The following is a 461,373-nucleotide window of genomic DNA, read 5'->3' as shown; positions in this document are numbered from 1 at the left end:
GGAAAAGGCATTCGAGCTGCCATTAAAGGAAAATGATAAACTGTTGAAAGCATCCGGAGTGAAATTCATAGACGATCATATCTGGCTGAGATCTGGTGAATTTAGGGCTACACATGGCTGGCTGATTTATTTGTCGGTGAGAACAGCAAGTCTGCAAGCCCTGCTCAATGACATACTTCCAATACTGAAGGACGGTAATACACCTTTCAGAATCATCAGGAACGAGCATGAGGCCTACAGGCTGCATGCAGGCTTGTATGGGCCGCATCTGATCGGAAAGGGAATCCAGTTTCATGCCCGGACAGAAGGCGAGGGCCGGCATTTGATAGATAGGTTGTTACCTCTCACAGGGACATATGCGGGATGTATTATTCAGGATTGTATACGGATCTCAAATATCATTTATGCACAGGAGGTCAGTAACAGGATACCGCAACCAACAAAAGCCCCCTTCCCATTTACAGTGGAGAAAAAATACCGGAAGCCTGCGTCCAGGAAATTCGTCGGTCTTTTTTACCTACCGGTGGAAGAGCTGAACTATAGCCCCAAAAGCACTATCTACAAAGGTTTTAATTTTAAACGCCCCTTTAAATGGTGCTTGATCAAACAGGGCAACAGCCATACAGGTGATGATCATTTTGGCAGGGATATCCGGGATAAGTTACGCTGGCAGAAGAAGGTGATTAAAGCCCTGGAAGCACATGTAAGGACCCCAAAATTCATAGATCTTGCCGAATATGAGGCATTCTCCTTTCTCGTCCTGGAATATGTAGACGGGGTGCATGCAGGGCAATGGTTGGAACAGATCAGGCAGGGAAAAACCTGGAAGGACCTTGGGACTGATACAAAGAAGATCATACTGGAAGTCTACCTATCTATATTATCACTTGTAAAGCACATGCATGATGCCGGTTATGTACATCGTGATATCAATGAAAGGAATTTTATCATTGACGGCGGGCGCAGAACCTACATCATTGATTTTGAAATGGCCTGTTGCCTGCACGACGGACTTCCTGATCCTCCTTTCACATTAGGTACAATTGGGTATATGTCGCCGGAGCAAATGAGCTATATGAAACCCCATTTCGGTGACGATGTGTATTCACTCGGCGCCCTGCTTGCCTATTTCCTGACAGGAGAGTTACCTGAGCGGATCTTTTTCGGCGAAATGTATACAGTGAGGGGAAAACTGCAGGAGTATGCAGTGGAGTCCCGCCTGGCAGATCTGATCATAAAAATGACCGATACTAACTATTTAGAAAGAGCCACGATGAACATGGCTATAAACCAGGTGGAAGACCTGATCACCTTTTACTTATAAAAATTAATCCTATGAACTGGAAAAAAGCCATTCCCTTTGTTACGTCCCTGATGTTGGTACTGTTATTTACCTATACGGCATTGGACAAGCTCTCCGACATGAGCATCTTTGAGTACGGCCTTAAAGCACAGGTATTTCACAGTGCAATGATCCCCGCATTGAAATGGGGGATACCGCTGACGGAACTGCTTATAGTAATACTCTTGCTGGTGCCCCCCCTGAACAGGATGGGCATCGTGGCCGGCACATTTCTGATACTGTGCTTTACTGTTTATATTTTATTAGTCCTGTCAACAGTGTTCAGTAAGGTGCCCTGTGCCTGTGCCGGCGTTTTCAGAACAATTACCTGGCAGCAACAACTGGTACTAAACCTGATCGTACTTATCCCCGGAATGTTGAGCACGGCTTTCATCTGGCGCAGTATGCGCACGCGAACAATGTAACAGCTTTATGATATTTATTCATTCTAAAAATCAAATCTATGAAAATCAAACTGTCTAATGTAGTACTGGTGATCACTTCGCTGCTGGGTATAGCTGCTGTCACCGCTAAAGAAAGAAGAGAGGAATTCTATTATGAAAAGGATGGAACCGGTGAATGGTTCATCCGTGCACATGGTGGCGCTCCTTATGATCCTACCTGCTGCGTTTCAGGAGGGAATTCAGCCTGTTTTTATATTATCACGAACGAGTTTATGTGGGCGCGTGTGGACGAAGTAGATCCGGCATCTGTTACACCTGTCGGCACGAATCAGACGGATTCCTGCCGTTAACTTGTGAAACCTTATTGTATGAAGGATACCTTTCATACAATAAGGTTTTTACAATACGCAATCTATGGTTATTTTATACAAGCAATAAATACGGCAACAGCTATACCGTAAAAAAATCACCCCGCTACTTTTGATACTCCCAATATCGAGCATCCTATGACTGTTGGGGGCCATTTCAGTATCAACGAAAGCAATGGGCTTCAGATCTATACACTAACTTAGGATCAGATTAATGTATAGCTTGCCGTTATCGTTCAAGACAATTTATGATACTAAATATTTTAATAGTCCGATAAGTCCCCCCTGCTCACAGGCTTCAACTCCAGGTCTGAAAGATGATTGTTGTGCCCATATTAATTTTAAGCAGTCCTGTACCCTTACAGGATTTTTCCCCTTTTTGAGTTGCGTAAATCCTAAACTCAATCAATAAAATTATTTTAGCAGAGAAGATTCAGTGAAAAACTCCCAGGTGCAGAGACCCAAAATAACCGATCTGATTAGCTAAGATGGAAGTGCCTGTTACTTACAGAGATAAAAGTACATGCCAGACAGTGATGAATTGCCTGTATTACTGAATTCACTTAATCTTATTAAGAATAAAACACTTAACACCATACGTGAAATATATACTGAGATTGTCTATAAAAGCAGTGGAGGATTTCAAGCCGGATGCCTTAGAAGTAAAATAGATAATCTCTATTTTTGAAGATTGATCAATATGATGGCAAATGATATATATGGTGTAAACAGGAAGATTTAGATAAACTGATTTCGATTTTATCAACGTAAAAACTAAACTATAACGGTTTCAGGAGAAGTTCTCCAGAAGCTTCAGTAATCAATTTTTAAAATTTAAATCAATGGAATTTAAAGTAGTCCCCTTTACAGCACAAATCACCAGGAATGATACCTCAACAACAGTAGCACACCAGATGCAAACCATTATTGATGACAATGTGAATCAGGGTTGGGAATATATCCGGATGGATTCAGTAGAAACAGCTATCGCCGCAGACCAGGGATGTTTTGGGATAGGTGCTCAACCAGCCTTCGTTACAACTTACAACGTCCTCGTATTTAAAAAATAGTCTATGAGATGGCTGTTTATTTCTCTTATTCATATTTATTGGATTATTCCTAAAAAATGGAGAAGGCGTTGCATTTTTAAACATTCCTGCTCAAAGTATGTTTATCAAACGACGAAAGAGCAGGGTTTTCTTACAGGCATCAGAGCGCTAAAACAACGTATGAAACAGTGTACACCTTATTATGGCGTGTATATTGGGGATGATCAGGAAGAATGGATCATTTTACGTGATAATGAAGTAATAGCGAGAAGACTTACCAATGTTTAATTCATCAATGTCTCTAAAAAATCCAAACCGCTTGTGAAAGGTAAATGAGGATAAAATCCCATTTACCATCACACAGCCTTTAAAGTAAGAGGCCCAGGCATCAGGAAGCATTAATAATTTTCAAATTAACTAACGATTGTTTTCATCTTTACCTGTCAGGTAAGACGCAAGCCTAATAATCCCACTTTATTAAATTTTCAAAATTCCTTTTAAATGTGGAAAGACTACGTCCTGTGAGCTTAGCAAATCATAGTAAAGGGATGTTATATACAATGCTGCATCCGTTCCGTTCGACCCTTCGAATATCGCAGGATACCCCAATATACCCCTCCAAGCCATCTACGGTACTATCTTTCAAAGACCAGGTTAAATCCTTTGAGATTTGTCAGACCAGGGATAAAAACAATCAGGCACTATATTATTTCGATAATCTCCAAACCTCATTCGACTAACCTTCGCCATTATCCAACACCACCCGAATCACCTTTAGACATTCTATAACGCTCTTCGTGTCAGCTATAGACAATTTACAATCTACTCCGGCCTGGGACATAACAATGATGGGCCCTGGTTGAAAACTACTTCCATCACTGTCATTTCTCTTTTGCAATATCCTCATACCTGACCAACACCTGTTCCTTTAGCTCCTCAAGCATCTGACTCTTTATAGGATTAAACTGCTGTTTTTTCATTGTACCAATGGATAATTCACCATTCATGTCCCTGATGTAGTAGTTAAAAATCTCTTGAAATCCGCTCTCTTCATCTATTTTAAGAACTGTCACTGAAATAATATCAATAGGCTCACCTGGCGATATTTCATACGATTGTGGCATTGAAGTAAAATTGACTTTAATAGTATATGGTTTCCCTTTACTATCGGGAAGAATATATGAGAAGCCATTTGAAATTGCTATCATAAATTACACTTTACTACAAATTAGAGGAGAACATTCCATAATATAAATCACGCTCTTTTCCGCCTCAATCGTTCATCTGGAAAACAATTCTTACGATTATGACATTCTTCCATGATAATTCCCCTCTCAAATTGCCACCTACCAGCTATTACAGATTATTACACCTTACACAACCGCATCCGGAATTTCCAGCAGCATAATAGCCTCCCCCAGCCCCAAGCCCAATTCCGCTCTGGTCAATACCAATATATCCATGTAACCCATCCCTGCCTTGAGAAAAACAGGAGGTATGTTTTTAAGATTATCATTGTTACCATCGTGGATCTCATGAAACTTATCAATTATCTCTTTGGAGAACTTGCCGTTAATTTCCATACTTTATCTGTAAATAAAACCATTTGAGTATTAGCCCAATTATCTTCAGTTTGTTGTATATTATACGAGTGGAAAGGTAAAAAAGGAATTTAAAAAATACAAACTAGTTGGTATTTTTTAAATTCTCGCTTCTTTTTAGATTTACACTACTACTAACCCCCATTTATTCCGATTATACGAAACACCCATTATTATAACAACCAGGAACTATTCTACCTGGGTCAATCGTCATCTTACGCTATCACAAGAACACTTAACTAACTATTCATTATTCAACTCTTCAGCAATTAAACACAAAACTCACATGATGAAATACTATATTATTGCCGCTATTGCCCTACTCCTTGGCATATTTTCCTACTTAAAGCTATTTGCTAACTCCAATTCTATAGATCGAACTGAAGACTATATTATAGTTGAACGGGCCGGAGCGGCTGATCTGGAAGAAGCAGTACGTTTTCAGATGACTAATGGATTTCAACCATTAGGTGGTGTTAGTGTTAACGAACAACGTTATACGCAAGCCATGGTCAAGTAGCGCTTTTATTTCATTAGTACATCTCAGACATATTTATAGCTCTTTTAGAAAAGATATAAAGGCAATTAGAATTACACTAATAATGTATTTCCGATTGCCTTTGCTGACTGATCCTTTAATAATAAAATTGATTGCAGGAGATTAAAATAAAGGTTGAGCCTACCGTGGGAAGATGTTATTCTGTCCGATTAAACCTGATGTCGTTCCATAAGTTGCCTTTGTAGTGTGTTGGGGATAGTAACATAATAGGTGGACATCAATAACTCCCACTACCTAAAGTCGAACTTAACGGACTTCCGCACTTGCTTATACAATTTTGTTCCTGTATTTTACCTAAAAATAACCCGATGAAGCTTTCCAGTGTGCCTGTACTTATATTATACCTGTTGTTCACCCTATCTCCCCAGCGTGTCACCGCACAAACGTTATACAAACCTTTACTGCTCAAAAACGTACAGCACCTGCCATTGCCGGATACCTCTCACGTCGTGTTTGTCCTGCTCGCGTTCAATGATGCTGCAGAAAATATCGCCGTCGCCAACCTTGATGTTGAGATGCCTGTGAAATTGAATGTGATCGCAGCTGCTCCACTCGGCAAGGGTAAGCTCATTGCCTTTGGCAGTGGCGCCTATTTACATAAAGATCTGCTTCATGACGCCAACGTACAGCAACTGGTGCAAAACATGTTCATATGGGCGGGTAATGGTCGTAAACGCCCCAAAATGGGCCTTTATACAAGTGCAGACAGCTCCTTCCTGCAACTGGCATCTCAGCGTCATATAAGTACCTACCCCATAAGCAACGCAGGTATAGAAAAAAATACTGATATTATCTACCTGGAAACAGATGTAACTGATAAAGATACACTCAAAACCCTGGAAACCTTTGTACGTAATGGAGGCACGCTCATACAGGTGTCTCCTTATGAGCAAATATATTATAAAATGCTTGCTGCTCCCGGTACCATACAGAATGCCGGTATCAATACGCTGTTGGCAAAAGCCGGTCTCTATGATATAAACATGGCCTTTTATAGTACTTATCAAAATAAGGAACTGATCTTAGATAGTGTACCTGACTATCTCCATCTGTCCAGTATGCTCCCTTTGCTGAAACGCCCGTCTACCGGCATCGTTGATGATATTACCGATAAGTATATCGTGCAGCCTACTGTGGACCTGTTGTTCGAAAATAACGATATTAACGCCGCTGTTCTGCAGACCCTTAAAGCGCAATATAAGGTGCCGGATACCCTGACAATTCCCACACCGCAAAATCCGCTAATATTGTCAAATACGGAAGAAAAGGTACGTTATCATCTTACCCGCCGTTTTTTCGGGAAGACGCGTTCTCTTATCGACGATAAACATGCAGTATCTCCAGGCGCCCGTTACTTTCCCGGCCTTGTACCGGATACCGCTACCCGCATTACCACCAGTATCACGGTACCGGTGCAGGTAGGGACACAAGGTTTGCTGGAACCTACCGCCATCTACTTCAGACCACATCCTACAGGACTGTATGTACCGCCTGGCACGGAAGTGAAGGTTATACTGCAAAGTAAAGACAAAACACAGCATCTGAAAGCACAGATAGGGGTACACAATGATGACCTGGCGGACCTCACCCAACTGACCCGTAGTGCCGAAAATATGGTACGCACCTTCTCACTGGACAATGACACTACACTTATCTACTCCCCTTTTGGAGGACTACTGCAGCTCAATGTTAGTGATACCACTACACTCAAAGAGATCACCATTACCGTAACAGGTGTTGTCAAGGCGCCCTACTTTAAACTGGGTCAGACCAGTGAAGCCTCCTGGATAAATAGCATTCGTAACAACCCGGCTCCCTGGGCTGAACTGGCCACAGATAAAATCATCCTTACTGTACCTGCTTACCGCATCCGCCAATTGGATAATCCGGTGAAACTTATGCAGTTCTGGAACGAAGTAATGGATGCAGATGCCGATCTGGCCAGGATATCCCGTATCCGTTCCCATCCCGAAAGAGTAGTCGTAGACCAGGATGTCGCATATGGTTACATGTACACAGCGCCAGAGCGCATCATCGTGCCGGATGATCAAAGTTGTGCATTGATGCTGGATGAATCCCAGGTTCGCGCTAACGGCTCCTGGGGACTGTTCCACGAATTAGGACACCGTCATCAGTTCTGGGGCATTGACTTTGGCGAATTACAGGAAGTTACGGTAAACCTGTTCACCATGCATGTTTATAATAAAGTACTGCACAAAGGCATCTACAATCACGAAGAAATTGCCAGTAAAGAAATTGTATTGAAAAAGATCAACAACTACCTGCAAAACAACCCATCCTTTGAAAAGTGGGGTCAGGATCCCTTTCTGGCGCTTTGCATGTACATAGAGCTCATACAGCAGTTTGGCTGGCAAAGTATAGAGGATACTTTTACAAAATACAGGGCTATGCCGAAGGAACAATACCCTCAATCGCAGGAAGACAAGCGAAACCTTTGGTTCCTGACTATTTGCGATGTAACCAAAACCAATCTTACACAATTCTTCGATATCTGGAAAGTACCTGTGTCAGATCATGTGAAGGAAAAAGTAAGCACCTATCCTTCCTGGCTGCCTGATGAACTGAAGCACTATGATACGCAGAAAGCGCCTGTCCATTAAAAGTTCAACACTGTCTGAATTCCAGCAATATTCCCTATATTAATGAAGGCGATAGTACGGCTTTCAAGTAAGCTTTAAAATATATTCAATCGTTTCGCCAATGAAGTCAGCACCTTTTTACAAAACGTCCGTAAACTTAGGATCATTCTTCAATCCTTTTTCAAGATCCTCCCTGTGTTCCTCTCCCCATTTTTCCATCACTATAATAAGCGGAACTAAGTCATTACCTAATGGCGTCAACTTGTATTCCACTTTAGGCATCTTTGTATTGTATACCTGTTTTTCCAAAAAACCATGATTCACCAGTTCCCCTAACTGCTTATCCAGTACTCTGCGATCACCATTCTGTATCTTTTGTTGTAATTCACTGGGGCGGTGAAACCCCTGGGACACATAATAAATAAGCATCAACTTCCATTTCCCATTCAATAATTCTTTAAAGAAATGTAGACCACAATTTATTTGAATGGGTGTTTTCTTCTTATACATGAATTTATAAAATTAGGTGAAAGAGGTGTTAGTAAAAATACCCGCATAAAATTGTCCGGTATTGACTGCCAGTCAGCTTAAAAATAGCTTTGCATTTAAAATAAAAAACATGCTGAAATTCACATTTCTAATCCGCCGGACTGATGGTATGAGTAAAGAAGATTTCATTAATTACCATCGTCAGCATCATGCGCCGTTATTTATGTCCATTCCTGAATCTCAAAAGTACGTTAAAAAATATGTTGTCTCCCATCCTACCGAAGTAGCAGGTTTTCCCGCGCCTCAATACGATGGTGTCACTGACATCTACTTCTCTTCAATGGAAGATTTCAATACGTTTTTCTCCAGCGAAAATTACAAACTGAAGGTACATCCGGACGAAAGTAATTTCTTCAAGTTGAATGAGGTAGTAAGCCTGGTCTGTGACGAAAAAATAGTAGTCGATGTAACAATAGCATAATATTGAATAGATGCTATATCCACAGGTGACCATCTAAAAGCAAACGCCGGAGATTAATATCCCCGGCGCTTTTACTCATATCGGTCAAAAATTTATGTTACACGGTTTGTTAAGAAATCAGCTGTAACTACGACTAACGCAAGCCCTTAGCTCAACTAAAAGACTCCCTGAATGCTGAAGGAGACAATGCTGTCTTCGCCTTAAACAACTTACTAAAAGACTGTGGATGCTCAAAACCAAGTTCATAGGCAATCTCACTGACGGAAAGTGTAGTCGTTGACAATCTTTCTTTCGCTTTTTCAATCAGCTTCTCATGAATATGTGCCTGGGTACTTTGTCCAGTCAACGCGCGTAACATATCTGTCAGATAATGCGGAGACAAGTTTAATTTACCTGCAAGATATTCCACCGTAGGAAGTGATCGCTTAAAATCATCATTCGTTTCAAACCATTTATCCAGGAGCTGTTCAAGCTTCATTAGTAAATCACTGTTAACCGCTTTACGGGTGATGAACTGCCGTTCATAAAAGCGATTACAATAATTCAAGAGTAAGTCTATCTGTGAAAGCATCACCGGCTGTGTATGTTTGTCAATATGCTTTCCCTCCTGTTCTATCTTTCTGAAAACGTCTATAATGTTCCGCTCCTCCTGTGCAGAAAGATGCAGTGATTCGTTCACGGCATAAGAGAAGAAACCATAATTTCTGATAGTCGTCGCCAGGGGATGTCGTCTTAAAAAGTCCGGATGCAACATGAGTACAAACCCTTTCCCAAATTGAGGACCAGCTGTACTTTCATCTACCATTTCAAGTAATTGCGCCTGTCTGGGTGAAGTAAAACTCATGATCCCGGTGTCAAAATCATAATACTGCTGACCATACTTCATCCTGGCCCGGACCTCCCTTTTCAGGGATATCGTATAAAAATCAACAGAAAAGGGTTGCCAGATATCATCGTTAGCGGATTTTCTATCCTGCAGACGCGCCACGCTCACCAGCGGATGTGTAGGAGCTGGTAATGATAATAAACGGTGAAATGCTGATATCGTTTGAATATTATTCATAAACGGCTGATCTGTAAATTTAAGCAAAAGGGATTACCCGTTAACAGGGTAATCCCTTTTGCACTAACTGATTGCTATTCCGCCGAAAGAGCTTTCTGCAGAAAGGGAACAATTTTCCCAACTGCTTCCGTTGTCGCTGCCGGTTGATCATAAAGATCGTAATGGCCAGCTCCTTTTACGGTATGAATGCTTTTATCTTTTGACGCAGCTTTATTATACAGCTCAAAGCCATCTCTGTAAGCGCCGAATGAACCGACCCTATCTCCCACTATCACCAGTAAAGGCTGCGTTAATAAATATTCTGCCAGATGGAAAGCATCAAATGCCATGATGGAACTGATACTGGTAAAGCGCAGCTGATTGTTGGCATTCGGATGTTCTCCCCTGGAGGTTCTATAATAATCTATTGCCTCCAGCAGATCCGCATCTGTCAACCCAGCCTGCCTTGCAGCTGCTGCAGACGCCGGCGTCCACGGTGTAATCAAGGCAGCTGCTCCGTTTGCTTCTGCCGTACGTTGTCGGCCGACTGCTTCCAGTGTTGCTATTGTACTGTTTTCTCTGTAAGCGCGACCGATATTCGTAGGAGAAACAGACACAACCGCTTTGATACGTCTTTCCGTAAGGGCTGCATTTGCCGCGTAACCACCACCCGCACAAATCCCTAGTACACCGATACGTTCACTACCTACAAAGTCTACAGTAGTCAGATAGTCCACCGCACAACGGATGTCTTCCACACGGGTCACAGGATCTTCCAGGTAACGGGGCATACCGCCGCTTTCCCCCTGAAAAGAAGCATCAAAGGCGATTGCTATAAATCCCTCCTTCGATAGTTTAGCCGCGTAGAGACCTGCCGTCTGTTCTTTTACGCTGCTACCCGGATGAACACAAATAATTGCTGTATGCTTTTTGGTTTTATCAAGGTTGTCCGGCAGATAAAGATCTGCCGCAACTTCCCAGGCCCTGTTTGAGAATTTTACTGATTGTTGCATTGCTTATTGGTATTGCTTAACAGCTGCAAATTTCAGTTAAGAGTAATTGCCCGACGTTGTCAAATCGTGTTTTGTCGTAGCCATTCCACTGATTCCTCACCTTATAGCGAAGTGTTCAATTAAAAAAAATGGTCCGGCAAGACTACCGGACCATACGCTTAAACCTACAACTGTTACACTATTGTGCAAAGTAAGATGAGTACCTCATGGATAAAGACCTACGTACTTATTCATATCTTCCGGGGATTAACTATTGTATATATAACAATCATCATTGATTGCTATGCAAATGTGAAATCAAAAAAAGCTTTCTAAAAATTTTTGAGAAAAGTGAGGGAATAATGCGAAGCACCTTCTATCCGGATCGACGCAATAGTCCGGATCAAGGTTGTTCCGCTTCAAATTGGCGAACGATCTCGTACATCCCCATATCGAATTGCGCGAACTGCAATGCCTCTTCTAAATAAGGTGAAGCAACGGCATTTTTTCGCATATTCTCATAATCTTCCCTGCTGCGCCATTGTGCATACATCGTGACTTTTGTACCATCTACACTTTTATGTAAGGTAGCCGCAATAAAGCCTTCAATAAACTTCACACTTTCTTCTGTAGCCTTTGTTAACAAGTCTATGAGGCGTAACTGGTTCTCCGGCGCTACTGTAAATACATTGATCAACACAATTGCCTGATTCATGCCTGTAATATTTATAACAAGATGATTAATAGGTACAAATTTAAAGCAATCCAACAGACCTGACTTTATTCAGAAGTCCAAAATTCTTTGTTTAAAAGTTCAAATATCTGGTATATCGTGATGGACAACAATGTATTCTGTTCCTGGTGTAAAAAGGTAATTAAGGGGTTCAATAAACACCGCGTGCATGCCGCTATTTATAAGCAACATGCACGCGGTATGTATAGTAGTATGCGATTGACAACCGCCCGATAAGAGATTCCTGTATTATTCGGCTTTATCCAGTCTATATAATCTACCCTGATCTGTCACGGCATATAACGCGCCGTCTACACCCTGTGTCACATCCCGAAAACGCTGCCCTTCTCCACCCAGCAGTCTTTCCTCGCCTACAACCTTATTATTTTCAATAACAAGTCGTACGATATGCTGACCACTCAATGCGCCGATAAACAGGTTATTCTTCCATTCAGGTACCCTGTCGCCACCATAGAAAGTCATACCACTAGGCGATACGACAGGATCCCAGTAGTAAACAGGTTGCTCAAGTCCTTCTTTTTGCTGGATCCCATCTCCCACTTTCTGACCACTATATTCGATGCCATAAGTGATTGTAGGCCAACCGTAGTTCTTTCCTGCCTGTATGTGATTTATTTCATCACCACCACGTGGACCATGTTCTGCCTGCCACAAGTCGCCGGTAACGGGATGAATAGCCAGACCCTGCGGATTACGATGTCCGATAGTATATAATTCTGGTAAACCGGCTTCTCCAAAGGTAGGATTACCAGGAGCCGGCTGACCATCTTTAGTGATATGTACGATCTTACCAAGGGCTGCGGTGGTGGACTGTGCCAATGGTCTTGTAGCCAGATCAGAACGTTCTCCGGTACTTACGAAGAGATTACCCTGTGCATCAAACACGATGCGGCTGCCATAATGCAGTGTTCCATTATATGCAGGGATAGCCCGATAAATGACTACTGCATTTTCTATTGCTTTCTCGTCATTTGCCAGACGGCCTTTTGCTACGGCTGTAACGGTACCACCAGCGACATTTTCAGAAAATGTCCAGTATACCATGCGGTTTGTGGCGAATGCAGGATCAAGCGTCAGACCCAGCAGACCACCCTGACCATTTGAATTTACGGCAGGTAATCCGCTGATTGCTGCACCAACGGTACCGGTTTGCGTAACAATACGCAGAACGCCTCTTTTTTCAGTAACGAGGAATCTGCCATCCGGAAGACTTTTGACACTCCAGGGACCTGTCAATGAAGAGGTAATGACGGTGGTATCCAGGCGGGTGCTTGTACGTACACCTGCGGCCCTCGTTTGCCCCTGGAAAGCCGGTTGATAATCCGTATTAGGATCCTGCGTTTCAACAGGCGGATACTTCGGGTCATTTGATCCTTCATTGTCATCGGAACATGCATACAGCGCAAGTGTAGCACTGGCAGTAAGAATGAGTAATAGGTTTTTCATCACTTTGATTGTGTTTAAGTAGAAAACGGGTTATGATAGTTCGCGGTTGTACTAGGATACTTTACAATTTTTATGCCTTACTTTCCTTGTTCCAGGCCGGCAAGCTGCCTGACTGCTTCATTTTTACCATTGGTCGTGGTGTATTTCTCCGGATCAATTCTGATATTCTGGCATCGGTCAGTTATTAATCTCATATTTGTTATCCTTCGTTAATCCTTCGTTGCGCAACGCAGTCTGAACGAAGGATAATACCTATCAAATCAATAGCAAAGCCTTGTTAAAGCAAATATACACCAGTACATACGAGATTATCCTGCATACCCGGATATAGTATATACCTATTTCTGTTATCTTTAAATATGCGTTTTTAGGGGCAGATATATCACTTCGGATAACAGCTTAGTTTATGGATCCAAATCAATTAAAAAAACTGCTGACAGATGAATGTTATCAGGATATCTTATCGCGGATAGCGAGAGAGATCAATCATCCTGTCGATGATACAATTGATGTTCCGCTCCTATCTGTGGGATGGGACAGGATCAGGCATTCCACACTACAGGAGGCAGATTTTTATCGGTTACTGCAGGAATACAGCACATTACTTGTGCAATACTATGCGAAGGGGTATGCCTTGTTTTTAGAAAACTTGTCCAAAACATTTCCCAACTGGGAACAAGCGGAGGAAGATATAACAGATGAGGCAGCAGAGGTATCTACTGTGCCAATATTAGCATTAGCTACGACGATGATTGAATTCTATTACTTACTGAATAATGATCACGCCGGACTGCTCAGCTTTTTTAAAAAAGAAGATATTGAAGATCCGGAAAGTTTTCTGGATCAATGTAAGACACCTTTTGAGTATACGATGAGTGCTAAAGATAATCGTCTTTAGCCCTTCCCACAATTTAGTGATGGGGAAAAACCCTGATTACCTTTACAAATCTTCCCATATAATATGGGTTCAATGTCGTCTCAGTTACCCCATTCGCCTTACCGGAGGTAGAATGTATAAATACAACGCTATCATCTGCCTGTGTGATGATGCCCATATGTCCGACGGTCCTTATGGTGCTGTCGGTGCCTGTAAACAGAATAAGATCACCGGGTTTTCCTTCAGCAAGCGAGACTGTTTCCCCTTCATTGGTGAAACCCGCCGAGGTTCTTGGCACATCTATTTTAAAGTGATTAAACACATAGGTTATAAATCCTGAACAGTCAAATCCTCTGCGGGGATCTGTGGAACTATATTTATACGGAATACCTTTCAATGTTTTGGAAAAGGCTAATAGTTCATCCGGATTCGTTGTGCCTGTCTTGATGCTGGATGTACTAACAGTAATAGTTGTATCAGGAGGACTCATCAGTGAATCATCCGTGTAAACGGGCAACTGTTCCAATTCGGTCTTTTTTTCCGGTACTTCGGTGCACGACAGCAACAGGGGAAATAGCAGTTTCAGGACAGTTGTTCTATACATACTCAAATATAATACTTCAATTTATATAATAATAATTTTATAAATATATAATAATGTCTTCATTCAGACGACTCTTACTACACAGGGTATTCCTGTTTGTAACAAACTTTGTACCTTCACAACCTCATTCCTCATTTACACTGGTTTGTTTACTACCTCTTTGAGACCCCACACATTTTCAACCCCCAAAACTGCAACTCTCATGAGCGACGCAACCTCTATGCAAAACACCACAAATCCCAACAAAGCACTATGGGAAAAGGGAGACTTTACACGCCTTGCAGCAACCATGCGTGAAAGCGGCACCGAACTGATCTCAAAACTCGACATTACACCAGGTATGGACGTACTTGATCTTGGTTGTGGTGATGGCACTACTGCCCTTCCGTCGGCCCGTCTTGGCGCCAGGGTATTAGGAGTAGATATTGCCCGAAACCTGGTAGCCGCAGGGAATAAGCGTATCGAGGAAGAGGGTCTGACTAATATTCGTATCCTGGAAGGAGATGCTACTCATCTGGAAGGAATTGCGGATGCCAGCTTTGACCTCGTTGTAAGCATTTTCGGTGCCATGTTTGCCCCGAAACCATTTGATGTGGCAAAAGAGATGGTAAGGGTAACACGACCCGGTGGAAGGATTGTAATGGGCAACTGGATACCTGGCGACCCAACCCTGGTAGCACAGATATTGAAGGTCAGTGCTGCTTATACGCCTCCTCCACCGGAAGGCTTTATCAGTCCCGTTTTATGGGGAATAGAAGACAACGTAAAAGAACGGTTTGGTCAGGCGGGTATTTCTGCGGATAACATCTCCTTTATCAGGGATACCTACACCTTCCAGGCGCCATTCCCTGCCGCCTCATTTGTAGAACAATTCAGGCTGTATTATGGTCCCACAATGAACGCTTTCGATGCTGCAGAAAAAAATGGTAAGGCAACAGAGCTGCAAAAGGAACTGGAAGAATTATTCGTTCGGGAGAACAGGAGTAAAGATCCGGATAAGACCTCTATTCCGGCAACATTCTTACGTGTGACCGTTCAACGCTGATACAGTGTCAGTCTTTATTATACCGGTATTGCGCAGCTATTCATTCTTACGTATTTAGCATGAACCGTTGTGTAATACCGGTATAATATTGTTGAAACAGAGCGAATAACTAAAATATTAAGATAATACCCGGAACAACCGTATCATTGCTCAACGAATCAGTTGCTTTTCTTTTAAAAAATCGAATATCAATTTATCTACTTCGGAAATCTTGTCTTTATCGATGTACTGTAACCATCTGACTTCCTCAATTTCTGCAGCAGCGCTGATCTCACCTGAATATTCAGCCGTATAACATGTCATTTTTACTTCAATGCCTGCTGTATGTCCATGCGCCTGTGCCTGAAAGATACCTACCAATTGCAGTGTGGCTATATGCAGGTCAACACTCAATTCTTCTTTTATTTCCCTGCATAATGCCTGTGCATCGGTCTCACCATCTTCTCGTTTTCCTCCGGGAATATAGTATTTATCCTTACCATAACTTCTCGTGGAGAGGATGGCGCCGTCTTTTATTTCAATCCAGGCGAGTTTGTCAATGAGTTTCATTTTTCAAATATCGGACGTAATCAATTCTCCAGGATGGTTTTTCTATGCAGATATCCCCATTCTTTCAATGCATAAATAACAGTATGCAGAGATCTGGTATGTGCAGTCGTGTTATATTCAACAACGGGTGGGAAAGCATCATACATTTTTCTTTCGACCAGCTGATTGGCTTCCAGTTCTTTCAATTCCTTCGACAACATTCTATCACTGATCCCTTCTATATCACGGGCAATTTCCTTAAAACGTCTGGCTCCATTCAGCAGACTAATCAATATCTGCAATTTCCATTTTCCACTCAACACATCCAATGCATCGCGGACAGCAAGTAGATCCTTACTGGAGCAGATCTTATCCTGGTGACAATTCTCTTCCATTTGATAACAGTTATCGTTACTTATCTTTTTGTTAGCGCTTACCCAAAGTTTAGTGCTTACAGGCGATCAGCAAATATAAATAGTTTTGCGTCGTTATCCGGGGAAAGCAGGTCAGTTCATACGTAGACAGAATCAGACATACTTACGCAAGGAAACAATCAACTATCAAAAGAAAAAATGGAAAACAGGGTATTAATATTTGGCGCAACCGGCAGGACAGGATTGATCGCAACAGCGTATGCGATTCAACAGGGATATCATGTAACGGTGCTTGTTCGCAATCCGGAAAAAATAACCATCCAATCAGATAAGCTCCGCATAATAAAGGGCTCGCCTGCCAATATTGAAGAGGTACGTATGGCGATGAAAAATTGCAGGTATGTGATCAATTTATTAAGTGCACTTTCGCAGGAAGAGAGTTTTTCCTTCAAAAAAATCGATGCGCCGCATGTACTGGAAAAGAGTATAAAGAATGCGATCCTTTGTATGCGGGAATATGGTATAAAGCGGATACTGTCGTTATCATCCATTGGTGTAGGAGATTCTTATAAATATGCACCCTGGTTTATGCGGCTGATTATAAAAATCACGAATTTCAGTATTGTATTTGCAGACCACAATGCACAGGAGCAATTATTAAGGGAATCGGATCTTGACTGGACGATTGCCAGACCAGTGGCACTTAACAATGACCAAGCTTCAGGTACGCTGGTGGTCAACTACAATAAAAGACCCCGTCCGTTTAAAATGAGCCGAAAACAGCTGGCAGCTTTTTTTATCAATAATTTAAATACGAGTGATTATATTCATAAATCGCCTGTTTTATCTGAATCAGCCGCTGGTAGTTAACTGGTTTTAAGATAAAAAGGAATCCACTTTATCAGCGAACTCCTTTTTGTGTGCTATATCCAACGTATATATGAAACCTATTTTGTAAAATTATTCACTTCAATAATTGCATCTGCAAATGCCTGCGGTGCTTCCTGCGGAAGGTTGTGTCCTACACCGCCGGTAAGTGTATGATGTGCATATTTGCCTTTAAACTTAGCAGCATATTTTGCAGGATCGGGATGTGGCGCACCATTGGCATCGCCTTCCAATGTAACGGTAGGTACTGTAATATCAGGTGATGCAGCCAGTTTCTTTTCCAGATCATCATACTTTGCTTCTCCTTCAGCCAGACCAAGTCTCCAGCGATAGTTATCGATAACGATCTTCACATGATCCGGATTATCAAATGCAGTTGCTGACTGGTTGTACACTGCATCGCTGAAATTCCATTTTGGGGAGGCAGTCTGCCAGATCAGCTTATTAAAGTCATGGGTGTTTGCCTCATATCCTGCACGACCACGTTCTGTCGCGAAATAAAACTGATACCACCAGGACAATTCTGCTTTAGGAGGTAAAGGTGTTTTATTAGCCGCCTGACTACCGATCAGGTAACCACTTACCGATACCAGTCCTTTTACACGTTCAGGCCAGAGGGCGGCCATAATATCAGCAGTACGTGCGCCCCAGTCAAAACCACCGACTACTGCTTTTTTAATTTTCAGTGCGTCCATAAATTCGATGATGTCTACGGCCACCACTGATTGTTGTCCGTTACGTGGTGTAGCTGCCGACAAAAACCGGGTCGTACCATAACCACGCAGATAAGGTATCAATACCCTGAATCCTTTGGCCGCCAGGATATCAGATACTTCTTTATAACTGTAAATATCATATGGCCAACCATGAAGCAATATTACCGGTTCTCCGTCAGCCGGCCCTGCTTCTACATATCCCACATCCAGCACACCCGCTTTGATCTGTTTCACATGATCAAATGAGGCATCCTTAGTTTGTGCGTTGACGGTATTCAGTCCGCCGATACTCAATGCGGCAAATATTAAAGCTATACCCAGGAAATGACGGCGGAGGAAGTTTATGCTGTTGTTCATACTATTGAAATTAATTTTGTCAGTAAATTTTCGTTCTGTGTATTTGTGTTATGTGCTTTCAACACTTCGAAGGTACATTGACACAGGACTCAATACCAATCACTTATACCGTAAACCGGACACAATTATCCGTGAGTCAGACATTTGGAGAAGCGAAATTTCATGTGAGGAGACGGTGGGGCTGTTCAATCAGGGATTAAGTCTGCGGAGTCTTGTTAAAAATTATTTTTAGGAGACAGATCCTTTACCAGATTGCATTTCCGGACGGCAGCGTCCGGAATAAAGAGGATGGATAAAAAAATATTTCATAATAAGGATAAAAGTTATACATTTGCACTCCCTGACACGGAAAACAGATGCCCAGATGGCGAAATTGGTAGACGCACTGTGTTCAGGTCGCAGCGCTCGCAAGGGTGTGCTGGTTCGAATCCAGTTCTGGGCACAAAAATAACAAGACCCGCTCACTTCACTAAGAGCGGGTCTTGTTATTTTTGTGCCCAGTAGCGGAGCTCGCGTAACTATATTATAATCAATTAAATACAGGTTCGATTCAAGTTTATCCTCCTAATATCCTACCACTATTATTGACGAGCAATATCAAATAAGCCTTTACCTTGTAAATGAATAAGTTGGCTTAATGTCATGTATATGACTGTAACAGGTGATATTTATGGATTAAGTTCAACACTTGTCGACACAACAATGAGGTTTATTTTTCAAACGATTAGTCATAAAAAATCGAATCTGTATTGCTGTCTGTTATCCCCACTTCACTTACTCAACTTTTCTTTAAATCCTCAACATGACACGTCTATAGGCAATAGGTTACCTTAATCGCTGAAAGGCAACTAATATTAACCTACTCTTTACAAATGAGGAAGATATCTCAAAAAGAGATCTGATAGGGAGCTAAGCTCACTTCTCTTTTTTGTTGCTAGTCAAACTTTTTTACGTAAAAACTATTACATAATTAATTATCCGCCTTATGTCACAAACATTACTTGAGCTTCTGGATTTTTGTACGAAATTAATTGCTCCTATTCTTACGTTTATATTTACAATCGGTGGGTTCTTTTTAAAAAAAGAAAAAGAAATCACATATTTTGACGGCGAGAGAGAAATTACACAAAAAAAAAGAACTCCCTGGCATACCATTTCCGTAATAGGAGCAAGCATCTCTGTCTTCGTGATTTTATCTGGAATACTTATTGACAAAAAACTAAACGAGGTAAAAGAAATTCTCAAGCGTCAGAAAGACTTAAATAACTCTGTAGCCGAATACATAAAAGACTCTATCGCTGAATCTACACGAAACTTTAAAGATTCGATTGAGCAAGCAAAGATTGATAGCCTTAGACACAGAACTGACAGCATCTACATTGCCGCAGAAAAAATGTCATCAAACATGACCGAATCGATGGAAAACTTTAATATACTCAAGCAAAAAACAAATGAACTCCAACACCCTTTAGAGCCAATCATAATTAGAATAAGTGAAAAAATTTGGATTGAAGAAAATGACGATAAATATCAAAACTATTTATCGATACTCAGATTTGCCGATTCACTTACTGAAATTAATAGCGGGTCAGTTCAAATTTCTGGGATTAATGATACTCCTTACATTGTTAAGTATTTGCCTAAAATTCATTCCACAAACTATATGACAAAAATCGACACATTCATACTGCAGAATTTCATGTCCAAAATGCACTTGACTTTCACTGAAAAAAATTTCAACCACGATACAATTTTTGAAGAAGATGAAAAATTACGAATGGAATTATACCCTTATACTTTCAATAATTTGACTTATTGTATATCCATGAATAAATGTCATCCATGGATAACTCTCACATATGACATCAAACCATTGATTTCAAATCAAGCAGGCTCATACAGTCTTCATTCATTTTATAATGGAACAATGCTCATAGAATATTTAGGTAAAAATGGCTATTCGCTTCCTACAGCCAAATTAAATAAAACGGTATCTTTCTCTCTACTACAAGTTGGTGGTGAAACAAAATTTAACCTCAACACACGTACTTGCCCATGGATTTGTATACAACAAAGATCAACATCTCAGCAATCTATTAATTCCTCTTGGAAGAAAATAAAAATGCCCATAAATTTAAATAGCATATTGGTAAAAAACTAAGAACAGAAACCTTTAGGAAACTGTTTGGCCATAAAATCTCGGACGATAAGTTTCCTTATTTCCCTGACAAAGAGCGATTGGCTAACAATCAACTGTCACTAATTTGGATAACTTAACGACAATCAAAAGCCATTGGTTCCGGGTAGAGCGGTTCGTTACCTCCCCGCTCCCCCACAGACCCCCATGAGCGGATTTCCCGCATACGGTTCCTCTGTTTACGGTTTCGCTAATTGATAACTGTGATAGACCTTCGGTCTTACAAGGGGTATCCACTCCATCGTTAGCTTCCTTATCTTTTCCCATGTCCAGACACGCTTACCCCCTCGATGGTTTAGCCATTTATAGAGTAAGTTTTTAGTCCGGTTATAGTACGTGTGCAGCTTCCTGATATTGAATGTTATACCATAGTAGGCATAGTGGCCGCGTAGTTTCTGGTTCAGTGATTCTATAAGTTCTGCTATAGGTAGCTTGTGTCTATAGAACTTGATCCAGTCACTCAGACGCTTCAAAGCCGCATTCAGTTTCTTACTGCTTGTTTTCCGCTTAAGGATACGTTTTCCATTTCGGCTTTTACTTATATAGTGAGTAAAAGCTAAGAAGTCAAACGTGGTACGGGGATGATCTTCTCCATCATCGTCCAGATCTATTAATCTGGTCTTGTCTGGATGTAGGGTCAGTCCGTATTTACTTAATCGTTTCGGTAAAACTGCCATCACTCGTAATGCATCTTCCTTGTTGGTAAACCCAAGAAGAAAGTCATCCGCAAAACGGATCATAAAACTGTCATCCTTCAGTAATCGCTGGATTTGATCTTTAAACCAGGTATCCAGTACATAGTGTAGGTAAATGTTACTCAGTAACGGAGATATGCTACCTCCCCTGAGGAGTACCTTCCGTAGGATACACGACCTAACCCTTTTCAAGTATACCTGCCTTCAACCACTTGTCTATCATTTTCCTTATCACACCATCTTTTATCTTTAGGTCAAAGGAACTCACGCAGGCAACCATGATTGATGCTACCAAAGTAGTTTTGCATGTCTGCGTCTATAATGTAACGCGTCCGGTTCATGCTCACTTTTCTGGACAGTTCTTTCTAATGCCTGGTGTTGGGATTTGCCCGGCCTAAATCCATACGATTCATGATAGAATATCCCTTCATATATCGGGGTCAGGACGCGCGACACAGGCGTCTGCAACAGCTTATCTTCCACTGTCGGAAGACCTACGGACGCAGCTTTCCATCTCCTTTAGGTATAAATACCCGCCGGATGTTGGGTGCACGGTAGTTACCGCTCCTAAAGGCCGTCAATAACTCGGGGATTCTCTCATTTCTTTGTTCATTGTAATCAGTCCATTTCTCCGCATCTACTCCGCTTGCACCCTTCTTATTCAGGGAATCGAAGCAGTCATGCAATAGTCTGATATCAATAAAATCATGCAGGTTTGTCAGCGCTTCTCCCGGATACTTCATTGCCCGAGCCGCTATCTGCATCTCTACTGTTAACACTTCGTTCATGTCTCTGGTACATTTAGTGTTGCTAAGATGCTAATTCCGTAAACAGACATCCCCCTTCCCTACTAAGTGGCTTTCATAGAGCTGATTTCCCACCCTTCTAACGGTACTATGAGGATGCTAAGACTGCCTTCGTCCTTCTCCTTACCTTCGATTTCTCTCGATTCGGATACCTCCCGATATCGCCTTTTCTTAGCGCTTAACAAGGTGACGATACAAACCCTGTAAGCCCGGATTATTCTTGTTCGGTCAATCCCATGAACCGACTTCCGTTTGGAGACGTTAGGCTCTCCTGTGTTCCCGTATCACCCCAGTCTGCCTTTGATATGTTACCTCGGATAACTCGAAAGCGATAACGCCGATAAGTTTATTCATATCACGAAGAGAGTATTCAACTTCTATCTTGTCTTTCATTTTACACAAGATAATCCCTATTGATGCATTATCAGTTGAATGCCTTAGCTGACTATCCACGGCGGATAAGTAGAAGTTTAATTTACCGGCATATTCTGGCTTGAATTTGCCCGCTTTTGATTCTATTACAACATAGCATCGTAGATGCAAATGATAAAACAACAAATCCAAGAAATAATCCGATTCATTTATTTCCAGTTTATATTGGCGTCCCACAAATGCAAGGCCTTTTCCAAGCTCTTATTTTTAGTAATCGGTTATGTCAATGTAAAAGGGGCAAAGCATTGGTTCTCAGATTATTATTTTACATTCGCTTAAATTAGAGGTCCAAGGTGCTTTTACAATAATTTACAAAGGTTACATTTAAATTTACACTCCTGACCCTTCAAACTAAAAGGATTAAAGTAGGTTCGCTGTATCAAACTTTAATAGGATATGAAAAATAAAAAAACCTTTTGCCCTTCCTGATTATTCTGTTAACAGGAGTAATTTATTTTGCCGTACAGGCTCAACAAAAAAATGATACTCATCGAGCTAACTTTTCTGGCGAATGGAAATCCAAAGAGTCGATAAGTATGGGCGGAAATATTGTTTGCTGCTATAACTCGGGTGATCGTATGCTGGCTCAAACAATGAAAATAGCAGAGCAGGCAAATTTTCTAACCATAGAGGTATCAAGCTCGTCTCCTGGCGCAGCGCTGGCTACAAGCCAGGAGAAACTGACCTTCGACGGTAAAGAAAGCCAAATCAATCATGGCCGGGAGAGAGGAAAGAAGTCTACCGTAAAGTTGTCAGATGATGGACAAACCATGACGGTGAACTCAATTGTACACCTGATGGTTGCCACTCCTTACCACGCAGATGTTCAGGAGCAACTATTGGTTTACGTAACAGAGGTTTGGAAGTTGAGCAATGATGGCAAGTCTATTTCCGTTCACGCCAATGCAAAATCAAACTTATTCGACAGTGGGCGTTCCTGGACGACCGTATTCGATAAAGTCAATTAATATTTAAAGACTTTTTTTTACAAGCCGACTTATTCGGGCTGATCCTTTTGTTATCGGCGAGGCTTGTCCTGGAGATCAGCCCTGATGTCGGAATAGAATGTCATGTAATATAAATTTACTTTTTTAATAAAGTTGTCTTTATTTCCCTGTATAATTTTTTATTTGGGTTATGGTAATGTTTCCGTAACCCAAATAGCGATTTATGAGAGACAATTCTCGAATATTTGAATCTGTCACAACCTAGATATTGAAGGTGTTGAAAGAAGACCTTTTTCGAACCGATGGGACATTAGAAAGCCACTATTGGAAGTGGATTCGCTTAAAGCGATTCATGGAAACCCACAATTTGCAGCACCTTCCTGCTGATGTCTGCGATAATTTTTTACTTAGCGTTTATGGCGCCAAAGATTTTAATTCGCTGGGTACCGGTGACAAGCAGTTAATATCTTCCATAAGACTATTGAAATCCGTCATATCATTTACACTACCAATCTTATTGAGAATCTAAATGGTAAGATCAGAAAGTATACAAAAACCCAAACGGAGAAATTGTGGTAGGTGGAGCTTTTCTTGGCACTGATGTGATAACACAAGATGGTATCACTAAGGCTGTGTCGTTTCAACAAGTTAATCCTGATCAATTGGAATCCAAGGTAATTATTATGGAAAGCCAGGAAAAGATATAATGTCACGAGGTAACGGACTCTTACATAGCAGGGCGGCTCTCACAAACTACTAGTGAAGCGTCTTCTCAATCGGGCGCAGCTTTAAGTGTTTATGAGATTGCACATGCTACTGCAGTACTACAATCAGGTGAGCAGTTTGAAGTTGATCAGGATGCAAACGGAAAACATGTAAGTCAGCCGCTGTCAGGTGGTACGATTATTTATTTTAATCAAATGAAGGGTGAGAAGAGTAATGTACTGTATACATACCCTATCCCATAACAAATATTGGTCATGAGAAATTTGCTATTTTTTATTTTTTTGTTTCTTGTATGTTTTCAACAAGGATTGTCTCAAGCGAGAGTTGATTCGGTTCCCATTTTAGAGGGAAGGTACAGGATTTGTGGTATTGACTCCATTGAATCAGTGTATATCATATATGCCCAAAAGGGCAATCCAATTATTAAGATTGCCTCGCCAAAGGTAAATATGTGTAACTGTGAGACTGTTGTAATTGGTCGATATTATGACCTACAATTAAAATCACGTCTATCCAATCGGGCAGGAAAGGCTCACACTGCGGGAGTGATGGTTGGTAATGTACTTGTTAGGTTGGAAGGAGATAAAGTGATCTGGGATCTGTTTAGATGTTTGAATATGAAGGGACTATGTTTTCTGCAAACAAGCGACACTTCAGCTGTAGTGAAGGAATGAGTGCTGGAAAATAGTATCTTATTATAAAACAACACCCACACCAAAAGTGATTGGTGTCTTATAATGCAGGTGTCTGAATACAATTACAGTAAAATAGCGTCCAGGCATCTGCTTTATCATTTGAGACAGCATGATACTTGCAACGCAGATACAATGTTTTAGCTACGTTCTTTGTACGAAAATGGCGATTTACAATCTTGCAATTGTACAACGAATGTGTAGCTTTTTTATCATGGAGATTATAAAATATATTGTGTAAACACATAGTCAACTGATCAGATTCGACATCTGTTTTCAAAAATAGTAATATATTGATGGAGCACCAACCCCCAGTTATGGAGCGGTATGCTCCATTTCCTTTCGATATTCATTATAGCCAGTAAACGGCCTCCTGAGCTGATGCGTCGTCCGTAAATTGAACTTTGGTCTTAGTATACTTACGGATGCCCCTGTTAAGATTTTCTATGGTATTTGTGGTATACACCAAGCGTTACTGTCTTTACCTTTTTTTTGTAGGAGGCATTGCGGCTATTGCCAGAGTTACGGCTCTCAGGGCTATGTTTTTCATAACCGAGGTATTCGTCAAGTTCAGCTTTCAACATCTCCTCCACACCATGCTTAAACAGGCTATTAAAGAAGGAATGAAATTCTTGTTTGCTCTTAAACTGCTTGAAATTCTTTTGAGAATCGTGGTTCTTGTTTGGCCATGGTACTGTATTCAAAGTTAAAAAATATCGGAGGCAAATCCAGCCGCCGTACCCAGCAGGTGTCATTTTGAGGCTCAATAGCATACCTTCAGCAGTCGCTGTCTACGCTTCGTGCCATCATTTCTGATGACTACGCAAGACTCGCTTCCGATAGTTGACTAGACCTTAGGTTTTAACCCTTTTTACCACTATTATTGACAGTCAATTGACAAGCATCGGATCAAGTTGAAAACTTGAGAGATTAAAACCTAAACAATACCATGGGAAAGATCAACCAGCAACATGAAGAAGTTGCCATCTGTTGACCTTGATAAATATTTCCATCACTTACCAGAAGGGAAAAAGAGTAATAACAAATAACAATAAATAAATAAAGGCAGCTGGACGAGTTTTCGCCAACTGCCTTAAATACCCCGACTGTCGTATCAAATCGGAGCTATACAACTTATTTAATTATTTCCGGCTTTGTACTGAAGCTGCGTAAATTATTTGATTAAAAGGAGATCAGTTACAATATCCTACCTGGCAGTACAAATAGACGCAATTGCAACCCAAGCCAGCACTATTTATTATTTTCTGCCTTAAGATCTTTCACCTTTTTTTCCAACTCTATCACATGCAGTGTAAGTTCCTCGATCTTCTGCAAGAGGATCTTATTCATCTCTCCAAGGTCCACTCCTTCTTTTGCCACTTCAGTAGCAGATGGAACATCAGGAAGATGCCTGTTAGTCTTGATATAATTTTCAAGTTCCGACAATGGCTGCAATTTGTAATTGGGATCGAATACAAAATCCGCCCATCCTGTTAGAGTAACTTTTACCTTTCTTGCGCCGATTGACCCTTCTACAGCCAGTTTATGAACGCCAGTAGAGGTAGTACCAATACCAACTGTTCCTGTAGATGTAAGTGTAAGGGCTTCCGTAAATGTATTAACATCATATGGCGCCGCACCATTGTTATAGTTTTTTTGTAAAAAATGTAATCCGCTGCCGCCTGCTTCCCCTCTTATCACTAAGCCGCCGCCTGCATTATAATTAGGCGTAAACAGGTTCTTATTATCCGAAGTAGTCAACAATGCATTAAAGGATATATATGGTGTGTTAGTATATAACATGTTACCCATAGAAAGGTAACTACCGGCTTTGTATGCGATATTTGCACCTGCTCCGATATTGATTGAACCGTTAGCAACGTCCAATTTATTAGAGGGATTAGTTGTGCCAATTCCAAAATTACCGTTCGGTAAAATCACAGCGTCGGTACCCGTGAGATCTCCACCTAAAGTCAAACCTGTAGCGGTTGTACCATAAAGATGCGCTCCTACCGTACGGGTAAATCCAATAGAATATGCAGTACCTCCGGTACTAACGCCCAATCTGAAATCGCCATCAACATCCAACATGGAAGCGGGAGCATTAGTGCCAATACCAACCTTACCGGTATTTGACACATTGATGATACCTGTGCCTGGCGTCGTCCCTCCTATTTTCAATACAGAGCCACCTTGCTGTATATAAAAACGGCTGTTGGTCGCAGATTGAACAGAAATGGCAGCTTCATCTTCGGTGGCTCCATACACGCTCAGCTTCACTACAGGAGCCGTGGTTCCAATACCAACATTCCCCGTATTATCAAGCTTGTTGGTCTGCGCTTTTACACTTACAGTAAAAAACAAAACACTTGTCAGGAGAAACACTCCTTTACTAAAATTCTTTTCCATTGTACTCTTTACGCTTACTTATAAAATTGTGACTTAATTTTGATTTGATAAAACCTGCAGATCGCATCTCGCATTCATCCATATATTGCCATTTCCCCTATTTAATCAGCACCTCTTATATTACCGCATGGCATATTATACATTGACATTCACGCTACCTGGATTTAAAATACAGACATATAGGACATTTAAAAAATGTGGTCCAAAGTTAACACCGGCTTATCTCTGTTATATTTATCGTCAACAAAACAGTATAGATTTATTACAAGAAGATTTACAAAGATCTAAATGTTCATGGTACGGGTTAAATCTTACATAAGTATTGAATATGCTGTAATAAAGTATAAGGTATGTAAAACGGTATAGGAAAACATCGAAATCCAATTGACTACAAATATTATAAAATGAAACTAAAAAACGCATAACACGTAAGTAGTATACGCGTTGTGAAAGCCTATCAATAATCCGACTGTTACACTCTATTTTTCGTTCGATAAGACTTCAATCTTACCCCTGTATGCCGCTTGAAAAATTTATTAACATGGCTTTCGTCTGCAAACCCAAACTCCTCAGCAATTTCAGTAATCCTCTTATTACTAAATCGCAGCCTGTGTTCAATCAATCTGATACGGTATGCCGAAATATATTGTTGCAGCGATTCGCCGGCTTGTCTGCGAAAATAAGCACCGATATAGGTTTTTGATACGCCGAACTTATCAGCCATCACTTCAAGCTTTAGCATATCAGGTTTGTGGATATGGGCCTGGATGTAATCAATCATTTCCAGAATCTTTTCATCCACGTTTTCCTGCATACGCTGTGGCCTGATGATAGATAGATTACGTGCTGCAATGACAATAATCGCGTTCACCAGGTGCCTGATAAGATCTTCCTTGTACAAATTATCTCTTTGAAGGATCCGCAACAGGTATTGCATAAGCGATGCTACCGCCTCATTGTCTTCCGGGTTTTTCAAAATTGATTCAGACAAGTGGGATGCATGGAAAAGCACACATTCCATCTGGTCAATACTCTTCCATTGAAATTCGGCTACATAGTTCTGACCAAAGCGGATCACTAAAAATTCACAGAATTCGTCCACTTCAAAACTATGACGGTCATTGGGAGTAAGCAGGAAGAGTTCATTCTTTTTGAACTGTATTTTGTTGCCATTCACTATATGCGCGCCTTTCCCTGAAAGCACATAAAACAACTCGAAAAAATTAAGTTGCTTGTCACCCTCGAAACAACTATCTGATGTTTCGTAATACACCTGGACAGACTCATATAGATTTTCCCGTACCATACGCTGATTCTACCTAATTATACCCTAAATGTACCTGTTTTAGACCTCATATCCAGTCTAATTTTGCCATCCAATAGTAAAAAGATCACTTCTCCAGCCGGGAAATACTCCTGTATAAATCAGCTCATGATACACTGGCCATGTGTCAGGACCCGCTAAACTAGTGATGCTTTCTAATCTAGTGGTGTGCCTTAACGCGCCTCACATAAATAATTCAATACATGAAAAAGATAAGTCTGTACTTAAAGGCCACGACCAGAAAATTGGGCATTATTAGCATTATAACACTGTTCGCTTTTTATCAGACCGCCTTTGCCCAACAAGGTGACATACCGGTGGAAGTATTTGCAGGACATCGTGCATTTGCCCATCAAATGTATATGACCAAATACCTGGATTCCACAAGCCGGTTTGGATATTTTGGCTATCTGAGGTATGAAACACCTTATTCCGATCGAAATAAAAGCAGTTTTACAGGTCAATCCCTGTTCTTTTATGATATTGCCAAGGGCGTTAGTTTGGCCGGTGGTGGCTATGTAACAAACACTGGCTTCATGCCACAAATAGCTATCGCCTATAGTTATAATGTTGGGGATCTATCTTTGACCGCTTTCGGCTCCTTTGAACCGGTCCACTCTCCTAACAGTGAGCTTTTTGTACTGATGTCTTATAGTCCGCGATTGAATACACAAGGAACCTGGCGCTTGTTTACTCAATTTATCGGCTCCTATAATTTCAACTATGATAATAGACTCCGGTATAACTTTGCAAATCAATATATCAGAGCGGGTGTTAGTCATAAAGGCTGGCAATTCGGATTAGGTACGGACCTCCTACAGGTAAGTGGAACAGGCTCCTTGCCTGCAAACTATGGTTTGTTCCTAAGGCGTTTGCTGTAAATCTAGGATTTCCCTTTAACATAAATGATTTCGCCACCTGCAGATCTTTGATGGTCGAAATCATTTATGCTGATGTCTTCCACGCTAAATATTCACTACAAATACACTTCCAGCTAATTACTGTAAAGTGGAGATTTTATCCGCCCATTTACTCTGTTGGAAAAATGCATCGTAATCCTGTATATGCAGCATGTCGTAAATAGCCTTCTTTTTATCTATAGACTGCTCATAATAAGATTTACAGATCTGATAACCTATCCAATATCCCTGGTCCGGTAAATTATCTGGGGTAGATTGTTGAGAATTAGCTATCCAGTTACTGTACCTGTTATAGTACATATCCTTCGTAAAATTGCTCCATATTTGTTTCTCCTTACCTTTTGCCCAGTTATAAAGCACCTGGTTGGCATTTCCTCCACTGATTAATTCACCAATAAAATCAGCCATTCCCTCCCGGATTACATAGCTTAGGGTGGTAGTGTCATTTTTCATACCATCCTGCTGGAAATGGATAAGTTCATGAGCAACCAGATATGGTAACAGCAAAATGTTATTTACCCTGGTTCTTTGTTTGAAACTAAGCTCATTAAGTGGTACTGTACTGTCCTTGGCCGTTTGATTCACCCCCAGCAGTAATCCGGCGTCAGATACCGTTCCACCACTGGTAAGCGCACCTATTACAAAATATACATCAGGAAACAGCGCATCCTCATATATGGACTTTAGTTTAACATAGGAAGCCAGAAAGGCCGGCTTATACTCATCTGTCTTAAATGTACTCTTACGAATGGCTGCGTAGAACGCAGGTGCAGAGCGGATATGATCAACGAAAAAGTCAATACTGCTCACTTTATAGCCCATGTAATCATTCATTCCTCTACTGGCCTTATCAAAATATCCCTCCTTTATAATCTGCCTGAAATGTGCAGTGTCCCTCGATGCGATATCAAAGGCTTTCCAGAAATGATGAATATCAGTAGTAATGAAACTCGCTTTGGCAGGATCAGTATTTAATACCTTTTTGCTTTCCTGCACACTATTTATGAGACCATTCCATCTAGATGAAGTGTGTAAGGAAATCAGGTCTTCATCCTTTTGTAAATGAGCTTTGTCATCATAACCGGCTTTTATTGCCTCTTTCAAAATAATCAATGCTGAATCTGATTTTCCGGCAAGACTAAGACAACAAGCCATATTATAATAGGCACTCATTTTTTTTGCCTTAAAGTCACTCTTATCAACTACTGCCAGGTAATAACTTGCCGCAAGCGAAAATTGCTTTGCTTTATATAAGCTATCAGCCAGGTTTTGCAATTGTGCAGGAGATTGCCGCTCCTGGCCAAAAGCCGGGTTAAAAATTGAACCTATTAAATAAAGAGAAAAAGCTAAAGCAGTTTTGTACATGGTATAATGATAAAATTTGTTTGCAAGAAGGACGCGGAGGGCTCAAAATAGTTGCAGCAGGGCAAGAATGAATATTATCACGTATGCCCGACACTTCTTAAATTAAGTATAAAAAATATATTCTCAAACTGTAATAAACGTTTAACTATAAGCAACATACATCAAAGCCACACTTTATTTTAGAAACTGACTTACAAATCATTGGAAGACGCTTCAAGTCAAAAACATTCCCGGGTAAAGGAACACTATCCTTCAACTATAAACCACCTGATAGCGCCCCTCAATGCCTGCTAAGTTTAGCGAACAACTGCTGAAAGTATCTTAAATTTGACCCATTTTAAGAAATGGTATCAAACTTGCCATAGGTAATACTTTACGGCGGCTACTCCTACACTTCCTCAACAAGAAGCACGGATAATCTTCGGAAAGAAACTTGTACTACAGCGGCTCCGGTATTGGAAAATACAATGTGCCTGACTGCAGTAATATCGTAAACTACTATATTAAAAATGTCTATCAGGCAAGAAGCGAAGCAATCTATGACGCAAAGCGTGAAAGTGATTTGGGGAATTTTATTTATGTTCAGTAGCCTCGTGGCGGGTGCTCAGGCCCCACAGGATACAGCAATAAAGGAAGAAAAAACTGTTTATCTTTTTAGTGGTCTGGGGGCGGACTCAAGTATATTCATGAACCTGGAACTTCCTGGCGTCCACAAAATCTATATTAACTGGATCCCCGCATTGCCAAATGAATCAATCAGGGAATATGCAGGCAGGATAAAGAGTCAGATCACCGTTGAAAATCCAGATATCATCGGACTATCTTTTGGGGGAATCGTTGCAGTGGAAGTATCCAAGCAAATAAAGGTAGATAAAATGGTCCTGATCTCCTCTGTCAGGACAAAGAGTGAATTAAACAGGATACAGTTTTTCTTTATGAAATTGGGATTATATCGAATCATTCCCGGTTCATTAATCCGACGAACGAACTTTCTCACCTATCAATATTTTGGCGCACGGTCACCAAAAGACAAAAAGACACTAACAGAATTATTGAAGCATACAGATGTACGTTTCTTTCGCTGGGCATTAAAAAGTATTGCCTACTGGGACAATAAAGAAGCACCGGAGAGAACTATCCAGATACACGGCACAGCCGACAGAGTAATAACCAGCCGGCTGGTACACCCTGATTATCGCATTAAGGGCGGAGGGCATCTCATGGTTTATAATAAAGCAGATACTATCAGCAAAATTATCACGCATTACCTGGTCGATTAGCCACTATTGATGATAATGCCATAAAAGCCAGTTTTTTGAATGTACAATAGTATATTCGCCTATCCCTATATGATCAGAAAACCCTGTTAACTATGTTTCAGAACATTGCGCTTTTTTCAAAACAGCATAATATCATCTCTGCTGCCGGCCCACACTGGACGCCTAAAGTAAGGATTTATTGTACCTGCACCCTGGATACTGCCTTGGTGCTGTACTTAGATGGACGCATCAAAATCCTATCAAACTAACCGCCATGATCAGCTTCTATAAACAGCTGACACGGCCGCGCTATGGTGTAAACGAAACACCTTTTTCTTTCACCTTCAGTTCTTTAATAACCGTTAGGTGGAGGGATACCCCGGACTATAGAACACACATACAGGTATATATGTGGTGGGATTCTTCAACCGGCAGGAGAGAAAAATTACTGATAGAAAAGACCGTATCATATGGCGCGATCCATGACTTCGTCGTCAACTTTTTCGGAACTGTAATGCGTACACTTACAATGGCAAATGCGGACGAAATGAGCGTCTTTTTTGGAGAATTAATTAATAGAAGAGATAATCTGCCACCTGCAGAATTTAAATTCGGTCAGCGGGTAGTTACCATTATCGGACCTAATGTTAAAACACTACGCACCGGACATGTTATATCTCGTTTCTACCATTACGAGGATAAGACGAATATGTACATTCTCATGGTAGATGGTGAAGTTCGGAAGAAACGTTATCTCCCCGGCGATCTCCGTCCGGCTTAACTTTTTTTTAATCAGGATATCTTCAATTTTTAAAATACCTATGACCAGATTACTAATCAAGAACCTATTATTGACGTTGTTACTTTCGTTTGTATCATCAGGTTTCCTATTCTTCATTTGTTACGCTGCTTCAAACCCTGGCTTTGAAAAAGGACAGGGACTATTTATGATTTTTGCGGTTGCAGAGATTTTTCAACATCTGTTTTTATTCCTGGCCGCATTACCTGTACTGTCCATAGACATACAAACTTATCTTACGGACAAAGCCAGTAAACTTGTGCGCTATTTTGGAGGTCCTGTAGCTTATACTATTCTGTCAATACTAGTAGTCGTCAAAGCAGCATGGTTTGACGAACTGATACTGCTGTTGATTCCAAACCTTACTTTTTTGCTCTTACATCTATTATTCTACCTGAAACTGCCCAAAGAGATCAATGAATAAATTCATGGTGTCTGGCTATGTGTATTATTATAACAGCGGCAGTCAAAACAAAACGGCAAAACAGTTGTACAACTGCTTTGCCGTTAGTATTTCAACACCCCATATCATTTATCAGCTGGGTTGCAGCTGACTAACATTATTGGTTTGTTTAGCATTCGCAGACGGCGCCAGGAATTTACCTAACATGATCTCAGCAGTCTGCAAGGCTCCTTCTACCCATCCTTGTGCATCGGAATACGCTTCTCCACAAATGTATAATGGTATCTCTGCTATCGGGTTTGTGATTTTGTCTCTTACTTCCCAACTCCTGATACCAATATTCCAGCTATTCCATCCGCCACCATATGGATCTTCTCCCCAGTCGCGGAAAGCAGCACTTTTTACCAACGGCGTATAATCCAATCCATGCATCTGCTGTAACTGACGAGCTATTTCTGCCACCATACGACGGGGGGCCTGATATTCATCCCATGTCTGGTTCAATTGGCCTTGTACCGGTGCAGCGTTCTTTCCATCAATCTTCTGATCATCATCTCCAATAAATGGATCAGCAATCTTTGCATGTGAGAGACCTGCTCTCCAGGCGGCAGAACGTTGTGGCCTTAATCCATCCCAGAAGCCGATGTTATTCCCATCATCATAGCTGGCCAGTAACATCGCCCTGCCATTTACAGCTGGCGTACCATCACTGTTTGGCCAATAGTATGTTTGTCTTACCGGCAGATCGGTTACAGAACGGCCTGACTGTACAGGAACGAACTTTCCTTCCGCATTGGTATAGCCTGCGATTCTCCACCATGGATTTGCATAAGTAGTGAAAAGTTTGAACAGCGGTCTTGGTGTAACACTGCTGATCAATGGCTGGATCCGTTTTAACTCAGGACTATCAGGCATTATCAGATCAAGCGCCCGACGCGGCATAGCCAGAATCAGTTTTCCGGCAATGATCGTTTGATCGTTCGCAAAATTGAGTGTAAACTGTCCGTCTGTATAGTCAAAGTTCAGCAGCCGATGTTCCAGACGAACATCTCCACCATCCTTTTCAAACAGCTCTGCCAATGCAATGGGTACCTGCTGGAAACCATTGGTAAAACCTTTGTATTTGGGAGAGATACCAAAGTCCGATAAGTACCAGGGAATAGCATCACATGCATTCCAGTTTACCAACGTCGAATCATAACCTCCTGCATCCATCGCAAACTGGTAACCCTCACTACTGATCACCCTGTACAAAAGATTCCAGAAACCCCAATGATATAAAGGTAAGCCATCAAAAGAAGCCACTTTAGCCATTTCACGACGCTCGTCCTCTGTCAGATCAGGATTAGTGATACCTGGTACAATCTGTTCGATAGCGTTAACAATAATAGTACCCGGACCGTTTCCTTCTTCCAGGAATGACATATTATACGGTACCTTATCGGGTCTGGTTGCAAAATCAACCAGACGCAGGTATTCACCACGCAGATAGGCCAGATTCTGAGGTTCATCTACAGGAAAATCATAGAGTGTAATCTTTTCTGCAGCTGGTAATTCCGTATTTAGGGTTTCAATCAGGTCTACGATCAGTTTCTGGGTATTTTCCAGGATACGCATACCACCCAGTTCTGCTGTCATATATGGGATTTCAGGTGGCTTTACTGATAGTAAACGCCCTCCGATATGATCGCTGCCTTCGAATACGACGATCTTCTGATCAGGGAACTGTTTTTTCAGTTTCCAGGCACTATATACACCGGAAACGCCGCCACCTATGATGGCGATATCGATTTGTTCGTTTGCCATAATGATAATGGTTTTAGAAGATTGAAGGAATGTTGGATGGTATATGTCTGTTAGTAGCTACGGACAACAGTTTTGCTTTTACCGTATCCTGGTGGAAATAATCCAATACCGGTTGCTTGCTGTAATAAGCGGTGATAGCGTCAGATGTGGATGGAGCTGTCGGCGTATTGCCTGCTATTCTCATATCAAGTATATAAGATGTAGTATTATTGAGTACATGATCAATGCCTCGTTTGATCGCTCCCTTCACTGCTCCTGGTGTTTCCACCACTTCTCCGTTCTCACCACCGAATGCTTTTGCCAGTGATACGAAGTCGAGCTTGGGTCTTTCAAGACGCAGATACGGCGGATCCATCGTTTTGGGTTTCCAGCCATAACCAGGTGCACTGCCGTAAGCACCAACTACCTGTTCTAATCCCAGTTGCAGGGTATGGTATTCCTGGTTATTTGTAATGATATACAGAATAGGTAGCTGCTCATGTGCTGCCGTCCAGTAGGTCTGTGGATAAAACAGCGAAGAACCATCTCCCACGGCATTAATCACCAGCTTCGTACCTGTCCCCTGTGATGAAGCATTCTCCAGTTTGATACCCAGTGATGCCGGCATTGACCAACCTAGTGAACCTCCTGCTACACAGTAATAGCTTACCGGTTTGGCTCCATTAGTACTGAATGGCAGATAATATTGGAAAGGAGCGCCATCAGATACCGCCTCATGCACGTATACGAAGTCGTCTACCAGTTCCCTTTCTTCAATTTCTTCTTTCAATGCTTTAGCGATAACGACAGACCATATATCTTCCTGCTCCATTGCTTCCAGCAGATATGCATCCCAGTCCACTGCTCTTTTTACTGCTAATAAGCGCATCTTTTCATTTCTGGCAGCAGCACCTTCCGGCGGAGCAGGCTTAATATAATCGTTCAGAATAGGCAGTGTTGCTTTAATATCACCAAAGATCGCCGCTTCTCCATAATAGTTCTTCGCAATATCCCAGGTATTATTCGTGAGGTATACCTGTGTCAGTTCAGGAGGGAACAGCGGTCCGTCGGAATATTTATATACAGCCAACTGTGCCTGTGCGCCAAATCCGATCAGGAATGCTACATCATGATCTTTAAATACGCCCTGGACACCCGCCTGACTTCCAGGCAATTCTCCCTGCCAGTGATAATCATTATTAGGGAAATTAGCCAGACTGCTAAAGCTTTGTAATACGACCGGTGCACCCAACAGTTCAGCCAATTCCTGCAATTCCGCCCAGGCGTCTGCATAGCCAACTGCATCACCGGCTACTATAACAGGATTCTTAGCTGCGGAAAGAATAGCTGCTGCTTGTCTGATAGCGTCATTATCGCCTGTAAAATGTGGAGATATACGGGTTACTCCTTTGACCTTATCGTCATCCTCAATAGCAACCATCGTAAAGTCCCATGGGATTGATACGAACACAGGTCCATTAGGGGGCGCCATAGCTTCTTTAAAGGCACGTTGTAATACTAATGGAATTTCCTCAGGGGTACGTACTTCATGCGCCCATTTAGTGTATTGTCTGGCAAGGTCTACCAGATTAGAGGCCAGCAGTGGTTCCTGTGTGATCAATTCATTCTGTTGCTGGCAACAAAGAATTACCAGTGGTACCTGGGAACGGTATGCATTGAACAAGTTGCCGATACTATGGGCAATACCGGGAGTAACGTGTACAACCAGTACTCCTGGTTTACCAGTCATCCGGGCAGATCCCATTGCCGCGCCAATCGCAATGTTTTCATGAAGACACTCAATATAACGTACTTCATTTTCCGGATAAGAAGTACCGTCTATAATGGGAATTTCATTGGTCCCTGGTACACCGAAAATATAATGGATACCCAAATCTTTCAGGATATCGAATACATAATCTCGTGTCCAGCGTGTAGCCTGGTCGAACGCGTGTTCGATCACATCGTCACTGGTCTGGCGTACAGCCTGATCCATTTGTGGTGTTTTCATATAGTGGAGTTTTGGAATTTGGTTATTCAGAGGTTCTTGTCGTGGACATTTTTTCGGGTATCATGAATAAGGTGCCGGTATTTTAAGGGTTTGTCAATTCACTGAAATACAGATTGTAAACAACCGTTTATTGTTGATTGTTTACCGCTGTATGAAAAAAACAGAAGATGTTTTCGTAGTAGTATGCTACAGATTTAATCATACAGCTTGTTGATACATTGTCGCTTTTAATCATTTCTCAAAAAACCTATATGCATGTCAGGAGACACCAAGTATATCCAGGTAAACTATATTTCACTATCATCAACGAAAAGTTGCAGTATATATTAGTTATACCGCTCAGCTGTAAACACCATCCTGACTATAAAAATTCCTTTTTTATCCACGTAATTGTATGCAATGGTTGTTTTATGATTGCGTAGTTCAGCCATTAAAGGATTAGTCTTAATATTGTTAAGTATTGTTGGTTCTATCGACTGTTTCAGAAGAGTCGTATCTATAGCAGCTCTATCAAAGTTAACGAGCGTATAATTGTATTGGAAAACATTGCCGGGAAGTACGACAGCATTATCAATCCGGGTTTCTTTATCAACCAATAGCGGGCATTTTTTATTGATCTCATTAGCGGCTTGATTCATGGTCTTCTCAAATGAGGGATTAACAAAGACAAGTTTCTGTCCTAACCACCCTCCCACTGTAGTGCCCAAAACCACACCAATGACTATTAAGAGATTATTCCTTTTCGTTTTTTCCATTTAAAAGAAGATTTATCGGAAACTAGTAAAAATCATCACCTGATTTAGTTAACGCGAAGTTATTTCATTGACATTTTATCTTGGGTAAGTTACAATGACGCCAAGAATGAGACGCCCGGTTCATTAACAAAACATATACGCAGTGTAGATGTCACTTTATCATTTGCCTGCGGTTATCTACTACCGCAAGATATGTACGTATGTATGGTACTGCCCGTAGCTCCAAGCATGGATACTCTATTTACGGGTTCCAGGTATATGAAAGCCTGGCAACAGCAACTACCGCAGCAATGGCGACAGAAAAGCCAGATCAGCCTCTATGACATGAGCGATAAAGTACACATCTCTGGAATCACTACTGCCATTACTTACAATATGGACGTAATTAAATTGCCAACAGGTATCTATATTGTACAGATTATCACCGATGGTAAAAAGACCATCAGGTAGATCGTCAAAGAATAAAAGACATACTGAGGCGAAATCTATTACAGCATGTCGCCGCAGTATTTTTGATATTTCCTTCTGCCAACGCCCGAGGCACCCGTGTATATTAGTAGTAAGACCCAGTCAGGTGATTTTACACCGGATCAGGACCAGGGGCTATAATTTTATCACGGAAAAAATTAATTTAGAGGCATCAGAAAAAAAATATTCAATAAATTAACACTATGAGTAGTTCAACCACCACCGATAAGGTTCAACATAATGTATACTTTGATGGAAAGGTGCAGAGTCTCGGTATCGAGACAGACAAAGGACCTGCAACCGTTGGCGTGATGAAACAGGGAACTTATGTATTCAATACCAGTTCACTTGAGACAATGGTCATTATTACAGGCGAAATGAGTACAAAGGTAAGTGGTGGCGACTGGATCATACATAAAGCGGGAGATAGCTTTGAAGTAGCTGCGCATACATCATTTGATGTAATATGCGATGCAGATGTAGCCTATATCTGTTACTACAAATAGAAAATGGAATATAACGCGGAATATCACCAATAGGTAAAACTGCCCAATTTATATTAAAAATGGCCTCCGGAAGTCAGTGACTCACGGAGGCCATTTTTAATATAAAGTATTTATTGAAAACTACTTTGACCTGGTTATGCCGCTATCTCCTTAGGTCGTTTTTTCATCATCGGTGTCTCAAAGTACTTAAACAGTATTGCAGAGACAATCAGTGTAAGAACCAGGGCTGCCAATTTTGACAGCATCTTATGCTGAACCAATTTGTAGATGGTAAACAAAATCGGAATATGGCTCAGATAAATAGAGTAAGACCAGAAACTCAGACTGTCTATCCATTTTGAGAACATACTGAAGATCCCCTGAGGTCTTGGTAACATGCTTACAGCAGGGAGCATAAGTGAAAATCCGAGAGAGCTGACTACCAGTAAATATCTCTTTTCAATATCCGCATTATACAACATACCCGCATGATAGACGCCTAAATAAGCGATACACAAAAGGACACACCCGATTATAAAAGCCATCCATTTCTTACGGTTTGTGATCTCGGCATTAGACAGCCAGAAACTCACCAATACGCCACAGCCGATCGCATCTAGTCTGGCAAGCGTTACACCTCTGATGGCGGTGGAGGTATGCTGTTGTATCAACATTTCACGGACTGCCGCAGACAGAATGAAAATAACACTCAATGCAACGAGAAAGGCCGTTTTCCTTTTTGTCAACAAACGGCTGATAGCAAATAATATCAACGGAAACAGGAGATAGAAAAACTCCTCTATACACAAACTCCAGGCTACTCCAAAGAAACCATCCTGACGGCTCAACAGATTTTGCCCGAACCAGATATGTTCTACCAATACAGACAAGCCAGGCAATCCTCCGGCAATAAAGTAATGGTAAAACAGCATGATGATAAGAAACAAATAATAGTTAGGTAAGGTACGCCACCAGCGACGTGACCAGAAGTTAACGGTGTGTTTGAAAGACCATTCATTTGACTCCGAATAACTACGCCAGAGAATCTGTCCGATCAGGAATCCGCTTAATCCGAAGAATAGTTCTACTCCCCAAAAGCCTATGTGATCAAGTTGTTTAAAGAAGTGAGCCATCAATACGAATATAATGGCAAGAGCGCGGGCGAAATCTAAGCCGAAACTCCGGGATGGGGATTCATTTGTCTGATTCATAGGTTTTTTAATGTACTAAACTAAATATGGCCGGTTGGAGCGTGTCGTGTCGCACCACAATCCGTGAAACAAATTTCTATATTTTATATATAATATGCAAGATCCTGGCATATGTTTAATATATAAAGTGATAGAATTTCAGCATATCTTATTAATCAATACATTACGACTTGAGCACCTAAGCATCCATTTACTAATTCAAGTAATAGATTAGGGAAAATGGGAGTAAACAAAAACGCCGGAGATGATCTCCGGCGTTTTCTATCTTATCACATCAGAACTTTAAAGTGGCGCTACCTGCAATAGATCGCGGTGGTTGAGGATTACCATAGGGCCCCCAATAACGCTCGTCTCCCAGGTTATCCACTTTGATACCCAGTCTGTAACGGGGCTGATCATAGAAGATACTTGTATTTAACACCGTAAAGGCAGGATTGGTAAAAGTATTCTGGTCATTATAATAGTTATCACTGTTATAGTTGCCTCCAAAACCCAATCCGAGACCTCTTACAGGGCCGTTCGTCACGCGATAACTGATCCAGGCATTGATCATATTCTTTGGTGCCCGTGCCGGCGTTTTACCTTCTATCGTTTTATCCGACTTTGTGTACTTGCTATCGTTGTAGCCATAACCTGCCACGATATTCAATCCGTCAAGCGGGTTAGCGATAAGCTCAGCTTCAAAACCTTTACTACGCTGTGTACCATCCTGTACCAGGTAACGGTTGTCATTAGGATCAGTACGCAGTTTTTCGGATACTTCAATATCATAATAAGTGGCAGTTGCCGTAATACGCTTGTTCAGCATCTCAAGTTTTACACCACCTTCCAGCTGATTCGCCATCTCCGGTTTGAATACATTTCCGTTGATATCCAGACTGGAGGAATAGTTAAAACCATTCAGGTAATTACCAAAAACAGACAGCTGGTCTTTGATAACCTGATATACGATACCCAACTTCGGAGACAAGGCAGTTTTATCGTATGCACCGGTTGTGACACCTGTCAGCAGGTTTGTACTACCTTTTGATTCTATCCTGTCCAGACGCAAACTTAACATGACCATTAACTGCTCCGTGATATTTACTACATCAGATGCATAGGCACCATAACGTAATGTCTTGCTGGTAGTAGCGGAAGTCAATGGCAACTGCGCCAAACGCTGATTTACTTTCTCTATCGTAATGAATGGCGTTGCAGGTTTGGTATAATTTATTGAATCATACAGGAAACGTTGAATATAGGTAGGTTTCGTAACATCCGCGAGGTAATCAATACCAATTACCATACGATTCCGGAAGCGTCCTATGTTAAATTCACCATTGATGTTTTGCATCACCTGTACAGCATAGTAATGATGGTTATACTTCTGTACCTGCCTGCTCATAAGCGTGTCATTGAGCATTGTAGGTGTAAACTGCAGTTGATTCTTTGCATCTATACCACCATAGTTAAAAGAGGTAGAAGAACTCCACCTGCTGTTGAATTTATAATTCATGGCGCCGTAGAAATTGTAACCAGGGAAGGTTGAAGTAAGATCGTCACTGCTGAAGGTACGGAAATAGTATGGTAACAGATCTTTCATGCTTTTTTGCTTTGGCAAAGCAGCCGGGTTAGGCGTAACACCCATACCAATGCTGGTACCGAAATTGCGGTATACCTCTGCATCTATCAGGAAAGACATTTTATCATTCACCTGATAAGACAAGGTAGGTGCAAAAAAGTAATTGCGCGAAAATCCATTTTCCTGGAAACCTTCCTGTGAATGACGGGCTGCATTTACACGCAGCAGGGTTTTCTTGTCTTTATCCAGTGGCGCATTCATGTCAACACTCAGTCTGCTGAGGCTAAAGCTACCACCAGTATAGGTTACGTCCGTCTTAAATACGTCAAAAGGACGTTTTGTCACCCTGTTCACCACGCCGCCATAAGATACAGCACCTGAACCGAACAGTGTACCTGATGGGCCTTTAATCACTTCAATACGTTCTACGTTGGAAACATCGATCGTTGTCAGCTGATTTGCGACCAGTCCGTTACGTAAATAGTTAGGCGTACGGAATCCGCGGATAATAGTAGAACTACGTCCATTAGACACCTGCTCAAGGGTATTCACTCCGGCCGCATTTTTAACCGCATCACGGTAGTCTGTTACAATCTGCTCTCCCATCAGCTCCTTGGTAATAACGCTGTATACCTGTGGATTTTCGAGATTGCTGATAGGCAAGCGGGAAACATTATAGGTTTCTTTTTTTGCAAATTTATTAGAGTTTGCGGTGATCTCTACTTCCTGTAACTGTTTGTCTGAAACAGCCAGCTGGAAAGTCACATCGATCTGTTTGTCCGCTGCTACCGTAACAGATTGCGTAAGTGTAGTAAAGCCAATCAGCGATACAACCAATTCATACGTACCGGCTGGCACATCACGTAATATAAATTCGCCATTCTCATTGGTGATGGCATGTTTCTTCGTCTCTTTCAGCACAACCGTTACCGAAGGCGCTGCATTGCCATCACTGGTAATGACCTTGCCTTTAATGCTACCTTTCGGTGCATCAGCAGCGTTTACGTTAAGAAATAAGCATAGCATTGCTACTACAAATAGCAGGTATTTGTTTAGAGGTACTGTCATCATGGATTATTTGGCTGCAAAGTTTATCACGATGCGCGCGAATAAATAATCGAAATGGGAAAAGAATTTATCTAATGCGGAAAAAAGCGATTAGCCATTTCTGACAGTCTGCTCAAATACTTCAGATAAGAGGTCTGTAATTTTAATATGGATAACACCTGCATTTTTCGGAATAGGATACACGCCCTCTACCAGACGATGACGCTCCGGCACATCTACTACTTTAGGTTTGAATACAGCGCCATCATAGTTATAATCGATCATAACACTATCCACCAATTCTTTCCAGTCACCAACATTCTCCCGCTGAAGAGATAGTTTCTGCAAAAGATTGATCGGGTAAAACGCCTGTATAATAACCTTCGCATCTTCAATAGCTATCGTGGCTTCTGCATCCCGTTTCAATTCAAGTGTAGTTTTATCTTTTAAAATATCTACTACTTCAATATCCAATTTATAGGGAACAGTACTTTGTAAATGTATTGCTAAGTCGGGTTCATGTCCCATACAGATTAACAGAAGACGAAGTACAGGTTTTCGGGGATGTTTGCTTTTTAATTTCTCAAACGCCTTGTAGTCAAAATTGGCTATTAATTCATTCAGATCAGCAAGGGTAGTTATTCTGTTAATCGGCATAATGCTGACCATTCTCCCATCTTTCTTGCCATCATAGACGTTGTTATTGGGAAAGGGTTTTATTTCAAGTGCTTTTATTAATATCTCCTTTGCCTCCAGTGGGTTCCGGAATACATCAAAATGGTTAACGTTATACACCTGGAATCCAGTATACCGGGTTATTTTTTCCTTCCGTTTATTCAGTTCTGCGGCAACATGCAACAGACGCTTCGTGGTCGTCTGTACCGCCCCTAAATTGATATCAGCGCCAATAAACTTTCTCCCGGTTTTCATGGCAACTGCCTGTACAGTGCCGGAGCCCATAAAACAATCAAAAACAATCGATCCGCGGTTTGTCGTTGCCAGGATTATTCTTTCCATCAGATCTTCCGGCTTTTGTGTAGGATAGCCTAACTTTTCTTCCGATTTAGGATCAAGCCCTTTCATGTCCCATACAGAGTCGAGCGGTTGACCTTTTGCTTCATAAATAACATCATCTGCCTCTGGTTCTCTTTTATACGCCCGTTTCCATTTATTCAGATACCTGATGAAGCGGCTGTCCTGTAACGGCATTTTTTTTCCATAAATCCTGCCGTTTTCATCGATATAGTCAGCCCATCTGACAGCATCAATGGTATTCTCCAGTGAGGTATCATACAATTTATTATAAATAAAGTCCGATCCTTTTTTATAAAACAACAGGTTATCATGTTTTCGGGCGAAATACTTCTTTGTCTGTCCCTGAAAGGTCTTATAATGCCAGATGATTTCATTGATGCAATTGTCGGGGCCGAAGATCTCATCCATGATACATCTCAGGTGATGCACTTTATGCCAGTCGCATTGTAAAATAATGGATCCTTTATCCGACAGCAGCTCTCTGATCAGCATAAGCCGCTCATACATAAATTGCAGATACTCGTCATTAGACCATATATCGGTATACTGCTTTTCCTCAAACGATATCGCATTATTAATGACTTCTTTTCCCCGTAATTTTATCTTCTTTCTGTAATCAGCTTTGCTGTCGTAAGGAGGATCGATATAAATGAAGTCAATTTGTCCTTTATAGTCTTTTAGCAGATGACTCATCACCTGTAAATTATCCCCCCAGAATATCTTATTCATCCATCTCTTCACCTCTTTTCCATAGACATCTTTCAATTGGGCAGGATAATACCGGGTAATATTAAAAGGACGCCTGCCTTTCCAATGTAACATCGGATAGCCCTTAACTGGTTCAAATGTGTATTCCTTTGATTGTCTCTCCTGATTAGCCATCTTTCAACTGTTTGCGTACTGTCCGGGGTTGCTCATTGTTCCCTGTTGCTGTCTTTTGTACTTATCTTCAAATATAGACATAGTCTTCATTATATTGTCTTTATTTACCTTGAGTGAAATACCGGATTTCACTTCTTCTTTAGAAATAATTTGAGTACATTCATGTATGAAGACGCATTTCCTTTACTACCTATTATTACCACTTGTTGTTGCCTGCAAAAAACCAAGTACTCCCATTGCATCCAGGTTACCCGAAGTTAGTAAGGGTATTAGCAGTTACACTTATCAGCTTGTTACTGCGGCTAATAGTATCGTACTGGATACCGGCACTGTATACCGGCTTGGACTCGGACAATATGCGTCCTTTTTCAAGTTTGACCGGCGTATAAAAAACGGTAATTTATATTATGAAGCTATTGAGGAAAGCACCAGACAGCTCAGTCCCCTGAAATTTTATATATCGAACAATGGCACCGGAGAAGTGCTTGGAATTACAAACCCATCAGCAGAAGAAACTGAAAAGTTCAATAAAGCATGGCAGCGATAGATGATTGGCACCTTACCCTTCAAAAAATAAATCCCTTATGAAAAAGACACGACTAAACTATATTCTTACTAAGCAATTTTATTATCTGCCACTGATACTACTGGCTATCGCAAGTATTAGCACAGGATGCAGGAAAACAAAAGCACCTAATCCCTGCGAAGACTTAATAAGTGAAAAAGCACCTACACAGGTCAATATGGTCCTGATAGATGGACAAACGGGAGAAAACATACTTTTATCCGGAGATATCGATGAAGCAGCCATCACCGTCACGCAGGAGCTTGAAAGTAGCACTGCGGTGCCGTTTGGGGTTATAAAGGATGCTGGCTCGCCCCGGTATGGATCATTGGCATTTCTTATTACTGATACCCGAAAAGGAGCGTTCAAATATAAGATAACGATTCCTACTGTGGGTACGACGACCTTGTCTTACACAAACAAGGAAGAAAAAGCTGACAATCCTTGTAAGCCTTATTATATCATCGTAACTGATCCCGTGCTTGAAGAGCGTCCATATACACTTACACGAACAAGTGGGCGTTTATTATTTCAGCTAACGCTTTAAGTTGTACGCTACAGATAGGTGCACTAATTGTATCTAAATGGAAAGAGGCTACCAGCCAACTTTGTCCATAATAACCTCAAGCTACCGTCACCTTCCTTATTTTATTTCATCCACTTCTGTGCAATCTTAACAGCGGTTTCAATCATATGTGGTTCCCATTGTTCTATTCTCCAGTCTGAATTGGCCAGTGATGATGTTGAAAGTGACTGCATCGCCTCTCCATAAGATGCAGATGATTCGAATATGGCAGACAGTTCCAGCTGTTGCTGATACAGCATCATGTCTTCAACAACAGCGTCAGTTGAAAAAGGTATTAAAGGCAAAAAAGGATCTGTCGAAGTATCATCTGCCTGATCGTTATGCTGCTGAATGATCTCCTGCATCCGGAGGAAATCATTATAAAAGTATTGTCTGCTTGTCTCAGTTTCCAGTCCATTACCTAATTGTTCCAATACCACATATTTAAGCTGCGGACATCGTGGAATGGTCATTTCAAGCAGCTGAAACACTTCTGTGGGAACCGCATCATCATGTGTATCCCTTCTTATACTACGGGAGGGGGTAGCTACAGAATCTTCCCAGCTGCCACCCGAGATGTGTATTTCTCTCACCCTATCCAATGGATACAAAGCGATCATTTCTTCAAATGTGACATCAAAATTCCGCAGCTGACAGTATAGGTTATGCAGATCCAGAATAATAAAACCGTTGACCGGTTCCAGTAGCTGTTCCAAAAAGGCGCCATGTCGTTTTACTTCATCCAGTGAATAGGAGAATGCCAGATTTTCAAGTCCAACGGGCCTTTTACAAGCCTCGTATATGCGTTTCAGTCTGTCTCTGCCAATATTGAGTGTAATGGCAGTATATGGAATATTCAGCGGAGCACCCTGATGAAAATCCTTACCGGTCATGAACCCGAAGTGCTCCGTAATATGATCAAACTGAAAAGCATCGGCGGTCTGTGATAAATGTTTTAGCCAGTTCTCCTGTTCAGGTAACCATTTGCCTGAAAAGAGAGAAAAGAAAACACCATGACCGATCAAACGGTTTTCATCACTAAAGGCTGTCAGCAGTTCCCGAAACCAATCAGGTACTTCTTTCACCTTATATAATGCATCGAACGACCACTCTATGGCTTCTATTCTGGATTCTTCCATTAAAGGCAAACAAGCAGCGAGGATGTTTGCATCCAGATTACAGGCAACAGCCGATAAAACTTTTGGCACCCTTTTGAAATTACAGCGTAAATGTCTGATTAGTTATCAACCCATACCACAAGCAGGACAAGCGTCCAGCGGTTGACTTTGTTTGGGCTTTTCTTTGGGTTTTGGCTGTTCGTCTTTCCCGCAGGAAACCACAGTTGTCTGAATAGCGATACCGATCAGAATCGCGCTGATAAGAGATTTTGACAGCTTCATTCTTGTGTCTTTAAGATGAATAAAGAAATAGGTATTTATTGTCCCCGGACTACAGCTACCAGTCGTTACAGGCACTGGGAATTACTACCTGTTAAACGTGGTGTAAAATAAAAAGTTACAGCCGGGTTATAAATACTCATCGCTGTTTATAACATCCGTATTCATTCTCCAGGTGGGACAGATCACATTCCAGTGATGTACGATCCCAATGCGCGGTATTGGCGCATGCCTCATAAGTGGATTGCAGAAAAGCCAGTAATGTCTCTTCAGGATTATCTGCCTGTTGTACCGCCTCATAATGCAGCAGGTACTCTCCCATTTCATTACTATAAAAAGCGGCTTCAGGCTGAACAGGCTGCTGACCAAAAGCCTCATTCCCCGGATAACAATAAGAATAGAAAGCAACGTGTGGATATTGTTCACTGCCTGGCCAGAATCCGCAGGAGCTTACTTCCTTTGAATAAGATTCCTGCATAACCGCTGCCGGCATGTTAGGAGCAGATCCCTGGTGCAAAGGGGCATCTCTGCCGGAAAAGCGGGTAACCGCCAGATCAAAAGCACCCCAGAAGAAATGAACCGGGCTGTTTTTGCCTGTAAATCCGGACCTGAACCGTGTCAATACATTATGCACTCTTACAAGGGCCTGCCAGTAATCTTCCATTTGTTGCGGATCATATGGGCGCTGTGCATGATCCTCCTCAAAAGGAATAGCGCCTTCCAGTTCGCTGGGGGTTGTATATATAGCGGTGTGGATATCCAGGGCTTTCAATTTTGTGATAACGGCATTATAAAAGCCAGCCACTGTTCCGGGGGCCAGGTCTACCGTATCTCTTCCGCCTGTGCTTGCCGTAATCACCAGCTGGTGTCGGTGAAAATCAAAATCCATCTGAAAAATTCCATGTTCATAAGGCATACTGCCGGAACTCAATCCATTGGCAGTAACATACAGGGTTACGTGCCAGGAGTGATTTAACCAGGGCATCTTCCTGAGACGGATCTTCCCTACGACCTGTGTCCACAGATGTACGGCTGCCAATGTACCTTTCAAGTCGTCAAATTTCAATACAGGCCATTTGTCCTGCTTTAAAGATCTACCTTTCATAACTTAGCCTTTGAAGATTAATGGATGCATTTTACAGTAGTAATTTACTGAAAATCAAGCCATATTCCTCAAAGGAAAAGCAGCAGGCAATTGGGGTACCTGGCCTTTAACACGATAAAAATTACTGATGGGTGTGAAATATCCGTGTGGAGTGATACCGGGAGTCACTATTGCAGACCATTTCCCATCACCGGGAAAGTAGCCGGTGCGTAGAAAGGCGAATAGCCATTATAGCTGCCTCTGCTGACGCCGATACTTCCGGAAATAGAGAACGTCTTCTGGTCATTCGTGTACATTACACCTACTGAAGCGGCGGCGTTAGCGCCCAACTTCCTGACCTGCATGAAGTTATTGGTCTTGGAAAGACCCGTTTGCCGCGTAACAGTGTTGAAATTAAAAAGATAAGGGGCTGCTGATACGTTCGCGAAAGCGGTTATATTATTGGTCAGTGGCTTATTCAGCTGTAATGCCAGGGGGGCGGACAGATATGATCCTCCTCCTCCCTTAAAACCAATAAATCCTGTGGACAAACCTGCATATTTTGTCACATACCATTTCTTCTGGAAGCTGCTGTCCGTATTATGAGAAGGGCGTCTGAAGAAAGATTGCGTGCTATCCTGCGCACCAACAGTCGCAGGCACCTGTGCCTTTACGCCCATAGCCGACAGCAAAATTGCGGTAAAAAGGATTGTCCGTATCATCTCCATAAAGATAGGTATCCTTTTTTATTAATAATGCTAACATAATCATAATGTCTTGTCCGGTACATAAATAAAAATACCATCCCCGGACATTAAAAAAGCATGTCCGCAGGAGAAATCTGCGGACATGCTTCCATCTGGTTATAATCACTTACCGTTGTTTACAACGAAACCGTATGTTCCCCGATAACCTTCCCGCAGGTCAGCATATTCTTAGGATAATACGGATTTTTGATTTCATCTGTGTTGCTTACCCAGGTAACACCTGTCATCGGACATTGCTGATAATAAAATGTTGACTTATACATCGGAATGATACCTGTCAGTTGCCAGAAAGCCTCGGAGCAACCAGCAAAATATTTTCTTTGTTTGTTCACGTTCTGTGTACCGGCCATGCTGGTCACATCTGCCAGTAATCTGGTCTTGGTTGCATCAAAAGTCTGCTGTGAATACGCCTTCATACCGGCGGGTTTGAATTCCTCCAGTGCAGCAGTCATTGCAATAGCTGCTTTTTTCACAGCAATAGAGTCGTTCTTTACCAGTCCATCTTTAATCGCCAGATAAGCCACCGATAAAGACTGATTGTGTTTGATCGCACGTTTATTTTGTGCGGACAGGATAGTAAAAGGCGCCAGTGCAAGCAGCAGCAGTAATAATTTCCTCATGTTTGGCTCTGTTTAGAATTTGTTTTATTGCTCAATAGCCGTAAAGATATATTTCTTTAACATTAGCCGGTAAAATTATGTGTATTGCAGACAGGAATGGCATCTAATTTGTACCGCATCTTTCAGGACAAAATGACCTGCATATTAAACAGACCGATACTTACTGATATAGATTGTTTGTAAATATTAAGCTTTGCTTTTATCAAACCTTATTTATTGTTTAGACATGCGCCTACCGTATGTGTAAGTACGCGCTATATGTTTTTAACCATACCCTAAAAGCGAAACTGATGAAACCGATCACCTCTGTTCTACAATCAATGATTGTAGCGACCCTCCTGTTCTGTGCATCCAGTTGCCGGAAAGAAGATACCCTGATAGAGTCCCTGGATACACCGGACAATCTCGCTACCGCCAAAGTATCCGCTACAGGACGACAATTCACACTGCTCCCGGATGCAGACGGCCGTCTGGTAATAGATAACGCCATTAATACTTATCAACCAGGAGATGTGCTGAATCTGGCAGGACAATTTAAAGCCGTTCTGATCTCCAACCTGAATGGTAATGCAAAAGCCCCTATTATCATACAAAACCTGAAGGATTCTGTCGTTAGTATTGGTAACCCATCCTGGAATGGTGGCGGACAACCAGTTGCGTGCGTATTATGGAATTGCCATTATATCAAATTAGGTGGGCAATCGGGGCAGCAATCCTTTATTATCAGCGGTTCTACACAAGCTGCCCGGGAAGCCTATTATGATTTACAGATTGGTAATAAATCGGATAATATCGAGATCTGCAATCTTTCCATTATGAACGGCGGCAACGGTATCGTTGCGAAAACAGATCCTGTAAAAGGCGATCGGGGTACCGTACATCCTAACCTGATCATGCAGAACCTGTCCATACATGACATCGATATCATGAATACTAAAAATGAAGGCATGTACGTAGGACATACAGCTACTTACTGGGATCTGACCGCTAATGTACCCTATTATGGCGCTCCTGGTAGTGGAGCAACCGGACATGAATACGTACAACCTGCTATGTGGAATAATGTAAAGATCTATAACTGTAAAGTACACGAGACTGGTCTGGATGGTATTCAGACAGCGGCTATTAACCAGTTAGAGATCTATGATAATGAAGTATACCACTGGGCTACGCAGCAAAACGCTTCACATAATGGCGGAATACTGATAGGTGGACGAGCTACCAATACGAAAACCCACAATAATTACGTACATGACGGATGGGGAGAACTCTGTCAGTTCTATGGATCAGGAGAAAAAGGCTCCTCTCACTTTATATACAATAACCTATTTATGAACAATGAATCTGATGGCATCAGTGTGCGCGGCAGCGCAAATGCGATCGTATGGATCGGTTATAATACCATTGCCAATACGAGAGGGAATAACGTCCGTCTCAATGGCTATACCGGTATGAAAGCTGCTCAGTTCATATATGGGAATGTACTGATTGCACCCAGGAAGGGTGAATCGACTATTTACGACAAGAATTATATCTACATCGAACAAGGCGCTACGCTGAAAGAAGGCGACGGTGTCTATAAAAACAAAAGGTATCCTACAATGGCTGCCGCAGGCGCTGGTAACAGAAAATTCCAGACGCCTGTCGGACAAACCCAGATCGGCGCACCGGGATTCTAATGCACTATACGGCTCCGGCAGTTCCCGTTATATAACGCGGACTGCCGGAGTTTATGAACGACTCCATAAAGGGTCATACAGGAATGATTTAACGGATTTGAAACGTTGCTATTATACAGAATCTTATCTCCGGCATTTCTTGATATTTGTCAAGCCTGCCTCCCCAGCTAATATTCTATCTTTATGACAGATAGAAATGAATATGTCAGCTACCGCCTTTACATCCAGATTTTCAGTTTTCCTCTCTATCCTGTTATCAGGAGTATGCTTTTATGTCGGGAACGGATTAACCGGAGACTATTGGTATCTCGTCTGGATTGCTCCCATCCCTATCATCAGCCTTTCATTGGTACATAACCGGAAAGTTGCTTTTGGCGCCGCATTTCTTGCATATGCGATCGGCAGACTAAGCTGGCTAACCTACCTTATCAGAGTAGCAACCCTGGTACCGGCGCTTACCATGTTGCTAATCACCGCACTGATCTTTGCCGGGATTATTATATTGAGTCGGTCAACAGCCATGCGATCAAAGGCATGGTATGCCGTATTCGCATTTCCGTTATACTTTACGGCATTTGAATACCTGCTTTTCAGGTTTTCTGCTGACGGCACCGCTGCCAGTATTGCCTATTCCCAGATGAACTTTCTTCCCATCATACAGGTAGCAGCTATCGGCGGGATATTGGCTATTACGTTTATCATCACACTGATCCCCTCCTATATTGCATTTGCATACTATTATGCGAAGAACAAAACCGCACTTTTATATCTATCAGTGGTATGTCTTCCATTGGTCATCGGTACTTTGGCATTCGGTTATCTGCGGCCAGCGCATACGGCTGCTGCTGGTACAATAAAGATAGGAATGGCGACCATCCCAGAGGGATTACATAATACTTCCGGCGAACCGGATGCTGCTAAAGATAGTATTGCTACCGCCCTTTATCTGTATCAAATTGACAGTTTAGCACAGCAGGGAGTACAGGTGGTCTTATTACCCGAACGTGTCCTGAGTATAGATAAGCACTCAGAAAAAGAAATGATGCAGCAGATACAGGCTGCTGCTGCCAGGAATCATATTTACCTCATCACTGGTTACACCAACCTCAGGGAAGATATTGCGTATAATTCAGCGCTTGTTGTAGACAATAAAGGACATTTACTAAGCGACTACAACAAAAGGCACCTGGTAACCGGCTTTGAACAACAATTCACACCAGGAAAGACCCTCGGAATGTTTCAACTTGAAAAGGTACCCGCAGCTGTTGCCATCTGCAAGGACCTGGATTTCCAGGCGTATATCCGTGAATATGGGAAACAAGCTCCCAGGGTCTTGTTTGTACCCGCCTGGGACTTTATCGTGGATGACTGGTTACACTGTCGTATGGCCCTCCTCAGAAGTGTTGAAAATGGAATCCCTCAGGTAAGAGCAGCCAGAACCGGGCTACTGACGATTAATGATTGTTATGGCAGCGTGAGCAGTGAATTCAGTAGTGCGCACCGGCAATCAGCAGCTTTAGTTGGAGTGGTTTCACTGCATACGGTAGATACGTTCTACACCAGGTACGGAGATTGGCTGGGAATCGTAAGTTTGATTGCTGCCGGTTTATTGATCCTCCTTACCTATACAATATCACTTTTTCGTCTTCAGACGGCTTAAAGTTTCCGGACTTATTCCCAGGTAATCTGCAATCATACGGGAAGGCAGCCGTTTGATCATTTCTGGATGATCCTGCATCAACAGGCGGTATCGTTCCCTGGAATCAGCGGTTATCAGCCCTTCAATCCTTCGGATAGCGTTGACGTATGCTTTTTCCACTTCGAGACGTTCCATCCTTTCCCAACCGGGAATCGTGTTAAAAAGCAACTCACGGTCTTCATATTTCAGCATAAGCAGCTCCGAGGGTTCCGGACTTTGAATAGCCGCTACAGAGGGTTCCCTTTGCACAAAACTGGGGAAAGCCGTCCCCATTTGTCCTTCGAAAATCAGGAACCGCGTAGACTCTCCTCCCTCTTCATTGGTCAGAAAAACACGCAAACAGCCTTTGATGACGAAGAACAGGTGTTTTGCAATAGCTCCTGCAGGCAAGACTATTTCATTTCTTCCTGTGGATCTTGCTGCAAAACATTGTTCTACCAGCGCTTCATGCGCCGGGGATAATGTTATTCGTCCTGCCAGGTATTGTTTCAGGGCTGAGTGCATGATCAAATGAATATTGTCTACCAATAAAAGTAACATAATAATATAAATAATTTATATTCGATGTCTGATTACAGTATCGCCCTATAATAACTGGTAATGCGTATGCGCGGCAATAAATATACGAGGTACATATATGCACTGCAATTTATTCTTCTCCTGATAGTTTCCACAAGCTATGCGCAACAGGTCATTCCGCTTAAAAATCCTTCCCTAGATCCAAAGACACCCGGCACTTCCGTCATCGCAGACAAATGGGACAGCGATATGCCTTATCCTATTGTAGGACCAGACTTTGCCTGGAATTCCTCAACACCTGCTGCTGATGGAAAATATTTTATAGAATTATGGGGATTGTATAGCCGCAACTCTTATTCCAATCCACCGGGAAAAATTGAGTTCTGGTCCCATTCCATAGGACAGCAACTGGATGAACCGCTTTATACCAACAGAACGTACGAATTATCGTTCGATCTGAAGACGATCGACTATAATCCTTATCCGGGCATTAACAGCCTTTATTATGGCTGTATGGCCATTATGGGAAGTGCGATCAAGGGCGGTCCGGAACAACGGCTCTATACCTCCGGAAAGTTCTACCATGCCGACTGGCAACGTTACAGAGCAGTCTTCACGCCTTCATCTGATATTAACTATATACGTATCACGGCTGTTTCCGCAGATGGAGATACGGCTAATGTGACCACCGATATCGACAATCTGTCGACCATCAATGAAACCATGAACTATGTACTCGAAACGGGTGCATCCTGTCCTGGAGCAGCTACCGGCTTTGTGCGTGTAACGATCCCAAATCCTGTGGATACATACACTTATCTCTGGACGCCCGGCAACTATACCACTAATGAAGTAAACGGCTTATCAGCCGGCACTTATCATCTCACCCTCAGCGGCGCTTCCGGATCAGTAGTCAATAAAGAGGTGGAAGTAGCAGCATATAACATGGCACTTACACAACAGGTGACGCCTGTTAGTTGTTATGGCAGCGCAGATGCGGCTATTGAAATCTATTCCAACAGCGGACAAGCGCCTTATTCCTATCAGTTAGATGATGGTGCCGTGAATACGACCGGGATTTTTAGCAATTTGCCTGCAGGTGATTATACGCTTACAATTACAGATCAACAGTGTACCGCTACAGTAAATATCTACATCACAGAACCAGCCCCTCTGACAGTCGAACATGCACAGACCAGCAGCGTAACATGTAACAGTGCCTCAGACGGACAGATTATCCTGACGGCAGCCGGAGGAACAAGACCTTATACTTACAGTGTGCAATCCGGGTTAGCACAGCAGGATAGTATCATCCGTAAACTTGATGCAGGTACGTACCAGTATATCATAACAGACAACCATAATTGTTCTGCCGGTGGAGAAGCTGTCATTACCCGTGAGTGGCGGGAATGTGCTGTTTTCGTACCTACAGCCTTTAGTCCGAATGGAGATGGTAAAAACGACGTATTCCGTGTGAGATTGCAGGATAATATCTCTGACTATCGCCTGGCTGTTTACGGTCGCTGGGGACAGCTTGTATATGAATCACGTGATCCTGGCGCTTCCTGGAATGGCAAATATAAGGAAGCAGCGCTGCCAGCGGGTACTTATGTATGGACGATGACTTATACAGATAATAAAAATCAGCTTATCCAGCAACAGGGCACCCTAATGCTGGTCCTGTAATGAGGACCAGCATAACAATGCTTTTATTTGCTGTCGTTTTTTGAATTGATTTTAATCCGCTGCCGCACTGAAAAGATAAGTACCGTTAAAATAATGCCCGCAATTATCATAAGCATAAAGTTGGCTTTCACCACGCCAACCTGCGTATCATGCGCCTGTCTAACGAATGCTTCAGCACGTACCTGATCTAAGGAGGTAGTACTCTCCCTGATCGCCTTTTGTACTACCGGGTCTTTCAGGTCCAGGTGTCCTAAGAACCTTGTGTAATCTGGTTCCGGCGCTTTGTAGGTAAATGCAGAAAATAACGCAATACCAAGGGCTAAACCCAGTTGCTGTACGAGGTGATACATGCGTACCCCGGGGCCGATTTCTTTATTTTCCAGTTTTGAGAAGACGAATGTGCTTACTGATATGGACAACAATATGACAGCCAGTATCCGTACAGCCAGCAGATAGTATATGTAGGTGGTATACTTCGGTGCTACCGGCTGCTGGAATACCATATAGTTATAAATAATCAACAGGATCGGACCTGCTGCCAATATGTATTTCAGGGCCTTCTTTTCTTCTATGAGGATCGTGATCAGGGCCATTACCAAAATAATACAAACAATCACCAGCCAGGGGGATATCTTTGGCAATTGTGCGTGCCATCGGAGCGGAATTGTTATCGTAGAAGAGGAAGCGGCTATACCCAAGGCGGCAACGAATGCTAATATCAGACCATTACGCAGACTCACATTCCGCAATAAACCATTCTCTCCCTGTGGGGTGATCCATTCTAATTCTCTGCGGATAAAAATAACGAGCCCCACCAATCCACATAGCAGCAGAACAATGATAAAGGGGCTCTTAAACCACTCTTCCTGCTGTCCTCTTGTCAGCGCCAGATATAGGCAGGATGCTCCGATGCTCACCATGATCGTTCCCAGCCAGTCTTCCCGTTGCTGATATCGTTTGTTTTCTACAAAAACAAGGACCAGTATACACAGCAGGATACCCACCAGTATATTCGGATAAAAAATATAAGACCAGGTGTAATTGTCTGTTATATATCCACCAAAAGGCGCAGCCAGCATATTTCCACCCAACATACCCAATATAAAAAATGCCTGGGCAGTAGTCCGTCTTTGCGGCGGCCAGTTTTCCAGGATCATTGTATGTGACAATACCAGCATAGCGCCTCCACCTAATCCCTGTAAAAAACGCAAAATTAACAGTTCTTCTATACTGGTAGCGTTGCCACAGAGAAAGGAAGAAACGATAAACAGGATAAGTGTGATAATGAGGTATTTCTTGTTACCCAGTTTCCGGGAAAGCCAGTTGCTGAAAGGGATAATAGCTATATAGGCGAGTACATATACAGTCGTTACCCAGCTGACTTCATCCAGCGAGACACCCAGGTTGCCCCTTATCTCGTTAAACGCCACATTTGTTACGGTGCAATTCATAACTGCCACCAGGACACAAATAAAAGCTATAAGGGTGATACATGCATGGCGAAAGCCATATCCGGTAAAAGAAGCTGATTTCTCCATAGGAATAAGGACAGGATATATTATACAGCGAAGATAATATACCTCAGCTGACATAGCAAATGAGAAGATCTCGCCGGAGGAAATTATCAGACAATAGTTACAATAAAAACAACTGCCCGAATGATTTATCCGGGCAGTTGTTTTTACTATTTATACGTAATAACAATAACTATTTTGCCGGTAGTGGCTGTGGTGTTGTTGTTGGTCCTTCGACTATAAGTGTACCCTTTTTAGGAATCTTCATTCTGTCAATAAAGACCACCCGCTGATCACCTGAAGCAGCTGTTCTTCCGTGATACACACAGAACATTTCCTTTCCATCTGGCGAATAGGTAACACTATTATGTCCGGTGCCTGTTACGACACCTCCTTTTTCCACATTCTTCTGCAATACCGGATTGTTCGCCGCTTTTTTAAACGGGCCTAAAGGACTTGCTGATGTAGCATAACCTACCGCATAATTTTTCCCTCCGAAGTAGTTCGCCGAATACATCATATAGTACAGGTTATCCTTCTTAAATGCCACGGAACCTTCCGTCCACCTACGGTTCACTTCTTTTGATGTCACAGAGCGGCTTTCCCATTCGGCCTGTCTATCGCTCATTCTCACAGGCGGACGCAGTAAGAGTACCGGCTCACCTATTACCCCGCTAAAATCAGGCTTTAATTCAACGCCATACACCCAACTTTCTTCAATTTCCCGGAACCATCCTTTCTGTTTTGCCCAGGCGGCAAATTCACTCTCTACCGGGTGTTTATAACAACAACGGGAATAATAGAGATACATCTTACCCTGCTGGTCCATCAATACGTTTGCATCAATCACCGGATAACCAGGATCAAAAACTGGTCGTTTATACAGATCAACGAAAGGACCAGTGGGTTTGTCAGCCACAGCGACTCCGATACGGAAGTTTTCTTCTTCGTTCGTAGGATTCTCTTTCCATTGAGCGCTATAGAACATATAAAATTTCCCGTCTTTTTCATATACTTCCGGCGCCCAGTACGCACCATCCCATCTGGCAGTAGAATCACTCCAACCATTGACGTTACTGGCGAAATATACCTGGCCTTCATTTTTCCAGTTTACCAGGTCTGTGGAGGAATAAGCGCCATATCCTTTCTGCGCGGTACCACCGGTACCATACATGTAGTATTTGTCTCCTTTTACATGTAATACATAAGGATCTCCGAATTCCACGGATAAGGGATTCTGATAAGTACCTGGCGGAACTGTCTTGTTATCCTGCGCAGACGATGCGGAGGTATACATTGTTAAAGTCAGCAGGGATAAGCCGGTGAGTGTGTTGATTATTCGTTTCATCTTTTATTATTTGTAAACCAGCCAGGGCAATCATTTAATATTGTTGGCTGTATTAAAGCTTTCCTGTTCTTTATGAAAGACACTTTCTTTTTCAAATACCTTGTCAAACAGCAGTTGTTTCTGTTTATTTAATTCAAGTATTTTCTGCTGTCCTGCATATAAGGCTTCACCCTTTAAACCGGACAGAGAGTCCTGGTGTGCGATCTGAATCCGATCGTAAGTATATAGTTCCTTCAGGGCCGCATAATAGTCAATAGCTGCCTTTTTTAAGGCACTCCCTTGTTTGATATCATCAACGGATAAACTATCAAGACTGCTGATCAGTCCGTTGAAAGCTTGTTCTTCTTCGTTCAGCAGGGCAAGTGCTCCCGGATAATCCTCTTTTACCAGCAAGTCTAATTTTTTAGACTCCGGGCCGTTCTTATCCAGCAGGATCTTATAGGCGACCCTTTCCTTTTGCGCAATTGTTTCTTTCAATGTGATTGCCTTGCGTGGTTCACAGGATACCAGGCTTATAAGTAAACAGGCTGTACAGAAAGACATCCATATCGTGGTCCGCTTCATTTTTAAAGTCTGATTTTTATGGGTTAATTGAGCGCGGTCGCTAATATACACAAAGGTTCTTTTAAATGCCAGTCCCCCGCTCAGTGAATGTGCGTAGGAAATGCATAAATCAAGCCATTCTGTAGCCATTGGCTGCCGGAATGAAATTCAACCTGCCGTATGGCCAGCCTTCCTATTTTATATAAATATTTATAATATTGCAGCGGATTAGCATGTACGCTGGCTATTGCGAATGCCCCTGTTCTTAATAAGCACTTAAACCCATATACCTATATGAACCTGAAAGCAATCATCATTAAAGTCGCCATCGGCCTTGCGCTCACACTGGCAGGCTGGCAATTAACGGACAAAGGACTTTCCTACCCCTCCGAGAAAGATGCCGCCATGTATGCGCAATTATGTAAAAATTCCGTGAAAACGAAAGGCCGGATATCAGAAGATTATACAACGACCAAGATAGCACTCAAGGGGACAAACGGGACCAATATGAACACCTTCAAGTATGTGTATACTGTAAACGGACAGGACTATAATGGCCAGTTTACCGTCAACATCGTCCCTTCCTATAAAGAACTTGATGTATGGTATGATCCTAATGATCCAACGGTACATTTTCACCGCGATCCATGTAAACAAGTGGATTACTATAAAGACAAAAAATATCCCCGCTGGTTTGCATTCCTGGGTATCCCCATGTTACTCATAGGCGCAGGTATGTTATACAGTATGTTTAAAAACGGTATGCGATCACTGTTTACACCGGCAGGCAGGAAATAGTGATGTAAAGTCCTACATTTGCGTTAAACAGATGAAATGGAAGATTTTGTAATTGTAGTGAATCGTGTAGAAGATTTACAGGCCACAAAGGACCTGATCGAACTGGAATTAATATTTGATAAAGCGAAACGCACAATAGTAGGCGGCATGAGCGTAATACTGGTGAGAGAGAATAGTAAAGGTAAACAGGAACGATTTAACACGATCTCTACAGAAAATGATTTTGAAGAATACCGGAAACAGGTTTTCCGTTATCTCTGATTGATGACCTGTACAACATTTTTATAGCGATTATTGACGCCCGACATATAAATGGACAAACTGAAAAGTATCAGGTTTGTCCATTTTAATTTTCATGCCGGCTATCTTTCCCAGGCATGAACACTTAGCAAAAAAAATTATGCATAGATTTTTATTCAAAGTGCTCGTTTTATGTTAAAACTTTACTAAGTTCGTATTCGTTAACCAAGACTCACTAACAACTAATACCTATACCTGAAATAGTGATTGTTTGGCCCGATAATCCAATTATTTATTCAGTTAACCACATTTCACATGAGAAAGTTATTTATCAGCAATAGCGGCGCATAGCGGTGTGTCCAACATTGTAGTATTAACATTCAATCCGACACCATTTCGTCAGATTAATACGAATTATTCCCTGATCATCAGCAATCTGTTTGCGATGACGCCTATATCTATTGTTATTTAATACCAACATGCGTTTATGAGAAAGTTATTTCCGGCAGTGTATACACTGTCCTTATCCCCTTTTACCTGTGCGTGTGCTATACGGTTTACAAAAACAATAAGGCCGGCTGGCGAGATAAAATCCGTATAACACGCTTACAATCCATAATCCCTTGTTTTCACATTAAAACACACTCCAATGAGAAAATTGCTCCTGGCAGTCGCAGTACTGTCTATTGTTCTGTTTGCATGTAAGAAAGACAAAGCACCAACAGACACTCCCAATCCGCCTGCAAACAATGGCGAAAGATTCCCCGTAAGTTTCAGTGTGACCGGTTTCCTCCAAAAACTGGAACAATTACCTAATCCTTCCGGCAGAGAAGCGGGCAACAATGGTAACCTCAGAGATTCCGCACTGGCAGGAAAAGTATCACACCTTTACTACCTGCTCTATAACGAGTCCGGTCAGTATGTAAAAGGAATACACCAAAGCGCTGATGATGCCGATTTTGGTAGTCTTGTAGACACATTGCCGGCCAATCGTTACACCATCACCCTGATTGCCGCCACCGATCCTGTGGAAATAGTGGATACCAGCTTTTACTATGGATTGCGGATCCGGATGCCGGATGCCCCTTATCCAATGAATGTTTCTGCACCAGACATATTTGTTGGTGGCGCTTATTTTACTGTAACCGGTTATGGCCCTGCACAGACAGTAGCAATATGGCCAAATCGTATTGTAGGAAGAGTGGAAGTAAATATCCTGGATGCGCCCGAAGCCAGTTGGCCCGGCGATAGCAGTGTACTGATATATACCTCTCCTGCTTACCGTTCCATCAACTATATCAATGGATATGTTGACGAGCAGATTCCTGATCCGGGTATTGTGCTGAAAAGAAACAGCCGTACAAATTTCAGTACACAGTTGCTGTCACCTAATAGCGAGCTAACTGTTACGATTGTGTATCCGGATAAAATTACGGGCGAACGTAAGGTAAAGGAAATGCGTTATGTGCCATTCTCACGTGGTTACAGAACGGTTATGTCAGGTAATATCTATAATCCATTAGGAGGCGGAACCGGCTTTGCTATTTCGCTGGATACGACCTGGTACAACTATGCAAACGTACCTTTCTGATACAAATAAAAATCAAACAGGAACCGGTGGGTGGCTTTGCTTCCTGCCGGTCCTTTTATTTCCCTGCATGTAGTATCATATCGTATCGGTGTAAGCCCATAGTATAACCGTTCTCTGTATACTTTACGGTGACGAATCCATATTGCTCAAAGAAAGTATGGCTAAACTGTGTAGTGTCCAATATGATATCGGCGCCGGCATATAATGTACGGATCTTTTCAAGCCGGTATGTCAGTAGTAGCTTCCCCATTCCCTGCCGGTGATATTTCCTGTTGATCAATCCCCATGCAAAGGTCACCCTGTTCAGTTTCTCTTCATAGACAAAACCGCCGCAGCCAATCAATATATCTCCCGATAAAACCACGTAATAGTGCCAGTACATTAGATCCTCATTCATTTTATCCAGCCAGTCCTCAAACTGAGCAATTTCTGCTGTGGCGAAATAGTCGGGCACATTGGAGATAAAAGCTTCCATACAGGCAGCCTTCCAAACAGCTGTATAATCAGTGATCTCTATATTTTCTGCTGACATCATTTTTGGGATTGAATACCTGCAAGGTAATGAAACGGCAGAGATATCAATCAGTACAATAGATGCGACGCATCAAAGTAGCCGATGACAGGGAGTAAAGGTGGACTTGATATGGTGTGCATGTACCCGCAGGTGACTAAGGACGAAAAGGAACAGGTAGTCGGCAGGAAGCATATACGGACAATAGAGAATTGACTCCAGCGTAGCACTGACAATATTTCCTGTGCAGGAATGTGCAATATGCCATTCGTGACGATTTCAGGCATTTTTGTCAGGAAACTGTTTATGCCGGTATACCTAATTTACCGGTAAAGGGTATGATAGATCTTTGTCTGGCCATACATATATTTTGTGCTATATAAATTTACCGATATTCAAGGGGAGTCCTGTTGCAACAGAGCGGAGATTATCCACAACATTACCGATTAAATGTGGATAATCAACCAGCGGAGATCATCGGATCAAACATTAAATTACAGCTATATAACAATACTCATCCCGAATATTAATCATACTCATCCTTCGTGCATTCCTTCCTTTTGAACGAAGCATCAACGAAGGATGAGTATGATCAAACAGGGGATCAATACATCACCGGAAACGCCATTTTCGTTAACTTTGCTCGATACGCTGATAATACTGCGTATGTTTATTTATGAACGAGCACGCACTGGATCCGCATACATCATTTGGAAAACAAGACGAAGGAGATATTTCCATTCTTCGTTACCGTACCAGTACGCCTGCTCCCAGAGCGAAGATCATGCTACAGCAGAACCTGATCACCTTTCTGCTGGAAGGGGAGAAAACGGTTCATTTTGCAGGCGCACAGGTAACGTTAAAGCCACATCAGTTTGTGATGCTGGCAGCGGGAAATTGTCTGATGAGTGAAAAAGCAGCAGCAGTAAATGCAGACTACCATAGTATCCTTATTTTATTTGATAATAAACTATTAGCTGATTTCTTTAACCGGCATAGGGCATTACTTAGTCAACAGACAAAAGTAGCAGATCAACCTCCCTTTCTTTTATTTGAAAAAGATACATTCCTGTTGAATTTCATACATTCTCTTGACTGTATGCTAAACGATGGTCAGCCTATCTACCATGCGTTACAAAAAGTAAAACTGGAGGAATTGTTTCTCTACCTGGCCGTACATTATCCGGGACAGATACAACAGATCAGGAATATGAGTGCCGATGCGAATGAGGACCTGGTGATCCGTCAGGCGGTTACTTCGCATATGGACAGTAATATCACCGTTGAAGAACTTGCGTTTCTATGCAATATGAGTCTTTCTTCCTTCAAGCGCAGATTCGCCCGGATTTATGACAATACGCCTAACAGGTGGTTACTGGAAAAAAGGATGGAGAAAGCAGCTAAAATGCTAAAGCAGGACAAACTGAAAGCCAGCGAAATCTTTTATGAACTGGGTTATGAAAACCTTTCCAGCTTTATTCAGTCCTTCAAACAGATCTACGGTAAAACCCCTAAACAGTATCAATTAGCAGATTGAACGTCCAGCCACACTTTCTGGACGGGCGCCTATCTTTTGCCCCCTACCCTTGCCGCTACCTTTGCATTATCATTCAAACAAAATGCAAAAGATCATGGCATTATTACCAACATTTACATTGAAAAGCAAAGAGCTTGGCGGTCAGTTGAACAATCAGCAATATGCCAATGGCATGGGCTATCAGGGAGAAAACCAGTCACCACAATTATACTGGGAACATGCACCGGCAGATACACAAGGTTTCGCTGTAACCATCTATGACCTCGATGCACCTACCGGTAGTGGCTTCTGGCACTGGGTTGTTTTTAATATTCCTAAAGACGTTCATGAATTAGTATCCGGAGCAGGCGATCCTGATAAACAGTTATTACCGCAGGGAGCAATACAAAGCAATACAGATCTGGGCATACCCGGCTATGCAGGCGCAGCGCCCAATGAAGGACCCGCACATCGTTACCTGATCACCGTGTATGCCCTTGGTAAACAACTGGAATTAGACCAACATACGACACCTGCTTTTGTTGGCTTTAATCTGCACTTCATGACGCTGGCAAAGGCATCTTTAATTGTTTATGGACAAAAGCATTAAGACGATGCATAAACAATTTTTGCTGGCTATTGCTGATTATAATACCTGGGCAAACGGCATCGCTATTGAATGGTTACAACAGATCAGTGACGAGCAATGGCAACAGGTGATCAGCAGTAGTTTCCCAAGCGTCAGACAAACAGCTGTGCATATTGCCAGTGCGGAAAAGGTATGGATTGACTTCTGGCACAATGTTGCTGATCCGGTTTATTTATCAGCCGGATTCGAGGGTAGCAGGCAGGATCTCATTACAATATGGGAAAACGCATCTGCAGGACTAAAGCGATTCATTGAAAATTGTGCAGAGGAAGATTGTCAAAGACCCGTTGTGTTCAAATGGCCAAGAGGAGGTGAAATGCAAATGGAATTTTCACAAACCTGTGTACATGTCTTCAATCACTCTACCTATCATCGGGGGCAGTTAGTCAATGCATTACGACAGGTTGGTTTTACGAAACTTTCTTCTACAGATATGGCTACTTATTATCGTGTACGACAGTCTTAAATAACTATGCCCCGATTCTGCATAACGGGGCATAGCTGTTTATATCTGTTGTATTACTTTACGCCTTTGGCAGCATCCCAGTTACCCGCCTGTTTACGGATATAGAGGATCTGTCCTGTATGATAGGCATTGTGCGTATTCATATTCGCAATATTGCCATACCAGGAGCGGAGTTTTGCTTCATCCGCTCCTTCAATCGCTTTCTCCCAGTCTGCCATTACCTGCTTTAATTGTTGCGTAATGGACGTCCAGGATGCTTCTGTAAATGCGTCAAAAGTCTGGTTATTGTTTCCGTTGAAATCGGCTTCCTTTTTCCCGTTAAACTGATCCAGCAGCCGTTTGTTCCAGAAGAGCAGGTGATAAGCCAGCTCTCCTACTGAGTGACTGGAATCAGCGGGTCTCCAGGATGCCTGCTGAGCAGTAATACCCTCAATTCCTTTTTCTACAGGTACAAACCATTCCTGTTGATCCCAGGTAGATTTATACTGCGCTAACAATACGGATTTCAGGGTAGCAGGCGCCTTCTCTTCCTTTACCTGTGCGACGGTCTGCTGAAAGCATAAGATGCTGACCAGAAGAAGTGTGTATCTGGACATAAACATGAATTTTAGGGGTTAATGTTTCAGCAAATATACGCTTATATCAGATCAGTGCTTTTCCACCCACCCTTTAGTTTCCGCCGTTAACAGCGGTATCGTGTCTTTGTTCCTGCCTGCCTTAAAAGAGTGGTCTGCGCCTTCCAGTTTCACCAGTGTAGCTTTCTTCAGGGACTTACATACAGTTGTTATCAGTTCCATAGTAGCCAGGGTATCTTTTGTTCCCTGTAAGAACAACATAGGCAGTTTAACCTCTTTTAAATGCTCCGCTCTTTCAATAGAAGGCTTACCGGCAGGATGCAGGGGGAAACCGTAAAATATGAGTCCTTTTACGTCCTGACGATGATTGACAGACAGGTACTGAGAAGACATACGGCCGCCAAATGATTTTCCTGCCGCAAAAAGCGGCAATGAAGGATATAATTCAAGCGCCTTGTCAATGGCAGTCGCGATCGTCTGATGGGCAACCGCCGGAGCGTCTGGTCTGAACTTCTTTTGCTCGGTAAACGGGAAGTTAAAACGTAGTGTCCCGATGCCTCCTGCAGCAAGCGATCCGGCCAATGTTTCCATAAATACATGTTCCATACCAGCACCTGCACCATGGGCCAGGGTCATCATACAAACAGGATTTTCAGGTACCATACATATTGCTGATACCTGTCCCAGCGAAGCCGGTAATGTCAATGACAGGGAAGTACTCACCATAACACGCGATTATATAGCCTTCAAAGATAAGCATGGCGGTGATATTTATAACAGCCGTCCCTGCACATGGCTATTTAAATGAAAAGTATTAATTTTTGATCATAAACAATAATGGTATGGATCAGGTTTCACGGCGGAAGGTCATCAAAATGATAGGGACTGCCAGTCTCAGTGTCATGGCAGCACCTTTTGCCGGTATATCCCGGACAATGACCATCCGCAATTCAACTATGTTACAACGAGAGATTCCTGTTACAGGAGAAAAACTGCCAGTGGTAGGACTTGGTACCTGGCAGCAATTTGATGTAGGACCAGATGCCAGTGCCCGTGAACCATTGATCAATGTGCTTAAAAGCATGTTGGAAATGGGGGGCCGCTTAATAGACTCGTCTCCTATGTATGGAAAAGCAGAAACCGTCGTCGGTGAACTGAGTGCCGCATCAGGGAATGCAGACAAATATTTTTATGCGACTAAAGTATGGACCAGCGGCGAGCAAAGCGGGATCCGGCAAATGAATGATTCCATGCAAAAGATGCAACTCCGCAAAATGGACCTGATGCAGGTACATAATCTGCAGGACTGGCAAACGCATCTGAAAACAATGCGCCAGTGGAAAGAAGCCGGAAAAATACGTTATACGGGTATCACGCACTATACATCCGCTGCACATGATCAGTTGGAGCAGATAGTAAAGTCTAAGGCGGTTGACTTTGTACAGTTCAACTACTCCATCAGAGAACGTAATGCAGAACGTAGTTTGCTAAAGGCGGCAAGGGACAGTGGTGTGGCGGTCATCATCAATGAGCCCTTTGACTCCGGATCATTGTTTCGTATGGTGAAAGGACAGTCTTTACCTGCCTGGGCGGCAGACTATGAGATCAACAGCTGGGCGCAGTTCTTCCTGAAGTATATACTGGCACATCCGGCTGTGACGTGTGTGATACCTGGCACTTCAAACCCAAAACATCTGGCAGATAATATGGGAGCTGGATATGGCAGCCTCCCTGATGAAAATGGTCTTCAGAAAATGCGCGCATTTGTAGAACGGCTGTAGATCGCCCGGCCAATATGACCGGGCGATTTTTTATTTACTATAAAGATCAGAATTTGTAGGAAACAGAAAGCCGGTAGTTACGTGGTGCTTCCGCCTGATAGTAATAAGCATTCAGGTAAGAATAGTAAGAACCGCTGTATAAATACTTATCAAAGATATTAAACACGTTAGCACCGATACGCAGCTTACTTCCTTCCCAGAACAGGCCACCTTCCATCTTAAAGTAATCAGGTAAGCGTTGCAGACCAACACTCCAGGTATCCGTCTCACGACCTGCCAGGTAAGTAAAGCCGGCAGAAACGCCCGCTCCTTTCAAAGCGCCGTTCAGCAACTTGTAAGTCAGCCAGGCATTTGCCACATGCTTGGAATAGCCGGGTACTACATCCCCTACTTTTATACCGGTAGCTTCAGAGATACCTGGATTTACCTTACTTACTTTCGCTTCAGTCAATGCATAGTTGGCTGTCAGATCCAGTCCCGGCAGTAATTCTCCACGAAGATCAAACTCTATACCCTGCGCTCTGCGCTGGCCGAATACGATGCTCAGACCGGAATTAGCAGGGGCATTCGGATCAGCTGTCAGTTCGTTCTCTTTCAATATGCGGTATACCGCTACAGTGGTATTCCATTTTCCATTCAGCCAGTCTCTTTTGATACCAAATTCAATATTATTGCCTGTCAATGGTTTTAACTTACCAATACTGACAGCGCCCGCCTGTGGTGTAAATGCCTGGTCATACAAACCATACACAGCAGTGAAATCGTCAATAGAAACACTCAGTCCCACACGCGGCGTGAAACGTTTTGCTTTCGATGTTGTACCAAAGTCAGACTGACTGATGTAGGTATAACGACCTGCCAGTGTTAATCTTATCCTGTTGTTCAGGAAGCCCAGTTCATCCTGCAGGTAAAGGCTGGAATAATTGGAGTTAATCAGACCAAATCCCGCCGCCGCTCTTGCTTCCAGGCTTGAAGTACGATCATATACCGGATACCCGTTGGAAGGATAATCGAGGTTGGGATGATTGGGATCAAAAGGAGCAGATCCTGTATCCAGTGAATGCGTCTGTGCGTAGTCAGCGGTATATCGCTTATCACCCAGATCAATACCTGCTAAGATCTTGTGTACGACAGGGCCGGTAGTTACTTTGCCATTTAAGAAGATCTGGCCCAGGGACATCGCGCTTTTAGCTTCCCATATACCGACATTCCTGTAATATCTCCCATCTGCTTCCACGGAATCAGCCCACATAGAAGTACCATCCTGGCTATATTTATAATAGGCAGCCTGGGCAGTCAGTTTCCAGTTTTCATTGATCTGATGCTGGAGATTCACGGTAAAACTGTGGTCATTGATCTTCGTTGGTGGCAAACCGGAAGGCAGATCAGAGAGATCCCTTGGTAATGCACCATATCCTTTAGGCGTGAATATATAGTAAGAACCGACGTCTGACATATTCGCACGCTGGTAAACATATTCTACCGTTAATTTCGTCTTATCGTCTACCTGGTATGAAAGTACCGGAGCAATGGCATAACGGTCATTAAATTCATTGGCACGGAAGGAACCTTTGTTCTGTCCGGAGAGGTTGAGACGATATAACAGTTTGCCGTCTTTACTCAATTTACCATCCAGGTCCAGTGACGCACGGTTAAGGTTAAAGCTACCTACGGTATAGCTAAACTCGTTTTTAGTCTGACCGGTCGGCTTTTTAGTCACTACATTGTATAATCCGCTTGGATCACCGGCAGAGATCATAAAACCCGCAGGTCCTTTTACAAATTCAATGTGATCAACAAAGCTCATATCTTCTGTCAGTGGTCCCCAGTAGGAACTCACGACGTTGAAACCATTCCGGAAAGCCTTTATCTGTGAACCACGCATGGTAATGTTTGTATATAAGTCGCCCCAGTGTTCTAATCTTACTGCACCGCTCACGTTACGGATGATCCCATCACTCATGCTGATGATCTGCTGTTCCCTGATAGACTGTGCTGACACAACCTGGATATTCTGTGCCACCTGGATCAGTGGTTCCTGTAAACGCAGGGACTGAGATGGGTTATCCATCTTCACACTGTTGCTACGGGCATTTACCATTACTTCTTTCAGCTGGGTATTACTCAGGTCCAGTTCAAAATTAATTATCTCATTCTGGCCGGCGTTAACCGTTACCTGTTTCTCCTGCGAAATGATGTTAACAGCACTGACACTGATTGTATAAGTACCAGGATTAATACGATTAATACGGAAGTTTCCTTTATCAGTGGTCGTAGCGCCATATGATGTCCCCTTGACACCTACGGTTACATACGCTACCGGTTCACCATTTTTAGTGCTTACAATACCGCTGATACTGCCGTGTTGCTGTTGTGCATTGACAACTGAAGTCAGGAAAAGGAGGAAAAAAACAGCTTGTAGTCGTCTCATGATTATTTACTGGATTCTGGTTGATGTAAAAGAGACTACAAAGAAATAATAAAATGAAAAGGGGATTTGTTACCAGGTGGTGAATTTCCGGATAGCGTAAATCTTTTTCCGGATAGCGTAAGGGGTAAAAATAAAAAAAGTCCGCCTGACGGCGGACTCTCTACAGGTCAAACAACTTTATTCAGACTGTCCCAGCCAGAGATCATAACTGAATGTAGTAGGTTTTGCATATACCATGTAGGGAGGTAACGGACGTGGTCCGCAACCATTTGAGCCCACCCCCAGGGTATATCTGCTGATGGTCAGTACGGTACTGCTTACCGGCGGAAGATCTATCTTATATCCGATAGGTTCCATCTCTTCATCGGTATATGGTAATGCGGATACCTGCATCGGTTCAGCCACACTACTTACCCGTAATACTTTACCAGTACCAGCGCTCAGCGTTGCCCAACGTACGTCTTCGTGATTACCTGCTTCCATTGGTTTTTCATAAGGCGTCAGCTGTTGTACCACTGTGCTGTTATAAATACCAAGCGGGAAACCGCTCTTTCTGTCACTATAGTTTTCCAGCGGACCACGACCATAGAAGGAGAACTGATCCAGCTGAGGGTTCAGGAGCATCCTCACGCCCAGACGCGCTATGACAAGTGTTGTGTCACTGGATGTGACATTGTTCAGAGCGCGTATCTGTCCGTTGTTACTGATCATATAAAGAGCACGATGACGTACGACGAAATCATTCTTTCCTTTCCCGGTGAGATTGACAGTGATGCACAATACATTGGCTGAATCCTTTACAAGCGGAGTTCCTTCCACTTCCCATTTCAGGTCTCTCAGACCAGCTTTCTGCCAGCCTTCATCTGCCCACATATCATCTATTCTGTGCGGTGCACGCCAGAGATGGAGTCTTGGTCCGCCGCTTTGATTCAGCAGCTCCTTACCATTGCTGGTCATCTTAGAGAAAGTACCCTTATGTTTATCGAAAGTAAGCGCAAAGCCTTTTCCGCTTACCTGGATCGTACTATCGTCTGCTTTCCATACAGGAAGTGCTGCAGCTGCCATACCAGAAAAGGTAGCAAAAGCGCCGGCGCTCAGCTGTAATTGCTGGGCGGCAATTTCGAAATTCTTACCCGACCATAAAGATGCCTGCTTCGTGAAGAATGATACATTCAATAAATATTCTGCACCTGCCTGTAACGCTTTCAGCGGCAATTTAACTTGTTTTTCATTCCCTGCCGGCACATTCATATCTGTAATAAGACCACTATCCACAGCTACACCATCCTTCAGCAAAGCCCATTTGCCATGGAATGCATCTAGGCTGATGAACTGATAGCGGTTACGGATGCTGATCAGACCATTAGACAGATCTGCACCTTTCACTGAGATCCATTGATAAGCATGTTTCAACTCAGGATAATGCGGTTTAGGCGATCTGTCAGAAGCGATTACTCCTTTATGGATAAAGTATCTATCGTTAGGATATTCACCAAAACCACCGCCATAAGCAGTGATCGGGTGTGTTCTGTTACGTCTGTTCCATAATCCCTGATCCTGCCATTCCCAGATACAACCACCCAGCAGGGAAGGATACTGGTCAAACAATTCATTATAGAGATCTACTGAACCCATGGAGTTAAACATCGCATGTGCATACTCACAGAGATAGAAAGGTTTGGTAAAATCCTTATTTTCTGCGATCTGTTTTACTTCACCGGTTCCGGTGTACATGCGGCTATCAATATCAGCCGGATTGTTTTTACCGATACCAAAGCCTTCATAATGTACCGGTCTGTCCGGATCGATCTGTTTAACGGCCTGTAATGCGGCACGGAAGTTAGTACCCCCATCACCACACTCATTGCCAAGCGACCAGATAATAACGGAAGGATGATTTTTGAAGTTCTCCGCGTTCGCAATGTTACGATCAATGATGGCATCTTTGATAGACGGTTCTTCGTTGAATTCATTCATCGCGCCATGACATTCCAGGTTGGCTTCTGCCAGGACGTATAAACCATATTTATCACAGAGTTCATACCATCTCGGATCGTCTGAATAGTGACAGGTTCTGACGTGGTTACAATTGGCCTGTTTGATCAGCACCAGGTCACGGATCATCTGTTCTTCATTCAGGCTATGCCCTGTTTCCGGAAAATGTTCGTGCCTGTTTACACCTTTCAGCTTTACAGGTACACCATTTACCAGCAATGACCTGCCTTCGATCTTTACTTCTCTGAAACCGGTAGGCGTGCTTAAAAGCTCCTCTCCCAATGTCAGGACGGTTGTATAGAGATTCGGTGTTTCGGCGGTCCATTTCTGCGGATTATTGACCGCTATACTGAGCTGTACTATTTTCTCCTCACCAGCCTGCAAAGCAGGTACGTTGGCACTGCCAGTGGCGACTACCACCGTCTTGCCAGCTTCATATAGTTTTACATCCAGTTTACGGGCAGCAGCAGGCGATTGGCTGTAGTTTTTCACCTTTGCATTGACCAATAAAGTGGCGTTCTTATAGCCGGCATCAAATACAGTTTTAACGTTGAAGTCACGAATATGTTGCTGTGGCGCATTCCACAGATACACACTTCTGAAGATACCGCTGAGCCGCCACATATCCTGGTCTTCCAGGTAGCTGCCAACCGTGTATTGGTATACTTCGACCGCAACGGTATTCTTTCCCGGCGTTACAAAGTCCGTCACATCAAACTCGGCCAGGTTACGGCTGTTTACACTGTAACCAACTTTACGGCCATTGATCCACAGGAAAAAGCCCGCATCAACACCCTCAAAGCCAATAAAGACCTTTTTACCCTTCCAGGTGGCAGGTAGCGTAAAATCGCGGCGATAGCTACCTACAGGGTTTCTTTCTGTAAATGCGGTGAAGTTCTTTGGCGGGGTACTCATTACCCTGGGAAAGTTCTTCTGAAAAGTATAATTGTAGTTACTGTAAAAGGGCGTGCCGTAGCCCTTCACCTGCCAGTTGGAAGGAACGGTGATGGTATCCCATCCGGATACATTGTAAGTTGGTTTATAAAAGTCCACCGGTCTTTTCTGTGGCCAGGAAACCCAGTTGAACTTCCATGTACCATTTAACAACAGACTTCGGGAAGAAGCCTTCCTGTTTCCTTTAAGCGCCTCTGTGAGATTACTGTAAGGCATGAGCGTTGCATGAGCTGCCTCCTTGTTGATACCTGTAATACGTGGATTTTCAATTTCCACCGGAACGTCCCCTGTCTCTTTCGTCTGTGCGGCGGCTGTTAGCCACTGTGACAGCAGGAGCATTCCTAAAAGTCTGATTTTAAAAAACATTGTTGTGTTTTGATATAACTGTTAAACCCTAAAAGCATTTTAGTTCCGCCAGATGCGTGTAGCTACCATTGTAACTTTCCAGGATCACGATCTTCACGTAACGTACGTCCCGAAAGGTAGTAAGAAATTTTGGCTGATTCTCCTTTACGTTTGCCAGTGAAAAAGCAGCGGCGTCTTCCCAGCTCACCTGTAACCGCATGGGAGCCATACAGGTGATGCCTGTATGGCATGGGAGCAATTACAACAGGAATTTCCATACATTTGACACGGACATATTCATTACACTATGAAAAGAACTGAATGGTTTAAAAGGAAATTTCCTGTTATCGAAGACAACGGTCTGTTGCCCGCTATTATAGAAAGACTCTGTGGTACACCCGCCCGTGTGGAAGAGATCATCGGCGCCTTGGATACTGAGCTCCTGACATTGAAAGATGATGGCAAATGGAGCATCAAAGAAGAGATCGGGCATCTTGGTGATATGGAACCCTTGTGGTCAGGCAGAACGGATGACCTGACACATGGCGAGACCGAACTGAGAGTAGCTGATCTTACTAATCAGACGACCCATAATGCGGACCATAATTCCACAAAGACTATTGTTCTCCTGCAAAGGTTCAGAGAACAAAGAGAAGCCTTTGTAAAGAAACTTTCTGCGCTGACAGATGAACAGTTAGAAAAGACGGCCCTGCATCCAAGACTGAAAACGCCTATGCGCATCATTGATCTGGCCTACTTTGTAGCAGAGCATGATGATCATCACCTGGCGCGGGTGAGAGTCGTGATAGACAACCATGTGCAACACCATTAACAACTGATCCCGATAAAACAATCTGTAACAGACAACATGATAGTTACGGCAAAAAAGATACTGATCATCAATGGTTCCCTTCGTGGCACAACAGGCAATTCAGCCGCTGTGGCAATTGCAGCCGTAAAAATACTGGAACATGACCTGCAACAGGCCGTAAAACAGCTCACACTTGCAGCGCCGTTGCCGTCAGTCCGGGAGGTATATGATCTGTTAGTAGATTGTGATGCGTTTCTGGTGATCAGCGGTGTATACTGGAATAACTGGAGTTCCCCGTTACAGCGTTTTATAGAAGTCATGACTGCATTTGAAAATACGCCTGCCTTTTTCGGCAAACCTGTCGCCTGTGCAGTCACAATGGATTCTGTGGGTGGTATTGAAGTGACTGCCAGGTTACAGGCTGTTTTTGGCGGATTAGGTTGCTGGAGTCCGCCATGTTCTACCCTGGTATTATCACGCACAGGACAGGAAGCCATGACAGCATCTGCTGGTCAGGAGGAAGATCCTAATGAAGATGTATGGCGGATGGCAGATCTCTCTATTGTATTGCAAAATCTGACTACGGCCGCCGGTATGTCCCGCGACAAATGGATGGCCTGGCCACATAGCGAGTTAAGTATTCCCGATGGTCCCTGGCCGGAAAATGGCCCCCTTGATATGGGATCACCGAAATTTCTTTAGTCATCCCTTGCCAACCGGATGATTCAATCAATAACATTATACATTACCGTTGAATGTCAAAATAGCAGGCGATTCCATTCAAAAAAAATATTCCATTGTCGATTTTTTTTAACCTATCTTAATCGGTCATGCAAAAAGTGTGTACAACCGACAATTATTGCTTCCTCATATGAAAAAACTGCTTGCTTTAAAAGGTCCTATTCTGGCATCACTGCTTTTTTCTGCGGCCTGTCTCACCGCCTGTAAACAAGATTCCGGCCCCGCAGACAAGCGGATCAAACGGATGGATACGACGCTTACAGCTCACCTGGCGGACTCAATCACCAGTATTGTGAAACCTGAACTGGCGGAAGGACTTTCCCTTAGTCTCTGGGGGATTGATTCGCTTGTGATCTCTCCTATTGGTATCGATATAGATGATCAGGGACGTGTATACTATACGACTACTGACCGGCAAAAACATTCCGAATTTGATATTCGCGGACACCGGGACTGGGAGATACCATCTATCAGTCTGCAAACCGTAGAAGACCGCCGCGCCTTCCTGCACAAGGAGTTATCTCCTGAAAACAGTAAACGGAACCTGTGGCTGGAAGATCTTAATGGCGACAGTTCTCACGACTGGCGTGACCTGGCCATAGAAAAAGAACATGTATACCGCTTAGATGATATTACCGGAGACGGAGTCGCTGATCAGTCACAAATGGTTGTAGATGATTTTCACGATGAAGTGACTGACGTTGCCGGTGGTGTACTGAGTGACGGCGATGATCTGTACCTGGCTGTCGCGCCTGACCTCTGGCGTATTAGAGATAAAAACCACGATGGTATTGCAGATGAAAAGACTTCTATCTCTCATGGCTATGCCGTTCATGTGGGCTTTAGCGGCCATGGTATGTCAGGTGTGGAAATGGGGCCTGATGGGCGTATCTACTGGCAGATAGGTGACATCGGTTTTAACGGCAAAGGCCCTGATGGTAAAGAATGGTCTTTCCCTAACTGTGGCGTATTAGCCCGCTCCAATCCCGATGGCAGCGATTTTGAAATCTATTCATATGGTATCCGTAATACACACGAGTTTGCCTTTGACGAATATGGTAATATTATCAGTGAAGACAATGACGGCGACCATCCTGGTGAAAAGGAACGCCTGGTATACCTGGTAAATGGTGGCGATCAGGGCTGGCGCAGCAACTGGCAATATGGTAAATATAATGATCCGGACAACAACACCTATAAAGTATGGATGGATGAAAAGATGTACCTGCCCCGTTTCGAAGGACAGGCGGCTTACATTACTCCCTGCATCAGTAATTTTGTAAGTGGTCCGGCTGGTTTTGTATACAATCCTGGTACAGCATTAGGCCCTGCTTATAAGAATACCTTCTTTGTGGCAGAGTTTGTAGGCAATCCATCCAACTCCGGCGTACACGCCTTCAAACTGAATCCTAAAGGCGCCACTTTCGAACTGGGCGAACATAAGAAAGTACTGGGGGGCATACTGGCGACCGGTATTGATTTTGGTCCGGATGGCGCACTCTATGTAGCTGACTGGATAGATGGCTGGGATACCCATAACTATGGACGTATCTGGAAACTGGATGATAAAAAAGACGCTGCCAGTGCTGAACGTAAATTAACCAAAGCACTGCTGGCAGAAGATTTCAGCAAACGTAAGGAAGCCGATCTCGCTGGCTTACTGAACAACCCGGACATGCGTGTACGTATGAAAGCCCAGTTTGAACTGGTAAAACGGAAGGAAAAGGGCGCACCATTGTTTGAACAGGCATTGAAACAAACAGACAATCAACTGGCAAGGGTACACGGCATATGGGGATTGAGCCAGCTGGCACGTCAGGATAAACAATATGCGAAAGCTTTATTACCACTCCTGAAGGATAACGATCCGGAGATCCGGGCCCAGGCAGCCAAATGGCTGGGAGATATCCGTTACAAAGAAGCAGGTGCAGCACTTGTGCCATTATTAAAAGATACTGCCAGCCGTGCACGTTTCTTTGCAGCAGAGGCACTGGGTAGAATAGCATATGCACCTGCGGTACAACCACTGATTGCATATCTTGAAGCCAATAACGATGTAGACGCCTATCAGCGTCATGCCGGTACGCTGGCATTGTCGCGTATAGGAGAGGCAGCGCCATTGATCGCATTGGCCAACAATCCTTCGCGTGCGCTGCGTATAGCGGCAGTCGTAACACTCAGAAGAATGAGTCATCCGGGTATTGCGGCATTTCTGAATGATAAAGATGAATTTGTCGTAACAGAAACTGCCCGTGCCATCAACGATGATCTGTCTATTAAAGATGCTTTACCGGCACTGGCCAAACTGCTGGTCACTACTTCCTTTAAAAATGAAGCCCTGATCCGACGTGCAATCAATGCGAATCTGCGGGTAGGTACAGACAGTGCACTAAATAATCTTCTCTCCTACGCACAAAAAGCGGGTAGCCCTGCTCCTATGCGTGCAGAAGCTATAGACGCACTGAGTGTATGGGCTAAACCATCCGTACTGGATCGTGTAGATGGCCGCCTCAGGGGAGAAATAAAAAGAAACGCAGCTCCGGTAGTGCATCTTTCCACCTCTCCGCTTACCGCCTTATTAAAAGACAAAGAGTTACCGGTACGTATCAGCGCTGCCAGAGCGATTGCCAAATTACAGATCAAACAGGCAGGAACATCATTGCTGGCGGCTGTACAGGCAGACCACGATGCTGATATGCGCGTTGCCGCATTAGAAGCGCTGGTCGCCTTACAGGACGCAGGTATGGAACAGGGTATTACAGCCGCCCTGACTGACAAGGAGAAAGCGGTACGTGTAGCAGGTCTTGATCTGTTGGGTAAAATGCATATCTCTGAAAACGTGATGGTAAAACTGCTCATGGGCGTGATTGCCAATAAAACGGTGGAGGAAAAACAGGCAGCCCTGCTGACACTGGGTAAACTGCCACAACAATATGTGGAAAAACCACTGAGCGAATTACTGGATAAAATGGCTGCCGGACAACTGGATAAAGGTATCTATCTTGAGTTAGGAGAAGCAATTGATAGCAGTCGTTCCAGCGCACTGGCTACCCGTTATAAAACAATCAATAGCAAAGTATCGCCGGACGATCTGATGGCTTCCTACAGCAGTTGTCTGCTTGGAGGCGATCCTAAACGTGGCAGGCAGATATTCTTCCACAACCAGAATTCACAGTGTATGCGCTGTCACTCGTATGATGACCGGGGAGGTAACGCAGGTCCCAGACTGAACGGCGTTGCCGGACGGATCACCAGAGAGCAGATATTGCAGGCACTTATTACACCGAGTGCAAGACTGGCTCCTGGTTTTGGTATGGTGACGCTTGAGCTGAAAGATGGTAAAAAACTGACCGGCATCCTACAGGGAGAAACCAAAACAGCACTAAAGATCAAAGAAGGACAGGAAGAACGCACCATCGCCGCCGACCAGATCGTCAATAAAAAATATGCGGAGTCCAGTATGCCGGATATGAAACTGCTGTTGTCAAAGAAAGAAATAAGGGACGTGGTAAGTTTCCTGGCGGAACAGAAAACGGACAATTAATGATAGCATAAGCCAATACTGTAAAAGGCCTTCTCACAAGAGAAGGCCTTTTTTGTTTATATGGAGATACCGAAGGCTACTCTGCCTTTAAACTCGTCGCCGGATTTGCCCAGGCCACCCTGACTACGATAAAAATCACAGATAATAAAGTAACTGGTAATACAGCCCCTAAGGCAATCAGAAAAACATCTACACCGATATTAACATGGTATGCGAAGCCCTGTAACCAGCTATTCATGATCCACCATCCCAGTGGCACCGCCAGTAATGCGGCCAATAATACAAATACCAGGTATGACTTAGAAAACATCAATACAATATTATTACCGGTAGCGCCCAGCACCTTGCGGATACTGATCTCTTTGCTTCTTTTTTCCAGGGTGAAAGCTGTCAGTCCAAGTAATCCCAGGCAGGATATCAACATCGCTAATCCCGAGAAGTATTTAGACAAAGTGGCGACTCTTTTTTCTGCTATATACTGCGCCTGGTAATCGTCATCCAGGAATTTATATTCAAATGGAAAATCCGGGTTATAGTCTTTGTAAAAAGCACTCAGCCTTGCTAAAGCCTCCTGTTCCATACCTGCTTTTGTCCTTACCATGATTGTTCCTACCAGCTGATCCGGTATGATATACATGGGTCTGATCTTTTCGTGCAATGACTGGAAATGGAAGTCTTTGATCATTCCTTTGATCTGGAGCTTTTTGCCCCGGAAATCAATGATCTTTCCTACCGGGTCTTTAATCTCCAATGCTTTAATCGCGGCCTCGTTGAAAATGATTTTATCAGTCTCTGCGCCGAAATTTCGGGAAAAGGTTTGTCCTGCGGCCATTTCAATCCCCAGGGTTTCAATCATGCCATAATAGACCTGCAGGGAGTTGAAAGCGATCAATTCCTCCCGTCCATTTACCGTATACTTCACAGGTACACCTGGTCCCGTAGAAAGCACATTCGCCACCATTCCCGATGCGTTGGCGACACCTGGGATCTGCTTTATTGCTGACAAAAATCCATCCATATCAGCGGGTACCTTACCGGTTGCATTCCAGTAAACGACATGTTCCTTGTCATAACCCGGCTTTTTATTTTGTATATAATTCAGCTGACGATAAACGATAATAACAGCTATCAGGAACACAACAGACATCGTAAACTGGAATATCACCAGCCCTTTGCGTGCCCATAGTTGACCTTCGCTTCCTTTCAATATGCGTCCTTTCAGGACTTCCAGCGGATTAAACCCGGAAAGATAAAAAGCAGGATAACTGCCTGCGATAAGTCCCGTAATAAATGTAATACCCAGTACAGACAGCATCAGGTTAAGATCGGGGCGTAAAGCTACCTGTTTGCCAGTAATCTCATTGTAGGCCGGCAGCAGGCATATCACCAATAAAAGGGCTATCAACAGTGCCAGGAAGACCAGCAACATGAATTCTCCCATAAACTGAAAAACAAGCGTTTTGCGACGTGCGCCCATCGACTTCCGGATACCGATCTCCTTCATTCTGCCGGCAGATTTCGCGGTGCAGAGATTAACAAAATTGATACAGGCGATCAGCATGATCAGTACCGCAATCAATGAGAACAATTTCACATAAGCAATCCTGCCCCCTGCGGCCTTGCCATTTTTAAATTCACTGTAGAGATAATTGTCTGCATAGGGCTGTAAGAAAAGATCACGGGGAATACCCTTACTTTTGGTTTTCAGGAATTCACTCAGTTGTTTATTAAAAGCGTTTACATCCGTCCCTTTCTTTAACACCAGGTAAGTGAAAAAGGGCCCATCGCTATTCTGACTGTCTAACACGCCCTTTATGCCCATCAATTCCTTAAATGCCTCAAAAGATAATACAAAGTCAAACTGTATAGAAGAATTAGCGGGAGTACCCTTAAACACGCCGGAGACAGTACTGTGTTTTTTAAACTCCTGTATCTGCCAGCTGATGGTTTTACCAATCACATTTTCGGTAGTGTGGAATAGCTTCATGGCCAGCGCTTCCGAGATGACCATACCGTCCCTGTCTGCCAGTACGGTCGCTTTATTCCCCTGTACCAGCGGATAAGAAAATATATTGAAGTAATCCTTTCCTGCGAATAGTGCAGCGGCATTCACAGGCTTCTCACCTGTTGAGATAGTGATTTCCGGAAACCAGGACGGTGGTGTGGTGGTGGCAGCATACACAATTTCAGGCATTGTACCATTAAGTGCATCCGCCAGCAAGGCCGGTGTTCCCCCATTGGTGATGGTACCTCTGCCATCCTTTACATTTTCCATGACCTGAAACAGCTGCCTACGTTTCTCATGAAACCTGTCAACGTTCAGTTCATCGTATACCCATAAATAAATCAGTAGAAAAGCTGCCAGCCCTGTGGATAAGCCGACAAGATTCAGGAAGGTAGCCTGTGGATTTTTAAGCAGGTTCCGCCATGCGATCTTAAAATAGTTCTTCAACATAGTGATAGCATATCTGAATCTACAACTATTTTAAAGCCAAATTAAACAATACGTTTAATCAGATGCATAAACAGATGACAATTATTACATATGTCCGGTTTTAGTACATGGCTGTCCGTGGCTGGACATGGCAGCAGGTACATGCGGCTACGGCAATCTCGCTACCAGTCGCTCAGGCATCCATTTCAGTATCGTATAAATGAGTTTCCATTTAAACCCGGGAACGACAATCAGACTATTACCAGCTTCCACCACCGCCTTTGCAATAAAGTCCGGTTCCAGCATCAGCGATTCAGGAAGGTGCAGACCCGCAGTCATCTTACTCCGGATATATCCTGCCACTATCACATTGACGGTGACCCTCCTGTTGAAGAGATATTGTCTCAATCCGGCGAGGTACTGCGTGAAAGCAGACTTCGTACTGCCATAAATAAAATTGCTCTTTCTGCCTCGTACGCCGGATAGCGAAGACAATCCAATGATTCTCTCCAGACGCACATTTTCCGTATCCATCGCGATGATATTCAGTATGGAAACAGCCCCTGCGTAGTGCACCTGCATCATCCGGAAACTACCCGGAAAATCCAGTAATGCCTCTTCATTATTTTTCAGATAACCGGCGGCATATACGACAATATGCGGTTTCTCTGGCAACTGTTGATAAAAGCCTGCATGACTGTCAAAATCTGCTGCATCGAAATACAGTATCGTCAGTAGTTCTTTAGGGAACGATTGTTGATCCGCAAACGCCTGAAGCGCATCGGTACTACGCGAAGCCGCGATGATGCGGAAACCTTTTGCCGCATAGAGGAGAATGGCAGCTTTGGCGACATCTGAATTGGCGCCAAGCAGCAGAACTGTTTTTCGTTGCATAGGTATAAATATATGAAGTCTTACTGAATCCGCCTTCCCGGCTACCACCAGACCTGTTTCCCTTTTTTATCTATCGTAAAGATACGCTCCTGCTTTCCTTTGGTCTTATCGTGCAGTAAGAATAGCGCATCTTTAGGACAATTCTTATATATCAGCGAATCCTCGCGGGCAATAACCATTCCCAGGGACTGCCAGTCTTTATTATTCCAGTACATCAGTTCATAATCATCCCCCATCTCTATACAATTCCCATCATTCCTTGGGATAAACTTTATCTTACCGATAGCAACGGGTTGTGCGAATTCCATCCCAAGCCAGCTTATATTCCGGCTGAACCCATCGTAAAAAGTCAGGACATCGTCGTCAAACGCCTTATCCTTTGTGTTACCCAATAACTTATAACTCTCTTCGCTGCCAATGATTTTACCCTTCATTTCCCGGCCTGCCTTATCATAAAACTTCAGTTCTGCGAGGTTTCCATAACCTGAGCGGGGACCCAGATAACGATAGTATTTATAAGTCTTTGTATCACTGACAGGAATGTTATAAGGGATTGGAGCAATTTTACCTTTTACGGTATATAATGTGACAGCATCTGAGAAGTCGGCTTTATTCGCAGCCTGGAAGCGACCTCCATTCAGCCGAAAGTCCATAAAATGTTCTTCCGGCCAGTAATATTTACGTTTTAAAACTGCCTGTACCTGCTGTTCCTGTTGCGGAGAAACATATTGAATAAGACTATCCCTGAGTATAAAAGGAGTCCCTATCGGAATGAAGGTCTTCTCATCTTTATAGATCACCGGGAGATAAAGTGCGTTCAGTCCCATATCCCTGAAAGTGGCCTTTCCATTATGAATATCCCCCCATGCTATCGGCAACCATTTAGCGTCATCCCATACACATAAGTAAGCATGTCGGTCTTTTATATCCTTTGCTGTTTCAAAGAGATCTACAGCAACCGTTTTAGTACGGAAATAATCACTGGTCACATCTTTGAAATAGGGGTTATCAAAAGTCAATGGGATATTTTCTGAAGGGTATTTCTTAAACGGTAAAGCACTGGAATCCACCTTGAATGTCCGCCTGTATATTTTAGCGATAGGAGAATCGGGCTTACCCGTAGCTGGCTTTGTATCTATCTGATAGTAGATAGTCTCTCCCTTACTGCCGATGATCGCATTCCAGTCATGTCCCATTGTCCTGTTAGGGCGTTGTAAGTTCACTTCGCTTACGGCAGGAATGCCCAGTGATCTCAGGATATATACCAGGTAATGGGATTGTGCTCGGCAATCCCCCACGTGGTTTTCAAAAATATTGCTTGCCGGCAGTGCAGGGAAATAATTGCTGAATATCATCCATTCAAAATTGATGGCATCTTTTACACGGCAGGCATATTCCAACGGTGTATTCTGTGGCACATGGGAAGCAGTATCAAAACGAATAGTACTATCTGTCCTTTCGAATCTCCATTGCTGCTGAATGTTACCGGCATATTCATTCCTTACAGCCAGCTGTCCGTCCTTTAACAATTCTACACATTTTCCATTCCGCTTACTCAATATTTTGTAGTGATCGTTACCTACCGGGATAATTGCCCATTGCTGGTTGTCATCTCCGGAGAATGCGGCCTGTCTCAAGGTATCCTGGCTATAATAGGTATCCCAGGCTAAAGTCATTGTATTCTTCTTTCCTTTAGTCCGGAGTGCAAAATAGCCGTAATCTATATTTTGAACATTGAATTGGCCCGTTGACTTTAACACAGTATTTAATCCTTTACTATTTGCTGCGTTATAGATCGCATAGGTAGCTCCATCTGTTATCTGGAATGCAGGCGTATTGCGATAGAATTTCTCTACAGGAATAATATCCAGGTAATCAAGCCCGATCGGGTTATTCGACACACTCACTTCAATCGTATTAATCCCTTTATGAAAAGGATGTTTAATCCTCACCTGGTGACCAGGATAACAATACAGACTACCGGCAGTATTAAGGTTTTTCAGTATCGTATCCTTGCCATTAACGACCAGTCTGAGCGCTGCTGAATCAAGGCCGCTTGTATACTGAATACGTATCCACTTCTCCTCGTCTGCTTCCACATAAATACTATCGAAGGTAATATGGTTTTTACCGGGACTTAATCTGACAAGCGTTGTGCTATCCCCATCGGGCATAGCGATGTACCGGGTAGTATCTGTACAATAATCAACTGCTTTATACACGGAACCTCCGGCGAAATGCAGTTCATCAAATATCCCTGCAAATGCTTCATGGAAATGCCTGATCCAGTTACTGTGATGTTCATTCTCAATTCTGTAAGGCAAGACATATTCACAGAAGATATCAAAACTATAGTCTTTCCGCCAGGGCACTTTCTCCCATACGGCATAGGCATATTCAATATGTTTAATGAGATATTCAGCTGTCAGACTGCTCTCATCCTTTTCCATAAAAAAGCTATCTCCTATTTTATGAAAATTCATACGGTCCATAATAGCCGTATTCCGTTTATCACCGGGGATGATGCTGATTTCACGGAATATCTGCACATACTTATCATAGTTCGGCCCCGCCAGACTATAATGCCCTTTCATATTAGTCAATAAATATCGTGCAGCTTTTAGCTTCTCCGGGTTTTGTTGCTTTTTAAAGTAGCTCAGTACCTCCTGTTCTACGTTTCCCTTCTTTGCATTACAGGCGCAAAGCAAGCCCAATAGGGCAAGCATAATGGTAATTGAAATATTTTTCATAACAATGGACATAGGTCTTTTTATTAATGGCATTTATTATTGGCGTAATACACTCTGGCGGAATCCTGAATCTGCTGTACCGCAGTAGAAGACACTTTGACTTCTTTATGCAGAATAAGGTTTGCCCGGGTACAGGCTTTCTCACTTTCATTACTGGCAACATACAGCTTCAATAACATATATTCTGTGTAAAACCGGTTAGGCACCATGTGTAATGCCTGTTGGTAATATCTCTCTGCAGCAACATAATTGTGCTGTTGTACACTGATATCGCCGAGGGTCGTTTCAATGACCGTATTATTAAGAAAAGCCTTGCTTTGTGTCAGGTACTGTACGGCCTTTTCCAGGGAATCAGCAAGGAAGTAAGCTTTACCGGCTGCTGACATTAGTTCTCCTTCCTGTGGCAGATAAGACAATGCCTGATCAAAATACCGGATACTTTCATCCAAACGTTGATGCTGATAGGCTACCTGTGCCTTTCCCCATTGTTTATAACCCGTTTTCAGCTGCTCTGCGATTAGGATACCTGCAACAGACAGGATAAGCGTGATCGTCACCACCAGGATCTTAGGCATCCGAACAATATCCAATTGTCTTGTCACCGCTATATCCATCCTTGACAACATCGCCAATCCCAATACACCTGTCATTTTTAAAGGCAGTATGAAATGCGGGTAGTAAAACATCCCAATAAGCATATACCCCAGGATAATCGCCTGACCGGCATAACGGAACCTGTCATAACCTTTCACACGGAAGCAAACCAGTATTAGTAACAGGATACCGAATGCCCCTATTACGCCTGATTCAGCCGTCAACTGTAACAGGTCATTAAATGCATAGTATACATTATCAGCCAGCTGTTTTTCCCCCGGACTACCCTGTGCCTGCATATATGACGCCTGGTAGTTCATATACTCGCCTGCAAAACGATCATACCCGATACCCGTAAGCGGATGCGCGCCAACTATCTGACTGGTCACTTTCCAGATTAATACCCTCCCATCAGCTGAATCCTTTTTCAGATAATATCCTCCGGCTATCACCAACACACCTGTAATTATTAACATACCGTACAGCAGATACTTCTTCATAAATCGTGCATATAAAAAAACACCTACTACAATCAATGCAATCCATGCCGCACGATTCTGGGTAATGGGCAGTATGATAATCGCTAACACGATATTGAGCTGCGGAATCATACTCATGCGCTTATCTTTAAAATAAAAGATCAGCACCAGGGATACACATGCGCTTAACGCGACAAAAGCTGCATAGGCGCCCAGATTGAAGAACGTACCCGTCAACCGGAACTGGCTGTGAGCGGGTAATATGTTATACAATTGCAATAGCCCGTATACTGACTGAATAATACCAGCCACAGCGATCGCATAAAGTATAAACAGGAAATGCCGCCACTTACATCTGCGAAGCACCAGGTAAAAACCTGTTAAGGCTATCAACTCAATTAAGCGGGGAGTAATTCTCCCGCCACTACGCAAAGCGATATAAAGAACAAGTAAAGTAAAAATGCCATCAATCCTCGATAAGCTGATCTGTATATGCTTATCTCTGCATAACCATATCACACTCCCGATCAGTAATAACAGGATAACACCTTCCGAAAAAAAGAAGGTTTTTGAGACAGTAACACCGTTTTGAAGTGCGTCACTATTTTGCAAAGGAGTCAGGATAAACAATAACAATAGCATACATATCCCGCACCACCCCACATAAGCCTGCAGTTTGTTTTGAGTATTCATAGAATATTTTTAAACAAGCGGTTCCATAAAAATCCTTTTTCATTATACGAGTAAAGGATAAAGGCAACTTTTCCCACAATCTTTCTTTCAGGAATCAGACCCAGGTACCTGGAATCTTCTGAATAGGGTTTATTATCCCCCATCATGAAGTAGTAGTTATCCCTAAACACATATCCTTCGGGTGTATTATTACATTCCCAATGTTCAATGGTATTCCGGTACAAAGCTGAATCAGCAACGGACCATCCTTTATACGGAATCGTTAATGGTCCCAGATTGTTGATCGTCCATATATCCGGACGGAAATAAGGCATCTTACCTGCTAGTAGTTTATTGGGTAAACGGGTAACACGCAATGCATGTTGCGGCAGATCGTTTTGCGAAACATTGACGACTAATATATTTGAATCAATATTGACCGAATCTATTGCTGACCTGGATACGGAGGACAGATAAGCTTTCAGACCGGCATGATCCCGAAATTTTACGAGATACTGGTTTTGATGATAAGCCGAAAAAGGAGCATACCTGTTATTGATAAACGTGGTATCATTACTGATCTTCAAATGATCTCCCGGTAATCCCGCGCATCGTTTCACAACAAAGTAAGCAGGAAACAATTCATAGATAAAAACATCGTTTCGCCGGATATGTGTATATCCATGCTTCCTGCTGATGACAGGACATGTTTCCTCCTGCCGGATGTTACTACGAAATAACTTCACCCATGAAATGCTGTTCGCATCATCTATTTCCTGAGGTCCATAAGCCAGTTTATTAATAAACAATACATCTCCTTTTATGAGTGCGCCTTCCATCGAACTACTGTTGACCTGGTAGATATCAAAAACATAGAGTTTAGAGATCATCGTGTATACGATCAATAACAGGAGCTTTAAACCAGTATTGACTACTGACTGTAGTTGCCCTTTCACGAATCTACGCGAGAGATACAAACCTGTTAGCAATACAAGGAAAGGAACAATCAATAGCATAGATAGCCAGCCCATACCAAACGCAATCGGGATCAACATGCCGATCAGCAGGAGCAGATAGTAACGGTGGGTTAAAAACAAGATTTTCATTTTACATTATTACATCGTTATATATCCATAAAGATCTGCACCCAGGAGGAACTCAATCTGAACCGGGACAGGATATCCATCATCGATTTTTTATACTGTTTATTGTCAACAGGCACATTCTTCCCCTGCGCAGGGAGTTTCCAGGTCTCTGGCGTAACCGGCTGTCTGTCTACCTGCTTAGCAAAAATTGTAATATGCTCATGTGGCATGGCTACGCCCAATATCATTCCCGGCAGGCCGTTAAAAGACTCAGGACCACCTCTGGCCGGGATTTCTTCTGCATAATAAGCCACGATATAGATAGAATCAGCTATCAGCGCGTTGGCTCTGCGACATTGAAAACCGGCTATTTCCCGTGTCTCTTCTGTCAGCTTCCAACGAATATGCCGGATAGTGTCTTTAATAAAGAAAGATTGGTCGAATGCCTGTTTTAATGCAACTGCTTCACCGGATGTCAGGTTACTCAATACTTTATTATTATAAGCTACTGCACCGATGTATGCTGCCCTTGCACTGATATCGGCTTGCTGCGGCTTATACAATGTATATGTAGTATCGAAATACAACTCAAAATCATCCGTCCAGAACTGCGGGTTATCATTCCTGTAACTCAGCATATAAGAGTACACCTGGGCTGCCGGTATGATATTCGCCTCCTTTACAAAGCGCTCTATCACCGCATAAGTATTGACCCTTCTCTCAAATACGACCTTGCCGCTATTGACGAAAGTGACCTGTTGTGCAGACAGTACATGGGAAAAGACCATCATTAAAAGTAAAAAGGATAATCTCTTCATGTGCTATTGTTTTATGGTGCTGAATTTGGTAAAATTCCACGTCGCACCTAACATAAAAAATCGTCTGATGGTCGTATATCTGTTCTCTGAGAAGAAGTTATTATTGGCTGTACGGGAATACCCGTTATTCTGGTTCAGGATATCATTACAGGATATCTTGATGGTCAACTGATCCTGTTTGAGAAAAGTACGACCTAACCAGGCATTCCAGATCACACGGCTGAAATTGTCACTAAACGCCTGCGACTTCTGTTGCCAGAGATAATTGGCATCTGTATGTATTTCGAATTTCCTGAGAAAGTAAATTGCCAGACTTGGTCTGATTTCAATGAACGGAAAATTATTCTTCGTGTCTGGTTGCAAAGAAGATTTATTAATATTATACCCTGCCTTTGCAAGCAGATAACTACTGTATTTTTTCTGTTTGGATTTATAGATTTCCACGCCGGCGCCATATGTACGATACGTCAGTTTATTCACATCATCATCTGTCAGATTGAAAGTCTTTCCACCACTGGTATTCAGGGCAGCGATCATCTGTATATTAAATGGCAGTTGGCGACCATAATAAGCCATCAGATCGTAATTCATATTGGTATATCCCGGCATATTCACAAACCTGTAAATATACTTACCGGAAGAGGATACATTAATAGCCTGCGCAATCGGGTTAGTCGTAAAGGTCACACTTCCGTTACCACCAGTATATACATTTGAAACGACTTTCGCGGCGCTATAATCACCACTTATCTTATGGCTAAAGCTATTATACAGGTCCGGGTTAGCCAGGTAAGTAACAAGCTGTCCATTATTAAACTTTAATGGCAGTAACTGTGCCTTTTCCGGGTTGATACTGCTACCCACATAATTCAGACGGACTTCTGAATATTGCTTCACGGTATATTGTATACTTGCGCTGGGATTCCAGTTCAGGAAAGTCCTTTTCAGCCGGTAGTTATCAAACTCACTCTCCAGGTCCATTGCTATCGAACGAATATTATTCCCCGCTTTCAGAATTAGTTTGGGCGCTGTATAATTAATAGCAACCCCTCCCTGGTTAGACCAGGTATTACTATTCATCTTACTGCTAAACGCGCCATCCTCCTCCTTTCCCGCCGGATTCTCTACCAGGTTATAAGAACGCTTATCATCATGACTAAGGTTGTTTTCGATCTGATAGTTAATAACCAGCGACAACTTTCGCGATATCGGCGATGTATAGATCGCTTTCAGGGTGTTGGTACGCCAGTCGTCATTTGTACGTCTGCCAAGATACAAAAGCGCCGTGCTGTCTTTTGTGCCGGTTGAATCATAATAGTCACTATTTGACCGGTTCTCTCCTGACGAATGATCATTTGAAAAGTTATTATTCAGATACAGGGAGATCGTACGACCAGCCTTGTTAAGCCGTTTTTCCCAGGCCAGGTTTACATTATAGGATCTGAGATGATAGTCATTACGATCGCTTGATTCGTTATTATAGATCATACTGCTATCTCCCCGGAAATTCTGTGTATTGCCATAACTGGCAGTCCTGTTATCAGTGACTGCGCCATCTGCATATGCAGTAATCGTAGTGGATGTATCTACTTTGAAAATGTACTTTCCGTTGGCCGACTGACGGGTATTCCGGTTATCAAATCTATTGATGGAGTTACCTAGTATCAGACCGGTAGGAAGATTATTCTGCGACACCACGATATCCTCCCCATTCACCATCATTGTATTGAACTTGTAATTGCCATTAAAAGACTGCTGATCCTTATTCCACTTATTATCATAATGCGCGCCTGCACTGGTAACAGTAGGAATACCTTTATCATCATAGTTTTCAGCACCATCATTATCTGTGCCTATCTTCTGCCTGTCCGCTGCTCCCAGACCGGTACGACCAATATTACCGTTAGTACCATACACTGATAGTCTACGTTTGTTTTTAAATGCATTCAGCATACCCTGCACATTATAATGTTCATCTGTGCCTCCACCGAGTTCGACCTTACCAAATACGCCATGATTCTTATCCTCCTTAATCTTCAGATTAATGGTCTTATCTTTCACACCATCATCGATACCTGTGAAGACAGCTGCATCAGACTTCTTATCATAAACCTGTACCTTGTCAATCATATCAGCACGCAGGTTACGGGTGACCAGGGTCGGATCATCACCAAAGAATTCTTCTCCATCCACCAATACCTTTTTGACCTTCTTCCCATGAACGGTAATGTTACCGTACTGGTCTACCTGCAGACCAGGAAGCTGCTTTAACAGCTCCTCTACAGAGGCGTTTGCCTGCACTTTAAAACTATCCGCCGTAAATTCTGTCGTATCTCCTTTTATCTTGATGATGGCCGTCTGAGACTTGACGACTACTTCCTTGAGCAGCTTCTCCTTCAATAACAAACTTACCGTTCCCATATCCAGGACACCATCCACAGGTTTCACCGCAGTGATCTTATGAGAATAGGCAGCATAACCCGGATAAGAGAAAAACAGGATATAGTTGGCAGTATCGTTCAGGTGATTAAATACAAAGCGACCTTCTTTATCGGCACGGGTATCTGATACAATAAAAGAATCCCGGGCCTGCAACAATACTACGGATCCTCTGTAAAGCGGGCGCTGTAAACTCGTATCCTTCAACAATCCTTTCAGGGTAAAGGACTGAGCGAAGGAAGTCATATGATAGAGTAAAGTAATGATCAAAACTATTACGCGCTTGCGCATCTTTATACCGATTTATCTTACGCCAAAACTGAATGTACCTGTACCTAAATATCCTGTTCCGCTCACCCCTTCTGCCACACCCAAAAATCCGCTCCGTATGTCAGAACAGAAAAAGCGGATGGTCGCTTCTCCATGCTCGTCTGTTACGATCAATGGATTCCAGTAGAGTGCATTACGGGTATCGCTCACCATCTTATCTTCTTTATTATAATCTGGTGAGTAGAAAGGGGCATGTTGATAAAAGCCTTTGGTTATAACCATTTTGAACTTCTTCAACAACTCTTCCTCTGTATATTTCGGATAGTGATAGGGTTCCTTTTTCATGTCATTGGCGCCAAAGGAGAAAGGATGACTGTTTACCTGGCTTCTCTTCGGCTCTATCAGCTCAGAATAAGCCACGCCTTCAATAGGCTTGGTACCGCTTCCACAGGCCGGACAGTTCAGCCAGCCACATTGCCCTACATAATCCATATTGCCCTCAAATTTGGCGATGCTGTCCAGGTAACCCAGATAGCGATCGCCGAAACCACGGCCTTTGCTCTGCACAATCACCTCTTTCAGCATATTGCCATATTGCAACCTGTTGCTATCGATGCCTTTCTCTTCAGTAACAATGTTTCTTTCACTTAACATATTCACAGGATGCTGTTCCGATTCTACTGTACTGATAGCCTTAAACGGATCTGTCACATAAATACCGTGTTCTTTTTCAGAAAAATATTTAATGAAAAAGCGCTGTCCGATAGAAAGATTTTCAGGACTGAGATAAAAAGTGCCTTCACTGTCCGTCACTCCAATCTGGTTAATGCTCTTGCTGTAATCAAAGAACATCAGGGATACCGGTACTTTCTTTTTGCCAGACTTCCCTGCTGCGATAACGGTCGCTTTCAGACTATCCATCAGCACCATTTTCTTTGCGGCATAGTCTTGTTTCATTCTTTCATCGCCCAGATTGTACTGGTCTGCTGTATGTGTGAGTAGCAAAACGTCCAGTGCTTCTCTCCCGTTATTATGCGTACTATCAAAATAAAAAGACGGATCATACAGCGTGTCACGCAACTGGCTGGCTAACTGGTAATAGTTTACAATATCACGGGTATGTTTACGGTTGCCAAACAGGCGGTCATAGACCCGCAGACTAAGCGCCGCAGGAACCGGCCGACCCTGTTCATCCGTCGTACTGATTTTAAGGGTGACCTGTTCTTTAGGACTATATGTCTCTTTTAACTGACTGAAACGCACATACAGCTTCTTTTCATGATGCACGTATACCAGTCGTGCGCCCAACACTTTCTGATGTTCGTCAAACAGTGTTGCCTCTGCTACGCCGGGCGGCAGGGCAGCAATAGGTATCTTCATCAGCAGACTATCTTTCAACAAACCGGCAGCAATCAACTGCACCGCTCCTCTTACCTGTACTCTCAACAGAACCGGCTGTTCCCGCTGCTGAGGGGATCTGAGTCTGAACACTAAGCTATCCTGCTGATTGCGTTCAAGATGAAAACCAATGCCTTCCTTTGTAACAGCCGGCAATTTAAAGTCTATGCCTTCAGCACGAAGGAAGTAAGATGCATCCGCCTCCGGTGTAAACCGGATCAGCCCCATACCGCCATGCTGTGTCTGCACAACTGATACTGCCTTCCCGTTCTTATAAAGCTCCCCTTTGAGGTCAACCGGCTCATTGTCTTTATTAAGGGCTTTAAACGCTACCGTATTCTCTATACCAGCGATCAGTGCATTCCCTTCCGGAAAGAAGCGCACATGTGCCTGCTCTGCCTGGCGCAAAGACCTGGATTGCCCCAATTGCCAGTTATTCCTGATAGTACGCGGATCCTGCACCACCTGGATTGGAAAGACAGCATAAAAGTAGGGCTGCAGGGAAAAAAAAGAATGAGCAGTATAGGCTTTTAAGAGGTATCTGCCAGCCTCCAGGGTTTGCGGAAGGTATACACGTCCGGCGGATATACCATGGGTAACAGGATACATTTCCTTCCAGACAGCGGTATCACTCCCTTCCTTCATCAGTTGCAGGTATAAAATGCTTTCCTGTTCTGCGAGTGCAAAAGTTTGCTGATCCAGTACGAAAGCATTGTACCATAGATCTTCTCCTGCTATATAAATATCTTTATTACCAGCCAGATAAAGACTTGTTCCCCCTGTTTTAGAATAGGATTCCATCCGGTGGGCCAGACTGTCTATCATCGCACGTCCCGGCTGGGCATATGAGTTGATGGTAATACAAAGCAGGCTGACGACAAAAAAGATGCGTATGGTACAATTCATTCGTGGATATTTACTTACTCAATTTGCGTCTTCAGTAACTGAAAAGCCTGTCCGTTTGCTGGTGACTGAAACTGGTGCTGGACAGCTTTTCCTTTTTCGAGCTGCACTATACAGGGATAAATAGTGTTATTGGTTGGGATATCAAAGAAGCCTTGCTTATCAATATAGACATTTCCGCGGCTATGCAGTTCCTTACCTATTTTCTGTTCCAGCATCTTCAGGGACTGTACCTTAGTCAATACAAACAGGATATGCGGTTTATCAATGTAGTCTCGCATAAAAGCTTCCGCTTCCTGAATACAACCTCTACAGCCGAGTCCGGGTAAAATAACCAGCCAATTGTATTCCGGCTTCAATTTAATCTCTTTTATGCCTTCTTCAATAACAGTATCTTCCTTATTTCCTTCCGTTTGTTCACAAGATAATGTAAACATAGACAGAATAAGACAACACAAAATAATTCTTGATTTCATTATAACAAGTTTTAAATGTCTTTTAATTTAAAGATCCTGAACGTCAGGAATTTCTCTTCTACGTCGTTAGGCGCCACATATTCCACGTTAAGGCCTTCTTTGGTGACAAAAGAGTTATCCGGATAAAACTCATTCATATCACCCAGTTCAGTTTCACCGAGATATTTGAAATCCTTATCCATGACTACGACAGCCACTTTTTTATTCTCCCAGCGAAGTCGTACGCCTTTTTCCGGAAGTGCTTTTCTCAGGAAACGGTAATAGACGTCCCTGTATTTATCGTACAGAATACCGCCATACAAATCACTGGTACAGGCTTTCTGATAAATATATTCATTCGGTGCAGCCGACTTCTTCTTAAACTTATCTACATCAAGAGAGGTGATACTTGCCGCTTCATTACTTCCGCCATATACCGTCGCTTCTTTGTCCGTATCGAGATCGCATATCAGGAGGTCATGAGATACCGGAAAACTGTACACCATCTTCTTATTGTCAGGTGTAATATCATAGTATACGCCGGTAAACATCGGTTCATCCCAGAGATGTCCATGTCCATATATATCGTAAGGATACTTATGCACATAGTTTACCTTATTGTTATTGATATCAATGAGCGAAGTAAACTTAAACTGTTGCGCGATGGTATCCGGAAGCGTCCAGATAAATTGTCCGGGAAAGACGAGTTTACCTGCATGTTCGATAATCGCATTCACACCATGTGGCACATACTGTGGATATCTGTTGGTCCAGGACAGGTCTTTCATATTCTCATTATTGATCAATGAGACTTTTGAAACGATCTCGGATCTGTTGTTGAGCAAAATCATCTCCATCATTTTGTCATTGTAAACATAAATGGAGTCCATGTTTCTGATATGGAATGCCAGCGGCATCTGTACGGTACTGATAGGTATCTGGTTGACAGGATTGTTAGCTGAATCGTAATTATATATGAAGATGTTCTTTGAGTATCCGCTTAGCATCGCAAGGTATTCGTTACCGTTGGCATCATTGTAGAGCTGTATGTAAGGAGGACGCGGGGCAGACAAACTATCCAGTGAAAATTTCTTATCGCCGTCCTGTTCCAGCTTCTTTGCGGCTTTCAGGCTTCCGCGTTTATCATTTTTTATTTCAAAGCCGCTATTATTATTACAGGATATAAAGCAACAGATGATAATGGCATATGCGATAATGTGTAGTATTAAAGGCATTCTGAGAGACATAAGGCGCTTTTTTCATACATTTTTAAATAGATAGTCGTATCAGGTAAGGGCTACCTGCCCCGGATACCGCCATAGCCAATGCAGATCCGGTCAGATAGCCCTGTTTACTGAAGATTAGCAGTTACCTTTTGTAGAATCACAGTTGTTGCTCGAACCACCGGCATCAGGGTAACAGTTGCCAGTCAATGAGCTACAACGACCATTGTTAATAGGGGTACTGCAACATTCTGCGTTTGCAGCGTTGATTTTAAATAAGCTGAACAGCGTGGTATCAGATGCTGAACTTGAAGTGTTAGTAGTAAGAAATGCAGCCAATGCAAGTGCCGCTACGCCGAGCGCGCCATAGATTTTTTTTCTCATGGTTAACGATTTAAAATGTGGAAAATTGGTTAATTGCATACGATGGTCTATACTGAGGGATATGATCGCAGCATACCTCAGATACCCGGCTAACAAAGTACCTATTCATTACATGTCATGTAATGACCTCAATTATTTATCCTTGATACATTAATGGATTTTAAAAATCAGGACATTTTCTTTTCGCTGTTTTTTTAAATGTTAAGGAGATACTCCCTTTGGTAAGTGATTTAATGGAATGACCATCAGAATGTCGTGTCCGCCTGGGATTCCGTGGAACTGTATGGACTTCTCTTTAGCACATCTGGTCGTAAAAAATCAATGGTATCGTTTACGTTGGAAAGGGGTTCTTCTTTCCTCAGGGTTTTAAAATCAGATTAAAAGTAGGTAACAAATTTTAATTAAACAAGTAGATAATTTATATTTTTTGAGCAATCTTGTCTATAACCACGTAGAATAGATGAAAGACGGATGTTTCTTTTTTATTGTGACACAAATAAAAAATATCCTTCTTTTCCTTCACCCTTTACAATACCTGAAATGAAAAAGACACTCGCGTTTGTTTACTTATTATTATGCTATACGCTGACAATATCAGCCCAATCAAAAATCACACGTTATTCAGGAACTATTAAAGGATATCATCCGGACATGGGTTTCAAAACAGTACAGCTATCTAATAACAATGCAGTTACGGGACTGTATAGCAGCTACCTTATCAACATTGCGGCTGATGGAACATTTGAGGTAGCTCTTCCCTTAACCAGAGAGCAGGAGGTCTGGGTCGGTTTTCCTTTTTTCAACAGCCCCATTTATCTTGAACCAGGCAAAGAACTCATTCAGAATTTCGATATCACCTCCCCCTCTGCTGTAACTTCTGTTTTTAAGGGTGTACCTGCAACAGTCAATAATGACATCAACAAAGTAAGACCCATATTGATGGACTTTGACTGGGATGCCATTGATAAAGCGATATATAGTATGACGCCCGAACAATACAAACTCTATTTTCAACAGATACAACAACGCAAACTATCACAGATTGATAGTATTGCTAAGAAAGGCGCATTTAATAAAACCGCTTACGACCTCGCACAACGGAATGTAAAATATAGCACGGCAGATCTCCTGATATTCTACAGGCACATGATGGAGTCCGCCTACCGCCACGTCAACAAGTTGTCCTTTGACAATAAACAACCGCTATCAAAACCTGTAAAACCAGATAGCAGTTATTATAGTTTTCTAAAAGAATTAAAATACAATGATCCTTTAGCATTAAGGTCCTATAACTATTTTATACTGATCAACCGCCTGATGTATATGGAGCCTGTATATGATCAGGCCCGTACGGAAGGTGCAGACTATGAAAAAGAACTTGCAATACTCAAAACAAAAGATACCTCAGACCTCGGCATTAAAAACACGATCAATCACTATGAGGAAATGATTGCCCGTAATGCAACAATCCCGGGCGCACTGGAGAGAGCAAGGCCTGTCGTATTTAAAAAGCTATTACCCGTTTCTTCCTCCATGGAAACAGACATTGTGTATCTACAGTCGATCACACGCGAGATGGATATAAATAAAGACACCTTGTCGGCAGAAAAATTGGCAACTATAAAATCAAACGTCAAAAACCCTTTTCTCTTAGCAGATGTCTATACGCTTGACAACACCATAAAAGAAAGTATCAGGAACGCAAAAACACAAAAAGGCTATAGCTACAATCAGTTAGCTGCAACGACAGCCAATGACAGTATGCTCACAACAATATTAGAGAAGTATAAAGGGAAGGTTATTTTCATAGACTTCTGGGCCACCTGGTGCGGTCCCTGTATGGATGCCATTAAAAGAATTGCACCATTAAAAGAAGAACTGGCAGGCGACAAGAACATTGTGTTTCTCTATATCACGAATACTTCTTCTCCGGAGAAAAGTTATGACGTTATTATGCCAGGTATCAAAGGAGAACATTACCGCCTGAGTACAGATCAGTTTAATCAACTTTCAGGTATGTTTAATATAGTAGGCATCCCCCACTATGCCATTGTAGACAAACGCGGGACAATCATCAACAAGAATTTTATCTGGACACAAAATGACCAGGTGAAGGAACAGTTGCTCCGGCTGGAAAAGGAATAGATGTCCATTTAGTCATTGTTGAAGGAGACAGCGGGTACGCCTGCCAGGACAGAGTGTTGCTTAAAGAAATCCCTGAATGTGGATGATGCCCGCAATAATGACATCATATGTAGTTCCGGTTGCCCCATTTCCAGGATAGTACAGCTCAGCTCTCTGATCTGTGCCCGGTAATAGTATGCCTGTTTATTCAGGCGTTGCAGGTCTTTTGTAAATGAAGGATACGGTGATAACTGTTCCTTCAGCACATACTGACGCTTATAAAGATAGTCACCTATCTGCTCAGATATGCCAACAGCATTGCGTAACTGATCCACATACCGACGTAATTCCCTGGAAGACGAAAGAAATCTGGCAGCTACCTGCAAGGTATCAAGATAACTATTGTAGCTATGCGTTATCTCTCCGGTAACTACAGCCAGTTTTTCAGAGCGGGCTCTGAAAGCAACCATACTATCGATACCCATATCGAAAATACGCTGGGCAGCAGCGACGTCAGACTTCATCAGACGCTTTTTCATACGCTGTTCATCTACAATCAGTCTGTTCAATGAGCGTAGTATCCTTTGCCGGATAAGATCGTCCACCCTGCGGATCTTTTGCTGCAGATGCATATCGTACTGATGAAGCGTACTATTATCCTGCGCAAACGAAGGGGCTGCCAGGAACGTCACTATCAGGAATAAAAGCTTTTTCATAAACGGATGCGGTCACCGGATCTACTGTTCCGGTATAAAAATGTAGGTGTAAACTGTAGGTCAGTCTATTTCCAGGATGATGGTAACTGGTTAATCGGGATTATTTATTTAACAGCTGATCGCACGATAATGTTTAAAAAGAGGAGATTGTATGAAATTGATCGTCAGCAGATAATAAGAGCGAAGGGAGCAGGCTTCGAACCTGCATTCTCCGACGTGCCGGGGCGGCGCTCTTCCAATTGAGCTATCCCTTCGATATAATAGGTAAAGATGAAGCGGTTATCTGTGGAGGAGCAGGGTTCGAACCTACGTCCCTGGACTGGGAGACCAGCATTCTTCCAATTGAACTATCCTCCTGTATGTGCAGGAGAGAAGATAAGATTCGAACTTATTTTTCCCCCGTTGCAAGGGGGCGTCATTCCAGATTCGACCACATCTCAACCTGCAGCCGCGAATAAAGAGCGATAAAATCATATGTCAATCTATATGCATTTGAATAACCCTGCTATTTATAGTTACCAACTATCAGGAGAGTAAAAATCAATAGATTTCATCTATAGCCTATGATATTATCCTATTCCTCTCCATAATCAGCCAGTAAGGTCTAATATTGCTTCAAATCATCAGACCATGGACATATTCGAAGCAGCAAGAACTAATAATATAGCCGCCCTGGAGGGTTTTCTTACACCTGAACAGATCAATGCCAAAGACTCCCGTGGTTCCACCGCTCTGATCATTGCCACCTATTACAACCATGCAGCCGCTGTAAGCGCCCTGCTGGATGCAGGCGCTAATACAGAGATACAGGATACTATGGGGAATACGGCGCTGATGGGTGTCTGTTTCAAGGGCTATACCGGGATCGCTAAAATACTATTGGAACATGGCGCCGCTGTGGACGCAGAAAATGGTAACGGGGCTACGGCACTGACCTTCGCAGCCACCTTCGGCAGGAATGAGCTCATTCCTCTATTGCTGAAACATGGGGCTTCGCCGTTGAAGAAGGACAAATTTGGTAGAAATCCGATAGACTACGCCCAGCTACAGGAGAATCCTGCCGGGTATGAAACATTGGTTGCCGCAACCAGACAATAAACAACGCTGCATTTATTGGCAACCATTTTACACTTTTTGATATTCCCTTTCACAGGTGCTATCAGGAACTTTGCAGCCAGGCGACCGTATTGTCTCCCGGATAAATGACAGATCATATATGACCATCGTTCAATTTGAATATATCGTTGCCGTAGATACCTACCGCAGTTTTAACCTGGCAGCAAAGAACTGCTATGTTACGCAGCCTACGCTGAGTATGCAGATCCAGAAACTGGAAGATTCACTCGGTGTAAAAATATTCAACCGCAGTAAATCACCGGTTACTCCTACCGAAGTAGGAATAGAAATCATTGCACAGGCACGTGTACTGCTGGCTGAATATCAGAAAATACAGGACCTCGTTTCCGACAGGAATAAAGAACTCTCCGGTGAACTCAAGATCGGTATTATTCCAACCGTTGCACCTTACATCGTCCCCAAAATCATTACCCGTTTCATAGAAAAATACCCGGCGGTCAAACTCCTGGTATGGGAACAAAACACAGAACAGATCATGCAACAGCTGAAACTGGGTTTAATTGACTGTGGCATCGTATCCACACCACTCCATGATCCCCAGCTGAAAGAGACGACATTATTCTATGAGAATTTTGTCGCTTATGTGTCTGAAGAAAGTCAGCTGGCCAAAAAGAAGAAGCTCAAACCGGAAGACATCAATGTGGAAGAACTGTGGATATTAAACGACGGTCACTGTATGCGCGACCAGGTATTGAACATCTGTCAGCATCGAAAAACAACCCGTGGTTCTCAGCACTATGAATACAACACCGGTAGCATTGAGACTTTAAAGCGTATGGTGGATGAAAATAACGGCGCTACCATTCTGCCCGAACTGGCCCTGGACGATCTGAGTGAGGAACAGCAACAAAAGTTGAGATATTTCCAGTCACCCGAACCAGCAAGGGAAATTGGTCTGATTACCATGAAGAACTTTGCGAAGAAAAGAATGATTGAGGCACTGAAAACGGAAGTCATTTCACTGGTACCTCCCAGACTGAAAAGCAAAACAAAGAAGGAGCTGATAGAGGCGTAAGAGACCGGGAAAATCAATAACATTTATATAAAATACAATGCAAATAGACAAAATCTATTGGCTATGATATTAATTTATACGAGTTAAATACATCGTTTTAATAAATAATATTGCAAACCGATAGCATTAACGAAGGTTTAAAATGTCAATTGCAGACAAGCTTATTACCGGTTATGCTATAGTCTGAGTATAGTTATCTTTCGTTAGACTTACGTTAAAAACGCAGCACTAACGGAGGATAAGTATAGTCAGACTATACACAGACTAATTATATAATCAACAGAAAAGATTTGTTATGATGATAGACGTATTCGAAGCGGCAAGAACCAATAACGTATCTCTCCTAAAAGAATTTGTAACTGACGGATTGCTGAACGCAAGAGACGACAGGGCATCTACACCCCTCATCATTGCTGCCTACTACAATCACAGCGACGCGGTAGCTTACCTGTTGAAAGCAGGTGCAAAAGTGGAACTGACAGACAATCTTGGACATACCGCATTAATGGGCGCCTGCTTCAAAGGACACGCGGACATTGTAAAACTGCTGCTGAAAAAAGGTGCTTCTGTCGCGACAGAAACAGACCATGGAGCAACGGCATTGACTTATGCAGCTACCTTCGGACATCACAATATAGTAGATCTTTTACTGGACAATGGCGCGAATCCACTCAAGAAAAAATTCAGTATGAAAATAAAAATGGTCATGGGATTATTCTCCCGTATGTTGTCTCCCAAAAAGACGGCCATCCCCAAACCGCTTTAATTCTCACAAGGACACAGGACACAGAAACATAGGACAAAAGAACCAGGACACAACTAAAAGGCGTTGCTACTCAGGCAGCGCCTTTTATATATCCAGCCATGCTGGTTACCTTTTCAAAAACTTTTTTCTTCCCGCTATGAAATACACAGACTCCTCACTATATTAGTGTGTGCAAACCCGCCCCGTAGCTCGCAATAGCTGAAAACTACATCAACCCATTCCACTACAAGTCCGGTTTATTTTCACGTTCAGTACTCATGTAAGCAAAACCCAAATCAATTCCATCATGAAAAAGAAAATCCTTTACACGCTACTTGTCGTATGCCTGCCCGTGCTCTTGTCACAGGCACAGACACTACGTGTACCAGGCAGTCCTTATCCGGTATCTGCTGTACCCGACAGTGTATTTCTCACTTCCGAGAATTATACTGTCTCCGAACGCGTCGCACTGCAAACACTGCAGGGTGTGATCGCACAAACCAAACCTGCCATCCTGCGCGACCTGTCCGGCCACCGCGCACTCGTAGAGAAAGCAGGTATTAAAGTCAATGACGCTTATTACAACAACTTCCCTGGACTCCTTGCCTTCTTCGCCAACAGGCTCTCCGGCTACATTCTCTGTAACCAGAAAGACCGTTCTACCAATGTGGCCATTTCCCTGGCAGGTGTGATGAATGCCGTAGCTATTCCTGCGGATATTGAGCAGGCAGCCATTAACGCCGGACTCACAAGATTGCTGGACGTCAGAGCCAGGGACGAGGCATGGGCATTGGCCAATTATGGTAACCTGTTCAGTAAACAGATTGCCACCTATCAGCAAAGCTCCGATGACCGCGTATCTTTTATGGGCGATTACAGCGCTTATACAAAAGCCTTCCAGTTCTGGGACAACTCTCCTACCGGTTCAATCGCTAACAGTGCTTACAACCGTATGAACAAAGGAGCGACTTTCTTTGGCTGGGGGCCGGAAGAATATGGTACGGTGGAACAACTTTCCCTGAAATCCATGTCTATCATTCCTTCTGACTGGGCAGCTAATTTGTCCACACTCAGTAATATTCCGGCAAAGACGAAAGTCTTCAAACAGAAAGAACCGATCAAACCATTCGAAGTAAAAACAGGAGTACACACTGTCTGCTTCGTCATCACTGACGGTGATAACGTACAATGGTTACTCGGCTCCCACGACAATATCAATAACTGGAATAATCCTGCGCGTGCGCATGTCAATCTCGGATGGACCATCTCTCCTTCCCTTGCAGAACTGGCGCCAGCTGTGTATGAAAAGTATGTGGACAACTGTCTCACCACGCCTGATGGCAGAAATGTGCTCATTGCCGGTCCTTCTGGTAAAAGCTATTTCTTCCCTGGGCGTATGCCTGATGCAGACCTTGAAACAGAGTCAAAGCTGCTGAACAGCTACATGAAAAAAGCAGACCTCCGTATTGTCAATATCATTGATGCTGACGACAGCGACAATGATCCATCTTCTTACCTTAAACAGGATAATATCGACGCATTATTCTACTACAGTTATGGCGCTAACTATACCGGTCGCCACGGACAGATAGACTGGTACAATGATAAACCTTCCATTGGCGGCAGATATACCCTCTGGGGTACTTTGTCTTCTCCTCAATCACTGGCCAATCAGCTGAACCAGGCTTCTACCAACATCAATTCCGCCGATGGTTATAGCCTCGTATCAGTACATATCTGGTCAAGAGATGTGGATGACGTACAGGACTGTATCAATCGTCTCGGACCTAACGTACGTGTAGTAGCGCCTGATGAATTTGTATGGCTGATCCGCAAGAACCTCAGAAACCTGCCGGTAGGTACCGGTAACGGACTGAAAGCGGAATACTATGCCGGTTATCATAAAGATGTGCTGAAGTATACACAGACGGATGGTAATGTGGATTTCGACTGGGGTAACGGTTCTCCTGATCAGGCACAGCTGGGTGTTAACCAGTTTTCCGTAAAATGGTCCGGACAGGTACAACCATTGTATTCTGAACCATACACCTTTCATGTCTATTCTGATGATGGAGTAAAACTCACTGTCAACGGACAAACCCTGATTAATGATTATGAGACACAGGGCGCTTATACCCGTACCGGCACAATTACACTTATCGCCGGACAGAAATACAACATTGAATTGGAGTATGGCGAAGGGAATGGGGATGCGTTCTGTCACCTGCAATGGTCCAGTACTTCCCAGGCGCGGCAGGCGATTCCAAAAGCACAGCTGTATAGCAGACCAGATACCAGTAATGGCCCTGTAACTGTCTATGAAAATGCGCAGTACGGCGGCTTTCATGCAGGCTTGCCGATCGGTGCGTACAAACTGGCAGGTCTGCAACTGAAAGGTATACAGAACGATGAAATCTCTTCCATCAAAGTAGCAGAAGGGTATAAAGTTGTACTGTTCGAACACGAAAATTTTGCGGGCGATTCCATCGTAATAACTGCCAACAGTCCTTCACTCGGCAGCAGCTGGGATGAAAAAGCCAGCTCTGTCAAAGTACTGGCCAATGGTAATCCCAATCTGGCAGGTTCTTATACGATCAGACACGTGGCCAGTAACCTGTTCCTCGATGTACGGGGCGGCTTAGGCAGCACCGGTGATGGTTCCCCTATACAACTATGGACGGGCACCAACGCGGCCAATCAGACCTTTACACTGAAACACCTGGGTGAGGGACGTTATACGATTACGGCTTATCACAGTGCAAAAAGCCTGGACATTCCGCAATCCAGTATGGATGAAGATGTGAGTCTCTGGCAATGGACAAGTCAGGATGCAGCCAATCAGCAATTCATTGCGATAGCCGCTGATAGTGGTTATTACAAATTCATCTCTGCACTGAGTGGCAAAGTACTTGCTACATTGAATAACAGTACAGCACCGGAAGCGAAAGTAGTACAGCATACCGGTAATGGTCAGGCCAGCGCCAGATGGCAGCTGTTATCCGTACCGACTGTCGGTAACGGCAACGGCCTTAGTGGTAATTATTACAATGGTAAAAACTTTGAGACCTTCGTTTTCAGCCGTGTTGATAAAACAATAGATTTTGACTGGGGAGAAGGCGCTCCGGGTACAGGCATTACCAATGATAGTTATAGCATCAGATGGACCGGTAAAGTAGAACCGAGATATACGGGTACTTACACCTTTTACATGACCAGTGATAACGGCCGCCGTCTCTGGGTCAATAATCAGCTGATCATCGACAAATGGCTGAGCGACTGGGATATTGAATACTCCGGTACCATTAATCTGGTAGCAGGACAACAATACGATATCAAGGTAGAATATTTTGAAGACTTTGGCGGCGCCAACTGTAAACTGTCATGGTCAGGTTCGAATCAGGGTAAAGAGATTATTCCGAGAAACCAGCTCTATGCCACTTCTGCTGCACTTACTGCCGCTAATCTGGCACTTGCAGGTAAGGATGCGCATACTATGGAAAAAAATATCCTCCTGTATCCTAATCCGGCACAAAGCAGCGTTCGCCTGCAGTTCAATGCGAAGCAGGCAAGAATGAGCATTTTTGATGCAGTGGGTCGTCAGGTAGCGCCAGCAAGGATTGTATACGCCGGACAATCGATCGATGTCAGCAATCTGCCAACAGGCGTCTACCTGATACAACTCGATATCAATGGTACCAAAACAGTCAAACACCTGGTAAAAAGCGCTGAATAAGCGCCTTTGCTATCTGATTTCATAGTTGAATACTTTGTGTTTTATAAACAGTCGTCTCCTAATTTGTATTATCCTGTTGCAGATGGTACCGCTACCGCAGCCATTACAGATACTGGCCTTACATCCGCAGAAAACATTCCCTACAAGCACCTGAAACTGCTGAAAGTAGAACAACTGGGAGACGATGTTGTATGGATGAAATACAAAGTACAGAAGTATAAGAAAGGCCGCGCCAAAAGTGGCGCGGCCTTTCTTCGAAACATTCGTGCTATTAAAAAAAACATTATTCTTCTAATATCCGTCGTTCTGTTTCAGATTCGGGTTATTAGCGATCTGGGTACTTGGAATAGGATAGACCTCTTTATTTACATCGTTTGTCGGCGTATGATCCCACCAGCTGCCACTGTTAAATCTGCCGAAACGAATAATATCTGTACGGCGTTTCCCTTCGAATACAAATTCACGACCTTTCTCTGCCAGTAATTCATCCATCGTCAGCGTAGCTGTCGTATAAGCTGCTGCCGGCCAGTCTGCAGTTGCAAATGCTCTCTTACGGCTTTCATTGATCAGATCAACAGCTTCCTGCGTAGCCATTTTGTTGTTCTTACGCATCAGCGCTTCCGCTTTATCAAAATAGATCTCCGTCAGACGATAGATCATAAAGTGGTTCTCGCGATAGTTAGGATCGCTGAGACGACCTGTCTTATACTTATTGAAACGCGCACCGCTGTTCTCTTCACCGGTAGCCATTGTGCTCTCCGTTTTATTCTCAGAAGCTCTTCTGATATAGTTTACATATACAAGCGGCTTACCATTGTACTCTTCTGTCCCGAGAATAGGATCTGTTGTACCGTATTTATACTGCGGACCAAACAGGAACCATTCTGTTTTACGCAGGTCATTCTCTGCATAGGTATCAAAGAAAGAAGGGATCACGACATAACCGTTGTTACCCGCATATCCTACGTCCAGTGCAGCACTCATATTGCTGAAGCCAAATAATGGAATCCAGTCCCATACGAAACCGCCTTTGTTGCTGTAAGCATACTGGAACAGTGCTTCAGAAGCAGCTCTGTTCGTGTTAGCGAATGTCTGTTTCAGATCAGTCGCCAGTGTTGGTTTACCACCCAGGCCACCAGCATCACCACTCAGGATTTTATCGCAGGCAGCGATACACTGGTCCCACATAGGCGTACCAGCCCATTTCTCTGCGTTCAGGTATACTTCCGCCAGCATGGCATAACCACCGGTCTGACCGATTCTGCCTACCAGCTCCTGTTTATAAGGCAGCAACTGCGGTACGTATGTTTCCAGTTCTGTTCTGATAAAGTTGAACACTTCTTTTCTGGGCTGTGTAGCCGGGTTCGCCGGTTTACCTACCTGAGTAACTACCGGAATATTCCCCCAAAGGTCCATCAGTTTAATATAATGGAACGCTCTCAGTACGTGCAGTTCTGCTACGATTGCGGTCATCTCTGCTTCCTGCATACCCAGTTTGGCATAATCCAGTACTTCCAGGTCTTCGATAGCTGCGTTACAATAACCAACACCGGTCCACATACCTACCCATGCATTACGCATCCTGCCTTCATTGGTAGTCCAGGTATGATAGTGTTGTCTCATGTGGTCGCCGTTATCATAGGCGTGACGACCTTTCTGTGGCCATGCTACCTGATCGGAACACATTTCCGCATGATAGTAGTAACCATCACCGCGGATAGGCGCGATCCAGGATTGCATATGTGTTACAGGACGCAGTGCTGCCTGTAATACCTCTGTTCTGCTTTTATAGAAGTTCTCTTTATAGATGTCGCTGTATACGGTTTCATCCAGTTTAGTACAGGCAAAGTCCTGCACTGACAGTAAACCGATGCCACAGCAGTATATTAACTTTTTCAGATATTTCATGTCGTTACACTTTTTAATGAATGCCGGTTATTACTTAAAATGCTACGTTCAGACCTACTGTCCAGGAGCGTGTTCTCGGATAGAAACCCCTTGAGTCAACACCAGTGGTAAAGCCGGTATCTTCCAGTTCAGGATCCAGTCCGTCGTAACCGGTAAAGGTTAACAGGTTACGGCCGGATACGAACATTCTGAGACTACGCACATAAGGCGATTTGAAGTTGAAGTTGTAACCCAGTGTCAGGTTGTCCAGTTTCACGAAATCACCTTTCTCGATGTAGTAATCAGAGTACTGAGGATCGTCGTTCAACTGTGCATGTTTATTAAAGGCACTATTGAAAATGTTATTAGGCAGATACTTTTTGTTACCGAAGAAGATCTCCTGCAGATTCAGGATATCAAATCCGAACTTACCTCTTAACAGGAGTGTCAGGTCGAAGTTCTTATAACGGAAGGTCTGGTTCAGTGCAGCGTTGTATTTAGGGACGCCGTTACCGATGATCGTTCTGTCGTTTTCATTGATCTGGGAAGCAGGTGCTTTTGAACCATCTGCTTTATAGAACAACCATTTACCTTCTTCTGAGAATCCTGCGAAACGTTTACCATAGAAGTTACCTACTACGCCACCTTCATCCAGGCGGATGGCAGGACCCATAGCACCCGGGTTTGGAATATCGGCAAAGGTCAGGTAAGTAGCTTTATACAGTTCGTTGGACAGTTTAGATAACCTGTTGAACTGAGAGTTCGCTGTCAGATCGATCGTCCACTGGAAGTCTTTTGTTTTCACTGCCTGACCACTGATCAGGATTTCCACACCATGGTTTTTAATAGTACCTACGTTTGTATACAATCCGTCACGGACGAAGGCCGGCTGTTGTGCTGCATAGTTATATAGCAGGTCGCGGGTTTCGCGGGAGTATACATCGATGGAACCGCTGATACGGTGATCGAGGATCGCGTAATCCAGACCAAAGTTCCATTCCAGTTTTTTCTCCCAGCGTAAGTTGGGGTTAGGGTTACGGGAAGCACCGTAAGTCTGCAGATAAATACCATTCTGTGGATATACACCACCAGTACCCAGTGTAATCAGGGAACGGTAGTTAGGAATACCCTGGTTACCGGTTACACCATAACCCACGCGTAGTTTCAGGTTATCTACGAACCTGACATTCTCCATGAAAGACTCTTCTGTGAGCGTCCAGCCGATAGAAGCAGCCGGGAAGTTACCCCATTTGTTATTGGCGCCGAAGCGGGAAGAACCTTCTCTGCGGAGGATGAACTGTGCATGGTATTTATTCTTGTAGGCGTAGTTCAGACGACCAAAAAATGCGATCAGGGTGTTATCTTCCTTGAAGCTACCCAGACCTGGTCTTGGCAATGCGGTGTTGTTAGTCGCGCTACCTGCACCGAGGTTCCAGTCAAGGAATGCATCGGTAGTGAAACCATTGTTATTGGCACTGAAAGTCTCTCTGGTGCTATACTGATAGCTATAACCTGCAATAGCGGAGAGGGTATGTGCACCCCAGCTATGCTCGTAGTTAACAGTAGGATCCAGGGTTTTGGTCCAGTTCAGTTCATTGCCTTTGCTGGCGTAACCCATGCCCTGCCAGCTGGTCCCCGGACGTTGTTCAAAGTCGTTCATGGAACGATAGTAACGGTCATTGTAGTTATCGCGTTGATAAGAACCGAACAGGGATACGGACAGGTCTTTTGTCAGTGCCAGGCTGAATCTTGCATCACCGGCGAAGGTCTGCTGATCACGCTGACTCAGTCGGTTATTCAGACGACCTACCGGGTTGAAAGCTTCATTGATTTCAAAGAAACTACCATCCGCTTTATAAATAGGCGCTGTTGGGTTCCAGGCTACGGCCTGTTCGAAATAACCGGCATCACCACCCAGCAGGTTGGCTTTATTGAAGTTAGCCACCATATTCACCTGCATGGTGAGTTTGTTATTCAAACCTTTCTGATTGATGTTCAGACGGCCACCTGCCTGCTTTCTGCCGTTCTCTTTTGCGATACCCTGAAAGTCATTGTAGTAGAGGGATGCTCTGTAATTAGACTTTTCGCTACCACCTGAAGCAGACAGGTTATGGTACTGACTCAGGTTATTTTTATTGATCAGTTCATTGTACATGTTGGTAGAACCACCCAGGTCAGAGGTAGGAGAGATAATACCTTCGGAGATCTTCTGACGGAACTGTTCTGCTGACAGGAAATCAGGTTTCTTGTCAGTATAATCACGCTGGAAGTAAGTGTTATACTCATAGCGGGGATCGCCTGCAGTACCTTTCCGGGTAGTGATCAGGATAACACCTGCGTTACCTCTGGTACCATAGATGGCGGCAGCAGAACCATCTTTCAGTACGCTGAATGATTCGATATCATCCGGCTGTAACAGATCGAGGTTACCGCCCGGAATACCGTCTATTACGACCAGTGGCGCGGTTGTACCAGTTAAGGAGGTAACACCTCTCAACTGGATGGAAGCGCCCGCATTCGGGTTATTTCCCTGTGTTTTGGTGATATTCAGACCTGGCACTTTACCCTGGATCAGTTCCATGGTAGAACGGATACCGCCTCTGTTAAAATTATCAGCTCTTACGGTGGAAACGGCGGAGGTCACTTCACTACGTTTCTGTGTACCATAACCCACTACGACCACTTCATTCAGAGAGCCCATATCCGCTTTCATCTTTACAGTCAGCACGGCAGGAGCGTCGGTATTTACCACTACGTTCTTGATGCGTTGTACTTTGAAAGAAATGAAGCTTACTTCCAGTGTATATACACCAGGCTCCAGGGCGATGGAAAAGTTACCATCCGCATCGCTGATGGCGTGCTGTGTACCACCTGCTACTTTGATCGTAGCGCCAGGTAAAGGGGCGCCCTGTTCGTCGGTCACCTTACCCTGTATTTTACCTTGCTGTTGTTTTACAACACGTTCTTTTTTTGCTGCATTGATCACTATAACACCATTCACTTCTTTGAAGGAAAGATCTTTGTTATCAAATAACAATGTGAGCACACCATCCAGACGCTGGTCCTGGAATCGGTGATCGTCAGTCTGATAACGCTGAAGCATCTGCTGATCATAAGCAAAGTTCAGGTTCAGCTGTGTTTCCATCTGCTTCAATGCCTTTTCCAGCGATCCTCTGCGGATGCTTACTGAAATCTTTTTACTCAGTTCCTGACCGCTGCCGGTATTAGCTGACAGCATCAGGGAAGTAGTAAGCACAATAGTTATGGAAAGAAATGTTAATCTCATAGCTTTTATGATAAAATCTTTCTTCTTATTACTGGACTGTCCCTTTTTTTTCATACATTGTATGGCTTTTTAATTTGAGAAAATAATGAGCAAAAGCCGTTGCAGCGGCTGTTTCTGAAGGCTTTGTTTGCAGCAAAGCCTTCTTTGTTTTCTGAATGTTAGCGGTATAGTTCGATAGTATCCCTCCCCTGTTTGATTTTAAGTTGATGAATAGATGCGATGACTTCAGCAGCTTTGGCGGCAGACAGCGATAAAGGAAGGCTTGCAGTGAACTTCTTTTTACGCAGATCGGCCCTGGCTGTTAAAAGTGTTATGCCGTAATTTTTTTCCATGAGTAATGCCATATCTTCAAATAGGGCATTTTTGATGATCAGCTTTCCGCTTTTCCAGCCTGTTACATCTTCTGAAAAGGACTGGATATCGTAAGTGGCCTGTTGCTGGTTGAACACCAGTTTCTGTTGTTTCCCTACGATGCCCAGCGCCTGTAAGGTGTCAGAGATCTGTACCTTTCCGTCTGTCACCGCAATGGAGATTTCTCTCAGCTCTTTATAGGCCCTGATATTAAAAGCGGTACCCAGTACATGTGTGATCAATTTACCGGAACGGACGATGAAAGGATGTACCGGGTCATGCTGTATTTCAAAGAATGCTTCTCCATCGGTCAGGTCGGCACGTCTGCTGGTACTGAAATCAAGATATACCCGCACATGAGTAGCGCTGTTCATTGCGATCACACTACCATCCTGTAATCTCAGCTGCTTCCTTTCTCCTTTCGCGGTATAGTAATCCTGGAACAGTTCACTGACGTCAGCCGTCTTCTGTCCTTCCGTTTTGCTACGCTTTAAATAGAACACACTGGCAAATACCAGTACGGCAACACTGGCAGCTACATTGATATAGGTATATAATCTGCGTGTATTCCGTTGTGGTGCTGACAACATCGGTTCTAACCTTTGCCAGATAGCATCCTCCAGCTGTTCTTCTTCAGCAGCTGACAGTTGTATTGGCTCGCGTTTATCGAGTTTATCATACCAATGTTCAATTAATCTTCGCTCTTCATCATCCGCCTTTTCGGCCAGGTATTTCCTGAATAAGCGTTTTATTTTCAGGTATTTCATATTCGCACTATATCTCTACATCAGAGAAACCGGATTTCATACCGGGTGAAGTATGTTAACAGAATGTTAACTAATTCAATTAGGAATTAAGAATTAGGAATTGCATTGATCAATTTTCTTACGCTAACACATCAGGCTACCAATTATTTATACTTTAAATAAAATAAAAAAAGGCGCCTCAGTTATCTGAAGCGCCTTCTATAAAAGGTCAAATGAATTGTATTAATTAACTTATCGATTTCCGCTGCATTTCAATTCCTAATTCCTAATTCCCTAATTCCTAATTTAAAAACACGTCCAACACTAACAACGAACAGATCACCAGGTCACTCTGGTGATGATTCCTCAGCAGGTCTCTCAGGCGCTTCATGGCCAGGGATAGTTGATTACGAACGGTCTGCTCGGAGAGATTGAGCTGGATAGCGATATCTGTTACAGACAGGTCTTCCTCACGACTCAGGTGATAAATCTGTTGCATCCGGTCAGGCATGCGGTCTACTTCCCCGTCAATCAGGTCTTTTAGCTTACGGACATCAAAAGAAGACTCAAAAGAGGAATGTACTGGCTGGTCAAACCATTCAGGGATCTGTACGGTAGAGCTACTGAAGGCATAATAGGAAATAATGCGGTAGCGCAGGGCAGAATACAGGTAACGGCTGAGGTCTTCCTCGCTGTCAATAGTAATTTCGTTCTTTCGTCTCCACAGGGTCAGCATGACGTCCTGCACGATATCTTTTGCATCATCGGTATCCACGCGTTTGCAGGCGCTGATATAAAGCTTCTTCCAATAGCGTTGGTATAAAGCTTTAAATGCAACAGTATCATCCCCTTTAGCGGCGGAGAACAGTGAAAAATTATCTTCTGTATCTGGTGGCCTCATTTCAAAACGTAAAATTATAAATCCGGCTGCTCGGCACACGTTAAAAAATTATTAACTGCTGCGAACGGTCCGAAGATGCTACTCGATAGTAGGGATAACACCGTTCGTCATTTCACAGGTATAACAGCAGCGCATACCTGGTGGCAGGATGTTCTTATTCAAATATTGACATCCTTCAATAAATATTTCGGCATACGACTGCAAAATATTTATTTTTACTATAGAAATGAAGCAACCAGAACTTTCCCGGCGCATAAGTCTTTTACAGGCGACTGCTATTAATATGACAGATATGGTGGGCATCGGCCCATTTATAGTATTGAGCTTAGTAGCTACAACTATGCATGGACCGGGTTTTCTTTATGCCTGGGTGGCCGGGGCGGTCCTTTCTTTTATTGATGCAATGGTATGGAGTGAACTGGGGGCAACCTTCCCGATGGCCGGCGGCAGCTATAACTTTCTGAAAGAAGGGTTTGGTCCGCGGACGGGTAAGCTGATGAGCTTCCTCTTTGTCTGGCAGACCATGATACAGGCTCCCCTGGTGATTGCTTCAGCCGCTATCGGCTTTGCTCACTATGCCGGATACATTCTTCCTTTAGGCTTTTGGGGTACCAAAGCGGTTAGTGGCGGGATGGTATTATTGATCATATTCATGTTGTACCGGAAGATAGAAACCATCGGACGGATCAGCGTATTACTCTGGATGGGCGTATTGGTTACAATGGCCTGGATCATCGGCGGTGGTATTGCGCATGGCCGGTTCATGGAACCTATCAGGCATGTAAATGACGGTCTGCAACTCAATTATGCCTTTGCAACCGCATTGGGTATGGCCAGCGTAAAAACCGTATATAGTTACCTGGGATATTATAATGTCTGTCACCTGGGTGGCGAAATTACCCGACCAGAAAAGAATATCCCCCGTAGCATGCTGATCTCCATTGCCGGCATCTCTGTACTTTACCTCTGTATGAATATCAGCGTGGCTTCCGTATTGCCACAGGACCAGATAGAACAAAGCAGTTTTGTAGTCAGTGAATTCATAGAAGCCCTGATGGGCAGCACAGCCGCTAAAATAGGCACCGTATTAATACTGTGGGTGGCATTTGCTTCTGTGTTCTCTGCTACCTTAGGTTACAGCCGTATTCCCTATGCAGCAGCCAAAGATGGTGCTTTCTTCTCTGTTTTCGCACGCCTGCACCCTACCAAGAACTTCCCCCACGTTTCCCTGCTGGTGCTTGGTGGTGTTGCGTTTGTATTCAGTCTGCTGTTCAAAATAAAGGAAGTGATTGACGCCATACTCGCTATGCGTATTATGATACAGTTCATCGCACAGGCAGTAGGATTGATGCTGCTCAGCAGGAGAAACGGCCGGACTTTCTTCAAATGGCATATGCCCCTGTACCCTATCCCCGTGATACTCGCGATCCTCATATGGGCCTGTATATTTATTTCCACCGGCCCTCATATGATGCTGGCCGGATTGACCGTAACCATCGCTGGCGTCATCGTTTATGTGATCAAATCAAGGTTGCCTGTCCGGCACCTTTAACAGCGCCGTGTTACTGCCTGTTCCCGGCCTTCCCTGGTAATACTGGTTATTATCTTCCAAATTGCTTATTTTTATAAGGCAAGAGGAACGTATCAACCAAAATATCAGCATGAAAGCAGTAAAAACCGCCATCACTGCTTCGCCGACAGTATCTCCACAGGAGGAAGTATGGAACCAGTTCCGGCAAGGTAGCCGTGACGCCTTTGCCCTGATCTACCAGGAGCACGCAGACCACCTGTATCATTATGGCTGCCATTTCTGCGGAGACGTAGAAATGGTAAGAGACGCCATGCAGGAACTCTTTCACGATCTATGGCAAACCAGGGAACACCTGGCCGACCAGATCCAGCATATCCGTTACTATCTGCTCAGCAGCCTTCGCCGCCGTTTATTACGGACTTTAGAGAAGAACAGACGCTTGTTAACCAGTACCGTAGATATACCCGGCGACTTTGAGCTTATTCCCAGTAAAGAGCACCTGATCATACAGGATGAAAGTCAGCAGGAACAGCTACAACAATTATATGCTGCCCTGAATGCCTTGCCGCGCAGACAGCGGGAAGCTATTTATCTGAGGTTCTTTCATGAACTGTCTTACCAGGAAATAGCTGGTATGATGTCTATGAAGGTAGATTCTGTGTATAATATTATCTCGAAGGCGATCGGGATGTTGAAGAAGATGTTGCCGCCGGCGTTGATGGTATTGTTGTTGTACCGGGCGAGATGAATAATAGAAATTCGCTACTTTAACGTATGATGGCAAATTCAATCAACAACATATCTGTAGATAACTTCAAGTCTATCAGAAATCTGGAAATAACGGGTTTCCAAGCGCATCAACCTTTTTATTGGTCGGCCTAATGTCGGTAAGTCTAATATTATTGAGGCTTTGTCAGTCTTTTCAATTCCCTTTTTTAAAGAAGGATCATTCAAGAATGATAACTAATGTGGTCAGAATGGAGAATGAAGCCGAACTCTTTTATAATGGAAATATTCAATCCAAAGGTTCTATTCAGATAGATAACGGAAATGCCATTCTCAGTTACAATCCCAAAGAAGGATTAAAAATTGATATTCAGCTCCAGGAATATTCACAGTCCTTTCAGGTTGATGAAAAGTTAAACATTAAAACGGGGCGGCAAAGCAAATATGTTGAATCACCGATAAAAAAATATGTTTATAAGTCTGACATAGTCTATAAAAAGGGACATAGCAAATACCTCATTCCTCCTTTTGGATCAAATCTGTTTTCAATAATTGATCAATACAAAGAACTAAGAGAATAAATCAAAGATTTGTTCTCCGAATATGGCTTAGAAATAGCCTTTGACAAAGCAATCAAATTATTAAGAGCATACAGTCAAAATCTAATGATAAGGATGAGATATTTCTAATTCCTTACAACTCGATTGCGGACACGCTACAACGCATCATCTTCTATAAATACGCGATAGCTTCAAATGAAAACAGCGTCTGACTATTTGAAGAACCTGAAGCCCACTCATTTCCTCCATATATGTCTTTCTTCACACAGGAAATGATTCATAACAGGAACAATCAATATATTATTGCGACTCATAGTCCTTTTATTTTAAATGATCTACTTGAAAATAGCCGGGAAGATCTAAGCATCTATTTAGTTCACTATAAGGATTTCGAATCCTGCCATGGAAAGATTCATATTAAATGGAGCAGCCATTGCAGGGATTTCCTTAGCAGATTTTGGCTTGCCGGAAGAATTAAAGTCATTTAAAAAGACATCCAAGTCCGTAGCAACCAAGAATGATTGGAGATTCAAAGAATTGTTCCGCTCGATGTATGATGCCGGTGTTGAAGATATAGTCCGGCTTGCCAACTGGGTCAGATACTTAAAAGAAAACGCCTACAAAGCCGAGGCTAACAAATAATTTCCATGTGATTCGCTATCAGAATGCAAAAACATATTAAAATAAATCAGCAATATTAGATTTCCTGCTATCAAATCCCGATAAGTTCGTCGTATTATTTTAATATTCTAAAAAATATTTCCTCCAAACCTATGAGATTCCCATCCTTTCCGTCTCTTTATAATAAAACACCCTTTTGAACCAATACCACCTCTACACCATACGCGACTTTGCCCTGGATGAATACTTCCAGGAGTGGGTCCTGCGTCCGGATGTCAAAAATACCTGGTACTGGGACAACTGGCAGAAGGAACACCCGGAGAAAAAAGAGGTTATCGCCGCTGCTATCAGACTGGTAAAATCCATCCAATTCCGCGAATATGCCATGCCGCCAGCTGAAAAAGAAGTCCTCTGGGATAACATCTGGGACAGCATTGCCACAGAAAGTGAGCATGAAACAGTCATACCTGCAGCCACCCACCGGCATTTCCCCTGGAAATATGCCGCTGCTGTCGTTATCCTGCTTGTAGCAGGTACATTGTGGTTCATGCGGAAACAAGCCACCTTTACACCTGTAACTGCCAGTATGGCCACACAGACAGGACAAACAAAACACTTCCTGTTGCCTGACAGCTCGGAAGTATGGCTCAATGCTTCCTCGAAAATACAGTATACACAAAAGGATCTAAACGCACGTGAGGTATGGCTGGATGGAGAAGCCTGGTTTCATGTAAAACATACTGCCGCCAACAGTCGTTTTATCGTGCATACCTACGACAAACTTTCTGTGGAAGTACTCGGTACACAATTCAATGTCAATAACGCCGGGGATAAGATAGCTGTTGCATTGCAGGAAGGAAGCATTAAACTGAACATCACAGAACAACAGGGACAGACGCCTACACAGTTATATCTGCGACCGGGAGAGGCATTACGTTATAATAAGACAGACGGCGCTTATACAAAGAGTAAAACAGATGCGGATAAAGCAGGCGCATGGACCCGAGGACAACTGATCATGGAAGACTACACCGTAGCAGACGCCATACAGTTTATGCAACAGGTATTTGACAGACATGTAACAGTCAAAGACAAAAAGACCCTGCGATACGGTATTTCAGGATCGATGCCCATTAGTTATAACGCAGACACAATGCTTATACAATTTGAAAAGGCTTTTAATACACGCTTTTTCAGACAGGATAAATAAACCACGAAGAAAGACTGATACCCGACATTTTTATTAACCAAAACTAAATCGCACATGAAAAAACATTTACGTGTGCTGCTGATGCATACCCTTGCGTCAGGCGCCCTATGCTCACAGGCATTGGCTGAAAAGCCGGCAACAGCGATCAATTATCGGTCCGCTGCCAGCTATATTCAGCAGGATGAGATTCCCCTGAAGCAGTTATTCCGGCAAACGGAAACAAAATTCGGCGTCTCCATTGCCTATAAAACCGAACTGGTGACCGATCAGAAAGCAAGCGTGGATATCACCACCTGTAAGTCGCCGGAAGAAGCATTGGAGAAAGCACTGGCACACTTCAATCTTGCCTTCGAAAAGGTGCGCGAGAAGTTTTATGTGATAAGAGCAAAGGAAGCCCCGCCCGCTCCGGTCATCACCATGGCACAACGCCCAATACGTGGTAAAGTGGTAGATGCGAAAGGTGCGGCATTACCGGGTGTGACCGTTCGTATTAAAGGTACGTCAACCGGCGCTGTTACTGCTGCTGATGGCACCTATACGCTTAATATTCCCGGCACCGGTAATGAGGTACTGGAAGTAACATTCGTCGGTTATCAGTCGCAGGAAATCACTGTCGGCGCACAACAGGAAGTCAATATCACACTCTCCGAAAATACCAGTACACTCAACGAAGTGATCGTGACAGGTTATACCGCTCAACGGAAGAAAGACCTGACGGGCGCTGTTACAGTGATCGATATCAATGAAATGACCAAACAGCCTTCCGGACAGGTCACCAGCCAGTTACAGGGACAGGCTTCCGGAGTTACCGTTATCGGTTCCGGTCAGCCGGGACAGGAGCCTGTTGTGCGTATCCGGGGTGTCAACACATTTGACAACAATACGCCACTGTATGTTGTAGATGGCGTACCTACACAAAGTATCAATGACCTCAATCCGAACGATGTCTCCTCCATGCAGGTACTGAAAGATGCAGGCGCCGCCTCTATCTACGGTTCCCGCGCATCCAATGGTGTTATCATTATTACTACGAAGAAAGGAAATGGTAAAGTAAAGATCAAATATGACGCTTTTTATGGTCGTCAGTATCCTAAAGGAGGAAATGTATGGCATACGCTCAATTCACAGGAAATGGCCAATCTGCGTTGGTTACGATATAAGAATACAGGCGAACCACTCAGCGATACTTTATACGGTACCGGTGCTACTCCGCGTCTGCCCGATTATATACAGCCTGTCGGCCTGATGGAAGGTGATCCTCGTGTCAATCCGGATCTCTATTATGTCAATCCCAACTACACCGACCAGGATGACTACAACAGTTTCTACTATATCACCAAAGCCAACAAAGCAGGCACTGACTGGTTTCATGAAATATTCAACCCCGCTTCCATGACCAGTCACAACCTCTCTGTCAGTGGCGGTACGGATAAAGGAAGTTATCTCTTTTCATTAAACTACTACAACCAACAGGGAACACTAATGAATACCTATCTCAAAAGATATATCATCCGTTCCAATAGTCAGTTCAGCCTCAGCAAGAACATCAGAATAGGCGAAAACCTGTCTTTCTCCGTTACAGATAATCCAACGGTAGACCTGCTTACTGCCAGTGGTGCAGTAGGCATGGCTCTCCGTGAACAACCCATCATTCCGGTGTATGATATCAAAGGTAATTTCGGTGGATCAAATGGTCTCGGACTAGGTGATGCCATGAATCCTGTAGCCATGCAGTACCGCACCAGGAATGACCGCGGACAGGTAAACAGGGTATTTGGTAATATCTATGCTGATATCGACTTCTTCAATCACTTTACGTTCCATACCAGTTTTGGCGGTGAAGTGAATTCCGGATGGAGACATAACTTCACTTATCCACAGTATGAAAACAAGGAAAATGCCGGTGTGAATTCTTACACGGAATCCAGCGACTTCGCACACAACTGGACATGGACCAACACGCTGACCTATCATAATACGTTTAATAAAGTACATACCCTGAATATTCTCGCAGGTACAGAAGCATATGACGAACGCTCAAGGAGCCAGATCGGTACGACACAGGATTATTTCTCTTTTGATCCTGATTATGTAGATAATGGTACCGGCGCCGGCGGACAGGTCATTGCGGCTTCGCGTTACTCCGCAGGATTATTATCACTCATCGGCCGTATCGATTACAGCTTCCGCGATAAATATCTGCTGAGCGCTACCTTACGTCGGGATGGCTCTTCTAAATTTGGTATAAATAACCGTTATGGCCTCTTCCCTGCAGCCAGTGCAGGATGGCGTATTTCGCAGGAATCATTCCTGGAAGATATCAGCTGGCTGACTGATTTGAAAATACGTGGCGGATGGGGTATCATGGGTAATCAGCTGAGTCTTACACCCGGCAACGCCTTTACACTTTATGGTGGTAATAAAAACACCTCCTACTACGATCTGCTTGGCACTAACAACAGTATCGTGTTAGGTTTCCAGCAGATACAGATTGGTAACCCCGATGCTAAATGGGAAAGTGATATCAATACGAATATCGGTTTTGATGCGACACTGCTTGGGGGCGCAATTGAAATATCGGCGGACTATTACCAGAAAAACATCAAGGATCTATTATATAACAGTGAGTTACCCGGCACCTTTGGAACCGCGCCAGCGCCTTATTCCAACGTGGCTAATATGAAAAACAAAGGTGTAGACATCTCCCTCTCCACACATGCTAGCCTTGCGAAAGATCTGAAGTTTGATGCAACAGTGACCTTCACTTCCTTCAAAAACAGGATCGTAAAAATTGCGCAGGGTGTAGATTACTTTGACAGCCAGCCACGCAACTTTAGTGAAAGCATTATCCGCAATGCAGTCGGCCAGCCTATCTCCAGCTTTTACGGATATCAGATCGCTGGTTTCTGGAATAGCCAGAGCGATATAGATAAAGCAGATCAGGGTGCACAGGCTGCTACCAATGACCCTTCCGCCAGTTTCCAGGAAGACGCTGCACCGGGACGTTTCCGTTATACGGATCTGAACCGCGACGGTGTAATCAATGCAGATGACCGCACCTTCCTCGGTAATCCAAATCCGAAGATATCTTATGGTGTGAATCTCGGACTAACCTATAAACAATTTGATTTCAGTATGTTCCTGTTTGGCGTACAAGGCAATCAGATCTGGAACCAGGTTAAATGGTGGACAGACTTTGCTTCTTCTTTTGATGGCGCCAAAAGTAAAACCGCGCTGTATGACTCCTGGTTGCCCGAGCGCATGAATGCCAAAGCACCTATACAGGAAGGAGAAGGCTCTTTCAGCACCAATGCAGTACCCAACTCTTATTATGTGGAAAACGGCGCTTACCTGCGTTGCAAGAACATACAGCTAGGATATACCTTTCCTTCAAGATTGGGTGGCAGACTGCATATCGAAAGACTACGCATCTATGTACAGGCAGCTAACGTATTTACAATCACAAAATACAGTGGTATAGATCCGGAAATAGGCGGCAGCGATGTAAGAAGTTTCGGTATTGACGAGGGTACTTACCCCAGTCAACGCCAGTTCCTGGCAGGTCTCAATCTTACCTTCTGATGTTAAATCTGAAAACCATGAAACTGTATCAATCACTCTCTATAGTATTCTTTACAGGCATGAGCCTGGGTATATCCTCCTGTAGTAAATTCCTGGACAGGGTGCCGCCTTCTTCATTGAAAGAAGAACTGGTAGCGAATAAAAAAGGAATCAATGCATTACTGGTAGGCGCGTATGGTGCACTCGACGGACAAGACTTCACAGATGGTGATATGACAAATCTTTCAGGCGGTAGCGGTTATGCCGTATCTCCTGACAACTGGATCTATGGCAGCGTATGTGGTGGCGATGCACACAAAGGCAGCGATCACTTTGACTCTCCTCCTACGCTGGATCTGGCGCGTTTCAGTGCCGGTGCGACCAATAGTTTCCTCAATGATAAATGGCGCGTAAATTATGAAGGTATCACACGTTGTAATACCGTACTGAAGTTGTTACCGGAGGCTACTGATATGTCGGAAGACGAGAAAACTGAAATAGCCGCTGAAGCACATTTCCTACGCGGACACTATTACAGCGATCTGAAAAAGATGTTCAACATGGTGCCATGGATTGATGAAAGTACCACCGACATGAAGACACCCAACAATCAGGATATCTGGCCAAAGATCGAAGCCGATTTTAAATCCGCGATGGATCATCTCGCATTAACACAAGGCGAAGTGGGAAGACCGAACAAATGGGCCGCTGCTGCTTACCTGGCGAAGACGTATATGTATGAACACAAGTACAATGAAGCAAAGCCGCTGTTTGATCTGATCACCACCACAGGCGTAACATCAAAAGGCGATCGTTATGCATTGAGAAACCGGTTTGAAGATAACTTTGATGCGGCTACAGAAAACACTTCAGAATCTGTTTTTGCTATCCAATATGATGCGAATGATAATTCAGGTACTTCTGCGAATGCGAATCAGGGACAGATGCTGAATTATCCGTATAATGGTCCGTTTAGCTGCTGCGGCTTCTTTCAGCCTACACAGGATCTCGTAAACTCTTATATCACAGATGCACAGGGTTTACCTATCCTGGATGGTTATAATACACATAATGTCAACACAGAAACAGTCGATCCAAGGCTGGACTGGACTGTCGGCCGTAAAGGCATTCCTTATCTCGACTGGGGCATACATCCCGGTGATACCTGGATCAGGGAAGCTTCTACAGCAGGTCATTATTCTCCAAAGAAAAATGTCTACTGGCAGGCCACGCAGGATGAATACTACGATCCACGTGGCTGGGCGCCAGGCAACGCCATTAACTATAATGTAATACGATATGCAGATGTACTGCTGATGGCAGCAGAATGTGAAGCACAACTGGGGAATACAGATGCAGCAGAACGTTATGTGAATATCGTACGTACACGTGCTGCCCGTCCGGAAAGCGCAGTATACAAGTATGAAGATAACAGCGAACCGATGGGAGGTTTTTCAGATCAACAGGCAGCGAATTATAAAGTATCTCCATATCCTAACGGCACCTTCTCTTCCAAAGGAAAAGATTATGCGCTAAAAGCGATCTATTTCGAACGTAAACTGGAACTGGCAATGGAAGGTCATCGTTTCTTTGACCTGGTGCGCTGGGGTATTGCAGACCAGGCAATGAATGCATTCTTTGCTTTCGAAGGCGCCGCTACACTGGATATACAAGGTGCCAGTTTTATAAAAGGAACGAATGAATATTTTGCGATTCCGCAACGACAGATTGATCTTTCTACAAACGGAGGTAAGATAACCTTACAACAAAACAACGGATACCATTGATGATTGGTGGTTAGTAAAAAAGGGCGACATTTAACACGGAAGGGTATATCAGCTAACTGGTATACCCTTCTTTTATATCAGCTGTTTCTGATAATCTCCCAGAACACAATCGGACGTCTGTATTTGAAGCCCAGTAACTCATATACGTTCCTGGCCCTGTCATTGGTGTTGACAAAATGTAAGTACAAGGCATTCCCTGCGGCAATGTTAGTATCCATGATATGTGTCACCAGCTGTTGTGCATATCCTCTGCCGGTAAATGACGGATGTGTGCATACAGCGCTTATTTCTATCATCCCTGTCACCTTTGTACGTTCTCCTGCAACGGCCACCAGTTGCCCCTTCTGCCGGATACCATAGTACTGCCCCAGTAAAGGAGTACCATCAAAGAAGAAACCCGGTTGTACCTGGCCGGTCAGGGCCAGCATATCAGGAATATCCTTTTCATCCAACGCGAGTACCGTTTCTTTCTCATCAACAGGAGATGTTTCTTCACAGGTCATCTGGATACAATCCAGCTGACGTACGAGCGCCCAGTTATCAGGCAATGCAGGTAATTCACCAATGATGATCAGCTTCTCTCCTACACTTGTCCAGGGTAAAATCTCATTGATATCAGCACTTGCCGGATCAGCACATCCCATGAACTGTAAGACGCCCGCAGGATATCGCTGTACGTGTGCGGTTCCTTGGGCAAATGACTGATGTATTGTCTGTAAAGCCTGCCAGACCGGATTATCCAGCATTTCGAAATGTTTAAGCATAGCACGGTATTTTTAGAAGGCGGGTATGTATCTAAAAGTTCCGATCAATAGACATTTAAAAAAAACAATAGGGTGCTTTAATTTCACTGCTTATACGGTGAAGATAGAAAGGTATTTTATATACTCTGCAAAGATCTCCTTGTTGAGCTTGTATTTGGCATTACGTCCCTCCTTTTCTGCGATCAGCAGATCAGCGTCTACCAGTTGTTTTATATGATGGGAAACGGTGGATTGTGCAAGGTCGAGCATTTCAAGTAACACAGTGCATTGTGTCCAGTCCTGCTCTTTTTTAATGGCTTCAACAATCTTGATGCGATATGGGTCACCCAGTGCTTTGGAAATTCTCTCAATTCTTTTAATGTCTAATTTCTTATTCATTATCGCAAATTTATCGATTCCTGCCCGATGGCAATTGAATGACAATTCCGCAATTTGTCATTTAATTGTCACATGTCGATATATTAATAAAATCAGTCATCATGGGTTGTAAAACACTTTACTATTTCTTACGCCATAGTTTACACCAATATAAGGGAGTTTAATGTAAAGGGTCTTTATCAGGGCTGTATCAGGAAGACTAACCGTATATAAGCTGTATATAACTCGTAGATAATCCGTAGATAACCCGTATCTATAAGAATGGCTCATATACGGGTTATCTACGGCTTATCTACGGTTTATCTATAAAAAATCTCCCTGAGTCAATCCTTATTAAGCGCCTATAAAGATTTCGGCAAACCGCTGCAATAGCCATTAAAAACAGTACCCCGGACCAATTGAATCGGTCCGGGGTGCTGTATATAAAAAGTAAGATACTACTTCGTAGCCGCTGTCGCAGGCGTGAGGATATGACTATCCGTCATCCAGTTAGTGAGCAGCGGGGGCCATGCTTTAATGGATTGCAGGTTGGAACGGTAGCCCATATTGAAGGCATGATTGCCATTCGCAAAGATGTGCGCCTCTACAGGCACTTTTGCCTGCCGGTAACGTTCCAGTAGCTGTACGATCGGTACGGAGCAGCATTCGTCGTCATTAGCGGCAATGAGGAAAGCTTTAGGGGCATCCGAAGGCACTTTTTCCGGGATGCCTAAAGGACCGGGGTATACCAGTATCTGAAAATCGGGTTTCCCGTTCAGGCGATCAATCGGGTCTTTGGCAGCCGGATCGCCATAGCCAGGCGTATAGGCCACCTGTGATACGACCTCTCCACCGGCAGAAAAGCCCCAGATCCCTACCCTGTTTGTATCGATATTCCACTCCGTAGCATGACTCCGTACAAAGCGCATGGCGCGGTAGGCGTCCTGACGGATCTCCTTTTCCAGGGTATAAGGGGAATTTTCCTCCCGGAACAGGCGGTATTTCAGGATGATCGCAGCCACGCCTATACTGTTCAGGAAACGGGCAGGCGCCAGTCCTTCGGAAGTATAGACCAGCAAACGGAAGCCTCCCCCGGGACAGATCACAACGGCGGCGCCGGTTGCTTTTTCCTTTGGCGGAAGATAGATAGTGACAGAAGGATTGTGGATGTTCTTTACGTAGTAATCTTTGGCCTCTTCCGGCTCGTTTTTCCGGCTTTCATAACCGGGTGCACCATTCGGCCACAAATAGAAGGTTTTGGCCGTATCCTGGGCTATAAGCGTAGAAATTGACATCAGGCAGAACAATGTCAGTAAAACAGACCTGCGTTGCATAGTGATTCTGGTTTACTTACAATATAGGCCATACAGGTCGTATTTTCCAATACACGGGAAGATACGGCCTGTAATAAAGCTGCTGATATGCGAATATTATAAAGTAGAGGTATCTGTAAGATCCCAGTCCCGCACATTCATAAAACGTCTCAGCCAGTTCAGTGCCAGATGACGTTCAAAGGAAGCAGGTACATGTACATCTGCCGTACTTCTGCGGCCGGCAAACAGGGTGTCTCTGTAGTGCGTGGTGGTCAGTTCGTAAAAGATATTTTCGTCATAGATTTCTTCCGGACTACGGAAATACAGGCGGTCCAGGAAGTCTCCCAGATTGTCACCCAGCGCAGGCAGACTATCTATCAGTTCACTGATCTGTTCTTCACTCAGCTCCTGACCAGGTACAGGTCTGTCCTTTACCAGATTCAGGGACCAGGCCAGAATATAAGCGGCCTCTATTCTCCAGCACAGGGCCATCAGCGTATCATCGCTCACAGTACCACCGTTCAGGTAGATAGTTTCCTTTTCGCTCACATAAGACCAGATATTCTCATTCTTGAGCCAGTTTACAATACCGAATTTCTTCGAATTGTCCTGTATAGTGTAGGCAATTGCAAGCAAAATCATTACTCTGCACCCTACTTCCCGCGGAGTCGCAAATAGTTGGTGATCAAAATTCAGGTATTCAGGATACGCGATCTGATAATTGTTGATTCCATGTTGCGCGAGTCTCTCCTCAATTCTTGTAATTCGTGCTGCTAACATTTATCTAATTAGGCTTCTACTATATATTTATTCACAGGATATTATGCTATAAACATACAATTCCCGCCAAGATATAACTTTTTACAGAAAGCAACCCTATTTCCTGTAAAAATAACGGCAGGTGAACTGTCACCTGCCGCTGTTTTTATAGTAAGTCCTCCTTTTTATCCCCTTGAATCCTTGCTGTGTTTTCCCGTTTTCTTTTCACTTTTGTTTGTTTTTTTCTCCGTCTTGTCCATTTTCTTATCTGCCTTTTCCACCTCCTTATTAGCCTTCTTTTCCTCCTTCTGTACTTTAGGATGCCCCTTGTGAACGGGCACTTCGCTTGTTGGCTCATATACTGAAAAATCATATTATACAAGCACCTGCCAGCCGTACTGCATAAAGATTCACATGATTACTTGGAACATTTTTTAACAACTCTTTTAACAGCCCATTCATAGCTTGTGTTGGTTCAGGACGCTATATTGCGGGCCTGATAGGCATGCGGAAGCATGTCTCTTCATAACGTGAGATATGACAGCTGGATAGTCCTGTCCAGCTCTTTCTTTCAATATCCCGCGGATACCCTCTCCGCCATTACACACAATAAAAATACCGGGCAGACATCCACCCGGTATCAGCAAATTTAGCTGCTCTATTCAGTTATTCTGCCTTCAGACTCTTTGCAGGATCGGTCCTTAGGCCGGCTGTTATATGTATGACCATGCGGGTGCTATCACTACAATATAAAGAAAAGACTAGAGGAACAGTCCACCAGATGCCTCTATACACTGTGCGGTGATCCATCTTGCTCTTTCGCTGCAAAGGAAAGCCACAATGCCTCCGATATCATCCGGAACACCCATACGACCTAATGCAGTTTGTCCGACCAGGTGATCTTTCACACCCGGGATTTCAAATGCATTCCTGGTGAAATCTGTCTCAATAGGACCAGGCGCTACCACATTCGCAGTAATCCCTCTTTTACCCAGTTCTTTAGCGAGGTACTTTGTGAAGTTATACACAGCTGCTTTCATAGAAGCATAAGCTGCATAACCAGGTGTGACAAATCTTGCCAGACCGGTAGAGAAGTTAACGATACGACCGCCATCAGCGATGGTATCCAGTAATGTTTGTGTGAGGAAATACGCCCCTTTGAAATGGGTATTCATCAATGCATCAAAATCTTCTTCTGTCGTATCGGGGAACTGTGAATAACGGTCTATACCGGCATTGTTCACCAGGAAATTAATATGCGTTGCATTCCATTTTTCTTTTAATGCCTGTTGCAGCGCTGTTTTAAAAGCAGGGAATGATTTCACAGCCGCCACATCCAGTTGTAAAGCTACTGCCTCTACATTGAATTGCTGTACTGCTGCTACTACTTCCTGTGCTTCTTCTTTTTTACTATGATAAGTAAACACGACATGATGTCCGTCTTTTGCCAGTTCAAGTACTGCATTCTTGCCTAATCCACGGCTACCGCCGGTTACCAGTGCTATTTTCTGTGTTGCCATTTTTTAGTGTGTTTTATTAACAAGACAAAGGTGAGACTTTGGGGAGGGGAGATTATGGTGAACAGTTAAGGAAAAATGGTACCCTCTTCAGTATTTCAATTAGGAATTAGGAAGTACCTTAATTAAAAGGGCGCTTTAATGATATAAAGCGCCCTCCTATAAGAGTAAATTCAGTTTTTAATATACAAGATGCATTCCACTAACACACGATCATCTGCGCTGCATTCAATTCCTAATTCCTAATTGTTAATTGTTTCCTGTATTGTGAGGGCGTCATTCCTTCAAATGCCTTAAACCATTTCGTAAAATTAGAAGGATCATACGTCAGTAATGCTGCAACATCCGCTACCGAATACTTGTTATCCATCAGCAGTTCCTTTGCTATATTCAACAGTTTCTCTTCATAAAAATAGCAGGGATGGTAGCCGGTATGTTCTTTGATAACATTGCTGAAGTGTGTAGGATGAATGAACAGTGCTTCTGCGAAGTCTCTCAGTTCAAACATCTCTTCTACGTTTCCGGCCAGCAGATCAGTAAGATGCTGATCTATCAGCTGAAGATAGTTTTGAAATATCTCTTCCTTACGGCTGACATATTTCTTTGGCACTTTGATCTTTTCCGCCTGTTCTTTTGATACTACCAGGGACACTACACTATTCCGGGCCGGACTTGACAACACTGTGATCATTGCGTTTACGGTTTTGTACACAAGTTTACGCTTTCCCCCGGACAAAAAATGGTGACCATTTCAGTTTTTCTGGTAGCCTCATCAGTTTTGTACAGATTATGGTTCTTTATGCCGGAATCAACGAAATTCCTGCAAAGCGACCTAACGCATTGATTTGAAACAGTACATTTAATTCAAAATACCTTGTTTATGCCCAAAACAATAGCTGCTCAAATAGTAGAACAACTGATAGCCGCCGGGGTAAAAAGAGTACACGGCGTGGTAGGCGACTCTCTCAACAGTATTACCGACGAGATACGCCAGCACAAAGAACTGGAATGGATCCATTACAGGCATGAAGAGGCCGCTGCTTTTGCCGCAGGTGCAGAAGCACAACTCACCGGCCAGCTGGCAGTATGTGCCGGTAGCTGCGGCCCCGGTAATATGCACCTGATTAACGGCCTCTACGATGCACACCGTAGTATGGCGCCCGTATTAGCGATTGCCGCTCAGATCCCCAGTACTGAAATAGGTACGTCCTATTTCCAGGAAACAAGACCGGAAGCCCTCTTCCGGGAATGTAGCCACTATTGTGAAACGATTGCCTCTGCGCGACAGATGCCCCGGGTATTACAAACCGCCATGCAACATGCCATCGGATTAGGCGGTGTAGCCGTGATTGCCCTCTCGGGGGACGTCGCCACACAGACAGTAGACGATAACGGACTGGAGCATTCCCTGCTGGTCAGCCGTCCTGCCATCCGGCCCTCTGATACAGAACTGCACAAACTGGCTGACCTGATTAATGCAGCTGAAAAGGTCACCCTCCTCTGTGGACGTGGCTGCGCAGGCGCACATGATGAACTGATTGCTTTGGGTGAAAAGATCCTCTCGCCTATGGTACATGCCCTGAGAGGAAAGGAATTTGTGGAGTATGACAATCCTTTTGATGTGGGGATGACTGGACTGATCGGTTTCTCTTCTGGTTATCATGCCATGGAGCGCAGTGACCTGGTCATCATGCTCGGTACTGATTTCCCTTACAAGGACTGGTTCCCCTCCAAAGCGAAGATCGTCCAGGTGGACATCCGGGCAGAACGCCTGGGCAGACGCTGTGCCATCTCCCTTGGACTGGTAGGCGATGTAAAGGAAACGCTCTATTGCCTGCTGCCCTTACTCAAACAAAAAACGGACAGGGCCTTCCTGGATAAATGTATTACCCACTATCATAACAGCCGGCAATCTTTGGAAAGTCATGCAACCGGTAAGGCAGATGCCACGCCTATTCATCCGGAGTATCTGACGCATATCCTCAACGAGCTGGCGGATCCGGATGCCATCTTTACGGCGGATGTGGGAGAACCTACGGTTTGGGCAGCCCGTTATCTGAGGATGAAAAAAGGACAACGCCTGCTGGGATCATTTAACCACGGTTCTATGGCCAGTGCCATGCCACAGGCAATCGGTGCACAGCTGACCCATCCCGGCAGACAAGTCATTTCCCTCTCCGGCGATGGTGGTTTTTCCATGCTTATGGGAGATATTCTAACCATCGTGCAGTATAACCTGCCGGTTAAGATTGTCGTGTTTAATAACAGTTCCCTGGGCTTTGTGGCCATGGAAATGAAAGTAGCCGGTCTGCCGCCTTACGGTACCGACCTGAAAAACCCTGATTTTGCCCGTATGGCGGAAGCGATCGGCATAAAGGGAATACGTGTGGAGAACCCGGCGAATGTACGTACCGCCCTGCAAAAGGCGTTTGAACATGATGGGCCGGTACTGATAGATGCTGTTGTGAATCCATCCGTACTGGTCATGCCGCCCAAGATCGAATTCTCCCAGGCTAAAGGTTTTGGTATGTATGCGCTGAAACAGGTATTCAATGGTAATGGCAAGGAAGTGTGGGATACGCTGACCTCTAATTTCCTGGATTAGGTCAGGCCACTACTGCTTCTTTATTGTATTTATTCCGGTAGTCGATCGGCGACAGTCCTGTAATCTTTTTGAACACTGTCCGGAAAGATTTGGTGTCGTTATAGCCTACCTCGTACATAACTTCATTCACATTCTTATGGCTGTTTTCCAGCCATTTCTTTGCGGCCTCAATCTTCACCCGTTGAATATATTCAGCGGGTGTATTGTTGGTCGCCTTTTTAAAGCGACGGTCGAAATGCCTTCTTCCGATGGCAAAACGCGACGCCAGATCATCCACAGAAATCCTTTCCGTCAGATTACATTCTATAAACTCCTGTGCTTTCTTGATAGGTTCATCTTCATGTTTCTTCTGTCCGTTAAACATGACAAAAGGAGACTGCGTTTTCCGGTCTATTTCCAGGGCAAACAGTTTCGCGATCCTGATGGCCAATTCACGATCCGTCATCTTCTCCACCAGATGCAGCAACAAATTCCAGTAAGAGGTGGCGCCTCCGCTGGAATACAGTCCCTGTTCCTCCGTAATAATCCTGCCGTCTATCAGATCCACTTCCGGAAACATCGCCCTGAATTCCGCCGCTGAAGCCCAGTGACTGGAACATTCCCTTCCGTTCAGCAAGCCGGTTGCCGCCAGCATAAAGGAGCCTATACACAGACTGGCCACTTCCGCTCCCTGGTGATAATGATCAATGATCCAGGGAAGAAATGCCTTATTCCTTTCAAGTGTTGCTTTCAGGTTCCCGCTTAAAGGCGGAATGACAATCAGGTCCGTTTGCGATACATCCCCGATCAGCACATCAGGGTGGATGGAGAAAAGCCCCTGGTTGAGCCTTACTTCTCCTCCTAATCCCACCAGTTGCACGCGGAACATGGGAGATTTACCATCAGCCTCCAGGAACTCGTTGAGTGTTGTGAACATGTAGCGTGTATCAGCAATTGTACCTAATACAGCCTCATCCGGCACGAGGATTGAAATGTGTTTCATCGGGAATGTGATTTAATAAACAGGTTGCCCGACAAAAATAAGGAAATTTGCATGTCAGAAACAACCCCGCCACAAGTCCGGAATACGCCCCCTCCAACCTATCCAGTGACTGTACCTTTGGTATTGAGCAATTCTTATGGAATGAGAAAGATAATCGTATCTATGAATGTTACGCTGGACGGATTTATGGCGGGTATTAATGGTGAACTGGACTGGCATTTTCCACTCTGGAACGAGGAAATGTCGCTCTATATCTGTCATCAGCTGGGAAAGATGGATACCATCCTGCTGGGCAGGCGTAGCTATGAACGGATGGCCCGTTACTGGCCGGTAAGGACATTTACCGGGGTAGAACTGGAATATGCAGACCTCATGAACAACCATACAAAAGTCGTATTCTCTCATACATTGGAAAGTGCCGACTGGCAGAATACCCGGCTGATAAAAGGAAATATCAGCGAAGAAGTCCTGAAACTGAAACAATCTCCCGGAAAGGATATGATCATCTATGGTAGCAGCAGTATTGTACAATCATTCATCCGGCAGGGACTGATTGACGAATTTCAGATATGGGTACACCCGGTGTTTATCCAGCATGGAGTGCCGATGTTCAGGGATATGGAAGAGAAGGTGAGGTTAGAGTTTATGCGGACAAGGTCTTTTAGTAGTGGAGTAGTGATCCTTTATTATAAAATAATTAGGAATTAGGAATTAGGAATTAAAGGCCAATAGCCTTCAATTAAACATTAAACCGCTCTTAGATAGCCACACAAAAGCACTTTATTTTAAGCGGCCTTAAAGCATGAATGACGACAATTAATTTTCAATTCCTAATTCCAAATTGTTAATTCTTAATTGTCGCCCATGCGCCTGCGGCGCCTAACAGGATCGCGTCTTCGCCCAGTGTAGACACAACAAACTGCACATCGGGTAACTGTTCCTCTAAACCGCGAAAGAACAGGTGAAAAGCCTGCGCGATATTCCCGCCCAATACAATCAATGAAGGGAGCGGCTGCTGCTCCTCCAGAAAGGCGGCCAGATTATGTCCAAATTCCTCAAATATACTTTTTGCGTACCCCGGCTCATGCGCCATCAGGGCCAGCTCTTTTACACTGCTGATCTTTTCTCCGCTCAATACTTCATACCTGCGCAAAAACCACCTGGTAGAGAAGTATTCCTCTGCTGTCGTTTCCCTGAAAGGGGTTTTCCAGAAAGTACCTTCCTGCGCCATACCATTTGCGGCTACAGAAGATCCGAAACCGGTGCCTAAGGTCAGTCCGAGGGCAGATTCCGCACCTTCAGCCACACCCGCAAATAATTCCCCCTGTAAAAAGCAGGAAGCATCATTGGTAAACCTGATCGCATCCGGAGAGATATGTAATCTTTCCGCCAGCAGTTCTTTTATATTCAGGCCGTATAAAGATTCATATTTATGCAGCCCTTTTATCAGACTGATACCCGCCTCATAATCGAAGGGCCCCGGCATTGCGATACCAATACGGATAGCGCCATTTGCATCGCCCAAAGACTGTTGCATGACGTCCACCCATCCACCGATAATCTCGTCTGCACTGCCATGCGAATCGATATGCGCACGCCATAAAGAGCGGGGTAATAGTGTCCGCTGCTGCATATCCACAAGCGCCGTTGTAATATGCGATCCGCCTATATCCACCGCTAATACCAGTCCGTTCATTACGCTGTCTTTTTGATTGAATTTTTCCAATACTGTTCTATCTGTTCAAATGACTGTCCTTTCGTTTCCGGCAATAAGCGGTAAACCGCTATAAATGCCGCCAGACAAAATACGGCGAAAAACCAGAATGTCTGTGCCGTACCCAGGTTACGCAGTAATATCGGCGTGAGTTGTCCGACAATCGTATCAGATATCCACATTACCATGATACTCAGGGATAAAGCCTTTGCACGGATATTATCCGGAAAGATCTCTGCTGCGATCACAAACTTCAGCGGACCAATAGAAAACGCGAAGAAAGCCAGGAAAGCCAGCACAGACAATAACAACGGAATACCGGTAGCCACGTTCTGATAGAAACAGAGCCCCGTCAGGATAAGACTGATGGTAGCACCCGCCGTTCCCCAGAGGTATAAAGGTCTTCTCCCCAGACTATCTACTTTCCAGATCGCAAATATGGTAAAGAAGACATTGGCCGCACCAAAGATGATCTGGCTGACAAAAGAGTTACTAAGTGTAATACCTGCATTATTGAGTATCGTCGGACCGTAATAAATAATCGCATTAATACCGCTGAACTGTGAGAACAAGGGCAGTAATATACCGATCAGCAATGCCCTGCGCATCGCAGGTACAAACAGCGGTGCATAACCTGTGGATTCCTTTTCTTTCCCCTGCTGCATCAGCCAGCGCGGACTCTCAGGCACCCATATCAATCCGAAAAGGAACAAGGCGGCCGGCAACATCCCCAAACCAAACATCCCCCGCCATACTTCCTGCACAAAAAGGAAATGTAACACACCACCGCTAGTTTCTGCCTTATGCGCTTCTGCATAAGTCAGTAGTCTGGCATTACTGCAATAGGCAACCAGGATACCGATCGTGACTGCCAGCTGGTAATAGGTCACTAATCTGCCTCTTTTATCATCAGGGGCAATTTCAGACAGATACAGCGGCACGATGCTCGAAGCAATCCCCACAGCCACCCCACCGCCGATACGCGCTGCAATGATCCAGAAAAGGGTAGAAAAGAAGGCACAGCCAAGAGCTGCCACCAGGAAAAGAGCAGCTGCCATATATAACAGCTTTTTCCTGCCTAGTCTGTCGCTGAGATTACCGGAGAAGATAACACCGATAATACACCCTACCAGTGCAGAGGATACAAACCATCCTTCCTGGAAAGAGGATAAGGTGAACTGCTCCCGTACAAAAGGTAATATGCCCGATACAACGGCCATATCAAAGCCAAACAGGAAGCCGCCCAGCGAGGCGACCATCGTGGTCATTAAAAGTAAGCTAGATTGTTTTTTCATAACTGATAATGCTGAATACGGGATGGTCCTCTTTCAGAAATGCCTGCACCACTTTTGCTGTTCCCGGACTTTTGTTAATGAGTGTATAATAATCAGCAGCAGCGGGTATCACAAATGTTTCCGCATACTGGTACAATGTTTCTTTGCCATTGGCTGTCTTCACCGCTATCGTAGTACCTTCTACCAGCATCAGGATCAGACAACGTCCTGTGGTATCAAAAGATACGCTGGTTTCCAGTTCTACCCGCTCTACATCATAAAAATGCTGCTCATGGGTAGGCAGATGCCATAACTGCCAGTCAGCACCCTTTTGTATCACTGCCGGCGCCGATATCAGTTCCTGCTGTACACGTGCTCCTTTCCTGCTGAATACCAGGTTCCTGAATGCATGATCAATATTGATCGGTCTTGGCTGACCATCCAGTCCGAGCCTCAGCCAGTCGTACATCTTGAAAGTAAAGATGTATGGCGTGGCACTGATTTCCAGTACCAGGTTATCTGCACCTGCACTATGCACCGTACCATTCGGTATCAGGAACAGGTCGTGCTTTTTCGCCTCATGACGCTGCACATAATCCGTGATCTCTACCGGCTGATTATGCTGCTGACTATATTCCAATATAGCTTTAAACTGTTCCGGGTCTATCTGCTCCGTAAAACCAAGATACACACCGGCGCCTGCTTTACAATCTAAAATATAGTAGGTTTCGTCCTGTGTAAACGTCTCGCCAAACTGCTCACGGATGTATTCCATGGAAGGATGACATTGGATAGACAGGTTGCCACCATCAAATGTATCCAGGAAATCGAAGCGTATCGGGAATTCATAACCGAAGATCCCTGCATGTTTGCCCAAAATAGCTTTATGTTGCAGGAACATCAGCCATTCGAAAGGAATTTCGAAAAGATAATGATCACTTTCGAATAATACACCATTCTCGGGTACAATCATTTCAAAAGACCAGGCCAGGTTGACTTCCTGCTGCGGCAGACCCGCAATATGTTTTTTCATCCACTGTCCGCCCCAGGCGCCCGCTTCAAACCAGGGACGTACGCGGAAGGTATCCTGACTGATATGCCGTATACCTGCTATCAGGTCTGCTGCTTTTATCCAGGTAAGGGTTTGTCCCCACTGTGAATCGGCAAATACAGTGATATCATCTGCGATAGCTGCTTTATGTGCATTCAGGACTACCCAGTCAACGAAATAGGCGCGTTTATACATTTCGGATGACTTATCCATCGTGTGTGTAGCCAGGTTACCGGCCGCACCTGCACGCATACGGTATTGCAGTTCATTCTTCGGCATATCCATATAGATCAATGGCGCCTTCCATGCTGTCAGTGATGCACCGATACCTATAACGATATTCACATCATAAGCAGGATCAGGTTGTATGGCTGCAAGCTTTTGTTTGTCAAAGAAGTCAGTCAGCCGTAAGGTTGTACGCGTACCCCACACAGCGCCATGTTCTCCGGTGAATGGCGCCACCAGTTGATCTACAGTAACTGTATCTTTGATCGCAGCGGCAGTATAATGCCACTTTACGCGTATTTTTTTTACTGCGAATATGGCTTCCAATGCTGCCTGGATGTCCTCCCAGAACACACCGGTATAGCCATCTATCAATACCTGGGAATGACCGGCGATCCAGGTAGCCAATGTTTCATACCCTTCTTTTATTTTTCCATTACCCAGTGCATGTGCCGGATAGATGTTATAACCTTCCGGTAAGGAGGATTGCTGTAAGGGCAGCAGGGGCTGACCGGAATTACGCCAGCCTTCTGTATTGATTGCAGATCCAGGCTGCGTAGTAATATATTTTTCGGCGTTCAACATGACCAATCTGATTATTGTTATTTGTTTTCCACACGTACCATCATAACTCCTTTTGCAGGCAGGATGATGTTGTTATCTAATGACTGTTTATATTCTTCCAGCATATTGGTAGCTGTGATCTGCAGTTTTGCAGCATTACTTTTCGTATTGAAGGAAACGCCTGTTTCAACCGGCGCTGTATTCACCAGCCATACGATCACCCCTTTGCCATCAGCGGCAGGTTTCAGACTCTCTACGTAGACTGCTTTGGAGTTGATGGTAAAAGGCAAAGACTCTGTTGCCGGACCGCTGGCCGGAGCAGCTATCAACGGACGGTGATTAGCCAGTCCCTGTTGATTCGCAGCATAGGCATCATAGCTATGGTGTACCGTCAGGTAATAACGAAAAGTAGTCGGTCCTTCCTGTGCGTGCCGGAAATTGGTATGCCACAGGTTGTTCATTATCCAGGAATAGATAGCAGGATGCTGTTCTGTAAAACTGATCCATTTAGGAGAATCATGTAATCCACCGGTAAGACCTGCCGTTGTCTGTGCCCCTACTTCAAACAATGGCGCATCTGGTGTTGACCAGGTGACACCATAGTCTTTATTGGATACGTCCACCCAATGTTGTACGGTATACCAGTTGCGGTTGGCATATTGTAACTGGTCTGCTTCAACATTGATACTGCCCCAGGGAATACTATATCTGACCTGCGCATCTGCTACATTGAAAGGGAATCCGAAGTGTACGCCTTCTTTCTTTGTAATCGCTTTTTTATCGATGTTATTGATGATCTGTACACGGTCTTCACCTGCTACCAGCATTATTTCAGTAGTGAGTTCATTAGCACCGGGAGCTACCGCTGTCACAATTACACTCACTACCAGCGGACCTTTTTCTTTTACGGTGATTGTCGCCGGACCTGCATATGCAATATGTTCCAATGAATCACCAGGCAGATAAGAGTAACGGTTCAATCCACCGGAATCCGCGAGATTATGGGGAATACCACTACGTTCCAGTTTGTCGATATTACCTGTTTGCGCATTGAGTGATATCTTATACAGCTCATTTTGCAGGGTGGTATTGCTGACAACTGATTTCGTGTTGCTATAAGCCTTTCCTGCCTGTATGGTAAAGCGTTGTTTAGCATATGGTGCAATGTGTTGTACCAGTATGGCCAGTTCGCCGGTGCTGAGACGTTGCGATGGCACTTTCTTTCCATTGACATCTTTCACCAGGTCTCCGGCTGTACTTTGTGCCGCAGGTATCCGTACTAATTCTGTACGGTTTTCGCCAATGGTATTGTATACATCAACAGCATTAGCAATGGCTTCTCCGCCGGTGGCGGATGTTAACATAGCGGCAGACTGCGCATGTCCTTTTAATGCGAATGACTGCTTATATCCCCATTGTGAAATCACCTTGGGATCTTCCGGATTGGAGATACTGTTATAAGCGCCCCAGGTATGTTCATTGAACAGCAGGATGTTATTCCATATCGTATCTATGGCTGTCGCCGGATAGTCTGCTTTGCCACGTAATGCCCATACAGCATCTGCCTGTTGCAGTGTTTCTGAAGCATTCCTGTTGTACCCTGTTTCTCTGGCAGCAGAAGCAATACCATCTGTCCAGAACTCTGTATAATCACCGGATACTACCGGTATTCTGTCTGCATAGGCAGCTTCAAAATCGTTGAAGAATTGTTTTACGGAAGTAATAACCAATCTGGGTGATGCATAACGTTCATTCCATGCTTTCACGGCTTCCGGCAGTTCCGGATCAATCGGTGCATTATCACTCATCGCCCATGTCATGATAGTCATGTTGTAGGGGAACTTCTTTTTGTCCAGTGCTGCCAGGTAATCGAACAGATAAGGATTCAGGAAGTTCTCAGAAGGATGACCGGTATAGTAAGGTACAGGATCTTCTACCGTGAAGAAATTAGGGATCTTGCTACCTTTTAATCTGTAACCGATGGAATAAGGTTCGCTTTGCCAGTACAGCATTTTCTGCTGACCGGGTGATTGCCAGTAAAAAGGTCTGTCTCTCCATGCAGGCGACTGACCGATACGATCATCCGCATTGGGCGCGCCCCAGAAATAACGGATCCCTGTTATACCCGACTGACTGGCCAGTCCCCAGGAAGCCCCGGGTACGTCGCCCTGGAACATGGTATTAATATCAAGACCGTGGTCTTTGGCTGTCTTTACCGCTGTATAGAACATCTGCATCAGCTGACGGGAATCTGTCACGCTGGTATTGATATTCGCGTAGGCGCCATCAATATTGATCCAACCCTTTTTAACCGCTTCCCAGAAGGCTTTTTTCTTTGCTTCATCGGCAGCAGCCAGGTAGTGATCCACTACCCAGAAAGCCTCTGTATTCCACTTATAACGGGCATCCGGCGGGTAGTTTTGTGTACGTTCCGCAATCTTGATGGCCTCGTCAATATTGTTCATATGCAATTGCATGACTTTCTCCTGCACATTGGTATACCCGATATCCACATGAGAATGCGGCAACAGGTATACTTTCCATTCCGGCGCAGGGGCTACCATACAACGGGCGGTATATTCCCTTCCACCGGATTTCACTTTTACATAGAGCTGTGTTTCGTGGTGTACAGGTCCACCGGGTAAAGGCAGTTCAAATATATCAATGCCTTTTTCAGTCGCCACAAGCGGGATACTATCATACAGGCCGTTAAAAGTCATATAAGCCATGGCGGGCGCATAACTATTGCCTCCATGAAAGAGCAGTCTGACCATCCTGGCAGCACGGCCCTGGTGTTTCAGATAAGCTACGGTCGGTTGAAGGGCAATAGACGTAAAAGCAGGCGTTTGCTGTGCATGGGCCAGATCTATGGTCATTACGGCCAGCAGCAGCAGACAGTATTTGTCTGTATACCATCGTTTTAGCCTATTCATAATATGTATATACATATACAATTGATATTATAGTATTAGATGTTCGGCTGAGGAATTAATACTGTAAATAAGCGACTTACAGGATTCATATATGTACAAACATATAAAACATTGTTCATAGAAAGCAAATTTATTTTACCGCTTTTTTAGACTTAGTCTTTTACTTTTGATATTTTCGACCCGTATGATGCATCTTTCTATTGACCATAACAGCAGTGTGCCCCTGCATATTCAGGCGGAGGAATTATTGAGGAAAATGATTGAAGACCCGCAATTCCGTAACGGGAAGTTTCTGCCGAACGAAGTAGAGTTATCGAAAGAGTTGCAGATCTCCCGTACTACCCTGCGCCAGGCGTTGAATAAACTGGTTTATGAAGGATTACTGGTACGTAAGAAAGGGATCGGAACGAAGGTGTCGGAGAAAACGGTCAGTTCGAAGTCTATGAACTGGAAAAGCTTCTCCCAGGAGATGGCGGCAAGGGGTATTCCTATCCGCAATTTTGAACTGCATATCAGCTGGGTAAAACCACAGGAAGAACTGGTGCACTTTTTCGATATCAAACCGGAACAGAAGGTACTGAAGCTGGAAAGATTACGCGGCCGGCCCGAAGGGCCGTTTGTATACTTTGTATCTTATTTTCATCCGTCTATCGGACTGAGTGGCGAAGAGGATTTTAAACGTCCGTTGTATGAGATATTGGAGCAGGATTATAAGGTGACTGCCACCCTGTCAAAAGAAGAGATCAGTGCCAAAGCAGCTGACAATTTTATAGGGGCTAAACTGGAAATTGATGCGGGTAGTCCGATATTGTTCAGGAAACGATTTGTCTATGATCAGGACGAGCATCCTATCGAACTGAATATGGGCTATTATAAATCAGATAGTTTTATCTATACGGTGGAAAGCAGGAGGTGACCCGATACTGGTCTGACTATATATACCATTCGTTCAATGCTGCCTTTTTAACGAAAGACTAACGTAATATGAGTATAGTCTGACTATAGTATAAGCTTTCAATCAACATAAGAAATGCGTCCGCTGATAACGGACGCATTTGTTTTTATCTTTCGTTCAAAAGGAATTTATTTGAAATCACCTTGAATGAAATCTTTCTGTCGGTGGATCTGATTACCAGTCCTTCCCTTTCTACAGACTTACCCTGCGGACTCAATACGGAAGCGCCATCTGCGATGGTCAGCATTTCATCCAATGTAGCAGGTAAGGTATAATTCAGGTCCAGGATAGGTACTGTCTGCAAGTCAAGCGATGCTATCAGCGCAGTGAATTCTTCCAGTCCGAGGTACCTGTAAGCATCAATATCAAACGCATTGAAAAACCGTGCTGTTTGTCCGCGGAAACCGTATGCATTGCCCTGTATACCTTCACCGATCAGCTCACCCTGTATTGCGATATTCTTACCAAGGGCAGCCAGTTTAGCAGCAATATTCTCCTTTTCAGCCACCTTCCAGAAACTGTTATCTTCAGATGCTTCAAGGTCCAGGTTACGGGAACATACGCCAAACAAACCTTCGTTCATGTAGTATGTCACAGAAGAACCGTCCAGTTTTTCCGTTACATAAAATGTATGTTGTTTGTATGATTCAAACTCTTTGCTGAGGTTCTGGATTCTTTCTTCATCCGTTTTAGGGATAAAGGAAGGGAAGTTTCCTTTGGCGATACCACCTAATGCAGCAGGCATAGGAGGTTCGTATTTCACCACGCCCAGGTGTGCGGATACATCCTCACCTAACTGGTAAGTGTAGCCATCCAGCAGTCTGATAGGCAATAAGAGCCCCTGAGAGATCTGTCCTCTCATCCTCATTGTTTTGAGCCTGAAGCCCTCCTGCTCTCCCATTCTACGGAATGAGCTTTTTCTCAGGAATTCGAATTCCTCCTTTACCGGCAGGAAAGAATCAATTTCGCAATAGACGGCGTGATCGCCTGTTACGAATTCTCCTTTTTTAATAACGAGTTTCCACCCCTTAACGGTGGCTACTTCAATAAGGTCCGCACCCTCAATTGGTTGTACGTCGTCAATGACAACCGGGGACACTAATTTCCTTTCCATTGTTGTACTTCTGAATTTGTGAAGTCTTTTAGGGTTACAAAATGTTGTTTGGTGTTATCTATAGCCAGGTTCATAGATAAGGGACGCAAATATACAATTTTTCACACACTTATAAGATAATTACAATTTGTTCATATTAAACAGGAGCCGATCCGGCCCGCTTATTGATGCCGTTTCAGTATCACCAAAAACCTCACATTATGTTCAGGCATACGAAAGCATTCAGCGGATTTTCCGTCAATGATATCGCGAAAGCAAGGAGTTTTTATGCAGATACACTCGGCCTCGATGTAGAAGACCTCATGGAGGGGATGTTGCAGCTGAACATCAATGGCGGCGGACATATCATCGTCTATGAGAAGCCGAATCACTCTGCGGCCAGCTTTACGATCCTCAATTTCCCGGTGAAGGATATAGATGAAGCGGTAGACGGCCTGACGGCAAGAGGCATCCGTTTCCTCCAATATGGAGAGCCCATCAAGACAGATGAAAAGGGTATCTGCCGGCAGGGCTGGCCCTTGATAGCCTGGTTTGAAGACCCGGCAGGGAATATCTTATCGGTGCTTCAACCCGAAGAAAGTTAGTGCTGATGCTCTATATTTGCGGCAAATTATACACATAAAAAATTAGGAATTAGGAATTAAGAATTAGGAATTGATGCCAATTACGGCCATCCTTCATTCTTAATTCCTAATTCCTAATTGTTAATTAAAAATGATGTCAGCACCGAAATCTACACACGCCCTCTGGTATCCTTATACACAGATGAGACAGATCAGCGAATTGCCCAGAATGGTAGCAGGAGAAGGCGTGATCATGCACCTGGAAGACGGCCGTTCACTGATAGATGGAATTTCTTCCTGGTGGGCAGTCATTCATGGTTATAATCATCCCGTACTCAATACCGCACTCCTTCAGCAGGCCAATAAATTTGCCCATGTCATGCTGGGTGGTATGACACATCATCCTGCCCTTGATCTCGCTGAAAAGCTGGTTAGTATTACGCCTGAAGGACTGAATCATGTGTTCTTTTCTGATAGTGGTTCCATTGGTGTGGAAGTAGCATTGAAGATGTGTATTCAGTACTGGCGGAACCTGGGATATAATGGTAAAAGTAAGATCATCTCGTTGAGAAACGGTTATCATGGCGATACTTTCAAGGCAATGGAAGTCAGTGATGATTCAGACTTTACCAGGGCTTTTGCAGATGTATTGAACCGGGGTTTTATACTTGATATTCCTACGGGTGGATTTGATGCAGATGCAGCTACAGTACGACAGGCGGCAGATCAGCTGGAAGCTTTGTTGATACGCGGGCATGGAAATATTGCCGCTTTCATTGTTGAACCTCTTGTACAATGTGCAGGTGGCTTTCATATTTATTCTCCTTTATATCTTAAACTAGCCAGAGAACTGTGTACGAAATACAATGTGTTGCTGGTATTTGATGAAGTAGCCACTGGCTTTGGGCGTACAGGGAAATTGTTTGCAGCAGATCATGCAGGTATCACACCAGATCTGATGATCCTGGGAAAAGCATTGACTGCCGGTTATATGGGTCATGCCGCCACACTGGCCACTACTGCTGTCTTTGATAGTTTTCTGGGAGATAACTATGAAAAGGCACTTATGCATGGTCCTACTTTTATGGCCAATCCGCTTGCCTGTGCAGTCGCCCTGCAAAGCATCGATATCATACAGTCTGAAAACTACCTGGAGAAAATCGCCCATATACAAGACATTATCCGGGAACAGTTTGACAGCATCAATGCACCAGCTGTTATACATAAACGCACGATCGGCGCCATTGGTGCGCTGGAGATGAAAGATGCACAGTGTCTGGCAGGTTTCAAGGAGTTTGCGCAAAAGAAAGGTGCCTGGTTACGTCCTATAGGCAATGTACTTTACCTGATGCCTCCATATATCATCAGTGATGAACAGCTGTTGACAGTATTGCACACCATGAAAGAATGGATAGCACAGATAAAATAAGCCTATCCCCAAACCCGGGGATATGGCCGGCTCCTCTGATATCTGGCATTATTGTTGCCGTTTTGTGAGCCATGCTGCCTACAATGAGAACTACTGTACGTTCGAAATGTAACCATACTTTTTAAACCTGAACTTCTTAAACGACAAGACAAAAAACCATGAAAAGATTAATCTTCTGTTGCGCTATTGCTGTTGCATTATTTTCTGCATGTAGTAAAGACAAAGACGGCTCTGACCAGGTGCCGGAAAACACATTCAGCCTTAACAGCGGCAATCCTATTGAAACTCCCTACGGCTTCCGTATCCAGTGGAGTACAGAAGAAGGCGGCAGAATGCTGATATCAAATGCGAATGTGAATAACCTTTCTTTCTCCGGTAAAGTAACCGGTATACAGGTGGAGATAGATACATTTGTCAATGGACAGACCTATATGTACATGCCGAGAGAGTCTGCTTCATTTGACAAAAAGAAAAACTTCAGCATTGCAACAACAGGGCTGGACGCTGATTTCAGCAACGGTAATATCGTAAATGGTACCGGAACGCAATTATCTGAGCTTCGCTCCGGCAGTATAAAGATCGAAAAAGACCCTTCTGAAACCTATCGTATAAGTTATGTGCTGGATTACACAGAAGCTGTGATACAGGGGAACTTCAGGGGACTGATGCCAGTCGTGAATAACTAAAAATATAAAGGGAATTACATCATGTAATTCCCTTTTTTTATACAATAGGATGCGCATACTGTTCAGGTGTTTTACACAAGCCCGATAATTTCGATTTAGATTTAGACATCATCCGTATTGACGGGACGAAGGTCTGTAGAAAGAAGCGGGTAGCATATCCCCGAATGTGGGGATACCGGTAACAGTATATAAATATTTATTTGAACATATGCACCAAGGATAATCCCACAGCGCCATCGTGGTAAGTCGGCGTAACAACGGTAGCCCCGTTATCTTTTGTACCGGTAAAGATCCGTTTCATCTTAGGATAGAGAAAATAAGCCAGATCTGTTGACAGAATACCTACACCAGCACCTGCCACTACATCTCCAAACCAGTGCCTGTTATTGTACATACGCATATAACCCGTTGTAACTGCCATCGCATAACCGGCAACACCGTACCATACGGATTTGTCCTGGTATTCTCTTCTCATGAATTCTGCTGCGGCAAAAGCAGTAGCGGTATGTCCGGAAGGAAATGACATCTGATTGGAGCCATCAGGTCTCCACTCATGGGTGAAGTGTTTTGTCGTCATTACGGTAGCTCCCAGGATGGCATTGGAGATACCATAGATCATCGTACGATCGATAAAATTATTCTTTCCCTTTATCCCCACCAGGTTCAGGCCATATACCATCACCGCAGGTCCGTATTGCAGATAATTATCAAAATGTAAGGGTTTGTGGCGGCTTTCCAGGAAGATCTCATTATTCATATGCGTATTCAGCTTCTTCAGATCACCCAGTTTCAGAGAAGCAGCGCCGTAAGCAATAAAAGTAACCGGAATAGCAATTAAACGACCATCAAGATGTTTGGAAGGTGGTTGCACGTAACCATACACGGAATCAGTTTCGGATAGCTCTAATGTTGTCAGTGAAGATTGCTGTGCGGTTGAGTACTGAGCACAAAAGACAATAGCAGGCAGCAAAAAGCTGAACACTTTTTTAAGCATAATCTTAACAGTTGTAGGTGCGTAAATTTTTTGTGGATGTTATCAGTGGCTGGTATAGGACACGTTCATAACATGCTGATTAGTCATAGGTAAAATTAAAAGACAATTCTGTAGACAATCCAAAGAAACGGTCTTCAGACAGATCTGTTTTCTAATTTTTTTTCAATATATAAAATATTATTAAATTTTCCACTATCTAATTTTTTTTGACAGTAGGTAGTAAAGAAATGATGGGACTTCAATAACCCCAAAGCTCCTTCGTACCAGTCAGGAAATTGCCTGCATAGTCTTAGTTGAAATTCTTCTCTCACCAGGTCGTCCGTTATTTTAAATTCGGACGTTCCGAAGTGATAAGTATCTGCATCACAAATAATTGACTCGGGAAGTGTTTGCGGATGAGAAGGGAAGCGCGTTACCATGATGCAACGGGAGATCTCGTCTATGAGTGTATCACTGATCTGCTGCGTTTCCATAAAGGTGCGCATCAGGTTGACGCTGGCTGCCTCATGTACGGCCATTTCCGCTACCAGGTGACCGGTATCATGAAACCATGCGGCTGCTTTTATGATAAATAAAGTCTGTTCGTCCAGCTGGTAATAAGTGGCGATCTCTGTTGCGTGCGCTACCACCTTCTGCGTATGGGATAAATTATGGTATAGCAGGGAGGAAGGCGTCAGCCGTTCATAAAGATCAACTACATATTTCTCCGTTATCTGTGCTGTTAGTATCAAATCCATATCACATCATAAATAAATTGAAGTTTCCGGACCAGTATGAACAAATATCGGGGCCAAATCTGAAAAAAATCTGTCACCACTCCTAAAATAGCTATTTCTTAAAACAAGTCCGCCAATTATACGAATATGTGTTTTCATGCGTTTATTATAGCTGTCAGCGATTGCCTCATACCCACTTTCCCGTCATCATATTTATCATTATACCTGCTCCTGGTGACCGGGGCTGCCTGTCTATGTCGACATCTACTGATAAACTACACCCATTTTTATAACGTTTTAAACGACCGGTTACACACATGAAACCCAAATTTTACTTTATGTTAAGGTACGCTGTCTTGTTTGCCTGCATCGGAGCCGTGCTGACTTTATCCAATTCCTGTAAAAAAGACAATAACCCTGACCAGCCGGGTAACGGCGGTGGTACAGATACTACCCATGAGGAAGATCGTTCTCCGTTTTTCGGTATTACCCTCACCAAACGTCCTGCAATGGTAGAATACTGGGGAGGCTGTTGTTACGACAGGTCATCTGTTGGTCCCCTGGACGCAGTACCTGATGGCGTAGACGTAGTGAATATCTTTACGCTGGGTATCGGCAGAACAGCCGCAGGTGGATGGGAATTTGAACACAGAGGCGTATCCGGTCAGAACGAATGGAGCGATGTATTGACCAAAGCATATGCCCTGCAAAAACGTGGTATCAGGGTAGTAGCTACCTCCTTTGCCGGTTCACTGGTCAAGCTGTCGGCTGCAGCAGCTGACTCTATGGCAAAAGTAGTCAGGGACTCTCTCGATAAATGGAAACTGGACGGTGTAGACCTGGATCTGGAATACAGCAGTGGCCGGACCGCCAACATCGACAGTGGCGTCATTGCCCTGAGTAAGGTAGCAGGTCCTGCATCCGGTACGGGCAGAATCCTGTCAGTAGTGGACTATAACAACTACAACACTGCGCAGATCAAACGTTCCAGACAATACCTGGATTATGTACAGACCATGTCTTACTGGAATAGCGCCAATCAGATCAGAAGCATTGTAAAATCATATACAGATGCCATCGGTAATCAGCAGAATGTACTGGTCGGGGTGGGCGCAGGCTGTGCCATCACAGCTGGTCAGCAAACACCTGCGGGAGAAGAACTGAAGATTGCAGATACCCTGCGAACCTCCTTCCGGGGAGCTGGTATGATGGAGTTTATCTTCGGATGCAGCTATCATAACAAGGATCAGAACGGGAACATTACGAAGGATGTGAGTTATACGACCAATATTCTGGCACGTCTTAAAAAGCCATAAAAGACGAAGGCCGGATCAATGGATATCCGGTCTTTGCTTTTTGTTTTATGTCAGCTCAGGCAATGTTTGTCCGTCTTGCGGATAGTACCCATTTTCAAGAAAGAAACAGTATTTCCTAAGGTCATCCTTCGCAGTTGTTTGCAGATAATGAATATAATTATCCAACATTTTGCCATTTATGTTTTTCATGCCCTCGTCCTTACTCAGCCAATCCAGCAGGGACGGAACTGTCAGCCACCAGGATCTGCAACGTTCATACGTCCAGCGCTGATTTCCATCTGCAGAATAGCCGTCCCTTACTTCTACATAACCCGCGTCAATCAGGCATAGGAGTTCGAAATAGCTGGCTGGTTGTCTGAAAACAAATTCCTGGTAATTTTCATCGAACAGCACATTATCCATCGCATAAATGCCTGTACCACAGGTGTCCGTTTCTCCCGTATAAAAAGGACCAGGGAAGTTATACACAGACAAGTCTCCCCAATTGTCGCTGTTCATCAGGGTGACTCCCGCGGGCGTCAGCGACAGCATATACTGATGAAACTGCGGACTATAGAAAAAAGCATTAAAATCAGCACCAAACCGCGCTTCCAACAGGCTTGCCTCCCTCAGCTGCTCGTCAATATAACTTTGTTCACGAAACGACATCTATTAATAGTTTGTTATAACAAAATACAAATTCCCCCTATACCTCTTCCCCCGGCAAAAATATTATTGCTGTACCTTCGCACCATGGATTATTTCAAAAAGCTGCTTGAATTACTGAAGACAGAGCGGGAAGAAGACAGAAAAGCATACCTGGAAATGACAGCATCTACGTCTGTAGCCGAGCGCAGGGCGAATGGACTCAGCTGGTACCCTATTGCCATCAGAGGTTCAGAAATGAGCCGGGGCGATTATCTCACGGTAGAAGTAGAGCGCACCACGCACCAGGATATCAATCACCAGCTCCGTTTTGGCGTATCAGCAGTACTTTTTTCGAATCATGATCCAAAAACCGACCGGGTAGAAGGTACGATTTCCTACCAGGGAGGTAATAAGCTGAAGATCACCCTGCGTACCGATGAACTGCCCGAATGGGCTAACAACGGCAAACTGGGTATCGACCTCCTCTTTGACGACAACAGCTATGACGAGATGCAGAATGCACTCAAACAGGCTGATACCCTTGCCGAAAAAGGAGAAAACGACCATCTTATCAGGGTGCTGACGGGTGAAAAGTCACCCGGTTTTCACGACAATCTCCCTCCTGTTATTATTCCCAGACTCAATGCCTCTCAGCAACATGCGGTGAATCGTATACTTGCTGCGAATGATCTCGCGATTGTACATGGCCCTCCGGGTACCGGAAAGACCACCACACTGGTGCAGGCTATCAAAGCACTGATCAAACAGGATAATAAACAGATACTTGTCGTAGCGCCCAGTAACACCGCTGTGGACCTGCTGAGTGAAAAACTATCTGAAGAAGGACTTAATGTACTCAGGGTAGGTAACCCTGCCCGTGTTTCTGAACGTTTATCTTCCCTGACACTGGATAGCCGCATGACGGAACATGCCAGTATGAAGGAGATCAAACGTCTGAAAAAACAGGCCAATGAGTTCAGGGACATGGCCCACAAGTACAAACGCAACTTCGGTAAAGCAGAACGTGAACAGCGCAAAGCCCTGTTTGACGAAGCCCGTAATATCATGAAATCGGTAGAGAACACCGAACAGTATATCATGGACGATCTGATGGCAAAAGCACAGATCATTACGGCTACGCTGGTCGGCGCCAATCACTATACCGTACGTAAACTGAAATACCATACCATCGTTATCGATGAAGCAGGACAGGCACTGGAACCGGCCTGCTGGATACCGATATTGAAAGCGCAGAAGGTGATACTGGCCGGCGACCATTGTCAGCTGTCACCTACTGTCAAGTCGGACGAAGCAGCCAGGAAAGGTTTAAGTACGACCCTGCTGGAAAAATGTATTGCCCTGCATCCTGAGTCAGTGGTATTGCTGGAAGAACAATACCGTATGCATGAGATGATCATGGGATATTCGTCTGCTGTTTTCTATGCCGATAAACTGAAAGCACATGCTTCTGTGGCAGCGCATACATTGTTCCCCGATGATATGCCATTGTCATTTGTAGATACGGCAGGTTGCGGCTTTGACGAAAAAACAGAAGGCACCAGTACGACCAATCCGGAAGAAGCAGCCTTCCTGTTCAAACACCTGCGGCAATTTGTTACAGGACTACACACACATTATCAGCCGCAGCAATTCCCCAGCATTGCTATCATATCCCCTTATAAACAACAGATCCATATTCTGAAAGAACAACTGCTGTCTGTACCTGAATTGCAGGCTTACGGAGACAGAATATCTGTAAATACGATCGACAGCTTCCAGGGCCAGGAAAGAGATATTGTCTACATCAGCATGACCAGGAGCAATAACGACAATAAAATCGGCTTCCTCTCTGACATCAGACGTATGAATGTGGCCATGACAAGGGCCCGAAAGAAGCTGGTAATCATAGGTGACAGCGCTACTTTGTCCCAATTGCCCTTCTATGCGGGGTTTATCGCCTATGCAGAGCAGCAGAACGCCTACCAGAGCGCATGGGAATTTATGGACAACTAATGGGGATATTTGATACCTTAGTGCCGGAAAATCCTAACAACTGAACAACTGAACCTATGAAAGCAACTATCCTATCGTGTCTGCTTGCCTTATTACAGGCAGTTGCATTCGCGCAATTTAAAACTGTAGCTGAAACACCCTTATTTAAGGAACCTGAGTCCGGATTTGCTAAACTCCTGCAACTAAAGAATGGAAATACAGTGGTCGTCCATCTGACCAACAGGAATGGTATCAATCTGACTTTTTACGATCCCCAGCACAAACTTGCGGTCAACAAACATCATGATCCTATTTTTCAAAGGCTGAGAGGTGCGCGCGTAAACGCCATTTTCGAAGCAGACGGCGCTATCGTTATGCTGATCAGCGAAGTAGAGGAAAGAACCCCACTGCTGTACAGACTCGTATTCGATGGTGTTACCGGTAATCTGCAAAGAGAGGAGAAGATCGCGGAAGCCGAGAAGTTTCAGTTCATGGACGTACGCTGGATACCGGAATTTGACCCGGTGAACTCCTTTGCAGTGAGCAAGGACCCCGGTAGCGACAACTACGCTGTATTCATCCGCAGAAACAGAAATGAATTTGCCGATAAAAACCAGATGGAAGTGGTGATGTACAATGGTCAGCACCAGGAAATCAGCAGGGCATTCTATCAGCCCCCGTACAAATACACGTCCCTGAACTACCTGGATATGGCGGTATTAGGTGAAGACCGTGTATGTATCCTGGGCTTCGCTTACAACCAGATTGCTGCCAGCGACAGGGAAGGACAACTGGTACTGCTCTCCCTGACCAAAGGCGCCCGTAAAATGACAGCAGAACTGCTGGACTTACCTGATAACCGTATTGCTGACAGTGCGATCGTCCGCTTCAACCCTGTCACTAAGAAACTAATGCTGCTGGGCACCTCGCATATTGAAGATGCCAACCCTCAGCCCTATAGTGGATTCTTAGCGATTATAGACCCTTTTAAGCCCAAAACAGAGCAATTCCTGGACATCTATCCAGCTGAGGCAGACACGCAGAAAAAGAAGCTCTTTGGCCCTAAACAAAGCTATACGGGTACACCACAGGACCTGGTGTTGCATACAGATGGCAGTTATTCGATCATTTACGAAGAGCTGAACCCTGAAAAACACGAACCGATCAATGGACAGGCATATACCTACTATAACCTGGACAATATGGCGATCAGCTCTTTTGATGCCGGTCACAAACTGACATCCAGCAGCTTTATTCCTAAAAAACAATACCTGAAAAATACCGCTTATACCAGCTTTTACCTGGCGCATCGCGGACTGTCGGCACAACAGTTCATCATGGGAGATCAGTATCGTTCCTTCTCCTATCTGAACATAAAAGACAGGATGTATATACTCATAAACGATGCAGAACAGAATGCAGGTATCACTACCGACGATGTCGTACAACTGAAGGTGCCTTCCAACGGCCAGGCTTACATTTATACCGCCGGTACAACAATGCCTGAACGTGCACCGTTTTTCGGTAAACTGAAAAAGGGTGAAACACACGCTTTATCTGTGTTCAATATTGCTGATTATAACAGTGAACGTAATGTATTTGTGACATTGAAACTAGAGGTAACAGGCAAACAGAAAGGTGCAAAACTCGTCTGGCTCGCACCGGAAGAATAAAAAGAAAGGCTAAAGTAGGAATACTCCAGCCATTGCTAAACCTACAACTGTTTACACTGTTCATGTAACATATCTTGACTGCCAAAGTTGTCACGGCAGGGGGTATCTGAATGATGTATACAAAGCTCAAAATATTTGTCCGCAATGAAAATGACCAAACCCGGTCATTTCTATCCCCGGTTTGAGTGAGCCGGCTGTTTTGCCGCCTGACCAGAGATGCATTCAAACGAGAGCACAAAACTACACACTGTTAAGTGCGCAGAATTATACATAACAAAGCATTTCTGATAAAAATCAAACATTTATCTGCCTACGGGTACGGGAAATAAAAAAAGAGGGTGTATCAAAGTATGATACACCCTCTTTTATGTGGGTAAGCTGTCTGAGACAGTTCGTTATTACAGCGATTTATCAGCTATAGCGGTCATTCCTCCAGGGATAGGCGGTATCCGAATAGCCTCTTTCCTCCCAGAAACCCAGTTTGTTCTCCGTCAGGAATTCTATCCTGCGGATCCATTTGGAGCCTTTCCAGGCATATAACTGGGGCGTGATCATTCTCACAGGACCACCATGCTCAACCGGCAAAGGAGCGCCTTCTACGGTATGTACCAGCAGTACGTCAGGCTTCAGGGCTTCCTCCAGAGAGATATTGGTGGTATAATCATCGTAACCGTAACAGAGTATATGTGTAGCGTTTTCCTTTGGCTGCGCCAATGCCGCCAGGTCCAGCAAACGCACTCCTTTCCAGTTCATATCCAGTTTAGACCAGGTGGTTACACAATGAAAATCGGAAGTATCTTCCGTCTGTGGCAGGGCCATGAAATCATCCCAGCTCAGTTCTACCGGGTGTTCCACTGCACCGTCTATCACCAGCTTCCATTCATCCAGCGGAATTTCGGGTTCTATTCCCAGGTCGAGCACCGGCCATTTACGGGTAAGTACCTGACCTACCGGTACCACCGGCATACCATGGCGATTAGGCCGGCCGCTGCCCATAGGTTTGTTATCTGCCATAGACGGCGTCTGGCTCATTTTTCCCTCAAAGCGCGCTTTGAGTTTCATCCGGGCTTCAACGACCCTTTTCAGCTTGTCTGATTCTTCCATGTATTGAAGGTAGGGATTATTACAAAACCGGTAGATATGAATATCAAAGATGCAGAGAATGGAGGGTGAAAGGAAATTTTGAGGAAAAAATCCCCGGGGAGCATACGCGTTTTTCAGCCATAAACGGAGGTCTGATTTAATTACGGGGAGATAACCCTTTCAGTTACAATTCAGTTGCAGTGAAAACAAGTAAACTTGTCTGACGGTGGAGCAGTTTTTGTGATAATCCTTACTGGCAGGCCCGCGGGCTGTACTACCAGCGCATTGAATAATGATGTCTGGCAGCTGGTAGATACCCATAAAAAACATAAATTTGATATTGTACTCAACCATTGCTGATGCTATTAACTTCCTCCTATGAACTAAAGACAGCATTTGCCTATGCCAGGAGTTTCAGCCTGGAGAGGAAGCTTTATTACATTGATAGCCAGATGATATTGCTGGGTATCCTGGACTCTTACGCCAGCGATGTAGCCATCGAGGCTGCCGACAGGGAAAAGATGCTCCAGTGGTTACACGCACTGGACTGGGAACAGCGGCCCGGTGCCCCTATTCCTACAGGCAACAAGCCCAAGGTGCCTATCATGACGGAAGCAGAAAGGATGCTGGAAAATGCCACCTGGTTCCAGAAAAAACTAGGGGATGAACAACTCCATCCACAGCACATTATCCTTTCAATACTCACCATAGAAAATCGTTGTCAGTACAAATTCAAGTCCCTGGGTATTGTCTTTGAAACCTACCTGGAGCAGCTGCTTTCACTACGAAAAATGAAAACGGAGGTGCCTTTCCGCAGTCCGCGGATCAAGACTTCCTACATCAGTTTTTTCCATCCTTTTTTACAATTGTTTTATGGTCCGCAGCAGAAGAAAAATGCGGTGGAAAGATACTTCAGCGAAGCGCAGTCATTGCTGCAATACAATGATATTCATAAGTGCCGTACTTTATGTCACCTGGTATTACAGATGCAGCCTGACCATGTCAATGCATTGTGGTTATCCGGCGTGACCTGGAGAGTGGAACGTAACTTTCAGAAGGCGCTGCCCTTCTATGACAAAGTACATCATAAACATCCACAGCATACCGGCGTACTGGCCGAAGTAGCGCATTGCCACAGTGAGATGGGCAATCATGAATGGGCGATGAAACTGTATGCACATGCATTGTCGCTTAATCCGGGATCTTCCGAATTATTGAACAGTCTGGGGTTTGAATGTATTCACCTGGAATTGTATGTGGAAGCGATCTCTTATTTCGATCAGGCAATCGCGTATGATGAAGAATGTGCCTATGCGTATAACAACAAAGGTTATGTGCTGATGCACCTGGGATTTCCGGTAGCAGCCAGAGAACTGATACTCAAATCATTGCAGATCAATAAAGGAAATGCTTATGCTTACAGGAATCTGGCTTTATTATCCCTGAAGGAACAGGATGTGGAGACGGCCAGGGAGATGCTCCAGAAGGCGCAACGCTTTCACTTCAAACGCAATTACGGAAATGAAGTGGAAGAGTTATTACGCCGTCTGGATACTCAAAAAGCTACTTCGTGATCACGGAATAGAACTTCGCGATCCGCTCGTTATAAGCCACACTTTTCATCAATACAAGTCTGTATAAGGTAATACCGGCACTTGCACAGGTAATGCCTGCCATTACATCCAGCACATAGTGGTGACTGGTATAAACGGCTGCAAACCAGATACCCAGGGCGATAATCCCGAAGATGGTCGTAAAGAAGATATGTGTCGTCTTTCTTGCATAAAAGAATACGATCAGCGGATAGGCTGAATGCAGTGATGGCATCGCGGCAAATACATTTGATCCTTTCGCATAAAGCGAACCGAAGAGATTCACATGCAAAGCGTCGTCGAATCTTAGCAGTCCGGCGGCATTACTCAGTGTATTAGCGATGAAATCGAAGCCATGTACCTGTACATACCAGGGTGGAGCAGCAGGATACGTGTAATACACAATATACCCGATCCAGTTCACCAATATGAATGTCAGGGCGAAATGTATAAACTGAAGTCTGTCTTTGTAAAACAGGTAAGCAGCGAATGCCAGCGGTACCGGCACCCAGCAGAGGTAAAAAGAACCGGTCAGCACATCCAGCCATACCTGGGTGTTGTGTAACCAGTATTCATTCGGCGTTACTCTCACGCCATCCAGCATAATACCAAACCAGGCCTTTTCTGTCTCATAAATGTCCTGTATATGCACGGGTCCCGTTAAATAGTTCGGGAATGCCTTCATATAGTCAAACACGATCCAGTAGAAAATAAAAATCGAGAATCCTAATATAAACCGGCGGGTAGGCCGGGATGCATAATAACAACCATTAAAAATAGCTATCAACCAGAGCTGATCGGTCTTAAATCCAAGCAACCAGGCGGAAAGCAGCAGATAGGCAATGCTGACCGCGGTAACGATCAGCATATATCGCCTATCTAAAAATGCAGTTGTAGGCCTGGCAGGAACAGGTGCGTCCATCTTATCTCACTTTTGAAAATCTGACCTGAAGATCTTGTCCCAGAAGGATGAGCTTACGCCATATCCCCTGGTAGCATCGGCATAATGATGCATCATGTGGTGTTTCTTTAACTTCTTCCAGAACCTGGCTTTGAAATTGAAATGATGCAGGGCATAGTGGGAGATATCGTAGAAAAGATATCCGGCTATAAAGCCTGCAAAGAAACCATAGAAATATACTTCAGGTATAAAACTCTTGAACAGAAAAAAGAAGCCTGTCGCCAGTGGAATGCTCACAGAAGGAGGCAATACCAGGCGCAGTGCATCGTTTGGATAATCATGGTGTACACCATGGAAAATGAAGTGCAGTCTTCTGCCCCATTTAGAGGATGGCTCGAAATGGAATACAAAGCGGTGCATCACATACTCCACAAATGACCATACGAACAGACCCGCTGCTACGCACAGGGCCCAGAGGATTACACCGGATTGCTCTACAAACAGGGCTGTCCAGCAGCACCAGGCGATAACGGGGATGTATAAAAACAGCGGAACGCTGAAATGAACTTTTGATAGCTTCTCAAAAAGGCTACTCTTAAACATCTGAGTAGACTCATGAGAGTTGGAAACGTAATGTCTATTACTCATCGTTGCGAATTTAACAATCAACTAGGGCTTGAATTGCTGCTTGATTTCTCTGCCTGTGGCTGGATCTATTCCTTTCATTTCTATGTATACGACATTTGGTCGCCAGAAGGAACCTCCTTCAATGTGAAGATATATTCTGTTCAGCTGAGCCATTACACTACCGATCTGGGTGTATATATGGTATTGACCTTCAGCAGATTTCATCAGGTATAACTTCTTTGTGTCATAGGCTACAGAACGCAATTCATACTTGTCTTTAGAAACTTGTTTTACCTTCAGACCGTATGCAAATTTACGTTGTATATAGTTTAATCCCTTCTTTTCACTATTCTCTGTATATCTGATCCAGTAAATATTTACGGGCTCATCTTCATCGAGTGTACCGTCTTTCTGAATGTTCAGGTCATACACGATGGTATTCGCATTAGGCGTACGCTGCATATAAAACAGCATGGTCGGGATACCTGTCGGTACAGGAAAGCTGGGTTCTTTCACCACTTGTCCGGCTGGCTTTGCCATTGCCATAACGGGTAGTACCATGATCAGCAGGGCGATCACCGGTGTGGTGGTAGCGCTTCTGATAACACGGGTCACCTGATCCTGCTTATCGATCGCTTTCTTCGCATCGAGGATACGACCTACTGCAGTGATATTGGTCATAATGGCCATAATAAACAGCGGGAAAGTGAAGATCGAAATCGTCTCAAATACATGGAAAGGAATGCCCGGAATGAACAGTTTATAGTCGCCTCCGATAAAGTGAGAAGTCACCCCACAGGCGATCGCTGAAAGGGATATGATCACAATTCTTTCAGGACGCTGCATTAATCCGCCTTTACACTCGATACCCAGTCCTTCTGCACGCGCTCTGGTATAGCTCACCATCATGGAGCCGATCAGGGCGATGAAAGCGAATATGGAGCTCAGGAAGTAGTGGTGACCGATCAGGTAATAACAGATACCCAGGAACAGCACCATTTCACTGTAACGGTCCAGTACGGAGTCAAATAAAGCGCCGAAACGCGACCCCATGTTTCCCAAACGGGCTACCTGGCCATCCAGCATATCAAATAATCCGGCAAAAAGGATCAGACCGCCGGCCCATCCTACATATGACAAGTCGCCTCTGTTACCTTCCTCTACGCCTGTCACAAAAATTACAACAACACCTATATTCAGCAGGAAACCAATGAGGGTGACAGCATTTGGCGTCAGCCCCATTTTAATCAGCCCTTTTACGAAAGGGTTGATCACTACGTAAATTGCTTGCTGTAGTTTATCTCTGAATCGTTTTTTCATGGCTTACGATTGAAAACATCAATTAAAAATCAAATCTGACCCTTCCTCTGATACCCCAGTTGGAAATAAGAGGGTTGTCCAGATAAGTAAACCTTTTTACCAGGTCAAGCCTGAGTAATTTGAATATATTAGAAACACCAACACTACCTTCTACATATGGCTCCCTACCTAAAGTATAGGTAATCGGCGTTCCATCTGCATAATTGGAGAACTGGATCTTTGACGGATCCTGACGTGGGTCATTTTCTTTGCTCAATCCACCATAAAGTACTTTTATGGTTGCTACTTCACGCCACTTCAGTTTCTTCAGCAAAGGTATCTTATTGAAAATAAATCCGTTAAAGTTATGGTCAATATTTATCCCTGCATAGCGGTCACTCACAAACTCCAGGAAGTTCATCAGGTTATACGATTGTAACTGATAAGCATATGACTGGTTCGCTCTGTGAATGGTCAGCAAAGGATATGGTACCTTACCGAAGATCATGCCACCTTCTGCAACGACCTCACTGTAACCCAGCTGTCCCAGGAATACCATCTTATAAATATTCAGGGAAAGATTCTGGTAATTGTAGCCGCTGTTGAACAGGCCCTTAACTCCTGCGATCGCTCTGAATGTAAAAATAGGATATTTGTTGGGGATGGGTATTCTGAAGTTCTTACCCTGGTAGAACTCCTCGTGCGGCGCCCAGCGCAGTTCGAGTGACAGTTCTGCTGTGGTGATCTTCTTTACGCTGTCTGACTGGGTAAGCCCTTTATAATAAGACAGGGTACCTGCCGGCGTCTGTCCCCAGTGTTTGAATCCAAGCTGGAAGGATGAGTGGTTGTCAAATTCGTGGAGGTAAAACAACCTGTAAATGTCGTTGTACAGCCATTTATCGTTATTACCACGTTTGAAGGACAACAGGAAGTTATCTTCCTGTACGAACTGCAGTTCCTGACCCGGAATCTTGGTATCGTGCTGGTAACTTGCCTTGAGGGCGCGTACCGGCCAGTCGTAAATAGACTTATGGTTGAAGGCATAAGAACCTCCGAAGTAATATTTCCACTTTTCATCCTTGAAACCGTAGGCGGTGTAGCCCTCCAGGTAGAGACTCTTATTGAATTTAGGCGTCGTTCTACCACCCAGTCTCAGACGAAAACCTTCTACCGGGTTGAAGTTATAGAAGGTATTTACCGGACCTATTTCAAATTTGGGCCCTGCGCTCTTCCATCCTGCCAGCAGGAAGGTGGCGATATCCAGGGTCCGTTTGAAGGATTTCATGTTCTGCAGACTATCAATATTCTGATATACCTTGGATTCTGCGGTCGTCAGACTATCATGCCTGTTCGCGATCCAGAAGCTATCCGGTTTCTGCACCTGGTCTTCATTCTGCACGACGGCTGTTCCTGCATAGAAGCCATCCGGCATCGGCTTATTGATTACCATGTTTTTGATGGAAACGGTACGTTCCCCATAGAGGCCGCTGCTTCCCTTAAACAGACCGAAATCCGCCATCAGGGTATTTTTATTCATGAAATAACGCCCGTCCGGAGTCTTCTCAAAGTCCATATACAGGTGGAAATCACGGATAAAGTTCAGGTTGATCTCTTTATTCGCCGTCATATCCGCTTTCTGGATGGCGTAGTTGCCATCGAGCGTGATATACAGTTTACCTTCCAGTAACCTGTCCGTTTTATTACGCGGATAGAATTCCAGTACGATCAGTTTGGAGCTGTCTGCCGTCACGATCGTATCAGCGATATAATATCTGTAAAAGGTGGGACCTGCGTTGGCGATCGGGCTGAGGAACTGGTTGGTGAACAGCATCATGTTGTTATCATAGATATCCACATCCTGGTAGATGTGGTTCAGATAAGCACTCAGACCACGGTTGTCAATATAATTCTCAAAGCTGACTTTCTTATCAGCAGTGATGATTGTTTTCTTTTTCTCTGGATCCTTCCGGAAATAGACATCTGCGAGTTTTTCTTCCAGGTACATGGGCAGCAGCGAGCGGCCGGCCATTTTGGTCGTATCCTGGTTTTCGAACACAAATTTGTATTTGCGGGTAAAGCGGCTGTTCTGTATCTTTTCGGAGAGATTACTCAATGCAAATTCCAGCTTTTCGTACTGGTTATAATTCGCATAGTCGTAGTGTTCCATTCTGTTCTTTGATTTATTATCAATGACCAGTCGGATCAACTCTACAGCCGGATTGTCTTTGTTTCTGTATCGCTCTTTCTTACGCTTCACGACAAACTCGGTGAGCTGTTTAGCTCCGTTGTCGAGTATCATGTTCCGTACCTGCTCCTGTCCTTTTTGTATGCGTATTGTCACCGCTTTATACCCCATGAGGGAAAAGCGCACACTATCTTTTGGGCTATCAAACTGTAATTCGTACCGGCCTGCGGCATCTGTTGAGATACCGAAGGATGTACCAGGCACAAAAACGCTTACAAATGGCAAAGGGGAGCCCGATTTATCGGTAACAAGCCCCTTAACTGTCGTTGTTTGTGCAAATACTGAACTAAAGCCGAGCGTAAGCAATAACAAAAGACCTAAACTAATATTTTTACTACCATTCATCTATCTAACATCATTTAAAAACGAATCGCTTCTGCATTATATAACTGTAAGTAAAACCAACCAGCAACGAAACCGACAACTTTACGATGGATAATCTAAGCGCTGTTTCTTTATTCGAAACATCGTGCCATCCTGTAAAGTGCAGTACCAACCACACGCCTGCTGTATTTAACAGCATGTTTCCCACCCAGGTGATACCATAGCGCAATGCCTGCCCTCCTATTGCTCCTTTTTCCCTGTTAAAGACCCATTGCCTGTTGATCATAAAGTTGGCTATACCGCCAGACAGGGCGCCGATCACATTAACACCGGCTGACCATTCTCCGGCCAGCGCGGAAAGCAGGACTACTATGGTAAAGTCCACACCTGTTGCTATTAATGAGGAGGCCTGCGCCTTTAAAAATTTAATCATCCTCCAAAAAGGTTACTGTGATAGGCAATCTGCAGTAACAAGTTTGTATATATCCCTGCTACCACGTCGTCCATCATTACCCCCAGACCACCGTTCAGTTGTTCGGTGCGGCGGATGCCTAATGGCTTAACGATATCAAAGAATCTGAATAATACCAGTCCGGCCAGCACATACCAGTAATTTACCGGTAAAAACAGCAGACTGACACACATACCGGCCACTTCATCTATCACTACTTTCTTATCATCCTTACCCCAGTAAGGCTCTACTTCATTACCGGACCAGATACCGAGCACGGTGATGGCTACGGTGAATACTAATGGCCAAAGGCCTGCAAATGCACTACCAGCCAGTGCAAGGTACCAGCAGAGCGCTGCCACAGCCGCTGCGACTGTGCCCCCGCCTTTGCCGATGTAGCCTATACCCAGGCTGGTAGCGAATATTTTGTGAATTCGGATCATTCTTCGTTTAAAATACCTTCATAATAATCCAGACCCAGGTGCGTGATCAGATCTTCACCCATCAGGTAACGCAGTGTATTCTGCAGTTTGATGAGCTGTTTGAAGATGTCATGCTCAGGCCGCAGACCTGGAGCTGTTTGCGGAGACTTCAGATAGAAAGACAGCCATTCCTGGATACCGCTCATACCTGCGCGTTTAGCGAAGTCGATGAACAGTGCGAGGTCCAGAACGATTGGCGCAGCCAGGATGGAGTCACGGCAGAGGAAGTTGATCTTGATCTGCATTTTGTAGCCCATCCAGCCGATGATGTCAATGTTATCCCAGCTCTCTTTATTATCCTTGCGTGGAGGATAATAGTTGATCCTGATCTTGTGGTACATATCACCATACAGTTCAGGATTTTCTTCCGGCAGCAGGATGTCTTCCAGTACGCCCAGCTTGGAAACTTCTTTGGTTTTGAAGTTATCCGGATCGTCCAGTACCCATCCGTCACGGTTACCCAGGATGTTGGTGGAGAACCAGCCTTCCATACCCAGTGCACGTGCAGTCAGACCTGGAGCCAGGATGGTCTTCATCAGGGTCTGTCCGGTTTTGAAATCTTTACCTGCGATCGGAGTTTTTGTCTTTTTAGACAGTTCGATCAGGGCAGGGATGTCGCAGGTCAGGTTAGGAGCACCGTTTGCGAAAGGAACACCTAATGTTAACGCTGCATAAGCATAGATCATGCTCGGCGCGATACGCAGGTCGTTATCTTTCAGACCCTGTTCGAAAGCCGCGAGGGACATATGTACGTCTGCCGCTTCGTGATAGATCTCGGTAGAACCGCACCATACCATTACAACACGGTCGCAGCCTTTTTCTTTCTGGAAATTCTTAATATCTTCTATTACGGCCTGTGCCAGCTCGTAACGGGTTTTGTTATCTTTAACGTGTGTACCGTCAAGATTTTTAACAAAGTTTTTATCGAAAGCGGCCTTCATTGGAACAATGGCTTCCAGTTCAGGTTTGATCGCTTCCAGCTGGAATCTGTCCAGCACTTCAGCTTTTACAGCTGCTGTGTATACGTTGTCTTCGTATACATCCCAACCACCAAATACCAGATCATTCAGACTTGCTAAAGACACAAAGTCTTTGATCAGCGGGTTCCTGTTGTCAGTTCTTTTACCCAGTCGGATATGTCCCATCTGAGCGACGGAACCGATGGGCTGTGCTAATCCCTTCTTAACTGCCTCTACCCCGGCGATGAATGTTGTGGCCACCGCGCCAAGGCCTGGCATCAAAACACCCAGCTTACCTTTTGCTTCTTTAATTTGATGTTTCATAAAATTGTTAACTTATATTTTCTGTTTTAATCTAAAACCACTTATTGGCCGAGTACCAGTCCAGGGTTTCCTGCATACCTTTTTCAAGATTATAGCGCGGTTGGTAACCCAGGTCCCGGCGTATGCTATCTATATTACAATTCCAGTTTGCAGCCGTCAGCTCGTTGAGTTTATCCTTATTCAGTAAAGGAGCGCCACGACTCACCTTTTCTGAAATAGCGGCAACGATCTTAATGACAGGCAAAGGCAAATGAATGCGAAGTGTGCGCAGCTTCAGGTGTTGTTTGATAATCGCTGCCAGTGCGTAACGATCGTAACTGTTACCATCTGAAATGTTATAAGCGACTCCTGATACCGGCGCCTTTAACGCCAGTATAGCTGCATCTGCGAGGTCTTTTACATACACAAAACTCAGCCACTGGGCACCTCTGCCCATATAAGGTTCCAAACCCCGTCTGAATGTTTTGAACAATACGAAAAGGTCTCTTTCGCGCGGCCCGTATACAGCAGTGGGCCTTAATATAACCCAGGGTACATTCGAAATAGCACCCAGGAATTCTTCTGCCAGTAATTTACTTTTTCCGTAACTGGTGACCGGGCTGGGTGTTATTACATCCGGTACGGGCCAGCTGGCATCATATGCGATGGGGCCTACGGCCGCCAGACTGCTGATAAATAAAAATTTCTTGAGCGGTATGCCTGACTCGCTGACTGCCTGCGCCAGGTTTTGGGTATACCCTGCATTAACTTTGTTATATTCGTCTAAAGACCTTGCTTTTGTTATACCTGCACCGTGGATAATATAATCAAACCGGTGTTCTTTTATCATTTCTATCAGCGCCTCTTTGCGGCTGAAATCAGGATAAACATAATTTACCTGTAAATGGTTCAGGTGGGAGACATTGCTCGATGCGCGAACAGCAGCGTAAACTTCCATTCCTGCATCGAGGGCTGCCTCCACCAGATGATATCCTACAAAACCGCTGGCACCTGTTATCAGTACGCGAGGTTTCATATCTCTTTTTCGTAAATCCTGTATTTTCTATAAGAGTCTGCATTGATGCCTAACATCGCCGCATTCATCAACTCATTGGTTTCCAGTATCCATGAACCCTCGCCATAGGCTACATTCTTTGCCCTTCCTGTCTTCATCAGTTCACCATACAGACAACCGTCAATACCCAGTTTACGGTAAGGTTCCAGTACACCGAGTGTCAACACCCTTACAGCATTGATCTTCTTTTTACCCAGTAATAACTTAAATATACCGGTCGGTAATAAACGACCTCTCTTTATCTTGATCAGGATCTGGTTCAGATCAGGAATTGCCAGTGCAAAACCGATCGCTTTCCCATTCTCCTCAGCGATGATACAGAACTCAGGGTCCAGTATCATTTTCAGGTCCTTCGCCAGGTACTCAAATTCCTTGTCGGTCATCGGTACAAAACCAAGGTTTTTATCCCATGCGCTGTTATAAATAGCCTGGATCTTTTTCACTTCTTCGTCAAACTTCTTCAGGTTGACTTTACGGAAAGTGATATTACGTCTGGCCAGTCTTTCCTGCAGTACTTCCATGATCCTGTAAGGACGATCGTTCATGTACTGCGGAATGATCTTATAAGCAAGCAGGGAAACATTTTCAGTTAGCCCTGCCTGTTCAATCAATTTACTATAGTATGGAGGATTATAGGGCATCATGACTACCGGCGGACCGTCAAAACCTTCTATCAGGAGACCGCAGGTCTCATTCGTAGAAAAGTTAACAGGGCCGATCATGGTGCTCAGCTTACGCTCCTTCAGCCACGTAGTAGCTGTCTGGAACAAAGCCTGGCTCACTTCAATGTCGTTGATAGATTCAAAGAAGCCGAAGAAGCCGTCGTTCTTTTTATTAAAAGCGTTGTGGTTCTTATTGTCTATGGCTGCAATCCTCCCTACGATCTTATTCCCCTTGAAGGCAAGGAATGCCTGTAAGCTGGAATGTTCATAAAAGGGATGTTTACTCGGACTCAGGAGATCACGCTGCGCAATAAAGAGCTCAGGTACGTAATTCTTGTCGTCCTTGTACAGATCGTGCGGAAAATCAATAAATTGAGCCAGCTGCTTTTTCGTAGTAACCGGTATAACCGTTACTGCCGAAACACCACCTGACACTGGAGCATGTACCGTCTGTTGAGAGGTTTGCAAAGTTTCCATTTATATTTTTTGCTTTAAGGGTATACCCGCAAGTGTAAATGTCTCCGTTAATTTATCAATAGCAGTTTCAATCTGTGCAAACGTGTGTGTAGACATCAGAGAGAATCTGATCAGTGTTGCATCTGGCTGTACAGCCGGAGGTACCACCGGATTTACAAATACACCCTGGTCCTGCAGCATACGGGTAATGCGGAATACCTGCTCTTCATTTCTGATATAGATCGGAATAACAGGTGTTTCAGACACATGACCGGTATCAAAACCAGCTTCTTTCAGCAGATTACGCGCATAGTTGGTATTATCCCACAGACGTTGGATATGTTCAGGCTCTGACTGGATAATATCCAGGGTAGCCAGTACACTCGCAGCAGCAGCAGGCGTCATACTTGCACTGAAGATCAGTGAGCGGGCAGAGTGCTTCAGGTACTCAATAACGTCGCCGTCGCCTGCGATGAATCCACCCAAAGACGCAAAAGACTTACTGAAAGTACCCATGATCACGTCAACTTTGTCTGTCAGGTTGAAGTGAGCAGCCGTACCGGCGCCATTCAGACCTACCACACCCAGTCCGTGCGCATCGTCCACCATGATGTTCGCGCCATAGGTATCAGCCAGGGCTACGATTTCAGGCAGTTTAGCGATGTCGCCTTCCATGCTGAATACACCATCCACTACGATCAGACGTACCGATGACTGTGGCAGTGCAGACAGTTTGGCTTCCAGATCCTCCATATTATTATGGCGGTACTTAATCACCTTGGAAAAGGACAAACGGCTGCCATCGATAATGGAAGCATGGTCCAGTTCGTCAAGAATGATGTAATCATTACGGCCGGTAAGGCTCGATAATGCGCCCTGGTTTGCCAGAAACCCGGTACTGAATACGAGAGCGGCTTCTTTGCCTACGTACTCCGCCAGGCGCCGTTCTAATTCCAGATGGAGGTCAAGAGTACCGTTAAGGAATCTGGACCCTGCACATCCCGTACCATATTTGTCTATGGCACGTTTGGCCGCCTCTTTTACCTTGGGATGATTAGTCAGTCCCAGGTAGGAATTTGATCCGAACATTAACACCTTCTTACCGTCGATATCCACCTCAGTATCCTGAGAAGAAGAGATCGGTCTAAAATAAGGGTAGATCCCTTTTTCCTTAGTGGTGTGAACTCTGGCCAATGAGGCTTCCTTTGCACGTAACAATTTGCTCATCTGATATTTCTCTTAAGCTGTTGTATAATCTGATACTTACACTTGTTTATTTACGCGAAAGTATAAGATTATTGTTCTGAAAACGTTTTCAGATCCAAATTTATATATTGAACACTAAAAATTTGCAGTGAATTGACGACGGTAAGTTGATAAGTCCCCCGCAAACAAGCTAGTGTCAAATAATACTTCAACCAACTACGAATTCCATCATACGAAGGTTTCGTAATTTTTAACAGTATGCGAGTTGCGGTTTAAACTAATGATAGCTTTTGCAGCTATGGGTTCGAACGAAACAATAGGTGATAGCGGCGGTCTAACAGCGTATATAGTTGTGGTTTAAGGCAGATTCATAAGCCGATTTTATACTTATTAAACCGGAATGACGGCACCAAATTAGGAAAAATTTTCAAATAAGAGTCAAAAATAGTAGGGAATAACACCAAAATATTACATATATACAACAAATAGCTAATCCCATCATCTTTATTATAGCCGGCGCGACATTAATATTAAATACCTGTAAATCAATTCTAACTACTTATACACAAAGCCTAATTTGTTTTTCTTATACCTTGGTATACAATGTAATTAAACCCTTCGCCTTTCCCTCAGTCTACTATACATGTACTCAAAAGAACTACTGAAAGGAACTATTGAGATCATTATCCTGAAATTGCTGGTCGAAAAAGGGAGTATGTACGGATATGAGATCACTCAACAGGTTAAAAATCTGACTAAAGGAAAGATCGTCATCAGCGAAGGTACCCTCTATCCTACCCTTCATAAACTGGAGGCCATAGGGGTTCTCTGCACCGAAATTATCCACATCGGAAGGCGTCAAAGAAAATATTATCAGATTTCTGAGGCCGGAAAGGACATTTCGGCATCAAAAATGCAGGAACTAAGTTCGTTTCTGCATTCCCTAAACCAGATCTTAGACTTTAAACTGTCCACCTAATGACACCAAGCATCACCGAACAACAACTCGACCGTATCATAGACTACCTGAAGGCCAATAAGATAACTGACCCTGAACTGCAACAGGAAATAGCCGATCATCTTGCTATTTCGATTGAAATGCGCATGACGCAAGGCGCAGATTTTGAAACCGCCTTACAGTCCGTATGCAAGGAATGGGAACAAAAAGAACTCCTGGAAATCAGTCGTAACAAGGAAAGCTACTACAGCTACCCCGCCTTTTTAAACGCCGCCTTCCTCAATAAATTCCTGTTCTTCGCCGTGGCCGTCCTCCTGATCGGCGTCTATATGCGCATGGAACATCTGCCCCTCAGAAGGGTCGTGATCCTCTCCGGCGGAGCACTGATCGGGTATATTTACCTTCCCCTGCTTCTCCTGCATAGTCTTGACGGTTTTGCCAATAAAACCCGTCAGGTGAGCGGCTTTGTCGTACAATTCGCCCTCCTGCACGCCGGTATCGCCTACCTGCTGCATTGGCGGATGAATGCCTTCCTGGCCGTATTTGCCTTCCTGATCTCCTTCACCTGGCTGATCGTCTATATCATTATTCCGTCTATCAAGTCAAAACAGTATATATGAGTATCCGTCATTACTTCACCGCCCTCGCTGTTTGTCTGGCTACCGCCTTCACCGCCCATGCACAGGAACAGGAGGCGAAAGACTCTACCGGTCTGCCGGGAGACAATTTTAGCCTGCAGGGCGCTCTCGACCTCTTTAAACAGTCCCCAAGCCCCGAAGCATTCGAAAAAAGCCTGAATTCGCCTGATAATAAAGTAAATAACCTCGACCTCAATGACGATGGCAATACCGACTATATCCGTGTAGTCAATAAAAAAGATAAGGATGTACAGGTATTCATCCTTCAGGCACTGGTGTCTTCTACTGAAAGTCAGGATGTTGCGGTGATCGAACTGGAAAAAACAGGCGAAAGCAATGCCATCGTCCAGATCATAGGCGACCCTGATATCTATGGTGAATCCGTGATCACTGAACCCACAGAAGAAACAGATAACGCATTCAATTATTCTCCTGCTACACATGGCCCCTCCGCCTACGCTCCCGAAGGAATCGTTGTAAACGTTTGGTTATGGCCCTGTGTACGTTACGTATATGCACCGGCTTATACCGTGTGGGTATCGCCATGGACCTGGGTAAGCCGCCCGGTATGGTATCACCCATGGCGTCCTTTACCATGGCGCGTATACCATCCCTACAGATATGCTTACGCCCCTCATTACGTCGTGGTGCCGGTACGCAGAATACCACCGGCAAGAGTGATCTACCGTCCGGTAAGAACGACTTCCGTTACCGTGATCAATAGAAACAGGGTGGTAGTAAATAACTACCGTACTACCAGAAGAGTGGAAAGGGTAACACCATCAAGAAGTAACAATTATAATGGCAACGGTGGCAGAAATAGTTATGGCAACGGCGGCAGACAATACACGCCTTCCCGTCCCGGTGGAGCCGATAGAGGCAATAACAGCTATACACCTTCCAGAGCCGACAGAGGTACCCGTGTGAGTGGTGGCCGTACCAACAATGGTGGCCGCAATAATGGGGCTCGTACAGGCGGTAACAGCCGTGGTAACGGTGGCCAGAACGGTGGGGGCCGCAGAGCTGCCAGGGGAAACTAAACACCTGATAACTTTACAATAAAAAACTGCTGATAGTAGTAGCGGTCTTATAAAATGTTGTATCACAGCAACATATTGTAAGACCGCTACTTTTTTTATGCCCATTACGGGTTCTGTCGTCTCTGGCACACGTATTGCATTAAAGAATTTGTATATTCATTTGCATTTCGCTATACCAACAACTTTACTGCCATGAAGATCAGCCATTCCCTACCTGTACTGTTATTATGCCTTTCGGCATTTACCGCTCATGCACAGGATCCATATTCCAGACAACAATTACAGGAACAAACCGACGAATGGGATGAAGCCAGCTGGTCCCCTCCTGATCAGGATTCCACCGGTTTACCGGGAGATAATTTTAGTCTGCAGGGCGCGCTTACGCTCTTTAAACAGGCCAACACACCCGAAGAATTTGAACGACTGCTCAATACAGAATCCAATAAAGTCAATAACCTGGACCTCAACGAAGATGGCAGGATCGATTATCTCCGTGTCATCAATAAAAGAAAAGACCAGGTACAATTGTTTATCATACAGGCATTGGTGTCTAACCAGGAAAGCCAGGATGTAGCTGTAATCGAACTGGAAAAAACCGGTGAGAATACCGCCGTTATCCAGATTGCGGGTGATGAAGATATCTATGGTGAAACGGTCCTGACAGAACCAACGGAAGTGACCGACAACGTCTATCCGGATGACCCGAACAGGAATTCCTGGTATAACGAAGGCGGTTCCCGTGCGCATGGTCCGTCTGCTGATGTTGACCTCCCTGCTTTCGCACCTGCACATGTCATTGTAAACGTATGGTTCTGGCCTTGTGTACGTAGGGTATATGCGCCGGCTTACGTTGTATGGACTTCTCCCTGGTCATGGGTCAACCCTCCTGTATGGTGGAGATCATGGCGCCCGATGCCGGTATACGCCTACCGCCCTGTATGTCACCACTTCAGATATGGTTATGCCTATGCGCCGGTACGCAGAATACCGCCTGCACGGGTAATGTATTATCCTGTCAGAACCTACTCAGGTGTGGTATACAGCCGTAACCGCGTAGTAGTCAATGATTACCGTTCTTACAGAGCAGATCGCGGATATAATCCCGGCCGGTACAATGGCGGCCGCAATGAAGGTGGCAGAAATAACTACAACGGGTATAATAGTGGCCGTCCTTCGGGTAACCGTCCCGGCTCCTACGGCAATAACAATAATGGCAATGGCTGGTCAGGTGGTCGTAATAGCAACTATTCTCAGCCTGGTACAAGAGGATATTATTCCGGTGGAAATGACAATGGTCCGCGCGCCAGTCGTGGTTACCGTGGCAATGGCAGCTATCAGAGCACTCCCGGCGGCAACTATTCAGGTGGTCCCCGTGGCAGTTACCAGACGCCTCCACGCAGCAATAACAATAACAACAATGCGCCCGGCGGAAGAAGCGGCAACAGCAGCAACGACGGACGGGGTGCAGGAAGGGCTGGCAGAACTAGAAATACATAAGTCATTCATCATCAAAAGAAAAGGGTCCGCTGTATGGCGGACCCTTTTCTTTTGATGATGTCTTCGTTTAATCCCGTTATTACTACGTTATCAGAGCCATATCTCTTCGTTCATGAACGGACAAATAACGGCGTAATATCGGCGTAGTAAGGGTTTAATGGTAGAAACAAGCCATTTCATCGTAGACACAGCGGGTTTACGCTTTCTTAGCCTTACCCAGTCCTACTTTGAAGTTATCCGGCGTACCTGTTACCTTGATATTCATAAAACGCACCTTTTTATCCTTGTCGCGATACTCAATGGCGTCTACCTGGTCAGGATCCACTTCTTCTTTCTTTCTGCCGAATAAAGACTGGAAACCAACCGTTGTCACCATCTTCAACGGAATACGCATATAGTATTCCATGTTCATATCCAGTGATTGCTTACCTGAGATCTCCATAAAGCCCAGTGACGAGTTGATATTCATGTTCGGAATATTCAGGACGCCATTTTTCAGACTCAGTTTATTCCTCAATGTATCAAAACGCACCATGTTCAGGTTCTTATCTTTGAAATAACCCGCCATTGCCTGCATGGGTGCAAAGTTTACCAGACTGCCATTATAAATGCCCAGGTCCAGTTCCGCTTCGCAATTATCAATGATAGGCGTCAGGTCCGGATGCATCTGTATACGGCTTCTGATCTGCCCGTTGAGACGGCCTTTTATATTCTTGTTGATCACATAGTCCTGTCCGAAGTGGTCCAGTTTCAGCATCAGTTTTTCCAGGTCTACGTCAAACGCACGGATCCTGCTGCGGAAGAAGATCTTCTTAGGATCAGTACCATTGAAATGTCCTCTCATACCGATCTGCCCATCTGCAATACCCATTCCCAGGGTATCCAGGTAAAGATGCTGATTGGCCTGCATACGCACATTTGAAACGATATTCCGGAGCCACAGACGATGGTATTTCACCCTGCCGATATTCACGGTAGCCCTGAAGTCAATGAATGGAATATTGAAGATATTAAAGCTGCTGGCATGTGAAGTATCTCTTACCACTGTACGCGTCGCTGCAGGCGCTGCTACTACAGTCTCTTCATCTTCATTGGCCGTCAGTTTATAGTTCGTCAGCTGGTCCAGGTCAAGGTTGCGGGAAGTAAACTGTAAGAAATTCTCCTTCTTTCGTTTCACCGTATCCTTACCCATGTATAAACGCATACTGATATCAAAGTCTGTCTTACCTATACGGCCGGTGAGTGTATCCAGTCTCAGGAAGCTGTCTGCACCTACTTTTACAGTCCCCTTCACACTATCCACCTTGATCTTATGTTGCAGCAATTCACCGGAAACATTCGCCAGTTTTATTTTGGCAAATTTGAAAACAGAATCATAGCGCAGGTCTGCTTTCGCACGTAACCAGAGACCGGAAGCGACTTCCTGGTGATAATCCCTGGATATATATTTCTTACTGATAGGACCGAGTACGTCTCTCATGGCCAGACGCTGTGATTTCAGGTCAAATGCCACCTGTGTCTTTCCTCTCATGATCTTGTCAAACCACAGCTGATAGTTGATCACACGACCACTGAAACGGATATCACTGCTATCAATCATACCACCAAAATTGCGCAGCAATAAAGCTGTATCGTTGATATTCAGCTCTGCGCCGAAATCATGGAAAGCATGTGGATACTCCTTGAAACTGGCAAACAGTTTCTCCATTTTAAATTTGCCTTTAGGCAATGGATTCGGATGTTGCAGTTCCTTCACGGAAGTTTCCAGTGCCAGACCGATATTGAAGTTATAGATCTCTTCTTTTGCCTTTCTGGCCATCGCTGTATCATATGACAGCAACTCCTTCATGATCATCCTTTTACTACGGGCAGTGAATGTGACCTGTACCGGTTTTTCCTGTTGATGGAAAAGGGCAGGCAGATCGCTCAGGGAACCGTTCATCGCAAAATCAGAATTACCGAAGAAGAAAGACAGTGTATCCAGTTTCACAAAACCATTCTTCATGTCTGCATGAAGATTCAGTTTATGGATGATATGCGGATAGTTAGGAATACGGAAGGTCAGGTCGCTTACTCTCAGTTCACTCTGGATACCTTCTTTTAATTTGCCCATGGATGCTTCCGGCAGTGTCATATCCACCAGTTCATTAAAGTCCATCTTCATGCTGATATGACCAGTGATACGCTGCAGGTCAGCTATACCCAGGAAAGCGCCGATAAATTCCAGCTCAAGTTCCGAATTGATCTGCATGATCATTTTAGGATCTGTAAAGTCCTTCATGACGAAGTTCCCTTTAAAGATGCCTTTTTCAGGAATAGCGCTCATATTCATCAGGTGCAGTTCTGATGTTTTCAGGGAATGTTCCGCACCATTGGTATAATAGCCTTTAAAACCAAGGGAATCAATCCTTTTCTTGGCGTCAGGGTTCATCAGCCAGCCGTTTTCGCAGCCAAAATTCACCTGGATCAATGGCATTTGTTCGCCGGCAAGCTTTCCTTTAACCAGTCCGTCGAAATACAGCCGTCCGTCATACTTGAACTGTTTCACCTGGTCCGCTACGGAGGCAGGTGCAAAAGACATCAGTTGTCCGATATCCGGTTTATCACCTTTGATTTTGAAATCAACGTTATTACCATTTTTCAGGTCTGCCGTACCGGAAACGCTGAAACTGAAGTCCTCCAGTTTCAGGTTACCCTTTGTCAGGGTAACGAATTCCTTTGTCTGATCGTAGGTAACGGTAAAATCTGCGTTCAGGTGTTTATTACGGAAGAGGGAGGAATCTTTGGGGGTGATATAGTCAGCGACCATACCACCGGTAAAGTCTGCAAAGATCTTATTATCAGCCGCACGGAAAGACGTTTTGATCTTACTGATACGGGCATTGACATGCTGACCGCTGGGTCTGTCCGTAAAGGAAATTTCCAGTTCGCTCAATACGATCTTTTTTATATCGAGGTCCAGGGCAGCAGATTCAGCGGCAGCTGTTGCAATAGTGTCCTGCTGGATCCTGTTGGCTTCCACGATATTCAGGTTACCATTATTATCTCTGACCAGGTCCAGGTGCCCTTTCTTAAGAAAGATCACCTTGACATTGTATTTCTGTTGGAGAATATCCGGCAGACTGAACCCTACATACAGCTTTTCAAGCTGGTACATGGGACGACCGGTCTTTTGCTTGGTGGCAAAAAACTTCACGTCTTTCAGTCCGATAGAGATGTAAGGGAAATTCTGGAAAGGAGATATCATACTTCCTCCGATCACCAATTCTCCGGGTAATTGCTTATTTAATTCTTTGATTGCCAGGTTAATCAGGCGCTGCTGTTGGGAGTAAAGCACCCCGACCGCAATGCCGGCCAATATTATCAATATAGCAACAGGTATTAATAAGATACGGAGGATCCTCTTTCGCGTCTTGCCAGTCATGGTGTTGAGACTTGTCTTAAATGATAACTAACGGCAAAAATAGAAAGCACCCCTATAAAATAAAAATAATTTATATGTACCTCCTTTTTTCTCCGACGAATCGGTAAAAAATACCACATTTAAGTCGAATCATACCACGATGGAGGAAGCGGTTTACGCTAACTTTGGATCTGATAAATAACTTTTTTATGTGTGCAGTGAAAACCGAAAAAAAGCCCAATCTGCTGGGCAGTATACTGACGAACAGGTGTCCAGCCTGTCGCAGAGGAAAAATTTTCAAATCTGATAACGCATATAACCTGAAGCACTTTACGGAGATGAATGATCATTGTCCGGTGTGTGGAGAAGATTTTGAACGGGAGATCGGGTTCTACTACGGTACCGGGTATGTCAGCTATGCGCTGACTGTGGCATTTAGCGTGGCAACATTTATTGCCTGGTGGGTACTGATAGGATTCTCCCTGTATGACAACCGGATGTTCTGGTGGCTGGGTGTGAACGGCGTTTTACTGGTAGCTTTACAACCACCTATCATGCGGGTATCACGAACGATCTGGCTGGCTTTCTTCGTAAGATATAAGCCAAACTATAAAGAAAATGCCAGTCCTTCTGGTGTTTAAGTTTGTAACGAGTAACTTTTCCTTTTGGCTGCCGGTTGATAACCGGCGGCCTTTTTTTTTCCATTCCCCCATCCCTTTGTATTGTCCACTATAGACATTCTGTGCAAAAATCACTACAGACTTGGCAATTCCATGCGAAATAAGTGGCTGTCCACTGCTGTTCACATTACGGTATAGTGTTAGTATGACAATCAGAAAAAATCTGATATTATGGCAAAAGCTTCATCTACCAGCACTGGTCCGGTAAAAAAGACCATTGCAAAAACAGCGGCAGCTATCGGCAATGCCGCTTATGAAAATGTCGTTGGCGAAAACCAATTCAAAGAATTCTTCTGTGACCAGCTGAAAGATATTTACTGGGCAGAAAATCATATCAAAGTAGCGCTTCCTAAAATGATAAAGTCCGCTGTGTCTCCTGTATTGCAGGCAGCATTTCAGGATCACCTGAAACAGACTGAAGGACATATCAGCCGTCTGGAACAGGCATTTGAATTATTAGGCAAACCGGTAAGAGCCAAAAAATGTGACGCAATCGAAGGTATCGTACTGGAAGGTGAATCAATCATTGCAGAAACAGCGCCCGGCACTGCTATCAGGGACGCCGGACTCATACTGGCAGCTCAGAAAGTGGAACATTATGAGATTGCTACTTATGGCGGACTGGCACAACTGGCGAACTCCCTTGGATTGGCAGATGTGGCTAAACTACTGGAAGCCACACTGGCAGAAGAAAAAGAAACAGATGCATTGCTGACTGAAATCGCAGAGAATAGTATCAACTGCGAAGCTGCCAGCGAATAGTACCTGTTTTCCACCAACTCATCCATCGAAACCATAAAAAACACGTCATGCCTGATAAAAAAAAGACTCCAATACCCTCAACAGAAAATAAAAAAATTGCAGAACTAAGTCCTAATAAAGAGGATAGTACTGGTCAGGACCTCAATACCAATACCGGGGTAAAGATCAGCGATGATCATAACTCGCTGAAAGCCGGCGACAGAGGGCCTACACTGATGGAAGATTTTATCTTCCGCGAAAAGATGACCCATTTTGACCATGAACGCATTCCTGAACGCGTGGTACATGCACGTGGTTCAGCTGCTCACGGTGTGTTCAAGGTATACGAATCCATGGAGAAATATACCAAAGCAGGCTTTCTCACTGATACATCGAGGGAAACACCTGTCTTTGTAAGATTTTCTACTGTCGCTGGTTCCAGGGGCTCTACTGACCTGGCACGTGACGTAAGGGGATTCGCCGTAAAGTTCTATACGGATGAAGGCATCTTCGACCTTGTGGGTAATAATATGCCGGTATTCTTCATACAGGACGCTACCAAGTTTCCTGACCTGGTACATGCTGTCAAACCGGAGCCGCACAATGAGATTCCACAGGCAGCATCTGCCCATGATACCTTCTGGGACTTCATTTCGCTGATGCCGGAATCTACGCACATGATTATGTGGCTGATGAGCGACAGGGCTATTCCGCGCAGCTATCGGATGATGGAAGGGTTTGGCGTACATACCTTCCGCTTCGTGAATGCTAACGAGGAATCCTGTTTTGTAAAATTCCACTGGAAGCCATTATTGGGCGTACACTCCGTAGCCTGGGACGAAGCACAGAAAATCTCCGGAAAAGATCCTGACTTCCACCGCAGAGACCTATGGGAAGCAATAGAAAGCGGCAACTTTCCTGAATGGGAACTGGGTGTACAGATCGTACCCGAAGCAGATGAACATAAGTTCGATTTCGACCTGCTGGATGCGACCAAGATCATTCCGGAAGAACTGGTCCCCGTACAGCGCATTGGTAAACTGACATTAAACAGAAATCCGGATAATTTCTTCGCAGAAACAGAGCAGGTGGCTTATCATATCGGTCACGTGGTACCTGGTATTGATTTTACGAATGATCCGCTATTACAGGGAAGGCTGTTCTCTTACACAGATACACAACTGATACGCCTCGGCGGACCAAATTTCCAGGAAATACCGATTAACCGGCCCGTTGTACCTGTACATAATAACCAGCGGGACGGCTATATGCGGCAGACCATCAATAAAGGCCGTACCAGCTATAGTCCCAATTCACTTGGTGGAGGCTATCCCTCCCAGGTGAAGGCGGCAGATGGCGGCTTCAGATCTTATACAGAAAAGATCGATGCAAGAAAGATCCGGGAAAGAAGCCGTAGTTTCTTTGACCATTATACACAGGCGACTTTATTTTTCAATAGTCAGTCTGCTCCGGAAAAACAGCACCTGATCGACGCTTTACGTTTCGAACTGGGTAAAGTAGACACGGTTGCAGTAAGACAAAGGATGATCGGCATCCTGACACAGGTGGATAAAGACCTGGCAGCACAGGTGGCGTACGGGTTGGGACTGGAGGTACCGGCAGGACCAGAACAGCCTGTCAACCATGGCGTTCCTGCGGATGCAGATCCTGCGCATTATGAGCCGTTCCCACCTAAAGAGCCCGTTCCGGATATCTCTCTGGCGCTCAGTATGGCTAATACGGTAAAAGATAGTATCCAGACCCGGAAGATCGGTTTCCTCGCAGCAGATGGTGTGGATGCAGCGTCCGTGAATGCGGCAAAAAGCGCCCTGGAAGCAGCGGGAGCTGTTGTGGAGATCATAGCGCCTCACCTGGGAGAAATTGTGGCCGCCGACGGTTCACTGATACCGGTGCAAAAAAGTCTGCTGACTGCCTCTTCCGTTTTTTATGACGCCTTATACGTTCCTTCCGGTCCCACCAGTTCAGGTACACTGGAGGCTGACGCAGATGCCGTGCACTTCCTGAATGAAGCCTACAGACATTGTAAAGCTATTGCAGCTCATGCAGACGCCAGACAGGTACTGGAAGCTACCTATTTTGCAAAGAAATTACCGGAAGATGATTCGGAAGAATCAGCACTGATGGAAGGTGTTGTTGTTCAGGAAGATGTAAAGAAATTATCTAAAATATTTATCAGCGCGATTGCGCTACACCGGTTCTGGGAGCGGGAGAAACCCCGTAGAGTACCGGCTTGATCTTGTTTGGTTGGAAGGCAGCGGGTCCACACACCCGCTGCCTTTCATCTAGGTTCTTCAACAAAAATACAATCTGGGGCGTCTCAAAAAATGGTTTTCGATACTATGTTGATACTATAAGAGATTCTTGGAATGGGACGCTTTTAAGGCGTCTCCAGGAAATAAATGCCGCTGTTCCGGTCCCCATACTACTTACTGTAGCTCCTTTTTATATTCCTGGTGTAATTTTGCGTAGCATCCTTATTGGTGGTGATGCAGCATATGCCGTTGCACGTATGTCATTGTTCCTAAACAAATTTCCACGACAATCTTAAAGCAGCTATACCTGTAACATCATTTCTCCTCAAGGGCTTTCATAATCACAATGCAAAAGTAAATACCAGATCAGGGAAAAAGAATCCCGGAAAACAGGGGTTTTATCAGGGAGGTGTCCCTAATCCACTTATGTTAAAAAATATTAATAATATGTCGCTCAAATAATTATATATTTCGGGCTGATTTATGTCCTATGAGAGTACCTATACTTATCGTCCTTTGCTGTATTACCGCTGGTTTATATGCACAGAATCGTCCGTCGTCCGACGCCGTATCCTCTGATTTGTATATCAGACTAGGCAGGAAATCACCCCTGCGGGACAGTGTACAGGCATTAAAGTACTTTCAGCAGGCATTACAGCTGGAAGAGAAAAATGAGAACAAACTGGGCATCGCCCGCACTTATCTGGCTATTGGCAGCTGGTACAACTCCATCAACAATTATAACGAAGCAGAGAAACACCTGCTTATTGCCCGGGAGAATATGCTGAAGGATACCAGCCGGGAAGGACGTTTACTGCTGGCCAGCACAAAGGTGAACCTGGCTATTGTATTGGGTAATAAAGGACAGACCCAGTTACAGGCAGAAGAATACCTGCAAACCATCCCCATACTGGAAAAGGCGAATGCAATTCCGGAACTGAATGAGACATATCAGAGTCTGGGAGACATCTTCTCTAATAAGTCGCAGTATAAAACCGCTATCGCTTATTATTATAAAAGCCTGGGCGCTTATAGTGATCCGGCACCTTATTGTCACCTGATTGCCAGCAGACACCTGCGACTGGCCAATGCCATGTATCACCTGGACAGTCTGCATAACATGGAAACAAATCTGGCGGCTGCGAAGGAAAAGCTGGACAGAACAGGCGTAGATTCGATCAATATCTGGGCAGATTATTATCACCTGCAGGGAAAACTCGATGTAAAGCGGCAGATGTACAACCGTGCAGCAACTACTTTTTACGCCGGTTTGTCCATCGCGCGCAGGACCAACTATAACAGTGCTATCTGTAATAATCTGTACTCACTTGCAAGACTGTTTGAAAAACAGGGAATGTATGACCGCGCCATGGTGCTCATGGATGAATACGGTAAACTGTCCTATACACTGAAGGACTTTCCGTTTCGCTTACGCGCACTGGATCTGATGGCAGATCTGTCTTTCAAACAACACTTTCCGGATCAGGCATACAACTACCTGCGACAATATATTATACTGGCGGATAGTCTGAAAGAACTGACGGTAACGGAAAAGATTCACGAACTGGAAGCAGAATACCAGTCCTCCGAAAAAGAAAACCGTATTATGCAGTTGCAACATGAAAATGAACGCCAGGAATTTGCCTTACAGAAAAACAGGCTCCTGATCTCCCTGATGGTCGTGATCATGTTGTCATTATTTGTGGTGGCGGCACTCAGTTACCTCTTCTACAGGAACGGCCGTAAGCTGCTGGAACAACAACGACAACTGCATCAATTTGAAGTAGAACGTATCCGCCAGGAACATAAGATCTCCCTCCTCTCTGCCATGCTGGAAGGGCAGGAAAAAGAACGTACCCGACTGGCACGTGACCTGCATGATGGTTTAGGCGGCTTACTATCAGGGATCAAACTGGAACTATCCACAGTAAATCCATCCCAGACAGATGTACACCGGCAATCCCTCATACAGAATACCCTGCAACGACTGGATGGTGCGATGGATGAACTGCGCCGTATTGCCCGTAGCATGATGCCGGAAATCCTGATCAAATACGGACTGGGAGAAGCCACGGTGGAATATTGCAGAGGACTGAAGAAAACAGGTACTGACAATATCGTTTGCCAGGTATTTAACTTCCAGGTAGCCGATATGGAACACACCCGACAGGTCGTACTGTACCGCATCATGCAGGAACTGGTCAACAATGCGATCAAACACGCAGAGGCTTCACAGATCCTGGTATTACTGCAACAGACAGACAAAACATTATTCCTCACGGTGGAAGACGATGGTAAAGGCTTTGATGCTGCTGCCGGTAATAAACTGAAAGGTGCGGGCCTTGCCAACATTGAAGCCAGGGTTGAATTCCTCGGCGGTAAAATAGATATACAGTCTGAACCGGGTACCGGAACAGCGATAACCATTGAATGTACAACCTCTCTGAACTAGTAAAACCCAATTGAAAATTATGATCAAAGTAGTAGTGGTGGAAGACCACCCGATTATGGTGGAAGGACTGAAGAATATCCTGCGTAGCGATGCAGGTATAGAAGTGAGCGGTGCTTACGGAGATGGTAAAAGTGCATTACAGGCGCTTGAAAAAGGACAGCCTGACGTCATACTGATGGATGTGAATCTGCCGGATATCAGTGGTGTAAACCTCTGTGGTGAAGTGAAGAAAAAATATGAAGATATCAAGATCATAGCGCTGAGTATACATGACGAACAACCCGTTATCCACAGCATGTTACAGAACGGGGCCAGCGGATATGTATTGAAGAATGCATTGGGCAATGAGATCATCCACGCCATCTATGCGATCATGGATGGAGAAGAATATCTCTGCAGCAGCACTAAGGAGGCGCTGAAAAATGCAGACATGGAACTGTTAAAAGCGATCCCCCGCATTACCCGCAGGGAAAAAGAAATATTACAGCTGATCGGTAAAGGACTGACGACCATGCAGATCGCAGATCAACTGTTCATCAGTACACATACAGTGGAAAGTCACCGTAAGAACCTGATGGAGAAATTTGGTGTGAATAACACCACTTCCGTGGTAAAACTGGCGTCGGAATATAAACTGCTTTAACCAGCTTCCAGCTCAAGCCGGGCAAGCCGCGCAGGATCTTTCACAGCGATGCTTTTACCGGAGATGATGATGATGTGCTCCTGTATCAGGTCGCTCATGATACGGAAAGCCGTTTCATATGTTGTACCGGTATAGGAAGCAATGTCCTGCCGGCTCAGCGTCATATTGATATAGCCTTCTTCGTTGACGCCGAACTTCCGCTGTAAATTCAGCAGCGCATGTGCAATGCGCCCTTTCACCGGCATATGCACGAGGTTGCGCATATTCTTTTCTGACTCCTGCAATTCGGTGGCATAGAACATCATTAAGGCCTGCAGGAAATCATGGTTGACTTTCAGTGTTGCCTGGAAAAAGGTCATGTCAATAAAACAAATGTTCACTGCTTCGAGAGCGGTCGCTGACACAGGATAGACCATTTCGCTGCCTACTCCCCTATGCCCTACGATATCTCCATCTTTTGCAAAACGGACGATCAGCTCTTTGCCTTCGCCCCAGTGCTTATGCACTTTTACTTTACCTGCATTCACGAAATAAATTCCATTCACTGGTTCTCCTTCCCGAAAAAGCAATTCACCTTTTTTAAATGTAAGATGTTGCCGATGTGCTGCTAAAGCCGGTTTCCAGGCGGGTATACATAATGTACACAACATACAGGATTGCAGATCGCAACCATGTTTATCTTTCTTCATTCCTGTCAATTAATTGCTGCACCGTGCCAGCCATATCCCTCAGGTCCACCACTTTTCCAACCACTATTACCGCCGGATTGGACATGCCGGCATGTTGCGCTTTGAATACTATGTCTTTAACGGTTCCCGTAACGAACTTTTCTTTATCAGTTGTACTGTTCTGAATGATCGCTACCGGCATACTGCTTTTGCCGTATCCTGCAAATATATCCATTATTGCTTCCAGCTTGCTCATAGCCATTAATATAATGACAGTAGCAGTAGACTGGGCTGCGAGCTGAATATCTGCAGAGATCTCCCCCGTCAGCGTGGTACCCGTTGTTACCCAGAAGCTTTCCGTCATCCCCCTGGAAGTCAGCGGGATCATCTGTCCTGCCGGCGCAGCCAGTGCACTGGAGATACCAGGCACTACCTGTACGGGTATACCGGCCCCTCTGGCAGCCGCTATTTCTTCGGTGGCCCTGCCGAATACAAAGGAATCGCCTCCTTTCAGTCTTACTACGTGACCGTGAGACTGTGCGTACTCTACTATCAGGTGATTGATCTCCTGCTGTGACAACGAATGGCATCCATACCGCTTTCCGACAAAGCGAACGACAGCACCTGGCTTTGCATAGGATAATAAGGTCTCATTAACGAGCGCATCATATAAGATGACATCCGCCTGACGGATTACATTGATCGCTTTCAGCGTAATGAGTTCAGGATCTCCGGGTCCAGCACCTACTAAGGATAAATATGCCATATGAGATATATTACAAATAAATTTATATGAGTAAAATCATACTAACCACTATAAAATTAGAACCTTTATTCATAATTTCATGATGCAGATCATAAAAAACGGCATTTTTTATCACTGGTTTCGGAAAATATTTATCATATTATATTTTTCATAATACTTAGCCGTTTTTCATTTTATCAACTCAATTCTTTGCCAATGAAAATTGTAATTATAGGCAATGGCATGGTCAGCTACAAATTTTGTGAGAAAATAATCTCCAGAATCCCTGCAGGTACAGCTGAGATCGTAGTTTTTGGCGAGGAACCCCGTCCCGCATACGACCGTGTCCATTTAAGCGAATTTTTTGCCGGCAAAACAGCAGACGATCTTTTAATGGCGCCGGCTGACTGGTATGCTGCCAACGATATTACCCTCCACCTGGGCGATCCTGTTCAGCAAATTGACCGCTCCAACAAAACCGTTCATTCCTATAAAGGTATCACGGAAGCCTATGACTATCTCATTATAGCCACCGGCTCCTCCGCTTTTGTACCTCCAATCCCTGGCGTGGACAAAAAAGGCGTATTCATCTACCGTACCATAGAAGACCTGGAACTCATGCGGGACTATGCGCCCCGCGCTAAAAGAGGCGTCGTGATAGGTGGCGGTCTGCTGGGTCTTGAAGCGGCTAAAGCTATGCTGGACCTGGGCATTACAGATACGCACGTCATCGAATTTGCTCCCAGACTGATGCCACGCCAGATCGATGAAAGCGGCTCCCGCATTCTGGAACAGCAGTTAAACCAATTAGGCTTAGTTATTCACACCAATAAAAACACCAGCGAAGTACTGGGTGGAGATACCATCACCGGTTTACAATTTGCCGATGAAACCCACCTCGCTGCTGACATGCTGGTGATTTCTGCTGGTATCAAACCAAGAGATGAACTGGCAAAACTCAGCGGACTGGAAACAGGTCACCGGGGCGGTATTCTTGTCAATGAATACATGCAGACCACTGATCCTGAGATATATGCGATCGGAGAATGTGCTCTCTACAATGGCATGATCTACGGGTTGGTTGCTCCCGGTTACGAAATGGCAGAAGTAGTGGCTACACATATATATAATAGCCTGGCTGCAGCCCCTGTTCCTGAAAAGACCTTCACTGGCTTTGACATGAGCACCAAACTGAAACTGATCGGTGTGGACGTTGCCAGCTTCGGCGATCCCTTCGCTCCTGCTGATACCTGCCGGAGTATCGTGTTTGAAGATACAATGAAAGGCGTATACAAACGTATCAGTATTACCAATGACGGAAAACACCTCCTCGGCGGTATCCTGATCGGTGATGCAGATGCCTATAATATGCTGTTGCAGACCGCTAAAAATAAAGTCATCCTGCCGCCCAATCCGGAGGATGTACTGCTGGGCGCACGTGGTGGCAGTCAGGAAACAGGTGCAGGCGTACTGGGACTCCCCGATGACGCTATCATCTGTAGCTGCGAAAGCATTACCAAAGGCGATATCTGTACTGCCGTGGAAGCGGGCAACGAAACACTGGACGCTATTAAGAAATGTACCAAAGCTGCTACCTGCTGTGGTGGTTGTACACCGATGGTAAAAGACCTGATCACAGGTACCATGAAAGCACAGGGTAAATATATCCGTAACGTCATCTGTGAACACTTTGCTTACTCCCGTCAGGAACTGTATGACCTGATCCGTATCAAAAATATCCGTGCATTTGATGAAGCACTCGATCATTATGGTGCAGGTGACGGCTGTGAAGTATGCAAACCGGTAGTGGCTTCTATCATGGCCAGTCTCTGGAATGACATGATCCTCGATAAAGGCAATGATACCGTACAGGATTCCAATGACCGTTTCCTGGCGAATATCCAGAAAGGCGGTACCTACTCTGTCGTGCCACGCATTCCCGGAGGGGAAATCACCCCGGCCAAACTGCTGGTGATTGCACAGGTAGCCCTGAAATATAATCTGTACACCAAAATAACCGGCGGACAACGTATTGACCTCTTCGGCGCACATCTCGACGATCTGCCTAACATCTGGGAAGAACTGATCGATGCCGGCTTTGAAAGCGGCCACGCTTATGGTAAAGCCCTGCGTACGGTAAAAAGCTGTGTCGGTTCTACCTGGTGCCGTTTTGGGTTGCATGACAGTGTAACTTTTGCGATACAGATCGAAGAACGTTACCGTGGCTTACGCGCTCCTCATAAACTTAAATCCGCCGTATCCGGTTGTATCCGGGAATGTGCAGAAGCCCAGTCCAAAGACTTCGGCATCATTGCCACAGAAAAAGGCTGGAACCTGTATGTATGCGGCAACGGCGGTTCCAAACCACAACATGCCATACTGCTGGCTTCAGACCTGGATAGCGCAACCTGTATCCGTTATATCGACCGCTTCCTGATGTTCTACATCAAAACGGCTGATCCGCTGACCCGTACGGCTACCTGGCTGAATAAACTGGATGGTGGTATCAGTTATCTCCGCAATGTAGTGGTAAATGATAGTCTGGGTATTGCTGCCGAACTGGAAGCAGAAATGCAGGGACTTGTAGACAGATACAAATGCGAGTGGAGAGAAGTGGTAGAAAGTCCGGAACTGCGTAAGCGTTTCTCACATTTCGTCAATGCGCCGGGCACGAAAGATCCGACCGTAAAATTTGACAACCTGAGAGAGCAGAAGAAAGCTGCCGAATGGAAATAATTATATCAATCAACACGATAACTTATGTCAGTCGCCATTAGCACAAGCACAACAATAGCATGGTTCTATGCCTGTAATGTAAACGACGTTCCCAATAACGGAGGCGTGTGTGTAAAATATGATGAAGTACAGATTGCCCTGTTCCGGTTCGCACGCCGCGATGCCTGGTACGCTACACAGAACCTTTGTCCGCATCGTCAGCAGATGGCCCTCAGCCGTGGCATGACCGGTACGCATAACGGCGAGCCTAAAGTGGCCTGCCCTTTCCATAAAAAAACATTTTCACTGGAAGACGGGCGTTGCCTGTCGGACGATACAGAATGTTCCCTGACCACTTACCCTGTAAAAGTAGAGGGTGACAGTGTCTACATCGGGATCATGCAGGAAGCATAATAACAGCAGAGAGAGCGGGAATACTCTTATTGCTCACATTATCAACCAGAATGCATGAAACGACTATTCTCGGCAGGCGTTTGCTGCCTGCTATGCATGCTCTTTTTCACTCCCTCCGCGTGGGCACAGTTCACCGTAGGGGCCCAACTCCGAACGCGTTCGGAATTCCGGGACGGACAGGCAGCTCCGCTGCCAAAAGACGCCTCCCCGGCATTCTTCACCTCGCAACGTACCCGCCTCTCAGCAGGATTCAGCGGTTACCGTTTTAAACTGGGCGCCACTATTCAGGACGTCCGGGTATGGGGACAGGACGCATCGACCATTAACAGGACGACCACACAAGACAATAACGCCCTGATACTACACGAAGCCTGGGCGGAAATTATGCTGCTGGACACCGTCGTGAAAAACAAAAGCCTCAACCTGAAGATAGGCCGGCAGGAAATTGTCTATGACGACAGTCGTCTGCTGGGTAACCTGGAATGGTTACAGCAAGGCAGAAGACACGATGCAGCTGTACTGAAATATGAAACCGGCCCGTATACATTGCATCTGGGCGCGGCTTTCAATCAGAACAGGGAAAACACGGCCGGTACCGTGTACAATCCGACACCACCGGGCAATTATACCGCCAATACCAATGGCGCTGCGATGTACAAAAGCCTGGAGTACCTGTACGCAGGAAAGAAATTAGGAAAAGGAAGTCTGTCCCTGCTCTTTCTCGCGGATCAGTTCTCAAAATTCCATCCTGACAGCACAGGCGTCAAGATCTGGGACAAAGGCGTACACACCCGTATGACTACCGGACTTTACTATAACAACACTCTTGATAAGCTCACCCTGACCGCCGCAGGGTACTACCAGTTCGGAAAAAATGCCAATGCACAAGACTTGAGTGCAGGGCTGCTGTCAGCCGCTTTCCAATACCAGCTGTGCAGTACATTCAGCGCAGGTTTAGGCGCTGATTATACCACCGGCGGTATTGGCACTGACGGTACCAGTCATGCATTTGATCCGCTGTATGGTACGCCGCATAAGTTCTGGGGATATATGGACTACTTCTATGTAGCCAGCGCTTTCGGTAACAGAGGTCTGCAGGACTATTACCTGAAAACGAAATACAAACCCAATTCAAAATTTCAGCTGAGCGCTGACCTGCACCAATTCTACAGTGCCAGCGATATACCGGATAACCTCAGCAGGAAATTCGGTACAGAGGCAGACCTGGTAGCCAATTATGCGCTGACCAAAGTCATCTCATTCGAAGCAGGATACAGCCATTTCTGGAATACTATTTCACTCACTTCGCCAGGTGTAAAGAATGTTGGTAATGCGGCCAGTAATAGTAACTGGGCATATGTGATGGTGATTATCAGACCGGAAATGGTCGTTCAGAAATTAGGAATTACGAATTAGGAATTAGGAATTGGTGAGCCTTCAAAAAGCTTAAAGTTTTCCTTCAGACTTTATCTTTCCGGCACATTAACAACTAATCCATTCAAAAGAAACTTTCTAATTCTTCATTCCTGACATTAATGCTCAATTCCTAATTCGTAATTCCTAATTCCTAATTATTTATTGCATGAACACACAACCTTTAAATAAACTGCCTCTCTTCACACTGAACTCGGTGCACATGCGCACCTTTCACACCACCTGGCTGATGTTCTTCGTCTGCTTCTTCGGATGGTTCGGCCTCGCGCCACTTATGCCTACGATCAGGGAAGACCTTGGTCTGAGCAAAGCACAGGTAGGGAATATCATTATTGCTTCAGTATCCAGTACAATCATCGCACGACTCATTATCGGTAAACTCTGTGATACCTGGGGACCCCGCAAAACAGCTATCAGGTTATTGATAGCAGGTTCGCTCCCGGTATTCCTGGTAGGACTTTCAAAAGATTACACCACATTCCTGCTGTTTCGTCTTGCCATCGGCGTTATCGGTGCATCTTTCGTAATTACACAGTTCCATACTTCCATGATGTTTGCCCCTAATATCAAAGGCACTGCCAATGCAGTAACCGGTGGATGGGGTAACCTGGGTGGCGGTGTAACCAACATGGTGATGCCATTGATATTTACAGCAATCGTAGGTTTCGGATATACCAAACAGGAAGCATGGCGCTTCGCAATGATCGTTCCTGGGGTGATGATGCTGATCGTGGCATGGATGTATTACAAGTTCACCAAGGATACACCTGCGGGCAACTTTGATGAAATCGGACGTAACAGCGATAAAACAAAATCAAAAACCGACTGGAGCATACTCGCTGACTGGCGTATATGGGCGCTGACACTGGCATATGGCATGTGCTTCGGTATGGAGATCACTTTTGATAACGTAGCCTCTTTACACTTTGTGGATACCTTCCATCTTTCACAAAGCAGCGCAGGTTTCTGGGCAGGCATATTCGGCTTCATGAACATCTTCGCGAGAGCGCTCGGAGGTATCGTATCTGATAAAATAGGCGCAAAATCAGGTATGCGCGGTAAAGGCGTACTGCTGGCTTGTGTGCTCTTACTGGAAGGAATCGGCCTCTTGCTGTTTGCACAGGCAGGTACCCTTGCACTGGCTATCATCTCCATGCTCAGCTTCGCCTTGTTCCTGAAAATGGCCAATGGCGCTACATATGGCATCGTTCCTTTTATCAACGAAAAGAACGTCGGATTGGTAAGTGGTATCGTAGGAGCAGGGGGCAACCTCGGTGGTATGCTGTTCGGCTTCCTCTTCAAATCGGAATCCATTACCTATGTAGAAGCATTCACCTACATCGGTTATATCGTGATCGCAGTATCTGTAATTGTACTGCTTACCCGATTCATTAAAAAACCAGTTACTGAAGCCAGCACCAGCACTACAGGGCAGGTAGCATTTGCAGATTAACCATGACAGGCAATCATCAACATAATAAACTTCCTGCGGGCAGCTACCGTAGCACCTGCTGTTATTGCGGCGTAGGTTGCGGTATCGTTGTCAACAGGGACAGGCAGGGAAAAATCACAGTAGAAGGAGATAAAGATCATCCGGTTAACAAAGGTATGCTTTGTTCCAAAGGCATGAATCTTCATTACACCGTGATGGACACATCAGACAGGCTTTATTACCCGGAAATGCGTTATCACCGGCAAATGCCGAGACAGCGCGTTTCCTGGGACCAGGCGCTCGAACGCACTGCTGCCGTATTTAAACAGATGATTGAACAATATGGTCCTGATTCAGTTGCTTTCTATGCATCCGGACAATGCCTCACAGAAGAATATTATGTTGTCAATAAACTGATCAAGGGATTCATTGGCAGTAATAATATCGATACAAACTCCAGGCTCTGTATGAGCAGTGCAGTAGCCGCCTATAAATTATCGCTCGGCGAAGACAGCGTACCTGGTTGCTATGATGATATCGAACAGACGGATTGCATCTTCGTAGCAGGCGCTAATCCTGCCTGGTGTCATCCGATCTTATGGCGCAGGATCGAAGCTGCGAAAGAAAAGAATCCGCACATGAAGATCATCGTCAGCGATCCCCGCGTTACACAAAGTTGCGCCATCGCTGATATACACCTGCAACTCATGCCGGGTACCGATATCGTATTACATCATGCTATCGGCCGCCTGTTGATAGAAGCAGGTCATATCGATCACGATTTCATTCAACAACATACAGAAGGTTTCTCTAAATACCGGGACACCGTCATGGAGCGCAGCATCAGCAGCGCAGCTGCCATTTGCGGTATTACAGAAGACCTGATCTATGAAGCCGCAGCGCTGCTGGGCAATGTACGCAGTTTCATGACCATGTGGACCATGGGACTGAACCAGAGCGCTGTAGGCGTTAATAAGAACCTGAGCCTGATCAACCTCAATCTGATCACCGGTAAAATCGGTAAACCCGGCTGTGGCCCCTTCTCTCTTACCGGACAACCCAATGCCATGGGCGGTAGAGAAGTAGGCGGATTATCCAACATGCTGCCGGCACACCGTGTACTGGATAACCCTGCACACCGCAAGGAAGTAGAAGATTTCTGGGGAGGTACGAAAATCTCCGACAAACCGGGTCTTACCGCTACCGAAATGTTTGAGGCACTGAATGACGGAAGACTCAAAGCCATCTGGATCATGTGTACCAATCCGCTGGTAAGTCTGCCGGACGCCCGTATGGCCGAAGCTGCCCTGCAAAAGGCGAAGTTCGTCGTTGTACAGGAGATCTCGAATAAACCGGAAACAGTCCGCTATGCAGATGTCGTATTACCTGCTGCCGCATGGACCGAAAAAGAAGGGACCATGACTAATGCAGAAAGAAGGGTCACTTATCTGCAGCGTGTCAACGAAGCGCCGGGAGAAGCCTTACCGGATGCTGAGATCATCTGCCGCTTCGCACAAAAAATGGGCTTTAAAGGTTTTGATTATACAGGTCCTGCTGACATTTATGCGGAGCACAGCCGCCTGACAGCCGGCACCAATATCGATGTCAGCGGAGTAGATTATAAAGTGCTGAAAGATAAACGCTCCCTGCAATGGCCTTATCCTGCCGGCACGACCGGTCCGGGTACACCCAGACTCTTTACGGATCATCATTTCTATACATCATCCACCAAAGCGATCATACATTCTTTCCCGGATGATAACCGGTCAGCACCACCACATCCACAGTTTCCGCTTATCCTTACTACAGGACGTATAAGGGATCAATGGCACACTATGAGCAAAACAGGTAAGGTGAGCAAGCTGAAACAGCATATTCCTGCTCCCCTGCTGGAAATACATCCGGAAGATGCCAGAGAGCGCCATATTAAAGAAGCAGATATCGTAGAGATATTCAGTGAAAACGGCACAGTACGTGTGAAAGCACAACTGAGCACTTCCATTAAAAAAGGAGTGGTATTCCTCCCGATGCACTGGGGCAAGATACTGGACAATGACCTTAACAGGGCAAACAACCTTACCCACAGGCTGGTGGATAAGATATCCAAACAACCGGATCTGAAATATACGGCGGTACAGGTACAACTCTACCGCAAACCCCAGCAACGTATTATCATCATTGGCGCAGGCGCAGGCGCCTGTGGCTTTGTAAAATCATACAGAGAACTGAATACGACTGATACCATTACCGTATTCAGCAAAGAAGATCAGCCCTTCTATAACAGGGTGATGCTACCTGACTATATCAGCGGCACCCAGCAATGGCAGCAGCTGGTGAAGATGACAGACGATGAAGAATCTATGCTGGACATCATATTACACCGGGGCGTCAGTATTGAAAAGATAGACAGGGAACAAAAAACAGTGACCGACAGTAAAGGCCGCGTACACGAATATGATGTACTCATTCTGGGCATGGGTAGCCGTGCGGCCACACTGAAAGACACACCCGCGCTGCCAGGCATTTTCACCATGCGTAACCGCAGGGATGCAGATGCCTTTGTGCAGCACATAGACCCGTCAGCAGGAAAAGTAATGATTGTAGGCGGCGGACTGCTGGGTATTGAATTAGCTGCTTCACTAAGAGAAATGGATATAGAAGTCGCTGTATTACAGCGTACCTCTAAACTGATGGACCGACAGCTGGATGCCCTGGGCAGCCAGCTGTTGTATGAAGAACTGACGGATCGCGGCATAGAAATCTTATACAATGATGAAATAGAACGCTTTACTGGTCTGAATAAACTGGATGGTATCCGGCTGAAAAGCGGCCGGCAGGTAACTTGTCAGGCAGTAGTCATGTCTATCGGTACCGTTCCGAACATAGAACTGGCCAAGGCATCTTCTTTATTGTGCAAGCGTGGTGTGATCGTCAATGAATACCTCATGACCAGCGATCCGGCTATCTATGCCATCGGAGAAATCGCTGAATTCAATGGTACGCTCTTTGGCATCACAGCAGCAGCAGAACAACAGGCTGCAGTAGTGGCCCGTCATATGGCGGGAGATCTTACCGGTTATTACCAGGGTTCCCTGTTTATGAACATCCTCAAGATGCATGGCACAGACCTTTGTTCACTGGGAATGATAGAAACACCTGCGGACCCGGCTTACGAAGAAGTCGTGTTCATTGATAAATCCAAACGTTATTATAAGAAGTGCGTCATCCACAATGACAGACTGGTAGGCGCTATCCTGATTGGTGACAAATCAGAGTTCCTGGAGTTCAGGGATCTGATCGCCAACAAAATAGAGCTCTCTGAGAAACGACTGGAACTATTACGCTCAGGCAAGAAAGCCGCGCCGGTGCTCGGTAAGCTTGTTTGCAGCTGCGGTAGTGTGGGAGAAGGTAATATCTGTGAGAAGATCAGAGAAGGTAGTCATACACTGGAAGACGTCTGTAAAGCATCCGGCGCCGGTATGGGTTGCGGTAGCTGCCGGCCGGAGATCAAGGCGATCCTGGAGAAGGAAATGCCCCTCAAGAAGAAAGAAAGAGCCGCACTAGCCGCACTTATTGAAATTAACAATTAGGAATTAAGAATTAAGCCTTCTTTAAGCGGCTCAATTCTTAATTCCTAATTCCTAATTGTCTTAAACATGAGCAGATATACACAGACCGTCAGCATTAATTTCACCGGGGGAATTATTTCTCCTGGTCAGCTGCTGACCATCCTTGATATAGCGGAAGCATCTCGGGTGACACAGGTACGTTTCGGCCTGCGGCAGCAATTGCTGATGGAAGTACAGGGTAAATATGTTGAACAGTTTGAGGCAGATTGTGCGCGTGAACAGGTCAGCTGGCATAGCTATGGTACTGCGCCTAATATTACCAGTTCCTATCCCGGCGCCGGTATCTTCATTAATGAAGGCTGGCTTACAGAAGGGATTTATAAGGATGTATTCTCACTGTTTGACTATACGCCAACATTGAAAATCAACATCTGCGACAACAAACAGACCTTCACCCCTTTCTTTTCAGGGCATATCAACTGGATTGCCGCAGGTGCTGCACATTACTGGCACCTGTTTATCCGTTTCCCGAAAAGCAGCCGCCTGTTCGCCTGGCCTGATCTGATCTACACCAATAACATCGCGCAGCTCAGCCAGTGTATTGAATCAGTACTGGCAGCTACACCCGACATCAGCAATGAAGCCTTATATACGGCGGTAAAGGGACAACTGGAATACAACAGCAAACCAGTAACGACCGAACTGGAACTACCAGCCTTCCATCTGCCTTATTATGAAGGATTTAACCGGCATGAGAATCATTACTGGTTAGGTATCTACCGGCGTGACGAGGAATTCCCGGTAGCATTCCTCCGCAACCTGTGCAATATCTGCCTGGAAACAAAGACAGGACAACTATACGCCACTTCCTGGAAGTCGCTTATCATCAAAAACATTGCACCAGAGCACAGAAGACTATGGGATTATATTCTTGGTAAATACGGGATCAATGTGCGTCATGCCGCCAATGAACTCAACTGGCATGTGGAAGACGACAGTGAAGATGCCCTGATCATCAAAAGACATATCATCCGGCATTTTGATAATGCCGATGTCAGAACATATGGCTTATGCTTCAGTATCCGGATCAATCCGGGTAATAACTGCTTCGGTTCCATTGTGATCAGTAAACAGGAAGACAAATACAAAAGCCGGCTGAAGGGACATCATCGTTACGACATTCTCTATACACAGGATTTTAACCCCAATTCCGGCACCTTATTACCTTACCGCACAGGAGTAGCCAAAGAACATCTTGGGCCCTATATCACGTCCTTATGCAGGGAATTCTATGACAACAGCGCACCGACGGATCCGCTGCTCAGTTATGTAGCTGGTCAGCAGACAGTTACGGCCATAGCTCATACAGAGAAAGCGGTGCATCAATGTACACGCTGTCTGACAGTTTATGACGAAACTATCGGCGACCCCGATCAGGGAATTGCGCCAGGGACGGCGTTTCCAGTCCTTCCAGCTACTTATCACTGCTCACTTTGTGACGCACCACGGGAAAGTTTTACCACTGTCCCTGCAACTTCACTGGGATGGCTGGCCGGCACACAGGATTAACAATACATTTACATTTTTCGCATATGCACTACAGCAGGTGTTTACGGTAAAAATTTATGCCATATTATAGTAAAAAGTGTTCATGCAACTATTAAAAGCATATACAACTAATATATTTAGTACTATTTTTGCGGTGCAAATCGTGAAAATAAGATAATATGTCTCCTAAATCGGCGCCTGACATCGTCCTTATCGGTGCAGGTATAATGAGTGCAACGCTAGGCGTACTGTTGAAAGAATTACAACCAGAACTGACCATTGAGATATTCGAAAGATTGGATATCATAGCAGGAGAAAGTTCGGATGCATGGAATAACGCAGGGACAGGCCATTCCGCCTTCTGCGAACTCAACTATACCCCGGAAAAATCCAATGGTGATATTGAGATCGGTAAGGCAATCAAGATTGCCGAATCTTTCGAAGTATCGAAGGAATTCTGGTCTTTCCTCGTACAGAATGGTTGCATTAAGTCCCCGGAGACATTTATACAGAGCATTCCTCACATGAGCTTTGTATGGGGCGAAAAGAACGTAGAATACCTGAAGAAACGCCAGCAATCGCTGGAAAGCAATAATTTATTCAAGGGGATGCAGTACACCGAAGACAAGGAAGTACTGAAACAATGGATCCCGCTGGTGATGGAAGGACGCGATCCTGCTGACAAGGTAGCTGCTACCCGCATGGACGCTGGTACTGACATCAACTTCGGTGCATTGACCCGCGCGCTCATTGCCTACCTGCAACAACAAAACGGCGTAACGCTGAGTCTTAAACACGAAGTGCGTGATCTGGAACAGGAGAAGGACGGCAGATGGTACCTGAAAGTGAAGAACCTGGAAACAGGCAAGAAAAGGAAACTGCACACGCGCTTCGTCTTCATCGGCGCAGGTGGCGGTTCCCTCCCGCTGCTGGAGAAATCAGACATTCCTGAAGGTAAAGGCTTTGGCGGTTTCCCTGTAAGCGGTCAATGGCTGGTTTGTACCAATCAGGAAGTCGTAGAAAAACACGCTGCAAAAGTATATGGTAAAGCATCTGTAGGCGCGCCTCCGATGTCCGTACCACACCTGGATACCCGTATGATTGATGGCAAGAAAGCCCTCTTATTCGGCCCTTATGCAGGCTTCTCCACCAAATTCCTGAAGAATGGTTCATGGCTCGATCTGCCAAGATCCATCAAGTTCAATAACATCCGTCCGATGCTGGCTGCCGGTATGGACAACCTGCCGCTGACCAAATACCTGATTGATCAGGTACGTCAGTCACCGGAAGAAAGACTGGAAGCCTTACAGGCGTTCCTCCCTGAAGCTAAATTAGAAGACTGGGAACTGGAAGTAGCCGGGCAACGTGTACAGGTGATCAAGAAAGACCCTGAACACGGCGGTATCCTGGAATTCGGTACAGAAGTAGTGAGTGCGGCAGACGGCTCTATCGCTGCGCTGTTAGGCGCTTCTCCGGGAGCTTCTACAGCCGTGTCCATCATGCTGGAACTGCTGCAACGTTGCTTCCCTAAATACCTGGCTACAAAAGAGTGGAAAGATAAACTGACAGAAATGATTCCTTCTTATGGTCAGAAACTGGCGGAAAATCCGACCTTGCTTGAACAGGTGAGAGACTGGTCCAATGCGGTACTGCAACTGAAGAAATAAGATAATTAACATACTGGTATAAAAAAGAATAGGGGATATGGAAATATCCCCTTTTGTTTTAACCTTATCTTATTGTTTCTAAGAGACTTGTTTCAGCCTGCGCCGCACTAGGCTTTGCAGGGGATGGTCACCAGCACCTCCACGTTCTTCTCCGGCTCAGTCACAATCTCAAACGTGCCGTCGTGCAAAGAGGCAAGAAAGGACATCATCTTACATATCGGCTGGTGTATTATTTCACTATCCCCTTTCTCCGAAGATTTGAAAGGAGAGGAAAAGATATAGTTGGCATAAAATGATCCTTTGATCTTAAAGATGCCCGGTTCAAAATTAAACGCCATCCGAGGTATCTGATGGGTGGTTGAATGCCGGTTCATCCAAAAAAAAAGGTTCAGGATCAGTTGTCGCAGTACCGACTCATCTATGTTGGCTTCCACCGGTACTTTGCTTTGCTGTAATTCGACAGCGGGTGACAACAGGTTGTTATATGGTTCTTCACGTACCAGCTGCCCCAGAAAGAATAACAGGTTGGTCATTTTGCGCTTTACCTGAAATGTCTTGTCAAGCATGTGCTGTATGATCCTTATATTCTGTAGCTGAAAATCCAGCTCTATTACCTGCGATTTTATTGACTCAGCCTGACGGGTGATCTTGTTCCCCATAGCCTTTCCGTCATATAATACGATCAGCTCTACACTTGACAGAATACTTGCTACAATAGACTTCAATTCATGAAAGATGTCTTCTACAAGCCGATTGTCATCAAGGAAATTTTGTGCTAAAACGGAACTTTTCATGTAACGTTGTTTACAGGCATCCCTGGTTGACTCCGGCGTATCCTGACTACTACCGGAGTGTAAAAATAACACTTAACGCGCTTTCTTTTCCATTAACATTCCTACTAATACGAGTAAAATATGCTATAGGAAATGTTAAAATGCGTTCTTATCTCCTTTTACAGTGTTGAATACGGTTAAGAATATGATACGAATGTCCAGCCATACAGACCAGTTTTCCATATACCAGATATCATGTTCGATACGTTTGCGCAGATGTAATTCATCTGTCACCTCTCCACGATAACCATTCACCTGTGCCCATCCTGTAATACCAGGTTTCAGGAAGTGACGGATCATGTATTTCTGGATAATAGCAGAATACTCTTCTGTATGCTTCAACATATGCGGACGTGGTCCTACGATAGACATATCACCCAGAAATACATTCAGGAACTGAGGCATTTCATCCAGGTTCGTCTTACGCAGTATACGACCCACTCTCGTAAAACGACGGTCGTTTCTCGTTGCCTGCTTGGAGTTTGCTTCATTGTTCACATACATACTCCTGAATTTCAAACAACGGAATGTCTGGTTGTTACGACCGGTACGATGCTGTATAAAGAATACAGGTCCTCTCGATTCAAGTTTTACTAACAGGGCCAGCAGCGGAATGAGCCAGCTCAGGATAAATAACATCACTGCGCCACTGAACACGAGATCAAAAATACGTTTCCTCAAGCGATTGGCAATATCATCCAGTGGTTCTGCTCTCAGAGAGATGATAGGAATATTATCCAGGTAATCCACATAAATCTGCCTGTTCACAAACATCCTGAAGTCAGGCACAAAACGAAAACGGATAAAATGCCGCTCTGCTTCATGCGCCAGTGTATACAGATACGGGAACTGCTCTGGTGATAATGTTGAATAAATCTCCTTGATCCCGTTTGACTGTGCATACGGAATACAATCCCGCAGGTTACCGATCACCGGATGTAGGGATAACTCATGTACATTGTGATAGTCTTCGAAATACCCTTCAAAACGCAGATTGCTCTTGCGTCCGGTCAGGTTGTCCACCAGCTGTTTAGACAGGTCGTTATATCCGACAATTACTACTCTGCGCTCAATCTCCTTGCGGTGAATGATGTAGTTCGTCAACATATAGAAAAATATCCTGTCAAATAATACGAGAATAACAAACAGCGTACAGTAAGACAAAATAAAGATTCTGTTGAATGCTTCTTTTGTAAGGAATACAAACACCAGCATCAGCAGGAGGTATAACATGATACTCTGCAGCAGCTTCTTGGTAATCCGCTCCACAGACATATGTGTACTCATAAAATAAAGACCGGTAGTATACAGCGCCACGATCCAGGAAAAGTTCGTAGCGAGCAGGAATGTGTCTTTATTAACGCTTACGGGTATACCATATTGCTGCATCCCGGAAAGCGTGAAGAAAAAGAAGGCATTGAGGCATATGAAGTCCAGCACGAGTATCTGGATGCTACATATTTTGAGATAACGGTCTAACATAATAAAGTACGGTTCAGTAGTGTTAATTAATAACTACGGCTTCTTCAAATCGTGACATGATCTTACCTACAGACAGATGATTTTCTGCATATAAGCGTCCATTCCTGGCCAGTTCTGCGGCATTATCGCCCATCGCCCTGACGATACCGTCAGTCAGCGCCTGCTGGTCTTCTGCCTTCACCAGTATGCCCATATTGTGCTTCTTCACCAGGTCATGCAGACTGGTACCATCGTTCGCTGTAATGAGTGCAAGTCCGCCAACTGCCAGGATAGTGGTCAGTTTGGAAGGCATCACCAGGTCGCTGGCATTTCCTTTCTGTATTACCAGGTGCACATCTGCCATATTCAGGAACTCATTAAATTTCTCAAAAGGCTGCAGCGGAAAGAAAATAACATTCGACAATCCCAATGCCTCCGCATCTGCTTTCAGCTTCTCTTTATATGGACCAGATCCGCAGATCAGGAACTTCAGCTGTGTATCCGCTCTCAATGTATCCGCTGTTTTCAGAATAGATTCAAGTCCCTGCTTCTCACCTATCGCACCTGAGTAAAGTACGATCTTGTCATTTACATCAAATCCATATGCTGTTTTAAGTTTGATACGGTCTTCAATAGGATGGAACAGACTTACATCTACCCAGTTGGGGAAAAAGAATATATCCTTGCCGGCCTTTTCCTGGATCTTGCGCATCATACCATCAGAAATACTGCTGACCATATCAGCATTCTTAAAGATGTAACGCTCCAGTCCGAAAAGGGCTTTGATCACTTTTGGAGACTTGATCATATTCAGATCACGCGCCGCTTCTATCTGCATATCCTGTATGTGATAGAGGAACTTTGCACCTCTGAACTTCTTGTACAATACAGCCAGTAATCCTAAATGGAAAGGCGGTACCACACTGATCACCACATCAAACTTCTTACGGGGCAATAATTGCAGCACCTTGAAAAAGGCAGATACTGCAAAGGAAAAATCCAGCATGATGCGCGTCTTGCCGGTAGGCTTGGCAGGCACATATTGCGGACAACGGTATACAGTGATCTTACCTCCCTGTCCATTACTCTCAATTACTTCCTTCTTATACCAGTTTTTGTGCTTGTCGTATGGAGGCTGCACCTTCCACTCCGGATAATACGGATAACTTGTAATGACGGTGCAATCATATCCTCCGGCTGCCAGCCATTTGATCATTTCACCATTATACTTGCCTATTCCGGTTGGTTCCGGTGAGAAATTACCTCCTATCAGTAATAATCGCTTGGACATACCGCTATATAAATTTCTAGTTTGCTTTTTAGGTTATTTCCATCTTTCTGAAACAAAGGCCAACGGATTGCCTTTGAAGATACCATTCTGCGATACAGAGGCTGTTACAACAGATCCTGCTGTGATCACCGTGTCTGTTCCTACTGTTACACCAGGGCCGATAAATACACAGGCGCCTACCCAGCAGCCATCCATCAGCACGATCGGCGCGTTACGGTAAGGCATCGCCGGATGACGGTAGTTATGATTACCTCCACACAGAAATGCACGTTGTGATATACATACGTTGTTACCAATGACCATCTGCTCAAAATTCAGCAGGTAGGCTTCTTCTCCCAACCATACATCATCGCCGATCTCCAGTTTCCATGGAAAATGAATATTTACTCTCGGTTTAATCACCACACCGTTCCCTACTTTCGCACCAAACAGGCGCAGCATTCTGGCCTTGATACCAGATGGAATAGGAAAAGCAGTGAGGAAGAAAAACATCTTCACAATATACCAGCAGGCTTCTTTGAACTTGCCTGCTCCGCGGTTCAGACCTTCAGATGCGTCAAAGTCCTTCAGGCGGACCTGTGACAGATAAAAATTATTCATGACTATTCAGGAATTATTATGAACAAGGACCACATTCTTCTTTACCATTTTGCGATATAGACACAAGCCGAGCCAGGCGCCCAATGTGTTCAGTACAATGTCATCGGCGTCATACACACCGATCATCAGCACCAGTTGCAGTAATTCAATACTCAGACTGAAAAAGAATGCGATCGTGATTACTCTTATTTTGTTGGCAGCTCCTGCTGATAATGCTTCCAGCAGAAAACCCAGTGGCATAAACATGATAACGTTCCCGATAAGGTTCAGCGCAAAAAACGCCCAGTAACGGATATACCGGACTGACTTACCGGCTTCTATAATAAAATCATAGGTACTCTTCAGTGGCATCCATCTTGGCTCCGCATACCGCTCGCCCGCTACTCTCGTTGGATCGAGGAACACAACGTATATCACCGCCAGCATATACACGACTAACAGGATGATAACAGTGCTCTTCTTTAATCTTATTGACATGCTATCTTTGATCTCCCTTTCGGATTTTTTAATTCAATACGACAGACACGCGTTTAGTTCGCCCTGTACAGATCCAGGTATTTATTTACCAGGCTCTTTCTGTCAAAATCTTTCTTCATCATTTGCGGTGCACGCATTGACAATTCAGGTAAACGCTCTCTTTCTGCGTAAGCCTTCTCTAATGTTTCCTTGATATTCACAGGATCGATCGTGGAGATCCATCCCAGATCATTGCTGGAGATGTAATTACTGAGCCCAACCATGTTGCTAATCAATACCGGTGTACCTACAGCCAGTGATTCTATCACAATGTTTGCAAAGTTTTCATTGTAAGAAGTCAGCACCATTACATCATTCTCACGCAACAATTTAAACTTCGCTTCCCCATACACCGGGCCTAGCCAGTTCACGTGCTGATCAATACCATGCTCGCGTGTAGCTGCTTTTAACTGTTCCAGGTATTCTTCTTTATAAGGGCCTGCAATGTTCAGTTCATATGGAAACTGTACCATGCTCAGTCCTTTGAAAAGCAGTTCCAGTCCTTTCTTCGGATCGATACGGCTCATGAAAAGAAACTTGATCTTCTCCCCTGCCGGCGCCTTAGGCACAGTCGGTGTTTCAGGAACAGATACGAAGTTGAATATCTCTTCTACCTGTGAAGAAGGATACAATCCTTTGATCTCATGTACTTCTGCTGTAGACGTCGCATGAAATTTCACCTTAGGCAGCAGTCTGTTACCGATCACTGTCTGTATGATCTTCTTCTGGAAAGGGTGATTCGTTTCCAGGATATACTGGCAGAGCATTCCTCTTGGTGAAAATACCGGTCTCACTCTTCTGATATAACATACCAGTACGGTGAAGATGGCTACAAGATTCCACCAGGAATGAATATGCACAGCGTCATACTGCTTGATATTCTTATAGAGGTATTTAACAAGATCAGGTGAGAAGTTGGTATTATCTTTAGTGACGCGTTTGAAGTACAGCGTACTTACACCATCAATGTTCTGTGCCACACCGGGGGGCACATCCAGTTCCACCTCTCCGTTTGCGGTTGTAGTCAGTACAGTCACTTTATGTCCGTCTGCCACCAGCTGTTCACACAGGGCAGAACTGGAATAAATGGGACCACCATAGATATATGCCGGCTTATACGAAGGGATGATATGAAGAATATTCATCGGTGCTTTTCTTTTCTATTAATTAGGTGATTGTTACTTTCTTATTGGGGCAATGCTACAGATCTGTTACGTTCCTGTACACCCGCTTTCCTGCTGTCGGTACTGATACCCAGCATCGCCTCATACGCATCCATCATGATCTCAGGCGTGAAATGCGTAACGTTACGTCTTCCGTCTTCCAGCAGTTTTGTTCTTAGAGCCGGATCAGATAATTGCGCCAGCGCATTGGCAAATGCTTCCGGCTTCAACGGATCTGCATGTAATGCTGCGCCTCCGCTTACTTCCGGCATGGGCGCTGTACTGCTGGCAATAACAGGTGTACCACATGCCTGTGCTTCAATGACCGGCCAGCCAAATCCTTCTGATAAGGAAGGAAAAACAAAGGCATAGGCAGCACTGTATAATGCTTTCAATACTTTATGTGGTGGCTTGGTTACGCCGATCACCCTGTCTTTTATCCCCAGCTGTGCTGCATGTGCATATAGAGCAGGTTCTATCTCAAAGCCAGCGTACACGATCTTACCTTTGTATTTATCACTGATCGCATGTACCATGTCGATCAGCATCTTACGGTTCTTACGGAGTTGACGGGAGCCTACATGCAGGATGTAAGGTTCGTCTATATTAACGCCGACACTTTTCAGCAATTCTCTGCTTTCTTCTTTGCTGACAGGACTGAAATCATCATTGAATCCATTGTGTATCACCCGCCAGTCAGCAGGTTGTTTTCCTTTACCTTTTGCGAGATCTGTCAATTGTCCCAATGTAAACTGAGATACACAGGCGATCTTTTTAGCGGTGAGCAGATTGGAAAGTATCCAGCGTTGCATGTATTTACCAAAACCGGAAGCAGGCGCATAGGCATCTGCATATCCCAGTCCGCCTCTGATAGCCAGCACATCATGACAGGTAATGCTGGTCCGTGTAGGAGGCAGGTGTCTTACATAAAAGGAGTTGGAATGATCACATACATGATACAGCGTATCCGCTCCTGCAAACAACCGCTTTACACGTAGTACAAGTGCATATAACACCCACTTATCCAGATATCCGAACCACTTGGCGATTCCTCCCGTTGTTGCTTTAAAAGGACGACCGAAGCAAACAGACGGACGCCAGATATCCACAGCATGACCGGCATTCTTAAAGCCGGCTTCCATCATTCTGGCAAACCGCTCCATACTTTCCTGTTTATCCTTCGGATAATTCCCTACTAAAACAATGCGCATACGTTCCGTTTAATTTTCCCTTTTCTTTTATACCGTTGCCAGCTTTTCCCTGCTGAATATCTTTTTGAAATCTGTCAGTGATCCCATGAAAACGGCTCTTCCAAAAGCCATACTGTTCAGCAGATAATAACCTCCCATCGACAATACCACTGCTATAAAAAAACGCGTGGCAGGATCTGTTATACCAAACTGCTCTCTTGCGATGAACTGTATAGGCTGATGCAGGAACATCACAATCATTGAAGCAGTACCCAGTTCATTAAACACTTTACTGATAGTGGCGTTGCTGGCAATCAGTTTTGATAACTCTATCAGGCATAGTACAATAACCAGGCTGGAGAATAGCGTAACAAAAGGAATACCATACACAGCCGATTTCATTTCATACCTGTTAGCCGGATAGTAATAAGTGAATACAATCACGCCGGCAAGCAACAGAAATAATACGATCTTATACCTGCTGATCTGCTCCTGTGCGCCTTTGTACAGGTAACCCAGGTAGAAAATCGGTAATGCTGCAAACACCACATCTGCATTCCATGGCAACCAGAAAGAAGGTAGAAATCTGCTCAGTGCATAACTAACCAGCAAACTTGCCAGCATCAACAGATCAATGACTTTTTTACTCACTTTGTTCATCAGCACATTCATCACCTGTTGTACCAGAAAGAAGCAGGTGATATACCAGAACACCGACACCCACTCAATCAGATAACGTCCGCCCAACACAGGTCTGATCACTGCTTTCACATACGTTTCACGACCAGCCATGATCTCTTTCAGTTCATATGGCACATAGATCAGGAAAAGAAATGCAACGTAAGGCACCAGGAGGTGAAACGATTTCTTTGCCAGGTATTCTTTCTGATCGGCAGCAGGTTTAAACAGAAAACCTCCGATAAAAAAGAACAGGGGCATGTGAAAAAGAAAGATGTACCTGGACACAGCATCCGGAAATATATGTCCGGCCACTACTGTCAGAATACCAATACCCTTCAGGGTATCGATCCATGCAATTCTTGATTGGGTACTCATAGCGGTTTGGTTAAAGCAGCATAGTACAGGCCATCCCTGGCCTCCTAAACTTTATATTGGTCTATTGATGAAAACCTGATAAACTATTGTGATTGTCAATAATCGCCTTAGCTATATACAGGTATTGAAGGAGAGATTTTGTCTGCCTCATATCAACATAAGAAAGGACAGACAGATAAGGTCCCTCGAACAATAAGTATGGTTATAATAATCTCTGATTACGCTATTCAGTGATGCAACAGCTACTGTTACACCTACACATTAAGTTTCACAGGTCATCTTAGTTATGATAATAAATTTTTTGCTGCTCAACAGGCTTTTCTTCTTCTTCAGCGACTGTCGCTACTACTTCTTCTACTTCATCCTCACGCAGCGATGCCAGGAGCAATCCACCGATAAATACACAGAAGCCAAGACCTGTCGGTTGTCCCCATTGTCCCTGGGCGACCAGCAGGAATGCATCACTAAACAACATCCATGCAAGCATATCCCCCGTGCGACGTAATCTGTCAAAGGAAAGCCAGCCCATATTAATCGCCATTCCCATACGGATGAATACAACGCCCAGACCAAGAATAGGTCCCAGTTCCCCGATGGTTCTGCCCCACTCCCCTTCTGCGATCAGAAAGGTAACGCCTCCGGTCAGCAGCATGGAACCAACATTCGTTCCCATACCGATACCATATCCCCATAAGGGTAATGCAGAAGTGGTGTTGAATGCACCTACCAATCCACCAAGAAAACGATCTATAAATACACCTTCCATACCACCCTCACTTTCGTTCGCATTCTCAAAGCGAGCCATAAATACTTCTATGGCCCCTCCTACAATGGAAGTCTGACTAAGTATAAGGATCAGTACAACAAGGCCGAACAATGCCCCGAACAACTTACCGGCGTACTTCGGATTACTAGATCCTGCAAACATGCAGAACATCACACCGATGATCGTCTGGAATAATAATGCACGGCTGATAGACAGTGGTATTGCCATCAACAGGGCGATCGTACCACCGATCAATACCCAGCGTTTGATACCATCCGGATTCAACCAGAAATAAAGTAAATAAGGGCCCAGTAAACTAAAGAACAAGGTTGTACCATTCGTAAAAGAGAAGGTACCTGGCGGACGGAAATACCCCATTGCACCACTAAAACCTGCACCACCTTCATCACCACCGACACCTCTGTTTACCCAGGCGCTCTGCGGACTATAGAACTGCAAAGCAATCAGAATCAGCATCGGTATCGATAAGGCTACCATAAACTTCCCGACCTGTATGACGTCCTTTCGTGTAAATAGTCCCTGAATAACGAATATCATGGGAAAATGGATCAGCAATATGCGCGCTCCAAACACGGCCACATAGGGATTCCCATGACCGACCGTTACGGCAAATACCAACCCGAGCACACCTATGATGGTCATCAGTGGCAAGGCGTAGGAAGGAATAAACAACCTGCGATGCCAGCACATCAGGATCAGCCATAAAGCGATCGGATCACGTACAACCAGCAAAGGCGTCGCCAGCGGTGTCAGGAACCATTTACGCAAAGCGCCCTCAAATAACAGCAGCAGCAGATATGCCCACACGCCTTGCTTCAGCCGCAGCATGAACTTCTGATCGTTCATTGCTGTGATCTCGCGAAAGCGCCGGGATGCCAGGTCGGCCATACGATCCGCCGTCATATTATTGGGATGCTGATTATTCATTTTCACACTTATACAAACGTCATGTAATTAAACTTTTGAGATAGCAGCGGCAAGCTCCTGCCCGTACACTGCCCATGGTCTGCTGCGGGCCTTTTCCATCGCTGCCAGCCCCGCTTCGGCGACACTGTCAGGATTGTTCAGCAAAGCAGCAATCGCATCATATAAAGCATCCGTCGAACCGGTAGCTGTCAGCCAGCCGTTCTTTCCATCCGTGATCAGATCCGGTCCCGCAGTACGGTCAGTCGTAATCACCGGTGTGCCTTGTGACATCGCTTCTGTGATCACCAGTCCGAATCCTTCAAACAACGAAGGGAAGATGAATACATCCTGTGTTCGCATCAGCTTCAGAATGTCTGCATGTGCCAGACTAGGAATGTAGGTATGCTTCGCCAGTTCTTTATCCAGTGCCGGACAGTTATCCGACATCTTCTTTCCCACGATTGTCAGTTCTACCGCATTGCCCAGTTTATCAGCAGCAGCAAAAAGATCGGCGATACCTTTCCTTTGTGACAGACCACCTACAAACAATATTTTCAGTGGCCGGCCGGATATTTTATCATAGTCCCTTGTAGCTGACACAGCGGGGAAACCATAAGGTATCACATCAATCTGTGCAAGCTGTCCGGGGTAATCTTTCAGTGTTTTGGCAGTAAAACTGCTGGCTACAAAAATCCTGTCGGCCAGTTGTAGCTCTTCGTCTTTTCTATCCAGTTTTTTCTGAGAAGCGCTCAGGCTCGATATGGTATTCTTCCATGCCGGCCAGCGTTCCAGTTCCTGTGACAACAGACGTTGAGAAGCGCGCCAGTAACCTATCGGCAGGTCATACAGGCGTTTCAGCCCCAGGCGGTCTGCTTCTCTGAATGAAAGCATGGCGCCATCTTCATAGGCATACACCGCATTTGCTTTACGGGCAACACTTTTCAGACGGGCAGCCACTCTTCTGTCCATGGCATGATAAACAGCATCTACTGAGAACATGCCTTTTTCCTGCCTTGTAAGGCTTTTAAAGCCCGCTTTTGTCGCTGCAAGGCGTCCCAGTTCATGCCAGGGATGTAAGCGGGTATATGCTTCCAGACGTGGTTCATAACCGCGACGCTTGATTTCTGACAGTGGTCCGAAACCGGCAAGGCGTCCGAATGCAGATCCAGGAAAGCTGGCAATGGCCGTATGAAACTCAGACAGTATGCCTGCATCTGCGAGACCAGCTACTGCAGCTCTCAGATTGGCATTACCGGTGGGATGTGATATAATGACCATTGTTAGTTTTGCTTTTGAAGTCCAAGTACATTACTCCAGGCAGTGCGTAATGCCACGGCAGAAAATCTCTTTGCATACAGGTCCTTCTGCGTCGTCTTTGTCACCAGTCCGCTCCTGATATCTTTTGCAAATGCCAGTACAGCGTTTTTTGCAGCTTCATAATCCACTGCTGCCGATATCACTCGTGTGGACAAAGGATCACAGGCAATGTCCGGAATACCGCCTCTGTCTGTCGCCAGCCAGGGTAATCCTGCACTCATTGCTTCCAGCAGACTGATAGGCAGTCCCTCCGGATGTACAGATAGCAGCAGATAGGCGTCCAGTTGCGCTATAGCGCCCTTTAAACCCGCTTCTCCTGCAAAGGTACCGTGATAATGTACATTGGGATATTGATCGAAATAAGGAGCCGGATAATTCTTTCCTTCTCCCCACAGATGAAATTCCACTTCGTTTTTCAGATCTGCGTCTTCACTCATTCTGCAGATCAGATCGATGCCTTTCTCTGCAATCAGACGGCCATAATAACCGAAGCGCAGTTTACCTGAATTATTTTCGGTGAAAGAGACTTCCACATTTCTGGAGAAACAGGGAATCGTGTCCACCTGACGTTGCAATACGCTTTGCATATCGCCTGCATTTCTGTGTGAACAGGCAATAATGGTATTGGCAGTATGCAATGTCTTTTTATATTTCTCGCCCCAGGTAGCCTGGTCTTTCGCATCACCGGAAGTATGGTGATGATGTACCCAGGTGGCATAACCCGGCAGCATACGGGACAACATCCAGATACTCTCTCCCTGACCATTGGTATAAACGGCGTCGTATTTACGGGAGCTGCGCAGTTTTAATCCTGTCTGCAACATCCACAGTAAACGTTTGTAGGAACGGCCGTGTCTTCCGAAGTGTACCTTACGACAGATACTTCTGTAGAACTGCTCTGTTTCGCCGGTAGTCGCTGCATTCAGCACCACCAGGTCAATTTCCGTACCGTTAGCAGCCATCTGCCGGCAGAATTCCAGCAGATGGCTTTCTATACCACCAGTTTCCATTAACTGGGTAGAATAAACCAGTATACGTTGTTTATCAGAAACCTGCGCCATACACTCTCTGGATCTTTTCTTTTGCAAATCCTGTGCGGTAAGACAGTACAACGCTCATGCGGTACAGCTTAGACAACAGGTTAGCTTTCATTCTGATCAGACGGTAACGCATTTTACCTGATACCTGTACAGCATTGGCGCCTTCTTTCACAGAGTCAGCTACCAGCTCTAACAGGAACGCTTTTCTCTTTGCCAGCGCTTCTTTGTTGACAGGGGAATCGTTGAGACCTGCATCCCCTTTATCGAGGATATCCTTATAGGAAATAATATCGATGAACTCTGCTACCGTTGCCAGACGCGGGTCAGCAGGATTTGGATGGATCAGTTTCACGTTTGCACCCATACCCAGACAAGGCAGTGCACAGTGGATCTTGGTGGTCAGGATCAGGGATGCATTGCAGTAACGCGCCAGCAGACTGTTCATGTGCTCTTCTGATACTTTTGCATATGCTTCGATGCTACCACTTGTATCCGGCGGATCGTGAGATACTCTCACCATCTTCTTACCCAGTACTTTTTCCAGTTTGGCAACCACTGCATCCGGTACCGGATGGTCTACGTTATCAACCAGGATGATCTCGCCATCAGGATTCTTGTTGATAGGACCACGTGGTTTGGAGGTGATGGTCAGACAGCTGGAATAGTAAGCAGGAATGCCCCAGCCCAGCAGCAGACGTAAAGTTTTTGTATCACGGCAGCCGATAGGTGCGTGCTGTTTGAAATGCTCTCTTACATGTTCGCTTGACAGCAAAGCAGAGTTAGCGACATGCACAGCGGCATATAAAGGCGTAATATTATCCGGTGCGGGAAACTTCGCAAAAGAGTGCATGTACCAGCCGTTAGCGACCAGCAGTCCGCTATCTCTGCCTGCCAGGTCAGCCAGTGCTTCCCTGTCAGCTACCTTTGCGCCTTCAGGCAAGAGGTCCTTTGCGACCATTCCCTGAAGTACATCTCCGATATTATTGCGGAGTAATCCTTCTACCTGATAGTAATATGTCATATAGTTTCTTTGTTATTTTCAGTGGGTAATGAGTTGTTTGTTTTGCTGATCTTCAGGAAAGTGTATGAAACATTCATCACTACCTGTATCAGCTGTATCATGATGTTCATGAAGAGTACACCGCGCAGGGACGATACATCGATAAATGCGACGCCCAATGCGATCGATGCAATACTTACCGGAATGGAGATGAACGGGTTGATAGCCCAGCTCCTGCTTGTGAACAACGAAAAAGTAGAAGCAGCGATAATACCGAGACAACTGATGGTGATCTTGAGTACTACCTCGTTTGTCAGATTCGAATAATTCGGTCCCAGTATTTTCAGGATCTGTGCAGAGAAGAGCCATGCCGTAAAAACGATGCAGACACCCATTGCCAGTAATCCCCCCTGTATCTGCACAAAACGTCGCATCAGCAACGCCTTGTTATTAGGCAGTCTTGAAAACCTCGGTAAGATCACAGTGCCAAAAACGATCGTAATAAAACTCAGCGCCATTGACAACCTGTCCAGTGCGCCCAGCTGTGCCACCCCTTTGGTCGTACCGAAGATGGAGATCAGCCAGATCGTGATCTGTCCGGACAGACAGGTGTAGATTCCCATGGGCAGCAGACGGCGTACCATCTTCATAATATTCTGCCTGATGGCAGGATCGGGTTTCTTATGCCAGTCCGCATACCCGGATGATATCTTCCGGAGGTTCATATTTCCCCATATCTGTGGCAATCCTGCTGCGAGTACTGCTACAAAAGCAAAAGGGAAAATAAAGATGGTCAGTGCCAGCAATACCAGCCTGCCTAAGTTCATGTAGACCTGGTTCTTCTGCAAGGGTGCAATGTCCTGTCTCAGCTTCGGCGCAATCTGCAGAATCGTACCTGACAGTGCCATGAAGAAAGAAGGAATAAGCGAAAGAACGATCAGGACAGACATCAGCCAGCTGGCTCCGTGATGCAGCATCAGGTAGATGAGCACCGGTATCGACACCAGTAAACTGCCCACCGCAAACTTGCGGCGAAGGTCCATCCCTGTAGCAAGGACAGTGCCTAACTGGTCACGGTCCTGCCATACTTTTCCGCCCTGAGACATCACACCGGTAGAGATACCACCGTCGGCCAGTACCGTCATTGTACCCAGCATGGTGTTAGCCAGTGTGTACAATGCATACTCTTCAGGTTGCAGCATACGGATCACAAGGATACCGCTGAATAAACTGACCGCCTGTACAAAAACCTGGGCGAAACCAGTCACGCTGACCAGTTTTACCCATTGCAGTGTTTTGGTGTACTTAGGATTATTCGATAACTGATTGAATACTTTTACGCGCATAACAGATTCCGGCAAAGCAAGCTCTTATCCTGCCAATTGTTCCCACTGAGTTTTACTGTCCTTTCTGAATATTTCCACGTCACAGGTTACCATTTCGCTTACCAGCTCCTGCAGATCGTATTTAGGTTCCCAGCCTAATTTTGTTTTAGACTTGGTAGGATCGCCTATCAGCAGTTCCACCTCTGTAGGACGGAAGTAAGCCGGATCTACCGCCAGTACCTGTTTGCCGATTGGCAGAATGAATTCTTTATTGCGGCAGGCGCTTACATAAGCTACTTCTGCAACACCTGTACCTTCAAATTTCAGTTCGATACCCAGTTCATCAAACGCCATGCGTACAAATTCACGCACAGGTGTAGTAATACCGGTTGCGATCACATAATCATCTGGTGTATCCTGCTGCAGGATTCTCCACATTGCTTCTACATAGTCTTTCGCATGTCCCCAGTCACGCTGTGCATCCAGGTTACCCAGATACAGCTTATCCTGCAGACCCAGTGCGATCGCTGCAACTGCACGGGTGATCTTACGTGTTACGAAAGTTTCGCCACGCAGCGGACTTTCATGGTTAAACAGGATACCGTTGCAGGCAAACATACCGTATGCTTCTCTATAGTTAACGGTGATCCAGTAAGCATATAATTTAGCAACGGCATACGGGCTGCGTGGGTAGAAGGGAGTCGTCTCTCTCTGTGGTACTTCCTGTACCAGACCATACAGCTCAGAAGTGCTCGCCTGATATACTTTTGTTTTATGCTCCAGTTTCAGAATGCGCAGTGCCTCCAGTATACGCAGAGTGCCTATACCATCTGCATTCGCAGTATATTCCGGTGTATCAAAACTTACTTTCACATGGCTCATAGCAGCGAGATTGTAAATCTCGTCAGGTTGAGTTTCCTGGATGATACGGATCAGGTTAGTACTATCGGTCATATCACCGTAGTGTAATCTGAAACGAACATTTTCACTATGAGGATCCTGATATAAATGGTCAATTCTGTCTGTATTCAGCAAAGACGCACGGCGTTTAATACCATGCACCATGTATCCCTTTTCAAGCAGCAACTCTGCCAGGTACGCACCGTCCTGTCCATTTACACCGGTGATTAAAGCAACTTTCATACTCATATTTTTTAATTAAGATAAGTGGGGGGAATAATGTCATTAACTTCTGGAGAGTACGCTCACTGCCGGCTGGGAGATACCAATGCTGTAACAGATAAAACCGCTTTTCTCAAGATATGTGTTATCATAAATGTTCCTGCCGTCAAATACAACAGGGGTTTTTACTAATTGTTTAATGCGGTTCCAGTCAGGAAGGCGGAATTCGTTCCATTCTGTCACCAGCAATACTGCGTCAGCACCGTCAGCAGCGTCATACAGGTCAGTTGCCCAGGTTACGCTGTCATTCAGTGTCTTCTTCGCTTCATGCGCCGCTACCGGATCAAATACTCTCACATTTGCACCTGCTTCGAGCAATGCTTCGATCAGTACCAGACTGGAAGCTTCGCGCATATCATCAGTACCAGGTTTGAAAGAGAGCCCCCATACTGCGAATGTTTTATCTTTCAGCAGACCATCAAAATGTTTGTTGATCTTATTGAACAATACACGTTTCTGATCATTGTTTACTGCTTCTACCGCTTCCAGGATACGCAGTCCGTGACCATAATCCATACCGGTACGTACCAGTGCTTTCACATCTTTAGGGAAGCAGGAACCACCGTAACCAATACCCGGATAGATAAAGCTGTTACCGATTCTCGCATCGCTACCGATACCTTTACGCACTTTATTCACATCAGCGCCTACCAGTTCGCAGAGGTTTGCGATATCATTGATGAAAGAGATCTTAGTGGCCAGCATGGCGTTTGCTGCATATTTGGTCATTTCTGCGGATGCGATGTCCATAAAGATGATCGGACGGCCATTCAGCAGGAATGGATGATACAGACGCTCCAGTACTTCTTTCGCCCTGTCGGTGTTTACACCTACCACGATACGGTCAGGTTTCAGGAAGTCCTGAACAGCCGCACCTTCTTTCAGGAATTCAGGATTAGAAGCAACATCATAATCGATCAGTGCTTCTCTGTCCATCATTGCCTGTTTGATTTCCCTGTTCACTTTCACAGCAGTACCAACAGGTACAGTGCTCTTAGTCACCACTACCAGGTAATCGGTCATATGTGTACCGATTTCTTTTGCCACCTGCAGTACATACTGCAGATCAGCGCTACCATCTTCACCCGGAGGCGTTCCTACCGCGATAAACGCGATATCCGCACCAGGGATCACTTCAGCAAGACTAGTGCTGAATGACAGACGGCCGTTGTTATAGTTACGGGTAACGATCTCTTCGAGACCCGGTTCATAAATAGGTAAAATGCCGTTTTTGAGGTTATTGATCTTCTCGGCGTTAACATCCACACATACTACCTGCGTACCTACTTCTGCGAGGCAGGCGCCGGTAACCAACCCTACGTATCCTGTACCAATTACGATTGCTTTCATTTTATAAAAGTTGAGACGCGGTTAAACAATTTATATTACAATGTGACCATCTGTGTTTTTTGCAAAAAGTCGGCATAAGCTTGTGCCAGTCCTTCTTTGAGCGCTACGCTGTGTTTCCATCCGAGACTATGCAGTTTGGAAACATCCATCAGTTTACGTGGCGTACCGTCGGGCTTGGATGTATCAAAAACCAGACCTCCTGTATAACCTACCACTTCTTTTACTGTTTCCGCCAGTTCGCGGATGGTCAGATCCTCACCCGTTCCTATGTTTACCAGCTCTTTTTCATCATAATGCAGCATCAGGTAAACGCAGGCAGCGGCCAGATCGTCGGCATAAAGAAATTCACGTTTTGGTGTACCACTTCCCCAAACTGTTACGCTCGCTGCACCCGCTTCTTTCGCTTCATGAAAACGACGGATCAGTGCCGGCAGTACATGGGAATTTTCAGGGTGATAATTATCGCCGATACCATACAGATTCGTTGGCATTACACTGATAAAGTTGGCGCCATACTGGTCACGGTATGCTTCACATAATTTGATACCCGCAATCTTCGCGATCGCATAAGGTTCGTTGGTTGGTTCTAATGGACCTGTCAGCAGACTATCTTCCCTTAATGGCTGTGGCGCCAGTTTAGGATAGATGCAGGAGCTGCCGAGAAACATCAGTTTTTTCACACCATTCTGCCATGCAGCATGAATGATGTTGGCCTCCATAATAAGGTTATCGTACAGGAACTCTGCACGATAGGTGTTGTTGGCATGAATACCGCCAACTTTTGCTGCAGCCAGGAATACATATTCCGGCTTTTCTGTAGCGAAAAATTCATTAACAGCAGCCTGAGAGCGAAGGTCCATTTCTGTGGAGCTTCTTGTCGCCAGGTTATTATATCCCAGCGTTTGTAATCTTCTGCTGATAGCGCCGCCCACCATTCCACGGTGACCAGCTATATATATCTTATCGTTCAGTTGCATACGGTTCTATATTGTTTACAGCAGCTCGGGTCTGTTTTCCTTCACCCACTGATGCAGTTGTTTTACTTCCTGTCCTTTTCCTTTCTGTAAGATCAGCAGGGCTTCCGGAGTGTTTACCACTACCACGTTTTCCACACCTACCAATGCTACCAGTTTATCTTTTCCGATGACCATACTGTTAACCGGATCGCTTTCGATGAATACCGCCTGGTTGTTGCTGTAACGGTAGTGACTTGCCAGCGCTTCCGCCAGTGCTTCATAACCACCTACATCGCTCCATTGCATAGCGCTTGGTACCACCTTTACGATATCACTTTTCTCAAGCACTGCATAGTCAATACTGTCAGATGGAATTGCATTCATTGCCGCCAGCGGAATAACGCCGGTTTCCTTCCAGATCGCCGCTGCTTCTGCTGCTGACGCATAAATTTCTGGCGCGTATTCCAGCAGCTGTTGTAACAGCACACCGGCTTTTCCACAGAAGATACCACTGTTCCAGAGATAGTCGCCGCTTTGCAGCATTGCTTCCGCTGTAACGGCATTTGGTTTTTCAGTAAAGCGCACTACGTCATAACCGGCATACTGGATATAACCATATCCTGTCTCAGGGTAAGCTGGTTGCAGACCGATAGTCACCAGGTGGCCTTCTGCTGCCAGTGAAGCTGCTTTCTGAATAGTCTCAGCATACAGATCAGGCGTTCCGATCAGGTGATCGGCAGGCGTAATGAGCAGAAGCGTTTCAGGATCTGTGGAGAATGCCGCCAGTGCAATTGCAGCAGCGGTATTACGGCCTACAGGTTCCGCCATCATCTGGATATCGATAGCACCTGCTTCCTGCAGCTGACTATTCACCATGTCGGCCTGTTGTTCATTCACCACGGCCATCACACTATCACAGAAATTGTTATTACGTATCCACGTCAATTGCAATAAACTCTGCCCATCAAATAAAGGCAGTAATTGTTTGGGCGTCTGTTTATTTGATAGTGGCCAGAGACGGGTTCCTGACCCTCCACATAATAATACGTGTAGCATAGATGTCCAGGGTTGATATTTTTAGATAACATTGCCGACGCTGGCTTTCGCCGCACCGGAATATTCTTTAGCATTGTTATTAACCAGCATAAGATCACTTGTTTTCACAGTAGCGATCAGGGAGAAGCCCATACTGTACAATACAGCTTTCACTGTATTCTTACCGGCTTCCACTACCCTTCCGTGCTGGTGCATCAGCGGACCTGCAGTGATTCGGATCAGATCGTCTTCCTGGATCGGGAAGCGCTCAACCTGTACGTCCTGGTATTCACGCAGGAAACGTTTAATGAGTTCAACTTCATGATCAGGAATGCTGGCAGGTTTTCCTAACCAGTAAACGAAATTCACGATACCGCTTGTTTCGCGGACGAGTGTTTTCTTGTCCTCAGGAATGCGGACAAAAACATACGACTTGAAAAGAGGTTCTTCAACGATCTTTTTTCTGTCGCTCCACTGATGTGTTACTCTGTTTATTGGACAGTAAGTTTCGATTTGCTTACGAACAAGCGCATCGGCTACTTTTTTCTCCCATCTGGGTTTAGTATAGACTGCATACCAGGTGTGTGTCTTCTGTTCCATTTCAGTGGGTTTAGAAGTTAATAAAGCATGATTAATGAATGAATAACGATAAGGTGGAAACTATAAAGGCGGGAAAGAACAGGAAGAGAAGTGGCATAGCTTCGCCTCCTCAGTCACATGATGAGTAGTTTTCAATAAATATATGTCAGGGATATTCCGGCAAACTTCTCACCGGAATACCCTTATTACTTACTTAAAAATCTTTGTAAACCGTCCTTTCTTCACGGATCCGTTCTTGTGATCATCTGTATAGCCGTAGCCATAGCCCTGTCCGTTACCATAACCATAGCCTCCGCCATAAGCATATGCATAACCAGGTACTCCGCGCATCTTGAGGCCATTGAATACAATATTCAACTTGCCGAGATCTCCCTGTTCATAGAGATCTTCTATCATTTTGAGATTAAACTTCGGTGTTCTTTCATGACGCACAACATAGAGTGTAGCATCTGCAAACGGCGCCAGCAAACGGGCATCCGTTACCGGACCTACCGGAGCGGAGTCAATGATCACATAATCAAAGGTAGCTCTCAGTGTAGCCAGTAAATGTTCCAGTCTGCCATTCAGGATCAGCTCTGTCGGATTCGGCGGAATGACACCTGCAGAAAGCAGGTACATGTATTCATTATTCTCAATTGGCTGCTTGAGGATATCATTCAGTGATGAATGTCCTACCAGGTAATTACTGATACCCGGATGGTGCGGCACATTAAGGATCTTACTTACTTTTGGCTTTCTAAGGTCAAACTCCAGTAACACGACTTTCTTCTTCGTCAGGGAAAGACTCAGCGCCAGATTCACTGCCACAAAGCTCTTTCCTTCACCGGAGATAGAAGAGGTCACCAGGATCGTTTTATTGTCCCCGTTGATACCAATATAAGATAAACTGGTTCTCAATGCCCTGAACTGTTCTGCCACTGGTGTACGCTTGCCTTCTGTGATAGCGATCGCGCCACTCTTGTCGAACATGATCTCTGCAATGATTGGTGCAGAAGTGCCTTTTTCAATATCTGAACGGAACATCACCTTGTTGTTCATCAGATCTTTCACAGCAATGAAACCAGCTACAACAGCGATACCGGCGATCAATGCCAGTGCCATTACCATTGATTTCTTCGGACTGAAAGGATAAGACTCAGCTTCTGCCAGATCGATGATACGGCTGTCAGAAATAGCAGCAGCATATTGCAGCTGTGTCTCTTCACGTTTTTCCAGCAGGAATGTATAGATATTGTTTTTAATCGCTTGTTGTCTGCTTACTTCCAGCAAAGTTTTCTCTTTGCTCGGTACGCCTTTCAGCATACTCATGAAGCGGTTGTTCTGTGTACTCAGCTTAGCTCTTGAAGCTTCAAGGTTAGCGCGTAAACTGGTGATATTATCCATGATGGCAGGTCTCAGTTTGTCGATCTGTGCACTCAGACTAGCCAGCAGGGGACTATTTTCACCTGTCGTCTTTTTCAGTCTTTCGTATTGCAGTTCTGCATCCTGTAACTTGCTCAGCAATCCCAGTAAGGTTGCGTCTGCGATACCCAGTGTAGCCGGGACAAGGTTATCTTCTGTTTTCTTACCTCTTACATATTGTTCTACCGCAGAAAGTGTGGATAACTGCATATCGGCTTCGCTAAGTCTCACGTCGTTATCCTGTACGGCATTCAGGAAAATCTTACTCTGTTCACCGATATCAACGATACCTTCATTTGTTTTATATTCCTGTATCTGACCTTCTACCTGACTTAATTCGGCAGTGATGATACGCAGCCTGTCTTCCACGAACGCCATTGTTTTTGACGCCGTTTTATTCTTATCATCGATAGACGCGTTATCATAAGCTTTCATCACTTCGTTGAGCATATCCATACCTCTCTGAGGCACTGCATCAACGTATTCCAGTCTGAGTACATTGGAGTTTTTAGTAGCAGCAGCGATCTTCAGGTTACTGAGGAATACACCGCCCAGTACTTTATCTCCCGCTACACGCAGATAAAATCCTTCGCCATGCTGGCCTGCAGGATTATAACCTGGCACTGCTCTGATCACCATACGGCCCCATTCGGTATGTACAGTATCATTTAAAGGATAACTTTTTCCATCGAGGGAAACTTTCTGTCCTTTATAATCATATTGCAGTTCAACGATTTTGTTCTCGTCGGGATTGATCAGATCCGGATCAATAAAATTGAATTGCAGCGGACCTTTTTTATACATGGAAATGTCCCTGATCCTGCCCTTTTCGAAGACTTCTCCGTAAAGGTTCAGATTCCTTACAACTGTTTTTGCAATTGTTCTGGACTTGAGTATTTCAATTTCGTTATCAACTTTTTTGCCTCTGCCGAGCGGGTCCATCATCTCAATGATAGAGCTCTCGGTAGGACGCGTATCTTCTTTGATCAGCAAAGAAGATGTCATCTTATATAATGGGGTTGCATATCTCAGGTAAACATATGCTATTGAGAGAGAAATTATTGACGCAATCACAAATAGTGGCCAGTAAGGCTGGTATTTATGCCTGATCATTTCCAGAAGACCTGTATGCTCCTCCCTCTTTGTGCGCGTATTGATTACTTTCTGTTGCATGACTCTCAACACAAGTTTGTAGGATGAAAATATTGGTGTGACATCAGCGTGACTAATTCCTCAGTCTATCAATTGAAAGCACGATCAGAGATAATGTGCTGATGATGATTGGTATCGTAGTCCTGCTGCCAGTTGCTACAGCGACTTTCGACTTGTTAGGTTCAACATATACCACATCGTTGGATTGTAAGTAATAGTAAGGAGATGAAAGCACTTCCATACTATTAAGATTGAGTCTTCTGATCGTCTTTTCGCCGTTTACCTCTCTGATAAGCATTACATTTTCCTTCTTACCATAGACTGTGATATCTCCTGCTAATCCCAACGCTTCAAGAATCGTTATTTTCTCACTGTTGACATTAACTACTGTGGGGTGAGCTACTTCGCCGATAACAGTCACCCGGTAATTGAGGAAGCGAATCGTAACAACCGGATCTTTAAGCAGCTTCCGTTCGTTTAATTCATTTTGCAACTGTTTTGTAAGTTGTTCTTTGGTAAGTCCTTCTGCTTTGACTTTACCAAGTACCGGATATTCAATATATCCCTGTTCACTTACCAGGTAACCCGTTGCCTGGCTACCACCTCCTGGAGTTCCGGCAGCTGTAACACTTGGGGTGTTAAACACAACAGCGTCCTCGGGGTTCATACTACTAACAACAATTTGTAATACGTCATTTTTATGTATTACCGGCTCGAAATTTCCTTTTACAGGGGCAATAACAGTATCAGGCAGATCTTTGAAATACAAGGACTTCCTGGTGCTGACACAAGATGTAAAAAAGAAACAGCAGATAAGGACCGGAATAATAAAGATATAACGTAAATAATCCTTCTTTAGAATCATCTTACCGTTTTGAATATTTAAAGGTTTTTCTTCCGCGCTTTCCGTAGTACAATATTACTCTATAGCGGTTGTCATCACTACTACTAAATAGAGTAAAAAACGTACTCATAACACAAACGTGCCTACTGAAAAGAGTAGTGCTTTTTAGAGGAAGTGCATCATATTTTCAAATGAAAGCATTTGAAAAAAAATCCAAGAATTCGTAATTAAAAAGAAAGAATACAAACTATTTGACCAAATCTTCGAAATTAGTTCTGATTTGGTGGCAACATTAAGTTTTTGATAAATCTTCTTCAAATGCTGATTTACCGTAAACACTGTTACAAAAAGCTTCTCTGCCATCTCCTTATATGAGTAGCCTTCCTTGAGCAGCGCGAGCAACTCGTATTCCCTTTTTGTGAGCTTATGCTTTATATCCTCCAATGGATCCTTGGCGATATAATTAATCAGCAGGTGCGCTGCTTTTGGCGACAGCGTTCCACCTTCACTGACTGCATCCATGATTGAATGATAGATCTCCATCAGACGACTGGTCTTAATAATATAACCGCTCGCACCCTGACGGATCGATTCAATAACGTAATGCTTTCCATCGTGCCCTGATAATACTATCAGCTTGGCATCAGGGTAGATACGTTTAAGTTCCTGCATCCCTTGTATACCTGATTCCCCTGGCAGCGAAATATCCAGTAATATTACGTTCACCTCTGTTTCCTTAAATGGAAGTGCTCTGAATTCCTCCATCGACTTACAAGCAAAAACAACCTTACACTCCTGAAAATCTTCTAAAAACTCTTTGTAATTGTTCAACTGGAAATAATTGTCTTCTATAATTCCAATATTGATCATAGGGGTAATAAGTTGACAAGGTTTATAATCGATTCAATAAAAAAATATGGCATATATGTATGGCTTCGTGTCACAAAAATAATTCCAAAAACGAGAATTTATTCGGCAATTTTGTAACTCGTTGATTCCGAGAACAATAAAGATTAGGTCGGCTTGACTCAATATCTAATGGCCTAATTTTAAACCCATTGTATTTATATATATATGATCTTTCGGTTAACTTTTTCTCGATATTCACGTCATGTGTCACTGGTTTAGTAAAAATACGTTTTTAAATTAAATACTCACTGGTTAATTATTCCTTTATTAAGTATTTTGCCTTTCAATTGCTTTAAATCTGTGTATTCAACACTTGTGGAGATTATCTACATATTGTTGAGCTCAATATCTCATAAATTTTAACCATCGGCGATTGTAAACTATAGAACAATGAACTCCACAAATTCTTCCGGAAGCGATGCATTGCTTAGTAATGCAAGTAATGTTATAGCGATCACTGCACATGAATTCAAAACGCCACTCACTACAATAAATTCAATAGTCGACCTGCTTACTAGCAAATTACAGGCCGATCATGTCATGAATGACTTTTATCTGAAAAATTTATCACGGATTTCATCTGAAATCTTTGCTTTAAACAGCATGGTGGACGAAATGCTGACGATAAATAATATTCTTAATGGCAACATTCAAAGCAACAGAGAGATGATGGATATCGGCTCACTGCTATCTCCCTTAAAAGAGCAGTACCAAGCCTTTCCAGACGATGGCAGATCATTGATCATCCACATCACAGGTATACCACAACCGATATGTGCAAGTCCTGCACAACTCTCCCGTGCGCTATCAAACCTTATCAGCAATGCATTCAAGTATTCCAGAAAAAGCGATCCGATACTACATCTGGACTACCAGGAAAAAACTGTTGTGATTACAATTACAGATGATGGTATCGGCATTCCTGAAAAAGATCTTCCACAACTGTTTCAACCTTATTTCAGGGGTAGTAATACAGATGGCATTGCCGGTACAGGCTTAGGTCTGAGCATCGTCAGCTCATTCATCACCGCTAACGAAGGAACTATCACCGTCAATAGTCAGCCTGACAAAGGCACGGTTTTTACAGTTACTTTCAGGTACCCTGATACCTGTCAGTAAAATATATACATGAGCGCCAGAATTCTTTTAATTGAAGACAAAGCCGGACTTTTAGACACATTAAAAAGTCTGCTTGAATTACACAACTACACCGTGTATACTGCCAGCAACGGTCAGGAAGGATTATCCATCGCCAACAGATATCTGCCTGACCTGGTCATCAGTGATATTACCATGCCCGTTTTAAATGGATATGCATTACTCGATAGTTTCCGCATCGATCCGCAGCTTTCAAAAATTCCCGTATTAATTGCCAGTGCAAAAAATGAAGCGCATGAAATAGAACTCGTCATGCAGAAAGGCGCCGCAGGTTATCTGACCAAGCCTTTTGTGTTTGCACATCTGCATCAAGAAATAAAACGACTGCTGGGCAATTCCATGACTGCGTCCAAAGAATAAAAACAGTGTAAATAAAAACACGATACACAGGTGAGGTGCTCACCTGTGTCATTGCCATTGTGTAAAATGAAGCTGCTTTTACTGGAGACTATCTCGCATCAGCTTATCAAACTTCGTCCAGTCAATTTTAATGCTGTTCTTTTTCATAAAGCCATTCGGCTGATACTCCAGGGCGCCATGAGAAATGTGTATGGTGCCCAGTATCTTTCCATCCTTCTTCACCTGGAAGGTAGCATCTGCTTTGCCTAATTCTGTTGTAGGTAATTCAAAGAATACACGGTGTTCTGCCATGATGGTTGGTTTTTGGAGTTAATAATGCTGGTTGACTAATTGGCTGCTTACACATAACCTGCTGTTCGGTATATAAGGATCATTTACAATAGCTACAGGGATTTGTGATACCAACTGTCTTATATGACACACCGAAATAACAAATTCTCTGATTATCAATCGTTAACACCCTGTTAATACAAACTGACCCTTAAAGCCCCTTTCCGGGATGAAGCATAGTTCCGGCATAGAAGCGTCGTATATACGCCGTATATGCGTCGTGTCAACCCTGTTTTTTGCCCTGATAGGGGGCATTTAGGACAAAAGACTCCTCCTTTTTACATAACTATGTGCAAATCACTTATTAAAGAGCTATCTGGTACGTTGATGCTTCGTTGCTGAACGAAGCATCAACGTACCAGATAGCTTATATAGTAAAACAAGGACAAATAAACCACTAATCAGACATAAGGAGGAAATGTCGATCCGGCTCAAAAAAAGCAAAAAACAGCCTTGTAGATACCAATACGCCCTTTTTTACCTGCTGTTGTGAGCTGACTATTTCACAAGCATCACTGAACCCCTGTATTCCTTCGGTTCATTTTTGCTGGTCGTGAATGTACAGACATATACAAATGACTGCGGGGTCTGCGCAACACCCCGGGAATAACCATCCCAACCTGCCTTAGGATCGCTCGTCTGAAATACCAGACTGCCCCAGCGGTTAAAAATACTCAGACGATAATTAGTCACTGCATCATAGATCCTCGGACGAAACACATCATTGGAACCATCACTGTTAGGACTAAACGCAGATGGCATCATCACAAAACAATGCTGATTAGGAGAAGTGATCACTGTATTTCCACCATCAGCACAACCATTCGCATCTTCTACTTCATAGCGATAATCACCGGCTTTGAGATTACGCTGTAAACTATCAGGCTGCCATGCTTCACCGTTGACACGATATTTATACGGACGTGTGCCACCATCTACTTCCCAGCGGATGATCCCATCATTCACTTCACTACAGCTACAAGGTTCCGTAGCAATCTTATTGATCACCAGCGGCGCTGGTTCCTGAATAAAAATATTAAAGGTATCCCGGCACACCTGCTGGTCTTTTAATACAAATACATAATTACCGGGTCGCAGATGATTAAATGTACGTGCATGCGTTTCCTCTCCATTCAATGAAAGATCGTAAGGGGGTAGTCCGCCGCTTATATCCAATGCAATGGCACTTTTATTTTCTCCTGCGCAATCAGATATAGTGACTGCTTTCTCTGTCTGCAGATCAGAAGCGCTTACCTCTACAGCGCCTTTTGCCGTCACGCCATTCGCAGCTGTAACCGTCACCGAATACATTCCCGGCAACAGGTCAGAGACCTGTGAAGTCGTATAATTACCGGGTGTCCACAGATACGTATAAGGCTCCGCTCCTCCTTTTACTTTTACCTGTACACTTCCTGTTCCTTCATTCTTACAGGAAGCGGTAGCCGTCAGCTCAGTACGCAGTATTTGTCTGATCGTAGAAAGGTTATCCACAAACACGAGTACCCCAAAGCTGCTGGTAGGACATGTTTCAGCCGGATAAGCATACAACGCAATGTAATTATGTGTCTGCCTGGGTGTGAATATCGCATTCCATCTGCGCCAGGCAGTATCGGTAAAACTACCGGAGGTCCATAATAGTTCTGCCGTATCACCGGGTGCGCTCCCGCCAAAGATGGCCAGGTTACCATAGCAATGTTTATGACCATACATTTCATTGAATGCAAGATCAAAAGACATACTGTAAGTCCTGTCTTCGACCAGCGGTTCTGTCAGCTCCTGCTCAATACCTTCCCTATATACGGGTCCGCCCTGCAGGCCAACGAAAGTGCTTCCTGCATTAGCAGATTTAAACACTCCCATTACACCAGGTAATACATCCGGTGTATTGGCCGCAACCAGCCAGCCCGTAGGCGCTACTTTAACGCCGGGCTTTCCTTCAAGTGAGGAATTACGCAAAGTCAGATGCTGTGCAGATGCTACATTCAGCAGACAGCTCAACAACAGGATCATACATAGAACACATACCCTCATAGAAAGATATGTGAGATAACAACATGGTTTTCCCTTTAGCCGGGTGTGGCCGGCCTGGTTAGTTACAATCATAGGAATATTAGTTAGAACACAATCAATAAAACATCGTCTTGTTCTTGTGATTAGCAATTCCAATGGATATGGAAGAGCAGCCCAGCTGGTTCGTCTGATTTAATTCACAGGTATGGTGAAGAGGACATGGAGAATCCTCCGCTAATTAAATTAATGGCTTGCTTTGAGTTTACATTCCCAGTTCAATAAAGATACAATATGTTTTAATATAATATATAGTTTTTCTTAAAATTTAACTCGCTTATACAATTAGTACTCAATATAGTAGCGCGCTCTACAGCAAAAAATAAAGGCATAGGTAAACCTATGCCTTTTATGAGTACAGATGATCTCAAAACTATGTTTAAACTACCCTTTATTTCGGAACAAGCAAGGGTAGATTAACCCACTGTCATCTGTTTTCTTTGTCGCGCCTTTCAAGGTCGCGTTTGTCTTTATTTTTCTCAGACGATTCTTTTTTGTCTTTGGGGATGATCACCTTCAATGTATCGTCTGCTGTCTTTTCACGGGTGATATCACGACTGTAGTCATTACCCAGATTCGGACCTCCCTGTTCCAGACCGGTGCTACCGATCGACCTGTCTCTTACTGCCATAATCATACGTTTTTATGGTTTTAAAATATAAGTCTACTCAGGATAAAGAAAGTTCCAAAACCATGCCAGCAAAAGCAGGCACGTCTATAATACTCAATGATTTGTATATGTGAAAAATCTCTTAAAATTTTTCGCCGGATTGATCATTTTCCCGGATTCCACTGTTTTTTCCGGGATTTTAGTGGTACCTTACAGGTGCAGAACCGACTGCAACCTATGCCTAATAACTATTCCCGATGCAGCATTTAGTATAATCAATGAGCATCTGAGACTAAACCTGTAAGTATGAAGGATAAGCTGCCTTATATCACCTCCACCTACTTTATATCCCTGATCAAAGCGTATTTGCAGGGCCATAAAACAAAACCCGAGATACTTGCCGAAACAGCAGATCTGCTTCCGCCTGCTGCCCATCATGAAGTCAGCCAGCTGCTCACTGCTGCGGCACACCAGATGAATGATGCCTTTTATGCAGATATCGTAGACAGCATTCAACATACTTCCGGTACCGTACCTACCCGAAAAGGACTGATTCATCACCTGGAAGCACTGCTCAACAAACAGATCAGTGTACAGGAATTGCTGGACTGGGCCACCTGGTACACGCTGGAAGAAGATCAGCTCAGCGCTGGTATTATGGATGATTTTGCTGTGGAGTATTTCTGTTTTGATTTCCTGCCTGCACATCATGCGGAACTGACAGATGCACAGTTCAGACAGGTCTTGCAGTTATTCCGTGCTATACCGGAAAATACATTAAAGGAAAAAATTGCCCTGGCACTGATCATCGATAAAGAAAGACAACACTTCCTTTACTTCTTACGCAGTTTCCTGGAACAGCCGCAACATACCGATGCCCTGAATACCTATCTCATGGCAAAATTCGGCATGGACCACCGCAGTTTCCCTTATATACAGGAACTGCTGGCCATACAATCGCAACCGGAAAAACTGGAAGCATTGCTGGAAAAAGCACGTTTGTCGGCAGTTTAACTGACCATCAGACTACATCCTCTCAAAGCGGAATTATCCAGACGGCCAAGTACTTCAAAACTTCCGTCTGCACGTAATTTACCAATATCGTCTGTGGCAATGAATGCGCAGGAATAGACATTCGCGAGGTCTACCACATTGATAACGCCGGCAGCATTAGCGGCTGACAGCTGAAAGGGATCATTTTCATCCCTGACTAATATTTTCATCCATGGCGGCGTGGTAAATAAGCCGTCCCCATAGGAATAAGCCTGTGATAACAGTTCCGTCATGCCATATTCTGCATGAATCTGTTTACAGCCCAGTCTTTCTTTCAGATAGCCATGTACCTGCTGACGGGTCCACTCCTCGCGGCGGCCTTTCATACCGCCGGTTTCCATGACAATGGTATTTTCCAGTTGCAGATGATAATGCTCTGCGAAGTCCAGTAAACCGAAGGTCACTCCTATCAGCAATGTCTTTTGCTGACGCGCTTCCAGTTCCTGCAGGTGTGCAGCCAGCTTATCATGCTCATACAGGTAAAACCCGCTTTCCGCATGTCCGCTCCGTTTTACCATATCCTGCACCATGTATACCAGGGAAGAATGCTGTCTTTCCAGGTAGGACGGTAGTAATCCCAGTACCACAAAATCGGAAACAGGACCATAAAACCGCTCAAAACCGGCCAGGAAACTCTGCTCATAGACAGCGGCTTCCTTTACCAGGTGCCGGCTGTTGATGGTCTGGGTAGTACCACTGCTTTCAAATACCAGTTCTGGGGCGAAGGAACCACACGTAACTGTATGTGTCTTAAAGAATTGTATAGGTAGAAAGGGAATCTGCAGCAAGGAGCGTATTTCGGAGGGCTTCCGGTGCAGGGCGTCAGTATAAGCCCGGTAAATATCATTTTCCCTGTACTGGTACCGGAAAAGCTCCAGGGCCGCTGCTTCCGTATCCTGCTCCTGTAATGTAAATAGTGCTGCCGTATTGATGCCACTCATGTCGCTTGCTTTGAACGCACAAATTTAGGGTATACGTAACAATCAAACGATATTTTACGTTATAACTCAGTGGTGCCGCTCGTCTGTCGGTATTAGCTTGACTTAAAAAAATAATGTACGTTTGTTATATGAAGAAAATACTCGTTTTATCCCTGTTTGCAGTGGCAGCTATCTGTGGCGCTTGCGGAAAGGATTCCATCGGCACCAAGCCTATGCTCACTTTCCTCTCGTATTCCTACTCCCCTGTGATTTCCTCCATAGGGATGGATGTTAACTTCCAGGTAAAGGATGGTGACGGGGATATTGAAAATTCCTTCAATTTCGCTGCTATCTACGATACCAAACCAGTTGATACTGCCTTTGAATCCCGCCCCATGCCTGGCGTGGAGGCTCATAAAGGAACCAATCTGACGGCGGAGGTCATTTTACATCTCCAACCAACAGATTTTCCGCAGACCGGTGATCAACCGATCCTGAAAGACAGTTTACATTACCTCGTTTTCATTACCGACAATGCTGGTAATATCAGTGACACGATTGTGACGCCGAAAATAGAAGTACTCTACCAATAGTCAATTAAGAAATTAAGAATTAGGAATTAACAATTAAGAATTACGCCGTTAGATAAGGGCAATTCTTAATTGTTAATTCTTAATTCTTAATTGTTTTATATTTGATTTATGGACAAATTCCACGAACTCCAGAACAAGATCGCGACAGCCATGCTTGGCGGCGGTGAGGCACGTATCTCCTCTCAACATAAAAAAGGAAAACTTACTGCAAGGGAACGCTTACAGCTACTGCTCGACGAAGGCTCCTTCGAAGAATTCGACATGTTTGTGCATAACCGTAACCGTGGGATGACCACTGACCAGGAACAATTTCCCGGCGATGGCGTCGTAACCGGCTATGGTACTGTCAACGGACGCCTGGTATATGTCTTTTCACAGGACTTTACCGTATACGGCGGCAGCCTTTCCGAACCACATGCCCGTAAGATCTGTAAGATCATGGACCTGGCCATGCAGAACGGCGCTCCACTGATCGGTCTCAATGACAGCGGCGGTGCACGTATACAGGAAGGAGTGGTTAGTCTGGGTGGCTATGCCGATATCTTTTACCGTAATACCCGGGCTTCCGGTGTGATTCCACAGATATCTGCCATTATGGGGCCCTGTGCAGGCGGTGCTGTCTACTCTCCCGCCATCACTGATTTTATACTGATGGTAGAAGAAACTTCCTACATGTTTGTAACCGGCCCTAACGTTGTTAAGACTGTTACACATGAAGAAGTAACGGCCGAAGAACTGGGCGGCGCACATACCCATGCTGCAAAAAGCGGCGTTACCCATTTTGCCTGTGGCAATGAAGTAGAATGTATCCGTAACATCCGGCAACTGCTTAGTTATATGCCACAGAACTGTGAGGAAGACGCCCCTGTCTACCCATACGAAGCGGGTGATGAAATAAGGTCCTCCCTTAATACCATCATTCCTCCCAGTTCCAATCAGCCTTATGACATGAAAGACGTCATCAGTGAACTGACCGACGCAGACAGTTTCCTGGAAGTACATAAAGATTTTGCAGAAAATATTATCGTAGGCTTTGCCCGCATTGCCGGCAGAAGTATCGGTATAGTGGCCAATCAGCCCGCCCATCTTGCGGGGGTGCTGGATATTCATGCCTCTGTAAAAGGCGCCCGCTTTACCCGCTTCTGTGATGCCTTTAATATTCCGCTGCTGGTACTGGTAGATGTACCTGGCTTCCTGCCCGGCACCGATCAGGAATGGAATGGGATCATCACCAACGGCGCCAAACTGCTCTTTGCATTGAGCGAGGCGACTGTACCTAAGATCACCGTCACCACCCGTAAGGCTTATGGCGGTGCTTACTGTGTAATGAACTCAAAACATATCGGCGCCGATCTCAACTTCGCTTTCCCACAGGCAGAAATTGCCGTAATGGGACCTAAAGGCGCTGTAGAAATCATCTACAAAAAAGAAATCGACGCTGCTCCCGATCCGGAAGCACGCATGAATGAACTGGTGACCGAATACACGGAACGCTTTGCCAATCCTTACCTGGCAGCAGAAAAGGGCTACATTGATGAAGTGATTGTACCCGATCAGACGCGTATTAAACTGATCAAGGGCTACGCGATGCTGGAGAATAAGGTGGTGAGCATGCCGAGAAAGAAACACGGAAACATTCCTTTATAATATAAATTAGGAATTAGGAATTAGGAATTATAATAAGAAATTAAAAAATTAAAAAATCTACCCCGATCTTCGCACTCAATTCCTAATTCGTAATTCCTAATTCCTAATTGAATAATGCGCGGCCTGTTCAATTTTATTATTTTCTCTTCTATCTATGTCGCCTGTATTGCCATCGTCATGATATGGCAGACCAATGCCCTGTTGCATGTACAGAATATTAACCGCGCCTATTACTTCTTCGTATTCTGCGCTACTATGTGCAGTTATAATTTCCACTGGTACCTTACTCCGGCCGATTACTCCGGCTCTGAACGCATCCTGTGGGGAGCAAGACATAAAAATTTACAGTTGGGCTTATGTGCCGTCGGAGCTATTGGCGCGATGTATGGCTTCTGGTTGCTGAAAGCACATTGGCTGGCACTCAGTGGCGCCGCAGTACTTACCTTCCTTTATTCCGCGCCTAAACTGCCCCAGAAAGCCTTTATATGGCTGCGTAAGATTGCGATAGGAAAAACACTCTTCCTGACTACCGTATGGATCTATGTAACCACCGTCATGCCGGTGCTGATAGAACAGATACCTTATTCACATCACCTGTTATTATTTGCCTTACATCGTTTCTTCCTGGTATATGCACTGTGTATCCTCTTCGATTACAGGGACCTGGAATCAGACAAAAAAGAAGGTATCCGGTCGCTGATCACCTGGTTAAGCCCACGTAATCTTAAAAAACTGTACATCACCTCGCTGATACTATCTGCCCTGTTTGCCCTGGCATTATATCCGGTAGATAACTGGTTACTGACAGCCGTGCTGCTGGCGCCGGTATTGATAACAACACTGATTACACGATACACCCTGAAAACCCGCTCTGATCACTATTATTATTTCGTAGTGGACGGCATGGTCATGCTCTCTTCCCTGCTTCACTTTATCATTGCTAACATATAGCCGGTACCCGGATTGCTGTAAGCTGCCAAACACTTACTTTTGCAGCAATTAACTTGTAACAGCAATGTCTAAAAAGCAAAAATCCATACTCAGCAAAGAGGCGCTTACGTTCCTGAGGACTTACCTCAATAATCCATCCCCTACCGGGTTTGAGAAAGAAGGACAGAAATTGTGGCTGGAATACCTGAAGCCATATATTGACGAGCAATACGTGGATGCTTATGGGTCGGCAGTCGGCATTATCAATCCTAAAGCCCCGTTTAAAGTGGTGATAGAAGCACATGCTGACGAGATCTCCTGGTTTGTCAATTACATTTCCCCTGAAGGTTTAATATATGTTATCCGCAATGGTGGCTCCGATCAGCAGATCGCACCTTCCAAACGTGTACACATCCATACAGAAAAAGGCATTGTAAAAGCTGTGTTTGGCTGGCCGGCAATTCATACCCGCCTGCGTAGTACAGAAGGTAAAGATCCACAGCCAAAAGTGGAAAACATCTTCCTGGATTGCGGCGCACGCAACCGTAAAGAGGTAGAAGACCTGGGTATCCATGTTGGCTGTGTAGTGACTTTCGAAGATGGCTTCGAGGAACTGAACTATGACTACTTCATTTGCCGCGCACTGGACAACCGTATCGGTGGTTTTATGATCGCGGAAGTAGCCCGTATGCTGAAAGAAAAGAAACAGAAGCTGCCATTCGGATTGTACATTGTTAACGCTGTACAGGAAGAAGTAGGATTACGTGGCGCTGAGATGATCGCTAAAAGGATCAAACCTGATGTAGCCATCATTACAGACGTAACACATGACAGTACAACGCCGATGATCAATAAGAACATCGAAGGGGAGATCCGTTGCGGTGCAGGTCCGAGTATCACTTATGGTCCTGCGGTACACAACATTCTCCGTGACCTGATCATCGACACCGCTAAAAAGAACGATATTCCGTTCCAGCGTCATGCAGTAAGCCGCAGCACCGGTACTGATACAGATGCTTTTGCTTATTCCAATGACGGAACGCCATCTGCCCTGATCAGCATTCCATTACGTTATATGCATACGACTGTGGAAATGATCAAGAAGGATGATATCGAAAACACCATCCAGCTGATCTACCAGACGCTGTTGAACATCACGCCAAAAACAAACTTCAAATACCTGTAAATCATCAGATTTCGGGTTAACCGAAGTACAGATACAAAGAGGGAGTACGCCGTCAGGCATACTCCCTCTTTTATGTATCGGATATTTGTTATTATAAGATCAAAGGAAATAAGCAATGCCCAGTGCATAACCTTTCATTCCCAGTCCGCAGATGCTACCTACGCAAACAGGCGCGATCATGCTCTTATGACGGAATTCTTCCCTGGCGTGAATATTACTGATGTGAATTTCCAGTACCGGTGTTTTTACAGCGGAAATCGCATCCCGCAGGGCTACAGAGGTATGTGTATAACCGCCTGCATTGAGCAGGATGCCATCATAGGAAAAACCTATTTCGTGCAGATGATTGATCATTTCACCTTCGATATTGCTCTGGAAATAAGTAAGCTGCACATCGGGATATTGGGCTTTCAGCCTTTCAAAATAAGACTCGAAAGACTCATTTCCATAGATACCAGGCTCCCGCTTTCCGAGGAGGTTTAAATTAGGTCCGTTGATAATCGCTATCTGCATATATTGATGATTCGTATGAATAAATACTATTCTTAATTCCTAACTCCTAATCGCCCCCCTTCACATCCCCATCTCCGCTGCCTTCAATTGTTAATTCTTAATTCCTAATTCCTAATTTCCACCTCCCTCACATCCCCCATCTCCGCTGCATTCAATTGTTAATTGTTAATTCTTAATTCCTAATTTCCACCTACTCTCCGCCCCAGCGGAAGGTCTGTTGTTCAATTCCTGCCAGATCAAGCACCCGGTCTACGACGGTCGCCGCTACTTCTTCTATTGACTTGGGTACGCTGTAAAAAGAAGGCGTAGCCGGACAAATGATCCCACCGGCTTCTGTTACTGCCAGCATATTTTTAATATGCATCAGGTTATAAGGCGTTTCCCTGACAACGCAGATCAGTTTTCTTCTTTCCTTGAGTACGACATCCGCTGCACGGGTGATCAGGTCATTGGAGATGCCCGTGGCGATACGCCCCAGGGTGCCCATTGAACAGGGGCAGATGATCATGGTATCAAACCTGCCGGAACCAGAGGCAAAAGGTGCATGGAAGTCCTGTTGGGTGTATATTTTAAAAGGCAATTGCTTGTAATCGTCTGTTCCCAGCTCTGTTTCCCAAACGGTACGGGCATTATTGGTCATCACCAGCGCTATCTGGTCGGTCTGTGCGGATGCCGCCTGTAATTTATTCAGTAATTGCCGGGCGTAAATGGATCCGCTGGCCCCTGTAACCGCTACAACTATACGATGTTTCATTCTCTCAGCTTAATAGAATACAAAGCTAGGGCAAAAAAAATACCGGCCATAGGCCGGTACTAAATTCTTTGGAATAAATAGTGAAAATGCTTTCTTAATTTGAATGGTCCACAATTTCATCCATCGAGATGCCACTGTGGCTTTCATCATACACGCATTCCCCGTTACGGATCAGCAAAACCTGCGGTGATTCATGTTCTACATTGAAATCAGCTGCGATCCTGTTTGAAATGTCTCTGAATTTGATCAGATCCAGGTAATAAAAGGAGATCGTTTCCGGCGCGGCAGCTCTTTCCAGTCTGGATTTAGCTACTGCACTGATTGAACAACGCGTGCTATGTTTGAAGATAACTACCGGTTTGGTTACTGATGATTCCTTTATTTCGGATAACTGTGTTTCTGTCGTAAGTGGTATCCAGTTCATTAACAATCCTTCACGTTTGCCCCGTGCGTCACTTTACCAATTTTCATCGGACAACCTAACTTATTCTGTGATGCACAAGAAGTTAAGAAAGCCGCAAAGATAAAGAAAAGGCAGGCACCGCCCAAAACTTTCAGATAAGATACTTGCATAAAGGGATGTTTAGTTGAATAATGAAATTTCATAGGGAATGGTGATATCACTTTTTTAATCGCCAATTTTTGACGTTACTTTGCAAATATAAAATTTATATTAAAGATTTTAGCTATAATATCATTCCTTTTTCCCTTAGACACATAAATATAACGATAAACGCAGGTAATCCGGTTAATATTATATGGCAAAAGTACATTTTATCGCTGTGGGTGGCAGTGTGATGCACCAGTTAGCAATCGCATTGAAAATCAAAGGTTACCAGGTAACTGGCAGTGACGACGAGATTTACGAGCCTGCGAAAGGCAATCTGCTGCAGACAGGCATTTTACCGGCATCGATGGGTTGGGATGAAAGCCGTATTACGGCAGACCTTGACGCTGTTATCCTGGGTATGCACGCACGCGCAGACAACCCTGAACTGATCAAAGCAAAGGAGCTCGGATTGAAGATCTACTCCTTCCCTGAATATATCTACCAGGAAAGCCAGCAGAAAAACAGAGTCGTCGTGGGTGGCAGTCATGGTAAAACGACTACCACGGCGATGATCATGCATGTACTGCAACAGTCCGGTCAGGCATTTGACTACCTGGTAGGAGCACGTCTGGCAGGTTTTCCACAGTCGGTGAATATCACTGATGCGCCTGTGATCGTTTGTGAAGGAGATGAATACCCGGCTTCCGTTATTGAAAAACGTCCGAAGTTTCACTTCCTGCACCCGCACATCGCCGTACTGACCGGCATTGCCTGGGATCACATCAATGTATTCCCTACGTTTGAAAATTATCTTGAGCAGTTCGCCATCTTCCTTCGCACGATGAAAGCCGGCCATACGCTCATTTATAACAATACTGACCCGGAACTGGTTAAACTGGTAAAGGCGGAAGGTCTGCACCTGAAACTCGTTCCTTACGATATTCCTCAACATCAGATCAACAATGGGGTTACCACTGTTCACTTCGGCGACCAACAGACCGAACTGGAAGTTTTTGGCGACCATAACCTGCTGAATATGCATGCTGCCCGTCTCGTTTGTAACGAACTGGGTATCAGCGATGAAGTATTCCTGAAAGCGATCGCTACCTTTAAAGGAGCCGCTAAACGACTGGAACTGGTGGGTAAAAATGAGCACTGCGCGATCTATCGTGACTTTGCACATGCCCCATCTAAGGTGAAAGCAACCATCAGCGCACTGCGTGACCAGTATCCGCAACGCAAACTGATCGGCGTACTGGAATTGCACACTTACAGTAGTCTGAATGCAGACTTCATGGTACAATACCAGGGTTGTATGGACAAGGCCGATATACCGGTGGTGTTCTACAGCAAACACGCACTGGAGATCAAACGTATGCCGGAACTGATGCCCGATGTAGTGGCACAGGGCTTTGGCCGCGCAGACCTGGAGATCTTCACCAGCAGAGAGCATTTAACTGCATTCCTGGATAAACAGGAGTATAAAGACGCGAACCTGCTGATGATGAGTTCGGGTGATTATGAAGGATTGGACGTAAATTCGCTGAAAAAGTATCTATAAAAATTAGTCATGCCCTCTTTGCAACTTAAAAGGCCGCTGGCCGTAATTGATCTGGAGACGACCGGTACCAACGTGGCTACGGACCGTATTATTGAAATTGCTATTATCAAAGTGTTCCCTGACAAGTCTGTTCAGACAAAAGTCAAAAGGATACACCCAGGCATGCCTATTCCTCCGGCCTCCACTGCCATCCATGGTATCAGTGACGAGGATATTAAGGATTGTCCGACGTTCAAACAATGCGCAAATGAATTGCGTCAGTACATGGAAAACTGTGATCTGGCCGGATATAATTCCAACCGTTTCGATATCCCCCTGCTGGTAGAAGAATTCCTCCGTGCAGGTCTCGATTTTGATACAAAAGACCGTAGATTCATCGACGTACAGAAGATATTCCACCTGATGGAAAAACGTACGCTGAGCGCTGCTTACAAGTTCTATTGCGATAAAGACCTTACAAATGCGCATAGCGCAGAAGCAGATGCCCTCGCTACCTATGAGATCCTGGAAGCACAGTTGAGCCGTTACGAGCAGCTGCAGGCTGAAGTAGCGCCACTGGCCGAATTCACCAAAGAAGACGATTATGTTGACTTTGCCAGAAGAATGGTTGTACAGAATGGAGTGGAAATGTTCAATTTTGGTAAATATAAAGGCCGTGCAGTACGGGAAGTACTCAAAATTGAGCCACAGTACTATGATTGGATGATGAAAGCTGATTTTCCGCTCAATACCAAGCAGAAACTCACAGAGATCTACCATAGTATGATGTTAAAAAAGATTTAATATTTGCAAAAACCATACTTTATCTGGGGTTTGTGCTAATTTCGCACTCCTAAAACAACATTTGCTAGATTGGAAAAGCTCGTCATAATTCCCACGTACAATGAGAAGGATAACATCCGCAACATCATTGACGCGGTTTTTGCCCTGCGACAAAACTTTCATATACTGATCGTGGACGACGGTTCGCCCGATGGCACCGGTAATATTGTTAGGAATTTGCAGCAGTCCCACTCCGGCGAATTATTCCTGGTAGAAAGAAGTGGCAAACAGGGCTTAGGCACCGCCTATATCCATGGCTTCAAATGGGCTCTTGAAAAGGGATATCAGTACATTTTTGAAATGGACGCTGATTTCTCTCACAGTCCGGCTGACCTGAACAGGCTCTATGATGCCTGTGCGAAGGAAGGTGGCGATGTGTCTGTCGGTTCCCGCTATGTAAAAGGTGGTAAAACCGAAAACTGGCCATGGGACAGAGCTGTGCTCTCCTACGGTGCCTCTGTGTACGTACGTTTTGTTACCTGGATAAGGGTAAAAGACGCTACTGCCGGCTTCGTCTGCTATAAAAGACAGGTATTGGAAGCCATTAACCTGGATGCTATCCGGTTTGTGGGCTATGCCTTTCAGATAGAAATGAAATTCACGGCCTGGAAGTTAGGTTTCAAAATCAAAGAAGTACCTATCACTTTCAAAGACCGTAAAGAAGGATATTCCAAAATGAGTAAAGGCATCATCAAAGAAGGTGTCCTGGGAGTACTCAAAATTCAATGGGAAAGCCTGTTCCGCAAGTATGAAAGACGCGTAAGAAATAGCGAATAAGCGGGCAATGAAAAAAGCACTGATACAATTACACCTGTCGGTATTTCTGGCAGGTTTTACGGGTATATTGGGTAAACTGATTACACTGAATGAGGGAATGCTGGTCTGGTATAGACTACTTTTCACCATCATAACACTTTACATACTCTTCCGCTGGAGGGGTATGCTCACCAAACTGAATTTCAAACAGATCCTTCCGATCGGACTGACAGGTATGGTTGTCGTATTACACTGGTTGTTTTTTTACGCCAGTATCAAATACTCCAACGTGTCTATTGCCGTGGTCTGCTTTGCGCTGACCAGCCTGTTTACCGCCCTTTTTGATCCCCTCATCAATCGTGGCCGGCTGGACAAGACGGAATTATTACTGAGCGGTATTACCCTGCTGGGTATCTTCATGATCTTTCATTTTGATACACAATACCGTACTGCGATCATTCTCGGTATCATTTCCGCGATGTTTGCAGCGCTCTTCACCATCTTCAATAAACGCCTGATCGTCAAGTACGATCCGCCTACCATCACGTTTTACGAACTGACAGCCGGATTCATCGGTCTGACCATCCTGCTGCCTGCGTACCTGTATTTCTTCCCGCAGCCACTGGCTTTGCCTTCTACAGCAGACCTGAGCTACCTGCTGATACTTGCCTGGGCCTGTACGGTAGGGATGTATATGCTGATGATGAATGCACTCACAAAGATATCTCCGTTTACAGTAAACCTCTCCTTTAACCTGGAGCCGGTATACAGTATCGTCATCGCTTTTATGCTCTTTCATGAGAATAAACAGCTGACCTACGCTTTTTATATCGGATTGGCTTGCATCATTTTATCGGTAGCATTACAGATGACGCGGGTTGCGCGCACCCTGAAACATTCTCATGCCTGATTTTAACCGTCCATCCGGAAAAATTTACGCAATAATTGTGATTTTTCTATTTTAGGCGGTATGAAAAAACTCATGTGTGTAGCGGCCTTTTCCGGCCTCTCCCTACTGACCTATGCGCAACAACCAGCGAAAAAGCCACTGGACCATTCCGTATACGATGGCTGGCAAAGTATCAGTAATAAAGCAATCAGTAATAACGGACAATGGATTGTGTATACAGTCAATCCGCAGGAAGGTGATGCTTCTCTCTTCATCTACAATAACAAAACCAAACAACGCCTGGAAGTGCCACGCGGCGCTAATCCTGTGATCACAGAAGATAGCCGCTATGCTATTTTCTCTATCAAGGCGCCTTTTGCAGTAACCAGACAGGCAAAGATCAAAAAGAAAAAGCCGTCAGAAATGCCCAAAGACTCCCTGGGTATTGTCACCCTCGGTAATAACAATGTCTATAAGGTACCCGCTGTACGCTCCTTCAAAACACCTGAAAAAGGTACCGGCGTACTGGCTTATCTGAAGGAGAAACCACAGGCAGATACCACCAGCGGTCACCTGGTAATCTATTACCTGGATAAGCAGACAGCAGATACAATCCGCAACGTACAGGACTACATCTTCAGCAAACCGGGCAACCGCCTGCTGGCAGAAGTTGTCACCGAGAAAAAAGACTCCCTCTCCCGTTCCGCCGTGTTACTGTGGAACGTGGCAGCACATAAAGCAGATACCATCAGTCGCGGAGCCGCTTTACGCAAACAATTCGCCTTTGATGAAAAAGGCGAACAGGCAGCCTGGTGCAGTTCCCGTGATAGCGTAAAAGCCCTGCAACAGTTCTATTCCCTGTATTACTACCGTCCCGGACAGGATAGCGGTGTGATCACAGCAGATAAAACCAACCGCTCCTTCCCTGCCAACTGGTCTGTAAGTCCGGATGGGAAAGTTTGGTTCAGCGAAAACGGTCAGCGCCTGTTCTTTGGTACCGCGCCGATCCTGCCGCCAAAAGATACCAACATCGTAGATTTTGAAGTGGCCAGAGTTGATATCTGGAACTATCAGGATGATTATCTGCAACCGATGCAGCTGAAAAACCTGGATAAGGACCTGAAAAAAAGCTATCAGGCAGTGTACTATCCGGGTACACAGAAGGTATTGCAGCTCGCCGATAAAGACATGGAAAATATCCAGCTGGCCAACAGGGGCAATAGCCCTTATGCGCTGGGATATACTGATAAAGGACAACGTGTGGCGATGCAATGGACAGGTCATTCTCTGAAGACTTCCTACCTCGTCAACCTGGAAAACGGTAACCGCAAAATGCTGCAGGAAAACCTGGACAGCGTTAGCCGTATTTCTCCGGCAGGCCGTTATATCACCTGGTATAATCTCCAGCAGAAACAATGGTATGCGTACGAAACAAGTACCGGCACTACCCGCAACATCACAGAGAAAATACCGGTTTCTCTTTCTGAAGAAGACGACGATCATCCGGACATGCCTGCTCCATACGGCATGGCAGGATGGCTGGAAGATGATAAAGCCGTTTACATCTATGACCGTTTCGATATCTGGCAGGTAGATCCATCCGGGAAAGTAGCGCCACAGCTGCTGACCGCTGGATATGGCCGCGAGCAGAAACTGCGTTTCCGTTATGTACAACTGGATAAAGAAGAACGTTTCTTTACACCGGGACAGGCATTATTGCTGGAAACCTTCAATGAAACCACTAAAGAAAACGGTTTCTATACCACATTCAGCACCTTCAAAAAGGTGCCTGTAAAACCGGAATTACTGGTAATGGGACCATATACTTTCGGCGATCCCATAAAGGCAGAAAATGCGCCTGATTATATCTTCACGAAATCAAGCTATGTACTGTCACCTGACCTGTATACCGGTACTTCACTGGCGAAGGCAGAGCAGATCAGTCATATCAATCCGCAACAACAGGAATATAACTGGGGCACCGCTGAACTGTTCAAATGGACAGCTTACAACGGCAAACCGGCAGAGGGTATCCTCTACAAACCGGAAAACTTTGACAGCACAAAGAAATATCCTGTACTGCTGTATTTCTATGAGAAGTTATCCGACGGATTATACAGTTACAACCCACCAGCCCCTACTCCATCGAGATTGAACATCTCTTTCTTTGTAAGCCGTGGTTACCTCGTGCTGGCGCCGGATGTGACGTATGAAAATGGTCACCCGGGTCAGGGCGCTTATGACTATATCGTAAGTGGCGCAAGAGCAGTAGCCACACATCCTTGGGCTGACAGTCTGAACATGGGTATCCAGGGACAGAGCTGGGGCGGCTACCAGGTGGCCTACCTGATCACCCGTACTTCTTTGTTCAAAGCAGCATGGGCAGGTGCACCGGTAGCGAATATGACCAGTGCTTATGGCGGTATCCGCTGGGAAAGCGGTATGAACCGTCAGTTCCAGTATGAGCGTTCTCAGAGCCGTATTGGTGCGACATTGTGGGACAAACCGGAACTCTACATAGAGAACTCTCCTTTGTTCCATCTGCCAAAAGTAACGACGCCACTGGCAATCATGAGTAACGATGCAGATGGTGCAGTACCCTGGTATCAGGGTATCGAGCTGTTCACCGGTCTGCGCAGACTGGGCAAACAGGTATGGATGCTGAACTATAACAATGAAGCACACAACCTGGTACAGCGCCAGAACAGAAAAGATATTCAACGCCGCGAGCAGCAGTTCTTTGATCACTTCCTGAAAAATGCACCTGCGCCGGAGTGGATGCAGACAGGTGTACCGGCAACGGAAAAAGGAAAGAACTGGGGTTGGGAAACCGGCCCAAGCGCACAATAAGTAAGTTTATTAAGATACACGAAGAGCTGGTCAAATGACCGGCTCTTTTATTTTGAGAATGCGGGTTTCTCTGATCAACCGACTTCCCCTTCAACGGGCGCCAGCTACCTGATTTCCCCGGAGCATCATTACCCAATACCACTATCCGTACAATCAATTGATTATCTGAAATTTACAAGCCTCCTTCGTTCAAAACGACACTTAATCACTGATTTATAATTAGTTATCGTTACTTGTTCCGTCCTACAACGAAGGTATGCCGTTACTACGCCGTTATCTCTACGTTCATGAACGTAGAGATAACGGCGTAATTAAGGTATAATGACGGCGTACGTCGAACAACAGGCAACGTTAACACCAATCTTCATCCGCAGTTAATATGATATCTGTGGCCTGTCGTCTGTTATTCCCTCAAACACTACTCATTCCAGTTATATTATTTGCCCCGTAAGAAGACATCAAAACCGCGCTGAAACACGACTTATAAGGCTTTTATCCAATTTATCTGCTGCAATTGACTGTCTTTCAAGCTACTCAAATTAATTTTTTTTATATACTTATAAACGACTAAGTTTGTATTGATAATTGAAGACCTAGCCGACATTGTGAATGTGACGATCTGATAACCTTATACATGTTCCTATGAATTTCCGTATCTACCAACCGGCAACTTCGCTGGCACCTTATGTTAAGCAGTATTATCATTTACAGAGCACGAATTCCGGACTTATTAATCTGCCGCAGAATCTTTTTTCTCTCGGAGACCTCTATATGGTTTTCCTGCAGGAAGGAGAAGTGATTTTCCAGCCAACACAACATGCATCCTTTACATTGCCTGAGGCATCTGTAGTGGGACACTTTACCTGTCATCATCAGATCATGGTGAAAGGACCGGTAAAAATGACGGTGATACAGCTGAATGCATATGGTTGTTATAAACTGGCGGGACTGGATATGTCCTCTTTCAACAACTACTTCCGCGACCTGCTGAAGCAGGATCGTGAATGCTGGACAGAGCTGGCCGGAACGATTGCAGCACACAACGACATTACTACCCTGGATGCAGTACTGGACAATGCGTTTACCAACATGATGTGTGGACAATCACACAATCTGAAACAGGTAGATGAGATTGCAGACTACATACTTAGCACACAGGGATATACGAATATTGAGTGGTTGACGAAGAAATTCAAACTTTCCCGTCATACCATGGAGCGTAAGTTCATGGAGGTGATTGGTCTGACGCCGCAGTTATATGCCCGTATGCTGCGTTTCAGAGATGCGATGCGTCACATGCAGCGGATGAATGTAGAAGAGTGGCAGACGTTTATCACAAATAACGATTATTACAGCCAGGCTTTATTTATACAAGACTTCCTGTTTTTCAAAGGCGAAGTTCCGGTACTGAACCAGGAGACAGCTATCGCACAAATGCCGGTAGCGCGCCCTGTAGCCGTGGCCTAAGATTTTCTGACTAAAAAAATGAAAAATAAGAAAGCCGCCTCGTTCACGGGACGGCTTTTTCATTTCGCGCTATTTTCTTTCTTTTGTAATATGCAAAACCCAAGACACAATGCCGCCTACTGGCGCGAACATCTCAACTTACAGTCACATGTAGAAGGTGGCGCTTTCAAGGAAACCTACCGTTCTTCATGGGAGTTTAAACAAGCAGTACTGCCGCCGGCAATGAAAGGCGACCGGAGTGCGTCAACCGGGATTTATTTCCTGCTGGAAGAAGGTGAGTTTTCTGCTTTTCACCGCATTGCGGCCGATGAAATGTGGCATTTCTATGATGGTCATTCCCTGGCGATCTATGACATTGATACTTCAGGCACACTGACGGTACATAAACTGGGTCTCAATATCGAAGATGGCGAACAACCCCAGCTTGTGATAAAAGCGGGTCACTGGTTTGCTTCAAGGGTCGAAGTACCTGGCGGATTTGCACTGGTAGGTTGTACTGTGGCGCCCGGATTCGACTTTGCAGATTTCGAACTGGCCACCAAAGACAATCTGCGGGCCGTATATCCTCAGCATGCGGAACTGATCGCCTCATTGGTACACGGCTGATACCCGCAAACTGACTGATATCAGTTGGTAACTATCCGGCATATATATTATATTCGCTGTAGTCGTCAGCAATTACTGTATGAGTTACAACTTATATACAAAGGGCACAACACTAAAGCACAAGATCTGACCGGGCCGTGGCCTGTGGTTTGCAGCCTGTTAAATACATTACTAACTAAAAACATTGTCTCTAAAGACGAAGATCCATGAAGGATGATCGTCCGCAGCAACTATTTCTTCCGTTATGAAAAGATTTTTTCGTTTCGTTTTTTTCATTGCCATCGCTATCCTTCTCTTCTGGCTGGGTAAACAATTCGGCAGCAAAAGTGTGAATCAAAGTATCCTTTCTAACAGTCAGATCGTGCGGGAAATCGCGGAGCTGGCTAGTCTGGAAGTGCAGGGAAATGCAACGATCAAACGTAGTAATATCACTGATGATGGGGAATGGACGACCAATCTTAAAAAGGCTTTCCTGGAAAATACGATCTGGGTGTCCGTGCCATATACAGGCAAGTACGGCATCAATGTGGACGAGAAAAGCTTCAAGGTAACCGTCTCTGATAAGAAGATTACGGTCAATATTCCACAACCAAAACTGCTCAGCTACGAACTGAAAGTAGATAAAATGGAAACCTCCAACCGTAAAGGCTGGTTCCTGTTCCAGGATGATGAAACCTATACAGATGTGCAGCGTAAACTATACCAGACTTCCCGTGATCAGCTGGAAAACAATCAGCTGTATATCAATCAATCCAAAGAAAAACTGACAAAAATTATCAGGCAGTATTATCAACCCTTCCTGCAGGATCATGAGCTGGAAGTGATCTTTGGTAACAGTGCGCCGGTACTGCTCAATTAAGAAAGGACGTGCTTATTCCATGCGCATAGCTCCTTAGGACCGCGTTTTTTATGATGGACTTTATCAGGGAATGCTTCATCAAAGAGCATGAACTGGCAACAACAACCCATCGGCTCTGCGAACAAGGACGTGCTTATTCCATGCGCATAGTTCCTTTAGGACCGCATTTTTTTTTGATGGGCTTTATCAGGAAACGCTTCATCAAAGAGCATCAACTGGCAACAACAACCCATCGGCTCTGCGGACCTAACAAGGCATTTCAGTATTTCAGTTGTACACCCGTCAGGCAGCATTTGTCGCAATATATTTGACTAAAGAACGCTTCGCGATAGGTAGTAAAGTCTCATTTACCGGGAATACCAGGTTGGTCTCAATGCGATATACCGCCGGATTCGGCAGTTTCTTGTACTGACGAATCAATGTTGTTTTAATATGTTCACAAGTATGCACAAGATCCTTTGAGAAGGTATCCAGGTAGTGTGTATGTATACCTCTGTATTTTTCATCATGTCTTTCGAAAATACTGAGCCGGTATTCATATACCACAATATCTCTGTACCGGCCATCACAGAGGAAAAGATAACCTTCCTGTGTGTCCAGCGGGATCAGTCCGACCGGTGAAATATTCAAACTTCCTTCAACAAATTCATAGATTTCCGTTCCTTCCCGGATAGCGCCATTCATTTTTTTGATCGCATACTGAATGATATTTTCCAGCTCCTGCATGAGTTCATCATCCGAGATCATCTGTTCATAAAGCAATTGCAGACGCTCCATATTGATGGCTGTCAGGCGTTTAGGGAACTGTTGTTGCAGGAATTGTTTATTTTCCTTGAAGGCTACCAGGTTATTGTAGTGGAAAATAACATCTGAAAGCTGGGGATACAGCTTATTTTCATTGAAATAGCGGGTTATTTGTTGCAGATAGGCTAATAAAGTATACTTTTTCTGCTCAAAATCGATATAACCGTCCGCAAACCACGTCTCGCTCAGGCTACTCATACCAAATTAATTTAATGGATTATACCTATTAATTTACAAAAAAATGAGCAAGTATCCATAAAATGGGAGCGGTAATTCTGGTCTGTGTTACCGGTATATTTTGTTTATGAAATTATTTCCGGATGCGATGTTTTTATTGAAACTATTTCTTTATCTTCAATATTATTTTTCATTTTTTTAATTTTTTAGTCATGAACATTTACGTAGCCAACCTGCACTACAGGTTGAACGATGCAGACCTTCACCAGATATTCAGCGAATTTGGCGAGGTTACTTCTGCTAAAATTATCAAGGACCACGAGACTGGCCGTTCACGCGGTTTCGGATTCGTGGAAATGCCCAACCAGGAAGAAGGTAGCAAGGCTATGGATAGTTTGAACGGTACTGAAATCGAAGGCAAACAATTGATGGTAAACGAAGCAAGACCTAAACAACCGAATAATAACTCAAGAGGTGGTGGATTTAATCGCGGTGGAAGCGGTGGATACGGCGGCGGCGGCGGCCGTGGTCGTTATTAATTCTGTTGGCCCAAGCTTATCACGGTCAAGAAATTGAAGAGAGCTCCTTTATGGAGCTCTCTTTATTTTATCTATATGCGCCATTCATCTCATTCGTTTATAACAGCCCCACCCTGCCTTAATCAATCAACCGCTGTTTTAACCCTTTAACGCTATCGGCAAATTATCCGCTAAAGCACTCTTCTATGGATTAATATGGCTGATATTAAAGAACGACTTTCAGACCAAAAAGCGACTAATAAAGGATTTCCTTATATGAATAAAAGTACCTGGAACGGTGTTCCCAACGCCTCTCAATATGAATATTGTTCATCATAATAACCTTTTCCAGGAACAAGGATAAGGGATTTAATTATATAATAAAAGCGCCTGAAACTGGTATGTCGAGCCCTCTTCTGCCATGAATATTTCATTATAAACCTCCTCCGGAACCACTGATAATGGACCTAATTATATAAATAGAAAGCGCCTGGACGTAGTATCCAGGCGCTTTTGTTATAAATATGCTATCTGAAAAAGTACTAAGCATCAATCATCTCACCCACAAATAATGCAGGCGCAATGCCTATTCTCTTAATACTCTCTTTCAGGATTGAAATGTTCCAGTTCATGTGCTACAGCACTCAGGAAAGTAGATCCCAATGCGCCATCCACGATACGGTGATCGTAAGACATTGACAGATACATCATGTGACGGATAGCGATGGTATCGCCATGTGGTGTTTCAATCACCACAGGACGCTTCTTAATAGCTCCCACCGCCAGGATGGCTACCTGTGGCTGGTTGATAATCGGCGTACCTGCCAGACTACCAAAAGAACCAACGTTAGTCAGGGTGATGGTACCGTTTTGCGTATCATCAGGTTTCAGCTTGTTCTGACGGGCAGCATTCGCGAGATGATTTACCTGACGGGTCAACCCTACCAGGTTCAGCATGTCTGCATTGCGGATCACCGGAACGATCAGGTTACCAGATGGTAACGCTGTAGCCATACCGACATTGATATCTCTTTTCAGAATGATCTTATCACCCTCCAGAGAGCTGTTCAGCAAAGGATATTTCTTGATACATCTTACCAGTGCCTCGATAAAGAGTGGTGTAAAAGTGATCTTCTCTCCTTCTCTTTTTTCGAACTCTTTCTTAATCTGATCACGCCATTTCACCATGTTGGTAACGTCTGCTTCTGCAAAGCTGGTTACATGCGGACTGGTATGTTTACTACGCACCATATGCTCTGCGATCAGCTTACGCATACGATCCATTTCAATGATTTCCACATTACCAGTGTAGCTACCCATACTTATAGGTGCGCTGGTCGGCTGTTGTGTAGTCGGCGGAGCAGCCACTCCATTGTTGCTGGCCGGCGCTGTTGTCGGAACAGCAGCAACAGGCGTCGTAGCAGCCGGACGGCTTACAGGCTGTTCTACCGGAGCCGCAGTTTCCTGTTGTTGAACAGGTGCAGCAGCAGGAACATGCCCTTTGCTCTTAGCTTCTACGAAGTTTAAGATATCTTTCTTGGTAACACGACCTTCATTGCCGGTACCTGGTATTTTTTCCAATTCGGCGAAACTGATGCCTTCCTGTTGTGCAATTGTCAGCACCAGTGGAGAATAGAAACGGGCGCCGCTCGTCACAAACTGTGCTTCATAAGGAGCGCTTGCAGGTTCATTTGTTACAACATGTACTTCTTCACTTGCGGCAACAGGCGCGGACTGTGCAGCCGGTGGCGCTACCGGAGCTGCAGTTGCAAAGCCGGCATCAGCAGTAGTATTGATACGTGCTATGACAGTACCTACCGGTACGACGTCATTTTCTGCGTAGAGTATCTCGGTAATCTCCCCATCGGCAATAGAAGGTACTTCGCTATCCACCTTATCCGTTGCAATTTCAAGCACGGTTTCATCAGCTTTTACCTGATCTCCCGGCTTCTTATGCCAACGTAATATGGTGGCTTCCATAATACTTTCCCCCATTTTGGGCATTACCAGTTCTACAATGGCCATAAAATTGTGTTTAGCTTTTAGGTACGGAAACAAAAGTAAGGTTTATACTATCAACTTCCTCAATTCATTCATCGCATAAGTTGCTGTTATTTGTATGTTACTCAGCCGGTCGTAACGCAAGTGGTACTTCATTGTCACCAGTTCTTTCGCACTACCGACTGCTATCCATACGGTGCCCACAGGCTTTTCCGGAGTCCCTCCGTCAGGACCCATAATGCCCGACACGGCTATAATATAGTCTGTTTTCAGCTGTGCCAACGCGCCGTGCGCCATCTCCCGCACTACGGCCTCACTCACTGCGCCATTAGCCTGCAGCGTTTCTTGTTTTACGCCCAGCAGACTGTTTTTAATTTCGTTGGCATAACTCACAATACTGCCTTTATACCAGGCAGAACTTCCCGGTATCAGTGTGATATTATGGGCAATAAAGCCGCCGGTACAGCTTTCAGCAGTAGCAACGGTCTTTCCTTTTTCCTTCAACAGGGTACCTAATACCTCTCCCATCGGCAGATCCTGGTCATATACCGTGATATCTGCCAGTATCTCTTTTATCTGGTGAAAATAGATAGACAATGCGGCAGCAGTAGAGAGTTTATCAGGACCTGAAGAGGTCAGTCGCAGCTTCAGCAGACCATAAGACGGCAGATATGCCAGTTTGATATGCGACGGCAATGCAGACTCAAAATTTGTCAGTCGCTCGGCCACAAAAGATTCTCCCATACCGGATGTCAGCAATGTCTGATGCACAACGGCAGGCGTCTGAAAATACTCCTGCAGGCGTGGCAGCACATGGTCAATCATCAGTCCCTTCATTTCATGAGGCACACCAGGCATAGAAACATATATCTTTCCATCCCTTTCAAACCACATACCCGGAGCGGTTCCCCTTGTATTATGCAGTACAGAGGCTACATCAGGAACAAGGGCCTGATCTTCGTTCCGCTTGAGGGCCGGAAGCCCCCTGCTTTCGAAAAACTCCATGACCTGACGGTAGGTAATCTCATCTCTTACCAGTGTTCCGCCGAAATATTCACATAAAACGGGTTTGGTAATATCATCTGCCGTAGGGCCCAGTCCTCCCGTGATCAACACGATATCAGACACCGCCCCTTCTTTCTCCAATGCGTCCAGGATAGCCTCTCTTACATCACCGATGGCTACACGGCGGTGTACCCATATACCCATCGCATTCAGCTGCTGTGCCATCCAGGCAGAATTCGTATCTATCGTTTGTCCTATCAGTAGTTCATCTCCGATCGTGATGATGGTAGCTACTACCTTGTCCGCTTGTATTGTCATGATTTACAGGCTTTTCTCAAAAAAGGGAGCCAGACGTTCCATCATAACAGGAGGCATTCCATAACGCTGTTTGGTATCCGCATGCAGGAATACCAGGGTGGTCACGCCTACGTTCAATAGATCGCCTTTCTCGTTATATAATTCCGTGTGGAACCGGATCTTATGATCGACCGGCAGTTCCTTCAATATAGTCTTGACTGTTATAAGATCATCGTAGTAAGCCGGACGAAGGTACTTTGAATTCAGTTCGGCTACCGGCATAATGATGCCCTGTTTCTCCAGCTCTGCATAGGTAAAACCCAGCGTCCGGATGGCTTCCGCACGTCCTACTTCATAGTACAATGCGTAATTGCCATAATAAAGGTATCCCATCTGGTCTGTTTCTCCATAGCGTACGCGAATCTGTGTCGTCTGTGTAAACATAATATGCTGCTTAATAAGACCTGATGCAGTACGCTTACCGCAAAATACATTCCGTGTTTCCCCCTAAGCGTTACTGTCAGGCACTCAATTTATTTTCCTTTTCCAAATAGATGATCCAGGCTGAACTTACCAGGACCGGCAAATAATATAGCGATAAACGCTGCCAGGAACAGGATAGCCATCTCATTTTCGTTCAGTGGCGCTCCTTTCTTTACCATAAATATCACCACTCCCATACAAATCACCAGCGGTACAGCCGCCAGGCGTGTCAGCAATCCTACCACGATCAATGCTGCGCAAAGCGCTTCTGCAAAGACAGTCAGTGACATCGATACTGCATGTCCGACGTGCAATGGGTCGGGAAAACCGTCCTTTTTAGCTGAAAAAGAGTTCAGTTTTGCCCATCCGTGTGTGAACATCATCCCTCCGGATACCACCCGCAATATCAGCATGGCAAAGTTAACGGCGCCGGCGTTCACACGCGAAGTAAATAGTTTACTCATAAAGAAATCTGGTTTTACCTGTAAAATGTTCATTACCATCGCTTGTCACCGAGGTATTTTCAGGCATGTTATAAAATCTGGTTTCCCCTTTCAGGTCATAGAATGCGCCAAAAATATGATTAATAATAAACAATTAAAAGGCTATCAGGAGCAGGCTGTATTAAGCCTTCCTTTCCGGCCCGCCGGCCGGGAGCCGCAACAGGACACATTAACACCCGAAATGAGACCTGGTATCAAAGGGAACAGGATAGCTGACAGTGGCAAGTAGTTCGGCGATGGATTATCCACATACATGTGCATATCTTCCTGTTTTACCGGCCCCTTTGTTTAAGTTGGTTTAATTCTTGCAAGTCAACACCTTAATTCAGGATCAGGGCAAACAGTATCACAGACAGGTTCCGCGTATCAGGTGCCGGCCATTCGGTTCCCGCCATCTAAGACAGACGGCGTATAGCTTAATTAAATCCAATAGCTATATTTGTTGCTGTTTTTGTCTCCCTCAAACAATATTTTATTGATCCTGAACAGAAATAATTTCTGCGCGGGGTTCGTTTTAAACGCATAATTTAAGTTATAACAGGTTAAAAGCATGCAATTCATAAGAAAGTTTCTTGTTTCCGGACATTGGTACTTATTCCTGGCCTCTTTCTGTATACTGGCTGCACCTGCGGCGAAAGCACAGCAAACGCGCGTATATACAGAGCCGGATAAAGTTTTCAAGGACGCCCAGCAACTTTTCCAGCAGGAAAAATACGCCGTGGCCATGCAATTGTTCCGTCAAACGATCGATAACATCGGCTATTTTCAGGAGACAAGCCGCAGTCTCGTAAAGACAGACGCTCAGTATTATTATACCGTCTGTGCACTGAAACTCGGTCAGGCAAATGGCGAAAAACTGGCGCTGGACTTCCTCGCCAACTACAATAACAACGCAAGGGAGCAACTGGTCAGCTATCAGCTGGCGAAGTATTACTTCCATCAGAATAAGCTCAAAGAAGCCATTCCGCTGTACGAAAAAGCCAATATCGAGAACCTTTCCAATGCCGAAATCGCAGAAGCAAAGTTTGAACTGGCTTATTGCTATTTCAATGTAAAAGACTTCCAGAAAGCGCAACCACTGTTCGGTTCCATCAAGGAAGTACAAGGCAAATACTACATGTCGGCTAACTATTACTACGGTTTCATCGCGTATTATAACCGTCAGTACAATGAAGCCCTCACCAGCTTCCAGCGGGTAGTAAATGAGCCTAAATACAGCGCCATCGTTCCTTATTATATCGCTGAAATCTATTACTTCCAGAATAAGAAAGACCAGTTGATCAGTTACGGCGAACCGCTTGTTAAGAAAGGCGGACTGTATTACGAAGCTGAACTGAAACAGTTACTGGGCCAGACCTATTTCGAAAGAAAAGAATACCAGAAGGCACTGCCTTACCTGCAGGAATTCAATGACAATGCAGACGAGGTCAGAAAAGAAGATATTTACCAGCTGTCTTACAGCTACTATCAGACCGGCAACTTCAGCAAGGCAATCAACGGTTTCAAACAACTGAGCAGCGAAAAAGACTCTCTGGGACAAAACTCCATGTACCTGCTGGGTGACTGTTACCTGCGTACCAACCAGAAAGCCAATGCACGTAACGCATTCGCCTTCTGTGCACGTAACAGTGCCAATCCGCAGCAACAGGAAATTTCCCGCTTTAACTATGGTAAACTGTCCTACGAACTCGGTTATCAGGACGCTGCTGTATCTGAACTGACCAGCTTTGTCAATACCTATCCGCGTTCGGCTTACACCAAGGAAGCCCGCGAGATCCTGGTAAACCTCTTCGCCAATACCAACAACTATAACGATGCACTGACCATCATCGAGGCAATGCCGGAGAAATCTCCTGCTGTGCTGAAAGCCTACCAGAAAGTAGCTTACGGTCGTGCAACGGAAGTAATCAATGACCAGCAACTCGCAGAAGCGGACCGCCTGCTGGACATCTCCCTGAAAAATCCTTACGATAAAAATCTTGTGCAGCTGGCGCATTTCTGGAAAGCGGAAATCTCCATGCGACAGAACAAAACACAGGACGCGATCAGTCACCTGAATACTTATCTGACCGGCGCTGTGCCTTCTTCCGGTGAAGCCAATGCACAGACGGCCAGCTATAATATGGGTTATGCGCTGTTGAAAGCAGAAGATTATACCCGCGCTTTACAGCACTTTGAAGCGGCACAACGCACTACCGGACCAAATGCAGCACGCATCACCACAGATGCAGCTCTCCGTAGTGCCGACTGTTACTACATGCTGAAAGATTATCCGAAAGCAATGGCGCTGTATGAGAAGATCATCGCCAATAACCAGCCAGGTTCTGACTATGCTACCTATCAGAAGAGTATCATTCTGGGTATCCAGGGCAAGACCAATGAAAAAGTGGCCCTGCTGAAACAACTGGGTAACAAATTCCCAAGCTCCGGTTTCGGTAATGACGCAGATCTGGAGATCGCAAACACTTATCTGGCAGAAGAGAAATATAACGAAGCAATTCCTTACCTGGAAAATGTATTGCAGAAACAGCCTAATGGTCCGAATGCACCACGTGCATTACTCAAACTGGGTCTCTGCTACTTCAATAAAGACAATGACGATAAGGCACTCTCCTACTATCGTCAGGTAATTGAGAAATATCCAAACTCTCCTGAAGCGAATGCGGCACTGACTGCAGTAAAGGATATCTATGTTAGTCAGGGTAAAACCGATGCCTATATCGCATTGCTGAAAGCATCCGGACAAACCATCACCGCTTCTGCTGAAGACTCCCTGAGCTATGCAGCAGCTGAATCGAAATTCAGCAATGGCGATTGTGCCGGTGCAGTTCCTGCCTTCAACAGCTACCTGCAACGCTTTCCTAACGGCGCGTTTGTATTGCCTGCAAACTTCTACAAATCAGAATGTGCGTATAACAACAAAGATTACGCAGGTGCATTACCTGGTTATGAGTTTGTACTGACTAAAAACAACAGTTTGTATGCAGAACGTGCTGCATTACAGGCCGCAAATATCAACTTCTATCAGGTGAAGAATTATGAGAAATCCCGCACTTACTATCTGCAGCTGCAGGACCTTTCTACCACCAAAGAAAACACCTTCGCCGCTACCCGAGGTCTGTTGCGCAGCAACTACCAGCTGAAACACTGGGATGAAGTGAACAGTTACGCAGAAATCCTGCTGTCCAGCAGCAACATCAGTACAGATGACCAGATCGTAGGTCATGCGTACCTGGGTCGCGCAGAACAGGAAGGTGGTAACTACGATGAAGCGATCAAAGAATATAAGATAGCAGCTGGCCTGACCAAATCAGAAATCGGTGCGGAAGCCCGCTATAACATTGCTTACTGTCTGTTACAGAAGAATGATCTGGCAGGCGCTGAAAAAGCAGGTTTTGATGTAATAAAGAATACGCCTGGTTATGAAATGTGGGTTGCAAAATCCTACATCCTGCTGGGTGATATATACCATCGCCAGAAAGACTATTTCAATGCAAAGGCAACCTTCCAGAGCATTGCAGAAAACTGTCAGATCGCTGAGCTGAAACAGGAAGCGAAAGACAAACTGGCGAAAGTAGAAGCAGACGAAAAAGCTGCCTCTAAAATTAAATCCAATAAATAATTCCGAATTACGTTAGCATGAACGCTTATATCAAAAATATTCACCGGTTTCTGGCAGTAGCAGGTTGCAGTGCAGGTATCCTGACGCAGCAGCAGGCATTCGCGCAGAAAGAGAAAGAAAATCTCAAGGAAGAAACCATCGACATCATTTCCAATTACCGTCCGAAGTTGAGAGACGCGGCAAAACTGAACCTGACCGCTTCACTACCTTCTTTTGACACGACGCGCCCTGCTTTACAGTACCAGGTACCGGCGCTGAACCTTTACTTTATGTACCAGCCGATTCCACTGAAACCGCTGGCACTGGGTAAAGATTCACTGAGCAGGTTACAGAACAACTTTATCAAGGCAGGCTATGGTAACCTCAGCACGCCATTGATCCAGGCAGGTTTTGGTACCGGTCGCCAGGAGAAATACAACCTCGGTGTGTATGTGAACTATACTTCTTCCAAAGGTGATATTAAAAACCAGGATTACAGCACCCTGAATATACTCGGCTCTGGTACCTATTTTACGCCGTTGTGGGAGATCAATGGTAGCATCGGATATGACCGTAACCAGATACATTACTATGGTTATGATCATGCTACCCTGGAGTTCAGTAAAAATGACGTAAAACAAAACTTTAACCAGTTCACCGCGCAGGTAGGCGTAAAGAACAGACCTCTTAATGATTGGGCTTTCAGATTTGAACCTTCTGCCAAATTCATTTACTTCAGCGATGCATATAAGCGTAAGGAGCCGACCGTAGTATTCAAAGTACCGGTGTCCAAGCAGCTGTTTGAAGACATCTATATCAAAGCGGAAGGCGTTTTTGACCTTTCTTCCTTTAAAGAAGATGATCATCCGCAGGTTAATAACAACGTAGTAGCGATCCACCCTGCCCTGGAAATCGTAAAGCCCCGCTTTATGCTCCATGCAGGTGTGAACCCAACCTGGACCAACAGTAAATTCTATCTGTTACCAGATATCGTGAACGAATCGCATATCATCTACAAAAAAGTGATCCTGAGTAGTGGATGGATCTCTTACATCAATAAAAACAGCTTCCGTAACCTGGCCAACCAGAATCCATTCCTGGGCAGCTATGGCGAAGGTATCCTGAATACCAGGGTAGAAGAAAAATACACTGGTATCAAAGGAACGATCGGCAGCCATTTCAATTACAACACCAAATTTGCCGCTGTTACCTGGCATAATATGCCGCTGTTTGTGAATGACAGCATTGATGGCAAAACCTTCTATACAAAGAATGAAGAGGAATTGAGAGCCTTCAATCTGCATGCAGAGGTAGGTTATATCCAGGAAGAGAAGTTCCAGTTAAGACTGGCTTTTGACTGGTTCAACTATAACAAACAGAAGAGTGAGATCAAGCCATGGGGCCTGATTCCATTCCAGGCTGACGCGTTTGCACAATATACGCTGGCTAAAAAACTGCACCTGAATGCAAATCTGTACTACCTGGGCGGTACTTACTACCAGGTATTCGCTACCCAGGACTTTGATAAAACCAAAGGCAAATGGGACCTCAGCGCAGGCGCAAACTATGATATTGGCAAGAATTTCAACATCTGGGTGAATGCCAATAACCTCTTCAATTCAAAATATCAGCGCTGGTACGGATACCAGACTTATGGCTTGAATGTGGTGGGAGGTGTGATGATTAAATTTTAAAGTCGTACAATTGCAGAAATAATTGGAAATTAAGAATTAAGAATTAAGAGTTAAGAATTAAGAATTTCAGCAATTGTAAGCACTGCTTATGATTCTGACTAATAGATCAACGGATTACATTAATTCTTAATTGTTAATTCTTAATTTTTTCTGAGTCATTTTATATAACAGGGATTTCTACGTGGTACTACAGCAATACATACAGGAAATTTTGTTCAGGCAGCATATCTGTTGCCTGCCCCAACTAGGCGTGTTCAGACTGACACATACACCCGCTCGTTACGATGTTACCAGCAAAACGATATTACCCCCAGGAGAGATCATTACTTTTGACGAGACATTGACTAATGACGGCGGCCTGTTGGATTGGATTTCGCAAAAGGAGCACCTGGTGCCCGCTATTGCGCAATTGAAAATGGAGAAATACCTGGATGATTTCAGGAAAGTACTTAAAAATGGCGAAGCAATCGTCATTCCGGGTGTCGGACAACTACAGGCAAACACTGTAGGCAGGATTTCCTTTGAACAGGAACCTCCGGCCCTGACTCGTGATGTGCTGCATGTAAGTCCGGTAATACGCCAGGATGCAATTCATAAGGTGACTGTAGGAAACAGGGAAATGGTGGGTAAACAGGTGGTTGACCACCTGACAGCATCGCCGTCCTCCTCTTCGTCTTCGTCCGCTCCTGCGCCAACGCCCACGCCGGAACCAGTTGCAGCTACAACAACGCCTTCCACTCCGGCGCCTTCCGTGACCACTGGCGCTACCGGAACGACCGGCACAAGCGGCAATGACTACGAATATGAATATGCCCAGGAAATCCCTTCCAAATTACGCTGGTTATGGGTCGCTATTCCTGTAGCCTGTGTGGTAACAGCTGGTATTGTATGGTATTCTGTTAATAAGAACCGTCCTCAGATCACAAGAGCGGAAAGTGCGGTGAACCCTGCCCCTGTAGAGGCGGCCCCCGTTGCTTCCAGTCAGGCAAAAGCTGACAGTGCAGAAAAAGCAGCAGCTACAGCTGCCGCAGCAGCCAGTGCACAGGAGATGGCTTATGATGTCATTTTTGCTACTTATAAGACCAGGAAAGGTGCTGAAGATATGTTCAAAAAGCAATCAAGCTGGCAGAAAGACAAACCAGTAAAATTCGTTTTACTGGCCAATGCAGACTCTTCTTCCTTCATGGTAGCAGAGCAATTCAACACACCTGCCGCGGATACGACAGCTGTAAAGGACTCTATCCAGCAAAAGTACAAGCCTAAGTTCAAGGTGTTTATCCAACCATCGAAGCAATAGCAAATAACAAATAGCAAATAGCAATAAACAGACTTATATATAAAGAAGAAGCCCGTCAGTATGAACTGACGGGCTTCTTCTTTATATGTCTTTATATATTAGTTACATAAGATTGTACCACGCACCTACCTCTCTGCCTGCCGGCCATTATCTTCCAAAACCCTATTGAAATATCATCAGTCCGGTCACAGCGAAGGATTTCAGACGGAGACCCTGGCCTTAGCTCTTTGAAGTTAGCCCATCCGCCTGACAGCAGTTTAACAGATATTCCCAAAGCCCCATATAGTAAGTTCAAAGAGCATCAGCCAGTGGTCCCATCTGAAACCGCAGCGTAAGCCCCAGCTCCCAAAAAGTACTTGGCAATTCGGCTCCTAAGAAGCCTGAAAAAATAAATCTGATACATCCGTGGCACGTCTTCGCCTAAGCCCTGGCAATACCAGACCTCCTCTGAGAAACAATCTTCAGCCTATGTAATCGGAAATGGAGCTACAAATACACTAGATCTCTTTTGACAAGATCTCCAGTCCTTCATCAAAACTATGCGGAGCAAAACCCAGCTCTTTCACGGCTTTATCTATTACAAAACCTGTTTTAGCAGGGCGTTTGGCAGGTTGCGTGAAGCTTTTGGCATCTACCTTTTCAAGCAATTGTGTGTTCAGTTTGAAATAATCGGCAGTCTGTACCGCCATCTGATAAGGGGTCAGCGTTTCGCTACCTGAGATGTGGAATGTTCCGGCAGCTTTTTTGTCCGCTACCAGCTTACATCCGACTGCCAGATCCTGTACGAGGGTTGGGGTTCGCCACTGGTCATCCACGACCTTCAGCTTTTTGCCCTGTTCCAGGTTGTTTTTCACCCAGGTGATGATGTTACTGCGTTTGGAGTCGGCTGCGATACCATATACCAGTACGGTACGTACGATGGCCCAGGGCAGTTTACTGCCGCGTACCATGTTTTCAGCCGCCACTTTGCTGGAGCCATAATAACTGATGGGGTTTACCGCATCCTCTTCTGCATAGGGTCCCTTTAAACCGTCGAATACAAAATCGGTAGACAGGAAAATGAAGAAGGTGTTATGTGCTTCGGCGGCCTTCAGCAGGTAACGGGTAGCAGCTACGTTGGTATCCCAGCAGAGATCCTTGTTACGTTCGCAGTCATCCACCTGGGTCATAGCGGCAGCATGAATGACGATGTCCGGCTGATATTTATCCAGCAGGTGCTTCACGCTGGTGGCATCCCGCAGGTTAGTGGCTTCATAGATATATCCGGTTTGTTGCGGCAGACGGTTAGGTCCTCTTCCGCTGGCTATTACCTGATACCGGCTATCCTCCAAAAAAACGGGAATAAGGTGCTGGCCCAATAATCCGTTGCTTCCTGTGATTAATACCTTCATGATCTATGCCTTTTACTAAAATTACGAATTCAGTTTCAAATACCGGTTACGAATTACAATGTGATTGCAGGATTATATTCATTCCTTATCCGTAATGCTATAACCTTTAATCCATAGGCAGAACGGGGCTTTGCAGGGCATTGACAAGTAAATGTCTCCGGATAGGTCAGATCGCCTGCACGGCCATACGATTCCCTCCTATCCCGCAAAAAGCCGGCCGGTCATCATGATAGCCCGGCCGCATCGTACCGGCTTTAATGCAAAGGGGCTGTCCCGCCAACAGCGGACAGCCCCTAAGAGTTTATCTTGTGAGTATACTTATTTAAAGCTCATACCCAGATTATACATCGTAAATGACCAGACGTCTGCGGCTTCTTCGATCAGCTTGGACGTAGGTTTACCGGCACCGTGACCAGCCTGGGTATCTATACGTATAAGCGTCGGGTTAGGACCAGCATTGGCAGCCTGTAAGGTTGCGGCAAACTTAAAGGAGTGTGCCGGTACTACACGGTCATCATGATCCGCAGTAGTAACCAGGGTTGCCGGATATTGCGTACCTGCTTTCAGGTTATGCAACGGAGAGTATTTAATAAGATAGTTGAACTGTTCAGGTTTAGCACTGGTACCATATTCTGTTACCCATGCCCATCCAATCGTGAAGTTCTGGAAACGAAGCATATCCATCACTCCTACTGCCGGCAGGGCCACTTTGAACAGATCCGGGCGCTGGGTCATACAGGCGCCTATCAGCAAGCCACCATTAGAGCCACCACGGATCGCCAGTTTGGAAGGACTGGTATATTTCTCTTTTACCAGGAATTCGGCGGCACCGATAAAGTCGTCAAATACGTTCTGCTTCTTTTCCAGCATACCGCCCTTGTGCCAGGCTTCTCCATATTCACTCCCACCTCTCAGACAAACAACCGCATAGATGCCTCCCTGCTCCATGAAAAACAGGTTGGAAACACTGAATCCAGGGGTCATCGGGATATTGAAGCCACCATAGCCATAGAGCAGTACCGGATTTTTGCCATCTTTTTTAAGTCCTTTTTTATAAGACAGGAACACAGGCACCTTGGTACCATCTTTACTATTGAAGAACACCTGTTTGGTTTCATAGTCCTCCTGACGGAATTTCACTTCCGTTTTAGCATACAGGGCTGACTTACCACTGGCAATATCATATTTATAGATCGTTACCGGGTTCACGAAAGAAGTGAATGAATAGAAAAATTCCTTATCTCCGTCTTCTCCACCAAAACCGCTGGCGGTACCGATACCTGGTAATTCAATCTGCCAGTCCAGTTTACCATCATATGTATATTGTGCTACACGGGACGCCGCATCTTTCAGGTAGCTGGCGAAAAGCCGCTTACCTGCAGTACCTACTCCCTGCAGCACTTCTTTCTGCTCCGGAATGAGCAGCTGACGGCTGGAGGGGTTTTTAGGATCGATCAGCTCTACTTTATAATTGGGCGCTCCTTCGTTGGTCAGCAGGATTAGTTTATCCCCATGGCTGTCTATGATGCTGGGTTCGAACTCAAACCCTTTCACCAGCAGATTAAATCCTTTCTGGGAAGGATCCTGTAAGTCCCAGTACAGTACCTGGTTACCGGAAGTTCCTTCGCTCTGGCTCAGAATGAGGAAACGTTCATCTTCGGTGACATGTGCGCCGGCATTGCGCAGCGGGTGTTCTTTATCTTCAAAGATCAGTACATCCTGCTCCTGAGAGGTACCCAGTTTATGATAATATACCTTATGGAATTCGTTCTTTTTAGACAGTTTGTTCTCTTCGGTCGGCTTATCGTAGCGGCTGTAGTAGAAACCATCCTTTTTCCAGGAGATACCACTGAACTTGATCCAGTCGATAGAATCTTTCAGCAGTTGCTTGCTTTCCACATCCATAACAAACGCCTGTTGCCAGTCAGAACCGGCTTTCGCGATCTGATAGGCGATATATTTCGCATCTTTGGAGAAGGAAATGCTACCCAGCGCGACTGTTCCGCTGGCGGAGAACTTATTCGGGTCAATGAAGACTTCCGGCGTACCGTTCAGGGTTTTCTGACGGTAGAGCACGGACTGGTTCTGCAGACCATCATTTTTAAAGAAGTAGTAATAATCTCCTTTTTTGAAGGGTGCACCTATCTTAGGGTAGTTCCAGAGTTCTTCCAGTCGTTTACGGACTGCACCATGGAAAGGTATCTTATTAAGGTATTCGGAAGTGACAGCGTTCTGAGCCTTTACCCATTCTTTGGTCTCAGGGCTATTATCATCTTCCAGCCAACGGTACGGATCAGCAATGGAGGTGCCATGGTAATTGTCTGTAACGTCTGTTTTATTTGTTTTCGGATAAGTAATTCCTGACTGTTGTGCCATTACGGGTCCTGTTATCATTAATAAATACAATGCGGTAAAGATAGGGCGAGATGATCGACTTGTTTTCATTTGAAACATTTGCGGGTTTGTATTTAAATTATATCTATGTATATTTTTTAAAAATTTTGTTGTGTTAGTTAATTAAAAATGAAAATTTCGTGTAATTCATCAGAATACTATTAGAAAGCTAGGGCAAAATGTTATTTTTGTGCGCCACTTAGATATTTCTCTGGCAATTTATGCATAAGCAGCGTGATTTTCAGGAAAAAACGTAGAGGAGGAGAATGGCAACCGGGAGTGCAATATCACACGTTTGGGGTATATAAGGGTAATAGGAAGCTTAAACTAACGTCGGGGTTCCCTGAATCCAACATAAAAACGTAGAGAGGGAAATAAACATAACTATGAAAAAAGTTTCTAACATCGCAGTCCTTACATCCGGTGGCGATGCGCCGGGCATGAATGCCGCTGTTCGTGCAGTCGTAAGAACCGGAATTTACCATCAGTTAAATGTGTATGGTGTTATGTATGGCTACAGGGGAATGCTGAAGAACGAGATATTTCCCTTGGAGTCCAAATCTGTGGCTAACATTATTCAACGCGGAGGGACCATTCTGAAAACCGCCCGTTGTAAAGAATTTTACGAAGCTGAAGGAAGAGCTAAAGCCTACGAGAATCTGAAGAAACACAACATTGACGGTATCGTAGTTATCGGTGGGGACGGATCATTCAACGGTGCTTATAAAATGAGCAAAGAGTTTGATATTCCATGTATCGGCCTGCCTGGCACTATCGATAAAGATATTGCAGGTACCGATTTTACTATTGGTTTTGACACGGCAGTGAACACAGCTGTAGACGCGATCGATAAGATCCGTGATACCGCTGATGCGCACGACCGTTTATTTGTTATAGAGGTAATGGGCCGTGATGCTGGTTATATTGCCCTGCACAGTGGTATTTCTACTGGCGCCGAGCACATCATGACACCTGAACACCTGATCGATGTGAAAGACATCATCGAAGATCTTCAGACCAACGAACGCCGCAAAAAGCTGGTAAATATCATCGTAGTAGCGGAAGGTTCTATTGCCGGCGGTGCTGAAGAAGTAGCCCGCATGGTAAAATCCAGCTGCCCTCAGCTGGATACCCGCGTAACCATCCTTGGCCACATTCAGCGTGGTGGATCTCCGACCAGCCAGGACCGTGTTCTGGCCAGCCGTATGGGTTACGCAGCCGTAGAAGCACTGTTGAACGGTACTTCTAACGTGATGATAGGCATTGTAAACAACAAAATCCAATATACACCTCTGGAGCAGGCAATCAAGGCTAAAGAGCACCTTGATCCGGAATGGTTAAAGATGGTTAAAATACTTGCGAGTTAAAAAATAGAGCTATGAGTACAAAAGATTTATCACAATACGTACACAAACAGATGGATCATGCAGCTTCCCGTGCACATTCCCTGCACAAAACAAAAATAGTAGCAACCGTTGGCCCAGCCTGCGATACTTATGAAGGATTATTAGCACTCGTACGCGCCGGCGTTAACGTGTTCCGTCTGAACTTCTCACATGGCTCTCATGAGGATAAACTGCGTATCATCCAGTATATCCGCCAGATCAATAAGACTGAGCCTTACAATGTAGCCATTCTGGCTGACCTGCAAGGCCCTAAACTGCGTGTTGGTGAAATCGAAAACAACGCATTACCACTGGTAGCTGGTCAGATCCTGACCTTCGTAAATGAGAAAGTGGTAGGTAATGCAGAAAAGATCTATGTATCCTACGCAGACCTGCACAAAGACGTTAAACCAGGCCAGAAAATCCTGCTGGATGACGGTAAAATCGAAACAGTTGTAAAAGAAGTTACTGCTAATGAAGAAATCAAAGCAGTAGTAAGCCTGCCAGGTGTACTGTCTTCTAAAAAAGGCTTTAACCTGCCAGATACTAAAGTATCCCTCCCGGCTCTGACTGAGAAGGATGTAATCGATCTGGAATTCATCATCGACAACGAATGTGACTGGGTTGCCCTTTCCTTCGTAAGACACGTAGATGACCTCCTCCTGATCCGTAAACGCCTGAAAGAGCGCAATTCCAAAATGAAGGTGATCTCTAAGATCGAAAAACCTGAGGCAATTGCTAACCTGAAGGAAATCATCTGGGAGAGCGACGGCGTAATGATTGCTCGTGGTGACCTGGGTGTGGAACTGCCAGTTGAGCAGATCCCGATGATCCAGAAAGACATTATCCGTAAATGTATCCACCGTGCTAAGCCTGTAATCGTGGCTACACAGATGATGGAAAGCATGATCGACCGTACCCGTCCTAACCGTAGCGAAATCACCGACGTAGCGAACGCTGTACTGGAAGGTGCTGATGCGGTGATGCTGAGCGGTGAGACTGCTACCGGTCAATTCCCTGAGCTGGTAATCCAGACCATGAGAAAGATCATCGACGAAGTGGAAAAAGAAGACATCATCTATAACCGTAACCTGATCCCTCACCGTCACTCTCCAACCTTCCTGAGCGATGCACTGTGCTACAATGCATGTAAAATGGCGGAAGACCTGGATGCAGATGCGCTGATCGGTATGACACAGAGCGGCTACACCGGCTTTATGCTGAGCAGCTACCGCCCTCGTTCTCCACTGTTCATCTACACCAAAGAGAGAACACTGGTAAATCAGCTGAGCCTGAGCTGGGGTGTACGTGCTTTCTACTATGATGGTGAAGAGAGCCTGGACGAGATCATCTCTGACCAGATCAAGATCCTGAAAGAAAGAGGTTTCGTAAAACCAGGTGACGTTGTGGTAAATACTGGTAGCACGCCTGTAAAAGAGCACCTGCCAACCAACGCGATCAAGATTTCTACAGTTGCTGAATAAGCGATTAAAGGAACAACATAAAAGAAGAAGGGTTGTCCGCCCTAGGCGAGACAACCCTTCTTCTTTTAATTAAGAATTAAGAATTAAGAGTTAAGAATTAAAGGCTTGCCAGGAAATAGCTCGTTTCAGTAAATAGCATCTACACTCTCTTTCAATTCTTAATTCTTAATTGTTAATTCTTAATTGTTTTATAGTGTCAGGACAAATCTTGTAAACAGCCGAATACCATTAAAGCCCATCTGTACCGCATCCCAGGCACCGCCACTTTCACTGTCATAAGCAGATAATCTCGCACCATCTACCACTCCCAGTGAAGGATGTACATTGAAGATATTATCAGCGCCTACAAACCAGTTAAGTTGTTTGGTCAGCTTATAGTTCACCGCCAGGTCAGTCACTGCCTTGCCTTTATATTTAAACAGTTCAGGTACCAGTTTATCAGGATCGCTGTCCAGTCCTACAACAGGATTGATACCGCTTCCTGCCAGATCCCCGCTCCAGCCATAGCCATACAATTCAACTTTACCAAAGTAAGTGACATGTGCGCTTACGCCGAATTTATTGATACCATAGTCCAGGTTCAGACCAATCTTCACCGGAGGCGCTGAAGCCAGTACAAAACGCTCTTCACGGTCGCTGAAGAATGATTTTCTGTGCAGATAACTATCATTCAGCTTCTCAGGCACATTGATCTTATCGATCTTCATATGCTGGAAGTTAGCCGCTATTAAAGCCCTGAAACGCTGATTAGCCCAACGTTTGTTATAATCAATCACGATATCAACACCCGTATTGGTGGTATTCACCGCATTGGCGAAGAACTGTGCATTATCGATATGCAGGTTATTCAAGGTCTGATACAACTCAGGAGAAAGTGTGGTATCTGATGCACTAAACTGACCGGATAACACGATCCTGTCTTTTACTTTTACCAGGTAACCATCAACTGTTACAGATAATGCACTTAGAGGTTTCCAGGTGAAACCCAGACTCGCATTGACGGATTTTTCCTGTTTCAGATCAGGGATACCGGCGGCCCTGGTAATACTGTTACTGTTAGGAGCAATCTTTACTTCTGTAATAGTTCCCCCCTGTACGTTAGTATACTGTGAACTGAAGTTAATCTGTTGGAGAGAAGGGGCACGGAAACCTGTGCTTACCGAACCTCTCAGGTTGAAGTTGGAAGTCACTTTATAACGGGTAGCGAATTTATAGTTACTGGTGAAACCAAAATCGCTGTAGTTCTCTGCACGCACTGCTGCACCGATCAGCCATTTGTCTGTTACATCCAGTTCTGCATCTACAAATCCGGCGATATTGGATCGGTTGGCATCCACTTCATCACTCGGACGATAACCAGGGAAACCCTGTGCACCCGTTGCCTTAAAGAAAGTAGGATCATAATTGGTGTAAGAGGCGGCATCACCGGCATAGATCTGATACTTCTCATAACGGTATTCTGCGCCTAATGCGAGGTTTAGTCCATGCGCCACACCGCTGAACGCTTTACCAATGGTCAGGTTAGCGGTATTCTGCAGGAAGGAAAATCCGCCGTCGTCAAAATGTGTAGGCGTATTCGCTCCCATGGAAGCATTAAACGTTTTGTCACCATAAAAATGGAAGTCGTTGCGGCCAATGGTATTACTCAGGTCCCAGGTCCAGTCGTTACCAAATTCACCTTTGATACCTGCAGCAGCCGACCAGTCCCTGATCTTGTTCTGTATATGCGGATCAAATACGGTGTCATTAGCAGCGCCTCCCGGAGAAGATACCGGGTACATAATATCCGGATAAAATATCAGGTTACCGTTAGCGTCTGTAGGGAAACGGTCCGGGTGCCCGCTGGAGCTGGGGTTATTGCCGTTAAAGTGACGGGAATAAGCGTAAGCGTCGGAGAACTTGTAATTATAGCCTCCAAACGCATAGAAAGTGGTCTTTCCGTCAGCAAAAGGCAGTTCCAGGTTCAGCATACCACCGCCGGTCGTTTTGGAAGCATCGCCATAGGAACGTCGCACAACGTTAATCGGCAGGGCGTCTTTGTTGGCAAGGTTGGTATCCAGCACCTGACGATAGGTCTTACCCTGTTTCAGGAAATTGCCTGAAAAGTTCAGGAAACCGCCGTTTTTGCCCAATGGCACCCCATAACTGAGCCCTACGGATACGGCGTTACCATCTATCGCGCCACCGCTTTTATACTGGTTCAGATCCTGGCCGAAGTGGGTATTGTATTTATGATCGTAATACCCGGCATATCCGGCATTTACATAGAGGTGATTCACTTCTTTCTTTAAGATGATGTTGATGACACCCGCAATCGCGTCAGAACCGTATTGGGCGGACGCACCGTCACGCAGTATTTCCACACGGTCAATAGCGGCTTCCGGGATGGCATTCAGGTCAGTACCTGAGTTACCACGGCCACGGGTGCCATATACGGCAATAAAGGCCGTCTGATGCCGGCGTTTACCGTTGACCAGTACAAGGGTCTGATCAGGTCCGAGACCACGTAAGGTAGCCAGGTCGATCTGGTCAGCACCATCGCTTCCGCTCTGTTTATTATAGTTAAAGGAAGGCGCAGACACGTTCAGCAGGGCTGTCAGGTCCATTTTGGCTGTCGGATAGGCGGTCTGGCTCATGGAGATCACATCTACCGGTACGGGCGTTTCTATTCTGGCACGACCGCCGGAACGGGTACCTACCAGCACGACCTGCGATAGTTCAGATACGGTAGAAGTCAGCTGAATGTCCACCACCGTACGGCTATTGACAGGCACGGATAAGGGCTTAAAACCAATGGCGCTGAGTTCCAGCACATCGTCTGTTTTAGCCTCTATGGCATAAGTACCTTCTTTACCTGTCAGCGTACCGGTACCGCTCAGTTTTACGCGCACAGTAATACCTTCTAATGGTACTCCTGTGGTAGCATCTGTCACTTTACCGGTAATTCTTTGTTTCTGTGCATATGCAGCAGCAAATGGTACATAAAGGCATAACAATAAAAACACGATTCGATTTAGACTCCTGGTTGACATCATAAATTGCTTTTAGTTTGGGTTATAGATAAATATAACCTATTTCAGACATATAGTTAAAACACCCTTCCGATACTGAGTAGTATATACTTAAATGTTATAACGCATATATCCTTTCTATTTGTTATAGGTTGGCATACGTATAATAAACACCGATCCATTAACACTTGTTTAACCGAGTTACCTATAAATCAACATTTTAATCTTCTCATGATCATTTTTTCCAGTTAATGGAAAAACAATCGAAAACCATTAACGAGTCATTAACCTTTAAGCAAAAACTAAAAGATAACTTTATGCTCAGCTAGTAAACGCAGCCTCTAATTAAAGAGATCAACTATACGACGTCATTGTGATAGTTAAATTACTCGACATGTGATTTTCCACGTCATGTTATACCGTTAACAGGAGAATCCAGATACCCATTCCCTGGAAATCAACCGCCATGTTTTCCGGCACCTGCGCAGTAAATGGTCATGTCTGTTATTCTCTTCACCGCATAACATTACCGAATGTCTTATACAGGCGCAAGCCCGGCATAAACGATATGCCGTATTATCAATCAAAAAAACCAATCTAAAGATGTACCTCTTTTCAGCAGATTCCATTGAATTTTTCAGGGAGCTGCACTCCCCCTCAGATGTTCCTAAAAGATTTGCCAGCAAGATTATGCACCACTCCAGCAAAGTGCTACACGGCGACCAGCAAAAGACCATTTTTCTTCAACGCATCATCGCAGGCTTTTTTGAAATCTTTGAACACCATGTGGTGTGCAATGCGCAGGAAACGGAGATCCTGCCTACTCCCCTTACTCCCTCTCTGCATCTGCACGTTTCAATGGACGACAATGAAGTCGACGCCTACGTTAACGGACAACAGAGTGTTGATTTAAAACCCCGGGAAGTCAATCTCTTTTATCTGGAAGAGATCAATATCGCAGTTTTACCTCCAGGGAAACACTGCTTTTTCCACATTGCTTTTAAAAATGACACCTTATTCCGCCTGCTGAAAAAGAAGCCTTTTGCAGGACTCTACAACAAGTACCAGAAGAAAGTAAAACAGGTGGAGGAAGAAATGGGCGGCATGATTAACGAACCCGGTCAGGTGTCCATGGATGCCTATTTCATGATGCTCATACATGAAATCAGACAATGTAACTTCAACGAGGCCGCCAGCAGGTATTATCGCGAAAAGAAATGCCAGCTGATGCTGGAACATTTCATCCGGCAGATACTGTATATACGCGAGCCGAAAATAGAGCTGACCGACCAGAAAATACTGACGCTGGACTATGTAAAAGAATACGTCAAATTAAACATCAACAAGCCGGTAAATTTGAAGCAACTGGCAGGACAGTTCAACATCAGCACGAATCTGCTTGAAAAAGGCTTCCGGCAACTGAATGGTATTTCCCTGCGCAGTTTTATTCACATGTACCGCATGGAATTTATCACCAAACTGCTGGCTATAAAAGGTATGCCGCATGACAGTATCGCACGGCTTACAGGCTTCAGGAATTATGCTGCACTGAATGCCGCTTTCTACAAATACTTCGGTTGTAACGCGGAGGTTTTCCACGAACAATGTTAATATGCGATATATCGCTATCCAGATACCGGCAAGAATGAAAACGCTTTCTCTGTGAGAAAGCGTTTTTTTACAGCTACGACTCCGGTCATCACTGGTTTTCTCCTTATGACCAGCGGTATTCTCCCTAGGTCTTACAGAAACAGTACATTTACACCATTGCAGACGGCATACATGTTGTCAGTTATAAGATAAATTCTTTTCTTATGAGCACCTTTCAGAGCATCAACCCGTACAATCAGGAAACAATAGCTGAATATGCCGCTCATACGCAGGCAGACATACAACAAAGACTGGCGTGGGGGCACCAGGCATTCCGCCATATGGCGCATACCTCCCTGCAGGAGCGTTGTGACTGGATGCTGGCGCTGGCACAGTTACTCAAGACGAACGTAGATCAACACGCGGCCATTATCACCCGTGAAATGGGCAAAACACTGAAAGAAGCCAAAGCGGAGGTACTGAAATGCGCTACTACTGCCGAGTATTATGTGGAGCACATCGCTGAAATGCTGCAACCGAAACTGATCAGCACAGATGCGCAGCAGAGCTATGTATCTTATGAGCCCAAGGGGATTATCCTGGCGATTATGCCCTGGAACTTTCCTTACTGGCAGGTATTTCGTTTTGCGATTCCCAATCTGCTTGCCGGTAATTCCGGACTGCTCAAACATGCCAGCAATGTCAGCGGCTGCGCCCTGGCGATGGAAGACGTCTTTTTACAGGCAGGTTTCCCGGAAGGGGCCTTCCAGGCATTACTGGTCAATTCCAAACATATCGAACCCGTTATCGCCGACAGCCGCGTACAAGGTGTCACCCTGACAGGAAGTACCGCCGCCGGTATGAGTGTTGGTGCACTGGCAGGAAAATATATCAAGAAGTCTGTCCTGGAACTGGGCGGCAGCGATCCTTTCATCGTACTGAAAGACGCCAACCTGGAAGAAGCAGCCAGAACAGCGGTAAAAGCCCGTATGCAGAATGCCGGTCAGTCCTGTATCGCCGCTAAACGCTGGATTGTGGAAGAGGCAGTGGCAGAAGACTTTACGGATAAAGTCAGCCGTATCCTCCGGGAAATGAAACAGGGCGACCCTTTCAATGCGGCTACTGATATGGGTCCAATGGCACGTCCTGACCTGGCCGGCGAACTGGCCCAGCAATTACAGCAGAGTATTAACCAGGGCGCCCGACTGGAGCTCGGCGGTCAACAGGAATCGGCCAATTTCGCCCCTACCCTGCTGACAAACGTACAAAAAGGGATGACTGCCTTTGATGAAGAGACTTTCGGTCCGCTGGCCGTCATTACCAGGGCCAGAAATGAAGAACAGGCGATTGAACTGGCTAATCAGACGCCTTTCGGACTGGGTTCCTCCCTCTGGACAAGCGATCTTGACAAGGCTAAAAAGCTGGCCAGACAAATAGATAGCGGAAATGTGTTCATCAATGCCATGGTGCGCTCAGACGCCCGTTTGCCCTTTGGTGGCGTAAAACTGTCCGGTTACGGCAGAGAACTGTCCCTCGAAGGCACACATGAATTTTTGAATGTTAAAACGGTTTACATAGCTTAGCAGCCTGAAATTTACAGGTACAACAAGTAAACAGGCAACAAAATCTGCATGACGAGGAATAATTATGCTCCCTATATTACTATCAGCAGGGATGAATGGGCAAAAAGGAGTGACGATCCTATGTTACACTTACTGAATGATTTTGAAACCTTGCAGGGGTTGAACGAACCGCTGACAATGGAAGAAATCACCCAGATCTATGTACCCCTCTCCCGGTTGCTGAACCTTTATGTTAGCGGAGCACAACGCTTACACGCAGCCACAAACAGCTTTCTGGGCAGTCAGTTCCTGAAAGTACCTTTCATTATCGGCATTGCCGGTAGCGTAGCAGTGGGTAAAAGCACTACTGCCCGTGTATTGCAGCGCCTGTTATCTGCATGGCCCAATCACCCGAAAGTAGACCTGGTTACAACAGATGGTTTCCTCTACCCTAATAAGGTACTGGAACAAAAGGGCATCATGAACCGGAAAGGGTTTCCCGAAAGCTATGATATCCGCCGCCTGATACAATTCCTCGCCAATGTCAAATCTGCCAAGGAAAGAGTCTCTGTACCGGTATATAGTCACCTGGAATATGATATTCTGCCCAATGAATTAAAGTGGATAGAATCGCCTGATATCGTTATTGTAGAAGGTGTCAATGTACTACAGGTAAGACCCCGTCAGCAGCAGAAAGAACCGACTCTTTTCGTATCCGACTTCTTCGACTTCTCTATCTTTGTAGATGCGGAACTGGACGACTTACAGCAATGGTATATCTCCAGGTTCAAATCCCTGCGGCAAACTGCCTTCCGGAACCCGGAATCCTATTTCCACCGGTATGCACATCTCTCCGATGCCGAATCAGAAGTGATCGCTACTAATATCTGGAATGAGATCAATAAGCCAAATCTGGAACTGAATATCCTGCCTACCCGTTTCCGGGCCAGTCTGATACTGGAAAAAGGCAACCACCACTTCGTCCAGTCGCTGAAACTCAGAAGAATCTGATTTTAAATATTACATATGCCAGATATCCTTGCAATAAAGCAGGCGCTTTTACAGCTTGATAAGCATTCAGGAAATAGCTGGCACTTATTTGAGCCGTTACTGCAACCCATGGAGTGTAATAACGGCTCTTTTCTTGCCCATGCAGGCAGGGTCTCTTCCGCCATCTATTTTATCAGTTCCGGTATCGTACGGGTCTTTACCCTACACCAGGATAAGGAAGTATGCCTCGATTTCGCATTTCCGGGGCAGTTTTCGACCGCTTACGCCTCCTTTATTACACAGAGCCCTTCCATCGTGTCATTGCAGGCTATAACGCCTGTAAATGGCTTTGCTTTCTATTATAAAGATCTGCAGGAGCTGTATAGTAAAAGTCATGATGCGGAAAGGACCGGTCGTTTACTGGCAGAATACCAATATCTGCGTAAATATCGCCGGGAACTGGCTTTTTTGCAACTCACTGCACGTGAACGATATATACAGCTGCTGGAGGAATATCCGCAGGTAGTACAGCAGATCCCTGTGAAGTACATAGCCTCCTACCTGGGGATTGAACCCGAAAGCCTCAGCAGGATTCGCAAAGGGCTTACCTGACACACCACCATATCCACGCTATATATACCGGCTGAAAGGCCAGGCGACTCCAGGTATACCAGGGCTTAGCGGGTAATCCGCCGGGAGCAGGTAACTGTTTTACCGCTACATAGATATTTGCCGGAAACATCATGATCAGTAAGAGGATCAGTCCCCAGGCCGCATATATTCTCGCTGCCGGCACCAGCAACCCTATTCCGAATACGATTTCAAGTACGCCGCTGATCAGTACCAGCTCCAATGCATAGGGCAACCAACCTTCGATCATATAGGTCAGTTTACGGGGCGTCGCCAGGTGCATCACCCCTATCATTACAAACATCACGGCCGCAGCAATCATAGCGTCATTGTGCAGCTGCTGTAACCAGGTAATACTGAACAGATGTCCTGTCAGTAATAGTAATAAGCCTATTGTTAAAAGTCCGGATAAAAATGCCATCACCTTGATTTTTATACAAAGTTCCCTGAAATGAGTACCCGGCGGACTAACATTTGTTAGCTTTTACCAGGGCCACTTATTAACATTAATTTATAGGTATTCTTTTTGCAGCAAAGCATTTATCATATTACTTTTGAAACCAGTCATTTACATAAATGAACCTTACAATGAAAAGAGTACTCTATCCATTAGCATTTGCGCTTGTACTATTCGCTTCTGCCTTCACATTCGTTTCCTCCCAGAACTGGAAGATCGCAGAAGGATATTCTATTAAATTTTCCGGTTCAGGCGCCAACGGCATATTCAAAGATCTGAAAGGACAGGTTGTATTCGATGAGAAAAATCCGGCTGCTTCCAAATTCGATGTGACAATTGCTGTAAGTTCCATCAACACCGGTAACGGCTTAAAAAACACACATGCAAAAGGTGGCAAATGGTTTGATGCCTCCAAGTTTCCTACCATCCACTTTGTATCTTCTAAAGTCACCAAAACTGCAACAGGTTATGATGCACAGGGTGAACTGGAAATGCACGGTGTGAAAAAACCTTTTACAATTCCTTTTACATTTGCAAAGAATGGTAATGGCGGTACCTTCACGGGCAACTTCGATGTGAACCGTGTAGATTTTGGTATCGGTGAAGCAGGCGGCAGAGTGGATGATGTATTCAAACTGCAGGTAAGCGTACCTGTTACACAATAAGCATTGTCATTGCATGTTTAAAAGATATTTTTTGGCAGGAATAGCAGCAGGCATCCTTTCGGGGCTTGCTGCTTTTTTTTACCACCGCATATACACGGAGGTGGTGGAAGTCAGCTTTGCACGTCTTGTATCTCCGCAAAGTATATTCAGCGCCTGTCTCTTCGCCGATATGCTGATCGCTTTATTTTGTTATACGATCCGTTCCTTCTTTAAAAAGGATATGGAGATATTGACAAGTATACTGGTTGCAGGTTCTACGCTATTGAGTATGATTATTCCTTTTATGGTGAGCCTTCCGCTGGATATGGAAAAACCAGAATTATTTCCGGGCCTGGTCATACCCATGCAGCTCCTTCCGGCACTTGCCTGGTTTGTAGTAAAACCCTTTTCAATTAGGAATTAGGTATAATTGCCTACCACAAAAAGTAATAGACACTTCGCCCTAAAGTGTCTATTACTTTTTATGAAGACCTGAGTTCATTAATTCTTAATTCCTAATTCTTAATTCCTAATTCTCCACTCTCTCCTGCGCCTATAACCTCGACGATTATATGCACCAAAAAGCCCCCGCTTTCGCGAGGGCTCTGGTACAATTACGTTCAGTTAACAAATTATACCAATCAAACCCATTCGTTAATATGGGTGCCACTGCCCATACTTAATTCACGGGCTGAAATGGTGAATGAAACGCTCATCGGGTTTTTGTCGTCAGCGTCAAAAGACTCTTCAAACTTTACCAGATAGCCTTCTTTGAAGGATAATTGTTTCAACTGAGCATCAGAGTCTCTCTTGTAGAAAGTAATGGTACCATCTTTTCTTTCAAAGTTGTTTACCATCCATTCAAAGAGATCTGTTTCTCCTGTTGATTCAACAATTAAACGGATTCTGCCACCACGTGTGATTGCCGAAGGGCGACCGGTAGCGTCTACTTCTTGGGTGAGGTCATAGCTGCAGTGTTTTACCACCAATTTTTTGCCAGCTACTTCAAACACTGATTTGAAGGACATGGGTTAAATGTTTAAGGTTTGCAATAAAGAATTAACAAAAATGAGCTATTTATTTATGTAGTTATTTATGCCGTCAAATTTAACGTAATCCTTTAAGACAACCAAAAATTTAACTCATCTTGATCGCATCATTTGTCTGTTATAATCAAGCTCATTACGCGTTGTTTCCAGCTCGCGGTTGAGATCGGCAATCTTCTCTTTCAGCTCTGCTATTGTCTGCTGGGCGTTCTGCAATCCTCTCATTTGTTGCTTGCCCTGTTGAATAGACAAAAGATTCTGAATGATGTTATTGTACAGTCCGTAGTGCGTTACTGATTCTTTCGGAATACTGTTACGCATTGTAACAAGATCCTGCGCTACTACCTGGTCCATATAATTTGCATTCTGATTGGGCAGATTAATAGAGTCCAGATTATTTTTCACCTTGTCCATCCTTTGCAGAAAATCTCCTTGAAACGCCTGCTCCTGGCGGAATGAAGTCAACTGTTTACGCAGATCGTCATTCTCTTTTGCAGGCACCTGATAGTTAAAAAATATGGCCAGTACGAACAGACCAACTGAAACGACAAAGAAAAGAAGGAACCAAAGAAATGCAGCTGTTCTCTCCTGTTTGTTTAGTACACGCATGTATTATAGTGTTATAAATAAATCAATCTGTGAAAAACCATCTTTTGGTTTTATGCTTGCGCAGGTATTCAGAATCTTCCGCAGATTCTTCCTTGACAAAGATGCCCTTGTCCGTTTTGCTGCCGATGTAATCCAGTCTGCTGAGACTTTCAAACAGTTTACTGATCGCACGTACGAAAGGTATCATAGGCTCCAGACATTCTCTTACATCTGTATGCTTATAACGTATATTCGAACAGTTCACCATCAGTGTTTCCAGTTCTCCCTGTCTCAGTTCACACCATTCTGAAAGATAATTCAGCAGTTCTTCCTTACCTGTATGCGCTCGTAAGTCGATGGCGTTTTTCATGGTTCTGGACAATCCTGCTACTACTTCCAGCATCTCTGCGGGCGACTGATACAATCCTAACCAGCGGAACTGTGAGATACGCGTACCGAGGTATTGCACCATTCTTTCCGTGATGTACAATACCACCTGCGCCAGATCATTGTTCTGGTTTTTACCATAGATTTTCTGCACGATCTGTACACCATGCAATTCCAGGTAACCGAGGAACTGGTCCAGTTCCTGATGCAGATCCGCCAGTGCAGGATGCGCTGATACAAGACTGGTAGGTGGGATATAATCATCATCCAGCTGCGGACGTCCATCCTTCACGGTAATACGTCCCAGTATCATCTGATAGGCGCCTAACTGGCCCTGTGGCATCTGTGATGCAGGTTGTATGAACAACTCATATTCCGGCGTAGCATTTGGCAAACGTGGCGGATCTTCGTGCAACAGCGGTTCACCACTTGGCTGACGGTCAAATGGATCCACCTGTATCAGAATGTAGTAAGCAGCTTCTGTATGCTGCGGATCCCACCAGTAAGATATTTCAGGAAATGTAGTTGCATACTTCAAAGAATGTACGGTATGTTCCGGGATCTCGATGCGTGCTCCTCCAGGCGTTACTGCACGGCACTCTGTAAGTTTGACGCGCCACTGATGCTGATTATCTGTTACGAACCAGCAGCGAAGGGATTCCTTACTCTCTGCTTTAGCCGGCAATAGTCCATAGTTCTGCGCATGCAAACCGCTGGATATAGCATCCCGGATCTGATCAAGCATTGCATTTTCAGTTTCAATGAAATGCTGCTTCTTAATTTTCATTCCATCCACCCAGTTGACGGGAAAATATTTGAGCGGTTCTGCCATGGGATGATTGTTTAGTCAAAAAAGATTGTTTACTTGTATGAGGGATTAATTGTTACTCAGCATAACCCTGTTACAGATGATCACACTATTTTCCTGCATTCCGTTCATGAAAACAGGCTTTTCGGGATCAAGTGTACGCGCTATGCCCAGCCATTTTGATTTCAGGTGAAACACCCACCCATAAGGCTGCCCGTTCTTATCGAGTACATCTATCGGTGTATTGGGGTAACGGTCGTTATAGTCATTCACAAAGTGATAAAACAGGTCGCCCAGGTCCATTTTAATGGGGGTACGAGCCCTGAAATAAGTACGATCCTGATCCTTGGTATTCTTCTCTAATTCGAAGCCGATTACGATCAGATCTTTCATATCATCTTCATTCACTTCCGGCTGCTCATGATACGCTGGATATTGCCACCATTTATGCACTTTCGCAGGAATAGCCATCATCTTTTCGAAGGTCTTGTATACAAAAGTGGGCAAGGCAAAAGCCAGGAAACAGGTCAGCATGGGATAATACAAAAAGTCACCTTTGGTGAAAAGGAACTGTACCAGCATAAAGCCCACGCCCCCAAACAGATAAATGGCCACAATAAAGGCCAGTTCTGAGGTCAGGGTACGCTCATTAGCCCAGAAACGGGTATACATGATGTGGCAGTGTGCTATCCCCAATCCGAGGAACCACACCTGGTAAAACAAATATTGGCTGACCAGATTCTGATGGGTAAACAGAAAAGGTATCGAGCTGATCACAGCAAATACAAGCGTGAGCAGGAACAGATACCACAATGCCTTTTTCTTATATAGGGTAAAGTTTTTAATATAACGACTCAGCAGTCCCACGATAAGAGCGCCTACCGCCATGATAGCGGCTAATACAAGATAAATTTTTGCTTTAAGTATCATAAGTTTTCCAATTGGGGAAAAGGGTTAAAACAGTCTATAGAGCCAACATCAGATGCAAAAATAGTTCCATTTAATGCTATAGGAAAAAATTATATCCCATTAATCCTTCCTTATGGCGGCTATCGTTTACAACTACTTGTTTTTCATCCGGATGTGGCTCCAGTAAAGTTTCGGCTTCAACATCCGCCGGCAAAAGAAAGCCCAGGCAGGTTTCCAGTAATTTACCATACGGTTGCCAGGACAGGAAATCGTATACCCGGCGATGTTGCAGAGGACCTACTTTCACAATGACTCTAGGCATATCGGTATAAAAAAGACTTCCTGTCATCGTATCCACCCCCAGCCTGCATTCTCCGAGGCCGGTTTGTATACCTGAGGATACGGCAACAGGTCCGTTTTCACATGTAATGGCTACTGGTTCGTCCAGTATCGCCTGCAGGTATAACTGCACCAAAGGCAGGTTGCCTGCTATACGATGAATATACGGTAATAACCTGATAAGTTTATTCACCGGTTCTTTGGGTAATCCATCCGGAATGCCCCAGAAAGATAAAAATAATTCATCTGCATCCTTTCCCAGTGCATCAAATAACAGGTGCTTCTCTCTCTGCTCTAAAAATACACGTTGCAGGAAAAATTCATGCTCCAGCGGACGGAAGAATTTACGGGCCTCCTGTTCCTCTTGCTGGTGCTTTTTGTAGTTAGCTACCATTTCGCTGACTTCCTGCTGTTTCTGGGCCGTAAACTCGTGAAAAAGGCCTTCCGGTAACCGGTCATACAGGCCGTCACGGGAGAGTGTTAAAGTAATGAAAGGATGATATGGCTGTGAATCATCTAATTGTGCATCTAAGATATCTTTATTGAAAGCTCTTGTAAAAACGTTCTGCATCTGTACGGCTACTTCCGACTCCTGCACATCATTGTCCAGCAGTTCTCCCACAACAACTTCTGCGCGTACGTCATAATGGAGACGACGTATGTGATCGATCACTTCTTCGAGCACTGCGGCTTTTTGGGCATTATTTACCATCAACGGGTTAAAATTTAGGTTTTTCGATTAATCAGGGTTCTTCTTCAGGCTTTCAACCGACACAGCAATTAACTAAAAAATTGAAATACGAATGTAGGTTGTTTAGTCATTTATGTAAAAAAATATTTAAAATTGCATAAATTGAAAAACCCATGACCCCGCGCAAGACCCAAAATGAGCGTAAAGTAAGTACGTATAGACCCTTTAGCAAGATTACAAGCCACATTGACCCAATGGTGTTGTATACATTCCTGTCTTTACTGGTAATCAGCATCGTTTTGCTGGCATTCCAGGCATCTAATAGAGAAGTATGTACAGACGCTGCCATTGTGTTAGCCAGCCAGCAACGTGCGGGTAAATCCACCACATTTACAGCTGGTGAAGTCATCACTTTCAGAGCCGATCTCAAAGGCGGCGGCGTGGCCGGCGTCAACTGGGATTTCGGAGATTCTACCGCCTCAGCTCCGGGTGTACAGGTATATCATGCTTTCAGTAAAGCGGGCATTTACACTGTTATCCTCCATCGCGGAAAGTGCGACTGGCGACAGGAAGTGATCGTTATCAATGCTGCTCCCGAAAGAGCGCCTGATACCCGTGGCGATATCTACCCGGTGATCGAAGGTCCGGAAGAAGTCTTCATCGGCCGTCCCGTAACCTTCACCAACCATACGCCCGGCGCCACCAGCTGGTCCTGGCAGTTACTCCAGCCTAATGCGGAAGTGCATTCCGGCAATTCTGTAAAATATACCTTCGGCTCTCCTGGTGAACGGATTCTGTCCCTGATCGTAAACGGAGACAGCAGTAAAATGGTGACCAAACGTATCTCGGTCTTTGATGCGGCTCCTCAACGCCCCAGAAATGACCATTTTGACCCCATTCCTTTCCCTGAAGACCCTAAACCGGTCGATCCTAACGCGGGTGCTGCTCCGGTGCCGGATAAGCCTAAAACACCGTCTGTTTCTGATGATGAATTTAAGTTCTTCCTTACACAAGTTGTAGACAAACAAAAAAGCGCCTCCGATTTCTCCCCCTACCTCTGCGATAACATGAACGCAAGGGTGCTGCTGAACGATAAAGACACTGACACTTTTGCACATTTTTGTTCCCGCATCAGGGGTAAGAAGCGTTTCAAAATTGAGCTTGTCAACCTCATCAAGGACCAGAATGGTTGTGTGAAAGAAATCAGGGTAAGATATGACAGGAAATTCCTTGGTATATTCTAATCACGTCAGACGAATGATATGAAGAAAGAGTATTATAAACTGCCGCTTGACTTTTCCCGGATCCTGCAAAAAAAGGACCTTCCTGACTGCAACCTGGAAGACTCCGTAGCCCAACATATACAACTGCTCATTACAACCGTACTTGGGGAAAACAAAGACGATCCCCAGTACGGTTGCCGGATATGGGATTTCGACTTTGACATCCGGGCTTCCAACAACGAAGTTAAGGAACAGGTGGAACTCTCCGTAAAAAGTGCCATCGTGCGTTATGAACAACGTATCACGCAGGTAAGGGTTTCTGCCATGGTCAGCCAGGAAGAACTGAACGGCATCAGCGCCAAAAAAGTCAAGAAAAAGATACGGGTGACTATCACCGGTACCCTGGCCCGCAATAAAACTCCATTCCATTACAGCAGCTTCTTTTATGTAAGTCCGCTGTCGTACGATTAAACCTATGTCATGCCAAGAGAACAAAAAGAAAGGATAAAAGACCGGATGCTCAAAACGGCCGCCCGACTCTGGGGATATCCGGATGCAGAAGTGGAATCTTCTTTTGATCCCATTGTACAACTCCTGCTGGAAGCCTGTTCCAGTGAACTTGAAAAAATATCAGGCGAAGTAGATGTGTCTCATGCAAGACTGGTAGAAAGACTGGCGCAGATCATGATGCCGGAACCCATCACCAGCAGTCAGCCTGCTTACGGTGTATTACATGCCGGCAGTAATGAACCATCTACCGTGATAGATGCAGAACACCAGCTGTTCTATACTTCAAAAAGCGGCTTCAATTCAAAAGACCTTTTCTTCATGCCCCTGACCAGGCATCGCCTGTTCCGCGGACAGGTCAAATATATGGCCATCGGCAACCGTCTTTTTGAAACGCGTGATCACTGGTTTAAAGAACAGATTCTGCAGGGTAATCTGCAGGCTGATACCCCGCCCAATCATTTATGGATAGGTCTGTCCCTGGAAGGCAGTCCTTCCTCAATTGAAGAAATGTCCTTTTTCTTTGACCTCAGAAACGTTCATCAGCAGGAGATGTTTTACTACTATCTCCCACTGGCGCGCTTCTATCTCAATGATACGGAACTGACCATAAAAAGTGGCTATAGCCAGAGCCAGGACGCCGCTGCTGAAGATGTTGATAATATCATGCATCCTGCCTTTGATACCAACACCCGTTACAGCCAGCAGATCCTGCACCGTTTCCGCCATCAGTTTCTGACCATCAGTAAACACACCTCGCTTCCGCTGCAATCACCTGCACCGGAAACGTTGCAACATATATTCGGAGCCGCATTCAATAAAATCCAGCCCAATACACACTGGATCAGAATTGAATTCCCTGAAACTATCCGGCATACATTACTGGAAGATCTTTTCTGCAACATCAATTGCTTCCCTGTCGTCAATAAACGCGTCAATGAACAGTCACAGCGCCTGAACCGTTATCTCAACATCATGCCGCTGCATACTGCTGATATCTACTTTGATGTTAAACGTGTACATGATACCAGCGGAACCGACTATCATGTACGTAACTTCACGACAGCCGGAGAAATGCAGGAAGGCGAACTGGTTGTGCGTAGCAGCGGTATCGGCAGATTTGATACCCGCGAGGCAAAAGAAATCATCGCCTACCTCATTGAAGTGATCCGTGATGAAAGTTCGCTTTTTGAAGAAGTACGTAACGACTATGTCGCCAACCGCATCCGTGAATTACATCAGCTGATTGCCTCCCTGGAAGAACAATTACAACCCAGCGTCAATCGTGGTAACATTCCATACCTAATGGTGAAACCACGCGAGGAGGCTGATTTCCTGTTTATAGAGTTCTTTACCACAAATGGTAGTGTAGCGAATAATATCCGTATGGGCACGCGTTTGCAGGAGTATGGCAGCGTACAGTTACAACCGGGTTCTATCACGCTTCTTTCCAATACACAGGGTGGTAAAGACCGTCTCAGCATCGACGAAAAAGTAAACCTTTACCGTTATCACCTGCTTAGCCGGGACCGTGTAGTAACACCGGAAGATATCAAAGCGCTCTGCCGTTATGTGGTTGGTAATGAACTACGCAATGTAAGTGTTGCCAAAGGTGTTTCTGTATTACCCGGCGCTACGGAAGGATATACCAGAACACTGGATATCAGGTTAACATTATCGCAACCTACAACTGCTTATGCGGCGGTGAACCTCGTGTATCTCAAAGATGAATTATTATCACAGCTGAAGGAGCGTTCAGCCAACAATTATCCTTACAGAATCTATATGAATGAGGTGTTGATGTGAGAAGGAATTAAGAATTAAGAATTAAGAATTAAGAATTAAGAATTAAGAATTGAAATGCAGCGAATACCGCAGCAAAGTATTACAAAGACAAGAGGCGTCCGCTTAATGTGGACGCCTCTTGTCTTATAAAACGACGGTTAATGTAATTCTTAATTCCTAATTCTTAATTCCTAATTCCCCCAACCTCCCCCTATATCTTCAACAACCTCACATCCCGCCCTGCCTTCAAGGCATCAGCCGGCACTCCTTTCTTTCCACCTGCATCACATAAAGTAATCGTATTTCCAAAACCAAGATCTACATAAATACGATTACTGACGATCCAGCCGCGACCTGAAATCTTTGTATTCTTACGGATATACACACCATTGGCCTGTAAGTCATCCAGTAGTAGAACACTGATCAGCTGACCATCTTCAAACGTATTATTCTTCTGCAGTTTCGCGGCGAAAGCAGCACTTGCTACCGGTAGTTTGCCACGGGTTTTCGTATCGACTGTAATACGGATAGATTTAAAATCCCCTGAGTTATTTTCCACTTGTTTATTCGCTGCTTCTCCCGGCTGACGTATACTGGAAGCCGGTGTGGAAAACACAGACATATTTGCATTGCCTTTGTTGAAAACATTGTATCCAAAGCCTGGCATATATAATTCAGGGCTTTCAAACAGCTGCTTGATAGCAATGATCTTATAGATATACTGTGCAGTTTCATCATTCAGCACCAGCTGATAGTAATCACTACTCCCCTGTCTTTTCATATTACGGGAAATATTACCTGCGCCTGCATTATATGCTGCTGCCGCCAATGTCCAGGAGTGCAGCTGACTATATAATTGTTGCAGATAACGACAGGCGGCATGTGTTGATTTCAGCAGATGATTACGTTCATCATTGTCATATCTTACTTCCAGTCCCATAGCTGCTGCGGTTTCAGGCATAAATTGCCATACGCCCTGTGCGCCTACAGCAGAGGTGGCATTGGTAAAACCACTCTCTACTACAGGCAGGTACTTAAAATCTTCTGGTATATTATACTGATGCAGTATGGGAATGATCACAGGGAAATAGATGTCCGTCTTCGCCTTCAATACCGGCAGAAAATTGCGGTACTTCAGATGCCCCTTGATGACGTCCATTAATTTGTAGGAAACGAAATCGCGCTCCATAGGCACGAATTCCCCGCAGAAATTCACCTGCTGGGCGCTGCCTGTCAATGGGCATAGCCAGAGACTGACAACAAACAATATTTTGAGTTGGATACGCACGATGGTACGTGTTATTTACTGATCATATATTTTGGCAAAGCGCTGACAGGTGTGTATAACACAATCTGATTCTTATTCGCTTTATTATACATTACCAGGATAATTTCATCATTCTTTTTAAAATCACGGGCAGCTGCTACAAACACAATCCCTTCATCCGCTTTTCCTGCTATAGCTTCTGTTCCTTTACGGTACAATACCGGCATCGTAAACAGTGATGCGGTATCCTGTTTCGTTTTATGCATCAGCGACACTTTACTGATCACAAATGGTTCACCTGAACGGTTCCTGACATGATAACTGAAATAAACCAGATTGTTCAGGCTCATAGCCTGTGAATAAGTAAGGGTAATACCATCAGCAGTTGTTTCATACTGATGACCGCCTTTGCGTTGTTTACGAAAATCTTCTGCAATATTGCCCACAGTCACGGTATCAATACCAGCTGCAACTGCCGGATCTTCCTGTGCTGTTTCTTCGGCTTCATTACTGTCCCCCGTGGTAGCGGCAGTACCACCACTGCTGCCGGCGCCTGTACCTGTGCTGCCGGTATTTTTAGCTGATCCGCTGGCAGACAGGGTATATTTCAACCTGGATAATTCTGCTCTTTCACGGAAAGCCAGTATCATGTAATGTATATTATCTCCTTCGCGGATCACCAGGTTGGTGGGCCTTGGATTGGCCACTACCGGCCGGATAAATACAACATTACCGTCTACAATGCGATAATCATAGTCTGCGTTCTTGCCATCTCCGATCTGAAAAGTGGTAATTGCGGATCCACAGGTAATAAGGGTGACAGCGCCTTTAGTTGTAATAATGCTATCTGTCTGTGACTGCCCCAGTGCATTGCACCATGACAATAAAAAACAGAAGGCGCCTGCTAAGACATACTTCATCTGATAATCTTTTCCTTTCTTGAAATTTTTTAGTGATGAAAACAGTGGGCTGACCATCCATCATGATCAGCCCCCGCTGTTTTAATATTATGCTTTATCCTGCTCGTATTCAGTATCCCATTCTGTCGCATCTTCCCCTTTATGTCCTTCCATTTTGATCAGGAAGTTCTTAGCCGGGAAGTATGGTTTCAGGTGAATATTGAGGTGGATACGATCTTTTTGTATAGGATCCTGTTCAAATCTGCGTACGTTAAAGTCCTCTATCAGTTTATCAGGACCGGTAATGCTGTCAAGGAACCGGATAATCTGTTTCATCAGATCTTTACGGGTGTTGGCATTGAAATTTTCAAATGCACGGCGGTTCAGGAAGTCCATCAACACCTTCGTCACGTAGTCGAATACACGTACTACGGAATAAGTCTGCAAACCGATATTATCACCGTTAAACAAAGTCTTTGCACTAAACGCCATTACTTTTCCATATTCCTTTACCATGGGTATCAGCCCCATTTTCTCCAGACCTGCAATTTCGCTCTTCTTCAGTTCAAATTTCACACCGTCTACTTCATTCATACCACCGAATTTCTTACCGGCAGTTACCTGTGACATCAGTGTTTTATATACTTTACCAGCCAGTGCGCCTGATGGTGGTATGTACAGGTTATCCTGTTCGTTAATTTCATCAAACTTACCACGACCTACCAGCCAGTTACAGGTCATCATAACATTAGACCTGTGTATTTCACCGCCGGTGAGGTTAGCCAGTTCAAACATTTCCATCACATCATCTGGTGCATCCAGGTGAGAGAAGTCTGTAATGAGCATCGTCTTATTTTCATAAGCGATCTTCGCCCATTTTTCCAGTACTTTGTTTGAACCAAGATAGCCTGGAATAACCAGCAGACTATAGTTATCACGCAGGTCCAGACGATCGTAGTTGCTCACTAATTCCTGGTGTATGGCATCGATGAAACGGGTGTTGTCCAGGTCTTTCAGCTGGTCCTGTTCCACGTTGATAAAAGCCACATTCTTTACCTTATCTGACTCGGTATTTTTGAAGAACAAAGCCACATTACGGTAAGACTGTTCCAGTTCACGGGTAGCTTCTACCGCTTCTCCGAGGTTGCTATTCAATACGCGCTCTGACTGTTCTGAATGTTCAGTACAGAAGCTCACCATATCAGGTAGATCCTGCGCTTCGGTCAGAACTTTTTCCCAGAGTTCGAGTGTTTTTTTCAGCTTATCGCGTTCACCTTTTTTGGTGCTTTCTGTAAGAAATATATTACGACGTGCTTTACGATCGGGGTTCAGGTTTTGTACACCTTCGATCGCACCTTCAAGCAGGTCAAAACCACCAAATTTGGCCAGTATATCTATATTCTCCTGTAGAGAAGAAGCAGTTTGTTGGGAGGGCGCATTCTGCAGCTGGTCCTGCTGCTCCTGCTGTTTTTGTAATTCAGCCATAAGACTTGTTCAATTAGGAATTAGGAATTAAGAATTAAGAATTGGTCTTACATGTTTCAATTGAGAATTAATGGACTTATCAGTCTTTAAGCATTCACCACCGGATGATAAATGGATCAGGCGTTGCACTTTAATTCTTATTTATTAATTATTAATTCTTAATTCTAAGATGATTTCTTCTTCAATCATTTCTTTTCAAGATCAGCCACCAGTGATCTTATCGATTCCAGCAGGGCCTGTCGGGCAGCAGGATCGGCAAGAGCAGCTTTCAGCACCTTATTTGTTTTAAGGTGTTTCATGATTTTCAAATACTGTTCTTTTTCTGTGGCAAGGTTGTCGAGGAATGTACTCTGTGCGGTAATTCCTTTAATACCGAAGTCGCCCAGGTTGTGGAATTCCAGGTTTTCCGGAACAGTACGTCCTTCTGCATCATGAAACAGCATGTTTACAGCCGGTTTGTAATGTTCAAATACTCCTTCTACAGTGGTAAGTCCCTGCACGATTTCCGGTTTAACAGGCGTTTGCTGGGTCAACTTTTCAGCAAACAGGGTCCGGTTATGAGAGATCTCAACAATGGCTTCATTGGCGTCGAGTTTCACCTCATTACCACCAATCCCGTAATTGTCATTCATATCAATTGGTTTTTACAACAATAAATGTTCTATGGTTCTTCTGTCAGTTCGCCTGATCATCCCTGCGCGCCGGCTTGCCATTGTAGCTCACCCTGAGCGTCAATATCCAGTTTAACGGTCGTATGGGGCTGCAGACTGCCTTCAATGATCATTCGTGACAAGGGCTTTCTCAGTCTGCTCCGGATCACTTCTTTCAATGGACGTGCGCCATATAACGGCGAATACCCTTCTGCTGCCAGCTTTTCTCTTGCGGCGACAGAAACGTCGAGGGTTATTTGCTGCTGCGTTAACAATTGCAGCAGATGTTTTAAATGGATATCAAAAATCTTCACGACATTTTCCTGCTGAATGGGACCAAATGGAACGATCTCTGTCAGCCTGCCCAGAAATTCGGGTCTGAAATTTCTGGCCATAATCTCCATCAGTTGTTGCGAGGCGGGGATCACTCCCTGTCTGAATGACTGGGCGATCACATCACTACCGATGTTGGATGTAAACAGGATCAGGGCATTTGAAAAATCACCGGTTTTACCCAGGCGGTCATGCAATTTGCCCTCGTCCATTATCTGGAGGAAAATATCGAATACTGATGGATGCGCTTTTTCGATTTCGTCAAACAATACTACGGCATAAGGTTGCTGGCGGATTTTATTTACCAGCAGGCCCCCTTCTTCATATCCCACGTAGCCCGGCGGAGCGCCATATAGTAATGCCGCCGAGTGTTCTTCTTTAAATTCGGACATGTCAAATCTGATCATGCACCGTTCATCCTGGAACAAGAAGTCTGCCAAAGATTTCGCTAATTCCGTTTTCCCGGTTCCGGTCGGCCCCAGGAAGAAAAATGAGCCTATTGGCTGTCCTGGTCTGCTGAGACCGGAACGTGATTCCAGGATGGCTTCGGAGACTGTTTTAAGGGCATGATCCTGCCCCACCACTCTCTTCCGCAATTCGAGGTCCATATTCACCAGGCGCTCACGTTCGCCTGACTGGATCTTACCCAATGGAATACCGGTACTTTCCGCAATCATCGTGGCCAGGTCGATACCTGTCACGGCGACGTGCTGTGTTTCTACCAATGGTTCCAGCTGCGCAATGATATCGAGCAAAGCTGTTTTCAGGGCAGCTTCATTGTCAATTTTGTAAATGTCCTGCTGTGGTTGCAGACGTGTAGTGACCAATGCACTATAACGCTGCATACATTGCTGATACCACCAGCGCAGTTCTTCCCGGCTATCACCTGCCGCTTCCAGTTTTGCTTTCAGATCATCCAGTGTAATCTTTCCGGTATCCTGGGTGGTACGGATGGCGGCCAGTGTACGGTCCAGCAGGTTCACAGCGCTATCCGGTAAACTTCTTTCCTTCAGATAACGGCGTGACAGTTTAATCGCTTCACTGATCACTTCCGGCGCTACTTTTAAGTTATAGTAGCTTTCATAATCCGGCATTACTGCCTGTATCATACGGGCAGCTGTTGCTTCATCCGGCTCTGCCAGTTGCACTACTTCAAAACAGTGACGCAGCAGGCCATCCGGCTCTATCAGTTTACGGAAACCTTCCGGAGTACTGGTAGCAATAAGTGTGATATCGCCCTTGTTCATCGCTGCTTTCAGTACATTGCCGATGCCTCCCGCAGATCCCGGCTGTTTATCCAGCAGGGTGTGCAGATTGTCGATGAACAGTACATGGCGACCAGCTTCCTGCAATTGTGACATGATCTGTTGCAATCTGTCTTCCAGCTCATTTTTATACGCAGCTCCTGCTATGAATGCACCATAATCCAGTGCATAGATATCGGTTTGCTGCAATTGCAAAGGTGCTTGTTTTTGCAAAATAGCGCTTGCCAGTGCATCTGCCAGTGCGGTTTTACCCACGCCGCCTTCTCCCGTGATAAGAATACTGGAACGTCCTTTACGGGTCAGTATTTCCATCATCGTACGCACTTCCGCATCGCGGCCAGCCAGTGCATGTTTCGCCTGGAGTCGCTGCGGATCTGTGAGTTTATAAATATATTTCTGTGCGACGCTTTTGCCGGTGACGATGGTCGTCTTGGGCGCTGCGCCGTTACTATCTTTCTTGTTGAAATGCGAGAGTAATTGAGCCCGCTGCAAAGGAAATGTTTTCAGTTGCTCGAAAGAGAAGCCTACCCCAGGCGTGCTGATAGCAACAAGTACGCACCAGGCGTCAGCTGCATCGAGATCGTATTCCAGTCTTACGGCATCTGCTTCCTGCAGCACATTCGCTGCATATTCGTCTGCGTCCGGCTGTTCTGGTAAACGGCCTGCTTTCGGGACACTATCCAGTCTTACCTCTGCCCATTCTTCCAGGTAATAAGTATCGATGTTCATTGCCTGTAGCTGCGGCGTTATTCCGACTTCCTTGTGCAGACATGCCAGCAATAAGTGGGCAGGCGTATAATTAGCATGGTGATGTTCTTTGGCCAGTGCCTGTGCAATGCGAATAGCAGATTGCACCTCAGGAGCATATATGGTATATGTAGTCAGGGTCATTTGGGCGGTCCAAGGTTTTTCAGTTAACAGTTTAAAGGGTTAAATATTACATGGTTCTGTATGCAAATGTAATATCGGGTTTTTATTAATTGTAGTAAAGATACTGCTAAAATGTATATGAAATATTTATTACGCCCGAAGGGTAGATAGTGCAGTACCGGAGGAGAGGTGGAGATAAGGTGGACTTGATCAGTATATATAACTGTTCCTCAATCATTTAGACCGGATGTAAAATAGACATTTTACCAGCATTCCTATAGCAGTGCGGGTGCTCTTTTTGCGGTAGCTGAAGACTCTAAACAAAGAAAAAAGAAGGATTAAGATTATCTCTTATTTGTAAGTATTGGGGTATACAGGTATAACAGGGAATAGTTATAAAAATGTGAATTTTACCTTCGAAATATTTACTAATTCTTCGATGTATCTCCCTATTACACCGCAATTACGCCGTTATCTCTTCGTTCATGAACGGAGAGATAACGGCGTAATTACGGTGTAATAGCGATGTAATGGGACGTTCAAGCCTTGTCAAACGGAGCACTCTTTGCCGCTTCCCAGCCAATCATCGCCATTTTACGCGTACTTCCCCAGTGATATTCACCAAATTCACCATTTGAACGGATTACCCGGTGACAGGGGATAAGAAAAGCAACCGGATTATTACCTATAGCCGTACCGACTGCCTGATAGGCCCGGTCCGCTTTGGCGGCTATCGCTACTTGTCCGTAAGTAGAGAGATCGCCCATGGGGATCTGTAAAAGCGCTTCCCAGACCTTTAACTGAAACGGGGTGCCTTTCAGGTGCAATTTCACTTTTCCCAGGGTACTCCAATCCTGGGTGAAGAAATACAGGGCGTTCTGCTGGATCATATCCAGTACCTGTGTATAACGAGCGTTAGGAAACTGTTCCTGTAACTCCCGAAAGGCCAGATCCCGGTTTTCTCCAAATGCGAGATAACAAAGCCCCTTAGGAGTAGCCGCCAGAATAAGTGGACCAAACGGGCTTTCTGCAAAACTGTAATTGATCGACAAAGCTTCTCCCCCGTTTTTGTACTCTCCCGGTGTCATGCCTTCTATTTTCATAAAAAGATCATGTAGCCTGCCGGTACCTGAGAGACCGGTTTCTATGGCAGTATCAAAAAGGGAAGTTTGCTTCTCTTTTAACAGTGTTTTGGCGTACTCAACGCTCAGATACTGGGTGAATTTCTTCGGACTTACCCCTGCCCACTCCGTAAACATACGTTGAAAATGGTAGGGGCTGAGGTAAACATTCTCCGCAATTTCCTCGAGTGAGGGCTGCTTTTTGAAGTTCTCCTTCAGGTAGTCAATTGCGTTGGCGATACGCTCATAATCAGTCAATTCCTGTGTAGTCATATCTATTTCATTTACAATACAAAAGTAGCCGTTCGACTTTATGACTTAAACCCGGTTCTTGCGGAGTTCTTTACACTGATTTTTACCGTAATTTTGCACCCTGATTATGAACACGAACCTGCCAATATTCGATATACCGTCCACGATACGTTATTATCTGTCACTTGACAAACCGGTGACACAAAGTTTCGGGATGGATAAATACGATGAGTTGCTGCACCCTGACAATTTTGCTGTACTGAGCAATGAGGGGAGCGTAAAAAGTGGCGCGCCTATCAGGACCGATCACTATGCTATTATTTTATGTATCCGCGGCACCTGCCAGAAAACGATCGGCGCCTTTACGTTTGACGTAGGTCCGAAATCACTGCACATCGTATCGCCTAAACATATTACCTCATTTGACAATGCTTCTGACGACCTCCTGTTATACATGGTCATGTTCAAGAAGGAATTTATTACCGACAGTTTTATCAAGCAAAGTGCGCTTGATCCGCTGATCGATCTGAATCCTTCCTGCGCACCGGTATACACCTTGTCAGATGTTCATTTCCAGAAAACAAAACAACTGTTCGAAAGAATAGACCGCGAGTACAGGGAAGGTAGTCCTTTTTTCCTGCAGATCGTACGTCTGCAGGTCGTAGAACTCTTGTATGAAGTGAACCGTGCATTTGAGAAATGTCAGGAGAGCAGACCGAACCACCAGTTAACAAGACAATATTCCACCTTCATCAATTTTCGTGATATGGTGGAAGAACATTTCCTGGATAAACGAACGGTACAGGAATATGCGGATATGTTACATATCTCCGCAAAACACCTGAGTGAGATTGTGAAACAGGAAACCGGCAAAAATGCCTTACAGGTAATTCACAGTCGCCTGTACCTGGAAGCGAAATTATTACTGACGACTTCCTCTCTCAGCGTAAAGGAAATCTCGGACCAGCTAAACTTCGATACCAGTTCACATTTCAGTCGTTTCTTTAAGAAGTTTGCCGACGAAAACCCTTCTGATTTCAAGAAGTTATCTGTCGCTTAATTTTATCTTTCCATCGCATAAAATACAATAGGGCCTTCCAAAAGGAAGGCCCTACTTCGTTTGATTATAAACCCCTTAAACAATTATGTCCTATCTTACTGTACTTATTTCAAGCCAAATGTGTAAGCAACTCTCAAACCTATCAGATTAGCCGCATCGCCGCCATCTACAAATTTTGAATTGCCATCGAATTTAACACCAGCATCCAGGTAATTTCCTTTACCCAATGGGATCAGATAACCGATCTGTGGGCTATAGGTGAATGCCGCTGTTTTGTTGCCAATCGGACCGTTGGTGATAAAGTTTACACCGGCCTGGCCCTCTACATACAGATTATTGTGCTGGAATGGATAATACCTTAACCCTGCTTTTACGGGAATCCACTGCAAATCATCCAAACCAGGGATATCATCTGCGAATACATTTGCAAATCCTGCATTCAGGTTTACATATAAAGTCTTCTTGATGATAGCATAATCTGCCTGTACGGAACCGCCTAAGGACCATTTATAATAGTCACTGAAACTTCCAACCGGTATTCCTGCTTCCGGACCAACACTCAGAGAGAATGATGGTCTCTGTGAATCACTATTTCCTTTCGTTTGTGCCTTTACGCCTACTGCTACTGCTAATAATAATGCTAATGTAGTTACGCCTGCCTTAATTGTCTTTTTCATCGTCTTTCGTTTTAAATCTTTTCTGTTAATCTTATATTCTGTCTTTATTAGTCTTTTGTTGATTCTTTTATATCGCAGCTGCTGTATAAATCTGATGACACAAAAGTAGCTCGCAAACAGTTGCTGGTCAATGCCAATTTCACGGAAAAAATATCCAATTTCTCCGATGCCAATATTTTCTTTAGACAAGCCGAAAAATTGGTTTCTTAAACCGAAATATTGGTTTTTCATATAACCTTTCGAGGTGTTACATTTGTGTCACGAAACACGAAAAAAAATAATTACAGTAATAAACAGTTGTAGGTTTAGGTAGAAACGGGTGTAATCATACACCCGTTCGTTTTTTTATATACCCTATAACTTGTGCTGCAGAAAGAAATGCGCTGCTTATCAATAGGTAATTGTTATACCAGCGCCCAGTCCCATATCACTGTCGTAGTGTGAGGAGAGCGAGAAATACTTCGTCATAATATACCTGAAACCGGCCATGTACTCTTTGTCCGTATTCGCCATAAAATTGAAACGTAATCTGCGGGTGATAGGCACATCTTCCCTGCTTAACTGAAAGCGTAATCGCCCATCGGTATCAACGGATGCATCGGCAATGATCAGCATCGGTAAAGTATATTCCAGACCTGCATGTAATACATTACGGCGGTTCCTGGTACTGACCTGTCCGAACAGATTCTTCTCCGGTTCATGCATACGGCGGTAACGCATATCCCATCCTATGTAAGGAAACAGCCATTGCATCTGTCCGAGATAGCGCCCGAAATGGCTTTCCGTTTCATAACCATTCTCTCCGTTATATCCTGCGCGCCATTCCGTCTGAAAACGGTACCGTGTATTGGCAAATACGATTTCACCATCACTGCTGTTACTTTCCAGACCAATCCTGGCAGCAGCATGGATCTTACGATCATCTGCATAAATCTTGCGGATCGCTTTCTTAGGATCAGGAATTTCCGGATTAGGCGGAGATTCCTGGTAACTGAAAATACGTCCCATACCACTCATCATGTGATAGAGAATATGACAGTGGAAAAACCAGTCGCCACTTTCCGTAGCGGCAAATTCCAATGTATCTGTCTCCATCGGCATTATATCCAGCGTATTCTTTAACGGGGAATATTCACCTTGTCCATTCAGTACACGAAAGAAGTGCCCGTGCAGGTGCATCGGATGCCGCATCATCGTACCATTGTAAAGTACGATACGCACATTCTCTCCTTTTTTAATAAGAATCTTATCTGATTCAGAAACCGTTTTATTATTGATCGTCCATACGTAACGATTCATATTGCCTGTCAGATTGAAATGTAATTCCTTCACAGCGCCTTCCGGTAAAGTGGTTTTCACAGGCGATTTCAGCATGGCATAATTCAATGTCACACCCGGATCTTCGGGATACATTACCGCATTCATATCCATCTGCTGCAAGCTCATTGACATACCCATATCATTCATCTGGCCATTCATCTTCATCATGTCATTCATCATCTTCATGCCATCAAAATATCTGAGGCGTGGTAAAGGTTCGGCTTTCTGCTGCGGACCATTTCCCAGAAAGACGGAAGTAGCACGCGTACGGTCTTCCGCAGTGGCAAGAAATTCATAACTGCTGTCCGCAGGAATATCCACCTCTACATCATATGTCTCCGCAACACCTACAATAAGACGATCTACAATCACCGGTTCGACATCCATCCCATCATTGGCCACAACGGTAATTTTTCCACCGGCATATTTCAACCAGAAATAAGTAGAAGAACTACCATTAACTACGCGCAATCTTACCTTATCTCCTTTCCTGAATTGTGTTTGTACTTCTACCGGTTTACCATTACTGAATAACTGATCGTAGTATACATCACTGACATCCATGGCCAGCATGCGTTTCCACTCGTTCGTCACTTTGGTGGAAAAACGACCGGCTTTAATAGCTTCTGTATAACTCTGCACGCTGTTCTTTCTTACTGCATACCAGTCGGTCGCCATGTGCAAAGACCGGTCTACCTGGGCCGGATTTTCATTTGTCCAGTCGCTCAGCAACAACGTATGTTCCAGCTGGGTGGGTGCATTTCTTTTTTTGATAATAAAGGCGCCATACATCCCGCTCTGCTCCTGAAACATAGTGTGAGAATGGTACCAATAGGTACCATTCTGCACAAGCAGAAATTTATAGAGATGCGTTTCTCCGGCCTTGATGGGTGCAGTTGTAAGATAGGACACCCCATCATAGCGATTGGGCAGTATCAGCCCATGCCAGTGTACGGATGTTTCCATATCCATTTTATTGTGCACATAGATCTCAGCGGTATCACCTTCTGTGAAGGTTAATACCGGCGCAGGAATACCACCATTAATCACCATTGCATGTATCATTTTACCATGATTGTGCATCATGGAATCGGAGACATACAGGTCATAACGAACGGTGTGGGGCGCCTGGGAGAAAGCAAAGTAATACGACAGTAATACGATTACTGTTAACAGAAAACGTTTCATGTTGAATACTTGTGCGTGTTCTGTTAATTATTTCAGCGTCTCGGTTACTTTTCCGCAGGTAAGCATCTGCTTGCCGTAGTAAGGATTTTTTACCGCAGCTTCATTACTCAGCCAGTAGCTTTTCTGCATAGGGCAGTACTGCTGGTACACCGGAGTATCTGAGAGCTTAGTGGTTTTGGCCAGTGTGAAGAAATTATTGGAGAAAGATTTGAATTGTTCGCGTTGTTTATTCAGGTCTGTGGTGGCAGCAATAGCGCTGGCATCCGCAGTCAGTTTTTCCTGCAAGGGCATAAACGCTTCATGTTCTGCTGCGGATAATGCGTGCATATCCACACCAGCGATGGCTTTTACAAATTCAGCCGCTTTAGCGTTTGCCGTAGTAGCGTCACTGCTCACCAGTGCATTCTTTATGTCGTAGTAAAGTGATAACAATTTAGATAATGCGGGATTTGCAGCCTGTGCAGAGAAAGTAGCGAATAATATAGTGGTTGCTATGATAAGACTTTTCATTGTAATCTGATTTTAGTGTTTGAATAATAGAAAATTGTTTGCCTTAGTAGTAAGGCAACTGATTATTCAAACAAAATCAAATCTGAAAAGATTGAATCGACACCCGGATGTCAATGGGTGGCGGATGCTGACGAAGTATAACATATCGGTGAGGAGCAGCAGCCAAGGATACTGGTGGCACAGACAGCCATCTCACGGGAAAAAGCACCGCCTGTAGTGGCAGCCACTTAATATCATCGTGATGGAACTGGGTTTTGTCCAGCAGTTCAAACCTGATCATACCGTCTCCGCAGCAACGGTGGGAAGATTTCTTTGGTGCATGATCCATCTGATGCTTTGCATGCATATCGTGCATGTCGTGCATCTGGTGGGTATCATGGTGCCTGTCCGTCCAGAGACCTGACTCCAGTGCGCAGGCAAAACCAACCGCCGTATTCATCAGAAATACGATCAGCAGCAAAAGCGCCCTAAATGATATAGTCTTCCCGGACTTCATGTGAAGACAAAGATAGGTGCCCTAAACGGAAGCTTTGTTATATAATTTCAAGCGCTTGTTATATAATTTATGGCCGCTGTTATCTTTTAAGCAGGGCGGCAGCCATTAATAAGAAAGCTACTATCAACAGGGCATGTGCTGTTTCCCGGTTTTCGGCGTTTTGTACGATGAGCTGTTTGATTCTGGTCATTTTGAAGGATAGTATTATAATTTTTTATGGAGGCGCGGTCTGCTGTATTACGGGTTGTGTCTATCTGGAAATATCCGTATTTATACGCAGCATCTTCCGCAGTATTACGCTTACTTAACTGGTTCTCTTATAGTAATTTGCAGCTTCATCGGACAGGAATTTCACTTTCGCAGGTTTCGCTCCGTTCACATGGAGCGGAACTTGTAAAGTGGAATAGTGACGAGCGTTGCAAAATATAACGCAACCAATATAGGATTATTATTATTTGAAACAAAGTTATAATATCAATATAGGTGTAATCGTTTCTCTTTCAACAGGCCATGCGCCAGACCCCATCCTTAATTAATAAAATAGCTCCCGCCAATAACGGGAGCTATTTCACTTATAATCAAACATTTATATTCGGCAGTTAACTAGCTATACCTCTTTTTTGCTTCACTGGCCAATAATGCGCCTATACCTACCAGTGCCAGCACGGCAGCAGCCCGGAGTAAGGTTTTACGATTATTAGGCGCCGGAACGTATTCTACACCACTGATACCTGCAACGGCAGGATCTCCGGTATAACGTCCATGTGCCGGCACAGCCTGTTCCTGAAAGTTATCTGCGAGTTCCTGTAATGCAGCAAGCGCCTCTCCCTCCATCGGATGTCCGTGACCGGTAGCCACAATACTGGGTTGTAATGATGCAAGATGACGTACTGATTTTTCCGCAGCTAACCAGTCATATGTGAAGTAACGGGGCGGACCAGACAGCTTTCTTTCCTGTTTCAGAACAGACAGTAATGATTCCTGCTGAGTAGTGACAAAGGCATCTCCGGCCAGCAGTACACCGTCATGTTCTCTATAGAGGCTGATATGGCCAGGTGCGTGACCAGGGGTATGGATATATTTCCATTCTTTTAGTCCGGGAATATTTCCCTGTTCAGGTAACAGCAGTAATCGTCCACCAAGATCAATGGGGTTTTTGGGAAACAAAAAGGAGAGCCAGGTAAACAGCCCGCCACCTGCTGACGGATCAGGGGGTGGATAAGCAGAACGCCCTGTCAGATACGGTGCTTCCAGATAGTGTGCATATACCGGTACATCCCATTCATCTGCCAGCTGTTTCACAGTGCCGACATGGTCGAAATGACCATGTGTCAGGATAATGGCAGCAGGTGTTGCCTGCGGCCAGAATAATTCCCTGGCCACTCTTTTGATTCTGGCAGCGGCGCCACGCAAGCCTGTATCTACCAATATCCAGTGATTCGTGGAGGGGTCATGTACAAAATAGACATTGACAATCCTGTCACGTACACCCCATACACCAGGTGCTACAGAAAACCACTCATGTTCTGCGCATGCTTTAATTTTAACCAGTGCTTGTTGCTTTTTCATACTTGTTGGAATTAACATGAACACTGTCTTCTCTCTCTCAAAACTCATGCTCAGTCCAACAAGCCCAGCCGTTATTAATCTTCTTTACTCCCGTCATCAGCCATTCTCACTATTTTTGGTGTGAATTTCGCCACCACATCTACCAGGTCTTTTTGCGCATTCATCACCACATTGATGTCTTTATACGCCATAGGTGCTTCATCCAGACCTGCACCAATCAATGTTACCTTATTTTCCTGCAGGATCGCTTTCATCTCCTGGTGGCTGATATTTTTCGTAGCCTGTGTACGGCTCATCTGACGTCCTGCGCCATGAGAAGCAGAATTAATAGCGAGGTCTTCACCTTTACCTCTCACCAGGAATCCCGGTGCGGCCATAGAACCCGGAATGATCCCCATTACACCTTTACCGGCCGGCGTAGCTCCTTTACGATGTACAATCACTTCTTCCCCATTCCAGATCTCTTTCCAGGCAAAGTTATGGTGGTTTTCCACTTTCGCCAGAAGTTGTCCACCGATAGCCTTCGCCATTTTATCATGGATCACTTCATGACATGCAGAAGCATAGTCACCTGCCAGGTTCATTGCCAGCCAGTACTCCTGACCAGCTTCGCTGTTCATATCCAGGTAAGCAAGATTTGCTGCGTCTTTTGGCAGTTTACAAATATCTTTCGCCAGTCGGGTATAATGACCAGCCAGTGTTGCACCCAGTCCTCTTGACCCGGAATGTGACAACAATGCCAGGTATCTACCTGCGGCAATGTTCAACAGTTTATCCTCTTCGGAGAATTCAATGATACCCCATTCTACGAAGTGGTTACCACCTCCGGATGATCCTAGCTGAGACCATGCTTTATCATGCAGGTTTTTAATAAACTGTGTCATGTTAAACTCGTTACGATCCAGTACGGCATGTTCTGCACGTTCCTTTCTCATAAAGCCATGTCCTGCACCGAAACGGGTATGCGCAATCAGTTCTTTTTTATAAAAATCGTGATTTTCGAAATAATGGTTCTCCGGAATATCGAAGATGGACAGGGCCATACGGCAACCGATATCCACACCAACACCATAAGGTATTACGGCATTTTTTGCAGCCAGTACACCACCTATCGGCAATCCGTACCCCTGATGCGCATCCGGCATCAAAGCACCTGCTACCGTAACAGGCAGACGCATGGCAATATTCATTTGTCTGACAGCTCCTTCGTCTATATGTTCCTGACCATATACCGCAAATTCCTTTGCCGTTACATTCAGGTCAATTGTTTCGTCTTTTGGCGCGCTGGCTTCTTCAATCATCTTAGTCGCCAGGTCTTCCAGTATCTCATGATCCAGGTATAACTCCGGTTTTTCTGCCAAGGCTTTCATCATAGATAAAACCATATCACGGTCAGCGTCCTGGTAATGCTTTTCCAGTACTTCCAGCGCAAGGCCCAATATTTTTCCCTGAGTAAAACCGATAGCTAACAGATCGTTACCATTAATCCTGTTCATATGCATTTGTTATTGGTTATAATAATAATGCAATATTCAGGACAATGTGCGCACTTTTTCTGCGCACTTCAAAATTATTTGGAGGAAGTAATAAAACTATATAATTATCAATGCTTTATAGCCACAATATTTTGAAAAGCAAAGATTTCAAAGGCGGCTACATTGTATTCACCCAGGGCTTTCAGACCATCTGGTAGCAGGCGGTAAAAGTCATATCCCGGCAGAATGTCGATGATATCTTTAAAGAAGGTACGTGAGATGACATTCATCTCATTGAACTCGATCTGAATAACACTGATGCGACCTTCTTCGATGGCTTTACGTGCACCTTTCAATACATTCAGTTCGTTTCCTTCGGTATCTATTTTCAGCAAAGCGATCCTGGACAGTCTGTTATCTTCGATGAACTCGTCGATTGTCGTCAGATCGATCGGTATTTCCTCCACTTCGCTTTTACGAAAGTCGGCAATCACTTCTTTATACATACTGGCGTGTTCAGAACCTTTGTTTTCCACATAGTCATAAATATAGGTGGTCAACGCAGTTTCTCCGGCGCCCTTCTGCACAGGAATAAAATGATGTACAGAAGCTGCTTCTTCCAGTTTATTAAATGCAACAGGGTGAGGTTCGAATGCATAAATAGGAAGCGATACCTTTTTATTGCGCAACATGACAGAATAGCCGCCGATATTAGCACCTACATCCAGGATCACACCTGAGTTGAATCTACCGGTGGAGAGCATATATTTAACAAAAGCGTTTTCTCCGCTGATATCATCATTCTCGTGATTCATGATCCCCAGGCCTCTCATACTTAGCTTATATAACAGCAGATTAAAGGAGTAGAGTGCTTTGCGCGCAAAGATGAATACATAGACTTTCCTTAGGGTGTCTGTGAGCACATTCATTGGTTGATTGTTTGGATTGGAGTTAGTTTATAGTTGTTCCTGTACCCCTGTTGCAACGTTATGCACGGGCATACCTTTAATACATTCATATCTCTCGTGGCCAGACAGGTAGTTGAGGTACCCCTTTTTATCACGGCTTTCACGGAAACGGGAATATACATAACCTTCTTCAGGTGTAAGTGCTTTCAGCAATCCCAGACGATGTTTTTTCACAAAATAAGCATTATTACCTATAGAATTGGATCCGACAAACGCATATCCTTTTTCTTCGGCCAGCATACACAGCGCTTTCAGCGACGCGCCAAAATACAGGTGACTGTAGTGCGCACGCTCTCTGACAAAGTCCGGCTTGTAGGGCACGGTAATGGCTTTCTCAATACCAAACACACTATTATATTCTGCTACTACGATAACGGGGTCAACTATATTAATCGCCTTCCACACCCAATAATCATTACCATCAATATCTACCGATAATAATCCTATCTCTCCTTTCAATCCCTGCGAACCGATCAATTCATTAATATTATCTGTGGTAATAAATGCCTTGACTGCTTTCAGGTCGTGCTGATAATAAATATCGTCAGACTGTATATAACGTATACTCTTTTCAGAACCATCAATCACCATCCCCGACCAGTTATTATACTTCAACAGAAAACGCGTATTGGATTCAACATAGTTTTCCACACCGAATTCAACAAAAGTTGTTTCAGGTATATGTACTTTATTAATGAGGTATTGAATAATACCATCGTCTCCCGTTTGCGAAAACACTTTGAATTCGGCGGCTGCAATGTTGTCCAGCACAGGCAGATCCTTGTTCTGACGGGCTAACAGGGTACCTAACAATAAAAGATCTGTTTGCTGGGCTTTCCTGGTGGTATACAAAAAATGGTGCAGGACATTAACCAATTTCGTCATTCGTTTCATTAAAAACATGGTATGAGTTAGGTGAACGGAGTGCTCTCCGAAAATGTGTCAACTCATAAATACAGAAATAATATAAATATTGTTCATTTCGTAATAATTTCTAACATATCCGGTTTAGCGACTCTTCTGCGGATACTCAATATGACAGAGGCGTAGTTCCGCCTGCTTATCTTTTTTTTGCAATTTTGTGCATATGATATTTTTGATTTAACTTGCTTGAGTCTACGAATGCATAATCAATAAAATCTGCAAAATTCTCATTTGCATAATGGTCCCCCAGCCGTTATAAGGAATTTTATTGTTCTATCTGATAGCCATTCCATGACTCCTAACACGTCCTCACCAAGATACTTCTTCAGCCTGGATGCCATAAGAGGCTTTGCTGCTCTTATTGTAGTACTGTGCCACTGGCAATTTTATTTTTATACCGATCAGACGCTGCAAACCAAACCGCTTGAAGAGCTTGGGTTGCCTTTATTTCCCTTCCTATCAATTTTTTACCACCACGCTTTCTTTGCGGTGGACCTCTTCTTCCTGTTATCCGGATTCATCTTCTTCTGGTTTTACGCTGATAAAATCGCGGACAGAAAAACACCTTTTGGCAATTTCATGTGTTACAGGATTACGCGACTGTATCCTGTTCACCTGCTTACACTGATCGCCATTGCGTTGATACAGTATGTCATGTTCAGCATGAACGGACATACCTTTATCATTCAGAACAATGACACCTACCACTTCCTGCTCAACTTCCTGGTAATACACAGCTGGGGATTTGAGAAGACGCCTGCACTGAACGGATTCAATGGTCCTTCCTGGTCTGTATCAGTAGAACTGCTGCTGTACCTGCTCTTCTTCCTGATTGCGTGGAGAAAACTCCATCGCAACAAAGGGCTGATTGTTGCCATGATCGTGGCCGGCGCGGTAATACAGTATATCTATTCCATGATCGGACAAGGTATTTATTCCTTCTTTCTCGGCGGACTCACCTATCACATCTATGCATGGATGGTGGAGAAAAAAAAGCTGCGTCGTATCGCCAATGGGGTGACGATAGCTGCCTTTGTCCTCTGGGTCATTGTCGTGAGCGAATATGCATTTTCTTACATCAGGGATTTCTCCATGCCACTACTGAAAACCCTATTACCCGGCAAAGATGAAGCCTTCCATACTGCATTGTTCAATCTGTCGCGTAATACCTTCTTCCGCACTATCATATCGCCTATCACTATACTGACGCTTGCATTGACGGAAACGACCAGGGGCGGACTAAAAATAAAATGGATGCTGGTACTGGGTAATGCCAGCTATGCATTGTACCTGCTACATTTCCCCCTGATGGTAACCTTCTTCATCATGGTAGATATGCTGGGCATCAGCAGGGAGGTATTTCATTCACCGCTTACACTGCTGATATTCTATGCTGTATTGATTCCACTAAGTATACTTACTCATTATTACTTTGAGCTTCCCATCCAGGAACTATTCAGAAAGCGGCTGCTCAGGAAGCCTGCGCCGGTGCCCGTTACTGCGGTCAACAATCAAATTACCACGTAATACATAGTGCCAATAACGTCTTACTGTTATCACCTTGTTTTTATTAATCAAAATCGAATATGATAGCTAGAATCCATTTACTGTTATTTATTGCCTCGGCCCTTCTTACAGGCTGTGTCAACACCAAAAAAATCACCTATTTCAATGATCTGGAGAAAATTAACGGAATTGAAACCGCCAACAGGTTACAATCCTTCAAAGTACAGCCTGGGGATATCTTACAAATTACCATTACCACGATCGACAAAGACATTTCACTTATCCTGAATCCCACTGCAGTCAGCTCGACTCCTATGAGTCAGCAGGGTATGGATCCCGGCTATATCGTAGATAGTGCCGGGTTTGTCAGTCTGCCGCTGATAGGAAAAGTGCATGTAAAAGACAAAACGACTTCAGAGATCAATGACATCATTACACAGGAATTGAACAAGACGATCAGAAACCCGTATGTATCGACGCGTGTGGCCAATTTCAGGGTCTCGGTATTGGGTGATGTCGCCCATCCCGGCTCTTACCGGGTAGCCGGTGAAAGAGCCTCCTTACTGGATGCACTCAGTATGGCCGGTGACATGAACCCCACAGCCGTCCGCAATGATATTATGATTATACGGGAGGTGAACGGAGAGAAAACATATGTCTCCCTTAACCTGAATGATGGCAAGACACTGGCTTCGCCATACTATTATCTCAACAACAACGATGTCATCTATGTGAAGCCTGGCTCTAACAAACTATTTGGCACATCGAAGCTGGTGCAACTCTTACCTGCAGCAATCGGCATTCTTTCTCTAATCACCACCATCGTTATCGTCTCTGTTAAATGATACACCAAATGAATCGAAATAAAGATCTTAATAATAAAAATGCGCTGATCGATCTGGGAGACCTGTTCAAAAAACTGCTCTTCCACTGGCCGCTTTATCTTATTGTGCTCCTGATCGCCACTGCCGGCGCACTCACATACCTGAAATATGCCCGTCCGAGATATATGTCCAGCGCCAAGCTGTACCTGAAGGATGAGAAAAAGAACGGAGAAGAATCAGATATGCTCAAATCACTGTCCATCTTCAACAACGGCAAGAACATCGAAAATGAAATGGAGGTACTGAAATCGCCTATTCTTGTTGAAAAGGTGATACGGGAGAACCGCTTTAATGTACGTTACTTCCAGAAAGGCGCCTTTCGTAATGAAGAGATTTATGATCAGAATCCCTTACAGCTGAACTTTCTCAGCGACAGTGCACGTGTAGGTAACTACAAACTTGACATTACACCTGATAAAAATCTGCTGAATGTCAAATGGGTCAATAATCCGAAAGATGAAGACATCGTCTTTCATGTACACTCAGGCGATCCTTTCTTTATCGGTAAAGACCGCTTCAGTATTACTTATCATCCCTCTATAGATCCTTCCAATCATACCTTCCGTATTCAGGTAGATTCCGTTGAAGAACTGGCCTATGATAAAATAGATGATATCGGTACGGCCCTGGTAAACAGAGATGCTACTGTGGTGATGGTCACCTATGAAGACCGTGTTGCTGCACGTACGGCTAACTTCCTCAATGCCTTACTGGACGCCTACAATGAATATACGCTGGACGATAAGAACAGGGTAGCCTTGAAAACCATCCGCTTTCTAACCATACGTATCGATTCATTGAGAGATGAACTGGGATTCCTGGAGAAACAGGAAGAACGCTTCAAAGTACAGCGCGGTATCACGGATATAGAAGGAAGCTCTAAACTGGCCCTGGAACAGGTAAAAGAAGCCGATCTCAAACTGAACGATGCCAATATGCAATTGTCAGTATTTGACCAGGTAGAGTCTTATATCAATGATCCTGGAACAGATTATCCATTTGCACCCGTACTTGGTAATGTCGACCAGGCACTGACAGGCATGATCAACCGGTATGAAGAGCTGCTGAAAGAAAAGAAACGCCTCTCGCTGTCGCTGCAACCAGGTAGTATGATCTTGCAGAATATGGATGCACAGATCTCTGACGCGAGAAATACGATCAAGAATTATATCTCCGGGTATAAACGGAATGCGGGAGTAGCACAAAATCAGATGCAGACAAAAGTAAACCAGATACAGGCGAAGATCGCCAATATCCCTGCATATGAAAGAGAATACATCAATATCAAAAGACAGCAGAGTGTAAAAGAAAACCTCTATCTGCACCTGCTGAAAAAGAAGGAAGAAGCAGCGATCTCTTACGCCAGTAACGTAACCGACAACAAAGTACTGGCCCCTGCATTCATTCCTGCGAAACCGGAATCTCCAAAGAAAACGCTGGTATTTGTAGGTTTCCTGGCAGCTGCCCTGGTGCTCTGTACCGTGTATATCTACATCAAGTATTTCCTCAACAACAGGGTACTGGATAAATCTGAGATCGAACAGGCTTTTGGCAGACCGGTAATGGCGGAGATCTACCAGGACGAGACAGGACAAAAAGACCTGTCCCTGCATAACAGATCTGTATTACTGGAACAGATCTTTAACCTGCGTACAAACCTTCGTTTCCTGCTGAATGAGCATCATAGTCCGGCTACCATCATGATCACGTCCAGCATTTCCGGTGAGGGAAAAACTTTCATGACCGCACATCTTGGTAATGCGCTGACGGTGAACAATAAAAAAGCGATCCTGCTGGAACTTGACCTGCGTAAACCTAAGTTATCGCGTTCCCTGGGACTGGATAACCAGGTAGGTATTACCAGCTATCTCGTTGAGAGTAAAACACTGGAAGAAATTATCAAAAAGGTACCCGGTACAGATCTGCACATGATCTCTTCTGGTCCTATTCCCCCCAATCCGGTTGAATTGATAGAAAGCGCCAGAATGCGGAACCTGCTGGAAACACTGAAACAACGGTACGACTACATACTGATAGATACGGCGCCGATCGGTATCGTTTCTGACGCCAAGAGCCTGGCGCCATACGTGGATTGTACACTCTTCATGGTACGCTACAATTTCACATTGAAATCTAAGATGGCAGCTGTTGCGGAAACTGTCAGAGACAGTTTCTTCCGTAAGTCAGGTGTCATTTTCAATGGTATAGAACAGGACTCTTTCTATCCTTATTACTACTACGATCACTATTCATATTCTGAGAACGCACAAAAAGAAAAGGTATGGTCCTCATTAGCTAAAAAAATGAAACAACGCATTGCATAAAATATTTACAAATGGTGGTTGGCTGCTGGCTGATAAACTGGCCAGGCTCTTCATCGGTCTCATAACGATGGCGATGATTGCGCGGCATATTGGTCCGGAGGCATTCGGCATCTGGAACTATGCGCTTGCCCTCACAGCCATTGTGGGTAGTCTGGCGATACTGGGACTGGATAAGGTAGTTGTCAAGGAAGTTGTTTCACATCCCCAAAGAGAAAACGGCATTATTGCCTCTACGCTGGTCATCCGTTTTGCTGCCGGTTTGCTGGCATTCCTGGTTTGTACGGCAGTGGTATACTTTACGAAGTCCGATTCGCCTTTATACCTGTATTGTACACTGATCACAGGTCTGACCATCATACTGCAGAGCTTTGATGTATTTGATTATTTCTATCAGGCGAAAAATGAAGTACAACAGGTGATTATTCCCAAGGTGGTCCTGTTTATTTCCTTCTGTATCATCAAAATTGTGTTCGTCTATCTGAATGGCACCTTATTAATTTTCTTATGGTTGTCATTCGCAGAGCTGCTGCTGACCTATCTGATCATACTGATCAACTATCTGCGGAAGGCCAACAGGCACCTGATCATGGCAGTCAGTCTGACCGAAGTAAGGTATCTGTTGTTACACAGCTGGCCGCTGATGTTCACAGGTGTACTGATCGTGCTTTACCTGAAATCAGATCAGTTATTGCTGGATACGCTCAGCACGGCTGTACAGGTAGGAGAATATGCGGCAGCAGCCAGGATCTCTGAACTGTGGTATGCATTGCCTACAGTGATTGCTACTGCCCTCCTGCCGGGGCTGATCACAAAAAAGAGGGCGAGCATTGATGCATATATACAGGCCATGGAAAGGTGGTTAAGATTGTCATTCTGGACCAGTACAATGATCGCGTTGGTAATGAGCTTTTTTGCGACACCTGTTACGCAGCTCTTGTACGGTATACAGTATCCTAAATCAGGTATTATTCTGTCTATTCACATCTGGGCAAATATCCCCGTCTTTCTCTGTACTGCGCTGATGCAGTACCAACTGATAGAGGGTTCTTACAAAACAAATCTATACGCCAGCGTCGCAGGCCTTGTTGTAAACATTTTCATCAACATACTGCTGATACCATCCCTGGGCGGAACCGGAGCCGCTATCGCCACTGTGGTATCTTATGTGGCGGTATGTACTTCATTGGTGCTGCTCGACAAAACAGGCAGGCTCGTCCTGCTTATGCAAAAAATGTTATACCCGGCAGAAGCAGTAGCGGATGTCAGGTATATGTTCGACGCCTTCAAAATCTTTGCAGACAATTTCTTATCAGTAATCCGTGAAAAGTATTTGACGAAATGACGAGTGTAAAAAAAATATTAGCAACCCTGGCCTCAAAAGTTGCCCCACAGATCCGGTATCTGGCGCCGGCTTATAGCTCCGAAGGAGAAGATCTTATTCTGAAAAGGATCTTCGACAATAAAACAAACGGTATATATGTCGATGTAGGTGCACATCATCCTTTCCGTGTGTCTAATACTTACCTGTTTTATAAAATGAAATGGACAGGTATCAACATTGATCCCATGCCCGGCTCAAAAGCGCTTTTTGATAAATACCGGCCGCAGGATGTTAACCTTGAGATGGGGGTATCCGCCACCAGGCAGCAACTGACCTACCATATATTCAACGAACCGGCACTGAATACCTTCTCTCCTGACAAGGTAGAAGAGTACACACAGGATCCGAAATACCAGGTTATTAAGGAAAAGAAAATAGAGACCTGGCCATTAGCAGAGATACTCGATCACTATCTGCCCAAAGGGAGGTCTATTGACTTTCTCACCATCGATGCGGAAGGGCTGGATATGGACGTGCTCAGGTCGAATAACTGGCAGAAGTACCGTCCTACCTACATACTGGTAGAATCGAATCCTTTCCTGCTTTCTGATATGGATAACTGCGAACTGGGACAATTTATGCAACAGGCGGGGTATGCCATTTTCGCAAAAACCTATTATACCTACTTCTTTAAAAACATGAATCATGAGTAAGTTATATGTCCAATATGGTTGTGGACCTTTTTCAGCACCCAAAGGCTGGAAAAACTTTGATGCATCGCCGACACTGCGTATACAACAGTTGCCCCTGATCGGTGGATTGCTGAAGAACAGAATGCATGTAACCTTTCCTGAAGATGTTTTGCTGGGCGATATTCTCAGAGAATTGCCGGGTATAGATCCCGACTCCTGCGACGGCGTATACTGCTCTCATGTACTGGAACACCTGGCATATGATGATTGTGTACTGGCCGTACAAAACACTTATAAAATGATGCGCCCGGGTGGTTACTTCCGCTGTGTCGTACCAGACCTGGAAAGCGCTGCACGGGAATATGTACAGGACCTTTCAAATCATGACAGAGAGGCGAATACCAAATTCCTGGAAAAGACCATGCTGGGCAAAAAGCAAAGACTACGTGGCTTTAAAGGACTCATTCAAACCACACTTGGCAACAGGGAACACCTGTATATGTGGGATACTCCTTCACTCACCAATATATTACAACAGGCAGGATTTAAACAGGTAAGGACCTGCCAGTTCAATGATTGTCCGGACGATATGTTCAGACTTGTAGAAGAAGCATCCAGATTCGAGAGCGCAGTTGCATTAGAGGCTATAAAATAAAGCACATTGAATACACCTGTTTTATTACTCATTTTTAACCGTCCTGGTCAGACCATGCGTATAATGGAAACTATCCGTATGCAAAGACCCTCACAATTGTTCGTAGCAGCGGATGGTCCCCGCCGGTATAAAGCCGGAGAGGATAGTCTGTGTAAGGAAACCAGAGATACCGTACTTAATTATATAGACTGGCCATGTGAGGTAAAAACCCTGTTCAGGGATCATAACCTTGGTTGCGCCAGGGCTGTGAGCAGTGCGATTGACTGGTTCTTTTCTGAAGTGGAGGAAGGAATTATACTGGAAGATGATTGTTTACCCGATCCTACTTTCTATACACTCTGTTCACAATTACTGGAACGCTATCGTGATAACGACCGCGTCATGCATATAGGCGGTAGTAATTATCAGGCCGGCATTAACAGAGGCGATGGTTCCTACTATTTCTCCCGTTATGCACATATATGGGGATGGGCTACCTGGAGAAGAGCGTGGCGTTATTATGACTTCTCGCTACAACGGTATCGGCATTATTCCACCAAAGAGCTACCGCCTCAGTTTATAAGAGATCTGGACACCTTCTTTGAAGAAAAAGTGGATACCTGGGATACACAGTGGTTCCTTTCAGTGCTTTTTAATAAAGGACTGGCGATCACACCCAACACGAACCTGGTCAGGAACATTGGTTATGGCAAGGACGCCACGCATACCAGAAATGAACCGGCCTGGTTTAAGAAGATGGTATATGGCACTATTCCGGACATCAGACATCCTTCGTCCATCAAGCTGGATGACGAAGCGGATAATTATACGACAGATACGGTATTCAGCTGTAGTTACTTCTTTCACGTGGTCAAAAAGATGGTAAAAAATAATACGCTGTTGTACAGTCTGTACAAACGCATATCATAAAACGGAAGGCGATGGATAGTATCTATAACTTACTTGTCAGCAGTAATATCTATGTAGAGATCTTTAAGGAAACCATGCCACTGGTGATTGCCGGCGCCTTGCTGCACCTGCATTACAAAGGGCGTATTACTGCACTGGAAGCCTTATTGTATGCTTTTTCTACAGAGGCGTATACGATGCTTAGAATCGGACCTACTTTTACGGCAACGTTCTTTGTGAGTGTCGCGTTTACAGTTGAACAGCTACATTATCTTATCAAAGGACAGATCTTCATTAACCGGCGATATCTGTTATTACTTGTACTGCCTGCACTCTCCAGTCTGGTGATATTTCTGATCGTGCAGCTATATAAAGATCCGTTCTATTATCCCCCTGGCAAACAGAATGACTTCTATCTGCGACCGATCTACTTTTATATCAAAACATACTTACCACTATTTGCCATAGGTGCTAAACTGTTACAGGATAAGGAACAGCTGTCTTTCGAGTATTATACAGGCGTGATGAAAAAGATCGCTAAGTTCTCTTTTGTCATTGCCGGACTACAGATCTTCTGTCAGCTTATACTGCGAAACGAAACAATGGGAGAACTCATCGGTTTACAACACCGGTATATGGTGGAGTCTTCCGGATCTGCTTTCGGGATGCGTGTGCAGGCTTTGTTTGGAGAACCAAAAGTATTCAGCGCTTTCCTTTCGGTATCTATTCCTCTTTTCATACGTGATAAAGAATACCGGCTGGCCGCATTGAGTATCCTGATGGGTTTACTCACCGTATCACAAACCTTCTGGATCAATATGCTATCAGCAGGAATTACTTTCCTGGTAATGGGACGCATGCCATCTACCCGCATGAAGATAGCTGGTACACTAGGCATTATCATCAGCCTGTTTCTTATCATCAATGAATCAAAAGACTATTTCATCAAACTGTATGCAAAAAATCAGAATAGCGCAATGTATCAGCTGGTATTTAAAAGATCCGTATACAGGTATGATAATGAGATCTGGCAGAAAGACAATGTTGTGTTGGGGATGCCTTTGCAACGTGACATGGAACTACCGGTAGTAGACTTCTTCAAAGATCAGCCCTATCTGCTGTTATCAGGATACGGAGCGGGCAATAGTACGTTTATTCCTGCACAGTATTTCTTTGGACAGATGAACTATGAGAACAGGCTCAATGGTGTAGGAGGACATAATCTCAATATGCGATGGTTTTACATACTGGCTGAATTTGGCTTCTTCTCGCTGATCATTTTCTTTTTCATACTCACACATACGCGGAAGGATATCCCTGTATTTCAAAGCAGTTACTTTGCTTTTATATGGGTCTGTTTTTTCTTCAGTCAGATCGATCTTTTTCTTATTGTCACGGCACTCTTATGTGCACATGATGAAAATGAATCACCGGCGCCGGGTATATATCAACTGAAACATTCTTATTAGGCTTATGCAGATTTTCCTGGACAATATCGTATTTACCATACAAAAAGCAGGCGGCGTATCAGTATACTGGTATGAACTGTTGCAGGGAATGTGCAATGCAGGTTTACCGGTCAGTTTCCTGAATGCAGGGCTTAATCCTGGTAATATCTTTGAACGGCAGCTGAACTATCAGCAGCATCCCTGTATCCGGGAAAGCTGGATACCCCCAAAATATCTGCGTTATCTGCCCCTGCAATACACGTTGCCCCATAGCGCCATATTCCACGCCGGATACCTGCGCGTATCCCCCCAGAAAAATGTGCTGAATATTATGACAGTGCATGACTTTGCGCATGAGCGCAGAATCGCCACCCGTTTCCCGAGAGGGCTTGCCAATACAAGACAGAAAGCTTATGGCATCAAACGGGCGGATGGTATTATCTGCATATCTGACAGTACCAGAAAAGAATTACTGCATTTTTTCCCCGATACCGATCCCTCAAAATTAAGGGTAGTGTACCACGGCATTGCCGATACTTTTTTCCCGTTAGATAAAACAGCTCCTGGTACTGCTTCCCTGCCTGCAGGCATCAACAAACCTTACATCCTGTATGTAGGCGGAAGGGACAATTACAAAAACTTCGCGATAGCACTGGATACGATTGCCCTGCTTCCATCTGCTTATATGCTTGTAGTAGCGGGCGGAGGACCCTGGCATAAACAGGAAAAGCAGCTGATAGCAGAAAAACTACCAGGGCGTTACCTGATTGCGGAGAATGTACATCCTGCCGATCTGAATACGCTTTACAACCACGCCACTTGTCTGCTCTATCCTTCCTGCTATGAGGGCTTTGGCTTTCCTCCGGGAGAAGCAATGAAGGCTGGTTGCCCTGTGGTAACCACCAACTGCACCTCCATGCCTGAAGTGGTAGGAAACGCCGGACTGCTGGCTACCGAAATAACAGCGAGATCATTTGCGGAAAAGATCCTGCAACTGGAAGATAATAGCTTCCGGCAGGAGGTTATACAAGCCGGGATCGCACAGGCAAGCCTGTTCACCTGGGAAAAGAGTGTCAGGGAAACAATACGTTTTTATAAAGATTGCTGGAACAACAAATTTGCATCATGAACCTTATCTTCAAACTGGCAGACGCTGCCAAAGTCTTTTTACAATCCGGCAGAGGATTAACTTCACTCCTGAAGAAGGGCGTATCTATCGCCTCCACGCAACTGTTACACAACTGTAAGCATTACATCCCCGAAGTGAACACCATCCTGGATGTAGGCGCCAACAGGGGCCAGTTTGCTCTTTCTGCCAAACACTTTTATCCGGGCGCTGGTATTCATTCCTTCGAACCCATACCGGAGGTGTACTCTACTTTACAACAGAATACACGACATATTCCACGGATCCATACCTACAACTTTGCATTGGGCAGTACAAACGGTGTGCTGGAGTTTTATGCGAATCATTATTCACATGCCAGCTCCGCCTTACATGTATCCTCTCTGCAACAACAGCTGTTACCACAGACGGCAGAAGCAGATCAGATCAAAGTGCCTGTAAAATGTATGGACGATCTGCTGCCGACATTGCCTGTAAAAGCGCCGGTATTACTGAAACTGGATGTACAGGGCTTTGAGAAGGAAGTATTAAAAGGAGCAGTACATTGCCTGGGGCAAATAGATTATCTCCTGTTTGAGACATCCTTTGTACAGATGTATGACGGAGAGCCATTGTTCGACGAAATGCACAATTATGTAAAGGAGCTTGGCTTCGAATTTATAGCACCGGTAGGCTTTTTACAAACAGACGATCTTCAGATCCTGCAAATGGACCTTCTCTATAAAAGAAGGAGATAATCTTCCGGAGTTTAACCTTTAAGAGCACGTTATTTCATAGTCGCACCCCAATTCTATCATGCACCAGTATAAAAGTACATCCATATGAAACGACGTATTCATGCTACTCAGTTTCTAAGGCAGACGATCGACTACATAGTACTGACTTCCGCATTTTTGTTAACCAGACAATACATCGCGGATAAAGGAGATGTGTTCTTATCCAATTTCAATGTCCTCCTGCTGATGACAAGTCTGTTCATATGGACCGTCACGGGAACTTCTCTCCGGATGTATGACGACTACCGGAAGACGTCTTCCTATTCCTTCGAATTTGTAGCCATACTGAAAAACGTATTGCTGCATGTATGCATATTGTCTTTTCTGTTCTTTTACTTTTTTAAATCATACCCTTATCCCCGTACTTTCACGTTACTGTATGGAGTGTACATATTCACGGGTATTATTACGACCAAGTATATTGTTAAGAAACTCACATTACGCTGGAGGTCCCTTCACCGCAATCCTAAAAACGTGCTGATTGTCGGCACGGGACAAACGGGTATGAATTTTTACCACACGATCACGGCTAATAATCACTTTGGTTATAACTGTGTGGGCTTTGTGGATGATCAGACCAACTCGCTGGTAAACGGACGTTACCTGGGAAAGATCTCCGAACTGACCAATATCCTGGAGTCGAATGAAATTGATGATGTCATCGTTGCATTACCGGAATCTTCCAGAGAACAAACCCAACAGATTATTGTGACCAGTGAAAGAGCTGCCAAAAGGGTACAGCTTATATCAGATATGCAGCAATACTGTACGCCTACCACCAGTGTCAATCTGTTGGGGAACATACCGTTGGTGAACCTGCGTTCCTTTGCCCTGGACGATCCCGGGCATCAGCGGCTGAAACGGGCATTTGATATCTGTTTTACACTCACCATGATGCTCTCGTTCAGCTGGTTGTTTATACTGATAGCGATACTTATTAAAATATCTTCCAAAGGACCAGTGATCTTTAAACAGGAAAGATGGGGCCTGAATAACAAAAAGATTACCTGTTACAAGTTCCGTTCCATGAAAGTACAGGCCTCCGAAGTAGACAGCAATGGTAAGTTCCTGCAGGCTACCCGTGATGACCAACGTGTAACAAGTATAGGACGCTTCCTGCGTAAGACCAACCTTGATGAATTACCACAATGTATCAATGTGCTGATGGGCAATATGTCTTTTGTAGGACCACGTCCGCATGCCACTCCCCTGCATATTGAAGCAAGAGAAACGATACAGCACTATATGCTTCGCCAGATGGTAAAACCTGGTATTACCGGCTGGGCACAGGTGAATGGTTGCAGAGGCGAAACCCGCTTTTCAGGACAAATGCAGAAACGCGTTGACCTGGATATCTGGTATATAGAAAATTATAGTTTCTGGCTGGACTGCCAGATCATCTTCCAGACAATGATGAACATGATCAAGGGAGATAAAAATGCGTACTGATAGCTGATATGTCGAAACGTTTATTACTGATAGGCGGCAACTTTGCCCCTGAACTGACGGGTGTAGGAAAATACAATGGAGAGATGATCGGATGGCTGGCAAACAATGGTTACGATTGTACGGTCATCACGTCTTTTCCGCATTATCCACAATGGAAAATACAGGCGCCCTATACTAAAAGCAGGTATTGGTATAAAAAAGAAACGGGATATTATGGTCATGTGAAGGTCTACAGATGTCCGCAGTATATTCCCGCACGGCCATCTGGTGGCAGACGACTACTAATGGACTTTAGTTTTGCGCTCAGCGCATCTTTTCAACTGTTACTGGAGTTATTCAGAAAGAAAGCCGACTTCGTAATGGTAGTGGCGCCTCCATTTCATCTGGGATTACTGGGTGTGTTATACAGCAAACTCAGAAAAGCGACTTTCATTTATCACGTACAGGACTTACAGATAGAGGCCGCCCGGGATCTGCATATGATATCTTCCCCTGCCCTGATAAAGCTGCTTTTTGGTATCGAAAGATTTATCCTAGGCAGGGCTGACATTATCAGCAGTATTTCTGAGGGGATGATCCAGAAAATCAGGGAGAAATGCGGGCATACTATTACCAGTTTTCCGAACTGGGTAGACGTACGCCTATTTCATCCGCTGGAACATAAACAGGAAATCAAAACGGCGTATGGCTTCGCAAGCAGCGATACTGTCATACTATATGCAGGTGCGATCGGAGAGAAACAGGGGCTAGAGGCTATTCTACATGTAGCGCAACAGGTCAGGCACCAGTCACACATCAAATTTCTGATCTGCGGTGCAGGTCCGTACAGGGAAAAGTTGCACCAGCAGGTACATGCACAGGGCTTGCGTAATATTCAATTCAGGGATCCGGAACCATTTGACAACTTCAACCGCTTGCTGAATATGGCGGATGTACATCTGGTCATCCAGAAAGCAAGTGCGGGAGACCTGGTGATGCCGTCCAAACTGACCACGATCCTTGCGGTGGGTGGCGTGGCGGTAGTTACTGCAAATGAACACACTAGTCTTTATAAAGTAGTAACGGAAAATGAAATAGGGATTGTCGTGCCGGCAGATGATGCCGGTGCATTGGCAAGCGGCATTTTACAGGCTGTCACTAAAAGCCAAGAGCACATCACCGGAAATGCCCGGAGATATGCTCTTGAATATCTTTCTATTGACAAAATAATGTCGAGGATGGAGGATACCATCAGGGCATCCACATAATATTGGCGCCTGCAGTAGTCGTGTTCACACCAGCATTGGAGGAGGTGAAGTTCACCCCACAGAAACTGACCATTGTAGTAGTACCGTTGATGGCAACATATACCGTACCCGATGCACCATAGAATGGTTGCAGGGAACTTACAGTTGATACGATTCTTACTCTGCCCGGAGCGATTACGCCATCATTTACCTGAATGGTGTAAGTACCTTCAGTAGGAGGCTGATTACCCGGGAATTGAAAATCACAGATAGCCAGGTTCTTACTTTCTGCTCTGATCAGGTAGTTTGAACCACTTACCATACCAGTAACAAGGTTGAAGGACATGGTGGTCGCCTTCACTATTTTCAACACGTTACTATCCAGGCCACATGGGTTCCATGGACCGGTTATCGTGATCTTATCAGATGTAGCCGTGTAAGTACAACCGCCATTAGTTACCACACTTAATGTATAAGTCTGGCTTCCCTTTGGAGGATTAGGGATTACAGGAGCTCTTTCATGAGATACATAACCGCCGGGGCCTTCCCAGGTATAAGTTTTCGGTTCATCAATACCAAAAACTGATAACCTAAGGGTATCATTCTGGCCCAAAGGTGCGTTAGAGGATATTTTAGGTTTCAGCCCTAGGTCACATACGGTTTCTTTACCACCACCTGCACCACCACCACCACAGGCTACTAATAACCCTGAAATTCCAATAACGAATGCTAATAATATATACTTATGCCGCATTGCTGAATATTCATCAAAACCCTTAATACTTTTAAGACAATATTTCGAAATAAGATTCCGTTTAAATGATATCATAAGGTTACAGGATATTGGATATAGGTATACGCTGACTCTTTCATTCCTGCTATCTCAATCCGTATTGTTGCAACACTACCAGTCTACCCGACACTGACCGGCCTGTACCTGATTTTTCCATATAGGGAAAAATTGATAAAATCAGATATAAACGACAATCTCTCTGTTGGCTCAATACATCAAAAGGTGTACAACCGAGTAATAAATATAGTAAATAGTTTATTTATTAATATTTTTTTATATTAATAATACAGTAAGATCATATCAATAAGAGCAGAAAAAGGACTTAAAAGGCGATCATTTACAATTACTTATACACATTAAAAATACTAGTGATTTTTTTTCATTTTTCCTAAGCAGAAAGGTATTTTTTTACGCAGAAAGCCAAAAATCGCCATATTCAGGGATAAAAACAGCAAGGGCCGGAATGGTGATTCCGACCCCTGAAATTATCAAAAAGTGATACTTTTTTAACTATTTAACGCTGATAGTTTGTTCTGCCAGATTCCATCCTGAAACCGTTACCACGGCATTACTATTTTTACCGATTGCTTCTCCACTGATAGTCACCAGCTTCTCTTCTCCCGGTAATACAGACACATAGTTATCATTATAGAACACAGGCAGGATACGTTTCTTTGTTTTGCTATCCACCAGTGATACGCGGTTAAAGAATGCCACCGGACCATTGGCAGGATTGCTGATCTTCACCGTAATACTATCATTAGCAGCCTTTTGTGCTACGATCTGTACTTTAGCAGCCTTCATTTTCTGCAGACCGGAATAGTTACCGGTGCTGTCAGGGAACCAGTACAGGTTATCATCTATTACTTTCTGGTCTTTGTCCAGCAGGCGTAAAGACAGGAATATACCTTCTTTAGCGGCCATTTTATCCAGACCATGCTTCACAGACAGGTACTTCTGTACAGTCTTCGGACTAATCTCAGTAAATACCTGGGTAAGCTGTCTGCTCTTCCCTTCCATATCATATGCTGTCAGTTGCAGCATTACATCTGTATAATATTTAAAAGTATTATTGACAGTGAAGATGTTACCGTCGGTCGGGTTACACATTACGTGCAGTGGCGCGCCACCGGTACGGTTACCATACAGACAGGCGTTTGGATCGAGGTAGTAATCATACATCTGACCACGCAGTGCGGTCCATGGATTTTGTGTTTTCCAGATAATCACCCCTGTATACCAATCCCACATATGCGCGCTGAAACCTTCCATCAATGCACGGTACTGGTCATAGTTCACCAGCTGGGCCTTGTTAGCGAAGTCTTTTACGTCTTTCGGCTTACCATATGGATCTACCTGGTTGAAGTAAGGGATATATTTATGATAGTCCCATACTGAATCCACACCGCCTTTTTTATTCTCAGGCGCGATCATGTTTGCCACTGGGATAAATCTTTCCAGAGATTCATAATCACCTACACCTACGGAACCTACTTCTGAGTTGAAAGGGAATGTCCTTTCGTTCCAGAAAACGGAGAGTGGTTGTATATTATAAGGACCATCGCCATTACCACCCAGGTTGTTGTAAGACATACTATCGGTATTGGAGTAATGGAAGAAGAAACGGGTATTATCCAGTGAAGGCAGCAGGGAATCCTTGATTGCGGAGAGGATATCAGCCGGAGGCGTGATCTCATTACCACCACACCAGAAAGCCAGGGATGCATGGTTACGCAGCATTTTGATCTGGTCAGCCACAGATTCTACGAACAGGTTGTGGTCATCAGGATAACGACGACGTGTCCATTGGTCTTCTTTTTTCATCGGGTCTACCCATCTACCGTTACAGTCGCCTGACATCCAGAAATCCTGGAATACCAGCATACCATATTTATCACAGGCTTCGTAGAACTCTGGTCTTTCCGTCAGACTACCACCCCAGATGCGGATCAGGTTCAGGTTCATATCCCTGTGGAAACGTACTTCGGCATCATAACGCTCTTTGCTGAAACGGAACATTGCATCGGAAGTGATCCAGTTACCACCCTTGATAAAGATCTTCTGACCATTTACAGCAATCTCACGGCTGTTAGTGTGTGAGTTCCAGTAGGTTTGGATCTCTCTTACACCGAAGTTGACCTCTTCCACGTCGTCCACACCTGCATTTTCTGCGAACTCCAGTTGCAGGTTATATAGTTGCTGCGGACCGTAACCACTTGGCCACCAGAGTTTAGGCTCTTTCAGTTCCAGGTCAGGCAATTGCACGGTAGTCGTTGCATTCGCTGCCAGTGTTACCTTCTGTGAAATGGTATTACCTGCCAGTTTATAACGCAATGTACCTTCTATGCTTTTAGCGGTCGCATTCTCCAATGTAGCTTTTACCATTACGGTAGCCGGCGCCTGTGGGCCTTCCGGCAACCTTACACCCGCTACTTTAGTAATCACCTGCGGATCTTTTATATGTACAGCGCCTGTTTTCTCAATGGTCACTTTATCCCAGATACCGGTGTTACGGTCACGCATTGGCTGAATCCAGTCCCAACCAGCAGTGTACTGAGGACCAACATTCTTCGCAATAGTACCATCGCCACCCTGGCCACCGTTAGGATTACCTACAACGGCAGGTGGATATACTACTACTGCCAGACGGTTCTTGCCATCCTTTGCCAGCCACTGGGTGATATTATAAGAATGTCTGAGATAAGTACCGAAATGTGTGTTCGGATTGAGGCGATGACCGTTCACATAGATATCGCAACCGTCGTTCACACCTCTGAAGTGCAACCATACCTGGCCATCAGCACCGGGTTTCTGTTCTGCAAAATCCTTTACAAACCAATAAGTGTAGTGGTCTTTTCCGGTGTTGTAAATGTCCGGAATACGCTCATTGTTCATGCCGTAGAAAGGGTCCGGCACCAGTTTATTGTTCAGTAATGTTGTCAGCACTGTTCCGGGCACTGTTGCCGGCATCCAGCCTGAAAGTTTGTAGGACGGCGCAGAAAGCGCTTCTCCCTTTACAGTCACTTTTGCAATATTATTACATTGCCAGCCACTGTTCAATTCATATTGGCTTTGTGCAGCCAATGGTAAAAAAGGTGCTAGTAAAAGACCTGTCGCATTCAGTAATTTCCGAACCATAATGTGCATGAAAAGTTTACAGGCAGAAATGCCTCATTCACTGATAAAACAAAAATATACGTTGACAAGCCAAAATCAAAATGCCGGAGGGGTAATAATGGATAGACGGCAGGCAGAAAGCGCAAAAATCAAGAATTCACCATTATTTGTGAATTAACTATCAGCAGAGGGAAGCATTAAAAAAACTGCTGGTATAAGACTAAACCAGCACTGTTTAAACCTACAACTGTATACTACGCTGTCAGACAACGTAATTACTGTTGTAAAGGTACAGCTGCTGTCAGCAATAAAGGGGCTGGTTTCCTCCAGTAAACTACTTACCGGCAGGTTACCGCTCATACATAAAAAAAGGTGAAAAGTGATATGATCACCTTCCACCCTTCATATATGGCAATTAATAAATGCTATGCAGGATCTGACTCTACGATCACCACTTTGGTATATACGGATCTGGTAGGCGGGTTACGCGTCGTACCGTCAACGTTCTGTATTTCCAGGTACAGATTACCGGTTTCGTAAGTGTAGATATAAGTAGAGCCGTTAATTACATCAGGAATTGCTTCCCACAACTGCTGATCATCTGAAATGTATACAAGAATACCACTGTTCTGATTTGCGTAATCATCTAATTCCTGAATAGGAATCTGTGCATAATAAGTTTTTGTGGTGTTGTCGTATTTCCAGGCGTCAGGCTTTACTTCAAACTGAATCGTTTTATTAGGTATAACAACTTCCTGGGTTATTTCTTCTTTGGTGCAGCTGCTGAAGGTGAATACGCAACCTAACAGCAACATAGGCAGAAGCAACAGTGATTTCATAATGAGAGCCGAATTGATAGTGATTTAATATAGATTGATATGATAAACGTTTATCAGATATCATATCAATAACAAATAGAATGCCATAAAAAGGATTTTACTCTTTGACGGCCTCCAGTGTAGTTTTAGCAGCTGCTGCTACATCCGGATTTTCGTTATCCAGCAACAGGCGGATAAAGCGTTCCTTGTCTGCTGCCTTTTTATATGCCAGTACATGTAATAAGGTGATCTGAGCAAAGGGAGGTGCATGTTGTAACGCGACTGCAACATAACCGGACACATCTCTGCTTCTGATACTCAAGAGGCTATTCCCGATGGCTTTTACCTCTGTGGAATCAGCCGTTTTCATGGCTACCAGCAAAGGACTCAACATCTCGGGGCTCTGCATTTGCGCACTGGCTTCAATGGCGGCCATCCTTACGCGCGCATCACTGTCTTTTAACGCTTTTGTACACAATGATATTGCAACACGTTGTTTAGTAGCCGCCAACATAGTGATAACAGCCGCTTTGGTGGCGGGTTGTGAGCGCTCGCCCTTTTGTAACCAGATATCGGCATTAGCTGCGTTCATGAATCTTCCAGCCATTGCCAGCGCTGCTGCTGCATATTGCAGATCTTTATTGTCGGCAGCCAGCGTTAATGTATTAGTTGCATTATCCCCCATGATATCCACAATCGTTTTTAATGCAGCGATACGTACGTGTGAAAGACTATCTCCTTTGCATTGCCGGAGTACCTTGTTAGCAGCCGCCTGTGCCGGCGCAGTTGGCCAGTTATGACCAAGATGATCGATAAACAAGAGATAGGCCGCTGTTGCGCCTGTTGAGTCATAGGCGAAGTTTACTTTTTCAGCTGCGGCAAATAATACTGGCTCACTGTCCTCGCTGGCAATATCTGCCAACGCAAACAATGCGGTTCTTTTCAGTACCGGATCAGGTGAAGAGGTACGTAATGTGACCGCACCTTCAGCAGCGATATACCGACGATCACCCAGGGCTTTTACCAGGGCTATTTCGCTATTACCTTTTGCTTTATCCAAAGCCAGCTCCATAGCGATCAGTGAGGCAGAAGTTTTTATCTGCGACAGCACACGGACAGCAGGATCGGCATAACGAGGCTGCAGTAAGCAGGGCTTTAATAATGGGATAGCCGTATTGTCTCCGAAGAACTGTAACTGTTCTATAAGAAATATTTTAGCGCTTGCATCAGTGGTCAGTTTAAGCGCTTTGCCCCATGCTTTTATGGCTTTGCTACGCAGCGAATCTCTGGTAGCAGCAGCCACGTAATTTGCATAACCATTTAATGCATATTGCAGGGCCGTGTTGTCTCCTTTTCCCGGAGGACGCAGCATACAGGCCATTTCAGTTAGTCCGTTAACACCAAGCGCTGTTATCTGCTGCATACAGCTATCCAGCTGTAATTGATTATTTGCAGGCATACGTTTCAGCACCCGGCTGATTTTCGCTGCATATGGGCTTTGCTTTTGCTGTGCAGATAGTGTGACACAACTCAGCAACAGTATGACGAATAGTATCTTTGTTTTCATAGGATTGCAATTGTCTGTTACGCCCAACCAGTGCGGGCAGGTGGGTCAATCAGGCTGTTAGCGGCATCGTCGAACAGGAATACCTGTCTCTCCGGATCGAACTCCAGGGAACGGCCTACCTGCAAAGCAATCTTCGCTATATTTACCAGTGTACAGGAACGATGCCCATTTTCTTCATTCAGGGCAAACTGCCGGCGTTCTTTTACAGTAATGAGAAAATCGGTGACCTGTGGCGGCGGATCAGGATAGGCTGCCAGTTTCTTTTCCAGATCAGGAATATCAGAGCGGAAACCAGGGTATAGCCTGCCGGAAGGCCCTTCAATAAATGCGGCTTTCTCGTCTGTACCTTCACCGTCAAGAATAATTTTGCAACCATCTTTGTAGGTATAGGTGATCCTTCTCCAGGTACCCACTGCATCAGGGTGTTGCTGCGGCGCATCTATTTCTACTGAAACCGGACTGGTATCATCTTTCCCGAGTATATACTGTACCGGATCCAGGTAATGCTGCCCCATATCTCCCAGTCCGCCACCATCGTAATCCCAATATCCCCGGAAGCGCTGGTGCACCCTTTCAGGATGATAAGGCTTATACGGAGCTGGTCCCAGCCAGCGGTCGTAGTTTAATTCTGCCGGCACAGGTGTCGCCGGCAGATTGGTCTTACCTACCCAATGCTGTTTCCAGTCAAAACCTGTATAACGATTTAATGTTACCGTAAGCGGCCAGCCCAGCATTCCACTGTTAACCAGCTTCTTAATGGGCTTTACCGGTGTATTCATGCCGTAGAAATTATCCTCAAAACGGAACCAGGTGTTCAGGCGGAACATCCGCCCATATTGCTGTACGGCTTCTTTTACCCGCTGCCCCTCTCCTATGGTACGCGTCATTGGTTTTTCACACCAGATATCTTTTCCTGCACGTGCCGCTTCGATTGACATGATACCATGCCAGTGAGGCGGCGTAGCAATGTGTACGATATCTACTTCGGGTAATTGTATGAGTTCGCGGTAATCGTCGAATGCTTTTATTCCTCCACCGAGCATCTCCTGCGCCTGTTGCAGATGCTGTTTATCCACATCACAGATAGCCACTACCCTGGTACCTGCATATCCGAAATGGCCTTTTCCCATCCCGCCTGTACCAATCACCCCTTTTGTCAGCTGATCACTGGGCGCCAGGTACCCGCGTCCCAGTACATGACGGGGTACTATTGTAAATGCGGCAACAGCGCCTATACCATTCCTGAGGAAGGTCCTTCTGGATTGATTCTTTTTCTGCTCCATCTTATGGTTAAAATTCATTAAGCTGAAGCAAGATATAAAAATGATTTTGCAAGTGTATATTTCTGTGATAAGCGGGTTATTATTTTGCAGTAAAAATTCTCTATATTCGTTCAGTGTCAGATCGTATATATTCGTTAGCCAACATCTGAGCCCGTATTAATCCTTAACAATAACATCCCTGAGAACCGTTCACCATTAACACACAACACATGCCATCTCTTATTGATATCCTGTTGCCCGAAGAGGTGAAAACCTCGCGGGTCATTCCACAGGAGTTTCAAGCACATGTCTATCCTTTTACTAAACCCATTTTCAGATCCACGTCTGCATTTACACGAATAGAACAGATCATCGCTATCCGTGGTTGCCGTATTATGAATGTCACCACCATGGTGGATGAAGACACCGTAATGCGGGTACGTCGTAAAAATGATGTGCTGACACTGCACATTATGCTACAAGGAACCGTTACATGGTCTGTACCCATGGAGGGCAGGATTTCACTGGCACCTGGCGAATATCGCTTACTGAAAATGAATACGGGGCTGCATGAAATGCTGCTCCCTGCCGGTCTAAGTGAATTTATCCAGATAGATATTCCACCCTCGCTGATTGCAGACATCCTTCCTGCTTCTACCCTTGTACGTTCCTTACTGACTTCGGCATTATCCTTCCAATGTTCTGTTTCGCCACGGCCAATGGAGCAGAAGTTCAGATATCTGATAGACGATATCCGGCAGACGGTAGTAAAAGACGGGATCCAGCAACTGCGTTTATATGCACAGCTTACAGAACTGATCACGGCGGCTATTGATAGTCTGGAGGAAACTGGTATTCCGCCTTCCGGTAATGATATACATGAACGCCTGATCTTCGATATTAAAGTGTATATCAACCGGCACTTAAATAAAAAGATCACTTTGTCAGAAATAGCTGGCGCCTTTTTTATCAGTGCGTCTAAACTCAAAAAGGATTTCAAGAAGTCAGAGCAGCAGACCGTACTGGCTTACCTCCAGGAACAACGGATGCAACGTGCCATGCAGCTGTTACAGGCTTCTGACAACAAGCTTTCTCACATCGCACAGGAAGTAGGTTACAGTAACCTTTCCAGCTTTACCCGCGAATTCAGAAAACACTTCGACTGTTCACCGAAAGTCGTCAGACTAAATATCCGAAACAGACACATATAACTATTCAAACAAGCGCCTTAATCCGTTATGACACGTAAACTATTCGTTGAGTTACCCGCAGTGTTATTAGTAGCACTCTTCACTTATGCTGCCATCAGTAAACTAATGCAATATGATACCTTCGAATATCAGCTGGGGCAGTCTCCATTTGTAACTGGATATGCCGGTCTTCTTACCTGGTCATTGCCATTATTTGAGTTACTGATAGCTGCCCTGCTTGTTATTCCCGGCACGCGGTTAACAGGGTTTTATCTCTCTTATGCTATGATGCTGGCATTTACGATCTATATCTATGCAATGCTGCATTACAGTTATTTCGTCCCCTGTTCCTGCGGAGGTATTCTATCGCAGATGAACTGGGACCAGCATTTCATCTTTAACATCGTATTTACCCTCATTGCGATAGCCGGCATTTTCCTGTTACCGTTAAAAAAGAAATAATCTCATTTTATGATCAAAAGACTATTTGCAGTATTACTGCTGACCCTATTGACTGGCGGCATTATGTTCCTGCTGGTGAGCAATTCCAGAAAACCCCTCGATATAAAACATGGTTTTAACAGGACTTTCAATAATAACAAAGTAAAGTTACTGGCGTCCGCAATTGTGCCTCATATTTTGTTTGTGGCGGGTAACAGCGACAGTGTGATTTATTTCCATAGCGACAGCCCATCGTTTATTACCTATGCAGATACGGGTTTGCATCAACTGCAAACTATTCCTCTTCCGCTGGACAGCGTAAAAGCAGGCATGGCTAATGGATTCAGTATCTATGTGCATTATCCTGACGCATTTGTGTATGCATATAATATGGCCCGCATTTTCAGATACAATATACCGGCGAAGAGACTTACACAGACCCATACACCAGGTAGCTATACCGGCGCTGTACAGATAAGCGATTCCAGCTTTATGCTGAGGTATTTTACGGGGAATGATACTGATCAGGGATTTTGTCTGCTGAATTTATACACAGCAACTTATCATACAAATAGCCTGCTTACAGAGACAGACCTATCTTCCAGTGGCAATCTTTTGTATGATATACACAACGCGCAATGTGTTTATGTAAGACAATTCAGTAATAATATACTGCTTTTTGACACAAGCTTACAACAGCTTACGCCTGCACATACAATTGATACTTTTACACAGTCCCGCGGAGAATATATCAGTCATAATAAGACGGGCAGCAAAGACACATTGTATAAACCTAAAGGCGATCGTATGTTGATTAATTATCTAAGTCAGGTATATGACGGAAAGTTATATGTTAATAGTCTGCTGAAAGCTGATAATGAAACAATGGCAACAGACCAGCGGGAGACAACCATCGATGTATATGAAGCCAGGAGCGGGCAATACCTGGAGAGTTTTTATGTACCCTTGGGCAATATGAAGAGATTAAATTCATTCAGGGTAATGGGTAAGCGGTTAGTAGTGACTTATAATGACAGGATTTCGTTGTATGCATTGCCTTGATGGATCTTATTTATTCATTTAAAATATTCAGACATGAAAAAACTGAAAATGAATTATCTGGCCGGGGTCTTATTATTAACTACTGTGGGTGCGTTTGCAAGCAGCGAGAAAAGGAACTCCCTCGATTTATGTTCAACAGTACCAACAACTAGCGGCCCCTCAATTAACTCAGAATGTCCTTATTCCCCGGCAACACAATGTTGTTATATTGCTGCGGGAAGTACTGCTCAATATGTTACACAAACCCAACCTGACGGGACTGTTATTATCAGAAGAAACGCAGGACAGATGACGACAATTTATGGCCTCAGATAATAAAACTTTGTCCATATTAGCATAAAAAAGGTCAGCTTTAACACGGAACCTTTTATATGCTAATATGGACAAACATTAGATGCCTCTGCTAATGCCCCAAAGCAAGGTCCTTTCGTATCTTTAGGAACGGGAATAGAGCACATATATCAACCACATATCTTTATGAATTTCCATCATCATTATTATTATTGATAATACCGGAATGGTATCAATTTATGTCTGAATGGATAAATGCAGATGGGTAATATTTTGTGAAATTTGCGTGCGTCTAAATGCATTTTTAAAACATCATGGGGTAAAATGAAATACATTAAGCTGAATCCAACTTTAGTAGTTTTTCTGTTTAGCGCTGCGAGCGCAATTGCGAGCAGTAAGAAAGTAAACAGGCTTGATCTCTGTTCAACGGTACCGACAACAGGAGGACCTAGTATCAATGCAGAATGTCCATATAGCGCATCTGTACAATGTTGTTATATTGCTGCAGGAAGTAGTAGTCAATATGTAACGCAAACCCAGTCATCATCTACAGTAACAATCAGAAGGAATGCCACATCTATGGTGACTATTTTTGGGATAAGACAATAAATTGCACTACTTAATCTAATCTTCCAGCAGTAATACGTCGACCATTCTTTCGTCCTCACAAAGTTCAATTCCATATTGCGCGAGTGCTGACTTTAAAGCTGGTATATCATTCATACACACGGTAAGATTAATATCTATTCTTGATACAAAGTGGGTTTCGTCGATTATTATCGCAGATTCCAGACCTCTGTAAGGAGAAGATTTGCTATTTTCATTATAGCCTTTAATATGCTGGACTAATTTTGGAAAAGGAGTATTTTTTAGTTTTAAATAATACATATTCCCTTCCTCATGATAGTTTTCGTCACTAGCCGTCAGCTTTAAGCTATCTTTCATGGTCAAAACATAGCAAGCAATCTTCTTTTTAACATGTGTGCCCCTTACTCCAAAATATTTGTATAGGTCTTCCTTCATTTTATCCTGGAGGCTCCTCATACCTTTCTTGTTTACAATAAGATCATAACAATACATGTCAGAAGTAGAGTCAGGCGCTTCTGTAAAATTGACCAACAATTTATCGAGAATAGCTTTGTCCCTTATATTAAAAAAGACCCTAGGCATTGGCACTAATTCCTGCTCCCGCGGATCAGTACTTAACTTACCAAAAGCAAGGCGTAACATTGTACATAGTGGCAAATTCCATAAGCGTATTCTTCGTTCTGCATAAATACCTGTAAAGTCAATCCCGGAACTGGGAGGATATTTTTTATTGTAACCAGACAACATAGAATATTCTAACAACCCGGCAATAGAATCATTCAGCATCATCTTTTCTGCCATACCCAACTCCTGATAGGTAAATAATGCAGGATGTGACATATTCAAAATATCTTCCGTCTTATGATTTACATCAGACAAAGAATTCCCAGCTATCAGTTTAGCGATATTATCCTCTGTTAACTCCTCGTAGCCAGTCACAGCCTTCAGGACCTGGTTTTTATCGATCCATACATAATGAGGAATATATTTATGTGGAAAGGTTGAGAATATAATATCATTTGATCCTTTTGCATCATTTGTAGCTGTTAACATCTTAAAACCCTGAGAGCGGATATTATTAAACATATGCACGATCTTCTCCTGCTGATCACTGGTGATAGTAATAACCTGCAGTTCCTTCTGAAATTTATCCTGTATGCCCTGTAACTTGGGGAATTGTGCCAGACAAGGTTGACAAAAAGAAGCCCAAAAATCAATCAGTATTGCTTTTCCCTTAAATTCAGACAAGCGAACCTGCTGTTTTTTGTAATTAAGTACATTATGAAATCGGAGATCAGGCACTACCTCACCTAGACCGGGTTGACTAACTGCAGCGATATACTTGTCAAATGGCTCTTTTACCTGCGCACAAACCGCAATTGGGAAAAACGAAGCCAGTAATAAAAATAAGTGTTTCCACATAAAATTATCTAATGTTTTGCTCTATACCGCTTAATTGTATTTCATCGTCAGGAATAGGAAACACATAACGCGGACCATTGGGTAATAACTGGTAAGTTTTACCATTTATATTCCTGATAATCGTTTTTGCAAATCGAACATCTTTATTAAGGCGTCTAAGGTCAGTCCATCTGCGCCCGCGAAAAATCAGCTCCTTCCTCCTTTCGTTTAATACTTTTACTAAAGCATCTGTTTGATCTGTTGCAGTCAGATCTGTATAGGCTCCCGACAACCATCTTGATCTCAACAGCTTATTCAAATCATCCATTGCTGCTAAAACATTGCCTGTTCTTGCCTGGCATTCTGCACGGTTCAATATCACTTCATCAAGCGCCAATCCGCCAAATTGCAAAAGTGCATTTCCCGAATACGTTCCTTTAAACAAATGCATCCCACTGGTGTTTTCCCTGAAAAAGAGCGATTTTCTAAGATCTCCATCCTCAAACTGTTCATACAACAAAGTATCTATGGGGCTATTAGTGGCGCTTAGCAAACTTGTGGTTGTCAACGCGGCGGAGAACAATACATCCGCATTAAACTGATCAAAAGGCAAACTGGATACATTAGCCACCGTATTATAGTCTAACAGATTACTGTAAATATTCAGGGTGCTATCTGCATAGATTTTTGCTTTTCCATAATTTCCCAGTCCAAGATAAATTCTACTTAATAATGCATAAGCTGCAAGTTTGGAAGGGCGAGTTTTGTATACTGATTTTTCCGGTAGCAAAGCAATTGCATTATTCAAGTCATCAAATATGCGATCATATGTCTCTTTTAAACTGGCACGCGGGAATATTTTCAATATATCAGAAACTGTTCTCAGTGGCAAACCAAGATCTGAAGAGGCCCGGGTACTGTCATATGGCTTACAGAACATTTCCGCCATCGTGTAAAGAGACATTGCCCGTAAGAATAGTGCAGATCCCTTTATGTTATTATATGCGCCTTTCCCAGGAGTAAAATTCAGGTCATCCAGGGACTCTAATACAAGATTACAGTAATTGATCCTGGTATATCCTCCTGCCCAATCCAAAATAATATCAGTAGCCGTAAATATTTCATCTCCCCATATGTAGGCATTTCTTGCACCATTTGAAGACAACGAATTAAACCGCATATCGGTCAGATAATAGTTATCTGCACCCGCCTCTGTATATGCTGGAATATTGTTATTGATGGCATCTGTATTATCTAGCATTGCCTGTAAATCTTCCAGCGTCTCTGGAACTACCTTTGACTGATCTGGTTTCAGATCAAGTTTTTCTGTACACCCTTGAAGCGACAGTGTAAATGCTATAAACATTAGATATTTGCGCATTGCACAATAATTGAATTAGAAACTTACTTTGCAACCGAGCGATAGTGTCCTTGGCATTGGAATACCGATCAGATAATCCGGATCAATCCCGGATTTATTAGCTTTCCAGACTATTCCAAGATTATCAGCATATAAATAGACCTGTGCATCCGTTGCTCCTATCCGTTTTAGGAATGCGCCACTTGTTGTATAACCCAGTCGTACATCTTGTAACCTTATATGATCACCTTTCTCAACCAACGCCGACGAATACTGATAAAACAAATCTCTATTTGGATCTATAGGATATGTCATAGATGGAACATTCGTATGTGCTTCATCTCCCGGCTGCTTCCAGCGGTCGATAAAATCTTCATGTCCTGACCAATAACCAAACAGGCTGCTATAAGCAATAGACGAACGTCGGAAGTAATACCCCATTTTAAAAGTCAGATTAACAGACAGAGTCAACCCTTTATAAGCAAGTGTGTTACGCAGCGCTCCGAAAAATGTAGGTCTCGCAGGACCGTGGTATTGAATATCCGTTTCCTGATTGCTGGAAATGATGTTATTATAATCCTTACTAACCTTTCCATCCTGATATCCTAACGGATCTCCATTCTCCGGATCAAGCCCTGCCCATCTGTAAGTATAAATTCCATATACCGGTTTCCCAAGAACAGGAAACACCTTTGCAGTGGTTCCATCACCACCTGTAATGGCACCTCTGTATATCTGTAAATATTTAAATGCCGTAATCTTATCCCAATTGTAGCTAAATAAAAAATCGGTTGTCCAGGATACCCGGCGATTGATATTAACAGAAGATAAAACAAGGTCCATGCCTCCACCTTCCATATTGGCTGAGTTATTTCTGATCATAGTCGAACCCGCCTGACTCGCCACCAACTGATCTCCTATTAATTCTGACCCCCACTTTCTATAGACTTCAACACTACCATGGAGAATGCCATTTTTTGTTTCAAAGTCAGTTCCTAAATTGAACATGGAGGACTTCTCCCAACGTAAATAAGGATTGGGTTGCTGATTTATGGAGGCATATGGAAGACCGGCAACATTAGGACTAAGCTGATAACTGACTACCAACTTCCCGGATAATGCAGGATCCAGATTCCCATTATTACCATATGTTGCTCTTAACTTAATAAGAGGAAAGACGTCCCATTTATAAAAAGCCTCCCTACTGATATTCCAGCCTAATCCTGCCGACCATAAAGGCACCCCTTTCTGATTCGTAACTATTCCCCATATATTACTCTGATCCAGTCGTCCACTTCCTGATATCGTATATTTATCATCCAGTTCATAAGAAGCGTCTGCGTAATAGGAGATAAATTCATTGTTAAACCGGCTCATACTTCCAATACGTGGCAGATATCCAGCCTCACCCAGGTACATATACCCATCATAATATCGGGAATAATCAAGCGCTGAATTATATGCATTGGCCTGTTTATTATAGCCGATATAATTTAAATTATCGATTTCTGTAATCGACTCTCTCTGTTCCAGTCCTGCGATAGCGGCTACAACATGTCTGTTGCCAAAACGCTTATTGAAATTCAGCTGTGCACGATAATTGTTAGTCGTAATTTCACTGTTCATCAGACTTATCACGTCACCCACAGGAAATGGATGTGTCACCACTCCATTTTCAACCTGTGTAAAAATATTAATCATATATCGGGTCATATATGTATTAACATTCTGATAATCTCTTGCTTTGGATATCTGCTTCTCAAACTGATATCTGATTTCCGCATCCAGTCCTTTAAAAATATTAACCTTCAGACCAGGGTTTAGACGAATATGATACTGCCGGTTTGTATTATCTGCAAACTTCAACTCATCCAATGGTCTGTATGTCCAGTCCAGCAATCCTTCATCCTGCAGATTACTGATAAAACTATACCGGAAATCCTTCGGCAAAGCCAACGCATTGCCATCCTTGTCGGCCAGTTGTGCATAAGGATAGTATACACTCTTTCCACCACCGGGAAAGATCTGGCTACTTATGCCATAGTTGCTTTTGTTCATTACAAACGACAAGCCTGTCGACAACTCCGCCCTGTTCCAGAAATTAAACGTACTATAATTATTCAGTGTAAATCTATCTGACGCAGCCCCTACCTTATTGCCCACATTTCTGTCATACCCTACAGACAACATATACGCACTCCTATCTCCTCCCGAACTGACGTTTACCGCATACTGCTGGTTCACGCTATTCCTGTACATGTACTTCTCATAATCTTTTCTGATATCCAGATGTCTATATTTATCAATCGTTGCATCTGCTTCGGCCGCTGATATCAGTCCGTTCCTCTTTTTATCTAATAGTTCCACTACCGGTGAAATAACGGGATACGTGAACGTATTTGACAGGTCATCATCATAAAAGCCCTGGTCAAAAAGAAATTTCTCTACATCTATAAATTCGTTCGCAGGCAGGAAAGCCCGATTATAATAAAGATCAGGTTTCGCACCGACGGTGATGTTCATATTCGCTTCCACTTTAAAAGGCTGATGCAGTTTACCTCTTTTCGTCGTGATCACGATGACGCCATTCCCTGAAAAAGCGCCCCAGATAGAAGCTGCAGCCGCATCTTTCAGTACGGTGATATTCTCTACATCATTAGGATTGAGCAAATTGATATCACCTGTATAGGGGAAATTATCTACGACTACCAAAGGCTCTGCATTCGCGAGGATGGTACTTCTGCCACGTACAGAAATATAGGCTTCGTTGGAAGAGGGAGGAATATTTTTATTGGGAAATAACACCCCACTTGCAATGCCTTCCAGGCGTTCAAGCACAGTGGGACCCACCCGGCGGTTAAACAACTGATTATTGATCTGTACAAAAGAACCTGTAGCTCTTTCCTGCGGAATCTTCTGATAACCGTTACTTCTCACGGCAACAGCGGCGAGATCAGTGACCATTGGTTGTAAGACCACATTGGTTGACACACCTGATTTCATACTGATCTCCTGCGACTTAAACCCAGTGTAACTCACACGTATCAGGGTGTCGTCACTATTTGTATCAAAGAAGAAAAGCCCTTTTTCATTTGTTCTTGTAATGGCAGCACCTGTAGCCGCTACGCTGATACTGGCGCCCTCCAGTGGCGTACCATCAGACATACTGATGATACCTCTGACACTATACACGGGTTCTTTTGCATCTTTCTTTTCAGCCTTAACAGGCTTAGAGCCTTTAAAGATGAAGAGCTTATCAGACTTTATTTTCCATGCATATCCCTTTTCCGGTAATATCTTTTCCAGCACTTGCTGCAACGATACATTATCCATATGTATGGTTACTTTAAGTTGCCCGTTAACAATCTGATTATCGTAGAAAACAATGTATCCTGTCTGTTGCGAAATGATATGGAAAAGATCAGCAAGTTGGATGTTGTCATATTGCAGGGAGACTCTCTGCTGGCTGCTTTGGTCCTGTGACTGTACAGGATGAATAGGGAAGAAAAATAAAACAAAGACCCCGAGGCTGTATAAAATACAGTCCCAACAACGGTGATACATAATTATCAGAAATTAGAGTGGTCAATAAAATCGTTTACTGCACAATTGCACTGGCCTGATCTGATGAAACTTTACATGGTAACAGTGTGTTCAAGTAGTATTGTGACATTTTATCCAAAAAAGCTTTAGCGGAAAATTTTTTCTTTTTTTTTGAAAACTATAAATCCGACTCAGGTGTTTTAACGTATATGTACTCAGTGCCATAACAATCTCAATAAAAGACATCCACGATTACTAGCTTTACCCAAAGAATTAAAAGACAAGCATTTACAAGACTGTAGCATTGTTAACGTACTTACATCAGGATTGCATTTACAAATCATTAACATGAGTACCCATAAGTTAATTTCAAAATAACATCTATGTGTTTAGTACTTTCGCCCCGCTTTTTAAACAGCAAAATCAGCATTCAACGGGGATTCAGCATCACATTCGTAAATAGTAAAGGGGTTATATAATGCGTCATGCGAATACTAACGATCTGCAAACGGCAGACGATAATGTCACATACGAGACTATATTCCAGAACCATGCAAAAGCTCTCTGGGCAGAGGCTTACAGGCTACTGAAAGACAGCCAGGAAGCCAAAGACATGGTACAGGACCTGATTATTGAAATATGGGAAAAACGTTCGCTTGCAAACGTACAGACCAATATTAGGTCCTACCTGTTCCAATCTCTTCGTTACAAATGCTATAGGCATATCAAAACAAAAGATACCGAAGAGCATAAGAAAAATGCATGGTCATTCTTCCAGGATTTTGTCACCAAAGCAGAAAGCAGCCTGGAAAGAGAAGAACTGAAACGGTCTATCTCAGCAGCAATTAAAACATTGCCGCTGCAGTCCTCCAATATCTTTACGCAAGTATATATTGAAGGGAAAAAAAGAAAGGAAGTAGCCCTCGATATGGGCCTCTCCATTAATACCGTGAACGTACATATTCATACTGCCTGCAAAAAATTACAGGAGAAACTGAAAAAAATCCTGTAAGTACTAAAGCATTATTACTGGTATTGTCACATTGAGAAGTACATGCGCGAAAGAACTGACATACACGAGTTATTATTGCTTAAACTGACAGGCGGTCTGAATGCCGAAGACGAAGCAGAAGTGGATGCTCTCATCAGAAAAGATGCGAAAGTAGCCGCTACCTGGAAAGATCTTCAGCAGTTCTTCCTGGAGGACGAGCAGCGCAGAAAGGATTTTGAAACAATGTCCGCCGCCGAAATCATGGAAGGCGTAAGGGAAAGAAGGGAGTATTATAAACCAGCCCGCTTCCCGTTCAAAAAGCTACTGATCGCAGCCGCCCTCGTCGGAGCCGGCGCATTTGGAATATACCAATTCACAAAAACCAACCATAACTCTAAAGTCCTGGCTGACAGTCGTAAGCAGATTCCGCCTAAAAGTGTCTACCTTGAACTCGAAAATGGTGAGATCTTCGATCTCTCCCGCAATGAGCAGCACTATAGCATTGAAGAAGGAAACGTGACACTTAATACCAGTCACAATACGCTGACTTTCATTGCGGACAGGAACAACAGCGGACTAAATAAACTGGTAGTACCTCCCGGTAAAGACTATTCCATCAGACTTGCAGACGGCACAGAAATTCGTATGAATGCAGGTAGTACCCTGCAATTCCCCTTCGGATTCAATGGCCGGACCCGTGAGGTCACACTCAGTGGAGAAGCATACGTGAAAGTAGCCACAGCAGCAGAACAGCCGTTTACAATACATACACCTGCAACCACCATACAGGTGCTTGGTACAGAATTTAATGTGAATACTTATAATGCGGATAAAGCGGCCGTTTCTCTCGTACAAGGCGCCGTAAAAGTGCTGGCAGGTAAGGAGGAAGTAGTACTCAAACCTGGCTTTGAAGCAGAATATACTACTCAAAAAGGCATCAATACGCGTCCATTTGATAAAAACAACGTACTTTCATGGCTCGAAGGGAAATATACGTTCAACAAAACACCTCTCAAAGACATCATTCCCATACTCGAGAGGTGGTATGATGTGAAGATCGTACCTGACAATCCCGCCGTTGCAGAAAAGACCATTAATGGACAAATCGACAAGTCCGAAGGAATAGGATCATTCCTGGAGTCGCTGGAGATCATCCGAAGTGCAGAATACTATTACAAAAATGATACTATACATATTAAATAGTAACTCCCGGTAAAATACGGGGCAGATACTATAAACTTCGTTTACGAACAATGCAAAATGAAATACCGGTACTTTATTCCTTTAGTGCCGGTTTTTTTTATGCCCTATCGTAAACGAATCTATATCAATCAATAAGCTGGTCGCTTTCTCTTGGTTTTCTTTTCCGGATTTTCCAGTCGTTCGTCCAGTTGCTCATCTGTCATCTCCCACTCAGCTTCGTCAGCGGCGGATTCAGTTTCATCAAATGCACCTCCCGAACCGGTATGTAGTATCTCTTCCTCATTACCAGTTGCGGATTTCTGCTCATTGTCCCTGTCTGAATATAAATAAAAATCTGTCATACACATATTAAATGGGCTATTCCTATCATTCAACTATTAATTTATGCTTTTTTTTCGTTACCTGAGCGCTTTTTTATCTGCGCCATTGAAAATGGAAGCTACTGCCATCCCCTAATTTCGACTCCACCCAAACCTTTCCTCCCTGGGTTTCTACCAGCAATTTCAGGATGTTGAGCCCGATACCAGTGCCTTTGTCGTCCTCATTATCCACTTTTTCGAAGAGCTTAAAAATACGCTCATTGTCCTTTTCCTCTATGCCAGGACCGTTATCCTTAACGTAAAATTCATAGAAATCCCCGTCTGGTTTACCCCCGATCGTAATCTCCACCTTCTCCTTGTCGTTGTACTTAATCGCATTACTCAGCAGATTCTGAAAGACCTGCTGTAATTTCTGGCGACTGGTATGAATCACCGGCATCTCGTCCACGATCGCTATCTGTACCTTCGCCGGTGGGAACAGAAGCTTTATCAGCTGTTGCAACAGCTCATGGACCTCCACATCCTCCTCCTTGTGCCGGAACTGATGCTCCCGGCTATAATCCAGGATAGCCGTGATCATATCCGCCAGTTGGGTAGTAGCATTGATTGCCATGTCCGTATATTCTGACAGGAAAGTTGACTTGATAATTTCCTCCTCTTCCTTCATCAGGAGCAACAGGCCGGCAATTCCTGATAAAGGCGACTTCAGGTCATGCGCTACCACATGCATAAAGCGCTCCAGCTGCCCATTGATCAGTTCCTTGTCTTTTAATGCCTGCCTTAATTCATGTTGATAGAAATGGAGTCTTTCAAAAACGTCGACCTTGGCACGGGTCACATTGATATCTAAAGGCTTGGACAGGTAATCCACCGCACCCTTCTCAAATCCCTTCAGCACATAATATTCGTCCTTATTGATCGCTGTCACGAAAATGATCGAAATATCGCGGGTTTTCGGATTCGCTTTTAATAACCGTGCTACTTCAAAGCCATCCATGTCGGGCATCTGCACATCCAGCATGATCAGCCCTATATCCTCATTCTTCAATACCTGCCTCAGTGCATCGTTTCCGGAAGTAGCCTGCAAAAAAGTCCTGTTTTCAGCCAATAACATCTGTTCCAGAGACAGCAGGTTTTCCATCCGGTCATCCACCAGCAGAATAGTAAATTTCTTAGTCATCCTTCTAAATTCTTTTAATGGCTATTTTGATCGTATATACGACGATTTACACATTTACGTTTCACCAATTATAAATTTCTTAATATCTTCTATCCTCATGGGAAGCACTCCCGGACACATGTCAATAGCCGCCTGCGGCATCGCATCAAAAGAGGCCGTACGCGGATCCTGTACAAGGCCTGTCCCTCCTGCCGCCATAATCTGACAAAGTCCCTCCGCACCATCCTTATTCGCACCACTCAGCAAGATACCTAAAGTCCTTGCACCATAAACCTCTGCGATACTACTAAATGTCACGTCAATAGACGGACGACTATAATTCACCAGTTCGGAATAATCCAGCATAAAAGTCCTTTCCGCCTCTACCATCAGATGATAGTTCTGCGGCGCCAGGTAAATACAATGCTCCCGCACAGGCTCTTTATCCTCCGGCTCAACGATCTTTCTCCTGCTGGATAGTAAGCGCCCCATTTCACTTTGCACATTCCGGAGGCGGTGTAATACAATCACAACCGGAGGCGCCAGCTGGTGAGGCAAGGCATCAAGGATCTCCGTCAGCACCAAAAGGCTGCCTGCCGACCCTCCAATGACTATAACATCAAATCTGTTGTTCATACACGGTAATAATCTTATAGTCTGCTATTCTTTACGCCGGTATATCTTATGCTGGGCATGTAACACCTCAAATTTCCGGTGAATATCCGCGAAGCGCATCGTCTCTTTGATGCCCATCGCCAGATAACCACGGGGTGATAAACTGTCATAAAACAACTGTAAGACGCCGTTTTGCAGTTCCCGGTTGAAATAAATGAATACATTCCGGCAGCAGATCAGCTGAAACTCATTAAATACTTTATCTGTCACCAGGTTGTGCTGGAAGAATACGATATGCTCTCTTAGTTCTTTTTTGATCAGCACATTATCATATCTGGCGGTGTAATAATTAGAAAAGTCTGCCAGTCCGCCGGACTGAATATAGTTCTGTGTAAAGTCTTTCATGTTGTCCAATGGCAGAATGCCCGTGACAGCTTTTTCCAGGTTAGCCGGATTCAGATCAGTTGCATAGATCTTCGTACGGCTTAACAATCCGGCCTCCTCCAAGAGGATGGCCATGGAAAATACTTCCTCCCCGGTAGAACAACCAGCATGCCATATTTTGATATTGGGGTAAGCGGCCAGTTTAGGCAATACCTGTTCACGTAATGTACGGTAGAACTGGGGGTCCCTGAACATTTCCGTCACATTCACTGTGATGTACTGTACCAGCCTGGAAAAGAATTCCTGGTCATTAACCAATCTGTGCTTCAGTTCAAAAACGGAACTTAGCCGCATATGTCCCATAAAACGGAGTAAACGCCGCTTTATAGAAGCCTGTGCATAGCCGGTGAAATCATATCCGTATTGTAACCTGACAATGTTAATGATATCCAGGAAATCTGCATTTGAGATTTCCTCTTTCATAACAAACAATAAGATTTACACCATCCACACACGCATGAGTGATAATAGTTTACTGCTATCGATCGGTTTGGCGATATAGTCGGAAGCGCCTGCTGCGATACACTTTTCCCGGTCGCCTGCCATGGCTTTAGCGGTGAGTGCGATCACCGGCAATGACTTATAACGGCCAATTGCCCTGATCCTGCGCATCGCTTCATAACCATCCATTTCAGGCATCATAATGTCCATAAGCACCAGTCGTATGTCATTGTGCTCTTCCAGCCGTTCCAATGCCTCCTTACCGTCTGCCGCTGTGATGACGTCAATTCCCTGTTCACCCAGAAGGGCACTTAGAGAAAAAACATTACGCATGTCGTCATCTGCAAGCAGAATTTTTTGCCCTGACAGTGTGTTTTCTGATGCTAACAGTTCTGCTTTCAGCTGAGGGGTCGTCTCCTGTAATTTGTACAGGAACAGCTCCAGTTCATCCATTAGTCTGTCTGTCGAAAACGTAGAATTTCTGACAATAGCTGCTGCTTCCTTCTTCAGTTGCAGTTCATCTGCTTCTGAAATATCATGATCAAGATAAACAATGATAGGCATTCCTTTATATGTGGCCTGCCTGAGCTTGTGTAATTTACTCAGACCTTCTGTTATATTCGTCCCTGCGTCCAGTATCACTGCATCATAACTCTTCTGCGCCAACTCCCTGCCTGCTGCCTCCAGATCGCTTACACGATAATACTGCGTCTGCAAATGCCGCTCGTCACTCATAGATTGCAAAGACGGATGATGCAGCAATACGCCATCTGATACCACCAGCACTTTTTTAAACCGGGCCTGTAAGCGATCACTGATACCGGTGAATACAGACTCCATATCTGTCACCTGCAACGGCTTCTGCGTATAGCCTTCTACTTTGTCTCTTACCTGTAAGGAGATCTCACCGGCTGATATCACATGAATCAGTATATGTTGCAGATCTTCGTTGCTCTTCAGAATCTTCAGAATGCTGTTACCATCTATCAACGGCAGGGTCATATCCAGTAATATAGCCGCCGGCAGATATTTACGGGCAAAGAACAGTCCATCATTTCCATTTAAAGCCACAATTGTCTTATACCCTTTCTCTCTCGCAAAATCCCGCAGAATCGTTGCAAAACTGATATCGTCTTCAATGATCAGTACCAGCTTATCCTGTTTACTCAGTTTGTCCCTGTCGTCTTCCACCTGTGGCGCTTCCGTAACAGGTGGCGGCATCACTGTTACCGGTATCGGTACAGGTACTTCTTTTACAGGCGGCGGAGCCGGAATAACCGGTTTCTCTGCGGCTTGCTGTACCTGCGCAAGTCCATCCATTCTCAGTACAACGGTAAAAGTACTACCCTGTCCTTCCTTACTTTCCAGCCGGATCTCTCCACCGAGTCGTTTCATCAGTTCCTTACTGATGGACAGTCCCAGACCGGTACCGCCGTATTTACGGCTGGTAGACCCGTCTGCCTGGCGGAAAGCTTCGAAGATCAGCTGCTGTTTCTCCACCGGAATACCTGTACCATTATCACTTACCGCGATATATACCCCATCAGCTGCAGCCGTAAGACGCAACTGTATGTTCCCGTTTTTAGGCGTAAACTTAAACGCATTGGATAACAGGTTTTTGATCACCTGTTCCAGGCGCTGCCGGTCAGTCTGAACAGTGGCAGGCACACCCGCCGCTATTTCTGTAGAGAAATGTATACTTTTTTCATCAGCCACGACCCTGAACAATTGTTCCAGGTCACTCACCATAGCACTGACAGACACCGGTTCTATCTGCATTTCTACTTTACCGGCCTCTATCTTAGAAAGGTCAAGAATATCATTGATCAGTTTCAGCAGGTCTGAACCGGATTTGTGGATAATACCGGCATAATCCACCTGCTTGCTACTCAGATTACGGTCTTTATTCTCTTCCAGTAACCGTGCCAGTATCAAGACGCTATTCAGCGGTGTTCGCAATTCATGCGACATATTGGCCAGGAATTCCGATTTATACCGGCTGCTCTGTTCCAGTTCTTCCGCTTTCAGCGACAGCTGCTGCCGCGCAATCTCCAGTGCTTTATTCTGTACCGTCATCTCGTCGTTGATCTGACGCAGTTCTTCCTCCTGTACACGGAGCTCTTCTTCAGATGCCTGTAATATTTCTGACTGACGGGTCAGTTCTTCATTGGATTGTCTCAGTTCCTCCTGCTGGGTTTCGAGAATCTCTTTCTGCTCCTGTACCCGCTCCAGTAGTTGTAATACGCTGGCTCTCGCTTCTGCTCCATTGATCGCTACGGCGATGGCATGAGAGGTCGTCTTCAGCAGGTCCAGTGTACCTGGGTAAATATCTCCAAAAGTCACCAGCTCCATCACGCCCATCAGTTCTTCATTATGCCACAGGGGCAGGCAGATAATCGCGCCTGGTTGTGCACTGCCGCCACTTGTTTCGATATTCCAGTAAGTAGCCGGCACACGTTCTATGGTACTGATCTCGCGTTTGGTAGCGGCATGGCCGGTCACTCCTTCCCCTAAAACATATTCTTTTTTAACTTTTGCAGGTAAGGCAATACCGGCACAAAGCCTCAACATCGTTTCATCCTTGTCAAATCTATAAAAAGCACCAGCCGGTACCTTCAGGTACTTTACCATGACCTCTAGACAGCGGGTAACCATCACGCGTGTCTCCATTTCTCCGCTCAGGCTGTCATTAATATGAGCTACCCCTGTCAGTAACCAGTTCTTTTCGCCCGTCTGCTGGTTCAGATTTTCCACATCTTTCAGGCGGCGGCGTAACTCCTGCTGGATTTTCATCCTGCTGGACAACTCCCGGAAAGAAACGATCATCAGGGCAGCTGCTATCAGCAGAATAAAGATCGTATTGACGATCAGCATTGTCATCGCTCTGCCAACAGAGGCTTCGTTGGAAGCTGTCCTGCTGATCAGCAGAAAGCGCTCATCCGATATAATCTCTGTAATCTGGTTATGTACTGTATCCAGGTGCTGCCGCTCTTCCTGTGTCACCTTCATCGGATTACCGAACATATTGACTGTATCCCTGCGTAGACCTTCCCAATAGTTCAGCAACGATATCACACTATTTTCAAGTCTACCCGCTTTCCTGTACTGGGGCGCATTATCGGCTACCAGCTTCCGCAGGTCGCCCGCCAGCGGCAGTACCTTAGGACTAGTCTGAAAATAAGGTTGCAGGAATTTGTTGACACGGGTACTTCTGTAAGCAGCCCCGGCTGACTCTATCTCATATATATACCTGTTCAGGCGCTGTGCAGTGGTAATGACCTCGTAGGAATGCTCTACCCACTTTCCCTCAGTACGCTGATGGTTGAAAGTAACATATGAAAAGATACCCCCGGCGGTCACACAAATAAGCGCTAAAGCGAAACCAATAAACAGACGAAGTTTTAAGGTATTTTTCATATCTGGTAAGCGTGCAAATAGGATTATGACAATACGACCGGACAAATATAGGGAATAGTCGCTGGTCATGATACTACACCTTATGTGCCATATATATTTCTCAGGATAATATGGTTATCTTTAGATATAGCCACGTAACTTTGATGACTGATTAACGCAACTGATACATTCAACACCTCCAATAAGTTATATTTTTTTACAATGTAATTGTATTATTAATTATTTCGTTTTGGTAAATCCCTGGACGGTGTTTTTCAGTATATATAGGGATTACACCATTAAGACTTTTTGAAAGGAATACTCCCCTGTAAATGACAGATTACAGCAGATACTTTCAGCCACTAACATTGACACTTTAATACCTTTGAACAATGCTGAAGGATCAATATTTCCACCAGCTGCCATTTATACAAAAAGCCAATTTATGAGTACCAGAATTCTGCTCGTAGAAGACGATGAAGTAATGCCTAAAATCATGGAAAGGATACTTCATAAAGAAGAATATAAGATTGAACATGTGACAAACGGAAAAGAAGCATTCCAACGGCTGGAAGATAATAACTACAATTATGATCTGATCATTACAGATATCATGATGCCATATGCCAATGGCTTCGAAATCCTCAGCAAAGTAAAAACAAGAAAGGACGGCAAACCAATTCCTGTAATAATTGTTTCAAATGCAGGGAATGAAGAGATGATCCTGGAGGGTTTCAAACTAGGGGCAGACGACTTTCTCAAAAAACCGGTTATTCCGGGTGAACTACTGATACGTGTAAAAAGATTACTGATACAATACGCCGCTAAATAAAGCGTACGCTCATTCATTGTTTACTCTCCTTTGTGAAACCTTTGACTAATTGACCAGTCCTATATGGAATACAGCCTTTATGACTTCAGGGGTGCATCCCTGAACATTCAGATTGCCATTATATTTATTTTTATTGCGGTAGCATGTACCGTATTAGCCTACTTGTCCATTCTTACAGGCAGATACCGGGCCTACAGAAGGGAAAAGAAGCTCGCCAGCCTCCATCCTGTTATTGATGACCTGCTCATGGAGCATATCCTGCTCAATGACGAACTGGCCAGTAATGTACCTGCCGATCAGGTAATCCTGCCGGTTGAAGTATTCCGGTTGCCGGTGTTTGAGAAAAGATGGGCACGCGAGGCACTCATCGCCAGACTTATAGAATACCGTAACAATGTGCGGGGTTCAATGGGTGAACAGCTCAGGAACCTGTATATCCAGCTGGAACTGGACAAAGACTCCCTCAGAAAGATGAAATCCCGTAAATGGGATAAGAAAGTACAGGCGCTGGCAGAACTCAGTAACATGAATATGTCTATTGCGGACGTAACCATTCTGCCCCTGACCAATAGCCGTAACCGTGAGTTACGTGCCGCTGCCCGCCATGCTTATATCAAGCTCAGTAAAAACGAACCTTTCAAGTTCTTCGACGTGGTAACAGAACCACTGCTCATGTGGGACCAGGTAGAGCTTTTTAAGATCATTTCCACTACCGAACATATTGCCATTCCCAACTTCGCGCAATGGATCACCTACTCTTCCAATAAAAGCATCGTAGCCTTCTGTCTGAAACTGGTCGTACATTATAACCAGATCAGCGCCGTGCCGGCAGTCGTAAGACTGCTCGATACCAAAGATCACTACCTGCGTGCTGATGCGATTAACTGTCTTGGTAAACTAAAGATCGAAGATGTAGAAGAAAAACTTCTGCATATGTACAATAGCCAGCCGCTGAACTGCCGGCTGGAAATACTCAAAGCCATTGGCCGTATCAACAGCGGAAAAAATGTAGATTTCCTCCGCCAGGAATTCCTGCACGCCACTGATTTTGATGTACGTAAGCACGCCGCCAAATCATTGATCAAAAATCAGTGGGCGGCAAAAGGACTTATCCAGGAACTGATAGATACCGCTACAGCAGAGAACAAGCTGATCCTGAAACATAGCATGAACCCGTTAATTAAATTCTAATCGTCAAGATGGAGCAGAATATCTGGGAAACGATAGGCAGATTTTATGAAAGCACTGTTTTTATTTACGGTACCGTATTGCTGATTACCTACGCATTGCTGGCAGTGTTCTCGATGATATCCGTACGCGCCTACGCAAGGAAAGATAAGTTCCACCAGGAGAATATCCTCCTCAGCTCTCCCCTTGCGCCCGGCATTACTGTACTGGCCCCTGCCTTTAATGAAGGCCTGACCATCATCTTCAACGTGCGCTCCCTGCTCACGCTCAACTATCCGTTGTATGAGATCATTATCGTCAATGACGGTAGTACAGATAACAGTCTGGAGCAGATGATCGATGAATTTGAACTGGTGCCTGTCGAATTTGCCTACAACGCCAAAATACAGACCAAGCCTGTCAGGAAGATCTATAAATCCACCAACCCTGCCTATGCCAAACTGATGGTCATAGACAAAGTGAATGGTAAGAGTAAGGCCGATGCAGTAAATGCCGGTATCAATGCAGCCCTCTACGATCACTTTGTATGTACGGATGTGGATTGTATCCTCGATAAAAATACCCTGCTGGAACTGATCAAACCGGTGATGCAGGAAGAAAAGAAACGTGTGATTGCTACCGGCGCTACACTCCGCATTGCCAATTCCTGTGAATTTGATCAGGGGGTAATGACCCGTATGCGTCCCCCGAGTCAGTTATTGCCGCGCTTCCAGGAAGTAGAATACATCCGTGCATTTGTACTGGGTAAAATGGGCTGGAGCCTGCTGAACTGTGTACCGAATGTATCCGGCGGATTAGGTCTCTTTGATAAAGAAATTGCGATCCGCTCCGGTGGATATGACCATAGTTCCTTTGGAGAAGACATGGAGCTGATGACCCGTATGTGCCGCTATGCAAAGGATAATAAGATCGACTACGCCATCCGTTATATACCGAAAACGCTTTGCTGGACAGAAGCGCCCGCTTCCGTAAAGATCTTCAACCGTCAGCGTACCCGCTGGGCAAGAGGTCTTGCACAGCTGATGTATGCCCACTTCGGTATGTTCTTTAATCCCCGCTACGGGAAAATGGGACTGATCATCTTCCCTTATAACTTCTTCTTTGAACTGCTGGCGCCGATCATCGAATTTACCGGTATCATTTATTATATCGTCATGGCTTGCCTGGGTCTGATCAACTGGCCTACAGCATTGCTGCTGCTCGTATTTGTATATACCTATTCGGTAATGATCACTACAATAGCAATCCTCTGGGATCAGCTCACCTTCAGGTATTATAAAACCTGGAAAGAGGTGGCTTTGCTGTGTACGACACCATTCCTGGAATTCTTCCTCTATCACCCACTGATTGTAATATTCGCCCTGCGCGGTTACTATTACTTCCTCACGGGTAAAAAGAGTACCTGGGGCAATATGCAGCGACGCGGCTTCCAGACGACACAAAAGGCTGCGGCTACGGTCACCGCCAAATAATCATAATAAAAAACCAAGGAAGATACTGTGGAACTGTTTAGAAATTTTTATGAAGGCTTCGTATTTGTGTATGGCTGTACAATGCTGTTCATGTATGCACTCCTGGCCATTCTGTCGCTCCGGGGCATCATCCGGTTTCAGCGGAAGAACAGTTACGTGGACTATAATAAAATGCTCCAGTCTCCGCTGGCGCCCGGCATATCCATCATCGCCCCTGCCTTTAATGAAGGTGTAACGATCATCTCCAACGTACGCTCCCTGCTGACGCTGAACTATCCCCGTTTTGAAGTAATCATCGTGAATGACGGTAGTACAGATGACACGCTTACAAAACTGATCAATGAGTTTCAGCTACAGGAAGTGGATTTTGCTTATAATGAACGTATTAAATCCCAACCAGTAAAGCGCCTGTTTAAATCTACCAATACAGCCTACGATAAGCTGGTTGTCATCGATAAAGTAAACGGTAAAAGTAAAGCCGATGCTTCCAATGCCGGTATTAATGCTGCTGCTTATGACTACTTCCTGTGCACGGACGTAGACTGTATCATTGAAAAAGATACCCTGCTGCGCATGATCAAACCGTTCATGGATGAAGAACATAACAAGATCAAAGAAATAGGTGAACCTTGTCCTGAATGTGGATACATACATGTCAAGGAAGACAGCGTACGTGTGATTGCCACCGGTGCAACCCTGCGTATTGCCAACTCCTGTGAGATAGATGAAGGTGTGATCACCCGTGTACGTCCTCCGGAAAAATGGTTACCACGCTTCCAGGAAATGGAATACCTACGCGCCTATGTACTGGGTAAAATGGGCTGGAGCGTGATCAACTGCGTACCTAACGTATCAGGCGGTCTGGGGCTGTTTGACAAGGAAATCGCGATCAAGGCAGGTGGTTACGACAGTAAGTCCTTCGCTGAAGATATGGACATCGTGACGCGTATGTGTACCTATATGATCGATAATAAACTGAAATACGCGATCCGCTATATTCCTACTACACAATGCTGGACGGAAGGTCCGCCTAATATGAAAGTATTCAGTCGCCAGCGTACGCGTTGGGGACGTGGTCTGGCAGAGATCATCACCATTCACCGTAAGGTGATCTTCAATCCGCGTTATCGCAAACTTGGACTGGTGGTACTGCCTTATAACCTCTTCTTTGAATTCCTTGCACCGATCATTGAATTCACCGGTATCCTCTATTATATCTACCAGATCATCACCGGTAATATCAACTGGCATAATGCACTGATCTTACTGCTCTTCGTGTATCTGTATTCTGTAATGATCACGACGCTGGCGGTATTATGGGACCAGATCACCTACAAACATTATAAAACCTGGAGAGAAGTGGTGGGACTTGCCTTAATGGCATTCATCGAACCTTTCGTTTACCATCCACTGATCGTATTCTTCGCACTGCGTGGCTATTTCAACTTCATCACCGGTAAAAAACACACCTGGGGAAATATGCAACGTCAGGGATTCGGACAGAAGAAACCAGCAAATACTTAAACATGATGTCTCTTTTCAAATACATACTATCCGGAACGGTACTTTGTCTTTCTTTACAGGTACAGGCTCAGATCTTCAGCAAGGGGAAAGATGCCGATGAACTCTACAATGAAGCGGTAAAGGAAACGAAACTGAATCATTACCAGAAAGCTATCCAGCTATCCAGAGAAGCACTGGAGAAGAGACCTGATTTTGTGGATCAGCAGTTACTGCTTGGCAGATTATACATGCTGACAGGTAATGCGGAACTTGCCAGAAAATATGTGAAACTGGTACTCGCAAAAGATCCGATGTATAAAGATGCCTACCTGTATGCCATCAATATAGAACTGGGCGCCAGGAAATATGAAGAGGCGGAATGTTATGTAGATGAAGGACTCTATCATTATCCGTCTGATAAGGAACTCATGCTGAAAAAGCTGGGGATACTGGATGCTGCGGAACGCTTCTTCCAGGGAGGCGTTTATGCCGATAACCTGCTGGATAAGTATGCCGGTGATACAAGCGTACAACGTGCCTATACAGGACATTACCTGCTGGCAGGGCATTATTATCAGCAGCGGAACAACCAGCTCTTATCACAGGAGAACTATGAAAAAGCCCTGATGCTGGATCCGGATAACGAAGAAGCCAAGGCAGCTATCAATAGTATGTATGTGAGAAGTGGCAGCTTCACAAAAGCCATTGAGCAGGTAAATGCAGCCCTTGCAATTAATCCGGGTTCCTATGAACTGATGATGCGTAAACTGGGCCTTTTACAGGATATGCACGATTATGCCGGCGCGATCGATCAGCTGCAACAGATATTAAAACGCTGGCCGGCCGATGCAAAAGCACGTAGTACGGAAACGACACTGCGCATGGAAGCCGCCGCCTGGTATGCTAATACGGATCCTTTCCTGTTATATGCAGGTATTGCAGAAAAGAACCCTGGCAACAGGGAAGCACTGGATAAAGTGATTGGTATGAGTATGTCCCGTGGCGCTTACCGGGAAGCACTGGCCTGGATTAACCGCGGATTAAAAAACAATCCGAATGACCAGCGACTGTTATCACTTAAACTGGATGTACTGGAAAGCGATCGTAAATTCGCAGAAGCAGCCCTTCTGGCCGAAAGATTACGTTATAACAATGCCGGTACAGCCGATCAGAGAAGCCGTTACTCCGCCCTTAAAATAGCCAGCGGACGTGACTATCTGGCACAGCAGCAATACGACCTGGCACTGGCTGAATTTGACAAAGCCCTGCAGACCGATCCCCGTGATACGACTGCTATGGACCTGATGGCCAATACCTATATCAATCAGAAAGATCACATACACGCCCTGGAAGTACTGGATAAAGCACTGGCGGTATATCCCAATAACAGCAGGTTCCTGCTGAAAAAGTCAAGTGTACTGGCGGAGACGGGTCAATATGACGAAGCCGCCGACATAGCAGCCCAACTCCTGAATCAGCATCCCCAGGATGCTAAGTACAGCGCTAACCTGGTGGACCTTCGTCTGACTGCGGGCCGTAAACTGATGCAAGCTGAAGAATACGATATGGCAGCCGGTGAATTCAGGGCTGTACTGGTACAATCGCCTGATAATATTGAAGCCCTGAATTACCTGATCAACCTGGAAACAGCCATAGGACAGTCAGATAGCGCGCTGGTCTATGCCGATCAGGGATTACAATATTATCCGGATAATAAAGAGCTGTTACTGAAAAAAGCAGGTATACTGACCGATATGCAACGGTATACTGAAGCAAATGCGATCTCCTACCAGCTGATGCAACGTTATCCGTTCACGATTAAATATCGTACTGCCTATACCGACGGACTTATTGCCGAAGGCAATACCTATCAGCGGAATAATGCACCGGATAGTGCACTGGCTTTATACAGACAGGTATTAAATATCAACAGAAAAGATTCTCTCGCATTACAATACAGCATCAATCTGCTGAATGGCAAACAATCATATGACAGCGCACTGGCGTATGCGAATCAGGGTATCCGTTATTATCCGAACAATGAATCGTTCATACAAAAGAGAGCAGTTACACTGGAGAATAAAAAGATGTATGCGGAAGGAGCATTGGCGGCAGATTCCGTTGTAAAACTGAATGGCAATCCTGTCAATGTGGATTATGCCGATTATCTGCACAGCAAAACAATGAAAAATCAGTTTGGGATGTTCTTCCTGCATTCCAGCTATGACTACCAGGATACAAAGTATAATATCGCTACCCTTGAATACCGTCATTTCTTCAAACGCGGTTCTTATGCAGCCCGGCTTAACTATGCGGGCCGTCAACAGGGAACGGGATTACAGGGAGAAGCAGAATTGTATTATACGCATAATCCGGAACTGTATTCCTATGCACTGGCGACCTATTCAAATGAAGTGGTATTTCCCAGAACAAGGCTGGCTTACTCCATCTTCAAGACATTTAAACATGATATTGAAGGCGAACTGGGTATACGTTATCTGAATGCAGACAGTTCCAACAGCATTTCCGGTGTAGCTTCCATAGCGAAGACCTGGAAAGATTTCTGGGTGAATTTCAGGGCTTATTTCATCAGTGACTCGCCTGAGTTCTATACTTCCTACAACCTGACCACGCGTTATTATATGAACCGTCAGCAGGATTATATCTCATTTACAGCGGGTCTTGGTACTTCTCCGGATGACCGCAGCCGTCTGATACAGTTCCCTAAACTGGCAGGATTGTTGACCCGTAGTGTGGGAGCAGGTTACCAGAAAACATTTAAATACCGTACTACCGCAGGCATATTCGGTACATGGATCAACCAGAAAGTGACCAATACCGATTTCCAGAACCAGTACGACATCTATATAACCCTGCAACGTAAATTCTAATCACTTTATTCATGTTCAGGATGATGCACAGCTTACTGCTTATTATGACACTGCTGACCTATAATAGTTGTCAATCCTCTAAAGGGAATATCGATCTGGTGTCAGGTGGCAGTTCAAAATATGTCATTATCCTGCCGGATGAAGCGACCAAACATGAAACGAAAGCAGCTGCCCTGTTACAGGATTATATCAAACGCCTCTCAGGTGCTTCCTTGCCCATTATTACAGAAAAAGCGTTCAAAGATCAGCCAGGGGTCTTTATAGGCAATACGGAATATACCAGTTCCCTTTACCCGGAAAAGTTAAAAGGAGAAGGTTTTCTGATCGCTACCGGCAAACAGGATATATATATCAAAGGGGGAACCGGCAAAGGTATTTTGTATGGCGTGTATACCCTGCTGGAAAATTATTTCGGTTGCCGGAAATATGCAGACATACCGGTCTTCATACCGGTATCTAAACAACTGCAGTTGCCGCAGCAACTAAGAGATCGGCAGATGCCTGCCTTTTTATACCGGGAAACCTACTACCCTGCTGCATTCAATGATGAATACCTGGAATGGCACAAGCTGCACCGCTTCGAAGACCTGTGGGGATTGTGGGGACATTCCTTCTTTAAAATATTGCCACCTAAAACTTATTTCGCGGCACATCCGGACTACTATGCACTTGTCAACGGGAAACGACAGGCCAGCCAGCTATGTCTGAGTAATGAAGGCGTTTATACCTTCATGGTAGATTATTTCCGGAAAGCAATTGCGGATAATCCGGATGCGATGTACTGGTCGATTGCTCCCGAAGATGGCGGTGGCTTCTGTACCTGTGATCAATGTAGTAAGGCCAATGCAGCAGAGGGTGGTCCACAGGGTACACTGATCCGGTTCATCAACCGCATTGCAGCCGCCTTCCCGGCACAACAGTTTACCACACTTGCGTACCAGTATACGGCACATCCTCCCCTGAAAACAAAACCTGCCGGCAATGTATACATTATGCTCAGCAGTATCGATGCGTATCGCCAGGAGCCGCTGAGCAGTATTTCTTCTGCCGCGGCTTTCAGAAGAGATCTGGAAGGATGGAGCGCTGTAACGGAGCATATTTTCCTATGGGATTATACCACACAATTCACTAATTACCTGGCCCCTTTCCCTGACTATAACAATCAGCAGGCGAATCTGCAATACCTGGCCGCGCACAAGGTCCAGGGTGTTTTTTCTCAGGGCAGCGGAGATACCTATAGCGATATGGCGGCCTACAATAGTTATCTGCAGGCTAAATTGCTGTGGAATCCCGGACTGACAACGGAAGAAATCACCAGTGATTTCCTGAACGGCTATTATGGCAAGGCAGGACCATTTGTCGCACAATATCTTCAGGCATTAACCAACACCCTGCACATTACCAAAACACAACTGGATATTTACGGCAATCCCGTTAATAACTACAAAAACTATCTGTCCCCGGAGGCGATCGATCAGTATTCCTCCTTACTGGACAAAGCTGAAAAGGCAGTGGAAGGAAATGATTCACTGCTGGCAAGAGTATACAATACGCGTTTACCGCTGGAATATACCGTGCTGCAACAATCCCGCTTTTTCGGCACAGAGAAATTCGGTTACCTGATCCCCGAAGGGAATGGTTTTACTGTCAATCCACGCTGGCCGGAACGCGTAAAGAAATTCGTTGCCCAATGCAAACTTGCAGGTGTAAAAGAACTATCTGAAGGGGGTGGTAGTCCAGCTACTTATCAACAGGAATGGGACCAGATCTTCTCCCGCAAATGGATTAACAGTCTGGCGTTCCGTGGCAAAGTGAGTCTTGTAAATTCCTGGGCAGAAGATTATCCTGCCAAAAAAGAACAGACGCTGACAGATGGTTTGCAGGGAGATAAGGATTTCAGTATCAACTGGCTGTTTATCTATGGTAAAGACCTGATAGCCACTGTTGATCTGGGTACCGAACAGACTGTGAAAGAAATACAGCTGAATTTCTTACAGGATGCCCGCCATTACATTTTTAACCCTACTGATATTATTGTAGAAACCTCTGTGGATGGGGCGAACTTCACACCTGCCGGTAAACAGCAAACATCCCCTCTTGCCACAGAAGAATATGATGCAAAGATCAACACTTACCGGTTCTCATTACCTGCTGTAAAAGCCCGCTATATCAGGGTAACAGGCAAGTGTCTGCAAACGATTCCTGCATGGAGAGACGCTCCCGCCGCCAAGAAAGCCGCAATATGCTGCGATGAAATCTATGTATTATAGTGACCGAATATCAGTCGCCGGATAATCCGTTTTTAAAAGATTTCTCCTGAAAATTTCCATTGTTGCATTCCTATTTATATATTTGTCCACAAATTCACTAGACTAATAAGCATTCTGTTGCCTATCATTGACGTGAGCCACCAGCATGTCGATTCCGCGAGCAATAAGGATGCGTATCAACCTGTAGTATGCAGTCTGCTGCATCACTGATTATTGACATGAGCCACCAGCTTGTCAATTTCGCGGATACAATTAATACATACTGTAAGCCTGTAGCATGGCAGTTGCCTGTATGCTGCTATATCTGCACGTCTGTACCCAAAACACGTTTGAATTACTATCACCTAATATGTTTTAATTATGCGAAAATCATTACTCTTCCTTATGCCAATTTTACTTTTGGCCGGCACGGCATTTTCTCAGGATGCCGTTGTAGGCGTGATAAAAAATGGTGAGGGAACCTCAGTTGTGGGGGCAACTGTAGTAATCAAGGGCACCAATGTTCACGCTATTGCAGATACAAGCGGACGATTCAGTATTCCATTGCGGAGGGCGTTTCCCTTCACCCTGTTAATCAGTTCACTGGGATATAAACTGGAGGAAGTAAAACTGACCAGCCTCCCTACAGGTCCGCTGACTATCACCTTATCCAGCGATAACAGTCTGTCGGAAGTCGTGATCTCTTCCCGCCGACGCCTGGAAACCGCGCAGCAGGTACCTATTCCGATCTCCGTAATCAGCGGTTCACTGGTTGCAGATGCCGGCGCCTTCAACGTTAACCGTCTGAAAGAGATTGTACCTACCGTACAATTATATTCTTCCAATCCCCGGAATACGACCCTGAATATCCGTGGTGTCGGATCGACTTTTGGTCTGACAAATGATGGTATTGACCCGGGTGTGGGTTTCTATGTGGATGGCGTGTATTATGCCCGTCCGGCAGCGACTACGCTTGACTTTATTGATATAGAACAGGTAGAGGTATTACGCGGACCACAAGGTACGCTCTTCGGTAAAAACACAACCGCAGGCGCCTTCAATATCACGACAAGACAGCCTAGTTTTACCCCGGAAGCTAATTTCGAGGTAAGCTATGGCAACTATGGATATATCCAGGCAAAAGCAGCCGTTTCAGGTCCGCTCAGTAAGAAATTTGCCGCCCGCGTGTCCTTCTCCGGTACACAGCGTGATGGCACACTTTATAATGTGGTGACGCAAAAACATATCAATGACCTCAATAACCTGGGCTTACGCGGGCAGCTGTTATATACGCCTTCAGACAAAGTGAAGATCACCCTGACTGCGGACAATTCCGAGCAACATCCGGAAGGCTATGCACAGGTGGTAGCAGGTGTAGCTCCCACCTTACGACCTGCTTACAGACAGTTTAAACAGATCATTGCTGACCTGAATTATAAACTGCCCAGCGAGAATCCATTTGACCGTCTGGTAGACCATAATACGCCATGGCGCTCCGGTAATGAACTGGGCGGCGTTGCACTGAATGTAGACGCTAAAATTGGCGGCGGTACACTGACTTCCACTACCGCGTGGCGTTACTGGAACTGGGATCCTTCAAATGACAGGGACTTTACCGGTCTGGCAGTATTACAGTTATCACAAGCCACTTCCAAACATAAACAATGGACGCAGGAAGTACGTTATGCAGGTGACCTGACGTCCCGCCTGAGCGGTGTTATAGGTGTATTCGGCATCTGGCAGGACCTGAAAACAGATCCTGCGCATATTGAAGAATCAGGAGATGCCCAGTGGCGTTTCTCCCAGAGTTCAACCAGCGAGTTATGGGCGACACCGGGCTTGTTTGATGGTTATGGTATAAAAACGGTATCCCGTCTGAAGACTTTCGGCGGTGCTGTATTTGGTCAACTGGACTGGGCGATCACCGATCAGATACATGTATTACCAGGTCTGCGTTACAACTATGACAAGAAAAAAGTAGACTATGACCGTAAGACATATGGCGGTTTACAGACAGACGATCCGGATCTGATCGCACTGAAAAATATTGTATATACCAATCAGACCTTCAACGCGGATGTAGATGAAAGCAATGTTTCCGGTCAGCTGACACTTGCTTATAAACCGACAAAAGCCATCAACGCATTTGCGACCTATTCCACCAGTTATAAACCAATCGGTGTGAATCTCGGCGGCTTACCTACATCAGGCGGTAAAGTAATGACGGAACTGGCCAGGATCAATCCTGAATCGGTAAAACATTTTGAAGTAGGCGTTAAAACATCTCCGGGCAAGAATGCCACTGCGAATATCGTTTACCACAGAACAGATATCAAAGACTATCAGACGCAGGTACAGACCGCAGAAGTGGGTGTAAACCGTGGTTACCTCGCCAATGCTGAAAAAGTAAGGGTGCAGGGAGTGGAACTGGATGCAAGTCTGAAGATACATAGTGCAGTATCCCTCTATGGTTCCCTTGCCTACACAGATGGCAAATATGTGTCTTTTAAGAACGCGCCGGTACCATTGGAAGAAACAGGTGGCTCTGCTGCCTTTAAAGATATTTCCGGTGGAGAATTACCAGGTATTTCAAAATGGGCAGGTTCGATAGGTGGAGAGATCGTTTCTAATCCCGGTATCATCCTGGGACAGAATGCCCGTTTCTTTGTGGGTGCGGATGCATATTTCCGCTCTTCTTTCTCTTCCAGTCCGTCACCCTCCAAATACCTGAATATTGACGGTTATACCTTGTTTAATGCCCGTGCAGGTTTCCGTGCACTGAACGGACTGACTATTTTTGTATGGGGACGTAATCTGCTGAATAAAGATTATTTCGAGCAGTTACTGCCAGCGGCAGGTAATGCGGGTCACTATGCGGCCGTATTAGGCGATCCACGCACTTATGGTGTAACGATCCGTTATTCTTATCACCAGTAATGTCGTCTGGTCAATTACGCATTATAAAAGAGAGGCTGTCCGCATTCCGCGAACAGCCTCTCTTGTTCTCTGTGCTACCCTCCAGGGTAATATCTATACCGCTTTATTTCAGTTCCAGTACTACGACAGAAGCAGGTGGCAATTCAGCAACCAGCTGATCGCCCTGTTTCTTTGCGCCGTTGAATTTCTCTATATGGATCTTGTTTGGCTGATCGAATGTATTCACATCGGTCACTTTGCCGGAAGTCAGTATCTGACCACTCACTGTTTTCCACTTCACTTCCTGTAAGCTGGTGGATACGGTGATTTTCTGAGTAGGGTTCAGGTTGACCAGTGAGATATGTACAACACCTGTTGAATCCAGTGAAGCAGATACATTCACGGCAGGTATCTGCTCTTTGCCGGAAGTATATGCAGGACTGTTCAGCTGGACAGGGAGGTATTGCGCATCATGATGCACTTTATAGAGGTCAAATATGTGATAGGTAGGCGTCAGCAGCATTTTCTCCTTATCCGTCAGGATCAGTGCCTGTAATACGTTGACAGTCTGTGCCAGTTCTGCCATTCTCACACGGTCGCTATGATTATTAAAGATATTAAGCGTAGTACCGGCGATCAACGCATCACGCAGACTATTCTGCTGATACAGGAAACCAGGATTTGTGCCTGGTTCTACATTCGTCCAGATTCCCCATTCATCCACAACCAGGGCTACACGTTTTTTAGGATCATATTTATCCATGATCGCAGCATGTTTGATCACGAGAGAATCCATTGCCAGGCATTTCTTCATTGTGGTAAAGTATTCCTGTTCGGAAAAACTGGTCGCAGAGCCTTTGTTGCCCCAGGTCAGTGGTACCGTATAATAGTGCAGACTCACACCCCACATCTGGTGCAAAGGCACCTGTTTCATGATGGTTTCTGTCCAGTTAAAGTCGAAGTCGTTTGCACCACTGACAATCTTTTTCAACGGCGCACCCGGATAGTTACGCGCATACGTAGCGTATCTTCTGTATTGATCCGCATAAAAAGCAGGCGTCATATTACCCCCACAGCCCCAGCTTTCATTCCCTACGCCCCAGAAGCTTACCTTCCAGGGAGCTTCATGACCATTCTGTTTACGAATGGCGCTCATCGGACTGATACCATCGAAGTTGAGGTATTCTACCCATTTGGCCATTTCTTCTACGGTACCGCTACCTACATTCGCAGAAACATAGGGTTCGCATCCCAGGAGCTCACACAGTTCCAGGAATTCATGCGTACCAAAGCTGTTGTCTTCTATTACTCCGCCCCAGTTGGTATTCACCATTTTCGGACGTTGCTCTCTGGGACCGATACCATCGCGCCAGTGATATTCATCTGCGAAGCAACCACCCGGCCAGCGCAGGTTGGGAATATGGATCTTCTTCAGTGCATCTACGACGTCGAGACGGATGCGGTCTTTCTTTTGTACGTTCAATGCAGGATCAACCCAGAAACCATCATAGATACAGCGGCCGAGATGTTCAGAAAAATGTCCGTAGATATGACGGCTGATGGTATGATCTGATTTAGGCTGTATGACCAGACTGGCAGTGTTTTGTGCCTGTGCTGCGAATGCACACAGCAGTAATAACAGGAAGGACAACTTGCTCTTCATAATTTAGAATTTATGTACAATTGACTTAGGCAGATCTTTTGTGAAGACGTGGAATGGTTGCTAAGATAGAGAAAATAAATGTCAATCATACAACTATTTTATTGGTTTAAATATCATTTTTTAAGAGCATAAAAGGAAAAAATGGGAAGGGCATAAAGAGCGCATCGTTGTACCGTTCAGACTATGTGAGATAGTCAGATAAAACATTGATATTTTTCCGATCCCGTATACGAAAACGTTGTCATGTTATAAAAATATAAGGAAAGACGATATCCCTGACTCCGTCATACATACGCTTCAAAATACTTTACCGCAAAGCATTTCAGCTCACAAAAGAACAAACATTGCGATAATCAGCCCGATATATATTGCACATTTTTCTGAAAAAACCGTACAAATATTTTGTGGTTTCAAACAATGTTGTACATTTGCAATCCCAATCGCGAACAACGCGAACGGAAAACGAAAAAAGTTCTTAACAAGACGGTCAGTTTTAAGTAAGCAGTTGCCAAATAAAATTGATTTTTTCACCTGCGGAAGTAGCTCATTTGGTAGAGCACGACCTTGCCAAGGTCGGGGTGGCCGGTTCGAGCCCGGTCTTCCGCTCACAGTTATAAAAGTTCTTATCAATAGATATCAGTTCAGGTAGTGATTCACTACATTAAATTGATTCTTTTACCTGCGGAAGTAGCTCATTTGGTAGAGCACGACCTTGCCAAGGTCGGGGTGGCCGGTTCGAGCCCGGTCTTCCGCTCACAGTTAAAAGTCCTGGTGTTCTACATCAGGACTTTTTTTATGTCCTTACAGCAGCGTTTAATCCCTTTTCAGGCAGTGTTTCTCCTTCTTTGCTGTATACGGATCTTCTTGTTCAACATTGCTGTTTCATTCATACGCCTTATCCTTTGGATATCATCTACATGATTGAAAATCATTTATTTATAAATACATTTCATATCATGCTGCACGCCATTAACAACAAAAAGATATTTATTAGTGCGAATCTCCCCCGTCAGATAACTTAGCCCTGTAAAGTGTTCACTGTAATAATCCCCAGCCTGTAAAGTGAATCCTGCATTAGATATGTCTACCTGAAGGTGTTTCCCTATTCAGATCTCATTGGGCTTTTAAAAGGTCTGTTGATACAATCCGACAATTCCTGTATTTAATACGTCAGCTGTAAGATTTTCTTATTGAGGCGTCTTTCCTCCTTGTCAAATACGCGCTGAAACAGTACCCGACTTCTGAAGCTATCTCTATATCAGATAGGTCAACGGGAAGATTTTCCTGAGTCAATGGCTGTAAACCATCATTAGGATTAAAAGCTGTACTTGTGAACTTCAAACAGGATTATCTGACAATAGTGTAAATCTGCATCAGGACTATACCCAGGTCAACAGAAAGGTTTCCCTATACCGTATTAATCCCGATTGCATCAGGGAGGTTAATCATAGATAAGCCGTAGATACGGGATATCTTGCTTATACAGCTAATATTCAACCGAATATGACAGATTTTGGGGCATAAGGTGATAATCGCTTACAGGATGGGATTTTTCTTAAAAGAACACATGAAATACAGCCTGCCAGGGTCATATCCGGGATATACGCGACACAACCGGTCATCGAAAGACGGACAGATAGGTAGTTACAGGGTCGTTCCCCTGACTTTCCAGGGGTTATACAGAGAAGATTATCAGCTTAATATGTGCTTTGCACATGGACGAGACGTGGACTTGATCCGGATGTCACCGGAAGATATTGCAGTGTGAGGAGCCCTGACGGGCGGGATAGGCAAAAAAAAGCCTCCCGGTAGTACCGGGAGGCTTTCACCAATATAATTAAGTCTCTTATTTATATTTCGGATTGTACAGTGTATTTTCTGGTACAGCAACTTCAGGTTTACCCTTGTAACGATGCTTGAACAGATTATAACATCCACCTAAAACAAATGACAGCAGGCAGAAGATTGTCACGTAAAACAGGAAACGGGAAGATGATACCCAGCTACCGGTAAAGTCGCTCTTATTTTCAACAGTATTGTGTTCCATAGCTATTTATTTCGCATTGCAAACTTACATCATGTCAAATAATATTGCAAGTTATTTTTCCAAAGTCCCGAAAGTCTTACGGTTCAGGAAGTAATAACGCCATATCATGATACCATGAAAGACCCCTGATAGTTCCAGCAAACGCTTCTGTGGTAGCCTGTCGGACGATAATTTATAACTCTTCCGCCAACGACGATAATCCACATAAGCCCTGAATATCGCCTTCATATCAGCAGGCTTCCCTGCCACCAGGCTCTTCACGGCCGCCAGCAGGTCCAGGAAAAAACGTTGGGATAATACGATCCAGCGGTCAGCCGGATGCAGGTTTTTCCACAACATCATCAGGTTATTCCGGAAGTTCAGGTACAGTTTACGGGGATTGCCCTGCGGCAGACTCCCCCCTCCCACATGATATACAATAGAATCCGGACAGTAACAGATACGGTAACCGGCTCTTTTGAGTCGCCAGCACAGATCTACCTCTTCCATATGGGCGAAGAAACTGGCGTCAAAACCGCCTACTTCATGAAAACAGGCCGAACGGATAAACAGCGCGGCACCTGTTGCCCAGAAAATATCCTGTGCATCATCATACTGTCCCTCGTCCATCTCTGTGGTATATAATATTCTGCCTCTGCAGAAGGTATATCCCAGGATATCCATCCATCCTCCTGCCGCTCCGGCATATTCAAATTCCTGCTTGTTGTGATAGAAACGTAATTTAGGCTGACAGGCAGCTACATGATGATCGCGTACCATCTGCGCCACAACCGGCTCAATCCAGCCCGGTTCCACTTCCACATCCTGATTCAGTAATACATATATATCCGCCTTTACATGCTGCAGGGCCATGTTATAACCGCCCGCAAACCCGTCGTTGGTGGGATTCTGAATAATGCTGACCTGCGGAAACTTTTCACGCACAAATGCCACACTGTCATCTGTAGAAGCATTATCCGCCACATACAGTTGCAGGTTCCCGTATGTAGAACTGCATACCGATGGCAGAAACTTTTCCAGAAAACTACGTCCATTCCAATTCAATATAACAACAGCTACCGATGGTAATACAGACAAAAGCACTCTTTTACGCGTGAATAATAATTTTTCCCCTTACAAATATGCAACAAATTATAATAGCTTCTGACTACACTACACTTATTGCACATTATACTTAATTTAGTCCCCAGTATGTTTAAACAGGTTATAGGCTGGAAGTTTGTACTGGTATCCACAGCGGTGATCATCATTGTGGGTACAATCTGGTACGTAAGCAGCATCGCCAGCAAACTGGAAGAAGAAGAAACCAAGAAAGTAGCCACCTGGGTGGCTGCCAACCGGGAATTGCTCCAGGCTTCCGATGAAGCGAACCTGAACCTGGCCGTAGAGATTATCACAAATAATACCAGCATTCCCGTTATTATCACCAACGAGAATGGTCACATCATCGACTCCCGTAATCTTGATACGACCAAACTGGCAGGCAATCCCAAATACATGGAAAATCAGCTGACCACTTTCAAAAATCAGCACCCGCCATTTATTATGGAGATCGACGCCAAAAACAATCTCTATAATTACATCTATTACGGCGACTCCCTGATCCTGAAACAGGTACGTTATTACCCATATATTCAGCTGATTGTAGTCGCCCTGTTTATCAGTATCGTACTCGTCGCATTGTCCACTTCCAACCGTGCTACCCAGAACCTTTTATGGGTGGGTATGGCCAAGGAAACGGCCCACCAGCTGGGTACTCCCCTGTCTTCCATAGAGGCATGGATAGAGATCCTGAAAGACAATGAAGGCAACGAACTGGTAGCGACGGAATTGCGTAAAGACGTCGACAGACTGAAACTCATTACAGAACGTTTCTCCAAAATAGGTAGTGTGCCGCAACTGGAAGAACGTGATGTAGTCAGTCAGGTGGAATCGATGGTTACCTACATCCGGAAAAGAGCGCCGCAGAAAGTCATTCTGACCATGCATTGCCAGGAACATGAAATTCCTGCGATGATATCGCCTTCATTATTTGACTGGGTCATTGAAAATCTGCTGAAAAACGCGCTGGATGCCATGGAAGGAAAAGGCACTATCGATCTTTATATAGAAAATCATCCCACAAACATCGTCATTGACATCACCGATAATGGTAAAGGCATCCCAAAAGCTAATTTCGAAAAAGTCTTCAAACCCGGCTTTAGCACCAAAAAACGGGGTTGGGGGCTGGGATTATCCCTTGCAAAAAGAATTATTGAAGAATACCATAAAGGGCGGCTAACTGTACGCTGGTCGGAGCTTAACAAGGGAACGACCTTCAGAATTCTGCTAAGAAAATGATGTTAATTACTAATTAAATTTGTTCGTTATCAAAAACCGATTAATTTTGCACCACTTCAGAGCTGCGGAGGTGGCGAAATTGGTAGACGCGCTACTTTGAGGTGGTAGTGCCTGAAAGGGCTTGGGAGTTCGAATCTCCTCTTCCGCACGAAAGCGAAACGGTTTAGATCGTTTCGCTTTTTTATTTTACTGCAGACGATTGTCGTTCTTCTTAATGTATAGTTTCCTATCTGATACGCTCTTCCCCCTCAATATCCGGACTCAGGAGCAGCTATCTTGCAAACGCACGGCTCTTCTTTACTTTTGAAATAACGGTTGATACTCCGCATCAATCTGAAAACACTGCACACCCGCTGCCTTCAACGCTGCTGCCTGCGCAGCTGCCTTAGTTACCGATTCCCCCGGCTGGAATGCCCAGGCATTGATCACACCCACCACCAGGATGTTATGACCGTATGCCCAGACATAATCCTCCTTACTGATCTTATCAGAAAAAAGGTAATAATTAGACGCCTTGTAGTCAGGTCTGTTAATATTAGTTTCCAGCTGCTGACGGGTACAACTGAGTCTGACCTTTCCGGTGAAGTATGGAGTGGATTCGTCTGTACCAATCATCAGTGCGCTTTTATATAAGTCATACTTTTTCAATAAAGTGGTCAAACGGATCCAGACAGCCGTATCATTTCCCTCCAGCTTATTATCGATCATGACGCCGAGTTTCCCTTCGCAATGCGCCAGTACTTCTTCAAATCGCTGTACCCGGTAACCGTTGGCATTACGCAATTTACTGATAGCCGCCCAGGTCATAGAAGAGACTGCGGAGTCCAGACCAAAAGAATAACGGAAGTTTTTATCATGGTGTGTGATGAGGACACTGTCCTTGGTCATCCGCAGATCCACCTCAACCATCCAGTAACCTTGGGCGATCGCCTTATTAAGTGCCTCCAGGCTATTCTGGTCAGTTGTACTATCTACTACACGACCTCTATGAGCAATCAGACGGTAAGGTTTTGTGGCAACCGGAGACTGCGCGGATATTTGCAGACCGGCCAATAAAAGCACTATTAACAGGAGAGATTGAACAATTTGTTTCACGTCGTAGTTTTTGAACGTTCACCAACATACTATACACAATAAAAGTAAACGCATTCCTCTTCCTATGCAATACCGCAACATTTAATTAACGTTGACAGGCTATCATGTTCCTTATTATCATTTCTTCAAATGATACATATCTACATTACAGGAGATATCCACCTGATCGTTTACATGTAAGTCCTGTCTGGGGGATTTTAGTCGCAATACACCGCTTTCCACCTGTACGGTAACCTCTCCATCGGGTGCTATGGCTACTACCTTTCCCTTCAGCCCGGAGCTATCTTCCCCGTTCAGGAAGAATGCCGAAGGAGATACCTGGCGCTGAAACTTACCATTCTCCAGGTGAATCACCGTATCAGCTAACTTCACCATTTCCTCCGCATTATGACTCACCAGGATAGTCGTTAGTCCATAGCGTTTATGCACATCCAGTAAAGTCTCCTGCAACTGTGCACGCATACCACTGTCCAATGCAGATAGAGGTTCATCCAACAGCAATAAAGCTGGTCTTTTGGCAATCGCTCTGGCTAATGCTACCCGCTGTTGTTGTCCGCCGGAAAGTGTCTGTATCTTTCTCTTGGCAAGGTTCTTCAAACCTGTCAATTCCAGCAATTCATCCACGATCGTGCGAGACTCGTTTTTGCGTAAAGCAAAAGTGATATTCTCTTCCACATTCATATTGGGAAACAGCGCATAATCCTGGAATACAAACCCGATACTCCGGTGTTGTGTGGGCATATGAAACGCTTCTTCACCATAAAACCAAAATTCACTCCCCACCTTTATGTGGCCATCATCCGGTTTCATAAACCCCGCCAGCATACGCAATACGGAAGTCTTTCCTGCACCTGATACCCCATACAAGCCTACAAATTGCCCTCTTTCAATGCGCGCACTGACATTGAACGGCATCTCCCCTTCTACGGTATGTAAAGTCTTCTGTAAAGCGAAATCAATCATAAGCTGATAGCTATTTGCAGATTAGTAAAATTTCGACTGTCCTGCCTTCCGGTTAAATGCATAGAGCACTAACAGGATAGAAAAAGACAGGGCCAGCAGGATGCCGGCATAGACATTCGCATTATGATAATTAAATGCCTCCACCTCGTCATAGATAGCAATAGAACCTGTACGGGTTTTACCGGGTATATTCCCTCCGATCATCAACACAACACCAAACTCACCTACCGTATGTGCAAATGTGAGTACAATACCTGTGAGCAGCGATGGTTTGATATTGGGCAACAGCACTCTTAGAAAAGTCTCCCATTTCGATTTACCCAGGGAATAACTGGCCTCCCGCAGACTTGGCGGTAAGGAGGAAAAACCTGACTGAACAGGGTGTACCATAAACGGCAGACTATAGATAACCGAGGCAATCAATAAGCCGCCGTAAGAAAACACAACGCGTATATCAAATGTCTCTTCCAGCCAGTGACCAAAAAAGTTCGCCGGACTAAACGCCAGCAAAAGATAAAACCCGATCACTGTTGGCGGCAATACCAGCGGCATACTGACAATCGCTTCAATGAGAAGACTGAAGACTGTTTTCTTAACAGATAACAAATATGCTAAAGGCACCGCCACGATGAACAATATCAATGTCGTGTTTAGTGCCAGTTTCAAAGTAAGCCATATAGGATCCAGCGCTATCATTTCACGATATATCCAAACTGATGATAAATGGCTTTTGCTTTTGCCGAATACAGGAAGTTGTAGAACTTCTCTGCTGCAGCTTTATTATTCTCCTGTGCATGTTTCAGCAAGGCGGCTGATTGTTCGATGGCCGGGTAGTCTTTGGTGTTTAGTTCCACCCAGGTACCCTTGCCTTTCATTTCATCAGAAATAACGATCGACTTTGCAGTAAAACCAATATCCGCATTCTGCGTAGCAATAAACTGGCTTGTCTGGGTGATGCTTTCTCCTCTTATCAGTCGGGTGGCTACCTTATCATACAGCGCATATTTTTTCAGGATCGCTTCTGCGGCACTGCCATAAGGAGCCGTCTTAGGGTTGGCGATTGCGATGCTTTTGATGTTTGTACCCAGTAATACCTTCATATTGGCATCCGGACGAATACCCGGCTTCGCGCTCCATAATACCAGCAGCCCCTGTGCATATACTTTGGGCGTCAGCAGGGTGAAGTTGTTTTCAGCCAGTTTCTGCGGAAACTCTTTATCCGCAGAAACAAAAATATCAAAAGGCGCACCATGCATGATCTGCTGTGTAAGACCACCGGAGGCGCCTATCACCACATCTATCTTTGTTTTGTCCGTCATGTTATATGCTGCGATCAGGGCCTTGATCGTGTATTGCATATTCGCAGCAACAGCAACGGTTAGCTTCGTTTGTGCGGATAACTGTAATACGGCAAGGCACAGTATAAAGACAAAGAATAGTTTCTTCATAATCCCATGTTAGATGAATGAACACGATATCGTCGTATAACAAAAATAACATTATTAATAACGGGAAACGCATATCGTAGCTCAATTCAGCATTAACAATAAAAATCGTAATTTTCAGTATGGAAAAAGATGTGCCACGCCTCGGGCTGGAAAGTTTTGCCAACGAAAATTTCAAAGTTCCCTTTTTAAATGTGGAATTATACCCGCTTGATGCAAAATATTTCAGTGTCGAAAACAGAGAACGTTATCCTGTAAAGGACTACATCTCTCCTAACCGCCGGCAGTTTTACAAGATCTTCCATATGACGGCAGGAACGGGCGTCCTTACCGTCGGACTCCATCAGTACCTAATGAATGCAGGCGAGATCGCCTTTTTACATCCTGATGAAATCATGTCCTGGCAGACGACCTCCGCCGAGACAGGCGGACACTTCTGCCTGATCCATCCTGCCTATTTTACACAGGAAACGCATTTGGTGCAGCTGTTCCGGAACTATCCTTTCTTCCAGCCAGCTAATGCCGTTGTTCAACTTACCGAAGCACAATCTGCTAATATCAACAGGTCATTTGAACAGATATGGGAAGAAGACCGCGGACAGAACGAAGATAAAAAGCAAGCCATCCTCCTGCATCTGCAAATGATCTTGCTGGAAAGTCAGCGGGCAGGCAGAAACCTGGTCAATACGGCTGTTCCTGATAATTACCGTTATATACATGGATTCCTGTCACTATTGGAAACCAATTTCCAGGTAAAAACGATGGACGATGTGGTGAAGATGAAAACAGCGGGCGAGTTTGCCGATCAGTTGAATGTACATCCCAACTACCTGAATACGCTGGTGAGAAACCAGACCGGCAAGACCCTGCGGGAACATATACAGGACAGGTTACTATATGAGGCCAAGGTGTTATTGCTGCAAACTGACTGGGACATTAATGCCATCAGTTACACCCTGGGTTTCTCCGAACATGCGGCCTTTACGTCCTTCTTCAATAAAAAAGAACATATCACCCCTTCCAGGTTCCGGAAAAATGCCTTGCTGCAGGTCAATATTTGAAACTCACAAGTATTGTTACGGTTTGATCAAGTCCCCGACAGTGCAATGTTTGTTCCTTTGTGTCATAAAATTAAAACATCAGAATTATGGACACACAAAGAAAAACATGGTTTGTAACAGGCTGTTCGCAGGGTATTGGTCTTGAACTGGTGAATCAGTTACTTGCAGCAGGATATAATGTAGCGGCAACCGGCCGTAACCTCAATACATTGAAAAAAGCGGTAGGCAATACCTCCGCACAGTTCCTCCCTTTACAGGTTGATCTGAATGATGAAACAAGCATCGCCAAAGCGGTAGACGCCACGATTAAACAGTTTACATCCATTGATGTACTGGTAAACAATGCCGGTTATGGTCTGATTGGCGGTATCGAAGAAACATCTGCGAAGGAAGCCCAGGCTATTTTTGATATCAATGTATTTGGTTTGCTGAACGTAACCCGTGCCGTATTACCACATATGCGTGCAGCTGGCAGCGGTCGTATCTTCAATATCTCCAGTGTATTTGGCCTGATTGCAGGTGGTGGCTGGGGACTCTACTGTGGCAGTAAATTCGCTGTGGAAGGTATATCTGAAGCATTGGCACAGGAAGTACAGCCATTCGGCATCCAGGTAACGATCATCGAACCAGGATATGTACGTACAAACTTCCTGAGCAGCGGTTCCATTATTGTTCCGGAACATCCGATCGCAGCATATAGCACTATTCAGGAAGAAAAACGCAAACACAAAGAAGAGGTGCCTGGCACACAGTTAGGCGATCCGGCTAAACTGGCGGCAGTAATAATTGCTACCTCAACAGCTGCAGAAGCACCATTACGTTTGCTGTTGGGTTCGGATGCCCTGCTGTTTGCAAATTATAAGATAGATATGTTGCAACAAGGTATTGCGGCTAACCGCGAAGTGACCTTGTCCACCGACTTTAAATAAGTTTTTCTATCCGCCCACAAGCCCTGGACCACCCGCTGTATGACTACAGCGGGTGGTTTTATAATGGAGATTTCCATACAAAAAATAAAAGACTACTTTATATTAAAAAATAGAATATATTTGTTGAGTACTAGAGAGTAAGGTCGCATCTCTACCGATATTTATTCAAGTATGAGAGGTCGTTTTCCCCTTTTTGCCATAGAAACCGGTCAACACAAGGCAAACAACCTACAGAATAAATATCTCGTAAACATCGCGCCAGAAATCCATCAACAAATTCGTTTACTCAGTTGCAATGTTGATATAGCCTCGTGTTCCTGTGAATGCGGGGCTTTTTATCAATAATCGACTATATTCATGCAATACTCCCATTAAATACCTATAGCTTATGGCTGTAATTACGTTCATCCTTCTAATTGTAATCCTGATCATTGTAATTAACACGGGGAACTCACTCAAAAGTAAACTCGTGGAACTGGAATATAAGCTGGAGCGACTACTGCGTCAACAGCAGGAAACAGGTCCTTCTTCCCCTCACGAAGAATATGCACCACGCAGGGATTGGGACAGACAGGCAGCTGTCAGACCGGAACCTAAACCATACATACCACCACCTATCGTTGAGGATGTACCACTTCCACCACCGCCACCAGTAACAACAACACCTGTTATCGATATACCGGCTACACCGGAACCGGAACCAGCAGCTACACCTGCACTGGAGGCAGCATTTACAGCTTATGAAGGTGCCCTCTCCGGTAATGAGCAAACAGGTACCGCGGATATTTCCGGTGTATCTGAGCAGGCAGCAGCCTTTACACCTGCGGCGCCGGCGGAACCTAAGCCATCCTTCTGGGAGAAAAACCCGGACCTGGAGAAATTTATCGGGGAAAACCTGTTCAACAAAATTGGTATTGCCATTCTTGTTATCGGTATCGGCTTCTTCCTGAAATACGCTATTGACAACAATTGGATCAATGAAACCGGACGTACCTTTATCGGTATTCTCTGCGGTGGTATCCTGATCGGCGTGGCACACCGTTTACGCAAAACATTCAATGCTTTCAGCTCTGTGCTGGTAGGCGGTGGTGTAGCAGTGCTTTACTTCAGTATTACCATTGCTTTCCAGCAATATCATCTGATCAGTCAGACACTGGCCTTTATCATGATGATACTGATCACGGCATTTACGGTGGTACTTTCACTGAGTTATGACAGAAAGGAACTGGCCGTGTTTGCCATATTAGGCGGTTTCTCTTCTCCCCTGCTGATCAGTACCGGCGCGGGTAATGCCGCTGTTTTATTTACCTATATACTGATCCTGAATGTTGGTATGCTGATACTGGCATACTATAAGAAATGGAACATTGTTAACATTATCAGCTATGCGGCCACCATTATCCTGTTTGGTAGCTGGTTATTGGTTGGCGCCGTAAAACAGGCAACACCACCATTTATAACAGCGCTTGTATTTGCAACATTATTCTATATCATATTCTTCCTGATGAATGTGGTGAACAATCTGAAGCAGCGTATACAGTTCAAAGCCACGGAGATCATTATATTGCTGAGTAATACGTTCCTGTATTATGCCGCAGGTATGCTGATACTGCACCACATGCACCATGAAATATTACAGGGGCTATTCACCGCCTGTATCGCCATCTTCAACTTCATTTTTGCTTATTCGCTGTATCGTAATCAACATGCTGACAAGAACCTGATCTATCTGCTGATTGGTCTTACTTTAAGCTTTCTGAGCCTTGCTGCGCCTGTGCAGCTGAATGGTAATCATATCACTTTATTCTGGGCAGCGGAGGCTGTATTGCTGTTGTGGTTGTTCCAGCGCTCCCGTTTGCCGTTGATGAAGTATGCTGCCTGCATTGTTTTTGTGTTGATGACAGTCAGTCTGCTGATGGACTGGGAACAGGTGTATGGCGACCTGCGCTATGCACAGTCCCGCAATATGTGGCCAATACTGAACCAGGGCTTTATTACAGGCGCTGTATGTATAGCGGCTGTGTTTATGATCAGACAGCTGCTGAAGAAAGAAACAGCGGAAAATTTCCTGCCGGAAACACCTGTATCTGCGGTAAGATATGCTTTCGGTCTGCTGGCAGTGGTGCTGATTTATACCACCGGTATCCTTGAGCTTTACTATCAGACGGATGTACACTGGCCGGCGATCAATCCTATTTGCTCAGGTATCTATAACTATATATTCCTGGCGTTTGTGTTGTACCGGAGCAGAAAAGAACATGCTTTTCTGCAACTGTCAAGTATCATACTGTCAGCTATTGCACTCATCGTATTTATTGTCTATTACAACTGGGTGATTATTGATGTGCGTACTGCTTACCTGGAATCACATAAACCATTGGTGCATTTTCTGCTGTCTTATCTGCTGATTGCAGGGTTGCTGACAATGCTGTATCAGGCATATCTGACGGTAAAAGCAGCTGACAAAAAAGACGCTATACATATCTTCCAGTGGGTAGCCACCTTTGTACTGCTGTATGTGCTGAGCGCTTCGCTGGATCATATTGTTGCACTGACAGGTATACAACATGCAGAGCTGGAGAATACCAGTCAGCGCATAGGATATACGATCTTATGGGGCGCCTTTGCATTTATCCTGATCTACCTGGGATTCAGGTGGCAATCAAAACAGGTGCGTATTATTTCCATCACCCTGTTTGCGCTTACACTACTGAAGCTTTTTGTATTCGATCTGCGTAATCTTTCAGAAGGAGGCAAGATCGCCGCATTTATTTCCCTGGGTATACTGCTGCTGGTCATTTCATTCATGTATCAGCGCCTGAAAAAAATACTACTGACCGATGAAGACAAGACAGCCAGCTAAGTTCATACAGTTATTCACCTTCTTACTGACGATAACAGGTTTATCAGCCACGGCACAACGATTTGCGTGGCAGGCCAACCTGCCGGTCACCCCGGATTCAGGATTTTATAATATCCCAGTGACACCTGCATTGGTCGCTAAAAGCAATGGGGCCGATCTGAGAGATATCCGGATCTATGACCAGCAGAAAGTCGTTTCCTATATCCTGGCCTGCGACAGCAATCAGCTCGTTGCCTTACCAGCTCCCGTTGTTACACCGGTAAAGGAAGCGCCGGCTACGCAAACGGTGTTGCAGCTGCAATTTGCAGCCGCTTTCCTGATCAGACAATTGCAGTTCCAGGTCAATACGCCTGGTTACTATTACCGTATTGCCTATATCACAGACGACTGGCGTTCGGGTATTGCATCCGGTGAGCGCTTTGCCCTGGCTACAGGACAGGCCAATACGGTCAAACTACGCACACCGCTAAAAACAACGGAATGTTACATCGTGATAGAAAATGAAGACAACCAGGCACTCAAAATAAAAGCGGTGTATGCCTGGCAGGCCGCATATCGCCTGACCACCTGGCTGGAAAAAGGAAAGAGTTATGTTATAAAAACCGGCAGTCCGGCGCTTAGCGCTCCTGTATACGACCTGCCCTATTTTGCGGGAAAACTGCCCAACCGTATTCCTGAACTGAAGGCGGACAATATCATAGCAGCTTCCGGCGTTATAGCACCAAAGCCAACAACTGTTACGAAAGAAGAACCTACAATATTTAAAACCAAAGGATGGATCTGGGCCGGCATAATAGGTATCATCATACTCATCTCATTGCTTACCATCAGATTACTCCGAGATATGCGTGAAAACAAATAAGACTGATTTCTGCATCACTGCAACAATTTATATTTTTCCCTAATTTATAAAATATATTACCTTTATCCACATGAATACTGCTGCTACTAAAAATTATTCCAACCTGGTCTTTGATCTTGGCGCCGTGCTGATAGATTGGAACCCGCGTTATCTGTACAATAAGATATTTGCGACAGCAGCAGAAACCGACTTTTTCCTTGCTAATATCTGTACATCTGCCTGGAATGAAGAGCAGGACGCCGGCAGAAGTCTGCAGGATGCCACAGAACAGCTGATTACCCAACATCCGCAATTTGAGGCTGAAATAAGGGCGTTTTATGGTCGTTGGAAGGAAATGCTTGGTGGTCAGATTGAAGAGACCGTAGAGGTGCTCAGAGAGCTCAAAGAATGCAATCAGTTTAAGCTGTACGCCCTGACGAACTGGTCTAATGAAACTTTTCCCCTGGCTTTGGTCACTTATCCGTTCCTTCAGTGGTTTGACGGTATTGTTGTGTCAGGAAGAGAAAAGATCCGTAAGCCGGATGCAGCATTCTATAACCTGCTGCTGGACCGTTATGACCTGGATCCTTCTTCTACCCTGTTCATTGACGATAACGAGCGCAATATCCGTGGAGCAGCCGCTTGTGGTATTGACGGTATTCATTTTACCTCTGCCATGCAGCTTAAAAGTGAGCTGGCTGAAAAGGCGGTTTATCTTTCTGCGGTACATTCATAAATTTTTTATAGATCAGAAAGCGGCGATTCAGGTATACTGAATCGCCGCTTTCTTTTTGTGATACCATCCGTCTTACCGGACTCATATTGAGTAACACGTGAAATTTTGCGCCGTTCTCAGACAGGCGTTATCAGTAACCCATATATCTTAAAAAATTCAATGTGCTGTAGGCTTCGATAAGCTATTATAACTGGAGAAATTTAATACTATCAACTACATTTCCCTCCTTCACTTCATTTCTACGTGATTCCTCCTGATGACGAGTTATACACGTTTTAGGAATACCTTAACATTTCTCAGATAAACTTCATGTAACATCGGAAGTTCAAATACGTTAAACAGATGTGCTACTACAAAAACAAGGAAGCTATTGGCACATTTCATGTTATCTGTAATTATACAGAAGGTCTCATTTCCTCCCTTTACCTACCTGAGAGAACAACAAAATAAAACCCGTGAATATGAAAAGAGTCATGTTATTAATGTGTGCCGCATTAGGCGTACTGTCATTCAGCAGCTGCAGTAAAGATCCGCTGAAAGATATGACAGAAGAAGAATCCAGGATCTATGTAACCAACTACGACGACAGCGTAAATTTCTCATCCTATAAAACGTTCAGTATTGTCGACTCGGTGGCGGTAGCAACAAATTCCGGCGAAGGTCGTGCTGCAACTGATTACGATAAGAAACTGATCGCAGACGTGGCTCAGGCGCTGGAAGCCAGAGGATATACGCGTATAGACAGAGCCGCCAAACCGGATCTGGCCATTAACCTTACACGTATAGACAATACCTACAGTGCAATCTATTACGATCCTGGATACTGGACAGGTATCGGTGGCTATTATGATCCGTTCTATTGGGGCTATCCCGGTTACGGTTACTACTGGCCGACTTATTACCAGGTATATCAGAAAGAGCGTGCCGTATCGATCGATATGGTGGACCTGAAAAACCCGCACAACAATCAGCTGGTAGCGGTATGGAACGCGATGTTGCGCGGTAGCGGCGTATGGAACATTGCCAATGTGGACAGTATGGTATCTGCTGTTTTTGCACAGTCTACCTACCTGAAAGCAAACAACAATTAATGAATTCACTTTAAAAGAGACTGAGATGAAAAGTATAAAGCTCTGGATATTGCTGATGATTGCCTCTCTGGGCGTACAAAGCGCTTTTTCGCAGGTACGTTCTCCTTTATCCATCAATGTAGATTATTCGATCGCACAGCCTTTTGGCTCCCTGAAAAACTATACCGATAAAACCAGCTTCCGCGGCTGGAGGGCGGGTTTACAATATCAGCTGAATGACCAGCTGGCTATTGGCCTCAGAAGCGGATTCCAGGAATTTTATCAACGTGTACCGCGTGCTGTCTATTCTGATAAAGGAACAGATATTTCTGCCGTACAGACACGTACTTTACAGGTAACGCCGATACTGGCTACCGTGCAATATCAGCTGACAAAGCCGGATGCAGCCATCATTCCTTATGTAGGTCTGGGTGTGGGTACCGTGAATATGCTTTACAATAAATATTATGGTCAGTTTACTGACAGAGATAACAGCTGGCAGTTTGCCGTTTCTCCGGAAGTAGGCATCAATATTCCATTTGGGAAAGGCTCTCCCCTGCTGTTTAATGCCAGTGTGCAATACAGTTATTCGCCTTATAAACAGCAGGAGATCACAAGTTATAACGTGCTACAGGCAAATGTGGGGCTGAGATTTCACATCAACTAAGTATACTATATACTATAAAAAACCACTTTTCAGGGAGGTTCCGTGTGTACACGGAACCTTTCTATTTTAAAAGGATCATGTTCTTGTATCCTTTGGAAAATGCAACTGTAATTTTACCTGTTTCATCTTTGTAGATGAAATACGCTTCTAAGCCGTATGCAGGGTGTTTTCTGATAAATTCAAGGCCCTTATCCACTCCCATCAGGATCAGCGCATTGTCATATCCATCTGCGGTAATGGCATTTTTCGCCATTACTGTTACCGCAATAATGTTACTATGCAAGGCTTCTCCGGTAGCCGGGTCTATGCTGTGGGCAAAATGTGTTCCTCCCTGTTCAAAAAAACGGCGGTAGTTACCGCTGGTGGTAATGGCACGATTATCCAATTCCAGTAAGGCCTGTGCAGGAGCGTCCTGTATTTGTGCGGAGGGCGTTTCTATACCAACTGTCCAGATCTTACCCCGCTGATTCTTTCCGCTGGCAGCTAATTCTCCGCCTACATCCACGAGGTAATCGGCGATGCCTTTCTGTTGTAAAAAATGGGCAATAACATCAGTCGTATATCCCTGTGCAATACCATTACAATCGATCTGTACTTCTTTCTTTGTCTTAATGAGCGTCGTTCCCTGCACCTTCAGGTATCTGTGGCCGACATAGCGCAGTATACGTTGCAGGGTATCGGCAGCAGGTACCGTCCTGACAGCGGGTTTATGCACACCGAATCCCCAGGCATCCACCAGTGGCTTTACCGTAATGTCAAATGCGCCTTTGGTTGCCTTGCTGATTTCGATGGCGCGACGTACCACATTAGCCATGTGTTCATCCATCTCAACGGATGTCTGTTCATTGAAGCGATTGATCAGAGAACCTGGCTTGTAGAGTGACAGGGAATTATCAATCACATTGAAGATGGAATCTATCTGCGGACGCAGATCGCTGGTATCATCTGAGACATATTTTACAATAAAATAGGTCCCTTGTGCGGGTCCGGATAATTCGCGCAGTTGTTGTGCAGATGCCGGCATACACGCACTGAAAATAATACATAAAAGGATATTCCATCCTGCAAAAGCCTTTCTGCTGGTCATTATAGTTGGCTGTTGATTAATAAATATTCATATCGGAAAACGATCATCAATGGAATGCATCCAGTCCGGTGATATCCTGTCCGGTGATCAGCAGATGAATCTCATGTGTCCCCTCGTAGGTGATCACACTTTCCAGGTTCATCATATGACGCATGATCGGATATTCCCCGGTGATGCCCATGCCCCCTAATATCTGCCGTGCGTCTCTGGCAATACGGGTGGCTATTTCACAGGCATTTCTTTTTGCCATAGATATCTGTGCGGCGGTTGCTTTACCCTCATTTTTCAGTACGCCCAATCGCCAGTTCATTAACTGTGCCTTGGTGATCTCGGTCACCATTTCGGCCAGCTTTTTCTGTGTGAGCTGAAAACCGGCGATAGGTTTGCCAAACTGTATGCGTTCTTTCGCATAACGCAGCGCAATATCGTAACAATCCATAGCGGCGCCTGTTACGCCCCAGGCGATACCATAACGGGCCGAAGAAAGGCAGCTGAGCGGGCCTTTTAATCCCTTTGCGTCAGGCAGTATATTTTCCTTAGGTACTTTTACATTGTCGAATACCAGTTCTCCGGTAGCACTGGCCCGCAGACTCCATTTACCTTTTGTTTCCGGTGTGCTAAATCCTTCCATGCCGCGTTCTACGATCAGTCCACGGATCTTTCCTTCTTCATCTTTTGCCCATACCACGGCGATCTGGGCAAAAGGCGCGTTGGATATCCACATTTTAGCGCCGTTCAGGATCACATGATCCCCTGCGTCTTTGAAATGGGTGATCATACTGCCGGGGTCTGAGCCAAAATCAGGCTCTGTGAGCCCGAAGCAGCCCATCCATTCCCCGCTGGCCAGTTTAGGCAGGTACTTCCGTTTCTGCGCTTCATTGCCATAGGTAAAGATCGGGTACATCACCAGTGATCCCTGTACAGAGGCTGTAGACCTGACCCCGCTATCTCCTCTTTCCAGCTCCTGCATCATCAGTCCGTAGGCAATATGGTCCATACCACCCCCGCCATACTCCTGGGGAATGGTCGGACCAAAGCAGCCTAATTCACCTAAACCTTTGATAATCTGGGAAGGAAAACTTGCCTGCTGACAAGCATCTTCTATAATCGGGGAAATTTCTTTTTTCACCCATTGGCGCACTGCATCGCGCACCATGAGATGTTCTTCGGTCAACAAACCATCTACGTGGAAATAATCGGGAGATTGAAACAGGTCTTTAAGCATGTGGAACACGTTTTAAGTCTGTCTCAATTTAATGATTCACTGACAAAAAAAGTCCATAGTCTGCGAACATTCCGGAAAAGGAGATGAATGCTGACTATGGACTGCAATATTTCAGCCGCTGGTAGCGGATTGAATTAAGGAACTAAAGTCTGTTTTACACCAAGGTATCCGGCCATTTCCTGCTGTAACTGCTGTGCGGCGTTACGGGCATCCTGAGCGAAATCTTCACCGTTACCGGCATAAATGATGGATCGGCTGGCATTTACCAGTAATCCGCAATCTTTGTTCATCGCCTGTGCGGAGATCTCCTGCAGATTACCGCCCTGTGCACCCACACCAGGTACCAGGAAGAAGTGATCAGGTACCAGTTTGCGGATGTAGCCCAACTGAGCGGACTGGGTTGCACCTACTACAAACATCAGGTTGTCAGGCGTACCCCAGTTCATACCGGCTTTCATCACCTTTTCATACAGGAATTCGTCGCCGGATTGTTGTAACTGGAAGTCCTGGCTGCCTTCGTTAGAAGTAAGACCCAGCATAATGGTCCATTTTTCATTGAAAGCCAGGAAAGGCAGTACGCTGTCACGGCCCATATAAGGTGCAACGGTCACTGCATCAAAGTTATATGTCTCAAAGAATGTTTTGGCGTATTGCGTGGAGGTGTTGCCAATGTCTCCCCGTTTTGCATCTGCAATGGTAAACAGCCCGGAAGGGATATATTCCACCGTACGTTGCAGGCTTTCCCAGCCACGGATACCCATACACTCATAGAAAGCTGTATTGATCTTGTAGGATACGCAGAGATCCTTTGTGGCATCAATAATAGCCTTGTTGAAAGCAAATACGGGGTCTGGATGGGAATGTAGATGGCGGGGGATCTTTTGAAGATCAGTATCTAATCCCACACAGAGATAAGATTGCTTCTCTTTAATCAGATTCACCAGTTCCTGTCTGTTCATAAAAGATTGATTTGGGGCGCAAAGTTAAGTAAAACTTAAGCAATGCCGTTTGAAATGAAAATATTAGTAAAATATGGAATACAGGGTACAGTTCCCGGCTGTTATAAATATAGGAAAAGTATTGGAAATGTGGTACAGGAGACGAAATCGGTATCTTTTTATAAATGGTTAGTTTTCAATTAAGAATTAAAAATTAATAATTAAGAATTACCACGGAGAATCTTCGCTGCATTCAATTCTTAATTCTTAATTTTTAATTTCCTAATTGTTCCCTTGACCAATGCCTTTTGGATTTATAAAATATTGTTCCTAACTTTTAGCCTCCCGTTCATGAAAAAGAATTTATGAAAAACTATTCCTTGCTGCTATTTTTTGCGATATTTCTGCTCGCTTTGCAATCGAATGCACAGACCGGATTACCCAAGGTTGGTATTTGTACTTCCCGTGCAAATGACAGTTTGTTACATGCTTCCGGCTACGCCTATATAGAGGAAGGCGTACAGAAGCTGCTTTCTCCCGCCATCTCGGATGACACCTTTAATGTACAACTGGCTCAACTGAGGAAGATGCAGTGCCAGGTAAAGACCTGTAATAGCTTCTTTCCGGCGGAGATCCGTCTGACCGGCGCTGACGTGGATGAGAAAAAGGTACTGGACTATGTAGAAGTCGTGATGGCAAGGGCCAAACGGGCTGGTATTGAACTGATCGTACTGGGAAGCGGCAACGCGCGCAAACTGCCGGATGGCTATAATAAAGATTCCGCCACAATGCAGTTCGTCGATCTTTGCCGCAAAATGGCAGTCGTGGCAGGGAAATATGGCTTGGTGATCGCTATAGAGAACCTGAACACCACTGAGACGAATTTCGTTACCACACTGGAAGAGGCCAATGCAGTCGTAATGGCAGTAGGCCATCCTAATTTCAAACTGACTGCCGACATCTATCATATGCTTAAAGAGCATGAATCGCCTGAAATGCTGAAGAAGGCTCGTAAAAACCTGGTGCATTGCCACATTGCCGAAAGGGAAAAACGTACTGCTCCCGGCTCTACAGGTGATGATGTAGCGCCTTATATCGCAGCACTGGGCAATATCGGCTATACCGGCCGGATCTCCCTGGAATGCCGCTGGGATGATATGGCTGCGCAGACTCGTCCTACGCTGGAATACATGCAGCAGCAGATCCGCAACGCTTACAAAAAACAATAACCACTTTAAATCTCATATAGAATGAAATCACGTCGTGAATTCCTGAAAGATTCCCTGCTTACCTCCGCAGGTATAACACTCAGCGCCATGGGCCTTCCTGCCAGCAGCTACGCCCGCATTATGGGCGCCAATGACAGGGTCAATGTAGGATTGGTAGGCTTTTCTGACCGTGCAAGACAAACGTTACTGCCCTGTTTCTTTTCCAACCATAAAGAACTGAATTTTGACATGATCGCGGTATCTGATATCTGGAACCGCAGACGTGAAGAAGGAAAGGCTTTCCTGCAACAGAAAGCAGGTCATGAAATCAAGGCTTGTGTCAATAACGACGAATTATATAAAATGAAGGACCTGGATGCGGTGATGGTAGCCACTGCCGACTTCCAGCACGCCTATCATACAATAGAGGCTGTAGGCAATAAAATGGATGTATACTGTGAAAAACCATTCGCAGAAACTATGGACGATGCCCGCAAAGCCCTGAAAGCCGTAAAAGATTCAGGGAAGATCTTCCAGGTGGGTACACAGCGCCGTAGTGGTGACAGTTACCATGCCGCCAATAATTTCATCAAAGAGGGCAAATTTGGTCCGATCACTATGGTGGAAATGACCTGGAACGTGAATCAGCCCGGTCGCTGGCGCAGACCAGCGCTGGTGAAAGAAATCCGTCAGGAAGATACTGACTGGACACGCTTCCTCGCTGGTCGCCCGAAAGACAACTGGGATCCGCGTAAATACCTGGAATACCGTCTGTTCTGGCCTTATTCATCTGGTATTTTCGGGCAGTGGATGACCCACCAGATCGATACGGTACACTGGTTTACCGGTCTGCAACACCCACGTTCGGCCGTAGCCAATGGTGGTATTTATATGTGGAAAGACGGTCGTGTGAATGCGGATACTATCACAGCAGTATTTGACTATGGTCCGCAGAACGACCCAAGCAGCGGTTTCCAGGTATCCTACAGTTCCCGTTTCTCCAACTCTTCCGGAGGTACAAAGGAAATGTACTATTCCAACGGCGGTACGATTGATATCGATAAGAACAAAATCACTCCTGCGGGTGGCTTAACAGAAAGAGAAGCACAGGAAATGGGCCTTCATGCCAATCTGCTGCCGGAAATGACGTTGACGACCAACGAAACCAAAATAGCTACCTCCGCTAATATGGGTGGCGATCCGCTGACAAATGCACACGTACGTAACTGGATGCAGTGTGTACGCGACCGCAAACCGGCGAATGCTCCTATAGAGGCAGCTTACTCTCACTCTATCGCCCTGATCATGGCCAATGCGGCTTACCGTACTGGTCTGAAAGCAACTTTCGACGAAAAAACGCAGGAAGTGATGGTAGGCGGCAAACCATTTATCATGTAGTGGTATCAGATGCGCTATAAAAACGAAAAAAGCCATCACGCCTCTCGGCGGATGGCTTTTTTATTAGCAGGAACATTATTTATTATACAAAGACCTCGACGATCTTGGTAGGGGGTACATTCGCATTTCTCATAGCGATGTTACGCGCTACGATGCTGGCAGTACCCATAAAAGACAGTTTGGTTGGATTATCTCCACCCACCATTGCCGGTACGCCATCATCACCGCCTTCACGGATGCTCTGCACCAGTGGTATCTGACCCAGGAATGGTATTTCCAGCTGTTCTGCCAGACGTTTACCGCCTTCCTGACCAAATATGTAATATTTATTATTAGGCAGCTCGGCTGGCGTGAAATAGGCCATATTCTCAATCAGACCGAGGATAGGTACGTTGATCTGACCGCCGCCAAACATAGCGATACCTTTTTTAGCGTCAGCCAGGGCCACATCCTGCGGAGTGGTCACCATTACTACGCCGGTAACCGGTACTGTCTGTACCAGTGTCAGGTGTACGTCGCCTGTACCTGGAGGGGTATCAATTACCAGGTAATCCAGTTCTCCCCAGTTTACATCGGTGAGGAACTGTCTCAATGCGCTGCTGACCATAGGGCCACGCCATACAACTGCCTGCTTCTCATCTATCAGAGACCCGATTGACATCAGTTTGATGCCATGTTTTTCTATCGGGACGATCATGCCTTTTCCCTCTACAGTTTCCATCATCGGGCGTTCTCCACGAATACCGAACATGATGGGCACGGACGGACCATAAATATCTGCATCCATCAGTCCAACCTTAGCGCCGCCTTCGGACAGTGCCAGGGCCAGGTTAGCTGCCACAGTAGATTTACCTACGCCTCCTTTACCGGAAGCGACTACGATGATATTTTTCACGTTAGGTAATACACTCCTGGCATCTTTCCTGTTGGAGTTTACATTGGCTGTCATATTCACTTGAACTTCCGCATCCTTACTTACGAGGTGGTGAATTGCATTCACACAAGCATTCCTGATCAGATCTTTCAGCGGGCAGGCAGGGGTAGTGAGGACAACGGTAAATTTCACCTTATTACCATCAATCTCAATGTCTTTCACCATATTCAGTGTTACCAGGTCCTTCCCCAGATCAGGCTCTTCCACATTGCTCAAAGCCTTCAATATCTGCTCCGTAGTGATCATAAATAGTTGTTAATTTTAATTCCAGGATGCAAAGTTAACCCAATTGAGAGTTAATTTGTCCCCGCTGTCATAGTTTTTGTCGATCTCATTTCCATTCATCCTCTATATTGACTGGAACACAATCCTATGGCCAAGGTTTTAAAACAAATAATTTATCTTAGAGGCGGCATGAATAAGAAATGTACCTACATACTGTTGTCCTTCCTGTTTCTCCCTTTCCTGGTGAAGGCCCAGCTATCTCAATTTAAAGACAGCATTATCCAGATTTCCGGTATTACCATGACCGCGGACAGCCTCCGGGCAGTACCTGCAGTAAGTGTACTCGTAAAAGGACAACGCCGTGGTACCATTTCCAATAGCCAGGGTGTGTTTTCAATTGTTGCTTTTAAAGGAGATACCCTGACATTCAGTGCCGTAGGTTTTAAAAAGAAAGACTATAAGATCCCGATGAATCTGCCGGGAAATAATTATTCCATGATACAACTGCTGGTGGATGATACCACGTATCTGCCGGTAACCATTATCAGACCCTACCCTACCAGAGAAGAGTTTGATAAGGCATTTGTGAGCACCGACATTCCGGATGACGAATATGAACTGGCCCGTAAGAACACCGAGAATGCCCGTATGCGCGCACTTTCCCGTTATACACCACCGGACGCACGTGAAGCGACCAACATGTTCCTGAATAAACAGGCGCAATCACTGTACTACGCCGGTCAGGTTCCTCCACAGAATATCCTCAACCCGATGGCATGGGCACAGTTTATCCAGGCCTGGAAACGGGGTGACTTCAAAAAACAGAACAATAACAACTACAGCTACGGCGGTACCGATTATGGTTATTAGCCGGATGGCCTGAGTACCATCTCTTTAAATCAATACACCATGCAACAAATTGCTGTCATCGGCGCAGGTACCATGGGAAATGGTATCGCGCACGTATTTGCACAGAACGGTTTTAAAGTGAACCTCATTGATGTTTCTGCCCCCGCGCTGGAAAAAGCGCTGCAAACTATTGACAAAAACCTGGAGCGGCAACTGAGCAAAGGCAGTATCACAGAAGAGCTCAGACAGCAAACCCTGCAGAATATCGCTACATTCACTGATATTCCTAACGGTGTAAAGTCCGCTGAACTGGTAGTAGAAGCAGCTACAGAAAATACTGATCTGAAGCTGAAAATCTTTCGTGAACTGGACCAGCACACTGCTCCCGGGGCCATCCTGGCAACCAACACTTCTTCCATTTCCATCACCAGCATTGCAACTGTCACCAAAAGACCAGAAAAGGTGATTGGTATGCATTTCATGAATCCGGTGCCGGTTATGAAACTGGTGGAGATCATCAATGGTTATGCAACAACCAGGGAAGTGACCGATACCATCGTTACATTGTCTGAAAAATTAGGCAAAGTGCCTTGTGTTGTGAACGACTATCCCGGCTTCATTGCCAATCGCATCCTGATGCCGATGATCAATGAATCCATCTATTCGTTGTATGAAGGTGTGGCTGGTGTTGCTGAAATAGACACGGTGATGAAATTGGGTATGGCGCATCCTATGGGCCCATTGCAACTGGCTGATTTCATCGGACTGGACGTATGTCTGTCTATCATGCGCGTATTGCATGATGGCTTCGGTAATCCGAAATATGCCCCTTGTCCCTTGTTGGTAAATATGGTAACCGCCGGCTACCTGGGCGTGAAAAGCGGCGAGGGCTTTTATAAATATGAGAAAGGGAGTAAGGAGCTGACGGTAAGCAGCCGCTTTTCAATTAGGAATTAGGAATTAAGAATTAAGAATTGGAATGCAGCGGAGATCGTTGCTTGTACACTATAAAAGCATAAGGCGTCCTCTGATAGCGGACGCCTTATGCTTTTACTGATGACAATTAACAATTAATTGCTAATTCCTAATTCTTAATTCCTAATTGCTTTAATCTCCAGTCCTCTTATATCATTCAGCTTTAACAAAGTCAGCTCCTGCACAGCCTTCGGCACACCGATATCCATCGCACAAAACAGTTGCAGTTCCTGTGAATATACGGTACAGTTCTGCTGTTTCACAACCGTCATAATTTCATTCAGGATCGTATAATCAAAACTGAGATGATATTTTGCTTCTACATTCTTCTGTACTACCGGTATGAGTTGCAGCACCATCGAAGTAGATACTTTGTAGGCATTAATAAGCCCTGGCGCACCAAGGAGTGTTCCTCCGAAATAACGTACGACCACGACCAGCACATCGGTCAGCTGTTTGCTGTCAATCTGTCCCAGGATAGGTTTACCGGCTGTACCTGAAGGCTCGCCATCATCATTGGCACGGAACTGCAATCCGTCAGTTCCCAGTCGGTAAGCAAAGCAGTGATGCGTTGCCTTCGGGTGCTCTTTCTTGATGTCCTGCAGGCATTCTTTCACCTGTTCGACTGTTTTCACAGGCCAGGCATAGGCCAGGAACTTACTCCCCCTGTCCTTGAATTCTGCCATTGCAGACTTTTCTATTGTATAGTAAACTTCCATGCGTTATTTTTTTCGGGATTTCCCTTTCCCGGATTTGCCGGTAGAAACAGGCGGCGGCTCATATACGATCAGCAGCATATTGTTCTGCTTCATATTCGTCTTAATGCTCACAAATCTACGTAAAGCACCGGCTACTATACGTAATACTGCCGTATTGGGAGGAATGCTACCCAGATTATCCGCCACCATAATCAGGCGGTTTTCTCCTTCCTGCAATGTTACCTTCAGTTGCTGTCGTTTCTTTTTCACCGGAAATCCTGTCACCACTTCCTGTCCGTTTAAACGGATAGAAATGCTGTCGCCATCTTCTGCTGCATCATCCCACAATTCCAGCATTATCTCTGATTCATTGACTTCAAATGTCTTTTCCAGCAAACTGTTCCTACGCTCTGTGATACGTTTATCATTGATAGGTTTCAGCAATACTGGTTTAATCGTATCCCATTCCGGATGCGCGGAATGCTTACCATTCAGTGCAGAGATATTATCCTGCTGCGTAGCAGTGGATACAGCTGTGCTTCCGTCAGACTGGCTATCATCTGTATCAGAGGAAGACGTCTGCTGTCCACTGGTAGCTGCTGTAGTATGCTCCTGTGAGGATATCATCTTCCCGTTTATGGTGGAAGGCCGGTTTCCTGTTACCTTCGTATTGACAGTATTCGTTGTTCCCTGTCTGCCATCAGCGCTTAGTTTATTCAGATTTATCTGCTGTGCTGTACTATCTATAACAGGCTTACGTGGCACACGGTTCAGTTGTGCAACCAGGAAAGTAGCGTAACGGTTAGGGCGATCCGTGAAATCGTATATATATCCGCCGGTAGAACTTTTCACCCGGAATGCGCCGGTATTGGGCGGGAGACGGCCATAATTATCTGCGAATAAAGTAATGATATTAATACCGGTATCCAGTGGCAATTGAAATACCTTACCAGTTTCAGTGATATAGGCTTTATCCAGTAATACTTTCCCGTTATGCAGGAGCGTAACGGTATCTTTATCGATGGCATCTTCATCCCTGATAGAAAGCGGTACGATACTATCGTAAATATCTACTTTATCGTAGATCCCGAAATAGATGGAATCGCCTTCCGGATGGAGTATACGTCGAATGTCCCTGTGTTGCCAGGGCGTATTATTTATTTTCTTCAGCGCAATTTCTTTTCGGGACAACAGTTCTCTCAACAGGTCTTTCATGTATGCATAAATCTCGTCATCTGCATACAATCCCTGCATATACAGGTCGTACGAATTAATCCACATCCGCTGTATTGACAGCTCCGGCGTACTCTTCGCCTCATAACTTAACGTACCATTGAGATAGAGCATCCAGGCGCCCAGCCGAAAGGGCTCTTCAGCAACAGGATACTTATTGCGGCCAATACCCAGTTGCTTGTCATTCTTCTTTGCCAATAAGACTTCATAGGTCCCTGAAAATGGCGGATAAATTAATTTCAGCTGTGCAGGATATAAAGTATTATATACAGGATTGCCAATCTGCAATTGCATTTTAATGCCACCCGTGGTTGGCCAGGGTTTATAATCCATTGACCAGGTACCTACCCATTTATCTTTCTGGGCGCTGGCCGTCAGCATACAGCAACAAAATATGATCAACAGGTATACGCGACGCAGTAAATATCTCATGCGGTCTTTTCCTCCTTTATGTTCCGGTAAAACAGTATCTGGTCACTTTCCAGTATTTGTGTTTCTTTCAACAGCGCATGTGGTAATACAGGTGCTTTCACGCCCAGGGCAAATGGATTATCCCCAATGATGACACGGGCTTCATCCCATAATCCGGCTTCAGTCATTTCCCGCAATACATGTGCACCTCCTTCTACCAGTACGCTCAGAATGCGTCTGTCGTGCAGGATCTTCATCAGTTGCGGTAGTAAGGGCTGGGAAAAATCTGCAGTTACCATTTCTGCTGTATCCTGCTTTTCTGCCTGTTCAGCGGTAATGAACAATGTAGCAGGACCATGCCAGAGATGATATTCACGTGGTGTTTTCAGCGTACGGTCTATCACTATCCTGACAGGATCTTTCCCTGTCCAGAGACGGTTATTCAGTCGTGGATTGTCAGCAACAGCAGTATTTGTACCCACCAGTATGCCCATTTCTTCACTCCGCCAGCGGTGTACCAGTCTGTCTGTCAGCGGATTAGAGATACGAACCGGTCTTCCGTCCGCTCCTGCCATAAAACCATCTGCATTTTGAGCCCATTTCAATATGATATAGGGCCGTTTTTGCTCATGGAATGTGAAAAAGCGACTGTTCAGTTCGCGGGCGGCGGCTTCCAGTACACCCGTCCGCACAGTAATTCCTGCCGCCTTCAGTATCCCGATACCTTTACCAGCCACCTGTGAGAAGGTGTCCACACAACCGATCACTACGGTGCTTATTTGCTGCGATACGATCAGTTCTGCACAGGGAGGCGTTTTTCCATAGTGTGCACAGGGCTCCAGACTCACATACATCGTAGCTGCCGGAATCAGGTGTTGATCCTCCGGTTTTACGGAATGCACACAATTCACTTCCGCATGTGCAAAACCATACTGCCGGTGATAACCCTCACCAATAATACGGCCTTCATACACCAATACAGCCCCCACCATCGGATTAGGCGCTACATTTCCTGCCCCCAGCTTTGCCAGCTGCAGACATCTTTGCATGTAAAATTCATCGAAAGAGCTGTCCATGATCGCGTCTGATATTATACATTTGTGTGCAAAAATATCGTTTCAGCAGGGATTTTCCCTGTAAGACCCATTTTATATGACTATACAGACCGCCTTTACACACATCGTCACATCACTGGAACCTATACAGGGCCAGCGTGAAGCAGCCAATATCGCACATATCGTCATGGAGTATGTAACCGGCATGTCCAAAATGGACAGGATCGTATACAAAGAACGGGAACTGACCACCGAACAGACCTCACAGTTAACAGCTGCGGTGAAAGCACTATTGGCGCATGAGCCTGTACAATATGTGATCGGCTCCAGCTGGTTCTATGGTATGGAGCTTCTGGTGAATCCGCATGTGCTGATTCCCCGTCCGGAAACAGAAGAACTGGTAGAATGGATCGTACAGGATATCCGAACTGCACAACTCTCCCAGCCTCAGATACTCGATATCGGCACCGGCAGTGGCGCAATTCCGCTTGCCATCAAAAAAGAACTCCCACAAGCCCATGTACAGGCAGTAGATGTAAGTAAAGGCGCTTTACAAACGGCAAAGGATAACGCTGTAAAGCAACAACTGGACGTTACTTTTGAACTTGTAGACATTCTGAATAAAACAGCATGGACACATTTACCGATGTTCGATATCATTGTAAGTAACCCTCCGTACATCTGTCAGCGTGAAAGCGCAGATATGCAGGAACAGGTGGTATCTTATGAACCTTCTCTGGCCCTGTTTGTACCGGATGATGACGCCTTGTTGTTTTACAGGGAAATCGGATGGATGGGAAAAGAGAAATTAAAAAACGGTGGTGCATTATATTTTGAGATTAATGAAGCATTTGGAACAGAGACAGCGGCGTTGCTGGAAGGTATGGGATATTTGGAAGTAGAGATTAAGAAGGATCTGTTTGGAAAGGACAGGATGGTGAAGGGAGTGTGGAAATAAGGAATAACGGATTTTATTCAATAAATTTATCATTGAACGATAATCATCACAACACATAATCCGTCAGTATTGGACGGATTAAATCTAAATGATGAAAATGAAAAATTGTTTGTTATCGCAAGAAATGCAAATGGTCACACACGCGCAAAAAGAGTCGAAAAAAAGACACCACTTGACGGGGAACAATCTGTAAAGCTATCCGAACAATTTATGAGAGGATATATAGGCGGATTACCAAAAAATTTTTAGGTGAAAACATTCGGCATTATTGCAGAAGGTCCAACAGACCAGATTGTCATTCAGAATATTCTTGTAGGGTTCTTTAATGAACCGGATCTGACCACTTACATCAACAACCTTCAGCCTTTAAAGGACCATACAGATCAGATGGTAAGTAAAGGGGGCTGGTTCAATGTGCTTGAATACTGTCAATCACAGTACTACCTTCGGATCACAGAAATACGAGCTGTTCAGAGACAGAATCATTTATGCCATCTGTCTTGAAGAAATCGAATGCTGGCTGCTACCCATCTATTTTGATGATAAAATAAAAGCAGCCACCAATAACTGTACACACAAACTGAACTTAAAGATCAAAGAAAAACCGGGAATCTATATTGACAAACACAACAAAAGCAATATGACTCCTAACTATTGGAAACTTAGTAAACTTTATATGAAAAATAAGTTTTTGATGACAAATGCCTATCATAATCCTAGTCTGGGGGTATTTATTGATATGCTAAAAGAAAAAAATATCGTCTTATAGCATTTCCCCTTGGCAGTATCTTCCCAACTACGTATATTCACATATCAGGTTTTACCATTAATCGCAACACAGCCGACTAGACAAGTTAGATCCATAATCCAATGTAAATACCCTACAAATGCATTTGTCACTAGCCAATCAGCTAAAGACCCTCGTACATTTACGCGAGTCTTTGCAACAACAGTATTTATTTACGGAGGAAGACCGTAAAGAATTCAGGAATATCCTCCTTAAAACCTGCATCACACTTGCTTACTGTGCATTTATGTGTCAGAACACTCACGTAAAAGGAGTACTGAAAAAAGAAATTTCCTCTATTTTTAAGATCTATCAACATACTTCCACTGAAAATAATACCTTCCTGCAAAAGCAGAGAGGATATATCCTCGGTGCTATTAACGCCAGCGTGACCATCGTAAAAACATTTGAGGACGCTACACTGGTTGAGTGTTAGAACTCAAACAGGAAACGGCGGAAACATAAGCCGGGGCAACAAGACTATTGCCCCATTAGTTTACCAATGTAACCCCAACATGCGTGATTAGTTCATACAATGCCCATGGGATTGTGTCATAACATCCAACCGTATCATACTTTCAAAGCAATCCAACTCGCAACTCAGCCATTCCAGTAATACATCTTTTAAGGGCATCTGATAAACGTCGTATGCGATCTTTTTCTCCGTCACATATTTATTGATCGTTCTTTGCTGCATAATGATCTTCGTACATTTATCGCGATGAGAACGCTGTTCATTGATCTCATCATCCATCATACTGATCATATAGTTTATATAAGCCGCACTATTAAAATTGATCCGCTGTAATATACCGTGTAATTGTACTTCCATGCCAGCTGTTGCTGATAACTCAATAGATTGGGAAAAAGATTTCAGCTGTTTCATTAATTTATCTAAATACGTTTTCTTTCGCCAGGTAACAGCTTCTCGTTCCTCGTGATCCGATACCAGTTGTAATAAAGGTTTGGTCACAATATCCCTCAGTATGTCGCCAATGCTACGCATACGCGGCGTATCTATAATCAACGGGAGCTGTTCACGCGCCCGTCTCGATAAGGCAACCCGCTCTCCTACAGGAATGCTGATGTCGTGATCTATATAACGGCTGAAGTTCCGCTCAATGTAGTGTAACCCTGACAGGAGACTTAAATAAAGGTATTTGAGAAGATACTCGGTATCTTTTTCCTCCGGCAGTGCCATATCATCCTGATGCTGGACAGGAATAAAGGAAAATACCTTATCCATTAATGTGATTAATTTTCCCTGATGTTTCCGGACCGCTACGAGCGTTTCGCTATCCGTACTTAACTCTTCTGTGAAAAAGATAAAGTTCGTTTTGATCGCTCTTCTGTGCCGGGATCCGCCGTACAAAACAGCCTCAATAAATTCAACAGGCAACTCCTTACTATGCTCAAATTCTTCTTCTAACGCTACATTGATAATTTGTTCGAAATACATTAATGTGTTCATAATAATGAATGTTAAAAAGGGTGAATAACAAAATTGAAATTTGAAAGCAATAGATTATCCGTTAACAATAGCTGTCATTTGCTATCATTTCAGAAAATCATTTTCCAGCACCTGCCCACAGCGATCTGCCACAGTCAGATGCGATCTATAAATCAGATTGATAAAGCAATATTAAAGACGATTCAGACTATCACCAATAACAAACCGTACAAACAGGTTAAAACGGCTCATAAAGGCCGGAAATCGCCTCGTGAATATCCTGGTTTCAACCCGCAAGAAAGTAACGTGCATAAAACTCCTTCCTGAAGTTCTCACTCAGGGGCAGCGATTCTTTACCTATTGTAATTGTGTGATTGTTTTTTTCAAGAAAGTCAATATGCCTGATACTGACTAAATAATTTCTGCTGATGCGGCAGAAAAAGGCGGGGGGAAGCAGTTCCTGGAGCCTCGACATGCTTAATTCAAACGGGACTGTACTACCGTTGACGTACTTTATAACTATATAAGCGCCATCTACTTTTGCATAGATAATGTCTCTTAAGTAGACAGGTTTATAAATATTGCCTTTGTGAGGGAGGAATACTGGCTTGTCTAAAAGATGTTCGTACATAGGATAAGTTGTGGAAGTTGAGAGAAGAGGAGATCATACGGGAGAAATGGTTTAGGCCTGCTAGGGAATATAGTAGTAGGGATAGTAGTAGGTTGGTAAAATAAGATACGGTCAGTGCGGTCAGGTTAGCAGCAGATACAGTAGCATTCATAGCAATAGCATTAGGTGTGAAAATTGAATAGGTCATTTTGAGATGTTTTTGGGTGGGTATAACTATCATGCAAGTTTATGAAAAATAATTCTTACAGGATCAATTTGAGACTATTTTTTTATGAAAAGGCATTCTATAGTTTGATACTACTTATCCTCCGCTAATATTACGATTTAAACGTAGCACTAACGAAGGATAAGTATCATCAAACTATTATTAAAGCACCTTTCAAAGGTAATCAAAATCTAATTCCGGATATACTGATCTATTCCTGCAGTGCAACATACATCTCCTGTTATTTGTATACTTATACCCGCTGATAATGGAGTCGCAGCCTTTATTCGCCTATATCACATCTACATAAACTGTTTCCCTCTCTTCTGTCGTTATCTTAAATGGTGTGGACTATTTATGAGCACCTGAACCACCACTACTGGCGGAACAGCATGTTCTCCCCACGCTTACGGTATGCATAGAATAAGTTTTACGCCGCATTGTACAGGTAAGAATATCATCAATAAATACGCGAAAATTAACGGCTGATCCCACATATCCGGTAGCTCTTATAAAACAGACTTGTCCGGTGGATTGCGTAAAACCGTCAAAATACATTAAGGTAGTGATAAGTAAGAAAGATAACGATAAAGAGCAGCATCCATAAAACTACACTGCACTGGTGACAGATTTTATGAACGCTGCTCCGGTATCAATAACTGTCAAGAAAATATTCCGTCTGGCTGACGAACAATTCCGGATACTGATAAAATGAACCGTGTGCTGCATCAGGGTACAACGACAATATTGCATCGGGCAGCTGCTTAAACAGCTCATAGGAATTATAAGTATCCATCATTTCATCATTACTACCTTGTACAACAAATACAGGATGTTGTATAGACGTAATTTCAAAAGAAGGTGTTTTTTTCCCCCAGTTGGTAATGGCTGTCAACTGTGCACCAATTGCCTGCGCCGAAGCATCCTGGTCTCTGTCTGTAGTTCTCTCATACAGTCTGCCAAGTGTCGCCAGTCCTTTACTACGGCTATGCTCCGATTGCTCAAAGAAGATGAATAAAAAACGTTCTTTAGGTTCCAGCTGCATTGCCCGGGCAATAAGATCGGGAAAGGTATGCAGTACCTTCACGCCCTGTGGCGCAGCACCTACAATGATGATCTTTCTGATCATATCAGGCTGGATATGCGCCATATACTGCACAATAAATCCACCAAGAGAAAAACCTAACACGTCAAAATAGCGGATTCCCAATGCTGTTATAAATTCCAGCGCATCTGCTGTCATGGCAGCAACATTATCAGGAGTTGTGCCTGAACTCAGACCTACTCCTTTATTATCAAAAATAATCAGCTGCCTGCCTTTTGACAGTCCATTCGTGATCAAAGGATCCCAGTTGTCCAGCGTACCTGTAAAGTGTTGAAAACATATTAACGGAATGTCAGACGGCGCCCCCAGTGAACGGTAAGCATAGCGGGTACCGTTTACCTCAATATATTGTGTTGGCGCTGTTGCGTGATCATTGAGCGGTGTATGCATTGTGATCGTTTTAATGGTCAGGAAAACTGTATATCCAAGACATCGATAGATACCAGTACTGGCTCTGTCTGATAACTATTATCTGCATCATTCAATATGTATATCCTTCTCTCTGTACCGGTTTTAATACCCGAGAAGTCTTTATATCCACTAATGATCTGTGTCGCAGCCGCACCGCCCAAAACTTCAGGCCAGTAATCATGCCTTCTCAAATGAAAATCCTGATCAAAATAGAAGAGCTGCTTTTTACTATGGGTAGCGATAGTGTCAGGGAATATCACTTCCAACCGACGCCATGTCTCTTTTTCCTCCTGCCATGGTTCGATTTCGTTTACCTGATAACCATGTAAAGTAAAATTAAATGGCGTAGTGAGATAGTTCCAGGTCGCGTAACTGCAAAAGTAGATGAGTTGCATACGACTCCAGGGCGTCTCAATGGTATGACCTGCAAAAGAGGCGCTCGGATTATGCAGCTCTTCTACCAGTTTACCTTCAGCGTCCAGTAAAGCTACACGGTTGGCATCAAACGCAGATGTCCATCCTGGTGCATAGATAGACGCCCAGCTTGCTTTTTGTTCGTGTAATGCACCGGAGAACACGATATCGCTGAGTATTCCCTCATGCCCTTTGATCGTCCATGTCAGTCCACCGATCTGCACATGTGCTTTTATATGCTGTAAAGCATTCCATCTTTCCATTCCACCATGGGCTTCCAGCACACGGCTTAATAACTCATTTATATTTTTCATAAAAGATTGTATCTGTTATCGAAGTTAGCTATACATCGCAACGCTATCAATGTATCGTTAGCGGTAGTTATGGTATGCTTGTTATCGGTTAATAATTTGTCTGCGGAAATCAGAGTAACGTTTCCCTGTGAATTTCTTAAAGAACTTACTGAAGTGAGAGGCATCATCAAAACCCAGGCGGTAAGAAATTTCCTTCAGACTCAATTCCGAATTCATAATAAGACGTTTGGCTTCTGCTACGATCCTTTGTTGTATACAATAGCTCGTTGTAAAACCACAGCTTCTTTTCACCATTTCATTCAGATAAGCGGGTGTAACGGCCAGCAGGTCTGCATAGTCGGCGGGCATCTTTAATGTCAGAAAATAGTTTTCCAGCAAAGCGAAAAAGCGCTTTACCAGAGGCGGACATCTGTTATAATCAATATCCCCTTTCACCTCATTCAGGCGACATACATAAAGGATAAAAATCCGGAACAGACTTCTGATCATTTCTTCCCTTAGCGAAGAAAAACAACGATACTCCTCAACTATCTGCAGCGCAATTTCTGTAATAGGTACACGTTCGGCTGCTGCCACGGGTATTGTATAATACTCAGATAAGCCTGCGTGCAGATGGGGCAGTATGATACCTGGCATACCTGCAATCAACTGAAGATAGTCATAGCTGAAAGAGAGGATAAAACCAGTTGTTTGCTCATCAACCAGCATTGTACAGGCCTGTCTAGGGCGTATAACCCCAATACAGGAAGTGTTCATATGCAGACTGACCGGACCAAGACTACAATAACAATCCCCCTGCGTCAGTAGTATGATCTTATAATGATTATCCTGTGTGGAGGTTTCTATGATGTACGCTTCCTTCGCATTGATTTCTTCGATGGAAAAAGTTCCTGCGTTAAGCAGATGTTCACTGATGGTTGTGGCGATAACGCTATCCGGGGTAAATGTTGGTCTCATTATCATAAGTCCTGAGTTTTGGTTTTCCCTATTGTTCCCCCATCAACCCGAATAACATGCCACCTAAACAAAACAATGGTTATCAATTATTTAACCCCAACCCAAAGTATCCAGTCAGCGACATTTCGCTGATAACACTGTTTTTCGTCGCTTGCAATACACGATCTGTTTTCTCTGTGCGGCGCTTCGAAACATACCTTTTTTATGATCATCCATCCATTGCTACTGCTTGTACAGAGGGGTAATTTTGATGTCAGTTTCTACTGTTCATCAATTTCAAATCATTATTAACATGGCATCACAGAAGGTATTAATGGTAACAGGCGCATTTAAAGGATTCGGACTGGAAATAGTAAAAGCAGCATTGGCTGCAGGAGACCGGGTTGTGGCAACTGTTCGTTCGGGTGCAGATAATTTATTTACAGCGTTAGGCAAACCGGCAGCACTTACGGTGGTGACGATGGATGTCACCAACGAAGAGCAGGTAAAAGAGGCTGTAACAACAGCTCTTGAAAAAGCCGGAAAGATTGATGTGCTGATCAATAATGCAGGTTATGGCATACTGGCCGGCATAGAAGAAGCGGCTGACCACGAAGTCAAAAAACAATATGATACAAATGTATTCGGTCTGCTAAATGTACTGCGTTCTGTATTGCCCTCTATGCGGCAAAAAAGAAGTGGACATGTTATTAACATCTCTTCTCTCTTTGGCTATGACTCCGTCATCGGCTGGGGCATCTATGGTTCTACCAAATTTGCGGTGGAAGGTATATCAAAAGCACTGGCAAAAGAAGTAGCCCCATTCGGCATTAAAGTAACCGCCCTAGCTCCCGGATTGTTTACCACTGACTTTCTTGGAAAAGGGTCTTACCAGGAAAGCGTCAATAAGATAGACGACTATGCCGACACCATAGGACAGGTGAGACAGGTGCCGGAACAGCTGCATGGACAACAACCCGGCGATCCTTTAAAGCTGGCACAGGTAGTCATAAAAATAGCGCATACGGAACATCCGCCTTTACACCTGCCAGTCGGTACCGATGCAGTTGAAATGCTGAGGAACAATGCAGCAGCTATGCTGGAAGAAACGGCTCGTTGGATAACTGTAGCTGTCAGCACAGATCATGTTGTGAAAAAATAACGCCATCAATCATTTAACATATGTATCACAGCATAACTGCGTTTCTCGAAGACTGGGACTTCGAAGTACATAAGACGCTCAACGTGTTTTCATTACTGACAAAAGATACCAGCAGTGTAAAAGTACATAGCAATATACGCACGCTGGACCGTCTGGCATTGCATATTTCACAGGTCATCAGTGACATTGGTATGCAGGTAGGTTTGTTTGAGCAGGATGATCTGGCAGTACAAGGTACTACAACAGACCTGTCACAGCTTATTGATATATACAAAGACTATCACCAGCGAATGCGTTCAGTTGTGCAGACGCACTGGCAGGATAACATCCTTGACGGTGATGTGACCTTATTTGGCAAGTCCTGGAAAAGAGGAGATGTACTCTCATTACTTGTACAACACGAGATCCATCATCGAAGCCAGATGTCAGTTATCATGCGCATACTGGATCTTCCCGTACCGGAACTATATGGCCCGGTAAGAGAAGACTGGATAAAAATGGGCCTTCCAATCGCAGAATAAAAACAGCAGGATATGTCAACAGTTAATGCATGGGCTCAGCTGGAGCCAAAGGGTAAACTACAGCCCTATAGTTATGAGTTATCGTCCGTTACAGCGGAGGAAGTGGAAATAGTTATTGACAATTGTGGATTATGTCATACAGATCTTTCTGTACTGAATGGCGACTTCGGATTACCATTCCCGGTTGTGGCAGGACATGAGATCACCGGCCGCATTGTCGCTCTTGGTGAAGTGGCAAAAACCAAGGGATTGTCCGTCGGACAAACTGTGGGTCTGGGCTGGAATAAAGAAAGCTGCGGACATTGCGACGCTTGTCTCGCTGGAGATGCACATTTATGTGTAAACCTGAAAGCCACCGTACTGGGATATCATGGCGGATTTGCCAACCGTATCAAAGCACACTGGTTATGGGTAATACCTGTCCCTGAAGGTCTTCATGCGGCAGATGCAGGACCGCTTTTCTGTGCAGGTATCACCGTATTCTATCCGTTACTGGAATACGGCATCCAGGCTACTGACAAAGTAGGTGTTATCGGCGTAGGCGGACTCGGACATCTGGCTGTACAGTTTGCACATGCCTGGGGAGCTGAGGTAACAGCATTTTCTTCTACACCTGCAAAATTTGAAGAAGCAAAAAAGCTGGGCGCAGATCATGTTGTTTCCAGCAGGAACAGCGAAGAATGGTCATCACTAAAAGGACATTTTGATCTGATTATCGTGACAGTAGGCGTCACACTGGAATGGGACAAGATCATTGCTATGTTATCGCCAAGAGGCAGACTGCATTTCGTGGGTATTCCCTATGAGGCGATACCGGTAACAGTGTTATCACTATTAATTCCGCAAGCAGTAGTATCTGCTTCTCCCGCCGGCTCCAGAAGCGCCTTTGATAAAATGCTCCGCTTTGCAGCCAGACATAATATCAGGGCCATGGTGGAACATTTCCCTATGAGCAGGATCAATGATGCCATTGAACATCTTGAATCCGGCAAAGCGAATTACCGCGTTGTTTTAGATGTAGATTTCTAAGAGTGAGTGACACCCGTCCGTCTTCCGGCGGATGGGTATATTTTCAGATAAACATTAATCCTTAAAGTGAAAATCTCTCTTAATGCCCAGCTTCCTGATCTTGGAATTCAGGGTACTGGGCGGCAGCCCTAATAACTCTGCAGCGCCACCAACACCACATACTTTTCCCTTACAGCTTTTCAACACCTGCAGGATATGTTCTATTTCCATTTCCTCCAGGGTTTTGATCCTGTTTCCATCAGCCGATGAAATAGTGGTTCCTACCGGTTGCGCAGCCATTTTAGGCAGCATAATCTGTTTCAGGATAGTGCCCGTCGTCATTAGCAGGCTCCTTTCCATCACATGTTCCATTTCACGGATGTTTCCGGGCCAGTCGTATGACCGTAAAGCTTTTAAGGCATCAGGACTGATATCTGTAATATTACGGCTTAGCTTCTCAGATAGTTTATCCACAAAATGTTGTGCCAGCAAAGGTATATCTTCTTTACGCTCTCTGAGTGATGGTAATTCTACAGGGAATACATTCAGGCGGTAATATAGATCCAGACGGAAACGACCTTCCGCCACTTCTTTCTCCAGGTTTCTGTTCGTAGCAGCAATCACACGTACATCTACCTTGATGACCTTACTCCCTCCGACCCTTTCGAACTCTTTCTCCTGCAAAACACGCAGCAGCTTTACCTGGGATTCTATAGGCAGTTCACCTATTTCATCCAGGAAGATCGTACCACCGTCTGCCATTTCAAATTTACCTGCACGTTTATCAGTCGCACCTGTAAATGCGCCTTTCTCATGCCCAAACAACTCAGATTCTATCAGCTCAGCAGGTAAGGCGGCACAATTCACCGTGATCAATGGTTTATTCTTACGGGGAGACTGCCGGTGTATACATCGCGCAATCAGTTCCTTACCTGTACCACTTTCTCCCAGTATCAGTACAGAACTTGGCGCTGCGGACACCATGTTGATACTATGTAATACACTCAGAAAAACAGGACTGCGACCAACGATCCCTTCAAACAAGACTTCATTGTCTATAAGCGGCTTTTCCACACGTTTTCTGGCAACAATACGGGCACTCAGGGCATCATTCTTTTGCTGGATCTGTTCCAGCAACTGACGGATACCGTTTTCCATTCTTCCCAGCAATGTAAACAGCTCTTCCGTATACGTGTCGGCATTACGGCTGTAAAAAGAAATGACGGCCAGATTACCGGCCGGCAGCGTAACAGCAATAGCCAGTCTGGCGTTTAGACGGAGATGATCACTTAGTTTACTTTCCCATATTTTGTCAGCTATCCATTGCCTGAATTCAGCATCACTCAGATACCCGCCTGTTTCATTTTCCAGTTGTGCAATTCTTCCGGTAAGGATAGTATTTCTTTCCAGCCCCAAAGACTTACACAGTGCGGTATTGTCCAGGTGTTCATACTCATCGAAGCCTGTCCGCTGGAAACTCAGATCTTCCAGCGTATGCGGTCTTTTACCGGTGATGGCAATATGGAGATAGTCAAACGGGACAAATGTCTGTAAAACATCAGGGATACGGGCAATCTTATCAGCCAGTTCAAAGGGCGCCTCAATGATCTGCTGCAATTGTTTTTGCATTAACTGCTCCCGTTGCAGTGCCATCTGCAAGTTATTCTGGTGTTTGTATCTGGCGATATCCAGCATGATGAGCAGGTCCTTTTCCCGGAAAGGTTTCACCAGGAAGCCGTATGGCCTGGTAGCACGCGCAATTTCCAGTATACTTTGATTCGTATTTGCAGAGATGTATATAAAGCCGATATTTTTCTGGCGGAGATATCCAGCCAGATCAGTTCCTAATGATCCATCCAGCAGAAAGATATCCAGCAATACCCAACTCGGTTTATTCCGCTCTATCATGGCTTTGGCCTCATCCACGGAAGCAGCGATGCCACAAACGGCGTATCCTGCCCTGATCAGCATCAATCTGAGATCATTGCCTACGATAAATTCATCTTCGACGATCAGTATATTTTCCTTCATGGTCATTTCTCAATGTAATTTATAAATTCTCCGGCAGCCTGCCATCGTTCAGAAATTCCAGTACGATGGTAACGCCGTTATCATTGCAGATCTGTAAAGTTCCCCTCACCTGCCGGCTTAATCCTGTCATCAGCATCAATCCCATAGAGGTGTCCGCATAAGGATCAAAAGAAACAGGCAGTCCTACCCCATTATCCTTTATCAGCAATTTATAATGCCTGCCGTTATTGCTTTGCATGGAGATGTATACGCTGCCATCTTCCCTGCCGGTAAAAGCATGTCTGAAAATATTACTGATGGCTTCTGTGATAATGAGTCCGAAGGGTATAGCGAGTGTAACATCGAGCTTTAAAGGTACTGTTTTAAGATTGAAGTCTATATCGGCAGCTACTTCATATTCATCTTTAAGATAATCCAATAGTTCGCTGATATACTGGGGAATATCAATTGTTGATAATGCATCTTCCTGATACAGTTTCTGGTATACCAGCGAAATAGCAAACATTCTGTGTTGTGTATTACGGACTGCCTGACGAGCTTCGTTATCTGCCAGGAAGGTATACTGGGTATTCAGCAAACTAATCGCCATCTGCAGATTATTCTTTACCCGATGATGTGTTTCTTCTATCAGCCAGTCTTTTTCACGGGTAATATTTCCAAGATACCGGTCAAACTCATTCAGCTTACACCGTAAAGATGTTATTTCCTGAAGGGCCTGATGATATTTCCTTCCCTGACGCCAGATCACAACACCAGTCACCAGCAGTAATACAATACCAGCAATGGCATATAACGGATATCCGGTACCAGCGTCAACAAACGTGGAATGCAGGCACATAAAGCTGTGAGTAATGGTGAAGGCGACGGGTAGTGTGTTCAAAGCGAAAATGCTATCAATTGATAATAATGGACCGATCCACAAAAACACCAAACCGCTTACCTGAATAATAGACAGCCTGCTTATCCGATATTCTCATGAAATCGACACAGGTGCAACAAGTGTGGTGCCATTTCCTTAATAAACTGATTTATAATAACTTGTAGTAAAAACCCGGTACCGGGGATCTGTTCTATTTCGCTGATCGGCGAAATATGATCGTGTTAACAGTTCAACCTAAAAAACAACCTATTAATAATCAATTGGTTAGTCCGCTAGCATAAAAGTCGTAAGGCACCTTTAGCATAAATTAACATAGGTGGATGCCAATCGTATACCAGTAACATTTTACTTTGCTCATACTTTCAGTAAACTCATTTAATCAACCCAAGACCCATTTTTAATGAAGACATCTGTTCTATTCCTTGCCTGCTTTCTTCTCGTTTGTGGTATAAGTGAGCTATCTGCACAAACGACGCCTACTACTACATACATACTGCCAAATGGCAAGGTACTCCCGGCCGACAAACTGGATAGCCTGCGTTCTGCCTGGGGGCCCGGCAGACTCGTATTCAGCCATAACGCAAAAGATGACAGGGAAGGTGTCATGCATCTGGTTAAAATCACGGATGAAATGGCCCAAAAGATGAAGGAAGCAAATACCAAAAGGCAGCAATTACTGAATGATATGGTGGATAAGCCTGCCCCTGGCTTTGCACTCAGAGATCTTAACGGTAAAAAATGGTCATTAAAAAACCTGAAAGGAAAAGTAGTCGTACTAAACTTCTGGTTTGTTACCTGTCCTCCCTGTATACAGGAAATGCCGGAACTCAACGAACTGACCAAAGATTACCAATCGAAAGAAGTAGTATTTCTGGCGATGACTTATAATGATAAAGAAGAAGTGACTGATTTTTTAGAAGACCATACATTTGATTATAACCTGCTAGTCGACTCTCATGACACGGATCAGGCGTATAATGTGGCTTCCTGGCCGGTGAGTTTTGTAATTGATAAAGAAGGAATCGTCAAATTTGTTGTGAAGGGCGGTCAGGCTACGATACGTCAGCAGTTAACAAAGGCAATCGAGCAGGTGTTATAAGTAATTAACGTAACCATCCATATAGCTTATTCAAAATATGACAACTAATCGTATCTGGCTGTTTCATGGTATTAATGGACGATTTGCCAGCGGAGTCTTTACAGAGAAGGAAACGGCAGAACAATGGATACATAACAACCGGCTGACAGGTACGTTAACAGCCTATCCGATTAATATAGGTGTATATGACTGGGCAATATCGGAAGGGCTATTTACAGCTAAAAACGATTCACAGGGTTGTCCTGAATTTATCGGTAAGTTTACAACAGCAGGCCAGGAACATTATCATTATGAAAATGGTATTGCTGACGGGTCTGCTGAATAGTTTCATCATAAAAAACACAAACCCATGACTCCAGAAAAAATCAATGGCATACTCGGGGATGAAGCCCAGGATTTGCTGACTTATAAATGCACCAAAGTACCGAAAGAACGATTACACCTCCCCTCAGCTGATTTTCTTGACAAACATTTTGTGTTTTCTAACCGAACGCCTCAGACATTGAGAAGCCTGGCACAATTATATGGTGCAGGCCGTCTCGGCAGAACGGGATATGTATCAATATTACCTATAGATCAGGGAATCGAACACAGCGGAGGCGCCTCATTTGCTGCCAATCCTATGTATTTTGATCCGGAAAACATCGTCAGACTAGCCATCGAGGGAGGATGTAACGGTGTGGCGACTACTTACGGCGGACTCGCACTTATGTCTCGTAAGTATGCGCATAAAATACCTTTTATCGTTAAGATCAATCACAATGAACTGCTCACCTATCCCAACAGCTATGAGCAGATTATGTTTGGTACCGTAAGAGACGCCTGGAATCTGGGCGCTGTTGCCGTCGGTGCTACTATTTATTTCGGTTCTTCAGACGCCCGGAGGCAGATTACAGAAGTAGCCGCTGCATTTGAAGAAGCACATTCATTGGGTATGGCGACTATCCTCTGGTGTTATCTGCGGAATGACGCCTTCAAAACCGGAGGGAAAGACTATCACATATCAGCAGATCTTACCGGCCAGGCCAATCACCTGGGGGTAACCATACAGGCAGATATCATCAAACAGAAACTGCCTGAAAATAATGGCGGATACAAGGCACTTAATATGGGTAACAGCAGCTATGGTAAACTGGACGAAAGAATGTACACCGATCTGGCTACTGATCACCCGATTGATCTTTGCCGCTACCAGGTATTGAACTGTTATAGTGGTCGTATAGGACTGATCAATTCAGGCGGCGCATCATCCGGCGCAGGAGATCTGAAAGAAGCCGTTAAAACAGCCGTTATCAATAAACGTGCAGGTGGTATGGGACTTATTTCAGGAAGAAAAGCATTCCAGCGTCCGTTTGAAGAAGGCGTATCACTGCTGCACACCATACAGGACGTTTATTTATCAAAGGATATTGATATTGCTTAATAGTACGAATTACATAAAGAAAAGGCATATAGCGTTACCACTACATGCCTTTTTTATTTGCCTTTTCATAACAAGGATCCATTATTTTTTTGCGCCCTTAAACAATCGCAGATCACACTGTAAAGAGAACATAAAGTATCTTCCCAGTAACCTGTTCTGGTTCTCAACGACCGTATTTCCGCTGATCGTCTGGGACAACCTGGAAGTCTCGTCCAGCAAATTAAAACCCTGCAAACGGCAGGTTAACTTCCGTTTGAAAAACAGCTTTTCAATTGTTCCGTTAACCATCATCGGATTCGCCGTAAGCGCCCCGCTGTACCCGCTATTCAACTGTTTGGTAAGATCGCCTGCTATACTGAAAGTTTTCAGGAAATAGACTTTACCATTAAGGTTAAAATTCCAGGTACTGATATTCGTAATATTGTTCTCCTGCAATACATAGACGTTACGGTTGTAAGTATAGGCAACACCTCCCGTCAATTCCATCCATTCCCGCAGCATATTTGCCCGGAATGACTGATTGATCATCAGGTTTTGTCCTGTCTTGCGCACGTTATCCATATAGAGGATATTATTGTTGTACGAACTGTTTCCGTCTACAAACAAGTTATATTTACCATCATCAATCCGGTAAGACCAGCCATAAATAAAGCGGAAGTTATAATCGCCATCAGTATTCAGAAAACGGGTCTCCTGCTTAACCGTATTAAAGCTATCCTTGACAAGTGAGACATTTGTCACCACCTTATCCTGTGTATAATTGGCGGACATGTGTACAAACAAGGTATTCAGACCGGCCGTCCGATAGTTGAAAAACAGGGAATGTGCAAATGCGGGTCGCAGATCCGGATTACCTATAATAGGAAACTGTGCATTAGTCAGATCAGGCACCGGCTGTAGTTGCTGATAGTTCGGAAATATCACATTACCTGCATATGATAAACTAACCATGGCCTGCTTAGGTAATCTGTACTGTATGCGGAACACGGGCACCAACTTGTTACTTTTCACTACGGCCCTGTTTATTCCCCCCGCCATACTGCTGTTCAGACTCGAAGGCAGCAACCGCATACCGAAGGTCATATCCCATTTATTCCTGGCCCGCCGGTAGTTCAGTTCTATCTGATGTTGTGTTTGTGTATAGATATAGCTATTGCTGAGTGAGTCTATCCGGTTGATTTTTCCGTCTGCATTGATCCACCGGGTGTCCTGTGTATTCTCCGTACGGCTATAGTTCAGGGAATAACGGAACTCAAGACTATTCACAGAATCCAGGGGTTCTACATAAGACAATTGTCCGTTAGCAGTAAAGTTCTTATTCTGCTTATCCAGCAGCTGATGCAATACGGAATCTTTGGCCACTGTACTATCGGGATTATAATAACGCAGACTGTCGATACCATCCTGCAGATTATTATTGCTTGTGGAATTGGCATACATTCCTAGTGAGAGTATCCTTCCCAATCCGGAAAAGCGATGTGTACCAAATAGACCTAACAGGTAGACAGGCGTATTATTCGTATTGCTACTGGAGGTGATCTGATCTTTTCGCTGTAATCCACTTTGTATGGCGCTGGTTAAACTGTTATTTAAACTCTTATTGCCTGCTACATTGAAGTTAAAATTCAGCATATCGCCTTCTTTCGGCTTGTATTCGGTACCGACATTGATGTTGTAATTATCATTCCGGCTGTTATTATTGCTACTGTTGACGCTGGATAATGTACCCTCAGTAGTGACCGTTTTGACGGTACTCAGGGATTCCATTTCGCTGGTGGTACGTCCTCCTATCACCCCCACGTTCATGGAAAACGCTTTCGAATAATTACCCCGGTAATTGATGTTACCGGTAGAAGTAACTGTATTTCCTACCTGCGCCGTTGTGTTATTGGTATTACCGTTGATAGATAGTTGTTGCTTTTCACTGAAAAAGTTAGCCAGTACGGCAGCATTATACCGGCCATCATTGCCTGTTCCCGCCAGCGCCTGTGCCTGATATACCTTTTCCAGATCTGCTTTGGTCTGTATGTTCAATATCTTCTCCGGTTCCCCGACTTTCCTGCCGGTAGCCCTGGCCAGATCTCCATAGTCGTCTATCAGCTGTATCTTATCGATGAGATCAACCGGGAGTAAGCGGGTCAGGGTTTTAATATCATCTATCATAAAATCCTTCCCGTTGATCCTGACTTTGGTAATTTTCTTACCCATGGCCTGTACGTTCCCCTCCATATCCACCTGCATACCCGGCAATCGCTTCAACAGGTCTTCCGCTACTGCATTTTGCCGCAGCCGGTACTGGTCTGCCCGATATTCGACGGTATCTTCCTTGATGATGACGGGAGAGAGTTTTCCTTTTACCACGACTTCTTTCAGGTCACTAGTCTTCATGGTAAGTTTAATCAATGGCAGGTCGATCTGTGCACCGGCTTCCTGAAAAGAAAATTCCCGGTACCAGGTCTCATATCCCAGTACACTGACACGGATGGTAAATATAGGCTGACGTACCTGTTGAAAAGAGAATCTGCCGGTTTCGTTACTGATAGTATGCATCGTGTCACGTCCGGCCATCAGCCACACGTTAGCCCCGATCATTTCCTGGCCGGTTGTGTCTCTGATGGTACCTGACACGTTATATGTTGTTTGCGCCGACAATGCCTGCAGGCAGCAAAAAAAACAAATGAGCAGGAAGATCCTCTTCATAAGAAAATATGGAATTCATTTCAGACCTGTTGAATGGATACTGCTGATTACGGGCTAACGGGTAAACTGGTTAACTTGACTATACGGCTAATAACAAACAATCATGATTCCGGGTATCCTGTAAAGTGGCAAAAGTATCCTCGCAGCTTGCTGCTGTTTACCCGATGAATTTAGGCTTTTTTAGGGAGATAGCCATTAAAAAAAAGGTCCTACTGCACACTGATTGCGGTATGGGGATAAAAGCTGTAAAAAGCTCCTTATCGGAGCTTTTATACGACTTCAGGGCTTGTTTCTCTTTCCATCATTTTACGCATATTCATGACGGCATACCGCACCCTTCCTAATGCGGTATTAATACCTACATTAACGATCTGGGCGATCTCTTTGAAGGAGAGGTCGGCATAATATCTTAAAATAAGCGCTTCCCGCTGCGCTTCCGGCAAACGATCTATGAGCATCTGTACAGAGGCGTGCGTTTCTCTGGTGATAATACGTTGTTCCTGACTTTCAACCTGGTGGTATATCTGATTGGAAATTTCATCTCTGTAGATAATGGCAAAAGCGGCTGTCTTTTTACGAAAATGGCTGATACAACAATTATGGGCAATCCTGACGGCCCAGGCTATAAAGCGGCTGTTGTCAAGGTAATGACCTTCATTGAAGGCATTGATGATCTTTATGAACACATCCTGGAATATATCTTCCGCCAGACATCTGTCTTTTACCAACAGCATGATGGTTGTAAAGATCCTGTTCTTATGTCTGTGCACGAGTGCCGTAAATGCACGGTCGTCGCCGGATCTGTACAATCTTATGAGTTCTTCATCTGTCAGGTCACAATAGCTGTTCATGTCATTAATTTTTTAAAATACCGGGCAAAAAAGATGTTTAAAAAACCGGCCGCCCTGGATAAAGCAGCCATCTTACATGTGGTTTTGATGGAGATGGTCATTAGTAAACTAGTTCTTCAGACCGAAGTAAGCTTTTACTTCAGCATAGTTATCCCAGTTGATACCTTTGGACACACGTCCTGCGGCAGCACCTGGAATAATCACATATCTTACCAGGAATCTCTTCTGACCAGAGGAGTTCGTCTGTGTACTTACATTGGCGTTGCTCAACAGTATCAATCCACCTTCAGTCAGTAAATCTCTGATATACAGACTTCCCTCTACGTAAGGCACAGATGATATTAATGGATCTGTAGCCAGGTACAGATTAAAATAGATTTTCACCAGTCCTGTGTTGAGTACTTCACTGGTAATTTCAGGTACTTCAACACCCCATTCGTATTCACCGCTGGCAGTATCCAGTGCGAATTGTGTTTCAAGCCATTCGGAGTAGATAATATTCGCAGAACCTGCGTCACCTTTGTCTCCCTTATCTCCCTTGTCGCCTTTAGATCCATTTTCACCGGCTGGTCCTGCAGGTCCTACATCACCATCCTTTCCGCAGGAAGCCATACCTACCATTAAAGAGAACATAACTGCGACAAAGAAAAAACTGGAAATTCGTTTCATAAGTAATTGTTTGTGTTTTAATTAAGATGTTTGGTTTAATAAATTATTAGCTTGTTTATTCCATCCGTTGATCAGAAATTATTCCGGGGACACAGGTCGCCGTAGCGGTTACCAATCAGGAAACCGATCAGTATCTCATGTGTGCCCTTGCTGACTGCATTCAGGGAAGAGGTTGTGTAATCGTAGGCATAGCCGATATTAATAGTGGAACTGATATTCACGCCCACCATAGCAGCAAAACCATCTTTCACACGATAAGAAGTTCCTACCCACATGCGGTCACGATACATGAATTTTGCGTTTACATCATAGCTTACCGGCGCTGCGGTTACCAGTCTGACCATCACAGATGGCAGCATGGTAAAATCTTCGCTCAGCCATAATCTGTAACCACCTGAGAAAAACAGGTGCGGCACCAGCTTCCCTCTGTAAAGAGAATCGCCCACTACTTTACCATTATCATAAGCAACCTCCTGGGGAACGATATTCTGGGCGGCCGCACCTAAATAAAAATCCGGGCCGTACAACAATAGTCCTGCATTCACTTCAGGTCTCCATTTATTCAGCAGTGCACTCGATGCTACTACCGGGTCGCCTGGTTGCTGGAACTGTAACTTAGCTGCATCTACAGATACAGACTGCATACCTACAGAGATACCTCCGCTAACGCTAAGTCTTGTTGACAGTGGAATATGATGTGCATATGTTGCACTGATGGAGAACCTGTTCAACGGGCCTGTCTTATCATTTAAGATGGTCATGCCTACACCCGCATGTGCCGGCGGAGTGGTGTACTCCTGCCAGTACGCCCGCCCCCTGGGATTATCTCCCGGAGGGGTTAAACCGGTTACACTGGCCACAGGGTAATCGCTTTTGCGAAGCGGACCATGCACTGTCAGGTAAGTCGTCACCGGCGCTCCGTTCAGTCCTGTCCACTGATGACGGTGACTTGCCTTTACATCCCAGTAGTTTTCAATACCAGCCACTGCGGGGTTGATAATGAAAGGATTCAGGATATACTGTGTATAGTGCGGCTGTTGTTGTGCATGTAAGCCCTGCGATAAGACTACCAGCAACAGCAGCAACAATGGTTTTCTTTTCATAAGCTTTTTGTTTTTTAGTGGTGTGCATAGGCTTATTCGCGGCTGAGAATCTTGAATTCCGTTCTACGGTTACGCGCACGGCCTTCAGGATTATCAGAACCATCCTTATTGGTGTTTGGTGCTACCGGATGGGAAGCAGCGTATCCTTTTGCCTGCAGACGGGTACTTTCAATACCCTGACTTACCAGGTAGTCTACACAGCTCTTCGCACGTGCATCAGATAATTTTTCGTTCAGGTCATTTGAACCTTTACTATCCGTATGCGCACTCAGCTCGATCACGATCTTAGGATACTTCTTCAGCATTGCTACCAGTCTGTCCAGTGAAGGGAAAGAAGCAGGTTGCAGATAAGACTCGTTGAAGTCGTAGTACACATTTTCAAGCACAATAGGTCCATCGGTTGTTGGCGGCTCCAGTGCAATAATCTGTGGTTCGGGCTTTGGTGCTGGTGGAGGTGGCGGCGGCGGTGGTACTACCTTCTTCAGTGAAAACAGTTCCAGGCAGCAGGCAGCATCTCTGTCAGAAGACAGCCATACCGATTCCAGAATATTTTCTTTACTGCCCTTACTGGTGAAGTACATATCATCCTTGACAGAATTCACCGGATAACCAAAATTCACTGGTGCGGACCATGCACCTGCTGAATCTTTTGAATAGAAGAAATCAAATCCACCCATACCCACACGACCATCAGTAGAGAATACCAGTAAACCGGAAGCTGCATGGTAATAGGGCGCTTCTTCATTCCATGGGGTGTTCACAACTGGTCCCAGGTTCTTTGTAAAGAAAGGCGTGCCTTCTCCATTCAGCTCTGCTTCCCAGAGATCAAATGCGCCCGCGCCGCCGGGTCTGTCACTCGCATAGATCAGGCGCTTGCCATCAGGAGTTACAAAAGGCTGCTGTGCGCTGAACCCGGGCACGTTAAGCACAGTATCAAGTATAACAGGCTCAGTCCAGGTATCGCCTGTTTTCTTGCTGCTGTAAATAGCCGCACTTTTCTTACCCTGCTTTACTGTCCAGCGGGTCAGGAATAATGTATTCCCATCAGGCGTCAGGGCCATCACACCCTGGTCCACATCTTTAGGTTGTGGGATGTCCAGATGGCGGACAGTATCAGGCTGTCCTGTTGTATAATCCGCGCTATACAGACGGTTTACGAAGGCATGTCCTTTTACATCCTTATCTGGTCTGGTAGAAGTGAATACCAGTACATTTTCTTTATACCATACCGGCGCGTAGTTGGCTCCTACAGGATTGATCACTGTAGGCGCCTTCTCTACCTTATACAGGTTCAGATCAGGTTTAGCCATTTCAGCGATTACAAAACGCAGATTCTGCAATTCACGCTGTGCGGTAGCGCGGTAATTATCTTCTACAGTATAATAAGTCAGGAAATCAGTAAATGCTTTCTCTGCCAGCTCATGTCTTCCCAGGGCACGGAGTGCGACCGCATAGTGATAACCTGCCAACGGAAAAGCTGTTTTATCAAACTCAGTGGCTTCTGCATACCAGGGTACAGCCTTGCTGTAATCGTGCAGGAGGCGGTAGCTTTCTGCCAGTTTGTAAATAGCCTGCTGTTCACTGCTCACCGTTGCCAGCGACTTCTTTGCAGAGGCTTGTGTATTATAAGGTCTGTATGCTGCGTCGCTTACAATCTTCCTGGCGCCTGCCAGGTATTTTTCATAATAAGGTGCAGCAGAACTATATTCTGCATTCTTGTAGTAATAGTCAGCAGCTCTCAGGTAGTTGTAGGCTACCTGTGCCTTGCTGATGGCTACTGCTGAAAACATTGCTATGGTAAGAAAAATACGTTTCATGTTCTTCTTTTGATACGTGTTGACGGATGAGGTTCATATTAGAGACGCGGACAAACAAACTCCACTTCCTGTGATCTGAAAAGCTTTCTGCCAATGAAGGTGAGCGACAGTTCAAAGCTGTTGGAGCCTCTTGCCATCTTGCTCAGTTCAGAGGTATTGATATCATAACTTACACCCAGTGTAAAACTCTTGTAAGTAAAACCGGCGTGTGTGGATACCGCATCTTTGAACCTGTAGTTGACACCCAGCAATACGTCTGTGATCGGATTTACAAATAACTGTCCGTAAGCACCCGCCATTTTCTCTTCTGCATTACCCTGTCTCAGGTACAGAACGTTAGGCGTTACGCTGATGGCATCCGTCACAGCTAGTTTCACACCTGCGTGACCTGTAAAACGCATAGGGAAGCGTGCATCACCACTAACGCTGAACTGATCAGTCGGACGTGTCAGGTGCGATACGGAGAAACCGCCAAAAATGTTATACTTCTTTCCTGGTTCCGCATCGTAATACAACACGCCTGCTCCTGCATCAAAAGAAGTGGAAGACGTTCTGCTGAAACCATCCGCACTTGGCGTACCCGGATTGTAACCGGTAATAGGATTCCACTGATCGCCGAAAGTCAGTTTGGAGGCATCAAACTTACGCTGGATCATACCGAACTGCAAGCCGAACACCACGCGATGATACCCTTCAGCGCCAAAGCGTACACCTGTGTAGGAAGCGCTTCCGTAAGCAGTTGTGTAGTTATAACCACCATCGCCTGCTTTCTGATTCAGTACACTCGCACCGAAATTGAACTGTTTGTTGGTAGTGAAATCGGCAGCAACACCATACGTTGTAAACGGATCGCTGATGTTTCCCCATTGATTACGATAGATGGCGCTAATGCGGTACTGGCCATCAAATGCACCGGTCAGCGCCGGGTTAAGCCATGACGGATACACATAGTACTGGGAAAAATGCGGATCTGTCTGTGCTGTTGCTGTATTCCCTATGAAGATCAGAAAGGGCAATACCAGGATGATAGATAGTATATTTCTCATTTTGGTCGATATTTTCAGATGTTATTGTAAGATGACTACATAGCCTGTCATTGGGGCTGTACCATTGTTTAGTTTAATGACATAGTAATAAGTGGCCTGCGGTAATAAATGGCCTTTGTAAGTGCCGTCCCATGGCGTCTTATATCCTTCGGAATAGTATACCTGTTGTCCGTAACGATTGAAGACCTCTACTGTACACTCGGCGTAATCAGCCAGATTGGTCAGTACCCATCTGTCGTTGATCTGATCGCCATTCGGAGAGAACACATTGGGGATACTCACTTTCTTGAAGACTTTCACAGAGGTTTCGTCTGTTGCGATACAACCTCCCTCTCCTATCGCTGTCAGTGTGTATACCTGGTCTTCCATTGCGTTCAGCACCGGTCTCAGTACAGTAGGATCAGAAAGCCCATCAGGTGGTGTCCAGCGGAAGTTCAGTAAAGAGTCGTTAACAGTTGGCGCAAATCTTACCTGGCTGCCCTGGGCAACAATGAACGACGGTCCTGCATCGATAACTGGTTGCAGATATACCACTACATTGCTGGTAAACGGAACGGATACACAACCAGCGCCATTGGCAACTACCAGCTGTACAGGATAATCTCCCGGTTCTGTATAGCGTTTTACAGGATTACGATCTGTAGAACCGCTACCGTCACCAAAGGTCCATGCCCATGACACGATGTTATTATTAGCATCCACACTCCTGTCTGTGAAGATATTATCAGCACCCTGACACAGTGTATCAGGCGACACCGTAAAATCAGCCATCGGTTGTGTATAGAAGTCAGCCAGTACTTTTTCTTTTGTAGCCCTGCAACCATATACGGATGTAGCAGTCAGTACGACGGTATAGGACCCGGCATCCTGGTAATGATGTAAAGGAGACGCATCGGTTGCGGTACTGCCATCACCGAATGCCCATTGATAAGCCAGGGTTGACATATCAGGAACTGCAGACTGGTTATTGAACTGTGCAGCACCTTCCGGCATACAGATATTCGTTGGTAATGCGAAATCAGGAACCGGCAGCGCATGTACAGCAACTGTTCTGGTAGCCGTATCACTGATACATCCGTGATCGCTGACAGTCACCAGTTTTGCATTATAGTTTTTCCACGCTGTATAAGTCTTATTAAAGGTGGTATTGTCCGTGCGGTTTTCTGTAGTGCCATCTCCGAAGCTCCATTTCCAGGTAACAATATTTCCGGTGCTGATGGTAGACTGATCTGCGAAGCTCACTGCTTCACCCAGACACACATCTCCGTTGGCAGTAAACACCGGCTGTGGTTTCGGATACACTGTGATGGTGGCAGAAATAGAATCTGTACAACCTCCCTGTGCGGTAAATACATACCATACAGTATGTGTACCGGCGCCGGCTGTCAACGGATTGAATATACCCGCCTGTGACACACCATTCCCCTTGTAGATACCAGTGCCCGTCACGCCATTGGTTACGTTTGCTTTTGCGACAGAGATGATTGTTTTGTCATTAATACAAACGGCAGGCAATGTCGCACCAAATGTCAGGGCCGGTTTCAGATTAAAGGTGGCCTGTACAGTGGTATCTTTCTTACAGCCCTGCGCAGTGGTTACTGCATATTTAATGGTATAAGTACCAAAACGCGAATAACTGTGTAACGGATCCGCAATAGCAGCGGTATTAGGATTGCCTGGAGTAGCGTTCGCATCTCCGAAATCCCATGCATAGGTGCTGATGGCTTGTCCGTCAGGCACAGTCGTTGTGCTGACAAACTGTACTTCTCCGGTTGCCAGCAGACAAGTATCCGGATAAGTAAATCCTACAACAGGATTCGCATTGACAGTTATTGTTTTCTTCACCGTATCACTCACACACAATTCACTCACTTTTACTACATGCGCGATTGTGTAAGTGCCATATTTACTGTAATTCGCTTTCTGCACTGCGGCACTATCAAGTGATGCAATTGTATCATTCCCAAAATTCCAGTACCAGTTTTTGATAGGGGCTGTGCCTCCGTAAGTAGACTGGTCCGTCAGCTGCACACTTCCTCCTTCACACACAGCAGCCGGCGCTGTCGTAAAATCAGCGACAGGGATGGCGACTACGCTAACAGGTATTACCGTATCAGCCAGACAACCTTCTTTTGAAATCACACTCAGCTGAATATTCTGCTGTCCTACCGGGAACCTGCGTTGTACGATTGCGCCACTATCCTGTACACCACCCGGGAATGTCCATTTCCAACGGTCAATAGTATAACCGTTACCACTGCTATCCGCTTTGAAATACACCGTATCCATTGTACAACCAGTGAAGTTGGTGGTAAACGAAGCAGTAGGTTTACGTTTTACATCTACAGAAATCTTTACTTCTTCTTTATGATCGCATTTCTCAATGCTTGGATGTGTATTAACAATCGGAATTTCATATTTACCTATTGTGCTGAAAAGGTAAGTACCTGGCAAGGTGTATTTATAATAAGGTACGCCATTCACCAGTTCTTCTCCTACCGGTAAAGGGTTCACCTGTGCCACATCCACATTAGGCGTTACGACATTACCCAGTTTACTGATATTCCAGTGCATCTCCGTAGGCTTGTATGCCAACAGCACGGACAATTCAACCGGCGTTTGTGTACAGGTAAAATCATTTTTATAAGATGAGGTATCCTGTTCATTGTGGATAACCCCGATTACATTCAGGTTATTGATGAGCGTACCTGCGTTATAACCATAACTTTCCACCGACCCCAAACCATAAGTCACAGCAGTAAAGGCAGAATCACTCTGCACTATACATTGGGCCTGTGTGGCATTCCATCTTTTAATGACAACGGAGTAACCCGGTATATTCGGATGTGGGACCGCCACATTCCAGGAATTAGCCACACCATCAATCGTCAGTGTATTCAGACCATTGGTGGGTATGATCATCGTGAGGTAGTTCACATTAATATTCTCCCGGTTATTTCTGTAGAACCCTATCCTTTTGATGGATTGCTCCACAGGACTCAGGTACACCATCTCCGGGTCACCATCTCCGCCGGTATTAGGACAGGCGCCGGTAGACGACATATACTGTGCTACCAATATGGGTTTATCTGCTTCAATCAGGTCCGGACTACTACTTTCATACTCATAGTAAGCGTTATTCAGCAAACCTGTTAATTGTACACCGTTACGTTTTACCACAGTAGTCGGATCTTTTACCACTACTTTATAAGGGTTGGTCATAAAACTACTAGGCGTATTATCAACAGAACTCGGCGCTGTGAGATAACGTTTTCCCCATGCCTGCGAAGGAAATACCTGTTGAATATTGTTATCCCCACTGGATCCAAAGTTACCGGCACAGGCAATAGCTGTACGGCTACTGCCAGAGAACACCGCTACAGGGAAACAGGTATCATTGACATTGGCAATTGACCTGACAGTCGTACCGGTCATTTCATGTCCGGCACTTCCACCAAGCGATGCACCTATTACCTGATAGATCTCTCCCCTGTTCAGGGTAACAGTAAATGGTACACCAGGCAATTTACCATTACGGGTAGGTACGGAAGGCGTGATCTCAACTACTGTATTATTTTCTTTCGCTACTACAAACATCCAGGAGAAACAGTCAAAGTCGTAGTCCTGCTGACTGTTCAGTGAAACATAGTAATATCCCCAGGTATCCTCCGGCATCAGCATAGTCGCTCCTGAAGAAGCACTGCCATAAATATGTGCATAAGCCACAATAGGAACGTCGCTGACGATATGAATACCTTTCCGCTGGAATAAACCTTCCCCACCGGTACCACCGAAAGTGGGCGGTACAGAATAAAGTCTTGCGTCAAAGGTCCCCGTCTTAGGGATCTGGTCTGTTGCAATAACAGTATTGGCAGGAATTGAATAAGATCTCGACCAGGTGGTGCCATCAATCGTGACGGTAACATTGGCAGGTTCTTCTGCACTCAGATAGAGTACCATTTCCTGCGAGTTACCTCTGTTGGGCTCCATGAACTGGTGATGGCCATATCCTACCCAGAAGCTCTTTCCTCTGTTGGATAAATTCTGACCATAGGTTTGCAAACAGGTTAACAGGATTATTAAGGCAGCGGAGCAGCTGCGGAGCAACATCCTGCTGCTGTTGCTCCCGCCAGCAGGCGGAGAGCAATAGCAAGCAAAGAGTTGGGTTGATCTGAATGTCCATTTCTCCATAAAACCATTTTTTAGATTACCTCAAGAGGTTGAGCGTACCTTTTCTTTCGATGCTGGTACCATCAGCCAATTTCAGTTTACAGATGTAGATGTATACACCGGAAGGCTGCGCCTTACCTCTGTAACTTCCATCCCATCCCAGGTTCTGATTATTGGATTCGAATATTTTCTCACCCCACTGGTTGAACACCATGAAATGAATTTCTCTTACTACAGCGCCATATACCTGCCATGTATCATTCAGACCGTCACCATTTGGCGAGAAGCCTGATGGAATGTATACGCCGTCTGGTAATGTCTTACCTGTAACAGCCTGTGACACCTTGTCCTCACAACCAGTAGCTTTCACCATCAGGGTAACTGACTGTTGTGGTTTCAGACCTTTTACTACATGTTCCAGTCCTTCACTACCGGAAGATGGCGCCGTCCAGGTTGCACCATTATCTGTAGATACCAGGTAACCTTCCGCACCTGCGATTTCATTCCAGGTGAAGCGGATCTGGTCTACACCGATGGAATCTACTTTCAGTACCGGCACCGCCAGCTGTGGTTTCACCAGTAATGTAGCTGGTGTACGTGCCACACCGGCACAACCGCCCTTGGTAGTTTCTACGTAGTATACCGCCGGACTTACCGCATCTTTGATTTCCAGGCTCGTACCTGTTATGATCAATGCACCACCGGTGGCTGAATTATACCAGCTGTAGGTAGCATTGGCATCCGGATTCTGCACGGTGAATGTGGCATCCGTATGCGCACATACAATCAATGTATCCGACGTCAGTGCAGCTGCACCTGGCTCGTTTACAACGATCTTCTTCACGGTATCTCCCACACAACCATCTTTCGTGATCACCCGCAGGGTATCTGTGTATTCACCCGCAGCAGGATATTGTTTGGTCACATTGCGTGTTTCAGCAGTCGTACCATCGCCAAACATCCATTTCCACTTGCTGATCGCTGCATTGTTTTCTGTTGTTGCTGTCCCGTTCAGTACCGCGATATCGCTGATACAGCCGTTGTAGCTGATGGCGAAGTCTACATGCGGAGCAGCCATTACTTTCACTTTCAGATAAGTAGTGATACTATTGTCACAGCTTTCGATAGCCGGGTCAGTCACTTTCACAGGAATTACATAATCACCCGGAGCAGAGAAAGAATAATCTGTCGTCAGTTGGAACTGGTAGTATGTCACACCATCTATCACCAGCGTATCGGCAGCTACCGGATTGTTGGTAACGATATCTGTTGCCGGCGCCAGGTTAGCGACTTCACTCAGCTGCCATGTCAGTGTTGATGGGATCATTGGCAGGGTAGCACTCAGTCGGAACGGCGTCTTCGCACAGGTGTAAGCATTCTTGGCAGTCGTCTGATTATTTGTATTTGTAAAGGCAGGCTGTATGTTCAGGTTCCTGATCTGCATAGCTACGTTGTAAGCATAGCTGACATTATATCCAAAACCATAAGTAATAGCGGTGAATGCAGAATCACTCTTCACAGTGCTCAGTCCTTCAGTGGCATTCCAGCGTTTCACGACTACTACATAATCAGCTCTGTTCTGATGATTAAAAGTGTAGCTGAATGTATTGCTACCATCGATCAGCAGCGAGTTCAGACCCTGTTTATGAATCACCAGGGAAATGAAATTGGCACTCACGCCTGCATCTGCATTACGATAGAAGGTAGCTTTCTTCACACCTTGTTCAACCGGTGTCAGGTAGACCATTTCTACGTCTCCACCAGCTGCGTTGCCACATGCGCCATCATTAGCGAAATATTGTGCAACGGTTACCGGTTTGTCAGCGACGATATACTCTGCTACTTTACTTTCAAACTCATAGTAGCTGTTATTTATCAAGGTACTCAGTGGCAGTTGTGCATTGTTTCTCTTCACAATCGTAGCAGGATCTTTCACCAGTACGCGATAAATGTTATTCATCAGACGAACCGGATCTGTCATACCGGAAGATGGAGCAGACATGAATGTTTTACCCCAAGACTGTACCGGCAGGTTCTGTTGTACGATGTTATCACCATCTGCACCAACTGGTCCACCGGAACCACCGCAACCAAAGGAGCTGAAGCTGTTACCGGAGAATACGGCTACCGGGTAACATTTACCTTTCTCGTTCTGTATTGAACGAACGATACTACCGGAGAGGTCATATCCCTCATTCAGGTCTTTCGATGCACCTAATACCTGGTACACTTCACCTCTGTTCAGCGTTACCTGGAATGGCACACCTGCTGCATGTCCGCCTGCTGTCAGTTGCGAAGGCGTAATCTCTACAACCGAACTGTCGTTGTCAGCGATGATGTAGAACCAGGAGAAGGCGTCTGCATCCGCATACTGACGGGCAGTCATCGGACGGTATTCATAACCGTACGTACCCACAGGTAATAACAGGGTAGCGCCTGCTGTAGACGAGCTGTACTGGTGTGCATATGCGTTGATCGGTGCATCACTTTCAATACTGATACCGAAAGGATATAAACCTTCACCAGAGAGACGGGCATCACTCAGACCGGATTTTGGTATAAAGTCGGTAGTAAAGGAACCATTTGCAGGCACTGTATAGTCTTTACCCCATGCAGTACCATTCACTTTCACTACCACGTGTGCTGCTGTAGCACCTGCTACAAAGTGCAGCGCCAGGTTCTGATCATTATCGGTAATGAAACTTCTGTCATGACCGTATGCTACCCAGAAGCGCGTACCAGTATTCGAGGTATCTGCACCAACAGGACCATTCGGTTCGAAGATCAGTTTACCTCTCAGACCGGTGAATTTATCCAGGTATTGCAGGGCGGTATCAGCAATAATGTTTCTTGCCACGTCTACCGTACTGCTGTCGTTAACGATCCAGGTATTAGCAGCATCTGTTCTGCCCAAGCGCACATTCTTCTCTCTATCCATATAACCCAGCCAGGAATCCACATAGAATTGTTCCAGGTTGAATTTATAATTACCACCACCAGTTACATCGACATCTGTATAGAAGTACATGAACGGCGTACCCTGTGCCAGATTTGGCGGAACTACACCTGAATAACGTTTCAGGTTAATAGTAGCCGGTACAGCAGTATTAGGATCCCAGGTAATTTTAGCTACCGTGTCAGACCCATAGAGGAACTGTTGTGTAATACCCGGAGCAGGTGTGGCTGGGATTGCCAGCAATACTGTAGGCACTGCTGTTGGCAGGAATTCGTACGCACCCATATCAGGCACACCTGCAGTCAGCGTTACCGGTCTTGATTTTTTGTTGATATCGTGATCGTTGCCAGAGATCTGCACGCCACGACCATGGATAGCCCACACATCAGGATTTGTTAACTCAGGTTCCAGCGTATTAATGCTTGCAAATGCAGGCTTATGTACAATGGAACTGATATCGAGGTCAGAAGCTGCAATCCAGTCAGTCAGGTTATCATAATCATCACCTGTACCACTTCTGGAGATCAGCGTCGTACCTGTTGTATAATAAGTGTTGTAGTCACTGTTGATATAGTCGCTCAGCGCAATTTCAGCTGCGAGACCACCACCTTCATTAGAGAAGATATTGTTACGCAGTTTCACGTTACCATCCGCAGGACTTGTATGGGAGATATAAGCTGTTACATTCGCGCCTACTGCTGTAGAAGCATTGTATACAGAGTTGTTGTAGTAGTTAATATTATTACCCTCGTTACTGTATAAACCGTAAGCAACTGCACCGGTGGTCTTTACAGACACTACGTTATTCACTGTGGTGTTGTAAGAAGAACCCTGGTTCGCCAGTGCCCAGATCATACCGGTATTACCAGTTACAGCAATCACCTTATTACCTTCTACAAGGCCGGTAGCTGCAGCAGAACCTTTACAATCCTGCAATGCGATACCCCAGATAGAAGTACTCAGATTGCTGATGGTGAGTGTATTGTTGATCACTTTATAAGCACTGTCACCGGAGCTCAATACGATACCATAACCAGATGCCGTCATCGGACTCTTGATATCCACAATATTCCTGGATACTACGGGCCGGCTGACAAAGTTGATGTTGATACCGCTGGCAAATACGCCGCTCACATGATTACTGTCGACTAACAATCCACGTACTTCGTCATCGTTTGAAGTACCAGAGATGTGGATACCACTTGCACCGTTTTTAATGGTATTACCAACGATCGCGATGCTTCCACCTTTGAAGTCGTCAGCAAATACGCCGATTACAGCTGTATTATCTGTGGTCGCAACCGGCACATTGATCTTACTGGTCAACAGACTATCTTTTACAGCGTTACCGCCAAATACGACTGCACGGCCATTAGTGGCATCGGTAGCAGTAATGGTGATATTCTTATAAGTGATATAGCTGGCACTATCCAGTCTCAACACATAGTTTCTGGCTGCTGTACCTGCGTAGGTCAGCGTAACAGATGCAGGATCGCCATTCTGGCTACGGAAGGTAACACGGCTGGTATCCGATGCACCAGGGATCTTATGCATATACACCTGCTCTGTATAAGTACCAGGCACTACATCAAAGATCACCTCACCTGCGATACCACATTCCATCGCTGCTACTGCCGCAACGAATGAAGGGAAGTTCCTGTTGCCGGATCCTGCCGGGTTGATCGTATAAATACCCTTGATCAGCGGCTGATTCATATTTACGAAGGCCACTTCTGACCATGCTGTGTCTGTACCGCTACATACCAGCTGACAACGGAAGTAGTTGTTAGCACCCAGTTCTGTTTTGAATCCTGGTACATAAGCGGTGTCGCTGATATATACCCATGGACCGGTAGCGGAGTAGGAAGCCTGCCATTGATAAGTCAGACGACCTGCAGTCGTATTCTCAATCAGATCCAGGCTAACCGGCGTACCCATACAGATATTGTTATTCGGAGCTACTACTGCTTTACCCGCATTGATCGGCGTCTGGCATAATGGAAGACTTATTTCATAAGCACCTACATCCGGCGTAGTCGTACTTCTGGTTCTTCCCAGGATATCTGTAGCTACACCCTGTGGCACACCGGTATTATCCATTTTATAGAATGCCGGTTGCAGATTACCATTTGGCAGGTCAGCATAAATCGGATCGTAGTCAGTTGAAGCAGAATCTTTCTGCGTAGCAGCTTTCCACTCACCCAGTGTTTTACGGTCGCCATTGAAATAGCCGGTATAGTTGTCTTTACCACCTGCTTTTACATAGTAGTTATTATTCTGTATATCGGCATCTCCGTTCAGGTAGATCGCGTATTTTTCTTCGCTACCTGTGCTGGTGACAGTGATATTGTTATTGATAAATTTGCTGGTATTACAGAAATAGATATATGCGCCATAAGCTGTGTTCCATGTTTGTACAGATCCTTCTCTGTCAATGGAGATCGTGTTATGCAACGCAATAATATTGGTAGACCATGTCAGTGAGAGACCACGGCGGCTACCGTCTACATTCATATTGTATATGATGTTATTGGCGATAGTATCCTGTTTGGTATCGTCTGCATTTACATTGTCAAAGCTGATACCATATACCGTGTTGGTTGTTGGTGAAGGCGTACCATTAGACACTGCGTTGCGAAGCACTTTCGCATTGTTATGTCTGCTGGTCAGGGAGATACCATACAGGGTCCAGTCTGAACCAGTTCTGGTCGGACGGGTCAGGATATTATCTGTAATCAGGGTAAAGCCAGTGTAAGAAGCGTAGATACCTCTGCTGTAGTAATCTTTTATTTCATTCGCGATAATGCGGTTATTGGATGTACCTGCGTTAGTGTATCCCATCACGGTGATACCGTAGTAACCACCTGAGATCTTATTCTTACTAAAGGTATTACCAACACTGAATGTATTATTGCTGGAGCTTGCTGCATCTGTCTCTGAAGTACTCATTACGATACCTGCGTGGTCTCCGCTCGTACCATCTGTTTTCGTAATAATCTCACATTTAGTGATCACGTTGCTATCTGCGTGATTGAACAGCTGAACGCCCCATCCGTAGGTCTTCGTACCGGTAGCGTCTATTCTCAGACTATCAAAAGTGATATGGTCAGCCTTACGCAGTTTGATCACCGCTTTTTCTGCCCCATCATCACTGGAATAGTGAATTGTATTACCGTTACCTCTGAATGTGATGGTATTCACAGCAGACGCACCAGGAATTGAATCCAGTATCAGTTGTTCTTCATAAGTTGTGCGGCCTGCTACCACGTTAAAGATCACCGGACCGGCAATACCACACATCATTGCCTGTTTGGCGTCATTGAAGCTGGTAAAGTTCAGACCACCGGTAGGCAATGTTTTATCGATCGTATACGTATTCGGAGCGAGTGCACCATTCACGGTCAGCAGTATCGGCGTTGAATAACTGGTATTGGCGCCACAGGTCAACGCTGCTCTGTAATACAGAGTAGAGGTGGCGATGATAGTCGTATCAGCGTATTCAGAAGAAGTACCCAGGGCTGTGTAAGTACCGCCCAGTGTCGGAGAAGTCTGCCACTGATAGGTCTGTGTCTGTCCCATAGAGTTACCCGCCAGACTTACCAGTACCGGCGTACCGGCACATACAACCTGTTTACTCAGCTGCGTGGTGCCTCCTGTCGGCGGTGTTACGCATGGCGGCGGGGTGAATTCATAGGCGCCCAGATCCGGCGCACTGATGTTACGGGCTGTATTGTTGATATCAACTGCAACGTTCACTACATTACCCCGGTTATTCAGACTGGCATTGCTGGCGGAATAGTTATCCGTAGCAATATCCTGGTACAATGGATTCACCGCAAATGAACCGGCATCCTGCTGACTGGCAGCCTGCCATTCAGGTAAAGTAGGCAGATTCTTGGTGTAGTAACCAGTGTACTTGTTAGCCGCTGTCGGCGTGATAAAGATGTCATTCTTATCAGAGATCACATCGCTATTAGGATAAGCATTACCATAATACAAACCAAACTGCGCGATATTAGAAGTAGTAGTCAGCGTGATAATGTTGTTGATAAACTCCACACCTGCTGCGCCGCCTGTCTGTATATACCCTGCTATCTTGTAACTATTATTGGTCGAAGTAGAAGTACCATCCATGGAGATGGTGTTATGATAGATCTTAACATTGCTGGCATTGCTGTTATAGATACCATAACGGTTTGCCTGACCATTCAGATTATAGATCAGGTTATTGGTCACTTCGTTTTCCAGCTGGGAAATAGCCTCAACATTCTCAAGGAAGATACCATAGAAGGAAGAAGTGGTGGTCAGCAATCCACCGAAAGGATTACTGATCCTGTTACCATCGATGATCACTTTGGTACTCAGGTCCTGTAAGTGAACAGCGGCATAAGTGGTTACGTTATCACGGGTAGGACGGCTGAACTTATTATTCTTGATCAGCGCGTTAAATGCACCGTGTACATATACCCCTCGGTAATAAGACTCTGTAATGGTATTACCAGTCACCTTATTACGCTGGTTGGCTACAGAAGAGCTACCTACCAGTGTAATACCGTAGTAACCACCGATGATAGTGTTATCGCTGAAAGTATTGTCATCACAATTGGCAGCGCCTCTTCCTACCGGATCTGTAGCGGAAGCGCTCAGCGCGATACCTACATAGCTGGAAGAAGTAATGGTCGCCTGTAAGGTGATTGTACAATTCTTGATGGTATTAAAATCAGCGTCATTCAGCAGTTGTACACCAATACCACGCTGAGAAGACGTAGTACCTTTCGGTACTATTTTGAGATTATTGAATGTGAAGTAATCTGCACCATTCAGTTTGATCACTGCCCATTCTGCTGTACTTGGCGAAAGATTGGTGATGGTCTCGCCATTACCATTGAATGTAATTGTATTAGTAGCTGATGCGCCACCCACAGGGGTAATGATCAGTTGTTCGTCATAAGGGCCGCTACCGGTTACTACATTGAATACAACCGCACTATCGATACCACATTTTATAAAGTCATAGGCTGCATTGAATGAAATAAAGTTACCGTTACCGGCAGGCGCGTTTTTATTGATCGTAAAGACACCATGTACCAGTGCAGGGCTGCTGACCTGTACAGCGGTAGAATTAGCAATGGCACCACTACCGGAACAGGTTACCACACAACGGTAGTAGGTAGTAACTGTCTGTATCTTATTAGGCAGGTATGGTGTTGTAGCACCCGTGATGTTTGTCCAGTTAACATTGTCAGTAGAAGACTGCCACTGGTAAGTCAGACCCGTAGCAGCGGTGTTTCCGCTGAGGGAAAGTGAAAATGACTGTCCGGAGCAGACAGTCGTCTGTGTCGAAACAGTCGTACCTGCCTGCGGCGTACCTGTACACGCAGCGGCAGGTGTGTAATTGAAGATGATATCAGGACGAGTGGTCATGGTACCTGTGTTGGAAACATTTGTTGTACCACAGAGGTTACCCAGGTTATCCGACCTGAATGTATGAGAGCCATTAAAACCCAGACCTGTTGTCCATCTTACACTTGGGTTATTGGTGAAGTTGTCGCCACCATTACATACTTCCACAACGATATTATCCGTACCATTCCAGAAGAAAGCGGGCAAGGTGTTGAAGGAGTTGACACCAACAACCGGCTGATAGTTCACCGGTCCGAAAACAGTTGTATTGACAGGTACCCAGCTGGCGGCATCGAGTGTCGCAATGGTAGTGCTGCCAATTTTAATAGTGTAGTCTTCAACAATACCGGTACTATTCAGGCTATTGACAGTAAACTTTACTGCGTTGATATAACCCGGTTGCATACCGGCGGCTGTCAGCTCACTGGCCCGATAAAGGAACTGTGATCGGGAACCTTCGTAATAATCCTGCAATGGACAGGGGTAACCGGTGCTACCATTGACACCGCTGTTAGACCCGATCGAGATGTCAATCTGTGCAAAAGTATGCAGACCAGATAGCAGCAACAGGATCAGGTATAAAGAAGCCTTGTATAATACAGAAACAGGCTGATTTTTCATGGCTGTTTGTTTTAAGTATTTCTTTCTTTAAATAATGCGATGGCGAATGCCATTACTGCTGCCAGGTGATCCAGGTTCTGGCATCTTTTGCATTGACCATGTCATAGGAACTTTCGCCTGTCTGCACGAAATAAAAGCCTTCACTTTCCCGATATTTGGTAATGATGTTGCCAATGGTTGCAGATTCATTTTCAGGAATCTGACCAAAGGCGAGTCCTGAAAAATCAAATGTTACGGTACCATTCGTATTGAACACTGGTGTAAAAGCGGGGCCATATGGACGCTCGGCTGGCAGTATACCTGCAAAGTCATATTCGCCATCGTAAACGGGGTAGTAAAACATGAAGTTGAAGCCGGCAATGTTTGTCACACCATAGGCATCGTCCACACCATCCACATGAAAACCGCTCAGCGAAGCCCAGTAGCTTTCAGTGGCAGCAGCACTATTGTACCAGCGTTTTCCGGCTTCTTTATCCAGTACCTGGGGTTTGATGGAACTGGTAATCACCGCACTATTCTCTCCTGCTTTCATGGTCAGACGCTGTGCTGACACATCCCATTTGATGTCAGAGAAACTGGCAAAAGACACCGCGCCATCTCTGAAAGGAGTCGTGAACGATATACCATTATTATCGAAATAATAATTAGTCCGGAACTCCTTCTCGCCATTATTGGAGATCCATTTTAAAGTAATACGACGATACAGCTGATCAACATATATATCGTACTTGTTACTTCCTACAGTCAGCAGTTTGAAATAAGTAAGGAACCGGGAAAATTTATTGAACTCCCAGTTCCGTTTTTTATCGTAATAATCCTGTGCCTCCTGCGAGGTAGCTTTAACGAAAATGGCTTTACTGCCATTCAGTCGTCCTGTAAGTTTTATGGTGTCACCATAGACGCCGTCTATGGCAAATTCGAAGTCAGAAAATAAACCCTTTCCATAGTATCCGCCATTCTTGCTGGCATCCGGATCACACAACACGTGGATATAGGAATAGGTGTCAAACAACAGACAAGGTTGCTGTAATGATTTCAGGCGGAAACTGCTGGTCCGTACAGTTACAGCAGATACCGAATCAAAATCTGAAAACATATCCACTCTGTTGCTGCTGTCAAATTTGAAATAAAAGCCAAAAGCAGTTCCTTCCAGGGCGGAAGGATATACCAGCGCTTTCCAGCCATTCGGAGCGCCTATAAGCGTTTTATTATAAGCAGCGAGTGTTTCGTTGATCCTGGTGTCTGGCGATTCATCAAATACATCATCGTACTCCTTCCGGCAGGAAGCAAGTGCGACGATGATCAGTAGAAAATATAATGATAGATTTTTTCTCATAAGGAGTGTTGATTGATCTTGGTTGATAAAGGCTTAGTAAAGCAGCTGTACGATGGATTTTCTGGTATTGTCCTGCAGACTATAGAAATCGACTTTATGGGCAGTTTTAAAGTAACTCACTACCATCGCTTCTTTCTGACGTAGCCTGTCTTTTGCCTGTGCCTGCGAACTACCATTCACACTGGTTCCTTCCGGGATGCTGTTCACTATTCTATCAAAGCCCGCTTTTCCTTCTATGAGCATCATAGCGATCATTTCTACAAAGTCTTCGTTTTCATTGGACATGGCATATGCTGTTACAAATCCGTCTTTTCTTGCTTCGGAATCAGCGATATTGTTCCAGTTACCAGTGTAATAACCGGCGCAGATCTTCTTAAATTCTACCGGGTACATCACTGTCTGATGTAGGATATGTCCGAATTCATGTTCTATTACATGAAAGATTTGCTTTACGTTTCCGGTATCGCTCTTTTTATATCCTGGCATTTCTTTCGTGCGGAAATCATTGAGCAGGTACATCACTACTTTACGACCGCCTTCTGCCGTACCCAGTGTAATGGTTCCATTGTCGTTCCAGCTGGCGCTACCTGACAGGATAAAGAATTTAGGACAATACTTCTTGAAGAAGATCGCTCCTGCTTCTCTGATGTAATTATCTATCCACACTTTTTTAATCGCCCTGATAGCGGGGATTACTACCTCTTCTCTGGGAGGCACCAGGGTCTTGGTAACATCAAACTCAAACTGGTCCCATTTATACTTTACTTCAATATTGTAGGGAACAGTCATCGTGTCGTGTAACCAGGCATCTAAAGATCCCGGTACCCAGGTATCGCCACCCAGGCCCGGGATATCTTGCACACCACTGAGGTCGTCTTCTTTCTTTGCACAGGCTGCGAATGCGGCTACTGTCAGGATCAAGAAGAATATTTTTATACGTTTCATATCTGTGAGTTCTTGTATGAATGGTTGCTATTATCTTGGATTCAATGTGATACCTGAATTAGTAGCAGAAGACGGGATCTGTAATACACGGCGTTTATCACCTGTTTCCAGTACCATCTTTGCACCTTTGTCGGTATAATGGGTAACAGCTGCTTTGTAGCGTTGAATATCAAACCAGCGGTGTCCTTCCTGTACATATTCTGCACGTTTGAAATCAAGTATGGTTTGCAGCAGACCGCCCCTTACATCGGTAATACCGTAGTAGGTCCTGATTTTAGTTTGTGTAATTCTGTGTGAAGCGGCGTTGTAGTTAGTGATACGTTTGCTGGCGAAGAGATTCAGGTCAGTCAGTACGTCATTATTGTTACCGAGATAAGCATTGGCTTCTGCCCTGTTAAACAATACTTCTTCTGTAGTGAACAGCGGTATCATTACATAAGGATCTCCGATCGTTGCGTTTACGGATGCTTTTACGAAATACTCCGTCAGTTTTGGTACGAAGTAATCTCTTGTACCGTAGTAGTATAATGGATATGCATAGCTGCCACCGCTTACATTACTACCCAGTATTTCAATCTGTTTATTATAGGTCAGTCCGTATCTGTATTGGGCTACATACCTGCCATACATAGACTGGGTTTCTACCAGCAGCAGGTTCGCCTTTTCTGTTGCCTTAGCGTAGGTATCCCAGATGGCAGCAGGACTGAGTGTTTTATAGGTCGTATTCCATGGGCGCATATTGCTGGCCAGGTCATTGTTAGGGAATACCTGGTTAGCATATTCCAGCACCTTCTGGTAGTCTTTCTTAAAGAGATAAAACCTGGTAGCGAATGCGTAAGTGGCTGACTTATTGAAATGATAGCGCGGTACTGCATAATTTTCATCACTGATCAGTGCCAGACCTGCGAGCAGATCTTTCTCGATCATCTGATAAGTATAGGCGACTGTCTTACGCTCATATTGTTTATTCACCACTTTCTCCGGTTCCGTTACGTAGGGAATACCCGGATCAGTAGCGGCGGTTGCTTCGTCGTAGAATTTAGAGAAAAACGTTACCAGCATAAAGTGTGCATAGGCTCTTGCCACCAGTGCTTCTCCTTTCTGTGCGGTGTAACGGCTTTTATCGGGAGCTGCCTCGCAGGCTTTCAATGCATTGTTTGCCGCCGCGATAGCAGCATAGCAGGCCTGCCAGTAGTATTCCGGAGAATCCTGTTCCGTAGCGGATACATCATTGAAGAAATAAGGATCGAGGTTCGTTCTGTCAGTAACACCGGCGCCCTTATCTTCCACATTGTCAGACATGGCTTCTGCAAACACAATATAGTTGGCCTGAGGATAAGCGGTACCCAGTAACTGGGATACCTTTGCAGGTGAATCCAGTTCTGTCCAGGTACTATCCGGCGACTTATCCAGATATTTATTACATCCGGCCATGGCTATCAAACATCCTGCGATAATAGATGCTCTTGTAAAAAATTTCGTCATAACCATCTTATTTAGAAACCTGCTTTTAAGGATAGTGTAAATTGTTTCTGTATCGGCTGCGCAACACCACCTGTGTTGAAGAACTCAGGATCCTGTCCTCTCAGCTTTTTGTCAGCATAGATCAGCCATGGATTGATAGCCGCTCCAGTTACTGAGATATTGCTGAAAGCTGTTTTTCTCAATACAGGTGCTGGTACCAGCCAGGTCAGTGATACCGTTTTCAGGCGGATCATATCTCCCTTTGCTACCCTGGCAGTTGAATAGTTATAGTTATTGTAAGGATAAGCACCACCCAGGAACGCCTGCTCGAGTCCATCCAGGATAGAAGGTGTCTGTGTTTCCTTCTCATCACCCGGCATTATCCAGCGGTCATAAAATTCTTTTGGCATTGCATCCAGGTCGGAGTAAGCTGTTTTGAATGCAGGATAGAGTCTGATCTTGTTGCCCCATTGATAAGTCACAAATACGTTCAGTGACAAACTCTTATAGTGGAAGGTGTTATTTACACCACCATTTACAGGAGGGTCTACAGGGCCCTGGTATACCAGGTGATCCGTGTTCAGGTCCTGCAGGAATACATCCTTGCTCAGGCCACCATGCTGGTCAACAAACTGTGGTGCACCGGTGTGCGGATCCAGTCCTTTATATTCAAGGGAGAAAAGACCCCTTACAGGATAACCTTCTTTGTTACCACCTTCTGCTACTACGAGGTCGAAGATGCGCGGGATGTTCTTCGCATTGGTGATCTTATTGGTATTATAACCGAAGGTCACGCTGGTTTTCCATCCCCAGTTCTTACGTTTGATGATATCGCCGCCTACGAGCAGTTCTATACCTTTCGATTTCATATCTGCGTAGTTGGCTGCTTTGAACGTTTCACCACCGATACCGGATGTTTTGATGATACTGATCAGGTCAAAACTATTACGACGGTATGCATCGATGGAGAAGTTCAGTCGTCTGTTGAGGAGCGTACCATCCAGACCGATGTTAGTCGTGTAGAGTTTTTCCCATGTCAGGTCATCATTCTGAAGGTGAGCGATCTTGATCACTGATTCTACTTCATCGAGGTGTGTTCTTTTCGTGTTAACTGTCTGGAATACGATATTGGAGTTGGTAGCGGGGCCAAGACTTGCCGTCAGACCGTAACTTCCTCTCAGCGCCAGGTAATCTACCCAGCCCAGGTCCTGTACGAAATCTTCTTTATCGATATTCCAGGAACCAGACACGCTCCATGTTGGTAACCAGCGGGCGCTCTTGGAGCGTCCCAGTCTGTTGGAACCATCGTAGCGGGTAGTACCGGTCAGGTTATACTTACCATCCAGTCCATAGGTAGCGGTTGCAAAGAAGGCCGCAAAGCGGTCATAATCCTTGGCCATACCATAATATGGGAAGCTGCTCTCTATGGTCTGTTTAAGGATACGGTAGTCGGTAAAAGGTACCCCACCATTATTATACTGGTAGCCGTAACCTGTATTGGATGAATTCTGACGGTCTGCATATTTTACCTGCTGACCCACCATTGCCGTAATACTATGACGTTGATTGATCGTTGTGCTATAATTCAGACTATTACGGAAATCGAAGTTGAGCAGCTGGTCTTCTGTACGGTTATAGAAACCACCATAAGGCAATACGATCACCGGTAATGCATCCGGATTATTCGGATCGCGGTAAAGGAATTTGTTATTTTCCGCGATTGTCGCATTGTCCGCTGCACGATAAGCGTTGGCCATGTTACTGTTCTCCGTGATCTGGTGTTCGCGGGAGGATTTCACATAACGAAGCGCGCCTACAAATTCGTAACGCAGGTTTTTAGTCACCTTCCAGGATACATCACCCTGAAGACGCAGGTCCATCATACTCAGGTTCAGGTAGTTATTAGCCGATTCATTAATAATGTTGAATGGCGCATAATTCCTTCTGAAATATTCGAGTTTTCCGTCCTGATCATAGGCTGTCAGGGTACGGCTGGTGTTAAGGGCATAACTGAACGGATTAATGTCAAAATCGCGATCGTATTGCCCTTCTACAGGGTTACTGGTACGGGACAGTGCACCCGGCGCTCTTTGCTGACGGGCAGAACCCAGTACAGAGAAACCGGTGCTCACTTTTTCAGAGATCTTGTAGTTATTACGGAAGTTCAGCGTATAACGGCTTACTTTATCTGCAATGGTCCAGCCGTTGTCATGATAAAAGCTGGTAGAGAAATAGGACTGACCCTTGTCATTACCGTTAGAGATACTCAGGGAATGTTCCTGTATGAAGCTTGTCTTAAACAGGATATCAAACCAATCAGTATTAGCCGAAGCGTAACGTTCCAGGAATTTGCGTTTTGCAGCGGGCGTATTTTCCAGTGGGAAATTACCTTTATCATCTGCGTTCAGCATTTCATACATCTTACCGTATACGCCGATATCGCCACGGGAAAGTATATCGGAAGTGAGCATGCCCTTCCGCTCCAGCTCTGCCAGTACTGACATCTGCTGGGCGGAGTTCATGATATTATAGTTGTTATAGTTAGGCTTCAGCTGAGTGCTGTAATTACCACTGTAGGTAACGACAGGTTTTAAACCGGAACGTCCTTTCTTGGTAGTGATCACCACTACGCCGTTCATCGCACGTGCGCCGTATAATGCGGTAGCTGCCGCATCTTTGAGGATGTCGAAGCTTTCAATATCGTTCGGGTTCAGACCTGCTACAGCAGAACCCAGCAATGTGGTCGGGTCGCCGCTGGACAGCTGGTCGTTAGAGATATTCACTACATCTTCCAGTACCACGTTATCAACTACCCACAGTGGTTTGTTATCACCATTGATGGAGGTAGCGCCACGTACGCGTATTTTAGGCGCTGTACCAAAAGTGCTGGACACGTTCTGTATCGCCACACCAGCCACACGTCCTTCCAGCATACGGCTTACATCTGCCATACCATCGATCTTGGCTTCATCCATTTTAATACGGGCAGCAGCACCGGAGAATTTGCTTTTATCAATATCCTGGAAACCTGTCACTACTACTTCCTGCAGTTTGGTTGTTTTCTCTTTCAGCTGAATGTTGATTACGCCATTTTTATAAGCGGCAACACTCACTTCTTCCTGCTGATATCCGGTAAAATTGAATACCAGTATGGCATCGGCAGGAACGCCTTTCAATTGAAAAAAACCTTTTTCATCAGTAGTAGTACCACGGTTAGTCCCTTTAATAATAATAGCTACGCCGGGTAGTGCCTCATTTTTTGGGGACGCCACCGTACCTCTTATGTCCTGGGTACGGGGTGCTACCTGGCGTTCGCTTTCCGGTACGGAGAGGCCTTCCATTTTTTTTTCAACGGGCCGGATCACTACACGGTCGTATACAACCGTATAGGAAAGTGATAGTGGCTTAAGCAGCTTTTTAAGGAGGTCGCTCACTTTTTCATTGTGAGCGTTTACATCTACCTTATTGCCGACAATCGTTTTGTTGCCTGCATAGATAAAAGAGACTTCTGCGAGATTACCGATCTGGTCGAGTGCTTCTTTCAGCAACACATTTTTCAGTTCCAGAGAAATCTTCTTGTCGAGCGCATCCTGTATTCCTGAAGCATTTGCGGGAACTGCGATGGCCTGTGACAACAGGATCAGCAGCGCAAGCACGGTCAGGCGGAGGGATAGGGTTGCCTTCTTCAGCATTTCGTGTATGATTTGATTTTGGTTCGGTTCGGGAAATAGCATTCCATTACCAGTCCTTGCGGGACCAGGGCAATAGGGCACCAGCTGCGGTGCAGTTCAATTTTTATCGTTACTGAGTTAACTCAAATAGGGTATAGTTAACCGGATGGCGTTCTTTCCTGAGTCGTCATAAAGCGATTTAGTTTGGTTGTGTGCAATATTTAATCTACGTATAATAAAATAACAAGCTGGCTAGCATACATGTGTATGCTCAGTACATTCTAAGGCATCAGGCAGGTTAACTGTTGGCGATGTGTCTTTTGTCCTATTGACAGTTACCTCCGGCAATCATATAGCCGTTTCCATTTTTATCCTTATTGATTTTGGCGTTCAGCGACACTGCGATCAGATCGAGTGCCTTCTCCAGGTCATCCACAATGTTTACATCTCCATAAAATGCACAGTGCTGTATTCGTTTATCTAATCTGATCTCCGCGTTATAATATCTCTGCAGGTCGTTTACTACTTTTATAAGTTCTTCTCCATCATATACAAACCGTCCTTGTTGTTTCTGCGAATAAAACCGTGCATCATCTGTGGCATCAGACATTTCAAGCAGATGCGTGTCCTTGTTATATACCGCACTCTTGTTGGCTGTCAGGATCAGCTCCTTTCCCTGCTGGTTCTCCTCTCCTTTTGCCTCCACCTGTACCATACCATTCAGCACCACTACTTTTGCCTCAGAACTGTTTCTCACCTCCATATTAAAAGAGGTACCCAATACCCTGGTGCTGATCAGCGATGATGCTACAATAAATGGATGTGCATCATCTTTTTCTACCTTAAACAGTGCCTCACCTGTCAGTGTCACATTACGTTCTTCTTTACCATAGCTGGTAGCATACTGTATAGTCGTTCCGGGTTCCAGATACACAATAGTCCCATCGGGCAGTGTAAATGTCTTCCGTTGTTTCTCCGCTGTAACTAAAAGCTGTTTTACGGGTTTTCTGAACAGGCTCAGAATGCCTGCTCCTGCAACCAGGATAATAATGGCGGCAGCAGCTACTTTCCAGCGACTGAACCACATACTTCTCACAACAGCGCCCTTCGGTAAGCTGATGCGCTGATGTATCTGCTCCAGTATGCGCGCTGAGTGTTCTCGTTCCAATACTGGGTCTGTGCTTTGCAGGTCAGCCTCATATGCTGCTGATGCTGCATCCTTCAGATCCGTTAGATCGTTCTCATTTAAATACTGCAGCAGCCAATCCCGGTCTTCCTGTTTCCACTCCTTTTGTTGCAACAGTTGCTTTAGGTATTCCTTCCTGTTCTGCACTATTTTAATGATTATTTAACCTAAATACGGCGCTCCTCAGTATATGGGTGGGTGTGTTTACGAAATTTGTTACATATTCTTATTAATAATGTGTCCACGGTGATTTTGGTTGATAATTGACATATGTTTCTAGTTGTACAACAGCACTGACCTTGCTTTTCGTTATCATGCAAGGGCAGGCTGTCACGGGTTTACGAACTAATTCTTCAGGAACAACAGCAGCAACAACACATATTTGTGCTCCTTGTTCTTCTGAATGTATTCATTAATACGGGTCATCGCGATGGATAAATGCTCTTTGACGGTGTTCCTGGAAATCTTCATTTCTTCTGCTACTTCATCGTATGTTTTACCTTCGAGTTTACATAGGGTGACAATCCTCTGTTTCTTGGGAGACAACTGTGAGATGGCTTCTTCCAGCAGGTGATACTGGTCTTCATAAGCACCGGGATTGTTTTCCCAGTCGCCTGCGTCAATCTTCAGATTGTATAACTCCTTATGAAAAGTATGCTCGCGTAGTTTCTTTCTCAGATAATCTACTGATAGATTAAAACTGATTACAAACAACCAGCCGGCTACAGACTGACCGGCATTAATATCTTTCCTCTTTTCCCACAACCTGGCATAGACCTCCTGCAAAATATCTTCTGTTGCAATGGGCTCCTTAACAAACTTGAAAATATTTCGGTAGACTGCCTGGTGGTATTTCCAGTACAGGGCATCAAAGGCTGTTACATCATCGGCAAGTAATTTAATAACTAACTCGGCATCTTGTGTATTCATATCACGTCGTTTATATAATTCGCCCCTCTCGGTACAAATTATACGGCAGTTTTAATGGCTCCGGGTTTTCATTACAATGTTTTCTCCATCTTTTCGACATATAAAATAGTAACAATTCTTTTTATTGTATAGCATTTTATAACAAAAAATTAAATTAAAAGTATTTGAAATGTATTTACTGCTGTAGAAAAGGAGAAAACAAAAAAGGCAAAAAACAGAAGCCCCACCATTTCTAGGTGTTACTCCCGTTTTTTGCCCTTAAATGATCCTGTCAGACAGGAAAATTATTACTGCTTGATGATCTTTCTGATCTCGGTATCCTTACCGTTAAAGATCTTAATCAGGTAAACGCCGGTTCCAACGTTTGACAGATCAATCCTTTCGCCATTTACAATACGTTTCGCCGGTAATACGGTTTTACCGTCCAGAGCGAACACACTTACATAGAGATAACCCTCTTTCGTAGTCGCTGTAGTTCTCACAACCACTTCATTTACAAACGGATTCGGCAACACATTTAGGGTTGCATTCAGTTTGCTGTCAGCAGCTTCTTCTGTTTTCACCTTCTCAATATACTGTATAGTACCTGCTGTACGTGCAGCGGCAGCGGTTGATGGCTGTACTATGACAGATGAGGTCCAGTCATTCAGATTAAGCGGTGCACCATTTAATGAGAGGTCTACCAGGCAGGAGAAATCTCCTCTGAACAGGTAAGCATCCCCGCCGAAATTGTCGTGCTGATAGAGGATCACCTCATATCCGCTGGCCACTTTCAGCGAGGAAATGTCATCATTCACGACACCTCTTGCCTGCAACTGAGACAAGGTATAGCTACCTACCGGCAGGGTTACCGCATAACCGCCATAATTACAGTCTTTATATACTGTAGCGGCCGCGCCTGTAGCAGAAGCAATAGAACCGGTGATCGCATAGCTACCCAGTGAACCATAGTTAGAATAACCTGTATTCAGCGGATTCAGATAACCGGTACCCGTTACAGATACATAGTAAGTACCAGCACTCAGGTTGGCGCTGATCGCAGCAGAAAGGTCGTTTGGATTGCTGGTAGCTACCACGCCGCCGCCACTATTATATAATGTAGCCAGTATATCCAGGTTAGGATGACGGGTAGGTGTAGCAAAATTCAGTGATAATGCACCACCACCGGTAGTGAAGCTATAGAAATCCACATCGCCGGTACGCTCGATTACTCCATTGGTGTTAACAGCGCCGCCGGTGTTAACAGTCAGTGCAGATGCAGCACCGATAGAACCGCCTGCATCGTCTGTTCTGTAACCTACACCATAAGTGCTGCTGGAAATTTTAGCCAGGTCATCTTCCAGCTGGTTAGCGCTGGCGTATTCGCCTTTGCTCCACTGTACAACAGGTACATAATAACCTACACCCATAATAGGCGCCCAGTTACCATGACCGGCATAATAACCTTCTGAAGGGCTGGTACGGCCATCATGACCCAGACCGAAAGTGTGGCCTACTTCATGGGAAGCAGCATCGCCGGCACCTTTTACACCACCGTTGAATACCCAGCAAGGTGTTTCATTACCCCAGTTGAATGAACCGATGTATGCCACGCCACCTGCTCCAGGAGCAGCTGTATTGGTAGGCGTGAAGATGCAACGCATTCTTCTGTTGGCAGGATAGCTATTATATACTGCTTCGCTGTTAGTGATATTCAGGTTGAAAGGACGGAAGTCTTCACTTACCAGTTCCCATACTTCCAGCTGTTGTGCTTCTGTTAATGTAGCTGCTGCTGCATTGATCGGGTTACCGTTGTTCCACAGGGTACCGGATACATACTGTCCGTCGAAATCCAGCAGTACAACACCGTTAGCACCCGGGCGGCTTTGCAGTTCGCCAAGGGCCAGTGCAACATCATTCGCGCTGGCCGTTCTGCCGGCTGTTTCCTGTGGCGCCTTATTATAATCGATACACAACAGTGAATCCAGGGACACTTCTTTTACAAAAGCAGTTCCGGTATTGTCGGTATAGTATTTATACCCTTTTTTGCTGTTACGCAGGATAATGTTACCAGTAACGTTACCATCCTTTACCTGGAGGAAGAAGGAAGAACCTGGTACGTTTTCGATCTCACCAATCATAGATTCCATGTTCTTACCATCAGTACGACGGGTATTTACTTTACCGGTCAGCACGGTGCCCGGACCTACTTTCAGTTCGGCAGCGCTTACCAGTCTTGCATGTGGTTTTGTAGCCTGGGTACGGATATCCTGCAGGAGACCGGCAGGTGTTCCGAGACGATAGGGTTCTTTCTGCTGTGCAAAAGTAACAGCGGTTGCCATTAACGCCAGAGACGTGCCGGCTATATATTTTAACATTTTGCTCATAGGGTAAAACTGTTTGAAGATGTTGGTTAAAAGATGATGGTTTACAATTTGGTGATGCGGAACCAGTTAATGTTGAAGCCGCCGGTCTGCGCAAACAGACCAAAATTATAAGTGCCTGCGTTGATCGTCACGTTGTGGGAGATCGTGGTCCAGTTCTGCCATCCGCCGGTAGACGGAACATCCAGGTAACCGAGCACATTTGCACCCGCATTAACGTCAAGCGACAAACGTCCGCCACCAGTCTGGCTGGCAACGCGATATTCTACTTTATAAGTACCGCTTGTAGGAATGGTCACTGATGGATAAGCCATCCAGTCACCTGTTTCAATGTAACCGACATTTGATCCTCCGCCTGCGTCAGTAGTAGGTTCTATTTGAACGCCGGACATAGAGCTATAAGATTCGGCCTGAATAGTCGTGGAAAATGGATTGTTGTTGCCACCTGAATTCTGGTATACGCGCACATAGTCTACGTACATTTTTGCAGGCAGCGCTGCATTGTTCACTGTAAAGCCGGGCCAGTTACCGCCAATGGCAAAATTCAGCAGGATGAAGAAGTCGCGGTGAAACTCTTCTGTACTGCCTACATTACCGGCAATGTTGATAACGTTAAACTGAACGCCGTCTACGAACCATTTAATGGCATTGGCGTCCCATTCGATACTGTAAACGTGGTAACCTGTTACACCTACCGGCGTAGAGCTGCCATAGGAAGCATAACCTCCATTGGTGCCGGTCCAGTGTACGGTACCGTGTACATTGGCATCTGTGTTAACGTGTTCCATAATATCGATCTCTCCGCTGGACGGCCATCCTACGGAAGTGATATTACTGCCAAGCATCCAGAACGCGGGCCAGGAGCCCTGGAAAGATGGCATGGCGATACGGGCTTCGATCTTACCGTATGTCCAGGATTTTCTGCCCTGGGTTTTCATACGGGCAGAAGTGTAATTCATACCACCAAAGCTTTCCTGCTTTGCGGTGATCACCAGCTGACCATTTTCGATGGTCGCATTTTCGCGGCGATAGTATTCCAGTTCATTGTTTCCCCAGCCACCGGAACCGGTGCCGGTTTCAAATACCCAGTCAGGGCCTATACTGTTCGTGAATTCGTCCTGCCAGACCAGCTGCCAGTTCTGGGCTGACGCGACACTACTACCGAGTGCCAGACCAGCGGTTAACATAAGGGTCATCTTTAATGATCGCATCATACGGGTTTTTGTTTTAAATGGTTAATAAAAAGGGACTTGTAAATAAGGGAAACACTCTTTGCCGGAGGCAGGCGGTCAGATTATTGTTTCACGAATTGCTGTGTAACTCTCTTCGCGCCTTTTACATATACCAGGAGGTATGTACCGGCAGGAAGTTTATCAACACTGATATTGGTAACACCCCCTTTGGCGTTCAGTACCTGTTTACCATTCAGGTCATAAATGGTAATGACACCGCCCGGCTGGTTAAAGTCACCTCTCAGGTTGAGGGAAGTCGCAACAGGATTCGGGAAGAGTAATGGGGCTTTTTCAACCACCTTGTTGTCAAACAACGGTTCTTTCTCACTCGTTGCAGCAGTTGTACGTGCAGCGGAAGCCACTTTGGTGATGCGGATCCAGTTGATATTCCATCCGCCTGACTGTGCATAAACGCCCAGTGAGTAGGTACCTGCCGTAACATTTACATTGTGTGAAATAGTCGTCCATGTCTGCCATCCACCGGTCACTGGTACATTCAGATAACCCAGTACAATAGCACCGGAATTCAGGTCAAGTGATAACTGACCACCTGTGCTCTGGCTGGCAACTCTGTATTCTACCTTGTATGCGCCGGAAGTAGGGAAGTTGATGTTTGCATATGCCAGCCAGTCACCAGTTTCAATGTAGCCCACGTTAGAGCCACCACCTGCGTCAGTGGTTGCTTCCACCTGTACGCCTGACATGGATGTATAATTTTCTGCCTGGATGAGGGTGCTGCCCGTAGGCGGGTTAGTGCCAGTACGGTCTAATTTCACCTGGTAAATAGCACTTAATAAAGAATTAGCGCCTGTTGCATCCTGTGACAGTTCCCACATCATAATACCACCTCCCTGATCAAATGCCAGGTTAGTTTTACTCCTGATAGTAGGCAGACCGTTGTAGTAGTCACTACCGAAATAGTCGGAATTAGGATTTGCGCCATTCGCCAGCAAAGTAGCATAGCTATTCCATGATGGACGTGCGTAGAATGGTACACCTAATATTGCTTTTGAAGCCGGCAGACCTCTGCCAACCCAATAGCTCAGTGACTGTGATGCGTAAGTGTAAGTGGAATGTTCGTAATTATTATAATCATAAGCCATGAGGTTTAAGAAATCGACTACGTTAAATACGCCGTTGAGGATGCTGGCCCCACCGGTTCCTACTACTGCTGCTGTCAGCAGTTTGCCGTTATTATGCAGTGCTGTGGACAGCTGCTGCATCAACGCCAGGTAGTTATTGGCAGAAGCACCCGCGTCAGGGTATTCCCAGTCCATATCCACACCATCCAGACCGTACTGATTAACAAAATTCATGACGTTATTCACGAAGTTCGTACGGTAGGTAGCATTGGCCGCCAGTGATTCAAATGCACCGTCATCTCCGTTATTCCATCCGCCTATCGCGATCAGTACTTTCACACCATTGGCATGTCCGCTGCTGACAAGGCTGGATAACTTAGATGGGTTCTCAATTGGCTGCAGGCCACCTGTGGAAGTAGGCAAGGCAAAGGCGTAGTTAATATGCGTCAGTTTGCTGTACTGGATAGCGCTTACACTACCAGACCAGGAGGGCATATAGCCTACTACTTTAAACTGTGCAAAAGTTTGTGCGGACAGCAACAAACCTGCTGCAAACAGCAGACCTGCCTTCATCCATTTTTTTGCTTTCATGATTTATGTTTTGAGGGATTTAAAATGCGCCGGCCATACACCGGCGTTACTGATTGCAAGTTCCGCCCACCGCCTCCTGGCAAAGAAGTGTTTCCCTTAATACGTTCAAATACAAGAAGTGTAAAGCAGAACCTGCAAAAGGATTTATCAGCGATTTAAATGGTTATTTTCATTGTTTTACAAACTGACGGGTGATCATGCTGCCATTGTTGTTGAACACAATGGTATACACGCCGGTATGCAGTCTGGAAATATCCAGTCTGTTCGCCATATTACGGGCAGTCATGACAAGGCGGCCACTCAGATCAAAGATCTGTATACGTGCACCACTCAGGTCTTCGTCTGCCTGAAATTTCAACTCACCCGCAGCAGGATTAGGATAGAGCAGGAATCCTTTCGCGGATCTCACAGGGAGAGCGCTCTTCTGTATGGAAACCTCTTCAGCAGTCCTCGCGCCACTGCCTGCACGTACGATCAGGGAACTGGCCACGTCATTCCAGCCTGCTGCAACCAGACAGGAATTGCTTGCTGTCAGGGCAAGGGAAGTACCGCCAAAATTATCGTTCTGATACAAACGGGTACTGTAACCACTGTTGACGTTTAAAGAAGAAATATCATCATTACGGATGCCGAAAGACTGTAGTCTCGCCAGGGTATAATCGCCTGTAGGTAAACTGATCGCCAGACCTCCATAATTACAATCACGATAAAAAGTAACAGCCGCCGTACTCAATGTACCGCCGCCAAACACATTCCTGATAGCGGTGGCATAAGCCGCCGTCTGGGAACTGTTATCAATATCATCATACAGCCACATAAATCCACCTTTGATACGCGCACCACAACTGTTCTTCCAGGTGTTCAGCTGATTCTGTACCTGTGTTGTTGACTTCTCCGCGTCCCACAATCCCGCATACACCGGTATGGTACCGAAATTCCAGTTACAGGGAGAATTGCCTGCGCCACCGGCATAACACTGCAGGTCTATCCTGTCTACTGTACCGGGACGCTGGTTATTGGTATTTGTCGCCACACTCGTCCAGTATCCGGAATTCGTATACGGTACCAGACTTACCTTAAACCCCAGGTTACCCAACATCACAGCCAATGCGGTAGCAGAGCTGACATCATAGGCACTTTCATCATCAAAGCCGATAGCGTCCACCATGGGAAAGGTGTTGCGTAAAGCCTGGAAGTTTTTGTACAGTATACTGGTACTACCGGTACCCTGTGCGGCGATCAGATTTTTTACATTGGTAAAAGTGGACGAACCCCATGCGCTGAGACAAAATTCCAGCCGGTTAATGGTGGTGGGCGCTGACTTCAGTCTGGCCATATCATCCACAAAATTCGGATAGGAATTTCCACCGATATAAGTACCATTCTGCACTAAAGGAAATTCCGCGTTGAAGTTGAAATTACCGCTTGCATCAATGTGAATGGTCCATACCACCACATAGGTATAACCGGAATTTCTGAGTTCATTAATTGCATAACTGCGGTTTTTGTAGATAGGACCGCCGCCATAGATACCTGACTGTGCAGATACGCTTTCGCCAGCTGCCAGGAGCAGACAGCTGATCATAAAAACCTGTAATAGTACGTGTGTAAATTTCATCATCATACGTTGGAATTTAGCGTTAACAGTGAACCTTATTTATTCTGAGGGAAGTGAAAGAGCTTACAGAAATACAGGATTTAAAAGCAGCATATAGACTCTCGCTAAATAAAAATTAGGAATTAGGAATTAGGAATTAAGAATTGAGACTGTTGCAACGGCAGCAATTCTTAATTCTTAATTCCTAATTCCTAATTGGCTATTATAATCTTATCACCTTCGCAGCACTTTTACGGCCGCTCTGCTGATTGCTGGTTTTCAGTATCCAGGAACCTGCTGGTACCTGAGACACATCCAGATCAACGGTCTGCTGACCTTTAGCGCCTGCGACGATCTGTTTACGTAGGATAGCGTTACCATTCGTACTCCACAGTTCGATCAGTACTTTCTCACCCTGTGCAGCATTGATCTGTACTTTCAGCACAGTACCTGTCAGCGGGTTAGGGAATACGACCAGTTTGCTGTCTGCGTTAACACCATCAGGTTCAGGAGATACTACAGCTACTCTTGCCGCCGCACCACATGCACCCAGTGGTTTCCACCACCAGTCAGCAGTACCAGGCGTTACGTTGTACAGACCATTTGACTGGCTTTCGTACAGGACACCGTTATACACTACCTTATCTCCCTGGTTATATACTTTCGGGAAAGGCTCATAAGCAGCTACGCCCGCACAGTTACCTGTGTTGCCGCTACCTACCTGGATAGCTACAGCAGCGCTGGTTGTAGACTTGCTGCCATTGTCAGTTGCTACAGCTGTGATGCTGTAAGCACCAGCAGCTACGTTACCCCATGTATAACTGTATGGGCTTGCAGTTACTTCTCCCAGTTTGGTGTTGCCATTGTAGAATTCAACTTTGGCAATTGTACCGTCTGCATCTGCAGCAGTAGCCTGGATGGTTACTGTAGCCGGAGCAGAGAAAGAAGCGCCTGCTGATGGAGAAGTGATGCTTACTGTCGGAGCCTGATTACCAGGATTACTACCGCCACAATCACGTACATAAGCCCAAACCTGGTCAGCACCACTGTGCGTATCAGGCTGGTCGCCCTGTGTCCACCATTTTGCAGTGTAGATCTTACCGTTGTACACTACCTGCTGGCTGCCATTATATGCAATAGTAGCTGACCACGCAGCAATACCATCGCAGGTATTACCACCAGTACCATTTACTGTAACAGATACCGCAGCGGAGGTTGTTACGGCGCCGGCATTATCAGTTGCTACAGCTGTTAAGCTGTAAGTAGCCGCAGCTACGTTCGTCCAGGTATAGGAATAAGGTGCTGCCGTAGCCTGACCCAGTTTGGTCGCACCATTGTAGAATTCAACTTTAGCAATAGAACCGTCAGCATCTGAAGCACTTGCCGTAATTGTGATAGAAGCAGGCGCTGTGAAAGATGCTCCGGAAGCCGGAGAAGTGATACTTACAACCGGAGACTGATTGCCCGGCGTAGTACCGAAGAAATACGGATAATAGTTTGCAGCAAACTCACTATTGTTTACTTTATCCCAGTTCACTGACCAGGTCATGATACCACGCAGACCAGGATAACCAGCTGCTTTACGGATCACATAAGTACCACCGTAAGACTGACCTTTAGTCAGATAATTCAGTGCTTTTTTCACTTCTGCCGGAGCAGTGTAACCACTACCTGCAGCACCTGGTGCAGCTGGCAGACCGAAAGCTACCTGATCTTCACGCAGTGCAGGGAATGTCTGACTGGTACCTGATACCGGGAAGCCCTGCAACAGCATTTCAGTCATAGACACGATAAAGTCAGCAGTAGTAGAGTTGTATACTTTATTATCCAGGCCCATTACAGAACCGGTATTGTATAACTGTGGCTGGATCCAGGACAGTTCGTTACGCAGACCGTAAATGATTGGCAGATATGCACCTACCAGCGGAGAATATGTTGCGCCATAAGCGGTCTGTACATAATATGTTTCAGGCGCCATGGTCAGCAGACAGTTTTTACCCTGTGCCTTACGGTAAGAGATGATCTCTTTTGCAGCAGCGATCAGGTTAACTACTTTAGGCGTAGTTGGCGCCATGAAGTTGTTATCACCATTATTCAGCTGTAAGGAAGTACCACCTTCGATATCCAGGTCGAAACCATCGAAGTTGTAGCTATCCAGCAGGTTCTTCATGCTGGAGATGAAAGCTTGCTTATTGGCTTCTGTGTTGATCACCAGTGTACCGGTTTCACCACCCAAAGACAGTAATACTTTTCTGCCCTGTGCCTGTAATGTAGCGATATCTGCTTTGAAGTCAGCTACGGTTGTTCCTTCCGGAGTAAAATTCACAGTAGACAGATCGCTGCTGGTTGTACCAAACGCAACTTCAATCACATTATAACGGCTGTCTACATCGCGCAGACGGATGTACGGAGCGGAAGCAAGGTTCCAGTTCTGCCAGTAACCTACTACTACTTTGTTGTTATCAACCGGAGGGTTAGTACCACCGCCTGTCACTGTAACAGATACAGCAGCAGAAGTAGTGCTTGCGCCACTGTTATCAGTAGCTACAGCAGTGATGCTGTAAGTACCTGCCGCTACATTGCTCCATGAAACGCTGTATGGCGCTACAGAGTCAATGCCCAGGCTGGTACCGCCATTATAAAACTGTACTCTTCTGATGCTGCCATCGCTGTCAGTAGCATTAGCGCTGACAGTGATACTTGCAGGCGCAGTAAAAGTAGCATTTGCTGTTGGTGCGGTCAGGTTCACTACAGGCGCCTGATTTACAGGTGTGCTACCATCAGCAAAAACAGCATTGATTTTGTTAACAAGCGGAGAAGTAGTATTAGGACAATAGATAAGCTTGCCCTTAGCAACGGTACTGCTGGTCATGTTCAGCATGTCGCCGTATACCTGCCAGATGATCACACCTGCCAGTCCATTGTCCTTGATATATTTGGCCTTTTCACCTACAGAGCGCTCGTTATCATAGCTCAGGAAATAGTTGCCTTTCGTTTTATAAGGTACTTTCGCTACATCATCCCATCCTTCAGTCCAGCCGGAAGAAGTCTGTTGCAGGATATAGCTGTAGTTAGGCGTACCATCCCAGAGGTCTTTCGCCCAGTTAGTGTAGTCGGCACAGGTCTGGATAGGACCATCCGGTTGCACAGTCTCAGCGCGTTTAGTAGTAGCGCCATTCAGTGCAGCTGCACCGGAAGTCACTACACCACGACCATAGAAAGGCGCACCGATATTTACTTTAGACATATTCACGCCCAGTGCTTTCAGTGCTTTTACAGTTGCATCAACAGAGAAGTTAGTGTATTCTGCACCTGGGTAATCGTACAGGGGCGCATTATGACCGGCTTTGTTAGACCATCCGCCATTGTAGTCGTAGGTCATCATGTTATAATAATTCATGGAATTATTAAGACGGGACCAGTTAAAACCCTGCAGTTTAGCAGGAGAAGCAGCGAAAGCAGCAGTGATCAGTTTATTAGGACCGATTGCAGTTCTTACCGCTTCTACCAGTGCAGCGAAGTTATTATAATCGGCAGTGCTGTATCTTTCGATGTTCATACCCGGATCATTCGGATATTCCCAGTCGAAATCGATACCATCAAAGCCCATGTTCATCAGCTCAACGCAACCAGCTACGAATTTCGCACGTTTGGTGGCATCAGCTGCCATTTCAGGATAGTGTTTACACATGCTCCATCCACCGATAGAAGCCATTACTTTTACCCCTTTGGAGTGAGCCAGGTCAAGTACGCCCTGTGCGCCACCCTGTTTAGGTACAGATAAAGGGAATACACCGGTTTTGCCGGTATTAACATTCTTCCAGCCACTGCCTTCATTACGGTAGCCAAGCGTGTAGGCATAGCTTCCTTCTGAAATATAATACAGTGGAGCATCCAGTTCACCGTATAACAGGAACATATCCCAGCTGCTGTAGATATCTTCATTTACCAGTGCACCCGGCTCCTGTACGGCGCCTACCTGGTAGATGTTTTTGTTACGAAAGTCCCCGCTGTGTAAGGAACCGTCTTTGGCCACGCCAAAGAAAGAAAAGTTTAGGATAGTGTACTGCGAATAGTCCACATTCAGCTGGTTATAGCCCCCTTTGGGAACGATGCCGGCAACATCTTTCCACGCATCCCATTGGGTGATATAGCCTATCACCTGCTTGCTGTGGTTCTTCGTGGTAGCGGGCACCTGCGGAGTTACCTGCGCCATGAGCGGGGAAAGTCCCATCATGAGCAGTAAAAGCAGCAATGCATGTCTTACATAATGGTAAGACACCGCGCTACGAAAGGTAGAATTTACTTTCATTTATAACGGTTTTTTTGAGACGATATGGAAGTACTGGTTTATGTCTGCTAACATACCCGGGCCACAGGTAATATTACGATATCAGTTTGCTCTCTAATAGGGATGTGCAGATATAAGACCGGTTTTCACAGGTAAAATGGCATTTTAAGGTATTATGGTTAATTGTCTACTACTGGTTCCTAATTCCAGACTCTCTGATAAAGGTGTCGTACCTAACGTGGTATAGTACTATCCCAAATGTAATTTTTTTTGCCATAAAGAAAACGCCCTCCCGGTTCATTACCGGAAGGGCGTTTCTTATTGTAAAATGTATTCGGTTATTTGTGAATGATTTTCAACATTGTACGTCTGCTGTGCATATACTGTTCATCCGTACAAGGTACACCTTTACCGCATGGATCTTCAGGATCTTTACCGATGTTTTCGTAGTAAAGTCTCGTAGAAGGTACACCCTTACGTACCAGGTATTCAATTACTGCATAACAACGCAGTGCAGAGAGGTCCTTGTTGTATGCGTCAGAACCACGGCTGTCAGTGTAGGAACGAACCAGGAGTTTCCAGTCAGGATATTGGTTAAGTACTACCGCTACCCTATCCAGCAGGTTTCTTGACTTGGTGGTCAGTACCGCACTGTTATAGTCGTAGTAGAACTCCATGCCTTCCATCTTATGCTGTATAGCCGCATCCATTTCGTCCATTTCTTTCTCCTGTCTGGCTTCCGGTTGTGCGACTGCTACCGTTTCAACTGGTTTTGCAGGCGTTTTCTCAGGTGCTTTTTCAGGTGTTTTTTCTACTACCGGTTCTTCTGTTACAGGCGCAGTTACTACTGGTGCAGCTACGGCTACCGCTGGTGTTTTCACACCTGGTTTCTTAACAGGCGCTGGTGTTTTTGAACCTGGTCCGCGTCTTACAGGCGCAGCTGATTTAGGTTCCTTTGCCGGCTCTTCTTTCACTGGTGCTGCTACAGGATCGTTTTTAGCTACTACCGGTTCAGCAGGATGTGAAGTAGGTGCAGCACCTGGAATATCGATTGGTGCACTTACCGCCTGTCTTGGATTCGTCACAACCGGTTCTTCAGTCGTTTTAGACGAGGTCTGAACAGGATCTGCTACTGTTGGTAAAGTAATTGGTGCAACTACCTGTTGTCTTGGAGAAATGACGGTTGGTTGTTTCTGGCCATCGGCTTTTGCAACTGTTTCCGCCGGAACGTCTGTAACAACCGCTGTATTATCAGCGAGTGCAGGCACGTCTGGTTTAATACCCGCTTCGATCTCTTTATAAGGCTGCATACCCGGATCTCTCTCAAATCTTTCAGCGAAGTGCGTATCCATGAAGCGGTAGATATCATCGCTACCACCACCACCTGGACGGTTGGAAGAGAAGTAGCCTTCGTACATATTCGCTTTCATGATGAAACCCAGATCATCGCCACCGGAGTTGAAAGGATAACGAAGGTTCTGCAAACGGGTCCATTCAGCGCCTTTACCTTTTATACGGAACATATCAAACCCTCCCAGGCCGGGGTGTCCCTTACTGGAGAAATAAAGCATGTTATCTTCATTATAGGTAGGGAATGCTTCGTCGAAAGGAGTGTTGATGATCGGACCGCAGTTCTTAGGTTTACCCCATCTGCCGTTCTTTTGTTTTTCGCTGAACCAGATGTCCATTCTACCCTGTCCGCCCTTTCTGTTGGAAGCAAAGTACATGGTTTTACCATCACGGCTCAATGCCACGTGACCAGTAGAGGAACCAGGAGCATTGATCTCCCTCAGTGGCTCCAGCGGTCTCCAGTCGTCGCCTGTTTTCACTGACCAGAACACCATCATTACACGTTCCCCATTTACCGGACCGCGTTTTTTACGGTTGGCAATATCCTGCTGCCAGGAGTTCAGTGTAACGTAAATGGTATCCTCTCTTGCGTTGAAACAAACGGGGCCGATGTGATAAGGCACCAGGGCTAATAATTGCGGCACTACTTCTTCTACGAAAGTGTTGGCCACACCCTGGGAATATTGTTTGAAAATATATGCTTTGTAATAAGGCTGATTCGTACGTGTGTCAATCGCCGGGTTACGCTCTGGCAACAGATTCATGGTCATTTTACGATAACCGTTGGATACCAGCAGCAAACCCTGTCTTGTTACCCCGCTTACATAATCAGAACCGGAAGAACTGAGTTCCTTGATATTTTCCATCGCCATATCCAGACGGCCGGATTTCCAGACGATAGCACTATCACAACCCGCCATCATCACATTCTTCAGTCTGAGACTATCCTGTTTCCCGGTAGTGAATTTGGTGATCTGCTGTTTTGCTTCAACATATTTACCCACACTCTTCAGGACTTCTCCGTATTGCAGATATGTCACTGGCGGACAATCCGGACGGTCGACCATTTTCTCATACCAGAAAGCAGCATCCTCATACTGACCGATTTCCCGGTTGCAGAGTGCGATACGTTGCAGCAGATCTATGGAAGTTTTATCTTTCTTTTTATTAATGATCCTTCCATACAGAGATGCCGCTACAGCATATTCCTGTCTTTCAAAAGCTTCATCAGCTCTTACCCGAACGCTTTTCTGCTCCTGGCCATACAGCATCACCGGAACCGTCAGAGTGGTGCACAATAATATCGCGTAACAACGTCGTAGCATATAAAGATTTGATGATCTTTTAGAAATTAAAAATAGCGCGGATTAGACGTACTGAATAGCTTTGAATTAAATAATATACCGATCGAAAGTTCATGAGAGCCAGTCTGAATACCTGCCAGTTTGTTCATGCTATAGTCATAAGAATAACCTATGCGATATTTAGGCGAGATATAGTATTCAAGGATACCGCTGATTGCATTGGCCTTGTCAAGAGCCGTATTGTTCACAATAGATTTCTTGTTTAATACAGACAGGTTTGTTCTGTAAGAACCACCTACCCATAACAGTTCGTCGATGTGCATCATCAGTGTAGCATCCAATCCTGCAGGACCGGAGAAATCACTTTTAAACAGTACTGATGGTTTGAGGGAAATTTCGTCGTTCACATTGAACATGTAACCTGCAGTCACATACAGATGCTGTTTTCTGCGGATACTTTCGTATGTATAACCTCTCCATTTGTAACCGGAGCTGGTGTATTTGGATAAGAGATCCAGTACGGATACACCGATATAAACAGAAGGAGTATAGTAATAGATGCCTACACGTGCATCAGGTGTGGTTGCTTTCGCAGATCCATCAGGAATGATACGGTCACCGTTTGTTTCGTATATCAGGTCTTTACCGTCCATTCCATATTGTGTAGCGCCTACACCGAGACCGAAACAAAGACGGCGGGTGTCTTCTTCGTCGAGACGGATACGGTAAGCGTAAGAAGCATAGAGAGAGATTGCACTCTGTGGTCCCAGGTTATCCATCATCGCTTGAATACCAAGACCTACGTTGGCGTCTTTGTTACCACGGTTCAGCGGACCATCCAGAGAGATAGATCCGGTACGCGGAGCGCCTTCAAGTCCGGTCCATTGCTGGCGATACGAAGCGTTGAGGTGTAGTACATCCTTGTAACCCGCATAGGCCGGGTTGATTGCCAATCCGTTAAAAATATACTGGCTGAACTGGACACTTTGCTGCGCACGGGAACCTGCTGCAAGGCAAAGTAATAATACTACAGTAAACCATTTTTTTGTCGTGTACATAATTGCACTTTTAGGATCACAGTTCATTATCTAATAATCATTACCCAACCCTTATAAACAGTCACACCGGTGGCAGGGTCATTCAGTTCAAGCCGGTAATAGTAGGTCCCTTCGCTTAGTCCCGTCGCATTCCAGTTATTCTGATAATCTTTACTCTGGTATACAACTCCTCCCCAACGGTTGAATACGAACAACTGTGTGTTAGGGAATTTATCTATTCCTCTTACGAAAAAGTAATCATTCTTACCATCGCCATTTGGCGTCACCACGTTGGAGATCATCAAACCTGGTTTACCTTTCACTGCTTTGATACTGGTTACAGTACCTTTATCACAACCTGCTTCTTTCGGATCGCAATGGTAAGTTGGTTTGGAGGTAGAATCCGAGTTACCACCTATCTGTACCCTTGCTGTGTTATTGATACTTCCGATACCTTCCGGAATATCTCCCACTTTTACTTTAAAGTGCAGGGTTGCAATTGCGCCAGCTGCCAGGTTGTTAACTGCCCATACAACAGTGTTGGAACCATCGAAGTGCAGACCACCATCAGAAGCACTCTGGAAAGTAGTGAAATCAGGAACCGGGTCACTTACCTGTAATAATGGAATAGTGATGTTACCCGTGTTACGTACATATATGATATAAGACAGTTCTTCTCCGGAGTTTACGCTTGTTTCACCGCTGCTGTTCAATACAATTTTCCAGCTTTCGAATGAAGTAACGCTCTTGATCGGAATAGTAGTGGAAGGTTTGCCCAGACCACCCGGATCCGGCTGGCTCGGATCATTTGATAAAGCCGGCAATGTTGCAACAGAACCTTTACCGTTACCGTTATTTACATATGCAGTATTATCGATTGACTTCGCACCAGTCAGGTCAGTGGCTACTCTTACACGGAAAGTGCGGACAGTTGTCTGACCCGGGTCCAGTGAAGGAATAGTCCATGACAAGAGGTTATTGGCATCAGGTGTTACGTTTTCATCACCGTCGTAGAAGTTCGTATATACAGGTACGTAGTCAGTCACCAGGATATTGGTCAGTGTCTGTGAACCGGTATTCTTTACATGTATTACGTAGGTGATCACGTCGCCGGTCTGGATGGTACGGTCAGGACCTGTACCGATATAACCAGAGCTTTTCCAGGCAACAGTATTCATACCGTTATCTACCGGTGTTCTGGTAGAAGGCCATCCTCTGTCGCCACCCAGTGGAGCAGTGATATTATTATCAGCACCAGGACCGAAGGTATGACGCAGACCAGCGCCATCGCCCAGATCAACATAACCTGTATTATTAATATAGTCAACACCTGTCAGGTTAGCCGCCACATCCACGGAGATATTCACATAGATGGTAGCGCCTACAGGGATGGTTACATTATTATAGGTAAGTATATTATTGGAGAGACCACCATTCAGTCCGCCTCCGTTGGTGGCGCCAAAGAAAGTGGTATGCAGCGGAATGGTATCCACAATGCGCACACCTGTCAGCGGCTCGTCACCCGTATTACGGATGTAGATCCTGTAGTCGATCCTGTCACCAGTGGCCACAGCCTGATCTGTACCGGAGGGAGTATAACCATAGGTCATCCAGATCTGGGCTGACTTGGTATAAGGTTTTACACCTGAGGCGATACTGCTTTTATCTGTTTTACCTGCCGGCAGAGAGCTTGCCTTTGCTGGCAGCCAGGCCATACCCACTATAAAAAGGAGCATGAACAGGCAGTGGTCAGACAATTTTTTCATATCAGTAAGGACCAGGCCAACTCGTCGCTGCATAGCTTCTAGCAGGTTTACACGAGTAGAATTGTAACAATTTGTGCGCATAGGCTTAGGATTACTGCGGATAGTATGTTTTGAATGCTATTGTACCAATGTTAATCTCGCTCATTAGAAACGGCGCGAAGGAACTGTCATCTTATTATTATATACATATATCCGTGCAAGACGGTGATGACGGTCTGACCTGTGAAATACCGCTACCAGAGCGGTCCACAATTCATATAAGGCAGATTTTTTCATTGGTTATGGATTATGATTTATTAGTATCCGATAGTCAGGGATATAGTAAATTCGAATATAAAAATATCTATATTTATTGATAAAACAATATCTTTTTAAAAATTAATAACCCGCCACCCTCTCAACTTCTCAATTATAAATCAGAAGATTACAAATGAAAGTTGCCCTCATACTACCCTTTTAGGCGGCTAAAAATGGCCATTTTCCGGGAGGATTCACATGGTGTTTAATGCACATATAAGGACAGGGATTATCCATCCTGTAAAGGGGTTCAGCGCATTCAAATATATTTTTAACATTATACAATAAAGAGGCAGGTACTCAACGTTATAGCTATCTTCATCGCGTACACGAAATGCGATGTTATCCACATTTTAAACCCTGAAAGCAATCGTTTTTGTGGATAACTTTTCAGGGAGTACTTGTACGCATATTTTGAGTAGCACTTTTTTCTTAATATTATTTTAACTGATTATGATAGATATTGAGGGCTTTTGTGTCAATGAAAGTCATTGACATTCATCGATGGATTGATAAAAAAGCAGCTTTCCGAAACAACTAACCTCCTTACTATATTCTTTCCTTTTGGAAGCAATCTCCCCCGTCTTCCAAAACACGCAAAATGTCCTTCTTCCCCAAAACTTTGAACTGCCTTCAGGCAGGAATCTGCCATATTCAAACAAATCGCTATATTTACTTATATAACGGTCCCCGCTTATGCTGAGAATAGCAGCCACGGCGGGAACAGGGAGTAAGTATATGCACACCTTTTTTTGAGTACTAGCGCTTATTTTATATATGACGACGAGCATTAGTTGAAATCGCACCCGTTATTCTATACATATTTACGCCACTGGAAAGACCATTCCCATATCTTCTACCTGAAAAACCATGTTTAAACAGCTGATGGAAGCTGGATGCACGACGGAATACTATGCCATCTCGTGTATCTGCATCTACCGCTAACTTCTTAATATTAACCAAATTAAAATGCACACGACCATTCCATTCTGTTGTTATAACAAGCTCTACTCCGCTGCCCGGAGGCCCGTTTCGTATGTCATATGTGAAAAGTACCCGCTTTATGTATGGGCATTGTAACTGTTTACAATCTTACCTGTATATCAACCTGCAAACACTTTTCTGATGAATACTGCAGTCTATAAAATTTTACTTGTAGATGAGGACCAGGTATTTGTGAGACAGACCCGGCAGTTATTGATTACCCAATCTTATGATATTTACACAGCCTCCTCAGAAGAAGAAGGAATCATCATCTGTCAGCAACAACAACCTGACCTTATCATCTGTGGCGCCCACCTGCGAGGAACAGGCGGACACCATTTTATTATGGCACTAAGAAATGATCCTGGATTTGACCATATTCCCCTGATCTTCATAAGCGTAAAAGATAACAAACAGGAGATGCGTATGGCGATGAACCTCGGCGCTGACGACTACCTGGCAAGACCCTTCAGAAAGAGGGACCTCCTGCTCAGTATCCGCTCCCGCCTCGGCCGATTCGCTAAATTCAATCATGTGCACACGCCGGATGAAACAAGAAGCGTTTCCCTGGCCAACTCAACCACTGCGCAACAGGCACTTTATCACCGCCTCGGTAAAGCTGAGAACCGCATTATAAAAATGATTGCGGAAGGAAAAAGTACCAAGCAGATGGCTGACGAACTCAATGTGAGCATCCGTACGATCGAGAATCACAGGTACAGAATTGCGGGCAAACTCGGCATAGCCGGCCGCAATGCACTCACCGAATTTGTAATAAGGAATATCATTCAACAGCAACAAAAGCAGTGAGAATGCTGTACAATGAAGAATTAAAAATTAAGAATTAAGAATTAACTATTTTATTGTCTTTATCCAGTTCAATGATATCAGATACAATAGAAAATAAAAAGAGGAAGCCTTCTTTTCTATTTGTAAGACCACTCAAACAGCTTAATACTTAATTCTTAATTTTTAATTCCTAATTGCAAATTCCGGGGCCCTCCTTTATTCCTGCAACGGTCATTTTCCTTAACATTCACTTTGTACTGCTCAGCAGTTCAACATTGAAACTGTAGCTATTTATCCCTGTCCCTCAGCATTAACCAGTGCTTCAACCGGCGCCGGCATTACCTGGACACTCAATAAACAGGCAAAAGGAACGACAGTAAATGGGTCGTGTATTGCCGTGATGAAAATCATAGCAGGAAAGATGGTAGTCTGAACGTAAAAATGTTTCTTCCCGCCGGTCACCCGACGGGAAGCGGATTTCTCTTGTCTGTACACCAGTTACCGCTGATACGGCTGATCTCCGGCCTGTGCTTACAGCTGACGCTTTTTTGATGTGTGTAAATGTATATACCTGAACCAGGTATCATGCCTTCATGTATCATTGCCGGTCTATTCTTCGACGTATACCCTTACTACGCCGCTATTACGCCGTTACCTCTTCGTTCATAAGCGAAGAGATAACGGCGTAATAGCGGCGTAATGAGGGTTTAATCGAAGTAATCAGCCGGGAATACGGCAAAACACTAGCTTTTTGCCGGCATCAGATTGGTAGCAATACCGATCCGGTTCCAGGAGTTAATGGCGACTGCCGCCAGCATTACCTGGGCTGTCAGCTGTTCTCCCAATACCTCTATTGCTTCATTATAGGTCGCTTCGCTTACATGGTGACTGATCAGTGTCACTTCTTCCGTGAGCGCCAGAATAGCCCTCTCCTCGCGGGAAAAGAATGGCGTCTCCCGCCAGGCATTCAGTGCATAGATACGTTGCTCCGTTTCACCATATTTACGGGCATCTTTTGTATGCATATCGATACAGTAAGCACAACCATTGATCTGGGAGGCTCTTATCTTGATCAGCTCTTTGTGTAGTGGTTCGATCTTCGTCGTCTGCAGGTACTTTTCCATTGCCAGTAATGCTTTGTAACCTTCTGGCTCAACCTGGGGCATATTGAAACGTGTTTGCATCGTTTTATGTTTTTGTTGACACAAAGTTGATACACTACAGGCGCTTAAAACTTAATCCAGTTCAAGAAAAGACCGCTCAGATTTTCTTAGCCCTGATCTTACTCAGGAATTCCGGGGTAAAACCAAGGTAGGAAGCCAGCATATATTGGGGAATACGCTGCAAAAACTCGGGAAACAGGTTACTGAAGTGATTATAACGCTCTTCTCCGGAGAAGTCATAAATATAGCGGATACGCTGCACAGACGCCGCATAGGCTCTTTGTAATACCAGTCTGAAATACCGTTCCATCGCCGGTACCTGACGAAACAACTCCTCCTGTACTCTTTTATCCAGTACCGCTATTTCGGCGTTTTCAACAGCCTGGATAAAATACTCGGAAGGGGCCCTTTTCTCCAGACTATCATAGTCTGTAATCCACCAGTTATCAATAGCAAACTGGATCGTCTGTTCGGTGCCTTTATCATCAATGTAATACCTGCGGAAACAACCCTGCAGGACAAAGTAATTCGCATTACACACCGCGTCCTGTCTGAGCAGGTATTCTTTCTTTTTAACCTGCTGGTACTGCATGATGGAAAGAATCGTCTCTTTGTCTTCGTCCGTCAGTTCGACAAACCTGCTGATATGTGCGAGGAGCCTTTGCATACACAATATTACACCAAAGAAAGGAGGCTCCGAAACGGAGCCTCACATTGTTAGTATTTTGCTGCTTGTCCCTTAGCCGGTATCGACTGAAGGATAAATTTGCGGAGATTTTCATTGGCCGCAGCCAGATCATCTTTTCGCAGATACATCATATGTCCGCTGCGATAACCTTCCCATTTCAGCCTGTCTTTCAGTTTACCGCCCGGATCCAGCTGCCACATGCTATATTTCGCGTTGAAGTAATCACAGGCGCCATCATAATAACCCGATTGTACCAGCAGGTGCAGGAATGGGTTCTGGGCAATTGCCTGACGCAGGTTTTCACCGGTCTTGTTGTCCTTTGAATCCCATGGGAACACCGGACCAAACATATTATACTTCAGATCCGTTTTATAGTTCAGTTCTTCCCGCAGATAGATCTGGATCGCAGGTGTAAATGCCTGCAACCATGCAGTCAGTTCCGCATTATAATCAGGTTGAGTACCACCAGTCTGCCTGTCAATACCCCTGTAACGGGAATCCAGACGACCAACGGTATATCCCTGATCGCGCAGCAGTTCCTTCCAGAAAAGATTGGTAGATACATCGAGATTGTTTTCCTGCACCACGATTTCTTTCAAACCACTATAACGTGCCACCCTCGCGCCGATACTCTTACGTTGCGCTTCATCCAGAGAACCGCCTCTTGACAGTGCAGGGATCAGCTCATTGATCGTAAAATTCTCTACTTCCGGCAATACCTCATTGAGGTCTTTCTGCTGCAAATCAGCTGGTAGCTTCTTATGATACCAGGCCGTCGCTGTGAAATAAGGCAGCTTTAAAGCCGCATCCAGCGGACCATTCCTGTCTATACCCAGTTCGGTCGGAGACACCAGGACCACGCCATTCAGGTACATCCACTGTGCATCCTGCAACTCTAACGCCAGCCCGGATACACGGGTGGTTCCGTAGCTTTCGCCGATCAGGAACTTCGGAGAAGCCCAACGACCTTTACGGGTCACGAAAGTATTGATCCATTCCGCCAGGTACTTAATGTCAGCATTCACCCCATAGAATTTACTACCTGGAACATCTTTATGTACCGGACGGGAATAGCCTGTATTCACAGGATCTATGTATACGATATCGGCAATATCCAGGATAGATTGTGGGTTATCGCGCATACCAAACGGCTGCACCGGATACCCTTCGTCATCTATATTCAGGATACGCGGACCGGTATAACCTATCTCCATCCATACGGAAGGGGTACCCGGACCACCATTGAAAGAGATCACCAGCGGACGGCCGGACTTATCTTTCACATCCTCTCTCTCATAATAAGTATAAAATACTCCTGCCAGTGGCTTCCCTTCTTCATCCCAGATCGGAATGCTCCCAGCAGTAGCAGTATAAGGCACACGCTGCCCTTTGATCGTTACTTCATGCCTGGTAACTACAGCTGAGTCAATCGCCAGTAAGCGGGAAGGTGAGGGTTTCATCTGCGCCTCAGAAGTCTGTGCAGTCGCCTGTGTAAACATAGCGCCCGCCAGCAGCAGGGGCAGTAAGATTTTGCTGATCATAAACTGATTGATAAATGGTTCTCCCGTAAATATAATATATCACCCCTTCTCCTTCTGTTATTTTAGGATAAAAGGAGAAATGCCATTAAAATACGGGCGGAATCCAGCATTATTCAGCTAATGTCCACACAGATACCGAACCTGCCGCACAAAGGAACTCAGCCCATCCTTCTTCATCCACCACAATCTCCTCCTGCCGTTTGCCAAGTATATCTTTAAACCGCTTTCCGGCATAACGCTTTCCGATCTCCATGTGCTTATTCCCTTCTTCTCCATTAGAAATGACCACTGCACAACCGGTATGCTCTTCATCTCCTTCACGTGTCCAGCCGATACAGTTCGCATGATCGAAATAATCACGCTGTACACCATAGGCGTGCTGGTCCCTCGCCGGAATCAATAATTCCAGTCCTTCTACCGGTACCAGTTCTATTTCCGTATCCTCCCCTTCCCCATTCTTATCCGTATACTTTGCACCATACAGGTCAGGATAAAAGACACAAGGATAACCATGCTCACGCAACAGGATCAGTGCATAAGCAATCGGTTTGAACCAGTAATCCACCGGTGCTTCCAGTGCCTGCAATGGCTGGGTATCATGATTACCAATCACCGTCACTGCCAGGAAAGGCTTCGCCTGTACCAGCGAACCATCAAAGATGGTTGTCAGATCATAGTCTTTTCCTTTCAGGGAAGCATCATAGAAATTATGATGCAGAGAGGCATCGAATAAAGACATTTTGCCCTCTGTGGCTTCTATATACTTTAATAACAGGTCCAGCTGACCTGGCGCCCAGTATTCTCCTACTGCAAACAATTCTCTGCCGGTATACTGACGCATCTGGTCCAGCCACTCGTTGAAGAAAGAAGGCGTAATATGTTTCACCGCATCCAGACGGAAACCATCAAATTTCACCGCATTGTAATACCATTCTCCCCATCTTCTGAATTCTTCTCTGACAGCAGGATTACGGAATTCTATATCGGCGCCCATCAGGTAGTCATAGTTTCCCTTTTCCGTGTCTATCACTTCCTCCCATCCTTCGCCATATTCATTCTGAATGGTGAAAATGCCCTCTTCATCACTATTGCTGACATGATCGATACCGGTAAAACACTGGTGATCCCATACAAAATCAGAATGCGCACCTTTACGGCCCGGATAAGTAAAACGGGTATAAGCCTCGACTTCCATCGGCTCAGAAATAAACTCGTTCCTGTTTTCCGCATCTACTTTACGTACCGTCACCTTTTCCGTTTCGTCTCCACCCATCAGGTGATTTGCCACAACATCCACATAGACCTGCATACCGCTCTCCTGAATAGCTTTAACAGCTGCTTCAAACTCCTCGCGGGTACCGTAACGGGTACGAACCGTCCCTTTCTGATCAAACTCACCGAGGTCATACAGATCATACACGTCATATCCACGGCTGCTGGCGCCGTCCGCTCCTTTATAGGCAGGCGGCAGCCAGATGGCGTTAATACCCAGGGCGGCCAGTTTTGGGGCTTCTTTTTTCACCGTATTCCATAAACTTCCATCCTCTGGCGTATACCAGTGGAAGTACTGCATCATCGTACCGTTTTTCATATAAAGTTCATTGTAGTTTTAGAGGAAAGACCGCTGAAGCTGATACAAACCACATGCCACCACTATTACAGGATGACCACATCTGCTTTCCGGGAAGCGGGTGTCACTTTTAATACGGTCACTTTTCCATTGACGATCTTCGCTTCTATGATGGTGTTATAAGGAGCGTGGAGCTTAAAGGCGGCATTCCAGTCTGCCGGCCAGGCGGGTAACAGATAAACCTTCTTTCCATCGGTCTGCAGCAGCATTTCCTGTAAACCAATCATGGCGGAACCGCCCCAGTTATGGTCAGGCGTCCAGTCAAAACCGGGACCCCAGAAAGCAGGAAAGCGATGCGGACCATCTGCAAATTTCAGTTGGGTAAAGTGGGCGGCTGCTTCCGTCAGTCCCAGACGGGCGGCAAAAATATTATACTGCCGCCAGCCGATATGGCTACGGTATTTCACTACATGTGGATCATATTCCCAGGTATTACGCGCAATGTCCAGTCCGGGTTTCCCCACTCCGTATATTCCCCAGGGGAAAACAGGGTATAATTGTGGCGCCTCCGAATTCTGTACCCGCTCCCAGGCCAGTGCAGGGGCAATCGTCTGATGCCCCTCAAACGCTGTCAATGCGATTGGTGGAATACGCTGTTGCAGTTGCAGCAACTTTTTACTGCGGAGGGTATCCTGCTGTATGTCGGGTAACGCCTGCATCCTTTCCACAATCACCTTTAAAGCGGCGATCACAGTAGTGGAGTTATAGGTCATCTTAAAGGTTTCTGCTGCGGATGTGGGGAAAAGTATATACTGTCCCTGCTCATTCAGTTCCCGTACTCCTCTCCTCCTGGCCAGTTGCCGGTAATGTTCATCATAGAAGTTCAGGCAGCTTTCGATAAATGCCAGGTGTTCCGGCTGACTGACACCTGTATAGCTATGCATATCCAGCATCATCAGACAGAATTCAAATACCGTTTCCCACTGGTATTCCAGCCAGGCATTGTATTCCACACCGGGATCAGCACCGGCAGGTCTTTTCAGTTCATATTCAAAGATATTGGGCAATCCGAAGTTTTCGATCTGCTCCGTAAAACAGGCGCCGGCATGGTGCCAGTAAGTTTCACTGCGTAACTCGGCATTCCTTTTTGTACGGAGGTAAAAATCAAACTGCGCTTTCATCATATCAAAATCACCGTTCTTCAGAAAGGGATAATACACAAGACGCTGGTTCTGTGCAGTCATCGTACCTCCGCCCCAGAGGCGGAAATCAGGCGAGAAATGCAGTTCCTCATTCACATAACACGGATCAAATGTGAATAGGCCGCCATTGAATTTAGTGGGCCATTGACCATACGCATTACAACCCAGCATATACCGGAACAACTGGTAATTTCGGCCTGCTGTCACGGCAGCGCTGTCTTTGCTATCGATATGGATATAACTCCTGTCCCAGAATTCCTGCCACCATTGCATCGTCTTATGGCGATCAGACGTCACATTGCTTTCAGCCTGCTGGAGGGTTTGTTGTAATGCCTGCAGCCATGGCGTCAGACTTTCAGTCTGCGCTACTTCCAGTCCGATGCTCAGTTGCTGTCGGCGGACCGGCTTTTTACTCTGCAAAGACCAGGCATAAAAAGCAGCATCCGCATATTTCCCGGAATCCACGCCTGCTGCTACCATCTGTTCTCCACGCATGATACCACCGAACGTATTATTGCGCAGCGGATCATACATTGCCTGCTTTACGCTGTTCATGCCTTCCTTGTCTACGGTATAGTTAAATACATCCTGTACATCTGAGCGGTTACGATGATAGAACAGCACTTCATTACCCTGGAAACGGATATCATCCTTATAGGTAATTACAGGGAAAGACTGTAAACGTTTGTAGGAGTTTGTTCTGCATTCCCGGTTATCCGTGATCAGATGGTCCTGGTATCGCCAGGATTCATATGTGGCAGTTACTTTTACCGGCTTTGCACTTTTCACATCCACATGGATAACGGGATGGAATACATCCACCCAGATATCAATATCAGTATTGGCATCATGTACGTTGATATACCCCTGCGCTAACTTCAATTGTTGTATAAATCCCTCGTTACTGAGAGGACCAGAAGATAATTTTATCCTTACCCGCCCCTGTTTGAGCATGGCATTATTTTCATCAAAAGTTCCGCTACGCGATATGTAAAACAACAGATCTCCCTGCTCCACCCATACATTCAATCCGATATCGCCACCACCACAGGGCATAGATTCTCCTGCATGGCGACTCTGGGAATTCCAGATAACATCATAACGGGATACAGTGTTAAATTGTGCAACAGTCCGCTGCATACAACAAACTATAAACACCGTTAACAGCGCAACAGTACGCGATATATGCCAGTCTTTCATATTACACATGGAACGTGAATCTTTAAAGGCTATAAAAATAAGGTGTTATCATGACAATTAACAGCTGCCGGATTTTAATATTGTTTTTTCAATAAAACGTTTAGATTTGTAGCTATTTACAGACCTACGCTGAAACCGCACGACACGTTTCCACTGTTCATCCTGACATAGGAATAACCATTTTCAGGTATACTTTTTCAGGTTTAATCAATACACATCCTTTCGATTTTTATGACAAGTAGTACACAACAACTTGCCGGCAGCAAGATATTGTTTGCAACAGTATCAGGCGACAGGTATATTCACCCCCTCACCGGTTTTGCCCAATACCTGCAACATGCAGGCTGTGATGTAAGATGGTATGCATCGAAATGTTACACGCAACTATTCCATCAACTGATGATCTACAGTTATCCATTGAAAAGAGCAAAAGATGTGAACAGCCGGAATATAGATGATATGCTACCGGAGCGGAAAAACATCAGTAACGAAACGGCGCGTATGAATTTTGATATGTTACATTACTTCATACTGCCTGCAACGAAATACTATGAAGATATCCGCGATATACGGGACATTTTTCCATTTGATATCATGATCACAGACGGCATGTTCAGTGCCGGTCCGATTGTACGCAACAAGCTACAGATACCAGTGCTTACTTTTGGTGCGACAGCTGTCAGGGACGAAATACCGAAAACGGGTATTGTACACAAATGGCGAAGCGTTATACAATTGACGCTGGCCACTTTCATGGCAGATAAAATACTGTTCAATCAACCCTTCCGTGCGTATAAGGATATATGCAGGCGATACGGTGTTCAGCAAAAGGGAAATAACTTTTCAGACAGTATTGCGCTTCATGCCGATAAGGTTTTACAGGCAGATGCGCCGCTTACCGTGAATGCCGGATATGTTGCAGAATTGCTAAAAATCTAGTTACATCCGCCTATTTTATAATATTTTATATATATTTCTACCCTGTTTCAGCGATGGAGCAGGGATTTTTTTTGTTAACAGGACAATACCCATATTTTAGTAAAAGTAGTTGCATGCACAAAGTATTTATCACGGCTACCGGAAAATTTTTACCCAATACTGCTATCCCCAATGAAGCGATGGAAGACTACCTGGGCAGAATTAACGGACAGTCATCCCGTACCAAAGATATTTTCCTGAGAAAGAATGGTATCAAATCACGTTATTATGCGCTCGATACACAGCAGCAAACCACCCATCAGGCTTATGAAATGGCATCCAAAGCGATTGATGATTGCCTGGAAGGCGCTGCTGCGGGCAAACAAAATATAGACTTCCTCAGTACCGCTACCACACAAAGTGATCTGCCCGTGCCCGGCTTCGCCAGTATGGTACAGGGAGAAAGCGGTATCGGCACCTGTACACTGGCATCACACCAGAGTGTTTGTGCTGCCAGCATCATGGCCATACAAAATGCTTATATGCATGTACAGGCAGGTCAGTCGCGTAACGCTGTATCCTGTGCTGCAGAACTGCCCAGCAGGATGTTCAAAGCTTCCCGCTTTGCAGGCCAATCTATCGTTGGCACGGACGCTGCATTACCTGCGGATATTGATTTCCTCCGCTGGATGCTGAGTGATGGTGCAGGCGCTATGTTATTACAACCTGTTCCTTCCCGTACAGGCGTATCCCTGGAAATTGAATGGATCGATCTCCGTTCCTATGCACACCAGTATGACCTCTGTATGTATACCGGTACCAACAAACAGGCAGATGGCAGCATTAGTAAAACCTGGCTGGATTACGAGAGCATGAGTGCCGCCGATAAAGACGGCGCTATCAACCTGAAGCAGGACATGCAACTGGTGGATAACATTGTTAAACTGGGCATTCAACGCTTCTTTGAACTGGTAGATGAAAAGAAGATCGCACCTGAAGCCATCGACTGGCTGGTATGCCATTATTCCTCCCATCATTTCAAAAAACAGATCACTGATCTGTTAGAGAAAGGCGGTGCAGATATTCCGGCAGAGAAATGGTTTACCAACTTATACACAGTCGGTAATATCGGTTCAGCCTCCATCTTCGTGATGCTGGATGAATTGCTGCACAGCGGCAAACTGAAACATGGCCAGCAGGTGCTTTGTATGGTACCCGAAAGTGGCCGTTTCATCACTGGTTACATGATGCTGAGAGTAGTCGCCCCGGCAGCTCCGGGTGTAGTCACCGAAGATATCGCCACTATCAAGGCGCCGGCAATCAGAACACAGCAGAAACCGGTACAGGAATGGCTGGTAAGACAACTGACCGGCGTATGGTTTGACTTCGAACGCTCCCTGCAACAGGTACCGATCGTAAAGCGGATATTCAACGGTCAGCTGACACTGGAAGAATACAAACGCCTGCTGCTGAATCTTCGTCAGCAGGTGATTGACGGTTCCCAATGGATCGCACGTGCAGCCTCCAATGTCAGTATGGAATATTTCCATGTACGTTCCTCTTTTATCAGGCATTCTTCTGACGAGCACCGCGATTATCAGATCCTGGAAAAGAACTATATTAACTGTGGCGGGAATGAACAAGACCTGTATACAGGTGAGAAGAATATTGGTAGTGAAGCGCTGAGCGCCTATATGTTCCAGCGGGCCAGTCAGCCTGACCCTTTTGATCTCTTAGGTGGCATGTTTATCATCGAGGGACTGGGCAACAGGGTATCCGGTAAATGGGGACGCGCCATCCAGCAACAGCTCCAGCTGAATGCGGACCAGGTATCCTTCTTTATCTATCATGAAAGCAGCGACAGCAACGACAACCATTTCGAACGTTTCGAGAATGCTATACAGTCTGACCTGCTGACACAGGCAATAGCACAGAAGATCGTCAAAACAGCCAAAGTGGTAGCAAGACTTTATAGGATGCAGCTGGAGGAGCTGGACAATTTCTAATAAAGATATTCACATGTTACATACCAAAGAGTACTATGAGCAGATGCCGCATGACACGCGTAATCCGAGTCACTGGCACGCGCTCTTCCTGGATAAAAGCATCCCTTTCAATCCGGATGCGAAAGCCGCTTTCCTGTACGATTCTTCTACTAAAAGCCGGCAGTTCCTGTATCCGGTGATAAAAGCCTTTGCAAGGATCAGTATTGTGCTGATGCAGATCTTTAAGATCTTTATCCCCAATCTGATCAATGCCCCCAAAATGCTGCATAAGAGCCTTTACTGGGGCATGAGATACTTTATCACCCCGGAGGCCAACTTTTTGATCTTACGGCATTTTTACCTGGGTTCTGAGGTCTTACGCTTTATTAAGGATAATGTAAGGGGAGCAGAAAATATTCCCATGAATCCACTGAAGCCAACGGCGGTGAGTCATGTCAGGGATAACCTCTTCCTGGAACACGACCTGAACCTGTATAACTTTATCATTAACCTGAATAAGGCGATTGACGAGAAAGGAGTAAAGGTCAGTAAACAGGAAAAGCCTGATTTCAGTGCGATATCCACCACTCCGATTCCTTTTGAACAGTTTCGTCACCGGTGGACCAACTTCATCGACCTGGGTACAGCGATAGAGATATTCACACCGGTATACCAGTTCTTCTTAACAGATGCCGATTTCTGGCGCGCGACTAACTCGCTGCAACTGGATGAAGTGATTGGTATTTATGCGGCGACCATTATGGATTGTCCGGAAAAACTGACAGCGCTCAATAACAAACACCCGATGATACCACTGCCAATGGCAGGTGCGGCGTTCAGACTGTTGTTACATGGGTTTTCCACGGAGGTACTGCACGCATTACTGGTACAGGCTAAACTGGAACAGCAACGGCAGACGGTGTTAGTAGATGTCGAATAGTTTTTGCTGAGGAGGTTGTTTCCTGTTTACATTGGGAGACAAACTACTTTCCAGCTGTAATATTTTAGATAAGGGTGGTTTAGTGGTAAATATACCGGTAGACTGCCCTTTTCTTATGCCCCTGACAAAACAGTAGATCACCCCGCCGAATTGCGTTTCATAGTCAAATGCATGTAAGCGGCTCTCCAGGTATTTCTTAGCTGCCAGCGTATAAATCAGGTATTGCAGGTGATAGTTGTTTTCGTTCATCGCTGCGGATACAGCGGTCGGTGTATAATCTTCCGGCGTTCCTCCCAGATAGTTGGATTTCCAGTCAAGGATATAATACCTGCCTTCGTGCTCAAAGAACAGGTCCATTTTCCCATTCATGATACCTTCCAGTTCACTGCTGCCCTGTTCATGGAAACGACGTACGACTACACTCGTTCTGTCATCAGAAAGACCGTTCAGCATATCCGGGAAAAACGCGGATACCGGGAAGTCAAACTCAAACTCAGGGATACGTTTATGCCAGATGATAGCCGCCAATGGGAATGTGCGTCCATCTACCGTAATATCTGTCTGTAACACATGCTCCAGTAACTGTCTCAACATCGGGCCATATAAGTCCTGCTGCCCGGGTACAAAACGGCGTACTGTTTCTGTGATCCATTTTTCCCAGCGACTATCCTCAGAGAAATTGATATTCTCAAACAGGAAGTGCAGCAGATTCCCCGTCTTCGCGCCACGTTTCAATGTGTGGAAAATAAAGGTTTCGTAAGGATCTTCCTTTTGAGAAGCCCTTGTCCGCAGATTATGCTCCGCCTTTGCCGCCAGCATGGTATAACTCATCTTCCGCCAGTTCTGTTCTTTCAGCACAAACCTGACAGGCATATCCGGATCAACCGGAGCGAGTGGTAAGACCTTATTGCCGGCCTGCTGTTCAGGCGCTACCGGCATTCCTTCTTCAAAACGGATAATGTCAGGAGAAGGCGCTGCTGCCACTAATGCTTCCAGGAAAGTAAGCAGGGTAGATTTTTTATGATAGTTATTCCGGAATACAAAACATTTATACACACCACGGGTGATAGCTACGTATAACAAACGTCTGTTCTCCTGCTCTGCCTGACGTGCATAAGAAGCCTGCTGTTCATCTGTCATACGCTTCTTTTCCACACCTACATAATCACCAGTCAGCGGGTCACGGAAACTAAAAAACGCTATATACTTGTTTTCTACAAAGTCGAGATAAGGCGCCATCACGATTTTGTATTCCAGTCCTTTACTCTTGTGAATGGTCACGATATTCACCGCTTCTTCATCACTTTCCATACGCTGCTCATACTCGTCACCTTCTGTGGCCATTCCGTCTATACCACGTTTGAGCCAGGATACCAGTTCTGTCATAGACAGGTTCTTACGGCTCTGGATCTGGTGTACCAGTTCCGTCAGCTGAAAGAGATTGGAAATGATACGTTCCCCACTTTCTGTATGTGCATGGAGCAATACGTTACGCACATTGAAGTCGGTTACAAAATCCATCATTGCGGTATAGATACCATCCTGCTGCCACCTGTTTTTATAGTTGCCGAATAAGCCCAGCGTTACTTCATCATCCAGTGTCAGTACGGATTCCAGTTTCAGACCCGTAAAAGGCGATAACAGGGCACGGTTGATGGAAGACCTGTCAGGCGCCAGCATCGCCTCCATCAGGTATAACAGGTAAGTCGCCTCTTCTGATTGTAATACCTTTGCATCATCTACCGTCACGGCAGGTATACCCAGTCTCGCCAGCTGTGCCTTTACTTCCCTGCCCTGCCGGCCGGTACGCACGAGGATACCGATATCAGATGGTTTTACAGGACGACGTTCATCTTCATCACCGATAAAATATTCCCCGCTTCTCAGTAAAGCTGCGACCTGTGCGGCCACACTCTCAGAAAGTTCTGTGCTATTAGATGTGTTAAAAACGGAGATCGGCACATCCGGTTCATCTCCTCTGAAAAGTAATCCTTTGGTATTGCTCTCCGGACTATCTACCTTGATATAGTTGATGGCACTGCCTTCTCCTTCAAAATAGAAGGTATCAAATCCAGGTACGGGCAGGAAGAACTGGTTCATCGCCGCAATAAAAGGTTCAGATGAACGGAAGTTACGGTTCATACCATATACATGCTGTACACTGGCCCTGGCCTTGAAATAGGTAAAGATATCCGCCTTACGCCAGGCATAGATACTTTGCTTGGGATCACCGATATAAAACAGGATGGTGCTTTCTCCGAAAGCTTTTTCAAAGATCTCGTACTGCATCCTGTCAGTATCCTGGAATTCATCCACAAATACTGCCTTGTATTTCTCCCGCAGCACTTCCTCCAGCTTCGGGTTATTTCTGTCCACCAGTGACTTATGCAGGTTGGTGATCATATCATCGTAACTCAGCAGGTTGTTTCGCTTTTTAAAGCCTTTTACACCCGCCGCTATCTCTTCTATGGCAAAGCAATACAAACGACTGATCACCTGCTGTACAACCCCTTTCCGTTCTTCATCCACAACGGCTACCTCGTCCATGTGTGCCAGCATGTCAGGCAGCAATGTGCTGATATATTTGGCGCTGTTTCTTTTGTCAGCTACTGTCTTTATAAATAATTCAGGATCATCCATGCAAGGCAATAATGCCGTCTTAGCATACCTGTTTCCTTCGCATAATCCCCTCAATGTTTCTCTTTCATTGATCACATAATCCATCAGGATTTTTTCAACCGCCGCTTTCTTATCATCTATTGCATCCAGCTGATGCAACCATTCCTCCTGTTCCTTCTGTTTGATGGCATATCTCTTACCAGGTTGATAAGCATAATAACGCTTCCCGCCCATATGTTCATTCAGGGCTACATTGATCCCCTCCATCATATCCGGCTCCCATACTTTTTCCAGCAAACGGATGTGCAGGGTGGTGACATATTTACGCCAGAACTTCTGTACTTCTTCTGCTATCAGGGTTTTGGTATCCTGGATCATCTCAGCGCCAAACAACTGGTCTGTTTCAAAGGCGAACTCATTCAAGGTCTTCTGACAGAAGCTGTGAATAGTCAGCACGGCCGTTTCATCCAGGAACAATACCGCATCTCTCAACTGTTGCTGTACGGCGGCCAGGCCATTACGTTCTACGGCTTCTTCTACCAGCCGGAAGATGTTTTCATCCCGGGTTTCCTGTCCCTGGCTGATCTTATAAGCAGTACGCACAAATAAACGGATACGTTCTTCCAGTTCAGCTACGGCTGCTTTGGTGAAGGTCACCATCAGGATTTCTTTAATAGAAAGCCCATTCTCCAGCACCAGTCTCAGTACGAGAATGGCGATGGAATATGTTTTTCCTGTACCGGCACTGGCCTCTATCAGGTTACTATCCTGCAGAGGTACGGTGGCCGCATTAAAATCCTGGTAGTTGATATGTTCGTTCATCTTGTCCTTACCTGTATTAATTGTAATAACCTGGAATTATTTCCGCCAGCGGTACCAGCAGATGACTGCAAATCACTTTATAAGTATCCAGCATCGTTTCATCTTTAAAGAAACCATTTTCATACTCCCGGGAGATATATGGATCAATGGTGATGTCATCCCCTTTATCCAGGGCCTTATCCACCTTTTTACTGAATTTACTGAAATCCAGTCCGGCCACATCTGCCGGTTTGATGTCAAAGTCAGGATAAAACGGCGTAATCTTCTCAAAGCCTTCTCTGAAAATCTTTACTAATGCCGTCAGTCTTCGTAATGCTTCCTGTTGTGCCAGGGGAATCGCCTCAAAGGCTTCTCTTTTGCTGGCTCCCGAGATAAAGCACATTCCGTCCAGCACACCGGCCGCCCGTCCGGCAAGGTACCGGATATAAGCCTCCATCAGGTATTTGTCCTCTCTTTTAGACCAGGATACCTGTACCAGCTTACCATCGAATACACCGTTAATAGTTCCTTTCAGCAAGGTGCCTTCTATATCCAGATTCACCTGTACGGATTGTTCTTCCGCCCCATTGATACAGGCACGGAATTTCTCGCGTACCGGCTGTACCTCTGCTTCTATCTGCTGCAAAGCCACATAAGCCATATTCTTCAGTGGCAGCCGTCCCGTCTTCACCAGGCGGATCTTCATGTTGGCAATGGCATTGGTATCCATCTGCAACAATTCATTCTTCAGGCTCCATTTCTGCAAACTATCCAGGTGGAAGATCTCTGTTTCATTCAACAGCACCTGTTCGTCGTTATAATAGATCCCCAGTACTTTGTTATAGTAAGCTTTAAAAGGATTCTTAAAGAAACGGACCAGTTCATCCAGGTCAATTTCCTCAATGGATGGTTGTTCCATCGCCTTATCAGCACGGGTAATGATACGCTCCGGCACAGCGGTATTCAGATAACTGTACAGCCGTTCATCACCCTGTCCGTATTTTCTGCTAAAGCCCTGTAAAGGCTGTCTGGTAACAAGGCGGTTCCTGACTCCCTCGGCATCCTCACAACCGGATTCTATATAATCCAGCAGTTCATCCACTAATGCAGAAGGCGGCATACGACTGTTATCCTTGGCGCTTTGTCCGACGTAACTGATATACAGGTATTGCCGTGCAGAAAGCACCGTTTCCAGGAACAGGTGTTTATCGTTATCCTTTACATTACGATCGCCCCGCTGTTTGTTTTTCTCCATCAGGTTAAAGCCGATCGGCTGTTCCCGGCGGGGAAACTTATCATAGTCCAGTCCCAGCATCGCCACTACCCTGAAGGGAATACTACGCATCGGGATCAGGGAACAGAAAGTGATCCCTCCGTTTACAAACAAACCTGTACGGGTAGTACCCGTCAGTGTTTGCAGGAAGCTATGACTGAACACGTCAAAAGCCACTGTATCGCTCATATATTCATTCAGCAGGTTGTAATCCGACAACTGCTGCATGAGTGTATTATAGTCTTCGTCTATTTCCTCTTCCGGTTCATAGACCATATTGTGCAATATTCCCTCGATATACTCTACCCAGCCACTGATACTACGTTCTTTCTTACGATCTTCTATGGCAGAGATCAGTACTTCGGCAAAATGACAGAATCGGATCACTTCCAGACTATCACTCCCTTCCAGTATATCCAGCGGGAAGAACCCTTCCTCTCCTTTACCATATTCCTGATCGCCGCTCATACAGATACCATACATGATACGTTTGATACCATATTTCCAGCTGACAAGATAGGTTTCATCTTCTTTAGCCCCGTGAATACCAAAGCGGATATTTGCTTCGTCAACAACATGCCGGATCAATGGTACGTTGTTGATACCAAAACGTTTGCGGACATAGGAAGAATCCAGTAACTGCAGCACTTCCTCCGCCTTAAAATTGTCTTCATTCAATCGCAGGATGGCGTGCAGGGCATTGAACAGGTTATCGCTGTCCGCATAGCTTTCATCCGCGATCGTATACCGGAACTTGTAAGGGGCATTGTTGAAGATCGCCTTGATATAAGGCGCATATACGTCAATATCTCTCACCATGACAACGATATCACGGGGAGATAAGGTTTCTCTTTTTTTATCTACGAGATGTACCAGATAGTTGTACAGGACTTCTACCTCACGGGCAACCGTGTAACAGTTGTTGATCGTGATAGATCCATCTTCCACATCTTCCGGGAAGATCGGATGCCGTTGCTCATTGGCATTAAGAAAGATATCGTGCTGTACTTTGTTGAGCAAGGTATCCGGTTGTGGCTCTACCAGTCCTTCGCTTTCGTAGGCGTTGATAAAAGCATCATATTTGAAGAACAGGCCGAAAGTATCCTGTACGACCCTACCCCATCCCATCAACAACGGATTACCGGCTGTATCCGATTCGTGGATAGGACGACCTTTCAATCGCCAGCGTGCCTGTTGTTTCTCACTCTTATCATCAAACCAGTAAAGTTCCGGAGAGGGGTTGATGATATGGAAATAGATATCAATGAAGGAAGACAGTTCATGCAGGATCTGCACGTGATAAGCTGTGATGATGGAGAGACCGAACAGATGTACGGTATTCATCCGGTGTGCCAGCGTCTCCTGGTGATCAGGATTCTTCAGCATATCCAGGATGTGCTGTCCGATAATGGTTTTATCAGGCAGCGCATGACCAGATACTTTCTTGGCTTCTGTCCACAGATATTGTTGCCAGTCAATCTTTGCAAACGGGTCTTCCGGTGGCGCATTCCATTCATTGATCATCTCCGGACGATAGATCTGGTACTGGTCAAAAAGGTCAGCTGTCCTTTCTGCCAGGGCCATTCTTTTCAGATCGCTATCCGGTTCTGTTGTATGGTAATAAGTAGCGACGGCAGGATAGGTTTCACGGAAGATATCTTCTCCCAGCAATTTGTACAACAGCCAGGTAAGATTTCTGCCGGAAAGCATTTCCGAATACTGACCATCCATCAGGAAATAGATCTGATGGATCAGATCATTCGGTTTGAGAAAACGGCAATTGGCAGCAATACCCAGGTATTCTGCCAGCTGTAATTTCAACCAGTTGTTCATCCCTTCCGTCTGTGTGACGATCAGGTGTTGTTCAAACACCTGGCTGTTGGAAGCTTTCAGTGTCTGTGCCAATCCCATGGAGAGGTTCTCCAGGGAATTAGACACTCTCAGATATAGTGCCATACGTGTTATTCAATTGTCAGGGGCGATCGTCTGCAAAACGCTGTCCGATACCCGAAGCTCTTTCCACAAAACGTGTTGCAGTCAGTAACAAGACCTCTGCTGATGACTGTACATACACTTTCTGTTTCGCCCTGGTTACACCAGTATAGAGCAACTCTCTTGTCAGAATAGGAACATCTTTTGCGCGTGGCAGGATCACCATTACTTCCTTAAACTCAGACCCCTGGCTTTTGTGAATGGTCATAGCAAATACGGTTTCTGCTTCTGTCAGGTATCCTGGCAGGATCGCTTTCAGTTCACCGTTACTGTCTTCAAACCAGGCCATCAGCACACCCTGTTCATCCGTACGGATAATACCGGTATCTCCGTTAAAGAGACCGTGTTCATAGTAGTTACGGGTCAATATCACAGGTCTGTTCTCGTAGAATTCAGCATTCACACGGATCAGACGTTTATCGTGCAGGATCTTTTCTATGTTTCTGTTGATAGCGTACAAGCCTTCCTCTCCTTCCCTGATCGCACATAAGACACGCAGGTCATTGAGCAGCTGTAATGCTTTGCGGACATCCTTTTCCACAATAAAGGCGCTGTAACCGGCTACAAATTGCGCAAACAGCTCCTTTGAATAGGTTTCATCTATTACGACCTGTTCATCTGCACCCGGTGCAAGAAAGCCATGTATGGCCACCTGATCGTTTGCAATGATGGCCTTACTGAATTTACCGATCCCCTTGTCTCCGCTGAAACGATGGCTACGACGTAACTCAACTAGATGCTGAAACAAAGGATGAGGATCATTTGCTTTGATCTGACTGTCAGGCAATTTTCTTCTTTCATCAGGAATAAAGGAATTAATCAGCGCAAGCCGTTCTTTAGTGAACATGTTGAGGGCGTCCTGTGCCTGACAGAGATCACCAAACAAACTACCTGCTTCTACAGAAGCCAGCTGGTCTTTATCGCCGAGTAATATGAGTCGGGTACCATTACCGACAGCGTCCAGCAATTTGGCAAACAGGGCCACATCGATCATGGAACATTCATCCAGGATTACCACGTCATAGTTCAGCGGATTCTCCCTGTTATACACAAAATAGGGACTGTCTTTCCTGGAGCGTAGTAAGCGGTGAATGGTACTCGGCGCCAGACTCCGGAACTGTGCGGTGATGGCGTCATCCACAGGTAACTGCGTATTACGCAAGCTTTCTGCCATACGTGCAGCCGCCTTACCGGTCGGCGCCGCCAGGGCTACCTTCAGGGAAGGATCCAGGTAATAGAGTATCGCGAGTATTTTAGCCACCGTGGTGGTTTTTCCTGTACCGGGACCACCGGTGATAATCGTAAAATTGTTCAGTACACCCGTCACTGCAGCACTGAGCTGCCAGTCAGCCGGATCGCCACCATCGGCTACAAATGCCGGTCCGGCAGCAAACAGGTTACTGATAAAAGTACGGTGGGTTTCCAGCATTTTCAGTCTGTCGGCCAGTACTTCCTTTTCCGTAGCCAGAAACTGGTGAATGCGTTGCAGGAAGATGGTCTCATACCGGAAATACCGTTGCAGGTACAACCGCTCCTGGTACAACACAAAAGGCTGACTGTCATTCCCTCCTTTTGCCACCAGTGGAATCTGTTGTAAAGTTCTGCTACCAGTGGGCATATTTTCACAGAATGCCGGCAGGTCGGCAGCAGCCTCCACCGGTTTATTCAGGTGCAGGCAGATATGCCCTTCGCTGAGTTTTCGCGAAAGCAGGTAAGCATACGGCTTTAAGGCCGGTATCTGGAAATATTCTGCAAACTGTTGGTGGACGTCGTTGATTGTATGCATATCTCGTCAGCCTCCCCGACAGAGGCAATCTGTGAAATTACGATTTTGCGCGCTTGCATACAAAAAAGAGGCCCCCGGAAAGGGAGCCTCTTACCAAACCGTCAGGCAGACAATATCTTATCAGGCGTGATCGGCAACTCCCGGATACGCTTTCCGGTAGCATGATACACCGCATTTGCCACAGCAGCGGAAAATCCTATCAGTGCAATTTCTCCCATCCCCTTGGAACCCATCGGATTACTATATGGGTCGGGTTTGTCAATAAAAATCGTTTCAATATGTGGTACGTCGGCACTTACCGGTACGTGATAATCACCCAGGTTGTTGTTTACAAAACGGCCATAGCGGTGATCAATAACTGCTTCTTCTGTCAGCGCCATACCGATACCTCCGGTTACACCACCGATCATCTGACTGGCAGCAGTTTTCGGACTGACGATCCTGCCGGAGTCTGCGACTGTCACCACTCGCTTTACACGCACGACACCTGTATGCGGATGTACCCTTACTTCTGCAAAATGGATAGAGAAAGAATACATAGAGTATTTATCCTGCTCAGCACCACCTTTGGATGATTTGGTCACTTCGAAGAATGTCTTTTGCTGTGCTGTCAGTACCTCCTGCATGGTGGCTGTCTTACCCGCTACCGGTTTCACCGTTCCGTCTTCGAATGCAAGACCCGCTTCTGTGAGTAATGCCTTCAGGGCGGTACAGGTATCAAAGACCGCAGAACCTACGGATGATACGGTAGCAGATCCGCCCTGACTACCAGATGGTGGCAGCGAAGCGTCTCCCAGTTCGAAACGTATTTTCTTAATGGGTAGTCCGGTTACTTCATGCGCAATCTGTACCATTGCCGTACTGGTACCAGGACCGATATCGCTGGTCGCACTCTGTAAGATCAGTGTGCCGTCTGCATTCAGCTGTGCACGGCAGGTAGATTCCCCGCGATGTGCCCCGAATACACCCGTACTCATACCATATCCCACCAGCCATTCTCCGTCCTTCATAGAACGTGGTTCCCGGTTGCGTTTGTGCCAGCCGATTTGCTCACTACCCAACTGATATGCTTCTTTCAGATTGTTACTGGAGAAAGGTTTGTTCTTTTCCGGATCGGTTGCTGCGAAGTTCTTCACCCGGAAGTCCAGCGGGTCCATATTCACTTTATAGGCC

General features: G+C 44.8%; 360 protein-coding genes, 7 tRNA genes and 2 pseudogenes (2 of these 369 cut by a window edge). 160 read left to right on the top strand and 209 right to left on the bottom strand.

All coding sequences use genetic code 11. The features are described 5' to 3' along the window. The 5 genes from CPIN_RS12685 to yidD all read left to right on the top strand — a co-directional run. Positions 1-1,324, top strand: partial view of a serine/threonine protein kinase gene (locus CPIN_RS12685; protein ID WP_012790202.1) — the 3' portion only. It extends 20 nt beyond the left edge of the window; the window shows 1,324 of its 1,344 coding nt (coding positions 21-1,344); its start codon lies off the left edge, out of view; the stop codon is at positions 1,322-1,324. Positions 1,325-1,335: 11 nt separating this feature from the next. Beyond that, positions 1,336-1,767 (top strand): MauE/DoxX family redox-associated membrane protein, encoded by a 432-nt coding sequence (locus tag CPIN_RS12680; RefSeq protein WP_012790201.1) that lies wholly within the window; start codon positions 1,336-1,338, stop codon positions 1,765-1,767. 38 nt (positions 1,768-1,805) lie between these two features. After that, positions 1,806-2,096: a hypothetical protein gene (locus CPIN_RS12675; protein WP_012790200.1), complete on the top strand. Its 291-nt coding sequence runs from the start codon at positions 1,806-1,808 to the stop codon at positions 2,094-2,096. Positions 2,097-2,956: 860 nt separating this feature from the next. Then, positions 2,957-3,184: a hypothetical protein gene (locus CPIN_RS12670; protein ID WP_012790198.1), complete on the top strand. Its 228-nt coding sequence runs from the start codon at positions 2,957-2,959 to the stop codon at positions 3,182-3,184. A gap of 3 nt (positions 3,185-3,187) precedes the next feature. Next, the gene (gene yidD, locus CPIN_RS12665; protein ID WP_012790197.1) at positions 3,188-3,451 is read left to right on the top strand and encodes a membrane protein insertion efficiency factor YidD; all 264 of its coding nucleotides are present in this window, start codon (positions 3,188-3,190) and stop codon (positions 3,449-3,451) included. Between the two features lie 593 nt (positions 3,452-4,044). On the opposite strand, the gene CPIN_RS12660 is transcribed toward yidD, so the two are convergent. Further along, the gene (locus CPIN_RS12660) at positions 4,045-4,371 is read right to left on the bottom strand and encodes a hypothetical protein (protein ID WP_012790195.1); all 327 of its coding nucleotides are present in this window, start codon (positions 4,369-4,371) and stop codon (positions 4,045-4,047) included. A 165-nt stretch (positions 4,372-4,536) separates the two neighbouring features. Next, positions 4,537-4,746: a hypothetical protein gene (locus CPIN_RS12655; RefSeq protein WP_012790194.1), complete on the bottom strand. Its 210-nt coding sequence runs from the start codon at positions 4,744-4,746 to the stop codon at positions 4,537-4,539. A 304-nt stretch (positions 4,747-5,050) separates the two neighbouring features. Here CPIN_RS12655 and CPIN_RS12650 point away from each other — a divergent pair, with 304 nt between their 5' ends. Continuing rightward, positions 5,051-5,284 carry a hypothetical protein gene (locus CPIN_RS12650; protein WP_012790193.1) on the top strand — a complete coding sequence of 78 codons (234 nt, stop codon included), beginning with the start codon at positions 5,051-5,053 and terminating at the stop codon, positions 5,282-5,284. A 347-nt stretch (positions 5,285-5,631) separates the two neighbouring features. Beyond that, entirely contained in the window at positions 5,632-7,944 is a 2,313-nt protein-coding gene (locus CPIN_RS12645) for a M60 family metallopeptidase (protein ID WP_012790192.1), read from the top strand. Between the two features lie 117 nt (positions 7,945-8,061). Here CPIN_RS12645 and CPIN_RS12640 read toward each other — a convergent pair whose 3' ends face one another. Continuing rightward, positions 8,062-8,433 (bottom strand): winged helix-turn-helix transcriptional regulator, encoded by a 372-nt coding sequence (locus CPIN_RS12640; protein ID WP_012790191.1) that lies wholly within the window; start codon positions 8,431-8,433, stop codon positions 8,062-8,064. A 109-nt stretch (positions 8,434-8,542) separates the two neighbouring features. Between CPIN_RS12640 and CPIN_RS12635 the strand changes: the two genes are divergently transcribed. Then, on the top strand, positions 8,543-8,893 hold the full coding sequence (locus CPIN_RS12635) for an EthD domain-containing protein (protein ID WP_012790190.1): 351 nt from the start codon (positions 8,543-8,545) through the stop codon (positions 8,891-8,893). Positions 8,894-9,044: 151 nt separating this feature from the next. Here CPIN_RS12635 and CPIN_RS12630 read toward each other — a convergent pair whose 3' ends face one another. The 4 genes from CPIN_RS12630 to CPIN_RS12615 all read right to left on the bottom strand — a co-directional run bounded on the left by CPIN_RS12630 (position 9,045) and on the right by CPIN_RS12615 (position 13,127). Further along, entirely contained in the window at positions 9,045-9,956 is a 912-nt protein-coding gene (locus CPIN_RS12630; RefSeq protein WP_044218524.1) for a helix-turn-helix domain-containing protein, read from the bottom strand. Between the two features lie 74 nt (positions 9,957-10,030). Then, positions 10,031-10,948, bottom strand: a complete 918-nt coding sequence (locus CPIN_RS12625; RefSeq protein WP_012790188.1) for an alpha/beta hydrolase — start codon at positions 10,946-10,948, stop codon at positions 10,031-10,033. A gap of 382 nt (positions 10,949-11,330) precedes the next feature. Then, the gene (locus CPIN_RS12620) at positions 11,331-11,642 is read right to left on the bottom strand and encodes an antibiotic biosynthesis monooxygenase family protein (RefSeq protein WP_012790187.1); all 312 of its coding nucleotides are present in this window, start codon (positions 11,640-11,642) and stop codon (positions 11,331-11,333) included. Between the two features lie 267 nt (positions 11,643-11,909). Next, positions 11,910-13,127: a PQQ-dependent sugar dehydrogenase gene (locus CPIN_RS12615; RefSeq protein ID WP_012790186.1), complete on the bottom strand. Its 1,218-nt coding sequence runs from the start codon at positions 13,125-13,127 to the stop codon at positions 11,910-11,912. 406 nt (positions 13,128-13,533) lie between these two features. On the opposite strand from CPIN_RS12615, the gene CPIN_RS12610 reads away from it, so the two are divergent. Further along, positions 13,534-14,025 (top strand): hypothetical protein, encoded by a 492-nt coding sequence (locus tag CPIN_RS12610; RefSeq protein ID WP_012790184.1) that lies wholly within the window; start codon positions 13,534-13,536, stop codon positions 14,023-14,025. Between the two features lie 13 nt (positions 14,026-14,038). Here the strand turns inward: CPIN_RS12610 and CPIN_RS12605 are convergent, their stop codons facing one another. After that, complete coding sequence (locus CPIN_RS12605) at positions 14,039-14,608, bottom strand: C40 family peptidase (protein WP_012790183.1); 570 nt, start codon at positions 14,606-14,608, stop codon at positions 14,039-14,041. Between the two features lie 202 nt (positions 14,609-14,810). On the opposite strand from CPIN_RS12605, the gene CPIN_RS12600 reads away from it, so the two are divergent. Continuing rightward, positions 14,811-15,653, top strand: coding sequence for a class I SAM-dependent methyltransferase (locus tag CPIN_RS12600; RefSeq protein WP_012790182.1), 843 nt, complete (start codon positions 14,811-14,813; stop codon positions 15,651-15,653). A gap of 150 nt (positions 15,654-15,803) precedes the next feature. Here CPIN_RS12600 and CPIN_RS12595 read toward each other — a convergent pair whose 3' ends face one another. Further along, positions 15,804-16,202, bottom strand: coding sequence for an NUDIX hydrolase (locus CPIN_RS12595; RefSeq protein WP_012790181.1), 399 nt, complete (start codon positions 16,200-16,202; stop codon positions 15,804-15,806). Between the two features lie 20 nt (positions 16,203-16,222). After that, on the bottom strand, positions 16,223-16,576 hold the full coding sequence (locus CPIN_RS12590; RefSeq protein ID WP_012790180.1) for a winged helix-turn-helix transcriptional regulator: 354 nt from the start codon (positions 16,574-16,576) through the stop codon (positions 16,223-16,225). Between the two features lie 177 nt (positions 16,577-16,753). Here CPIN_RS12590 and CPIN_RS12585 point away from each other — a divergent pair, with 177 nt between their 5' ends. Then, positions 16,754-17,425 carry an NAD(P)H-binding protein gene (locus CPIN_RS12585; protein ID WP_012790179.1) on the top strand — a complete coding sequence of 224 codons (672 nt, stop codon included), beginning with the start codon at positions 16,754-16,756 and terminating at the stop codon, positions 17,423-17,425. 77 nt (positions 17,426-17,502) lie between these two features. On the opposite strand, the gene CPIN_RS12580 is transcribed toward CPIN_RS12585, so the two are convergent. Next, positions 17,503-18,516: an alpha/beta fold hydrolase gene (locus CPIN_RS12580; protein ID WP_012790178.1), complete on the bottom strand. Its 1,014-nt coding sequence runs from the start codon at positions 18,514-18,516 to the stop codon at positions 17,503-17,505. Positions 18,517-18,874: 358 nt separating this feature from the next. Here CPIN_RS12580 and CPIN_RS12575 point away from each other — a divergent pair. Further along, positions 18,875-18,958: transfer RNA gene (locus CPIN_RS12575), tRNA-Leu, on the top strand. 543 nt (positions 18,959-19,501) lie between these two features. After that, on the top strand, positions 19,502-20,677 hold the full coding sequence (locus CPIN_RS12570) for a hypothetical protein (protein WP_012790177.1): 1,176 nt from the start codon (positions 19,502-19,504) through the stop codon (positions 20,675-20,677). A 215-nt stretch (positions 20,678-20,892) separates the two neighbouring features. Here CPIN_RS12570 and CPIN_RS39165 read toward each other — a convergent pair whose 3' ends face one another. The 3 genes and pseudogenes from CPIN_RS39165 to CPIN_RS12560 form a co-directional block, all read right to left on the bottom strand. Then, positions 20,893-21,600 (bottom strand): reverse transcriptase domain-containing protein, encoded by a 708-nt coding sequence (locus CPIN_RS39165; protein ID WP_222838199.1) that lies wholly within the window; start codon positions 21,598-21,600, stop codon positions 20,893-20,895. 302 nt (positions 21,601-21,902) lie between these two features. Beyond that, positions 21,903-22,196, bottom strand: coding sequence for a hypothetical protein (locus CPIN_RS39160; protein ID WP_222838198.1), 294 nt, complete (start codon positions 22,194-22,196; stop codon positions 21,903-21,905). Between the two features lie 279 nt (positions 22,197-22,475). Then, a pseudogene (locus CPIN_RS12560) lies at positions 22,476-22,835 on the bottom strand (PDDEXK nuclease domain-containing protein); the annotation flags it as partial. 227 nt (positions 22,836-23,062) lie between these two features. On the opposite strand from CPIN_RS12560, the gene CPIN_RS12555 reads away from it, so the two are divergent. Next, positions 23,063-23,614, top strand: coding sequence for a hypothetical protein (locus CPIN_RS12555; protein WP_012790176.1), 552 nt, complete (start codon positions 23,063-23,065; stop codon positions 23,612-23,614). Between the two features lie 1,654 nt (positions 23,615-25,268). On the opposite strand, the pseudogene CPIN_RS39805 reads toward CPIN_RS12555, so the two are convergent. From CPIN_RS39805 to CPIN_RS12535, 4 genes and pseudogenes are all read right to left on the bottom strand, one after another. Beyond that, positions 25,269-25,483: pseudogene (locus CPIN_RS39805) on the bottom strand (transposase); the annotation flags it as partial. Then, positions 25,446-25,766, bottom strand: coding sequence for a transposase (locus CPIN_RS38620; RefSeq protein WP_071820371.1), 321 nt, complete (start codon positions 25,764-25,766; stop codon positions 25,446-25,448). The pseudogene CPIN_RS39805 and the gene CPIN_RS38620, both read right to left, overlap by 38 nt. 496 nt (positions 25,767-26,262) lie before the next feature. Beyond that, the gene (locus CPIN_RS36585; RefSeq protein ID WP_012790174.1) at positions 26,263-27,420 is read right to left on the bottom strand and encodes a hypothetical protein; all 1,158 of its coding nucleotides are present in this window, start codon (positions 27,418-27,420) and stop codon (positions 26,263-26,265) included. A gap of 472 nt (positions 27,421-27,892) precedes the next feature. Next, entirely contained in the window at positions 27,893-28,726 is an 834-nt protein-coding gene (locus tag CPIN_RS12535) for a helix-turn-helix domain-containing protein (protein WP_012790173.1), read from the bottom strand. A 221-nt stretch (positions 28,727-28,947) separates the two neighbouring features. Between CPIN_RS12535 and CPIN_RS12530 the strand changes: the two genes are divergently transcribed. Beyond that, on the top strand, positions 28,948-29,625 hold the full coding sequence (locus tag CPIN_RS12530; RefSeq protein ID WP_012790172.1) for a hypothetical protein: 678 nt from the start codon (positions 28,948-28,950) through the stop codon (positions 29,623-29,625). Between the two features lie 117 nt (positions 29,626-29,742). Here CPIN_RS12530 and CPIN_RS12525 read toward each other — a convergent pair whose 3' ends face one another. Continuing rightward, on the bottom strand, positions 29,743-31,029 hold the full coding sequence (locus CPIN_RS12525; RefSeq protein ID WP_012790171.1) for a TPR end-of-group domain-containing protein: 1,287 nt from the start codon (positions 31,027-31,029) through the stop codon (positions 29,743-29,745). A gap of 509 nt (positions 31,030-31,538) precedes the next feature. On the opposite strand from CPIN_RS12525, the gene CPIN_RS12520 reads away from it, so the two are divergent. From CPIN_RS12520 to CPIN_RS12510, 3 genes are all read left to right on the top strand, one after another. After that, positions 31,539-32,309, top strand: coding sequence for an alpha/beta hydrolase (locus CPIN_RS12520; protein ID WP_012790170.1), 771 nt, complete (start codon positions 31,539-31,541; stop codon positions 32,307-32,309). Between the two features lie 253 nt (positions 32,310-32,562). Continuing rightward, positions 32,563-33,069 (top strand): hypothetical protein, encoded by a 507-nt coding sequence (locus CPIN_RS12515; protein ID WP_012790168.1) that lies wholly within the window; start codon positions 32,563-32,565, stop codon positions 33,067-33,069. 166 nt (positions 33,070-33,235) lie between these two features. Next, positions 33,236-33,511, top strand: coding sequence for a hypothetical protein (locus CPIN_RS12510; protein WP_044218513.1), 276 nt, complete (start codon positions 33,236-33,238; stop codon positions 33,509-33,511). A 111-nt stretch (positions 33,512-33,622) separates the two neighbouring features. Here CPIN_RS12510 and CPIN_RS12505 read toward each other — a convergent pair whose 3' ends face one another. From CPIN_RS12505 to CPIN_RS36580, 3 genes are all read right to left on the bottom strand, one after another. Further along, complete coding sequence (locus CPIN_RS12505) at positions 33,623-35,296, bottom strand: flavin monoamine oxidase family protein (RefSeq protein ID WP_012790166.1); 1,674 nt, start codon at positions 35,294-35,296, stop codon at positions 33,623-33,625. A gap of 13 nt (positions 35,297-35,309) precedes the next feature. Beyond that, a complete protein-coding gene (locus tag CPIN_RS12500) occupies positions 35,310-37,286 on the bottom strand; it encodes a thiamine pyrophosphate-binding protein (RefSeq protein WP_012790165.1) in 1,977 nt (658 codons plus the stop codon). Positions 37,287-37,612: 326 nt separating this feature from the next. Next, on the bottom strand, positions 37,613-38,041 hold the full coding sequence (locus CPIN_RS36580) for a DUF8479 domain-containing protein (protein WP_012790164.1): 429 nt from the start codon (positions 38,039-38,041) through the stop codon (positions 37,613-37,615). Between the two features lie 228 nt (positions 38,042-38,269). On the opposite strand from CPIN_RS36580, the gene CPIN_RS12490 reads away from it, so the two are divergent. Beyond that, on the top strand, positions 38,270-38,491 hold the full coding sequence (locus tag CPIN_RS12490) for a T9SS type A sorting domain-containing protein (protein ID WP_187294759.1): 222 nt from the start codon (positions 38,270-38,272) through the stop codon (positions 38,489-38,491). A 221-nt stretch (positions 38,492-38,712) separates the two neighbouring features. Next, positions 38,713-39,015: a pyrimidine/purine nucleoside phosphorylase gene (gene ppnP, locus CPIN_RS12485; RefSeq protein ID WP_012790162.1), complete on the top strand. Its 303-nt coding sequence runs from the start codon at positions 38,713-38,715 to the stop codon at positions 39,013-39,015. 134 nt (positions 39,016-39,149) lie between these two features. On the opposite strand, the gene CPIN_RS36575 is transcribed toward ppnP, so the two are convergent. The 3 genes from CPIN_RS36575 to CPIN_RS12470 all read right to left on the bottom strand — a co-directional run bounded on the left by CPIN_RS36575 (position 39,150) and on the right by CPIN_RS12470 (position 44,733). Then, on the bottom strand, positions 39,150-40,205 hold the full coding sequence (locus CPIN_RS36575; RefSeq protein WP_012790161.1) for an acyltransferase family protein: 1,056 nt from the start codon (positions 40,203-40,205) through the stop codon (positions 39,150-39,152). Between the two features lie 274 nt (positions 40,206-40,479). Then, a complete protein-coding gene (locus CPIN_RS12475) occupies positions 40,480-42,837 on the bottom strand; it encodes a TonB-dependent receptor (protein WP_012790160.1) in 2,358 nt (785 codons plus the stop codon). A 90-nt stretch (positions 42,838-42,927) separates the two neighbouring features. Beyond that, positions 42,928-44,733 (bottom strand): site-specific DNA-methyltransferase, encoded by a 1,806-nt coding sequence (locus tag CPIN_RS12470; protein WP_012790159.1) that lies wholly within the window; start codon positions 44,731-44,733, stop codon positions 42,928-42,930. A 166-nt stretch (positions 44,734-44,899) separates the two neighbouring features. Between CPIN_RS12470 and CPIN_RS12465 the strand changes: the two genes are divergently transcribed. Beyond that, the gene (locus tag CPIN_RS12465; RefSeq protein WP_012790158.1) at positions 44,900-45,280 is read left to right on the top strand and encodes a hypothetical protein; all 381 of its coding nucleotides are present in this window, start codon (positions 44,900-44,902) and stop codon (positions 45,278-45,280) included. Between the two features lie 37 nt (positions 45,281-45,317). Continuing rightward, positions 45,318-45,845 carry a hypothetical protein gene (locus CPIN_RS12460; RefSeq protein WP_012790157.1) on the top strand — a complete coding sequence of 176 codons (528 nt, stop codon included), beginning with the start codon at positions 45,318-45,320 and terminating at the stop codon, positions 45,843-45,845. Between the two features lie 101 nt (positions 45,846-45,946). Here CPIN_RS12460 and CPIN_RS12455 read toward each other — a convergent pair whose 3' ends face one another. The 5 genes from CPIN_RS12455 to CPIN_RS12440 form a co-directional block, all read right to left on the bottom strand. Beyond that, the gene (locus CPIN_RS12455) at positions 45,947-47,071 is read right to left on the bottom strand and encodes a multinuclear nonheme iron-dependent oxidase (protein WP_044218508.1); all 1,125 of its coding nucleotides are present in this window, start codon (positions 47,069-47,071) and stop codon (positions 45,947-45,949) included. A 36-nt stretch (positions 47,072-47,107) separates the two neighbouring features. Further along, positions 47,108-47,263: a chryseobasin-related MNIO class RiPP peptide gene (locus CPIN_RS38950; protein ID WP_012790155.1), complete on the bottom strand. Its 156-nt coding sequence runs from the start codon at positions 47,261-47,263 to the stop codon at positions 47,108-47,110. Positions 47,264-47,399: 136 nt separating this feature from the next. Further along, positions 47,400-48,365, bottom strand: coding sequence for a DUF5996 family protein (locus tag CPIN_RS12450; RefSeq protein ID WP_012790154.1), 966 nt, complete (start codon positions 48,363-48,365; stop codon positions 47,400-47,402). Between the two features lie 167 nt (positions 48,366-48,532). Further along, on the bottom strand, positions 48,533-49,066 hold the full coding sequence (locus CPIN_RS12445) for a hypothetical protein (RefSeq protein ID WP_148230554.1): 534 nt from the start codon (positions 49,064-49,066) through the stop codon (positions 48,533-48,535). Positions 49,067-49,227: 161 nt separating this feature from the next. Further along, complete coding sequence (locus CPIN_RS12440; RefSeq protein WP_012790152.1) at positions 49,228-49,731, bottom strand: DUF3347 domain-containing protein; 504 nt, start codon at positions 49,729-49,731, stop codon at positions 49,228-49,230. Positions 49,732-50,021: 290 nt separating this feature from the next. Here CPIN_RS12440 and CPIN_RS12435 point away from each other — a divergent pair, with 290 nt between their 5' ends. Beyond that, positions 50,022-51,410, top strand: coding sequence for a right-handed parallel beta-helix repeat-containing protein (locus CPIN_RS12435; protein WP_012790151.1), 1,389 nt, complete (start codon positions 50,022-50,024; stop codon positions 51,408-51,410). 202 nt (positions 51,411-51,612) lie between these two features. Then, complete coding sequence (locus CPIN_RS12430; protein ID WP_012790150.1) at positions 51,613-53,070, top strand: apolipoprotein N-acyltransferase; 1,458 nt, start codon at positions 51,613-51,615, stop codon at positions 53,068-53,070. Here the strand turns inward: CPIN_RS12430 and CPIN_RS12425 are convergent. Then, positions 53,044-53,649 carry a Crp/Fnr family transcriptional regulator gene (locus tag CPIN_RS12425; protein WP_083781095.1) on the bottom strand — a complete coding sequence of 202 codons (606 nt, stop codon included), beginning with the start codon at positions 53,647-53,649 and terminating at the stop codon, positions 53,044-53,046. The genes CPIN_RS12430 and CPIN_RS12425 overlap by 27 nt on opposite strands. Positions 53,650-53,715: 66 nt before the next feature. Here CPIN_RS12425 and CPIN_RS12420 point away from each other — a divergent pair, with 66 nt between their 5' ends. Next, positions 53,716-55,314, top strand: a complete 1,599-nt coding sequence (locus CPIN_RS12420) for a T9SS type B sorting domain-containing protein (protein WP_012790148.1) — start codon at positions 53,716-53,718, stop codon at positions 55,312-55,314. 23 nt (positions 55,315-55,337) lie between these two features. On the opposite strand, the gene CPIN_RS12415 is transcribed toward CPIN_RS12420, so the two are convergent. From CPIN_RS12415 to CPIN_RS12405, 3 genes are all read right to left on the bottom strand, one after another. Next, positions 55,338-56,852: a DHA2 family efflux MFS transporter permease subunit gene (locus CPIN_RS12415; protein WP_012790147.1), complete on the bottom strand. Its 1,515-nt coding sequence runs from the start codon at positions 56,850-56,852 to the stop codon at positions 55,338-55,340. Positions 56,853-57,021: 169 nt separating this feature from the next. Further along, entirely contained in the window at positions 57,022-58,176 is a 1,155-nt protein-coding gene (locus CPIN_RS12410) for a glycoside hydrolase family 43 protein (protein ID WP_012790146.1), read from the bottom strand. A 30-nt stretch (positions 58,177-58,206) separates the two neighbouring features. Next, positions 58,207-58,740, bottom strand: a complete 534-nt coding sequence (locus tag CPIN_RS12405; RefSeq protein ID WP_148230553.1) for a hypothetical protein — start codon at positions 58,738-58,740, stop codon at positions 58,207-58,209. Positions 58,741-59,013: 273 nt separating this feature from the next. On the opposite strand from CPIN_RS12405, the gene CPIN_RS12400 reads away from it, so the two are divergent. The 3 genes from CPIN_RS12400 (at position 59,014) to CPIN_RS12390 (ending at position 61,348) form a co-directional block, all read left to right on the top strand. Next, positions 59,014-59,517 carry a hypothetical protein gene (locus CPIN_RS12400; protein WP_012790144.1) on the top strand — a complete coding sequence of 168 codons (504 nt, stop codon included), beginning with the start codon at positions 59,014-59,016 and terminating at the stop codon, positions 59,515-59,517. Between the two features lie 36 nt (positions 59,518-59,553). Continuing rightward, a complete protein-coding gene (locus tag CPIN_RS12395) occupies positions 59,554-59,778 on the top strand; it encodes a hypothetical protein (protein ID WP_012790143.1) in 225 nt (74 codons plus the stop codon). A gap of 628 nt (positions 59,779-60,406) precedes the next feature. After that, a complete protein-coding gene (locus tag CPIN_RS12390; RefSeq protein WP_012790142.1) occupies positions 60,407-61,348 on the top strand; it encodes a hypothetical protein in 942 nt (313 codons plus the stop codon). Positions 61,349-61,403: 55 nt separating this feature from the next. On the opposite strand, the gene CPIN_RS12385 is transcribed toward CPIN_RS12390, so the two are convergent. Beyond that, complete coding sequence (locus tag CPIN_RS12385; protein ID WP_012790141.1) at positions 61,404-61,880, bottom strand: GNAT family N-acetyltransferase; 477 nt, start codon at positions 61,878-61,880, stop codon at positions 61,404-61,406. Positions 61,881-62,535: 655 nt separating this feature from the next. Here CPIN_RS12385 and CPIN_RS12380 point away from each other — a divergent pair. The 3 genes from CPIN_RS12380 (at position 62,536) to CPIN_RS12370 (ending at position 64,490) form a co-directional block, all read left to right on the top strand. Further along, the gene (locus CPIN_RS12380; protein ID WP_012790140.1) at positions 62,536-63,396 is read left to right on the top strand and encodes a helix-turn-helix transcriptional regulator; all 861 of its coding nucleotides are present in this window, start codon (positions 62,536-62,538) and stop codon (positions 63,394-63,396) included. Positions 63,397-63,490: 94 nt separating this feature from the next. After that, positions 63,491-63,985: a YbhB/YbcL family Raf kinase inhibitor-like protein gene (locus CPIN_RS12375; protein ID WP_012790139.1), complete on the top strand. Its 495-nt coding sequence runs from the start codon at positions 63,491-63,493 to the stop codon at positions 63,983-63,985. A 4-nt stretch (positions 63,986-63,989) separates the two neighbouring features. Further along, entirely contained in the window at positions 63,990-64,490 is a 501-nt protein-coding gene (locus CPIN_RS12370; RefSeq protein WP_044221431.1) for a DinB family protein, read from the top strand. 53 nt (positions 64,491-64,543) lie between these two features. Here the strand turns inward: CPIN_RS12370 and CPIN_RS12365 are convergent, their stop codons facing one another. Together CPIN_RS12365 and CPIN_RS12360 are read right to left on the bottom strand one after the other, a co-directional pair. After that, positions 64,544-65,086 carry a DinB family protein gene (locus CPIN_RS12365; RefSeq protein ID WP_012790137.1) on the bottom strand — a complete coding sequence of 181 codons (543 nt, stop codon included), beginning with the start codon at positions 65,084-65,086 and terminating at the stop codon, positions 64,544-64,546. A gap of 51 nt (positions 65,087-65,137) precedes the next feature. Beyond that, entirely contained in the window at positions 65,138-65,791 is a 654-nt protein-coding gene (locus CPIN_RS12360; RefSeq protein ID WP_012790136.1) for an alpha/beta hydrolase family protein, read from the bottom strand. Positions 65,792-65,907: 116 nt separating this feature from the next. Between CPIN_RS12360 and CPIN_RS12355 the strand changes: the two genes are divergently transcribed. After that, complete coding sequence (locus CPIN_RS12355; protein WP_012790135.1) at positions 65,908-66,846, top strand: aldo/keto reductase; 939 nt, start codon at positions 65,908-65,910, stop codon at positions 66,844-66,846. Positions 66,847-66,892: 46 nt separating this feature from the next. Here CPIN_RS12355 and CPIN_RS12350 read toward each other — a convergent pair whose 3' ends face one another. The 3 genes from CPIN_RS12350 to CPIN_RS12340 all read right to left on the bottom strand — a co-directional run bounded on the left by CPIN_RS12350 (position 66,893) and on the right by CPIN_RS12340 (position 72,800). Then, positions 66,893-69,277: a TonB-dependent receptor gene (locus CPIN_RS12350; RefSeq protein WP_012790134.1), complete on the bottom strand. Its 2,385-nt coding sequence runs from the start codon at positions 69,275-69,277 to the stop codon at positions 66,893-66,895. A gap of 177 nt (positions 69,278-69,454) precedes the next feature. Then, positions 69,455-72,592 (bottom strand): glycoside hydrolase family 2 TIM barrel-domain containing protein, encoded by a 3,138-nt coding sequence (locus tag CPIN_RS12345; RefSeq protein WP_148230552.1) that lies wholly within the window; start codon positions 72,590-72,592, stop codon positions 69,455-69,457. A gap of 28 nt (positions 72,593-72,620) precedes the next feature. Beyond that, positions 72,621-72,800, bottom strand: a complete 180-nt coding sequence (locus tag CPIN_RS12340) for a hypothetical protein (RefSeq protein WP_012790132.1) — start codon at positions 72,798-72,800, stop codon at positions 72,621-72,623. A gap of 78 nt (positions 72,801-72,878) precedes the next feature. Here CPIN_RS12340 and CPIN_RS12335 point away from each other — a divergent pair, with 78 nt between their 5' ends. From CPIN_RS12335 to CPIN_RS12325, 3 genes are all read left to right on the top strand, one after another. Then, positions 72,879-73,403, top strand: coding sequence for a DinB family protein (locus CPIN_RS12335; protein ID WP_012790131.1), 525 nt, complete (start codon positions 72,879-72,881; stop codon positions 73,401-73,403). A 36-nt stretch (positions 73,404-73,439) separates the two neighbouring features. Further along, positions 73,440-74,084, top strand: a complete 645-nt coding sequence (locus tag CPIN_RS12330) for an NAD(P)H-dependent oxidoreductase (protein WP_012790130.1) — start codon at positions 73,440-73,442, stop codon at positions 74,082-74,084. Between the two features lie 169 nt (positions 74,085-74,253). After that, on the top strand, positions 74,254-77,667 hold the full coding sequence (locus CPIN_RS12325; protein ID WP_012790129.1) for a DUF7133 domain-containing protein: 3,414 nt from the start codon (positions 74,254-74,256) through the stop codon (positions 77,665-77,667). Between the two features lie 76 nt (positions 77,668-77,743). Here the strand turns inward: CPIN_RS12325 and CPIN_RS12320 are convergent, their stop codons facing one another. The 11 genes from CPIN_RS12320 to CPIN_RS12270 form a co-directional block, all read right to left on the bottom strand. Beyond that, positions 77,744-80,122, bottom strand: a complete 2,379-nt coding sequence (locus CPIN_RS12320) for an ABC transporter permease (RefSeq protein ID WP_012790128.1) — start codon at positions 80,120-80,122, stop codon at positions 77,744-77,746. 147 nt (positions 80,123-80,269) lie between these two features. After that, positions 80,270-80,995 (bottom strand): SDR family NAD(P)-dependent oxidoreductase, encoded by a 726-nt coding sequence (locus CPIN_RS12315; protein WP_012790127.1) that lies wholly within the window; start codon positions 80,993-80,995, stop codon positions 80,270-80,272. A 41-nt stretch (positions 80,996-81,036) separates the two neighbouring features. Continuing rightward, positions 81,037-83,745 carry an RICIN domain-containing protein gene (locus tag CPIN_RS12310; RefSeq protein WP_044218479.1) on the bottom strand — a complete coding sequence of 903 codons (2,709 nt, stop codon included), beginning with the start codon at positions 83,743-83,745 and terminating at the stop codon, positions 81,037-81,039. Between the two features lie 23 nt (positions 83,746-83,768). Beyond that, a complete protein-coding gene (locus tag CPIN_RS12305; RefSeq protein WP_012790125.1) occupies positions 83,769-85,511 on the bottom strand; it encodes an O-antigen ligase family protein in 1,743 nt (580 codons plus the stop codon). Beyond that, positions 85,508-86,596, bottom strand: a complete 1,089-nt coding sequence (gene lepB / locus CPIN_RS12300; protein ID WP_012790124.1) for a signal peptidase I — start codon at positions 86,594-86,596, stop codon at positions 85,508-85,510. Before lepB ends, CPIN_RS12305 begins: the two co-directional genes overlap by 4 nt. 17 nt (positions 86,597-86,613) lie before the next feature. After that, on the bottom strand, positions 86,614-87,393 hold the full coding sequence (locus CPIN_RS12295; protein WP_012790123.1) for a GLPGLI family protein: 780 nt from the start codon (positions 87,391-87,393) through the stop codon (positions 86,614-86,616). Between the two features lie 3 nt (positions 87,394-87,396). Further along, positions 87,397-90,123 (bottom strand): outer membrane beta-barrel protein, encoded by a 2,727-nt coding sequence (locus CPIN_RS12290; protein WP_012790122.1) that lies wholly within the window; start codon positions 90,121-90,123, stop codon positions 87,397-87,399. A 12-nt stretch (positions 90,124-90,135) separates the two neighbouring features. Further along, a complete protein-coding gene (locus CPIN_RS12285; RefSeq protein WP_012790121.1) occupies positions 90,136-92,406 on the bottom strand; it encodes a hypothetical protein in 2,271 nt (756 codons plus the stop codon). A gap of 14 nt (positions 92,407-92,420) precedes the next feature. Continuing rightward, entirely contained in the window at positions 92,421-92,840 is a 420-nt protein-coding gene (locus CPIN_RS12280) for a hypothetical protein (protein WP_222838197.1), read from the bottom strand. Positions 92,841-92,890: 50 nt separating this feature from the next. Beyond that, positions 92,891-94,105, bottom strand: a complete 1,215-nt coding sequence (locus CPIN_RS12275) for a DUF4221 domain-containing protein (protein ID WP_012790119.1) — start codon at positions 94,103-94,105, stop codon at positions 92,891-92,893. A gap of 114 nt (positions 94,106-94,219) precedes the next feature. Next, positions 94,220-94,465, bottom strand: coding sequence for a hypothetical protein (locus CPIN_RS12270; protein ID WP_012790118.1), 246 nt, complete (start codon positions 94,463-94,465; stop codon positions 94,220-94,222). A gap of 651 nt (positions 94,466-95,116) precedes the next feature. Between CPIN_RS12270 and CPIN_RS12265 the strand changes: the two genes are divergently transcribed. After that, positions 95,117-96,610: a TlpA family protein disulfide reductase gene (locus CPIN_RS12265; protein WP_187294758.1), complete on the top strand. Its 1,494-nt coding sequence runs from the start codon at positions 95,117-95,119 to the stop codon at positions 96,608-96,610. Between the two features lie 8 nt (positions 96,611-96,618). Here CPIN_RS12265 and CPIN_RS12260 read toward each other — a convergent pair whose 3' ends face one another. The 4 genes from CPIN_RS12260 to CPIN_RS12245 all read right to left on the bottom strand — a co-directional run bounded on the left by CPIN_RS12260 (position 96,619) and on the right by CPIN_RS12245 (position 97,744). Next, positions 96,619-97,305 carry a hypothetical protein gene (locus CPIN_RS12260; RefSeq protein WP_012790116.1) on the bottom strand — a complete coding sequence of 229 codons (687 nt, stop codon included), beginning with the start codon at positions 97,303-97,305 and terminating at the stop codon, positions 96,619-96,621. A gap of 181 nt (positions 97,306-97,486) precedes the next feature. Beyond that, positions 97,487-97,559: transfer RNA gene (locus CPIN_RS12255), tRNA-Ala, on the bottom strand. A gap of 32 nt (positions 97,560-97,591) precedes the next feature. Next, positions 97,592-97,661, bottom strand: a tRNA-Gly gene (locus CPIN_RS12250). 11 nt (positions 97,662-97,672) lie between these two features. Then, positions 97,673-97,744, bottom strand: a tRNA-Cys gene (locus CPIN_RS12245). A gap of 191 nt (positions 97,745-97,935) precedes the next feature. On the opposite strand from CPIN_RS12245, the gene CPIN_RS12240 reads away from it, so the two are divergent. The 4 genes from CPIN_RS12240 (at position 97,936) to CPIN_RS12225 (ending at position 103,935) form a co-directional block, all read left to right on the top strand. Beyond that, positions 97,936-98,403 (top strand): ankyrin repeat domain-containing protein, encoded by a 468-nt coding sequence (locus tag CPIN_RS12240; protein WP_012790115.1) that lies wholly within the window; start codon positions 97,936-97,938, stop codon positions 98,401-98,403. 118 nt (positions 98,404-98,521) lie between these two features. Next, positions 98,522-99,457 carry a hydrogen peroxide-inducible genes activator gene (locus CPIN_RS12235; RefSeq protein WP_012790114.1) on the top strand — a complete coding sequence of 312 codons (936 nt, stop codon included), beginning with the start codon at positions 98,522-98,524 and terminating at the stop codon, positions 99,455-99,457. A 295-nt stretch (positions 99,458-99,752) separates the two neighbouring features. Then, positions 99,753-100,223, top strand: coding sequence for an ankyrin repeat domain-containing protein (locus tag CPIN_RS12230; RefSeq protein WP_052306791.1), 471 nt, complete (start codon positions 99,753-99,755; stop codon positions 100,221-100,223). Between the two features lie 286 nt (positions 100,224-100,509). Next, complete coding sequence (locus tag CPIN_RS12225) at positions 100,510-103,935, top strand: PA14 domain-containing protein (protein WP_012790112.1); 3,426 nt, start codon at positions 100,510-100,512, stop codon at positions 103,933-103,935. A 291-nt stretch (positions 103,936-104,226) separates the two neighbouring features. Here CPIN_RS12225 and CPIN_RS12220 read toward each other — a convergent pair whose 3' ends face one another. The 4 genes from CPIN_RS12220 to CPIN_RS12205 all read right to left on the bottom strand — a co-directional run bounded on the left by CPIN_RS12220 (position 104,227) and on the right by CPIN_RS12205 (position 111,106). After that, positions 104,227-105,843 (bottom strand): RagB/SusD family nutrient uptake outer membrane protein, encoded by a 1,617-nt coding sequence (locus CPIN_RS12220; RefSeq protein WP_012790111.1) that lies wholly within the window; start codon positions 105,841-105,843, stop codon positions 104,227-104,229. 34 nt (positions 105,844-105,877) lie between these two features. Then, positions 105,878-109,108 (bottom strand): SusC/RagA family TonB-linked outer membrane protein, encoded by a 3,231-nt coding sequence (locus CPIN_RS12215; protein ID WP_245552107.1) that lies wholly within the window; start codon positions 109,106-109,108, stop codon positions 105,878-105,880. 158 nt (positions 109,109-109,266) lie between these two features. Then, the gene (locus CPIN_RS12210) at positions 109,267-110,226 is read right to left on the bottom strand and encodes a FecR family protein (RefSeq protein ID WP_012790109.1); all 960 of its coding nucleotides are present in this window, start codon (positions 110,224-110,226) and stop codon (positions 109,267-109,269) included. Between the two features lie 280 nt (positions 110,227-110,506). After that, positions 110,507-111,106 (bottom strand): sigma-70 family RNA polymerase sigma factor, encoded by a 600-nt coding sequence (locus tag CPIN_RS12205; protein WP_012790108.1) that lies wholly within the window; start codon positions 111,104-111,106, stop codon positions 110,507-110,509. A 226-nt stretch (positions 111,107-111,332) separates the two neighbouring features. Here CPIN_RS12205 and CPIN_RS12200 point away from each other — a divergent pair, with 226 nt between their 5' ends. From CPIN_RS12200 to CPIN_RS12170, 7 genes are all read left to right on the top strand, one after another. After that, entirely contained in the window at positions 111,333-112,658 is a 1,326-nt protein-coding gene (locus tag CPIN_RS12200) for an APC family permease (protein WP_012790107.1), read from the top strand. A gap of 109 nt (positions 112,659-112,767) precedes the next feature. Beyond that, a complete protein-coding gene (locus CPIN_RS12195) occupies positions 112,768-113,385 on the top strand; it encodes an RNA polymerase sigma factor (protein ID WP_012790106.1) in 618 nt (205 codons plus the stop codon). A gap of 229 nt (positions 113,386-113,614) precedes the next feature. Further along, positions 113,615-113,944, top strand: coding sequence for a hypothetical protein (locus tag CPIN_RS12190; RefSeq protein WP_012790105.1), 330 nt, complete (start codon positions 113,615-113,617; stop codon positions 113,942-113,944). A 381-nt stretch (positions 113,945-114,325) separates the two neighbouring features. Next, positions 114,326-114,565: a hypothetical protein gene (locus CPIN_RS12185; protein ID WP_012790104.1), complete on the top strand. Its 240-nt coding sequence runs from the start codon at positions 114,326-114,328 to the stop codon at positions 114,563-114,565. 175 nt (positions 114,566-114,740) lie between these two features. Then, on the top strand, positions 114,741-115,754 hold the full coding sequence (locus CPIN_RS36570; protein WP_012790103.1) for a FecR family protein: 1,014 nt from the start codon (positions 114,741-114,743) through the stop codon (positions 115,752-115,754). A 54-nt stretch (positions 115,755-115,808) separates the two neighbouring features. Next, the gene (locus CPIN_RS12175; protein ID WP_012790102.1) at positions 115,809-119,336 is read left to right on the top strand and encodes a SusC/RagA family TonB-linked outer membrane protein; all 3,528 of its coding nucleotides are present in this window, start codon (positions 115,809-115,811) and stop codon (positions 119,334-119,336) included. 17 nt (positions 119,337-119,353) lie between these two features. Next, positions 119,354-121,102 (top strand): RagB/SusD family nutrient uptake outer membrane protein, encoded by a 1,749-nt coding sequence (locus CPIN_RS12170; protein WP_148230551.1) that lies wholly within the window; start codon positions 119,354-119,356, stop codon positions 121,100-121,102. A 77-nt stretch (positions 121,103-121,179) separates the two neighbouring features. On the opposite strand, the gene CPIN_RS12165 is transcribed toward CPIN_RS12170, so the two are convergent. From CPIN_RS12165 to CPIN_RS12140, 6 genes are all read right to left on the bottom strand, one after another. Next, positions 121,180-121,866: a GNAT family N-acetyltransferase gene (locus CPIN_RS12165; RefSeq protein WP_012790100.1), complete on the bottom strand. Its 687-nt coding sequence runs from the start codon at positions 121,864-121,866 to the stop codon at positions 121,180-121,182. A 90-nt stretch (positions 121,867-121,956) separates the two neighbouring features. Continuing rightward, the gene (locus tag CPIN_RS12160) at positions 121,957-122,244 is read right to left on the bottom strand and encodes an ArsR/SmtB family transcription factor (RefSeq protein WP_012790099.1); all 288 of its coding nucleotides are present in this window, start codon (positions 122,242-122,244) and stop codon (positions 121,957-121,959) included. Between the two features lie 437 nt (positions 122,245-122,681). Continuing rightward, on the bottom strand, positions 122,682-123,557 hold the full coding sequence (locus CPIN_RS12155; protein ID WP_012790098.1) for an alpha/beta hydrolase: 876 nt from the start codon (positions 123,555-123,557) through the stop codon (positions 122,682-122,684). Positions 123,558-123,653: 96 nt separating this feature from the next. Then, a complete protein-coding gene (locus tag CPIN_RS12150; protein ID WP_012790097.1) occupies positions 123,654-124,316 on the bottom strand; it encodes a DUF4272 domain-containing protein in 663 nt (220 codons plus the stop codon). 740 nt (positions 124,317-125,056) lie between these two features. After that, positions 125,057-125,815, bottom strand: coding sequence for an SDR family NAD(P)-dependent oxidoreductase (locus tag CPIN_RS12145; RefSeq protein ID WP_012790096.1), 759 nt, complete (start codon positions 125,813-125,815; stop codon positions 125,057-125,059). Between the two features lie 232 nt (positions 125,816-126,047). Continuing rightward, positions 126,048-126,503 carry a helix-turn-helix domain-containing protein gene (locus tag CPIN_RS12140; protein WP_012790095.1) on the bottom strand — a complete coding sequence of 152 codons (456 nt, stop codon included), beginning with the start codon at positions 126,501-126,503 and terminating at the stop codon, positions 126,048-126,050. A 189-nt stretch (positions 126,504-126,692) separates the two neighbouring features. On the opposite strand from CPIN_RS12140, the gene poxB reads away from it, so the two are divergent. Continuing rightward, positions 126,693-128,417: a ubiquinone-dependent pyruvate dehydrogenase gene (gene poxB, locus CPIN_RS12135; RefSeq protein ID WP_012790094.1), complete on the top strand. Its 1,725-nt coding sequence runs from the start codon at positions 126,693-126,695 to the stop codon at positions 128,415-128,417. Between the two features lies 1 nt (position 128,418). Here poxB and CPIN_RS12130 read toward each other — a convergent pair whose 3' ends face one another. Continuing rightward, entirely contained in the window at positions 128,419-129,399 is a 981-nt protein-coding gene (locus CPIN_RS12130) for a GlxA family transcriptional regulator (protein ID WP_012790093.1), read from the bottom strand. 141 nt (positions 129,400-129,540) lie between these two features. Here CPIN_RS12130 and CPIN_RS12125 point away from each other — a divergent pair, with 141 nt between their 5' ends. Next, on the top strand, positions 129,541-130,107 hold the full coding sequence (locus tag CPIN_RS12125) for a dihydrofolate reductase family protein (protein WP_012790092.1): 567 nt from the start codon (positions 129,541-129,543) through the stop codon (positions 130,105-130,107). A gap of 136 nt (positions 130,108-130,243) precedes the next feature. Here the strand turns inward: CPIN_RS12125 and CPIN_RS12120 are convergent, their stop codons facing one another. Genes CPIN_RS12120 through CPIN_RS12105 form a run of 4 tightly spaced genes read right to left on the bottom strand, consistent with a single transcriptional unit; the run spans position 130,244 to position 137,160 of the window. After that, positions 130,244-131,095: an ROK family protein gene (locus CPIN_RS12120; RefSeq protein ID WP_012790091.1), complete on the bottom strand. Its 852-nt coding sequence runs from the start codon at positions 131,093-131,095 to the stop codon at positions 130,244-130,246. Beyond that, a complete protein-coding gene (locus tag CPIN_RS12115) occupies positions 131,095-132,408 on the bottom strand; it encodes an MFS transporter (RefSeq protein ID WP_012790090.1) in 1,314 nt (437 codons plus the stop codon). The genes CPIN_RS12120 and CPIN_RS12115 overlap by 1 nt, the downstream gene beginning before the upstream one ends. Beyond that, positions 132,392-134,248, bottom strand: a complete 1,857-nt coding sequence (locus tag CPIN_RS12110; protein ID WP_012790089.1) for a class I mannose-6-phosphate isomerase — start codon at positions 134,246-134,248, stop codon at positions 132,392-132,394. The genes CPIN_RS12115 and CPIN_RS12110 overlap by 17 nt, the downstream gene beginning before the upstream one ends. Positions 134,249-134,265: 17 nt before the next feature. Then, on the bottom strand, positions 134,266-137,160 hold the full coding sequence (locus CPIN_RS12105) for a glycoside hydrolase family 38 N-terminal domain-containing protein (protein WP_187294757.1): 2,895 nt from the start codon (positions 137,158-137,160) through the stop codon (positions 134,266-134,268). Positions 137,161-137,344: 184 nt separating this feature from the next. Here CPIN_RS12105 and CPIN_RS12100 point away from each other — a divergent pair, with 184 nt between their 5' ends. Further along, positions 137,345-138,076: a GntR family transcriptional regulator gene (locus tag CPIN_RS12100; RefSeq protein ID WP_012790087.1), complete on the top strand. Its 732-nt coding sequence runs from the start codon at positions 137,345-137,347 to the stop codon at positions 138,074-138,076. 145 nt (positions 138,077-138,221) lie between these two features. Here CPIN_RS12100 and CPIN_RS12095 read toward each other — a convergent pair whose 3' ends face one another. Continuing rightward, on the bottom strand, positions 138,222-139,229 hold the full coding sequence (locus CPIN_RS12095; protein WP_012790086.1) for an RNA ligase (ATP): 1,008 nt from the start codon (positions 139,227-139,229) through the stop codon (positions 138,222-138,224). A 200-nt stretch (positions 139,230-139,429) separates the two neighbouring features. Between CPIN_RS12095 and CPIN_RS12090 the strand changes: the two genes are divergently transcribed. The 3 genes from CPIN_RS12090 (at position 139,430) to CPIN_RS12080 (ending at position 141,907) form a co-directional block, all read left to right on the top strand. Further along, positions 139,430-139,813 carry a VOC family protein gene (locus CPIN_RS12090; protein ID WP_012790085.1) on the top strand — a complete coding sequence of 128 codons (384 nt, stop codon included), beginning with the start codon at positions 139,430-139,432 and terminating at the stop codon, positions 139,811-139,813. A gap of 133 nt (positions 139,814-139,946) precedes the next feature. Next, positions 139,947-141,221, top strand: coding sequence for an adenosylmethionine--8-amino-7-oxononanoate transaminase (bioA, locus tag CPIN_RS12085; RefSeq protein WP_044218460.1), 1,275 nt, complete (start codon positions 139,947-139,949; stop codon positions 141,219-141,221). Positions 141,222-141,379: 158 nt separating this feature from the next. Further along, positions 141,380-141,907 (top strand): hypothetical protein, encoded by a 528-nt coding sequence (locus tag CPIN_RS12080; protein ID WP_012790083.1) that lies wholly within the window; start codon positions 141,380-141,382, stop codon positions 141,905-141,907. A gap of 196 nt (positions 141,908-142,103) precedes the next feature. Here the strand turns inward: CPIN_RS12080 and CPIN_RS12075 are convergent, their stop codons facing one another. Together CPIN_RS12075 and CPIN_RS12070 are read right to left on the bottom strand one after the other, a co-directional pair. Further along, a complete protein-coding gene (locus CPIN_RS12075; protein WP_012790082.1) occupies positions 142,104-142,901 on the bottom strand; it encodes a phosphatase PAP2 family protein in 798 nt (265 codons plus the stop codon). Between the two features lie 134 nt (positions 142,902-143,035). Then, the gene (locus CPIN_RS12070; protein WP_012790081.1) at positions 143,036-143,638 is read right to left on the bottom strand and encodes an HD domain-containing protein; all 603 of its coding nucleotides are present in this window, start codon (positions 143,636-143,638) and stop codon (positions 143,036-143,038) included. 317 nt (positions 143,639-143,955) lie between these two features. Here CPIN_RS12070 and CPIN_RS12065 point away from each other — a divergent pair, with 317 nt between their 5' ends. Next, positions 143,956-144,933 carry an EndoS/ChiA family endoglycosidase gene (locus CPIN_RS12065; protein WP_187294756.1) on the top strand — a complete coding sequence of 326 codons (978 nt, stop codon included), beginning with the start codon at positions 143,956-143,958 and terminating at the stop codon, positions 144,931-144,933. A gap of 45 nt (positions 144,934-144,978) precedes the next feature. Here the strand turns inward: CPIN_RS12065 and CPIN_RS12060 are convergent, their stop codons facing one another. After that, entirely contained in the window at positions 144,979-145,581 is a 603-nt protein-coding gene (locus CPIN_RS12060; RefSeq protein WP_012790079.1) for a hypothetical protein, read from the bottom strand. An 84-nt stretch (positions 145,582-145,665) separates the two neighbouring features. Between CPIN_RS12060 and CPIN_RS12055 the strand changes: the two genes are divergently transcribed. Further along, positions 145,666-147,573, top strand: a complete 1,908-nt coding sequence (locus CPIN_RS12055; RefSeq protein WP_012790078.1) for an AAA domain-containing protein — start codon at positions 145,666-145,668, stop codon at positions 147,571-147,573. 56 nt (positions 147,574-147,629) lie between these two features. After that, positions 147,630-149,225, top strand: a complete 1,596-nt coding sequence (locus CPIN_RS12050) for a hypothetical protein (RefSeq protein WP_012790077.1) — start codon at positions 147,630-147,632, stop codon at positions 149,223-149,225. A 411-nt stretch (positions 149,226-149,636) separates the two neighbouring features. Here CPIN_RS12050 and CPIN_RS12045 read toward each other — a convergent pair whose 3' ends face one another. Beyond that, positions 149,637-150,329, bottom strand: coding sequence for a sulfite oxidase-like oxidoreductase (locus CPIN_RS12045; protein ID WP_012790076.1), 693 nt, complete (start codon positions 150,327-150,329; stop codon positions 149,637-149,639). A gap of 338 nt (positions 150,330-150,667) precedes the next feature. Here CPIN_RS12045 and CPIN_RS12040 point away from each other — a divergent pair, with 338 nt between their 5' ends. Next, complete coding sequence (locus tag CPIN_RS12040) at positions 150,668-151,882, top strand: tetratricopeptide repeat protein (protein WP_012790074.1); 1,215 nt, start codon at positions 150,668-150,670, stop codon at positions 151,880-151,882. On the opposite strand, the gene CPIN_RS12035 is transcribed toward CPIN_RS12040, so the two are convergent. The 10 genes from CPIN_RS12035 to spt are packed head-to-tail and all read right to left on the bottom strand — an operon-like array spanning position 151,872 to position 162,911. Further along, on the bottom strand, positions 151,872-152,768 hold the full coding sequence (locus CPIN_RS12035; protein WP_245552106.1) for a phosphatase PAP2 family protein: 897 nt from the start codon (positions 152,766-152,768) through the stop codon (positions 151,872-151,874). The two genes, CPIN_RS12040 and CPIN_RS12035, sit on opposite strands and share 11 nt — an antisense overlap. Before the next feature lie 60 nt (positions 152,769-152,828). Further along, positions 152,829-153,449, bottom strand: a complete 621-nt coding sequence (locus CPIN_RS12030; protein ID WP_012790072.1) for a sterol desaturase family protein — start codon at positions 153,447-153,449, stop codon at positions 152,829-152,831. Positions 153,450-153,470: 21 nt separating this feature from the next. Next, entirely contained in the window at positions 153,471-154,748 is a 1,278-nt protein-coding gene (locus CPIN_RS12025) for a DUF4833 domain-containing protein (protein ID WP_012790071.1), read from the bottom strand. Positions 154,749-154,770: 22 nt separating this feature from the next. Next, positions 154,771-157,317, bottom strand: a complete 2,547-nt coding sequence (locus CPIN_RS12020; RefSeq protein WP_012790070.1) for a DUF5686 and carboxypeptidase-like regulatory domain-containing protein — start codon at positions 157,315-157,317, stop codon at positions 154,771-154,773. 10 nt (positions 157,318-157,327) lie between these two features. Continuing rightward, positions 157,328-157,729 (bottom strand): GtrA family protein, encoded by a 402-nt coding sequence (locus CPIN_RS12015; protein WP_012790069.1) that lies wholly within the window; start codon positions 157,727-157,729, stop codon positions 157,328-157,330. Continuing rightward, positions 157,726-158,190 (bottom strand): phosphatidylglycerophosphatase A family protein, encoded by a 465-nt coding sequence (locus CPIN_RS12010; RefSeq protein WP_012790068.1) that lies wholly within the window; start codon positions 158,188-158,190, stop codon positions 157,726-157,728. The genes CPIN_RS12015 and CPIN_RS12010 overlap by 4 nt, the downstream gene beginning before the upstream one ends. After that, on the bottom strand, positions 158,187-159,512 hold the full coding sequence (locus CPIN_RS12005) for an inositol-3-phosphate synthase (protein ID WP_012790067.1): 1,326 nt from the start codon (positions 159,510-159,512) through the stop codon (positions 158,187-158,189). The genes CPIN_RS12010 and CPIN_RS12005 overlap by 4 nt, the downstream gene beginning before the upstream one ends. A 31-nt stretch (positions 159,513-159,543) precedes the next feature. Then, positions 159,544-160,527, bottom strand: coding sequence for an NAD-dependent epimerase/dehydratase family protein (locus CPIN_RS12000; protein WP_012790066.1), 984 nt, complete (start codon positions 160,525-160,527; stop codon positions 159,544-159,546). Continuing rightward, positions 160,524-161,705 carry a hypothetical protein gene (locus CPIN_RS11995; protein WP_012790065.1) on the bottom strand — a complete coding sequence of 394 codons (1,182 nt, stop codon included), beginning with the start codon at positions 161,703-161,705 and terminating at the stop codon, positions 160,524-160,526. Before CPIN_RS11995 ends, CPIN_RS12000 begins: the two co-directional genes overlap by 4 nt. Further along, a complete protein-coding gene (gene spt / locus CPIN_RS11990) occupies positions 161,706-162,911 on the bottom strand; it encodes a serine palmitoyltransferase (RefSeq protein WP_012790064.1) in 1,206 nt (401 codons plus the stop codon). 622 nt (positions 162,912-163,533) lie between these two features. Between spt and CPIN_RS11985 the strand changes: the two genes are divergently transcribed. The 4 genes from CPIN_RS11985 (at position 163,534) to CPIN_RS11970 (ending at position 167,023) form a co-directional block, all read left to right on the top strand. After that, a complete protein-coding gene (locus CPIN_RS11985) occupies positions 163,534-163,869 on the top strand; it encodes a PadR family transcriptional regulator (protein WP_012790063.1) in 336 nt (111 codons plus the stop codon). Continuing rightward, positions 163,869-164,468, top strand: coding sequence for a hypothetical protein (locus CPIN_RS11980; protein WP_012790062.1), 600 nt, complete (start codon positions 163,869-163,871; stop codon positions 164,466-164,468). The genes CPIN_RS11985 and CPIN_RS11980 overlap by 1 nt, the downstream gene beginning before the upstream one ends. Further along, a complete protein-coding gene (locus tag CPIN_RS11975; protein ID WP_012790061.1) occupies positions 164,465-165,526 on the top strand; it encodes a hypothetical protein in 1,062 nt (353 codons plus the stop codon). Before CPIN_RS11980 ends, CPIN_RS11975 begins: the two co-directional genes overlap by 4 nt. 192 nt (positions 165,527-165,718) lie before the next feature. Beyond that, positions 165,719-167,023, top strand: coding sequence for a hypothetical protein (locus CPIN_RS11970; RefSeq protein WP_012790060.1), 1,305 nt, complete (start codon positions 165,719-165,721; stop codon positions 167,021-167,023). A gap of 196 nt (positions 167,024-167,219) precedes the next feature. Here CPIN_RS11970 and CPIN_RS11965 read toward each other — a convergent pair whose 3' ends face one another. Then, entirely contained in the window at positions 167,220-170,447 is a 3,228-nt protein-coding gene (locus CPIN_RS11965; RefSeq protein ID WP_012790059.1) for an AsmA family protein, read from the bottom strand. Between the two features lie 188 nt (positions 170,448-170,635). Here CPIN_RS11965 and CPIN_RS11960 point away from each other — a divergent pair, with 188 nt between their 5' ends. From CPIN_RS11960 to CPIN_RS11940, 5 genes are all read left to right on the top strand, one after another. Further along, positions 170,636-171,067: a DUF983 domain-containing protein gene (locus CPIN_RS11960; RefSeq protein WP_012790058.1), complete on the top strand. Its 432-nt coding sequence runs from the start codon at positions 170,636-170,638 to the stop codon at positions 171,065-171,067. 210 nt (positions 171,068-171,277) lie between these two features. Beyond that, positions 171,278-171,868, top strand: coding sequence for a YciE/YciF ferroxidase family protein (locus tag CPIN_RS11955; RefSeq protein WP_012790057.1), 591 nt, complete (start codon positions 171,278-171,280; stop codon positions 171,866-171,868). Between the two features lie 47 nt (positions 171,869-171,915). Continuing rightward, a complete protein-coding gene (locus CPIN_RS11950; protein ID WP_012790056.1) occupies positions 171,916-174,102 on the top strand; it encodes a catalase in 2,187 nt (728 codons plus the stop codon). Between the two features lie 508 nt (positions 174,103-174,610). After that, on the top strand, positions 174,611-176,572 hold the full coding sequence (locus tag CPIN_RS11945; RefSeq protein ID WP_012790055.1) for a tetratricopeptide repeat-containing sensor histidine kinase: 1,962 nt from the start codon (positions 174,611-174,613) through the stop codon (positions 176,570-176,572). A 19-nt stretch (positions 176,573-176,591) separates the two neighbouring features. Further along, complete coding sequence (locus tag CPIN_RS11940; RefSeq protein ID WP_012790054.1) at positions 176,592-177,215, top strand: response regulator transcription factor; 624 nt, start codon at positions 176,592-176,594, stop codon at positions 177,213-177,215. Here CPIN_RS11940 and CPIN_RS11935 read toward each other — a convergent pair. Then, positions 177,212-177,904 (bottom strand): Crp/Fnr family transcriptional regulator, encoded by a 693-nt coding sequence (locus CPIN_RS11935; protein ID WP_012790053.1) that lies wholly within the window; start codon positions 177,902-177,904, stop codon positions 177,212-177,214. The two genes, CPIN_RS11940 and CPIN_RS11935, sit on opposite strands and share 4 nt — an antisense overlap. Then, on the bottom strand, positions 177,891-178,649 hold the full coding sequence (cobA, locus tag CPIN_RS11930) for a uroporphyrinogen-III C-methyltransferase (protein ID WP_012790052.1): 759 nt from the start codon (positions 178,647-178,649) through the stop codon (positions 177,891-177,893). The genes CPIN_RS11935 and cobA overlap by 14 nt, the downstream gene beginning before the upstream one ends. A gap of 195 nt (positions 178,650-178,844) precedes the next feature. Between cobA and nirB the strand changes: the two genes are divergently transcribed. The 7 genes from nirB to CPIN_RS11895 all read left to right on the top strand — a co-directional run bounded on the left by nirB (position 178,845) and on the right by CPIN_RS11895 (position 191,407). Further along, complete coding sequence (gene nirB / locus CPIN_RS11925) at positions 178,845-181,364, top strand: nitrite reductase large subunit NirB (protein ID WP_044218453.1); 2,520 nt, start codon at positions 178,845-178,847, stop codon at positions 181,362-181,364. Between the two features lie 24 nt (positions 181,365-181,388). Next, on the top strand, positions 181,389-181,757 hold the full coding sequence (gene nirD, locus CPIN_RS11920; protein WP_012790050.1) for a nitrite reductase small subunit NirD: 369 nt from the start codon (positions 181,389-181,391) through the stop codon (positions 181,755-181,757). Positions 181,758-181,811: 54 nt separating this feature from the next. Then, positions 181,812-183,173, top strand: a complete 1,362-nt coding sequence (locus CPIN_RS11915) for an alginate export family protein (protein WP_148230550.1) — start codon at positions 181,812-181,814, stop codon at positions 183,171-183,173. 166 nt (positions 183,174-183,339) lie between these two features. Then, a complete protein-coding gene (locus CPIN_RS11910) occupies positions 183,340-184,644 on the top strand; it encodes an MFS transporter (RefSeq protein WP_012790048.1) in 1,305 nt (434 codons plus the stop codon). 2 nt (positions 184,645-184,646) lie between these two features. After that, positions 184,647-188,213 (top strand): nitrate reductase, encoded by a 3,567-nt coding sequence (locus tag CPIN_RS11905; RefSeq protein ID WP_012790047.1) that lies wholly within the window; start codon positions 184,647-184,649, stop codon positions 188,211-188,213. 66 nt (positions 188,214-188,279) lie between these two features. Next, a complete protein-coding gene (locus tag CPIN_RS11900; protein WP_012790046.1) occupies positions 188,280-189,761 on the top strand; it encodes a rubredoxin in 1,482 nt (493 codons plus the stop codon). A gap of 158 nt (positions 189,762-189,919) precedes the next feature. Beyond that, positions 189,920-191,407 carry a malate:quinone oxidoreductase gene (locus tag CPIN_RS11895; protein ID WP_012790045.1) on the top strand — a complete coding sequence of 496 codons (1,488 nt, stop codon included), beginning with the start codon at positions 189,920-189,922 and terminating at the stop codon, positions 191,405-191,407. A 107-nt stretch (positions 191,408-191,514) separates the two neighbouring features. On the opposite strand, the gene CPIN_RS11890 is transcribed toward CPIN_RS11895, so the two are convergent. From CPIN_RS11890 to CPIN_RS11790, 21 genes are all read right to left on the bottom strand, one after another. After that, entirely contained in the window at positions 191,515-192,201 is a 687-nt protein-coding gene (locus CPIN_RS11890) for a histidine kinase (protein ID WP_012790044.1), read from the bottom strand. 135 nt (positions 192,202-192,336) lie between these two features. Beyond that, complete coding sequence (locus tag CPIN_RS11885) at positions 192,337-193,722, bottom strand: undecaprenyl-phosphate glucose phosphotransferase (protein ID WP_012790043.1); 1,386 nt, start codon at positions 193,720-193,722, stop codon at positions 192,337-192,339. 22 nt (positions 193,723-193,744) lie between these two features. Continuing rightward, positions 193,745-194,992, bottom strand: coding sequence for a WcaI family glycosyltransferase (locus CPIN_RS11880; RefSeq protein WP_012790042.1), 1,248 nt, complete (start codon positions 194,990-194,992; stop codon positions 193,745-193,747). 33 nt (positions 194,993-195,025) lie between these two features. After that, positions 195,026-195,592 carry a WcaF family extracellular polysaccharide biosynthesis acetyltransferase gene (locus tag CPIN_RS11875; RefSeq protein ID WP_012790041.1) on the bottom strand — a complete coding sequence of 189 codons (567 nt, stop codon included), beginning with the start codon at positions 195,590-195,592 and terminating at the stop codon, positions 195,026-195,028. 6 nt (positions 195,593-195,598) lie between these two features. Next, the gene (locus CPIN_RS36565) at positions 195,599-196,069 is read right to left on the bottom strand and encodes a VanZ family protein (protein WP_012790040.1); all 471 of its coding nucleotides are present in this window, start codon (positions 196,067-196,069) and stop codon (positions 195,599-195,601) included. 53 nt (positions 196,070-196,122) lie between these two features. Then, on the bottom strand, positions 196,123-197,253 hold the full coding sequence (locus CPIN_RS11865) for an XrtY-associated glycosyltransferase XYAG1 (RefSeq protein WP_012790039.1): 1,131 nt from the start codon (positions 197,251-197,253) through the stop codon (positions 196,123-196,125). Positions 197,254-197,294: 41 nt separating this feature from the next. Then, positions 197,295-198,482: a glycosyltransferase family 4 protein gene (locus CPIN_RS11860; protein ID WP_012790038.1), complete on the bottom strand. Its 1,188-nt coding sequence runs from the start codon at positions 198,480-198,482 to the stop codon at positions 197,295-197,297. A 27-nt stretch (positions 198,483-198,509) separates the two neighbouring features. After that, the gene (locus tag CPIN_RS11855; protein ID WP_012790037.1) at positions 198,510-199,517 is read right to left on the bottom strand and encodes an acyltransferase family protein; all 1,008 of its coding nucleotides are present in this window, start codon (positions 199,515-199,517) and stop codon (positions 198,510-198,512) included. Positions 199,518-199,797: 280 nt separating this feature from the next. Next, positions 199,798-201,231 carry a hypothetical protein gene (locus CPIN_RS11850; RefSeq protein WP_012790036.1) on the bottom strand — a complete coding sequence of 478 codons (1,434 nt, stop codon included), beginning with the start codon at positions 201,229-201,231 and terminating at the stop codon, positions 199,798-199,800. A 27-nt stretch (positions 201,232-201,258) separates the two neighbouring features. Beyond that, positions 201,259-202,488 carry a glycosyltransferase family 4 protein gene (locus CPIN_RS11845; protein WP_012790035.1) on the bottom strand — a complete coding sequence of 410 codons (1,230 nt, stop codon included), beginning with the start codon at positions 202,486-202,488 and terminating at the stop codon, positions 201,259-201,261. Between the two features lie 2 nt (positions 202,489-202,490). Continuing rightward, positions 202,491-203,588: a glycosyltransferase family 4 protein gene (locus CPIN_RS11840; RefSeq protein ID WP_012790034.1), complete on the bottom strand. Its 1,098-nt coding sequence runs from the start codon at positions 203,586-203,588 to the stop codon at positions 202,491-202,493. Then, positions 203,572-204,588 (bottom strand): polysaccharide pyruvyl transferase family protein, encoded by a 1,017-nt coding sequence (locus CPIN_RS11835; RefSeq protein ID WP_012790033.1) that lies wholly within the window; start codon positions 204,586-204,588, stop codon positions 203,572-203,574. Before CPIN_RS11835 ends, CPIN_RS11840 begins: the two co-directional genes overlap by 17 nt. After that, entirely contained in the window at positions 204,585-205,913 is a 1,329-nt protein-coding gene (locus CPIN_RS11830) for an MATE family efflux transporter (RefSeq protein ID WP_012790032.1), read from the bottom strand. The genes CPIN_RS11835 and CPIN_RS11830 overlap by 4 nt, the downstream gene beginning before the upstream one ends. Positions 205,914-205,937: 24 nt before the next feature. Then, positions 205,938-207,035, bottom strand: a complete 1,098-nt coding sequence (gmd, locus tag CPIN_RS11825; RefSeq protein ID WP_012790031.1) for a GDP-mannose 4,6-dehydratase — start codon at positions 207,033-207,035, stop codon at positions 205,938-205,940. A 42-nt stretch (positions 207,036-207,077) separates the two neighbouring features. Then, entirely contained in the window at positions 207,078-208,424 is a 1,347-nt protein-coding gene (locus CPIN_RS11820; RefSeq protein ID WP_012790030.1) for a UDP-glucose dehydrogenase family protein, read from the bottom strand. Between the two features lie 35 nt (positions 208,425-208,459). After that, a complete protein-coding gene (gene fcl / locus CPIN_RS11815; protein WP_012790029.1) occupies positions 208,460-209,401 on the bottom strand; it encodes a GDP-L-fucose synthase in 942 nt (313 codons plus the stop codon). A gap of 15 nt (positions 209,402-209,416) precedes the next feature. Then, a complete protein-coding gene (locus CPIN_RS11810) occupies positions 209,417-210,436 on the bottom strand; it encodes a mannose-1-phosphate guanylyltransferase (protein WP_012790028.1) in 1,020 nt (339 codons plus the stop codon). 21 nt (positions 210,437-210,457) lie between these two features. Beyond that, entirely contained in the window at positions 210,458-211,015 is a 558-nt protein-coding gene (locus CPIN_RS11805) for a UpxY family transcription antiterminator (RefSeq protein WP_012790027.1), read from the bottom strand. 189 nt (positions 211,016-211,204) lie between these two features. Beyond that, the gene (locus CPIN_RS11800) at positions 211,205-213,589 is read right to left on the bottom strand and encodes a GumC family protein (RefSeq protein ID WP_012790026.1); all 2,385 of its coding nucleotides are present in this window, start codon (positions 213,587-213,589) and stop codon (positions 211,205-211,207) included. A 52-nt stretch (positions 213,590-213,641) separates the two neighbouring features. Continuing rightward, positions 213,642-214,433 carry a polysaccharide biosynthesis/export family protein gene (locus CPIN_RS11795; RefSeq protein WP_012790025.1) on the bottom strand — a complete coding sequence of 264 codons (792 nt, stop codon included), beginning with the start codon at positions 214,431-214,433 and terminating at the stop codon, positions 213,642-213,644. A gap of 144 nt (positions 214,434-214,577) precedes the next feature. Next, positions 214,578-215,282 carry a response regulator gene (locus CPIN_RS11790; protein WP_012790024.1) on the bottom strand — a complete coding sequence of 235 codons (705 nt, stop codon included), beginning with the start codon at positions 215,280-215,282 and terminating at the stop codon, positions 214,578-214,580. A gap of 429 nt (positions 215,283-215,711) precedes the next feature. On the opposite strand from CPIN_RS11790, the gene CPIN_RS11785 reads away from it, so the two are divergent. Further along, positions 215,712-216,440 (top strand): sensor histidine kinase, encoded by a 729-nt coding sequence (locus tag CPIN_RS11785; protein WP_012790023.1) that lies wholly within the window; start codon positions 215,712-215,714, stop codon positions 216,438-216,440. 9 nt (positions 216,441-216,449) lie between these two features. Beyond that, positions 216,450-216,839, top strand: a complete 390-nt coding sequence (locus CPIN_RS11780) for a response regulator (protein ID WP_012790022.1) — start codon at positions 216,450-216,452, stop codon at positions 216,837-216,839. Positions 216,840-216,917: 78 nt separating this feature from the next. On the opposite strand, the gene CPIN_RS11775 is transcribed toward CPIN_RS11780, so the two are convergent. The 3 genes from CPIN_RS11775 to CPIN_RS11765 all read right to left on the bottom strand — a co-directional run bounded on the left by CPIN_RS11775 (position 216,918) and on the right by CPIN_RS11765 (position 219,867). After that, positions 216,918-217,130, bottom strand: a complete 213-nt coding sequence (locus tag CPIN_RS11775; RefSeq protein ID WP_012790021.1) for a hypothetical protein — start codon at positions 217,128-217,130, stop codon at positions 216,918-216,920. A gap of 537 nt (positions 217,131-217,667) precedes the next feature. Then, complete coding sequence (locus CPIN_RS11770; RefSeq protein WP_044218445.1) at positions 217,668-219,179, bottom strand: T9SS C-terminal target domain-containing protein; 1,512 nt, start codon at positions 219,177-219,179, stop codon at positions 217,668-217,670. Between the two features lie 484 nt (positions 219,180-219,663). Further along, positions 219,664-219,867, bottom strand: a complete 204-nt coding sequence (locus CPIN_RS11765) for a hypothetical protein (protein WP_012790019.1) — start codon at positions 219,865-219,867, stop codon at positions 219,664-219,666. A 285-nt stretch (positions 219,868-220,152) separates the two neighbouring features. Between CPIN_RS11765 and CPIN_RS11760 the strand changes: the two genes are divergently transcribed. After that, entirely contained in the window at positions 220,153-220,860 is a 708-nt protein-coding gene (locus tag CPIN_RS11760; protein WP_012790018.1) for a hypothetical protein, read from the top strand. Here the strand turns inward: CPIN_RS11760 and CPIN_RS11755 are convergent. Beyond that, positions 220,857-221,840 carry an acyltransferase gene (locus CPIN_RS11755; RefSeq protein WP_012790017.1) on the bottom strand — a complete coding sequence of 328 codons (984 nt, stop codon included), beginning with the start codon at positions 221,838-221,840 and terminating at the stop codon, positions 220,857-220,859. The genes CPIN_RS11760 and CPIN_RS11755 overlap by 4 nt on opposite strands. A 128-nt stretch (positions 221,841-221,968) precedes the next feature. Here CPIN_RS11755 and CPIN_RS11750 point away from each other — a divergent pair, with 128 nt between their 5' ends. The 4 genes from CPIN_RS11750 to CPIN_RS11735 all read left to right on the top strand — a co-directional run bounded on the left by CPIN_RS11750 (position 221,969) and on the right by CPIN_RS11735 (position 226,175). Further along, the gene (locus CPIN_RS11750) at positions 221,969-222,412 is read left to right on the top strand and encodes a hypothetical protein (RefSeq protein WP_044218441.1); all 444 of its coding nucleotides are present in this window, start codon (positions 221,969-221,971) and stop codon (positions 222,410-222,412) included. Between the two features lie 108 nt (positions 222,413-222,520). Further along, positions 222,521-224,059 (top strand): acyl-CoA carboxylase subunit beta, encoded by a 1,539-nt coding sequence (locus CPIN_RS11745; RefSeq protein ID WP_012790015.1) that lies wholly within the window; start codon positions 222,521-222,523, stop codon positions 224,057-224,059. Positions 224,060-224,173: 114 nt separating this feature from the next. Continuing rightward, positions 224,174-225,010 (top strand): UbiA family prenyltransferase, encoded by an 837-nt coding sequence (locus tag CPIN_RS11740; RefSeq protein WP_012790014.1) that lies wholly within the window; start codon positions 224,174-224,176, stop codon positions 225,008-225,010. Between the two features lie 64 nt (positions 225,011-225,074). Continuing rightward, positions 225,075-226,175, top strand: a complete 1,101-nt coding sequence (locus tag CPIN_RS11735) for a M42 family metallopeptidase (protein ID WP_012790013.1) — start codon at positions 225,075-225,077, stop codon at positions 226,173-226,175. A 99-nt stretch (positions 226,176-226,274) separates the two neighbouring features. Here CPIN_RS11735 and aroQ read toward each other — a convergent pair whose 3' ends face one another. The 3 genes from aroQ to ytxJ form a co-directional block, all read right to left on the bottom strand. Continuing rightward, positions 226,275-226,688, bottom strand: coding sequence for a type II 3-dehydroquinate dehydratase (gene aroQ / locus CPIN_RS11730; protein ID WP_012790012.1), 414 nt, complete (start codon positions 226,686-226,688; stop codon positions 226,275-226,277). A 190-nt stretch (positions 226,689-226,878) separates the two neighbouring features. Beyond that, a complete protein-coding gene (locus CPIN_RS11725) occupies positions 226,879-227,442 on the bottom strand; it encodes a UbiX family flavin prenyltransferase (protein ID WP_012790011.1) in 564 nt (187 codons plus the stop codon). A gap of 94 nt (positions 227,443-227,536) precedes the next feature. Further along, positions 227,537-227,866 carry a bacillithiol system redox-active protein YtxJ gene (gene ytxJ / locus CPIN_RS11720; protein ID WP_012790010.1) on the bottom strand — a complete coding sequence of 110 codons (330 nt, stop codon included), beginning with the start codon at positions 227,864-227,866 and terminating at the stop codon, positions 227,537-227,539. A 334-nt stretch (positions 227,867-228,200) separates the two neighbouring features. On the opposite strand from ytxJ, the gene CPIN_RS11715 reads away from it, so the two are divergent. The 8 genes from CPIN_RS11715 (at position 228,201) to CPIN_RS11680 (ending at position 237,802) form a co-directional block, all read left to right on the top strand. After that, positions 228,201-229,553, top strand: a complete 1,353-nt coding sequence (locus CPIN_RS11715) for a UDP-N-acetylmuramate--L-alanine ligase (RefSeq protein WP_012790008.1) — start codon at positions 228,201-228,203, stop codon at positions 229,551-229,553. Positions 229,554-229,562: 9 nt separating this feature from the next. Then, on the top strand, positions 229,563-230,336 hold the full coding sequence (locus CPIN_RS11710) for a 3'-5' exonuclease (RefSeq protein ID WP_012790007.1): 774 nt from the start codon (positions 229,563-229,565) through the stop codon (positions 230,334-230,336). Positions 230,337-230,405: 69 nt separating this feature from the next. After that, positions 230,406-231,152, top strand: a complete 747-nt coding sequence (locus tag CPIN_RS11705; RefSeq protein WP_012790006.1) for a polyprenol monophosphomannose synthase — start codon at positions 230,406-230,408, stop codon at positions 231,150-231,152. Positions 231,153-231,159: 7 nt separating this feature from the next. Next, positions 231,160-232,041: a DMT family transporter gene (locus CPIN_RS11700; protein ID WP_012790005.1), complete on the top strand. Its 882-nt coding sequence runs from the start codon at positions 231,160-231,162 to the stop codon at positions 232,039-232,041. A 60-nt stretch (positions 232,042-232,101) separates the two neighbouring features. Continuing rightward, the gene (locus tag CPIN_RS11695) at positions 232,102-234,870 is read left to right on the top strand and encodes a S9 family peptidase (protein WP_044218432.1); all 2,769 of its coding nucleotides are present in this window, start codon (positions 232,102-232,104) and stop codon (positions 234,868-234,870) included. Between the two features lie 642 nt (positions 234,871-235,512). Further along, positions 235,513-236,337 carry a DUF6597 domain-containing transcriptional factor gene (locus CPIN_RS11690; RefSeq protein ID WP_012790003.1) on the top strand — a complete coding sequence of 275 codons (825 nt, stop codon included), beginning with the start codon at positions 235,513-235,515 and terminating at the stop codon, positions 236,335-236,337. Positions 236,338-236,427: 90 nt separating this feature from the next. Then, a complete protein-coding gene (locus CPIN_RS11685; RefSeq protein WP_044218416.1) occupies positions 236,428-236,943 on the top strand; it encodes a cupin domain-containing protein in 516 nt (171 codons plus the stop codon). Between the two features lie 244 nt (positions 236,944-237,187). Continuing rightward, positions 237,188-237,802 carry a DUF4230 domain-containing protein gene (locus tag CPIN_RS11680; protein ID WP_012790001.1) on the top strand — a complete coding sequence of 205 codons (615 nt, stop codon included), beginning with the start codon at positions 237,188-237,190 and terminating at the stop codon, positions 237,800-237,802. Between the two features lie 282 nt (positions 237,803-238,084). Here CPIN_RS11680 and CPIN_RS11675 read toward each other — a convergent pair whose 3' ends face one another. Continuing rightward, the gene (locus tag CPIN_RS11675; protein WP_012790000.1) at positions 238,085-238,804 is read right to left on the bottom strand and encodes an HAD family hydrolase; all 720 of its coding nucleotides are present in this window, start codon (positions 238,802-238,804) and stop codon (positions 238,085-238,087) included. Positions 238,805-238,995: 191 nt separating this feature from the next. On the opposite strand from CPIN_RS11675, the gene CPIN_RS11670 reads away from it, so the two are divergent. Then, entirely contained in the window at positions 238,996-239,322 is a 327-nt protein-coding gene (locus CPIN_RS11670) for an RNA-binding regulator (protein ID WP_012789999.1), read from the top strand. A 573-nt stretch (positions 239,323-239,895) separates the two neighbouring features. Here CPIN_RS11670 and CPIN_RS11665 read toward each other — a convergent pair. The 4 genes from CPIN_RS11665 to CPIN_RS11650 form a co-directional block, all read right to left on the bottom strand. Further along, positions 239,896-241,326 (bottom strand): dihydrolipoamide acetyltransferase family protein, encoded by a 1,431-nt coding sequence (locus CPIN_RS11665; RefSeq protein WP_012789998.1) that lies wholly within the window; start codon positions 241,324-241,326, stop codon positions 239,896-239,898. A 42-nt stretch (positions 241,327-241,368) separates the two neighbouring features. Continuing rightward, the gene (locus CPIN_RS11660) at positions 241,369-242,625 is read right to left on the bottom strand and encodes a CinA family nicotinamide mononucleotide deamidase-related protein (protein ID WP_012789997.1); all 1,257 of its coding nucleotides are present in this window, start codon (positions 242,623-242,625) and stop codon (positions 241,369-241,371) included. Between the two features lie 3 nt (positions 242,626-242,628). Next, positions 242,629-243,048, bottom strand: a complete 420-nt coding sequence (locus CPIN_RS11655) for an acyl-CoA thioesterase (RefSeq protein WP_012789996.1) — start codon at positions 243,046-243,048, stop codon at positions 242,629-242,631. Positions 243,049-243,137: 89 nt separating this feature from the next. Next, positions 243,138-243,551 carry a DoxX family protein gene (locus CPIN_RS11650; RefSeq protein WP_012789995.1) on the bottom strand — a complete coding sequence of 138 codons (414 nt, stop codon included), beginning with the start codon at positions 243,549-243,551 and terminating at the stop codon, positions 243,138-243,140. A gap of 115 nt (positions 243,552-243,666) precedes the next feature. Here CPIN_RS11650 and CPIN_RS38945 point away from each other — a divergent pair, with 115 nt between their 5' ends. The 4 genes from CPIN_RS38945 (at position 243,667) to CPIN_RS11635 (ending at position 250,182) form a co-directional block, all read left to right on the top strand. Continuing rightward, a complete protein-coding gene (locus tag CPIN_RS38945) occupies positions 243,667-243,819 on the top strand; it encodes a hypothetical protein (RefSeq protein ID WP_187294755.1) in 153 nt (50 codons plus the stop codon). Positions 243,820-244,140: 321 nt separating this feature from the next. Next, positions 244,141-247,212: a tetratricopeptide repeat protein gene (locus tag CPIN_RS11645; RefSeq protein WP_012789994.1), complete on the top strand. Its 3,072-nt coding sequence runs from the start codon at positions 244,141-244,143 to the stop codon at positions 247,210-247,212. A 17-nt stretch (positions 247,213-247,229) separates the two neighbouring features. Next, positions 247,230-248,885, top strand: a complete 1,656-nt coding sequence (locus CPIN_RS11640; RefSeq protein ID WP_012789993.1) for a TonB-dependent receptor — start codon at positions 247,230-247,232, stop codon at positions 248,883-248,885. Between the two features lie 181 nt (positions 248,886-249,066). Next, positions 249,067-250,182: an HU domain-containing protein gene (locus tag CPIN_RS11635; RefSeq protein ID WP_012789992.1), complete on the top strand. Its 1,116-nt coding sequence runs from the start codon at positions 249,067-249,069 to the stop codon at positions 250,180-250,182. 497 nt (positions 250,183-250,679) lie between these two features. Here CPIN_RS11635 and CPIN_RS11630 read toward each other — a convergent pair whose 3' ends face one another. Then, complete coding sequence (locus tag CPIN_RS11630) at positions 250,680-251,573, bottom strand: SDR family oxidoreductase (protein ID WP_012789991.1); 894 nt, start codon at positions 251,571-251,573, stop codon at positions 250,680-250,682. Between the two features lie 318 nt (positions 251,574-251,891). Further along, positions 251,892-253,949, bottom strand: coding sequence for a prolyl oligopeptidase family serine peptidase (locus CPIN_RS11625; RefSeq protein WP_012789990.1), 2,058 nt, complete (start codon positions 253,947-253,949; stop codon positions 251,892-251,894). A 404-nt stretch (positions 253,950-254,353) separates the two neighbouring features. Here CPIN_RS11625 and pfkA point away from each other — a divergent pair, with 404 nt between their 5' ends. Together pfkA and pyk are read left to right on the top strand one after the other, a co-directional pair. After that, entirely contained in the window at positions 254,354-255,334 is a 981-nt protein-coding gene (gene pfkA / locus CPIN_RS11620) for a 6-phosphofructokinase (protein WP_012789989.1), read from the top strand. An 11-nt stretch (positions 255,335-255,345) separates the two neighbouring features. Then, positions 255,346-256,836: a pyruvate kinase gene (gene pyk, locus CPIN_RS11615; RefSeq protein ID WP_012789988.1), complete on the top strand. Its 1,491-nt coding sequence runs from the start codon at positions 255,346-255,348 to the stop codon at positions 256,834-256,836. Between the two features lie 188 nt (positions 256,837-257,024). Here pyk and CPIN_RS11610 read toward each other — a convergent pair whose 3' ends face one another. Beyond that, complete coding sequence (locus CPIN_RS11610; protein ID WP_052306786.1) at positions 257,025-259,841, bottom strand: TonB-dependent receptor; 2,817 nt, start codon at positions 259,839-259,841, stop codon at positions 257,025-257,027. A 609-nt stretch (positions 259,842-260,450) separates the two neighbouring features. On the opposite strand from CPIN_RS11610, the gene CPIN_RS11605 reads away from it, so the two are divergent. The 4 genes from CPIN_RS11605 (at position 260,451) to CPIN_RS11590 (ending at position 264,601) form a co-directional block, all read left to right on the top strand. Beyond that, positions 260,451-261,458 carry a helix-turn-helix domain-containing protein gene (locus CPIN_RS11605; RefSeq protein ID WP_012789986.1) on the top strand — a complete coding sequence of 336 codons (1,008 nt, stop codon included), beginning with the start codon at positions 260,451-260,453 and terminating at the stop codon, positions 261,456-261,458. Between the two features lie 203 nt (positions 261,459-261,661). Next, the gene (locus CPIN_RS11600; RefSeq protein WP_012789985.1) at positions 261,662-263,020 is read left to right on the top strand and encodes an NAD-dependent succinate-semialdehyde dehydrogenase; all 1,359 of its coding nucleotides are present in this window, start codon (positions 261,662-261,664) and stop codon (positions 263,018-263,020) included. A 48-nt stretch (positions 263,021-263,068) separates the two neighbouring features. Further along, entirely contained in the window at positions 263,069-264,010 is a 942-nt protein-coding gene (gene coaA, locus CPIN_RS11595) for a type I pantothenate kinase (RefSeq protein WP_012789984.1), read from the top strand. A 15-nt stretch (positions 264,011-264,025) separates the two neighbouring features. Continuing rightward, positions 264,026-264,601 carry a Crp/Fnr family transcriptional regulator gene (locus CPIN_RS11590; RefSeq protein ID WP_012789983.1) on the top strand — a complete coding sequence of 192 codons (576 nt, stop codon included), beginning with the start codon at positions 264,026-264,028 and terminating at the stop codon, positions 264,599-264,601. Here the strand turns inward: CPIN_RS11590 and CPIN_RS11585 are convergent. Further along, positions 264,594-265,040, bottom strand: a complete 447-nt coding sequence (locus tag CPIN_RS11585; protein WP_012789982.1) for a DoxX family protein — start codon at positions 265,038-265,040, stop codon at positions 264,594-264,596. The genes CPIN_RS11590 and CPIN_RS11585 overlap by 8 nt on opposite strands. Positions 265,041-265,207: 167 nt before the next feature. Between CPIN_RS11585 and CPIN_RS11580 the strand changes: the two genes are divergently transcribed. Both CPIN_RS11580 and CPIN_RS11575 read left to right on the top strand, forming a co-directional pair. Then, entirely contained in the window at positions 265,208-265,741 is a 534-nt protein-coding gene (locus CPIN_RS11580; protein WP_012789981.1) for a YceI family protein, read from the top strand. Positions 265,742-265,772: 31 nt separating this feature from the next. Next, positions 265,773-266,144, top strand: a complete 372-nt coding sequence (locus CPIN_RS11575) for a hypothetical protein (protein WP_148230547.1) — start codon at positions 265,773-265,775, stop codon at positions 266,142-266,144. 217 nt (positions 266,145-266,361) lie between these two features. Here CPIN_RS11575 and tssD read toward each other — a convergent pair whose 3' ends face one another. The 5 genes from tssD to CPIN_RS11550 form a co-directional block, all read right to left on the bottom strand. After that, positions 266,362-266,748 (bottom strand): type VI secretion system tube protein TssD, encoded by a 387-nt coding sequence (gene tssD / locus CPIN_RS11570; RefSeq protein ID WP_012789979.1) that lies wholly within the window; start codon positions 266,746-266,748, stop codon positions 266,362-266,364. 114 nt (positions 266,749-266,862) lie between these two features. Further along, positions 266,863-267,375 (bottom strand): type VI secretion system TssO, encoded by a 513-nt coding sequence (gene tssO / locus CPIN_RS11565; RefSeq protein ID WP_012789978.1) that lies wholly within the window; start codon positions 267,373-267,375, stop codon positions 266,863-266,865. 22 nt (positions 267,376-267,397) lie between these two features. Beyond that, positions 267,398-268,573 (bottom strand): hypothetical protein, encoded by a 1,176-nt coding sequence (locus CPIN_RS11560; RefSeq protein WP_012789977.1) that lies wholly within the window; start codon positions 268,571-268,573, stop codon positions 267,398-267,400. Positions 268,574-268,618: 45 nt separating this feature from the next. Continuing rightward, the gene (locus CPIN_RS11555; protein WP_012789976.1) at positions 268,619-269,479 is read right to left on the bottom strand and encodes a TssN family type VI secretion system protein; all 861 of its coding nucleotides are present in this window, start codon (positions 269,477-269,479) and stop codon (positions 268,619-268,621) included. A 76-nt stretch (positions 269,480-269,555) separates the two neighbouring features. Next, the gene (locus tag CPIN_RS11550) at positions 269,556-270,509 is read right to left on the bottom strand and encodes a type VI secretion system baseplate subunit TssG (RefSeq protein WP_012789975.1); all 954 of its coding nucleotides are present in this window, start codon (positions 270,507-270,509) and stop codon (positions 269,556-269,558) included. 233 nt (positions 270,510-270,742) lie between these two features. On the opposite strand from CPIN_RS11550, the gene CPIN_RS11545 reads away from it, so the two are divergent. The 3 genes from CPIN_RS11545 to CPIN_RS11535 are packed head-to-tail and all read left to right on the top strand — an operon-like array spanning position 270,743 to position 274,024. Beyond that, the gene (locus CPIN_RS11545) at positions 270,743-271,732 is read left to right on the top strand and encodes a PKD domain-containing protein (protein ID WP_044218406.1); all 990 of its coding nucleotides are present in this window, start codon (positions 270,743-270,745) and stop codon (positions 271,730-271,732) included. Between the two features lie 18 nt (positions 271,733-271,750). Beyond that, positions 271,751-272,182, top strand: a complete 432-nt coding sequence (locus tag CPIN_RS11540; RefSeq protein WP_012789973.1) for a GPW/gp25 family protein — start codon at positions 271,751-271,753, stop codon at positions 272,180-272,182. Positions 272,183-272,191: 9 nt separating this feature from the next. Then, positions 272,192-274,024 (top strand): type VI secretion system baseplate subunit TssF, encoded by a 1,833-nt coding sequence (locus tag CPIN_RS11535; RefSeq protein ID WP_012789972.1) that lies wholly within the window; start codon positions 272,192-272,194, stop codon positions 274,022-274,024. Between the two features lie 190 nt (positions 274,025-274,214). Here CPIN_RS11535 and CPIN_RS36560 read toward each other — a convergent pair whose 3' ends face one another. From CPIN_RS36560 to CPIN_RS11505, 6 genes are all read right to left on the bottom strand, one after another. Beyond that, a complete protein-coding gene (locus tag CPIN_RS36560) occupies positions 274,215-275,291 on the bottom strand; it encodes a transglycosylase SLT domain-containing protein (RefSeq protein ID WP_012789971.1) in 1,077 nt (358 codons plus the stop codon). 11 nt (positions 275,292-275,302) lie between these two features. After that, positions 275,303-276,190, bottom strand: a complete 888-nt coding sequence (locus CPIN_RS11525) for a hypothetical protein (protein WP_012789970.1) — start codon at positions 276,188-276,190, stop codon at positions 275,303-275,305. Positions 276,191-276,277: 87 nt separating this feature from the next. After that, positions 276,278-277,654, bottom strand: a complete 1,377-nt coding sequence (locus tag CPIN_RS11520) for a DUF5458 family protein (RefSeq protein ID WP_012789969.1) — start codon at positions 277,652-277,654, stop codon at positions 276,278-276,280. A 185-nt stretch (positions 277,655-277,839) separates the two neighbouring features. Then, positions 277,840-278,286: a hypothetical protein gene (locus CPIN_RS11515; protein WP_012789968.1), complete on the bottom strand. Its 447-nt coding sequence runs from the start codon at positions 278,284-278,286 to the stop codon at positions 277,840-277,842. A 56-nt stretch (positions 278,287-278,342) separates the two neighbouring features. Beyond that, entirely contained in the window at positions 278,343-280,793 is a 2,451-nt protein-coding gene (locus CPIN_RS11510) for an AAA family ATPase (RefSeq protein WP_012789967.1), read from the bottom strand. A 518-nt stretch (positions 280,794-281,311) separates the two neighbouring features. Beyond that, positions 281,312-282,166, bottom strand: a complete 855-nt coding sequence (locus CPIN_RS11505) for a bifunctional helix-turn-helix domain-containing protein/methylated-DNA--[protein]-cysteine S-methyltransferase (protein WP_012789966.1) — start codon at positions 282,164-282,166, stop codon at positions 281,312-281,314. Positions 282,167-282,272: 106 nt separating this feature from the next. Here CPIN_RS11505 and CPIN_RS36555 point away from each other — a divergent pair, with 106 nt between their 5' ends. Continuing rightward, complete coding sequence (locus CPIN_RS36555; RefSeq protein ID WP_012789965.1) at positions 282,273-283,205, top strand: helix-turn-helix domain-containing protein; 933 nt, start codon at positions 282,273-282,275, stop codon at positions 283,203-283,205. Positions 283,206-283,309: 104 nt separating this feature from the next. On the opposite strand, the gene CPIN_RS11495 is transcribed toward CPIN_RS36555, so the two are convergent. The 8 genes from CPIN_RS11495 to CPIN_RS11460 all read right to left on the bottom strand — a co-directional run bounded on the left by CPIN_RS11495 (position 283,310) and on the right by CPIN_RS11460 (position 292,293). Then, entirely contained in the window at positions 283,310-283,882 is a 573-nt protein-coding gene (locus CPIN_RS11495) for a hypothetical protein (RefSeq protein WP_044221366.1), read from the bottom strand. 390 nt (positions 283,883-284,272) lie between these two features. Continuing rightward, positions 284,273-286,390: a multicopper oxidase domain-containing protein gene (locus CPIN_RS11490; protein ID WP_012789963.1), complete on the bottom strand. Its 2,118-nt coding sequence runs from the start codon at positions 286,388-286,390 to the stop codon at positions 284,273-284,275. Between the two features lie 27 nt (positions 286,391-286,417). Further along, the gene (locus tag CPIN_RS11485; RefSeq protein WP_012789962.1) at positions 286,418-286,900 is read right to left on the bottom strand and encodes a DUF3347 domain-containing protein; all 483 of its coding nucleotides are present in this window, start codon (positions 286,898-286,900) and stop codon (positions 286,418-286,420) included. Between the two features lie 76 nt (positions 286,901-286,976). Then, the gene (locus tag CPIN_RS11480) at positions 286,977-287,396 is read right to left on the bottom strand and encodes a hypothetical protein (RefSeq protein WP_012789961.1); all 420 of its coding nucleotides are present in this window, start codon (positions 287,394-287,396) and stop codon (positions 286,977-286,979) included. Positions 287,397-287,999: 603 nt separating this feature from the next. After that, entirely contained in the window at positions 288,000-288,965 is a 966-nt protein-coding gene (locus tag CPIN_RS11475) for an MBL fold metallo-hydrolase (RefSeq protein ID WP_012789959.1), read from the bottom strand. 74 nt (positions 288,966-289,039) lie between these two features. Beyond that, the gene (locus tag CPIN_RS11470; RefSeq protein ID WP_245552103.1) at positions 289,040-290,461 is read right to left on the bottom strand and encodes an RtcB family protein; all 1,422 of its coding nucleotides are present in this window, start codon (positions 290,459-290,461) and stop codon (positions 289,040-289,042) included. Between the two features lie 107 nt (positions 290,462-290,568). Further along, positions 290,569-291,369, bottom strand: a complete 801-nt coding sequence (locus tag CPIN_RS11465) for an FkbM family methyltransferase (RefSeq protein ID WP_012789957.1) — start codon at positions 291,367-291,369, stop codon at positions 290,569-290,571. A 27-nt stretch (positions 291,370-291,396) separates the two neighbouring features. Continuing rightward, on the bottom strand, positions 291,397-292,293 hold the full coding sequence (locus CPIN_RS11460) for a hypothetical protein (protein WP_012789956.1): 897 nt from the start codon (positions 292,291-292,293) through the stop codon (positions 291,397-291,399). Positions 292,294-292,623: 330 nt separating this feature from the next. Here CPIN_RS11460 and CPIN_RS11455 point away from each other — a divergent pair, with 330 nt between their 5' ends. From CPIN_RS11455 to CPIN_RS11400, 12 genes are all read left to right on the top strand, one after another. Then, the gene (locus tag CPIN_RS11455; RefSeq protein WP_012789955.1) at positions 292,624-293,859 is read left to right on the top strand and encodes an acyltransferase family protein; all 1,236 of its coding nucleotides are present in this window, start codon (positions 292,624-292,626) and stop codon (positions 293,857-293,859) included. Positions 293,860-293,918: 59 nt separating this feature from the next. Further along, complete coding sequence (locus tag CPIN_RS11450; RefSeq protein ID WP_012789954.1) at positions 293,919-294,683, top strand: polysaccharide biosynthesis/export family protein; 765 nt, start codon at positions 293,919-293,921, stop codon at positions 294,681-294,683. A gap of 8 nt (positions 294,684-294,691) precedes the next feature. Further along, positions 294,692-297,046, top strand: a complete 2,355-nt coding sequence (locus CPIN_RS11445) for a GumC family protein (RefSeq protein ID WP_012789953.1) — start codon at positions 294,692-294,694, stop codon at positions 297,044-297,046. Further along, positions 297,039-298,388, top strand: a complete 1,350-nt coding sequence (locus CPIN_RS11440; RefSeq protein WP_012789952.1) for a flippase — start codon at positions 297,039-297,041, stop codon at positions 298,386-298,388. Before CPIN_RS11445 ends, CPIN_RS11440 begins: the two co-directional genes overlap by 8 nt. Further along, positions 298,385-299,080, top strand: coding sequence for an FkbM family methyltransferase (locus tag CPIN_RS11435; RefSeq protein WP_012789951.1), 696 nt, complete (start codon positions 298,385-298,387; stop codon positions 299,078-299,080). Before CPIN_RS11440 ends, CPIN_RS11435 begins: the two co-directional genes overlap by 4 nt. Then, positions 299,073-299,714, top strand: coding sequence for a class I SAM-dependent methyltransferase (locus CPIN_RS11430; protein ID WP_012789950.1), 642 nt, complete (start codon positions 299,073-299,075; stop codon positions 299,712-299,714). Before CPIN_RS11435 ends, CPIN_RS11430 begins: the two co-directional genes overlap by 8 nt. 6 nt (positions 299,715-299,720) lie before the next feature. Then, the gene (locus CPIN_RS11425; protein WP_012789949.1) at positions 299,721-300,623 is read left to right on the top strand and encodes a hypothetical protein; all 903 of its coding nucleotides are present in this window, start codon (positions 299,721-299,723) and stop codon (positions 300,621-300,623) included. Between the two features lie 11 nt (positions 300,624-300,634). Beyond that, positions 300,635-302,071, top strand: a complete 1,437-nt coding sequence (locus CPIN_RS11420) for a hypothetical protein (RefSeq protein ID WP_012789948.1) — start codon at positions 300,635-300,637, stop codon at positions 302,069-302,071. 4 nt (positions 302,072-302,075) lie between these two features. Beyond that, a complete protein-coding gene (locus tag CPIN_RS11415; protein ID WP_012789947.1) occupies positions 302,076-303,179 on the top strand; it encodes a glycosyltransferase family 4 protein in 1,104 nt (367 codons plus the stop codon). Then, positions 303,176-303,913, top strand: coding sequence for an FkbM family methyltransferase (locus CPIN_RS11410; protein WP_012789946.1), 738 nt, complete (start codon positions 303,176-303,178; stop codon positions 303,911-303,913). The genes CPIN_RS11415 and CPIN_RS11410 overlap by 4 nt, the downstream gene beginning before the upstream one ends. An 84-nt stretch (positions 303,914-303,997) precedes the next feature. Beyond that, entirely contained in the window at positions 303,998-305,401 is a 1,404-nt protein-coding gene (locus CPIN_RS11405) for an undecaprenyl-phosphate glucose phosphotransferase (protein WP_012789945.1), read from the top strand. Positions 305,402-305,409: 8 nt separating this feature from the next. After that, entirely contained in the window at positions 305,410-306,648 is a 1,239-nt protein-coding gene (locus tag CPIN_RS11400; protein WP_012789944.1) for a WcaI family glycosyltransferase, read from the top strand. Here CPIN_RS11400 and CPIN_RS11395 read toward each other — a convergent pair. The 5 genes from CPIN_RS11395 to CPIN_RS11375 form a co-directional block, all read right to left on the bottom strand. Further along, complete coding sequence (locus CPIN_RS11395; RefSeq protein ID WP_044218392.1) at positions 306,632-307,381, bottom strand: hypothetical protein; 750 nt, start codon at positions 307,379-307,381, stop codon at positions 306,632-306,634. The genes CPIN_RS11400 and CPIN_RS11395 overlap by 17 nt on opposite strands. 549 nt (positions 307,382-307,930) lie before the next feature. Further along, positions 307,931-310,558 (bottom strand): glycoside hydrolase family 2 protein, encoded by a 2,628-nt coding sequence (locus CPIN_RS11390; protein ID WP_044221308.1) that lies wholly within the window; start codon positions 310,556-310,558, stop codon positions 307,931-307,933. A gap of 404 nt (positions 310,559-310,962) precedes the next feature. After that, the gene (locus CPIN_RS11385; RefSeq protein WP_012789941.1) at positions 310,963-311,376 is read right to left on the bottom strand and encodes a hypothetical protein; all 414 of its coding nucleotides are present in this window, start codon (positions 311,374-311,376) and stop codon (positions 310,963-310,965) included. Positions 311,377-311,473: 97 nt separating this feature from the next. Continuing rightward, positions 311,474-312,922: a HEAT repeat domain-containing protein gene (locus tag CPIN_RS11380; RefSeq protein WP_012789940.1), complete on the bottom strand. Its 1,449-nt coding sequence runs from the start codon at positions 312,920-312,922 to the stop codon at positions 311,474-311,476. Between the two features lie 17 nt (positions 312,923-312,939). Further along, positions 312,940-314,205, bottom strand: coding sequence for a Gfo/Idh/MocA family oxidoreductase (locus CPIN_RS11375; RefSeq protein ID WP_012789939.1), 1,266 nt, complete (start codon positions 314,203-314,205; stop codon positions 312,940-312,942). Positions 314,206-314,414: 209 nt separating this feature from the next. Between CPIN_RS11375 and CPIN_RS11370 the strand changes: the two genes are divergently transcribed. The 4 genes from CPIN_RS11370 to CPIN_RS37855 are packed head-to-tail and all read left to right on the top strand — an operon-like array spanning position 314,415 to position 317,192. After that, positions 314,415-315,395, top strand: coding sequence for an AraC family transcriptional regulator (locus tag CPIN_RS11370; protein WP_012789938.1), 981 nt, complete (start codon positions 314,415-314,417; stop codon positions 315,393-315,395). Positions 315,396-315,422: 27 nt separating this feature from the next. After that, on the top strand, positions 315,423-315,836 hold the full coding sequence (locus CPIN_RS11365; protein ID WP_012789937.1) for a MauE/DoxX family redox-associated membrane protein: 414 nt from the start codon (positions 315,423-315,425) through the stop codon (positions 315,834-315,836). Between the two features lie 9 nt (positions 315,837-315,845). Continuing rightward, on the top strand, positions 315,846-316,877 hold the full coding sequence (locus CPIN_RS11360) for a hypothetical protein (protein WP_012789936.1): 1,032 nt from the start codon (positions 315,846-315,848) through the stop codon (positions 316,875-316,877). A gap of 33 nt (positions 316,878-316,910) precedes the next feature. Then, positions 316,911-317,192: a hypothetical protein gene (locus tag CPIN_RS37855; RefSeq protein WP_148230545.1), complete on the top strand. Its 282-nt coding sequence runs from the start codon at positions 316,911-316,913 to the stop codon at positions 317,190-317,192. A gap of 600 nt (positions 317,193-317,792) precedes the next feature. Here CPIN_RS37855 and CPIN_RS36550 read toward each other — a convergent pair. Genes CPIN_RS36550 through CPIN_RS11345 form a run of 3 tightly spaced genes read right to left on the bottom strand, consistent with a single transcriptional unit; the run spans position 317,793 to position 324,081 of the window. Next, positions 317,793-319,178, bottom strand: a complete 1,386-nt coding sequence (locus tag CPIN_RS36550) for a TlpA family protein disulfide reductase (protein ID WP_012789933.1) — start codon at positions 319,176-319,178, stop codon at positions 317,793-317,795. Positions 319,179-319,182: 4 nt separating this feature from the next. Continuing rightward, on the bottom strand, positions 319,183-320,538 hold the full coding sequence (locus tag CPIN_RS11350) for a RagB/SusD family nutrient uptake outer membrane protein (RefSeq protein ID WP_012789932.1): 1,356 nt from the start codon (positions 320,536-320,538) through the stop codon (positions 319,183-319,185). Positions 320,539-320,553: 15 nt separating this feature from the next. Then, positions 320,554-324,081: a SusC/RagA family TonB-linked outer membrane protein gene (locus tag CPIN_RS11345; protein ID WP_012789931.1), complete on the bottom strand. Its 3,528-nt coding sequence runs from the start codon at positions 324,079-324,081 to the stop codon at positions 320,554-320,556. Positions 324,082-324,538: 457 nt separating this feature from the next. Here CPIN_RS11345 and CPIN_RS36545 point away from each other — a divergent pair, with 457 nt between their 5' ends. Continuing rightward, positions 324,539-325,072 carry a sigma-70 family RNA polymerase sigma factor gene (locus CPIN_RS36545; RefSeq protein ID WP_012789930.1) on the top strand — a complete coding sequence of 178 codons (534 nt, stop codon included), beginning with the start codon at positions 324,539-324,541 and terminating at the stop codon, positions 325,070-325,072. Between the two features lie 42 nt (positions 325,073-325,114). Continuing rightward, positions 325,115-326,254 carry a FecR family protein gene (locus tag CPIN_RS11335; protein WP_012789929.1) on the top strand — a complete coding sequence of 380 codons (1,140 nt, stop codon included), beginning with the start codon at positions 325,115-325,117 and terminating at the stop codon, positions 326,252-326,254. Between the two features lie 128 nt (positions 326,255-326,382). On the opposite strand, the gene CPIN_RS11330 is transcribed toward CPIN_RS11335, so the two are convergent. The 5 genes from CPIN_RS11330 to CPIN_RS11310 all read right to left on the bottom strand — a co-directional run bounded on the left by CPIN_RS11330 (position 326,383) and on the right by CPIN_RS11310 (position 332,650). After that, a complete protein-coding gene (locus CPIN_RS11330; RefSeq protein ID WP_012789928.1) occupies positions 326,383-326,595 on the bottom strand; it encodes a hypothetical protein in 213 nt (70 codons plus the stop codon). A gap of 73 nt (positions 326,596-326,668) precedes the next feature. Then, on the bottom strand, positions 326,669-327,754 hold the full coding sequence (locus tag CPIN_RS11325; protein WP_012789927.1) for a sensor histidine kinase: 1,086 nt from the start codon (positions 327,752-327,754) through the stop codon (positions 326,669-326,671). A 54-nt stretch (positions 327,755-327,808) separates the two neighbouring features. Further along, a complete protein-coding gene (locus tag CPIN_RS11320; protein WP_012789926.1) occupies positions 327,809-328,369 on the bottom strand; it encodes a chemotaxis protein CheB in 561 nt (186 codons plus the stop codon). A gap of 24 nt (positions 328,370-328,393) precedes the next feature. Further along, positions 328,394-329,215, bottom strand: a complete 822-nt coding sequence (locus CPIN_RS11315) for a CheR family methyltransferase (protein WP_012789925.1) — start codon at positions 329,213-329,215, stop codon at positions 328,394-328,396. A gap of 15 nt (positions 329,216-329,230) precedes the next feature. Then, a complete protein-coding gene (locus CPIN_RS11310; RefSeq protein WP_044218390.1) occupies positions 329,231-332,650 on the bottom strand; it encodes a response regulator in 3,420 nt (1,139 codons plus the stop codon). Positions 332,651-333,074: 424 nt separating this feature from the next. Between CPIN_RS11310 and CPIN_RS11305 the strand changes: the two genes are divergently transcribed. From CPIN_RS11305 to CPIN_RS11275, 7 genes are all read left to right on the top strand, one after another. Beyond that, the gene (locus CPIN_RS11305) at positions 333,075-333,461 is read left to right on the top strand and encodes a response regulator (protein ID WP_012789923.1); all 387 of its coding nucleotides are present in this window, start codon (positions 333,075-333,077) and stop codon (positions 333,459-333,461) included. 63 nt (positions 333,462-333,524) lie between these two features. Next, positions 333,525-334,652, top strand: a complete 1,128-nt coding sequence (locus tag CPIN_RS11300; RefSeq protein ID WP_012789922.1) for a HEAT repeat domain-containing protein — start codon at positions 333,525-333,527, stop codon at positions 334,650-334,652. An 8-nt stretch (positions 334,653-334,660) separates the two neighbouring features. Then, on the top strand, positions 334,661-336,121 hold the full coding sequence (locus CPIN_RS11295) for a glycosyltransferase family 2 protein (RefSeq protein WP_012789921.1): 1,461 nt from the start codon (positions 334,661-334,663) through the stop codon (positions 336,119-336,121). A 27-nt stretch (positions 336,122-336,148) separates the two neighbouring features. Beyond that, on the top strand, positions 336,149-337,645 hold the full coding sequence (locus CPIN_RS11290) for a glycosyltransferase family 2 protein (protein WP_012789920.1): 1,497 nt from the start codon (positions 336,149-336,151) through the stop codon (positions 337,643-337,645). 2 nt (positions 337,646-337,647) lie between these two features. Next, the gene (locus tag CPIN_RS11285) at positions 337,648-340,515 is read left to right on the top strand and encodes a tetratricopeptide repeat protein (protein WP_044218386.1); all 2,868 of its coding nucleotides are present in this window, start codon (positions 337,648-337,650) and stop codon (positions 340,513-340,515) included. 20 nt (positions 340,516-340,535) lie between these two features. After that, complete coding sequence (locus CPIN_RS11280) at positions 340,536-342,785, top strand: DUF4838 domain-containing protein (protein WP_187294754.1); 2,250 nt, start codon at positions 340,536-340,538, stop codon at positions 342,783-342,785. 384 nt (positions 342,786-343,169) lie between these two features. Then, entirely contained in the window at positions 343,170-345,701 is a 2,532-nt protein-coding gene (locus CPIN_RS11275; protein ID WP_222838196.1) for a TonB-dependent receptor, read from the top strand. Positions 345,702-345,804: 103 nt separating this feature from the next. Here CPIN_RS11275 and CPIN_RS11270 read toward each other — a convergent pair whose 3' ends face one another. Continuing rightward, entirely contained in the window at positions 345,805-347,343 is a 1,539-nt protein-coding gene (locus tag CPIN_RS11270; RefSeq protein ID WP_012789916.1) for an alpha-N-arabinofuranosidase, read from the bottom strand. Between the two features lie 533 nt (positions 347,344-347,876). On the opposite strand from CPIN_RS11270, the gene CPIN_RS11265 reads away from it, so the two are divergent. The 3 genes from CPIN_RS11265 (at position 347,877) to CPIN_RS38940 (ending at position 349,111) form a co-directional block, all read left to right on the top strand. Continuing rightward, positions 347,877-347,949, top strand: a tRNA-Gly gene (locus tag CPIN_RS11265). Positions 347,950-348,024: 75 nt separating this feature from the next. Then, a tRNA-Gly gene (locus CPIN_RS11260) sits at positions 348,025-348,097 on the top strand. Between the two features lie 789 nt (positions 348,098-348,886). Then, a complete protein-coding gene (locus tag CPIN_RS38940) occupies positions 348,887-349,111 on the top strand; it encodes a hypothetical protein (RefSeq protein ID WP_012789915.1) in 225 nt (74 codons plus the stop codon). A gap of 78 nt (positions 349,112-349,189) precedes the next feature. On the opposite strand, the gene CPIN_RS11255 is transcribed toward CPIN_RS38940, so the two are convergent. Beyond that, positions 349,190-349,390, bottom strand: coding sequence for a hypothetical protein (locus CPIN_RS11255; protein ID WP_012789914.1), 201 nt, complete (start codon positions 349,388-349,390; stop codon positions 349,190-349,192). Between the two features lie 51 nt (positions 349,391-349,441). Further along, the gene (locus tag CPIN_RS11250; protein WP_411914120.1) at positions 349,442-350,473 is read right to left on the bottom strand and encodes a glycosyltransferase family 2 protein; all 1,032 of its coding nucleotides are present in this window, start codon (positions 350,471-350,473) and stop codon (positions 349,442-349,444) included. Between the two features lie 108 nt (positions 350,474-350,581). On the opposite strand from CPIN_RS11250, the gene CPIN_RS11245 reads away from it, so the two are divergent. Continuing rightward, positions 350,582-351,730 (top strand): sensor histidine kinase, encoded by a 1,149-nt coding sequence (locus tag CPIN_RS11245; protein WP_012789912.1) that lies wholly within the window; start codon positions 350,582-350,584, stop codon positions 351,728-351,730. Positions 351,731-351,794: 64 nt separating this feature from the next. After that, positions 351,795-351,878 (top strand) — tRNA-Leu (locus CPIN_RS11240). A 149-nt stretch (positions 351,879-352,027) separates the two neighbouring features. Here the strand turns inward: CPIN_RS11240 and CPIN_RS11235 are convergent. From CPIN_RS11235 to modA, 4 genes are all read right to left on the bottom strand, one after another. Beyond that, entirely contained in the window at positions 352,028-352,825 is a 798-nt protein-coding gene (locus CPIN_RS11235; protein WP_083781091.1) for a glycerophosphodiester phosphodiesterase, read from the bottom strand. Between the two features lie 117 nt (positions 352,826-352,942). Beyond that, positions 352,943-353,788 carry an ABC transporter ATP-binding protein gene (locus tag CPIN_RS11230; RefSeq protein WP_012789910.1) on the bottom strand — a complete coding sequence of 282 codons (846 nt, stop codon included), beginning with the start codon at positions 353,786-353,788 and terminating at the stop codon, positions 352,943-352,945. Positions 353,789-353,809: 21 nt separating this feature from the next. Further along, the gene (modB, locus tag CPIN_RS11225) at positions 353,810-354,454 is read right to left on the bottom strand and encodes a molybdate ABC transporter permease subunit (protein ID WP_245552102.1); all 645 of its coding nucleotides are present in this window, start codon (positions 354,452-354,454) and stop codon (positions 353,810-353,812) included. A 26-nt stretch (positions 354,455-354,480) separates the two neighbouring features. Beyond that, positions 354,481-355,236, bottom strand: a complete 756-nt coding sequence (modA, locus tag CPIN_RS11220; protein ID WP_012789908.1) for a molybdate ABC transporter substrate-binding protein — start codon at positions 355,234-355,236, stop codon at positions 354,481-354,483. Positions 355,237-355,355: 119 nt separating this feature from the next. Here modA and CPIN_RS11215 point away from each other — a divergent pair, with 119 nt between their 5' ends. The 7 genes from CPIN_RS11215 to CPIN_RS11185 all read left to right on the top strand — a co-directional run bounded on the left by CPIN_RS11215 (position 355,356) and on the right by CPIN_RS11185 (position 363,400). Further along, positions 355,356-356,294 (top strand): helix-turn-helix domain-containing protein, encoded by a 939-nt coding sequence (locus CPIN_RS11215; protein ID WP_012789907.1) that lies wholly within the window; start codon positions 355,356-355,358, stop codon positions 356,292-356,294. Between the two features lie 86 nt (positions 356,295-356,380). Next, a complete protein-coding gene (locus tag CPIN_RS11210; protein WP_012789906.1) occupies positions 356,381-357,223 on the top strand; it encodes an oxidoreductase in 843 nt (280 codons plus the stop codon). A gap of 388 nt (positions 357,224-357,611) precedes the next feature. Further along, a complete protein-coding gene (locus CPIN_RS11205) occupies positions 357,612-360,086 on the top strand; it encodes a DUF2339 domain-containing protein (protein ID WP_012789905.1) in 2,475 nt (824 codons plus the stop codon). Continuing rightward, a complete protein-coding gene (locus CPIN_RS11200; protein WP_012789904.1) occupies positions 360,064-360,948 on the top strand; it encodes a hypothetical protein in 885 nt (294 codons plus the stop codon). The genes CPIN_RS11205 and CPIN_RS11200 overlap by 23 nt, the downstream gene beginning before the upstream one ends. A 70-nt stretch (positions 360,949-361,018) precedes the next feature. Next, positions 361,019-361,663: an HAD family hydrolase gene (locus CPIN_RS11195; RefSeq protein WP_012789903.1), complete on the top strand. Its 645-nt coding sequence runs from the start codon at positions 361,019-361,021 to the stop codon at positions 361,661-361,663. 461 nt (positions 361,664-362,124) lie between these two features. Further along, complete coding sequence (locus CPIN_RS11190) at positions 362,125-362,754, top strand: DUF4136 domain-containing protein (RefSeq protein WP_012789901.1); 630 nt, start codon at positions 362,125-362,127, stop codon at positions 362,752-362,754. A gap of 25 nt (positions 362,755-362,779) precedes the next feature. Then, positions 362,780-363,400 (top strand): outer membrane beta-barrel protein, encoded by a 621-nt coding sequence (locus CPIN_RS11185; RefSeq protein ID WP_012789900.1) that lies wholly within the window; start codon positions 362,780-362,782, stop codon positions 363,398-363,400. 61 nt (positions 363,401-363,461) lie between these two features. Here CPIN_RS11185 and CPIN_RS11180 read toward each other — a convergent pair whose 3' ends face one another. The 3 genes from CPIN_RS11180 to pyrF all read right to left on the bottom strand — a co-directional run bounded on the left by CPIN_RS11180 (position 363,462) and on the right by pyrF (position 366,671). After that, positions 363,462-364,487, bottom strand: a complete 1,026-nt coding sequence (locus CPIN_RS11180; RefSeq protein ID WP_012789899.1) for an FAD:protein FMN transferase — start codon at positions 364,485-364,487, stop codon at positions 363,462-363,464. A gap of 46 nt (positions 364,488-364,533) precedes the next feature. Next, entirely contained in the window at positions 364,534-365,712 is a 1,179-nt protein-coding gene (locus CPIN_RS11175; RefSeq protein ID WP_012789898.1) for an acyl-CoA dehydrogenase family protein, read from the bottom strand. Between the two features lie 134 nt (positions 365,713-365,846). Next, entirely contained in the window at positions 365,847-366,671 is an 825-nt protein-coding gene (gene pyrF / locus CPIN_RS11170; RefSeq protein WP_012789897.1) for an orotidine-5'-phosphate decarboxylase, read from the bottom strand. A 344-nt stretch (positions 366,672-367,015) separates the two neighbouring features. Here pyrF and CPIN_RS11165 point away from each other — a divergent pair, with 344 nt between their 5' ends. Both CPIN_RS11165 and CPIN_RS11160 read left to right on the top strand, forming a co-directional pair. Further along, positions 367,016-367,879, top strand: a complete 864-nt coding sequence (locus CPIN_RS11165; protein WP_012789895.1) for a sugar phosphate isomerase/epimerase family protein — start codon at positions 367,016-367,018, stop codon at positions 367,877-367,879. A gap of 21 nt (positions 367,880-367,900) precedes the next feature. Further along, positions 367,901-369,256 carry a Gfo/Idh/MocA family protein gene (locus tag CPIN_RS11160; protein WP_012789894.1) on the top strand — a complete coding sequence of 452 codons (1,356 nt, stop codon included), beginning with the start codon at positions 367,901-367,903 and terminating at the stop codon, positions 369,254-369,256. 82 nt (positions 369,257-369,338) lie between these two features. On the opposite strand, the gene CPIN_RS11155 is transcribed toward CPIN_RS11160, so the two are convergent. Beyond that, on the bottom strand, positions 369,339-370,436 hold the full coding sequence (locus tag CPIN_RS11155) for an Mrp/NBP35 family ATP-binding protein (RefSeq protein WP_012789893.1): 1,098 nt from the start codon (positions 370,434-370,436) through the stop codon (positions 369,339-369,341). Between the two features lie 168 nt (positions 370,437-370,604). On the opposite strand from CPIN_RS11155, the gene CPIN_RS11150 reads away from it, so the two are divergent. Then, positions 370,605-371,285 carry a carboxypeptidase-like regulatory domain-containing protein gene (locus tag CPIN_RS11150; RefSeq protein WP_044218384.1) on the top strand — a complete coding sequence of 227 codons (681 nt, stop codon included), beginning with the start codon at positions 370,605-370,607 and terminating at the stop codon, positions 371,283-371,285. A 39-nt stretch (positions 371,286-371,324) separates the two neighbouring features. Then, on the top strand, positions 371,325-372,221 hold the full coding sequence (locus tag CPIN_RS11145; RefSeq protein ID WP_012789891.1) for a 3-hydroxyacyl-CoA dehydrogenase family protein: 897 nt from the start codon (positions 371,325-371,327) through the stop codon (positions 372,219-372,221). Between the two features lie 134 nt (positions 372,222-372,355). On the opposite strand, the gene CPIN_RS11140 is transcribed toward CPIN_RS11145, so the two are convergent. Genes CPIN_RS11140 through ribD form a run of 3 tightly spaced genes read right to left on the bottom strand, consistent with a single transcriptional unit; the run spans position 372,356 to position 375,657 of the window. Further along, on the bottom strand, positions 372,356-372,958 hold the full coding sequence (locus CPIN_RS11140) for an IMPACT family protein (RefSeq protein WP_012789890.1): 603 nt from the start codon (positions 372,956-372,958) through the stop codon (positions 372,356-372,358). 3 nt (positions 372,959-372,961) lie between these two features. Then, positions 372,962-374,602, bottom strand: coding sequence for a hypothetical protein (locus CPIN_RS11135; protein WP_012789889.1), 1,641 nt, complete (start codon positions 374,600-374,602; stop codon positions 372,962-372,964). Next, positions 374,599-375,657, bottom strand: coding sequence for a bifunctional diaminohydroxyphosphoribosylaminopyrimidine deaminase/5-amino-6-(5-phosphoribosylamino)uracil reductase RibD (gene ribD, locus CPIN_RS11130; protein WP_012789888.1), 1,059 nt, complete (start codon positions 375,655-375,657; stop codon positions 374,599-374,601). The genes CPIN_RS11135 and ribD overlap by 4 nt, the downstream gene beginning before the upstream one ends. A gap of 76 nt (positions 375,658-375,733) precedes the next feature. Here ribD and prmC point away from each other — a divergent pair, with 76 nt between their 5' ends. The 4 genes from prmC to CPIN_RS11110 all read left to right on the top strand — a co-directional run bounded on the left by prmC (position 375,734) and on the right by CPIN_RS11110 (position 377,817). Continuing rightward, on the top strand, positions 375,734-376,594 hold the full coding sequence (prmC, locus tag CPIN_RS11125; RefSeq protein ID WP_012789887.1) for a peptide chain release factor N(5)-glutamine methyltransferase: 861 nt from the start codon (positions 375,734-375,736) through the stop codon (positions 376,592-376,594). Positions 376,595-376,663: 69 nt separating this feature from the next. Beyond that, the gene (locus CPIN_RS38935; protein WP_044218377.1) at positions 376,664-376,843 is read left to right on the top strand and encodes a hypothetical protein; all 180 of its coding nucleotides are present in this window, start codon (positions 376,664-376,666) and stop codon (positions 376,841-376,843) included. 163 nt (positions 376,844-377,006) lie between these two features. Beyond that, positions 377,007-377,363, top strand: coding sequence for a hypothetical protein (locus CPIN_RS11115; RefSeq protein WP_012789886.1), 357 nt, complete (start codon positions 377,007-377,009; stop codon positions 377,361-377,363). 118 nt (positions 377,364-377,481) lie between these two features. After that, the gene (locus CPIN_RS11110; protein ID WP_012789885.1) at positions 377,482-377,817 is read left to right on the top strand and encodes a hypothetical protein; all 336 of its coding nucleotides are present in this window, start codon (positions 377,482-377,484) and stop codon (positions 377,815-377,817) included. Between the two features lie 87 nt (positions 377,818-377,904). Here the strand turns inward: CPIN_RS11110 and CPIN_RS11105 are convergent, their stop codons facing one another. The 5 genes from CPIN_RS11105 to CPIN_RS36540 all read right to left on the bottom strand — a co-directional run bounded on the left by CPIN_RS11105 (position 377,905) and on the right by CPIN_RS36540 (position 382,868). Beyond that, the gene (locus CPIN_RS11105) at positions 377,905-378,852 is read right to left on the bottom strand and encodes a hypothetical protein (protein WP_012789884.1); all 948 of its coding nucleotides are present in this window, start codon (positions 378,850-378,852) and stop codon (positions 377,905-377,907) included. A 265-nt stretch (positions 378,853-379,117) separates the two neighbouring features. Further along, the gene (locus CPIN_RS39590) at positions 379,118-379,462 is read right to left on the bottom strand and encodes a LytR/AlgR family response regulator transcription factor (RefSeq protein ID WP_012789883.1); all 345 of its coding nucleotides are present in this window, start codon (positions 379,460-379,462) and stop codon (positions 379,118-379,120) included. Between the two features lie 857 nt (positions 379,463-380,319). Then, positions 380,320-381,162, bottom strand: a complete 843-nt coding sequence (locus tag CPIN_RS11095) for an alpha/beta fold hydrolase (protein ID WP_012789881.1) — start codon at positions 381,160-381,162, stop codon at positions 380,320-380,322. 17 nt (positions 381,163-381,179) lie between these two features. Beyond that, positions 381,180-381,911, bottom strand: a complete 732-nt coding sequence (locus tag CPIN_RS11090; RefSeq protein ID WP_012789880.1) for a hypothetical protein — start codon at positions 381,909-381,911, stop codon at positions 381,180-381,182. Positions 381,912-381,992: 81 nt separating this feature from the next. Then, complete coding sequence (locus CPIN_RS36540) at positions 381,993-382,868, bottom strand: helix-turn-helix domain-containing protein (RefSeq protein WP_052306778.1); 876 nt, start codon at positions 382,866-382,868, stop codon at positions 381,993-381,995. 292 nt (positions 382,869-383,160) lie between these two features. Between CPIN_RS36540 and CPIN_RS11080 the strand changes: the two genes are divergently transcribed. Genes CPIN_RS11080 through ahr form a run of 3 tightly spaced genes read left to right on the top strand, consistent with a single transcriptional unit; the run spans position 383,161 to position 385,559 of the window. Further along, entirely contained in the window at positions 383,161-384,009 is an 849-nt protein-coding gene (locus CPIN_RS11080) for an oxidoreductase (protein WP_044218359.1), read from the top strand. A 20-nt stretch (positions 384,010-384,029) separates the two neighbouring features. Beyond that, a complete protein-coding gene (locus tag CPIN_RS11075) occupies positions 384,030-384,530 on the top strand; it encodes a DinB family protein (protein WP_012789877.1) in 501 nt (166 codons plus the stop codon). A 12-nt stretch (positions 384,531-384,542) separates the two neighbouring features. Continuing rightward, the gene (ahr, locus tag CPIN_RS11070; protein ID WP_012789876.1) at positions 384,543-385,559 is read left to right on the top strand and encodes an NADPH-dependent aldehyde reductase Ahr; all 1,017 of its coding nucleotides are present in this window, start codon (positions 384,543-384,545) and stop codon (positions 385,557-385,559) included. A 54-nt stretch (positions 385,560-385,613) separates the two neighbouring features. On the opposite strand, the gene CPIN_RS39320 is transcribed toward ahr, so the two are convergent. Both CPIN_RS39320 and CPIN_RS11060 read right to left on the bottom strand, forming a co-directional pair. Continuing rightward, positions 385,614-387,575 (bottom strand): sigma-54 dependent transcriptional regulator, encoded by a 1,962-nt coding sequence (locus tag CPIN_RS39320; RefSeq protein WP_012789875.1) that lies wholly within the window; start codon positions 387,573-387,575, stop codon positions 385,614-385,616. Between the two features lie 13 nt (positions 387,576-387,588). Beyond that, on the bottom strand, positions 387,589-388,449 hold the full coding sequence (locus tag CPIN_RS11060; protein WP_148230543.1) for a sensor histidine kinase: 861 nt from the start codon (positions 388,447-388,449) through the stop codon (positions 387,589-387,591). Between the two features lie 400 nt (positions 388,450-388,849). On the opposite strand from CPIN_RS11060, the gene CPIN_RS36535 reads away from it, so the two are divergent. From CPIN_RS36535 to CPIN_RS11045, 3 genes are read left to right on the top strand one after another with little or no spacing between them, the layout of a single operon-like run. Further along, positions 388,850-389,548, top strand: coding sequence for a peroxiredoxin family protein (locus CPIN_RS36535; RefSeq protein WP_012789873.1), 699 nt, complete (start codon positions 388,850-388,852; stop codon positions 389,546-389,548). A gap of 37 nt (positions 389,549-389,585) precedes the next feature. Then, the gene (locus CPIN_RS11050) at positions 389,586-389,873 is read left to right on the top strand and encodes a DUF7710 domain-containing protein (protein ID WP_012789872.1); all 288 of its coding nucleotides are present in this window, start codon (positions 389,586-389,588) and stop codon (positions 389,871-389,873) included. A gap of 24 nt (positions 389,874-389,897) precedes the next feature. Then, positions 389,898-390,971 carry a class I fructose-bisphosphate aldolase gene (locus tag CPIN_RS11045; RefSeq protein ID WP_012789871.1) on the top strand — a complete coding sequence of 358 codons (1,074 nt, stop codon included), beginning with the start codon at positions 389,898-389,900 and terminating at the stop codon, positions 390,969-390,971. An 81-nt stretch (positions 390,972-391,052) separates the two neighbouring features. On the opposite strand, the gene CPIN_RS11040 is transcribed toward CPIN_RS11045, so the two are convergent. The 22 genes from CPIN_RS11040 to CPIN_RS10930 all read right to left on the bottom strand — a co-directional run bounded on the left by CPIN_RS11040 (position 391,053) and on the right by CPIN_RS10930 (position 438,485). Then, entirely contained in the window at positions 391,053-393,671 is a 2,619-nt protein-coding gene (locus tag CPIN_RS11040; RefSeq protein WP_012789870.1) for an outer membrane beta-barrel protein, read from the bottom strand. Between the two features lie 269 nt (positions 393,672-393,940). After that, positions 393,941-394,522, bottom strand: a complete 582-nt coding sequence (locus tag CPIN_RS11035) for an RNA polymerase sigma factor (protein WP_012789869.1) — start codon at positions 394,520-394,522, stop codon at positions 393,941-393,943. 108 nt (positions 394,523-394,630) lie between these two features. Beyond that, complete coding sequence (locus tag CPIN_RS11030) at positions 394,631-395,191, bottom strand: hypothetical protein (RefSeq protein ID WP_012789868.1); 561 nt, start codon at positions 395,189-395,191, stop codon at positions 394,631-394,633. 71 nt (positions 395,192-395,262) lie between these two features. Next, positions 395,263-396,294: a PorP/SprF family type IX secretion system membrane protein gene (locus CPIN_RS11025; protein ID WP_012789867.1), complete on the bottom strand. Its 1,032-nt coding sequence runs from the start codon at positions 396,292-396,294 to the stop codon at positions 395,263-395,265. A gap of 32 nt (positions 396,295-396,326) precedes the next feature. Beyond that, positions 396,327-398,111 carry an OmpA family protein gene (locus CPIN_RS11020; protein WP_012789866.1) on the bottom strand — a complete coding sequence of 595 codons (1,785 nt, stop codon included), beginning with the start codon at positions 398,109-398,111 and terminating at the stop codon, positions 396,327-396,329. 38 nt (positions 398,112-398,149) lie between these two features. Next, a complete protein-coding gene (locus tag CPIN_RS11015) occupies positions 398,150-399,157 on the bottom strand; it encodes a PorP/SprF family type IX secretion system membrane protein (RefSeq protein WP_012789865.1) in 1,008 nt (335 codons plus the stop codon). A gap of 21 nt (positions 399,158-399,178) precedes the next feature. Then, positions 399,179-403,219 (bottom strand): PKD domain-containing protein, encoded by a 4,041-nt coding sequence (locus CPIN_RS11010; protein WP_245552101.1) that lies wholly within the window; start codon positions 403,217-403,219, stop codon positions 399,179-399,181. 145 nt (positions 403,220-403,364) lie between these two features. Then, positions 403,365-412,307, bottom strand: a complete 8,943-nt coding sequence (locus tag CPIN_RS11005) for a DUF8696 domain-containing protein (protein WP_012789863.1) — start codon at positions 412,305-412,307, stop codon at positions 403,365-403,367. A gap of 52 nt (positions 412,308-412,359) precedes the next feature. Continuing rightward, positions 412,360-413,643 (bottom strand): DUF4302 domain-containing protein, encoded by a 1,284-nt coding sequence (locus CPIN_RS11000; RefSeq protein WP_012789862.1) that lies wholly within the window; start codon positions 413,641-413,643, stop codon positions 412,360-412,362. Between the two features lie 33 nt (positions 413,644-413,676). Beyond that, entirely contained in the window at positions 413,677-414,588 is a 912-nt protein-coding gene (locus CPIN_RS10995) for a zinc-binding metallopeptidase (RefSeq protein ID WP_044218346.1), read from the bottom strand. A gap of 30 nt (positions 414,589-414,618) precedes the next feature. Further along, positions 414,619-416,073 carry a RagB/SusD family nutrient uptake outer membrane protein gene (locus CPIN_RS10990; protein WP_012789860.1) on the bottom strand — a complete coding sequence of 485 codons (1,455 nt, stop codon included), beginning with the start codon at positions 416,071-416,073 and terminating at the stop codon, positions 414,619-414,621. Between the two features lie 11 nt (positions 416,074-416,084). Beyond that, positions 416,085-419,744: a SusC/RagA family TonB-linked outer membrane protein gene (locus tag CPIN_RS10985; protein WP_012789859.1), complete on the bottom strand. Its 3,660-nt coding sequence runs from the start codon at positions 419,742-419,744 to the stop codon at positions 416,085-416,087. A 304-nt stretch (positions 419,745-420,048) separates the two neighbouring features. Then, positions 420,049-421,056, bottom strand: a complete 1,008-nt coding sequence (locus tag CPIN_RS10980; RefSeq protein WP_012789858.1) for a FecR family protein — start codon at positions 421,054-421,056, stop codon at positions 420,049-420,051. A 198-nt stretch (positions 421,057-421,254) separates the two neighbouring features. Next, positions 421,255-421,839 (bottom strand): RNA polymerase sigma factor, encoded by a 585-nt coding sequence (locus tag CPIN_RS10975; RefSeq protein WP_012789857.1) that lies wholly within the window; start codon positions 421,837-421,839, stop codon positions 421,255-421,257. 287 nt (positions 421,840-422,126) lie between these two features. Beyond that, the gene (locus CPIN_RS36530; RefSeq protein WP_012789856.1) at positions 422,127-424,205 is read right to left on the bottom strand and encodes a T9SS type A sorting domain-containing protein; all 2,079 of its coding nucleotides are present in this window, start codon (positions 424,203-424,205) and stop codon (positions 422,127-422,129) included. Between the two features lie 41 nt (positions 424,206-424,246). Next, on the bottom strand, positions 424,247-425,416 hold the full coding sequence (locus CPIN_RS10960) for a carbohydrate-binding protein (RefSeq protein WP_012789855.1): 1,170 nt from the start codon (positions 425,414-425,416) through the stop codon (positions 424,247-424,249). An 80-nt stretch (positions 425,417-425,496) separates the two neighbouring features. After that, entirely contained in the window at positions 425,497-427,107 is a 1,611-nt protein-coding gene (locus tag CPIN_RS10955) for a glycosyl hydrolase family 18 protein (RefSeq protein WP_012789854.1), read from the bottom strand. Positions 427,108-427,276: 169 nt separating this feature from the next. Then, positions 427,277-428,731, bottom strand: coding sequence for a T9SS type A sorting domain-containing protein (locus CPIN_RS10950; protein WP_245552100.1), 1,455 nt, complete (start codon positions 428,729-428,731; stop codon positions 427,277-427,279). Between the two features lie 196 nt (positions 428,732-428,927). Continuing rightward, positions 428,928-433,016 (bottom strand): glycosyl hydrolase family 18 protein, encoded by a 4,089-nt coding sequence (locus CPIN_RS36525; RefSeq protein WP_012789852.1) that lies wholly within the window; start codon positions 433,014-433,016, stop codon positions 428,928-428,930. A gap of 317 nt (positions 433,017-433,333) precedes the next feature. Next, entirely contained in the window at positions 433,334-435,670 is a 2,337-nt protein-coding gene (locus tag CPIN_RS10940) for an OmpA family protein (RefSeq protein WP_012789851.1), read from the bottom strand. A 26-nt stretch (positions 435,671-435,696) separates the two neighbouring features. Beyond that, positions 435,697-436,707 carry a PorP/SprF family type IX secretion system membrane protein gene (locus CPIN_RS10935; RefSeq protein ID WP_012789850.1) on the bottom strand — a complete coding sequence of 337 codons (1,011 nt, stop codon included), beginning with the start codon at positions 436,705-436,707 and terminating at the stop codon, positions 435,697-435,699. A 26-nt stretch (positions 436,708-436,733) separates the two neighbouring features. After that, positions 436,734-438,485: a T9SS type B sorting domain-containing protein gene (locus tag CPIN_RS10930; protein WP_187294753.1), complete on the bottom strand. Its 1,752-nt coding sequence runs from the start codon at positions 438,483-438,485 to the stop codon at positions 436,734-436,736. A 1,389-nt stretch (positions 438,486-439,874) separates the two neighbouring features. Here CPIN_RS10930 and CPIN_RS10915 point away from each other — a divergent pair. Then, positions 439,875-440,543, top strand: coding sequence for a response regulator transcription factor (locus tag CPIN_RS10915; protein ID WP_012789848.1), 669 nt, complete (start codon positions 439,875-439,877; stop codon positions 440,541-440,543). Positions 440,544-441,265: 722 nt separating this feature from the next. On the opposite strand, the gene CPIN_RS10910 is transcribed toward CPIN_RS10915, so the two are convergent. The 5 genes from CPIN_RS10910 to CPIN_RS10890 form a co-directional block, all read right to left on the bottom strand. Next, positions 441,266-441,706 carry a carboxymuconolactone decarboxylase family protein gene (locus CPIN_RS10910; protein WP_012789847.1) on the bottom strand — a complete coding sequence of 147 codons (441 nt, stop codon included), beginning with the start codon at positions 441,704-441,706 and terminating at the stop codon, positions 441,266-441,268. A 76-nt stretch (positions 441,707-441,782) separates the two neighbouring features. Further along, a complete protein-coding gene (locus CPIN_RS10905) occupies positions 441,783-442,352 on the bottom strand; it encodes a Crp/Fnr family transcriptional regulator (RefSeq protein WP_012789846.1) in 570 nt (189 codons plus the stop codon). 50 nt (positions 442,353-442,402) lie between these two features. After that, complete coding sequence (locus tag CPIN_RS10900) at positions 442,403-443,914, bottom strand: S10 family peptidase (RefSeq protein WP_012789845.1); 1,512 nt, start codon at positions 443,912-443,914, stop codon at positions 442,403-442,405. Between the two features lie 109 nt (positions 443,915-444,023). Continuing rightward, entirely contained in the window at positions 444,024-445,505 is a 1,482-nt protein-coding gene (locus CPIN_RS10895) for an alpha-amylase (protein WP_044218327.1), read from the bottom strand. Between the two features lie 65 nt (positions 445,506-445,570). Continuing rightward, complete coding sequence (locus tag CPIN_RS10890) at positions 445,571-447,826, bottom strand: DUF5703 domain-containing protein (protein ID WP_044218322.1); 2,256 nt, start codon at positions 447,824-447,826, stop codon at positions 445,571-445,573. A gap of 291 nt (positions 447,827-448,117) precedes the next feature. On the opposite strand from CPIN_RS10890, the gene CPIN_RS36520 reads away from it, so the two are divergent. The 3 genes from CPIN_RS36520 (at position 448,118) to CPIN_RS10875 (ending at position 451,729) form a co-directional block, all read left to right on the top strand. Continuing rightward, on the top strand, positions 448,118-448,825 hold the full coding sequence (locus CPIN_RS36520) for a glycosyltransferase family protein (RefSeq protein WP_012789842.1): 708 nt from the start codon (positions 448,118-448,120) through the stop codon (positions 448,823-448,825). Positions 448,826-448,938: 113 nt separating this feature from the next. Beyond that, the gene (locus CPIN_RS10880; protein WP_012789841.1) at positions 448,939-450,810 is read left to right on the top strand and encodes a beta-ketoacyl-ACP synthase III; all 1,872 of its coding nucleotides are present in this window, start codon (positions 448,939-448,941) and stop codon (positions 450,808-450,810) included. A gap of 13 nt (positions 450,811-450,823) precedes the next feature. Next, positions 450,824-451,729 (top strand): DUF6999 family protein, encoded by a 906-nt coding sequence (locus tag CPIN_RS10875; RefSeq protein ID WP_012789840.1) that lies wholly within the window; start codon positions 450,824-450,826, stop codon positions 451,727-451,729. On the opposite strand, the gene recB is transcribed toward CPIN_RS10875, so the two are convergent. The 4 genes from recB to CPIN_RS10855 form a co-directional block, all read right to left on the bottom strand. Next, complete coding sequence (gene recB, locus CPIN_RS10870) at positions 451,712-455,170, bottom strand: exodeoxyribonuclease V subunit beta (protein ID WP_012789839.1); 3,459 nt, start codon at positions 455,168-455,170, stop codon at positions 451,712-451,714. The genes CPIN_RS10875 and recB overlap by 18 nt on opposite strands. 16 nt (positions 455,171-455,186) lie before the next feature. Further along, positions 455,187-458,378, bottom strand: a complete 3,192-nt coding sequence (gene recC / locus CPIN_RS10865) for an exodeoxyribonuclease V subunit gamma (RefSeq protein WP_012789838.1) — start codon at positions 458,376-458,378, stop codon at positions 455,187-455,189. A gap of 16 nt (positions 458,379-458,394) precedes the next feature. Further along, positions 458,395-460,200 carry an exodeoxyribonuclease V subunit alpha gene (gene recD, locus CPIN_RS10860; protein ID WP_012789837.1) on the bottom strand — a complete coding sequence of 602 codons (1,806 nt, stop codon included), beginning with the start codon at positions 460,198-460,200 and terminating at the stop codon, positions 458,395-458,397. A gap of 101 nt (positions 460,201-460,301) precedes the next feature. Next, on the bottom strand, positions 460,302-461,373 hold the 3' portion of the coding sequence (locus tag CPIN_RS10855; protein ID WP_012789836.1) for a xanthine dehydrogenase family protein molybdopterin-binding subunit. Its footprint extends 1,100 nt past the window's final position; 1,072 of the gene's 2,172 nt are visible here — the last part of the coding sequence; its start codon lies off the right edge, out of view; the stop codon is at positions 460,302-460,304.

Source organism: Chitinophaga pinensis DSM 2588 (genome assembly GCF_000024005.1).
In the GTDB taxonomy this organism is placed as follows: domain Bacteria; phylum Bacteroidota; class Bacteroidia; order Chitinophagales; family Chitinophagaceae; genus Chitinophaga; species Chitinophaga pinensis.
This window is presented reverse-complemented; position numbering and strand designations above follow the sequence as displayed.

Excerpts from the sequence above, each read along its gene's own strand:
- pyk (WP_012789988.1), top strand. The coding sequence starts at position 255,346 with ATGAGTACAAAAGATTTATCACAATACGTACACAAACAGATGGATCAT.
- CPIN_RS12025 (WP_012790071.1), bottom strand. The coding sequence starts at position 154,748 with ATGAAAAAACGATTCAGAGATAAACTACAGCAAGCAATTTACGTAGTG.
- CPIN_RS12050 (WP_012790077.1), top strand. The coding sequence starts at position 147,630 with ATGAAAGCAACTATCCTATCGTGTCTGCTTGCCTTATTACAGGCAGTT.
- CPIN_RS12285 (WP_012790121.1), bottom strand. The coding sequence starts at position 92,406 with ATGAATTGTACCATACGCATCTTTTTTGTCGTCAGCCTGCTTTGTATT.
- CPIN_RS12305 (WP_012790125.1), bottom strand. The coding sequence starts at position 85,511 with ATGAATACTCAAAACAAACTGCAGGCTTATGTGGGGTGGTGCGGGATA.
- ahr (WP_012789876.1), top strand. The coding sequence starts at position 384,543 with ATGTCAACAGTTAATGCATGGGCTCAGCTGGAGCCAAAGGGTAAACTA.
- CPIN_RS11005 (WP_012789863.1), bottom strand. The coding sequence starts at position 412,307 with ATGAAAAATCAGCCTGTTTCTGTATTATACAAGGCTTCTTTATACCTG.
- CPIN_RS10890 (WP_044218322.1), bottom strand. The coding sequence starts at position 447,826 with ATGCAGCGGACTGTTGCACAATTTAACACTGTATCCCGTTATGATGTT.
- CPIN_RS12605 (WP_012790183.1), bottom strand. The coding sequence starts at position 14,608 with ATGTATAGAACAACTGTCCTGAAACTGCTATTTCCCCTGTTGCTGTCG.
- CPIN_RS39320 (WP_012789875.1), bottom strand. The coding sequence starts at position 387,575 with ATGACCATGAAGGAAAATATACTGATCGTCGAAGATGAATTTATCGTA.
- CPIN_RS11560 (WP_012789977.1), bottom strand. The coding sequence starts at position 268,573 with ATGGCAGAACCGCTCAAATATTTTCCCGTCAACTGGGTGGATGGAATG.
- CPIN_RS12395 (WP_012790143.1), top strand. The coding sequence starts at position 59,554 with ATGGAAGATTTTGTAATTGTAGTGAATCGTGTAGAAGATTTACAGGCC.
- CPIN_RS10985 (WP_012789859.1), bottom strand. The coding sequence starts at position 419,744 with ATGCTGAAGAAGGCAACCCTATCCCTCCGCCTGACCGTGCTTGCGCTG.
- CPIN_RS12045 (WP_012790076.1), bottom strand. The coding sequence starts at position 150,329 with ATGGAAGAATCAGACAAGCTGAAAAGGGTCGTTGAAGCCCGGATGAAA.
- CPIN_RS10915 (WP_012789848.1), top strand. The coding sequence starts at position 439,875 with ATGAATACTGCAGTCTATAAAATTTTACTTGTAGATGAGGACCAGGTA.
- CPIN_RS12400 (WP_012790144.1), top strand. The coding sequence starts at position 59,014 with ATGAACCTGAAAGCAATCATCATTAAAGTCGCCATCGGCCTTGCGCTC.
- CPIN_RS37855 (WP_148230545.1), top strand. The coding sequence starts at position 316,911 with ATGAAAAAACTGAAAATGAATTATCTGGCCGGGGTCTTATTATTAACT.
- CPIN_RS11285 (WP_044218386.1), top strand. The coding sequence starts at position 337,648 with ATGATGTCTCTTTTCAAATACATACTATCCGGAACGGTACTTTGTCTT.
- CPIN_RS11770 (WP_044218445.1), bottom strand. The coding sequence starts at position 219,179 with ATGATCCTGTTGTTGAGCTGTCTGCTGAATGTAGCATCTGCACAGCAT.
- CPIN_RS12445 (WP_148230554.1), bottom strand. The coding sequence starts at position 49,066 with ATGATACGGACAATCCTTTTTACCGCAATTTTGCTGTCGGCTATGGGC.
- CPIN_RS12290 (WP_012790122.1), bottom strand. The coding sequence starts at position 90,123 with ATGCGCAAGCGCGTAATAGTTTTGATCATTACTTTACTCTATCATATG.
- CPIN_RS12430 (WP_012790150.1), top strand. The coding sequence starts at position 51,613 with ATGTCAGCTACCGCCTTTACATCCAGATTTTCAGTTTTCCTCTCTATC.
- CPIN_RS12040 (WP_012790074.1), top strand. The coding sequence starts at position 150,668 with ATGCTATTAACTTCCTCCTATGAACTAAAGACAGCATTTGCCTATGCC.
- CPIN_RS12320 (WP_012790128.1), bottom strand. The coding sequence starts at position 80,122 with ATGTTGAAGAACTATTTTAAGATCGCATGGCGGAACCTGCTTAAAAAT.
- CPIN_RS11580 (WP_012789981.1), top strand. The coding sequence starts at position 265,208 with ATGAAAAGAGTACTCTATCCATTAGCATTTGCGCTTGTACTATTCGCT.
- tssD (WP_012789979.1), bottom strand. The coding sequence starts at position 266,748 with ATGTCCTTCAAATCAGTGTTTGAAGTAGCTGGCAAAAAATTGGTGGTA.
- nirD (WP_012790050.1), top strand. The coding sequence starts at position 181,389 with ATGTCAGTCGCCATTAGCACAAGCACAACAATAGCATGGTTCTATGCC.
- CPIN_RS11775 (WP_012790021.1), bottom strand. The coding sequence starts at position 217,130 with ATGGCAGAACACCGTGTATTCTTTGAATTACCTACAACAGAATTAGGC.
- CPIN_RS36565 (WP_012790040.1), bottom strand. The coding sequence starts at position 196,069 with ATGTCAATAAGATTAAAGAAGAGCACTGTTATCATCCTGTTAGTCGTG.
- CPIN_RS11350 (WP_012789932.1), bottom strand. The coding sequence starts at position 320,538 with ATGCGCAAATATCTAATGTTTATAGCATTTACACTGTCGCTTCAAGGG.
- CPIN_RS12055 (WP_012790078.1), top strand. The coding sequence starts at position 145,666 with ATGGATTATTTCAAAAAGCTGCTTGAATTACTGAAGACAGAGCGGGAA.
- CPIN_RS11415 (WP_012789947.1), top strand. The coding sequence starts at position 302,076 with ATGCAGATTTTCCTGGACAATATCGTATTTACCATACAAAAAGCAGGC.
- CPIN_RS12490 (WP_187294759.1), top strand. The coding sequence starts at position 38,270 with ATGGATACTCTATTTACGGGTTCCAGGTATATGAAAGCCTGGCAACAG.
- yidD (WP_012790197.1), top strand. The coding sequence starts at position 3,188 with ATGAGATGGCTGTTTATTTCTCTTATTCATATTTATTGGATTATTCCT.
- CPIN_RS11150 (WP_044218384.1), top strand. The coding sequence starts at position 370,605 with ATGAATAAGAAATGTACCTACATACTGTTGTCCTTCCTGTTTCTCCCT.
- CPIN_RS11330 (WP_012789928.1), bottom strand. The coding sequence starts at position 326,595 with ATGACAGATTTTTATTTATATTCAGACAGGGACAATGAGCAGAAATCC.
- CPIN_RS12195 (WP_012790106.1), top strand. The coding sequence starts at position 112,768 with ATGAAAGCAGTAAAAACCGCCATCACTGCTTCGCCGACAGTATCTCCA.
- CPIN_RS12610 (WP_012790184.1), top strand. The coding sequence starts at position 13,534 with ATGGATCCAAATCAATTAAAAAAACTGCTGACAGATGAATGTTATCAG.
- CPIN_RS11360 (WP_012789936.1), top strand. The coding sequence starts at position 315,846 with ATGATCAAAAGACTATTTGCAGTATTACTGCTGACCCTATTGACTGGC.
- CPIN_RS12190 (WP_012790105.1), top strand. The coding sequence starts at position 113,615 with ATGGAGAATGAAGCCGAACTCTTTTATAATGGAAATATTCAATCCAAA.
- CPIN_RS11755 (WP_012790017.1), bottom strand. The coding sequence starts at position 221,840 with ATGAGTGGCATCAATACGGCAGCACTATTTACATTACAGGAGCAGGAT.
- CPIN_RS12220 (WP_012790111.1), bottom strand. The coding sequence starts at position 105,843 with ATGAAATATCTGAAAAAGTTAATATACTGCTGTGGCATCGGTTTACTG.
- CPIN_RS12265 (WP_187294758.1), top strand. The coding sequence starts at position 95,117 with ATGGGTTTCAAAACAGTACAGCTATCTAATAACAATGCAGTTACGGGA.
- CPIN_RS11855 (WP_012790037.1), bottom strand. The coding sequence starts at position 199,517 with ATGAGTACCCAATCAAGAATTGCATGGATCGATACCCTGAAGGGTATT.
- CPIN_RS11780 (WP_012790022.1), top strand. The coding sequence starts at position 216,450 with ATGAGCGCCAGAATTCTTTTAATTGAAGACAAAGCCGGACTTTTAGAC.
- CPIN_RS12005 (WP_012790067.1), bottom strand. The coding sequence starts at position 159,512 with ATGAAACATCAAATTAAAGAAGCAAAAGGTAAGCTGGGTGTTTTGATG.
- CPIN_RS10940 (WP_012789851.1), bottom strand. The coding sequence starts at position 435,670 with ATGCTACGACGTTGTTACGCGATATTATTGTGCACCACTCTGACGGTT.
- CPIN_RS36585 (WP_012790174.1), bottom strand. The coding sequence starts at position 27,420 with ATGGAAAAGAATTTTAGTAAAGGAGTGTTTCTCCTGACAAGTGTTTTG.
- CPIN_RS12385 (WP_012790141.1), bottom strand. The coding sequence starts at position 61,880 with ATGTCAGCAGAAAATATAGAGATCACTGATTATACAGCTGTTTGGAAG.
- CPIN_RS11190 (WP_012789901.1), top strand. The coding sequence starts at position 362,125 with ATGAAAAGAGTCATGTTATTAATGTGTGCCGCATTAGGCGTACTGTCA.
- tssO (WP_012789978.1), bottom strand. The coding sequence starts at position 267,375 with ATGCGTGTACTAAACAAACAGGAGAGAACAGCTGCATTTCTTTGGTTC.
- CPIN_RS11850 (WP_012790036.1), bottom strand. The coding sequence starts at position 201,231 with ATGAATAATCAGCATCCCAATAATATGACGGCGGATCGTATGGCCGAC.
- CPIN_RS38950 (WP_012790155.1), bottom strand. The coding sequence starts at position 47,263 with ATGAAGCTGTCAAAATCTCTTATCAGCGCGATTCTGATCGGTATCGCT.
- CPIN_RS11450 (WP_012789954.1), top strand. The coding sequence starts at position 293,919 with ATGATAGCTAGAATCCATTTACTGTTATTTATTGCCTCGGCCCTTCTT.
- CPIN_RS11155 (WP_012789893.1), bottom strand. The coding sequence starts at position 370,436 with ATGATCACTACGGAGCAGATATTGAAGGCTTTGAGCAATGTGGAAGAG.
- CPIN_RS11320 (WP_012789926.1), bottom strand. The coding sequence starts at position 328,369 with ATGAACAACAGATTTGATGTTATAGTCATTGGAGGGTCGGCAGGCAGC.
- CPIN_RS12415 (WP_012790147.1), bottom strand. The coding sequence starts at position 56,852 with ATGGAGAAATCAGCTTCTTTTACCGGATATGGCTTTCGCCATGCATGT.
- CPIN_RS11835 (WP_012790033.1), bottom strand. The coding sequence starts at position 204,588 with ATGACATATTACTATCAGGTAGAAGGATTACTCCGCAATAATATCGGA.
- CPIN_RS36525 (WP_012789852.1), bottom strand. The coding sequence starts at position 433,016 with ATGAAAGTAAATTCTACCTTTCGTAGCGCGGTGTCTTACCATTATGTA.
- CPIN_RS12405 (WP_148230553.1), bottom strand. The coding sequence starts at position 58,740 with ATGAAGCGGACCACGATATGGATGTCTTTCTGTACAGCCTGTTTACTT.
- CPIN_RS11040 (WP_012789870.1), bottom strand. The coding sequence starts at position 393,671 with ATGAAGAGGATCTTCCTGCTCATTTGTTTTTTTTGCTGCCTGCAGGCA.
- CPIN_RS12160 (WP_012790099.1), bottom strand. The coding sequence starts at position 122,244 with ATGAATAAGAAATTAGACATTAAAAGAATTGAGAGAATTTCCAAAGCA.
- CPIN_RS11145 (WP_012789891.1), top strand. The coding sequence starts at position 371,325 with ATGCAACAAATTGCTGTCATCGGCGCAGGTACCATGGGAAATGGTATC.
- CPIN_RS10895 (WP_044218327.1), bottom strand. The coding sequence starts at position 445,505 with ATGAAAAACGGTACGATGATGCAGTACTTCCACTGGTATACGCCAGAG.
- lepB (WP_012790124.1), bottom strand. The coding sequence starts at position 86,596 with ATGAAAATCTTGTTTTTAACCCACCGTTACTATCTGCTCCTGCTGATC.
- CPIN_RS12645 (WP_012790192.1), top strand. The coding sequence starts at position 5,632 with ATGAAGCTTTCCAGTGTGCCTGTACTTATATTATACCTGTTGTTCACC.
- pyrF (WP_012789897.1), bottom strand. The coding sequence starts at position 366,671 with ATGAACAGACAGGAACTGGTGAATCTGATTAAAGAGAAGCAATCTTAT.
- CPIN_RS11410 (WP_012789946.1), top strand. The coding sequence starts at position 303,176 with ATGAACCTTATCTTCAAACTGGCAGACGCTGCCAAAGTCTTTTTACAA.
- CPIN_RS39590 (WP_012789883.1), bottom strand. The coding sequence starts at position 379,462 with ATGTACGAACATCTTTTAGACAAGCCAGTATTCCTCCCTCACAAAGGC.
- CPIN_RS12660 (WP_012790195.1), bottom strand. The coding sequence starts at position 4,371 with ATGATAGCAATTTCAAATGGCTTCTCATATATTCTTCCCGATAGTAAA.
- CPIN_RS11475 (WP_012789959.1), bottom strand. The coding sequence starts at position 288,965 with ATGAAAAAGCAACAAGCACTGGTTAAAATTAAAGCATGCGCAGAACAT.
- CPIN_RS11230 (WP_012789910.1), bottom strand. The coding sequence starts at position 353,788 with ATGATTGATTTCGCTTTACAGAAGACTTTACATACCGTAGAAGGGGAG.
- CPIN_RS12205 (WP_012790108.1), bottom strand. The coding sequence starts at position 111,106 with ATGAGGCCACCAGATACAGAAGATAATTTTTCACTGTTCTCCGCCGCT.
- CPIN_RS11740 (WP_012790014.1), top strand. The coding sequence starts at position 224,174 with ATGCGCGGCCTGTTCAATTTTATTATTTTCTCTTCTATCTATGTCGCC.
- CPIN_RS12280 (WP_222838197.1), bottom strand. The coding sequence starts at position 92,840 with ATGTTTACATTATCTTGTGAACAAACGGAAGGAAATAAGGAAGATACT.
- CPIN_RS36540 (WP_052306778.1), bottom strand. The coding sequence starts at position 382,868 with ATGAGACCAACATTTACCCCGGATAGCGTTATCGCCACAACCATCAGT.
- CPIN_RS12075 (WP_012790082.1), bottom strand. The coding sequence starts at position 142,901 with ATGCTTAAAAAAGTGTTCAGCTTTTTGCTGCCTGCTATTGTCTTTTGT.
- cobA (WP_012790052.1), bottom strand. The coding sequence starts at position 178,649 with ATGGCATATTTATCCTTAGTAGGTGCTGGACCCGGAGATCCTGAACTC.
- CPIN_RS11405 (WP_012789945.1), top strand. The coding sequence starts at position 303,998 with ATGAAACGACGTATTCATGCTACTCAGTTTCTAAGGCAGACGATCGAC.
- CPIN_RS11515 (WP_012789968.1), bottom strand. The coding sequence starts at position 278,286 with ATGAATGACAATTACGGGATTGGTGGTAATGAGGTGAAACTCGACGCC.
- CPIN_RS11455 (WP_012789955.1), top strand. The coding sequence starts at position 292,624 with ATGACTCCTAACACGTCCTCACCAAGATACTTCTTCAGCCTGGATGCC.
- CPIN_RS12210 (WP_012790109.1), bottom strand. The coding sequence starts at position 110,226 with ATGAAATACCTGAAAATAAAACGCTTATTCAGGAAATACCTGGCCGAA.
- CPIN_RS12215 (WP_245552107.1), bottom strand. The coding sequence starts at position 109,108 with ATGAGATTAACATTTCTTTCCATAACTATTGTGCTTACTACTTCCCTG.
- CPIN_RS11670 (WP_012789999.1), top strand. The coding sequence starts at position 238,996 with ATGAACATTTACGTAGCCAACCTGCACTACAGGTTGAACGATGCAGAC.
- CPIN_RS11590 (WP_012789983.1), top strand. The coding sequence starts at position 264,026 with ATGCCAGATATCCTTGCAATAAAGCAGGCGCTTTTACAGCTTGATAAG.
- pfkA (WP_012789989.1), top strand. The coding sequence starts at position 254,354 with ATGAAAAAAGTTTCTAACATCGCAGTCCTTACATCCGGTGGCGATGCG.
- CPIN_RS11605 (WP_012789986.1), top strand. The coding sequence starts at position 260,451 with ATGTACCTCTTTTCAGCAGATTCCATTGAATTTTTCAGGGAGCTGCAC.
- poxB (WP_012790094.1), top strand. The coding sequence starts at position 126,693 with ATGCCCAAAACAATAGCTGCTCAAATAGTAGAACAACTGATAGCCGCC.
- CPIN_RS12640 (WP_012790191.1), bottom strand. The coding sequence starts at position 8,433 with ATGTATAAGAAGAAAACACCCATTCAAATAAATTGTGGTCTACATTTC.
- CPIN_RS12350 (WP_012790134.1), bottom strand. The coding sequence starts at position 69,277 with ATGAGACGACTACAAGCTGTTTTTTTCCTCCTTTTCCTGACTTCAGTT.
- CPIN_RS11955 (WP_012790057.1), top strand. The coding sequence starts at position 171,278 with ATGGCAAAAGCTTCATCTACCAGCACTGGTCCGGTAAAAAAGACCATT.
- CPIN_RS12475 (WP_012790160.1), bottom strand. The coding sequence starts at position 42,837 with ATGACAGTACCTCTAAACAAATACCTGCTATTTGTAGTAGCAATGCTA.
- ppnP (WP_012790162.1), top strand. The coding sequence starts at position 38,713 with ATGAGTAGTTCAACCACCACCGATAAGGTTCAACATAATGTATACTTT.
- CPIN_RS11050 (WP_012789872.1), top strand. The coding sequence starts at position 389,586 with ATGACAACTAATCGTATCTGGCTGTTTCATGGTATTAATGGACGATTT.
- CPIN_RS12185 (WP_012790104.1), top strand. The coding sequence starts at position 114,326 with ATGGAAAGATTCATATTAAATGGAGCAGCCATTGCAGGGATTTCCTTA.
- CPIN_RS12390 (WP_012790142.1), top strand. The coding sequence starts at position 60,407 with ATGAGAAAATTGCTCCTGGCAGTCGCAGTACTGTCTATTGTTCTGTTT.
- CPIN_RS12520 (WP_012790170.1), top strand. The coding sequence starts at position 31,539 with ATGTCTATCAGGCAAGAAGCGAAGCAATCTATGACGCAAAGCGTGAAA.
- recC (WP_012789838.1), bottom strand. The coding sequence starts at position 458,378 with ATGGCACTATATCTGAGAGTGTCTAATTCCCTGGAGAACCTCTCCATG.
- CPIN_RS11025 (WP_012789867.1), bottom strand. The coding sequence starts at position 396,294 with ATGAAAAGAAAACCATTGTTGCTGCTGTTGCTGGTAGTCTTATCGCAG.
- CPIN_RS12500 (WP_012790165.1), bottom strand. The coding sequence starts at position 37,286 with ATGAAAACACCACAAATGGATCAGGCTGTACGCCAGACCAGTGACGAT.
- CPIN_RS12200 (WP_012790107.1), top strand. The coding sequence starts at position 111,333 with ATGAAGCAACCAGAACTTTCCCGGCGCATAAGTCTTTTACAGGCGACT.
- CPIN_RS11540 (WP_012789973.1), top strand. The coding sequence starts at position 271,751 with ATGAAGAAAGAGTATTATAAACTGCCGCTTGACTTTTCCCGGATCCTG.
- CPIN_RS12680 (WP_012790201.1), top strand. The coding sequence starts at position 1,336 with ATGAACTGGAAAAAAGCCATTCCCTTTGTTACGTCCCTGATGTTGGTA.
- CPIN_RS12030 (WP_012790072.1), bottom strand. The coding sequence starts at position 153,449 with ATGAGTAATAGACATTACGTTTCCAACTCTCATGAGTCTACTCAGATG.
- CPIN_RS11970 (WP_012790060.1), top strand. The coding sequence starts at position 165,719 with ATGAAGATCAGCCATTCCCTACCTGTACTGTTATTATGCCTTTCGGCA.
- CPIN_RS11090 (WP_012789880.1), bottom strand. The coding sequence starts at position 381,911 with ATGAAAAATATAAATGAGTTATTAAGCCGTGTGCTGGAAGCCCATGGT.
- CPIN_RS11375 (WP_012789939.1), bottom strand. The coding sequence starts at position 314,205 with ATGGAGCAGAAAAAGAATCAATCCAGAAGGACCTTCCTCAGGAATGGT.
- CPIN_RS11165 (WP_012789895.1), top strand. The coding sequence starts at position 367,016 with ATGAAAAACTATTCCTTGCTGCTATTTTTTGCGATATTTCTGCTCGCT.
- CPIN_RS12015 (WP_012790069.1), bottom strand. The coding sequence starts at position 157,729 with ATGATTAAATTTTTAAAGGCGCAGGCCTCCTCATTAATAGCAACAGGT.
- CPIN_RS12585 (WP_012790179.1), top strand. The coding sequence starts at position 16,754 with ATGGAAAACAGGGTATTAATATTTGGCGCAACCGGCAGGACAGGATTG.
- CPIN_RS12580 (WP_012790178.1), bottom strand. The coding sequence starts at position 18,516 with ATGAACAACAGCATAAACTTCCTCCGCCGTCATTTCCTGGGTATAGCT.
- recB (WP_012789839.1), bottom strand. The coding sequence starts at position 455,170 with ATGAACGAACATATCAACTACCAGGATTTTAATGCGGCCACCGTACCT.
- CPIN_RS12100 (WP_012790087.1), top strand. The coding sequence starts at position 137,345 with ATGATGCATCTTTCTATTGACCATAACAGCAGTGTGCCCCTGCATATT.
- CPIN_RS11655 (WP_012789996.1), bottom strand. The coding sequence starts at position 243,048 with ATGTTTACACAGACGACACAGATTCGCGTACGCTATGGAGAAACAGAC.
- CPIN_RS12590 (WP_012790180.1), bottom strand. The coding sequence starts at position 16,576 with ATGGAAGAGAATTGTCACCAGGATAAGATCTGCTCCAGTAAGGATCTA.
- CPIN_RS11760 (WP_012790018.1), top strand. The coding sequence starts at position 220,153 with ATGAAGGATAAGCTGCCTTATATCACCTCCACCTACTTTATATCCCTG.
- CPIN_RS11875 (WP_012790041.1), bottom strand. The coding sequence starts at position 195,592 with ATGAATAATTTTTATCTGTCACAGGTCCGCCTGAAGGACTTTGACGCA.
- ytxJ (WP_012790010.1), bottom strand. The coding sequence starts at position 227,866 with ATGAACTGGATACCACTTACGACAGAAACACAGTTATCCGAAATAAAG.
- CPIN_RS11725 (WP_012790011.1), bottom strand. The coding sequence starts at position 227,442 with ATGAAACATCGTATAGTTGTAGCGGTTACAGGGGCCAGCGGATCCATT.
- CPIN_RS11185 (WP_012789900.1), top strand. The coding sequence starts at position 362,780 with ATGAAAAGTATAAAGCTCTGGATATTGCTGATGATTGCCTCTCTGGGC.
- CPIN_RS11510 (WP_012789967.1), bottom strand. The coding sequence starts at position 280,793 with ATGACCCTGACTACATATACCATATATGCTCCTGAGGTGCAATCTGCT.
- CPIN_RS12650 (WP_012790193.1), top strand. The coding sequence starts at position 5,051 with ATGATGAAATACTATATTATTGCCGCTATTGCCCTACTCCTTGGCATA.
- CPIN_RS12370 (WP_044221431.1), top strand. The coding sequence starts at position 63,990 with ATGCATAAACAATTTTTGCTGGCTATTGCTGATTATAATACCTGGGCA.
- CPIN_RS11460 (WP_012789956.1), bottom strand. The coding sequence starts at position 292,293 with ATGACGAAATTGGTTAATGTCCTGCACCATTTTTTGTATACCACCAGG.
- CPIN_RS11245 (WP_012789912.1), top strand. The coding sequence starts at position 350,582 with ATGTTTAAACAGGTTATAGGCTGGAAGTTTGTACTGGTATCCACAGCG.
- CPIN_RS12175 (WP_012790102.1), top strand. The coding sequence starts at position 115,809 with ATGAAAAAACATTTACGTGTGCTGCTGATGCATACCCTTGCGTCAGGC.
- CPIN_RS11160 (WP_012789894.1), top strand. The coding sequence starts at position 367,901 with ATGAAATCACGTCGTGAATTCCTGAAAGATTCCCTGCTTACCTCCGCA.
- CPIN_RS11255 (WP_012789914.1), bottom strand. The coding sequence starts at position 349,390 with ATGGAACACAATACTGTTGAAAATAAGAGCGACTTTACCGGTAGCTGG.
- CPIN_RS11745 (WP_012790015.1), top strand. The coding sequence starts at position 222,521 with ATGGACAAATTCCACGAACTCCAGAACAAGATCGCGACAGCCATGCTT.
- CPIN_RS12130 (WP_012790093.1), bottom strand. The coding sequence starts at position 129,399 with ATGAAACACATTTCAATCCTCGTGCCGGATGAGGCTGTATTAGGTACA.
- recD (WP_012789837.1), bottom strand. The coding sequence starts at position 460,200 with ATGCATACAATCAACGACGTCCACCAACAGTTTGCAGAATATTTCCAG.
- CPIN_RS11105 (WP_012789884.1), bottom strand. The coding sequence starts at position 378,852 with ATGAACACATTAATGTATTTCGAACAAATTATCAATGTAGCGTTAGAA.
- CPIN_RS10935 (WP_012789850.1), bottom strand. The coding sequence starts at position 436,707 with ATGTACACGACAAAAAAATGGTTTACTGTAGTATTATTACTTTGCCTT.
- CPIN_RS11625 (WP_012789990.1), bottom strand. The coding sequence starts at position 253,949 with ATGGCACAACAGTCAGGAATTACTTATCCGAAAACAAATAAAACAGAC.
- CPIN_RS11270 (WP_012789916.1), bottom strand. The coding sequence starts at position 347,343 with ATGAAGAGCAAGTTGTCCTTCCTGTTATTACTGCTGTGTGCATTCGCA.
- CPIN_RS12240 (WP_012790115.1), top strand. The coding sequence starts at position 97,936 with ATGGACATATTCGAAGCAGCAAGAACTAATAATATAGCCGCCCTGGAG.
- CPIN_RS10910 (WP_012789847.1), bottom strand. The coding sequence starts at position 441,706 with ATGCAAACACGTTTCAATATGCCCCAGGTTGAGCCAGAAGGTTACAAA.
- CPIN_RS10880 (WP_012789841.1), top strand. The coding sequence starts at position 448,939 with ATGCACAAAGTATTTATCACGGCTACCGGAAAATTTTTACCCAATACT.
- CPIN_RS11880 (WP_012790042.1), bottom strand. The coding sequence starts at position 194,992 with ATGTCCAAGCGATTATTACTGATAGGAGGTAATTTCTCACCGGAACCA.
- bioA (WP_044218460.1), top strand. The coding sequence starts at position 139,947 with ATGTCAGCACCGAAATCTACACACGCCCTCTGGTATCCTTATACACAG.
- CPIN_RS11865 (WP_012790039.1), bottom strand. The coding sequence starts at position 197,253 with ATGAATATTCTTCATATCATCCCTTCGTATAAGCCGGCATATATCTAT.
- CPIN_RS12125 (WP_012790092.1), top strand. The coding sequence starts at position 129,541 with ATGAGAAAGATAATCGTATCTATGAATGTTACGCTGGACGGATTTATG.
- CPIN_RS12310 (WP_044218479.1), bottom strand. The coding sequence starts at position 83,745 with ATGAAAAATATTTCAATTACCATTATGCTTGCCCTATTGGGCTTGCTT.
- CPIN_RS11035 (WP_012789869.1), bottom strand. The coding sequence starts at position 394,522 with ATGAACAGCTATTGTGACCTGACAGATGAAGAACTCATAAGATTGTAC.
- CPIN_RS11435 (WP_012789951.1), top strand. The coding sequence starts at position 298,385 with ATGACGAGTGTAAAAAAAATATTAGCAACCCTGGCCTCAAAAGTTGCC.
- CPIN_RS11525 (WP_012789970.1), bottom strand. The coding sequence starts at position 276,190 with ATGAAGTATGTCTTAGCAGGCGCCTTCTGTTTTTTATTGTCATGGTGC.
- CPIN_RS12360 (WP_012790136.1), bottom strand. The coding sequence starts at position 65,791 with ATGGTGAGTACTTCCCTGTCATTGACATTACCGGCTTCGCTGGGACAG.
- CPIN_RS11545 (WP_044218406.1), top strand. The coding sequence starts at position 270,743 with ATGGTGTTGTATACATTCCTGTCTTTACTGGTAATCAGCATCGTTTTG.
- CPIN_RS12675 (WP_012790200.1), top strand. The coding sequence starts at position 1,806 with ATGAAAATCAAACTGTCTAATGTAGTACTGGTGATCACTTCGCTGCTG.
- CPIN_RS11535 (WP_012789972.1), top strand. The coding sequence starts at position 272,192 with ATGCCAAGAGAACAAAAAGAAAGGATAAAAGACCGGATGCTCAAAACG.
- CPIN_RS11430 (WP_012789950.1), top strand. The coding sequence starts at position 299,073 with ATGAGTAAGTTATATGTCCAATATGGTTGTGGACCTTTTTCAGCACCC.
- CPIN_RS11860 (WP_012790038.1), bottom strand. The coding sequence starts at position 198,482 with ATGCGCATTGTTTTAGTAGGGAATTATCCGAAGGATAAACAGGAAAGT.
- CPIN_RS12470 (WP_012790159.1), bottom strand. The coding sequence starts at position 44,733 with ATGGCTAATCAGGAGAGACAATCAAAGGAATACACATTTGAACCAGTT.
- CPIN_RS12140 (WP_012790095.1), bottom strand. The coding sequence starts at position 126,503 with ATGATCACAGTGTTGTCAAGTCCGGCCCGGAATAGTGTAGTGTCCCTG.
- CPIN_RS11715 (WP_012790008.1), top strand. The coding sequence starts at position 228,201 with ATGGCAAAAGTACATTTTATCGCTGTGGGTGGCAGTGTGATGCACCAG.
- CPIN_RS12450 (WP_012790154.1), bottom strand. The coding sequence starts at position 48,365 with ATGAAAGGTAGATCTTTAAAGCAGGACAAATGGCCTGTATTGAAATTT.
- CPIN_RS11370 (WP_012789938.1), top strand. The coding sequence starts at position 314,415 with ATGCCATCTCTTATTGATATCCTGTTGCCCGAAGAGGTGAAAACCTCG.
- CPIN_RS12505 (WP_012790166.1), bottom strand. The coding sequence starts at position 35,296 with ATGGCAAACGAACAAATCGATATCGCCATCATAGGTGGCGGCGTTTCC.
- CPIN_RS12110 (WP_012790089.1), bottom strand. The coding sequence starts at position 134,248 with ATGTTGAACGCCGAAAAATATATTACTACGCAGCCTGGATCTGCAATC.
- CPIN_RS11585 (WP_012789982.1), bottom strand. The coding sequence starts at position 265,040 with ATGGCATTTTTATCCGGACTTTTAACAATAGGCTTATTACTATTACTG.
- CPIN_RS11015 (WP_012789865.1), bottom strand. The coding sequence starts at position 399,157 with ATGAGAAATATACTATCTATCATCCTGGTATTGCCCTTTCTGATCTTC.
- CPIN_RS12635 (WP_012790190.1), top strand. The coding sequence starts at position 8,543 with ATGCTGAAATTCACATTTCTAATCCGCCGGACTGATGGTATGAGTAAA.
- CPIN_RS11200 (WP_012789904.1), top strand. The coding sequence starts at position 360,064 with ATGAAGACAAGACAGCCAGCTAAGTTCATACAGTTATTCACCTTCTTA.
- CPIN_RS12355 (WP_012790135.1), top strand. The coding sequence starts at position 65,908 with ATGGATCAGGTTTCACGGCGGAAGGTCATCAAAATGATAGGGACTGCC.
- CPIN_RS11700 (WP_012790005.1), top strand. The coding sequence starts at position 231,160 with ATGAAAAAAGCACTGATACAATTACACCTGTCGGTATTTCTGGCAGGT.
- CPIN_RS11305 (WP_012789923.1), top strand. The coding sequence starts at position 333,075 with ATGAGTACCAGAATTCTGCTCGTAGAAGACGATGAAGTAATGCCTAAA.
- CPIN_RS11315 (WP_012789925.1), bottom strand. The coding sequence starts at position 329,215 with ATGAAAGAGGAAATCTCAAATGCAGATTTCCTGGATATCATTAACATT.
- CPIN_RS11310 (WP_044218390.1), bottom strand. The coding sequence starts at position 332,650 with ATGAAAAATACCTTAAAACTTCGTCTGTTTATTGGTTTCGCTTTAGCG.
- CPIN_RS11915 (WP_148230550.1), top strand. The coding sequence starts at position 181,812 with ATGAAACGACTATTCTCGGCAGGCGTTTGCTGCCTGCTATGCATGCTC.
- CPIN_RS11275 (WP_222838196.1), top strand. The coding sequence starts at position 343,170 with ATGCCAATTTTACTTTTGGCCGGCACGGCATTTTCTCAGGATGCCGTT.
- CPIN_RS12525 (WP_012790171.1), bottom strand. The coding sequence starts at position 31,029 with ATGTACAAAACTGCTTTAGCTTTTTCTCTTTATTTAATAGGTTCAATT.
- CPIN_RS11800 (WP_012790026.1), bottom strand. The coding sequence starts at position 213,589 with ATGCAACAGAAAGTAATCAATACGCGCACAAAGAGGGAGGAGCATACA.
- CPIN_RS12345 (WP_148230552.1), bottom strand. The coding sequence starts at position 72,592 with ATGTTTTTTAAAATCAGACTTTTAGGAATGCTCCTGCTGTCACAGTGG.
- CPIN_RS11985 (WP_012790063.1), top strand. The coding sequence starts at position 163,534 with ATGTACTCAAAAGAACTACTGAAAGGAACTATTGAGATCATTATCCTG.
- CPIN_RS12630 (WP_044218524.1), bottom strand. The coding sequence starts at position 9,956 with ATGAATAATATTCAAACGATATCAGCATTTCACCGTTTATTATCATTA.
- CPIN_RS36530 (WP_012789856.1), bottom strand. The coding sequence starts at position 424,205 with ATGAGCAAAATGTTAAAATATATAGCCGGCACGTCTCTGGCGTTAATG.
- modA (WP_012789908.1), bottom strand. The coding sequence starts at position 355,236 with ATGAAGAAACTATTCTTTGTCTTTATACTGTGCCTTGCCGTATTACAG.
- CPIN_RS12080 (WP_012790083.1), top strand. The coding sequence starts at position 141,380 with ATGAAAAGATTAATCTTCTGTTGCGCTATTGCTGTTGCATTATTTTCT.
- CPIN_RS11940 (WP_012790054.1), top strand. The coding sequence starts at position 176,592 with ATGATCAAAGTAGTAGTGGTGGAAGACCACCCGATTATGGTGGAAGGA.
- CPIN_RS11790 (WP_012790024.1), bottom strand. The coding sequence starts at position 215,282 with ATGATCAATATTGGAATTATAGAAGACAATTATTTCCAGTTGAACAAT.
- CPIN_RS11630 (WP_012789991.1), bottom strand. The coding sequence starts at position 251,573 with ATGAAGGTATTAATCACAGGAAGCAACGGATTATTGGGCCAGCACCTT.
- CPIN_RS11945 (WP_012790055.1), top strand. The coding sequence starts at position 174,611 with ATGAGAGTACCTATACTTATCGTCCTTTGCTGTATTACCGCTGGTTTA.
- spt (WP_012790064.1), bottom strand. The coding sequence starts at position 162,911 with ATGAGCAAATTGTTACGTGCAAAGGAAGCCTCATTGGCCAGAGTTCAC.
- CPIN_RS11995 (WP_012790065.1), bottom strand. The coding sequence starts at position 161,705 with ATGGAAACTTTGCAAACCTCTCAACAGACGGTACATGCTCCAGTGTCA.
- ribD (WP_012789888.1), bottom strand. The coding sequence starts at position 375,657 with ATGGACAGCTCTTTCGATGAATTTTACATGCAAAGATGTCTGCAGCTG.
- CPIN_RS10995 (WP_044218346.1), bottom strand. The coding sequence starts at position 414,588 with ATGAAACGTATAAAAATATTCTTCTTGATCCTGACAGTAGCCGCATTC.
- CPIN_RS12365 (WP_012790137.1), bottom strand. The coding sequence starts at position 65,086 with ATGTCCAGATACACACTTCTTCTGGTCAGCATCTTATGCTTTCAGCAG.
- CPIN_RS12655 (WP_012790194.1), bottom strand. The coding sequence starts at position 4,746 with ATGGAAATTAACGGCAAGTTCTCCAAAGAGATAATTGATAAGTTTCAT.
- CPIN_RS11075 (WP_012789877.1), top strand. The coding sequence starts at position 384,030 with ATGTATCACAGCATAACTGCGTTTCTCGAAGACTGGGACTTCGAAGTA.
- CPIN_RS11600 (WP_012789985.1), top strand. The coding sequence starts at position 261,662 with ATGAGCACCTTTCAGAGCATCAACCCGTACAATCAGGAAACAATAGCT.
- CPIN_RS12170 (WP_148230551.1), top strand. The coding sequence starts at position 119,354 with ATGAAACTGTATCAATCACTCTCTATAGTATTCTTTACAGGCATGAGC.
- CPIN_RS12115 (WP_012790090.1), bottom strand. The coding sequence starts at position 132,408 with ATGAAAAAACAATCTAGCTTACTTTTAATGACCACGATGGTCGCCTCG.
- CPIN_RS12020 (WP_012790070.1), bottom strand. The coding sequence starts at position 157,317 with ATGAATGGTAGTAAAAATATTAGTTTAGGTCTTTTGTTATTGCTTACG.
- CPIN_RS12070 (WP_012790081.1), bottom strand. The coding sequence starts at position 143,638 with ATGGATTTGATACTAACAGCACAGATAACGGAGAAATATGTAGTTGAT.
- CPIN_RS10955 (WP_012789854.1), bottom strand. The coding sequence starts at position 427,107 with ATGAAAGCAAAAAAATGGATGAAGGCAGGTCTGCTGTTTGCAGCAGGT.
- CPIN_RS38940 (WP_012789915.1), top strand. The coding sequence starts at position 348,887 with ATGGGATTTTTCTTAAAAGAACACATGAAATACAGCCTGCCAGGGTCA.
- CPIN_RS11020 (WP_012789866.1), bottom strand. The coding sequence starts at position 398,111 with ATGAAACGTATTTTTCTTACCATAGCAATGTTTTCAGCAGTAGCCATC.
- CPIN_RS12060 (WP_012790079.1), bottom strand. The coding sequence starts at position 145,581 with ATGTCGTTTCGTGAACAAAGTTATATTGACGAGCAGCTGAGGGAGGCA.
- CPIN_RS11325 (WP_012789927.1), bottom strand. The coding sequence starts at position 327,754 with ATGACTAAGAAATTTACTATTCTGCTGGTGGATGACCGGATGGAAAAC.
- CPIN_RS11205 (WP_012789905.1), top strand. The coding sequence starts at position 357,612 with ATGGCTGTAATTACGTTCATCCTTCTAATTGTAATCCTGATCATTGTA.
- CPIN_RS11810 (WP_012790028.1), bottom strand. The coding sequence starts at position 210,436 with ATGCTACACGTATTATTATGTGGAGGGTCAGGAACCCGTCTCTGGCCA.
- CPIN_RS12090 (WP_012790085.1), top strand. The coding sequence starts at position 139,430 with ATGTTCAGGCATACGAAAGCATTCAGCGGATTTTCCGTCAATGATATC.
- CPIN_RS11645 (WP_012789994.1), top strand. The coding sequence starts at position 244,141 with ATGCAATTCATAAGAAAGTTTCTTGTTTCCGGACATTGGTACTTATTC.
- CPIN_RS11390 (WP_044221308.1), bottom strand. The coding sequence starts at position 310,558 with ATGGTTCGGAAATTACTGAATGCGACAGGTCTTTTACTAGCACCTTTT.
- CPIN_RS12035 (WP_245552106.1), bottom strand. The coding sequence starts at position 152,768 with ATGCTGATCGTTACCGCGGTCAGCATTGCCTATCTGCTGCTTTCCGCC.
- CPIN_RS11980 (WP_012790062.1), top strand. The coding sequence starts at position 163,869 with ATGACACCAAGCATCACCGAACAACAACTCGACCGTATCATAGACTAC.
- CPIN_RS11650 (WP_012789995.1), bottom strand. The coding sequence starts at position 243,551 with ATGAGTAAACTATTTACTTCGCGTGTGAACGCCGGCGCCGTTAACTTT.
- CPIN_RS11080 (WP_044218359.1), top strand. The coding sequence starts at position 383,161 with ATGGCATCACAGAAGGTATTAATGGTAACAGGCGCATTTAAAGGATTC.
- CPIN_RS12535 (WP_012790173.1), bottom strand. The coding sequence starts at position 28,726 with ATGGTACGGGAAAATCTATATGAGTCTGTCCAGGTGTATTACGAAACA.
- CPIN_RS38620 (WP_071820371.1), bottom strand. The coding sequence starts at position 25,766 with ATGACACCTGCTGGGTACGGCGGCTGGATTTGCCTCCGATATTTTTTA.
- CPIN_RS11365 (WP_012789937.1), top strand. The coding sequence starts at position 315,423 with ATGACACGTAAACTATTCGTTGAGTTACCCGCAGTGTTATTAGTAGCA.
- CPIN_RS11840 (WP_012790034.1), bottom strand. The coding sequence starts at position 203,588 with ATGGCGCAGGTTTCTGATAAACAACGTATACTGGTTTATTCTACCCAG.
- CPIN_RS12410 (WP_012790146.1), bottom strand. The coding sequence starts at position 58,176 with ATGAAACGAATAATCAACACACTCACCGGCTTATCCCTGCTGACTTTA.
- CPIN_RS11805 (WP_012790027.1), bottom strand. The coding sequence starts at position 211,015 with ATGGAACAGAAGACACACACCTGGTATGCAGTCTATACTAAACCCAGA.
- CPIN_RS36555 (WP_012789965.1), top strand. The coding sequence starts at position 282,273 with ATGAACACGAACCTGCCAATATTCGATATACCGTCCACGATACGTTAT.
- CPIN_RS11295 (WP_012789921.1), top strand. The coding sequence starts at position 334,661 with ATGGAGCAGAATATCTGGGAAACGATAGGCAGATTTTATGAAAGCACT.
- CPIN_RS11210 (WP_012789906.1), top strand. The coding sequence starts at position 356,381 with ATGGACACACAAAGAAAAACATGGTTTGTAACAGGCTGTTCGCAGGGT.
- CPIN_RS39160 (WP_222838198.1), bottom strand. The coding sequence starts at position 22,196 with ATGAACGAAGTGTTAACAGTAGAGATGCAGATAGCGGCTCGGGCAATG.
- CPIN_RS12275 (WP_012790119.1), bottom strand. The coding sequence starts at position 94,105 with ATGTCTCTCAGAATGCCTTTAATACTACACATTATCGCATATGCCATT.
- CPIN_RS11910 (WP_012790048.1), top strand. The coding sequence starts at position 183,340 with ATGAACACACAACCTTTAAATAAACTGCCTCTCTTCACACTGAACTCG.
- CPIN_RS12000 (WP_012790066.1), bottom strand. The coding sequence starts at position 160,527 with ATGAAACCTCGCGTACTGATAACAGGTGCCAGCGGTTTTGTAGGATAT.
- CPIN_RS11965 (WP_012790059.1), bottom strand. The coding sequence starts at position 170,447 with ATGACTGGCAAGACGCGAAAGAGGATCCTCCGTATCTTATTAATACCT.
- CPIN_RS11960 (WP_012790058.1), top strand. The coding sequence starts at position 170,636 with ATGTGTGCAGTGAAAACCGAAAAAAAGCCCAATCTGCTGGGCAGTATA.
- CPIN_RS10990 (WP_012789860.1), bottom strand. The coding sequence starts at position 416,073 with ATGACGAAATTTTTTACAAGAGCATCTATTATCGCAGGATGTTTGATA.
- CPIN_RS11660 (WP_012789997.1), bottom strand. The coding sequence starts at position 242,625 with ATGACAATACAAGCGGACAAGGTAGTAGCTACCATCATCACGATCGGA.
- CPIN_RS12435 (WP_012790151.1), top strand. The coding sequence starts at position 50,022 with ATGAAACCGATCACCTCTGTTCTACAATCAATGATTGTAGCGACCCTC.
- CPIN_RS10900 (WP_012789845.1), bottom strand. The coding sequence starts at position 443,914 with ATGATCAGCAAAATCTTACTGCCCCTGCTGCTGGCGGGCGCTATGTTT.
- CPIN_RS11665 (WP_012789998.1), bottom strand. The coding sequence starts at position 241,326 with ATGGCCATTGTAGAACTGGTAATGCCCAAAATGGGGGAAAGTATTATG.
- CPIN_RS36580 (WP_012790164.1), bottom strand. The coding sequence starts at position 38,041 with ATGGAAAAAACGAAAAGGAATAATCTCTTAATAGTCATTGGTGTGGTT.
- CPIN_RS12270 (WP_012790118.1), bottom strand. The coding sequence starts at position 94,465 with ATGAGAAAAAAAATCTATGGCGCGCTCGGCGTAGCGGCACTTGCATTG.
- CPIN_RS11400 (WP_012789944.1), top strand. The coding sequence starts at position 305,410 with ATGTCGAAACGTTTATTACTGATAGGCGGCAACTTTGCCCCTGAACTG.
- CPIN_RS11905 (WP_012790047.1), top strand. The coding sequence starts at position 184,647 with ATGACAGGCAATCATCAACATAATAAACTTCCTGCGGGCAGCTACCGT.
- CPIN_RS38945 (WP_187294755.1), top strand. The coding sequence starts at position 243,667 with ATGATTAATAATAAACAATTAAAAGGCTATCAGGAGCAGGCTGTATTA.
- CPIN_RS12460 (WP_012790157.1), top strand. The coding sequence starts at position 45,318 with ATGAAAAAGACACGACTAAACTATATTCTTACTAAGCAATTTTATTAT.
- CPIN_RS10975 (WP_012789857.1), bottom strand. The coding sequence starts at position 421,839 with ATGAATACACAAGATGCCGAGTTAGTTATTAAATTACTTGCCGATGAT.
- CPIN_RS10960 (WP_012789855.1), bottom strand. The coding sequence starts at position 425,416 with ATGATGCGATCATTAAAGATGACCCTTATGTTAACCGCTGGTCTGGCA.
- CPIN_RS11520 (WP_012789969.1), bottom strand. The coding sequence starts at position 277,654 with ATGGCTGAATTACAAAAACAGCAGGAGCAGCAGGACCAGCTGCAGAAT.
- CPIN_RS11785 (WP_012790023.1), top strand. The coding sequence starts at position 215,712 with ATGAACTCCACAAATTCTTCCGGAAGCGATGCATTGCTTAGTAATGCA.
- CPIN_RS11735 (WP_012790013.1), top strand. The coding sequence starts at position 225,075 with ATGTCTAAAAAGCAAAAATCCATACTCAGCAAAGAGGCGCTTACGTTC.
- CPIN_RS11555 (WP_012789976.1), bottom strand. The coding sequence starts at position 269,479 with ATGATACTTAAAGCAAAAATTTATCTTGTATTAGCCGCTATCATGGCG.
- CPIN_RS11420 (WP_012789948.1), top strand. The coding sequence starts at position 300,635 with ATGGATAGTATCTATAACTTACTTGTCAGCAGTAATATCTATGTAGAG.
- CPIN_RS12155 (WP_012790098.1), bottom strand. The coding sequence starts at position 123,557 with ATGCAACGCAGGTCTGTTTTACTGACATTGTTCTGCCTGATGTCAATT.
- CPIN_RS11175 (WP_012789898.1), bottom strand. The coding sequence starts at position 365,712 with ATGCTTAAAGACCTGTTTCAATCTCCCGATTATTTCCACGTAGATGGT.
- CPIN_RS11385 (WP_012789941.1), bottom strand. The coding sequence starts at position 311,376 with ATGAAATCACTGTTGCTTCTGCCTATGTTGCTGTTAGGTTGCGTATTC.
- CPIN_RS11935 (WP_012790053.1), bottom strand. The coding sequence starts at position 177,904 with ATGAAGAAAGATAAACATGGTTGCGATCTGCAATCCTGTATGTTGTGT.
- CPIN_RS12315 (WP_012790127.1), bottom strand. The coding sequence starts at position 80,995 with ATGCAACGAAAAACAGTTCTGCTGCTTGGCGCCAATTCAGATGTCGCC.
- CPIN_RS11690 (WP_012790003.1), top strand. The coding sequence starts at position 235,513 with ATGAATTTCCGTATCTACCAACCGGCAACTTCGCTGGCACCTTATGTT.
- CPIN_RS12570 (WP_012790177.1), top strand. The coding sequence starts at position 19,502 with ATGTCACAAACATTACTTGAGCTTCTGGATTTTTGTACGAAATTAATT.
- CPIN_RS11280 (WP_187294754.1), top strand. The coding sequence starts at position 340,536 with ATGATGCACAGCTTACTGCTTATTATGACACTGCTGACCTATAATAGT.
- CPIN_RS12120 (WP_012790091.1), bottom strand. The coding sequence starts at position 131,095 with ATGAACGGACTGGTATTAGCGGTGGATATAGGCGGATCGCATATTACA.
- CPIN_RS11885 (WP_012790043.1), bottom strand. The coding sequence starts at position 193,722 with ATGTTAGACCGTTATCTCAAAATATGTAGCATCCAGATACTCGTGCTG.
- CPIN_RS11695 (WP_044218432.1), top strand. The coding sequence starts at position 232,102 with ATGAAAAAACTCATGTGTGTAGCGGCCTTTTCCGGCCTCTCCCTACTG.
- gmd (WP_012790031.1), bottom strand. The coding sequence starts at position 207,035 with ATGAAAGTTGCTTTAATCACCGGTGTAAATGGACAGGACGGTGCGTAC.
- CPIN_RS12145 (WP_012790096.1), bottom strand. The coding sequence starts at position 125,815 with ATGGCAACACAGAAAATAGCACTGGTAACCGGCGGTAGCCGTGGATTA.
- nirB (WP_044218453.1), top strand. The coding sequence starts at position 178,845 with ATGAAAATTGTAATTATAGGCAATGGCATGGTCAGCTACAAATTTTGT.
- CPIN_RS11000 (WP_012789862.1), bottom strand. The coding sequence starts at position 413,643 with ATGAGAAAAAATCTATCATTATATTTTCTACTGATCATCGTCGCACTT.
- CPIN_RS11765 (WP_012790019.1), bottom strand. The coding sequence starts at position 219,867 with ATGGCAGTAAGAGACAGGTCGATCGGTAGCACCGGTCTGGAACAGGGA.
- CPIN_RS36520 (WP_012789842.1), top strand. The coding sequence starts at position 448,118 with ATGACAAGTAGTACACAACAACTTGCCGGCAGCAAGATATTGTTTGCA.
- CPIN_RS36545 (WP_012789930.1), top strand. The coding sequence starts at position 324,539 with ATGCGTCATGCGAATACTAACGATCTGCAAACGGCAGACGATAATGTC.
- CPIN_RS11195 (WP_012789903.1), top strand. The coding sequence starts at position 361,019 with ATGAATACTGCTGCTACTAAAAATTATTCCAACCTGGTCTTTGATCTT.
- CPIN_RS12595 (WP_012790181.1), bottom strand. The coding sequence starts at position 16,202 with ATGAAACTCATTGACAAACTCGCCTGGATTGAAATAAAAGACGGCGCC.
- CPIN_RS12620 (WP_012790187.1), bottom strand. The coding sequence starts at position 11,642 with ATGAATCAGGCAATTGTGTTGATCAATGTATTTACAGTAGCGCCGGAG.
- CPIN_RS11480 (WP_012789961.1), bottom strand. The coding sequence starts at position 287,396 with ATGAAGTCCGGGAAGACTATATCATTTAGGGCGCTTTTGCTGCTGATC.
- aroQ (WP_012790012.1), bottom strand. The coding sequence starts at position 226,688 with ATGCAGATAGCGATTATCAACGGACCTAATTTAAACCTCCTCGGAAAG.
- CPIN_RS12615 (WP_012790186.1), bottom strand. The coding sequence starts at position 13,127 with ATGAAAAACCTATTACTCATTCTTACTGCCAGTGCTACACTTGCGCTG.
- CPIN_RS11830 (WP_012790032.1), bottom strand. The coding sequence starts at position 205,913 with ATGCGCGTAAAAGTATTCAATCAGTTATCGAATAATCCTAAGTACACC.
- CPIN_RS11750 (WP_044218441.1), top strand. The coding sequence starts at position 221,969 with ATGAAGAAAATACTCGTTTTATCCCTGTTTGCAGTGGCAGCTATCTGT.
- CPIN_RS12425 (WP_083781095.1), bottom strand. The coding sequence starts at position 53,649 with ATGTTACTTTTATTGGTAGACAATATTCATTTGATCATGCACTCAGCC.
- CPIN_RS36550 (WP_012789933.1), bottom strand. The coding sequence starts at position 319,178 with ATGTGGAAACACTTATTTTTATTACTGGCTTCGTTTTTCCCAATTGCG.
- CPIN_RS11685 (WP_044218416.1), top strand. The coding sequence starts at position 236,428 with ATGCAAAACCCAAGACACAATGCCGCCTACTGGCGCGAACATCTCAAC.
- CPIN_RS11115 (WP_012789886.1), top strand. The coding sequence starts at position 377,007 with ATGTGCTTGAATACTGTCAATCACAGTACTACCTTCGGATCACAGAAA.
- CPIN_RS11505 (WP_012789966.1), bottom strand. The coding sequence starts at position 282,166 with ATGACTACACAGGAATTGACTGATTATGAGCGTATCGCCAACGCAATT.
- CPIN_RS12670 (WP_012790198.1), top strand. The coding sequence starts at position 2,957 with ATGGAATTTAAAGTAGTCCCCTTTACAGCACAAATCACCAGGAATGAT.
- CPIN_RS12465 (WP_012790158.1), top strand. The coding sequence starts at position 44,900 with ATGAAGACGCATTTCCTTTACTACCTATTATTACCACTTGTTGTTGCC.
- CPIN_RS11820 (WP_012790030.1), bottom strand. The coding sequence starts at position 208,424 with ATGAAAGCAATCGTAATTGGTACAGGATACGTAGGGTTGGTTACCGGC.
- CPIN_RS11490 (WP_012789963.1), bottom strand. The coding sequence starts at position 286,390 with ATGAAACGTTTTCTGTTAACAGTAATCGTATTACTGTCGTATTACTTT.
- CPIN_RS12510 (WP_044218513.1), top strand. The coding sequence starts at position 33,236 with ATGATTTTTGCGGTTGCAGAGATTTTTCAACATCTGTTTTTATTCCTG.
- CPIN_RS12335 (WP_012790131.1), top strand. The coding sequence starts at position 72,879 with ATGAAAAGAACTGAATGGTTTAAAAGGAAATTTCCTGTTATCGAAGAC.
- CPIN_RS11045 (WP_012789871.1), top strand. The coding sequence starts at position 389,898 with ATGACTCCAGAAAAAATCAATGGCATACTCGGGGATGAAGCCCAGGAT.
- CPIN_RS11470 (WP_245552103.1), bottom strand. The coding sequence starts at position 290,461 with ATGAACAGGATTAATGGTAACGATCTGTTAGCTATCGGTTTTACTCAG.
- CPIN_RS11710 (WP_012790007.1), top strand. The coding sequence starts at position 229,563 with ATGCCCTCTTTGCAACTTAAAAGGCCGCTGGCCGTAATTGATCTGGAG.
- CPIN_RS12325 (WP_012790129.1), top strand. The coding sequence starts at position 74,254 with ATGAAAAAACTGCTTGCTTTAAAAGGTCCTATTCTGGCATCACTGCTT.
- CPIN_RS11675 (WP_012790000.1), bottom strand. The coding sequence starts at position 238,804 with ATGAGTAGCCTGAGCGAGACGTGGTTTGCGGACGGTTATATCGATTTT.
- CPIN_RS11890 (WP_012790044.1), bottom strand. The coding sequence starts at position 192,201 with ATGAAAAGTTCCGTTTTAGCACAAAATTTCCTTGATGACAATCGGCTT.
- CPIN_RS11485 (WP_012789962.1), bottom strand. The coding sequence starts at position 286,900 with ATGAAAAGTCTTATCATAGCAACCACTATATTATTCGCTACTTTCTCT.
- CPIN_RS12600 (WP_012790182.1), top strand. The coding sequence starts at position 14,811 with ATGAGCGACGCAACCTCTATGCAAAACACCACAAATCCCAACAAAGCA.
- CPIN_RS11110 (WP_012789885.1), top strand. The coding sequence starts at position 377,482 with ATGCATTTGTCACTAGCCAATCAGCTAAAGACCCTCGTACATTTACGC.
- CPIN_RS11950 (WP_012790056.1), top strand. The coding sequence starts at position 171,916 with ATGCCTGATAAAAAAAAGACTCCAATACCCTCAACAGAAAATAAAAAA.
- CPIN_RS12150 (WP_012790097.1), bottom strand. The coding sequence starts at position 124,316 with ATGTTAGCAGCACGAATTACAAGAATTGAGGAGAGACTCGCGCAACAT.
- CPIN_RS12420 (WP_012790148.1), top strand. The coding sequence starts at position 53,716 with ATGCGCGGCAATAAATATACGAGGTACATATATGCACTGCAATTTATT.
- CPIN_RS11895 (WP_012790045.1), top strand. The coding sequence starts at position 189,920 with ATGTCTCCTAAATCGGCGCCTGACATCGTCCTTATCGGTGCAGGTATA.
- CPIN_RS11095 (WP_012789881.1), bottom strand. The coding sequence starts at position 381,162 with ATGCATACACCGCTCAATGATCACGCAACAGCGCCAACACAATATATT.
- CPIN_RS12065 (WP_187294756.1), top strand. The coding sequence starts at position 143,956 with ATGTTAAGGTACGCTGTCTTGTTTGCCTGCATCGGAGCCGTGCTGACT.
- CPIN_RS12440 (WP_012790152.1), bottom strand. The coding sequence starts at position 49,731 with ATGAGGAAATTATTACTGCTGCTGCTTGCACTGGCGCCTTTTACTATC.
- CPIN_RS11495 (WP_044221366.1), bottom strand. The coding sequence starts at position 283,882 with ATGAAAAAGACAATTAAGGCAGGCGTAACTACATTAGCATTATTATTA.
- CPIN_RS12095 (WP_012790086.1), bottom strand. The coding sequence starts at position 139,229 with ATGGAAAGGAAATTAGTGTCCCCGGTTGTCATTGACGACGTACAACCA.
- fcl (WP_012790029.1), bottom strand. The coding sequence starts at position 209,401 with ATGCAACTGAACGATAAGATATATATAGCTGGTCACCGTGGAATGGTG.
- CPIN_RS11135 (WP_012789889.1), bottom strand. The coding sequence starts at position 374,602 with ATGAGATATTTACTGCGTCGCGTATACCTGTTGATCATATTTTGTTGC.
- CPIN_RS10875 (WP_012789840.1), top strand. The coding sequence starts at position 450,824 with ATGTTACATACCAAAGAGTACTATGAGCAGATGCCGCATGACACGCGT.
- CPIN_RS12225 (WP_012790112.1), top strand. The coding sequence starts at position 100,510 with ATGAAAAAGAAAATCCTTTACACGCTACTTGTCGTATGCCTGCCCGTG.
- CPIN_RS12380 (WP_012790140.1), top strand. The coding sequence starts at position 62,536 with ATGAACGAGCACGCACTGGATCCGCATACATCATTTGGAAAACAAGAC.
- CPIN_RS11445 (WP_012789953.1), top strand. The coding sequence starts at position 294,692 with ATGAATCGAAATAAAGATCTTAATAATAAAAATGCGCTGATCGATCTG.
- CPIN_RS11380 (WP_012789940.1), bottom strand. The coding sequence starts at position 312,922 with ATGAAAACAAAGATACTATTCGTCATACTGTTGCTGAGTTGTGTCACA.
- CPIN_RS12530 (WP_012790172.1), top strand. The coding sequence starts at position 28,948 with ATGAAAAAGATAAGTCTGTACTTAAAGGCCACGACCAGAAAATTGGGC.
- CPIN_RS12625 (WP_012790188.1), bottom strand. The coding sequence starts at position 10,948 with ATGCAACAATCAGTAAAATTCTCAAACAGGGCCTGGGAAGTTGCGGCA.
- CPIN_RS10950 (WP_245552100.1), bottom strand. The coding sequence starts at position 428,731 with ATGATGATGAAATTTACACACGTACTATTACAGGTTTTTATGATCAGC.
- CPIN_RS11335 (WP_012789929.1), top strand. The coding sequence starts at position 325,115 with ATGCGCGAAAGAACTGACATACACGAGTTATTATTGCTTAAACTGACA.
- CPIN_RS36575 (WP_012790161.1), bottom strand. The coding sequence starts at position 40,205 with ATGAATCAGACAAATGAATCCCCATCCCGGAGTTTCGGCTTAGATTTC.
- CPIN_RS11215 (WP_012789907.1), top strand. The coding sequence starts at position 355,356 with ATGGAAAAAGATGTGCCACGCCTCGGGCTGGAAAGTTTTGCCAACGAA.
- CPIN_RS11680 (WP_012790001.1), top strand. The coding sequence starts at position 237,188 with ATGAAAAGATTTTTTCGTTTCGTTTTTTTCATTGCCATCGCTATCCTT.
- CPIN_RS11975 (WP_012790061.1), top strand. The coding sequence starts at position 164,465 with ATGAGTATCCGTCATTACTTCACCGCCCTCGCTGTTTGTCTGGCTACC.
- CPIN_RS11345 (WP_012789931.1), bottom strand. The coding sequence starts at position 324,081 with ATGTATCACCGTTGTTGGGACTGTATTTTATACAGCCTCGGGGTCTTT.
- CPIN_RS12375 (WP_012790139.1), top strand. The coding sequence starts at position 63,491 with ATGGCATTATTACCAACATTTACATTGAAAAGCAAAGAGCTTGGCGGT.
- CPIN_RS12515 (WP_012790168.1), top strand. The coding sequence starts at position 32,563 with ATGATCAGCTTCTATAAACAGCTGACACGGCCGCGCTATGGTGTAAAC.
- CPIN_RS11795 (WP_012790025.1), bottom strand. The coding sequence starts at position 214,433 with ATGATTCTAAAGAAGGATTATTTACGTTATATCTTTATTATTCCGGTC.
- CPIN_RS10905 (WP_012789846.1), bottom strand. The coding sequence starts at position 442,352 with ATGCAAAGGCTCCTCGCACATATCAGCAGGTTTGTCGAACTGACGGAC.
- CPIN_RS11900 (WP_012790046.1), top strand. The coding sequence starts at position 188,280 with ATGAGCAGATATACACAGACCGTCAGCATTAATTTCACCGGGGGAATT.
- CPIN_RS11395 (WP_044218392.1), bottom strand. The coding sequence starts at position 307,381 with ATGCGGCATAAGTATATATTATTAGCATTCGTTATTGGAATTTCAGGG.
- CPIN_RS11845 (WP_012790035.1), bottom strand. The coding sequence starts at position 202,488 with ATGGTCATTATATCACATCCCACCGGTAATGCCAATCTGAGAGCTGCA.
- CPIN_RS12105 (WP_187294757.1), bottom strand. The coding sequence starts at position 137,160 with ATGAATAGGCTAAAACGATGGTATACAGACAAATACTGTCTGCTGCTG.
- CPIN_RS12230 (WP_052306791.1), top strand. The coding sequence starts at position 99,753 with ATGATGATAGACGTATTCGAAGCGGCAAGAACCAATAACGTATCTCTC.
- CPIN_RS12340 (WP_012790132.1), bottom strand. The coding sequence starts at position 72,800 with ATGGCTCCCATGCGGTTACAGGTGAGCTGGGAAGACGCCGCTGCTTTT.
- CPIN_RS12165 (WP_012790100.1), bottom strand. The coding sequence starts at position 121,866 with ATGCTTAAACATTTCGAAATGCTGGATAATCCGGTCTGGCAGGCTTTA.
- CPIN_RS10930 (WP_187294753.1), bottom strand. The coding sequence starts at position 438,485 with ATGCAGCGACGAGTTGGCCTGGTCCTTACTGATATGAAAAAATTGTCT.
- CPIN_RS12260 (WP_012790116.1), bottom strand. The coding sequence starts at position 97,305 with ATGAAAAAGCTTTTATTCCTGATAGTGACGTTCCTGGCAGCCCCTTCG.
- CPIN_RS11030 (WP_012789868.1), bottom strand. The coding sequence starts at position 395,191 with ATGAAACGAATTTCCAGTTTTTTCTTTGTCGCAGTTATGTTCTCTTTA.
- CPIN_RS11140 (WP_012789890.1), bottom strand. The coding sequence starts at position 372,958 with ATGGAAGTTTACTATACAATAGAAAAGTCTGCAATGGCAGAATTCAAG.
- CPIN_RS12010 (WP_012790068.1), bottom strand. The coding sequence starts at position 158,190 with ATGATCCGAATTCACAAAATATTCGCTACCAGCCTGGGTATAGGCTAC.
- CPIN_RS12235 (WP_012790114.1), top strand. The coding sequence starts at position 98,522 with ATGACCATCGTTCAATTTGAATATATCGTTGCCGTAGATACCTACCGC.
- CPIN_RS11465 (WP_012789957.1), bottom strand. The coding sequence starts at position 291,369 with ATGAATGTGCTCACAGACACCCTAAGGAAAGTCTATGTATTCATCTTT.
- coaA (WP_012789984.1), top strand. The coding sequence starts at position 263,069 with ATGACGAGGAATAATTATGCTCCCTATATTACTATCAGCAGGGATGAA.
- CPIN_RS11550 (WP_012789975.1), bottom strand. The coding sequence starts at position 270,509 with ATGGTAAATAATGCCCAAAAAGCCGCAGTGCTCGAAGAAGTGATCGAT.
- prmC (WP_012789887.1), top strand. The coding sequence starts at position 375,734 with ATGACTATACAGACCGCCTTTACACACATCGTCACATCACTGGAACCT.
- CPIN_RS36535 (WP_012789873.1), top strand. The coding sequence starts at position 388,850 with ATGAAGACATCTGTTCTATTCCTTGCCTGCTTTCTTCTCGTTTGTGGT.
- CPIN_RS11640 (WP_012789993.1), top strand. The coding sequence starts at position 247,230 with ATGAACGCTTATATCAAAAATATTCACCGGTTTCTGGCAGTAGCAGGT.
- CPIN_RS11300 (WP_012789922.1), top strand. The coding sequence starts at position 333,525 with ATGGAATACAGCCTTTATGACTTCAGGGGTGCATCCCTGAACATTCAG.
- CPIN_RS12330 (WP_012790130.1), top strand. The coding sequence starts at position 73,440 with ATGATAGTTACGGCAAAAAAGATACTGATCATCAATGGTTCCCTTCGT.
- CPIN_RS11180 (WP_012789899.1), bottom strand. The coding sequence starts at position 364,487 with ATGACCAGCAGAAAGGCTTTTGCAGGATGGAATATCCTTTTATGTATT.
- CPIN_RS12295 (WP_012790123.1), bottom strand. The coding sequence starts at position 87,393 with ATGAAGAGATTATCCTTTTTACTTTTAATGATGGTCTTTTCCCATGTA.